This is a genomic window from Rhizobium sp. AB2/73 (assembly GCF_020871915.1).
Classification (GTDB): domain Bacteria; phylum Pseudomonadota; class Alphaproteobacteria; order Rhizobiales; family Rhizobiaceae; genus Rhizobium; species Rhizobium dioscoreae.
The window spans coordinates 3,637,501-4,005,874 of the sequence record NZ_CP067071.1 but is presented as its reverse complement, the minus strand read 5'-3'; the positions used below and the strand labels follow the sequence as shown (position 1 = coordinate 4,005,874).

General features: G+C 61.1%; 363 protein-coding genes, 3 tRNA genes, 2 rRNA genes, 7 pseudogenes and 1 riboswitch (1 of these 376 cut by a window edge). Of the genes and pseudogenes, 190 read left to right on the top strand and 185 right to left on the bottom strand.

The window, feature by feature from the left end:
* Positions 1-871: 871 nt before the first annotated feature.
* The 3 genes from rpsT to mutM all read right to left on the bottom strand — a co-directional run bounded on the left by rpsT (position 872) and on the right by mutM (position 3,039).
* Positions 872-1,147, bottom strand: a complete 276-nt coding sequence (gene rpsT / locus I8E17_RS19695) for a 30S ribosomal protein S20 (protein WP_004108374.1) — start codon at positions 1,145-1,147, stop codon at positions 872-874.
* Positions 1,148-1,340: 193 nt separating this feature from the next.
* Positions 1,341-2,114, bottom strand: a complete 774-nt coding sequence (locus I8E17_RS19690; protein ID WP_112722715.1) for an enoyl-CoA hydratase — start codon at positions 2,112-2,114, stop codon at positions 1,341-1,343.
* A gap of 34 nt (positions 2,115-2,148) precedes the next feature.
* Positions 2,149-3,039: a bifunctional DNA-formamidopyrimidine glycosylase/DNA-(apurinic or apyrimidinic site) lyase gene (mutM, locus tag I8E17_RS19685; RefSeq protein WP_113366586.1), complete on the bottom strand. Its 891-nt coding sequence runs from the start codon at positions 3,037-3,039 to the stop codon at positions 2,149-2,151.
* Between the two features lie 244 nt (positions 3,040-3,283).
* Between mutM and ubiE the strand changes: the two genes are divergently transcribed.
* From ubiE to I8E17_RS19630, 11 genes and pseudogenes are all read left to right on the top strand, one after another.
* Positions 3,284-4,060 carry a bifunctional demethylmenaquinone methyltransferase/2-methoxy-6-polyprenyl-1,4-benzoquinol methylase UbiE gene (gene ubiE / locus I8E17_RS19680; RefSeq protein ID WP_069611122.1) on the top strand — a complete coding sequence of 259 codons (777 nt, stop codon included), beginning with the start codon at positions 3,284-3,286 and terminating at the stop codon, positions 4,058-4,060.
* Positions 4,061-4,122: 62 nt separating this feature from the next.
* Positions 4,123-5,697 (top strand): 2-polyprenylphenol 6-hydroxylase, encoded by a 1,575-nt coding sequence (ubiB, locus tag I8E17_RS19675; protein WP_112722717.1) that lies wholly within the window; start codon positions 4,123-4,125, stop codon positions 5,695-5,697.
* A 209-nt stretch (positions 5,698-5,906) separates the two neighbouring features.
* The gene (locus I8E17_RS19670; RefSeq protein ID WP_069611120.1) at positions 5,907-7,490 is read left to right on the top strand and encodes an aromatic amino acid lyase; all 1,584 of its coding nucleotides are present in this window, start codon (positions 5,907-5,909) and stop codon (positions 7,488-7,490) included.
* Between the two features lie 27 nt (positions 7,491-7,517).
* Positions 7,518-8,900, top strand: a complete 1,383-nt coding sequence (locus I8E17_RS19665) for an amidohydrolase family protein (RefSeq protein WP_112722718.1) — start codon at positions 7,518-7,520, stop codon at positions 8,898-8,900.
* Positions 8,900-10,194, top strand: a pseudogene (locus I8E17_RS19660) (Zn-dependent hydrolase); the annotation flags it as partial. The gene I8E17_RS19665 and the pseudogene I8E17_RS19660, both read left to right, overlap by 1 nt.
* Positions 10,178-11,278, top strand: a complete 1,101-nt coding sequence (locus I8E17_RS19655; protein ID WP_069611117.1) for a DUF917 domain-containing protein — start codon at positions 10,178-10,180, stop codon at positions 11,276-11,278. The pseudogene I8E17_RS19660 and the gene I8E17_RS19655, both read left to right, overlap by 17 nt.
* 18 nt (positions 11,279-11,296) lie before the next feature.
* Positions 11,297-11,626 (top strand): TfoX/Sxy family protein, encoded by a 330-nt coding sequence (locus tag I8E17_RS19650; RefSeq protein ID WP_069611116.1) that lies wholly within the window; start codon positions 11,297-11,299, stop codon positions 11,624-11,626.
* Between the two features lie 42 nt (positions 11,627-11,668).
* Complete coding sequence (locus I8E17_RS19645; protein WP_113366585.1) at positions 11,669-13,330, top strand: urocanate hydratase; 1,662 nt, start codon at positions 11,669-11,671, stop codon at positions 13,328-13,330.
* 69 nt (positions 13,331-13,399) lie between these two features.
* Entirely contained in the window at positions 13,400-14,074 is a 675-nt protein-coding gene (locus tag I8E17_RS19640; protein WP_113366584.1) for a hypothetical protein, read from the top strand.
* A gap of 65 nt (positions 14,075-14,139) precedes the next feature.
* The gene (vapB, locus tag I8E17_RS19635; RefSeq protein WP_113366583.1) at positions 14,140-14,382 is read left to right on the top strand and encodes a type II toxin-antitoxin system VapB family antitoxin; all 243 of its coding nucleotides are present in this window, start codon (positions 14,140-14,142) and stop codon (positions 14,380-14,382) included.
* Positions 14,379-14,783 carry a type II toxin-antitoxin system VapC family toxin gene (locus I8E17_RS19630; protein ID WP_113366582.1) on the top strand — a complete coding sequence of 135 codons (405 nt, stop codon included), beginning with the start codon at positions 14,379-14,381 and terminating at the stop codon, positions 14,781-14,783. The genes vapB and I8E17_RS19630 overlap by 4 nt, the downstream gene beginning before the upstream one ends.
* On the opposite strand, the gene I8E17_RS19625 is transcribed toward I8E17_RS19630, so the two are convergent.
* From I8E17_RS19625 to I8E17_RS19605, 5 genes are all read right to left on the bottom strand, one after another.
* Positions 14,780-15,184, bottom strand: coding sequence for a GFA family protein (locus tag I8E17_RS19625; RefSeq protein ID WP_113366581.1), 405 nt, complete (start codon positions 15,182-15,184; stop codon positions 14,780-14,782). The genes I8E17_RS19630 and I8E17_RS19625 overlap by 4 nt on opposite strands.
* 5 nt (positions 15,185-15,189) lie before the next feature.
* The gene (locus I8E17_RS19620; RefSeq protein ID WP_113366580.1) at positions 15,190-15,672 is read right to left on the bottom strand and encodes an SRPBCC domain-containing protein; all 483 of its coding nucleotides are present in this window, start codon (positions 15,670-15,672) and stop codon (positions 15,190-15,192) included.
* Positions 15,656-15,997 carry a metalloregulator ArsR/SmtB family transcription factor gene (locus tag I8E17_RS19615; RefSeq protein WP_113366579.1) on the bottom strand — a complete coding sequence of 114 codons (342 nt, stop codon included), beginning with the start codon at positions 15,995-15,997 and terminating at the stop codon, positions 15,656-15,658. The genes I8E17_RS19620 and I8E17_RS19615 overlap by 17 nt, the downstream gene beginning before the upstream one ends.
* A gap of 91 nt (positions 15,998-16,088) precedes the next feature.
* Positions 16,089-16,475, bottom strand: a complete 387-nt coding sequence (locus I8E17_RS19610; protein WP_069611110.1) for a VOC family protein — start codon at positions 16,473-16,475, stop codon at positions 16,089-16,091.
* A 14-nt stretch (positions 16,476-16,489) separates the two neighbouring features.
* Positions 16,490-17,773, bottom strand: a complete 1,284-nt coding sequence (locus I8E17_RS19605; RefSeq protein WP_113366578.1) for an MFS transporter — start codon at positions 17,771-17,773, stop codon at positions 16,490-16,492.
* Positions 17,774-17,871: 98 nt separating this feature from the next.
* Here I8E17_RS19605 and I8E17_RS19600 point away from each other — a divergent pair, with 98 nt between their 5' ends.
* Positions 17,872-18,747, top strand: a complete 876-nt coding sequence (locus I8E17_RS19600; protein ID WP_069611108.1) for a LysR family transcriptional regulator — start codon at positions 17,872-17,874, stop codon at positions 18,745-18,747.
* 45 nt (positions 18,748-18,792) lie between these two features.
* Here I8E17_RS19600 and I8E17_RS19595 read toward each other — a convergent pair whose 3' ends face one another.
* Entirely contained in the window at positions 18,793-19,704 is a 912-nt protein-coding gene (locus I8E17_RS19595) for a LysR family transcriptional regulator (protein ID WP_113366577.1), read from the bottom strand.
* A 119-nt stretch (positions 19,705-19,823) separates the two neighbouring features.
* Between I8E17_RS19595 and I8E17_RS19590 the strand changes: the two genes are divergently transcribed.
* Positions 19,824-20,588 carry an SDR family oxidoreductase gene (locus I8E17_RS19590; RefSeq protein ID WP_113366576.1) on the top strand — a complete coding sequence of 255 codons (765 nt, stop codon included), beginning with the start codon at positions 19,824-19,826 and terminating at the stop codon, positions 20,586-20,588.
* Between the two features lie 124 nt (positions 20,589-20,712).
* Here I8E17_RS19590 and I8E17_RS19585 read toward each other — a convergent pair whose 3' ends face one another.
* A complete protein-coding gene (locus I8E17_RS19585) occupies positions 20,713-21,159 on the bottom strand; it encodes an ester cyclase (RefSeq protein ID WP_219511459.1) in 447 nt (148 codons plus the stop codon).
* Positions 21,160-21,395: 236 nt separating this feature from the next.
* On the opposite strand from I8E17_RS19585, the gene coaBC reads away from it, so the two are divergent.
* Positions 21,396-22,607, top strand: a complete 1,212-nt coding sequence (coaBC, locus tag I8E17_RS19580) for a bifunctional phosphopantothenoylcysteine decarboxylase/phosphopantothenate--cysteine ligase CoaBC (protein ID WP_113366574.1) — start codon at positions 21,396-21,398, stop codon at positions 22,605-22,607.
* Here coaBC and I8E17_RS19575 read toward each other — a convergent pair.
* Entirely contained in the window at positions 22,594-23,409 is an 816-nt protein-coding gene (locus tag I8E17_RS19575; protein ID WP_069611103.1) for a class II glutamine amidotransferase, read from the bottom strand. The two genes, coaBC and I8E17_RS19575, sit on opposite strands and share 14 nt — an antisense overlap.
* Before the next feature lie 660 nt (positions 23,410-24,069).
* On the opposite strand from I8E17_RS19575, the gene otsB reads away from it, so the two are divergent.
* Both otsB and otsA read left to right on the top strand, forming a co-directional pair.
* Positions 24,070-24,864 carry a trehalose-phosphatase gene (gene otsB / locus I8E17_RS19570; RefSeq protein ID WP_069611102.1) on the top strand — a complete coding sequence of 265 codons (795 nt, stop codon included), beginning with the start codon at positions 24,070-24,072 and terminating at the stop codon, positions 24,862-24,864.
* Positions 24,865-24,915: 51 nt separating this feature from the next.
* The gene (gene otsA / locus I8E17_RS19565; protein ID WP_069611101.1) at positions 24,916-26,292 is read left to right on the top strand and encodes an alpha,alpha-trehalose-phosphate synthase (UDP-forming); all 1,377 of its coding nucleotides are present in this window, start codon (positions 24,916-24,918) and stop codon (positions 26,290-26,292) included.
* A gap of 10 nt (positions 26,293-26,302) precedes the next feature.
* Here otsA and I8E17_RS19560 read toward each other — a convergent pair whose 3' ends face one another.
* On the bottom strand, positions 26,303-27,205 hold the full coding sequence (locus I8E17_RS19560) for a LysR family transcriptional regulator (protein ID WP_113366573.1): 903 nt from the start codon (positions 27,203-27,205) through the stop codon (positions 26,303-26,305).
* Between the two features lie 99 nt (positions 27,206-27,304).
* Here I8E17_RS19560 and I8E17_RS19555 point away from each other — a divergent pair, with 99 nt between their 5' ends.
* The 3 genes from I8E17_RS19555 to I8E17_RS19545 all read left to right on the top strand — a co-directional run bounded on the left by I8E17_RS19555 (position 27,305) and on the right by I8E17_RS19545 (position 30,061).
* Positions 27,305-28,252, top strand: a complete 948-nt coding sequence (locus I8E17_RS19555; protein ID WP_229002057.1) for a choline ABC transporter substrate-binding protein — start codon at positions 27,305-27,307, stop codon at positions 28,250-28,252.
* Positions 28,253-28,272: 20 nt separating this feature from the next.
* The gene (betC, locus tag I8E17_RS19550) at positions 28,273-29,787 is read left to right on the top strand and encodes a choline-sulfatase (RefSeq protein ID WP_069611098.1); all 1,515 of its coding nucleotides are present in this window, start codon (positions 28,273-28,275) and stop codon (positions 29,785-29,787) included.
* Positions 29,788-29,851: 64 nt separating this feature from the next.
* On the top strand, positions 29,852-30,061 hold the full coding sequence (locus I8E17_RS19545; RefSeq protein WP_069611097.1) for a molybdopterin-binding protein: 210 nt from the start codon (positions 29,852-29,854) through the stop codon (positions 30,059-30,061).
* 54 nt (positions 30,062-30,115) lie between these two features.
* On the opposite strand, the gene tsaA is transcribed toward I8E17_RS19545, so the two are convergent.
* The 3 genes from tsaA to I8E17_RS19530 form a co-directional block, all read right to left on the bottom strand.
* Positions 30,116-30,646, bottom strand: a complete 531-nt coding sequence (gene tsaA, locus I8E17_RS19540; protein ID WP_113366571.1) for a tRNA (N6-threonylcarbamoyladenosine(37)-N6)-methyltransferase TrmO — start codon at positions 30,644-30,646, stop codon at positions 30,116-30,118.
* Positions 30,647-30,669: 23 nt separating this feature from the next.
* Entirely contained in the window at positions 30,670-31,695 is a 1,026-nt protein-coding gene (locus I8E17_RS19535) for an iron ABC transporter substrate-binding protein (protein WP_113366570.1), read from the bottom strand.
* A 212-nt stretch (positions 31,696-31,907) separates the two neighbouring features.
* Complete coding sequence (locus tag I8E17_RS19530) at positions 31,908-33,491, bottom strand: peptide chain release factor 3 (protein ID WP_069611094.1); 1,584 nt, start codon at positions 33,489-33,491, stop codon at positions 31,908-31,910.
* Between the two features lie 91 nt (positions 33,492-33,582).
* Between I8E17_RS19530 and dut the strand changes: the two genes are divergently transcribed.
* Both dut and I8E17_RS19520 read left to right on the top strand, forming a co-directional pair.
* On the top strand, positions 33,583-34,053 hold the full coding sequence (gene dut, locus I8E17_RS19525) for a dUTP diphosphatase (RefSeq protein ID WP_069611093.1): 471 nt from the start codon (positions 33,583-33,585) through the stop codon (positions 34,051-34,053).
* Positions 34,053-34,946 (top strand): GNAT family N-acetyltransferase, encoded by an 894-nt coding sequence (locus I8E17_RS19520; RefSeq protein ID WP_069611092.1) that lies wholly within the window; start codon positions 34,053-34,055, stop codon positions 34,944-34,946. Before dut ends, I8E17_RS19520 begins: the two co-directional genes overlap by 1 nt.
* Before the next feature lie 72 nt (positions 34,947-35,018).
* Here I8E17_RS19520 and I8E17_RS19515 read toward each other — a convergent pair whose 3' ends face one another.
* Positions 35,019-35,483: an Lrp/AsnC family transcriptional regulator gene (locus tag I8E17_RS19515; protein ID WP_069611091.1), complete on the bottom strand. Its 465-nt coding sequence runs from the start codon at positions 35,481-35,483 to the stop codon at positions 35,019-35,021.
* Between the two features lie 107 nt (positions 35,484-35,590).
* Between I8E17_RS19515 and I8E17_RS19510 the strand changes: the two genes are divergently transcribed.
* Positions 35,591-36,505 carry a DMT family transporter gene (locus I8E17_RS19510; protein WP_113366569.1) on the top strand — a complete coding sequence of 305 codons (915 nt, stop codon included), beginning with the start codon at positions 35,591-35,593 and terminating at the stop codon, positions 36,503-36,505.
* The gene (locus I8E17_RS19505) at positions 36,502-36,804 is read left to right on the top strand and encodes an NIPSNAP family protein (protein ID WP_112722736.1); all 303 of its coding nucleotides are present in this window, start codon (positions 36,502-36,504) and stop codon (positions 36,802-36,804) included. The genes I8E17_RS19510 and I8E17_RS19505 overlap by 4 nt, the downstream gene beginning before the upstream one ends.
* Before the next feature lie 2 nt (positions 36,805-36,806).
* Here I8E17_RS19505 and I8E17_RS19500 read toward each other — a convergent pair whose 3' ends face one another.
* The 3 genes from I8E17_RS19500 to I8E17_RS19490 are packed head-to-tail and all read right to left on the bottom strand — an operon-like array spanning position 36,807 to position 38,645.
* Positions 36,807-37,394, bottom strand: coding sequence for a hypothetical protein (locus tag I8E17_RS19500; protein WP_229002056.1), 588 nt, complete (start codon positions 37,392-37,394; stop codon positions 36,807-36,809).
* A 38-nt stretch (positions 37,395-37,432) separates the two neighbouring features.
* Positions 37,433-38,065, bottom strand: coding sequence for a LysE family translocator (locus I8E17_RS19495; protein ID WP_113366568.1), 633 nt, complete (start codon positions 38,063-38,065; stop codon positions 37,433-37,435).
* A gap of 22 nt (positions 38,066-38,087) precedes the next feature.
* Positions 38,088-38,645: a cysteine hydrolase family protein gene (locus I8E17_RS19490; protein WP_113366567.1), complete on the bottom strand. Its 558-nt coding sequence runs from the start codon at positions 38,643-38,645 to the stop codon at positions 38,088-38,090.
* Between the two features lie 129 nt (positions 38,646-38,774).
* On the opposite strand from I8E17_RS19490, the gene I8E17_RS19485 reads away from it, so the two are divergent.
* Together I8E17_RS19485 and cysK are read left to right on the top strand one after the other, a co-directional pair.
* Complete coding sequence (locus tag I8E17_RS19485) at positions 38,775-39,392, top strand: LysE family translocator (RefSeq protein ID WP_113366566.1); 618 nt, start codon at positions 38,775-38,777, stop codon at positions 39,390-39,392.
* 136 nt (positions 39,393-39,528) lie between these two features.
* Positions 39,529-40,497: a cysteine synthase A gene (cysK, locus tag I8E17_RS19480; RefSeq protein WP_069611084.1), complete on the top strand. Its 969-nt coding sequence runs from the start codon at positions 39,529-39,531 to the stop codon at positions 40,495-40,497.
* Positions 40,498-40,598: 101 nt separating this feature from the next.
* Here the strand turns inward: cysK and I8E17_RS19475 are convergent, their stop codons facing one another.
* The 6 genes from I8E17_RS19475 to rsmI all read right to left on the bottom strand — a co-directional run bounded on the left by I8E17_RS19475 (position 40,599) and on the right by rsmI (position 46,337).
* Entirely contained in the window at positions 40,599-42,131 is a 1,533-nt protein-coding gene (locus tag I8E17_RS19475; protein ID WP_113366565.1) for a YifB family Mg chelatase-like AAA ATPase, read from the bottom strand.
* Positions 42,132-42,320: 189 nt separating this feature from the next.
* The gene (gene gshB, locus I8E17_RS19470) at positions 42,321-43,268 is read right to left on the bottom strand and encodes a glutathione synthase (RefSeq protein WP_015338547.1); all 948 of its coding nucleotides are present in this window, start codon (positions 43,266-43,268) and stop codon (positions 42,321-42,323) included.
* Between the two features lie 89 nt (positions 43,269-43,357).
* On the bottom strand, positions 43,358-43,861 hold the full coding sequence (locus I8E17_RS19465; protein ID WP_112722741.1) for a cupin domain-containing protein: 504 nt from the start codon (positions 43,859-43,861) through the stop codon (positions 43,358-43,360).
* 98 nt (positions 43,862-43,959) lie between these two features.
* Entirely contained in the window at positions 43,960-44,955 is a 996-nt protein-coding gene (locus I8E17_RS19460) for an endonuclease/exonuclease/phosphatase family protein (RefSeq protein ID WP_113366563.1), read from the bottom strand.
* 100 nt (positions 44,956-45,055) lie between these two features.
* Entirely contained in the window at positions 45,056-45,436 is a 381-nt protein-coding gene (locus I8E17_RS19455) for a YraN family protein (protein WP_069611080.1), read from the bottom strand.
* Positions 45,429-46,337 carry a 16S rRNA (cytidine(1402)-2'-O)-methyltransferase gene (rsmI, locus tag I8E17_RS19450; protein WP_113366562.1) on the bottom strand — a complete coding sequence of 303 codons (909 nt, stop codon included), beginning with the start codon at positions 46,335-46,337 and terminating at the stop codon, positions 45,429-45,431. The genes I8E17_RS19455 and rsmI overlap by 8 nt, the downstream gene beginning before the upstream one ends.
* A gap of 252 nt (positions 46,338-46,589) precedes the next feature.
* Between rsmI and dnaN the strand changes: the two genes are divergently transcribed.
* From dnaN to I8E17_RS19415, 7 genes are all read left to right on the top strand, one after another.
* On the top strand, positions 46,590-47,708 hold the full coding sequence (dnaN, locus tag I8E17_RS19445; protein WP_095433735.1) for a DNA polymerase III subunit beta: 1,119 nt from the start codon (positions 46,590-46,592) through the stop codon (positions 47,706-47,708).
* Between the two features lie 159 nt (positions 47,709-47,867).
* On the top strand, positions 47,868-48,461 hold the full coding sequence (gene pmtA, locus I8E17_RS19440) for a phospholipid N-methyltransferase PmtA (protein ID WP_069611077.1): 594 nt from the start codon (positions 47,868-47,870) through the stop codon (positions 48,459-48,461).
* A 19-nt stretch (positions 48,462-48,480) separates the two neighbouring features.
* Entirely contained in the window at positions 48,481-49,068 is a 588-nt protein-coding gene (locus tag I8E17_RS19435; RefSeq protein ID WP_113366561.1) for a histidine phosphatase family protein, read from the top strand.
* A 1-nt stretch (position 49,069) separates the two neighbouring features.
* Positions 49,070-49,762, top strand: a complete 693-nt coding sequence (pyrF, locus tag I8E17_RS19430) for an orotidine-5'-phosphate decarboxylase (protein WP_069611075.1) — start codon at positions 49,070-49,072, stop codon at positions 49,760-49,762.
* Positions 49,763-49,789: 27 nt separating this feature from the next.
* Positions 49,790-50,077 (top strand): DUF1330 domain-containing protein, encoded by a 288-nt coding sequence (locus I8E17_RS19425; RefSeq protein ID WP_015338538.1) that lies wholly within the window; start codon positions 49,790-49,792, stop codon positions 50,075-50,077.
* A gap of 112 nt (positions 50,078-50,189) precedes the next feature.
* A complete protein-coding gene (locus I8E17_RS19420; RefSeq protein WP_069611074.1) occupies positions 50,190-51,170 on the top strand; it encodes a complex I NDUFA9 subunit family protein in 981 nt (326 codons plus the stop codon).
* A gap of 287 nt (positions 51,171-51,457) precedes the next feature.
* A complete protein-coding gene (locus I8E17_RS19415; protein WP_047628464.1) occupies positions 51,458-51,622 on the top strand; it encodes a hypothetical protein in 165 nt (54 codons plus the stop codon).
* 68 nt (positions 51,623-51,690) lie between these two features.
* Here the strand turns inward: I8E17_RS19415 and I8E17_RS19410 are convergent, their stop codons facing one another.
* Complete coding sequence (locus I8E17_RS19410) at positions 51,691-52,488, bottom strand: undecaprenyl-diphosphate phosphatase (RefSeq protein ID WP_113366560.1); 798 nt, start codon at positions 52,486-52,488, stop codon at positions 51,691-51,693.
* 151 nt (positions 52,489-52,639) lie between these two features.
* Between I8E17_RS19410 and I8E17_RS19405 the strand changes: the two genes are divergently transcribed.
* The 10 genes from I8E17_RS19405 to I8E17_RS19360 all read left to right on the top strand — a co-directional run bounded on the left by I8E17_RS19405 (position 52,640) and on the right by I8E17_RS19360 (position 64,459).
* Complete coding sequence (locus tag I8E17_RS19405) at positions 52,640-53,332, top strand: glutathione S-transferase family protein (RefSeq protein ID WP_015338534.1); 693 nt, start codon at positions 52,640-52,642, stop codon at positions 53,330-53,332.
* 76 nt (positions 53,333-53,408) lie between these two features.
* On the top strand, positions 53,409-54,566 hold the full coding sequence (gene queG, locus I8E17_RS19400; RefSeq protein ID WP_113366559.1) for a tRNA epoxyqueuosine(34) reductase QueG: 1,158 nt from the start codon (positions 53,409-53,411) through the stop codon (positions 54,564-54,566).
* On the top strand, positions 54,566-55,438 hold the full coding sequence (locus I8E17_RS19395) for an SDR family oxidoreductase (RefSeq protein WP_113366558.1): 873 nt from the start codon (positions 54,566-54,568) through the stop codon (positions 55,436-55,438). Before queG ends, I8E17_RS19395 begins: the two co-directional genes overlap by 1 nt.
* Before the next feature lie 398 nt (positions 55,439-55,836).
* Complete coding sequence (locus I8E17_RS19390) at positions 55,837-56,205, top strand: septal ring lytic transglycosylase RlpA family protein (RefSeq protein WP_069611070.1); 369 nt, start codon at positions 55,837-55,839, stop codon at positions 56,203-56,205.
* Positions 56,206-56,412: 207 nt separating this feature from the next.
* A complete protein-coding gene (locus I8E17_RS19385) occupies positions 56,413-57,702 on the top strand; it encodes an RsmB/NOP family class I SAM-dependent RNA methyltransferase (RefSeq protein WP_069611069.1) in 1,290 nt (429 codons plus the stop codon).
* A 220-nt stretch (positions 57,703-57,922) separates the two neighbouring features.
* Complete coding sequence (locus I8E17_RS19380; protein ID WP_113366557.1) at positions 57,923-59,212, top strand: imelysin family protein; 1,290 nt, start codon at positions 57,923-57,925, stop codon at positions 59,210-59,212.
* A gap of 45 nt (positions 59,213-59,257) precedes the next feature.
* A complete protein-coding gene (locus I8E17_RS19375; protein ID WP_113366597.1) occupies positions 59,258-60,817 on the top strand; it encodes a di-heme oxidoredictase family protein in 1,560 nt (519 codons plus the stop codon).
* Positions 60,817-61,926, top strand: a complete 1,110-nt coding sequence (locus I8E17_RS19370; protein WP_113366556.1) for an imelysin family protein — start codon at positions 60,817-60,819, stop codon at positions 61,924-61,926. The genes I8E17_RS19375 and I8E17_RS19370 overlap by 1 nt, the downstream gene beginning before the upstream one ends.
* Positions 61,927-62,040: 114 nt before the next feature.
* Entirely contained in the window at positions 62,041-63,126 is a 1,086-nt protein-coding gene (locus I8E17_RS19365) for a DUF1513 domain-containing protein (RefSeq protein WP_069611066.1), read from the top strand.
* Positions 63,127-63,658: 532 nt separating this feature from the next.
* Entirely contained in the window at positions 63,659-64,459 is an 801-nt protein-coding gene (locus I8E17_RS19360) for an alpha/beta hydrolase (protein WP_113366596.1), read from the top strand.
* Between the two features lie 14 nt (positions 64,460-64,473).
* Here I8E17_RS19360 and I8E17_RS19355 read toward each other — a convergent pair whose 3' ends face one another.
* Entirely contained in the window at positions 64,474-65,550 is a 1,077-nt protein-coding gene (locus tag I8E17_RS19355) for a DUF2252 family protein (protein WP_113366595.1), read from the bottom strand.
* 162 nt (positions 65,551-65,712) lie between these two features.
* Here I8E17_RS19355 and I8E17_RS19350 point away from each other — a divergent pair, with 162 nt between their 5' ends.
* The 4 genes from I8E17_RS19350 to I8E17_RS19335 all read left to right on the top strand — a co-directional run bounded on the left by I8E17_RS19350 (position 65,713) and on the right by I8E17_RS19335 (position 70,088).
* Positions 65,713-66,174, top strand: a complete 462-nt coding sequence (locus I8E17_RS19350; protein WP_113329908.1) for a PaaI family thioesterase — start codon at positions 65,713-65,715, stop codon at positions 66,172-66,174.
* Positions 66,171-66,812 carry a 5'-methylthioadenosine/S-adenosylhomocysteine nucleosidase gene (locus tag I8E17_RS19345; RefSeq protein WP_112722752.1) on the top strand — a complete coding sequence of 214 codons (642 nt, stop codon included), beginning with the start codon at positions 66,171-66,173 and terminating at the stop codon, positions 66,810-66,812. Before I8E17_RS19350 ends, I8E17_RS19345 begins: the two co-directional genes overlap by 4 nt.
* 162 nt (positions 66,813-66,974) lie before the next feature.
* A complete protein-coding gene (guaA, locus tag I8E17_RS19340) occupies positions 66,975-68,537 on the top strand; it encodes a glutamine-hydrolyzing GMP synthase (RefSeq protein ID WP_069611063.1) in 1,563 nt (520 codons plus the stop codon).
* A 294-nt stretch (positions 68,538-68,831) separates the two neighbouring features.
* Positions 68,832-70,088 carry a site-specific integrase gene (locus tag I8E17_RS19335; RefSeq protein WP_219511069.1) on the top strand — a complete coding sequence of 419 codons (1,257 nt, stop codon included), beginning with the start codon at positions 68,832-68,834 and terminating at the stop codon, positions 70,086-70,088.
* On the opposite strand, the gene I8E17_RS19330 is transcribed toward I8E17_RS19335, so the two are convergent.
* Together I8E17_RS19330 and I8E17_RS19325 are read right to left on the bottom strand one after the other, a co-directional pair.
* Positions 70,054-70,338, bottom strand: a complete 285-nt coding sequence (locus I8E17_RS19330) for an AlpA family phage regulatory protein (RefSeq protein WP_219511071.1) — start codon at positions 70,336-70,338, stop codon at positions 70,054-70,056. The two genes, I8E17_RS19335 and I8E17_RS19330, sit on opposite strands and share 35 nt — an antisense overlap.
* A 405-nt stretch (positions 70,339-70,743) precedes the next feature.
* Positions 70,744-71,307: a TetR/AcrR family transcriptional regulator gene (locus tag I8E17_RS19325; protein WP_219511073.1), complete on the bottom strand. Its 564-nt coding sequence runs from the start codon at positions 71,305-71,307 to the stop codon at positions 70,744-70,746.
* Positions 71,308-71,451: 144 nt separating this feature from the next.
* Between I8E17_RS19325 and I8E17_RS19320 the strand changes: the two genes are divergently transcribed.
* The 14 genes and pseudogenes from I8E17_RS19320 (at position 71,452) to I8E17_RS19255 (ending at position 85,102) form a co-directional block, all read left to right on the top strand.
* Positions 71,452-72,858, top strand: coding sequence for an amidase (locus tag I8E17_RS19320; protein WP_219511080.1), 1,407 nt, complete (start codon positions 71,452-71,454; stop codon positions 72,856-72,858).
* A gap of 89 nt (positions 72,859-72,947) precedes the next feature.
* Positions 72,948-73,907, top strand: coding sequence for an iron-containing alcohol dehydrogenase (locus tag I8E17_RS19315; protein ID WP_219511081.1), 960 nt, complete (start codon positions 72,948-72,950; stop codon positions 73,905-73,907).
* Positions 73,840-74,886: a quinone oxidoreductase gene (locus I8E17_RS19310; protein WP_219511083.1), complete on the top strand. Its 1,047-nt coding sequence runs from the start codon at positions 73,840-73,842 to the stop codon at positions 74,884-74,886. Before I8E17_RS19315 ends, I8E17_RS19310 begins: the two co-directional genes overlap by 68 nt.
* Positions 74,887-75,010: 124 nt before the next feature.
* Complete coding sequence (locus tag I8E17_RS19305; RefSeq protein ID WP_219511086.1) at positions 75,011-75,952, top strand: LysR family transcriptional regulator; 942 nt, start codon at positions 75,011-75,013, stop codon at positions 75,950-75,952.
* Positions 75,953-76,139: 187 nt separating this feature from the next.
* Positions 76,140-77,123, top strand: coding sequence for an MDR family oxidoreductase (locus I8E17_RS19300; RefSeq protein ID WP_219511088.1), 984 nt, complete (start codon positions 76,140-76,142; stop codon positions 77,121-77,123).
* A 398-nt stretch (positions 77,124-77,521) separates the two neighbouring features.
* The gene (locus I8E17_RS19295; RefSeq protein ID WP_219511090.1) at positions 77,522-78,133 is read left to right on the top strand and encodes an NAD(P)H-dependent oxidoreductase; all 612 of its coding nucleotides are present in this window, start codon (positions 77,522-77,524) and stop codon (positions 78,131-78,133) included.
* 79 nt (positions 78,134-78,212) lie between these two features.
* Entirely contained in the window at positions 78,213-79,304 is a 1,092-nt protein-coding gene (locus I8E17_RS19290) for a Gfo/Idh/MocA family oxidoreductase (protein WP_219511092.1), read from the top strand.
* Between the two features lies 1 nt (position 79,305).
* Complete coding sequence (locus I8E17_RS19285) at positions 79,306-79,938, top strand: LysE family translocator (RefSeq protein ID WP_219511094.1); 633 nt, start codon at positions 79,306-79,308, stop codon at positions 79,936-79,938.
* 88 nt (positions 79,939-80,026) lie between these two features.
* The gene (locus I8E17_RS19280; protein WP_219511096.1) at positions 80,027-80,500 is read left to right on the top strand and encodes a DUF2867 domain-containing protein; all 474 of its coding nucleotides are present in this window, start codon (positions 80,027-80,029) and stop codon (positions 80,498-80,500) included.
* 449 nt (positions 80,501-80,949) lie between these two features.
* Positions 80,950-81,639, top strand: a complete 690-nt coding sequence (locus I8E17_RS19275; RefSeq protein WP_219511098.1) for a type II CAAX endopeptidase family protein — start codon at positions 80,950-80,952, stop codon at positions 81,637-81,639.
* A gap of 94 nt (positions 81,640-81,733) precedes the next feature.
* The gene (locus I8E17_RS19270) at positions 81,734-82,486 is read left to right on the top strand and encodes an SDR family oxidoreductase (RefSeq protein WP_219511100.1); all 753 of its coding nucleotides are present in this window, start codon (positions 81,734-81,736) and stop codon (positions 82,484-82,486) included.
* 323 nt (positions 82,487-82,809) lie between these two features.
* Positions 82,810-83,145: pseudogene (locus I8E17_RS19265) on the top strand (transposase); the annotation flags it as partial.
* Positions 83,142-83,498 (top strand): IS66 family insertion sequence element accessory protein TnpB, encoded by a 357-nt coding sequence (gene tnpB / locus I8E17_RS19260; protein WP_095433219.1) that lies wholly within the window; start codon positions 83,142-83,144, stop codon positions 83,496-83,498. The pseudogene I8E17_RS19265 and the gene tnpB, both read left to right, overlap by 4 nt.
* Before the next feature lie 71 nt (positions 83,499-83,569).
* Positions 83,570-85,102 (top strand): IS66 family transposase, encoded by a 1,533-nt coding sequence (locus I8E17_RS19255; RefSeq protein ID WP_095433220.1) that lies wholly within the window; start codon positions 83,570-83,572, stop codon positions 85,100-85,102.
* A gap of 57 nt (positions 85,103-85,159) precedes the next feature.
* Here the strand turns inward: I8E17_RS19255 and I8E17_RS19250 are convergent.
* Positions 85,160-85,775 (bottom strand): annotated as a pseudogene (locus tag I8E17_RS19250) (sigma factor-like helix-turn-helix DNA-binding protein); the annotation flags it as partial.
* A 134-nt stretch (positions 85,776-85,909) separates the two neighbouring features.
* Here I8E17_RS19250 and I8E17_RS19245 point away from each other — a divergent pair.
* Together I8E17_RS19245 and I8E17_RS19240 are read left to right on the top strand one after the other, a co-directional pair.
* On the top strand, positions 85,910-86,050 hold the full coding sequence (locus I8E17_RS19245) for an SDR family oxidoreductase (protein WP_219511461.1): 141 nt from the start codon (positions 85,910-85,912) through the stop codon (positions 86,048-86,050).
* 7 nt (positions 86,051-86,057) lie between these two features.
* Positions 86,058-86,618, top strand: a complete 561-nt coding sequence (locus I8E17_RS19240; RefSeq protein WP_219511102.1) for a DUF2867 domain-containing protein — start codon at positions 86,058-86,060, stop codon at positions 86,616-86,618.
* Positions 86,619-86,658: 40 nt separating this feature from the next.
* Here I8E17_RS19240 and I8E17_RS19235 read toward each other — a convergent pair whose 3' ends face one another.
* Positions 86,659-87,219: an AAA family ATPase gene (locus I8E17_RS19235; protein ID WP_229002055.1), complete on the bottom strand. Its 561-nt coding sequence runs from the start codon at positions 87,217-87,219 to the stop codon at positions 86,659-86,661.
* Entirely contained in the window at positions 87,216-87,611 is a 396-nt protein-coding gene (locus I8E17_RS19230) for a helix-turn-helix domain-containing protein (protein WP_219511104.1), read from the bottom strand. Before I8E17_RS19230 ends, I8E17_RS19235 begins: the two co-directional genes overlap by 4 nt.
* Before the next feature lie 136 nt (positions 87,612-87,747).
* Here I8E17_RS19230 and I8E17_RS19225 point away from each other — a divergent pair, with 136 nt between their 5' ends.
* A complete protein-coding gene (locus tag I8E17_RS19225) occupies positions 87,748-88,428 on the top strand; it encodes a flavodoxin family protein (RefSeq protein ID WP_219511107.1) in 681 nt (226 codons plus the stop codon).
* 87 nt (positions 88,429-88,515) lie between these two features.
* Here I8E17_RS19225 and I8E17_RS19220 read toward each other — a convergent pair whose 3' ends face one another.
* Positions 88,516-89,115 carry a TetR/AcrR family transcriptional regulator gene (locus I8E17_RS19220; protein WP_219511109.1) on the bottom strand — a complete coding sequence of 200 codons (600 nt, stop codon included), beginning with the start codon at positions 89,113-89,115 and terminating at the stop codon, positions 88,516-88,518.
* Between the two features lie 266 nt (positions 89,116-89,381).
* On the opposite strand from I8E17_RS19220, the gene I8E17_RS19215 reads away from it, so the two are divergent.
* Entirely contained in the window at positions 89,382-90,278 is an 897-nt protein-coding gene (locus tag I8E17_RS19215) for an NmrA/HSCARG family protein (RefSeq protein ID WP_219511111.1), read from the top strand.
* Between the two features lie 70 nt (positions 90,279-90,348).
* Here the strand turns inward: I8E17_RS19215 and I8E17_RS19210 are convergent.
* The 5 genes and pseudogenes from I8E17_RS19210 to I8E17_RS19190 all read right to left on the bottom strand — a co-directional run.
* Positions 90,349-90,483 (bottom strand): annotated as a pseudogene (locus I8E17_RS19210) (IS5/IS1182 family transposase); the annotation flags it as partial.
* A gap of 36 nt (positions 90,484-90,519) precedes the next feature.
* Positions 90,520-90,981 (bottom strand): NUDIX domain-containing protein, encoded by a 462-nt coding sequence (locus tag I8E17_RS19205; protein ID WP_219511113.1) that lies wholly within the window; start codon positions 90,979-90,981, stop codon positions 90,520-90,522.
* Between the two features lie 157 nt (positions 90,982-91,138).
* The gene (locus tag I8E17_RS19200; protein WP_219511116.1) at positions 91,139-92,131 is read right to left on the bottom strand and encodes a LysR family transcriptional regulator; all 993 of its coding nucleotides are present in this window, start codon (positions 92,129-92,131) and stop codon (positions 91,139-91,141) included.
* Positions 92,132-92,285: 154 nt separating this feature from the next.
* A complete protein-coding gene (locus tag I8E17_RS19195; protein WP_219511118.1) occupies positions 92,286-92,771 on the bottom strand; it encodes an SRPBCC domain-containing protein in 486 nt (161 codons plus the stop codon).
* A gap of 300 nt (positions 92,772-93,071) precedes the next feature.
* On the bottom strand, positions 93,072-94,043 hold the full coding sequence (locus I8E17_RS19190) for an aldo/keto reductase (protein ID WP_219511121.1): 972 nt from the start codon (positions 94,041-94,043) through the stop codon (positions 93,072-93,074).
* Positions 94,044-94,132: 89 nt separating this feature from the next.
* On the opposite strand from I8E17_RS19190, the gene I8E17_RS19185 reads away from it, so the two are divergent.
* Complete coding sequence (locus I8E17_RS19185; protein WP_219511124.1) at positions 94,133-95,071, top strand: LysR family transcriptional regulator; 939 nt, start codon at positions 94,133-94,135, stop codon at positions 95,069-95,071.
* Positions 95,072-95,226: 155 nt separating this feature from the next.
* Here I8E17_RS19185 and I8E17_RS19180 read toward each other — a convergent pair whose 3' ends face one another.
* The 27 genes and pseudogenes from I8E17_RS19180 to I8E17_RS19050 all read right to left on the bottom strand — a co-directional run bounded on the left by I8E17_RS19180 (position 95,227) and on the right by I8E17_RS19050 (position 116,244).
* Entirely contained in the window at positions 95,227-95,460 is a 234-nt protein-coding gene (locus I8E17_RS19180; protein WP_219511126.1) for a DUF2274 domain-containing protein, read from the bottom strand.
* A 1-nt stretch (position 95,461) separates the two neighbouring features.
* Positions 95,462-96,679 (bottom strand): TrbI/VirB10 family protein, encoded by a 1,218-nt coding sequence (locus I8E17_RS19175; RefSeq protein WP_219511129.1) that lies wholly within the window; start codon positions 96,677-96,679, stop codon positions 95,462-95,464.
* Positions 96,676-97,725: a P-type conjugative transfer protein TrbG gene (trbG, locus tag I8E17_RS19170; protein ID WP_219511131.1), complete on the bottom strand. Its 1,050-nt coding sequence runs from the start codon at positions 97,723-97,725 to the stop codon at positions 96,676-96,678. Before trbG ends, I8E17_RS19175 begins: the two co-directional genes overlap by 4 nt.
* Positions 97,722-98,405: a conjugal transfer protein TrbF gene (gene trbF, locus I8E17_RS19165; RefSeq protein ID WP_219511132.1), complete on the bottom strand. Its 684-nt coding sequence runs from the start codon at positions 98,403-98,405 to the stop codon at positions 97,722-97,724. The genes trbG and trbF overlap by 4 nt, the downstream gene beginning before the upstream one ends.
* Entirely contained in the window at positions 98,405-99,760 is a 1,356-nt protein-coding gene (gene trbL, locus I8E17_RS19160) for a P-type conjugative transfer protein TrbL (protein WP_219511135.1), read from the bottom strand. The genes trbF and trbL overlap by 1 nt, the downstream gene beginning before the upstream one ends.
* 148 nt (positions 99,761-99,908) lie before the next feature.
* A pseudogene (gene trbK-alt, locus I8E17_RS19155) lies at positions 99,909-100,151 on the bottom strand (putative entry exclusion protein TrbK-alt); the annotation flags it as partial.
* 10 nt (positions 100,152-100,161) lie between these two features.
* On the bottom strand, positions 100,162-100,932 hold the full coding sequence (trbJ, locus tag I8E17_RS19150; protein ID WP_219511137.1) for a P-type conjugative transfer protein TrbJ: 771 nt from the start codon (positions 100,930-100,932) through the stop codon (positions 100,162-100,164).
* Complete coding sequence (gene trbE, locus I8E17_RS19145) at positions 100,929-103,385, bottom strand: conjugal transfer protein TrbE (RefSeq protein ID WP_219511139.1); 2,457 nt, start codon at positions 103,383-103,385, stop codon at positions 100,929-100,931. The genes trbJ and trbE overlap by 4 nt, the downstream gene beginning before the upstream one ends.
* A gap of 12 nt (positions 103,386-103,397) precedes the next feature.
* Positions 103,398-103,679 carry a VirB3 family type IV secretion system protein gene (locus tag I8E17_RS19140; protein ID WP_098107610.1) on the bottom strand — a complete coding sequence of 94 codons (282 nt, stop codon included), beginning with the start codon at positions 103,677-103,679 and terminating at the stop codon, positions 103,398-103,400.
* Positions 103,679-104,011 carry a TrbC/VirB2 family protein gene (locus I8E17_RS19135; protein WP_219511141.1) on the bottom strand — a complete coding sequence of 111 codons (333 nt, stop codon included), beginning with the start codon at positions 104,009-104,011 and terminating at the stop codon, positions 103,679-103,681. The genes I8E17_RS19140 and I8E17_RS19135 overlap by 1 nt, the downstream gene beginning before the upstream one ends.
* Positions 104,008-104,991 (bottom strand): P-type conjugative transfer ATPase TrbB, encoded by a 984-nt coding sequence (gene trbB, locus I8E17_RS19130; RefSeq protein ID WP_219511144.1) that lies wholly within the window; start codon positions 104,989-104,991, stop codon positions 104,008-104,010. Before trbB ends, I8E17_RS19135 begins: the two co-directional genes overlap by 4 nt.
* Positions 104,992-105,159: 168 nt before the next feature.
* Positions 105,160-105,591 carry a CopG family transcriptional regulator gene (locus tag I8E17_RS19125; protein WP_219511146.1) on the bottom strand — a complete coding sequence of 144 codons (432 nt, stop codon included), beginning with the start codon at positions 105,589-105,591 and terminating at the stop codon, positions 105,160-105,162.
* A gap of 9 nt (positions 105,592-105,600) precedes the next feature.
* Positions 105,601-107,586 (bottom strand): conjugal transfer protein TraG, encoded by a 1,986-nt coding sequence (locus I8E17_RS19120; protein WP_219511149.1) that lies wholly within the window; start codon positions 107,584-107,586, stop codon positions 105,601-105,603.
* A 26-nt stretch (positions 107,587-107,612) separates the two neighbouring features.
* Entirely contained in the window at positions 107,613-109,352 is a 1,740-nt protein-coding gene (locus tag I8E17_RS19115; protein ID WP_219511151.1) for a VirD2 family relaxase/mobilization nuclease, read from the bottom strand.
* A gap of 244 nt (positions 109,353-109,596) precedes the next feature.
* On the bottom strand, positions 109,597-110,358 hold the full coding sequence (locus I8E17_RS19110; RefSeq protein WP_219511154.1) for a lytic transglycosylase domain-containing protein: 762 nt from the start codon (positions 110,356-110,358) through the stop codon (positions 109,597-109,599).
* A gap of 3 nt (positions 110,359-110,361) precedes the next feature.
* Positions 110,362-110,709, bottom strand: a complete 348-nt coding sequence (locus tag I8E17_RS19105; protein WP_219511156.1) for a DUF736 domain-containing protein — start codon at positions 110,707-110,709, stop codon at positions 110,362-110,364.
* A 47-nt stretch (positions 110,710-110,756) separates the two neighbouring features.
* Entirely contained in the window at positions 110,757-111,302 is a 546-nt protein-coding gene (locus I8E17_RS19100; protein ID WP_219511158.1) for a S26 family signal peptidase, read from the bottom strand.
* Positions 111,299-111,820, bottom strand: coding sequence for a DUF2840 domain-containing protein (locus I8E17_RS19095; protein ID WP_219511160.1), 522 nt, complete (start codon positions 111,818-111,820; stop codon positions 111,299-111,301). The genes I8E17_RS19100 and I8E17_RS19095 overlap by 4 nt, the downstream gene beginning before the upstream one ends.
* Positions 111,817-112,071 carry a hypothetical protein gene (locus tag I8E17_RS19090; RefSeq protein ID WP_219511163.1) on the bottom strand — a complete coding sequence of 85 codons (255 nt, stop codon included), beginning with the start codon at positions 112,069-112,071 and terminating at the stop codon, positions 111,817-111,819. The genes I8E17_RS19095 and I8E17_RS19090 overlap by 4 nt, the downstream gene beginning before the upstream one ends.
* Positions 112,068-112,706, bottom strand: coding sequence for a ParA family partition ATPase (gene parA / locus I8E17_RS19085; RefSeq protein ID WP_219511165.1), 639 nt, complete (start codon positions 112,704-112,706; stop codon positions 112,068-112,070). The genes I8E17_RS19090 and parA overlap by 4 nt, the downstream gene beginning before the upstream one ends.
* 208 nt (positions 112,707-112,914) lie before the next feature.
* A complete protein-coding gene (locus I8E17_RS19080) occupies positions 112,915-113,802 on the bottom strand; it encodes a replication initiator protein A (RefSeq protein WP_219511168.1) in 888 nt (295 codons plus the stop codon).
* Positions 113,803-113,813: 11 nt separating this feature from the next.
* A complete protein-coding gene (locus I8E17_RS19075; protein ID WP_219511172.1) occupies positions 113,814-114,095 on the bottom strand; it encodes a helix-turn-helix domain-containing protein in 282 nt (93 codons plus the stop codon).
* Positions 114,096-114,221: 126 nt separating this feature from the next.
* Positions 114,222-114,668, bottom strand: coding sequence for a DUF2285 domain-containing protein (locus I8E17_RS19070; RefSeq protein WP_229002132.1), 447 nt, complete (start codon positions 114,666-114,668; stop codon positions 114,222-114,224).
* A 4-nt stretch (positions 114,669-114,672) separates the two neighbouring features.
* On the bottom strand, positions 114,673-114,987 hold the full coding sequence (locus I8E17_RS19065; RefSeq protein ID WP_229002054.1) for a DUF6499 domain-containing protein: 315 nt from the start codon (positions 114,985-114,987) through the stop codon (positions 114,673-114,675).
* Between the two features lie 118 nt (positions 114,988-115,105).
* Complete coding sequence (locus I8E17_RS19060; protein ID WP_307777806.1) at positions 115,106-115,444, bottom strand: DUF2285 domain-containing protein; 339 nt, start codon at positions 115,442-115,444, stop codon at positions 115,106-115,108.
* Between the two features lie 45 nt (positions 115,445-115,489).
* Positions 115,490-115,732, bottom strand: coding sequence for a helix-turn-helix transcriptional regulator (locus tag I8E17_RS19055; RefSeq protein WP_024021493.1), 243 nt, complete (start codon positions 115,730-115,732; stop codon positions 115,490-115,492).
* Between the two features lie 185 nt (positions 115,733-115,917).
* A complete protein-coding gene (locus I8E17_RS19050; protein WP_219511178.1) occupies positions 115,918-116,244 on the bottom strand; it encodes a DUF736 domain-containing protein in 327 nt (108 codons plus the stop codon).
* A 775-nt stretch (positions 116,245-117,019) separates the two neighbouring features.
* On the opposite strand from I8E17_RS19050, the gene I8E17_RS19045 reads away from it, so the two are divergent.
* Positions 117,020-117,646 (top strand): LysE family translocator, encoded by a 627-nt coding sequence (locus I8E17_RS19045; protein ID WP_219511180.1) that lies wholly within the window; start codon positions 117,020-117,022, stop codon positions 117,644-117,646.
* Positions 117,647-117,928: 282 nt separating this feature from the next.
* Here I8E17_RS19045 and I8E17_RS19040 read toward each other — a convergent pair whose 3' ends face one another.
* The 6 genes from I8E17_RS19040 to I8E17_RS19015 all read right to left on the bottom strand — a co-directional run bounded on the left by I8E17_RS19040 (position 117,929) and on the right by I8E17_RS19015 (position 128,710).
* Positions 117,929-118,852, bottom strand: a complete 924-nt coding sequence (locus I8E17_RS19040; protein WP_219511183.1) for a DUF2493 domain-containing protein — start codon at positions 118,850-118,852, stop codon at positions 117,929-117,931.
* A gap of 314 nt (positions 118,853-119,166) precedes the next feature.
* Complete coding sequence (locus I8E17_RS19035) at positions 119,167-120,213, bottom strand: toprim domain-containing protein (protein ID WP_219511185.1); 1,047 nt, start codon at positions 120,211-120,213, stop codon at positions 119,167-119,169.
* Complete coding sequence (locus I8E17_RS19030; protein ID WP_219511187.1) at positions 120,213-124,553, bottom strand: strawberry notch family protein; 4,341 nt, start codon at positions 124,551-124,553, stop codon at positions 120,213-120,215. The genes I8E17_RS19035 and I8E17_RS19030 overlap by 1 nt, the downstream gene beginning before the upstream one ends.
* Positions 124,554-124,708: 155 nt before the next feature.
* Positions 124,709-125,107: a hypothetical protein gene (locus I8E17_RS19025; protein WP_219511191.1), complete on the bottom strand. Its 399-nt coding sequence runs from the start codon at positions 125,105-125,107 to the stop codon at positions 124,709-124,711.
* 98 nt (positions 125,108-125,205) lie between these two features.
* The gene (locus I8E17_RS19020; protein ID WP_219511195.1) at positions 125,206-127,341 is read right to left on the bottom strand and encodes a ParB/RepB/Spo0J family partition protein; all 2,136 of its coding nucleotides are present in this window, start codon (positions 127,339-127,341) and stop codon (positions 125,206-125,208) included.
* Between the two features lie 175 nt (positions 127,342-127,516).
* Positions 127,517-128,710, bottom strand: a complete 1,194-nt coding sequence (locus I8E17_RS19015) for a DUF932 domain-containing protein (RefSeq protein WP_219511198.1) — start codon at positions 128,708-128,710, stop codon at positions 127,517-127,519.
* Positions 128,711-129,052: 342 nt separating this feature from the next.
* On the opposite strand from I8E17_RS19015, the pseudogene I8E17_RS19010 reads away from it, so the two are divergent.
* The 3 genes and pseudogenes from I8E17_RS19010 to I8E17_RS19000 all read left to right on the top strand — a co-directional run bounded on the left by I8E17_RS19010 (position 129,053) and on the right by I8E17_RS19000 (position 131,446).
* Positions 129,053-129,670: pseudogene (locus tag I8E17_RS19010) on the top strand (type IV toxin-antitoxin system AbiEi family antitoxin domain-containing protein).
* A 166-nt stretch (positions 129,671-129,836) separates the two neighbouring features.
* Positions 129,837-130,214: a helix-turn-helix transcriptional regulator gene (locus tag I8E17_RS19005; protein WP_048648545.1), complete on the top strand. Its 378-nt coding sequence runs from the start codon at positions 129,837-129,839 to the stop codon at positions 130,212-130,214.
* A complete protein-coding gene (locus I8E17_RS19000; protein ID WP_219511200.1) occupies positions 130,214-131,446 on the top strand; it encodes a type II toxin-antitoxin system HipA family toxin in 1,233 nt (410 codons plus the stop codon). The genes I8E17_RS19005 and I8E17_RS19000 overlap by 1 nt, the downstream gene beginning before the upstream one ends.
* Positions 131,447-131,688: 242 nt before the next feature.
* On the opposite strand, the gene I8E17_RS18995 is transcribed toward I8E17_RS19000, so the two are convergent.
* A complete protein-coding gene (locus tag I8E17_RS18995; protein WP_219511202.1) occupies positions 131,689-131,859 on the bottom strand; it encodes a YegP family protein in 171 nt (56 codons plus the stop codon).
* A 138-nt stretch (positions 131,860-131,997) separates the two neighbouring features.
* Positions 131,998-132,252, bottom strand: a complete 255-nt coding sequence (locus I8E17_RS18990) for a hypothetical protein (RefSeq protein ID WP_219511536.1) — start codon at positions 132,250-132,252, stop codon at positions 131,998-132,000.
* Between the two features lie 160 nt (positions 132,253-132,412).
* Between I8E17_RS18990 and I8E17_RS18985 the strand changes: the two genes are divergently transcribed.
* Genes I8E17_RS18985 through I8E17_RS18960 form a run of 6 tightly spaced genes read left to right on the top strand, consistent with a single transcriptional unit; the run spans position 132,413 to position 140,465 of the window.
* On the top strand, positions 132,413-133,045 hold the full coding sequence (locus I8E17_RS18985; protein ID WP_219511205.1) for a restriction endonuclease subunit S: 633 nt from the start codon (positions 132,413-132,415) through the stop codon (positions 133,043-133,045).
* A 7-nt stretch (positions 133,046-133,052) separates the two neighbouring features.
* Positions 133,053-134,579 (top strand): class I SAM-dependent DNA methyltransferase, encoded by a 1,527-nt coding sequence (locus tag I8E17_RS18980; RefSeq protein WP_219511470.1) that lies wholly within the window; start codon positions 133,053-133,055, stop codon positions 134,577-134,579.
* Entirely contained in the window at positions 134,569-135,825 is a 1,257-nt protein-coding gene (locus I8E17_RS18975) for a restriction endonuclease subunit S (protein WP_219511209.1), read from the top strand. The genes I8E17_RS18980 and I8E17_RS18975 overlap by 11 nt, the downstream gene beginning before the upstream one ends.
* A complete protein-coding gene (locus I8E17_RS18970) occupies positions 135,822-138,791 on the top strand; it encodes a type I restriction endonuclease subunit R (RefSeq protein ID WP_219511213.1) in 2,970 nt (989 codons plus the stop codon). The genes I8E17_RS18975 and I8E17_RS18970 overlap by 4 nt, the downstream gene beginning before the upstream one ends.
* Complete coding sequence (locus I8E17_RS18965) at positions 138,788-139,528, top strand: SprT family zinc-dependent metalloprotease (RefSeq protein WP_219511214.1); 741 nt, start codon at positions 138,788-138,790, stop codon at positions 139,526-139,528. Before I8E17_RS18970 ends, I8E17_RS18965 begins: the two co-directional genes overlap by 4 nt.
* Before the next feature lie 7 nt (positions 139,529-139,535).
* Positions 139,536-140,465 carry a DUF5655 domain-containing protein gene (locus tag I8E17_RS18960; RefSeq protein WP_219511217.1) on the top strand — a complete coding sequence of 310 codons (930 nt, stop codon included), beginning with the start codon at positions 139,536-139,538 and terminating at the stop codon, positions 140,463-140,465.
* A 215-nt stretch (positions 140,466-140,680) separates the two neighbouring features.
* Here I8E17_RS18960 and I8E17_RS18955 read toward each other — a convergent pair whose 3' ends face one another.
* Entirely contained in the window at positions 140,681-143,233 is a 2,553-nt protein-coding gene (locus tag I8E17_RS18955) for a S8 family peptidase (RefSeq protein WP_219511222.1), read from the bottom strand.
* Between the two features lie 51 nt (positions 143,234-143,284).
* Positions 143,285-144,070 carry an ATP-binding protein gene (locus I8E17_RS18950; protein WP_229002053.1) on the bottom strand — a complete coding sequence of 262 codons (786 nt, stop codon included), beginning with the start codon at positions 144,068-144,070 and terminating at the stop codon, positions 143,285-143,287.
* A gap of 57 nt (positions 144,071-144,127) precedes the next feature.
* Between I8E17_RS18950 and I8E17_RS35295 the strand changes: the two genes are divergently transcribed.
* Entirely contained in the window at positions 144,128-144,262 is a 135-nt protein-coding gene (locus I8E17_RS35295) for a hypothetical protein (protein WP_257714002.1), read from the top strand.
* A 369-nt stretch (positions 144,263-144,631) separates the two neighbouring features.
* Here the strand turns inward: I8E17_RS35295 and I8E17_RS18945 are convergent, their stop codons facing one another.
* From I8E17_RS18945 to I8E17_RS18930, 4 genes are all read right to left on the bottom strand, one after another.
* Positions 144,632-144,820 carry an AbiEi antitoxin N-terminal domain-containing protein gene (locus tag I8E17_RS18945; RefSeq protein WP_229002052.1) on the bottom strand — a complete coding sequence of 63 codons (189 nt, stop codon included), beginning with the start codon at positions 144,818-144,820 and terminating at the stop codon, positions 144,632-144,634.
* A 560-nt stretch (positions 144,821-145,380) separates the two neighbouring features.
* Positions 145,381-145,593 (bottom strand): hypothetical protein, encoded by a 213-nt coding sequence (locus I8E17_RS18940; RefSeq protein ID WP_113366555.1) that lies wholly within the window; start codon positions 145,591-145,593, stop codon positions 145,381-145,383.
* Positions 145,594-145,604: 11 nt separating this feature from the next.
* Positions 145,605-145,967, bottom strand: coding sequence for a VOC family protein (locus I8E17_RS18935; protein ID WP_112722754.1), 363 nt, complete (start codon positions 145,965-145,967; stop codon positions 145,605-145,607).
* A gap of 73 nt (positions 145,968-146,040) precedes the next feature.
* Positions 146,041-147,069 carry an NAD-dependent epimerase/dehydratase family protein gene (locus I8E17_RS18930; protein ID WP_112722755.1) on the bottom strand — a complete coding sequence of 343 codons (1,029 nt, stop codon included), beginning with the start codon at positions 147,067-147,069 and terminating at the stop codon, positions 146,041-146,043.
* 59 nt (positions 147,070-147,128) lie between these two features.
* Here I8E17_RS18930 and I8E17_RS18925 point away from each other — a divergent pair, with 59 nt between their 5' ends.
* On the top strand, positions 147,129-148,094 hold the full coding sequence (locus I8E17_RS18925; protein ID WP_229002051.1) for an AraC family transcriptional regulator: 966 nt from the start codon (positions 147,129-147,131) through the stop codon (positions 148,092-148,094).
* 465 nt (positions 148,095-148,559) lie between these two features.
* On the opposite strand, the gene I8E17_RS18920 is transcribed toward I8E17_RS18925, so the two are convergent.
* Positions 148,560-149,126 (bottom strand): TetR/AcrR family transcriptional regulator, encoded by a 567-nt coding sequence (locus I8E17_RS18920; RefSeq protein ID WP_113366553.1) that lies wholly within the window; start codon positions 149,124-149,126, stop codon positions 148,560-148,562.
* 81 nt (positions 149,127-149,207) lie between these two features.
* On the opposite strand from I8E17_RS18920, the gene I8E17_RS18915 reads away from it, so the two are divergent.
* Positions 149,208-150,257, top strand: coding sequence for an aldo/keto reductase (locus I8E17_RS18915; protein ID WP_113366552.1), 1,050 nt, complete (start codon positions 149,208-149,210; stop codon positions 150,255-150,257).
* A gap of 200 nt (positions 150,258-150,457) precedes the next feature.
* Here I8E17_RS18915 and I8E17_RS18910 read toward each other — a convergent pair whose 3' ends face one another.
* Positions 150,458-151,459: an AraC family transcriptional regulator gene (locus I8E17_RS18910; RefSeq protein ID WP_229002050.1), complete on the bottom strand. Its 1,002-nt coding sequence runs from the start codon at positions 151,457-151,459 to the stop codon at positions 150,458-150,460.
* Positions 151,460-151,512: 53 nt separating this feature from the next.
* On the opposite strand from I8E17_RS18910, the gene I8E17_RS18905 reads away from it, so the two are divergent.
* Entirely contained in the window at positions 151,513-152,235 is a 723-nt protein-coding gene (locus I8E17_RS18905) for an SDR family oxidoreductase (protein ID WP_113366551.1), read from the top strand.
* Between the two features lie 289 nt (positions 152,236-152,524).
* On the opposite strand, the gene I8E17_RS18900 is transcribed toward I8E17_RS18905, so the two are convergent.
* Positions 152,525-152,965 (bottom strand): hypothetical protein, encoded by a 441-nt coding sequence (locus I8E17_RS18900; protein WP_069611058.1) that lies wholly within the window; start codon positions 152,963-152,965, stop codon positions 152,525-152,527.
* A 303-nt stretch (positions 152,966-153,268) separates the two neighbouring features.
* Here I8E17_RS18900 and mug point away from each other — a divergent pair, with 303 nt between their 5' ends.
* Positions 153,269-153,838, top strand: a complete 570-nt coding sequence (gene mug / locus I8E17_RS18895) for a G/U mismatch-specific DNA glycosylase (protein ID WP_113366550.1) — start codon at positions 153,269-153,271, stop codon at positions 153,836-153,838.
* Between the two features lie 362 nt (positions 153,839-154,200).
* On the opposite strand, the gene I8E17_RS18890 is transcribed toward mug, so the two are convergent.
* Positions 154,201-154,788 (bottom strand): NAD(P)H-dependent oxidoreductase, encoded by a 588-nt coding sequence (locus I8E17_RS18890; RefSeq protein ID WP_113366549.1) that lies wholly within the window; start codon positions 154,786-154,788, stop codon positions 154,201-154,203.
* Positions 154,789-155,060: 272 nt separating this feature from the next.
* On the opposite strand from I8E17_RS18890, the gene I8E17_RS18885 reads away from it, so the two are divergent.
* Positions 155,061-155,435: a DUF4180 domain-containing protein gene (locus I8E17_RS18885; protein ID WP_069611056.1), complete on the top strand. Its 375-nt coding sequence runs from the start codon at positions 155,061-155,063 to the stop codon at positions 155,433-155,435.
* Between the two features lie 17 nt (positions 155,436-155,452).
* Positions 155,453-156,004, top strand: coding sequence for a GNAT family N-acetyltransferase (locus I8E17_RS18880; protein ID WP_113366548.1), 552 nt, complete (start codon positions 155,453-155,455; stop codon positions 156,002-156,004).
* Between the two features lie 39 nt (positions 156,005-156,043).
* Here I8E17_RS18880 and I8E17_RS18875 read toward each other — a convergent pair whose 3' ends face one another.
* Together I8E17_RS18875 and I8E17_RS18870 are read right to left on the bottom strand one after the other, a co-directional pair.
* On the bottom strand, positions 156,044-156,607 hold the full coding sequence (locus I8E17_RS18875) for a methylated-DNA--[protein]-cysteine S-methyltransferase (protein ID WP_113366547.1): 564 nt from the start codon (positions 156,605-156,607) through the stop codon (positions 156,044-156,046).
* 138 nt (positions 156,608-156,745) lie between these two features.
* Positions 156,746-156,883 (bottom strand): hypothetical protein, encoded by a 138-nt coding sequence (locus I8E17_RS18870; RefSeq protein ID WP_162750900.1) that lies wholly within the window; start codon positions 156,881-156,883, stop codon positions 156,746-156,748.
* 223 nt (positions 156,884-157,106) lie between these two features.
* On the opposite strand from I8E17_RS18870, the gene I8E17_RS18865 reads away from it, so the two are divergent.
* A complete protein-coding gene (locus tag I8E17_RS18865) occupies positions 157,107-157,718 on the top strand; it encodes a 2'-5' RNA ligase family protein (protein WP_113366545.1) in 612 nt (203 codons plus the stop codon).
* Positions 157,719-157,740: 22 nt separating this feature from the next.
* Here I8E17_RS18865 and I8E17_RS18860 read toward each other — a convergent pair whose 3' ends face one another.
* A complete protein-coding gene (locus tag I8E17_RS18860) occupies positions 157,741-159,384 on the bottom strand; it encodes a SulP family inorganic anion transporter (protein ID WP_113366544.1) in 1,644 nt (547 codons plus the stop codon).
* A gap of 89 nt (positions 159,385-159,473) precedes the next feature.
* Positions 159,474-160,355: a LysR family transcriptional regulator gene (locus I8E17_RS18855; protein ID WP_069611052.1), complete on the bottom strand. Its 882-nt coding sequence runs from the start codon at positions 160,353-160,355 to the stop codon at positions 159,474-159,476.
* A 90-nt stretch (positions 160,356-160,445) separates the two neighbouring features.
* Here I8E17_RS18855 and I8E17_RS18850 point away from each other — a divergent pair, with 90 nt between their 5' ends.
* The 6 genes from I8E17_RS18850 (at position 160,446) to I8E17_RS18825 (ending at position 166,248) form a co-directional block, all read left to right on the top strand.
* Complete coding sequence (locus I8E17_RS18850; protein ID WP_113366543.1) at positions 160,446-161,420, top strand: quinone oxidoreductase; 975 nt, start codon at positions 160,446-160,448, stop codon at positions 161,418-161,420.
* A 257-nt stretch (positions 161,421-161,677) separates the two neighbouring features.
* Complete coding sequence (locus tag I8E17_RS18845) at positions 161,678-162,859, top strand: MFS transporter (RefSeq protein ID WP_113366594.1); 1,182 nt, start codon at positions 161,678-161,680, stop codon at positions 162,857-162,859.
* Between the two features lie 118 nt (positions 162,860-162,977).
* On the top strand, positions 162,978-164,039 hold the full coding sequence (locus I8E17_RS18840; RefSeq protein WP_069611050.1) for a succinylglutamate desuccinylase/aspartoacylase family protein: 1,062 nt from the start codon (positions 162,978-162,980) through the stop codon (positions 164,037-164,039).
* A gap of 21 nt (positions 164,040-164,060) precedes the next feature.
* The gene (locus I8E17_RS18835) at positions 164,061-164,417 is read left to right on the top strand and encodes an ArsC family reductase (RefSeq protein WP_113366542.1); all 357 of its coding nucleotides are present in this window, start codon (positions 164,061-164,063) and stop codon (positions 164,415-164,417) included.
* Positions 164,418-164,426: 9 nt separating this feature from the next.
* Positions 164,427-164,900 carry a Cys-tRNA(Pro) deacylase gene (gene ybaK, locus I8E17_RS18830; protein WP_069611048.1) on the top strand — a complete coding sequence of 158 codons (474 nt, stop codon included), beginning with the start codon at positions 164,427-164,429 and terminating at the stop codon, positions 164,898-164,900.
* Between the two features lie 94 nt (positions 164,901-164,994).
* Positions 164,995-166,248 (top strand): aminopeptidase, encoded by a 1,254-nt coding sequence (locus I8E17_RS18825; protein ID WP_069611047.1) that lies wholly within the window; start codon positions 164,995-164,997, stop codon positions 166,246-166,248.
* A 72-nt stretch (positions 166,249-166,320) separates the two neighbouring features.
* Here I8E17_RS18825 and I8E17_RS18820 read toward each other — a convergent pair whose 3' ends face one another.
* Positions 166,321-166,911 carry an NAD(P)H-dependent oxidoreductase gene (locus I8E17_RS18820; protein ID WP_113366541.1) on the bottom strand — a complete coding sequence of 197 codons (591 nt, stop codon included), beginning with the start codon at positions 166,909-166,911 and terminating at the stop codon, positions 166,321-166,323.
* Positions 166,911-168,527, bottom strand: a complete 1,617-nt coding sequence (xseA, locus tag I8E17_RS18815; protein WP_113366540.1) for an exodeoxyribonuclease VII large subunit — start codon at positions 168,525-168,527, stop codon at positions 166,911-166,913. The genes I8E17_RS18820 and xseA overlap by 1 nt, the downstream gene beginning before the upstream one ends.
* Before the next feature lie 237 nt (positions 168,528-168,764).
* Here xseA and I8E17_RS18810 point away from each other — a divergent pair, with 237 nt between their 5' ends.
* Positions 168,765-168,992, top strand: a complete 228-nt coding sequence (locus I8E17_RS18810; protein WP_069611044.1) for a homogentisate export protein — start codon at positions 168,765-168,767, stop codon at positions 168,990-168,992.
* 91 nt (positions 168,993-169,083) lie between these two features.
* On the opposite strand, the gene I8E17_RS18805 is transcribed toward I8E17_RS18810, so the two are convergent.
* On the bottom strand, positions 169,084-170,922 hold the full coding sequence (locus I8E17_RS18805; protein ID WP_113366539.1) for a hypothetical protein: 1,839 nt from the start codon (positions 170,920-170,922) through the stop codon (positions 169,084-169,086).
* A 239-nt stretch (positions 170,923-171,161) separates the two neighbouring features.
* Between I8E17_RS18805 and I8E17_RS18800 the strand changes: the two genes are divergently transcribed.
* Together I8E17_RS18800 and I8E17_RS18795 are read left to right on the top strand one after the other, a co-directional pair.
* Positions 171,162-172,175: a glycosyltransferase gene (locus I8E17_RS18800; RefSeq protein ID WP_113366538.1), complete on the top strand. Its 1,014-nt coding sequence runs from the start codon at positions 171,162-171,164 to the stop codon at positions 172,173-172,175.
* Positions 172,172-172,558, top strand: coding sequence for a GtrA family protein (locus I8E17_RS18795; protein ID WP_069611041.1), 387 nt, complete (start codon positions 172,172-172,174; stop codon positions 172,556-172,558). The genes I8E17_RS18800 and I8E17_RS18795 overlap by 4 nt, the downstream gene beginning before the upstream one ends.
* A 66-nt stretch (positions 172,559-172,624) precedes the next feature.
* Here I8E17_RS18795 and I8E17_RS18790 read toward each other — a convergent pair whose 3' ends face one another.
* Positions 172,625-173,611, bottom strand: coding sequence for a Gfo/Idh/MocA family oxidoreductase (locus I8E17_RS18790; protein WP_069611040.1), 987 nt, complete (start codon positions 173,609-173,611; stop codon positions 172,625-172,627).
* A 316-nt stretch (positions 173,612-173,927) separates the two neighbouring features.
* On the opposite strand from I8E17_RS18790, the gene I8E17_RS18785 reads away from it, so the two are divergent.
* The 4 genes from I8E17_RS18785 to I8E17_RS18770 all read left to right on the top strand — a co-directional run bounded on the left by I8E17_RS18785 (position 173,928) and on the right by I8E17_RS18770 (position 177,004).
* Positions 173,928-174,497, top strand: a complete 570-nt coding sequence (locus tag I8E17_RS18785) for an isochorismatase family protein (protein ID WP_112722775.1) — start codon at positions 173,928-173,930, stop codon at positions 174,495-174,497.
* Positions 174,494-175,492 carry a helix-turn-helix domain-containing protein gene (locus tag I8E17_RS18780; protein WP_113366537.1) on the top strand — a complete coding sequence of 333 codons (999 nt, stop codon included), beginning with the start codon at positions 174,494-174,496 and terminating at the stop codon, positions 175,490-175,492. The genes I8E17_RS18785 and I8E17_RS18780 overlap by 4 nt, the downstream gene beginning before the upstream one ends.
* A 104-nt stretch (positions 175,493-175,596) precedes the next feature.
* Positions 175,597-176,547, top strand: a complete 951-nt coding sequence (locus I8E17_RS18775; protein ID WP_069611037.1) for an aldo/keto reductase — start codon at positions 175,597-175,599, stop codon at positions 176,545-176,547.
* 13 nt (positions 176,548-176,560) lie between these two features.
* Positions 176,561-177,004 carry a GNAT family N-acetyltransferase gene (locus I8E17_RS18770; RefSeq protein ID WP_069611367.1) on the top strand — a complete coding sequence of 148 codons (444 nt, stop codon included), beginning with the start codon at positions 176,561-176,563 and terminating at the stop codon, positions 177,002-177,004.
* Here I8E17_RS18770 and I8E17_RS18765 read toward each other — a convergent pair.
* Both I8E17_RS18765 and I8E17_RS18760 read right to left on the bottom strand, forming a co-directional pair.
* Positions 176,994-177,611: a hypothetical protein gene (locus I8E17_RS18765; protein WP_113366536.1), complete on the bottom strand. Its 618-nt coding sequence runs from the start codon at positions 177,609-177,611 to the stop codon at positions 176,994-176,996. The two genes, I8E17_RS18770 and I8E17_RS18765, sit on opposite strands and share 11 nt — an antisense overlap.
* Before the next feature lie 83 nt (positions 177,612-177,694).
* The gene (locus I8E17_RS18760) at positions 177,695-178,588 is read right to left on the bottom strand and encodes a LysR family transcriptional regulator (protein WP_069611035.1); all 894 of its coding nucleotides are present in this window, start codon (positions 178,586-178,588) and stop codon (positions 177,695-177,697) included.
* Between the two features lie 128 nt (positions 178,589-178,716).
* On the opposite strand from I8E17_RS18760, the gene I8E17_RS18755 reads away from it, so the two are divergent.
* From I8E17_RS18755 to I8E17_RS18740, 4 genes are all read left to right on the top strand, one after another.
* Positions 178,717-179,712, top strand: coding sequence for an aldo/keto reductase (locus I8E17_RS18755; RefSeq protein ID WP_113366535.1), 996 nt, complete (start codon positions 178,717-178,719; stop codon positions 179,710-179,712).
* A gap of 255 nt (positions 179,713-179,967) precedes the next feature.
* Positions 179,968-185,490: an alpha-2-macroglobulin family protein gene (locus I8E17_RS18750; protein ID WP_219511227.1), complete on the top strand. Its 5,523-nt coding sequence runs from the start codon at positions 179,968-179,970 to the stop codon at positions 185,488-185,490.
* A 9-nt stretch (positions 185,491-185,499) separates the two neighbouring features.
* Positions 185,500-187,587 carry a penicillin-binding protein 1C gene (gene pbpC / locus I8E17_RS18745; RefSeq protein ID WP_113366533.1) on the top strand — a complete coding sequence of 696 codons (2,088 nt, stop codon included), beginning with the start codon at positions 185,500-185,502 and terminating at the stop codon, positions 187,585-187,587.
* Between the two features lie 94 nt (positions 187,588-187,681).
* Positions 187,682-188,041, top strand: a complete 360-nt coding sequence (locus I8E17_RS18740; RefSeq protein WP_069611031.1) for a nuclear transport factor 2 family protein — start codon at positions 187,682-187,684, stop codon at positions 188,039-188,041.
* A 265-nt stretch (positions 188,042-188,306) separates the two neighbouring features.
* Here the strand turns inward: I8E17_RS18740 and pheT are convergent, their stop codons facing one another.
* From pheT to infC, 6 genes are all read right to left on the bottom strand, one after another.
* Positions 188,307-190,730 (bottom strand): phenylalanine--tRNA ligase subunit beta, encoded by a 2,424-nt coding sequence (gene pheT / locus I8E17_RS18735; RefSeq protein ID WP_113366532.1) that lies wholly within the window; start codon positions 190,728-190,730, stop codon positions 188,307-188,309.
* A 16-nt stretch (positions 190,731-190,746) separates the two neighbouring features.
* Entirely contained in the window at positions 190,747-191,829 is a 1,083-nt protein-coding gene (gene pheS, locus I8E17_RS18730) for a phenylalanine--tRNA ligase subunit alpha (RefSeq protein WP_112722780.1), read from the bottom strand.
* A 36-nt stretch (positions 191,830-191,865) separates the two neighbouring features.
* Positions 191,866-192,702: a serine/threonine protein phosphatase gene (locus I8E17_RS18725; RefSeq protein ID WP_229002049.1), complete on the bottom strand. Its 837-nt coding sequence runs from the start codon at positions 192,700-192,702 to the stop codon at positions 191,866-191,868.
* 137 nt (positions 192,703-192,839) lie between these two features.
* Positions 192,840-193,244 carry a 50S ribosomal protein L20 gene (rplT, locus tag I8E17_RS18720; protein WP_069611027.1) on the bottom strand — a complete coding sequence of 135 codons (405 nt, stop codon included), beginning with the start codon at positions 193,242-193,244 and terminating at the stop codon, positions 192,840-192,842.
* Between the two features lie 37 nt (positions 193,245-193,281).
* Positions 193,282-193,485 (bottom strand): 50S ribosomal protein L35, encoded by a 204-nt coding sequence (gene rpmI / locus I8E17_RS18715; RefSeq protein ID WP_069611026.1) that lies wholly within the window; start codon positions 193,483-193,485, stop codon positions 193,282-193,284.
* A gap of 321 nt (positions 193,486-193,806) precedes the next feature.
* Positions 193,807-194,343, bottom strand: a complete 537-nt coding sequence (infC, locus tag I8E17_RS18710; RefSeq protein ID WP_173002511.1) for a translation initiation factor IF-3 — start codon at positions 194,341-194,343, stop codon at positions 193,807-193,809.
* A gap of 278 nt (positions 194,344-194,621) precedes the next feature.
* Between infC and I8E17_RS18705 the strand changes: the two genes are divergently transcribed.
* Both I8E17_RS18705 and I8E17_RS18700 read left to right on the top strand, forming a co-directional pair.
* On the top strand, positions 194,622-195,434 hold the full coding sequence (locus tag I8E17_RS18705) for an alpha/beta hydrolase (RefSeq protein WP_113366530.1): 813 nt from the start codon (positions 194,622-194,624) through the stop codon (positions 195,432-195,434).
* Positions 195,435-195,672: 238 nt separating this feature from the next.
* Positions 195,673-196,272 carry a transglutaminase-like cysteine peptidase gene (locus tag I8E17_RS18700; protein ID WP_069611023.1) on the top strand — a complete coding sequence of 200 codons (600 nt, stop codon included), beginning with the start codon at positions 195,673-195,675 and terminating at the stop codon, positions 196,270-196,272.
* A gap of 123 nt (positions 196,273-196,395) precedes the next feature.
* On the opposite strand, the gene I8E17_RS18695 is transcribed toward I8E17_RS18700, so the two are convergent.
* Both I8E17_RS18695 and mbfA read right to left on the bottom strand, forming a co-directional pair.
* The gene (locus I8E17_RS18695) at positions 196,396-196,584 is read right to left on the bottom strand and encodes a hypothetical protein (protein WP_069611022.1); all 189 of its coding nucleotides are present in this window, start codon (positions 196,582-196,584) and stop codon (positions 196,396-196,398) included.
* 231 nt (positions 196,585-196,815) lie between these two features.
* Entirely contained in the window at positions 196,816-197,799 is a 984-nt protein-coding gene (gene mbfA, locus I8E17_RS18690; RefSeq protein WP_069611021.1) for an iron exporter MbfA, read from the bottom strand.
* 263 nt (positions 197,800-198,062) lie between these two features.
* Between mbfA and I8E17_RS18685 the strand changes: the two genes are divergently transcribed.
* A complete protein-coding gene (locus I8E17_RS18685) occupies positions 198,063-198,530 on the top strand; it encodes a truncated hemoglobin (RefSeq protein WP_113366529.1) in 468 nt (155 codons plus the stop codon).
* A 65-nt stretch (positions 198,531-198,595) separates the two neighbouring features.
* On the opposite strand, the gene I8E17_RS18680 is transcribed toward I8E17_RS18685, so the two are convergent.
* Entirely contained in the window at positions 198,596-199,153 is a 558-nt protein-coding gene (locus tag I8E17_RS18680) for a DUF308 domain-containing protein (protein WP_113366528.1), read from the bottom strand.
* Positions 199,154-199,292: 139 nt separating this feature from the next.
* On the opposite strand from I8E17_RS18680, the gene I8E17_RS18675 reads away from it, so the two are divergent.
* Positions 199,293-199,877, top strand: a complete 585-nt coding sequence (locus I8E17_RS18675) for a TetR/AcrR family transcriptional regulator (protein WP_113366527.1) — start codon at positions 199,293-199,295, stop codon at positions 199,875-199,877.
* A gap of 52 nt (positions 199,878-199,929) precedes the next feature.
* Here the strand turns inward: I8E17_RS18675 and I8E17_RS18670 are convergent, their stop codons facing one another.
* Positions 199,930-200,844, bottom strand: a complete 915-nt coding sequence (locus I8E17_RS18670) for an EamA family transporter (protein ID WP_219511231.1) — start codon at positions 200,842-200,844, stop codon at positions 199,930-199,932.
* A gap of 96 nt (positions 200,845-200,940) precedes the next feature.
* Complete coding sequence (locus tag I8E17_RS18665; protein ID WP_113366526.1) at positions 200,941-201,966, bottom strand: histone deacetylase family protein; 1,026 nt, start codon at positions 201,964-201,966, stop codon at positions 200,941-200,943.
* 148 nt (positions 201,967-202,114) lie between these two features.
* Here I8E17_RS18665 and I8E17_RS18660 point away from each other — a divergent pair, with 148 nt between their 5' ends.
* Positions 202,115-202,720, top strand: a complete 606-nt coding sequence (locus tag I8E17_RS18660; protein ID WP_113366525.1) for an HAD-IA family hydrolase — start codon at positions 202,115-202,117, stop codon at positions 202,718-202,720.
* Positions 202,721-202,729: 9 nt separating this feature from the next.
* Here the strand turns inward: I8E17_RS18660 and I8E17_RS18655 are convergent, their stop codons facing one another.
* Both I8E17_RS18655 and I8E17_RS18650 read right to left on the bottom strand, forming a co-directional pair.
* A complete protein-coding gene (locus I8E17_RS18655; RefSeq protein WP_113366592.1) occupies positions 202,730-203,251 on the bottom strand; it encodes a GNAT family N-acetyltransferase in 522 nt (173 codons plus the stop codon).
* A 17-nt stretch (positions 203,252-203,268) separates the two neighbouring features.
* On the bottom strand, positions 203,269-203,841 hold the full coding sequence (locus I8E17_RS18650) for an XRE family transcriptional regulator (protein WP_069611014.1): 573 nt from the start codon (positions 203,839-203,841) through the stop codon (positions 203,269-203,271).
* Positions 203,842-204,012: 171 nt separating this feature from the next.
* Between I8E17_RS18650 and lepA the strand changes: the two genes are divergently transcribed.
* Positions 204,013-205,845 (top strand): translation elongation factor 4, encoded by a 1,833-nt coding sequence (gene lepA / locus I8E17_RS18645; RefSeq protein ID WP_069611013.1) that lies wholly within the window; start codon positions 204,013-204,015, stop codon positions 205,843-205,845.
* Between the two features lie 32 nt (positions 205,846-205,877).
* Positions 205,878-206,012 (top strand): annotated as a pseudogene (locus I8E17_RS18640) (type II toxin-antitoxin system CcdA family antitoxin); the annotation flags it as partial.
* Positions 206,013-206,035: 23 nt separating this feature from the next.
* On the opposite strand, the gene I8E17_RS18635 reads toward I8E17_RS18640, so the two are convergent.
* Positions 206,036-206,491 carry a GFA family protein gene (locus I8E17_RS18635; RefSeq protein ID WP_113366523.1) on the bottom strand — a complete coding sequence of 152 codons (456 nt, stop codon included), beginning with the start codon at positions 206,489-206,491 and terminating at the stop codon, positions 206,036-206,038.
* Between the two features lie 94 nt (positions 206,492-206,585).
* Positions 206,586-207,320 (bottom strand): type 1 glutamine amidotransferase, encoded by a 735-nt coding sequence (locus I8E17_RS18630; protein WP_113366522.1) that lies wholly within the window; start codon positions 207,318-207,320, stop codon positions 206,586-206,588.
* A 227-nt stretch (positions 207,321-207,547) separates the two neighbouring features.
* Between I8E17_RS18630 and I8E17_RS18625 the strand changes: the two genes are divergently transcribed.
* Positions 207,548-207,841, top strand: a complete 294-nt coding sequence (locus I8E17_RS18625) for a SelT/SelW/SelH family protein (RefSeq protein ID WP_034514177.1) — start codon at positions 207,548-207,550, stop codon at positions 207,839-207,841.
* Between the two features lie 18 nt (positions 207,842-207,859).
* Here I8E17_RS18625 and I8E17_RS18620 read toward each other — a convergent pair whose 3' ends face one another.
* Positions 207,860-208,288, bottom strand: coding sequence for a BA14K family protein (locus I8E17_RS18620; protein ID WP_113366521.1), 429 nt, complete (start codon positions 208,286-208,288; stop codon positions 207,860-207,862).
* 189 nt (positions 208,289-208,477) lie between these two features.
* Here I8E17_RS18620 and I8E17_RS18615 point away from each other — a divergent pair, with 189 nt between their 5' ends.
* The 3 genes from I8E17_RS18615 (at position 208,478) to I8E17_RS35290 (ending at position 210,495) form a co-directional block, all read left to right on the top strand.
* Positions 208,478-209,899, top strand: a complete 1,422-nt coding sequence (locus I8E17_RS18615) for a phosphomannomutase (protein WP_219511472.1) — start codon at positions 208,478-208,480, stop codon at positions 209,897-209,899.
* 92 nt (positions 209,900-209,991) lie between these two features.
* Positions 209,992-210,076: transfer RNA gene (locus tag I8E17_RS18610), tRNA-Leu, on the top strand.
* Between the two features lie 290 nt (positions 210,077-210,366).
* Positions 210,367-210,495, top strand: coding sequence for a hypothetical protein (locus I8E17_RS35290; RefSeq protein WP_257714003.1), 129 nt, complete (start codon positions 210,367-210,369; stop codon positions 210,493-210,495).
* 43 nt (positions 210,496-210,538) lie between these two features.
* On the opposite strand, the gene I8E17_RS18605 is transcribed toward I8E17_RS35290, so the two are convergent.
* Positions 210,539-210,805 carry a DUF982 domain-containing protein gene (locus tag I8E17_RS18605; protein ID WP_069611008.1) on the bottom strand — a complete coding sequence of 89 codons (267 nt, stop codon included), beginning with the start codon at positions 210,803-210,805 and terminating at the stop codon, positions 210,539-210,541.
* Positions 210,806-211,125: 320 nt separating this feature from the next.
* Here I8E17_RS18605 and I8E17_RS18600 point away from each other — a divergent pair, with 320 nt between their 5' ends.
* On the top strand, positions 211,126-211,308 hold the full coding sequence (locus tag I8E17_RS18600) for a hypothetical protein (protein WP_069611006.1): 183 nt from the start codon (positions 211,126-211,128) through the stop codon (positions 211,306-211,308).
* Between the two features lie 225 nt (positions 211,309-211,533).
* Here the strand turns inward: I8E17_RS18600 and I8E17_RS18595 are convergent, their stop codons facing one another.
* Positions 211,534-212,310, bottom strand: a complete 777-nt coding sequence (locus I8E17_RS18595; RefSeq protein WP_069611005.1) for an SDR family oxidoreductase — start codon at positions 212,308-212,310, stop codon at positions 211,534-211,536.
* A 107-nt stretch (positions 212,311-212,417) separates the two neighbouring features.
* Positions 212,418-213,281, bottom strand: coding sequence for a MurR/RpiR family transcriptional regulator (locus I8E17_RS18590; protein WP_069611004.1), 864 nt, complete (start codon positions 213,279-213,281; stop codon positions 212,418-212,420).
* Between the two features lie 275 nt (positions 213,282-213,556).
* Between I8E17_RS18590 and I8E17_RS18585 the strand changes: the two genes are divergently transcribed.
* Genes I8E17_RS18585 through I8E17_RS18575 form a run of 3 tightly spaced genes read left to right on the top strand, consistent with a single transcriptional unit; the run spans position 213,557 to position 216,646 of the window.
* Positions 213,557-214,042, top strand: coding sequence for a hypothetical protein (locus tag I8E17_RS18585; protein ID WP_113366591.1), 486 nt, complete (start codon positions 213,557-213,559; stop codon positions 214,040-214,042).
* A gap of 11 nt (positions 214,043-214,053) precedes the next feature.
* Positions 214,054-215,529: a M81 family metallopeptidase gene (locus I8E17_RS18580; protein WP_113366519.1), complete on the top strand. Its 1,476-nt coding sequence runs from the start codon at positions 214,054-214,056 to the stop codon at positions 215,527-215,529.
* 1 nt (position 215,530) lies between these two features.
* On the top strand, positions 215,531-216,646 hold the full coding sequence (locus I8E17_RS18575) for a D-TA family PLP-dependent enzyme (RefSeq protein ID WP_219511235.1): 1,116 nt from the start codon (positions 215,531-215,533) through the stop codon (positions 216,644-216,646).
* A gap of 173 nt (positions 216,647-216,819) precedes the next feature.
* Here the strand turns inward: I8E17_RS18575 and ugpC are convergent, their stop codons facing one another.
* The 6 genes from ugpC to I8E17_RS18545 form a co-directional block, all read right to left on the bottom strand.
* Entirely contained in the window at positions 216,820-217,953 is a 1,134-nt protein-coding gene (gene ugpC / locus I8E17_RS18570; RefSeq protein WP_069611001.1) for a sn-glycerol-3-phosphate ABC transporter ATP-binding protein UgpC, read from the bottom strand.
* Positions 217,954-218,037: 84 nt separating this feature from the next.
* Positions 218,038-219,267: an extracellular solute-binding protein gene (locus I8E17_RS18565; protein WP_113366518.1), complete on the bottom strand. Its 1,230-nt coding sequence runs from the start codon at positions 219,265-219,267 to the stop codon at positions 218,038-218,040.
* A gap of 36 nt (positions 219,268-219,303) precedes the next feature.
* A complete protein-coding gene (locus tag I8E17_RS18560; RefSeq protein WP_069610999.1) occupies positions 219,304-220,161 on the bottom strand; it encodes a carbohydrate ABC transporter permease in 858 nt (285 codons plus the stop codon).
* Positions 220,158-221,045 (bottom strand): sugar ABC transporter permease, encoded by an 888-nt coding sequence (locus I8E17_RS18555; protein ID WP_113366517.1) that lies wholly within the window; start codon positions 221,043-221,045, stop codon positions 220,158-220,160. The genes I8E17_RS18560 and I8E17_RS18555 overlap by 4 nt, the downstream gene beginning before the upstream one ends.
* Before the next feature lie 13 nt (positions 221,046-221,058).
* Entirely contained in the window at positions 221,059-222,216 is a 1,158-nt protein-coding gene (locus I8E17_RS18550; protein ID WP_113366516.1) for a Gfo/Idh/MocA family oxidoreductase, read from the bottom strand.
* 192 nt (positions 222,217-222,408) lie between these two features.
* Positions 222,409-222,741: a hypothetical protein gene (locus I8E17_RS18545; RefSeq protein ID WP_113366515.1), complete on the bottom strand. Its 333-nt coding sequence runs from the start codon at positions 222,739-222,741 to the stop codon at positions 222,409-222,411.
* Between the two features lie 263 nt (positions 222,742-223,004).
* On the opposite strand from I8E17_RS18545, the gene I8E17_RS18540 reads away from it, so the two are divergent.
* Positions 223,005-223,847, top strand: coding sequence for a glycosyltransferase family 25 protein (locus I8E17_RS18540; protein ID WP_229002048.1), 843 nt, complete (start codon positions 223,005-223,007; stop codon positions 223,845-223,847).
* Positions 223,848-223,903: 56 nt separating this feature from the next.
* On the opposite strand, the gene I8E17_RS18535 is transcribed toward I8E17_RS18540, so the two are convergent.
* Positions 223,904-225,889 (bottom strand): nucleoside-diphosphate sugar epimerase/dehydratase, encoded by a 1,986-nt coding sequence (locus I8E17_RS18535; protein ID WP_113366514.1) that lies wholly within the window; start codon positions 225,887-225,889, stop codon positions 223,904-223,906.
* Between the two features lie 214 nt (positions 225,890-226,103).
* The gene (locus I8E17_RS18530; protein ID WP_113366513.1) at positions 226,104-227,780 is read right to left on the bottom strand and encodes a GumC family protein; all 1,677 of its coding nucleotides are present in this window, start codon (positions 227,778-227,780) and stop codon (positions 226,104-226,106) included.
* Positions 227,781-228,025: 245 nt separating this feature from the next.
* Between I8E17_RS18530 and I8E17_RS18525 the strand changes: the two genes are divergently transcribed.
* The 12 genes from I8E17_RS18525 (at position 228,026) to I8E17_RS18470 (ending at position 243,090) form a co-directional block, all read left to right on the top strand.
* Entirely contained in the window at positions 228,026-229,054 is a 1,029-nt protein-coding gene (locus I8E17_RS18525; RefSeq protein WP_219511474.1) for a glycoside hydrolase family 5 protein, read from the top strand.
* A gap of 88 nt (positions 229,055-229,142) precedes the next feature.
* Positions 229,143-230,378, top strand: a complete 1,236-nt coding sequence (locus tag I8E17_RS18520) for a hypothetical protein (protein ID WP_112722803.1) — start codon at positions 229,143-229,145, stop codon at positions 230,376-230,378.
* A gap of 154 nt (positions 230,379-230,532) precedes the next feature.
* Entirely contained in the window at positions 230,533-231,417 is an 885-nt protein-coding gene (gene purU, locus I8E17_RS18515; protein WP_219511243.1) for a formyltetrahydrofolate deformylase, read from the top strand.
* A gap of 98 nt (positions 231,418-231,515) precedes the next feature.
* Complete coding sequence (locus I8E17_RS18510) at positions 231,516-232,067, top strand: hypothetical protein (RefSeq protein ID WP_113366764.1); 552 nt, start codon at positions 231,516-231,518, stop codon at positions 232,065-232,067.
* Positions 232,068-232,201: 134 nt separating this feature from the next.
* Entirely contained in the window at positions 232,202-235,129 is a 2,928-nt protein-coding gene (locus tag I8E17_RS18505; RefSeq protein ID WP_113366840.1) for an aminotransferase, read from the top strand.
* 509 nt (positions 235,130-235,638) lie between these two features.
* Complete coding sequence (locus I8E17_RS18500) at positions 235,639-235,833, top strand: hypothetical protein (protein ID WP_015338438.1); 195 nt, start codon at positions 235,639-235,641, stop codon at positions 235,831-235,833.
* A gap of 262 nt (positions 235,834-236,095) precedes the next feature.
* Complete coding sequence (locus tag I8E17_RS18495; protein ID WP_069610990.1) at positions 236,096-237,094, top strand: P1 family peptidase; 999 nt, start codon at positions 236,096-236,098, stop codon at positions 237,092-237,094.
* Positions 237,095-237,109: 15 nt separating this feature from the next.
* A complete protein-coding gene (locus I8E17_RS18490) occupies positions 237,110-238,027 on the top strand; it encodes a LysR substrate-binding domain-containing protein (RefSeq protein ID WP_069610989.1) in 918 nt (305 codons plus the stop codon).
* A gap of 156 nt (positions 238,028-238,183) precedes the next feature.
* Positions 238,184-239,713: an ABC transporter substrate-binding protein gene (locus I8E17_RS18485; RefSeq protein WP_113366765.1), complete on the top strand. Its 1,530-nt coding sequence runs from the start codon at positions 238,184-238,186 to the stop codon at positions 239,711-239,713.
* 145 nt (positions 239,714-239,858) lie between these two features.
* Positions 239,859-240,812: an ABC transporter permease gene (locus tag I8E17_RS18480; RefSeq protein ID WP_069610987.1), complete on the top strand. Its 954-nt coding sequence runs from the start codon at positions 239,859-239,861 to the stop codon at positions 240,810-240,812.
* Positions 240,809-241,675 (top strand): ABC transporter permease, encoded by an 867-nt coding sequence (locus I8E17_RS18475; RefSeq protein WP_113366766.1) that lies wholly within the window; start codon positions 240,809-240,811, stop codon positions 241,673-241,675. The genes I8E17_RS18480 and I8E17_RS18475 overlap by 4 nt, the downstream gene beginning before the upstream one ends.
* A gap of 23 nt (positions 241,676-241,698) precedes the next feature.
* Positions 241,699-243,090 carry an amidase gene (locus tag I8E17_RS18470; RefSeq protein ID WP_113366767.1) on the top strand — a complete coding sequence of 464 codons (1,392 nt, stop codon included), beginning with the start codon at positions 241,699-241,701 and terminating at the stop codon, positions 243,088-243,090.
* A gap of 21 nt (positions 243,091-243,111) precedes the next feature.
* On the opposite strand, the gene I8E17_RS18465 is transcribed toward I8E17_RS18470, so the two are convergent.
* Positions 243,112-243,591 (bottom strand): Lrp/AsnC family transcriptional regulator, encoded by a 480-nt coding sequence (locus I8E17_RS18465; protein ID WP_113366768.1) that lies wholly within the window; start codon positions 243,589-243,591, stop codon positions 243,112-243,114.
* A gap of 124 nt (positions 243,592-243,715) precedes the next feature.
* Here I8E17_RS18465 and I8E17_RS18460 point away from each other — a divergent pair, with 124 nt between their 5' ends.
* Positions 243,716-244,642 carry a DMT family transporter gene (locus I8E17_RS18460; protein ID WP_113366769.1) on the top strand — a complete coding sequence of 309 codons (927 nt, stop codon included), beginning with the start codon at positions 243,716-243,718 and terminating at the stop codon, positions 244,640-244,642.
* Positions 244,643-244,697: 55 nt separating this feature from the next.
* Here I8E17_RS18460 and I8E17_RS18455 read toward each other — a convergent pair whose 3' ends face one another.
* The 3 genes from I8E17_RS18455 to I8E17_RS18445 all read right to left on the bottom strand — a co-directional run bounded on the left by I8E17_RS18455 (position 244,698) and on the right by I8E17_RS18445 (position 247,515).
* Positions 244,698-245,552 carry an NlpC/P60 family protein gene (locus I8E17_RS18455; protein ID WP_112722899.1) on the bottom strand — a complete coding sequence of 285 codons (855 nt, stop codon included), beginning with the start codon at positions 245,550-245,552 and terminating at the stop codon, positions 244,698-244,700.
* Positions 245,553-245,568: 16 nt separating this feature from the next.
* Positions 245,569-245,913, bottom strand: a complete 345-nt coding sequence (locus I8E17_RS18450; protein ID WP_069610982.1) for a MarR family winged helix-turn-helix transcriptional regulator — start codon at positions 245,911-245,913, stop codon at positions 245,569-245,571.
* 210 nt (positions 245,914-246,123) lie between these two features.
* Positions 246,124-247,515, bottom strand: a complete 1,392-nt coding sequence (locus I8E17_RS18445; protein ID WP_069610981.1) for a M17 family metallopeptidase — start codon at positions 247,513-247,515, stop codon at positions 246,124-246,126.
* A gap of 148 nt (positions 247,516-247,663) precedes the next feature.
* Here I8E17_RS18445 and I8E17_RS18440 point away from each other — a divergent pair, with 148 nt between their 5' ends.
* Positions 247,664-248,494, top strand: coding sequence for a tetratricopeptide repeat protein (locus I8E17_RS18440; protein WP_113366770.1), 831 nt, complete (start codon positions 247,664-247,666; stop codon positions 248,492-248,494).
* Between the two features lie 86 nt (positions 248,495-248,580).
* Here I8E17_RS18440 and I8E17_RS18435 read toward each other — a convergent pair whose 3' ends face one another.
* From I8E17_RS18435 to I8E17_RS18390, 10 genes are all read right to left on the bottom strand, one after another.
* Positions 248,581-249,225: a LysE family translocator gene (locus tag I8E17_RS18435; RefSeq protein ID WP_112722896.1), complete on the bottom strand. Its 645-nt coding sequence runs from the start codon at positions 249,223-249,225 to the stop codon at positions 248,581-248,583.
* 123 nt (positions 249,226-249,348) lie between these two features.
* The gene (locus I8E17_RS18430; RefSeq protein ID WP_069610978.1) at positions 249,349-250,326 is read right to left on the bottom strand and encodes a type II secretion system F family protein; all 978 of its coding nucleotides are present in this window, start codon (positions 250,324-250,326) and stop codon (positions 249,349-249,351) included.
* Positions 250,327-250,347: 21 nt separating this feature from the next.
* Positions 250,348-251,355, bottom strand: coding sequence for a type II secretion system F family protein (locus tag I8E17_RS18425; protein ID WP_113366771.1), 1,008 nt, complete (start codon positions 251,353-251,355; stop codon positions 250,348-250,350).
* 8 nt (positions 251,356-251,363) lie between these two features.
* On the bottom strand, positions 251,364-252,848 hold the full coding sequence (locus I8E17_RS18420) for a CpaF family protein (protein ID WP_112722895.1): 1,485 nt from the start codon (positions 252,846-252,848) through the stop codon (positions 251,364-251,366).
* 77 nt (positions 252,849-252,925) lie between these two features.
* A complete protein-coding gene (locus I8E17_RS18415) occupies positions 252,926-254,197 on the bottom strand; it encodes a CpaE family protein (RefSeq protein ID WP_112722894.1) in 1,272 nt (423 codons plus the stop codon).
* 31 nt (positions 254,198-254,228) lie between these two features.
* Positions 254,229-254,960, bottom strand: a complete 732-nt coding sequence (locus tag I8E17_RS18410) for a CpaD family pilus assembly protein (protein ID WP_112722893.1) — start codon at positions 254,958-254,960, stop codon at positions 254,229-254,231.
* 53 nt (positions 254,961-255,013) lie between these two features.
* Complete coding sequence (locus I8E17_RS18405) at positions 255,014-256,546, bottom strand: type II and III secretion system protein family protein (RefSeq protein WP_112722892.1); 1,533 nt, start codon at positions 256,544-256,546, stop codon at positions 255,014-255,016.
* 14 nt (positions 256,547-256,560) lie between these two features.
* Positions 256,561-257,376 (bottom strand): Flp pilus assembly protein CpaB, encoded by an 816-nt coding sequence (gene cpaB, locus I8E17_RS18400; protein WP_113366772.1) that lies wholly within the window; start codon positions 257,374-257,376, stop codon positions 256,561-256,563.
* 171 nt (positions 257,377-257,547) lie between these two features.
* Complete coding sequence (locus tag I8E17_RS18395; RefSeq protein ID WP_112722890.1) at positions 257,548-258,051, bottom strand: prepilin peptidase; 504 nt, start codon at positions 258,049-258,051, stop codon at positions 257,548-257,550.
* Between the two features lie 88 nt (positions 258,052-258,139).
* A complete protein-coding gene (locus I8E17_RS18390; protein WP_112722889.1) occupies positions 258,140-258,331 on the bottom strand; it encodes a Flp family type IVb pilin in 192 nt (63 codons plus the stop codon).
* Positions 258,332-258,735: 404 nt separating this feature from the next.
* Here I8E17_RS18390 and I8E17_RS18385 point away from each other — a divergent pair, with 404 nt between their 5' ends.
* The 7 genes from I8E17_RS18385 to I8E17_RS18355 all read left to right on the top strand — a co-directional run bounded on the left by I8E17_RS18385 (position 258,736) and on the right by I8E17_RS18355 (position 264,230).
* A complete protein-coding gene (locus tag I8E17_RS18385) occupies positions 258,736-259,164 on the top strand; it encodes a pilus assembly protein N-terminal domain-containing protein (RefSeq protein ID WP_112722888.1) in 429 nt (142 codons plus the stop codon).
* Positions 259,165-259,318: 154 nt separating this feature from the next.
* On the top strand, positions 259,319-259,927 hold the full coding sequence (locus tag I8E17_RS18380; RefSeq protein WP_219511247.1) for a TadE/TadG family type IV pilus assembly protein: 609 nt from the start codon (positions 259,319-259,321) through the stop codon (positions 259,925-259,927).
* A 14-nt stretch (positions 259,928-259,941) separates the two neighbouring features.
* A complete protein-coding gene (locus I8E17_RS18375; RefSeq protein WP_069611357.1) occupies positions 259,942-260,514 on the top strand; it encodes a TadE/TadG family type IV pilus assembly protein in 573 nt (190 codons plus the stop codon).
* Positions 260,515-260,642: 128 nt separating this feature from the next.
* Positions 260,643-261,863, top strand: coding sequence for a phosphopentomutase (locus tag I8E17_RS18370; RefSeq protein WP_113366774.1), 1,221 nt, complete (start codon positions 260,643-260,645; stop codon positions 261,861-261,863).
* Positions 261,860-262,828, top strand: coding sequence for an adenosine deaminase (locus I8E17_RS18365; protein ID WP_113366775.1), 969 nt, complete (start codon positions 261,860-261,862; stop codon positions 262,826-262,828). The genes I8E17_RS18370 and I8E17_RS18365 overlap by 4 nt, the downstream gene beginning before the upstream one ends.
* A gap of 121 nt (positions 262,829-262,949) precedes the next feature.
* A complete protein-coding gene (upp, locus tag I8E17_RS18360) occupies positions 262,950-263,579 on the top strand; it encodes a uracil phosphoribosyltransferase (RefSeq protein WP_015338410.1) in 630 nt (209 codons plus the stop codon).
* A gap of 126 nt (positions 263,580-263,705) precedes the next feature.
* Positions 263,706-264,230 (top strand): TIGR02281 family clan AA aspartic protease, encoded by a 525-nt coding sequence (locus I8E17_RS18355; RefSeq protein ID WP_113366776.1) that lies wholly within the window; start codon positions 263,706-263,708, stop codon positions 264,228-264,230.
* Positions 264,231-264,277: 47 nt separating this feature from the next.
* Here I8E17_RS18355 and deoA read toward each other — a convergent pair whose 3' ends face one another.
* From deoA to I8E17_RS18310, 9 genes are all read right to left on the bottom strand, one after another.
* Positions 264,278-265,585, bottom strand: coding sequence for a thymidine phosphorylase (gene deoA, locus I8E17_RS18350; protein WP_113366777.1), 1,308 nt, complete (start codon positions 265,583-265,585; stop codon positions 264,278-264,280).
* A gap of 3 nt (positions 265,586-265,588) precedes the next feature.
* Positions 265,589-266,362, bottom strand: a complete 774-nt coding sequence (gene deoC, locus I8E17_RS18345) for a deoxyribose-phosphate aldolase (protein WP_069610965.1) — start codon at positions 266,360-266,362, stop codon at positions 265,589-265,591.
* Positions 266,359-267,165 (bottom strand): purine-nucleoside phosphorylase, encoded by an 807-nt coding sequence (locus tag I8E17_RS18340; protein WP_069610964.1) that lies wholly within the window; start codon positions 267,163-267,165, stop codon positions 266,359-266,361. Before I8E17_RS18340 ends, deoC begins: the two co-directional genes overlap by 4 nt.
* Positions 267,162-267,554, bottom strand: coding sequence for a cytidine deaminase (locus I8E17_RS18335; protein WP_069610963.1), 393 nt, complete (start codon positions 267,552-267,554; stop codon positions 267,162-267,164). Before I8E17_RS18335 ends, I8E17_RS18340 begins: the two co-directional genes overlap by 4 nt.
* A 3-nt stretch (positions 267,555-267,557) precedes the next feature.
* Positions 267,558-268,529 (bottom strand): ABC transporter permease, encoded by a 972-nt coding sequence (locus I8E17_RS18330; RefSeq protein ID WP_069611356.1) that lies wholly within the window; start codon positions 268,527-268,529, stop codon positions 267,558-267,560.
* A gap of 10 nt (positions 268,530-268,539) precedes the next feature.
* A complete protein-coding gene (locus I8E17_RS18325) occupies positions 268,540-269,643 on the bottom strand; it encodes an ABC transporter permease (RefSeq protein WP_112722881.1) in 1,104 nt (367 codons plus the stop codon).
* 7 nt (positions 269,644-269,650) lie between these two features.
* Positions 269,651-271,162 (bottom strand): ABC transporter ATP-binding protein, encoded by a 1,512-nt coding sequence (locus I8E17_RS18320; RefSeq protein WP_069610961.1) that lies wholly within the window; start codon positions 271,160-271,162, stop codon positions 269,651-269,653.
* A 79-nt stretch (positions 271,163-271,241) separates the two neighbouring features.
* On the bottom strand, positions 271,242-272,237 hold the full coding sequence (locus tag I8E17_RS18315) for a BMP family ABC transporter substrate-binding protein (RefSeq protein ID WP_069610960.1): 996 nt from the start codon (positions 272,235-272,237) through the stop codon (positions 271,242-271,244).
* Positions 272,238-272,606: 369 nt separating this feature from the next.
* Positions 272,607-272,924 (bottom strand): hypothetical protein, encoded by a 318-nt coding sequence (locus tag I8E17_RS18310; protein ID WP_069610959.1) that lies wholly within the window; start codon positions 272,922-272,924, stop codon positions 272,607-272,609.
* Positions 272,925-273,157: 233 nt separating this feature from the next.
* Here I8E17_RS18310 and I8E17_RS18305 point away from each other — a divergent pair.
* Positions 273,158-273,247: transfer RNA gene (locus tag I8E17_RS18305), tRNA-Ser, on the top strand.
* A gap of 16 nt (positions 273,248-273,263) precedes the next feature.
* On the opposite strand, the gene I8E17_RS18300 is transcribed toward I8E17_RS18305, so the two are convergent.
* From I8E17_RS18300 to I8E17_RS18290, 3 genes are read right to left on the bottom strand one after another with little or no spacing between them, the layout of a single operon-like run.
* Positions 273,264-273,797 carry a helix-turn-helix domain-containing protein gene (locus tag I8E17_RS18300; RefSeq protein WP_229002047.1) on the bottom strand — a complete coding sequence of 178 codons (534 nt, stop codon included), beginning with the start codon at positions 273,795-273,797 and terminating at the stop codon, positions 273,264-273,266.
* A 41-nt stretch (positions 273,798-273,838) separates the two neighbouring features.
* A complete protein-coding gene (locus I8E17_RS18295) occupies positions 273,839-274,375 on the bottom strand; it encodes a dihydrofolate reductase family protein (RefSeq protein ID WP_113366779.1) in 537 nt (178 codons plus the stop codon).
* 30 nt (positions 274,376-274,405) lie between these two features.
* The gene (locus tag I8E17_RS18290) at positions 274,406-275,986 is read right to left on the bottom strand and encodes an FAD-dependent monooxygenase (protein ID WP_229002046.1); all 1,581 of its coding nucleotides are present in this window, start codon (positions 275,984-275,986) and stop codon (positions 274,406-274,408) included.
* Between the two features lie 218 nt (positions 275,987-276,204).
* Between I8E17_RS18290 and I8E17_RS18285 the strand changes: the two genes are divergently transcribed.
* The gene (locus tag I8E17_RS18285) at positions 276,205-276,831 is read left to right on the top strand and encodes a TetR/AcrR family transcriptional regulator (RefSeq protein ID WP_113366780.1); all 627 of its coding nucleotides are present in this window, start codon (positions 276,205-276,207) and stop codon (positions 276,829-276,831) included.
* Positions 276,832-276,954: 123 nt separating this feature from the next.
* Here I8E17_RS18285 and I8E17_RS18280 read toward each other — a convergent pair whose 3' ends face one another.
* Positions 276,955-277,851: an SDR family oxidoreductase gene (locus I8E17_RS18280; protein WP_113366781.1), complete on the bottom strand. Its 897-nt coding sequence runs from the start codon at positions 277,849-277,851 to the stop codon at positions 276,955-276,957.
* 93 nt (positions 277,852-277,944) lie between these two features.
* Here I8E17_RS18280 and I8E17_RS18275 point away from each other — a divergent pair, with 93 nt between their 5' ends.
* Positions 277,945-278,778 carry a helix-turn-helix transcriptional regulator gene (locus I8E17_RS18275; protein WP_113366782.1) on the top strand — a complete coding sequence of 278 codons (834 nt, stop codon included), beginning with the start codon at positions 277,945-277,947 and terminating at the stop codon, positions 278,776-278,778.
* Between the two features lie 99 nt (positions 278,779-278,877).
* On the opposite strand, the gene attM is transcribed toward I8E17_RS18275, so the two are convergent.
* Positions 278,878-279,669, bottom strand: coding sequence for an N-acyl homoserine lactonase AttM (gene attM / locus I8E17_RS18270; protein WP_069610953.1), 792 nt, complete (start codon positions 279,667-279,669; stop codon positions 278,878-278,880).
* A gap of 110 nt (positions 279,670-279,779) precedes the next feature.
* On the opposite strand from attM, the gene I8E17_RS18265 reads away from it, so the two are divergent.
* Positions 279,780-280,682, top strand: coding sequence for a LysR family transcriptional regulator (locus tag I8E17_RS18265; protein ID WP_229002131.1), 903 nt, complete (start codon positions 279,780-279,782; stop codon positions 280,680-280,682).
* An 11-nt stretch (positions 280,683-280,693) separates the two neighbouring features.
* Here the strand turns inward: I8E17_RS18265 and I8E17_RS18260 are convergent, their stop codons facing one another.
* Positions 280,694-281,992, bottom strand: coding sequence for an MFS transporter (locus I8E17_RS18260; RefSeq protein ID WP_113366784.1), 1,299 nt, complete (start codon positions 281,990-281,992; stop codon positions 280,694-280,696).
* A 109-nt stretch (positions 281,993-282,101) separates the two neighbouring features.
* Between I8E17_RS18260 and I8E17_RS18255 the strand changes: the two genes are divergently transcribed.
* Positions 282,102-282,554 (top strand): helix-turn-helix domain-containing protein, encoded by a 453-nt coding sequence (locus I8E17_RS18255; RefSeq protein WP_113366785.1) that lies wholly within the window; start codon positions 282,102-282,104, stop codon positions 282,552-282,554.
* Between the two features lie 48 nt (positions 282,555-282,602).
* Here I8E17_RS18255 and I8E17_RS18250 read toward each other — a convergent pair whose 3' ends face one another.
* From I8E17_RS18250 to I8E17_RS18235, 4 genes are all read right to left on the bottom strand, one after another.
* Positions 282,603-283,484 carry an NAD(P)/FAD-dependent oxidoreductase gene (locus I8E17_RS18250; RefSeq protein ID WP_113366786.1) on the bottom strand — a complete coding sequence of 294 codons (882 nt, stop codon included), beginning with the start codon at positions 283,482-283,484 and terminating at the stop codon, positions 282,603-282,605.
* Positions 283,481-283,930: an Rrf2 family transcriptional regulator gene (locus I8E17_RS18245; RefSeq protein ID WP_112722868.1), complete on the bottom strand. Its 450-nt coding sequence runs from the start codon at positions 283,928-283,930 to the stop codon at positions 283,481-283,483. The genes I8E17_RS18250 and I8E17_RS18245 overlap by 4 nt, the downstream gene beginning before the upstream one ends.
* A gap of 68 nt (positions 283,931-283,998) precedes the next feature.
* Positions 283,999-284,604: an isochorismatase family protein gene (locus I8E17_RS18240; protein ID WP_219511252.1), complete on the bottom strand. Its 606-nt coding sequence runs from the start codon at positions 284,602-284,604 to the stop codon at positions 283,999-284,001.
* A gap of 48 nt (positions 284,605-284,652) precedes the next feature.
* A complete protein-coding gene (locus I8E17_RS18235; protein ID WP_113366788.1) occupies positions 284,653-285,402 on the bottom strand; it encodes a sulfite exporter TauE/SafE family protein in 750 nt (249 codons plus the stop codon).
* A 98-nt stretch (positions 285,403-285,500) separates the two neighbouring features.
* On the opposite strand from I8E17_RS18235, the gene I8E17_RS18230 reads away from it, so the two are divergent.
* The 4 genes from I8E17_RS18230 (at position 285,501) to I8E17_RS18215 (ending at position 289,255) form a co-directional block, all read left to right on the top strand.
* Positions 285,501-286,382, top strand: coding sequence for a LysR family transcriptional regulator (locus I8E17_RS18230; RefSeq protein WP_113366789.1), 882 nt, complete (start codon positions 285,501-285,503; stop codon positions 286,380-286,382).
* 84 nt (positions 286,383-286,466) lie between these two features.
* Positions 286,467-287,273 carry an alpha/beta hydrolase gene (locus tag I8E17_RS18225; RefSeq protein WP_113366790.1) on the top strand — a complete coding sequence of 269 codons (807 nt, stop codon included), beginning with the start codon at positions 286,467-286,469 and terminating at the stop codon, positions 287,271-287,273.
* A gap of 135 nt (positions 287,274-287,408) precedes the next feature.
* Positions 287,409-288,530 (top strand): alkene reductase, encoded by a 1,122-nt coding sequence (locus I8E17_RS18220; RefSeq protein ID WP_113366791.1) that lies wholly within the window; start codon positions 287,409-287,411, stop codon positions 288,528-288,530.
* Positions 288,527-289,255, top strand: a complete 729-nt coding sequence (locus I8E17_RS18215; protein ID WP_113366792.1) for an SDR family NAD(P)-dependent oxidoreductase — start codon at positions 288,527-288,529, stop codon at positions 289,253-289,255. The genes I8E17_RS18220 and I8E17_RS18215 overlap by 4 nt, the downstream gene beginning before the upstream one ends.
* A 31-nt stretch (positions 289,256-289,286) precedes the next feature.
* Here the strand turns inward: I8E17_RS18215 and I8E17_RS18210 are convergent, their stop codons facing one another.
* Positions 289,287-289,574, bottom strand: a complete 288-nt coding sequence (locus I8E17_RS18210; protein WP_113366793.1) for a hypothetical protein — start codon at positions 289,572-289,574, stop codon at positions 289,287-289,289.
* 151 nt (positions 289,575-289,725) lie between these two features.
* Here I8E17_RS18210 and I8E17_RS18205 point away from each other — a divergent pair, with 151 nt between their 5' ends.
* On the top strand, positions 289,726-290,793 hold the full coding sequence (locus I8E17_RS18205; protein WP_113366794.1) for a LacI family DNA-binding transcriptional regulator: 1,068 nt from the start codon (positions 289,726-289,728) through the stop codon (positions 290,791-290,793).
* Between the two features lie 98 nt (positions 290,794-290,891).
* On the opposite strand, the gene I8E17_RS18200 is transcribed toward I8E17_RS18205, so the two are convergent.
* Entirely contained in the window at positions 290,892-293,078 is a 2,187-nt protein-coding gene (locus I8E17_RS18200) for a mechanosensitive ion channel family protein (RefSeq protein ID WP_113366795.1), read from the bottom strand.
* Between the two features lie 166 nt (positions 293,079-293,244).
* Between I8E17_RS18200 and I8E17_RS18195 the strand changes: the two genes are divergently transcribed.
* Positions 293,245-294,216 carry a hypothetical protein gene (locus tag I8E17_RS18195; RefSeq protein ID WP_229002044.1) on the top strand — a complete coding sequence of 324 codons (972 nt, stop codon included), beginning with the start codon at positions 293,245-293,247 and terminating at the stop codon, positions 294,214-294,216.
* A gap of 30 nt (positions 294,217-294,246) precedes the next feature.
* Here the strand turns inward: I8E17_RS18195 and pncB are convergent, their stop codons facing one another.
* From pncB to I8E17_RS18150, 9 genes are all read right to left on the bottom strand, one after another.
* On the bottom strand, positions 294,247-295,551 hold the full coding sequence (gene pncB / locus I8E17_RS18190) for a nicotinate phosphoribosyltransferase (RefSeq protein WP_069610940.1): 1,305 nt from the start codon (positions 295,549-295,551) through the stop codon (positions 294,247-294,249).
* Between the two features lie 204 nt (positions 295,552-295,755).
* Positions 295,756-296,715 carry a glyoxylate/hydroxypyruvate reductase A gene (locus I8E17_RS18185; protein WP_112722859.1) on the bottom strand — a complete coding sequence of 320 codons (960 nt, stop codon included), beginning with the start codon at positions 296,713-296,715 and terminating at the stop codon, positions 295,756-295,758.
* Positions 296,716-296,726: 11 nt separating this feature from the next.
* Positions 296,727-298,355: an ABC transporter ATP-binding protein gene (locus tag I8E17_RS18180; protein ID WP_113366796.1), complete on the bottom strand. Its 1,629-nt coding sequence runs from the start codon at positions 298,353-298,355 to the stop codon at positions 296,727-296,729.
* Positions 298,352-298,849, bottom strand: coding sequence for a PIN domain-containing protein (locus I8E17_RS18175; RefSeq protein ID WP_112722857.1), 498 nt, complete (start codon positions 298,847-298,849; stop codon positions 298,352-298,354). The genes I8E17_RS18180 and I8E17_RS18175 overlap by 4 nt, the downstream gene beginning before the upstream one ends.
* Positions 298,846-299,136, bottom strand: coding sequence for a hypothetical protein (locus tag I8E17_RS18170; protein ID WP_113366797.1), 291 nt, complete (start codon positions 299,134-299,136; stop codon positions 298,846-298,848). Before I8E17_RS18170 ends, I8E17_RS18175 begins: the two co-directional genes overlap by 4 nt.
* Before the next feature lie 69 nt (positions 299,137-299,205).
* Positions 299,206-300,360, bottom strand: a complete 1,155-nt coding sequence (locus tag I8E17_RS18165; RefSeq protein ID WP_113366798.1) for an ABC transporter permease — start codon at positions 300,358-300,360, stop codon at positions 299,206-299,208.
* On the bottom strand, positions 300,360-301,454 hold the full coding sequence (locus tag I8E17_RS18160; protein ID WP_113366799.1) for a microcin C ABC transporter permease YejB: 1,095 nt from the start codon (positions 301,452-301,454) through the stop codon (positions 300,360-300,362). Before I8E17_RS18160 ends, I8E17_RS18165 begins: the two co-directional genes overlap by 1 nt.
* A gap of 171 nt (positions 301,455-301,625) precedes the next feature.
* Complete coding sequence (locus tag I8E17_RS18155; RefSeq protein WP_113380021.1) at positions 301,626-303,479, bottom strand: extracellular solute-binding protein; 1,854 nt, start codon at positions 303,477-303,479, stop codon at positions 301,626-301,628.
* Between the two features lie 109 nt (positions 303,480-303,588).
* Entirely contained in the window at positions 303,589-304,209 is a 621-nt protein-coding gene (locus I8E17_RS18150) for a TetR/AcrR family transcriptional regulator (protein WP_113366801.1), read from the bottom strand.
* Positions 304,210-304,261: 52 nt separating this feature from the next.
* On the opposite strand from I8E17_RS18150, the gene I8E17_RS18145 reads away from it, so the two are divergent.
* The 9 genes from I8E17_RS18145 (at position 304,262) to I8E17_RS18105 (ending at position 311,830) form a co-directional block, all read left to right on the top strand.
* On the top strand, positions 304,262-304,831 hold the full coding sequence (locus I8E17_RS18145) for an isochorismatase family protein (RefSeq protein ID WP_113366802.1): 570 nt from the start codon (positions 304,262-304,264) through the stop codon (positions 304,829-304,831).
* 143 nt (positions 304,832-304,974) lie between these two features.
* On the top strand, positions 304,975-306,009 hold the full coding sequence (mepA, locus tag I8E17_RS18140) for a penicillin-insensitive murein endopeptidase (protein WP_113366803.1): 1,035 nt from the start codon (positions 304,975-304,977) through the stop codon (positions 306,007-306,009).
* A 99-nt stretch (positions 306,010-306,108) separates the two neighbouring features.
* A complete protein-coding gene (locus tag I8E17_RS18135) occupies positions 306,109-306,489 on the top strand; it encodes a methylglyoxal synthase (RefSeq protein WP_113366804.1) in 381 nt (126 codons plus the stop codon).
* A 34-nt stretch (positions 306,490-306,523) separates the two neighbouring features.
* Positions 306,524-307,546 carry a glucokinase gene (locus I8E17_RS18130; RefSeq protein ID WP_112722851.1) on the top strand — a complete coding sequence of 341 codons (1,023 nt, stop codon included), beginning with the start codon at positions 306,524-306,526 and terminating at the stop codon, positions 307,544-307,546.
* Positions 307,547-307,757: 211 nt separating this feature from the next.
* Positions 307,758-309,551, top strand: a complete 1,794-nt coding sequence (locus tag I8E17_RS18125) for an ABC transporter ATP-binding protein (RefSeq protein WP_112722850.1) — start codon at positions 307,758-307,760, stop codon at positions 309,549-309,551.
* A gap of 14 nt (positions 309,552-309,565) precedes the next feature.
* Positions 309,566-310,390 (top strand): 4-hydroxy-tetrahydrodipicolinate reductase, encoded by an 825-nt coding sequence (gene dapB, locus I8E17_RS18120; protein ID WP_113366805.1) that lies wholly within the window; start codon positions 309,566-309,568, stop codon positions 310,388-310,390.
* 121 nt (positions 310,391-310,511) lie between these two features.
* A complete protein-coding gene (locus I8E17_RS18115) occupies positions 310,512-311,147 on the top strand; it encodes a 2,3-bisphosphoglycerate-dependent phosphoglycerate mutase (RefSeq protein WP_112722848.1) in 636 nt (211 codons plus the stop codon).
* 99 nt (positions 311,148-311,246) lie between these two features.
* Positions 311,247-311,537 (top strand): hypothetical protein, encoded by a 291-nt coding sequence (locus tag I8E17_RS18110; protein ID WP_113366806.1) that lies wholly within the window; start codon positions 311,247-311,249, stop codon positions 311,535-311,537.
* Positions 311,534-311,830, top strand: coding sequence for a type II toxin-antitoxin system RelE/ParE family toxin (locus tag I8E17_RS18105; RefSeq protein WP_113366807.1), 297 nt, complete (start codon positions 311,534-311,536; stop codon positions 311,828-311,830). The genes I8E17_RS18110 and I8E17_RS18105 overlap by 4 nt, the downstream gene beginning before the upstream one ends.
* A gap of 7 nt (positions 311,831-311,837) precedes the next feature.
* Here I8E17_RS18105 and phnF read toward each other — a convergent pair whose 3' ends face one another.
* Positions 311,838-312,572 carry a phosphonate metabolism transcriptional regulator PhnF gene (phnF, locus tag I8E17_RS18100; protein WP_113366808.1) on the bottom strand — a complete coding sequence of 245 codons (735 nt, stop codon included), beginning with the start codon at positions 312,570-312,572 and terminating at the stop codon, positions 311,838-311,840.
* A 101-nt stretch (positions 312,573-312,673) separates the two neighbouring features.
* Between phnF and phnG the strand changes: the two genes are divergently transcribed.
* The 15 genes from phnG (at position 312,674) to phnN (ending at position 325,684) form a co-directional block, all read left to right on the top strand.
* Entirely contained in the window at positions 312,674-313,150 is a 477-nt protein-coding gene (phnG, locus tag I8E17_RS18095) for a phosphonate C-P lyase system protein PhnG (protein ID WP_112722845.1), read from the top strand.
* Complete coding sequence (phnH, locus tag I8E17_RS18090; protein ID WP_113366809.1) at positions 313,150-313,776, top strand: phosphonate C-P lyase system protein PhnH; 627 nt, start codon at positions 313,150-313,152, stop codon at positions 313,774-313,776. Before phnG ends, phnH begins: the two co-directional genes overlap by 1 nt.
* 3 nt (positions 313,777-313,779) lie before the next feature.
* A complete protein-coding gene (locus I8E17_RS18085) occupies positions 313,780-314,889 on the top strand; it encodes a carbon-phosphorus lyase complex subunit PhnI (protein ID WP_113366810.1) in 1,110 nt (369 codons plus the stop codon).
* Entirely contained in the window at positions 314,886-315,797 is a 912-nt protein-coding gene (locus tag I8E17_RS18080) for an alpha-D-ribose 1-methylphosphonate 5-phosphate C-P-lyase PhnJ (protein ID WP_069610920.1), read from the top strand. Before I8E17_RS18085 ends, I8E17_RS18080 begins: the two co-directional genes overlap by 4 nt.
* Positions 315,794-316,570 (top strand): phosphonate C-P lyase system protein PhnK, encoded by a 777-nt coding sequence (gene phnK / locus I8E17_RS18075; RefSeq protein WP_113366811.1) that lies wholly within the window; start codon positions 315,794-315,796, stop codon positions 316,568-316,570. The genes I8E17_RS18080 and phnK overlap by 4 nt, the downstream gene beginning before the upstream one ends.
* Positions 316,571-316,579: 9 nt before the next feature.
* Positions 316,580-317,287 (top strand): phosphonate C-P lyase system protein PhnL, encoded by a 708-nt coding sequence (gene phnL / locus I8E17_RS18070; protein ID WP_113366812.1) that lies wholly within the window; start codon positions 316,580-316,582, stop codon positions 317,285-317,287.
* A complete protein-coding gene (locus tag I8E17_RS18065) occupies positions 317,284-317,901 on the top strand; it encodes a DapH/DapD/GlmU-related protein (protein ID WP_113366813.1) in 618 nt (205 codons plus the stop codon). The genes phnL and I8E17_RS18065 overlap by 4 nt, the downstream gene beginning before the upstream one ends.
* Before the next feature lie 90 nt (positions 317,902-317,991).
* Positions 317,992-318,546 carry a pyridoxamine 5'-phosphate oxidase family protein gene (locus tag I8E17_RS18060; RefSeq protein WP_069610916.1) on the top strand — a complete coding sequence of 185 codons (555 nt, stop codon included), beginning with the start codon at positions 317,992-317,994 and terminating at the stop codon, positions 318,544-318,546.
* 224 nt (positions 318,547-318,770) lie between these two features.
* Positions 318,771-319,625 carry a phosphonate ABC transporter ATP-binding protein gene (gene phnC / locus I8E17_RS18055; protein WP_069610915.1) on the top strand — a complete coding sequence of 285 codons (855 nt, stop codon included), beginning with the start codon at positions 318,771-318,773 and terminating at the stop codon, positions 319,623-319,625.
* Positions 319,626-319,720: 95 nt separating this feature from the next.
* Complete coding sequence (gene phnD / locus I8E17_RS18050) at positions 319,721-320,632, top strand: phosphonate ABC transporter substrate-binding protein (protein WP_069610914.1); 912 nt, start codon at positions 319,721-319,723, stop codon at positions 320,630-320,632.
* Positions 320,633-320,715: 83 nt separating this feature from the next.
* Positions 320,716-321,696, top strand: a complete 981-nt coding sequence (gene phnE, locus I8E17_RS18045; RefSeq protein ID WP_069610913.1) for a phosphonate ABC transporter, permease protein PhnE — start codon at positions 320,716-320,718, stop codon at positions 321,694-321,696.
* A gap of 8 nt (positions 321,697-321,704) precedes the next feature.
* Positions 321,705-323,051, top strand: a complete 1,347-nt coding sequence (phnE, locus tag I8E17_RS18040; RefSeq protein ID WP_113366814.1) for a phosphonate ABC transporter, permease protein PhnE — start codon at positions 321,705-321,707, stop codon at positions 323,049-323,051.
* Positions 323,052-323,240: 189 nt separating this feature from the next.
* Positions 323,241-323,927: a DUF1045 domain-containing protein gene (locus tag I8E17_RS18035; RefSeq protein ID WP_113366815.1), complete on the top strand. Its 687-nt coding sequence runs from the start codon at positions 323,241-323,243 to the stop codon at positions 323,925-323,927.
* A 15-nt stretch (positions 323,928-323,942) separates the two neighbouring features.
* Positions 323,943-325,082, top strand: a complete 1,140-nt coding sequence (locus I8E17_RS18030) for an alpha-D-ribose 1-methylphosphonate 5-triphosphate diphosphatase (protein ID WP_069610910.1) — start codon at positions 323,943-323,945, stop codon at positions 325,080-325,082.
* Entirely contained in the window at positions 325,079-325,684 is a 606-nt protein-coding gene (gene phnN / locus I8E17_RS18025) for a phosphonate metabolism protein/1,5-bisphosphokinase (PRPP-forming) PhnN (RefSeq protein ID WP_113366816.1), read from the top strand. Before I8E17_RS18030 ends, phnN begins: the two co-directional genes overlap by 4 nt.
* Before the next feature lie 238 nt (positions 325,685-325,922).
* Here phnN and polA read toward each other — a convergent pair whose 3' ends face one another.
* The gene (gene polA, locus I8E17_RS18020) at positions 325,923-328,925 is read right to left on the bottom strand and encodes a DNA polymerase I (protein ID WP_113366817.1); all 3,003 of its coding nucleotides are present in this window, start codon (positions 328,923-328,925) and stop codon (positions 325,923-325,925) included.
* Positions 328,926-329,362: 437 nt separating this feature from the next.
* Between polA and I8E17_RS18015 the strand changes: the two genes are divergently transcribed.
* Positions 329,363-329,779 carry a MarR family transcriptional regulator gene (locus I8E17_RS18015; RefSeq protein ID WP_069611351.1) on the top strand — a complete coding sequence of 139 codons (417 nt, stop codon included), beginning with the start codon at positions 329,363-329,365 and terminating at the stop codon, positions 329,777-329,779.
* 134 nt (positions 329,780-329,913) lie between these two features.
* On the opposite strand, the gene I8E17_RS18010 is transcribed toward I8E17_RS18015, so the two are convergent.
* Positions 329,914-332,256, bottom strand: coding sequence for an EAL domain-containing protein (locus tag I8E17_RS18010; RefSeq protein ID WP_113366818.1), 2,343 nt, complete (start codon positions 332,254-332,256; stop codon positions 329,914-329,916).
* A gap of 199 nt (positions 332,257-332,455) precedes the next feature.
* Here I8E17_RS18010 and I8E17_RS18005 point away from each other — a divergent pair, with 199 nt between their 5' ends.
* Positions 332,456-333,844 carry a M20/M25/M40 family metallo-hydrolase gene (locus tag I8E17_RS18005; RefSeq protein WP_113366819.1) on the top strand — a complete coding sequence of 463 codons (1,389 nt, stop codon included), beginning with the start codon at positions 332,456-332,458 and terminating at the stop codon, positions 333,842-333,844.
* A 127-nt stretch (positions 333,845-333,971) separates the two neighbouring features.
* A complete protein-coding gene (locus I8E17_RS18000; protein ID WP_113366820.1) occupies positions 333,972-334,895 on the top strand; it encodes a nucleoside hydrolase in 924 nt (307 codons plus the stop codon).
* A gap of 83 nt (positions 334,896-334,978) precedes the next feature.
* Here the strand turns inward: I8E17_RS18000 and I8E17_RS17995 are convergent, their stop codons facing one another.
* From I8E17_RS17995 to I8E17_RS17975, 5 genes are all read right to left on the bottom strand, one after another.
* The gene (locus I8E17_RS17995) at positions 334,979-336,151 is read right to left on the bottom strand and encodes a M20 aminoacylase family protein (protein WP_113366821.1); all 1,173 of its coding nucleotides are present in this window, start codon (positions 336,149-336,151) and stop codon (positions 334,979-334,981) included.
* Positions 336,152-336,336: 185 nt separating this feature from the next.
* Positions 336,337-337,392, bottom strand: coding sequence for an ABC transporter ATP-binding protein (locus I8E17_RS17990; RefSeq protein WP_113366822.1), 1,056 nt, complete (start codon positions 337,390-337,392; stop codon positions 336,337-336,339).
* The gene (locus I8E17_RS17985; RefSeq protein WP_229002130.1) at positions 337,389-338,942 is read right to left on the bottom strand and encodes an iron ABC transporter permease; all 1,554 of its coding nucleotides are present in this window, start codon (positions 338,940-338,942) and stop codon (positions 337,389-337,391) included. Before I8E17_RS17985 ends, I8E17_RS17990 begins: the two co-directional genes overlap by 4 nt.
* Before the next feature lie 219 nt (positions 338,943-339,161).
* The gene (locus I8E17_RS17980) at positions 339,162-340,178 is read right to left on the bottom strand and encodes an iron ABC transporter substrate-binding protein (RefSeq protein ID WP_113366824.1); all 1,017 of its coding nucleotides are present in this window, start codon (positions 340,176-340,178) and stop codon (positions 339,162-339,164) included.
* Between the two features lie 120 nt (positions 340,179-340,298).
* On the bottom strand, positions 340,299-341,183 hold the full coding sequence (locus tag I8E17_RS17975; RefSeq protein ID WP_069610901.1) for a LysR family transcriptional regulator: 885 nt from the start codon (positions 341,181-341,183) through the stop codon (positions 340,299-340,301).
* A gap of 96 nt (positions 341,184-341,279) precedes the next feature.
* Between I8E17_RS17975 and I8E17_RS17970 the strand changes: the two genes are divergently transcribed.
* Entirely contained in the window at positions 341,280-341,687 is a 408-nt protein-coding gene (locus I8E17_RS17970) for a CidA/LrgA family protein (protein WP_112722825.1), read from the top strand.
* Positions 341,674-342,378: an LrgB family protein gene (locus I8E17_RS17965; protein WP_113366825.1), complete on the top strand. Its 705-nt coding sequence runs from the start codon at positions 341,674-341,676 to the stop codon at positions 342,376-342,378. The genes I8E17_RS17970 and I8E17_RS17965 overlap by 14 nt, the downstream gene beginning before the upstream one ends.
* A gap of 57 nt (positions 342,379-342,435) precedes the next feature.
* On the opposite strand, the gene I8E17_RS17960 is transcribed toward I8E17_RS17965, so the two are convergent.
* A complete protein-coding gene (locus I8E17_RS17960) occupies positions 342,436-343,773 on the bottom strand; it encodes an MFS transporter (RefSeq protein WP_113366826.1) in 1,338 nt (445 codons plus the stop codon).
* A 392-nt stretch (positions 343,774-344,165) separates the two neighbouring features.
* On the opposite strand from I8E17_RS17960, the gene cyoA reads away from it, so the two are divergent.
* The 5 genes from cyoA to I8E17_RS17935 all read left to right on the top strand — a co-directional run bounded on the left by cyoA (position 344,166) and on the right by I8E17_RS17935 (position 349,321).
* A complete protein-coding gene (cyoA, locus tag I8E17_RS17955) occupies positions 344,166-345,284 on the top strand; it encodes a ubiquinol oxidase subunit II (protein ID WP_069610897.1) in 1,119 nt (372 codons plus the stop codon).
* A 47-nt stretch (positions 345,285-345,331) separates the two neighbouring features.
* Complete coding sequence (gene cyoB, locus I8E17_RS17950) at positions 345,332-347,335, top strand: cytochrome o ubiquinol oxidase subunit I (protein WP_069610896.1); 2,004 nt, start codon at positions 345,332-345,334, stop codon at positions 347,333-347,335.
* Positions 347,336-347,340: 5 nt separating this feature from the next.
* Positions 347,341-347,970, top strand: a complete 630-nt coding sequence (gene cyoC / locus I8E17_RS17945; RefSeq protein ID WP_112722823.1) for a cytochrome o ubiquinol oxidase subunit III — start codon at positions 347,341-347,343, stop codon at positions 347,968-347,970.
* Entirely contained in the window at positions 347,967-348,371 is a 405-nt protein-coding gene (cyoD, locus tag I8E17_RS17940; RefSeq protein ID WP_092714481.1) for a cytochrome o ubiquinol oxidase subunit IV, read from the top strand. The genes cyoC and cyoD overlap by 4 nt, the downstream gene beginning before the upstream one ends.
* 185 nt (positions 348,372-348,556) lie before the next feature.
* Entirely contained in the window at positions 348,557-349,321 is a 765-nt protein-coding gene (locus I8E17_RS17935; protein WP_113366827.1) for an SURF1 family protein, read from the top strand.
* A gap of 542 nt (positions 349,322-349,863) precedes the next feature.
* Here I8E17_RS17935 and I8E17_RS17930 read toward each other — a convergent pair.
* The gene (locus tag I8E17_RS17930; protein ID WP_113366828.1) at positions 349,864-350,430 is read right to left on the bottom strand and encodes a histidine phosphatase family protein; all 567 of its coding nucleotides are present in this window, start codon (positions 350,428-350,430) and stop codon (positions 349,864-349,866) included.
* Between the two features lie 111 nt (positions 350,431-350,541).
* Positions 350,542-350,617: riboswitch (cobalamin riboswitch) on the top strand.
* Positions 350,618-350,675: 58 nt separating this feature from the next.
* On the opposite strand from I8E17_RS17930, the gene I8E17_RS17925 reads away from it, so the two are divergent.
* From I8E17_RS17925 to I8E17_RS17915, 3 genes are read left to right on the top strand one after another with little or no spacing between them, the layout of a single operon-like run.
* Positions 350,676-350,885 (top strand): CbtB-domain containing protein, encoded by a 210-nt coding sequence (locus I8E17_RS17925; protein ID WP_069610891.1) that lies wholly within the window; start codon positions 350,676-350,678, stop codon positions 350,883-350,885.
* Positions 350,886-350,897: 12 nt separating this feature from the next.
* Positions 350,898-351,638 carry a CbtA family protein gene (locus I8E17_RS17920; protein ID WP_113366829.1) on the top strand — a complete coding sequence of 247 codons (741 nt, stop codon included), beginning with the start codon at positions 350,898-350,900 and terminating at the stop codon, positions 351,636-351,638.
* Positions 351,639-351,672: 34 nt separating this feature from the next.
* Positions 351,673-352,299: a hypothetical protein gene (locus tag I8E17_RS17915; RefSeq protein WP_113366830.1), complete on the top strand. Its 627-nt coding sequence runs from the start codon at positions 351,673-351,675 to the stop codon at positions 352,297-352,299.
* Between the two features lie 73 nt (positions 352,300-352,372).
* On the opposite strand, the gene I8E17_RS35385 is transcribed toward I8E17_RS17915, so the two are convergent.
* Complete coding sequence (locus I8E17_RS35385; protein WP_307777807.1) at positions 352,373-352,561, bottom strand: hypothetical protein; 189 nt, start codon at positions 352,559-352,561, stop codon at positions 352,373-352,375.
* 348 nt (positions 352,562-352,909) lie between these two features.
* Between I8E17_RS35385 and I8E17_RS17905 the strand changes: the two genes are divergently transcribed.
* The gene (locus tag I8E17_RS17905; protein WP_069610888.1) at positions 352,910-354,517 is read left to right on the top strand and encodes an inorganic phosphate transporter; all 1,608 of its coding nucleotides are present in this window, start codon (positions 352,910-352,912) and stop codon (positions 354,515-354,517) included.
* A gap of 209 nt (positions 354,518-354,726) precedes the next feature.
* Here the strand turns inward: I8E17_RS17905 and I8E17_RS17900 are convergent, their stop codons facing one another.
* The 5 genes from I8E17_RS17900 to I8E17_RS17880 all read right to left on the bottom strand — a co-directional run bounded on the left by I8E17_RS17900 (position 354,727) and on the right by I8E17_RS17880 (position 360,093).
* Positions 354,727-355,176, bottom strand: a complete 450-nt coding sequence (locus tag I8E17_RS17900) for a MucR family transcriptional regulator (protein WP_113366831.1) — start codon at positions 355,174-355,176, stop codon at positions 354,727-354,729.
* A 170-nt stretch (positions 355,177-355,346) separates the two neighbouring features.
* Positions 355,347-355,934 (bottom strand): helix-turn-helix domain-containing protein, encoded by a 588-nt coding sequence (locus I8E17_RS17895; protein ID WP_219511264.1) that lies wholly within the window; start codon positions 355,932-355,934, stop codon positions 355,347-355,349.
* Between the two features lie 100 nt (positions 355,935-356,034).
* Positions 356,035-356,823, bottom strand: coding sequence for an EAL domain-containing protein (locus I8E17_RS17890; RefSeq protein WP_113366833.1), 789 nt, complete (start codon positions 356,821-356,823; stop codon positions 356,035-356,037).
* Positions 356,824-357,156: 333 nt separating this feature from the next.
* Positions 357,157-358,002: a TIM barrel protein gene (locus tag I8E17_RS17885; RefSeq protein ID WP_113366834.1), complete on the bottom strand. Its 846-nt coding sequence runs from the start codon at positions 358,000-358,002 to the stop codon at positions 357,157-357,159.
* Between the two features lie 213 nt (positions 358,003-358,215).
* Positions 358,216-360,093 carry an adenine deaminase C-terminal domain-containing protein gene (locus tag I8E17_RS17880; protein WP_113366843.1) on the bottom strand — a complete coding sequence of 626 codons (1,878 nt, stop codon included), beginning with the start codon at positions 360,091-360,093 and terminating at the stop codon, positions 358,216-358,218.
* Between the two features lie 380 nt (positions 360,094-360,473).
* Between I8E17_RS17880 and I8E17_RS17875 the strand changes: the two genes are divergently transcribed.
* Genes I8E17_RS17875 through I8E17_RS17860 form a run of 4 tightly spaced genes read left to right on the top strand, consistent with a single transcriptional unit; the run spans position 360,474 to position 364,178 of the window.
* Entirely contained in the window at positions 360,474-361,451 is a 978-nt protein-coding gene (locus I8E17_RS17875; RefSeq protein WP_229002129.1) for an ABC transporter substrate-binding protein, read from the top strand.
* Positions 361,452-361,497: 46 nt separating this feature from the next.
* Positions 361,498-362,322 (top strand): ABC transporter permease, encoded by an 825-nt coding sequence (locus tag I8E17_RS17870; protein ID WP_113366836.1) that lies wholly within the window; start codon positions 361,498-361,500, stop codon positions 362,320-362,322.
* A complete protein-coding gene (locus I8E17_RS17865) occupies positions 362,322-363,113 on the top strand; it encodes an ABC transporter permease (protein WP_113366844.1) in 792 nt (263 codons plus the stop codon). Before I8E17_RS17870 ends, I8E17_RS17865 begins: the two co-directional genes overlap by 1 nt.
* Before the next feature lie 6 nt (positions 363,114-363,119).
* Positions 363,120-364,178, top strand: coding sequence for an ABC transporter ATP-binding protein (locus I8E17_RS17860; RefSeq protein WP_113366837.1), 1,059 nt, complete (start codon positions 363,120-363,122; stop codon positions 364,176-364,178).
* A 527-nt stretch (positions 364,179-364,705) separates the two neighbouring features.
* On the opposite strand, the gene I8E17_RS17855 is transcribed toward I8E17_RS17860, so the two are convergent.
* The 5 genes from I8E17_RS17855 to I8E17_RS17835 all read right to left on the bottom strand — a co-directional run.
* Positions 364,706-365,026, bottom strand: a complete 321-nt coding sequence (locus I8E17_RS17855; protein ID WP_113366838.1) for a type II toxin-antitoxin system RelE/ParE family toxin — start codon at positions 365,024-365,026, stop codon at positions 364,706-364,708.
* Between the two features lie 3 nt (positions 365,027-365,029).
* On the bottom strand, positions 365,030-365,296 hold the full coding sequence (locus I8E17_RS17850) for a type II toxin-antitoxin system ParD family antitoxin (protein ID WP_113366839.1): 267 nt from the start codon (positions 365,294-365,296) through the stop codon (positions 365,030-365,032).
* 204 nt (positions 365,297-365,500) lie between these two features.
* Positions 365,501-365,577: transfer RNA gene (locus tag I8E17_RS17845), tRNA-Met, on the bottom strand.
* A 339-nt stretch (positions 365,578-365,916) separates the two neighbouring features.
* Positions 365,917-366,031, bottom strand: a 5S ribosomal RNA gene (gene rrf, locus I8E17_RS17840).
* Between the two features lie 277 nt (positions 366,032-366,308).
* Positions 366,309-368,374 (bottom strand): 23S ribosomal RNA (locus I8E17_RS17835); it runs 733 nt beyond the window's last position.

The window sequence follows — 368,374 nt, the reverse complement described above, 5'->3', positions numbered from 1 at the left end:
ATAGTGCCGCCTTCCACAGTCTCTTTATAGGGCGGGAGCACATCACTGCCGCCCTTGGTTCTTCGCCATGGCATGACGGTCACGCTCGTTGTCCAAGCTGCGCCGCATACCGGTTCATCAGCCACGCCCGGCCTGCGGGCTTTACAGGAACACTGTGGCAAAAACCGCTCTTTAAAGCAGTCTTCGTCTCGGCGTCTGTAACCGGAGCATCAATCGGCCCTCGTATTCCGACTGACCGCTCCAATGGCTGTCAATTTTTCTCCCCTCCCCGCAGCCGCGCCAATGATTTGGGCCGCAAAGGACAGACAAGCTTCCTCGTTCCGCAAGCGTCGCCGCTTCCGGTTCTTACTCGTCAACTGTTTGAAAAAACGGAACTGAACTGCTCCGTCACAAGAGACAAAACCACCTCCACCGCCATACGTGACGGTGTTTGCCGAAGCCGTTTAAGGTGAGATCCGCGCCCCTTGTTGAAATCCATTTAGGCAGGATCGAGGGCAGATATCAACGATGAATTTTACACAAAATTAAGAGGCGGCCATTGACTCCGGAGGCCATTTTTGACTGTCACAAGCCCTTCAAAAAAGAATCGCTGTTGAATCAAAGAGATTCCTGTCGAACGCGATTCCCACAGCTTTCAAAAGAAAAAAAATAAAAAATCCCTTGACTCAGTCGTGAGCCGGCAATGCGTCATGCAGATCACCCAGCGCTGGGATATCCTGTCGCAACCCTTTGTTTCCAAAGGTATATTTCTGTCACGTCAATGACATGATCGGCCGGCCATTTTCGGCAATGCGGCATTTTTTTGGCCGAATCCAAAAAGCCCGGCGCGAGGGCCGGGCTTAACTCTAACGATTAAATCGTTAATGAAAGATTATGCGGTCGGGGCCGAAAGGGCCTTCACACGCTTGGCAAGACGCGAAACCTTGCGGGAAGCGGTGTTGGCGTGAAGCACGCCCTTGGTGGCTGCGCGAGCCAGTTCCGGCTGAGCAGCAACGAAAGCTGCCTTTGCGCGATCTGCATCACCCGATGCGATGGCTTCTTCGACCTGGCGAACGAACGTGCGAACGCGCGAGCGACGAGCCTTGTTGACATCGGTGCGGCGGGCGATCTTGCGGGTCGCTTTTTTCGCCGAGGTAGTATTGGCCATGTATGCCTCTCTTAGAATTCGAACAAAACTCCATCCTTGCGGCGCGGGCCCCATGGCCACTTCATCCAGCAATGCGGGAGCAATTGCGGAAAACCAGAGCGGCTTTCCAAACTGTGGCGGGCATATAACCGGAATGAGCCGCGGCGTCAACGCGGATTCTCGCCAAACCCGCGTAATTCCTGAATCCCGACCCTTAGCGGTTCTTGAAGGACGGCTTGCGCTTCTCGACGAAGGCCGCCATGCCCTCCTTTTGATCCTCTGTGGCAAACAGGCTATGGAACAGGCGGCGCTCGAAACGCAACCCCTCCTCAAGCGTGGTTTCGAACGCGCGGTTGACCGCTTCCTTGGCCATCAGCACCGAGGGAAGCGATAGCGATGCGATCTTGGCGGCGGCGGCCAGCGCTTCGTCCAAGAGCTTGTCCGCCGGCACGACACGCGCCACCAAGCCCGAACGCTCCGCCTCTGCCGCGTCCATCATCCGACCCGTCAATACCAGGTCCATCGCCTTCGCCTTGCCGACCGCGCGCGTGAGACGCTGCGAGCCGCCCATGCCAGGGATGACGCCGAGCGTGATTTCCGGCTGGCCGAATTTGGCGGTCTCCGAGGCGATGATGAAATCGCACATCATCGCCACCTCGCAGCCGCCGCCGAGCGCGAAGCCGCTGACCGCCGCGATAACGGGTTTGCGGGCATTGGCGATCTCGGCCCAGCCGCCGAAGAAGTCATTCTTGTAAGCGTCGACGAAATCGAGCGACTGCATTTCCTTGATGTCGGCGCCGGCGGCAAAGGCCTTTTCCGAGCCGGTGAGCACGATCGCGCCGATGGCATCATCGAGATGAAAGGCGGCATAGGCCTGCTTTAATTCGGAGAGGACCGTTGAATTCAGCGCGTTCAGCGCCTGCGGCCGATTGATCCTGATGAGACCGACGGCCCCATGTGTTTCGACGATGAGGGTTTCGTAAGCCACGTCTCTCTCCCTTTTACCAGCTTTGGACCTTCAATCAGCCTTGGCAGGAAGCGCAGTAGAAAGAAGAGCGCCCCGCCTGGACGATGCGACTGACCGTACCGCCGCAACCGGGCGTACTGCAAGGCTGGCTTTCACGATCATAGACGGAAAAGGAATGCTGGAAATAGCCGAGCGAACCGTCCGTCTGGATATGATCGCGCAGCGACGAACCGCCTGCGGCTATCGCATCGGCAATGACCTCGCGGATCGCCTCGACCAGCGCCAGCAGCGCTTCGGTCGGTTTGCCGGTATCCATAACCAGCGTACCGGCGGCGCGCAACGGCGACAGGTGAGAGCGCCACAGCGCCTCGCACACATATATATTGCCGAGACCGGCGATGTTCTTCTGGTCCAGCAGCGCGCTCTTCAGCGGCTGCGCCTTGCCGGCGAAACGCTTAGCCAGATAATCGGCATCGAGTTCATTACCCGTGGGTTCCGGCCCGAGATCGCGGAAGAAGGGATGGCTGGCCATCTCGGTCCGCCGGACCACGTCCATGAAGCCGAAGCGACGCGGGTCGTTATAGATGACGCGCGCATCACCGCCAGCGCTCGCCAGATGGAAGACCACATGATCGTGCTTCTCGTCCTTGGAACGGGGATGATGGAATTCGCCCGGCGTTCGCGCCTCCCGACCGGCTTCGACCCGAAACGAGCCGGACATGCCGAGATGCGCGACGATCGTCCTGCCATCGTCGAGATCGATCAGCAGGTATTTGGAACGGCGCGACAGCGACGCGATGCCGCGGCCCGAAACGGCCTCAGCGAAATCGACAGGGAAAGGAAAGCGCAGATCGTTGCGGCGCAGCTCCAATTCCTTGAGAACCGCACCTTCCATGGAAGGTGCCAGCCCGCGTCTGACGGTTTCGACCTCTGGTAATTCCGGCATGGCTATCCATCTTTATGTTTCAACCGCTTATGATCTGAGCTATAGCCGAAGGCATTGCGGCTGGTGATCTGGCTGATGAGATAGCGTGGCAAACGCGATTTCGCTATGGTCCGCCGCCGAATACTGCACAATTCCTTAGACCGGAATCGATTTAAGGAGAGAATTATGCAGCAAGTTAAAAGTGTTGCAGCGACCTTTGCGCGCCATAAATGACGCGGCGCTGTAATGTAACGGAGTTGAGCCGATGGCAGACAGCCGCACCTCCGCCGATGGCGGCATGGAAACATCCTATGGCTTCCGCGAAGTAGCCGATGGTGAAAAGCAGGGCCTCGTCAACGAGGTGTTCCATAAGGTCGCCAAGCGCTACGATGTCATGAACGACGTTATGTCCATGGGCATGCACCGCGCCTGGAAGGATGCGATGGTCGCGGCACTCAACCCGCGCAAGGACCCCGCCTACAAGGTGCTCGACGTCGCAGGCGGCACGGGCGACATCGCCTTCCGCATCGTGGAGGCCTCCAACCGCCTGGCGCATGCAACGGTGCTCGACATCAACGGCTCGATGCTGGCTGTCGGTGCCGAACGCGCCGAAAAGAAGAAGCTCTCCGACAATCTCACCTTCGTCGAGGCGAATGCCGAGGAACTGCCCTTCGAGCCGAATTCCTTCGACGCCTATACGATCGCCTTCGGCATCCGCAACGTTCCGCATATCGATGTCGCGCTGAAGGAGGCCTATCGCGTGCTGAAACGCGGCGGCCGGCTGCTCGTGCTCGAATTCTCCGAAGTCGATCTGCCGCTGCTCGACCGCGTCTACGACGCCTGGTCCTTCAACGCCATTCCCAAATTCGGCAAGGCCATCACCGGCGATGCCGAGCCCTATCAATATCTGGTGGAATCGATCCGCAAGTTCCCGAACCAGCAGGACTTCGCGACGATGATCCGCGAGGCCGGCTTCTCCCGCGTGAGCTTCACCAATTACACCGGCGGCATTGCCGCGCTGCACTCCGGCTGGAAGCTCTGAAGCATGATATCCAGTCACCCGATCCGGCTTTTGGCCTCCATGTTCCGAGACCTTGAGACGATATGAGTGCTTTCAGCGCATATTTCGGCCTTGTCCGGGTCGGCTGGGTGCTCGTGCGCGAAGGCGTGGTCATGGCGCTGCCATCGGAAGGGCTGCCGCCCTCCGTCAGCCTCGCCAAATCTTTCGTCAGCATCTTTGCCCGCCGCAAGGCCAAGAGCCAGGCCCGCAGCGACCGGCTTGCCCAGGCAGTCGAGCGGCTCGGGCCTTCCTATGTGAAGATCGGCCAGTTCCTGGCGACTCGGCCCGATGTCGTCGGCGTCGACATGGCGAACGACCTGTCGAAGCTTCAGGACCGGATGGCTTTTTTTCCGCATACTATGGCGACGGCAGCGATCGAGGCGTCGCTCGGGCGGCGAATCGACGATCTCTATGCCAGCTTCGGCGAGCCGATTGCCGCCGCGTCGATAGCGCAGGTGCATCCGGCAGAGGTCGACACGGCCGAAGGGCGCAAGCGCGTTGCCGTCAAAGTGGTCCGGCCTGGTGTGCGCCAGCGTTTTTCTAATGATATCAAGGCAATGTATCTCGTGGCGGGGATGCAGGAGCGGTTCATGCCCTCCAGCCGGCGTCTTCGGCCCGTGGAAGTGACCAAGACGCTCGAGCAGACAACGAAGGTCGAGATGGATCTGCGGCTGGAAGCCGCCGCGCTCTCCGAGATCGCCGAAAACACCGAGAAGGATCCCGGCTTCCGCGTTCCGAAGGTTGACTGGGAACGCACCGGCCGCGACGTCATCACCATGGAGTGGATCGACGGCGTGAAGATGTCCGACGTCGAGGGGCTGAAGGCGGCCGGCCACGATCTCAACACGCTTGCCGACACGCTGATCCAGTCCTTCCTGCGCCACACGCTGCGCGACGGCTTCTTCCATGCCGACATGCATCCCGGCAATCTCTTCGTTGATCCCACGGGCATGATCGTCGCCGTCGACATGGGGATCGTCGGCCGTCTCGGAAAGAAGGAGCGCCGCTTCCTCGCCGAAATCCTGTACGGCTTCATCACCCGCGATTACATCCGGGTGGCCGAAGTACATTTCGAAGCCGGCTACGTACCCGCCCATCATAACGTCGAGAGTTTTGCACAGGCCATTCGTGCCATCGGCGAGCCGATCCATGGCCAACCGGCCGAAACCATCTCCATGGGCAAGCTTCTGACGCTGCTCTTCGAAGTGACCGAACTCTTCGACATGGAAACGCGGCCCGAACTGGTGATGCTGCAGAAAACCATGGTCGTGGTCGAGGGCGTATCGCGCATGCTCAATCCGCGCTTCAACATGTGGAAGGCATCCGAACCGGTGGTCGGCGACTGGATCCGCACCAATCTCGGCCCGAAACGGATCATGACCGATTTGAAGGATGGTTTGAAGGCGGCCGTGAAGCTTGCCGAAGCCGCGCCTGAAATTGCGGCCAAGACGGAAAAATTCCACCACGAACTGCTGCATATGAGCGAAAACGGCCTGCGTTTCGATCCGCAGACCGCCGAAGCGATCGGCAAGGCCGAGGCCAAGCACAGCCGCTCCGGCCGCTTCGCGCTTTGGGTGATTGCGCTGACGCTGCTTTACATCGCCTGGCATCTTGGCTGATCGCCAAGCTTTCTGATGCTTCTTTCTCGCCTCGGCCGAAATAGCTTGGCCGGTGCGGGAAGCCGCATGCGCGCGCAAACATAGAGTTGCGCGATGTGCGCACTCGTCTCAAAATCAGTCTGTCCGGCACGGATCAAGGTGTTCGCCATTTGGGATATCCCAATGATGATAAGGCTCGCATAGCCTTGTAAAAAAGGAGAACAGCAGAGATGGAGCGTCAGAGAGCCGGCATCGAACTCACCGGGCAACCCCTTGGGTTCAGCGATCTGGTGCGGATCGGCGCGGGGGCGGTCCTGCCGTCGGCATCGGAAAGCGGCATGGCGCGGGTGCGATTGGCACGCAACGTTCTCGAAAGCACCATTCAATCGGGCATGCCGGTCTACGGCTCCACGACCGGTGTCGGAGCCATGAAAGATGTTGAATGGTCCCCCGAGGATCTTGATGCCTTCAATCTCGGTCTGGTGCGCGCCCATCATTTCGGCACAGGCGCCCCCTTTTCCATGTCGGTCGTGCGCAACGCCATGGCGATCCGCGTCAATACGGCCCTCACCGGTCAGGTCGGTTGTTCGCAAGAACTGATTGAAGCCTATCTGCAGCTCTTGAGCTCGGATGTCATTCCTGTCGTCAGGCGCACGGGCTCGATCGGCTGCGCGGATATTGGCCTGATGGGCCAGATCGGCGCGGTTCTGACCGGCGTTGGCGAAGCAGTCTATCGCGGCCGGCGCATGCAGGCTGCCGATGCCTTCGATGCCGCCGGTATCGCTCCTGTCAGGATGATGCCGCGCGACAGCCTGGCCTCGCTCAGCGTCAATGCGGTCAGCTTCGCAGCCGCTGCAGAGACGACCCGCAACGCCGCCGCCTCGATCCGCGTGCTGCTGGCGACCGGCATGATGGCTGCGGGCGCGCTCGGTGCTTCGCGCGATCCGTGGATTGCCGTGCGCCATGTCGGCACCGCGCGCGAAGCCCTGATCGGTGCGTGGCTCTGCAATGCTTCGGATGAATGGCCCTGGCCGGTCGCGACCCATGTGCAGGACCCGCTCAGCCTGCGCATGATCGCCCAGGTCTTCGGCGCCGTCATCGAAAATCTCTTGACCGCCGGCCACAAGATTCTGGCCGCGACCGGCCGTTCGGATGACAACCCGGTCATCGTCGACGGTCGTGTAATGACCTCAGGCGGCTCTCTTCCGCTCGATGTCACCGTGCTGCTGGAAGCAGCGGTCATCTGCATGGCGCATGCCGCCCGCAACGCCTTCAATCGCTGCGTCCTGCTCGGCAACGGCCAGCGGCGCGGCCTGCCCGTCAATCTGGTGCCGGAAGGCAGGATCGCGACCGGCTTCGGTCCGATCATCAAGCTCGCCGGCGAGATCTTCTCGCGCGTGCTCTCCATGTCCAATCCGGTCTCGGCACAGTCGCTGGTGGTTGCGGCAGGTATGGAGGATGAAGCCGCCTTCCTGCCGCTTGTGATCGAACGTTTCGAGCGGCAGATGCGGGCGCTGAAGCGTCTTGCCGCCCTTGAGGCCCTGCTTTCGGCCCAAGCAATGGACATTCTCGGCGACAAGCCGGAAGGCGTGGCGCGCATGCTCTACGACGTGGTGCGCAAGCATGCCGACTTCTATGTCGTCGATCGGCCCCTTTCGGCCGAAGTCGAGGCGATCGAGGAGGAGCTCGGCTCGGAGGCTTTCGTCTCTGAATTGATCGCCCACAAGCCGATCATTGCCTATGATGACTTCTTCGCGCTCGGCTCGCTGGAACGGGTCGAAGAGCGGCTTTATCGCGACACCGTTGCCATCTGAACCAACCGACGAGCGGAGAGAACGCACATGGCCGATTTCGATCTTGTTCTGCAAGGCACTGTGGTTCTGCCTGAACGCATTGTGGAAGCCGGCTATGTCGCAGTGCGCGACGGCAAGATCGCTGAGGTCGGCATCGGCGTGCCTCCGGCCGCGCGCGAGCGGCATCTGCTCGGCAAGGCACTGATCCTGCCCGGCGCGATCGATGCGCAGGTCCACTCGCTCTCCCAGAAGGATCAGGAGGATTTCATCTGGTCGACGCGCTCGGCAGCCGCCGGCGGCGTCACCACCATCGTCGACATGCCCTATGACGAAGGCAATCTCGTCTGCTCGGCAGCGGCGGTGAAGAAGAAGATCGACCATGCCGCGCCGCAATCGCGCGTCGACTTTGCTCTTTATGGCACGGTCGATCCGGAAGAAGGCCCGGCGCGCATCGCCGAGATGGTCGAGGCCGGTGTCGCCGCCTTCAAATTCTCCACCTTCGGCACCGACCCCAAGCGCTTCCCGCGCATTCCGCCCGCCCTGCTCGATGCGTGCTTTGCCGCCATCGCGCCCACGGGCCTGACAGCCGGCGTGCACAACGAGGATGACGAAGCTGTCCGCACCTACATTGAGCAGGTGAAGGCGAGCGGTATCACCGACTATCGCGCCCACGGCCTCTCCCGCCCGCCGATCACCGAATTGCTTGCCATGCACACGATCTTCGAGACGGGCGCAGATACCGGCTGCCCGGCGCATGTCGTGCATTGCTCGCTCGGCCGCGGCTACGACATCGCCCGCGCCTATCGCCGCGACGGCTTCGAAGCGACGGTCGAATGCTGCATTCACTATCTGACGCTCGACGAAGAAAACGATGTGCGGCGTCTTGGCGGCAAGGCGAAAATTAATCCGCCGATCCGCCCGCGCGCCGAAGTGGAAACCTTGTGGCGCAAGGTGGCGGAGGGCAATGTCTGGCTCGTCTCGACCGATCATGTCAGCTGGTCGGAAAACCGCAAAACCAATCCGGATATGCTGGCGAATGCTTCCGGCGTGCCGGGGCTGGAGGTCATGGTGCCGCTCTTCGTCAAGGGTGCTCTCGAACGCGGCGTGCCGCTGACCTGGGCGGCGAAGCTGATGGCGGAAAATCCGGCTAAGCATTTCCGCCTCGATCATATCAAGGGTGCGCTGACCCCGGGCAAGGATGCCGATATCGTCGTTCTGGAACCGCGCGAAATGGTTTATGACGCGGCCGCGAGCGGCAACAACGTCGTCGGTTGGAGCCCTTATAACGGCATCCGCCTGCCCTGGACTGTGTCCGCCGCCTATCTTAGAGGCAAGCAGATCACCGAGGGACAGAAGGTGCTGGCCGAACCCGGCTCCGGCAGCTTTGTCCGTCCCTTGCCTCGCCAAATTCTTGCCGGAGACACAGCCTGATGACCGACCCCAAGCGCCACAACCTGCCCGTAAACGCCGATCGCATCGCCGAGGATATCGATGCGCTGGCAAGGATTACCGAGCCGGGCCACCCGTGGACGCGCCGCGCCTTCTCACCGCTCTTCCTCGAAGGGCGTGCCTATATCGAAGCACGCATGAAGGCGGCAGGGCTTGAGACTCGCATCGACGCCGCCGGCAATCTGATCGGCCGGCGTACCGGCGCCAAGCCTGGCCTCGGAACGATCCTTGTCGGCTCGCATTCCGACACCGTTCCCGATGGCGGCCGCTTCGACGGCATTGCCGGCACGATCGCCGCGCTCGAAGTCGCGCGCTCCTTGAAGGATCGCGGCATCGAGCTCGACCATGATCTGGAAATCGTCGATTTCCTCGCCGAGGAAGTCAGCATTTTCGGGGTGTCCTGCATCGGCAGCCGCGGCATGACCGGGCAGATCCCCGAGGCGTGGCTTTCCCGCGTAAGCGGCGACCGCACGCTTTCTGAAGGGATTGCCGAGGTCGGCGGCGATCCATCCGTCCTGCTCTCTCAGAAGCGGCCCGATCTCGCCGGCTTCCTGGAGCTGCATATCGAGCAGGGTCCGGTGCTGGAAGCCGAGAACAAGGATATCGGCATCGTCACCGCGATCGCCGGCATCACCCGCATCGAAATCACTGTGGAAGGCCGCGCCGATCATGCCGGCACGACGCCGATGGATCGCCGTGCTGATGCGCTGGTGGCGGCATCGCAATTGGTCCTCGATATTCGCCAACGCGCGGCAGAGCAGGCAAAGACGCCGGGTCATTTTGCTGCAACCGTCGGCGAATTCCGCATCGAGCCGAATGCCGCCAATGTCGTGCCGTCCAAGGTCGTGCTGTTGATCGACGGCCGCGCCGAAATCCGCAGCGACATGGAGGATTTCCTGGCCTGGATCGACGGTGAGGTGAAGACCATCGCCGCCGATTATGGCGTGACGATCAACCCGCCGGTGCGCGTCTCCGACAACATGCCGACGCCGGGCGCTCCAGTGCTGCTCGAAACGCTCGAGCGCGCCTGCGAGACTGTCGGCGCCAAGCATCGCCGCATGGCCTCCGGCGCCGGCCACGACACGGCCTGGATCGCCAAGGTCGCTCCATCAGCCATGATCTTCGTACCATGCAAGGAAGGCCGCAGCCATTGCGCCGAGGAATGGGCGGAGAATGATGACATCGCCATGGGCGCCGCCGTGCTTTTCGAAGCGGTGCGCGACATGGACAAGAACCTCAAACAGAACCGGGAGTAGCCGATGGGACGCATACTCGTTGCCAAGGATGTGGAAGCGGCCGTCAAGGGCGGCTCCGTTTACGCCGCAGGCGGTGGCGGCTGGGCCGATCACGGCCGCATGCTCGGCTATGCAGCCGTCAATGTCGGCAAGCCGGAGCTGGTGTCAATCGACGAATTGAACGACAATGACTGGATCGCGACGGCCGCAGCCATCGGCGCGCCGGCCTCCACCACCCCCTGGGAAATGCAGGGCATCGATTACGTGAAGGCCGTGCAGCTGCTGCAGGACGAGCTTGGCGAAAAGCTTTCCGGCCTGATCATCGGCCAGAACGGCCGGTCTTCGACACTGAACGGCTGGCTGCCATCGGCCATTCTCGGAACGAAGGTGGTGGATGCCGTGGGTGACATCCGCGCTCATCCGACTGGTGATATGGGATCGATCGGCATGGCAGGTTCGCCCGAACAGATGATCCAGACCGCAGTCGGCGGCAATCGCGCCGAGAACCGCTATATCGAACTGGTCGTGAAGGGCGCGACGGCAAAGATTTCGCCGATCCTGCGTGTGGCCTCCGATCAGTCCGGCGGCTTCATCGCCTCCTGCCGCAACCCCTTGCGCGCTTCCTACGTCCGCACGCATGCGGCGCTCGGCGGCATCTCCATGGCGCTTTCGCTCGGCGAAGCGATCATCGAGGCGGAAAAGAAAGGCGGCAGCGCCGTCATCGACGCCATCTGCAAGACCACCGGCGGCCATATCCTGGCCGAAGGCACGATCACAAAGAAGGACGTCGTTTACACCAAGGAAGCCTTCGATATCGGCACCATCACGGTCGGCGACGGCGACAAGGCCGTCACCATGCATGTGATGAACGAGTACATGGCGGTCGAGGATGCCGGCGGCAGGCGCCTGGCAACCTTCCCCTCCGTCATCACCACGCTGTCGCCGGAAGGCGAACCCTTGAGCGTCGGCCAGTTGTATGAAGGCATGAAGGTTTTCATTCTGCATGTGCCGATGGACATCATTCCGCTGTCTGCCAGCGTGCTCGACCCCACGGTCTATCCCTCCGTCGAAAAGGCCATGGGGATCGAGATCGCGAAATACGCTCTGCCTGGCAAGAAAGGCTGAAAAGCGCGGGAGGCGCAGATGGCGCGTGACGCCGGTCTCGAAGAATTGCTGAGAGAGGAGCTCGGACCACGGCCCGGGCTTAGCGAAAAAGGGATGTTCGGCGGCTGGGCCTTTCTTCTCAACGGTCATCTGCTGTGCGGCGCGCGCGAAGACGGGATGCTGATCCGCCTCGGCAAGGGCAACGATAGCTGGGCGGTTCAGCAGCACGACGTCAACCGCATGCAGATGGGCGGCCGGACAATGCAGGGCTGGGTGCGCGCCGGGCCGGACGCCTATGGCAACGACATGCTGCGCAAGCGGCTGCTTCTGGCCGCGCTGGACTTCGTCGAAGGCCTGCCGCCGAAGTAGCCAGGCCGCCGAAACAACAACGAAATAAGGGAAGGGAAATTCATGCCGAAAGCCAATCCACGTCACCCGAAATTCCCCATCCCGGGCGGGCCGGAGCTGCGTGCCAAGGGCTGGCGGCAGGAGGCTCTGCTGCGCCTGCTCGAAAACGTGCTCTCGGTCGGCGAAGATCCCGACAATCTCGTCGTCTACGCCGCCCTCGGCAAAGCGGCCCGCAACTGGGCGGCGCATAAGGGCATCGTGAAGGCGCTGACCGAAATGGATGAGAACCAGACCCTGCTCATCCAGTCCGGCAAGCCGATCGGCCTTATCCGCACGCATGACAAGGCGCCGCTCGTCATCATGGCGAACTGCAATATTGTCGGGCAGTGGGCGAAGGCGGAAGTCTTCTACGAATTGCAGCGCAAGGGCCTGATCTGCTGGGGTGGCCTGACGGCCGGCGCCTGGCAATATATCGGCAGCCAGGGCGTCATCCAGGGCACCTATGAAATCTTCATGCGCATCGCCGAGCGCCGCTTCGGCGGCGATCTCTTCGGCCGCTTCATACTCACAGCCGGTCTCGGCGGCATGGGCGGCGCGCAGCCGCTCGCCGGCCGCATGGCGGGGGCGGCGATCCTCTGCATCGATATCGATGCCGAGCGCGCCAGGAAGCGCCAGGATATCGGCTACCTGCAGGAAATCGCACCCGATCTCGATTCGGCGCTGGCGCTGATCGATGCCGCCGTCAAGGAGAAGCGGGCGCTTTCCGTCGGCCTCGTCGGCAATGCGGCCGAGATATATCCCGAGATCGCCCGGCGCGGCATCGTGCCCGATATCGTCACCGACCAGACCTCGGCTCACGATCTCGTCTATGGCTACGTGCCGAAGGGCATGAGCCTTGCCCAAGTCAAGGATTTGCGCGACGACGGTCAGGGCCAGCTCATGGCGGCGAGCCGCGCCTCGATCGTCGAGCATGTGAAGGCCATGCTGGATTTCCAGAAAAAGGGTTCCGAAGTCTTCGACAACGGCAACCTGATCCGCACCCAGGCGAAGGAAGGCGGCGTCGCCAATGCCTTCGATATCCCGATCTTCACGGAAGCCTATCTGCGGCCGCTCTTCTGCCGTGCCATTGGGCCCTTCCGCTGGATGGCGCTTTCAGGCGAGGAAAGCGATATCGCCCGCATCGACGATCTGCTGCTGGAAATGTTCCCGGACAACAAGATCATCACCAACTGGATCAAGCTTGCCCGTCAGCACGTGCCTTTCGAAGGGCTGCCGGCGCGTATTGCCTGGCTCGGTCACGGAGAGCGCACCGCCCTTGCCCGCCGCGTCAACGAGCTTGTGGCAAGCGGCGAGCTGAAGGGTCCGATCGCCTTTTCGCGCGACCATCTCGACGCCGGCGCCATGGCGCATCCGAACATCATGACCGAGCGCATGAAGGACGGCTCCGACGCCATCGCCGACTGGCCACTGATCGACGCCATGATGCTCTGCTCGTCCATGGCCGACCTCGTCGTCGTCCATTCCGGCGGCGGCGGCTATGCCGGCTACATGACGAGCTGCGGCGTCACCGTGGTCGCCGATGGCACGCAAGCCGCCGACGAACGGCTCGATCATGCGCTGACCAACGACACGGCGCTTGGCGTGATGCGCTATGCCGATGCCGGCTATGAGGAAGCGCTTGATGAAGTTGCGAAAAAGGATGTGCCCTACATTCGTTTGGGATAAGCGCGTCTGTTCTTAGCGGCACCAAAAGACTATGGTCCGGGCAATTCAAAATTGAGTTGAGAGTTGCCCGTGATCCCCTGGACCTTGCTCGACACAGCGAAAATCCCCGGTGGCGGTGAGTTGCGCCTGAAGCAGCGCGGCCAGGAATTTTCCATCATGCTGGGCACCAACGAGCTGATGAACAGCCGCTTGAGCGGCTCCGAGCGCGCGCTTGCCACGCTTTCCTGCGAGAAGATCAAGGGCCGGAAGGCGCCGCACATCCTGATCGGCGGCCTCGGCATGGGCTTTACCTTGCGCGCAGCCCTCGGTGAAGTCGGCGCGGACGCCAAGGTTACGGTTGCTGAGCTTGTTCCGGCTGTCGTGACCTGGGCACGCGGGCCGATGGCGGCGGTCTTCGACGGTTGTCTCGACGATCCGCGCGTCGCCATTCATGAAGGCGATGTGCGTCCGCACATCCGCGCTCGCAAGGCGGCATACGACGCAATCCTGCTCGATGTCGACAACGGCCCGGATGGCATCACATCCGAAGCCAATGACGGGCTTTACGATTATCAGGGCCTGAAGGCGGCGCGCGATGCGCTGCGTCCCGGCGGGGTTCTCGCCGTCTGGTCTTCGGGACCCGACGACCGCTTCACAAGACGTCTGCGCGACAGCGGTTTTACCGCCGAGGTGGTCAATGCTCGCGCCAATGGCAAGACAGGCGCGCGCCACGTCATTTGGCTCGCAACAAGATCGGGATCATAACGCCTCGAATTGAAATCAGGCCTAAGATGCTATATATCAATGTCATATCTCAAGGGAGTTATGGCATGGACACCGCAAAGATCTTCTGGTCCGGCCGCTCGCAGGCCGTACGCTTGCCGAAGGAATTCCGCCTCGATGGCGAGGAAGTCCGCATACGCCGGCAGGGAAAGGCAATCATTCTGGAGCCGATCACCGAAGATTGGGACTGGCTGGAAGCGGTAACAGGCCCGGTCGACGATGACTTTGTAGAAGCAGCGACCGAGCAACCGGCTGAGCAGCAACGCCCCGAGTTGGATATCTTCAAGTGAAGTATCTGCTCGACAGCAATGCGATCATCGCACTGATGAAAGGGCACCCCGGCTTCGTCGGCAAGCTTCGCAGGCACAAACCGCAGGATTTTGCCATTCCGGCCATCGTCGCACACGAGCTGATTTATGGTGCCTATAAGGGGCAGCGCGTTTCCGACAATCTGGCACGTGTCGATGCCCTGCAATTCGAGACGCTGGATTTCGATAAGCAAGATGCCCGTGTAGCCGGCGAAATTCGCGCAAGCCTTGCTTCCCTCGGCACACCGATCGGTGCCTATGACGTTTTGATCGCGGGGCAAGCGGTCGCCCGCGATCTGATCCTGATAACGCACAATGTCAAAGAATTTGGACGCGTCCCCAAGCTGCGTTTCGAAGACTGGGAGTCCTTGCCGAGCGGCTAAAGATAACGCGTTTCCTCCGGCGCGCGATCGAAGCGATCATCGCGGCCATCGAAGTAGCCGACGGGAAGCGAGGCGAGTTCCTCATCGGTGGCATCATCCAGGCAGCTGATGCTGATCGCATAGAACTTGCCGCCGAGTGCCGGGTTTTCACCCCAGTTGAAGGAGCTGATACCACATTTTTTGCAGAAGAGATGATGCAGGATGCGCGGGCCGAACTGATATTCGCCAATGCTGTCCTCGCCCGAGGTCAGGCGGAAATCGCCCGGCGTCGCAATCGCCAACCAATTGCGCTTCTTCTTGCAGATCGAGCAATTGCATTTGAAGGTGCCGCCCTGCAGATCGAGATCGGCTTCGTAAGCGACGGCACCGCAATGGCAGCTTCCGTGATAGGTCTTTTTCATCACTCTCATCCTTCCCTTGAGGTGGCTTCTGCGTAAGCGACGTATTTGTCGAGCGCCTGTTCCCAGCCACCGGTCTGCAATTTCAGCTCTGTATCGTTGGGCAGCTCGACCTTTCGGAAGATGAGACGGGTCTTTTCGCCAATCTCCTGAAATTCCACGGTTACCTGCATCGGATGTTCAGGCCTGCCCTCTTGGTTCTCCCAGGCGAAGGTGAAGACGAGGCGCTCGGGTGGGACGATCTCCAGATAGCGGCCATGGCTCCAATATTCCTTGCCCTCAGGCGTTAGAATGCAGTGCCGCCAGGCACCCCCTTCCCGCAGGTCGACAGAGACGGATGGCGCCGTCATGTTTTGCGGCCCCCACCAGCGCATCAAATGCTCCGGCTCCGTCCAGAGACGAAACAGCAAGTCGCGCGGTGCGGCGATATCGCGGGTCAGCACGATCTCGCGTAGCGGGCGCATGCTGCCGCCCTCAGTTGCTGGAGTCATTCTTTCCTCCCTCTTGCAATAGCGCCGCATAGGCTTCCAGGCGATCCAGATTGTCGTTCCAGAACTGCCTGTAGCTTTCCAGCCAGTCATCGACCTGCCGCAGCGGCTTGGGCTCCAGCCGGCAGGGTCGCCATTGCGCTTCCCTTCCCTTCGAAATCAGGCCGGCTCTCTCCAGCACCTTCAGATGCTTGGAAACGGCGACCAGCGACATGTCGAAGGGTTCGGCCAGTTCCGAGACGGATGCCTCGCCGGTCGCCAGCCGCGCCAGGATCGCCCGGCGGGTCGGATCGGCAAGGGCCGAGAGAGTGGTGCTCAATGTGTCCATACTGTTCAATAAACCAGACAGTTAATTAACTTATTGGTTTAATATATGACGCAAGCCAACGATGTCAAGAAGGCCTTTCTGACACCCTATCTCAGGGAATGACGTTGGACACTTCGATCAGGTTTTGATCGGGGTCGCGGAAATAGACCGAGAGAATAGGGCCGGTCGCACCGGTTCGGCGCACCGGGCCTTCCTCAATCGCAACGCCCTCTGCCTGCAAGTGAGCAATGACCTCATCCAGAGGCGTTGTGCTGATGAAGCAAAGATCGGCCGAGCCCGGTGTCGGCCGTTCAGCCTTGGGCTCGAATTCATGTCCGGCGCGATGCAGATTGATCTTCTGATTACTGAAGGTCAGGGCCTTGCGGCCTTCACCAAAGGTTTCGACGCCCATTCCGAGGACACGGGCATAGAAATCGCAGCTCTCCTCGATGCTCGCGACCGTGAGCACCAGATGATCGAGATGGTCGATGCGGATCATGGCGGCCTCCTGAGTCAACGACGCGCCAGCCTGGCGATGGCAAGAGCGCTGGCGAGACAGAGTGCCAGCATGACGAGGATGAAGGCAACCACGGCATTCCAGCCATCGGCAAGCCAGAAATAGCCGCCGACCGAGCCGGCAATGCTGGAGCCAAGATAATAGGCCAGCAGGTAGAGCGAAGAGGCATGGCCCTTGAAGCCATGGGCCAGCCGCCCCACAAGCGCGCTGGCGACGGAATGGGTCATGAAGAAACCGATCGTCACGAGAACGATGCCGAGAATGATCAGCGGCAAGGAGCTGGAAAGCGTCACCGCCGCCCCGAGCGCGGCGATCAGCACGCCCACCGGCAGCACGACGAAATGGCCGATGCGATCACCGAGCAGGCCAGCCGCCCAGGATGCGACGATCCCGAAGAGATAGGCGGTGAAGATCAGACCCAATTCGGTCTGGCTGAGATCATAGGGATCGGCGACCAAACGGAAGCCGGCATAGTTATAGACGGTGACGAAGGAGCCCATGACGAGAAAGCCGATGGCGAAGAGCAGCGGCAGCGCTGCATTGCCAAAGTGACCGCTCCAGGCCTTCAGATGGAAGGCCACATCGAAGCCCTTGCGCGGGGTGAAATTGCGCGACTGCGGCAGGAGATAGAGGAAGCCAATAGCGGCAAGAAGGCCGAGAATGCCGACCGTAGCTAGCGCCGGCCGCCAACTCAAATATTCGGCGATCGTACCGGTCACCACGCGCCCGGCCATGCCGCCAAAGGCGTTGCCCGCGATATAGAGGCCCATGGCGCCGCCGAGGCCGCGCGGTTCGATTTCCTCAGCCAGATAGGTCATGGCGACAGCTGGGACGCCGCCCAAAAGGAAGCCCTCAAGAGCGCGGACGGCGAGAAGTATATGCCAGCTCGGCGACACCGCGCAGACGATCGTACAGATGGCCGCGCCGAGCAGCGAAATGAACATCAGGCTGCGGCGGCCGAGGCTTTCGGAAACGGCGGCTGCGCCGAAGATCGCGAAGGCCAGGAAGCCGGTCGAAAGCGACAGCGACAGCGAGCTTGCAGCCGGCGTGACCCCGAAATCTTCGGAGAAGATCGGCATCAGCGGCTGGACGCAATAGAGCAGCGAGAAAGTGGCGAAACCGGAGAGAAACAGCCCAATGGTCGCGCGGCGGAAGGCAGGTGTGCCGCGCGTCAGAAACCGGCGGGTGTCGGTCGGCGGCTCGTTCCTGACGAGTGTCAATTCGGGGCGGGAGGGAACTTCAGACGCAGTGGTTTGCTGCTGACTTACGGCGCGAAACATAGGTGGCACCTGACCTTTCTTACCCTGGAATCTAGCCAGAGCAGCTCCATTAGTCCAATATATGGAACAGGCGATCTTAATAGCTTTTGGAGATAGCGATGGAGCTGCGTCATATCCGCTATTTTCTGGCGCTGGCGGAAGCGGGAAACTTCACCCGCGCAGCGGCCAGCCTCGGCATCGGCCAGCCGCCGCTCAGCCAGCAGATCCGGGACCTGGAAAACGAGGTTGGCGCCCAACTGTTCCACCGCGTGCCCCATGGCGCCGAACTGACGGCAGCCGGCGAGGCTTTTCTGGCCGAGGCGAGAACGGCCATCAATGCGGCGGAAAAGGCGAAGCTTGCCGCCCAGCGCGCCAATCGCGGCGAGATCGGCCGCCTGTCGCTTGGCTTCACCGCCTCTTCTGCCTTCAACACAATCGTCACATCAACCATCCGCGAGTTTCGGCGGCACTGGCCGGAGGTGCGGCTGTCGCTCACAGAGATGAACACCAATGCGCTGATGGAGCGGCTGATGCGCGGCGAGATCGACGCGGCCTTCATTCGCCCGGGCCTGGAAGATCCGCGCGACGTGCGCCTGAAGCGTTTTGCCGACGAGCCGATGCTGATCGCGCTGCCGGCGCATCATCCGCTTGCGAAAAAGGACGGCGTGTCGATTGCGGCGCTCGCGGGCGAGCCCTTCATTCTCTTCCCGCGCATGGTGGGGCTCAGCCTCTATGACGACATCGTCGCCGCTTGCCGCGAAGCCGGCTTCGACCTCGCTGTGACGCAGGAAGCCCCGCAGATTCCATCCGTCGTCAATCTCGTCGCCGCAAACTTAGGCGTTTCCATCGTTCCGGCTTCGATCGCACAGATCAAGCTCGACGGCGTCGCTTATCGGCAAATCGATGGGCCGCCAGTCGTGGCGCGGCTCGGCCTCGCCAGCCTCAAGGCGCAGCGATCACCTGTTATCGCCAACCTCATGACCCTGATTGCGTAATTATTTGTTTTCACGCAATTCCCGACGCAAAACAGCTTCACACTTTTACCGGAATTGCTCCCGCTCCCAATAAGGCGGATCGCCGAACGCTTTTTTCAGATGATCGGCGATGGCGCGCAGCTTGGCCGAGGGATTGCGCCCCTCCGGATGAGCCATGAAGATGAATTCCGGTTCCGGCCGGTAGCCGACGTCGATCTCGACAAGCCGCCCCTCCCTCACCGAAGGCGCGGCAATGAAGGCCGGCAGCAAGGCGATACCGAGGCCGGCAATCGCGGCATCGTGGAGGACATCGCCATTGTTGACGCCCAGCGCCAGCTTCGCACGAATGACGACGGCGCCCTCTGGTCGCTCGAAACGCCAGTCCGCGACGCCGCGATGGGTGTAGAAAATTCCGCGGTGATCCTCGAGATCGGAGAGCGAAGCGGGTTTGCCGTGACGACTGAGATAATCCGGCGAGGCCACGAGAAGGCGGCGGCTGCGGGCGAGTTTCCAGGCGACGAGGCGCGAGTCGGCGATCAGGCCATGACGTATGATCGCATCATAACCGTCCGAAGCGGCATCGACCCGACGGTCGTCGAGATCAAGCGTCAGCTCGATCTCCGGATGATCGGCGAGGAACGGATAGAGAGCCGGCCCCAGATGCAGGCGGCCGAAGGTGACGGGTGCGGCAATGCGCAAAGGCCCCATCAGCGTGCCGCGCCGCTCGGCAAGATCGGCCGCCGCCTCGCGCACCTCCTGCGCGATGCGGGTCGCGCGCTGCAGGAAGGCGGCGCCATCCTCCGTCAGCGTCAGCTTGCGGGTCGTGCGATGAAGCAGGGTTGCCCCCAACGCCTTCTCCATTTCCGACAGGCGCTCGCTGACCACGGATTTCGACAGGCGCAGGCGTCGCGCCGCCTCGCTGATCGAGCCGGCCTCGGCTACAGTCACGAACGTCACGATCCCGTCGATCTTCAGCATCGTTCGGAAACTCCGAATTCGAATTTCTCTTTTTGAAGGCTAATCCGAACGATCGGAAAAGGCCATCTTCCTCGTATCGGACAAACCGAAAGATACGTCCTCACACAGGAGATGGAACAATGAACCGTTTGAATGGAAAAGTCGCAATCATCACCGGCGCCAGCTCCGGCATCGGCCGCGCCACGGCAAAGCTCTTTGCCGCCGAAGGCGCAAAGGTTGTCGTCGGCGCTCGCCGTGTTGCAGAGCTGGAAAGCCTTGCCGCCGAGATCAAGGCCGCCGGCGGAGAAGCAGCGGTGTTGGCCGGCGATGTGCGCTCGGAAGACTACCACAAGGCGCTGGTCGCCCTTGCAGTCGAGCGTTACGGCAAGCTTGATATTGCCTTCAACAATGCCGGCACGCTCGGCGAGGCCGGTCCCAGCACCGAAGTTTCGGAGGCAGGCTTTTCCGAAACGCTGGCGATCAATCTCACCGCGTCATTCCTGGCCGCCAAGCACCAGATCGGCGAAATGATCAAGCACGGCGGTGGCTCTGTGATTTTCACGTCGACCTTCGTCGGCCATACCGTCAGCTTCCCGGGTGTTGCCGCCTATGCCGCCAGCAAATCAGGCCTGATCGGCCTGACGCAAACGCTCGCCGCCGAATTCGGCCCGCAAAATGTCCGCGTCAATGCCGTCCTACCGGGTGCCGTCGATACCGATATGTATCGCGACATGAACGATACGGCAGAAAAGCAGGCATTCATAACCAACCTGCATGCGCTGAAGCGCGTCGCCGGCCCGGAAGAAATTGCTCGCTCGGTCCTTTATCTCGCCTCCGATGATGCAAGCTTCGTCAGCGGCACGGCTTCGCTCGTCGACGGCGGCCTGTCGATCACGCGTACCTGACCGATTGTTTTGCCGACGCAATCATCGCGCCGGCAGCTTCGGAACACGGACATGATCTCGCAACATGTGAATGGTTGCGGGATCATGTCGCTCGAATGCTTTGAACGAGCCGCGGCGTTTCCGCTCAGAACATCGTATTGCTATTCTTCGAGGTCTCGGGGATCGGCTGTACCGCATCCCAATGTTCCTGGATCTTGTTGTCCTCGACGCGAAAGATATCGACGATGGCGCTGCCGCGGTCGCCCGGCTGGCGAATGGCGTGGACGCGCAGGATCACATAATCGCCATCGACCATCACGCGCTTGATCTCGCTCTTCGACTGCGGATAGTTTTTCTTCAGGTACTCCAGGAAACCGCGCAGGCCTTCGGGGCCATCGGCGGCAAGAGGATTATGCTGGATGTACTTCCCGAGATATTTGGAAGCCGCGTCGAAATCCTTGTCGTTCAGCGCCTTCTGGTAGAAATCCAGAACGATCTCCTTGTTCTTCTGCTCTTGCGGCGAATAGGCGCGCTCGGCAAAGGCCGGCATGGCAGCGGCCATGATTGGCAGGGCGATGACAGCGACTTTCATCAGTTTCAAGGCATTGCTCCTTTGGTCGTTAACACGTTCACTTTCGTCAAGGGCGAAGATGCCCGCAAATGACAAGTCGGTGATGCCGACGTGATCATTGGCTGCAAAGAGCGAAAAATCCGATCACTTGCATCGCAATCACCGACACGCCGAGCTCGATGGAAGCACGCGACGATTGCCTATGACACGCCAAAGGCTTAGGCTTGTGAACAAAAGAACAGGCGACGGGTTCAGGCATGGTTTTCGCAGGAAAGCGCATACTCCTCATCATCTCCGGCGGTATCGCGGCCTATAAGAGCCTCGATCTCATTCGCCGGCTGCGCGAGCGCGGAGCAAGCGTGCGGCCCGTTATGACATCGGGCGCACAGGAGTTCATCACGCCGCTTGCCGTCGGCGCGCTGGCCGCCGACCATGTCTTCACCGATCTGTTTTCGCGGCAGGATGAGCAGGATGTCGGCCATATAAGGCTGGCGCGTGACTGCGACCTCGTGCTGATCGCGCCCGCGACTGCCGATCTGCTCGCCAAGATGGCAAACGGGCTGGCCGACGATCTCGCCTCGACCATATTGCTCGCCACGGATAGACCAGTCCTCGTCGCCCCCGCGATGAACCCGAAGATGTGGGCCCATCCAGCGACCAAGCGCAACGTCGAAACTCTACGCAGCGACGGCATCGCCTTCGTCGGCCCCATGACCGGCGAAATGGCCGAGAGCGGCGAAAGCGGAGCCGGCCGGATGGCGGAGCCGCTCGATATCGTCGCGGCTGTCGAGCGACGGCTGGATGACGGCGCCAAGCCGCTTGCCGGCAAGAAGGCGGTCGTCACCTCCGGGCCGACGCACGAACCGATCGACCCCGTCCGCTACATCGCCAACCGCTCGTCGGGACGGCAGGGCCATACGATTGCGGCAGCGCTTGCTGCGCTCGGCGCCGATGTCACGCTCGTCTCCGGCCCGGTTACCATACCCGATCCGGTCGGCCTCAATGTTATCCACGTCGAGCGGGCGGATGAGATGCGCGATGCGGTGCTTGCGGCCCTTCCGGCTGATATCGCCGTGATGGTGGCGGCGGTCGCAGACTGGCGCGTCGCTTCCGCATCGGACCAGAAGATCAAGAAACATCCAGGCGAGTCGATCCCGACGCTGGCGCTCACCGAAAATCCGGACATTCTAAAAACCGTCGGCCATCATACGCAGCGGCCGAAACTCGTGATCGGCTTTGCCGCCGAAACGCAAGACGTCGAGAGCAATGCTCGCGCCAAGCTGGAGCGCAAAGGCGCCGACTTCATCGTCGCCAATGACGTGTCACCCGCAACCGGCATCATGGGCGGTACACGAAACCGCGTGAAGATTATCAGCCATCACGGCGTGGAGCAGTGGCCCGATCTCGACAAGGATGAGGTGGCGGTGCGGCTGGCGGCGCTGATATCCGAACAGTTCAAGCAGGGATAGCAGCCGGAGTCCGGCTCTCCCCGGCGGCATGCTCTTCCGGCTGGAAGGGCGTGACCTGGACACCCGTGTCGTCGATCATGACGGAACTGCCATCGGGGATCTCGCGCCAGGCATCGGTGTCGTCGTTCAGCGGCTCCGATACGAGGCAGTAGCCTGACCCGACGGGCGAGGCATAGAGCGTCGGCGCTTTGCGATCGGTCGCATAGCGGACCGCGTAGAGCAACTTGCCGTCGGAAAAGGCTGCCGTAAAGCGCACCAGCACCGAACCGGTCAGATGCAGCGACAAGCCTTCCACGAAGCCGATGGTCTGGGCGACCGCCGAAATCGGATTGGTTGCCAGACCGAACTGCATCGCCAACAGGAACAGGAGCTCGGAATCGGTCGTGCCGCTGCGGGCATGGAAGAGCCGGTCGTCGAGCATGGCTTCCATCGGCCGGCGCAGGCGGTCGAAATTGGAAATCTGACCGTTGTGCTGGAAGGACCAGTTCTCGAAAACAAAGGGATGGCAATTGTCGCGGCGCGTGCCGCCGCCGGTGGCCGCACGGACATGGGCGAGGAAGAGCGGCGAGCGGATCTGCCGCGCCAGGCTCTTCAAATTGCAATCGGACCAGGCCGGCAGGATATCGCGGTAACGGCCCGGTTCCGGCCGATCACCGTACCAGGCGATGCCGAAGCCGTCACCATTGGTTGCCGTCTTGGCGCGCGTGGCGCAATGGGATTGTTCGATCAGGGAGTGGGCGGGCGAAGACACCAGCTCCTCCAGATAGAGGGGGTCTCCACGATAGGCTGCCCAGCGACACATGCGTCTTCTACTCCGATTCCCGCCTGTGTTCCTGTCCCGCGGGAGAATGGCAAATCCAGAGCGTGATGCCGAAAAGTGTAGGCGGTTTTCGGACGACATCACGCTCTACTTCTTCGATTCCAGAGCGGCTCAGATTTTAGGTCGAGCCGACCTAAAATCATCCGGCGCCAGGACGATTGTTTATGCGGAATGGGTAATAAAGTCTTAATTTTCCGTCCCGTGCAGCGCAAGATGACAGATATTTGACGCTTCGTCCGTTCACGTTTCGCATCGCAACATTTTCTTCGTGAAGGCCGCTACGGCAGGGCTCTTGCCCGACATGCGGCAGGCAACACATTTCACTGCGACAATAAGTGTGAAGCTCCCCGAGGCCGTGCCTCTTGCATCAAGTCAAATTTGAGCTACGTTAAGCTTGTCTGAAACGTAACGAAAGGAAGGTGATCCAATGTCTAGTGAGATTTCGGTCTTTGTATACGGCATGGAAATGGTTGTGAGCGTTGCGAGGCAGCCCTCGCTCTGATCAGCACCTTCCCGAAGCGTTCGCCGCTTCAGGCCAGTTACGGGCCAAAGCTCATGGGGGGTCGCTTAAGGCGGCCCCTTTTGATTTTCAGCCGTTATTTTTTCCTTGCCAAATGCGAAGAGCGCCATAGCTAACCCGACATGTCTTCTCAGGAACAGCCCGAACAGGGTGAAGCCAAACCGAGGCCACTGAACGAGCCGGCCCTTACCGCACTCTCCTTGTATCCGCAGGACTGGGCCTTGTTCCTCGATATCGACGGAACCCTGCTCGATCTCGCCGAAAGGCCGGAAGCCATCGTCGTGCCCGACTATCTGCCCGGCACGCTACATGCGCTCTCCCGTCAGCTTGGAGGCGCGCTGGCCTTGGTGACGGGCCGCGCCATCGAATTCGTCGATCCTCTTTTCGCGCCCTTCCGCTTTCCCGTCGCCGGCTTGCATGGCGCGGAGCGGCGCGATGCGGCTGGCCGGCTGCGGCGGGCGCATATCCCGCCCGCCTTTCAGGCGATGAAGCAGGTCATTCGGCACGAAGCACTCTCCTGGCCCGGCGCCATCGTTGAGGACAAGGGGGCTGCGGTCGCGGTTCACTTTCGGCACGCACCCGCATACGAGGCCGAAATCGGCGAAGTCATGCAACGCCATCTGGAGGAAGCCGGTCCCGACTGGAATCTGCAGCGCGGCAAGATGGTCCTCGAAATCTGCCCTTCCCACGCCAGCAAGGGACATGCCGTCGAGGCGTTTCTTGCCGAAACGCCCTTTGAGGGGCGCCGCCCGGTCGCGATCGGCGACGACGTGACCGACGAGACGATGTTTGCCGCCGCCAACCGTCTCGGCGGCCAATCCGTGCGCATCGGCGATGCCAACGGAAAAACGCTTGCGCGTGCATCCATTGGCTCGCCTGCGCGTTTAAGAGACGTGCTGGGAACACTCGTCAAGTAATCCGTCGATCACATCGACACCGATCCCAGCCTTCTCGAAAGGAAGTTACCGTTGAGTCGTCTCATCATCGTTTCCAACCGCGTTTCCGTGCCCGATCACAAGGGCGCAGCAGCTGCGGGCGGCCTTGCCGTGGCATTGCAGGCAGCCCTTGCCGAGCGCGGCGGCATCTGGATGGGCTGGTCCGGCAAATCGAGCGGCGACGTCGAGCCTGAGCCGCTGCAGATGACGCAGGATGGCAACATCACCTATGCGCTGACCGATCTTACTCAGACCGATGTCGAGGAATATTATCAGGGCTTTGCCAACCGCGTGCTCTGGCCGATCTGTCATTACCGGCTCGATCTCGCCGAATATGCCCGCAAGGAAATGACCGGCTATTTCCGCGTCAACCGCTTCTTTGCCCACCGGCTCGCACCGCTGATCGAACCCGACGACATTATTTGGGTGCACGACTATCATCTCATTCCGCTGGCGGCAGAGTTGCGGCAGATGGGCTTGAAGAACCGCATCGGCTTCTTCCTGCACATTCCCTGGCCGCCGGCGGACGTCGTGCTTGCCATGCCGGTGCATGAGGAGATCATGCGTGGCCTTTCCTCCTACGACCTGCTCGGTTTTCAGACGGACCATGATCTTGAGAACTTTGCGGGCTGCCTGAAGCGCGAGGGCATGGGCATCGAGAAAAGCCCCGGCCATTTCAGCGCGCACGGTCATGACTTTCGCGGCGGCGCCTATTCGATCGGCATCGAGACGGCGGGCTTTGCCGAATTCGCCCGCAGGGCCGCGTCGCACAGCATGGTGCAGAAGGTGCGGCAAAGCATTGAAGGCCGCGACCTGATCCTTGGCGTCGACCGGCTCGATTATTCCAAGGGCATCACCCAGCGCATCGATGCCTTCGAACGCTTCATCACCAACAATCCCGCTCACCAACGCAGCATCACCTATCTGCAGATCACGCCGAAATCTCGCTCGGAAGTCCCCGAATATGAGGCGATGCAGAACGCGGTTGCCGAACAGGCGGGCCGGGTCAATGGCGCGATCGGAACGGTCGACTGGGTGCCGATCCGCTATATCAACCGCTCGATCAGCCGCCCGATCCTAGCCGGCCTTTACCGGATTGCGAAGGTCGGGCTCGTGACGCCGCTACGCGACGGCATGAACCTGGTCGCCAAGGAATATGTCGCGGCGCAGGACCCTGAAAACCCGGGCGTGCTGGTGCTATCGCGCTTTGCCGGGGCCGCGCGCAAGCTAAAAGGCGCTCTGCTGGTCAACCCTTATGATGTCGACGGTACCGCCAATGCGCTCGCGCGCGCCATCAACATGCCGCTGCAGGAGCGGCAGGAACGCTGGCGAGGCATGATGGATTATCTGCTTGAAAATGACGTATCGCGCTGGTGCGAGACGTTTCTTGCCGATCTTACGGCGGAATAGAGCATGATGATCATCCGGTGGCGGCTTCGGTGAGCAGCCATTGCGCCAGCCGCTCCGCCTCCGGGTTTGCGGCCGCCGGCGGCAGCAGCCAATAACCCCGCTCCGGCGCCTCCAGCATCGGGCCGGCCGCCACCAGCGTCCGGGCGGCAAGCAGGGAATCGACAAGGCCCATCCAGCCGATGGCAACGCCCTGCTCGCTGAGCGCTGCCTGCACAACCAGCGAATAGGTGTTGAAGCGCAGATCGCCGCGGCCGGCATAGGCGTCGCGGGCAATGCCGAAGGCAGAAAGATAGCTTTCCCAGTCGAACCAGGGCGACGGCATCTCCGAATCGAGATTGACGAGCGTGGTGCCTGCGAGCTGCGAGGGATCGGTGAATGGACCGTGGCGCTCCGCGAAGCCCCTGCTGCAGATCGGCACGACCTTTTCCGGCAGAAGCAAGGTGGCGGCAGGACCGAATTCGCTGCGCGTGCCGAAGAAGACGGCGATATCGCCACTTTCCGGCGCGCCACGATCCAGCCGCTGTGTGGCGACGATCTGGATATCCACTTCTGGGTGAAGCAACCGGAACGCATGCATGCGCGGAATGAGCCACAGCGCGGAAAAAGCATAATCCGTGCGCAGGCGAACGGATGGCCGTTCCGCCTCGGCGCGGAAACTGCGCACCAGATGGTCGACGCTGCCGACGGATTTTTCGACGATCTCGAACAGGCGCTGCCCTTCCGGCGAGAGCGCAACGCCGCGATGCTGGCGGCGAAACAGGGGCACACCCATCTGCTCCTCGATGCGGCGGATCTGATAGCTCACGGCCGGTTGCGTCAGGCCAAGCGCTGCAGCGGCGCCGGAGAGGCTGCCGGAGCGGCCCACTTCCAGGAATATCCGCAGCCAACCAAGATCGACGAGACGTTCAACCATAAAATTTCCTTTTGGCATCCATCGAAAAATGCCTGCTTCACAGCGGGAACTCTAGTGATGTTCAATAAAATAATCCAATAACAAGAGGGAACCATCGTCATGTGCATCTCTGCAATGGGACGGCTCGCCGCCGGCGCTCTTCTTTCAGTCCTTTCCCTTGCCGGCATCGCCCGGGCTGATGGCCACAGCTGCAAGACGATCCACCTTTCGGATCCCGGCTGGACCGATATCACCTCGACTAACGGCGTGACCGGCGTGCTCTTAACCGCGCTCGGCTACGAGCCCGACATCAAGACGCTCTCCGTGCCCATCGGCTACCAGGCGATGAAGACAGGCGAGATAGACGTTTTCCTCGGCAATTGGATGCCGGCGCAGAAGGCCTTCGTCGACGATCTCAACAAGGCGAAGGCAGCCGAAGTGCTAAACCGTAACCTTCAGGGCGCGAAGTTCACGCTCGCCGTCCCCGCCTACCTCGCCGACAAGGGCATCAAGGATTTTTCCGACCTGCAGAAGTATGGCGACGATTTCGGCCGCAAGATCTACGGTATCGAGCCGGGCGCGCCCGCCAATGCCAATATCCAGAAGATGATCGACGCTAACGACTTCGGCCTGAAGGGCTGGGAACTGGTGGAATCGAGCGAGCAGGCCATGCTGTCGCAAGTGGAGCGCGCCTCGAAGGACAAGCAGGCGATCGTCTTCCTCGCCTGGGCGCCGCACCCCATGAACGAGCGCTTCAAGATCGCATATCTTTCCGGTGGCGATGCCTATTTCGGCGCGAATTACGGCGGCGCCGAGGTCTACACGCTGGCGCGCACCGGCTGGTCGGCGCAATGCCCGAACGCCGCCAAGCTCTTCCATAACCTAACCTTCAACATCGGCATGGAGAATTCGTTGATGGGATCGATCCTCGGCGGCGAGAGCGCCAAGGACGCGGCCACTGCCTGGCTGAAGGCGCATCCGGACGCCTTGACGCCCTGGCTTTCCGGCGTCACCACTATCGACGGCAAGCCTGGCCTCCAGGCGGTCAAAGCCGCCATCGGCCTCTGACCCGCAAGAAAGACATCCGCATGTCCCGCCCGAATATCCTCATCCTCATGGTCGATCAGTTCAACGGGACGCTCTTCCCCGACGGCCCGGCCGAGTTCCTGCATGCGCCGGTCCTGAAGGCTCTGGCGAAGCGCTCCGTTCGCTTTGCCAATAGCTATACGGCAAGCCCGCTCTGCGCGCCGGCACGCGCCTCCTTCATGTCCGGGCAGTTGCCGAGCCGCACGCGCGTCTATGACAATGCCGCCGAATTCTGCTCCGATATCCCGACTTTCGCCCACCATCTGCGCGCCGCCGGCTATCAGACGGCGCTCTCTGGCAAGATGCATTTCGTCGGTCCGGATCAGATGCACGGTTTCGAGGAGCGGCTGACGACAGACATCTACCCCGCCGATTTCGGCTGGACGCCGGACTACACGAAGCCCGGCGAGCGCATCGACTGGTGGTATCACAATCTCGGTTCCGTGACCGGGGCAGGTGTCGCCGAGATCACCAACCAGATGGAATATGACGACGAGGTTGCCTATCACGCGACCCGCAAGCTTTACGATCTCTCCCGCCGCCAAGACGAAAGGCCATGGTGCCTGACGGTCAGCTTCACGCATCCGCACGACCCCTATGTCGCGCGCCGCCGCTTCTGGGATCTCTATGAGGATTGCCCGGCGCTGGACCCGGAAGTCGGCGAAATCCCCTTCGAGCAGCAGGACCCGCATTCGCAGCGGCTGATGAAGGCCTGCGACCACACCGCCTTCGACATCACGCCGGAGCAGATCCGTAGGGCACGGCGCGGCTATTTCGCCAATATCTCCTATGTCGACGAGAAGATCGGCGAGATCCTGGACACGCTCGAGCGCGGCCGCATGGCCGACAACACGATCATTCTCTTCGTCTCCGACCATGGCGACATGCTCGGCGAGCGCGGCCTCTGGTTCAAGATGAACTTCTTCGAAGGCTCCGCCCGCGTGCCGCTGATGATCGCAGCCCCCGGCTGGCAGCCGAAGCGGATCGACCAGCCGGTTTCGACGCTGGACGTGACGCCGACGCTCGCCGCCCTTGCCGGGATCGACATCGCATCGTTGCAACGCTGGACCGATGGCGAGGATCTGACCTCGCTGGCTCTTGGAACCGGAGGCCGCAGTCCTGTGCCGATGGAATATGCCGCGGAAGGCTCCGAGGCGCCGCTCGTGGCCTTACGCGACGGCAATTACAAGCTGACCCTTTGCGAGAAGGATCCGCCGATGCTCTTCGACATCGACGCGGACCCGAAGGAGCTGACCAATCTGGCAGGCAACCCGGCCTACGCGGAAACGCTGGAGAGACTGACGGCGCAGGCCATGGCGCGCTGGGATCTTTCAAGCTTCGACGCTGCCGTGCGCGAGAGCCAAGCACGGCGATGGGTCGTCTACACGGCGCTTCGCAACGGCGCCTATTATCCGTGGGACTACCAGCCTCTGCAAAAGGCTTCGGAGCGCTACATGCGCAACCATATGGACCTCAACGTGCTGGAGGAAAACCAGCGCTATCCGCGCGGCGAATAGGATTTCGATGGTTCGTCGCCGGAGACGACGATATTGTCGCGCCGGTCACAAGAGAGAAACATCCATGAAAATCAGTGCTAGAAACCGCCTCAAGGGCAAGGTCGTCGAAATCACCAAGGGCGCGACGACGGCGCATGTCCGCATCGATATCGGCAACGGCTCGATCGTCACCTCCTCGATCACCAACGAAGCCGTGGATGAGCTGGGCCTCGCGGTGGGCTCCTCTGCCTATGCGGTCATCAAAGCGTCCGACGTCATGGTCGCCGTCGACTAAAGCAATTGCAAGGTAACTGCGCAGCGGTTTTCCGCCAGGGATTGCGTGAAACAATTAAGCATCGCGCTTCTGGCAGTAATGCACCGTCTCGCCGTCGCCCGTCTGGAAATCTCCGGGCTGCGGCGGCGCCATCGGTTTGAACAGGGTGCGATCCGGCTTCAGATCGAGTAGCGGCGTACCATCAAGACAATCGAGGCCACGCACCAGCAGCACGGCACCTTCGACGGCTTCCAATTTGACGATGGAGGTGCCTATGGGGTTCGGCCGCACTGGCGAGCGCAGTGAAAAAGTGCCATGCACCTTGCCGCTGTTGGCCGGGCTCTGCAGCACGAGATCCCGGCGAGACCGATCGAGCCAATAGAGAACCTCCAGCCGCTCGAAAACATCCACGCCCTTCAACGCTGCCACCCAAGGCTCGAAGATCTCGATCCGGCAGATCGGGCCGTCGTGCCGACCCTGACGCGGCGTTTCCATGCGCGATGTCCAGGGTGTCGAAATGCGGCCGATGAAGGTAAGGCAGGCATCCGAGGCCGCGGGCGGCTCGACAGCCACCTCGTTTTCGCGAATTTCGTTCTCCCGGACCATGAACGCTTTCCTTATCAGAGTGGTTACTTCATGCCCTTCAGCAATGCCGTCAGCTGATCGTCGGTCAGATCGACCTGGTAGAACAGCTTGTAGAATTCCTTCACATCGTCGGAAAAATCGCTGCGGAAGAGCTTCGGATAGAGCAACTTCTCCATCCAGCGCACGCCGAGCAGCCGATTGACGCCGGGCGGGGAATCGAACCAGCCGAAAGGCAGAGACGGCGGCACGAAGATCTTGCCGTCCTTGACGGCCTTGATGCCGGCCCATTGCGGATCGTTTTTCACAGAGGCGGCAAAGGCAGGGCTCTCGGCGATGATGATATCCGGGTTCCAGCCGGCGACCTGCTGCGGCGTCACCTTGGCGAGGCCGCCCTTACCGGCAGCGGCGGCGACATTCATCGTGCCGACGGCATCGAGGATCTCGAGATTGATCGAGCCGGAAAGCCCGGTTTCGAGGCCATCGGCACCACGGCCATAATAGACGCGTGGTCGTGGATCGTTCGGCAGCGTCGCGAGCTTATCGTTCAGATCCTTGATCGCTGAATCGGCATAGTCGGCAAGCTTGTTCGCACGGTCCTCGACACCGACCAGTGCGCCGACGTCGCGAAGCGTATCGGCCGTGCGGGCGAAGCTGCCATCCACAAGGATATACGGAATGTGTGTTTCCGATTGCACCTTGTCGGCGAGCGCCTTGTAGGTCGGGTCGACCGTGCCGGCATCGAGAATGATGTCCGGCTTGGCATCGATGATTGCCTGCGCGCCGATCGTGCCGTCCTTGCCCGTCAGGCGCCCGATTGTCGGCAGCGACCGCACCGACGGCATCAGATAGGCCTTGGTGGCATCATCAGGGGCATGAACCCAACCCACCAGTTTTTCGGGCGCCAGCACATAGACCAGCACTGTTGCCGGCGGCCCGGCCACCAGAATGCGGTTGATCTTATCCGGCACAGACACCGTGCGTCCGGCCGCATCGGTAATGATTCGCGCCTCGGCTGCGACCGGCATCAGGCCGACAACGGCCAGAGCAAGAACCGCAAGAAATTTCATCATGAAAGCTGCTCGTTCTGATCGAGGGGACCTCGGGGCGGCACTATGGCATAGCGCTATATCGGATGGAACATCGCGATGGCACTATTCCAAAATGAAACGCATCCGAACCAATCATGCCGGCTTGAGGCGCGCGACGCGAAACTGAGCGAAGCATCGGGGCATCAGCGCTATGAGCCACAGGCTCGTCGCCTGCGGCTGCAACATCTTCGATATCAAGCCGCCTTGACGGCGTGATATTCCTTGATCGCGGCCATCTTGATAGCCGGGTAACGTTCTGCCTCATAGCGCAGCGAGAAGCCGTCCTGGGCGAGGAAGACCGGATCGCCGTCGAGATCGCGAGCGATATCGCCGCGGCGGGCGGTGACGAATTTTTCGAGATCGGCGGACTGGTCGGCCGAGATCCAGCGGCACACCGAGAAGCGCGACATTTCGAAGGATACCGGCAAGCCGTATTCGGCCATCAGCCGCTCCTTCAAAACATCGAGCTGCAGAGCGCCGACGACGCCGACGATGGCGGGCGAGCCATCTTCGGGCGAGAACAGCTGCACGACGCCTTCTTCGGCCATCTGCTGCAAGGCTTCCTTAAGCTTCTTCGCCTTCATCGCGTCTTCGAGACGAACACGGCGCAGGATTTCCGGCGAGAAGTTCGGCACGCCCTGGAAGACGAGCGATTCACCTTCCGTCAGCGTATCGCCGATGCGCAGGGTCCCGTGGTTCGGAATGCCGACGACATCGCCGGCATAGGCGGTATCGGCGAGCTGGCGCTGCGAGGCGAAGAAGAATTGCGGCGCGGTGAGACCGAGCTGCTTGCCGGTGCGCGACAGCCGCGCCTTCATGCCGCGCTCCAGCTTGCCGGAGCAGATGCGGGCAAAGGCGATGCGGTCGCGGTGGTTCGGGTCCATGTTGGCCTGGATCTTGAAGACGAAGGCCGTCATCTTCTCGTCGGTGGCGTGCACCGTCCTGATGTCGGCGACCTGATCGCGCGGCGGCGGCGCGAATGCACCGAGCGCATTGATGAGATCGCGAACACCGAAGTTGCGCAGCGCCGAGCCGAAGAAAACAGGCGTCATGTGGCCTTCGAGGAAGGAGACCCGGTCGAAGGGACGGCAGGCTTCGATCGCGAGTTCCGTCTCGTCGATAAAGGCCTGGCGCTCGTTTTCCGGCAGCCGGTCGGCCACCGCCTGTGGGCCGTTCACCTTCGTCGCCTCGACCTCGGTATCGGAACCGCGCACCGTATTGTCGGCCAGATGGTAGGAGCCGCAGAAGGTCTTGGAGCGACCGATCGGCCAAGTGACCGGAGCCGTATCCAGCGCCAGCTTCTCTTCGACTTCATCGAGAATTTCGAAGGGATCGCGGCTTTCGCGGTCCATCTTGTTGATGAAGGTGATGATCGGGATGTCCCGCATGCGGCAGACTTCGAACAGCTTCAGCGTTCGCGGCTCGATACCCTTGGCGGCGTCGATGACCATGACCGCGGCGTCGACGGCCGTCAGCGTGCGATAGGTGTCATCGGCGAAGTCTTCGTGACCGGGCGTATCGAGGATGTTGAAGACATTGCCTTCATACTCGAAGGTCATGACTGATGTCACGACCGAGATGCCGCGCTCGCGCTCGATCTTCATCCAGTCGGAGCGCGTCTGCATGCGATCCTTCTTCGCCTTGACTTCGCCGGCAAGCTGGATGGCGCCGCCGAACAGCAGCAGCTTTTCGGTGAGCGTTGTCTTGCCCGCGTCCGGGTGAGCGATAATAGCGAATGTGCGGCGGCGGGAAACCGCCTCGGCGAGACTTTCAGCCATGCATGTGAATCCTGTGAATTGCGGCCGTATCTAGCGACTCAAAGCCCCAAATGCAATTGACCTCCGGCTTTCAAACGCAAACTATTGCCGCATGACCATTCACACCGACATCACTCCGACCCTGAACCTCGTCCGCCTGCCGCATGGGGAGGGCCTGGAACTGCCGGCCTACGAAACCAAGGGCGCGGCCGGTATGGACCTGCGCGCTGCCATCGACGATGGTGCGACGCTGACGATCGCACCGTGGAACCGGGTTCTCGTTCCAACGGGTTTTGTCTTCGAAGTTCCTGAAGGCTTCGAGGCGCAGATCCGCCCGCGTTCGGGACTTGCCTTCAAGCATGGGGTTACCTGCCTGAACTCGCCCGGCACGGTTGACAGCGACTATCGCGGCGAAGTGAAGGTGCTGCTGGCCAACCTCAGCGAGGAGCCGTTCGAGATCACCCGTGGCATGCGCATCGCGCAGATGGTCATAGCGCCAGTCATGCAGGTGCGTATCGCCGAGATTGCGGAGATCAGCGAAACCACGCGCGGCGCAGGCGGTTTCGGCTCGACCGGCGTGTGATGTCGGAGATTGCCCAGACGCATGGCCTGATCTTACGACAGGACTATTTCGGCGATCCTGCTGCGTGGAAGGGTCTTGTCGACCTGCTTGAAGATACGTTCTCCATCGACGTCGGCATTCAGGATCGATTGGGCGGCCCCGATCCCACAAGCATGCCGTTTGGCTATTTCGATGCCGATGGCCGTTGCATCGCCAATTTCACCGCCTTCTCCATGCCGCTGATCGTCAACGGCCGCGCCGTCAGGGCAGCGGGATATCAGTCCGGCGCGGTGCGGCCGGAATGGCGTGGGCGCGGGCTCTATCGCGATCTCATGCAGCGTGCCTTTGCTCGCACCCGGGCGGAGGGCCACGAGCTCGATCTCCTGCTCACTGACAAGCCTGCGCTTTATGAGCGTTACGGCTTTCGCTCTCTACCGCAACATGTCTTCGTCGCGGAGATGCCGAAGCTTGGAAAAGCCGACCCAGCTGCCCGGCAACTGTCGCTGGAAGCGCCTGATGATCTGCGCCTGATCAAGACGCTGCTGCAAAACCGGCAGCCGGTCTCTGCCCAATTTGCCGTTGTCAGGCAGACGGAGATGTTTCTGCTGAATGCCTCCTTCAACGCCGCGATCCGCCTGACGGCACTCGGGGATGAGGTGCTCATCGCATGGACATTCGACGGCGCGACCCTCTGGCTTCTTGATGTCGTGGCAACGGCCATACCACCGCTGGCGACCATCCTGTCCGCGCTTGCTATCGAACCCGATCGCATCGAGATCTGCTTTTCGCCGGATCGGCTGGATTGCCAGGTATCGCTGCAGCCCTACGAGGGTTACACGACGCTAATGGCGCGCGGTAAAGCGGCCCATGATATTGCCGGGCCGCTCATGCTTTCGCCCATGGCGGAATTCTAGAGCCGCGGCTCCAGCTTGTTGGATTTCGCAATTCCGAACGGAAAACCGCTGCCCACTTTTCCTAGGATTGCTCTAGCGCGAAAGCGGCGGTAGCCGGCGCTTGACCGGTGTCGCCTTTATCATCGATGTGTTCGTCTCGGCCCGCTCGGTGATCTTGTCCAAGATCCCATCGAGCTCGCTCATTGACCGCACCACCAGGCGTCCGATGAAGCAATCGTCGCCGGTGACCTTGTCGCATTCGATGAACTCCGGCGTCTCCTGAATGATGCGCTCGACGACATGCAGCTGGCCAGGCAGAGGCCGGATGCGGACGATCGCCTGCAGGGGATAGCCGATCGCCTCCGGCGCGATATCGACGGTGAAGGCCGAGATGATGCCGCGCTCCTCCAGCCGCCGCAGCCGCTCCGCCGCACTCGGCGACGACAGGCCGGCCGCTTCCGCCAGTTCCTTCAACGATATGCGGGCATTGCGCGCCAGCGACTCCAGCATCCGCTGATCGATCTCATCCAGACCCAGGCTCGCGTTAGGAACACCCATTATTCTACCTCATTTATTTAGGAATTTCGGCGCTATTACCTTACTAAAACTATATCTCCGGCTCCGGTACAGCAATATGATTGGCGTAGATAGACGGGAGCAAGGCAATGAACGAGATTAAGCGCGGCACGGTGGAAATGACGGCGGCGATGCTGATTTCAGGCACCATCGGCTGGTTCGTGCTGATGTCCGGGCAAGCCGTGACTGGCGTCGTCTTCTGGCGCTGCTTCTTCGGGGCGCTGACACTGCTCGTCATCTGCGGAGCCATGGGCCTGCTGCGTCCCGGCACCCTCAATCTCAAGACATTTTCCATTGCCGTCGGTGGCGGGATCGCCATCGTGCTCAACTGGCTGCTGCTTTTCGCGGCCTATTCCCACGCCTCCATTTCCATCGCCACGACCGTCTACAACACGCAGCCCTTCATGCTGCTGGGTCTCGGTGCGTTGTTCCTCGGCGAACGGATCACCTTCACCAAGCTCTTCTGGTTAGGCCTCGCCTTTGCCGGCATGGCCGTGATCGTCGAAGGTAAGCCGGCGGAGAGCGTAGGTGGCGGAAGCTATGCGATCGGCATCCTGCTTTCGCTGGGTGCGGCCTTCTTCTATGCGCTGGCGGCGATCGCCGCCAAATGGCTGAAAGGCACGCCGCCGCACCTGATCGCGCTCATTCAGGTTTCGACCGGTATCCTGATGCTGGCACCCTTTACCAATTTCTCGGCCGCACCCCAGGATGTCGGGGGATGGTCGATCCTCGTCACCATGGGCATCGTGCATACAGGCCTGATGTATGTGCTGCTCTATGGCGCCATTCAGAAGCTGCCGACGCATCTGACCGGCGCGCTCTCCTTCGTCTATCCAATCGCCGCCATCATCGTCGATCGCTTCGCCTTTGGCCATGTGCTTGGCATGGCGCAGATCCTCGGCGCGGTCATCATTCTCGCGGCTGCTGCCGGCATGAATCTGGGATGGACGGTCCCCCTGCCCTGGAATAGAAACCACCATTTTTCCAAGCGAGCCGCCGAATGATCACCTGCTATCTTCGTTACGTCATCGACCCTTACAAGCTTGCCCAGTTCGAGCATTACGCCAAGCTCTGGATTCCGCTGGTCAACCGCATGGGCGGCACGCATCACGGCTATTTCATGCCGCATGAAGGCGCCAGCAACATCGCCTTGGCGCTCTTCAGCTTCCCGAGCCTTGCCGCCTATGAGGAATATCGGCTGAAAATACCCGAAGATGCTGAATGCCAAGCCGCCCTTGCCTATGGCGAGGAAACGCGCTGCATCATCAGCTACGAACGCAGCTTCATGCGGCCAGTGTTCTAGGTTTACTTAGCCGGATTCGGACAGACTTCAGAGAGACCGTCGAGACCTTCCGCCATCTTTTCGAATGTTGCCGCCGATCCCGCCTTGCCTCCGCCGATCCGCAGCACATAGAGGCTGTCGAAATCCTTGCCATGCCATTTCGGCACCGCTTTTTCATCGCCACCATTCTCGCTCATCAGCTGGCGGGCGAGATCGACGATCTGCTTATGCTCCCAGGCGACGAAGATCAACTTGCCGGCATAGGCAGGCTTCTTCAACTCGGCTTTCAGATCCTCGATATCCTCATAGCCGAAGCTGGTATCGACAGGCATTCCAAAGGCGATTGCCGTTGGCTCGATGGTCGCGAGCGGACGGATATAATCGTAGGAAGTGCCGGAATCGTCCTTTCGCTTCGACGGATCCGGCGCAAAGATCGCAGCAGGCTTGCCGAAGAGCCTGCTTAGCACCGAGGGCAGAGCCAAAGACCGGTTGAGACCTTGGCAGCTCAGTTGGCCGAGACCTGCTTCCGGCTTTTCGCCATGGCGCATGAAGACGATCGTCTGCACGTCCTTCTCCGCTGCCGAGGTAGGCGGCGCGAAGGTTGCTAACATCAGCAGACCCGCGGTGACTGCTGTTGACACAACTCGCATCAGCGCTGAGCCTCAAAAGCCATGCGCACGGCGAGCCCGGCAAGCACAGTGCCCATCAGCCAGCGCTGCACCAGCGCGAAGGACGGACGGCGGGTGAGGAACATCGCGATCCAGCCGGCACTCAGCGCGAAGATGGCATTGAATGTCACGCTGATGATGATCTGTGCAAAGCCGAGAATGATCGATTGGGTGAAGACGCTGCCGGCGGCGGGATCGACGAATTGCGGCAGCAGCGACAAATAGAGGATCGCCACTTTCGGATTGAGCAGGCTGGTCACCAGCCCCATCGTGAAGAGCCGGCGCGCGCTATCCTTCGGCAGCTCGCGCACCTGAAAGGCCGAGCGGCCACCGGGCTTCAGCGCATTCCAAGCGAGCCATCCAAGATAGGCGGCACCCGCCAGCCTCAGCGCATCATAGGCAAAAGGCACGGCAAAGACGAAAGCGGTAATGCCGAGTGCGGCCGAGAGCATGTAAAAGACGAAGCCGCAGGCGACACCGCCAAGGGAGATCAGGCCTGCCGCAGGCCCCTGCGAGATCGAGCGCGACACCAGATAGATCATGTTCGGCCCGGGTGTCAGCACCATGCCGAGAGCGATCAGGGCAAAGGTGATCATGCTGGTCAGATGCGGCATGGAGGCTCCGGCAGGAAGGGCTTCAGAAGGAGATTTCGGTGGATGCGACCAGCTTGATTTCATGCGGCCCGGCATCGAAACCGTCAAGCAGCATATTGTGATGGGTGACAATCTCTTCGAAGCTCAGTTTGCCCATATCCGCCGTGGTGTGTCCGTCGGAGATCAGCGAGACGTCGAAACCGAGTGAGACGGCGCGCCGCACGGTCGTATCGACGCAGAACTGCGTCATGCAACCGCCGACGATGAGATGAGTGACGCCGCGCGCTCGCAGCTTTGCCTCCAGATCCGTCTCGAAAAAGGAATCACAGCTCGTCTTGTGCACGACGGCATCGCCGGCTTCCGGCGCGATCTCCCGGCGCAGCTGCCAGCCTTCGCTGCGCTTGGCCAAACGATGGGTGGGACCGCCGTCATGCTGGACGATGAAGGTGGGAATGCCGGCGGCGCGGGCGCTGTGTTTCAACGCTGCGAGCTTCGCGATAACAGTCTCCAGCGCAGCATCGATATCAGGCTGGCGATCCGGCGTGCCGAGGCCTGTCAGGATGGAGTTCTGAAGATCGATCAGGAGCAAAGCGGAAGACATGATATCCTTGTGCAAAGCAGTTGCGACGCGCCGTTAATGCCTTGGTAATATGTTCGCTGTACCGGCGCAATCGCTTGAAAACGCAAAGGTGGTGAGATAGAGCGAATACCATCTCAGGAGGAGAATTCCATGACGCTCGCGGCCTTGTTTGCCTATTGCGGCGCCCTTTTCATCGCCGCTGCGATCCCGGGTCCCGGTATCACGGCAATCGTGGCGCGCGCCCTCGGCTCCGGCTTTCGCGAAACCTTCTTCATGGGCCTCGGCCTCGTGCTCGGCGACACGATCTACCTCACGGCCGTCATCCTCGGGCTTGCCTTCGTGGCGCAGACCTTCACCGAGGTCTTCATCGTCATCAAGATCGCCGGTGCGCTTTATCTCGGCTATATCGCCTGGAAGCTCTGGACGGCGGGCCTGCTTGCGGCCGATATCGCCGCGAAGAAATCGAACAGCGCCGGCATGTCCTTCCTCTCCGGCCTGCTTGTCACGCTCGGCAACCCCAAGACCATGCTTTTCTACGTCGCACTGGTGCCGACCCTGATCGATATCGGCAGCATCGGGCTGCGCGAATATGCGACGCTGGTGACGGCGACTTTCATCGTCCTGCTGATCGTTCTGGTGCCCTATATTCTGCTGGCGTCGCGAGCGCGCATCTTTCTCAAGAAGCCGAGGGCGCTGCAGATCCTGAACCGGGTCGCCGCCAGTATCCTAGCCGCGACTGCCGCCTTTATCGCCATGCGCGCCGCCTGAAAAAAACATCCTTAAAGAAGGCCCTTGGGAGATTCTTTTCTCACGCGCTTCACGCGAGGAACGGGTGTGCACTCTGGTTTCCGCGCGCGTTTGATCCTATTGTCATTGCATAATTCCAATGTAGGGAGAGCTATCCATGTCCGACACCCGCAAACCCGGCCGCGGCCGCGTCTATGCCTCGATCACCGAGACCATCGGCGACACGCCGCTGGTCCGCCTCGACAAGCTGGCGAAGGAGAAGGGCGTCAAGGCCAACATCTTGGCAAAGCTCGAGTTCTTCAATCCGATCGCTTCCGTGAAGGACCGTATCGGCGTCGCCATGATCGAGAGCCTGGAAGCCCAGGGCAAGATCGCTCCCGGCCGGTCCGTGCTGATCGAGCCGACCTCGGGCAACACGGGCATTGCGCTCGCCTTTGCCGCCGCGGCCAAGGGCTACAGGCTGATCCTCACCATGCCGGAAACCATGTCGATCGAGCGTCGCAAGATGCTGGCGCTGCTCGGCGCCGAGCTGGTGCTGACCGAGGGACCGAAGGGCATGAAGGGCGCGATCGCCAAGGCCGAAGAGCTGGCCGCGTCGCTGCCGGATGCGATCATTCCGCAGCAGTTCGAAAATCCCGCCAATCCGGAAATCCATCGCAAGACGACGGCCGAGGAAATCTGGAACGACACTGAAGGCAAGGTCGATATCTTCGTTTCCGGTATCGGCACCGGCGGCACGATCACCGGCGTCGGCCAGGTGCTGAAGGCACGCAAGCCCGACATCAAGGTCATCGCCGTCGAGCCGGCGGATTCGCCGGTTCTGTCCGGCGGCAATCCCGGACCCCACAAGATCCAGGGCATCGGCGCCGGCTTCGCGCCGAAAGTTCTCGATACGCATGTCTATGACGAGGTGGTGACCGTCAGCAATGACGAGGCATTTCAGCAAGCCCGGCTCGTTGCCAAGCTCGAAGGCGTGCCAGTCGGCATCTCATCCGGCGCGGCGCTCACGGCCGCCATCAAGATCGGCCAGCGTCCTGAAAACGAAGGCAAGACTATCGTTGTCGTCATCCCATCCTTCGCCGAGCGCTATCTCTCGACGGCGCTTTTCGAAGGTCTCGGCGGCTGACAAAGCCATTCGCCAACTTGATTTGGAAAAAGGGGGTTTCGGCACCCCTTTTTTCATTTAGGCCGGCTGGAGACGATCAGATGCTGCGGAGTCCCGCATTGTCAGGCATGCGCGGTCAGCCGCTCTCCGGCGATGCGATAGGAGATGGCTTCGGCAAGGTGGATGCGTCCGACGGTCGGCTTGTCATCAAGATCGGCAAGCGTTCGTGCGACCTTGAGGATGCGATGATAGCCGCGGGCGGAGAATTTCATCTTCTCGGCGGCATCGCGCAGCAATTGCAGGCCGGCGGCATCCGGCTCGGCGATGGTCTCGATCATCGCCGTCGAGCAGCGGGCATTGGTGCTGACATCCTTCATGCCGGCTCTTTCGAAGCGTTCCCGCTGCCGCTCGCGGGCGCGTGCAACGCGGAGTGCGACATCGGCGCTGCTTTCCGAGGCTATCGGCCGGATGAGGTCGGCGGCGGAGACCGCCGGCACGTCGATGCGGATGTCGATGCGATCGAGCAAGGGGCCGGAAATGCGGCCCTGATAATCGGAAGCGCAACGCGGCCCACGGGCGCAGGTGTGCCCCGGCTCGCCGGCCATGCCGCAGCGGCAGGGGTTCATCGCCGTGACAAGCTGGATGCCGGCCGGATAGGAGACACGGTGGTTTGCTCTGGCGATGACGCATTCGCCGGTTTCGAGCGGCTGGCGGAGCGCATCGAGCGCCTGCGGCGAAAATTCCGGCAGCTCGTCCAGAAACAGAATGCCGTGATGGGCGAGCGAGACTTCACCCGGCCGGGCGCGCAGGCCGCCGCCGACAAGCGCCGCCATGGTGGCGGAATGATGCGGTGCGCGATAGGGCCGCCGGTCCGAGAGCTTGCCGCCGGAAAGCTGGCCGGCGATCGAATGGATCATCGACACTTCCAGCAGCTCGTTCGTCGACAAGGGCGGCAGGATCGACGGCAGGCGCGAGGCGAGCATGGATTTGCCGGAGCCGGGAGGCCCGACGAAAAGCAGATTATGGCCACCGGCGGCCGCCACTTCCAGGGCGCGCTTGGCGCTTTCCTGCCCCTTGATATCGGCGAGGTCAGGTAGATTGGCGGCATTGGCGCGGACTGACGGCTCCGGCCGCGAGAGAACCTGCGTGCCGCGGAAATGATTGGCGAGCGCAATCAGGCTGCGCGGCGCCAGAATATCGATCTCCTTGCCCGCCCAGGCGGCTTCCGGTCCGCTTTCGGCCGGGCAGATCAGCCCCTTGCCCATGGCATTGGCGGCGATCGCGGCGGGAAGAGCGCCGGCAACGGGCGCGATCGTGCCGTCGAGATTGAGTTCGCCGATGACGGTGTAGGAAGACAGGGCATCGGCTGGAATCGCACCGAGCGCCGCCATCAGACCAAGCGCGATGGCAAGATCGAAGTGACTGCCCTCTTTGGGCAGATCCGCCGGTGCGAGATTGACCGTGACTTTCTTCGGCGGCAAAGCGAGACCGGAGGCGTGTAGTGCTGCCTGAACCCTTTCACGGCTCTCCGCGACAGCCTTGTCCGGCAGACCGACGATATGCATCAGCACCTTGCCCGGCGCGATCATCACCTGCACTTCGACGGGTACGCCCTCAATGCCCTGAAACGCCACCGTACTGACGCGCGCTACCATTCCCTATCCCCTGTCGCCGAACCCGTTTGCCGTTACGTGCCCCGATCAGCAAACTTCGGGTTGCAATCTGGCACAAGACAAGGAATGAAACAAGAACAATAAACGAACAAAAACTTCCCTCAGGCATGCCGAAATTATCGACATGCCTGAGTGAATTCGTTCAGCTGAGAGCGTGGTGGGAACTGCCGATCAGGCTCGCTTGGCTTCGATCGCGTCCCAGAGCAGGCTGGCGATATCGGCGCCACCGAAGCGCTTGACTTCGCGGATGCCGGTCGGCGACGTCACGTTGATCTCGGTCATATAGTCGCCGATGACGTCGATGCCGACGAGCAGGAAGCCGCGCTCCTTCAGAGCCGGTCCAATGCGCTTGCAGATTTCCTGTTCGCGCGCCGTCAGCTCGGTAGCTTCGGCGCGGCCGCCGACATGCATGTTGGAGCGGGCGTCATGCTCGGCCGGCACGCGGTTGATCGCGCCAACAGCCTCGCCATCGACGAGGATGATGCGCTTATCGCCCTTGCGCACGTCTGGCAGGTATTGCTGGGCAATGAAGGGCTCGCGGAAGAGCTGGCCGAACATTTCCAGCAGCGACGAGAGATTGCGGTCGTCACGCGTCGAGTGGAACACACCGGCGCCGCCGTTGCCATAGAGCGGCTTCAGGATGATGTCGCCCATTTCATCGCGGAAGCGGCGGATTTCAGCCGGATCGCGCGTAATCAGCGTCTTCGGCATGAGATCGGCGAATTCGGTGACGAAGATCTTTTCCGGCGAGTTGCGCACCCAGGCCGGATCGTTGACCACGAGCGTCTTCGGATGGATGCGCTCGAGGAGATGCGTCGAGGTGATATAGGCCATGTCGAATGGCGGATCCTGGCGCAGCAGCACCACGTCCATGGTGGAAAGATCGACGCGCTCCGGCTCGCCGAGCTCGAAATGATCGCCCTTGACGTCGCGCAGGATCATCGGCTCGACGGAGGCATAGACCTTGCCGTCGCGCATGCTCAGCCGCTCCGGCGTATAGTGGAAGAGCTTGTAGCCCCGGTTCTGCGCCTCGAGGCTCATGGCGAAGGTGGAGTCACCCGCAATGTTGATGCTTTTCACATGGTCCATCTGGACCGCAACATTCTTGATACCAGCCATAGTCAGCCCTCGCTCGGATTTGCGCACAGATGTAGGTCGGCCCGCATGCAAACGCAACGGCTATTCAATGGCTTCCCTCAAGTGGCCGCTTAGGCAGCAAGGCCTTGTGCGCCGCCCTGCCGGACTAAGTTGCGCAGGCGATAAGCCATGGTCAGAGGCTTCGGGAACGGCTTGCGCAGAAAGGCAACCTTGCGCAGGTAGCGATCGATGCGCCATGTCGCCCAGGTGCCGCCGGCAAAATAAGCGACATCGCCGGCGCTGAGCGTCCGCTCGACGCCGTCTTCCGTGGTGATATGCACCTCGCCCTCAAGGATCATCACCGTTTCGTCCCAGCCGAAATACCAGCGGAACTCGCCCGCGGTGCAATCCCACAGCGCCGTCATTGCGGCATCGTCCTGCCCGCGCGAGTGCTCGGCGATACGGGCGACCGGATTGCCTGACAAAACCCAGGAGGGTTCGATCGGCGATGGCTTCATTTCCATTTCGTTGCTGGCGCCCGCCACGAAGCTCTTCGACTGCGGCATCGCGAGCACGACCGGCGCGGCACGGGTGGCAAAGGCCGCCATGCTCGCCAACATCAGTTTCAAGACCATGCAATCCCCCAAAATTCCATGTGCGTCTGCGATCTCATCGCATAGAACGCGTAAGGGGAAAGTTCATGAAACCGAGCGCATTTTAACGATTGCAGCGGTCAGGCGGAAAAACCCTCGATTGTGCAGACGACCATATCGTGGTCGGAGAGCGGCTTGCCTTCTCCGTTCAGGGAGGAAACAAGGTGGCTTTCGCCGATTTTCAAGCCGCGGGTGATGAACCAGTCGAGTTTCATGGCGCGATCGGGAAAGCGCGTGATCAGGCTCGGGCGCGTGCTCGTCTGATCGAGCGGCCCGCCATGGCACTCGAAGCCTCGGCCTTCGGCCATGGCGAACAGCGTATCGGTGGAGAAATCGCCGCCGGTGTGATTGCCGGTGTTGAGATCGCCGCCGATCAGGATCGGCAGGCCAGGCGCGAAAACCTCGACCTCATCGATCAGGGCAGCCAACTGCCGCTCGCGATAGGCAGCGGTTGCGACGCTCTCAAGGTGAACGGAAACGGCGATCATGGGACCAGCTTCCGTCTCAACAATGGCGCCGACAGCGCAACGATCGCCAATGCGCGGCTGCTCGTTGCTGTCATTGAACCAGACGGCCTCGCCGGGCAGACGGATCATGAAGGCATCCTTCAGGGCGACTGAGGCCATCAGGGCGTTGCCATGAAAGCCCTTCTCGTTGAAATCGTCCTTGCAGTAGGAGCGTTCGATTTCCGAACCGAGACTGAGTTCGAGGAATTCGACACCATAGGCGTAGTTCATGCCGAGTTCGCCGGCAATGATCGCCGTCGGGTCGCGCTGTTCGGTGCGGGCCATGCCCAGATCCATTTCCGACAGCAGGATCTGCGGCGCGCTGGTCTCCCGCAGCTTGGCGGCGCTTTCCTCGGGAAAGAGGCAGCGCTCGAGATTCCAGGCCGCGACGGTAAAGGGGAAGGAGAGAGCCTCGACCTTGGCACCCACCCCGCCGATGCGCACCGCATTCAGGCAGGCGAGTGATGCAAGCTTCTCGGCGTGAACGACCGCGGTCTTTTCGAGTGAAATAAAGCTCTTGCGCTCTTCCTGCAAGGGAACGGTGAATGCGGAAACGGTGTTGCGGATCATATTGAAGCCTGTCGAAATAGCATTGTGAGCGCGGCGGAAGTCGCGAACGCTTATCGGTCCGGCAATAGGCTGATTTTATGACGGTCCTGTAACGCCGTATTCAAAACGCATCCGGAAAATGCTGCGGCCAGCGGCCGGGCAGCATGGCGACGATGTCATAGCGTTGCGACAGGCGGGCAAAATCCGGCTGTCGGGCGAGCCATAGATCGCTGGCGGCACGGATGCGCGTCTGCGACGAGAGGGAAACGGCATCGATCGCCTCCTGTGCGCCGCGCCGCGACTTGACCTCGACAAAGATGGCGAGATCACCCTTGCGGGCGACGATATCGATTTCACCGAGCTTGGTGCGGTGGCGGATTGCCAGGATGCGATAGCCCTTGAGCATCAGGAAGGCGGCCGCGAGATATTCGGCCACATGGCCGCGACGCCAGGCTTTTTGCCGCCTCAGCTTCTCGCCCGACCCCGGCTTCGTATCAGCCATGGCGCTTCTTCATGTCGAGCAGGCGCTGATACAGCTCCTTTCGCGGCAGGCCAGTGAGGCGCGCAGCCTCGGTCGCGGCCTTGGCTGTCGGCATCGTCCCTGAGAGATCGGCGAGGATGGCATCGACATCGGCCTCCGCCGCAACGCTTTCCGCCGGCGGTCCCACAAGCCAGACGATCTCGCCCTTTACATTATCGACAGTGTCATAGAATGCGGCGAGTTCGGAGAGCGTACCACGGCGGAATTCCTCGAAGGTTTTCGTCAGCTCGCGGCAGACGGCGCCCGCGCGCTCACCACCAAGCACATCGGCGGCGGCTGCAAGGGTGGCGGCAATGCGATGCGGCGATTCAAAGAAGATGAGGGTCGCCGGTACGGCTGCCAGCTCGGCCAGGCGGTCGCGGCGACCCTTGTCCTTGGCGGGCAGGAAACCGGCGAAGAAGAAGGCATCGTTCGGCAGGCCGGAGCCGACGAGAGCCGCCAGCGGTGCGGAAGCGCCGGGAATGGGCACGACCTTGTATCCCGCCTCGATCGCCTGCACCGCAAGCCGGTAGCCGGGATCGGAGACGAGCGGCGTGCCGGCATCGGAGACCAGCGCAACAGATCGGCCGGCCTCCAAAGCCTGCAGAAGCCGCGGCCCGACCTCGTCGGCATTGTGCTCGTGGTAGGCGTAAGGCTTGTTCTGGATGCCATAGCGATCGAGCAGGACGCGCGTCACGCGCGTATCCTCGCAGGCGAGCACATCGGCGCCGGCCAGCGTTTCCAGCGCCCGCAGCGTGATGTCGCCGAGATTGCCAATCGGGGTGGCGACCAGATAGAGCGCCGGTTCGAGAGGGCGGGCCGGGATCTGATTGTTGTGCAGGCGGAAACTGCGCGCTCCGCTGCCTGATTGGTCTTCGCTCATGCCGGTCCTGAATTCATCTCGGATAAGCAGCCTTTATGGGCGAGGCGCGCACGGACGGCAAGAGCGGTGCAATTCCTGTGGAGCATTGCCGTCGAAATGGCGAATTGGCGCTAAGCAAAACGTCTATGCCTCTTGCATTCGGATGGAGAAGTCTGCCAAGTTGCCTGTCCAATCTTTCGGGCCTTGTCCGAAAACATGTCGCTCGGGCGCCTCGGGCCGCCCGGCTAGTCACGGTCGAAAGCGGTAGCATCCATGCGTATTACAATTGAGCGGTCGAACCTCCTGAAGTCGCTGAACCACGTGCATCGCGTGGTCGAGCGTCGCAACACGATCCCGATCCTGTCCAACGTGCTGCTCAAGGCCGACGGCACGAACCTCGACATGAAGGCGACCGACCTTGACCTCGAAATCACCGAGGCAACGCCCGCCAATGTCGAACAGGCAGGCGCCACTACGGTTCCCGCGCATCTGCTCTACGATATCGTGCGCAAGCTTCCCGACGGCTCGGAAGTGCTTCTTGCCACCAACACCGATGGCAGCTCGATGACGGTCGCCTCCGGGCGTTCGAAATTCTCGCTGCAATGCCTGCCGGAATCCGATTTTCCGGATCTCACTGCCGGCAGCTTCAGCCATTCCTTCAAGCTGAAGGCCTCCGATCTGAAGATGCTGATCGACCGGACGCAGTTCGCGATCTCCACCGAGGAGACGCGTTATTACCTCAACGGCATCTTCTTCCACACGATCGAAAGCGGCGGTGACCTGAAGCTTAGAGCCGTCGCCACGGACGGCCATCGCCTGGCACGCGCCGATGTCAGCGCTCCCTCTGGCTCCGAAGGCATGCCCGGGATCATCATCCCGCGCAAGACGGTGGGTGAACTGCAGAAGCTCGTGGACACGCCGGATGCGATCGTGACCGTCGAAGTCTCCGACGCCAAAATCCGTCTGACCATCGGCTCCATCGTCATGACGTCAAAGTTGATAGACGGTACTTTCCCGGACTATCAGCGCGTCATTCCGGCCAACAACGACAAGGAAATGCGGGTCGATTGCGAGACCTTCGCCCAGGCTGTCGATCGCGTGTCGACCATCTCTTCGGAGCGTGGCCGCGCTGTAAAGCTTGCTCTGTCCGACGGCCAGCTGCTGCTGACCGTCAACAATCCCGATTCGGGAAGTGCGACGGAAGAAGTCGCCGTCGGCTACGAGATGGATCCGATGGAAATCGGCTTCAACGCCAAGTACCTGCTCGACATTACCGCGCAGCTTTCCGGCGATGCGGCCATATTCCTGCTGGCCGACGCCGGCTCGCCGACGCTCATCCGCGACACGGCCGGCGACGACGCGCTTTATGTATTGATGCCGATGCGCGTGTAGCGAAACTAAAGCGCCCTTCATGCGTTTAACCCACGCAAGGGCGCTTTTATTTGGTCTTTTGTCGATTGCGACATTTTCTCTTGTTATTGCGTCACTCCGTTGCAAGATCCTAGAGAAGCAATATGTAAGTCGCGACGATAACATCTATGGGGGGAGAGCATGGCGCTGCGTCTCAAGGAACGGCTTGGCAAGAAATTCGACGAGGAGATCCGTTTCTTCAAGGGCATGATGCAAGGCCCCAAGACCGTCGGCTCGATCGTTCCGACGTCGTCGATCACGGCCCGCAAGATGGCTGGTGTCATCAACCCGCAATCCGGCCTGCCCGTGCTGGAGCTTGGGCCGGGAACCGGGGCGATCACCAAGGCGATCCTCGGACGAGGTATAGAGCCGCAAAAACTCGTCGCCATTGAGTATTCCACCGATTTCTATAATCATCTCGTCCGCCGTTACCCAGGCGTCAACTTCATCAATGGGGACGCTTTCGATCTCGATAAGACGCTGGGCGTGCTGCGCGGCCAGACCTTCGATTCCGTCGTCTCGGGCATTCCCCTCCTCAATTTTCCGATGAAAGCGCGCGTCGCGCTTCTCGAAAACCTGCTGGATCGCATTCCGCCCGGCCGGCCGGTGGTGCAGATCTCTTACGGCCCGGTGTCGCCGATCATTGCCAAGCCGGACCGATACCATATTCGGCATTACGACTTCATCGTCCGCAATATTCCGCCAGCCCAGCTCTGGATCTATAGCCGCGGCTGAGACAATCGCTGAGAAATCCATGTACGCCCTTTATATTACGCACCCGCAGGTGCGGATCGACGCGAATGTGCCGGTGCCGCAATGGGGCTTGTCCGGCATTGGCGCCGAGCGGGCGCGGCTGGCGGCGACCCGGCCTTGGGCCAGCAAGCTGGGCCTGATCGTCTCCAGCGGAGAGCGCAAGGCAATCGAGACGGCCGAGGCTCTGGCGACGGCAAGCGGTGCGCCGATCGACATTATCGAGGCCATGCATGAAAACGACCGCAGTGCCACGGGCTTTCTGGCGCCGCCGGAGTTCGAAAAAGCAGCGGACTGGTTCTTCGCCAATCCGTATGAAAGCTTCAAGGGCTGGGAACGCGCCGTCGACGCGCAAGCGAGAATCGTCTTCAATCTCGAGGCCGTTCTTGCACGGCATGATCCGAACGTGCCGATCGCCTTCGTCGGCCATGGCGGCGTCGGCACGCTGCTGAAATGTCATCTGCAAGGAAAGCCGATCGCGCGGCAGGGCGATCAGCCGCCAGGGGGCGGCAATCTTTTCTGTTTCGATCTTGCGAAGCGCGCCGTCTCATGCGACTGGACACCCATGGAAGATTGGATGGGATGGGCTTGATATGACCGCACGCGACCGCTTGATCGTTGGACTGGATGTTCCAAACCTTCAGGAGGCCGAAAAAGTGGTCGGCGCCCTCGGCGACGATATCCTCTATTACAAGATCGGCTATCAGCTCGCTTTTGCCGGCGGCCTGGAATTCGCGCGCGACCTTGCCGCCAGCGGCAAGAAGATCTTCCTCGATATGAAATTGCTCGACATTGATAATACGGTCGCCTCCGGCGTGGAGAATATCGTCAAGATGGGCATGTCGATGCTGACGCTGCACGCCTACCCGAAAGCCATGAAGGCGGCTGTCGAAGCCGCCAAGGGCTCCGATCTCTGCCTGCTCGGTGTCACTGTGCTGACCTCGATGGACGAAGGCGATCTCATCGCCGCCGGTTATGAATATGACCCGCATACGCTGGTGCTGCGCCGGGCCGAACAGGCCCATCTCGCCGGCATGGGCGGCATCGTCTGTTCGGCCGAAGAGTCCGCCGCCGTCCGCAAGATCATCGGGCCTGATATGGCGCTGGTGACCCCCGGCATCCGTCCGGCCGGCAGCGACAAGGGCGACCAGAAGCGTGTGATGACGCCTGCCGCTGCCATCAAGGCAGGCTCGAGCCATCTCGTCGTCGCAAGGCCGATCGTCAAAGCGGCCGATCCGAGGCAAGCCGCCCGCGCCATTCTCGCCGAAATGGACGCTGCACTTTAAACCACCACAACAATCAGGAAGGTCGATATGGCAAAGGGATATTGGATCGCGCGCGTGGATGTCCGCGACCCCGAGCGCTACAAGGATTATGTCGCCGCCGCGAAGCCCGCCTTCGAGAAATACGGCGCGAATTTCCTTGCACGCGGCGGAGCGTTTACCCCGCTTGAGGGACAGGCACGCGGCCGTAACGTCGTCATCGAATTTCCGTCGCTGCAGCACGCCGTCGATTGCTACAATTCGCCGGAATACCAGATCGCGGCCAAAATCCGGCAGCAGGTGGCAGACGCCGAAATGGTTGTTGTCGAAGGGGTTTAAACCCCTTGAAAAGCCGACGCTGCAATGCAGCGCGATAGCACTTCACCTCGGCGCGCGGATCGGCTAAGACGAAACCAGATAAGCCCAATCAAAGCCTTTCGAGGAGCCTGCCATGACCCTGTCCAACCTCCCGCCGCTCGTCACCGTGTTCGGAGGATCAGGTTTCATCGGGCGACACACCGTGCGTGCGCTTGCCAAGCGCGGCTATCGCATCCGTGTCGCTGTTCGCCGCCCCGATCTTGCCGGTTTCCTGCAGCCACTCGGCAATCTCGGCCAGATTTCGATCGTCCAGGCCAATGTGCGCTACCGCAATTCCATCGACCGTGCCGTTGAAGGCGCTCAGCATGTCGTCAACTGCGTCGGCATTCTCGCCGAAAGCGGCCGCAACACGTTCGACGCTGTACAGGAATTCGGTGCCAAGGCGATTGCGGAAGCCGCCCGCAATGCCGGCGCTTCGCTGACGCATATTTCCTCCCTCAGCGCCGATGCCAATTCACCCTCGGCCTATGCCCGAACCAAGGCGCGCGCCGAAGCCGCCATCCTGTCGATCAAGCCGGATGCGATCATCCTGCGTCCTTCGATCGTCTTCGGCCCTGAAGATGATTTCTTCAATAAATTTGCCGACATGTCGCGCACCGCGCCCTTCCTGCCGCTGATCGGCGGCGGCAAGACCAAATTCCAGCCAGTCTACGTTCAGGATATCGCCGAGACCGTTGCCCGCAGCGTCGACGGCAAACTGAAGGCCGGCACGACCTATGAGCTCGGCGGTCCGGAAGTGCTGTCCTTCCGCGAATGTCTCGAGACCACGCTTGCCGTCATCAACCGGAAGAAGTCGCTCGTCTCCATTCCGTTCGGCCTGGCTTCGCTGATCGGCTCGGTCGCGTCGCTGGTGCCGCTTATCAAGCCGCCGATCACCGCCGATCAGGTAACGCTGCTGAAGAGCGACAATGTCGTTTCCAAGCAGGCGGAAGCGGAAGGACGCACCCTGAAGGGCATCGGCCTGCTGCCGACATTACTCGTCTCGGTGCTGCCGTCCTATCTGGTGCGTTACCGTCCGCAGGGCCAGTTTACCGGCTCGGGCAAAGCCGCCTGACGATTCGGCCATTTCGTGAAGTTCAAGCGCCGCACGGTTCCGCCGGGCGGCGTTTTTTGCTGCCCAGCGAAGGCAGACCGTACTTCATGACGCTGGCGGAGCCGCGCCATTCACAGCTCAGCGTTGCTTAAAAGACGCAGTGCGGAAATAGTAGCATTAACGTCAAATTTAATATGAACATTTATTGCTATTCGTCATTCCACTGACTAACACAGCCGCGCGTCTCAGGCTTGGACAATGAACCGGTTCGCGGCGCGCTTCACACTTCTGCGGAAAGGCATTCTTCGATGGGCAAGTCTATCGCGCTTCTGTTTGCGTGCGCGGCACTGGTGATTCTCGCAGGCTCCTTCGTGGCTCGCGGCAGCATCGCCTCAATCAAGGGCGAATGTGCGCCGACCTACGGCGTCGATCCCTGCACGACGGGTTCCATCGACGCGTCCTCCCCGAACTGATCGGGTATGAAAAAGGCCGGTTTTCACCGGCCTTCACTTTTTCAGGATATCAGCCCCGACGATCGGTCTCAGCCGAAATAGAGACCGATGAGACCGATTGCGCCGACGGCAATGCGCCACCATGCGAAAGGGGCGTAACCACGGCGGGATACGAAGTCGAGCAGCGCGCGCACCACAAACAGCGCCGAAACAAAGGCCATGAAGAAGCCGATGACGATCAGTTGACCATCGGCGAAGCTGAGATCATGGCGGCTTTTCCACAAATCCAGCGTGAAGGCGCCGACCATTGTCGGCATGGCGAGGAAGAAGGAAAACTCGGCGGCTGAACGCTTATCGGCACCGAGCAGCAGGGCACCGACGATGGTGGAACCGGAGCGCGACGTTCCAGGGATCATGGCCAGGCACTGGAAGAAGCCGATCTTGACCGCCATGGGCCAGGAAAATTCGTAAGCGCTGGTGTATTTCGGCTTGAACTCGATCCTGTCGATGACGAGCAGAACGATGCCGCCGAGGATCAGCGAGATACAGATGACCTTCGGCGAATCGAACAGTACGGTCTTGATGAAATCATGCGCCAGTGCGCCGATGACGGCGGCGGGCAGAAAGCCGAAAAGGACTGCGAGCACGAAGTGACGAGCCTTGGCGCTGACGGGGAGCGCCTTGGCGATCTGGACGAGGCGATTGAAATAGACAAGCAGAATGGCGAGAATCGCGCCGAGCTGGATCAAAACTTCAAAAGTACCGGCCGATTTGAAGCCGAGAAAATGTCCAAGCAGTATCAGATGGCCTGTCGAGGAGACCGGAATGAACTCCGTAAGCCCCTCTACAAGGCCTAAAACCAACGCGATAACAATTTGTTCAGCCATATCGTGTCCTTTGTCTAACGGCAGGGCGGCCCGATTCGCTTGTGCAAACTAGGCCAAGATCCTATAGCTTCAACCGATGACAAATGACTAGGGCCGCAGAATCGCGACCGAAAAGACTTCCGTAGCATCAATCAGAAACACCCGAGTACCAATGCCGACGCTGTATCATCACCCAATGTCATCTTCTTCCCGGTTCGTTCGTCTGATCCTGACGGAATATGGCTATCAGACGGAGCTGATCGAGGAACAGACCTGGGAAAAGCGCCGCGATTTCCTGGCTCTGAACCCGGCTGGCACCCTGCCGGTCTACGTCGATGACAGCATGCGGGCGCTCTGCGGCGCTTCGGTCATCTCCGAATATCTCGACGAGACACATGGCGTTCTGAAGCGCGATCGCCGGCTCCTGGCCGAAGATCCGTTCCAGCGCGCCGAAATCCGCCGGCTGACGGAATGGTTCATGCAGAAGATGGAGCAGGATGTGACGCGGCCGCTGACGCGCGAGCGCGTCTTCAAGCTTCAGATGACCGCCGAACAGGGCGGCGGCGCGCCCGATTCCAAAGTCATGCGCATGGCGCGCGGCAATATCCGCCAGCACATGAAGTATCTCTCCTGGCTCGCAGGCTCGCGGCAGTGGCTGGCCGGCGAGCGGCTGAGCTATGCCGATCTCGCCGCCGCGGCCTCGGTTTCCGTGCTAGATTATCTGGGCGAGATCGACTGGACGGAATCGCCTGTCGCCAAGGAATGGTATCAGCGGCTGAAGTCGCGCCCTTCCTTCCGGCCCATTCTGGCGGAGCGCGTGCGAGGCGTCACTCCGGTCTCGCACTACGCCGATCTGGATTTCTAGAGCGTTTTTTCACGCAGTTCCGGACCGAAAACCGCTAACGCACCTTATCCTGGAATTGCTATGACGAGGGCTCGATATGCCCGATAATCGCGAAACGGAAAAAGCGGACAAGCGCAGAAGCACGCTGACGGCTTTCGTGCGAGAGGAAGCGCGTGCCCAAGGTTTCGATCTCTGTCGCATCACTAGGCCGGATGCTATTCCGCAAGCGGCGATGCGGCTCGGCCAGTTTCTCGACAAGGGCCATCACGGCACCATGAGCTGGATGGAGGAGACCCGCGACCGCCGAGGCGATCCGCGCGTACTCTGGAGCGAGACGCGGTCCATCGTCGTCTTCGGCCTCAATTACGGCCCTAACGAAGATCCGCGGGACATTCTGGAGAAAAAGGACAGGGCGGCAATCTCCGTCTATGCCCGAAACCGCGACTATCACGATGTCATAAAAGGACGGCTGAAGGAGATCGCTACTCGCTTCGCGGCGCGCTCGAAAGAGGACGTCAAGGTCTTCGTCGATACCGCACCGGTCATGGAGAAGCCGCTCGCAGCGGCTGCCGGCCTCGGCTGGCAGGGCAGGCACACGAATCTGGTCAGCCGTGGCTTTGGCTCCTGGCTCTTTCTCGGCTCGATGTTCACCACGGCCGATCTCGAGCCCAATGAGCCGGAGAAAGACCATTGCGGCTCCTGCCGGGCCTGCCTCGACGTCTGCCCGACCGCTGCCTTCCCGGCTCCTTATCAGCTCGATGCGCGTCGCTGCATTTCCTATCTGACCATTGAGCACAAGGGTCCGATCGATCCTGAGCTTCGGCCGTTGATCGGCAACCGCATCTACGGCTGCGACGATTGTCTTGCTGCCTGTCCCTGGAACAAGTTCGCCAGTGCCGCCTCGGAGATGAAGCTGGTGGCTCGGGACGATCTCAAGGAACCGTCCCTCGCCTTCCTGCTCGATCTGGATGATGCAAGCTTCCGCACATTCTTCAGCGGCTCACCCGTCAAGCGCATCGGCAGGGACCGGTTCATCCGCAATGTGCTGATCGCTGCCGGCAATTCGGGCGATCGCTCCCTTATAGAGAGATGTCGCGAACTGGCGAGAGACCCCTCCCCCACCGTGCGCGGCATGGCGGTCTGGGCGCTGTCCCGGCTGATGACGGCTGGCGAATTCCGCGCGTTTGCGGCAGAAAGAAATGACGAGGCGGACGAAGAGGTTCGCGCCGAATGGAAACTGGCAGGGGTATCGTGATGCATGTGATGATTTTCGGCTGCGGCTATTCCGGAACGGCCATCGCCAAGGCCTTCGCCGGCTCCGGCATTCGCATCACCGGCACCACCCGCTCCGCCGACAAGGCCGAGCAGCTGACGAAAGATGGCATCGAGGCCTTCGTCTTCGACGGCGAGACCCTCGCCCCGGCTCTTGCCGAGGCGATGCAAAGCGCCACGCATCTGGTGCAATCGATCGCACCGGGCAAATCAGGCGATCCACTGTTGCGGCTGGCGCAGCTCAATCTCAAGGCGTTGATGCCGAAGCTGGAATGGATCTGCTATCTTTCGACGGTCGGCGTCTATGGCGACCATAAGGGAGCCTGGGTCAGCGAACAGACATCGCTGCATCCGATCGCCGATCGCTCCGTCGAGCGGGTAGAGGCAGAAGACGGCTGGCTGCGCGCCGGCATCCGGCTCGGCCTCCCCGTTGCCGTGCTGCGGCTTTCCGGCATCTACGGCCCGGGCCGCAATGCCTTCTGCAATCTGGAAAAGGGAACCGCGCGGCGGCTCATCAAGGCGAACCAGGTGTTCAATCGCATCCGCGTCGAGGATATCGGCGCATGTGCCCGCTTCCTGTCCGATCGCAAACTCGGCGGCATATATAATGTCACCGATGACGAACCTGCGCCGCCGCAGGATGTCGTTGCCGAGGCCGCCCGCCTGATGGGCGTCGAACCGCCACCGGAACAGCCTTTCGAAACGGCTGAGCTGACGCCGATGGCACGCTCCTTCTATGGCGAGAACAAGCGCGTTTCGAACGCGAAACTGCGCGCGCTCGGCTTCCAGCTCCGCTACCCAGAGTATCGCATGTCGCTTGCCGAACTCTGGTCCTCTCGAGCATGGCGCGGCTGAGAAATCGCCTCCGATATCCCCGCCGGATCGCACGAAAATTCCTACTTAGCCGGCTCCCCTAGTTCAATTTACTCCATATTTATGGTTAACGACCTCTAAAATTGCACAAATGCGGCAGCGATTATGGCAAAGCCGGAAAAATATTTTTCCGATTTTTGTGATGAACGGCACCGGTCGATGCCTATGAGAAAATTCGTTCCATTTTTAACTGATTTTATTGGGTTTTTTCCACAATCAAGCAAATCCGCTGAATAGCCCTAGTATTCCCTTAGCATCACAAATGTTACATATCGTAATATTCCGTGATCGATGGTGGCACTTTTTCGCCATTTTTGGCCTGATTTAAGCCCCGCCGCCTACCCAGGGCGCAAGTTCAATAGCTTGAGGGAAAAATCGGTTTGAAGAAAATCGCACGTTCTTTGGCAATCGCCGCAACTATATCCGCCTCCATTGCTGTCGTTTCGACTCCGGCATTTGCATCCGCTGGCTGCGGAGGCGCTTCATGGTACGGGGGAAGCTCCCGAACTGCTTCCGGGGAACGCATGAGTTCCAGAAATCTTACTGCCGCCCACCGCTCGCTCGCCTTCGGCACGCGTCTCAGGGTCACCAACAAGCACAATGGCCGCAGCGTCGTCGTTCGCATCAACGACCGTGGGCCTTTCATTCGCGGACGTGTTCTCGATCTCTCCCGCGCTGCCGCACAGAACATCGGCATGGTCGCTTCGGGTACCGCCAAAGTCTGTTACGAGGTCGTCGCCTCGAAGTAATCGCCGCAAGCCGGAACCATCCGGCAATCGGCATGACGCTTGCTCTCTCGGCCAATCGCGGCTACCACGCGATTGAGACGTCTCAAAATCCGCCGCCTTGGGCACTATTTATGCGGATTGGCGAGCCGTCAGCGATTTTTGGTAGGGCGCACAGTCCCAAGATGAGCTCCAACGGGTTCCGGGTCACGCGCGAGCAGGAGAGTGTGAATGCGTCTGGGCGGCCGATTGCAGGGGGCCATCGAAGTTCTTGCGGATATCGAAGCGCGCAAGCGACCGGTGGCCGATGCCCTGAAAGATTGGGGCCTGGCCCATCGCTTCGCCGGCTCCGGCGACAGGGCCGCGATCGGCAACATCGTCTATGACGCCCTGCGCATGCGGCTTTCGCATGCCTGGCTGATGGAAGACGACAGCGCGTCCGCGCTTGCCCATGCCGTGCTCTTCCGCCAATGGGGCCTGACGCCGGAGGCGCTGGCTGCCGAGCTGGACGGCGATAAATTTGCACCCGAGGCGCCGAGCGCCGAAACATTGGCCGCCTTTGCGGCCCGCAAGCTCGGAGACGCGCCGCGTCACGTCCAGGGTGATATTCCCGAATGGGTCGAGCCCTCCTTCAGCCAAGCCTTCGGCGATGGCTGGCTTGCCGAAGCCAAGGCCCTTGCCGAGCGCCCGACGCTCGACCTTCGCGCCAATGCGCTGAAGGCCGACCGCGCCAAAGTCGTGAAGGCCCTGGAGCGCGCCGGCGGGCAGCCATCGAACATCGCCCGTTTCGGCATCCGTATTCCCGCCGGAGAAGGCGCATCCCGCCTGCCGAACGTCACGGCCGAACTTTCGTTCCAGAAGGGCTGGTTCGAGGTGCAGGATGAAGGCTCGCAGATCGTCGCCGATCTGGTCCTGCCCGAAGAGGGCGATCAGGTGCTCGATTATTGCGCCGGTGGTGGCGGCAAGACGCTCGCCATGTCGGCCGCGATGCACAACAAGGGCCAGGTCCATGCCTATGACAGCGACCGGCGGCGGCTGGCGCCGATCATCGAGCGGCTGAAGCGGGCCGGCACCCGCAACGTTCAGGTCCACGACGACCGCAATGGCCTGCTCCAACTGCGCGGCAAGTTCGACAAAGTGCTGGTCGATGCTCCCTGCACCGGTACCGGCACCTGGCGGCGGCGTCCCGATACCAAATGGCGGCTGACACAGAAAAACCTCGACGAACGCACCAGCCAGCAGCAGGAAGCGCTGGCGCAAGCCGGAGAGTTCGTCCGTCCCGGCGGCGCTCTGCTCTATGTCACCTGCTCGGTGCTGCCGGAGGAGAATGAGGCGCAGGTGAACCGTTTCGCCGCCCAGAATCCGGATTTCGAAGTGGTGGAAACCCTGAGCTCCTGGGAGACGCTGTTCGGCAAGGATGCCGCAAAGCCCCGCTCCTCCGACGGCAAGACCATTACCCTGACGCCGGCCTCTACCGATACCGACGGCTTCTTCTTCAGCCGCCTGCAGCGGAAGATGTGAGCTGGCGACGATCGAGCCTGCTTCCACCGCTCTGCCGACGCAATATCAAACACCCGATATCTGCGCATTCGCGAGCGAATCCATTTCGCTTGCGACGTTAAACCCTTGGTCTCTCGCCTTAAAATCGTTCTAAACTAGAGCGTTTGACACAAGTTTGTTTTTCATACATGACACAAATTGCCAAGTTTTGACGGTGCTCCCGCTGTCACAGGAGAGGAACATGAAACTGAAAAACAGAATTGGCGCCGCGCTCGCGGTGGCCGTGGTCACGACCGCCGCATTCAGCCTGCCGGCTCTCGCAGCCGCTCCCGAGCCGGCCGCCGTTCTCAAGCATTATGCGGACCTGGCACATGCCAAATATCAGGATGCGCTGACGACAGCGAAAGCACTCGACAAGGCGATCGACGCTCTGCTCGCCAACCCCAGCGACCAGACGCTGAAGGCGGCACGTGCGGCCTGGATCAAGGCCCGTGTTCCCTATGCGCAGACGGAAGTCTACCGCTTCGGCAACCCGATCGTCGACGATTGGGAAGGCAAGGTCAATTCCTGGCCGCTGGACGAAGGACTGATCGATTATGTCGACGCCTCCTACGGCACGGAAAGCGATGAGAACGCGCTCTATGTCGCGAACGTCATCGCCAACAAGACGATCAAGATCAACGGCAAGGATGTCGACGCCTCGCATCTGACGCCGGAATTCCTCTCGGGCACGCTGCATCAGGCCGGTGGCGTCGAAGCCAACGTCGCGACCGGCTACCACGCCATCGAGTTCCTGCTCTGGGGCCAGGATCTGCACGGCACCAACGCCGGTGCCGGCGAACGTCCCGCAAGCGATTACGATCTGAAGAATTGCACGCACGGCAATTGCGACCGCCGCGCCGAATATCTGAAATCCGCCTCGACGCTGCTGGTTTCGGATTTGCAGGAGATGACCGACAAGTGGGCGGCGGACGGCGAAGCCACCAAGCATGTCGAAGCCGATCCGAAGGCAGGTCTGACCACCATCCTGACCGGCATGGGCTCGCTTTCTTACGGCGAACTTGCCGGCGAGCGCATGAAGCTCGGCCTGCTGCTGCACGATCCGGAAGAAGAGCAGGATTGCTTCTCGGACAATACCTATAACGAGCACAATGGCGACGCCATCGGCATCGCGTCTGCCTATACCGGCAATTACACCCGCGTCGACGGCACCAAGCTGAAGGGTCCGTCGCTGCACGATCTGGTCAAGGCCAAGGATCCGGCGCTCGACAAGGAAATGGAAGGCAAGCTCGACACGACGCTTGCCGCCATGAAGGCGATGGTGCATCGCGGCGAGACAGTCGAGAAATACGACCAGATGATCGGCGAGGGCAACAAGGAAGGCAACGCCACCGTGCAGAAGGCTATCGACGGCCTGCTCGACCAGACGAAGAGCATCCAGCGGGTCATCGCCGCTCTCGATCTCGGCGCGATCAAGCTCGAAGGTTCGGACAGCCTGGACAACCCGAACGCCGTCTTCACCAAGAAGTAATAAGGGATGGCGGCAGCGCGACAAGGCGTTGCCGCCCCGACACCCATGACACGCATCCCGGCCAATCGCGCCCTTTTGCCCGCCCTCGCTGCGGGTTTTTTGGTTTTTTCCATCACCCTGGCAGCCGCCGGTATTCTCGATTTTCCAACCACGCGCAGCGATCTCTCTACTGAAGAGCTGAAGCGTGTGCGCGACGTAACCCGCGCGACCAGCAATTTTCTCAAGGCCGAACCCTATGAGACGATGCAGGGCGGCGGCCTGACCTCGATCGAGAAGGTCACGCGCGATATTTTCTCCCAGCCCTCGGCCAAGCTAAACCAGGAACAGGGCCAGGACTTTCATCTCGGCAATGCACTCTTCCGCAAGCTCTGGGTTTCCGCTCCCTCCTCCACGCAAGCATCCGACGGCCTGGGGCCGCTGTTCAATGCCCGCTCCTGCCAAAGCTGCCATATCCGCGACGGGCGCGGCCATCCGCCTGAGGAAGCGGGCGCTGCCGCGACCTCAATGGTCTTGCGTCTTGCGCGGCCCGCCGTGACGCCGGAGGAAGAGCAGGCCATCAAGAATTTTCACGCGCTCAATTTTCCGGATTCGACGTACGGGGCACAGCTACAGGATCTAGCCGTCCCCGGCCTTGCGGCCGAAGGCAAGGTGACCGTCAGCTATAGCGGGGAGACGGTGACGCTTGCCGGCGGGGAAGGCGTGACCTTGCGCAAGCCGCATTACGGCGTCAGCGATCTCGCCTACGGACCGATGGATGCAAGCACCACCCTTTCGCCACGCATCGCGCCACCGATGATCGGGCTCGGGCTGATCGAAGCCATTCCGGATGCCGATATTCTCGCCAATGCCGACCCGGACGACAAGAAAGGCACCGGCATACGCGGCCGCCCCGCCATCGTCCGCGATCATCGCACCGGCCAGCTCGCGCTCGGCCGATTCGGCTGGAAGGCGCAGAACGCCACCGTACGCGATCAGGTGGCCGACGCCTTTTCCGCCGATATCGGCATTTCGACGCCGGACCGGCCAACCCCCTATGGCGACTGCACGCCCAAAGAAGCCCACTGCCTGACAATGCCGACTGGCGTGCAGAAGCGGCTGGGCGACACGGAAGCGCCGGATCCCGTGCTGCCTCTCGTCACCTTCTATTCCGAAAATCTCGCCGTGCCGGCCCGGCGCGCGACGAGCCAGCCCGCCGTATTGCATGGCAAGGAGATGTTCTACCGCTCCGGCTGCGCTGCCTGCCACACACCGAAATTCGTGACGCGCGACGGCTTGAAGGGCAGCGACGGCAAGGATTTGCCGCAGGCTTTCCAATTGATCTGGCCCTATTCCGATTTCCTGCTGCACGACATGGGCGAAGGTCTTTCGGATGGGCAGCAGGTGGGCGTGGCATCCGGTCGCGATTGGCGCACGCCGCCGCTCTGGGGTATAGGCCTGACACAGACGGTGAGCGGCCGGCAGGCCTATCTGCATGACGGCCGCGCCCGTACGCTGACCGAAGCCATCCTCTGGCATGGAGGAGAGGCGGAAAAAGCCCGCAATGCATTCGCCGGTCTTTCGAAGGACGATCGGCAAGCCCTCATCAACTTTCTGGAGTCCCTCTGATGCGCCAATGGAAATGCCTTGCATTCGGCCTGCTGCTTACCGTTGCGGCCCTGCCTGCTCATGCCGAGGATGCGACGACCACTGGTACGGGCTTGAACGAGGCAGCGGTGCCAGCCACTCTGCAGAAGGCGGTGGACGACGTCATCCGCCCGGGCTACCGCGCCATGCACGACTCCGCCTCGAAACTGACTGTCGCGATGAGGACGCTTTGCGCCGATCCCACGGACGCCACCCTTTCCGGCGCCAAATCGGCTTTCGGCGACACCGTGAAAAGCTGGTCGCGCATCGAGATCGTCGATACCGGCCCGATCATCGAACAGAACCGCTTCGAGCACATCCTCTTCTATCCCGATCGTAAGGGCGTCGGCCTCAAACAGGTACAGGCGCTGATCGCCAAGGCCGACGAGCAGGATACCACCGTCGAAGCCGTCGCTGGCAAGAGCGTGGCACTGATGAGCATGACGGCGCTGGAATATGTGCTTTTCGGCAACGGCTCCGACGTTCTCGGCAAGGACAAGCAGAGCTTCCGCTGCCGCTATGGCGCCGCGGTTGCCGGCAATATCGAAAACACCGCCAAGGAAATCGCCGACGAATGGGACGCGCCCGACGGCGTGCAGAAATCCTGGAAATTCCCGGGCAAGACCAGCAACGATTTCATGGATAACAAGGAAGCCGTCACCGCACTGCTCGGCATCCTCGTTCACAGCGCCGCCAATATGCGCGACCAGCGGCTGGAAACCTTCTACAAGGGCGATCCGGCGGCGGCGCGGCCGAAGATGGCGATCTACTGGCGCTCGGCCAATACATGGACCTCGTTTATGGGCAATATCGAGGGCCTGAAGACGCTCTGGGAAAAGGCCGACATGGCAAGCCTGCTGCCGGCAGACAAGCGCGCCGTCGCCACCAAGATCGATAGCTTGCTGAATGAGCTTGCAACGACAGCGTCGTCGATCAATCCGGATATTGAGGCGGCCATCGGCAACGATGCGGAGCGCGCCAAGATCGACAAGCTGCTCTCCGTGAGCCGCGATCTCGCCACCAGCTTCAGCGACGAGTACGGCGGCGCCATCGGGCTTTCGGCCGGCTTCTCCTTCGCGGACGGAGACTAGAACATGATGCCGAAAAGTGTCTGCGGTTTTCGGGCGACATCATGTTCTACTTCTTCGATTTTAGAGCGGATGATTTTAGGTCGAACAGACCTAAAATCATCCGGCTCGGGGCGCATGCGCAGCGGACTGATCGATCGGAGAGCCTTCGTCAAGGCGGCAGGACTGACCTTCCTCGCAGCGTTGAAGCCCGGTGCCTTGATGGCGCTGGAGCGGGCGGATGCGGTCTATGCCTCCGGCATCCGCGCTGCCGACGGCTCCTTCGCCGTTGCGACGGTGACCGAACAGGGCCGTATCATCGATCAGGTGGCGCTGCCCGCCCGCGCCCACGGCATGGCTTTTTCCAAGGCGACCGGCAAGACCGTCGCCTTCGCGCGCCGGCCCGGCACCTATGCGATGATCTTCGATCCCTGGAACAAGGCCGATCCGATCGTCATTTCCGCTAGAGAAGGCCGGCATTTCTACGGCCACGGCACGTTTTCGCCCGATGGCAGGCTGCTCTATGCCAGCGAGAACGATTTCGACAACAATCGCGGCATCATCGGGCTGTATGATGCCGGCAACCACTTTACCCGCATCGGCGAATACGAGACTTACGGCATCGGCCCGCATGACATGACGGTTTCAGATGACGGCCGGTTCCTAATCGTCGCCAACGGCGGCATCGAGACCCATCCGGATTTCGGCCGCACCAAGCTCAACCTCGACCATATGGAACCATCGCTGACGCTGATCGACGCTGCGAGCGGCAGGCTGCTCGAGAAGCATACGCTGCCGGCGCAATATGCCCAGGTCTCGACCCGGCATGTCGATATCGACGCCAGCGGCCGCGTCTGGTTCGCTTGCCAATACGAAGGTCACCGCAACGATCTGCCGCCGCTCGTCGGCCATTTCGCGCGGGGCGAGGACCTGAGCTTCGTCACCCTGCCCGACGATACGACGCGGGCACTTGGCAATTACGTCGGCGCCATCGCCGTCAATCGCGCCGAAAATCTGGTCGGTGTCACATCACCGGTCGAAGGGACTTCGGTGACGCTCGATGCGACGACGGGCAAGGTGCTGAAGGTAGAGAGCATCGCCGATGCGGCCGGCATCGCGCCGGCACGGCATGGTTTTGCCGTCTCATCCTATGACGGCAATTTCCTCGGTGCGCACAGCGATGTCGCCTGGGATCAGCATATCGTGCGGATCGCCCGCGGCTGAGCCGGACTTTGGCTGCAATGCCCAGGTAAGCTTGCTGCCTCGATAAAGCGCCGCAAGGCCGTCGCGGCATTCAGCATATGTATCCGCATGGGCCGCGACGCCATTTCCCCACCCTCTTCCGCCATAGCCCGCAGCAGGCTTCGCGCTGCGAATACGCCCGGACAGCAACTCGCGATCCTCGACCGCGTCGCCCACCACCGCTCCCAATCGGCAAGGTCAACCAAGGCTGTATGCAAAAGCATATCACCTCATTGTGTTCGCATACATATAACCCATCACGCAACCGTTACGTATCCAATTATTGACCAAATCCGCCGCTTCGAATATATAAACAATCAACAGCCTCCGCTTTGCATACACAAGGCAAGCCCGACGCTGAACAGTGATACAGGATCGGCCATATTTGATCCGCGCGTTTGATCATATGCCGCTCCGAGACATACGGAATTTCAGAAGCTTCGCCGCTCCGACATTCGGCGCGGACGGCTTTCTGGCGCCTATTAATCCTCCAACCATAAGGATCACGATCACGATGATGACCAGACGGAGTTTCTCGACCGCCGTTATCGCCGGCGCCGCTGCCTCCCTCATTTCCGCGCGCGGCATGGCCGCCAGCAATCCGACACCCGCATCCGGAGCGGTTAAGTCTGCGCCATTGAAGGCACGCAATGTCGTCCTGGCCCACGGACTTTTCGCAGACGGCTCCTGCTGGAGCGAGGTTATCGCCCGGCTGCAGTCCAGGGGGCTGAACTGCACGGCGGTACAAAATCCGCTGACGACACTTCCGGAAGCGGTGGGGGCCGCGCAACGGGTTCTCGATCGTCAGGACGGCCCGACTGTCCTCGTCGGCCATTCCTTCTCCGGCATGATCGTCACCGAAGCCGGTGTGCATCCGAAGGTTTCCGCGCTCGTCTATGTCGCCGCCCGCGCACCGGATGCCGGCGAAGACTATACGGCGCTCGCCAAGACATATCCGACACCGCCGGCATCAGCCGGCATCGTCTTTGATGGCGACGAAGGACGGCTGACCGAGGAGGCGTTCCTGCGCGACTTCGCCGGCGACTTGCCCAAAGCGAAGGCGGAGGTGCTCTATGCCCTGCAGCAGCCCTTCCAGAAGGCGCTTCTGTCCGGCAAGACCACGCAGGCCGCCTGGCGCAGCAAGCCCAGCTGGTATGCGGTCTCCGCCGAAGACAGGACGATCAATCCGGATCTGGAGCGCTTCATGGCCAAGCGCATGGGTGCCAAGACCATCGAAGTGAATGCCAGCCATCTCTCGCTGATCTCGCATCCCGATACAATCGCCCATCTGATCCTGGAAGCTGCTGGGCATTGACCGGTTCGCCGGCCTTAGCCTCTTCCCGCAAATTCCACCTGCTCCGCCGTGACCGCTGCGGCCGCCGCCTTGGCGGCCACACGCAGCCAATCGGCATTGCGCGCATTGAGATCGGCCAGAATACCGGGAACGAGCGAAGCATCGTTGGCGTGGCAATTGGCGATTTCAAACCCCATCAGATCGAGCATGTCAGGCGACAGCAGCACCTCGGCATCACCGCCGACTTCGATCTTGCGGCTGTTGGGCGAGAGCCGGCGCACCAGCAAGCCTCCGTCCACCTGATAGCGCGGATCGGGTGAGCGCGCCCGCCCGCCAGCGATAATACCCGTCCGGATCGTCCTGTCCGACGGATCATGCTTCAGCGACCAGCCGGACTGCAGAAGCGCCTTGACCTCGCGCAAGACCGGGCCGCCGCGCCATTCGACATAGGCGATGAAGCGCGGACGGCCCAGGCTGCCCGTGCCGGCCAGACGCGGTTTCGGCTCGAATGTCGTCGCTGGTTCGGGCAATGCCTTGCGCAGTGCCTTGAGGTAGCGGTCCGCGACGGGATCCGTCGCTGGCGGCAGGTTGCGGTATTTCTCCCAAAAGGCCTTGCGCTCGGCATTCGGCAGCAAGACGGCGTTGCGCAGCCATTTGTAATCGCGCTCGAGAATGACGGGAGACGGCTGGCGCAGTCCGCGGCGATAGCCGGCAAGGATACTGTCGGCAACAACACGCAGCGTCGGGCCGTCCTCGCCGCGCGCCAGCATGGCACTCGTGGCAAGGCGCACGAGATCGAGCGCGTAGGGCATGACGGCCGCCTCGTCGAAATCATTTGCGCCCCAGACGAGGCGGCCTTCCTCGTCGCGCCAGGTGCCGAAATTTTCGAGATGCGTATCGCCGATCGCCAGCAATTGCGGCGCGCTCTTGAGCTTAGGGCAAACGTCGAGGATGGTTTCCGCCCAGCGCCAATAAGTGCCGCGCAGGAAGGAGAAGCTGTCGGCCTTCATCAGCTTGTGCTTCTTTGCCAGACCCGCCTCGACCAGATCGGCGCCGAGCTGCGCCCGCATCCAGGTTTCGTAGGCAGCCACCGATTGCCGGATCGTCGTCATCTGCGCCCTCGCCACAAGCATCATCGCTTCGGATAGCATGACGATCCGATCCTGGAAATTCGATGTCGGGAGTGGAGGCTGGAATGCCTCCGCTTTTCCACCGGATAACCCTTGTCCAAACCGCCTCCCCGTGCCAATTTCGCACCCGCGAAAGGGGACGGCATGACAGGGGCAGACGATACGGGGACCAGCGGCGATTTTCGGAGCCGTATCAGGACCAGCTTCGAGCGGCAGGCCGCCATGGCGACAATCGGCGCAGAGCTGACGCGCGTCGAACACGGAACGGTCGAGATCGAGCTGCCCTTCGATATCAAGCTGACGCAGCAGCATGGCATATTGCACGCCGGCATCATTGCCGCGGCGCTGGATTCGGCCTGCGGCTTTGCCGCCTATAGCGTCATCGACCCTTCCGCATCGATCCTCACGATCGAATTCAAGATCAATCTGATGTCGCCGGGGCGCGGCGAGCGCTTCCTGTTTCGCGGCGATGTCACCAAGCCCGGCACGACGATCATCGTCGCCGACGGACGCGGCTATGCCATCGGCGACGGGCCGGCCAAGCTGATCGCCTCGATGACGGGAACGATGATGGTCATCCGGGGCAGGGAGGGAATTAGCGGATGAAATTCGAACTGAAGCGGGTATCGGGCAAATCGATCCTGTTCGTCATGGCCGCCGAGGCCGAATATGGGCCCTTCCTGCGCTCGCGCATCGATCCGCTGATGACGGGCGTCGGCCCGGTGGAGGCAGCGATCGCGCTCACCCGCGCCTTCGCGCGGCTCGAAGCCCAGGACGATCTTCCCGATCTCGTCGTGTCGCTCGGCTCGGCGGGCTCCGCCAGGCTGGAACAGACGGAAGTCTATCAGGTCACCTCGGTTTCCTACCGCGACATGGATGCCTCGCCGCTCGGCTTCGAAAAGGGCCGCACGCCTTTCCTTGACCTGCCGGCGACGATCGAGCTGCCGCTGCGCATCCCGACCATCGCCGAGGGCAGCCTTTCGACCGGCGCCAATATCGTCTCAGGCGCGGAGGCCTATGAGCGCATCGGCACCGACATGGTCGACATGGAAACCTTCGCGGTGCTGCGCGCATGCCAGACCTATGGCCTGCCGCTGATCGGCCTGCGGGGCATTTCCGACGGGAAGGTCGATCTGCAGCACATTTCCGACTGGACGGAATATCTGCATGTGATCGACCGCAAACTCTCCTACGCCGTCGACGGCCTGTTTACGGCGCTGGAGGACGGCGTATTCTGGTTCTGAGAGACTGGAAGCCGCCGAAGCAATTCCAGGAAAGGTGTGCAGCGGTTTTCCGTCCGGAATTGCGAAAAAAGACAGAGAATATAGGACAATCGGGACAATAAAATCGGCTTGCGCGTGATTTGCCCGATTGCCAGGGAAAGCGCTTTTCATTAAAGGCTCGCCATGACCCAGACAGCACATCCAGACACCGTTCTCATCGTCGATTTTGGCAGCCAGGTGACGCAGCTCATCGCGCGGCGTGTGCGCGAAGCGGGCGTCTACTGCGAAATCGTTCCCTTCCAATCCGCCGAAGCCGGCTTCAAGCGGCTGCAGCCGAAAGCCGTGATCCTCTCCGGCAGCCCGGCCTCGACCGTGGACGAAGGCTCGCCGCGGGCGCCGCAGATCATCTTCGACAGCGGCATCCCGGTCTTCGGCATCTGCTACGGCCAGCAGACCATGTGCATGCAGCTCGGCGGCAAGGTAGAGAGCGGCCATCACCGCGAATTCGGCCGCGCCTTCCTCGAAGTCGACAAGGATTGTGCTCTCTTCGAAGGGCTGTGGTCGAACGGTTCGCGCCATCAGGTCTGGATGAGCCACGGCGACCGCGTCACCGCGCTGCCGGAAGGCTTCGAAGTGGTCGCGACGTCCTCGAACGCGCCTTACGCCTTCATCGCCGACGAGAAGCGCAAATATTACGGCGTGCAGTTCCATCCGGAAGTCGTGCATACGCCCGATGGCGCTAAGCTGATCGGCAACTTCATCCACAACATCGCCGGCATCAAGGGCGACTGGTCGATGTCGGCCTATCGCGCCAAGGCGGTGCAGGCGATCCGCGATCAGGTCGGCGACAAGCGTGTCATCTGCGCTCTTTCCGGCGGTGTCGATTCCTCCGTTGCCGCGCTGCTGATCCACGAGGCGGTCGGCGATCAGCTGACCTGCATCCTCGTCGACCATGGCCTCATGCGCAAGGACGAGGCGGCAAACGTCGTCGCCATGTTCCGCGAGCATTACAATCTGCATCTGATCCATGTCGACGCTTCCGACCGCTTCATCGGCGAGCTCGAGGGCGTTTCCGACCCCGAAACCAAGCGCAAGATCATCGGCCGCCTCTTCATCGAGACCTTCGAGGATGAGGCCAAGAAGCTCGGCGGTGCCGATTTCCTCGGCCAGGGCACGCTCTATCCCGATGTCATCGAGAGCGTTTCCTTCACCGGCGGTCCTTCGGTCACCATCAAGTCGCACCACAATGTCGGCGGCCTGCCGGAACGCATGAAGATGCAGCTCGTCGAGCCGCTGCGCGAGCTCTTCAAGGACGAAGTGCGCGTGCTCGGCAAGGAGCTCGGCCTGCCCGACAGCTTCATCGGCCGCCATCCCTTCCCCGGTCCCGGCCTGGCGATCCGTTGCCCGGGCGGCATCACCCGCGAGAAGCTGGAAATCCTCCGCGAAGCCGACGCCATCTATCTCGACGAAATCCGCAAGGCCGGCCTCTACGACGCCATCTGGCAGGCCTTCGCCGTGCTGCTCCCAGTCCAGACCGTCGGCGTCATGGGCGACGGACGCACCTACGAATTCGTCTGCGCCTTGCGCGCCGTCACCTCCGTCGACGGCATGACCGCGGATTTCTATCACTACGACATGGAATTCCTCGGCCGCGCCGCGACCCGTATCATCAACGAAGTCCGCGGCATCAACCGCGTGGTCTACGACGTCACCTCGAAGCCGCCCGGCACGATCGAGTGGGAATGATTCAGGCCCCTCCGAACGCCGCCGAATCTACGCTGCGGTACGATCTAACATACTGAAAACAAAAATAAATATCTCCTATTCCTATCGACATCTATCGGTGGGCATAGTTCGCGTTCGGCGGCCTCGCTGACGGGCCTTGCCCCCATTGATCAATCGGAAAAACGAAAGTACCGTCAGGTCAAACGAGGCCAATGACGGTACTTTTTTCGAACTAATGCGCTGAAATACAAGCATTTTCGACGCCATCGGCCTGCAAAAACCGCGTGACGGTACTTTTACGCAAGGAGGCCCGAAATGTTGACCGATGCAGCACTCAAGTGTCTGAAACCAAAAGCCAAAATGTACAAGGTTTCCGATCGTGACGGTATGTATGTGCGCGTCGCGCCGTCGGGGGCCATCTCGTTCAGGCTCGACTATCGGCTGAACGGCAGGCGGGAGACCATCTATCTCGGCAGATATGCCCGTGACGGAATATCGCTCGCCAGGGCTCGCGAGCTATGCATCGACGCGCGGCGCGCGATCACCGAGGGGCGGTCTCCCGCCATCGAGAAGCAGCGCGAGAAGCGCCGGATCAAGGAAGCAAAGAGTTTCGGCCAGTTCGGCGAGAAGTGGCTGACCAACGCAACCATGGCCGACAGCACGCGCGCGATGCGTCGCTCCATCTTCGAACGCGAACTTATGCCCGTCTGGCGAAATCGTCTCCTGACAGAGATCACACCGGATGATCTCCGCGCTCACTGCGGCAAGATCGTCGAACGGGGTGCTCCTGCAACTGCTATCCATGTGCGTGATATCCTGAAGCAGATCTACGGCTTTGCCATTCTGCACGGCGAGAAGGTCGCCAATCCGGCCGATGACGTCGGTCCAGCCTCGATCGCTACCTTTACGCCAAAGGACCGCGCGCTTTCGCCGGCAGAGATCCGCATTATGTTCAAGCAACTCGAGCATGTTGCGACGTTGCCAACGATCCGCCTCGGTATGAAGCTCTACCTCCTCACCATGGTCCGGAAGAGCGAGTTGCAGGATGCAGTTTGGGACGAGATCGATTTCGACAACGCCGTCTGGACCATCCCGAAGGAGCGCATGAAGCGATCGAAGCCGCACAACGTCTACCTTTGCCGACAAACGTTAGACATCATGATCGCGCTCAAGACTTGTTCCGGCAACTCCCGATATCTTTTGCCGTCCCGGTACGACGCGGACGCGCCAATGTCTCGCGCGACCTTCAATCGGATCACCTACGCCGTCGTCGAGCGAGCCAAGAAGGAGGGGCTGCCATTGGAGCCATTCACGGTCCATGATCTGCGGCGCACGGGGTCGACGCTGTTAAATGAGCTGGGCTTTAACAGCGACTGGATCGAAAAGTGCCTGGCGCACGAGGATGGGCGCTCGTCGCGCGGTGTCTACAACAAGGCCGAGTATGAGGTGCAGCGCCGGCATATGATGCAGCAGTGGGCGGATACCGTGGACGCCTGGATCGACGGCCGGAAGTATGCTCCCACGCTTTTGCCGCAAGCTATGCCCTTGATGGAATTGGATCCCGCCCTTTGACCGGGCGGGATTTGCGCTTGGTGACGTCAGGGTGCTGTGCTCGACGGATCGGGGCGGCCCGCCGTGCCATTAGCCACGCCTCGACCTCGGCCAGGTCCCAGACGATACAACGCGGCGAGAGCGCGAACCGACGGGGAAACTCGCCACGCTGCTCCATTTCATAAATAGTGCTGTCAGCCATCGGCACCATCTCGCGCAACTGCTGCCGCCGGATTGTTCTCCGAATTTGCGTAGTTTCGATCTTTGCCATGCTCAATCTCCTGATTGCTGAGGCGATTGAGAATGATAGATGCTGATACTGGAAGCCCATTCGGAACGCCGTGCGGTGTTTTCGGGCTATAGCGTACACATCGGCGGGGTTCTTCCTAACTGCTAGGTGCAGCATAGGGGCGAACACGCGCTGATAGACAAGCTCGAAAGGTGTGGGGGATCGCTACGAGGGGACGCATTCAGTAAACGCGACTCCCTTCAAAATTCGGTTCCGAAAGGAGTGTCGGTTCGATTCCGACCACCCGCACCATCCTTCGTTAGACCTTCACGGTCCTGGCGTAACCGAGCGAAGAGCGATGCCGCTGAGCCGCCTTGCGCAATAAGCCAGGCGAACGCCGGCGGCGCGTCTAGCTGAGCGCCGACAGGGGCCGGGGACGGCTACGTTTTAAGCCGGCAGGAGCCCTTTGGCCCGATAGCTTTCGATCAATGCGTCGAACATCGAAATGTCCGAACGGCTTCTCGCCATGAGCTGAGCACCGGCGACCGCTGCGAAGATCGCGCGTGCCTCGGCTTCGCTGTTTTCCGGGCGCGCAGCGCCGGCCGCGACAAGCGCCTTGCTGATCCAAGCCACGTTGATCTCGGCGAAGGTCTGAACCTCTGCCGTTACCTCCTGCGGAAGATCATCATATTCGGCTGACATGAAGCTGCAGAGGCAAAGCCGGTTGTCGCTCTCAAGCGATCGTCGGAAGATTTTTGGATACTCCCGGAGTGCGCTGATCGGGTCCCCCGAGTCGTCGAGCAAGGTGTCGAGCTCGCTTTTAGTATCTTCCCAATAACGGCGCGCAACCGCTGCACCCAGGCCAGCCTTGCTGGGAAAGTGATGATAGATGCTCGCCGCCTTGATCCCGACCTGGGCTGCGAGATCGCGGAAGTTTAGCCCGCTGTAGCCATGTGATTGAGCGATCTCCCTGGCAGACGCCAGGATCGCTTCCTTTGAATTCGTCGTCATCTCCGCGCCTCAGATTTAGCGGCTCTTACCTACCAAGTGTTAGATAGGGGTTGACGAGCAAAAAATAAAGGATTTATATCAGCCTAACGAATGACAGGTAGGCTGCGCATGGATCGTGACGGAGCCCGAGACAGAGAGAAAGCCATGCATCAGAACATCATCTATTCGGACGCCACGAAGCTCGCTGACATGATCCGCAGCCGTGAAGTCTCCGCGGTCGAGGTCGTCAAGGCGCATCTGGATCGCATCCAGGCCGTGGATCCGAAGATCAACGCGATCGTCACGCTTGCCGATGACGCTCTTGCGAAGGCCGAAGCGGCGGACGCCGCGGTCCGCGCGGGTGACGAGCTTGGTGTCCTTCACGGCGTCCCGTTCACGGTCAAGGACTCGATCGATACCGCCGGCGTGCTGACGCAGCGTGGCTCGCCGGTCTTCAAGGACCGCATGCCCGACGCTGACGCAACCAGCGTCGCACGGATGAAGAGGGCCGGAGGCATCCTCCTCGCGAAGACCAATCTTCCCGAATTCTCCTACTGGATCGAAAGCGACAATCTCCTTACCGGCCGGTCCAACAATCCCTGGGACCTGACGCGGACGCCGGGTGGTTCGAGCGGCGGCGAGTCGGCGGCCATCGCGGCGGGCATGTCGCCGATCGGCCTCGGCACGGACCTCGCCATCTCGGTGCGCGGCCCGGCAGCCCAGACTGGTATCTCGTCCATCAAGGCGACGCATGGCCGCGTCCCGATGACAGGCATTTATCCGCGTGCGCCCCGCCGCTTCTGGCACGTGGGACCAATGGCCCGCAGCATCCGCGATCTGGCGCTCGCCTTTTCGCAGCTTGCCGGTCCGGACGGCCACGACGCCTTTTCAACGAGCACAGTTCAATTCGACGCCGGCATCGGCCGTCAGCCCTATAGGCAGCTTCGGGTGGGCTGGCTGGTCGAACCGGGCTTCGGGCCGATCGACCCCGAAGTCGCCAAAGTGGTCGAGGCAGCCGCCGAAGCGCTCAAAAGCCTCGGGCTGCATGTCGAGCCAGTCCGCATTCCCGCGCTCGAAAAGAACTTCGCGCTCGACGTCTTCAACCGCATCCACGTGATGGAAATGAAGTCAGCCTTCGCGGAGGCAACCGCCGGCCACGAAGACCAGATGTACAAGATGTCCAAGACGATGCTGTCGCTGCCCGACACCTCCATGGCGGACTACGTCGAAGCCGAACAGGCGGCCGAGCGTCTTCGCGATGGCTTCGCCGAATATTTCCAGAAGTTCGACGCGCTGATCACGCCGGTGCTGCCCCTCCCAGCCCACAAGCATGGTCAGGAGGAGTTCGTCATCAATGGTCAGACGGTCGACGCCACCTACCTGCAGGGCGCGACCGTGCCGCTCAACGTCACCGGCTTGCCGGGAGTCTCCATGCGGTTCGGCACGAGCAGGGAAGGTCTGCCGATTAACGTCCAGATCGTCGGCAGTTGGCAGGCGGAGTCAACGATCCTGGCAGTCGCGTCTCAGCTGGAAAGTGTAAGCACCGTCAGAGAGCTGCGCCCGGATCTTTGACCTGCATGCGGCGCCGAGATCCTGCGGAAGCTCAGGATCTCGGCGCTCTGAGAGCACTGTGCGTCCCAGCGCGAGAGGAGCCGCTGTCCATGCGACCATTTACGTTTCATTCCACGAGAGCAGTTTGGTTCGGTCCGGCCATATCGAGCGCGCTCCCCAACGACATCGCCGACCTGCTTGGCCCTCGGGTCATTCTCGTCACCGACGCGGGTATCAGCCGCCTCGGCTTGGCAGACCCTTTCATCGCAGGCCTTCGAACAGCTGGCGCAACTGCTTCTGTCTTCGACAGTGTCTTGCCTGAGCCGCCGGACGAGAATGTCCATGCCGCCGCCGCCATGGCCAAGGACATGTCGGCAACCGGTGTCGTCGGCTTTGGCGGCGGCTCGGCCATGGACGTTGCCAAGGTGGTCGCCCTGGCGGTCGGCAGCAACCAAACCCTGGATCAGGTCTATGGTGTGAATGTCGCCACCGGGCCACGTTTGCCGCTGGTGCTTGTCCCAACAACCGCCGGCACCGGCTCCGAGGCGACGCCGGTCGCGATCCTCGTGGTCGGTCAGACAAAGAAGGGCGTCATCTCACCTCATCTGCTGCCTGATGCGGCGGTGCTTGATCCCGAGCTGACGCTAGGCCTGCCGCCAGCTGTGTCGGCTGCCACCGGGATCGATGCAATGGTCCACGCCATCGAGGCCTACACATCCGCATCGTCAAACCGCAACCCGATCTCGCAAGGGCTTGCTCAGCAAGCGCTACGCTTGTTGGGTGGCAATCTTCGCCGGGTCGTTGATCATGGCGCCGATCTGGATGCGCGCAGCTCGATGCTGTTGGGCTCGTTCCTGGCGGGTCAAGCGTTTGCCAACTCACCAGTAGCTGCGGTGCACGCGCTCGCCTATCCCATCGGTGGCCGCTTCCATGTGGCGCATGACCGTTGCGATACGTCTGACACAGACGGGAGGCCCCGACGTGCTTACAGTCGAGCCAACCGTGAAAGCGAAGCCTGGCGCAGGCGAGGTTTGGCTCGAGCAGGAGGCGATCGGCGTCAATTATCTTGATGTCACACAGCGCAACGGGGCGGTTTCGATACCGCTGCCCAGTGGTCTCGGTCTTGAGGGGGCCGGTCGCGTGGTCGCAATCGGAGCGGGGGTTGCGAACGTGGCCGTAGATGATCGCGTCGCCTACATGCTGGGTCCGATCGGCAGCTACGCCAGTGGCCGCCTCTATCCTGCGAACCGCCTCGTTCGGCTTCCCGATGAGATCAGTACCGAAACTGGCGCCACGGTGTTGTTCAAGGGTATTACCGCGCATTACTTGCTGCACAGCACTTACGCCGTTCGCCCCGGTAGTGTCGTGCTGCTTTACGGTGCAGCAGGGGCACTCGGCCAGCTTATGGCATCTTGGGCGAAGGCGATGGGCGCCTTCGTCATTGGGGTGGTCTCCAAAAAATCGAGCGTGGAGCGCGCGGAGGCGGCTGGTTGCGATGCAGTGCTTATCTGGGGCGCGGGCGATCTTCCGTCTGCGGTTGCCGGCCTCACCAACGGCCAAAAGGCCGATGTTGTCTACGATGGCATTGGCAGGCCCACGTTCACAGCCTCTCTCGATAGCCTTCGAACGCGCGGAATGATGGTGTCGATCGGAGCTTCCGGCGGAGCACCTGACCCCGTCGCGGTCGCGACCCTCAACACCAAGGGTTCCCTGTTCCTTACCCGTCCCGGCCTGGCGGCTCATGCGACTGATCTGACGGAATATCACCGCCGCGCGAATGCGGTGTTCGACGCAGTGATTGCCGGCGTGATCAAGCCCGCCGCCGCAAATCTTTCCGCTCCGAGATGCGGCGGCGGCGCACGCCGCATTGGAAGATGGTACGGCGGGAGGGGCGGTTCTGCTCAAGCCATGATGCACGCTTTACCAGTCAATTCTTTGCAGGAGCTCGCTCTTCTTGAAGCAGCTTCGCTTTTCGCCGGCTCTCGCCGGGAAGACGCCCGATGGAAACGAGGCCGTTTCCTCAACGAACCGACGACGCAGCCGCGTTAGCTCTAGCCGGGAGCGCCTCTGGTCTTCCCTCAGCTGCAACTGCTCTTGAATAGCGACTCGTTCGTTCGCATTTTTTAGTCGAAGGCATGCCGCAGAAGGACAGCGTGTTGCGTGTGGAGGAACGATGACAGACCTCGATGATGTGAAGGCATTCCTAGCCGTAGCCGAGGCTGGCAGTTTCAGCGGCGCCGCTGTTGAGATGGCAACTTCCAAGTCGGTGGTCAGCCGACGTGTCGCCCGGCTTGAAGAGGGCCTTGGCACTCGATTGTTCACCCGTAGTAGCAAAGGCATTACCCCCACGGAGGCAGGCGACGCGCTTCGGTTTCGTGCCGGCAGTGCCTTTGGCGAGCTCGCCGAAGCTTTGCGCGACGTCGCGCGGAGCACGGGTGAGCTGACGGGCGTTCTGCGCATCACGGCGCCAATTGCCTTCGGGACCGCGCACCTGGCGGATTTTCTCGTGGACTTTATGCGGGATCATCCGAAGCTGAAGATGGACGCCTCCTTCACCAATCGGCGGATCGACATCCTCGCTGATGGGTTCGACGTGGCAGTTCGCATGGGCGCTCTACCAGATTCAACGCTGATCGCTCGGCGCATCGCGCCCATGCGTATCAGCGTGGCTGCAAGCCCGAATTACCTCGCCAAGTTCACAGCGCCGAAGCGGCCTCGGGATCTCACCGCGCATGATTGCATCATTTATGGCGTGCCCGGGGGTGACCTGTGGCGGTTTCGAGGAAAGGATCGCGTCACCTCGATTCGCGTCGCTGGCCGAATGCGCTCCGACAATGCCGAGACAATTGTGGCGGCGGCGATCGCCGGGATGGGCATAGTGGCTCTGCCGACTTTCGTACTGGCGGGGGCGATCGAGCGTGGGGCGCTGATCCCGCTCCTTACCTCGTTCCCAATGATCGAGCAGGCATTGTTCGCTGTCCGCCCTCCCGGCCCCCCACCAGCAAAAACCCGAGCCTTCATTGATGCTCTTGCCGCGCGCTTCGGACCGGAGCCTGACTGGGACTACCTCTCCCAGGCATCCGCGCGGGCTCGAACCAACGGCAGTGAAGGCTAGTTTGGAAATAGGCACGCTCCTGACATGCCATTCACCTCTAACCCGGTGCCGTCGTTCGCGCAGGCGCAACAAGCGGTTGCCCTAACCTTGCCTCCAATGTCGGTCCGCTTTGTCCTAACGTGACGGCTTGATCGCGGCTCCACGCGCGCATCTCCGCGGGGCCTTCAACCTGTATGGGAGAGCACCGATGTTCAGAGCACTTCTGGCTTCTAAAACTCACGATGAAATTTCGACCGATATCGTCGAAATGGACGACGAGACTCTGATGGAGGGCGATGTGTCGATCTCCGTTGAGTATTCGAACGTCAACTACAAGGACGCGCTGGCGATCAGTGGACGAGCAGAGGTCATCCAGGCGTTTCCACTTGTCCCCGGGATTGATCTGGCCGGTACGGTTGAGACATCCTCGAATGATGGTTTCTCGGTCGGAGATCGCGTCGTCCTCAACGGATGGGGGCTAAGCCAAACTCATCATGGCGGCTATGCCCAGAAAGCCCGCGTCAAGGGCGATTGGCTTGTGAAGCTCCCGGAGAATTTGTCAACGAAGGACGCTATGGCAATCGGGACGGCGGGCTATACCGCGATGCTCAGTGTGCTGGCTTTGGAACATGCCGGACTGAATCCCGCGCGAGGCGATATCGTTGTGACCGGAGCAAACGGTGGCGTCGGCTCGGTTGCAATCGCGATCTTGTCGAAGCTGGGATACCGCGTGATCGCATCGACAGGGCGACTTGAGGAGGAGGAATATCTGCGTGCGTTGGGTGCAGCGGAGATTATCGACCGCCGTACCCTATCCGAATCGGGCAGCCCCATCGCGCAAGAGAAATGGGCTGGCGCGGTCGACTCCGTTGGAAGCCACACGCTGGTGAACCTGCTTGCGCAGACACAGTATCGCGGCGTGGTGACGACTTGCGGACTTGCTCAAGGTGTCGACCTTCCTGGATCGGTCCTCCCGTTCATCTTGCGGAACATCACGCTGGCTGGGATCGATTCCGTAAACGCGCCCAAGGAGGTCCGACTGGCGGCGTGGTCACGCCTCGCGCAGGATCTCGACCTAAGTAAGCTTGCTGCGATGACACAGGTAGTCGGCCTTGCCGATGTTCCGAATATTGTCGACGAGATATTCCAAGGAAAGGTGCGTGGACGCACCGTTGTCGACGTTAACGCATAGTAGGCGGCGAAGCATTCAATTACGCGGCGGCGGTCGCGCGCGCGTCCAACGAACGCCCCGAGACATTGTGTCGGTTACCGTGGTCTTGGCCTTAGTCGCCTGGACGGCCTTCCAGCATCGCAGACCCGCAGAGCATTCGCGATCTTCCTCGTCGCGTCTCAACGTCCCAAAAAGTTGCGTAAGCTTGGCGGTTGAGCACGGCATATGCCGCCGGCCGGACGGTCTCGGATATGCCTGAAAAACCACCGCCGAGCGCGCTCTGCGTTCGCGTGAGCGCAACGGACGGTTTCGGTTCTGCCACCTTCATTATCTAGCGGCTGAGTTCGATCTTTAGGCCTCGATCATGGTTCCGCACACCTGACAAAACGGAACCGCTCCAACCAGCCGAAAGGTGAAATATGTCCAATCTTCTTGTCATCGAAGTAAGTCCCCGAGGTCCATATTCAGTATCTCGTAATCTGGCCAAGCGGTTTACGGAAAAGTGGCAATCGTCTCACGGCGGCGATGTCGCCGTGCGTGACCTCTCCACGACCGACGTTCCATACATCAGCCTGCCGTGGATCGGCGGCGCCTTCACACCGCCAGAACAGCACTCGCCGGAAATGGTCGAGGCAATTCGTGTATCTGACGAATTGATCGCCGAGCTGAAGGCCGCGGATGAGATCCTCATCGCCACACCGATGTACAACTTCTCGATTCCGGCCGTTCTCAAGTCCTGGGTAGACCATGTTCTTCGCGTCGGCGTCACGTTCAGCCCGAGCTACGAAGGCTTGGTTACCGGCAAGAAGGTCACCGTCATCATCGCAACAGGTGGCGACTTCTCGCCGGGCGCGCCTTTCGAGAGCGCCAACGTCGCCAGTGCATATCTGCGCCAGGTGCTCGGTTTGATCGGGATCACCGACCTGAACATCGTCCTCGCCGGTCCCACCCTTACCGTCGACCAGGGGCAAACGACCATCGATGACTTCTCCGCGCGCTTTGAGCCGGCACTCGAGGCCGCAGCATCCTGACCCGCGCCTGCCGTCGCGGTCGGCCTGTTACCGACCGCAACGGCTTCGCTATTAAGATCGCCAACAACGGTTGTCGCCCATGGAACACCCCCCAATACGCGTCGGTATTATCGGCGTCCACCCAGACAGAGGTTGGGCTACCACCGCCCACATTCCTGCGCTGAAACAGTTACCTCAGTTTCAGCTCACAGCGATAAGTCATCATGATCATGACATCGCCGTTGCTGCTGCGCGAAAGAACAATGTGGCTTATGCGCTGAATACGACTGACGAGTTGGTTAACCATCCCGAGGTCGATCTGGTTGTGGTGTCAGTCAAGGTCATGCGACACGAGGAACTGGTCACACGCGCCATCGAAGCGGGTAAATCCGTGTTTTGCGAATGGCCCCTTGGCATCAATCTCAGCGAATCCATCAAGATGCGGGATCTGGCTCGCTCGAAGGGCGTGAGGTCTGCGATCGGGCTTCAAGCACGGGCCGCCCCACCATTTGCCTACATGCGGGATTTGATCAGCAATGGCTTTGTCGGTGAGGTACTGTCCAGCACCATGATAGGGTCCGGCCTCATTCTCGGTGAGTCCATGAGCGAGGTGTATGCCTACACTCTCAAGCCAGAGAACGGGATTGGCCTGCAAAACGTCATGTTCGCCCACTCCGTCGATGGCCTGCTCCATGTTCTCGACAGTCGGTTCGCTGATGTGAGGGCGGCGTTTGCCACACGGCGCAAGACTGTCCAGATCGAAGAGACGGGCAAGTTTCTTCCCATGTCCGTGCCGGATCAACTGGTAGTGAACGGCACACTGGAAAACGGGGCGGTCGTCGCCGTTCATTTCCGGGGCGGGCTTTCGCGAGGAACCAACTTCCATTTCGAGATCAACGGCACAGACGGGGATATCGTCCTTACCAGCCCGGTCGGCTACGTTGGCTTTGGAGGTTTCACGCTGAGGGGGGCGACCGGCACGGAAACGCTGAGAGAACTGGATATCCCCGCGTCCTATGGCGCGGACGGGTTCGTAGACGAGGCCTCGCAGAGCGTAGCCTTAGCATATGCCCGGCTCGCCTCAGACATAAACGCTGGCACCCACCTCAGTCCGACCTTCGATGACGCAGTCGAGCTCCATCGGCTTATCGACGCGATCGAACGCAGTGGTGGTCTGGAATGGCGGCGTTAGGATGACGGCTCTACAGTACCTTTTGCCGGTATGGTCCGCCTATATTCTAGTGACCGCCAGCCCCGGGCCCAGCACCATGGCCATTATGGGAACGGCGATGGCGCACGGCCGCCGGTCGGCGTTCGCATTAGTGGCGGGCATCCTCACGGGTTCTATGACATGGGCGATACTTGCAGCTGCAGGGCTTGCTGCGATTCTCGCGACCTACGCCAACGCGATGTGGGGTATCCGAATTATTGGAGGAATGTATCTCCTGTTCCTTGCCTATAAGTCGGCAAAGTCGGCACTGACTGCCGGCGGTCTTGCAATGGACTTCTCTCGCGGTATCGAGCCGAAACGGTATGGCGCCTTGTATCGTAAGGGCGTCTTCCTGCATCTCAGCAACCCAAAGGCCGTTCTCACCTGGGTTTCCATCATGTCGCTCGGTGTCCAGCCGGGCGTGCCGCCGCATGTGTTTCCGCTCATGCTCGTCGGCAGCTTACTGTTAAGTATAATGATCTTCCTTGGCTACGCCGTTCTGTTCTCATCAGCACCCATGATCAGCGCCTATAGACGGGTACGGCGCTGCTTCGAAGGCGCGGCCGCGGTCTTCTTCGCTTACGCGGGACTTCGCCTTCTGCTGGCGAAAGGCTGAACCGGTAGAAAGTGCTCCCGTGATGAAGCATCATTCGCGGAAACAGGACAGTGTTAGGCTAGCAGCGCCGCCTGTCGGATGCAGCATCTTGAGCATCTCCAAGGATGCTGACTTGTTTGACACCGTTGCAGCGACGTTACCTGCGCGCATGCGTCGCGACCCGGAACACGTTGCGCGGACCGTCCTCGGCCAACCCGCGTGGTGGGTTCGTGGGCTGTTCTGGTTACGGGACAAACTTGCAGCACGCGTCGGATTGAAGACAACCGCAGCGCTTCGGCACGATGCAGAGGCTGTGGGCAGTAAGTATGTCAGTTTCTTTCGCATCCTCAGCTTGACGGCCCATGAAGTCGTGCTTGGTTTGGAAGACCCGCATGTTGATTACAAGACATCGATAGTGCTTCAGAATACCGGCGACGCGACTGAATCCGAGGTATTCGTGACCACGATCGTACACAGTCGCAGCGCGCTGGGGCGAATTTATCTTAAGCTGGTAAGGCCGTTTCATCTCATCATTGTCAAATCGAACTTGAAGCGCGCGTTGCAAAGAGCCATCGCCCGATAGAACGGGAAATGCCCGCACGGCCGGCATTCTCATGGTCCTACGCGCTAGCAATCCGGTCCGTTGCAAGGTCTACCCCGTGTGACCTCGAGGTCGCCATTGCCCGATGATGCTGCGTTACCATGCCCGTTCATCGAGGGCGTTTGCAACGGTCAGTGTCGCCGATCCTCGAGCTCGGGCGTTCGCCTTGCTGAAACTGGCGTTTGCCATTCGCTGATCTTCTCTCCCCATCGGCCGATCCAATATCATGAAGTCAAAAGTGTGCGGCTCGCAGCCGCGCGGATGTGCCTTATCCTTACAGGAGAGACGCCAATGCCTACGTTACCCGTTGCCGCAACTTCACAGCGTCACTCATCTGCGCCGTTGTGCCAACTCGCGGAGCGGTTCGTGCGGGATCGTCGATCGGTCCATGACGGGCGGTGGTGTGGAGAGCCTCAAGTGGGTGTTGGCGCTTGACCAATAATATCGCTCGTAACCCCTCCGCGCGTCCAGGGTGGCCGGAGATCTCCATCGGCTTAGTCGGAATTTCGATTGTCGGCCTTGGCGGAGGTGCAGCCCTTGCGCAGCTGGGAATGGACCCTGTCAGGCTCGGGTTGATCTTTACCGCGCTATCCGGAATCGGCGGTTTGGCCGGCTTTTTCGCGGCTTTTCTTCTCCGCAGCCGTTCATGGCGATATTTCGGGATACGCCGCACCACGTGGGGATGGCTCGGGATCGGTGCCGCATTGGGCGTCGTAGCATTCGTCGCCAAAGGCGTGGCGATCTTCGCCTATATCTCGTTCACGGGTGATAGGGGAACACCGCAAGATATCTACTTGGCTGGCGCGAGCGGAGGAATTTGGACCGTCGTCGTCGCCACTTTCCTCTTTAGCGTTGTCACGCCGATTGGAGAGGAGTTTCTGTTCCGGGGCGTCGTTACGAACGCTCTGCTTAAATATGGAGCAGTTGTCGGAGTGGTCGGCGGCGCTACGATTTTCGCCGTCTTCCACGGCATCAACGTGGTTTTTCCCGCCGCGTTCGTCGCTGGATTGGCGGCTGGCGAAGTGTTTCGCCGCAGCGGATCCATATGGCCGGCGGTCGTTGTTCATTCCGTCGTCAACCTGCCCACCATCCCAGTCATGGTCCTGGCGAGCGCCAGCTGAGTGGCGCCGAAACCCGACCTTCCGGCTGATCAACCATCAATACAAGGTGCGTCCTGCTGGTCGCAGGTCACCCCCCAACCATTGGAGTGAAGGCATGAATCTCGGACTTGAGGACAAGAAGGTTATCGTCAGCGGCGGGTCGCGCGGGATCGGTCGCGCGATTGTCGAGCTGTTTCTGGCTGAGGGCGCACAGGTGAGCTTCTGCGCGCGAGGCGACAGCGGAGTGCGCGAAACCGAGCGGGCGCTCGGCGCATCGGCTTTCGGTAGTGTGGTGGACGTCACTGATCCCACGCAGGTCGAGGCCTGGGTCAGAGATGCGGGCGCGCGTATGGGCGGTGTGGATATCGTTGTGCCCAACGTGAGCGCGCTTGCCGGTGGCGGCGACCTTGCCACTTGGCGCCAAGCCTTCGATACCGACATCCTCGGCACTGTGACAATGGTAGGTGCCGCCCTGCCGTTCCTCAAGGCATCCGGGGCGGCCTCCGTGGTCCTGATTTCGAGCGTCTCAGGCCGCGAGGTCGACATGTTTGCTGAGCCTTACGGTGTCCTCAAGGCAGCGCTGATCCACTACGGTAAGGCTCTTTCGGCGCGTCATGCGCCTGACGCTATTCGGGTCAACACGGTTTCCCCTGGAAATGTGTATTTCGCCGGCGGGTCATGGGACCACATCGAGCGAGAGATGCCAGATGTGTTCGCGAAATGGCTCTCAAAGAATCCGATGGGCAGAATGGCGACACCGCAAGAAGTCGCTAACGCCACCATTTTTCTCGCCAGCCCGGCAGCGAGCTTCATTACTGGAACAAACTTGCTGGTTGATGGAGGCTTAACTCAAGGCGTTCAATTCTAAGGGACGCTTCTATCCAGCCAAATAGTTAAATCGGTCCGAGATGGCTCGGCAAGTTTGAGCCGAGCATCGAAGGGCGGAGGTGACCCAGCTGAAGCGGAGCACTTTGGAAGGTATCGACGGTGCCGGATGTCAGTAAGCGGTGTTTTGACCGCACCTTCCGGATCAGTGCGTGATTGACGATGTTGAGCCCCGAACAAGGGCTTGGACATATGTCGATTTCACAGCTTACGCTTACATCCAGCGATGAAGAGCCGGTGCGGCGGTTCGAGGTTTTCACAGGCAGCGGCCGGCGGCGCGAGTGGGGCGACGAGCGTAAGGCGCAGATCGTCGCGGAGAGTTATGAGCCGGGAGTGACGGTCTGCTCCGTGGCGCGGCGTCATGGATTGACCCCGCAGCAATTGTTCACCTGGCGTCGGCTCGCCCGGAAGCCGCTGGACACTGTACCTGATGTCGAGGATGTTCCAATGTTTGCGCCGGCGATCCTGGATGTGCCGACGAAGCCTGTGGCGAAAGAGCCTGAACCGGCCCGTGCATCGAGAAAGAAGTCGAGCAGCGGCGCAATCGAATTGGAGATCGGCGGGACGCTCGTCAGGATCGCATCCGGAGCGGACGCGGCCACGATTGCCGCCGTCATTCAAGCCGTGAAGGCACAGTCGTGATCGGGCCGTCGGGAGCGGTAAAGGTCATGGTCGCCACCCGGCCTGTCGATTTCCGCAAAGGCGCGGAGGGCCTAGCTGCGCTGGTAAAGGCCGAGATGGGTGCTGACCCGTTCTCCGGCACGATCTACGTGTTCCGGGCCAAGCGCGCGGACCGGATCAAGCTGGTTTTCTGGGATGGCAGCGGGGTGTGCCTTGTGTCCAAACGCCTTGAGGATGGAGAGTTCCATTGGCCCAAGATGCAGGATGGTGCGATGCGCCTGACGGCCGCTCAGTTCTCGGCATTGTTCGAGGGGCTGGATTGGAAGCGCGTTCATGCGCCCATCGAGACGCGCGCCCCGGAGAAGGCTGGATAGCCAATGCGACCAATTGAATCAGGCTCACCCACGCCCTCGTTTTGGTCGCCGGTTTATGCTGTTGTCGCTCCATGACGATGACGGCCGACGAGCTTCCGGACGACCTGAACGCGCTCAGAGCCATGGTGCTTTCGCGCGAGGCGGAGAATGCCCGGCTGCGCCAGATCATCAAGGAATTGCAGCGCCACCGCTTCGGCCGCAGAGCCGAGACGCTTCCGGAGGATCAGCTTCTCCTTGGGCTCGAAGAAGCCGAACAGGTCGAGACGGACGGTCTGGAGGAGAAGGAGCATGCATCCAGTGATCTGCACCGGGAGCGGGTCGCAAAACGGCGGATAAACCGCGGCTCACTTCCTGCCCATCTGCCGCGCATCGATGTGGTCATCGACATCGAGAGCCATGACTGCCCCTGCTGCGGCAACGGCCTGCACCGGATCGGCGAGGACGTCAGCGAGAAGCTCGACATCGTGCCGGCCCAGTTCCGCGTTCTGGTGACGCGCCGCCCCAAATACGCTTGCCGCGCCTGTGAGGAAGTCGTCGTCCAGGCTCCAGCTCCCACGCGGCTGATCGAGGGTGGCATTCCGACCGAGGCGACCGTTGCCCAGGTGCTTGTCTCTAAATATGCCGACCACTTACCGCTCTACAGGCAAGCGCAAATTTACAAGCGACAGGGGATCGATCTCGACCGTTCAACACTCGCTGACTGGGTCGGTCGAGCCGCCTGGCACCTGCGCCCGGTTCATCAAAGGCTGCTCGAGCATCTGAAGGCCTCGTCCAAGCTCTTCGCCGACGAGACGACCGCTCCAGTGCTCGACCCGGGTCGGGGAAAGACGAAGACTGGGCAGCTTTGGGCCTATGCTCGCGACGACAGGCCATGGCAGGGAGCCGATCCGCCCGGCGTCATTTATGTCTATGCGCCCGATCGCAAGAGCGAACGCCCGATGGCGCATCTTGATGGATTCGTCGGTGTCCTGCAGGTGGACGGGTACGTGGGCTATCGCGCGCTCGCCGCCGGCAACAGCGTGTCTCTGGCGTTCTGCTGGAGCCATGTGCGCCGGCGCTTCTATGAGCTGTCGGCCGCCGGTCCTGCACCCATTGCCAGCGAAGCGCTCAGGCGTATCGCCGAACTCTACAAAATCGAGGACGATATCCGCGGCATCACCCATGAGGAACGCCGCGCCGTCCGACAGGAAACGAGCCGTCCGATCATCGACAGTCTTGCGCCTTGGCTGACCAAACAACTCTCCCTCATCAGCCAGAAGACCAAGCTCGCCGAAGCCATCCGCTATACGCTCTCACGCTGGGACGGGTTGACCCGTTTCATCGATGACGGTCGCATCGAGATCGACTCCAACACTGTCGAGCGTTCCATCAGGCCGATCGCCCTCAATCGGAAGAATGCCTTGTTCGCAGGCTCCGACGCCGGGGCCGAACACTGGGCAACGATCGCCTCGCTCATCGAAACGGCCAAGCTCAATGACGTTGAGCCACTTGCCTATCTGGCCGACGTCATCACCAAAATCGTCAATGGCCACCCGAATAGTCAGCTCGACGACCTGTTGCCTTGGGCCTTCGCCGACCAGCCAGAAACCAAGACCGTGGCCTGAGAATACCGCTTAGATGAATGCTGTGCGGACGGACGCTCGAAGGCCGCAGCGGCGATCTTAAACGTCAATATGCGTCAGCTTATTCGGGTTTTTGACGATATAGATCGCGAAAATCTTACCGTCGCGAATGCCGAGAGCTGTTGTTTGCAGCCCACCATTTGAATCAAGGCTTACATACCCGGGCAGGCCGTCAATAGTTGCGGTTCGCAGCAAGGTGGGCGGAGTCGCGGCCTTTCGCTGAGCGGAAACGAAGAGTCGCAGTGCACGTTCCAAGCCGCGGATGACTTCTCGGAACGCCAGCACCTTGCCGCCGCCGTCGCTATGTATCTCGACATCGCGCGCAAGCAACGCCGAAAGCGCGGTGACATCGCCGTCACGCGAAGCCGCAAAAAAAAGCGCGCGCAATTCCATCAGCCTCTGCCGCCCCGACGCTGTATCGTGGTCGTGCATTCTGAACATTCTTGCGTGCGCGAGAAGCAAGTTGCCGAACGGTGGCAGGTTCACGATGAAGCACGACCGCGACCTCGGTCAGCGCCACGTCGAACACTTCGTGGAGCAGGAAGGCCGCTCGTTCTAGCGGCGAAAGTCGCTCCAACGCTAACATCAGCGTCACAGTGACATCGTCAGCAATGGCTTCTTGCGCATCAAGAGGCTCGACCAAAGGCTCTGGTACGCGAGCCGCGGCGTGCTCGCGAACGTGGTGTCGCCAGCCTATGTCGATACTCCCATTCTGCGTGATTTGCTGGCGCAGCAGGAAGGGGCAGAGAAACTCTCGCCTGACGAACTGGCCGCTCATTTCAGCCGGCCCTGCGGCCCAATATCGCGGTCGGCCGCCCCGGTAATCCGGAGGACGTCGCTGCTGCGGTCGTATTCCTGGCGTCAGAACGGGCGAGCTTCATCACCGGGACAAATCTTCGGGTTGATGGCGGCTCGGTGATGGCGATCTAGCGGCGCCATGGCGGGAAGTCTATGCACCGCGGTCGGCGGCGTGAAGTCGGTGGCGCCGCCCGCTCAAAGCAGCATAGCGGGGTGGTACCGCGGCGCCGACCTGGTTGATTCTTTTGCCCCGACCTTCGGTGCTGGAATCTCGCGTGACCCGGAAGCTGTAGCGCACGCGATCCTCGGCCGTCCGGCGTGGTGGGTCCACGGGTTCCTCGCGACACGCGATATGACCGTAGCTCGCTTTGGCTTGAAAACGACGGATGAACTTCAACGCAACGCGCGCGAGAACGAGTCCATCGCCTTTTTCCCCGTCCTATCTCGATCAGAAAACGAACTGGTGCTCGGTGTGGATGATCGACACCTTGGTTTCAGAGCGTCGATACTGCTGGGCGCGTTGAATGACGAGGGCGCTTTCGAAGTCGTCGTAACGACGGTCGTTCATCGTCACAATACATTCGGGCGCGCTTTTCTGAATCTGATCAGGCCATTTCACGTACTTGTTATTCGATCAAGTCTGAGGCGCGCTGTCCCAGAGAAAATTGGACAAGTGCAGCGCAGTTCGATGCGCCCATAGCGCAATTTAGCCGTGAGCGATGGCGCGGGAAACTATGCTCTTAAACGCAGTCTACTGCCAAAGGCAGCGATCTGAAACTCGAAGACCGCATACCATTTCGCCAAACTGTCAGTAATTGGTCAACATTAGCGTCCACACCATCGGAGCCATCAATCTCGAGATCATAGCGTTTGCCGATATGGATAGTTTCGAAATCGCGTTGCGCACTGCCGAGAGGCCGATCACCGCGCTGCTTTTCTCGTTCAATCAATATGTCAAGCGGGCAATGGATGGCCACAAAAAACACATCGTGGGCCGAAAGGAGATCGGACAACATTTCCAGCCAACCATCGCTGTCCAAAATATGTTCAAGAATAATGTTGTTGCCCGCATCCGCGAAGGCGGCCAGCGACGCGTGAAAGCCATTGAAAATAGTTTGCCTCGCATCCTTCCAAGCGAATTCCCCGCTTAGAAAGCGGTTCATTGGTAGAATCCCCGCATCGCGATAGTGATCTATTGATAAATGCAAAAATGGCTTTTCAATGCGATTTTGTAACGTCTTTGCGACCGTCGTCTTTCCGCTGCTCGATGCGCCGTGCAGGACGATGATTTGTGCCATCATGTCATCTCCCGCTCGTCATTCCTGCAGCCGCTAGGAGTGTCCATCTCGTTGAGAAATTTTCGATTCCCCTCCTCGATAACCAGATTGCATTTACCCCATTCGCACAGCGGCGATAGCGCCTCATTGAGAGAAGCGCCTAGCGGCGTCACAGAGTATTCGACGCGGGGCGGGACCTGATGGAACATTTTTCGATGTACAAGACCATCGGCTTCCATCTCGCGGAGTTGCTGGATCAAAATTTTCTCGCTGATACCTTTTACGCGTCGTTTGAGTGCGCCGAAGCGGACTGGGCCGGCGTTCAATTCCCACAGGAGCACGCCTTTCCATTTTCCGCCGATGATTTCGAACACCGGCCCGAGTCCATCGTTGTAGGGTTGTCTGCGGATAGACATCGCTCCAATTCTTACCTCAAGGTTGGTATAGAACAAAATAGTAGGTAGTTGCCAGTGTGATAGTAAAGCGGCAACTTTGAGCGGTCAACGGACGCGGCTGGATCGTCCGTACTTCGATTAGAAAGGACCGCTCGGAATGGCCAGAAAGCTTCTCATCTTAGTCGGCAGTCCGCGCCGCGATGGCAACACGGTCACACTTGCCCAAGCCGTACAACGCGGAGCCGAAGCGACAGGTGCCCAAGTCGCGCTTCGCATTCTCGACGACTATGTCTCGAGTTTCCTCCGTGACTGCCGAACATGCCGCCAGCAGAGTGGCGAATGTACAATACCAGACCGCTATCGCGCTCTTTTTTTCGAGGATTTCCTATCTTCGGATAGCGTCGTTCTCTGTTCGCCGATCTACTGGTATGGTTTGTCGGGGCAGGCCAAGTCGTTCCTCGATAGGAGCTTTTGCTATTACGCCGCGTCCTATCCGGGCTCGAAAGAAGTGCTTACTAGCATGTCGGGCAAGCGGATCGGATTGGTGCTAGCCTCCGAGGAGACCTATCCGGGCGCGGCATTGGGCATAATTCATCAGATTCAGGAGTTCGCCCGCTATACGCATTCCAAATTCATTGGCGTCGTACGCGGTGTCGGCAACTCTCGTGGGGACGTACGTAATGATCCGGGGAGGCCGATTGCGAGCGCCGAAAGTCTCGGCGCCGAAATTTTCTCGCATGCTTACTCAGACTATCGACTCGACTCCGCACGCAAAGCACAGGTCTGGCCGTTTACGTGCCATTCTCAATCCACGGCTCCAGGGACCACCTGCGAATAGTATCGACCCTCGAAAAGTACGTCGCCCCCCCGGGGCCGAGGCTGCGCCACTGTTGGCTGAATTGTGACGAGCAGGTCTCCATAACACTCAGCTTGGGCAGGCCCTGAGACCCTCCATCGTCAGGGAGAGGAGGCGGCGTCGTTGCCTCGCGGACAGGTGCCCTTGATCGGCGAGCCATGCGATTGACGCGCATAATGACAGGAGTTCAGTGCTTTCCAAATCAGCTCTGATCAAGCCTTCTGCTTGCGCTCGCTCCAGCAAAATTTTGGCCGACTGCCGCATCTTCGCGCATGAGGCGTGAAGCGAGGAGGACGGGTCCCTGATCTTCGCGACGAATGACGCTGTTAGGTCCTGTCGCGCGGAAGTCTTCGCCACGAAGGCGTCGATCCACTCCTGCAAGGCTTCCAGCGGAGCTTCGGACGCCGAGAGAAGACCTGCCATTTGGGCGAGATCGTCGAAACCGCTGCGTAGAACCTCCTGCAGCAGATCGTCGCGTTTTGGAAAGTGTCGATAGAGCGTTCCCAGCCCTACGCCAGCTTCTCGCGCGATCTCTCTTAGCGATGCGTGGGTTCCGTCGCGCGCGATGATGCGTTCTGCCACCTCGATAACCTTAGCCCGGTTGCGCTGAGCATCGGATCGCCGTTGCGACATCTGAGCTATCGCCCGTTTAGATTCCTGCATCGCCATCACCATTCCTGAAGCGCCAGCCGCATTATCTTGCAAGCGGAGCGCCGCTCCGTTAATGAAAGCGGATCGCCGCTCCGTTTGATATATCGGGCGTAGAGCGATCGGACCAGTGGGAAGGGACGGGTGCGCTGAGTTTGTGAAAGTTATCTAGGAGAGGGCCGTGTCCTCGGCGAGGCTCGCGATCTCATGCCGATCGCCGGGGCTGCATTGCCCGCGGCTTCTGACGTCGGTTCGGTCAAGGTCAATCAGGGTAAAGGGATGAAGTGATGGGTAAATCTGACAGGGCGATCCTCGTGACCGGTGCGACCGGGAAACAGGGCCATGCCGCCGCGCGCCATTTATTGAAGGACGGTTGGCATGTTCGTGCTCTGGTGCGCGATCCGACGAATGAAGCCGCGATAGCCTTGCAAACAGCCGGCGCCCAACTTGTCCCTGGCAATCTTGATGACCAAGGAAGCGTCGACCGCGCCGTTCAAGGGGTCTACGGCGTTTTCTCAGTCCAGCGCACTCAGAGTTCGGATGCTGCCGACGGCTTCACCACTTCAGACGAGGTGCGGCAGGGTATAGCCGTTGCGGACGCGGCCAAAGCGGCCGGGGTTAATCACCTCATCTACTCCTCGGTCGGTGGGGCAGACCGCAAGTCGGGCATAGCGCTTTGGGAGAGCAAATGGGAAATAGAAAAGTACCTCAACGGCATCGGGCTGCCGGTTAGTGTCATACGTCCCGTTTCCTTCATGGAGAATCTGCTGAACACCGCCCGCGGTCTCGCCGGCAACGCCCTAGTGTCCTTTCCCGATCCGGACCGCCCAGTTCAGTTTGTCGCAGTGGACGACATCGGTGCCTTTGCCGCGCTGATGTTCCGAGAGCGATCGGAATATCTAGGCCAGGCCTACGAGTTTGCCGGAGATGAGCTGACCTATACGGAGGTCGCCACTGCAATTAGCCGGGTCGTAGGCCGAAGCATCTCCTATGCGCAGCTTCCGGTTGATGTCATCGAACGCTCGCCTATCGCTGCCGCGGGCGTCGCATTTAGCAGAAGAGATGGTTGGCACGCGAACATACCGGACCTGCGCCGCCGGCTTCCAACTCTGAAGCCCCTCACCGAATGGCTCGCTGGCGAGGGCGGCCGCGTGTTGAAAGCGCTCATTGGAGCCGGGGCATGAGCGGCTTGAGCATTTCACGTTTTGGCCGCAACATACCCAGCGTTAGCGACCTAGGGACAGGGCTCGTTGATTAGAGCCAGAGGATGACGGTGGCGGCGAGCGCGATGGTGGAGAAGAAGGCCATCGGGCATCGGTAGTCGCGGGTGGCAACCCGACGCCAGTCTTTGAGGCGGCCAAACATGATCTTGATGCGGTTGCGCCGCTCGGAATACGGGACGTTGAAATTGTGAAGTCTTCCGGTTCAGTGCTGAATTAAGCCGCCGACAGCAATGGGCGGTACGTGGCCATTTGAAGGAACAACCGTTGCCAGAGCAATGCCTATATCAACCAAGGATGAGCGACTTAGTAGGATGACGTCGGAAAGTGGAATCCACCTCGAACCACGGGTATCACCGTTCGGTTCAGGTCGTGGTTGACCGCCGATAATGCGCAGCTGATAGAATATGCCGACGTTGTGATGATCTGTTCCGCCTGAAACGACCCGTTGCCCTGCGGGAACTACTCTTGAATCGACGCCCAGGAGTCGTTCAACAATCGCTTTGTAACCGGTTTCCTCGAATACTTCGCGGGCCACCGTATCGATCGGATCTTCTCCGTGCTCGACCCTGCCTCCTGGAAGTGACCACGTGTTCGAGGATTGGTGCACGAGCATTACCGCTCCGTCCTTCATAAATACAGCGTATGCACCCAACCTGAAACTCATAACCAATTCCCTTCAGACGAGGCGGCTTGGGCCGCTGCGGGTATTCGGAGTCAAATCCGAGCCACTTTTGACATCCCATTTACCCCGCACCATCACACCGTGAAATCTCAAGTTACCGATGGCGGTGATCCCATCGATGGGGGTGGACGGCCACATATCAGCAGACATTCCGGGGCTCGCCGCATGCACAGGTCGAAAGATCAAAGAACTTTCGGGACGCCATCCGATACTGTGCCAACAGCACAAGATCATGAAGCGCCGAGTTATCATTCGCCCTTCGCCATAGAATACTTAGCGGAAGCGATCCTGCCGCGCCACCCACGGGCCGTGATATGACATCTGGATAGACGTCACGACGGATTGGTGAGGTTAAAATGGTGAGTCCAAAGCCTCGTGACACCAGAAATATAAGGTTCTCTCTTCCCACCCTTTGGCGCGATAATTTGAGCTTACACGTCAGTTCTTCTTGGGATCGTTGCAGTACCGACTCTATATATGGTCCAGCCTCTTCCTCTGATATTATAAGTATTTCGTCATGGAGGTCCGAGACATTTATTTCGGTAAGATCCGCCAATGGATGATTCTGCGGGAGAATTGCATATAGTTGGCTCATGGAAATGGTCATCGCCTCGCACTCGGGCAATATCGGTTTGCCCGTCACGAACGCAAGGTCGAGACGCCCACGACGAACTGACTCAGCGATGTTCGCTGATTTTGCCTCTTCAAATCGAATTTCGACGCTAGGATGTTGATCTCGAAAAGCGTTGAGCAAACAAGAAAGGCGAAAGTCGGTCAATGATAGTGTTGTTCCGATACGAAGGACGTTCTGATTATTAGTCAGTCCGTTTGATATGTTATCTAATTCCTGACGAAAATGTCGCGCGGTCGTTGTGGCCTCACGGATGAATGCAGCGCCTGCATCTGTGGTGACCACGCCCATTGGAGTCCGCTCGAAGAGCAATAGCCCAAGCCGATGTTCGAGCATCTGGACTCTTCGACTAAGCGTCGATTGCGATATATTAAGAAGATCAGCGGCACGTCTGAAGCTACCTATCTCCGCTGCACATATGATACCATCAAGATAACGAAGATCGAGCGCTACGTCCGGAGCCAACATCCTTCCTTTACTGGATGATCTTTTCAGATTCATTACGATTCTTTCTCCAGTCGAAAAGCCGCTACGTCGGCTTTTGACGTGATGACCATCCTTCTGCGCCTGTTAGTCGTCGCTTCTCAGGTCGTACCTCGCTATTCTGTGAGTAGGGTCAATTTTTTCATCGCGTTGATGATGTCGGGCGGCGTGTTTACTTTAGCTGCACGCAGTCCGAATCCGGCTTCTCGACCACCCGTTTCAGGACCGGGAGTGTCGTTCTCCAGTAGAAGTCAACGTGTTTCCGCCCGGATTCTTCGCCTATCTCCCATCCCTTGCCACGACGCACCGGCGATGGAGGTACCAATTGCTCGACCGTCAGAATCGTATCTGTTCCTTCATCCGTTAGACTGAAGGTGATTGTCGAATAAGATTCCGGGACGTCGGGCAGACCGGAAACTCTGGACCAATAGGTGTATTGAAGTAACGAATGCGGCTGATTCCGAACAACTCGCCCCTTGTCGCGATAGCGTTTCGTTCCAATCACAGCCTCTATCTGTATCGCATCACCAACTTGCCAGCCGGTTGTGAAATGAGCGTTTCGCCAAAGCTCGCCAGCATCGGGGCTCGTGAGGACCTCCCAAATATATTTGCGTGCGGCCTTGATGCGTATGGAGTGAGTAACTGAATAAAGCGACATAAATTCTCCTATTGAAAGTGTTAACGTGCGCGATGCGCTCCTTGCGCGCGCTGTTCGAAATCCGAAATGCTTAGTGTCATGCAATAAGGTGATTTTTGTGCGCGGTGGACTTGCAGCGTATGAGAATTATACAGAGAATATTGCCCGGTCTCCTCGCGATTTGGTGATATTGCCTCATTCCATGGCGAAGATGCCCTCCCGCGTTCGGGTTCGTCTTGGATAGACGAATGCGGCCGTGCAGTTACGATAGTATTACTTGGTTGCGCTAGGTTTTTAGCTTCCGACATCGCCTCGCTCACCCTACCACGCGTATTCTTCTGGGGCGGGTTTATAGCCGGGGAAGATTGCATCGAGGCGTGCCAGAACTTCTCCGCTCAAGCTTGCGTCAAGTGCCGACAGTGAGGATTCGAGTTGTTCGCGCGTCCTTGGACCAACGATGGGAGCCGTCACGTCAGGCTGGTGCAACAGCCAGGAAAGCGCCAGCGTCGCTGGCGCTAGTTCCAAATCCGCTGCGAGCGCCTCGTAGGCCTCGATCTGCCGACGGTAGCGCTCGAGTGTAACGGCTGCTCGTCCATCCAGCCGCCGCAAGCCCGATTGCTCGTCGGCCAGCACGCCACCGAGCAAGCCGCCCTGAAGAGGCGACCAAGGAATGATACCGAGACCATGGTGACGGGCTGAGGGCAGCACCTCCAGTTCCGGCGTGCGGGTAATAAGGTTATAGATGGACTGCTCACTCACAAGTCCCGGCATACCCGCCGCCTTGGCCCCGGCCTGCGCGGCAGCGATGTGCCAGCCGGCGAAATTACTGCTGCCGACATAAAGGATTTTCCCCTGTCGAACTGCGACATCGATCGCTTGCCAAATCTCTTCCCATGGAGTCGCTCGGTCGATGTGATGGAACTGGTAGAGATCAATGTAGTCTGTCTGAAGACGTTTCAGGCTCGCGTCGAGAGCTCTACGAATGTGAAGCGCTGACAGTCCACGCTCGTTCGGTAGGTCACCCATAGGCTCGTAGACTTTAGTGGCTAGAATGGTGCGTTCGCGTCGGCCACTACCCTGCGCGAACCACCGACCGATTATCTCTTCCGTTTTTCCGCGATGCTCGCCCCAGTAGTAGATATCGGCTGTGTCGAAGAAGTTGATGCCTCGCTCAAGCGCATAGTCCATTATCAAATGCGCTTCTTTTTCTTCACACTTCCAGCCGAAATTCATCGTCCCGAGGCAGAGACGGCTGACGGACAGGCCGCTTCGCCCAAGATTTCTATAGTGCATGACCTCAATCCTCATCACATTTTGCGGGCAACGTGCACCGAAATATGATATCTATCAAATCGATTGGACATATTTTCGGAATTCGTTGAATGGATATTCACGGCATTGATCTCAATCTGCTGAAGGTCCTTGATGCCCTTCTCGCTGAAACCAGCGTGTCGGGCGCCGCGCGACGGCTGCGGTTGAGTCAGCCTGCAACCAGTGCTGCACTGTCGAGATTGCGACGGTTGCTGGATGATCCCCTTCTCATACGGCGCGGCAACGCAATGATTGCGACTGCGCGGGCTGAAGAGTTGCGCCCCAGGATCGCGGGGCTGCTGGACGAGATTGCACGGTCGTTCGACCGTCCTGGAACGTTCGTGCCGGGCGACAGTTCACGTCGTTTCCGCATTCTGGCGAGCGAATACGCGGTGATGGTTCTACTTGGGCCGCTGGCAATGCGGCTTTCACACGAATCGCCGGGGATCACACTGGAACTCTTGCCGTTTGATCCTCGTTTCGAGGAGCGGCTTGCAAACCACGACGCTGATCTCGCAATCTCGCGCGTCGATCTGCTCCATCCCGGCCGGAATCTGGAGCGGCTGATTTCTGACAGCTACGTGTCGGTTGTGCGTAAGGCGCATCCACGACTGTCTGGTGATGTGTCCGTTGAAGCGTTCGTAGCAGAGCAGCACGCCATGATAACGAGTGTGGGACGCGCGGAGGGCGACGTGGATCGCGCCTTGGGCAAGGAAGGCCTTCGACGCCATGTCGCCCTAACCTTGCCGCATTATCTTGTCGCCCCAGAAATTTTGGCTGGCTCCGATCTGATCATGACTGTGCCCCGCAGAATCGCCGCACAATTCTGCACGGTATGGCCGCTGAGGATGTTTTCACCGCCAATCAACGTTAAAGGCTTTGAAGTGGCGGCTGCTTGGCACCCCAGAAGCGCGGCCGATCCTGCTATAGTGTGGTTATTGGAAGCTTTGAAAGGGTCGTACGAGATCCGTACTACGCCCTATCGAGATGTCATTACTAGAAATATTTAATGCTTTGGCTAGTTAACAGAGCACTTAGTGATGCGCTGCAACGTATCGTATGCGGCGCTTATCAGCCGGTGTTTTATGCGTCGAAGAGGAATCGTGATTGGAATGAACGTCTCCGAACGCAATGTCCAATACTACGATCTGAATCATAGTCATGCTTAGAGAGATTGTGAATTTAAGTTGCGGCGGGCCTTCGCAAAGCCGCGATCTGTGGCGATGAAGCGTTGGACCATCGGGGCGATGAGCTTCGCCGGATCACTGACCGGCTGCCCCGTTTCGCGGGCCAAGACCTGGGCATAAGCGACGAGATCCCGGTGCAGCGGCGCCGGTAGCTCGATCGTCGCCTTGATCGGCTTGTCATCGACGATCGCGCCGAGCTTCAGCTTGGTCATATCAACCTCCGTAGGGTTCGAGAAGGAGATCGCGCGTGACGATGACCCGAACCGGGAAGCCCGGTCGTATCGTCAACGTGGGCGCAACGTTAAGCTGACGCCTGACGATCTGTTGGCCGGCATCATTGATGGTGTCCTGGCCGCCGTTGCGGATCGCCTGGATGAGGCGGTCATCGTTGCCCACAGCGAGTTCTGCGCCGATGCTGAGCAGCGTCGAGAGCCCGGCCGCCTTGGCAAGATCCCACCAGTGATAATCGACACCGTCCTGCAGGCCCGCATAGCCCTCGGCGTCAGCGCCAGGCTGTCGCTCGAGCACGATCGAGCGGCCATTCGGAAAGATCAGCCGGTTCCACACAAGCAGTACGCGGCTCTGCCCGAACTGCACATTGTTGTCGTACTGGCCGATGACGCGTGTGCCCTGCGGCACGAGGAGGATGTGGCCGGTCGGGCTGTCATAGATGTTCTCGGTGACCTGTGCGGTGATCTGGCCCGGAAGATCGGACCGGATGCCGGTGATCAGGGCCGCCGATATGACGGCGCCCGCTTGCAGGATATTCGGCGACGCCGGTGCGGCGACTCTATCGGCGGCGACGGTGCGTCGATCGGCGGCCGCATTGAGGAAGGCGTTCTGACGGTCCTGCGCGGAAGGTGTCGCAGGAGGAGGCGTTAGACTAAGGCTGGCCAGGGCGGGCGCCGGCGGAGGTGCGATAGCGGGTGATGGGGTTCCCGCTCCGGTGCGGGTCTCGGTCCCGGAGAAGAGTCTGCTCGTCCGCGCCGTTTCGATCTCCTGCAGCCTGCGTTGTTCCTCCGGGCTGATACCGGGATTCGGGGTGGCCATATTTGGCGTCGGCACAGGCTGTCCACGATCCTGGGCGCTGACGATCGGGCGGCCGAGATCGCCCGGCAGCGGTGGACCCAAGCGCGGCACGCCGCTGTAATCGCGCGGAAGACCAGCGAGCCCATCGGCGGTCGAGCGGTTCTCAGTCGAATAGAGTTCCTCGTTCGGACGGCCACCGTCTCGGGTCTGAAGCGCGTAGATCAGGGCGCCGCCGAGGCCGACGCTCGCGACCAGGCCGACGCCGGCGAGAACCTTCCGCGACAATCGGGTGACGCGGGGCGGCTCTGCGCGCAGCCGCATCGGCGCGGCGCTGGCCGGCTCGCCGGTCAGCGGCTGCGCATCGTCCGGCACTTCCTCATTCCGGGGCGGGTTTTCGCTCACGACGACGGCCTCCCGTCGGTACGGGTGATGCGGACGCGCCGCTGGCGATCACCGGAACCGAAGCGCAGCTCGGCGGCGGCGAAAAGCCGATCGACGATCATGTGGTGCCCGCGAACCCGGTAGTTCACCAGTTCGGAGGTGTTGCCCTCGGGGCCGACGACGAAGAGCGGAGGCATCTCACCCTGGCCGATGCCCCGCGGGAATTCGATGAAGACCTGACGGCCGTCATCAAAGGCGCGCAGCGGCCGCCATGGTGCGCGGTCCCCTTCGATCGCGTAGCGGAAGTTGACGTTGGCGAGGTCGACGCCCGACGCGACCGGCTGCGCGGTCTGCGCCTCGGTGTTCTGCCGACGCAGCGCGATGAGCTGGTCCTGCGGATACTGCCAGGACACCGAGGCCATGTAGGTCCGCTCGGTCGAGCGAAGCTCCATGTGGTAGGTGCGCAGGTTGGTGTTGATGACAAGGTTCGTCATCAGGTCGGGCCGCGTCGGCTTCACCAGGATATGGATCTGCCGCGTCGCGCCCGATCCGCTCTCGGTATCGCCGATGATCCAGCGGACCGTGTCGCCGGCGGCGACAGGGCCGGAGCCGACGAGCTGCTCGCCGGGCTGCAGCGCAATGTCGGTGATCTGCCCAACGGCGGTGTAGACCTGATAGAGCGCTCCTTGCGTGAACGGGTAGACCTGCATCGAATTGATGAAGCCGTCGCGCACCGGCTGGATGCGGGCTGCGGCATTAGCCTGGTTCACCCGTGCAGTCGGATCTGTCGGCTCGGGCGTGCGCCGCGAAGGCTCCACGCGCTGCAACTGGCCAGGCAGTGGGAGTGGTCGAGGCAGCTCGACCACGGTGACCGGCGCAGGTGGGTCGACCGTCTGCACGGCGGGGGCCGCATTGTCGTAGGAGATTTCCGGCGGCGGATTGGTGGTCGCGCAGCCGGCGAGCACAGTCGTCGTCAGCAGGAGAACGGGGAGTGCGGCTCGACGTAGAGCCGGGAATACGAGTGTGTGTGAAGCCGGGTTTCCGGCTTTACGGAAAGACGGCTTCATTGCCCAAGCTCCCGTGACCAGTTGATGGCGTTGACGTAGATGCCGAGCGGGTTCGCCCTCAGCCGATCGGCGTTGCGGGGGACCTGCACGACGATCGTCAGGATCGCGGTCCAGCGCGTGGTCTCGGCGAGCTGGCCGTTCTCGTAGCGGCGCTCGACCCAGGCGACGCGGAAACTGTCCGGAGAGGCGCGGATGACGCTGGAGACGTCGACGGCGACCTGCTGGTGGCCGACCTTCGTGAACGGGTCGTTCGAGCGGGCATAGTCGTTCAATGCCATCGCGCCGCGGTCGGTCGTGAAGTCGTAGGCGCGCAGCCAGTTCTGGCGCACGATGATGGCATCGGCTGGAATGCTGCGGACCTGCTCGATGAAGCGCGCCAGATGGAAAGCGATCTGCGGATCGGTCGGACGGTAGTCCGCTTCGGCAGGTGCGACCGCCTGCGCCTGACCGAGCCGATCGACCTGCACCACCCACGGCACGATGGTTCCGCGCGCCGACTGCACCACGAGCGCGGTGGCGAACCCGGCCGAGAGGATCAGCGAGCCGAACGCCATGAGACGCCAGTTCCGGGCCTGCACGCGCGAGGCGCCGATGCGCTCGTCCCAGACCTGGGCAGCGCGCTGGTAAGGCGTCTCCGGCTCGGGGGCTTTGCCGTAGTGGGTGGAGGGTCGTTTGAACATCAGCGATCGCCTTCGGAGAGATTGACGGAAGAGCCACCGCCATGGGCGTCGCCGGAGCGGACGGCGTGGGCCGTGGCCTGGACGGCGTGGGTCATGCGTTGGGAGCGCCGCATCCGCTGCGCCCAGGCCGGCGGGCCGCCGGAGCTTGCGGACGCGGCGCCGTCGCCAGCGGCGTCGCTACCGGTCGAGCCCATGGTGGATGAGCCGCCCGTGGCTTCGAAAGCGGCCTTGCCGCCAGCATTGAAGCTGGAGCGCATGCTTTCGGCGGCACGCGACGCGGCTCGGCGCAGCGGCGAGACAGCGGCGCTGCCGCCTGCGCGGGCGACGCCACCGAGACCGGATGCGACACCGGCCGCGCCGGATTGGCCGGCTGCGCCGAGGCTGTAAGCGGTGGATGCTCCTCCCGCGACGGCTGCGCCGCCCCGAGCGGCTGCGGCCGCACCCCCGGCTAGGGCTGCGCCACCGGATGCGGCAGCGCCGACGAGGCCAGCCCCCGCCGCGACCATGCCGCCTGCGGCGAGTCCGGTTCCGACCGCGGCACCGGCGCTGAGCTGCGGGCCGCCGGAGACAATGCCACTGGCGATGCCAGGACCGAATATGCCGAGGCCGAGCAGCGAGAGCGCGGCGAGCACGATCGCCATGGCCTCGTCGATCGTGGGGGTCGCGCCGCCGAAGCCAGAAGTGAATTCGGAGAAGAGCGTCGAGCCGATGCCGATGATGACGGCGAGCACCAGCACTTTGATGCCGGACGATATGACGTTGCCGAGCACGCGCTCCGCCATAAAGGCGGACTTGCCGAAGAGGCCGAAGGGAATCAGCACGAAGCCGGCGAGCGTCGTCAGCTTGAATTCGATGAGCGTGACGAAGAGCTGGATGGCGAGGATGAAGAAGGCGAGCAGGACCAGCGCCCAGGCGAGGAACATGCAGGCGATCTGGATGAAGTTCTCAAAGAATGACCAGTAGCCCATCAGGCTGGAGATGGAATCGAGCAGCGGTCGTCCGGCATCAAGGCCGGTCTGCGCGACCTTCCCGGGGCGCATGAGATCGGCGGTCGAGAAGCCAGTGCCGCTTGCCTTGAGGCCGAGGCCGGCGAAGCTCTCGAAGACGATCCGCGCGAGGTTGTTCCAGTTGCCGATGATGTAGGCGAAGACCCCGACGAACAGGGTCTTCTTGACCAGCCGCGCCATGATGTCGTCGTCGGCGCCCCAGCTCCAGAACAGCGCCGCGAGCGTCACATCGATGACGATCAGCGTTGTGGCGATGAAGGAGACCTCGCCGCTGAGCAGACCGAACCCGCTGTCGATGTAGCGAATGAAAACCTCAAGGAAGTGATCGATGACGCCGGTGCCGCCCATGATTTTATCGCGCCTCGTCGAGTTGCGGAGTGTTCGGTGCGGAGGGTGTCGCTGTCGGCGCGTAGGTCCGCTGCGATGGAGGGGTGCGGCCGTCGCGCGGTGCGGGCGGCATGTCCGGCAACCGCTCGGCGGGACGGGCACCGGGTGCGAGGAAGCGCTGGCGGTTCTCTGCCCAGGCACGGCGGCATTCCGGATCGCGCGGTCCCTCTTCGCCGAGCGCCTGGCAGCGGATCAATGCGTCTCGCAGGGGATCGGCCGGCGCCTCTGCGGTGCGGCCAGACGGCCAGGTCTCCGGCGCCTCCTCTTTCCGGGTCATCTCGATCGCGGTGGCCGTGATCGCGACCGCGACGAACACGACAGCGCCGAGCCGGGCGAGCATCTTTCCGTCCACCGCCGTGCCCTCAGTTGCCGTTCGGGAACATGCGCGCATTGCCGGGTTGGTAGCCGCTGCCCGGTGTGAGGAAGCGACGGCGCTGCTCGCGCCCTTGCTCGGCCGCTGCCGCCCGCTCGGCCTCGGATAGACTCTGGGCGCGGCCATTGGCAGCGACGACGGCTGTAAGATCGGCAAGCTGCTGCGCCTGGAGCGCGAGGAGCTGATTGCCCGCCTGTGTCGCCTGCAACGCGCCTGTCGCGCCTTGGCTCTGTCCGACCAGCGCCGACATCTCGCTGCGATTGGTGTCGATGTTGCCGACGACGCCGGCCTGGACGCGCATGGCGTCCTGCAAGCCGCCGACGGTGTTCTGCCAGCGCTCGCGCGCCTGTGTGACGAGCGCCTGATCGGAGGCGGACATCGAGGCGTTGCCGTATGTGGTCTGGAACGCGCGGTCGATCTGCTGGACGTTGAGGGCGATGCCCTGCGCCTGTTGCAGGAGCTGCTGCGTGCGCTGGACAGACTGCTGGAGCTGTTGGAGCGACGAGTAAGGCAGGCTCGCGAGGTTGCGCGCCTGGTTGATCAGCATCTGTGCTTCGTTCTGAAGCTGAGTGATCTGCTGATTGACCTGCTGGAGCGTGCGCGCCGCCGTCAGCACGTTCTGAGCGTAGTTTGTCGGATCATAGACGATCCATTGCGCGGCGGCGGGCGGCGCGAAGATGGGTGACAGTGCGAGCGGGGCCGCTAGGAGTGCGGCCGTCATGCGCAGGGTGCGTGTACGGGTGTGAACGGAACGGGTCATGGGCGTGCCTCCAGATCGCTTTGTTGAGTGACATTGGTGAGGTCGGCGATAAGGTCCGCGGCCCAGTCGAGCCGGTTCGCCACGAGCCATTCCGCGAGAAACCTGTCCGTGCCGCTGCGGGCGTGAACATCGGCGATCATCGCCTGGTGCTGTTTGGATGAGGCGGCGCACAGCGCCAGGGCCACGTCCGACAGGCCCAGCTCGAACAGCCGGTTTCCCCTGCGGCTCTGGCAGTAATAGTCGCGCTTGGGCATCGCCCGCGCGAGGATCTCGATCTGGCGATCGTTGAGACCGAAGCGGCGATAGATGGCGGTGATCTGCGGCTCGATCGCCCGTTCATTCGGCAGGAGAATGCGGGTCTGGCAGCTCTCGATGATGGCGGGCGCAATCGCCGAGCCGTCAATATCGGAGAGTGACTGCGTGGCGAAGATGACGCTGGCGTTCTTCTTGCGCAGCGTCTTCAGCCACTCGCGGAGTTGTCCGGCGAAACCCTCGTCGTCGAGCGCGAGCCAACCCTCATCGACGATCAGCAGCGTCGGTCGGCCGTCGAGGCGGTCTTCGATGCGGTGGAAGAGATAGGCGAGCACGGTGGCAGCCGCGCCGGTTCCGATCAATCCCTCGGTCTCGAAGGCCTGGACATCCGCCTCGCCGAGATGTTCGGACTCGGCGTCCAGTAACCGGCCATATGGTCCGCCGACGCAATAGGGTCTCAGCGCCTGCTTCAGATCATTGGACTGGAGCAGGACGGACAAGCCGGTCAACGTGCGCTCCGCGACCGGTGCTGACGCCAACGATGACAGGGCCGACCAGAGGTGCTCCTTGACCTCGGGGGTGACCGGCACGCTCTCGCGGGAGAGAATCGCGATCAGCCAGTCGGAAGCCCAAGCGCGCTCGGCGACATCGTCGATGCGGGCCAGCGGTTGGAGCGACACGCTGTCGTCGGCTCCGTCCGTCAATCCGCCGCCGAGATCATGCCAGTCGCCCCGCATGGCGAGGGCCGCCGCACGGATCGATCCGCCGAAGTCGAAGGCGAAGACCTGGGATCGCGGATAGCGCCGGAACTGAAGCGCCATGAGCGCGAGCAACACCGATTTGCCGGCGCCGGTCGGCCCGACGATCAGCGTATGGCCGACGTCGCCGACATGGATGGAAAGCCGGAACGGGGTCGAGCCCTGGGTTCTGCCGTAAAGCAGTGGGGGTGCATCGAAGTGCTCGTCCCGTTCCGGTCCCGCCCACACCGCCGACAGCGGGATCATGTGGGCGAGATTCAATGTGCTGATGGGCGGCTGGCGGACATTGGCGTAGACGTGGCCGGGCAGCGAGCCCAGCCAGGCGTCCACGGCATTGATGGTCTCGGCCATCGCAGTGAAGTCGCGGCCTTGGATGACCTTCTCCACCAGCCGCAGCTTCTCGGCGGCAATGCGAGGGTCATCATCCCAGACCGTGATCGTGGCGGTCACATAGGCTTGGCCGGCGTAATCGGCGCCAAGCTCCTGAAGCGCCATGTCGGCGTCGGCCGCCTTGTTCGCCGCATCGGTATCGACGAGGGCCGAGGCCTCGTTCGTCATGATTTCCTTGAGGATGGCGGCGATGGACTTGCGCTTCGCGAACCATTGCCGCCGGATCTTCGTCACCAGCTTGGTCGCGTCGGTCTTGTCGAGCAGGATCGCCCGCGTCGACCAGCGATAGGGAAAGGCGAGCCGGTTCAGCTCGTCAAGGATGCCGGGTGTCGTCGCGGACGGGAAACCGACGATGGTGAGGATGCGAAGGTTCGTCTCGCCCAGGCGCGGTTCGAGCCCGCCGGTGAGCGGCTGATCGGCGAGCAGCGCGTCGAGATACATCGGCGTCTCGGGAACGCGGACCCGATGCCGCTTCGTTGAGATGGTCGAATGCAGGTATGTGAGCGTCTCGGCGTCATCGAGCCAGGCGCATTCCGGCATGAATGCGTCGATGAGGTTCAAGATGCGGTCGGTGCGATCGATGAAGCCGCGCAGGATCTCGTGCGCATCGACGCCAGCGTGATCGCGGCCCTCGTAGAGCCAGGTTTCGGCGCGGGCGGCGTCCTCGGCCGGCGGCAGGTACAGGAAGGTGAGGAAGTAGCCGGACTCGAAATGGGCGCCAGCTTCCTCGAAGTCCGCCTTGCGCTCGGCGTCGACCAGCGCGGAAGCGCTGTCGGCGAACGTGCTGGTGGGATAGGTCGCGGCGCCGTGGCGCTGCGCCTCGACAAAGATGGCCCAGCCAGAGCCGAGGCGACGAAAGGCGTTGTTGAGTCGGCCGGCGACGGCGACCAGCTCGGCCGGGACGGCGCTGTCGAGATCGGGGCCGTGAAACCGGGCGGTGCGCTGAAGGCTGCCGTCCTTGTTCAGCACGACGCCTTCGCCGACCAGCGCGACCCAAGGGAGGTAGTCGGCAAGTCGGGTGTTGCGGTTGCGGTATTCGGCAAGGTTCATCATTAGCGTCGCTCCTCAGACCGACAGGTGGCCGGGGATGCGCAGATGCTTGCGCACGACATCAACGAACTGGGGGTCGCGCTTCGCCGCCCAGACGGCCGCGAAGTGGCCTACGGCCCAAAGTCCCAGGCCGACCAGCCAGAGGCGAAGGCCGAGACCGAGGGCGGCCGCCAAGGTGCCGTTGAGAATGGCGAGAGAGCGCGGCGCGCCGCCGAGCAGGATGTGCTCGGTCAGCGCCCGGTGGACCGGGACCGAGAAGCCCGGCACCTCGCCGCCATGATCCGCGCCTTCGGCCATCAGACGAGCGCCCCGCCACCGAAGGAGAAAAACGACAGGAAGAAGCTCGATGCCGCGAACGCGATGCTGAGGCCGAACACGATCTGGATCAGGCGCCGTGCGCCGCCCGACGTGTCGCCGAAGGCGAGCGTCAGGCCGGTGATGATGATGATCATCACGGCGATGATTTTGGCGACTGGCCCCTCAATGGATTCGAGGATGGATTGCAGCGGGGCTTCCCACGGCATCGACGAACCGGACGCGTGAGCGGCTGACGCGAAGGCGAGCGTGAGTAAGGTGACGGACACCGCCGTTGCGATATGGCGGCGGATGCGCAAGGCATGCTTGATCATGACGGGTCTCCTGTGGGGGGCTGGCTTGCGGGGGTGACGCGGTAGTCGCCATCGGTGCCGAGGCCTTCGACACGGGCGAGTTCGGCGAGGCGGCGCGAAGAGCCGCGGCCGGAGAGCACGGCGACCAGATCGATCGTCTCGGCGATCAGCGCGCGCGGGACGGTCACAACGGCTTCCTGAATGAGCTGCTCGAGACGGCGAAGAGCGCCGAGCGCAGTCCCCGCATGGATGGTCCCGATGCCGCCGGGATGCCCGGTGCCCCATGCCTTCAACAGGTCGAGCGCCTCGGCGCCGCGAACCTCGCCGATCGGGATGCGGTCCGGTCGAAAACGCAGGGAAGATCGGACCAGCTCTGAGAGCGTGATGACGCCGTCCTTGGTCCGCATGGCGACAAGGTTCGGTGCCGTGCATTGCAGCTCGCGCGTGTCCTCGATGACGATGACCCGGTCCGAGGTCTTCGCGATCTCGGCCAGAAGGGCGTTGGTGAGCGTGGTCTTGCCGGTAGAGGTGCCGCCGGCGACGAGGATGTTGCGACGTTCGCTGACCGCGATGCGCAGCGCCTCGGCTTGGCCCGCGTGCATGATGCCGGCGGCGACGTAGTCATCGAGCGTGAACACCGCGACGGCGGGTTTGCGGATCGCGAAGGCTGGGGCGGCGACGACGGGCGGCAGGAGGCCCTCGAACCGCTCCCCCGTCTCGGGCAATTCGGCCGAGACACGCGGGGCGCCCGGATGAACTTCTGCGCCGACGTGATGGGCGACCAGCCGGATGATGCGCTCGCCATCGGCGGGCGACAGTCGTTCACCGGTGTCGGAAAGGCCCTCCGAGAGCCGGTCGACCCAGAGCCGCCCATCGGGGTTGAGCATCACCTCGACGATCGCGGGATCTTCCAGAAAGGTGGCGATCGCAGGCCCGAGAGCCGTGCGCAGCATGCGCGCACCGCGAAGGATCGCTTCCGATTTCTGGTGAGTTGCCGCCACGTCGTCCCCGTTCTCTTGCGGGTCCGCCGAGAGCGGCCCTGGATCGGGGATGAGTAGAAGAGGCAGAAATCATGGCCTGACAACAACCAGCATGTGGCCGTCGTACTGTGGCGTACAAAGACAGGGAAACGGCGGAAGGACCGAATACCTGCATGCGGAGATCAGTGATTATTCCGCGTCGCGCGCGGGAATGTCTTCGGCAATTTCTTGTCTGAGCTTTGGTCCCTGCGCGAGTCGTCGGCCCAAGGCGGTGACGAAAGCTTCGTAGCGCTCGGCGGCCTTCGCACGTGCCGCGATCTGTGCCGGCTCCGGCAGCGGCGGATTGGATGTCAGCCAGAAGCGAATGAAGACGGCGAGCGTCTCGACCGATATGCCGAGATCGCGCTCCATGCGCGCCATGCGACGATCGAGCTGGTCGAGACGCTTGGTGGTGGCCGCTTCCTGTCGCTCCGCCGCGTCTGGCGAGAGGAACGATGCTATGCCGGCCTCGGCAACCAGCGACAGGGAGAGGTCTCGCCGAGCCGCATGGGCCGCGAGCGCCTTCATGACGTCTGGGTCGAGATAGACCGAAAGGCGTTGCTTCTTTGGAGGCTTGGTCACCGACGCCTCCTACAGTTCGATGCCGTCGCCCGGATCGAGCGAGGCCTGGCGGGCGACGTGACGCATCGTCTGCGTCATGCGGCTAAGGCGGGCGGCATCCTCCTCGGCGTCATCGCGGGGATCGATCTCGAATTCGTTTTCGATGACCGGCTTTCGCTCCACAGTCTTGGTGCGGCTCAGTTCTGGCTGATGCCGGCGTTCGGAATCCGTCGGATCATCGTCAGCCACGTCCTCCACGGCGACGGCCGTGTTCAGCACGGGGGGCTCCGGTATGGCAAGCGCGCTCCAGTCGTCGGCCCTCGCGCTCGTCGGCTTGGTGAGTGTGGGCGGCATGAGGATGCGTTCCTGAAATCTCCGATCCTCGTAGTAGCGGGCCTTCTTCGCGCGGATCGGGGGGATGCCGGCGACCATGACGATCTCGTCGGACGGCGGAAGCTGCATGACCTCGCCCGGCGTTAGCAATTGCCGGGCGGTCTCCGAGCGCGACACCATCATGTGGCCGAGCCAGGGCGATAGCCGATGACCGGCATAGTTCTTCATCGCCTTCATCTCGGTGGCGGTGCCGAGCGCGTCCGAAACGCGTTTGGCTGTGCGCTCGTCATTGGTCGCGAAGCTCACGCGCACATGGCAGTTGTCGAGGATGGAATTGTTCGGGCCATAGGCTTTCTCAATCTGGTTCAGCGACTGGGCGATGAGGAAGGCCTTCAGCCCGTATCCCGCCATGAAGGCGAGCGCGCTCTCGAAGAAGTCCAGGCGCCCGAGCGCCGGAAACTCGTCGAGCATGAGCAGCAGGCGGTGTCGGTTGCCCTTCGCCTGCAAGTCCTCGGTCAACCGGCGCCCGACTTGGTTGAGGATCAGTCGGATCAAGGGTTTGGTCCGGTTGATGTCGGAGGGCGGCACCACGAGGTAGAGCGTGGTCGGATGCTCGCCCCCGACCATGTCGGCGATGCGCCAGTCGCACCGGCGGGTGACCTCGGCCACGACGGGATCACGATAGAGGCCGAGGAATGACATGGCTGTCGACAGCACGCCGGAGCGCTCGTTGTCGGATTTGTTGAGCAGTTCGCGCGCGGCCGACGCGATCACGGGATGCGGGCCGCTCTCGCCGAGATGGGCGGTCTTCATCATCGCCGCCAGGGTGGATTCGATCGGGCGCTTCGGATCGGAGAGGAAGGCGGCGACGCCGGCTAGTGTCTTGTCGGCCTCGGCGTAGAGGACGTGCAGGATCGCGCCGACCAGAAGCGCGTGCGACGTCTTCTCCCAGTGGTTCCGTTTTTCGAGCGAGCCTTCCGGATCGACCAGGATGTCGGCGATGTTCTGCACGTCGCGGACTTCCCATTCGCCGCGGCGCACCTCGAGCAGCGGATTGTAGGCCGCCGACTTGGCATTGGTCGGATCGAACAGCAGCACGCGGCCGTGCCGGGCCCGGTAGCCGGCGGTCAGCGTCCAGTTCTCGCCCTTGATGTCGTGAACGATCGCCGAGCCCGGCCAGGTCAAGAGCGAGGGCACGACCAGGCCCACGCCCTTGCCGGAACGTGTCGGCGCGAAGCACAGGACATGCTCCGGACCGTCATGGCGAAGATACTCGCGCTCATGCTTGCCGAGCACGACGCCGTCCAGACCGAGGAGGCCGGCGGCCTTCACCTCTTCCGGCCGCGCCCAGCGAGCCGAGCCGTAGGTCTCCACGTTCTTCGCTTCGCGTGCCCGCCACACGGACATACCGATCGCGACGGCGATGGAGATGAAGCCGCCCGACGCGGCGATATAGGCGCCCTCGACGAAGATCGGCGGGGCATAGGCGTCGTAGAAGTACCACCACCAGAAGAAAGCCGGCGGATAGTAGATCGGCCATCCGGCAAGCTCGAACCAGGGCTGCCCGAGCTGTGGTTGGAAGCCGAGCCGGTAGGCCGTCCATTGGGTCGCGCCCCAGGTCGTCATCAGGACGATCAGGAAGACGGTGAGGATCTGGCCCCAGAGGATTTTTGTCGCCGACATGGCGAGGCACTCCTTTCTCAGTTGGGCTACATGCCGAGGCCGCGATTGCGGCCGAAGCTCCAGTCGACGCCGCCGCCGCCGCGCGAGACGCCGGAGACGTGCTGACCAAGGTGACGTTCGAGGGAGGGCGACCAGGGCACGAGCTGGAAGCCGAGGCCGTCGTCGATCATGGCGAAGCGGCCGGAGGCGAGCGCGAAGCGCTGGCGATAAGTGCCCGCCACATACTCGCCCGTTCCGGCCTTCGAGAATGGCCGGCCGGTCTCGACCGCGAGCCTTGCCCCCAGCGCTTCGACCTCGCGCTGGCGCAAGGTTTCGATCAGCCCCGGCGAGAAGCTGACGCCGCGCGTCTGCCGCTCGGCGAGCCCCTGGGCGATGAGATGGTCGACGCGCCGGTCCATCGCCTGACGCACCTCCGCGCCGAAGCCGCCGCCGCCGAGCGCTGCCGGCTCGCGGGCGATGGCCTGCCGGTCGAGCCAGGTGGCACCCGTCGCATGGACCTGTCGCTCGATATCGAGATCCGAGCGAACGGCGAGCGCGACACGCCGGCGGCCCTGCGCGTCGTCGAACTTGCGCAGCTCGACGATCGAACCCGGTGCGCTATCCCCGGCGCCGTCGAGATCGGCGAGCTTGATGTGGTGGGTGCGCCCGTCGGTGCCGTCGACCACGGCATAGGCCGTGCCCTTCAGCTCGTCATCGAGGCCGCGGTCGACCAGCCGGCCGATGACCGGATCGTCAATGCTCTCGCCGGCGAGCACATAGCTCGCTGCGCCGCGTTCGATGCCGCGTTCGGTCAGGCCGCGGTGGATGCGTTTGATGATGTCGCCGCGCTCCCCGAGCGCGCGCAGCGTCTTCTCGGCATTCTCCGATACGACCCACTGGCCGGGACCGACCTGATCGGCGAGGCCGAGCGTCTCCAGCTTGCGCAGCCGACCAACCTTCAGCGCGTGGAATTCGTCTGGCTGCCGATCGGGATGTGGTGTGAGGTCGGCGACGCCGGTGCGATAGCTGTCGCGGGCGATCTGGCGATCAAGATCGGTCCAGCGTTCCGCCTCGACCTGACGCCCCAGGTTGCGCCGGATCTCCTGCTCAGTGCGCGGCCCCAACTCCTGGGTGACGAGATCCTGCGCGCGAGCGCGCATGCCCTCCTTGATGTAGTCGCGGGAAATGACGAGGTCCTGGCCGTCGTCGGTCCGGCCCCGCAGGATGATGTGGACGTGGGGATTGTCGGTGTTCCAGTGATCGACGCCGACCCAGTCGAGTTTGGTGCCGAGGTCTTTCTCCATCTGCCCCATCAGCTCGCGGGCGAAGCCTTTGAGGTCGGACATCTCGGTCGCGTCCTCTGGCGAGACGATGAACCGGAAGTGATGCCGATCGTCCTGGGTGCGCTCGGCGAAGGCCTTCGGATCGGCGTCCTCGGATGCGGGGCCGAACAGGTGCGCCTTCTCCCCATCCCGGGTGACGCCCTCGCGGCGGAGATAGCTGAGGTGTGCAGAGAGCGGTGCGGCCCGCGCGCTATGACGGACGACGCGTGTTTTGATGACTGTGTTGCGCGATCGGCTCGTGAGCAGCCGATTGGCCTGCACGGTCGCGCGCTGTCCGCGTCCAAACCGCGAGCGATTGCCCTTGCTGATCTGGCCGGCGCGCGAGACGCGTCCACCGGCCCGCTGTGCGGCGGCGAGCGCCTGGGCAATGAAGGGCCGCGCTTGCTGCGCACGGGTCGAACGGATGCGGCCGGGCCGGATGCGGAAATCGTCCTCGCCGCTCATGGTCGAGGCCCCGCACATCGCGCAAACGCGCGGAAAGCCTTGGCGAAATGGCGAATGCGCAGGCTGCGCCGATCAGGCGCACCTCGCGCAAATGCGCCATAAGCATCTGAAAACACACGACCGCACCAAGCCGCACCTCGCCGGCTTTTATCTCGCCATCGTGCGGTTGTGCTGTCGGCTCCTCCTCTCCAGACCGCCCTTTGTCCGCCAGAACACTCCACAATGCGAACGGGTGCGAACGCGATCATCGCGGGCCACCGGAGACGCTACGGGCGACGAAAAGGCCATCGGTGCGCGAAGCCAGCGGGCCTTGATCGCGCTCCGGGGCGAACGCCGCGGTGGCATCCGGAGCGCCTTCAGACTGCACCGGCGCGGCAGGTTCGCTGCCGGCCGACTGCACGACAAAGAGCGGCGCCCAGGTCCAAGCCAGCGGATCGGCGGCGGCTACCCTCACGGGGCCGCCGAGTTCACCGCCGCCTACAATGGGGGCGAGCGTCGCGACATAGGCGCGCGTTTCAGCCGGCAACGGGCGTCCGGCGAGATACTCTTCGTAGCGGCCCGGACCCGCATTGTAGGCCGCCAGGAAGCCCGGCGATCCGTAACGATCGTGCATCTCGCGCAGATACGCAGCGCCTGCCAGAATGTTGTCGCGCGGATCGTAGGGATTGCCGCCGAGCCGATGCCGGACGCGCAGTTCGGCCCAGGTGGCGGGCATGATCTGCATCAGGCCCATGGCGCCAGCCGCGGAGATGGCGCGCACATCACCTGCGCTTTCGACGCGCATGACGGCGCGTATCCACGCTTCTGGAACGCCGAACCGCTGCGCCGCCTCGGCGATGAAAGCGCCATAGGGATCGCTGCGTGATGGCCGCTCAACCTGCGCCTGCTGGGCGTGGGCAGTGCTCGCGGCCGGTGCGGCGAGGATCAGGCCGGAAAGGAGAAGGAGGGCCGCACGTCGGAGGGTGATCCTCCCTCCGACGGCAGGCTGATGGCGCGCGGTGGGCATCGCTCAGTCCCGCTCGCCGCGCTTGGGCGGGCGATTCCAGTGCAGGCCCCAGGCGGATTTGTCGTCGGCCGACTGGAACAGGTTGGCGCGGATCGGATATTCGAAGGTCGGATCGTCGAGCTGCAGCGAGACGTATTCGCCGGCCTTCTCGCCGGTGCGCTTCCAGCCGGCACCGATCTCCGCGCCGGTTTCGTTGCTCATCGTATCGAGCACATGGACGCGGAAGTCGGGCGCGTTCTCGGCATCGGACGGCTCGGCCGCGACGATGATGATGTCCTGATGCAGCGACAGCGTCGTCAGGTGACCGATGAAGCCATCATTCTCGCGCATGAATTGACCGATCACGGGCATGGGTTGTCTCCTTCAGATTGCGGTGGAGAGAAGTAATGGGCGCGCCGTCACCGCGTCGGCGAGCGCCAGACGAAGCGGCTATCGCCTTCCTCGTCGGTGTAGAGAGGGGTGGCCCGGCCAATCACGGCGGAGGCCGGGAGCGGGCCGAAATAGCGACCGTCGAGGCTGTCGCGGACTTGCCAGTTCATCAGGAACAGCTCGTCGTTCGCGACCAACCGGCAGCCCTGCCAGACGGGCAGCGGGCGACCGCGACGATCGCGATCGAGAGCGTCGCCCATCGGCAGGCCGTCGACGGTGATGGCGAGCCCGGTCCGGCAGACGCGCTGTCCCGGGAGGGCGGCGACGCGCTTCAAGAGCGGTACGCCGCGCGGCAGGTAGCCGCCATCGGACAGGAAGGTTGCGAGCGGCTCGGGCGCGTCTACGGCCACCAGATCGGCCACGTCGAGGCTGCCCACGTCGCCGATCGTGTAGAAGCCGACCGGCGTGCTGGCGGACGCGTTCCAGATCAGGCGCGGCGCAAACGAAGCGATCGCGGCGACGCCCAGAAGCGATACGGCCGCCGTGGTCAGGACAGCGTAGTCGAGGCGCGTCATGCGCCGATCTCCCGGCGCAGGAGGAAGGCGCGGTGCTGGCGCGGACCATAGGCGCGTGGCGCTTCGCCGATGGTCATCCGGTTATGAACGTGACGCCAATGATCGGGCGAAACCCCGATCGGATCGATGCCGCGCGCCTCGATGGCGTCGATGAGCTGGAGCACGCGCTCGACCTTCGGCCAGCCATCGACATGCAGCAGAACCTCTGCGCCGGGCGTGACCGTTGGAACGGTCTGGCACGCTGCGCCGCGCTCCACCGTGCGCAGGATGTCGAGCCGCGAGAGAACGGTGCCGTGCTCGTTCGCCGCCCAGCGCACGAGCGCGAAGACGCTGCCGGGAGGGAAGAAGAGGATGCGCCGGCGGCGGTCGAGCATCTGCTCGCGCCGCTCGCGACCGAAGCGGACCCAGTGCTCCGTCTGCTTCTCAATCCAGACGAGTTCGACCTGTGTGAACGCTTCGGGCGGCGGCTCGGCGGCAGCACGGCCGACGCGCAACGGCGTGGCGACAAGGCCGGTCATTGTCCTTCTCCTGACGGGGGCGGGAATTCGCGGTCGAACAGCGCGCGCAGCATGTCGGCGACGGTCTGGCCGCGCTGGAAGGCGACGATCTTGATCCGGCCGCGCATGTCGGCGGTGACGTCGATCGTCAGCCGGGCCGAGAAATCTTCGGCGGGTTGCGGGCGCTGCGTCTGGCGATCAGTCGCTTTGATCCAGCTCTCCGGATCGCCAGGCCGGGATGCGAAGCCGCGCTTGGGGGATCGTTCGCTCATGCGCCGATCCTCGCGACTTCGGCCGCGAGTGCGGCGATCTCGCGCGCGCCCGGACAATCCTCGTCATGCTCGGCGGCGAGCCGGCCGGTCTGCACGACATCGGCGAAGACGATGCGCTGGCCGATCGTAGTCGAGAGCAAGGGCGGGTCGTGATCCGCTAGCGTCTCGGCGGTCTCGCGCGCCAGGACCGTGCGGGCCGCGCAGCGGTTCAGCACGAAGCGCGCGGCGAGCTGCGGGCGATAGATGCGCGCCTCGCCGAGCAGGGTCAGCATTTCGGCGGATGCCCAGCCATCGAGGGGCGACGGCTGCACCGGGATCAGCACGAGATCAGCGGCTAGCAGCGCCGATCGCATGAGACTGGCGACGCGTGGCGGCCCATCGATGACAACATGGTCGGCGTCCCGCGCCAGCTCCGGCGCCTCGCGATGCAGGGTGTCGCGCGCCAGGCCGACGACACCGAACAGCCGCTCCAACCCCTCCCGGCTGCGCTGCTGCGACCAGTCCAGTGCCGAGCCTTGCGGATCGGCGTCGATCAGCGTGACGCGCTTGCCGCCTCGGGCCCATTCACCGGCGAGGTGCAGGGCGAGCGTCGTCTTGCCGACGCCGCCTTTCTGGTTGAGGAGCGCGACGATCATGCGGGTCTCCCGGGAAACGGGGACTCGTCCACACGGCGCGAAAAAGCGGGTTCCGTTAGAAAGATTCCGAAGGAATCTAGGTTAGATAAGTTACAGGGCTCGCAAGCGCCTGATTCAGCGCGATGAATCGGCGATTCCGGTCCCCGATAGCACGAGAGTCCGGTCCCCGATGGCACGATAGTGCCGGTCCCTGATAGCACGAGACGATTCACAGCTTATCCCCAGGGCGAGTTGACGAGCGGCGACGGCGGCGCGGGATGCCGAGCGCGTCGGGATCGGTTGGTACGAAGGACAGGATTTCGTTGCCGCCGAGGCATTGCTCGATGGTGAGCCGGTAGCCGGGCAGCGGCTGGCGGCGGACGATGTCGCGCAGGTCGTAGGCGAAGTGCTTGAGCGGCGAGAGGCTGCCGGACTTGGCGTGGAGATGCGGGAAATCGAAGCTCCAGCCAAACTCCTGCTTGCCGCCGTGCTTTCGCACCAGGCGGTAAAGCCAGCGCTCCAGGCCGCCAGTGAGATCGAAGTATTTGCGGTCGATCGTCAGCACGAGCGCGTCGTCGAGGACCGCGCCGTAGAACCAGTCGGGGAGGATCAGTTCGAGACCGAGCGGACGGCCGCGATGGTCGGCGCGTTCCTTCCATTCGTTGATCCAGGAGAAGCGGTGCATCCGCCGCTCGGTCGGCTGGCGGATCGAGGTCGCGACCGTGGTCGACTGCAATCGGTCGAGTGCCGCCTTCAGGCGGTCGTAGTCGCGCAGCGATACGCCGCGGCCGATGAAGTTCAGAATTTCATAGGGGGTGGTCGCCATCAGGCGCGATGGGCGCAGGCCGACATCGCGCGCCTCGACGATCTGCGAGGCAGCCCAGATGAGGACGTCCGCGTCCCAGATCGTCGCCATGCCGTGCTCAGGCACGGCCTCGACGCGGATCTTCACCGCGCCCGCCTTGAAGTCGATTGGCGCAAGGCGCTTAGACTTGGCGAGAGAGAAGAACGGATACGCCATGAGATCCTGCGCATCGCGGGGTGCGAGATCGCCGGGCAGCGCCCGGAACAGATCGAGTTGGGCGCGCTCATCGTATCGGGTGTGGCGAGACGACATGGCCGGTCGTCTCAGCGCGGGAAGCGTCCGCCGGCGGCGGTCGAGTCTGTTTGGCGCTTAGCCGGTAAAACAGTGCCGCCCCGCGGATCGGACGTGGAGGTGACGAGACCGCGATCCGCCCAGGCCTGAAGGTCGTCGACGGAATAGACCACGCGGCCGCCGAGCTTGCGGTAGATCGGACCGGTCCCGTAGGTCCGATGCTTCTCAAGGGTGCGTTCGGAAAGGCCGAGGAAGCGCGCCGCCTCCTGCGTTCTCAGGTAGCGTGGCGGTAAATTGGCGGCTCTTTCGGCCATGATCGCACCTCCGTGGTCTCGCGGGCGGCCGCTTCGAAAAAGCGGCGGGTTGCGAGCACGGTGGCGCGAAGACGGCGCCCCGGACGATGTCGAAGTAAGATGCTAAAATCGACACACGAGTGGATATCAGCGATCCCGGCGTGGGCGGCGCAGCAGCGTCCGGTAGCCGCCGCGAACGAGCTTCATGCCGTCGCGGGCGAGACGGATGGTGATCTCCCGGATCGGGTCGCCGACCCACGATGCTGCGTCAATCTTGTGCTGGGGGAAGAGATGCTCGGCGACGGTGCGGTAGATGGCGCCGCTCGCGCGCGCGTCGATCGCGCGCAGCATCTGGCGGGCGCGCTGACGTCTTTGTGGCGTCAGGCGTGGATCGGGCGGCACGCGCTTGCCGAACATCGCGTGCCAGAGGCGTTCAACCGCGGTCAGTCGGTCGGGCGTCAGCTCATCGAATATGATGAACGCGCCAAGGGGGCGGGCATCATCGACGCCGATCAGGGCGACGTCGTGGGGTTCGCCGCGCAGTACGAGCCGGATCAGACCAGGATCATGCTCGATGATGGCGTGGGCGTGCAGATCCTCAACGCGGAGGCGGAGATGTCCCGCCGGGTTCGGTCCGATGGTGAACGGGAGTGTCGCCGGATCGGTTTGCGGGATCCAGAAGATTGGCTGGATGAGCGCCGAGTTGCGAGGGTCGGCGACGAAATCGCAAGCCCCATTGCTCGGCGAACTCGCCCGCGACATCCTCGGTCAACCGCCCGACGGCTACCAGCTCCTGATAGGATTTTCTGTATTCAGGGTTGCGACGCAGGAACTCCCAGGCGAGATCGCCGGGGGTCAACTTGTCGATATAGTCATAGGCGGCTTCAGACCGCCAACTTTCATCCTCGGACATTCTCCACTGCCTCCGCGTAAGGTTGTGCAACGCGAGTTTTGCAGTAGATACGATTCCGGGTTGAACGGAGCGCGGGAAGAACGAAGTGGCCGCAACGTGATGCGGTTTACGCATCACCTCAGTGCAGGCGGCCTTGGAGCAACTCGCAAAAGCCGCTCTTCGTCATCCATTTCGCGCGGTCTAGATGACTGGTGTAGATGCGCTGAGCGCGCTCGGGTTCGGCTTTGGCGTCGAGGCCGAAGAGGACTTCGACGACTTCGCGCCAGTCGGCTTTTTCAGCTTCGGCATCCAGCAGCCGGACGTACAGCTTCAGGTGCGCCTCGTCATAGGCGGTCAGAACCGCCCCGGCCGGCGGCTGATCGAGAAAATCGTCTTTGGTCACAACATCCCCCGATCGCGAGATGTATCCAAACTGGAGGATATTGTTAACCGTGATTTGATCGGAACGATGACGCATGACCTTGACGCGGGACGAAGCAGCAACGCCGCGACGTGTCGAACGTCAGGTTTCCTTCTTCGCATCAACGAGCAGCACTCCCTTGCCCTGATCGGAGTTCAGGAAGACAATGCCGGCGCGTTCGAAGGCCCGTCTCACCTCATCGCGCGTGCTCTCAAAAACCTCGAGGCCACTGGTGGATTCGAGGCGTTTGAGCGCGGTCAATGAGACCCGGGCCTTGTCAGCGAGCGTCTCCTGTGTCCAACCCAGCAACGCACGTGCGGCCCGAAACTGTCGGGCGGTGATCATGCATGATCACCTCCCACACAGACCTACGCGTACGCCAAAACTACGACTATAATAGTCGTTCTTGGCAGCGTGTTCCAGTCGGAAGTGCTTATTTTCTCTATGTCAGACCGCCGAGATCGCAACTGATTCGGTCGCAGCAAAGCCGAGGCCCCGGCCTTCCGGTCGGGGCCTCGCGGGGGGGGGGCTCAGTCGCCCCGGCGCCCGTTGGGACGGGACCAGATGAGCGAGAGGGTCTCGCCTTCCTCGTCATCGAAGAGGTTAGCGTAGATCGGGGCGTTGAAGCTGGGATCGTCGAGCTTTAGGCCCAGATAGGCGCGCCCCTCGTTGGAGGTCTTGGACCAGGCGGCGCCGATTTCGGCGCGGCCGACGAACACGCGGTGGCTGGGGGCGTTCTCGCCGGTGGCGCGGGCCTCGGGGACGATGCGGACGTTCTTGGTCTGCAGGCTGAGGGTGACGATTTCGCCGGTGAACTCGTTGTTGCCGGTCTTCTTGAAGGTGCCGATGGTCGCCATGGTAATTCTCCTTGAACTCTGTCCCGAGCCCGCACCATTGCGGCCTCGATGGCGATCGACGGGCCGGAGGCGATTGACGGCGCACCCCGCAGGGGCCTGACAGCAAAGGAGGGGCTTTCTTGGCGCGCGAGGAATGACGGCGCAGCCGGTAGGGGAAGAAAGTTTCGACGCCGCTGTTGCGGCATAGGCGATCGAGGCGCAGCCGACCTTCGGCCAGATCAGCCCATTGAAGAGGCCGTTTGGAGCGGTTGAGGCACTGTCAGAGAACGGAGAAAATGGCAGCCGTCCCGCAGCAGCTAACCGGCGCCGGAACAATACTCACCAGCTTCGTTTCCTCCCCGCAAGGCACGGTGTTGCATCCTGACCCGCAACCGCCGACTAGGAGATCGCCACGCCGGATGTTCGGTGATGCAGCCAGGAGGTGCTCTGCCACGGCAACGACTCCAACGAGGGCCGCTTTTCCGAGCCCGCGCTGATCCGCGCTCCATGCATCAATCGCAACGGCCTGAGACGGGCGGTCGCCGCCCATCGCTGATCACCTGGCAATGGCGATGACGACGATCGGGCTCGCGCGAGGTCCCGGCCGGACGGAGCCGGGGGCCGCCGCCATTCCTGAACGGACGGTGTGAGTCTGTCGCTCACTGCGGAAGTTCTGGCCCCGCCGTTTGTGTTGTCGCTATTTTTCACAGGTAAGAATTAGGGGCCGTTTGAGGAGTTGCATCGGCAGAAGGCGTGTGGCTGGCTATCCAAGGACACGCGCAGACCGGAGATATCCATGATTCATATCGATACCTTACTAGCTTTCGCCGCGGTAGTTCTCGGCCTGTTCCTTATTCCGGGTCCCGCCGTCCTTTTGGTGCTCGCGCGCTCGTCTGCAGGCGGGCACCGCGTCGGAATAGCCACTGGCCTTGGCATTGCCGCTGGTGACGTGGTCCACACGGCGATGGCCACGATCGGCCTGTCAGCTGTGCTGATGACATCTGCGCTAGCCTTCAACTTGGTGAAATACGCCGGCGCCGCCTACCTTATTTACCTTGGAGTTCGCGCATTGATGGAGGGTGGTGAGGACCTCCAGTTGGCGAAAGCACGGCGAGTTGACGCGCCGCTCGCGTTTCGCCAAGCGGTGATTGCCGAAGTCCTTAACCCAAAGACTGCCCTGTTCTTTCTCGCCTTCCTGCCGCAATTTGTGCATCCAGAGCGTGGGGCGGTAGGTGCGCAGCTGGCGGTCTTAGGTCTAGTGTTCGTGATTATGAGCGCCATCTACACGGCGTTGGTCGCGCTCGCGGCCGGTCGATTAGTAGGCTGGCTCTCCAAACGTCGCGGCATAGGTCGTTGGCAGAACCGCGTAGTCGGAACGATTTACTTGGGGCTTGGTGTTCGCATGGCGTTACAGCAGAGGTAAATGGCCGCAGCGGACGGTTGATCTGGTGAAGGCGCTCTCTGCATTTCCAGCGATCGATAAATCGGCTTCATCGCGGTTTGCGAGCGCGCTGCTCAAACTGGCGGACTCCGGACCGCTTGAGACACGCCTCCAAAAGCAAGAACGAGTAGCAGCGCGGTTTCGAAGAGGTGGCGCTGGCGGTGTGTTGGGTGTACTTCTGCCAGCCGATTTGCTGTTGTTGAGCCAAGGCGACCTTGGCCTCAACGTCGTCGCGTTGTGAGCGAATAGGCCTGCCTTGGGCGCTTACGCGCCCCCGAACTTCCAGACCGGGATGCCGAGCTTCTTGGCCTTGTCGGCGAGGTTGTCGTGGATGCCGGTGCCCGGGAAGTGCATCACGCCCTTGGGCACGATCTGCAGCATCTCGTCGTTGCGCTTGAACGGCGCTGCCCGGCCGTGCTTGATCCAATCGGGTGCAAAGCCGATTTGTGGCACGTTGCGGTTTGTCGCCCAGAGTGAGGCGATCTTCTCCGCGCCCTTTGGCGACTTGCCATGGATCAGCACCATGTCGGGGTGCTTGGCGTGGACTTGATCGAGCTTGGCCCAGATCAGCCGGTGATCGTTGAAGTCGAGGCCTCCGGTGATGGCGATCTTCGGGCCGGCCGGCAGCAGAACCTCGTTGTCGGCTCGCTTCTTCGCGGCGAGGAAGTCGCGGCTGTCGATCATCGCCGAGGTCAGGTTGCGGTGATTGACCATCGATCCGCTGCGGGGGCGCCAGGGTGAGCCAGTGTGGCGTTCGTAATGCTCGGCGGCCTGGTCGCGCATCAGCTCGAAAGCATTGCGACGTTCGATCATCGTCTGCCCTTCGGCCGTCAGGCGCTCCAGCTCGACGGCCTTTACCTCGGAGCCATCCTGTTCGCGCTGGCCGCGCCGCTGCGCCTGCTCGTTGTCGTCCAGCTCGCGCTCGATCCGGTCGGTGGCTCGGTGGAAGAGGTTGACGGTCGACCAGAGGAGATCGTCGAGGTCGGGCTCGAGGCGGGTGTCCTCCAGGGTGACGATCAGGGCGTCGAAGATGTCGGCGATGGCGCCGGCGACATGGTCGCCCTCCGGAAGCGGTCGGGGATCGGGTTCATCCGTGAAGGGACGGTAGCCGTAAAGCTGGAGTTCGCTGAGAACATGGTCGGAGGGAGAAGAGGCGTGGTGCGGTTCGTAGTCGTCGTGCTCGCTCATGGGGTGCTCCGTCGGTTCGGCCGCGACCCTCGCGGCCTTCATGGCGACGAAAGCCGGCGGGCGGGCCGGACCTGCATCCGCAGCGAAGCGGAGGGCCGGAGCACAGCGGAGGATGACGAAGGCGGGCTATTTTGCCTCGCGATGGAAAGCGGCACTCGGCCGCGCCGGAAAATAGTCCGTCGCAGACATTGCGGGTCCGGGCCGTTTGCTGGCCGATCGCCCTCTCGAAGGCCTGGGCGCGGTTCTCTCCGACCTGGGGATCATCCGAGCGATGCCGACGACGGCGCTCCCGCCGTCTGCATTCTCCTGCCGGCCTATGCCGTCAGCGCCATGAAGCGTGCGACGTCCTGCGGCGCGATCTGCACCCGGGCCGCTGCCCGGAGGCTGTCCAGCCCCGCCAGGCGAAGATCCTCGTTGAAGTCGCCCAGGCTCGGTGACACCACGACCGCTTCGATCCCGGCCGCGTTCGCCCGTTCGATCAACGTCGCCATCGCACCGTCGCCGGCCGGATCATTGTCGCGGGCGATGTAGAGCCGTCGCAGCGTGTCGGGGAACAGGATGGTCGAGAGATGCGCCGCCGAGAGCGCCGCCGCCATCGGCATGGTGGGTAGCGCCATCCTGAGCGACAGCATCGTCTCGATGCCTTCGCCCGCCGCCATCACGTCGCCAGCCACACCGAAGCGAACGGCATGCCCGAGGAGGTCGCCCATCGCCCGTCTCGGCGTGTCGATCGGGGCTTTGTTCGAGCCGTCCGGCGCGAGCCAGGTGCGGTGCGCGCCGGTCTGACGCCCGGCGAGATCGGTGACCGATGCGATCATCGCCGGCCAGGTCTCTGTCGGGGAATGTTCGTCAGGCCGGTAGTAGCAGCGGGGATGGAAGCGCAGGCTTCCGGTTCCGTGCAAATCCGTAATGCCGCGTGTATGGAGATATGTCTTTACGAGTGTGCCCGCAATCGGCTGCGCCATGGCGAACAGCCGCCGGGCCGCTTCCGGCGATCCGGCCGGCGCAGGTGACTGGCGCCCGCCACCGTGCGGACGGTCCGGTTCGGGATGCGGCATCGACAGGAACGTGCGCGCCTCATCGGCAACGTCCTTGAAGTCGACCAGGCCGCAGCTTTGGCGGATTACGTCGAGGAGATCGCCATGCTCGCCGGTGGCGGCGTCGGTCCATTTGCCGGCGGCGCCCTTGCCGGTTTCGCTGCCCTTCAGCCGCACGAACATCGAGCGGCCCGGCGTATTGCGCACGTCGCCGACCAGCCAGTAGCGGCCCTCGCGATGACCGGCCTTGAGATAATGACGGCACACCGCCTCGGCTTGTCGGCCGAGACGGATCGCCAGTTCGGAAGCGTCCTGCCGCGCCATTACGCCACCTCCCGCTCGCCGATGCGCTCGATGCGATAGCGCTCCAGCACCTTGGCCAGAATGGCAGCGCCGGTCCCATCGGTCGGCACGAACATCCGCAGCTTCCACGAGATGATCTCGTGGAACAGGCCATAGGCCCGCAGGCGATCGCGCATAGCGTCGGTGAAGCCGGACAGCTCGATGCGGTTGGCGCCCATGACCCGGACGCGGCGAAGTTGAAGACCCTCGGTCAGATCGAGGATGGTCTTGCCATCCATCAGCGCCATGAAGGCGTCGTCCGCTGTCAGGGTCGATGTGCCGGTGGCGAGCGCGCCGGCTACCCAGGCGGCGGAGACACGGCGGCCAACGATGCGCTCGCCGTCGTCGGTCTGGAGTCGATACACCCGCGTCGACTCGCTCGGGAGGCGTTTCCAGATCGGCAGCAATAGGCCGCTGACGACATGGATGGTGCTTTCGGCATACTCCGGCACCTCGGCTACCTCAGCGTTCCATGCCGCGGTGAAGCCCGCCCGGTCCGCGTCGACCCAATGGGTCTCATCCATCATCTTGATGGGGATGTTGTGCGCCTCCATCGGTCGGATCAACCGCACGCGCCGTTCGATCTCGCCATCGTCCAGCATGATGCTGGTGGTCGGGATCTGCACGGCGGCGCGGCCCGAACGCTCGTTGACCAGCAGCCTCGCGCCCGGGTCGTCGAGATGGTCGAACGCCTCGGGCAGCGTCACCGGCCGGTTGCGCTGGCGCTGGGTGATGGTCAGCAGCCGGGCTTCGGCGCCGGTGCCGGGATGGACATGGATCGTCCGGCGATCGGTGACGACGAAGCTCTCGGCCTGCAGCGTCTCCAGCCCGACGTCGTAGCTGCCCGAAGCGATTGCGCCTTCGACCTTGGCGTTCAGCAGCCGCTCGAACGCCGTGAACAGGACGCCCTGAAGGTCGATGGTCAGCGCCAGCAACCTGTTCAGGAAGGTGGTGATCGGCGGCAGTTCGTCCTTGATGCCGGTGGAATCCATCAGCGAGAGGCCGGTGGCGTCCTCGAACATCTGGAGCGAGCATCCGTCGACCTTGCCCCGCACCAGTAGCAGGTAGAGTTGCCGCAGCGCGTCGCGAGCGTAATGGCTTTCGAGATTGTCCTCGGGCCGGAATAGTCCTTGGCCGCCCGTCTGGCGTTGGCCGCGTGTGATCGCACCCAGGGTGTCGAGCCGGCGAGCGATGGACGATAGAAACCGCTTTTCTGCCTTCACGTTCGTCGAGATCGGCCGGAACAGCGGCGGTTGCGCCTGGTTGGTCCGGTTGGTGCGACCCAGCCCCTGAATGGCGGCGTCGGCCTTCCAGCCCGGCTCCAGAAGATAGTGGACGCGCAGCCGCTGGTTCCGTGCCGACAGATCGGCGTGATAGCTGCGCCCGGTGCCGCCGGCGTCCGAGAAGATCAGGATACGCTTCTGATCGTCCATGAAGGCCTGCGTCTCGGTAAGATTGGCCGTTCCGGCGCGGTTCTCGACGGCGAGGCGATCGATACCGCCGGAGCCGGTCTTGCGGACGATGCGGCGCGAGCGTCCCGTCACCTCCGCCACGACATCGGTGCCGAAGCGCTGGACGATCTGATCGAGCGCGCCGGGCACCGGCGGCAGCGAAGCGAGCCTCTCGATCAGGCGGTCACGACGGGCAACGGCGTCGCCGCTCTCGACCGGCTGACCGTCGCGAAACACCGGTCGCGATGACAGGTTGCCCTCGCTGTCGGTGAACGGCTCGTAGAGCTGCACCGGGAAGGAATGGGCGAGATAATCCAGAACGTACTCGCGCGGGGTGATGTCCACCCGGACGTCATTCCATTCCTCGGTGGGGATCTCCGCCAGGCGGCGCTCCATCAAGGCCTCCCCGGTCGACACGATCTGGATCACGGCGGCATGGCCGTCGGCCAGGTCCTGCTCGATCGACCGGATCAGGGTCGGCGTCTTCATGCTGGTGAGGAGATGACCAAAGAAGCGCTGTTTGGCGGATTCGAAGGCCGAGCGGGCGGCGGACTTGGCCTGCCGGTTCAGCGTGCCCCCGCTGCCATCAGGGCCGCCGGTGATGTTGGCGGCCTGCATTGCGGCGTCGAGATTGTTATGGATGACGGCGAAGGCCCCGGCATAGACATCGTAAATGCCGGTCTGCTCAGGGGTTAGCTGGTGTTCGACTAGGTCGTATTCGACGCCGTCATAGGAGAGCGACCGCGCCGTGTAGAGGCCGAGTGAGCGCAGGTCGCGGGCCAGCACTTCCATCGCCGCCACGCCGCCGTCCTCGATCGCTTCGACGAATTCGGCGCGGGTCGAGAACGGGAAGTCCTCGCCGCCCCAGAGACCGAGGCGCTGGGCGTAGGCGAGGTTGTGGACGGTGGTCGCGCCGGTTGCCGAGACATAGACGACGCGCGCATTCGGCAGGGCGTGCTGGAGCCGAAGGCCCGCACGGCCCTGCTGGGAGGCGGCGACATCGCCGCGTTCGCCCTTGCCGCCAGCGGCGTTCTGCATGGCGTGGCTCTCGTCGAAAATGATCACTCCGTCGAAGTCGGAGCCCAACCATTCGACGATCTGCTTGACGCGGGAAAGCTTCTCGCCGCGGTCGTCGGACCGTAGCGTGGCATAGGTGGTGAATAGGACGGCTTCCGAGAGCGTGATGTCCTTGCCCTGCGGAAAGCGCGACAGCGGCGTGACCAGCAGGCGCTCCATGCCGAGCGCCGACCAGTCGCGCTGGGCATCCTCCAGCAGCTTGTCGGATTTGGATATCCATACCGCCTTGCGGCGGCCCTGCATCCAGTTGTCGAGGATGATGCCGGCCGACTGGCGTCCCTTGCCGGCGCCGGTCCCGTCGCCGAGCATGAAGCCGCGGCGGAAGCGCACAGAGTTCGGCGCATCGTCGGGCGCTGCCGAGACGACGTCGAAAGTCTCGTCGAGCGTCCACGAACCGGCGAGGAAGTCGGCATGCGCCTCGCCAGCGTAGATAACGGTTTCGAGCTGGGCGTCAGAGAGCAGGCCATCCGGGACGATGTTTGCAGGCAGCCGGGGCCGGTAGCTCGGCCTGGGCGGCGGGACCGAGGCCATCGCGACGGATTGCACAAGCTTGGTCGGATGGGCCTGCGCCCCGGGAATACGGATCGCCTGCAATCCATATTCTTCATAGATCGCGTCGGTGATCCGGCCGATTTCGGCAGGCGTCCACTCCACGGTCTCATAGGCGAGTTCGACGCCTTCGGGCTCGATGGACGCGGGCGTGGCGGGACGTGCCGCAGTAGTACGCGCCGGGTATCCGCGAACGGTCCGGGGCGTCGCGGTAGACGCCGAAGTTGCCACTGGCGGGAGGGTGGCAATCGGACGCGGCGGAACCTGCGTCTCGATCCAGCCGAGCAGCGTGTCGACGTCGGGCGCGATGCCTGGCGAAGGAGGAAATGCCGAACGATTGTCGGCCGGCAGCTTGTCGATGACCGTCAGCCGCGTGTCGATGGTCGTGCCGTGCTTGGCATAGACCGAGCCGTCGATCGCGGCAGTGAACACCACGCGGCCGTGATCCTGAAGGCGGACGAAGGCCGCTGCCCAAGCCGGATGGTCGGGGCTGAAGTTGGCGCCAGTGATCGCCACCAGCCGTCCGCCATCGGCAAGCCGGGCCAGCGCTGAAGCGATGTGGCGGTAGGTGGCGTCGGCCACGCGGCCGGAGACGTTCGCCATGACGGAGAATGGCGGGTTCATCAGCACGACTGAGGGGGTGGCGTCCGGCGCGAGATGATCGTCGATCTGGGCGGCGTCGAAGCGGGTGACGGCAACGCCCGGAAACAGCGCTGCGAGAAGATCGGCACGGGTCTCGGCCAGTTCGTTGAGGAGGAGCGTTCCGCCTGATATCTCGGCCAAGATCGCGAGCAGGCCGGTGCCAGCCGACGGCTCCAGGACAATGTCGCCAGCGGTTATGGAGGCGGCCGCTACGGCGGCGAGGCCGAGTGGCGCTGGCGTCGAGAACTGCTGAAGCGCCTGCGATTCTTCCGAGCGACGCGTATGCGTCGGCAGGAGCCCGGCGATCTTCGCCAGAGCGGAGAAACGTGCAGCCGGAGATGCGGCCTTACGGAAAAGCGCCTTTCCGTATTTACGCAGGAAGAGGACTGTCGCGACCTCGCAGGCCTCATAGGCCGCCTTCCAGTCCCAGGCGCCGCTGGTGTCGGATGCGCCGAAGGCTGTTTCCATCGCTGCACGAAGGATCGCGGCATCGACGCGCTGACCACGTTCGAGATGATCGATAAGCTGCTGTGCCACGTCGAGGATCGAGGACGCTCGGGTGACGGGCGCGGCCGGAACGGCCACGGGAGGCAGAATGTTCATGGGAGGAACCTCGGGAGAGCGGAAGGGACAAGCCCGGTCGGCGCTCTCTCTCGACCGCCCGGACTCGACCCGTCCCGGCCGTCCTCTTCCTCTTGTCCGCTGACATAAAAAAAGCGCCCGACCGTGAGGCCGGGCGCGCGCATGGTCGGGAATCATCACACACCTCCCTCCGCTAGCCACCGGCCGGTGCTGATCCACTCGATCGTGCGGCCGGTGGAGAGATCGAGCAGATGGGCGCCGCCGGAGAAACCGTCGACGACAGGGTCCGAGGCGACGCCGGCCCACTGAAAGCCCCAGGTGCCGGTGAGCGCGAATGTCTCCGCGCAGCGGGTGACGAAGGTGACAAGCAATTGCGGATCGGCGGTTCCGGGGTCGCGAAGCCAAAGGCGTGTCGCGCCGTGTTCGGGCGTGAGCGAGAGCAGGAACGGCTCGGCGGGCGGGTCCTCGCGACCGTTTTCGGCCATCAGCGCGGTGTAGATGTCGAAGGCGCGCGCGACATTGGCGACCGAGCCGACGTCGAGCAGGCAGGAGAAGCGGGTGAGATATTCGGCCATATCAGGCTCCTGAAACGAAAAGAGCCCGGCGCTGGGCCGGGCTCTGAGTGGATGGGATTGGAAGGTGCGGAGCGGCCGAAGCCGTCCCGCGAGCCCGCTCATTCGGCGGCGATGAGGTGACGTTCGTCGTCCTCGCCATCGGCCGGCGGTTCGGACTCGTCGTCGGCGCTGAGGAAGTCGGGCAGCTCGGCTTCCACGCCGCCGCCGTCCGCATCCGCTGCGGGATCGCCGTCGACGCCGGCAATCCGAAGCGGCTCAGGCAGCCAGCCGCTGTCGGCCAGGAGACGCTCGGCCTCCTTGGCCATGTCGCCCTTTTTCAGATGACCGATAAGCTCGGCCGCCCGTTCGCCGGCGCCTTCGCGGACGGCTTCGAGGATGCGCGGCTTGGTGACACGGTTGAGGTAGTTGCCGAAGGTCGGACGCCAGCCGGCTTCGACCAAGTCGAGCCCGGTCGCCCGCGTCAGCCGGTCGGCCTGCGCGAGCCTCATATCGAGCGTATGCTGCGACACGCCGCCCGCGCTGTGTGGGTTCGGCCGCTCATAGAGCGCGTTGACCCCATAGCTGACGCAATGCGCCAGTAGCGCCATGCGGCTGGCATCGTCGAGACCAGCGAGCCAGTCCCAGAGGGCGTCGTCGTCCTTCGGGATGTCGGCGGCCCAGGCCTCGTGACGCTCCTGCACAGCCCGCGCGGAGGGACTGTCCTTCAGCGTCTCGTCCTGAACCGGGAAGAAGATATGCTTCACCCCCGCCTCCATGGCGCCCGTGTACATGCGGGTCATGAAGTTGTCCGAGACCAGCTTGTGGAGAAGCGCCGTCATGGCGATGTGCGGGTTTTCCGCCACGGCGTTGCGCAACGCGAGGGTGCGGTAGGCGGTCAGCTCGATCACGAGGCGTTCGGGCAACGGCTTGATGCTGTCGTCCTCATCGTCCTCCGGTTCGACAGGCTGGCCGCCGATGGTGATGACGGCGCGCTGCACCGACGGGCTCGCGGTGCCATCGGATTCGGTGTCCGTCTCCGATCCCTCGTCGCCATCGGCACGGACCGGCGGCACATCCTCGGGCCGGACGAAGCCGCGATCGACCGAAAGCGATCCGTTGGCGTCGATGCTGACGAAGACGCCGGCGATGGCGATGTCGGCCGGGTCGAAGTGCTCGGGCCGGTCGTCGAAGGCTGCCAGAGCCGTCTCGATCTCGCCCATACGCTCGTCGATCTCATCGGGCAGTTCGTCGGCGTCCTGATATTCCGCTTCAAGACTGGCCTGCTCGGCGTTGAGCGCCTCGATGGTCGCTTGTTCGTCGGCCGACAGATCAATCGGCACGCCGGGGACCTCGTGCAGGCCGCGTACCGCGTCGTAGGGGAAGCTGACCGCGACCTCGATCCACTTCCAGCCCTCGGCGGCGATCACCTCAGCCTCGGCCTTCAGCTTGTCGGCGACGAGGCGATCGAGAAGCCCCACGTCCTGCAGCCAGCCGCCATCATCGGCCTGGAAGAGGTCACGCATGACGATGCCGCCAGCCGCCTCATAGGCTTCGATGCCGAGGAAGACGGCACGCTTGTCGGACGCGCGCACCGTGGTCTCGGTCAGCATGCGCCGGATCTGATAGGGTTCCTTCGACCAGGCGTCCTTGATCGCGTTCCAGACCTGGGTCTGACGCTCGTGGTCTTGGGAGACCGTGAATGCCATGAGCTGCTCCAGCGTCATGCCGTCGTCAGCATAGACCTCGTGCAGCGCGGGCGACACGGTCGCGAGGCGCAGCCGCTGCTTGACCACGTTGACGGGCACGAAGAGCGCCGCGGCGATCTCCTCCTCGGTCATGCCCTTGGTCAGCATGTCGTGGAAGGCGCGGAACTGATCGAGCGGATGGAGCGACGCGCGCTCGATATTTTCGGCCAGCGACACCTCCTCCGGGAGGATGGCGCCGTCACGATCGCGGACCACGCAGGGTACGGGCGCGATCTTGGCGAGACGCTTCTGCTTCACCAGCAGTTCGAGCGCGCGGAAGCGGCGGCCGCCGGCGGGCACCTCGAACATGCCGGTCTCGTTGCCTTCGGCGTCAACGACGGGGAAGACGCTGAGGCTCTGGATCAGGCCGCGCCGGGCGATTGAGGCCGCGAGGTCCTCGATCGAGACGCCGGCCTTCACCCGCCGGACGTTGGACTGGCTGAGCACCAGCTTGTTGAAGGGGATGTCGCGCGAGGACGACAGGGTGATCTTCTGAACGGCAGTAGCCATCGGGATTTACTCCGTGACGGGCGGCCGAGAGACTCTCTCTCAACCTCCAACCCGTCACGAAGCGAAGCGCCGCCCTCTTCCTCTAAAGGGGGCAGCGCCACGAACCGGCAAACCTGAAAGGCACGGAAGCGCAAAGCCGGAGACGCGGAAAACCGCATCCCCGGCTTTGCGGAAATCAGGCGGCTCGATCGAGCAGCTTCTTGGCCTTGCCCTCCATGTCGAGGCGGGCGTCCTGATGCGGCTTGTCGCGCGCGACGGCGGTGATGCCTTGCACGAAGTCGAAGATGGACTCGGGCGGACGGCCTTCCTCGGCCAGCACCCTGTCGATGATCTTGCCGGTCTCGGCCTTGGAGAAGCCCCGCCGACGCAGGAAGTCGGTGCGGTCCTCGTCTGTTCTGGCGACGATACGCTCGCGCGCCGCCTTGATGCCGTTGACGAACGGCAGGGGCGAGGAGTTCGCGAAGTTCAGCAGCGCCGGGGCCGCCTCGTGCGCGAAGCGATTGGCCGCATATTTGGAGTGGCGGATGATGATTTCCTCGAAATCCTCCACACCCCACAGATTTCGGTTCTGGCAGACCGCGCGCAGATAGAAGCTCGCCATGCCGAGCGTCTTGGCGCCGACCTCGGAATTCCAGCAATAGAAGCCCCGGAAATAGAGGTCGGGCGATCCGTCCGGCAGTCGGCCGGCCTCGATCGGATTCAGGTCGTCGACCAGGAACAGGAAGACGTCCCGGTCGGAGGCATAGAGCGTGGTCGTATCCTTGGTGATGTCGACGCGCGGATTGTAGATCCCGGTCGACCAGTCGAGCACGCCCGGCACCTTCCAGCGGGTGTCGCCCGTGCCGTTGCCGGCAATGCGCTGCACCGCCTCGACCAGTTCGTGATCGTAGATGCGGCCATAGTCCGGGCCAGTGACGGCGCGCAGTTCGACACGCCCAGTATCGGTTTCGAGCGTCTTGATCTGCTCGGCCCGATTGGAGGTCAGGCCATATTGCAGGTTGATGCCAGCGAGGGCGGCCGGGAGTTGGCGCAGATAGGCTGCGGGCGCTCCGACCAGGCTGGCGAGTTGTCCGAAGGACCAGTGCGTCGGCGCGACTGGCGTGTCCGTGCCCGGCAGGATGAGGGCCAGCCGCTCCGGGTCGTTGCGGTTCGCCTCGACATGGATGAGCGCACTCTCCACCACCCGCGTCCGGCTGCGTTCGGTGCGGTCGCGGGCAGTGCGGGCCAACTCGGACAGAGACAGGTAGCGATCGTCGGCCGGACGCGAGAACCACTCTGACGAGACGCGGCCGACCCGCTCGCCACGGCCGACATCGACCTTGTAACCGCCGCTGGTGTCACGGCGCGCATCGAGGACCTGCATATTCATGGGACCAATCTCCATGACGGGCGCCGGAGACCTCTTCTCCAACCTTCAACCCGTCACGGGAAACAAGTCCACTCTCTCACTCTCAGCGGGGCGTTGCGGGGCAGCCGCCCTGCAGAAGGGGTGGGTCGAGACCAGCGGGCTCGGGCGCAGGGGAAGGCTTTCCCCTCCCGGTGCGGATGTACAAGGTGACCCGGTGAGCAGTCGTCGCTGTTGGCTCAGGGGTCCGTTTGAGGCGAACGCGTTTCGTAGAGCGGCAGCCTCTTCTACCTGGCACCTTTCTTCATCTACGCAGATTGATACAATTCCTCGGATAAGAGGTCCTTTTCTCCGAGGTTCCGTATCGTGCCGTCATCCATGTCCCAACGCCAGATTGCCCATACCGTGCTGACCGCGCGCGGCATTTCGCGCCTGGCAGAGCTGCGCGAGGCGGGCGTAACAGCCGCCACCATGAGCCGCATGGAACGCGACGGCGAGGTGCTTCGGCTCGCGCGAGGACTTTATCAACTTTCCGATGCGCCGCTCGACGTCCACCACAGTCTGGCAGAGGCCGCCAAACGGGTTTCCAAGGGCGTCGTTTGCCTCGTTTCGGCCCTGTCTTTTCATGGCCTGACGGATCAGCTCCCGAGGAAAGTTTGGCTCGCCGTGGGCCAGAAGGACTGGTCCCCGAAACCCGAAGGCACGCCCATTCAGCTGGTGCGTTTCACAGATCGTGTCCTGACGGAGGGGGTTGAGACGCACCCTGTCGAGAGGGTGCCCGTAAAGGTTTTCGGCGTCGCAAAGACGATTGCCGATTGTTTCCGATATCGGAACAAGATTGGCCTGTCCGTGGCGATCGAAGGCCTTCAGTAAGCGCTGCGCCAGCGCAAGACGACGCCAAGCGAGATTGCCAGCTAGGCTGAACAAGGAACGGTCGCCACGGTCATTCGACCCTATCTCGAGGCACTGACCGCCAATCGCTAAGGAGATCAAGAATATCGGCTCCTCAGTTCGCGCCCCGCCTGCCGCAGATTCCCAAAACTAGGTGATGGTGGACCGGGCGGGCGCGAACTAGAATTCTTGACATCCTGGCTAATTAGTCATATATGATCGATTTATCGATGTTTTTCATCATATATGGATGATTGAGATGGGTTCCCCCAAGGCGAAACCTGCACTGGAACGGCTGGGCCAGGATATCCGCAACGCGCGGCTGCGGCGTGGTATTGCCGTGGCGGATCTCGCCGTGCGTGCGGGAACCTCGCCAAGTTCCATCGCCCGCCTTGAACGGGGTGATCCGGGCGTTGCCATCGGAACGCTTGCCGACGTTCTCGTTGTGCTGGGCCTTCTGGAGCGGCTCGCTGACCTGGTCGATATCCGCAAGGACGATCTGGGGCTGGCGCTGGCAGCGGAGCACGGACCGCGCAGGGGCCGCTCCTTCGCGGCAAGGCTGAAAAAGCAGAAGGCTCAGACGGAGGAGACGCAGGATCGGCAGGACGTTGTGGACCCTGACGGGGCTTCCTTCTGATGGCCGATTTCGTCGCCCATGTCGCGCTTGGCGAAGGCCGGACATCGGTGGGCCAGTTGCGTTTCACCCATGCCGGGCCGCGTCAATTCTCGACCTTCGCCTATGGCGCCGAATGGATCGAGAATCCGCGCGCCTTCGCCATACAGCCCGATTTCCCTCTTGAGGCCGGCCCATTTCACACCTCGGGGCAGCCCGGCAACATGCGCGACGCCTTGGCGGGCGTTTTCGCCGATGCGGCTCCGGACAGCTGGGGACGCCGGCTGCTGGAACGTGCCTATGGCAATGGTCTTAACGAATTCGAGTATCTGACGCTTTCCGACGATACCTGCCGCCAAGGCGCGTTGCGCTTTCTGGATGACAAGGGCGGGGTCATTCGCGGCAAGGCAGCGGACGCCGTTCCGCGTCTTGTCGATCTCGAAACCATCACGGCGATCGCGCGGGCCTATGAGCAAGGCAAGGAAATCTCACCCGAGGAAATGCAGGCGCTGGCCGGCGCCGGCGGCTCCGGCGGCGCGCGCCCCAAAGCCAATGTCAGGGACGGCGACGCGCTGTGGCTGGCGAAGTTCACCTCCGTCCACGATCAGCAGCCGATCGAGCGCGTCGAGGTCGCAACGCTGCGCCTGGCGGCAGCCTGCGGTATCCGCACGCCCGAGACACGGTTGGAACTATCAGACACGCCGTTTCCAGTTGCGCTGATCCAGCGGTTCGACCGCCGTGGGGCCGCACGGATTCCGTACATCTCCGCGCGCACCGCACTCGGCAAAACGGGAGTGGAGCTGGGCTCCTATACGGAGATCGTCGATTTCATGCGGGCTTATTCGTCCGATCCTTCTGACGATTTCCGCGAACTCTATCGGCGTCTGATCTTCACGATCCTCGTGTCCAACAAGGACGATCATCTCAAGAACCACGGCTTCCTCTATGTGGGGGCGGGTCAGTGGCGCTTGTCGCCGGTATTCGACGTGAACCCGGCCCCGGATCGCAACCCGCATCTCGAGACGGCGATCCTCGAAGGCGGCGCCCATGATCGGTCGATCAATCTTGCCCTGGAAGCCTGCGAGTTTTTCGAGATTCCTAAGGCTGAAGCTCGAGAGATCATCCGGGCAGTAGCGCAGCGCGTTTCGGACGGATGGCGAGAGGCCTTCAGACAGGTTGGCGTCTCAGGCGCGCTGGCGCGCGACTATGAGGCTGCTTTCGTCGGTGATGAGATGGAAACAGCGCGCAGTACTTAGCTCATATATGACGATCATTCTGCGTTAATCACTCAAATATGAGTACTTGAGCGGTGCTGACGTCATGAGCCACGACGGATCGCTGAGATGCCTTTGAAAGCGGGGCGTGGGAAATCCAGGGGTGAGCAGCTGCAAAGAGCCAAGCCGCGTGCCGGGCAATCAGATTTAGCTTGAAGGGCTGTGCAGAAAAAGGAGCCCCGCAGCGTTCACTACGGGGCTCATTCAAACTTAAGTTGAGTACGTTAGGTCCGGTCGTGGATCTGGGCGAGCGGGGCAACCCTCTTCGCCGCATCGACGCCCGCCTGTGCGGACTGCTTGGAGGTGTAGACCTCGGAGTGGCACAGGGTTTCGCCGTTGGCGCCCTTAAGGCGCCAGAAGTACCCGCCTGCGTTCGCGCGAAGGATTTCAAACATGTAGCTGGCCCTCCTTGGGCCGAAAATGAGACCCGTCCGAAGCGCCGGGTCATTGATTTTTGAGTATGGGCCAGCTAGGGTAATGGTGTTCAAGCATGCCTAGCGGGCTTCGGCCCAGGTATTCGGAAATCGGCTGGTTTACGAGACCAGTCGGTTTTCCATCCATTTTGCCTTCGGGGTGAGATACGGCCCCCTCGGCGGAAGTTCGTCTGGACTCACCGGCGGAACTTCAGGAAACCGCGTCCCATCCTTTACTTCAGCGATCCGGCCCTGATTGAGGCCGAAGAACGCCGCGATATCGTGATGGCGGTCGCCCCGCTTGATCATTCCGCGAATGAGCGCCGCGTCGCGCTCCGTAATTGTGAGGCCACTGGGCTTCGCCCGTGATGCCATGCATTTCTCCTATGTTTCCAAGGCCAGACTCTAGCCAGGCGTCTCCTATATGAGCGCGATTCGCTGGGCCGTCAAGCTTAAATCACGTAATTTTACTCCGTAGCTGATTACGGTTTAATTGTTTCTTGACGACGTAGCTTGCTACGGCTATCAATCGCGCATGAAGAAACAAGTGAAAGCAGTCGGCCTCGGCCGCTCCACCGCACGCCTTCTGGATGTTGCGGAGGTCTTCGCGGGCGTTGGGGTGTCGCGCGAGGAAACGGTGGTTAGCCCGGGCGAACGGCTGCCGGTTATCGGCGTACGTGACCTCCAAGATGGCGCTGTAGCCGCGCGAGAAGCGCTGGACACAGTAGGTTTTTCGTCTCCCTCCAAAGCCGCGACCTACGCGGTGCAGGTCGACGACGTGCTCGTCACGGGGCGCGGCACGCTGCTGAAATTCGGCCTTGTGGGGGCTGAGACAGTAGGGGCTATCGCCAGCGCAAACATCATTGTCGTGCGGCCCGGCCCTGATGTGGCGGGCGGTGCGCTGTTTGCAATCCTGTCCAGCGATGTGTTTCGCCCAAAGATCGAAGTCCTACGGAGAGGGGCGACGACGCTGCTGTCCCTGTCGCCGAAAGACCTTGCCAAGCTCGAAATCAATCTGCCGTCGCGGAACGAACAGGAGAGCATCGTTGCCCTCGTTAAGGACGCGCAAATCGCCTACCGCACCGCCCTGGAGGCTGCCGAAATCCGCCGCTCACTCGCGCGACGTCTGATTGACGCGCGCCTGTTTGGCGACAACCAGAACCATTGAGGGAAACATGGCCAAACTCACACGTACCGAACTGGAAAATCATCTCTGGAAATCCGCCGATATTCTTCGCGGCTCCATCGATAGTTCCGATTACAAGATCTACATCTTCGGCTTTCTGTTTCTAAAGCGCCTTTCTGATCGTTTCGAGGAAGAGGCCAAAGAGGCTATCCGTCAGGGCCTGCCGGAGGACGTTGCCTATAGCGACCCGGACGAGCATGAGTTCTTTCTGGTTGAACGCGCGCGCTGGTCGTCGATCAAAAAGCTGACGACGGGCATTGGCGATCACCTCAACAAGGCATGCGCCGCGATTGAGGACGCCAATCCCTCGATTGAAGGCGTGCTGGCCAATATCGACTTCAATTCCGAATCGCGCCTTGGCGACGCCAAGAACCGGGAAGGCGTTTTGTCGCGTCTGATCGACCACTTCTCACGCATCGACCTGTCGAACGCCTCGCTTTCAGAGCCGGACATGCTTGGTCGCGCCTATGAATACCTGATCGATAAGTTCGCGGACGATGCAGGCAAGAAGGGCGGCGAGTTCTACACCCCCCATCATGTCGTGCGGCTGATCGTGGAGCTGCTGGACCCCAAGCCCGGCATGCGCATCAGCGACCCCACCTGTGGCTCAGGCGGCATGCTGGTTCAGGTCGCGGAGCATGTGGCGGAGCTTGAAGGCAAGCGGCTCGGCGAAGCGCTCAACATCACGCTGCATGGGCAGGAAAAGAACCTTGGCACATGGGCCATCGCCAAGATGAACCTGCTGCTGCATGGGCTTCGCGATGCGCGGATTGAAAAGGGCGATACAATCCGCAATCCGCGCCTGCTCGATCAGGACGGCAACCTCTTCCTTTATGATCGCGTGATCGCCAACCCGCCTTTCTCGCTGGATAGCTGGGGCGCGGAGGACGTTTCTGGCGACACTGAGAAGAAGGGACATAACCGATTCATCTACGGCATCCCCCCCAAAAATATGGGCGATCTGGCCTTCGTTCAGCACATGGTGGCGACGCTCAACGCTAAAGGTGTTTGCGGCGTGGTGATGCCGCACGGGGTGCTGTTCCGCGGCTCAGGCGACGGGCGCATTCGCGAAGCGATGCTGAAAGCCGATCTGTTCGAGGCGATCATCGGCCTGCCGGAAAATCTGTTCGCCGGCACTGGCATTCCAGCGACCGTTTTGATCCTCAACAAGGCGAAGGCACCTGAGCGTAAAGGCAAGGTACTGTTCATCCACGGTGCGAAGAAGTTTGAGGAGCGTCCCAAAAAGAACATCTTGGGTGAAGGCGATATCAGGGACATTCGTGACGCCTTCCGCGCCTGGGGAAATGAAGACCGCTTTTGCCGTGTAGTGGATATGAAAGAAATCGAAGAGAACGATTTCAACCTCAACATCTCCCGCTACATCGACACGCTTGAGCCCGAAAAGCCGATTGATGTGCAGGCTGAGCTTGCCAAGCTTTGGGATGCTGAGAAGGCCCGCGATGAAGCCGCCGCCCGTATGAATACCCTTCTTAAGGAGATGGGTTATGTCGGGTAAGAAGTTTACCCGTTTTGGCCCGGTGGCTGCGGAATGGCCAATCATTCGCTTGCGGGAAGTCATTCGCGAGCGTGCGAAGTGGATCGAAATCGATGACAACACGCTCTATCAGCGCGTCACGGCTCGTGTGCGGAACCAAGGCATCGAACCACGTGATCGAGTGCTGGGTAGTTACGTCAAAACCAAGCGCCAAAAGCTTTGTAAGGCTGACGACCTTCTAGTTGCGGAAATCGATGCCAAAGTGGGCGGGTTCGGATTGGTGCCGACTGAAGGTGATGGCGCAATCGTCAGCGGGCACTACTTCTTGTTCGAAATCGATCGAGCACATGTTGCATTGAATTGGCTTGATCATGTCATTCGCGATGGTCGACTTCAACGGCAAGTCGATGCTGTCGGCTCAACAAATTATGCCGCCATTCGCCCGCGCGATGTTGGGGCTTTTCAGATGCCGCTTCCCCCGCTCGCCGAACAGCGCGCGATTGCCGAGGTCTTGGGTGCGGTGGAGGAAGCTATCGCCAAGACGGGGGCCTTGATTGAGGCGCTAGCAAAGAGCCGCATTGAACTGACCCGCGACTTTCAGGGCGGCGAGGAGCAACTGAGATGGCCTTTGCGGTCGATCGGTTCACTTGTTCGACAGTGCCAATATGGACTTTCCATCCCACTGGATGGCGAAGGCAAGGTGCCAGTCCTGAGAATGCCGGATATTGGGGATGGTCGAGTAAATGTTAACGTCGGCACCCTGAAGTCAACGGATGTGACACCAGCTGAAATTGCTTCATGCGCAATTAGGGAAGGTGACATTCTATTCAACAGGACGAACAGCCAAGCCCTCGTCGGCAAAACGGGTATTGTTAGGAATACGCCCAGCACGCAGATCGTCTTCGCGAGTTACCTTATCCGACTTGTCGCTAAGACGGGCGTCAACCCGTTCTGGCTGAATGGCGTCTTAAACCTACCGCGCACTCAAGAGCGACTAAAGACATTGGCGACGCCGGGTGTTTCGCAATGGAATATCAATTCGAAGACGCTCAAACGCTTTGAGATTGTTGTTCCACCGAAGGCCGATCAGGACCAATTTGCAGACCTTTATGAAGCCATCGAGACACGGCTAGATGCCGAGCGCGCCAAGTTGAATGCTACGCTTGAGGTGCGCGCTGCTCTCGCGCAAGAACTGTTGTCAGGGCGCATTCGCCTCCCGGAGAGCATCATTGCGCGGCACCGTGATAAAGCCGGGCGAGCCGCATGAACGAAACCAGTGAACAGCTTGAGCGCGAATGGGTAGAGGAGCCGGCAGCGGATCTGCTGCGGGTGCTGTTCGACTATAAGCCCTTATCACCAGACGACGTGCGACGGTTGCGCGACGGACTGGCAGCCGAACCGGTTTTGACCGTCCGCCTTGCGGAATGCCTGAAGCGCCTCAATCCGTGGCTCGGCGAGGACGGCGTCCGCCGCGCTGTCGCGGCTGTCACGCGCGTTACAGCCGTCGATGTCATGGAAGCCAACGAGAGCGCCTATACGGCTCTCACCTACGGCGTGACGGCCCCCCACACGGAAGGCGGCAGACGACAGGACCGCAATGTGCGGTTTTTTGACTTCGACGATCCATCCGCCAACACGTTCGAGTTCGCCCGCCAAGTCGCGATCAAGGGGGCTCGTCAGGACATCATCCCCGATATCGTCGTTTACGTGAACGGCCTCCCGCTCGGGGTAATTGAATGTAAATCGCCATCACTGGCCGACCCGATGGGCGAGGCGATCCGCCAGTTCCGGCGCTACGAAAGCCGGGATGAATTCGCCGGGCTTGGCGCACCCCGCTTGTTCGAGACGGCGCAGATTTCCATAGCACTGGCGCGCGACGTGGCGAAATATGGCACGACTCTGACGCCTGTCAGGCAATGGGCTGAGTGGAAAGACCCCTATCCACTCACGCTCGACGCGCTTGCGGCGCAATTGGGTCGAACGCCAACCGGACAAGACATCTTGCTCGCCGGGCTTCTCGCCCCGGCCAATCTCCTCGATCTCATCCGCAACTTCGTGATGTTCGAGACTATCGACGGACGGCGCATCAAGAAGCTGGCGCGCTATCAGCAGTTCGTTGCCGTCGGCAAGGCGATTGAGCGCATCCGGACCGCACCCAATCCGCAACGCCGTGGCGGGGTCATCCACCACACCCAAGGCTCCGGTAAATCGCTGACGATGGTGTTTCTTGCGACCAAGCTGCGCCGCCTTCCCGAAGCCGAAAATCCGACGATTGTCATCGTTACGGATAGAACCGACCTTGATGACCAGATCACCGGACAATTCCAGCGTTCAGGATTTGCCAACCCCATCCAGGCCGAAAGCGGAGACGCGCTGCGCAACGCTCTATCGGGCGGCGCTGGAACCACAGTTCTGACCACCGTCCACAAGTTTCACAGCGCCGTGCCGAAACGCTCTTCGGTCATTTCCAAAGCGCGGAACGTCTTCGTCATGGTCGATGAAGCGCACCGGACGCAATATGGTGCGCTTGCCGCTCGGATGCGGGCAGGACTGCCCAATGCCTGCATGATCGCCTTTACCGGCACGCCCATCGACAAAAAGGACCGCAGCACCCGCGAGGTCTTCGGCGACTATCTGCACCGCTACCTGATCGACCAGGCTGTGAAGGATGGAGCGACCGTCCCAATCTATTACGAGATGCGCGACGCACAACTACGGATCGACGGCCGCGATCTCGAACGGGATATTCGGGCCACGTTCCCTGAACTGTCGAACGAAGAGATTGAGAAACTGAAGCGCGGCATGCGGCTTCAGGAGAAGCTTGCTGGAGCTCAAGTTCGTGTTGAGGCCATCGCCAAAGATATCCTTGCGCACTATCGAAGCACGATCGAACCGAATGGTTTCAAAGCCCAAATAGTGACCGTCAGCCGAGACGTCGCCGTGGCCTACGTCGAAGCTTTGCGGCAGCTCGGTGCGCCAGAATGCGCGCTGATCATGTCTGCATCCAACAACGACAGCGCCCGGTTGCAAGCTCATCACCTGTCCAAACGCGACCGCGACACCATGATTGGCCGGTTCAAGAAGCGTGACGATCCGCTGAAAATCTTGGTCGTATGCGATATGCTGCTCACCGGTTTTGACGCGCCGGTAGAGCAGGTTCTGTATCTCGATGCCCCTCTGCGAGAGCATACGCTTTTGCAGGCCATCGCCCGCGTGAACCGGACCGCTGACGGTAAGACCTATGGGTTGGTCGTTGACTATTGGGGCGACAATCGACGCATTTCCGATGCCCTGGATATGTTCTCGGACGAAGACGGCATAGCCAGTGCGCTTCGTCCACTGTCCGAGAAAGTCCAGCTTCTTGAAAGTCGGCACCGAGCGGCCATTCGACTCTTCGAAGGTATTGGCCGCGAGGACGATACGACGTGCGTCGAGCTGCTGCGCCCCGACGACATCCGCGCCAAATTCGAACTCGACTTCCTACGCTTTGCCGAGGCCATGGACATGGTCTTGCCTGACCCAAAGGCATTGGAAGAACCCTATCCATCCGACTTGAAGTGGCTATCGCGCATCCGCGTTCTCGCCCGCCGCGCCTATCACGAGGAGCCATTTGACCCGAAGGATTACGGCGCGAAGGTGGGCGAGATTATCACCAGCCACCTCTCGGTGACGGGTGTCGAACAGTTGTTGGTGAAGTTCGATATTCTCGACCCCGCCTTCCGTCCGCATCTGGAAAGCCTCAGGTCGAGCGACGCCAAGGCAGCGGAGATCGAGCACGCCATCCGCCAGGAGATCCACGTCCACCGCGACGAGAACCCCACGGCTTACGCCTCGCTTTGGGAACAGTTGGAGCGGATCGTCAATGATAGGCGGGAAGCTCGCGTGTCCGCTGCCAGCGCCTTGACCCAGCTTGAAGCAATGGTCGGGCAAGCCGCAGATATTCGCTCGGGCTCGGCGGGCAGAGGCGACGGCCTTACCGGAACGGCTGCCGCCATCCTGCCCTTCATTGACGCAGACCTACCAGACCCCGAACGCTCCCGGAGCGCTGCCGGTATCACCAAGGCGCTTGAGGAATATGCCGAAGTTGTCGACTGGCATCAAAAGGAGGACGTCCAGCGACAGATGCGCCGATCCATCAAGGAGCAATTGCGCAGCTTGGGACTGGATGCGCACAAGGTTGAAGCCACGACGGCAAAGATCATGGATGTCGCCCGCGCGAGGTATGCGGGATGACGGACGCGGCTCAGTATTCCATCGTTTTTGGCGGCGAAACGTTTGCGTTCCTGATCGAGCGGACGGCGCGCCGGAAGACCGTGGCAATATCCGTCGGCTTCGATGGGGTGCGCGTCCTCGCACCGTCGGACCTGGACGATGACCGCGTCCTCGGCATCGTTCGCAAGAAAGGCGCTTGGCTGCTTCGCAAACAGGCGGCGTACCGCGAACTTGGGGGGCAGCCGGTCGCCAAGGAATTTGTGAGTGGCGAGACCTTTCACTACCTCGGCCGGCAATATCGCCTGAAGCTCATTCCCGACGAAACCGCCGTCACGACCCGGATTGCTGCGAGGGGTTCAACCCTTGTCGCTCCGGTACTGCCGAATGGCCATGAATCCATTCAGCGCGCCGCTGTCCGCAGCGGGCTCAGGCACTGGTACCGAGCACATGCGATCCAGCATTTTCCTGCCCGTGCGCGAATGATCGCAGAGACGCTTGGCATTCCAACACCGACCGTCAATGTCGTTGACCAGTCCAAACGCTGGGGAAGTTGCGATTCACGGGGACGCATCCGCCTCAACTGGCGCTTGGTGATGGCTCCCATGCCGCTGGTCGACTACGTTATTGCACACGAGGCTTGTCACGTTCTTGAGCACAATCATTCACGGCGATTTTGGCGGTCGTTGGAAACGATCATGCCGGACTATGAGGATCGCCTAAGAAGACTTGATAGAATGGGGCACCAGTTCATTTGGTGATTTTTGTATGAGCGATATAAAACTCTTTCGCACGGACAGTGCTTCGGTCACAGAGCTTCGCGGCAGCGCGGTCGCGCTGGAGAAGTCGTTGCAGACCCTCATTGAACGCAACATGGAAGCGTTCCTCGGTGTGCGGTTTCTTGCATCGGAGTTTTCGACGACGAACGGCGGACGCATGGATTCGCTGGGCATCGACGAGAATGGTTCGCCTGTGATCGTCGAGTACAAACGGGCCAGCAATGAGAACGTCATCAACCAAGGCTTATTCTACCTCGACTGGCTGATGGACCACCGCCGTGATTTCGAATGGCTTGTTTTGGAGCGCTTCGGCGCCGAAGAGGCGAAGGCCGTCGATTGGACGACGCCCCGGCTGATCTGCATCGCGGGTGATTTCACAAAATACGATGCTCATGCGGTCAACCAGATGAACCGAAATATTGCGCTGGTTCGCTATCGCCGCTTTGGTGACGAACTCTTGCTGTTCGAACTGCTGACCTCGGCATCGGAGCGGCCCGCGCGCGAAATCTCCGCCAGCGTTGACGCCCAAGGCGAGCCTGCGGCGATGCGACCTCGGTCGCGCCAGAAAACTGTTACGCAGTACCTCGCGGATGCCGACCAAGATCTTGTCGATCTCTACGAAGCAACGAAGGCGTACCTGCTGGCGCTAGGCGATGATGTCGAGTTGAAGACCCTAGACAACTATGTCGCCTTCCGCCGCCTGAAGAACTTTGCGTGCGTCGAGGTCAAGCCGCAGATCAGGCACCTTAAAGTTTTCGTCAAGGTCGATCCGGCGACCATACAACTTGAGCCGGGTTTTACCCGCGACGTGCGCAATATCGGTCACTTCGGTACTGGCGACCTCGAAATCATCATCACTGATGTCTCCACGCTGGACAAAGCCAAGCCACTGATGGACCGCAGCTATGATGGGGCCTAATGCCGGAGATTGGGCTTAGATATTTGTCATTTTTTCTTCGATGAAATACTGCGCCTTGATGGTGGTGTGGTTTCAAGCAGCAAGAAATAGCCGATACTTTGCAGGCCGGAAATTATCTTGCATGAACCCATAATCGTTGGGCGCGGACCGACAGCCCCGCCGACTGCCCGCTATAGCCCGACACTTCGCCGTCAAATCGCACCGAAACCATCCGATCAACCGAGCAACACTTCGATTTCCTTCGCATCAACCAATGTCGTGATTTCCGAATAGAGATCTACCTGCTGGCCGGGCGCGGAAATCGAGATGACCAGCGCGTAACGCGCCTTGTCGGCTACGCGCTTCTGCCCAACATGCGACTTCCACCAACCTCCGACGGGGTAAACGGCAATAGCATCGTGCCCGGCGAGGTCGATCGCTCGTCCGCGCCAGAGATCGCAATGGAGGGAGCCCGCCTGGATCGCCTTTGGTCCGAGCAGCCAGCAGCTCGTCTCGCCGTCGGCCTCCGTGCCATCCTTCGCCTGGCTCGCGGAAATTCGGCTGCGGAATCGGGCGCTCGTCTCGGTGCGCTTCTTCATATCGAAGCGCAGACCAAAGGAACGATAGGTGTCCGGGCGGGTGGCGGCTTTTCCGGTTAGGTTGGGCTCGATGAAATAGGACAATGTCACCTTCATCGTGACGATCTCGTTCTCGAGTTGCTCCAGCGCCGTCTTGGGCCAAGGGAGATCATAGAAATGCATCTCATTGAATACGCCGGTTCGGCCGTCCGCGCCTATCGCAAAAGGCTGAAGCTCTGCCTGCGCAACAAGCGTAGCATCGTTGCGCGCTGAGAGGACCGCGCGGCCGATGTCCGGCACGCCATATCCAAACTCGCGAAGCATTGCCTGCTTCTTCGCTTTGGTGGCGGCCTTGCCCGTTTTCCAGTGCGCGCCAGTGCCGATGAACTTCTTTCGGATGGGCTCGGGCCAGCGCGCTGAGTCGATGATGAGCGCGCGATGCGTTTCCGGCCAGAGGTCGGGCCGAGCCGCCTGCAGCCGACCGACGAAATTACCCGCCATGCCCGCGGCGGCGCTGGTCGCCCAGAACGGGACCAAAGGCTCGCCCGCCACATCTGACCCCGCCGATAGAAGGGACACGGACGGGTCCCAGCCGCAGAAGCCCGTGGTGTCAGACATCATGTTACCCGCCTCGAACAGCACCTCCGGCTTGATCGGGGTCAGGTCGTCGGGAAGCGACTGAGAGCCACGGCTGAACGGGCTGCGATGATTGGCGGGGACCGCCGCCTGCAACACGGGAGGCGGCGCCGGTGGCTGCTCCTTGCGCGTGAAGCCGCCGACGGTGAGCGCGTTCCAGCTTTGCGACGGATCTTCCAACGGTTGAGAGGGCAGAACGTCCACAGCCATTCCGCCGGAGACGTTTCCGGTGGCTACGACCATCAGGCGCTTCGGTCGTTCGGATGCCGCAACTTTGTCATCAGCCTCGCCAGGCATCGCCCCGGCGATGATCTGATCCAGCGCACCGCTCCAAGTCGATGGTCGGCTGGGCGGGAAGTCTGTCGCGGAGGTCGCTATACAGAAACTGCGCAGTGCGTCCGGCCGCTCGATCTCGACCGCACTGACCGCACCTTGCGTGACGACCCCATAGCTGGGCGGCTTGGTCGGCGGGAATCCGTGCGGTGGCAACAGTTTCATGGATTCCGCGCCGTGCGTCAGCGTGACCGGACGCGTGTCGTTCATCAAGGGTTCGAGATCGCCATATAGGACGAGGCCTGTCAGCGGCGTGCCGTGACCGCCGTTCGGCTGATGATCGTCGGGGCCCCAAGCAGCATCATAGGCCCACGCGCCACGCAGGCCGGGAGCGATCAGGGGATGAGCGGCGGCGACTCCCGTATCGAGCGTGCAAACCACCGGGGCATCGTTCGCGGGCGCCGAGACCCTCTGCGACAATTCGGCAACCCAATCGTGCTGACCCAGCCCCGTCTCTCCACGATCGAGAAATGGTTCGATCGTTCCTGTCGCGCGCCTGATTTCAGTGATGGCGCCCGGCACGCGCGTCGCGAAGAGCGCAACCGTTGCAGGAGTGCCGTGCAGAAACAGAACGGTCGTGTCGGGGAAGATCAGACGGTCGTCATGAACATCAATGTTCACATTGCGTGCCGCGTTGACGAGGCGATCTGCCAAGGCGACAGGCTGGCGAACCCACAGCTCCCACCAAACGATGTCCAGCGCGGCCAAGTCCACCGCGCCCGTGAACAATGATCCGGTGTCGATTGCCCGGACCTCCTCAACGACTTCGAAGCGCTCGACATCAGGCCGTCGTTGATTACCCGGATCGCGGCCATATTCACCGATACGGCCTTGCAGAAAGGCGCGCGCATCATCCGGCACAAACAGCAATGCGCTCTCCGTTCGGTCGTCGTTCCGTTCGGAACGGAGCACCACCACGTCCTGCGTAGGAAACTCAAGTGCTGTTGGAACCTTGACCGCCTTGGTCCGGGAGTCCTCGGCTGGCGGCAGTGTCGTGATCTCGACGATCGTGCCGGCTTTCAGGCCCTGAACGGCAAGACGCGGATCGTCGGACGGCAGGGGAACATCGCCAAGCGCAGCGGCGAGTTGATCCAGCAGATGTGCGGCGTGCGCAGCATAGTCGCCGCGAAGCGGTTTGCGTTCCTGATTGCGCGATGGGAAGGTATATGCTGCGGTCTCACGGAAAACGTCGATCGGTATGTGCTGACGGTCTCTCGTGTCGAAATTATCTGGCTCCGCCATAAGTCCTTGCTCGTTTGTTCGAGTTCCAGTCTATCCGTTGGCGGAGCCTGCCTAACGGCTGGATTGACGACGGAACTTACCCTTTAATGTTTGTCGGTTTTCCAAAGCGCCTTGTAGCGCTTCAGGTGAGGCCTTCGACGCCCCTTCAAGGATAGCGTCCTTCACGACGGCATCTGCGGCACGAACCAATTCGCCCTGGCTGAGCCCCTCCAGCGCCGTTTCGAGTGCAGGCCACGCCTTTGCGGCGAATTTGAATTTGCCAAGGCGGCGCTCAACGATCGCGCGGGCGGCCGCGACGTCTGGCAGGGTGTATTCGATCACCTCATCGAAGCGCCGTGCCAGCGCTTCATCCAAGATCTCGACGTGATTCGTCGCCGCCAGCACGAGGCTGTCGGTCGAGTTTGGCTCTTCCATAAAGGCCAGGACCGAGTTCAACACCCGGCGGATCTCGCCGACATCGTTCGGGTCGCCCCGGCGAGCGCCGATCGCGTCGAACTCGTCGAGTAGATAGACACCGCGTGTTTGCGCGATTTGATCAAACAGCAGTCGCATCTTGCCTGCGGTCTCGCCGAAAAAGCGGCTGAACAACGCTTCGAGACGCACAGTGAAGAGCGGCAGGCGCAATTCCCCGGCAAGCGCCGAGGCGGTCATGGTCTTACCTGTGCCAGGCAGACCGACGAGCAGCATGTGTGTCGCTGGCGTCTGGCCGTGTTCGCGCAAGGTTGCGCGTTCCTGTTGCTGGCGAACGATCCGCCCAAGCCTTGCGGCGATGTCGTCCGACAGCACCATGCTTGACAGCGTGACCTTGGGATAGGCACTCTCGACAAGACCTTGCAATTCGCCCCGTGGCCGAGCCAGCGGGATCGGTGTCTGCCCGCCTGCGGGCTTTCCGACATGACGCTGATCTCTAGCCTTTTGGACGAGGCGCTTCAGCTTTTCGGCATCCTCGACCCGACCTTGACGGGCTTCCTGTGCCGCAATCTGCAAGGCGATCGACAGAAGCTGATCTTCATCTCCGTCGATATGTGAGTTGAGGAGCGCGAGAATTTGCTTGGTAGACATGCTCGCCTCCTTTCTTCGATTCGGCCTCGCTATACTATTATGTGCTTTAGATGCCACGGGCGATCATCAGCTCGGCATGACGGTATCCCAGAAGTCTCCCAAAAGCCACCGTTTCCTGTGGTTCTCCGGCGCTCAGGATCGTCAGAGACACTGCTGGGCTTGTCCGATGCATGCCTGCATCAGACGTATGGCGACCGGCGCCAGCCACACCGATTGCTCGATATAGCCGCCGATACCTACCCGATTGCCGCCAACGCCCTCCAGTTCGAGAGCTGTCCGGCCACCAACGAAAAGGCGATGGCTTAAAAGCGTCTGGAGCGAGATGATAGCCTGCTGCTAACTCAACTGCCCGCGGGGGCGGCGATAGACCCGGCGTGCCGGCTGTTCGAGCCGGCCCAAGCCGACATATTGAGTGCGTAGCGAGGTACAGTAGTCGCGCGCAGAGAACCACGCGGAATCAACGAGCACGCCTTCCGGGAGGAGGCGCTCAAGCTGCTTTAGCTTTCCCACGCCTTGCTCGCTCATGGTGGCGCCAGTTTGAAAAATTTAGCGGTTAGCGTCACATCGGTTAGCAAATGTGGCATTTGGCAAACCTGCGGTCTTCGCCTTGATACAAATCCTCGGAGTCTGATGGCTGAAGACTGCGGTTTAGTATCAGCAGCCAGAGAGTTCTAGTCCGTCTCGGCCCCCTTAGTCGGCAAGGCCAACCCGCCATCGCAGCGATATAGGATCGAGGTGGGTGTATTGATTTCGCCGATTTTGACGGTACTTTATCGGGAGCAAAAGATTCGAGGTCTGAGGTCTATGCCTCACCGCGAAACGGTCGATAGATACCGATAGTTCACAGAATTTTTTCTGCGCTAAAATTGCCAAAAAATCCCGCAAAATCAAAAGGATAGATTTTTGACGGCCTATGCCTCGGCGCTGGCGGCCAAAGAAAAGATTTTCCACAATAAAATCAATCCCTTATTGTAGAAAAAATATTAGAGTGGGAGTGAGGGGTCGTAGTTTTGGATATCTGGGGATAGCGTAGCGAATATTGCCGACGCGGAACATTCGACAGGCACCGATCGATGTCAATTGATCTAGGCTCTTGGACGCGCAAGCCGTCGCGCGTCGAGGAGAATGTCGGCGGCGCGACCATGCAGCTCGACGCGGACGACCTGTCCGCGCTTGGCGAACTCGCCGACCGCGTGAAGGGAAGCCGCGCTATGATAGCGCCCGCCTCGGACGCATGCCACGTCTCCGGTTCGGCTGGCCCCATTGCGCGCCTGCGGGGCGATTTTCCATGCTTTCATCACCGACCGTCTCAGCTCGCCGCCTGGAAATATTCGACGACGAGGCCATCCGGATGGCGGGCGGTGAGGTTGCGACCGCCCGTCACGGTGCGCGGCGGGTGGATGATCTGCGCCCCATTGGCGTCGAGCCAGACTGCGAACTCGTCGAGCTCATCGAGATAGAAGATCGCATCGACGTGACGCACCGGGTCCAGCGCCTCGCGGCTGCCGCCGAAGAGCAGCACGCCGCCGATCTTGGCCGCCTCAACGCCGGTCTCGGCGATCTTCACCCGCCGCGCGCAGGGCACTCCCTGCAGGCCTTCGTAGAAGAGGGTCATGTCCTCGAAGCGGTCAGCTTCGGTGTAGACCCGGAAACATTGCTCCAGAATGCGCATGTGATTACTCCGTCTTCGTTGATGACCCGGCTGACGGTAGGACGGATGCGAGGCCGTCCCTCCGTATCACCATTCAAACGTCGATGAGCCCGACTTGGATCATGCTGCGCGCAGCGGCCTCGATGGCGTCGGCGGGTGGGCGGGGATTCCAGCCGAGCATGCGTTTCGCCTTGTCGCCGCTGGCCGACAAATCGACGCCAAGCAGTGGAAGCAGCCCCTTCACCTTGGGGTCGACCAAAGCCTTGGCCTTCAGAGCGATGTTCGGAACCTGCATCGTTGATACTTTTCGGGCCTGTTCGCCGAGGCGTTCTTTGAGGATTTTCGCCACATCGGCGAGCCACAGAGCCTCACCGGAGGTCGCGAGAAAGCGCTCGCCTGCCGCGGCCGGATTGGTCATTGCCCGGATGTGCAGGTCAGCGACGTCGCGCACGTCTACGAAACACGACTTGATGCGTGGCTGCCCCGGTTGCCCCTCGAGCATGCCCTTCAACATCATCAGCGAATGCGACGTGTCCGGCCCCAAAGCCGGACCCATCACGGCGGTCGGATTGATCGTGGCCAGTTCCATTCCGCCGCCCTGTTCGGCGATGAAGTCCCACGCCGCGCGCTCCGCTAGCGTCTTGGATTTCTGATAGGGCGCGATGTCGCCGTTCAGGTCGCTCCAGTCCTCTTCGGTAAAGGGGCGGCCCGGACTGGCCTGGCCTGCGCCGATGGCACCGAAGGCGGAGGTGAGCACCACCCGCTTCACCCCGGCGGCACGGGCGGCGCGGAGCAAACGTAGATTGCCGTCCACTGCCGGCCGGACCCATTCCTCCTCGCTGGCGTAATCGCCCGAGGGCGTCGAGGACGCGCTATGAATCGCATAGATGCAGCCTTGCGCGGCTTCCGCCCATCCCTCGTCCTTGAGCAGGTCGGTTTCGACGAAGCTCAGTCGATCTCCCGGCTCGGCGCCGCCTTTTGCGAGATAAGCGCGAACCTGATCCGAGCGATCGAGCGAGCGGATGGCGGTGCGCACGCGGAAGCCGGCGGCGAGTGCGGCGATGATGTTATGCTGGGCGATGAAGCCGGTCGCACCGGTGATGAGGATGGTGTCGTCTGCCATGGTTGCTCCGAAAGCGAGTTGGTGTCGGCTTTCAGATAAGGCTCGAATCTGGATCGAGAATGCTTGAACGTCCGACATCTATACGCGATAATCCGAAAATGCCCTCTGACGCGCTTTCCGAGATTCTCAGCCTGACAACCGTGGAGTCGATGGTGACCGGCGGCTTCGAGGCGGGAGGTCCCTGGGCGCTTCGGTTTCCGGCGCCCAAGGCGATCAAGTTCTTCGCGCTGACCAAGGGGCAATGCTGGGCCCAGATCGACGGCGAAGCGCCGACGCGCTTCGAACAAGGCGATGTGGGCCTTCTGACCGCGCAGCGTCCCTACACCTTGTCGAGCGATCCATCGGTGATGCCCGTCGATGCAATGGCGCTGTTTTCCGGACGTGGACGCTCGTTCGTTAGCTTGGGTGACGGAACGGGCTGCAACTATGTGGGTGGGCATGTCCTGCTCGATCCGACGAGCGGGCCGCTGCTGTCGGAGGCGCTGCCACCATGGCTGCGCGTCGACGGAGCGACCGAGCAAGCGGCACGGTTTCGCTGGTTGCTCGGCGAGCTGGTGAACGAGCGCAAGCAGCGCCTGCCGGGCAGCGCCCTGGTCGCATCGCAGCTGGCGCAGCTGTTGTTCGTACAGATTCTGCGAGCGCAGTTGCACGGCGACAACCGCATCCCGCCTGGGTGGTTGCGCGCGCTGGGCGATCCGCGTCTCGTGCCGGCGGTGCAGTTGATGCATGACGAACCAGCACGTGCGTGGCATCTCGACGAGCTGGCACGAGCCTGCGCGATGTCCCGCTCGACCTTCGCGGCGCGCTTCACTGCGACCGCCGGCATCGCGCCGCTCGGCTATCTTGCGCGTTGGCGCATCCACCTCGCCTGCAAAGCGCTGCGGGACGAGGAACTTCCGGTGGCGTCGGTTGCAGCTTTGACCGGCTATTCCTCGCAGGGCGCCTTCAGCAATGCCTTCAAGCGGATGACCGGCCTTTCACCTTCCCTATGGCGCAAACGACAGCCGAGCGCCGACCCGGCCTGACACTGACGGTACTTTTCGCCCTGCTCTGAATTCGGGCGTCGAATCCAGGAAGGATCAGGAAGAGCCGATAGTGACCGATAGATGGCTTGCGAAGGTCGGTGGAAATTCCTCCACGATATCAGCAGCGTAGGTTTCTGACGGGTCCTGGGCCGGTAGTATTTGAGCGCAAAAATATTTTCTGCAATTAATTCAGATGGTTGATATGGCTCCGGACAATCGAGTGGGAGTGACAGGGGATACAGCCAGACAGTTTTGGCTATTGTAGCGTAAGTTGCTCCGTCGGTAGCACGGAATAGCAATTGAGCGACAGCCAGGCCCTCCGCTAGCCTTTTGACGCAGGCGCGCACGGCTGGATTTCTCCCCAATGCTACAATTTGCGCCGGCTAGGTTTGAGACCCTGGACGTCGATCAGCTTCTGGCTGTGAGCGACGAGTAACCTGCCAATCGTCCGAGTTACCGGTAGCCTCAGTGATCCTCACTTCGCCGCTCCAGCCCGTGGAAGGCTAGCTTTAGCAGGCGCTCGCTGCGTGCTGTGCCTTCCGCTGTAGGCGGTAGTTGGGTGAGCAAAGCGAGCAACTGCAGAAAGTCCTCGGCGTCGATCGGCTTCGAGACCTCGCCCGCATCGACGCAAGCGTCCATCAGAAGCCTGACGGCGTCGACCATGGGCCAATAGGTTTCCCGGAAGTCCTGGTCGGTCATGGCGGCCCGCAGCATATCCGCAACACCGTGCTTCTTACGACCGTAATCGACGAACCGCTCCGCCCATCTTCGGAAGGCTTCGAGTGGCTTGAACGCCTCGAGGAGCGACGGTGCGAGGCTCACCAGCTCGTCGATACTGTCGCGATAGATGCCGAGGACGAGCGATTCCCGGGTCGGGAAGTGGCGATACAGCGTGCCCTGCCCCACGCCCGCGGCCTTGGCGATGGAATGCAGCGAGGCCGCTGGATCCATTGCAAGAGCGTCTCGTGCGACAGCCAGGATACGGTCGCGATTGGTGCGGGCGTCGGCGCGACGCTTATGGGTTTGGGTCATGAGCCTTGACTAAACGGACAATTGTCCATATCCATATCGAGAAATCGGACATATGTCCGTTTCTATACGGTGGAGGCGTTTATGCAATATGTAAAGCTCGGCAATTCTGGACTCGACGTGTCGCCCGTCTGCATCGGTTGCATGGGGTTCGGCGATCCGGCCAAGGGCCATCCGGCCTGGTCAGTGGAAGAAAGCTCGAGCCGGGAGTTGATCCATCACGCCCTCAGGGCCGGGATCAATTTCTTCGACACAGCCAACATGTACTCCACCGGCACAAGCGAGGAATTCCTCGGGCGCGCGATCAAGGGTTTCGTGAATCGGGATGCCGTCGTCATCGCCACCAAGGTTGCGGGCGCGACACGCAACGGCCCCAATGCGATCGGGCTATCTCGCAAGGCCATCATGGCCGAAATTGATCACAGCCTGCGGCGGCTCGGCACAGACTATATCGATCTCTACCAGATACACCGCCGCGACCAGCTGACCCCGTGGGAGGAAACGCTCGAAGCGCTTCACGACGCCGTGAAAGCGGGCAAGGTACGCTATCTCGGCGCCTCATCGATGAAGGCGTGGGAGTTTGCCAAAGCGTTGCACATCCAGAAGTCCAACGGCTGGACGCGCTTCATCTCTATGCAGCACAATTACAATCTGGTCGCGCGCGAAGAAGAACGCGAGATGATCCCGCTCTGTGCCGATGAGGGTGTGTCGACCCTGATCTACAGTCCGCTCGCGCGCGGGAAATTGGCGCGTCCATGGGGGACGACGACGACGCGGACGGAGACCGAACCGTCCGGCGCCCAGCAAAATCCGGATACGGCGGCCAGCGATCGGGCAATCGTCGAAGCGGTGAATGCCATCGCCGCGGAACGTGATGTCGGCGCCGCCGAGATTTCCCTGGCGTGGTTACGTCGAAATCGCGTGGTTGCCGCGCCGATCGTGGGCGCACTGAAGACCAGGCACATCGACGATGCGGTGGCTTCGCTGTCGGTCGTGTTGAGCGACGAGGAGGCGGAGCGGCTCGAGAAGGCTTACACGCCCCGCCTGGATCAGCAGGGAGTATCTATCCCGGCTTTGTTGCATCGCTCCATCGAAGCATCGACTGGCTTCAGAAGGGATGCTCCTCTCATTTAGGTCCGTCCGCTTCCGGTCCCCTGTATTAGGGCGAGATGCCGAAAAGTGTGAGGAGATTTCGGATGACTTCACGCTCTACTTCTTTGATTCCAGAACGGATTCAGATTTTAGGTCGGCTCGACCTAAAATCATCCGGCTCTGGGCGCGTGTGCGCCTGGGATTGTGGCCGGCTCGGGACAATTGCTATCGGGGGCACATGTTCACGACGGGGCTTGGCGCTCGCGAGCGGCGAACGTCTTGGGCGAGACGCCGACAAACCGGGTGAAGGCGGTGCTAAAGGCGCTTGGTGACAGGAAGCCTATGGCGAGCCCGATCTCGCCAATAGTTTTGTCACCGCGACGCAACGCATCCTTCGCAACGGCCATGCGCCAGTGCTGAAGATAGCCGATCGGCGCCATGCCGACGACGCTGCGGAACCGGCTCGAAAGGCTGGATCGGGAAACGCCGCAGAGCCGCGCCAAGTCTGCCAGCGTCCAGTCTTTCGCGGCGTCTTCGTGCAGTGCCGTCAGCGCCCGGGCTGTCACGGGATCGTTCAATCCGGCGAGCAAGCCCCTGTGCTCCCGGGTCGCGTCAGGGACGGCGCCGCGAAGAATCTCGACAAATGTCAATTCCATCAAGCGCGTAATGACGAAGTCGCTGCCGGCTCTCGGTTGCGATGACTCCGACAGGTTCAAACTCAGCAAACTGCGAACACGCCAAGAGGAGACGTCATCACGCATGACATGGACAAAGGATGGCATTAGCCAGGTGAGGAGGCCCTCGTTCGCGGTGTCGAAGACAAACCGCCCACCACGTAATAGCACAGGCGCTTCCGAGCCTGCACCCATCCTCAGAAGCGTTTTACCTGTGGTTGCGACCATCGCTTCGCTGTCCTGAGCAACAGCTTGCGCGTCCGAGGCAAGGACAAAGCTCTTGTCGGTTCTGATGAGGACGAAGTCGCCTTCCTGCAGCAGGAGCGGTTCCTTGTCGGCTCGGATCAGCTGGCACGCGCCACGCTCCAGCCAGCAGAACAACAGGTCGTCCCGTTTGCGGAACGACACCGCCCATCGGCCATAGCCCTCGATTCCGCCCCAGAGCGTGGCGCGCGGGCGAAGCAGGTGGATGAGGTCGAGAAAGGGGTCCAAATTTTTGGCCGATTGATAAATTAATATGGGAGATACATTATCGATCGAATGATTAGATCGAAGTAGTGTTTCCTTCAAGAGGCGGGCCGCACCTGGCGGGCAATCCATCCGCATCTGCGAAAGGAAAAGTCATGTTGCATAACAAGCGGATCGCGATCCTTGGCGGATCTCGTGGTATCGGCTTTGCGGTGGCTCAAGGAGCCGTCCATGAAGGGGCTCAGGTTATCATCGCCTCCAGCCGACAAGAGAATGTCGCGGGCGCCATCGCGCGTTTACCGGAAGGAACCGCCACAGGTGAGGTCGTCGATGTAAGGTCGATGGAGTCCCTCTCGGCATTCTTCACGACACTCGGCGCGTTCGACCACCTGGTCTTCACTGCCGGCGAGCCTTTGCCGTTCGGCAAGCCCATTGCCGAAATCGATCTGGCGACTGCACGCAGCTTTTTTGAATTGCGCTATTGGGGTGCGGTCGCTGCCGTGAAGGCGGCGCGGCCACACATGCGCGATGGCGGGTCCATCGTGTTGACGAGCGGAACCTCGGCCCGGCGGCCGCCGGCAGGTTTTGCCTTCGCGGCAAGCATTTGCGGCGCGATCGAATCATTGACCCGCGCGCTTGCGCTTGAGTTCGCGCCCTTGCGTGTCAATGTCGTGATACCTGGAATGGTCGCCACCGATCTGTGGTCCGGAGTCCCGTCCGATGCGCGAGAGCAAATCTTCCGCTCGACGGCGGGCAAGTTGCCCGTGAGACGTATCGGCGAGCCGTCGGATATCGCTGAAGCGTACCTGTCGTTCCTGCGCAATGCCTATGTCACCGGCCAATCCGTAATCGTGGATGGCGGTGCCGTGCTCGTCTAAAGCCTTTTGTTTTTACGCAATACCGGGAGCAGCAATCGTTCTTCCCGTGCTGGGCCGACAACGTCATCGAGGCCCGTTTCAATGACCAGCGCAATACTGGTGCCAGCGGGCTGGCTTGACACCTCGTCAAGGATAGCGGCTATACGACATCTCGCGCCGGTGGAGAAAGCTGTTCATCGCGCGCTTCCAAGGGCATGGAAAGAAGGAGGAAACCATACCTTCTCCTGAAAAGCCCGAACGCTATTCAGCCGGTCGGGCTCTTCTGCACCATAGGCTTGGACCAGTGACCTTACTTCACCGTGATGCTCAGGCCGCTGAGATCGGCGTTGACCTGCAGGCCGACCTGCCTGCCTGTCAGTTCGAGCTGGGCGCCCTTGTCATTGGTCATGACGATCATCTGAGCACCCTTGCCGATCGCGCCGCCGCCGCCGGCAGCACCGTAGACACCGCCTACATCCCGGGCGCGGCGAATGTTGCGCACTGTGCCCTGGAAATAGGTCTTGGAGGCGCCAAAGGCGAGGCCGCCCGAGATGCCGCCGATCGAAATGGGATATTTGCGCCCATGGAAGGTCAGTGTGCCCTCGCCTCCGGAGCCGCCGACGAAGAAAGCCGCCTTATAGACAGAAAAGCGGATCGTGCCGCTATCGGCATGCGCGACGCCGGCAAAACCGATCCCCGCGGCAGCGATAGCGGCAACCGCGACCGAACGAAATCCAGATGAAATCCTCATATTAAGACACTCCTCAAAAGCGCCGTTTACCAGCCGGCCGGGCACGACGTCAGCGTCGTGTCAAAGTCAGAGATAAACGGTCTCGCACGACCTTTAGTTCCAAAACACATTAAAACAAAGCGTTAGGACCTATCCCCATCGCCGTGACTGGCAGCTCTGTTTCCAACGCAATTGCTTGGTTATAAGGCTTCATGGGCTGCTTCATCAACGAAGTCCGCGATACGCCGCATGATCTATCGACTGGGATGACGGGGCGCGGCTTTCCGCGCCGCCTTCGTCTCCTCTCGCGCACGGAGATTTAACATGCAGGACGAAGAGCTGAGTAATGGGATAGAGAACACGGCACCGGCCGCTGGCCTCTCCGAAATCATGGCACCGCAGCTTTCCGTGGTCTTCTGCGGATTGAATCCTGCGCTCACCGCACATCGTGACGGGCATAACTTCTCCAACCGCAGCAACCGCTTCTGGCGGGTATTGCACCTTGCCGGCTTTACGCCCCGCCTGCTGCGGGCGGAGGAAGAGCGCGAGATGCTGCAATATGGCGTGGGCCTGACATCGGCGGTCTCCCGCCCAACGAAAAGCACCAGCGAGTTGAAGAAGAGCGATTACATTGCCGCCGCTCCCGTGCTCGAAGAGAAAATCAGGAGGCATGCGCCGGCAAATCTGGCATTTCTCGGCAAGGCGGCCTACGCGGCCATCAGCCTGCGGGCCGATATCGAATGGGGCAGGCAGCCGGAGGCATTTGCCGGCGCCTCGATCTGGGTCTTGCCCAATCCGAGCGGTCTCAACCGGGCTTTCGATCTGGCGAAACTGACGGAGCATTATCGCGCGGTAAAGCTGGCGGTTGAACGCGAACGGAATCTCCTTCAATAGCTGACGCTTCCCGGTCGGCGATCAAGCCGGACTGTCGCCGCGATCGGTCATCCTTTTGCGGATCGAGCACGCCGATCGTGTGCAACCACCGTTCCGCCAGCGCCGGCCAGCGACTGATGGGAAGCTTTGTGGGATGAAGACCGAAGGCGTGGCTGCCTTCTGCAAAAGATGCATTTCCGTGGGGACGCCGGCTTTCCGCAATGCGATATAACAGGCGAGCGATTTTCCACGCCATCGACATAGTCGTCTTCGGCCTGCAACGGGAAGGTTGGCGGAGTGGAGCATCAATTCATATCGATAAACGAAATCAGCTCGCCTTCGATGATGACCGATTGTAGCTTTGTCGTGGCTCTAATCATGCATCATCGATCGGGAAGATCGATGATGCAAGGATCGCATGCCCAGAGGCCGCCCAACTCGCCAAAAGCCTGTTCAAGCATCGGTCGCCCCCCGGCAAATTCCGTCGCCGGGTCCACCTCGCCCACATTCGCTTCGATGCGGCTGCGCGACAGGCTAAAGCCGGGCATGGTTTCGGTGGGCTTCATCTTCAATCCGGTCAGCACCTGATGGAGCTGGGCGGCACATTTATTGCCGCCATGGCCGCCATAGGTGACAATCATCGCCGGCTTGCCTGTCCATTCCCGATAGAGATGATCGAGTGCGTTCTTCAATACGGCCGGATAGCCCCAATTATATTGAGGGCTAACGAAAACGAAGGCATCGCCGCTTCTGATCTTTTCGCTCCAGGCCTTGGTGAGATCGGTGCGATAATCCCCCATGGCCGGGATGCCGGGTTCGGCGTCCATCGGCAGGGGCCAATCACGCAGATCGACGATCTCGAATTCGGCCGACAGGAGCTCGCGTCCGACCGAAGTCACCCATTCGGCGACGGCAGGGCATATTCGGTTCGGCCTGACACTGCCGATGATGACAAGGATTCTGGATGGCATGGCGTTTACTCCATATATGTGCATAATACACTTAATTGAAGTCAATCCAGCTTGTAAAGGTGCAAAATACACATTTTGACGATCAAAGATCGAAGGCGGCGTCCCGGTCGCGGTGCTCGCGCCTCCGGCAACGCGCTTCCACCCCCGACGAACCCCACGGGTTGCATATGGTGGGCCTAGGAACACCATGCGCCACATGATAGCTATCCTCACCAGTCACAGGGAATGATGGCGAAAATTCCTATTTCAATAGCAGGCAAAGTCGAACCAGCATGTACACAGTCAAAGAATTCTCCGGCCGAAAAGTCGTTATCGGCGATGACAACGGTCCGCTCCTCGCCAGCGAAAGGGACGTGAATGACTGGGTCAGCGCTGCATGGGACGCTGAAGCACAGCTGGTGGTCGTTCCGACATCACGGCTGAGCCACGAGTTTTTCCGGCTCTCAACCCGCATTGCCGGCGCAATCATCCAGAAATTCGTCAACTATCGTTCGCAGCTCGTCATTCTCGGCGACATCTCCGGATGGATCTCGGACAGTAATGCCCTGCGCGATTTCGTCCATGAATCCAACAGGGGTCGCGAGGTCTGGTTTCTGCCCGATCTGGATGCGCTTGCGGAGCGCCTGCAGCAGAATGCCCAAAGCTAAATCAAAGGTCTGCCTTTATGGAAGTAACGCTTTCTCCGCCGCGACTGGAAACCGAACGGCTTATCCTGACGGGACATACGGTCGATGACTTCGAGCCGCTTGCGGGCATGTGGAGCGATCCTCTGGTCGTGAGGCATATTTTCGGCAATGTGGTCTCCACTTCCAGGGAGTCATGGATGCGGATGCTGTCCTATCATGGTCTATGGCCGCTGCTCGGGCATGGCTATTGGGCAATCCGCGAGAAATCCTCCGGCCGCTATGTCGGCGATCTCGGCTTTGCCGACTTTCACAGGGTGATGGAACCGCCAATCAGGGGTGTTCCGGAGGCCGGCTGGGCACTGGCCGCGTGGGCGCATGGCAAAGGCTTTGCGACGGAAGCCCTGGCGGCCGCCGTCGCCTGGCTCGACCAGCAGCCGCGATTTGATCGCACCGTCTGCCTGATCTCGCCCGACAATGCGGCCTCGATCCGTGTTGCCGAAAAAGCCGGCTATGGCGATCCGAAGCCGGTCCACCTGAACGACAAGGAGACGCTGCTGTTTTCCCGCGCCCGTCAGGAGCCGAAGGAATAGGGGGCGGGCAGCTTTAGCCGCGCACCCGGCTCGACTGGCTCAAAACGCCAGCGACTGCTGCACCGGCTTCGGCGGCGCCAGCTGAACGCCTTCCAGTTCCAGCATGCGAGCCTTCGAATTGGAGCCCCCCGGCGCGGAAAAGCCGCCGAGCTTGCCGCCAGCCGCCAGAACGCGATGGCAGGGAATGATAAGCGCTACCGGATTCTTCGCCATGGCCTGCCCGACATCACGCGCAGCTTCCGGCCCTGCGCCAAGCTGCTTGGCCAATGTGCCGTAGGTCGTCGTATGGCCCCAGGCGACCTGGCGGGCGGCATCGTAGATCTGTCTGAAGAAGGCATCCTGCTCGCCGAGATCGAGCGTGACATCGGAAAAATCGATCTCCTCACCGGCAAAATAGCGCTTCACCTTGGCGACCACTCTCGCAATCTCCGTGCTCGGCGTGCCGGGCTGCGCGTTCGGCAAACGCCGCAGAAGGAGGCGTTCGGTCGCGCCCGCATCCTTCGTCGGCAATTGAAAACGCAGCACGCCGGCCTCGTTCCAGGCGATGCCGCAGAAGCCGCCGGCGGTTTCGAAGATCAGATAATTTTGCCTTGTCTCGTTCATGACGAAAGCTCCCGTGTTTCCACTTGTCATGAAAATCGCCCTCGGGAGCGCCGAATTCAACCCGATTCTTGCGGGGAACGAGAATTGCCACCGTTTTGACGGCCGCGGAACGGATTCAGGGCGATTGACAGAACAGGATCAATATCCGCCGCCGGTCGGAGGCGTGTTCAGCGTCATGCCGCCACCGGAATTGCGTTCGCCCGATGTCGAACAGGAAACGATACCAAAGCCGATGAGAGCTAAAACAACGGCCGCAAAGACTGATCTGATGAACATGATCGTGATCCCTTGGGTGAGATAGGGCACGCAGGCCCGAACATGGAATGAACAGATCAGGCCATCTCTTTATTCGATCGCATTTTGAAATGACGGATGTCAGTATTCTGACTTATTATCTGCCATGTTCTTGTTTTGTTCTTGAAATTATAACCGTCGAGACATATGCTCTAGAGATCGGAAGACAAAAGGAGGCAGAGCCAATCCAGCTTTGAATGAAGCCATGCACCACGCCGATCAGTTGTCATTTGATCTCGGCAAACTGCCAATTAATCGCAAGGGTAAAGGCTCGCCAAAGCGCCGGCAAGCACTCTACTTTGCCGCGTTGCCAGACCCGGAAATCGCTAAATTGGCTGCAGAAATGACCGTCGACCAAAGTCGGCGAAACGGGTTGATGCGCACAGCGAGAAAGCATGATCTTTACCATGCCACCATCTATCCCATCGACATTGTCTCCCGCTCACAGGAAGAAGCCACCTTCGCTGCGTTGGAGGCCGGGTCAACCATCTGCTTAAAATCGTTTCCCCTGACATTCGATCGGGCAGGCACATTCGGCAACGGCAACAACCGTCAATATGTACTCTGGTGCAGGGACGGAAACGAGGGGCTAGCGACACTCCGTCGGGAATTGGATGCCGCAATGCAAAGCATGGGCTTCGAAAGCGGCACATCTGGATCGTTCCAACCCCACATGACACTGTTTTACTGCAACCACATTCTTCCCGACGTGATTTTGGAAGTGCCGATCGCCTGGACGGTCAAAACGTTCACGCTGGTCAACAGCTTTCAAGGCGACGGCGAACATGGCCATGTCTGGCATTGGCCGTTGTTCTAAATCGGAGTTCTAAACCTAGCACTTACGGTTTCGGAACAGGTTCAACTGTCGCCATCACAGCCGCCACGGCATCATCGACGCTGAAGCTGCAGCGCTTGTCGACGTCGGCAACGCCCGCGACCGTCATGAGATCGCGAACGCGGTCATGCACGCGGGCGAACTGGACCCGGAGGCCGGCTCGCTGCATCGCGCTGTCGAACTCCATCAAGGCGTCCATCGCCGTACTGTCGATATCGGAGCTTTCTTCCAGGCTGAGAATAGCTGCCTGCAACCGGGCTTCGTTGCGGCTGCCGGACAATATCTCGCCGAAGATCGTATCGGCATTGCCGAAAAACAGGGTTTCGCCGGGGCGCCAGATGGCAATGCCCGGTATCTCGGACGCATCGTCATGCCTGCTGACATCGACGAAGTCATGGCCGTTGTTGAGCCGCCCCAAACGGGCGACATGCGGCGAGGCCAGACGATGCATCATGGCGGCAAGCGAGAGCGCGATCGCCAGCAGCATGCCATTGAGAACGCCGAAGGCGAGCACACCGACAGCGGCGCCCACTGCCACGTAGAAATCGCGATGCAGGCGGCGCAGGCGCAGAATGGGGCTGGGGTCGAGCGCATGCGTCAGAGCCGCGATCACGACGGCGGCGAGCACCGGTTCCGGTAGAAGCGCCACCAGCTGTCCCGCACAGGCAATCAGGATCGCCAGGCCGATTGCAGCGAAAACGGTCGTCGCCCGCGTCTTCGCGCCAGCCGCCTCACTGGCAAAGCCGGCGGAAAAACCGGCGCCGACCGGCATGCCCTGAACGACGGCGCTGGCGAGATTGGCAGCACCCAACGCACCAAGCTCGCGATTGACCTCCAGCGTCTCGCCGTAACGCAGGGCGAGTGCACGCATCGTGCCCCAGGATTCAGCAAAGAGGATGAGGACAAGGGGCACGGTGAACTGCGCCAGCCGCGAATAGGCGGCCCAGCCAGCGTCCGGCGGCGACGGCCATTGCGGCAGGATCGCGATGGGGCCGACCAGCTTGACCCCATGGCTTTCCAAGCCGAACAGATAGGAGGCGAAGATGCCTGCGGCGAGCACGAGGAAAGCGCCGGGAATGCCCTGCAATCGCTTCAAGAGCAGCAATGCCGCCAACGCGACGATGCCGACTATGACGCTGATCGGATTCCACTGCAGAATAGCGCCGAAGAGTGCCACCGCGTAGGTCAGGATATTCGAGCCCTGCACGGGCACGCCCACCAGAATCGGCAGCTGATGCAGTATGATGGTGATCGCCAGCCCGAGCGCGAAGCCCCGCAGGACCGGCCGCGAGATGAAACCAGTGATGCCGCCCAGGCGCAAGACACCGGCGATGACGAAGAGAATGCCGGCGAGCGCCACGGCAACCGTGGCAAGCCCCGCCTTGATCGTGGCATCGCCCGGCACCACCGCCAAGGTGGCGGCGAGAATGGCTGCGGACGAAGATGTGGGAGAGACGATGGCAAAGCGGCTGCGGCCGAATATGGCATAGACGAGACATCCGGCGATGCCGGCGAGGATTGCACGATGCGGCGGCAGACCGGCAATGCCTGCGTAAGCGACCGCTTCCGGCAGCATCAGTCCGGCAACCGATATGCCCGCGACCAGATCCGCACTATCCACCACGAACCAACTGCCCAGCTTCGTCATCGATCACCGACCGTAAGTATGGTCCATCCATCTATGGATAGAGATTCGCCGCCTGGCTGCAACAGGAAAATGCGGGGTGGAATCTGGACTTATAGGGCGCTTTCCGAGGCGTCTCGCAACGGGCAGCTTTGACCGACCACATCCGCAACGAAATCCATAACCGCCCGGATGGCAGGCGAGCGGCGGAGATCCGGATAGGTGACTAGCCAGAGGTCGCGCGTCGGCGACGGGATCTCCGTCGGCAGGCGCACCAATCCCGCCTCCCGATCGCCCAGAAATCTCGGAAGCGCCACGACTCCAAGTCCGGCACGAGCGGCCTCGAGCTGGCCGAAAACATCCGTGGCGCGGAAGACAATCGGACGGCCATTCAGCAGACTGCGAAGCCAGGTCTGCTGGGTCAGATGCTCCATTACCGCATCATAGCCGATGAACACCCAGTCCTCCTCGGGCGTTTGCGCCACGGACGGGATTGCATATAGACCGAAGCTCATGGCGCCGATACGCCGGACCAGGAGGTCACTTTCCTCCGGCCTGGTCATGCGCACGGCGATATCGGCCTCGCCGTAATTGAGCGCGACACTGCGTGCAATGCCGGCAATGGTCAGCGTGATATTGGGATGATGGGTATGAAACAGCGCGGCTTTCGGCGCCAGGAGATTGGCGGCGATCGACGGCGGCGCGCTGACCTTGACTGCAGCGGAAAGCCCGGACACCGCGCTTTTCGAATAGCGTCTGATCGCCTCGGCATTTTCCTCCATACCCGCCACCAGTTCGGCGATGGCGCGGCCATCAGCCGTCAAGGGCGAGGTGCGCGGCCGCCGGTCGATGAGGCGCAGGTCGAGCGACCGCTCCAACGAAGCAATGCGCCGGCCGACCGTCGCGTGATCGACGCCCAGCTCCCGCGCGGCTGCCGAAAGCGAGCCGGTTCTAGCCAGGGCGGCGAAGTGAAGAAGGTCCTGCCAATCAATCATTGGTGCATTATTGCACAGATATCGTGAGTGAATACCGAATTTATTCCCATGGCTATTTGTGGTCAGAAATCGTCCGAAAGGAGAATTCCCATGCCCCTAGCAATCGCCATTACCAGCCCTGGCGGCCCCGAAGTCCTGAAAGCCACCGATCTCCCCGCTATCGAACCTAACCCCGGCGAAGCGCGAATCCGCCAAAGCATCTCCGGCGTCAATTTCGTCGACATATATGTCCGTTCCGGGCTTTACCCGCTGCAACCAGGGCAAAATGTGCTCGGGTTCGAGGGCGCAGGCATTATCGAAGCGCTCGGCGCCGATGTCGGCGAGTTGAAGGTCGGCGACCGTGTCGCCTATATCGGCTATCCGATCGGCAGCTATGCCGAGGTGCGCACGCTGCCTGTCAGCCGCCTCGTGAAATTACCCGACGGTGTCAGCGAACGGGCTGCCGGCAGCACGATGCTGCGCGGGCTGACGGCGCAAATGGTGCTGCAGAAGGCCTATTCCGTGAAGGCGGGCGAATGGGTGCTGGTGCATGCGGGAGCCGGCGGTCTCGGTCAGCTCGTCACGCGCCTTGCCAAGCGGATCGGCGCGAACGTCATCGCTACCGTGGGTTCCGAAGCCAAGGCCAGCATTGCCTATGAAGCAGGCGCAGACGCGGTTCTCCTGCACACATCCCGGGACTGGGTCGAGGAAACGCGCCGCATCGCCGATAGCCGTGGCGTGCATCTTGCCGTCGACGGGATCGGCGGGACCATGTTGTCCCAGACGTTTGCCGCCGTTCGTCCTTTCGGAATGGTCGCAAGCCTCGGCCAGGCGGCCGGCCCCATTCCGCCGATCCGGATAGAGGAGCTCGCCGCGCCCCGCGCCATCGGCCTGTCGCGCCCGAGCGTACTCACCTATGCCAACGATCCCGAGCTTTATCGCCAGGGCACAACGGCTTTGATGGCCGCGCTGCAGGACGGATTGATCAACCCGATCGGTGCGGAATACGAGTTGAAGGATGCGGCACAGGCCCATGCCGACCTCGAGGCCGGCCGAACCACGGCCAGTGTCGTCCTGACGATGTGACGCCTGATGAGCGGAGCCTCGTGGCGGGCTCCGCTGACGACAATGTCGAGCAGCTTCAGCTCTCACGCACAATCAATTCATCCCGTCAATGACTTTTGCTGCAAGGCAGCAATTCGTTGACCACGCCTGCTTTTGCCTGATACCGGTTACCCGTGGCGACGCTCGGCCTCCGGCCGCCGCCATGGCTATCCGAACGAATCCCGTCCTTCGTGGCAAACACCATGGGCGCCGCTGCCGGTGCCCGCAGGCGATATCCCGTGAACACTGCCTCCCAGACCATCCGGCCCACTTCGACCTTGTCTCTCATCTCGATCGTCGCGCTGACATTCTTCGGCTACCTTGCCATCGGATTGCCGCTTGCGGTGTTGCCGACCTATGTCGACAGCAGCCTCGGCTTCGGCGTCGTCTGGGCCGGCATCGCCGTCAGCACGCAATATGTAGCGACCATCGTCAGCCGCGCCCATGTCGGGCGGCTCTGCGATCAATATGGGCCTCGCCGCTCGGTCTTTCTAGGCTTCCTTGCCTACGGTCTGTCGGGTGCACTCACCATCGCTTCCACCTTTACGATCCAAGTCCCGGCAGCAAGCCTTGCCCTTCTGCTTGCGGGCCGGCTGGCGCTCGGCATCGGCGAGAGCTGGGTGAGCACGGCGGCGATCACTTGGGCGATCGGCCTGATGGGATCGCGGGAAACCGTGCGCATCATCTCCTGGAACGGCATCGCCACTTACGGCGGCATTGCGCTCGCCGCCCCGATCGGCGCCTGGCTGCAAGGGCAATACGGCTTCTTCGCCATCGGCGTCGTCACCATCATTCTTGCGGTTGCCGGCTTCATGCTGGCGCAAACGCGGCCGCCGGTTCCGGGCGTAAAGGAAAAGGGCATCGGCACCGGCCAGGTGCTGAGCCGCGTTGCACCGTACGGCGTCGCGCTTGCGCTCGCCTCGAGCGGCTTCGGTGTCGTCATGGCCTTCGTCGCGCTGTTCTTCCATAGCCGCGGCTGGGAAGGCGCCTCCTTTGCACTCAGCGCCTTTGGCCTTGCCTTCATGGGCGTGCGCCTGGGTCTTGCGCAAGCTGTCGCCCGCTTCGGCGGCCTGCCGCTGGTGCGCATCTCCCTTGTCATGGAGATCATCGGCCTCGCCGCCCTTGCCTTTGCGCCATCTCCGACCGTTGCCATCATCGGCGCGGCTCTCGCCGGCGCCGGCTTTGCGCCCGTCTTCCCGGCGCTCGGCAATGAGGCCATGGAACGTATCCCGCCGCAGAACCGCGGCGTCGCGCTCGGGCTCTATTCGATCTTCCTCGACGTGTCGCTTGGAAGCACCGGCCCGATCGCCGGCCTGTTCGCGGATCATCTCGGCTATGCTGCACCCTTCTCCTTCGGTGTCGGCGCGGTATTGCTCAGCCTGATTCTGAGCTTCTGCCTACGCAGGAATGGCAGCCGCTGAAAGCTGTTTTGGCGCTGTTTATCCCCGGTCCTGATTTTGGCATGTGGCGACAAACGGTTGCAGGCTGCCGACAAGGCTTGATATGGGTCTTTGATTATCATCAGCAGGAGGCCCGCCCATGAACGTCACCGAAATCGTCATCGAAGGCGATACTCCGGGGATCGCCTGGCGGCTGCCGGTCCTGCATTTTGCCGGCGGCAAGGCAGACGCGCCGAAGATCTATATTCAGGCCGCATTGCATGCAGGCGAGCTGCCGGGCACGGCCTTGGTGCATTTCCTCTGCGAGCGGCTTCGGAAAGCGGAAGCCGAAGGCGCCATTCTAAGCGATATCATCGTCGTGCCGCATGCCAATCCGATCGGCGCGGCGCAATCGCATTTCGGGGAGATGCAAGGGCGCTTCGACCTGGGTTCGCGCACCAACTTCAACCGCGACTTTCCGCTGATCTCGCTTCGCGACCGCGATCTCCTGATCGAAAATCTGGAACGCTACCCCGCCGTCGATCGGCTGAAACGTCAGCTGATCCATATGGCGCTCGGTGCCGATCTGGTGATCGACCTGCATTGCGATGACGAATCCCTGCAATATGCCTATATCGATGAGGCATTCTGGCCTGAAGCCGCCGATCTTGCCGCGGCGCTCAAGATGGATGCCGTGCTGTTGTCGGACGGTGAAAGCTCGGCCTTCGAGGAGGCCGTCAGCTTCGCCTGGAAATACGAAGTGCCGGGGGAAAAGAAAGCAACGCTGCCGGGCAAGCTTTCAGTCACGGTGGAATTGCGCGGCACCCGCGATGTCTATCCCGAAATGGCAAAGAACGATGCCGAAGGGCTCTGGGGCTTTCTGGCTGCGCGCGGCGCGGTCCGCGACGAAAGCATAGTGGTCGGCGCATTCGATGGCCCGGCCGTGCCGCTCGACAATGTCGAGATGATCCGTGCGCCGCAGGCGGGCACAGTGCTTTTCCATCGCAATATCGGCGAGCGGGTCGAAGAAGGCGAACTACTGGCGACCATCATTACAGCGCCGGGTATGGCGGACGGCACCATCGACGTCCGCGCGCCGCAAGCGGGTCTGATCGTCACCCGTGTTTCGGACCGGCTGGTGCGCCGGCGCGGCGATCTGATGAAGATCGGCTCGGAGAAGCCTAGCGCCGTCGCCCGGAAGCCGGGAACACTTGAGGACTAAGAAGTAAAAGACGGATTCGCCATGACGATCACCATTTACGGCATCAAGAACTGCGACACGATGAAGAAGGCCCGCACCTGGCTCGAAGGCCATGGCATTGCCTATGACTTCCATGACTACAAGGCCGTCGGCATCGATAGGGATCATCTGGAGCGCTGGACGAAGGAAGCGGGATGGGAAGTCGTGCTCAACCGCGCCGGCACCACCTTCAAGGCCTTGCCGGAAACGGACCGCACCGATCTTTCGAAGGACAAGGCCATTCAGCTGATGTTGGCCCAGCCTTCGATGATCAAGCGCCCGGTCCTGGAAGCGGACGGCAAATTGCTCATCGGTTTCAAGCCGGATATTTATGCGGCTGTATTCGGTAAGGCGGCCTAGAGGCGAGCAATGTCAAAAACCACCCGCGCCACCCAAGTGCTGACCCAGGCGAAAGTCGCCTTCACCGTGCACGCCTATGACTACGACCCGAATGCGGAGCGTGTCGGCCTGCAGGCGGCGGAGGCGCTGGGCGAGGAGCCGCATCGGGTGCTGAAGACGCTGATGGCCGAAGTGGACGGGAAGCCGGTGTGCGTCGTCGTACCGTCGGATCACGAAGTCAGCATGAAGAAGCTCGCCGCAGCCTTCGGCGGCAAATCGGCTGCCATGATGAAGCCCGCGGATGCCGAGCGTCTGACGGGCTATCACGTCGGCGGCATCAGCCCCTTCGGCCAGAAGAAGCTTGTGCCGACGGCCATAGAGGCGCAAGCTATGACCGAGGCTTACGTCTATATCAACGGCGGCCAGCGCGGGCTTCAGGTGCGCCTCAGCCCGCAGGATGCCCTGAGCGCTCTTAAAGCCAAGGCTGCACCTCTGATTGCCTGACGATCTTCAAGATCGGACATAGCGCCTTCAATTTCGCCGCAAACCGGTCTAAGTCTTTGGACCATCTTTCGATAGCAAGCACGCAGGTTTCGCCATGACATCAGCCATCCCCAACCATCATCCCGTGGATCATGCCAAGCTGGAAAAGCTTGCGGAAGTAGCCGTAAGGGTCGGGTTGCAGCTGCAGGCAGGCCAGGATCTGCTGATAACGGCGCCAGTCGCGGCGATGCCGCTGGTTCGGCTGATCACGCGCGAAGCCTACAAGGCCGGCGCCGGTCTCGTCTCCACCTTCTATTCCGACGAAGAGACGACGCTTGCCCGCTACGAATACGGCCAGGATGCGAGCTTCGACCGGGCCGCCACATGGCTCTATGAAGGCATGGCCAAGGCCTTCTCCAACAATACGGCACGTCTCGCCATTGCCGGCGACAACCCGATGCTGTTGTCCAACCAGGACCCGAACAAGGTGGCGCGTGCCAACCGCGCCAATTCGGCCGCCTATAAGCCGGCGCTGGAAAAAATCTCGAATTTCGACACCAACTGGAACATCGTCTCCTATCCGAACCCCTCCTGGGCGAAACTGGTCTTCCCGAACGATCCGGAAGCGATTGCGGTTGCCAAGCTTGCCAAGGCGATCTTCTCCGCCTCGCGCGTCGATGTCGAGGATCCGATTGCTGCCTGGACGGAACACAACGCCAATCTGCACAAGCGCTCGGCCTGGATGAACGGCCAGCGTTTTTCCGCCCTGCATTTCCAGGGACCCGGCACCGACCTGACCGTCGGGCTCGCCGACGGCCATGAATGGCATGGCGGCGCTTCTACAGCCAAGAACGGCATCACCTGCAATCCGAATATCCCGACCGAAGAGGTCTTCACCACGCCGCATGCGCTGCGTGTCGAAGGTCATGTCTCGTCGACGAAGCCGCTGTCGCATCAGGGCACGCTCATCGACAATATCCAGGTGCGCTTCGAAGGCGGCCGGATCATCGAAGCCAAGGCGACGCGTGGCGAGGAAGTGCTGAACAAGGTGCTCGACACCGACGAAGGCGCCCGCCGGCTCGGCGAAGTGGCGCTGGTGCCGCATTCCTCGCCGATTTCGGCGAGCGGCATCCTGTTCTACAACACGCTCTTCGACGAAAACGCCTCCTGCCACATCGCGCTCGGTCAGTGCTATTCCAAGTGCTTCATCGATGGCGCCAAGCTCAGCCAGGAGCAGATCAAGGCGCAGGGCGGCAATTCCAGCCTGATCCACATCGACTGGATGATCGGCTCCGACAAGGTCGATATCGACGGTATCAATGCCGATGGCTCGCGCGTGCCCGTCATGCGCAAGGGCGAATGGGCGTAACCCAACTCAGATATTCGAATGCGATCATGCCGCGGTATCCCTGCCGCGGCATTTTTTGGCTGAAGCGTAGGATCAGATCGTCGCCAGCGCTTTCTTGACTCGGACGAGATGGGCCTTGCGTCCGGCTTCGGTAACGCGGTCCATGTCATGCAGCGCCAGCATGCGGAAATTCAGCCGCTTGGCACAGAAGGCGGCGATGCCGCGCTTCAGCAGGCGCCGCACCGGATTGCCCATGTAGAGATGCACGATCCACCATGGCGACCCGGTCGTCGTCAGCGCCCAGAACAGACGGATATTGGTGAGCTTCGGCACGATGCGCCCGCCGGCCGGATCATGAGTGAAGGCAACGCCGGGCGCAAAGGCGCGATCGAAGAAGCCTTTGAGAATCGCCGGGAAATTGAACCACCATTGCGGAAACACCAGGATCAGGCCATCGGCAGCCTGCAGGCGCGCGACGATATCGCTGACGCCCGAGGTATCGTAAGGCTGGTCGAAATAACCGCGCCGCTCGGCCTCGGACAGACGCGGATCGAAGCCCTCGCGATAGAGATCAAGCAGATCGACCTCGTGCCCGCCGGCGACGAGCGTTTCCTGCGCGACGTTCGCCAGGGCGGCGGCAAAACTATCCTCCAACGGATGGGCCAGCACCAGCAGGATGCGCATCAGAAGAGGCTTCCCTGCTTCGGTGGAGCGGCAGGCTCGGCCGGTTTGGTGGCGCGTTTCTTTACAGGTGATGTACCCGATGGCGGCGTGGAAGAAGATGGCGGAGAGGCATCATCGCCAGTGACTGCCCCGATACGACCATCCGCGAACTCGATCGAGATCGCGGCACCCGTCGCAAGCGCTGCCGCCAGCGAAACCGGGCGGTCGTCCTCATCGCGCACGACAGCGTATCCGCGCTTCAAGACATTCTTGTAGGAAAGCGACTGGAGAATACGCTCCTGCGCCGTGAGTTCGCTGCGCGCTCGGGTCAGCTGATGGCGGATGGCCGTATCGGCATGACGGACGAGATTGCCGAGGCGATCGCGTGCCCTGCCCGTCTGGGCTTCGAGGCGCGACGGCAACGTGGCGAAAACGGCATCGGCGCGTTCGATGCGAGCGCGGGACCGGTCGAGCATGCGCTCGATGGTTCGCTCGGCCCGGGTTATCCGCTCGTTTAGTTGCTGCCGGCGCTCGGCGATCCGGTTCGACAGGATATCGGGTCGAAGGTGCGAGGCCGTACGCTCGAAGGAGCGGCGCTTGTTCAGCGTGTTCAGCTCCAATCCGCGGCCGAGACCCGCAGCAGCCTCGTCGAAGCGGCGGCGCGGCAGAGCCAGGATCTGGTCGAGCGAAGGCAGGGCGCGCAATAGTGCGCGAACCGCCTGCCGCCGTTGATCCATCTGCCTCGTCATTCCCCCCTGCAACCGGGCTGCGAGACTTGCAAGGTGCGCCTCAAGTTCCGCTTTGACCGGAACGGCCATTTCAGCGGCACCCGTCGGCGTCGGGGCGCGCACGTCGGCGGCGTAGTCGATCAAGGTCCAGTCTGTCTCGTGGCCGACGGCCGAGATCAGCGGGATATCGCTGCCAGCGGCGGCACGAACGACCGCCTCATCGTTAAAACTCCAGAGATCTTCGAGGCTGCCGCCGCCGCGCGCGACAATCAGCACGTCCGGGCGCGGAATCGGACCGCCTTGGGCAAATTCGTTGAAGCCGCGTATGGCGTTCGCCACTTCGTCGCCGGAGCCCTCTCCCTGTACCTTCACCGGCCACACCAGCACATGCACCGGAAAACGATCCGAGATACGGTGCAGGATATCGCGAATGACGGCACCGGTCGGCGAAGTGACGACGCCGATCACCTTGGGCATGAAGGGTAGCCGGCGTTTGCGCTCGGGATCGAAGAGACCCTCGGCGCCGAGCTTGCGCTTGCGTTCCTCCAGCAGCGCCATCAGGGCGCCGACGCCTGCCGGCTCCAGGGTCTCGATGACGATCTGATATTTCGATGAGCCCGGAAAGGTCGTCACCTTGCCGGTTGCGATGACTTCCATCCCCTCCTCCGGGCGGAATTTCAGCTTGGAAAATGTGCCTTTCCAGATCACCGCATCGATACGCGCGCGATCATCCTTCAGCGAGAAGTAGGCATGGCCCGAGGAATGCGGTCCACGATAGCCGGAGATTTCCCCGCGCACACGCACCTGGTCGAACGCATTCTCGACCGTGCGCTTGATCGATCCGGATAGTTCCGAGACGGAGTATTCCGTCAGGTTCGAAGGCGAATCATTCTCAAAAAAGCTGCTCATGTCCCCCTTCTACCCGATGTCGCGGTAAATGCGGAGCCTGCTTCATACCGCTTAAGTCTGAATCGATCGAAAGACGGGATTGTGCGCATACTTGAGATGCTTCCGCCTCCTTGCTTGTCTCACAAAGGGCGTGGAGCCTATTGCTTCATCAAGCGTTAACCCTGCTGACAAAGGCTTTCTTAGCCATCTGCGCGTAAACCTGTGCGAACTGATTCTTGGTAAAGAGGATATGGAGCGATGATATTCGCGACCGCCACGATCATTGGAATTGCCGCCGGCCTGCAGCGCTCGACGATCGGCGCGCTGCTCGGCGTGGCACTCGTGAGCATCGCTTTCATGGCCGCCGTCGCCACATCGATCGTTCCGCCGCCGCTGACGACGCTGTTCATCGCGCTCGGCGGCTACAATCTCGGCTTCATCGGCTACCTCGTCACCATCGACATGGTGGAGCATCGCCGCGCTTAAAAGCAACATCAGGAAGTGTTTGGCGATTTCGCCAGAATTTAAGTGACGCCGAGCGATTCAAAGAATCCAGGAGGAGCTGAAACGCTCCAAATCAATCCTGCGGCTTGACGCGGAAGAACCGCACATCCGATTCCGCCGGCGCCGCAACCGGCTCCAGATAGACCGGGATATGCCCGGCAGTCAGCTGCGCATAAAGCCCCTTCGGCGCCCGCTCACTCACTAACTCCACCTGCGGATCCCCCTTACAGAAGGCAACAATCGTCACCTTCGCTTCATGCAGAAGCGCTTCCGCCCGTTGCGGCTCTGCAAGACCGATATGCAGCTCGGCCAGCATCCCGTCGGGATCGCGATGATAGGGGCCAGAGAGCGTGCGATGGGATGTGAAGCGCAGAAGTGGCGCTCCCATATTGGAAGCCGCCGCGATGACGCCCGGCTCGAGACCCGCAATCGGTGCCAGGGCCTGCCTGGAGGCACAATTGGCAGTCTCCTCCGCCTTGAACGGCGCTGCGACCATAAAACCATTAACGACCCCCTTGCTTGCAAGCGCGCCGCCGACGGCCCAAACGGCTGGGACAGAGGCCAATAGCGTCCCTGCATAGAGCAGGATCGAACGCAGATTTCTGGGATCGGCCGTGTAGTCTTTTCGCAATTCGGCAATCAACAACGCCAATGGCGGAATGGCCAGGAGATTGGCAAATTCGGCGCCGCGCACCTGCACCAACGTGATCACCCAATTGATCGCGATCAGAGCCATCAGCATTGCATGGAGGCTCGCGCGGTCGCCCCGCAGGATACGAAAGCCGCAAACGAGCATCGCCAGTAGACCCGTCGCATAAAAAACGCCGATCGTATCCGGCTGACGCTGTGCCACGGAGATAATCGATTGCGCCTCGATCACTCTGCTGAGCCAGAGATCCACCAGCATGGGATCCAGATCGGAAAGCGGATTGCGCAGGCATTGCGGCGCGAGGGCCACAGTCGTGGCAAACACGAACGCGCCGTTGGCCGCGAGAATTGCAATGCGCCAGGGGCGGGAGAAATGGCTGGCAAAAAGGGACGACAGAAGAAGCCCGACGCAGCCGGCGCTGGTAATGCCATAAAAGCCGAGCGAGAGATTGTCGCATGTGACCATCGAATAAAGGCGCGGCGGCACCAGCGAAAAGAAGGCGGCGCTGACGGCAACCGTCAACGTCAGCGCAAAAGCTTTTGCAGCGGGTGCGAATATCTCGCCTTTCCAGGCCCACAAACAGGCAACAGACATGCAGGCGATAGCGACAAAGGGCGTCGTCTCTGCGCCGATACCGAGCTGGACGGCAAGGGCGATGGCAGCGATTGCAAAGTTGCGAGGCCTGTAACTTTCGTCGACCAGCATTGCGACAGTAAGCGCGACGAGGCCGAGCTGGACATTATCGTGATCGATGGAGCCCGGCACGAAGCGCGGCGAGAGCAGGACGAAGAGTGCCGTCAGGATCAGCGAGAAGTGCATGCCCTGCAGACCGGCGATGCGCCTGCCCGCAAGACCCATGAAGAACACCAGCGGCAGGACGAGCATCAGCGGCCAGACGGTCAGTGCCGCCGCTTCGGCGCCTTCGGGTGAAAGGAACATCCGGAAGAAGAGGATCAGGCTTGCGATCGGCAGATCGATGAAGCGCGACCAGTGCATCAGCGTCCCGCCCGCAAGGCCGAGACGGTACTGCATCATGTCGAACCAGCCCTGGCCGGCGAGAAAATCGCGCACTTCGACAAGACGCATGGCGTCGTCATTATCCGGGCCGACATAGTCCGTGAGGTTGCGATGAATGATGAGCTGCGCGACGATGACAATGGCGGCATAGATGACTGCGGCGAAAGCAGGATGAGACCAGCGCAGGGGTGCCTTCTTCTCTGCCGTTCCGGCTGCCTCGGGCGGCATTGCCAGCGTTTGCGCCATCTCGATGAACCCTATATTGAAAGGATAGTCGGGGCGATACGCTAACGGTTGCCGATCAAAAAAAAGTAAAGCTGCTGCCTTCAGCCGCTTTCATCACGAGAATGTTTTTCGCAACGCCGGTACCCCGCCTTTTTTATTTCGCAGCCATAGGGTCTTATTAACAGCCAGCGGGGTAAGCTCTCGTCCGGATCGTCAATCGGGCCTCGATTTGACTTCACGCGCAGCAACCGGCCAAGACCATGTCGAATGAGAAGCTGAACATCGCTGTCCTCCTGCCCTGCTACAACGAAGCCGCAACGATCGGCGAGGTCGTGCGCGGCTTCCGCAAGGCACTGCCGCAGGCCGCGATCTATGTCTACGACAATAATTCGACCGACGGCACCGCGCTGCATGCCATGCTCGCCGGCGCAACCGTCGTGCGCGAGCGTCGGCAGGGCAAGGGACATGTAGTGCGCCGCATGTTCGCCGATATCGAAGCCGACATCTATCTGATGGCCGACGGCGACGGAACCTATGCCCCCGAGGACGGAGAAGAGCTGATCCGCACGCTGCTGACCGAGGGATCGGATATGGTGGTCGGTACGCGGCGCAACGTGCATAATGATGCAGGCAGGCAGGGACACGCCTTCGGCAACCGCATTTTCAACTGGCTCTATCGCACCATCTTCGGTGCCGATTTCACGGATATCTTTTCCGGCTACCGCGCCTTCTCGCGCCGCTTCGTCAAAAGTTTTCCGGCCGTTTCGGGTGGCTTTGAAATCGAGACCGAGATGTCGGTGCATGCTTCCAGGCTGAAGCTGCCCGTCAGCGAACTGGAGCTCGATTACGGCCGGCGGCCGGAAGGCTCGCATTCAAAGCTTTCCACCCTCCGCGACGGTGGCAAGATCCTCTGGATGTTCGCGATGCTGATGAAGGAAACCCGGCCTTTTGCCTTCTTCGGCATTCTAAGCGCCATTTCGATGGAAATGAGCATCGGCTTCTCCATCCCCGTCTTCATCGAGTATTTCGAAACCGGACAGGTATTGCGCGTGCCGACCTGGATACTCTCCATGGTACTGACGATGATCGCCTTCATGCTGTTCACGGCCGGTCTGATCCTCGATTCGGTCGCCCGCGCCCGCGCCGAACAGTTGCGCATCCACTATATGAGCCTGCCGAAGCCGTCCTCGCGTGAAAGCGGCGATGACCGCACCGTTTACGTGGCACAGCTCGAAAGGCCGGCAAGCCGGAAGAAAAGGGCCAAAGCTGCATGAAGAAGCTCTTTCGCTTCCTGATCGCCGGCGGTGTCGGCTTCGTCGTCGATGCGGGCGTGCTGCATCTGCTGCTGTGGTTCACGCCTTTCGGCCCCTTCGTCGGCCGTGCCATTTCGATCCCGAGCGCACTGCTTGCCACCTGGGTGCTCAACCGCAACTTCACCTTCGGCCGCTCCGACCGCTCGCTTGCGGCGGAGGGCTTCCGCTACGGTTCGGTCGGCTTGACCTCGGCCCTGCTGAACTACGCCCTCTTCAGCTCGCTGCTGATGACCGAGCCGTCATTGCGGCCGATCATTGCGCTGACGCTGGCATCGGCGGCGGCAACGGCGTTCAGCTTCTTCGGCTATTCACGCTTCGTCTTCCGTCACCGGCAAAATTCCTGAAGCAATTCCCGGAAAAGTGCTCAGCGGTTTTCCGCCCGGAATTGCGCCAGAAAATAAGGAACGCCCTCAGACCGGCTCCCAGCCATCCTTCTCGCTGGCGCGGTAGATCGCGTCGATGACCTTCTGGTTGAGTTTCGAACTTTCCAGCGACACGACCTCTGCGCCTTGACCAAGCGCGGCAGAGGCGAAGGCCTCCGCCTCGCGCCTGTACTGGCGACTGTCTGGGAAACGGAAAATCTGCGATTCCGAATGGCCGCGATTGGTCAGCTCCAGCTCTTCCGCGCCGTAACGGTCGGCATTGAAAGGCGACTTCACCTCGATAAAGCCTTCCGTGCCGTGGAAGACCATGACCTGGCGGTTGGCCATCTGTGTGGAGATGTAGAAGGTGAGTTCGAAATCGCCGAAGTCCGCCTTGACGCTGGAATAGATGTCGGTGCCGAATTCCGGGTCGCGCTCCGTGACCGCCTGAATACGCAGGGGTTCGCGGCCGGTGACGAAACGGGTGCTGATCGTCGGGTAGACACCGATATCCGGCAGGCCGCCGCCGCCAAGTGCGGGAATGTTGCGCATGTTACCGGCGTCACGGTTGAAATAGGTGAAAGCGCCCTGGATGTGGCGCAGGCGGCCGATGGCGCCATCGGCAAGCAGCGAGCGGACCTTCCGCCAGACCGGCGCATAGGTGACCATATAGGCTTCCGTCACCAGCACCTTGTTGCGATCGCGCGCGGCGATCAGGCTGTCGACCTCATCCGCCTTGAGGGCGATCGGCTTTTCGCAGAGCACGTGTTTGCCGGCATCGGCAGCCTTGATCGTCCATTCGACATGCTGAGAGGTCGGCAGCGGGATATAGACGGCATCGATCGTATCGGAGGCAAGCATCTCTTCATAGGAACCGAAAGCATGCGGCACGGAGAAGCGGTCTGCCATCTGCCGGGCGCGGGCGAGATCACGGCTGGCTATCGCCGTCACAACGCAGTTTTCCGCGTCCTGAATGGCGGGCACGACCAGATCGCGACCGATTTTGGCAGTGGACAGAATTCCGAAACGCAGCATGATCTCTCTCCTGAAGCATTGTCCCGAAGCAGACGGCCGCATGGCGATGATCGCAACACGGGCTTTCCGGCGGGATCCTTTATGAACACGTGGGGTAAAGCGAAACGGGGCATTCCGCTCTGAACGAAATCGACGCCAATCTTATTCGGCCCCTGCCGAAGGCGCAACGCCCGAGACGGCCCGCAGGCGCGAACCCGAGGACATAAGGACCATCTCATCATGTCCGTATTTGTCCCTTTTCTGTCTGCCAGATGGCTTTCGAAGCTTTCATGTGGCGCCTAATCTCGGCTAACCTTCAAGCACAGGAGATACGAAAATGTCCCATGCGGATACCGCACTGCTCGTCATCGACGTCCAGGAATCCTTTCGCCAGCGTCCCTATTGGAGAACGGACGACCTGCCGGTCTTTACCGACCGCCTGCAGGCGCTGATCAATGGCGCCAAGGCGAAAGGCATTCCCATCGTCCAGATTTTCCATGTCGAGGATAGCGACGCGCATTTCAGCCTGAAGAGCGGCTATGTGCGCAAGCTCGATGAGATCTCGCTGGAGGCCGATGCCGTCTTCCACAAACGCCGCCACTCGGCGCTCGTCGGCTCCGGTCTCGATGTCTGGCTGGTGGCAAACGGCATCCGCAAGGTGATCGTCTCGGGTATCCGCACCGAGCAATGCTGCGAGACGACGACCCGGCACGCCTCCGATCTCGGCTATGAGGTCGACTATGTCACCGAGGCGACGCTGACCTTCCCGATGACGCATGCCTCGGGCGCGGTCTTCAGCGCCGATGATATCAAGAAGCGCAGCGAACTGGTGCTGTCGGGCCGTTTCGCCCGTATCGCAACGGTCGAAGAGGCGCTCGCCGATGCAACGATCCGGAATGCCGCATGACCCAAAGCGACCGGCGCCTCCATCGGCGGATCATTCCTGTCTACGTGCTTCTGCCGCCCTATACGCTGCTTATGGACGTGGCCGGGCCGGTGGAGGTTTTGCGCCGCGCCAATATCGAACAGGACGACGTCCTGTTCGACTATCAGTTCATCGCTGCCCAGCCGTCACAGACGACTTCGGTCGGGCTGACGCTCGCCGATCTCAGGCCGTTGCCGGATCACATTCCCGATGGCGCCTATGTCATCCTGTCCGGCAGCGTCACGCCGCCCGACGATGCCGAGGATATAGAGCCGGAGCTAGCCACGCTCGCGGCGTGGCTGAAAGGCGCGATCCGTCCGGGCATCACCCTCGTCACCATCTGCTCCGGAGCCGTGCTCGCCGCCCGCGCCGGGCTGATGGACGGCTATGCCTGCACCACACATGCCGCCTGTCTCGACGAGGTCAGGGAATTCGCTCCGACGGCCAGGGTTCTCGACAACCGGCTCTACGTCGAAGACCGCGATCGCTATTCTAGCGCCGGCATCACCACAGGGACCGATCTGATGCTGCATCTCGCCTCCAAGCTGACTTCACCGATGACGGCTCTGACCATTGCCCGGCACATGGTCGTCTATATGCGCAGGACCGGCGCCGAGCCGCAGCTCTCGCCCTGGCTCAGCGGCCGTAATCACGTCCACCCCGCCATCCATCGCGTTCAGGATGCGATCATGGCCGATCCGGCCCACGGCTGGTCGCTTGCCGAGCTTGCGGGCATCGGCGCAATGAGCGCACGGCATATTTCTCGGCTGTTTCAGGAGCATGCCGGCTTGCCGGTGACGGCCTATGTCAATCTGATGCGCGTGACGCTGGCGCGCGACGTGCTTGCCAATTCGCGGCTGGATATGGAGCGCGTGGCGGAAAAATCCGGCTTCGCCTCGCCGAGGCATATGCGGCGCGTCTGGTCGAAATACAACGCGCTGCCGCCCAGCCACTATCGGCGCTCGACAACGGAATAAAGAAATTGTGTGTGGTCTTCGCCGCGAAAGGCCGATAGCCTGCCTTGTCCCTTCCTCCGGCGTCCGCTCGCCGGTTTACCTTTCAAATGACCTGGAGAAATAGCATGGACACGCGCAAGCTTGGACGAACCGATCTGTTTGTCGCCCCCATCGTTTTCGGCGGCAACGTCTTCGGCTGGACGGCCGATGAGAAAACCTCCTACGCACTGCTCGACGCCTTCTTCGACGCCGGCTTCAACACGATCGACACGGCCGACGTCTATTCCCGCTGGGTTCCCGGCAACAAGGGCGGCGATTCCGAGGAGATCATCGGCAAGTGGCTGAAGCAGGGCCGCGTTGCGCGCGACAAGGCCATCATCATCACCAAGGTCGGATCGGAGATGGGGCCGGGCAAGAAGGGGCTGAAAGCCGACTATATCATCGAGGCGGCCGAGGCCTCGCTGAAGCGGCTGCAGACCGATCACATCGACCTTTATCTCTCGCACTGGCCGGACCCCGAGACGCCGCACGAGGAATCGCTCGCCGCCTATGCCAAGCTGAAGGAACAGGGCAAGATCCGCCATATCGGCTGCTCGAACCTCGATGCGACGCAGCTCCAGGCTTCGCTCGATGCTGCCGCAAAGGCCGGCTTGCCTCGCTACGACGTGCTGCAGCCGGAATATAACCTCTATGCCCGCGACAGCTTCGAAGGTCCGCTTGCGGATCTCTGCGTCAAGGAAGACATCGGCGTCATTACCTATTTCAGCCTCGCGGCCGGCTTCCTGACCGGCAAGTACCGCACAAAAGCGGATACGGAGGGACGGGCACGCGAGAACCGGGTTGCCGCCTATCTCGACGATAAGGGCCTGCGGATTCTCGCAGCCCTCGACAAGGTTTCAGCCGAAACCGGCGCCAAGCCCGCCGAGATCGCGCTCGCCTGGCTCTTGCGCAAGCGCGGGGTCACCGCACCGATCGCCAGCGCCACTAGCCTCAGCCAGCTTGACGCGCTCATCAATTCGGCAAAGCTTTCACTTTCCGATGACGCCATGCGTCTGCTCGACGCAGCCGGCGAATAAGAAAGGCAGGCCGATGACCGTGACGATCCGCGACGCCAGGCCCGAAGACGAAGCCCGTTGGCGCGCGCTTTGGGACGGCTATCTCTCTTTCTACGGCGTCACCGTCGCGCCCGACATCACCGATGCGACGTGGCGCCGGGTCTTCGATCCGGCGTCGGCGATCTTCATGCGCGTGGCCGAGGTCGATGGCGAAGTGAAGGGCTTTACCCTCAGCCTCACGCATGAAGGCACATGGGTGCGCGCGCCCGACTGCTATCTGGAAGACCTGTTCGTCGATGAAAGCGCCAGAGGCCGCGGCGTCGGCCGGGCGCTCTTGGACGATCTCGTCGCGCTCTGCAAGACGAATGGCTGGGCCAGGCTTTACTGGCACACCGAAGAAGGCAATGCGACCGCCCGCAAGCTCTACGACACCTATGTCAAAAGCGACGGGCATATTCGCTATCGCATCAGTTTCTGAGCTTAGGAAAGCCCTCGTAATGGGCGGAATGGTCGCCCTCCCAATTGGCCATGCCCGGTTTGGTCAGCATGCCGCGCGGGCTGACAAAGCTCTGGATGGTCCGCCTGGGCCGCTCATGCCATTGGATGTTGAAGGCCCATAGCTTCGGAAAAAAGCAGAGCGACGCATAGGGCAGATGATCGTGGATCCACCAGGCAAGCTTCTGCCAATCGCCCTCATGGCTGTGATGATCGATCAGCCAAGGCACGACGATACAGACGGCAGCGCCCATGCAGCCGTCGAGATCGCGCATATCCCATATGTGGTGCGCGGCGGTATGGGGATTGGTCGAGCAGTTCAGCCCGTGCTTGTTGCCGAATTGATTGACTTCGGGCGAACGGTAGCCGGAGCGAATATGTAGCCGGCCAAAGGTCGCCTCCAGCGGCTCCAGCAATTCCTCACAGAGCCTTCGGCCGGTTTCGATCGCCAGATCGGGATCTTCCGGGATGTTGGGAACGCGATAGAAATCCGCGATTTCCGAATGCAGGAAATCGCGAAAGAAGAAATTCTTCGACAGCCTGACGCGGCCGAGATCCTCAAGCCCCTTCATCGATCCCGGTTTTCTCATCGCTATAATCCCTTCCTGAAACCATTCGATCAGTCGAGACGAGTTATGGCATTGCCGCCACCCGATTTCTGTCAGCAGCCATGTCAGGGTCCGGTATATTTGAAGAAATCGATGAAGGCCCTGAGCGCTGGGCGCATCTGGCGGCGGCTCGGATAATAGATGCAAAAGCCGGGATAGGGCGGGCACCAGTCCTCAAGCACACGGATGAGCTTGCCCTCCGCCAGTTCCTGCTGCACGCGAATGTCGAAGAGATAGGCGAGGCCGGCGCCATTGAGGGCGGCCAAAACGCCGAGCCGATCCTCGATCACGATCAAGGGGCCATCGACGGGAACGACCAGTTCGTGGCCATCCTTCTCGAACTCCCAGCGATAGATCGAGCCATCGGTAAATCGCCGCTTGATGCAGCGGTGGTGAACGAGATCTCGCGGATGTAGCGGTTTCGGATGCTTCTCGAAATAGGCGGGCGACCCGGCAATGACTGTGCGTATATCCGGTGAGATCTTCACCGCGATCATGTCGCCTTCTATGCTCTCCGCCAGCCGGATGCCGGCATCGTAGCCTTCCTTGACGATATTGCTGAAGCCATCCTCATTGGCGATTTCAAGGGTGATATCGGGATAGGTATTGAGGAAATCGCCGATGCGCGGCGCCATCAGCAGATCGGAGGCAAAACGCGGCGCGGTGATGCGCAGTGTCCCCGCCGGGCGGCCGCGGGTCGCAAGCGCATCCTCCAGCGCGATATCGATTTCCTCCAGGGCCGGCCCCAACCGTTGCAATAGCGCCTGCCCCTCCTCGGTCGGAAGCACGCTGCGTGTGGTGCGGGCAAGCAGCCGCACCCCGAGGCTTTCCTCAAGCCTGGAGACGGCGTGACTAACCGCCGATGGCGCAATCGACAATTCCTTGCCGGCGGCACGGAAGCTGCGATGGGCGGCGACAGCGGCAAAAACCGCAAGCTGAGAGAGCTGTGTTCTGTTCATTGATCTAAATTATAGAACAACCTGTAAGGATTTGCATGGATTTTCATTCACCGTCCGGAATCCTAATTTGAGCATGTCGGTAGCGGAAATGACCGCCGCCGCTTCCATAAGCTCAAAAGGAATAGATCATGAAAACCCGCAGGCTTGGTAAGGATCTCACCGTTTCCGCCGTCGGACTCGGCTGCATGGGCATGAGCTTCGCCTATGGCCCGACGGATGACGACGAATCCGTCAAAACGCTGCATCGCGCCGTCGATCTCGGCGTCACCTTCTTCGATACCGCCGAAACCTACGGCCCTTTCCACAATGAGGAACTGCTCGGCCGGGCACTGAAACCCGTGCGCGACCGTGTGGTTATCGCCACCAAATTCGGCTTCAAGCTCGATCGCACGAAATCCGGCCTCGCCGCCATGATCGGCGTCGACAGCAGGCCGGAGCATGTCAAGGAAGTTGCCGAAGCCTCGCTGAAGCGACTTGGCACGGATGTCATCGACCTCTTCTACCAGCATCGCGTCGATCCGAATGTGCCGATCGAAGACACGGTCGGCGCCATGGCGGAACTCGTGAGAGAGGGCAAGGTCCGGACGCTCGGCCTTTCGGAAGCCGGCTCCGCTACCATCCGCCGCGCTCACGCCGTACATCCGATCGCTGCCGTGCAGAGCGAATATTCGCTCTGGAGCCGCGACCCGGAAGAAGATGTGCTTGCCACCTGCCGCGAACTCGGCATCGGCTTCGTGCCCTACAGCCCGCTCGGCCGGGGCTTCCTGACTGGGGCGATCCACAAGACGGAGGATCTCGCCGACGACGATTTCCGCCGTTCGCTGCCACGCTTCCAGAGCGGGAATTTCGATGCCAACGCGGCTCTGGTCGCAAGGCTTCAAGCTCTTGCTGAAGAAAAGAGCGGCACGGCGGCACAACTGGCGCTCGCATGGGTGCTGCATCAGGGCGACGACATCGTGCCGATCCCCGGCGCTCGCAAGCTGCACCATCTCGAGCAGAATGCCGCGGCTGCCGATATCGTCCTTTCTGCGCAAGAGGTGAAGGAACTCGGCGATATCATCAAGCCCGAGATCGTCGTCGGAAAGCGGTATACAGATGCCGCGTTGGCCTTGACGAATATATGACAAACGGACTGCTCCTTCTGCCCACGCGAAGACATCGGCCGAAAAGGCCGGTGTCATTTTGAGACCGAAAAGAAAAGTGAAGCATCGCAGAGAGGGTGACCAAACATGCGATTCGCCTGAATTGCAGGCTTTTTCAAAATCCTAGGTTGACCGTTATGGACGCGAAGCTCATTCAGAAGCTCCACGCTCGGTTGACAAACGGGTGCGAAATTTGAAGATTGCCGCCATCAAAAACGGGCAGCGTGGGGAGGACTTATGTCTAGGCGCGCGTTTATCGGCTTCTCTGCTTTTCTTCTCGCCACTTTCGCATCTCTGAGCCCTTCGGTCGCGGCTGACGTCAAGCGCCAGGTGGTCACCACGAAGGATGGTGACTACTTCGGCTTCGATCTACGCACAGAGCAGAATGTGACGCTGGATCAGTGCTCCGCCTCCTGCATCGGCGACAAGTCCTGCAAGGCCTTCACCTACAATCCCAAGGTGAAGTGGTGCTTCATGAAGTCGGACTTCAATCAGCTCAACAGTTTCCCCGGCGCGATCGCCGGCAAGATCGTCGAGACGGCCGCCACCAGCGAGCCGGATATCGGCGCGGCACCTGCCCTTTCCTTCCTTTCCGACAATTTCGTCCAGAGCGCGCGCGATGCAAAGAACACGCTGACGCTCGGCAACGAGCTGAAAGGCCAGGGCGTCGAAAGCCTGATTGCGCTCGGCCGCATCGAGCTGACCTCCGGCAATGTCAACGATGCCCTGAACGCCTTCCAGGGTGCGCTCTCGCTCAATCCCGACAACGGCGATCTGTGGATCGAGATGGCGCGCGCCGCCAATACGATCACGAACGATACGTCTGTCGCCACGCGGGCCGCCTATGCCGCCCTCAACGGCTACCAGCTGACGCGCACGACGAGCAGCCGTGCCGATGCGCTGGCTGTACTCGCCGAAGCGCTGAAGAATGCACAGAACTATCGTCCGGCGCTCAGCGCCTACAAGGCAAGCCTCAACCTCGTCAGCTCCGCTGCCGTCCAGGCCGCCTATAACGATCTTCTGGCCCGCCAGGGCTTCCGCGTGACGGGCAATACGCTCGACAACGACAATGCATCGCCCCGCGCCTGCGTGCAGTTCTCCGAAAAGCTGGTGAAGAGCGGTGTCGACTACACCCCCTTCGTCACCCTCAACGGTGCCACGCCGAAGGGTGTCGACGCCAAGGACAATCAGATTTGCGTCGAAGGCCTGGAATTCGGCCAGCACTACCGCATTTCACTGCGCGCCGGCCTGCCCTCCTCGGTGGATGAAAACCTCGCCTCGCAGGTCAATGTCGATATCTACGTCAAGGATCGCACGGCTTCGCTGCGCTTCACCGGCGACAATTTCGTGCTGCCGTCGACCGCGCGTCGCGGCATCCCGATCGTTTCGGTCAACGCCACTACGGCCAATCTCAAGCTCTACCGTATCGGCGACCGCAATATCGCGCAGCTTCTGAACAACTCGCAGTTCCTGACACAGGTGGACAGCTACAGCGCCCAGACCATACAGGACACCAATGGCGAGCTGGTCTGGCAGGGCTCCATCGAGATCAAGCAGGAACTCAACAAGGAAGTCGCGACCAGCTTCCCTGTGGACGAGGCACTGCCGAAGCGCAAGCCCGGCGTCTACGTGCTGACGGCGGTTGCCCCCGAGAGCGGCGGCCATGAATGGGACCCGCAGGCGACACAATGGTTCGTCGTTTCCGACATCGGCGTCACCACCTATGCCGGCTCCGATGGGCTGAATGTCTTTGCCCGCTCGCTCGGCAGCGCCAAGCCGCTAGCCGGCATCCAGCTGCAGCTGCTCGCCAAGAACAATGAAATCCTCGGCACGGCGAAGACCGACGACAACGGACGCGCCGTGTTCAGCGCCGGTCTGATGCGCGGCACGGCGGGCATGACGCCTGCCGTTATTACTGCTGAGAATGGCGATCAGGATTATGTTTTCCTCGACATGACGCGCGCCGGCTTCGATCTTTCCGATCGTGGCGTTGCCGGTCGAACCGCGCCTGGTGCGATCGACCTTTTGACCTGGACGGAACGCGGTATCTACCGTGCCGGCGAGACGGTACACGCCTCCGCCCTTGCCCGCGACGTCAGCTCGACGGCGGTCGAAAACCTGCCGCTCACCTTCGTCTTCCTGCGTCCGGATGGCGTCGAGGATCGCCGCATCGTTACCGATGGCGGCAAGCTCGGCGGCTATAATGTCGACCTGCCGCTGCAGCAGACCTCGATGCGCGGCACCTGGACGATGAATATCTATACGGATCCGAAAGGTTCCTCCATCGGCTCGCAGACCTTCCTCGTCGACGACTTCGTGCCGGATCGCATCGAATTCGACATGAAGAGCGACGCCAAGGAGATCGAAGTCGGGCAACCGACGCCGATCAATGTCGATGGCCGCTATCTCTATGGCGCACCGGCCGCCGGCCTCAATCTGGAAGGCGAGGTGACGCTGAAGCCGACGCGACAGAGCGATGCCTACAAAGGCTATCAGTTCGGCCTCGCCGACGAGGGTGCGGGCAAGGCAAACGCAAACAATGACGATGACGACAGCAGCAGCGGCGACAGCAAGGCCGAGAGCACGCAGGTTCCCCTTGAAGACCTGCAAGCGCTGGATGAAAACGGCAAGACCACCTTCAACGTCACGATCAATGATACGCCCTCGACCACGCAGCTTCTGAACGCCAATATCACCGTGCGCATGCAGGAAGCCGGCGGCCGCGCCGTCGAGCGCTCGCTGACACTGCCCGTCAAGGCGGATGGCCCGCGCATCGGCATCAAACCGGAATTCGACGGCGATCTCGGGGAAAACTCCGTCGGCAACTTCCACGTCATCGTTGTCGACGCCAATGGCCAGAAACAGGCCATGCAGGGCCTGACCTGGAAGCTGCTGAGCGTCGAGCGCAATTATCAATGGTATCGCGACGGCAGCAGCTGGAAGTTCGAGCCGATCATGTCCACCAAGCAGGTAGCGGTCGGCACGGTCAATGCCACGACGGATGGCGCGGCGATTTCCATGCCGGTCACGTGGGGCCGCTATCGGCTCGAAGTCTCCACCGCCGATGCGAACGGCCCGGAATCGAGCGTCGAGTTCAATGCCGGCTGGTATGTCGCCTCCACCTCGACGGAAACGCCTGACGCGCTTGAGATCGCGCTCGACAAGGAAAGCTACCATGTCGGCGACACGGCTAAGCTGAAGGTTACCTCACGCTATGCTGGCCAGCTGATGGTGACGGCCGGTTCGGAAACGCTGATCTCGGTCACCAATGCCGATATCGGCGCCACAGGCGGCGAAGTCGACGTTCCCGTGACCGCCGATTGGGGCGCTGGTACATACTTGACGGCCACGCTGTTCCGGCCCGGCGATGCCCAGGAAAGCCGCATGCCGATGCGCGCCATCGGCATCAAATGGGCTCCCGTCGACCCCGGCGAGCGCAAGCTGCAGATCAAGATCGACGCGCCGCAGAAGACACTTCCGCGTCAGCCGCTTAATATCGGCCTGCAGGTTGCCGGCGCTGGCACCAATGAAGACGCCTATGTCACGATCGCCGCCGTCGATGTGGGCATCCTCAATCTCACGCGCTACCAGCCGCCGGCACCGGATGACTGGTATTACGGCCAGCGCCAACTCGGCCTCGAAATCCGTGACATCTACGGTCGCCTCATCGATGGCTCGCTCGGCGCGACCGGCAAGCTACGCACCGGCGGCGACGGCGGACAGGCAGCCTTGCAGGCGAGCCCACCGAAGGAAAAGCTGGTTGCCTTCTTCTCCGGCCCGGTCAAGCTTGATGCGAATGGGAAGGCCAATGTCAGCTTCGACATTCCGCAATTCAACGGCACGGCGCGGCTGATGGCGGTCGCCTGGTCGAAGGCCGGCGTCGGCCACGCGACACAGGATGTCATCATCCGCGATCCCGTCGTCGTCACCGCAAGTCTGCCGAAGTTCCTGGCGCCCGGAGACAAGGCCAACCTGCGTCTCGATGTCGCCAACACCGATGCGCCGGCCGGCGAATACACGCTCGCGGTAACAGGCAACAGCGCCGTGACGGTGGATGCAAACGCTACCCAACAGAAGATCAACCTCGAAACCGGCGGCAAATACGCGATCACCTTGCCGCTGACCGGCGGACAGCCGGGCGACGGCACGGTTTCGATCAAGCTGTCGAACGCTTCGGGCATGTCGCTCGATCAATCGGTCGAAATCCCGGTTCGTCCGTCGCAGCTGCCGGTTACCGAACGGCGCGTCATCGCGCTGGCACCCGGCAAGAGCCTCACCGTCAATGCCGATCTTCTTGCCGATAGCGTGCTGCCCGGCGCCTCTGTCAGCGTCAATGTCAGCCGCTCCAGCGCCTTCGATGTGCCGGCGCTGTTGATGAGCCTCAGCCGCTATCCCTATGGCTGCGCGGAACAGACGGCGAGCAGCGCCATGCCGCTGCTCTACTTCAGCGACATGGCCATCAAGAATGGCCTTGCCGATGATGCCGAGATCCAGAAGCGCGTGCAGGATTCGATCTATCGCGAACTGTCCTACCAGTCTTCGACCGGCAGCTTCGGCCTCTGGGGACCGGGTTCCGGCGATCTCTGGCTCGACGCCTATGTCATGGACTTCCTGACCCGCGCCCGTGAGCAGAAGTACAACGTGCCAGATCAGGCCATGGTGCAGGGGCTCGAAAACCTCCAGAATGCGCTGAGCGCCAATACCAACGTCAAGGACAACGGCAACGAGATCGCCTATGCGCTCTACGTGCTGGCGCGTAACAAGAAGGCCTCGATCAGCGATCTGCGCTACTATGCGGACACGATGCTGAACGACTTCCCGACGCCGCTCGCCAAGGCGCATCTGGCCGCGGCTCTCGCGCTCTATGGGGATGCTCAGCGCTCTCGCAACATCTTCGTGGACTCGCTGCAGATGTCGCAGAAGGCGGCAGTCACAAAGGTCAGCTTCGTCCGCTCGGATTACGGCTCGTCGCTGCGCGACGGCGCCGCCGTGCTGGCGCTCGCCGCCGAAAGCCGGCCGGTGCCGCCGATCATTCCGGATCTCGCCAGTGTCGTCGCCAAGGATTGGCAGAGCCGGAAATATACCAGCACCCAGGAACAGACCTGGATGCTGCTCGCCGCCCGCGCCCTGCAGAACGGTGATGACGGCCTGACGCTCGATGTCAACGGCGCCGCCCATAGCGGCACCTATATGGCGCAGATGTCGGGCGATGCGCTGATGGGCCATCCGCTGACCGTGACCAACACGACGCGCCAGCCGCTGTCGGCTGCCGTCACCACGGTTGCCGCGCCGGTCGCCCAGCTGCCGGCCGGTGGCAACGGCTTCAAGATCGAGCGCAAGTACTACACGCTCGATGGCGAGGAGGCGAATGTCAGCCAGGCACAGCAGAACGAACGCTACGTCGTCGTCCTGCACGTGACCGAGGACAATGACTGGCCGCAGCGCATCCTCGTGACCGATCTTCTGCCGGCTGGCTTCGAGATCGACAATCCGAGCATCGTCAACAGCGCCCAGCTTTCGAACTTCGACTGGCTCAGCGAAGTTCAACCGGCCCATGTCGAATTCCGCAACGACCGCTTCGTCGCCGCCTTCGACCAGGGTTCGGGCGCGGACCGTGACATGACCTTCGCCTATGTCGTGCGCGCCGTAACCCCCGGCGTCTACGACCATCCGGCCGCAAGCGTCGAGGACATGTACCGCCCGCAGTTCTCGGCCCGCACGGCGATGGGCCGCATGGAGGTGCTGGGCGCCCAGCAGTAAGAAGCAGACATGAAGGCGCGTTGGAAGATTGCGATAGGCTTTGGAGCCACTGCCGCAACAGTGGTGGCTCTGGTCTTTGGCCTGGAAGCCGCGGACCGAGCCTATCCGCCACCGCTGGACAATGCCCGCGTGGTTTCCGCTGAGGTGCTCGACGCCAATGGCGATCTCCTGCGCGCCTTTGCCACTCCCGAGGGCCGCTGGCGGCTGAAGACCGATGTTGCCGATGTCGATCCGCAATTTCTGCGCATGCTGGTCGCCTATGAGGACCGGCGCTTCTATGACCACCACGGCGTCGATCCGATGGCGATCGGCCGCGCCTTCCTGCAGCTCGTCACCCATGGCCGCATCGTCTCCGGCGGCTCGACGCTTTCGATGCAGGTGGCGCGCCTGATCGAGCCGCGCAGCGAGCGCTCGATGACGGCAAAGCTCCTGCAGGTCGCTCGTGCCATCCAGATCGAGCGGCGGCTGACCAAGGAACAGATCCTCGATCTCTATCTGACGCACGCTCCCTATGGCGGCAATCTGGAAGGCGTGCGCGCGGCGAGCCTTGCCTATTTCGGTAAGGAACCGCGACACCTGACAGTCGCACAGGCAGGCTTGCTCGTGGCGCTGCCGCAGCTGCCGGAAAAGCGCCGGCCGGACCGCAATCTCGCCGCTGCCCAGGCCGCCCGCCATCGCGTGCTCGAGCGTGCGGCCGTGGCAGCTGTTATCGGCGAAGGCGAAGCGGAGCGCGCCTCGCTCTCTCCGATCCCGGCTCAGCGTCGGCAGCTCCCAGCCTATGCCGCGCATCTGGCCGAACTTGCGCTGCGCAAACAGCCCGGCATGATCAAGCGCAAAACGACGCTGCGGCGCGATGTGCAGCAGGGCCTCGAAGCGGTTGCCGATGCGGCGGCAAAGCGGCTTGGGCCAAAAGTGTCGGTCGCGATGATCATGGCCGATGCCAAGACCGGCGAAATCATCGGCGAAGTCGGCTCGGCCAATTACTTCGATTCCTCGCGCGCCGGTTGGGTCGACATGACCCGCGTGCTGCGCTCGCCCGGCTCGACGCTGAAGCCCTTCATCTACGGCCTCGCCTTCGAGCAGGGCTATGTGGCGCAGGAAACGATCATCGAGGATCGCCCAGCCGATTTCTATGGCTATCGTCCCCGCAATTTCGACATGAGCTATCAGGGGGACGTCAGCGTGCGCCAGGCGCTGCAATTGTCGCTCAACGTGCCGGCCGTTCGGCTGCTCGATGCCGTAGGTCCCACGCGGCTGCTGGTGCGCTTCCGCCGGGCGGAGGTGAAGCCGAAGCTGCCACCGAACGAAGCGCCCGGGCTTGCTATCGGCCTTGGCGGCGTCGGCGTGACGCTGAAGGATCTCGTGCAGCTCTATGCCGGGCTTGCCAATCGCGGCAAGGCAATGCGGATCGGCGATGGCGTTCAGGACGAGCCTGGGCCGATCGAGGGCGAGCCGCTGATGGAGCCGATCGCGGTGTGGAACATCACCGACATCCTCTCCGACATCATCGCGCCGCGCGGCAGCAAGCAGCTCGGCATCGCCTACAAGACCGGCACCAGCTACGGCAACCGCGATGCTTGGTCGATCGGCTATGACGGAGCGCATGTGCTCGGTGTCTGGGTTGGCCGCCCGGACAATGGCGCCGTGCCGGGTCTGGCGGGTTATGTTTCGGCCGCGCCCATCCTGTTCGAAGCCTTTGCGAAATCCGGCGTTGCCATTACTCCCTTCCCGCCGGCTCCCATGGGTGCCGTGCGCATCGCGCCGACCGAGCTGCCGATCAGCCAGCGGCGCTTTTCCGTGACCGCCGCCGGGCTGCTGGCGGCCTCCAGCCGCGAACCCGCCCCACAGATCGTCTATCCGCCGGAAGGCGCGCGCGTCGATCTCGGCGCCAGCAGCGGCAACGACCAGATCATGCCGCTGGCGCTGAAGCTGCAAGGTGGCAGGGCGCCGTTCCGATGGCTCGCCAACGGTAAGCCGCTGCCCGACATGTCGCGCCGCCGCACAAATCAATGGACGCCCGATGGCGCCGGCTATTCGACGCTGACCGTTATCGATGCCGCGGGTCGCGCGGCAAGCGTGCGGGTTTTTGTTGAATAATACCCCTCAAATCATTGCGATCACGCCGCCGGCATTTTTGTCAGCCGCCGGCGTCTATGATATCTTAGGCATAACTCAAACGAGGAATGACGAGATGTCGGAAGAGCAGGCAATCCGTGCGGTTGTTCATCTCTATGTCGATGGCATGGCATTCGCGAACGAGCCGGCGCTGCGCAAGGCCTTTCATCCGCAAGCAGCGATCATCGGCAATTACCAAGGCGCGGTGGAATGGATGACGCGGGACGAATTCATCGCCGCGATCGTCGAGGAAGGCAGCGCCCCGCCGGGCACCATACCGCTGATGGAGATCGAGTTGATCGACATCGAAGGCGATGCGGCAACCGTCAAGGTCGTCGACGAATTCGCCGGGATGCGGTTTTCGGACTATCTATCGCTGGTGAAGATCGATGGGCGGTGGAGTGTGGTGAACAAGGTTTATCATCTGCATCGGTAGATGATGCGGCCGAGGCGTGTGCCTTCTATGCCGAGCGTCTGATACCCCCCTCTGTCGCTGTCGCGACATCTCCCCCACAAGGGGGGAGATCGATAACTCGTTGCACACACCTGCCACGAGTTAACATTGTGCCTGCTGAAATCGCAGTTCATTGTTTTAAGGTCGACGAGCAGCAAGCTCCCCATGATCTCCCCCCTTGTGGGGGAGATGTCCCGACAGGGACAGAGGGGGGTGCTGCACGCTCCGCAAACTCAACAGCTGCAGATTAACCCCGCAGCACCCCACCCGTCGACTTCGTGACGTTCGCCACGATCTTCTGGGTCAGCGCCTCGAAATCCTCATCGGTCAGCGTACGCTCTGCCGGCTGGATCTGCACCTCGATGGCGATGGACTTCTTGCCTTCGCCGAGCGACGCACCCTCGAAGATGTCGAAGACATTGACGCCGGTGACCAGCTTGCGGTCGGCGCCGGTCGCAGCGCGGATGATCGCGCCGGCTTCCACCGACTTGTCGACCACGAAGGCGAAGTCACGCTTGACGGCCTGGAAAGGGGAAAGCTCCAGCGCCGGCTTCGTGCGGGTCGCCTTCTTCTTCGGTTCGGGCATGGCATCGATATAGACTTCGAAGCCGGCGAGAGCACCCGACACGTCGAGCGCTTCCAGCGTCTTCGGATGGAACTCACCGAAATAGCCGAGCACGACCTTCGGACCCATCTTGATGGTGCCGGAGCGGCCGGGATGATACCAGGCGGGGCCGCCCTGCTCGATCTGGATATTGCCCATCGGCAGGCCGCAAGCCTCGATCACGGCGAGAGCATCGGCCTTGGCATCGAAGACATCGACCGGCTTGCCGCCGCCCTTGGTGGCATTCGACCACATGCGGCCGGCGCCGGCAAGCGTCGCCGTGCCGCGGCGGATGCCGCCGGCAACGCGACGCTGGCCCTCGGGCGTATCGTTCTCATACGTACCCGAAACTTCGAAGATCGCGACGTCGCCATAGCCTTTGTCGGCATTGCGCTGCGCGGCCGAAAGCAGGCCTGGCAGCAGCGAGGGTCGCATGTCGGACATATCAGCGGCGATCGGGTTCGCAAGCTTCAGCGCGTCGGAGCCGCCGCCGAAGAGCTTGGCCTGATCTTCCGAGATGAAAGACCAGGTGACCGCCTCAAGCATGCCGCGCGCGGCGAGCGCCCGCTTGGCGGCGCGCGTGCGGATCTGCAGCGTCGTCAGGATCTTGCCGTTGACGGCGCTGTGGCTTGCCAACGGCTGCGGCTTGATATTGTCGACGCCATGGATGCGCATGATTTCTTCGACGAGGTCGGCCTTGCCATCGACATCCGGCCGCCAGGAGGGAACGGCGACGGAAATGCGCTCGCCGGAACCGGAGACCGAGAAGCCGAGCTTTGTCAGGATTGACTTGCTCTCATCGGCCGAGACTTCGAGGCCGGTCAGGCGCTTGACTTCCGACAACGGGAAATCGACGACCTTGGCCTCGTAACCCTTGTAGCCTTCGACGCGGGCCTTGGCGGCCGTGCCACCACAGCAGGCAAGCACCAGTTCCGTCGTGCGCTCAAGGCCAGGCACCATATATTCCGGATCGACACCGCGCTCGAAACGATAGCGCGCATCGGTGATGATGCCGAGGCTGCGGCCGGTCTTGGCGATGTTCATCGGATCCCAAAGCGCCGATTCGATCAGCACGTCCGTGGTGTTCTCGTCACAGCCGGAATGCTCGCCGCCCATGATGCCGCCGATCGATTCGACGCCGTTGTCATCGGCGATGACGACATTGCTGGGGTTGAGCTTGTATTCGCGCTCATCGAGCGCCAGCACGGTTTCGCCGTCCCTGGCGCGGCGCACGACCAGATTGCCCTTGACCTTGGCGGCGTCGAAGACGTGCATCGGCCGGCCTTGATCGAAGGTCATGTAGTTGGTGATATCGACCAGCGCGCTGATCGGACGGAGACCGATGGCGAGCAGGCGTTGTTGCATCCACTTCGGGCTCGGGCCATTCTTGACGCCGCGCACGAGGCGCAGCGAAAAGCCGGGGCACAGGCGCGCATCATCCAGCTCGATCTTGAGCTCGGTCGGCGTTTCGCCTTGGACAGGAAAGGTTGGCGTGAGGCGAGGCTTCAGGGTGCCAAGGCCGGAGGCGGCGAGATCGCGGGCGATGCCATAGACACCCGTACAATCCGGGCGGTTCGGCGTCAGATTGATCTCGATGACCGGATCGTCAAGGCCGGCATAGGCGGCAAAGCTCGTACCGACCGGCGCATCTTCCGGAAGATCGATGATGCCGTCATGGCTGTCCGAAATTTCCAGTTCCTTTTCCGAGCACATCATGCCGCGGCTTTCGACACCGCGGATGTTGCCTATGGCGAGCGTCACATCGATGCCGGGAACATAGGTGCCGGGGGCGGCGAATGCGCCGATGAGGCCGGCGCGCGCATTCGGTGCGCCGCAGACGACCTGAACGGGCGCACCGTTGCCGGTATCGACCATCAGCACCTTCAGACGATCGGCCTGCGGGTGCTTCTCGGCCGAGAGAACCTTGGCGATGACGAAGGGCTTGAACGCGGCCTTGTCGTCGACCTCCTCCACTTCCAGCCCGATCATCGTCAGGCGGGCGCAGATCTCGTCGAGCGTGGCGTCGGTTTCCAGGTGCTCTTTCAGCCAGGAGAGTGTGAATTTCATGTGCTTTATCCCTTCCTTACGCGCTCAGGCCGCCGAACAGGGTCGGCATGTCGAGCGGGCGGAAGCCATAGTGGTTCATCCAGCGGACATCGGCGTTGAAGAAGTCGCGCAGGTCGGGCATGCCGTATTTCAGCATGGCAATGCGATCGAGGCCCATGCCCCAGGCAAAGCCCTGATATTCGTCCGGATCGAGGCCGCCGTAACGCAGCACGTTCGGATGCACCATGCCGCAGCCGAGGATTTCCATCCAGTCGGTGCCTTCGCCGAACTTGACGATCGGGCCGGAACGGTCGCACTGGATATCGACCTCGAAGGACGGCTCCGTGAATGGGAAGAAGGACGGGCGGAAGCGCATCGTCACATTGTCGACCTCGAAGAAGGTCTTGCAGAACTCTTCGAGCACCCAGCGGATATTGGCGACATTCGCCGTCTTGTCGATGACGAGGCCTTCGACCTGATGGAACATCGGCGAATGCGTGGCGTCGCTATCCTGGCGGTAGGTCTTGCCGGGGATGATGATGCGGATCGGCGGCTTCTGCGCTTCCATGGTGCGCACCTGCACCGGCGAGGTGTGCGTGCGCAGCACCTTGCGCTCACCCTTTTCATCCGGCTGGAAGAAGAAGGTGTCGTGCATTTCGCGGGCCGGGTGTCCTTCCGGGAAGTTCAACGCCGTGAAGTTATAATAATCGGTCTCGACATCGGGACCTTCGGCGATCGAGAAGCCCATGTCGCCGAAGATGGCGGTGATTTCGTCGACGATCTGGCTGATCGGGTGAATGCGGCCGCGTTCGGCCGGCGAGGAGCGGACCGGCAGGCTGACATCGACGGTCTCCGCCTTCAGCTTCGCCTCGATCGCCGCATCGCGCAACTCGCCCTTGCGGGCGTTAATGGCATCGGTGACGGAATTCTTGAGAGCATTGATGGCCGCGCCGCGTGTCTGCCGTTCTTCCGGCGACATCGAGCCCAGCGTCTTCAGCAGTTCAGAAACCGAGCCCTTCTTGCCGAGCGCAGCAACCCTGACCGCCTCGATCGCCTGCTCGTCGTTCGCCGCGGCCACCTCGGCCATGAGTTGGGTTTCAAGTGTTACGAGTTCCGTCATCTGGTCCTGCCTTGCGGACCAGGGGCCATCGGGCTCTCAGTCCACGGAATAAGTGGTGAACGCATGCATCAGAAAGCTTGTCGCAACGATGAAGCGCTGGAGATCACTACCCATGTGCACGCGGCCAATCAACCGGGCAAGGAACAAAAAACCGCCTAGAAAGCGAATCATGCGCTGAAGCTCGGCGCGCGCAGCCGCTGGTGCCTGCTCCGACCAGGCTTCATAGGCTCTGTTCTGCGTTGCAAGCCCGAGGCGGGCGCCGGTTGCGATCTGCAGGAAGAGCAGCCAAATATCACGGGCTTGCGCCACCGCAAGCGGCATGACTGTCTGCGGGTCCTCCTCGAAATCCATGAAACCAAGCCGATCGCCGGCAAAGAACATGTCGCGCGGATAGGGCCTGCCATGGCAAAGCCCCTTGGCATGCAACCGGCCGAGCTCGGCAGCGCAAGCGACCATGAGTTCGTCGTGAGCAGCGGGATCGCTCTCCTTCAGCTGCGCAAGGCGGCGCTGAACCGTGATTCCAGCGTCCCTAAGAACAAGCGCGCCATTCGAAGCGTAGAGAACCTCCGGAACGGCTACACCCCGCTGCCTGAACAAGCCGATGCGCTGCATTTCCCGCTGGGCCATCTGCCGTGCAGACAGATAGGCACAGGGGCGCAGGAAGGCGACCGGGACGATGCGTGAAAAGACCCTCTGCAGATGACGCCAGGCAGAGGGTTTCTTCGTGCCGTATCGCTTGATCCAGACCTGACATGCAGAAAGGGCAACTCGCTCGACACGGCTGGAACCGTTCACCAGCACCGTCAGCAAGGCCTCTATGTCCTTACCGTTCAGATTGGGTATGAAGTTCAGTTCCGCAGTCTTGCCATTCAACAATTTCACCCATTCCCGATACCGGGAATCCTCAAGGTGACTATCGCAAATTAATTGTATTGCAAAAATACAAAACCCGCGCTGGTTACACAAGCGCGGGTTTCATAAATATGACAAAAACTGTCTAGTAGACGCTCTTAGCCAACAGCGGCTTCGAACTCGTTCTTCGTGCCAGCGTCCTTGAGGTACTCAAGTGCTTTCTTGGAGGCGGCGACGAGGGCGCCGAAAGCTTCCGGCTCATGGATTGCCATGTCGGAGAGAACCTTGCGGTCGACTTCGATGCCAGCCTTGTTCAGACCGTCGATAAAGCGGCCGTAGGTCAGGCCGAATTCGCGGACAGCAGCGTTGATGCGCTGGATCCAGAGGGCGCGGAAGTTGCGCTTGTTGACCTTGCGGTCGCGGTAAGCGTACTGCTTGGAACGGTCGACGGCGGCCTTGGCGGTACGGATGGTGTTCTTGCGGCGGCCGTAGAAGCCCTTGGCTGCCTTCAGAACCTTCTTGTGCTTGGCGTGGGCGGTAACGCCTCTTTTTACGCGTGCCATTTCATGATCTCCTTAGTCTATAGCGTTACGAATAGTCTTAGAGACCGTTCGGCAAGTAGTTCTTGACAACCTTACGGCCATCCGGTTCTGCGAGAACCATAGTGCCGCGGGCATCGCGAATGAACTTGTTGCTGCGCTTGATCATGCCGTGGCGCTTACCAGCAGCGGCTGCCTTGACCTTGCCGGATGCGGTGATCTTGAACCGCTTCTTGGCAGAGGACTTCGTCTTCATCTTGGGCATTTTGCTACTCCTTCGATGCTTCCTGGCGCGCTTTGCTTAAAAGCCCTTCCCGCAGATCCGGACTGGCCGGGCTGCAACGAGGTGCCGGAGCGTTTGTTGTTGAACGGCGGATACGGTGACGAACCGCTCCACCAGCATTCTGAACTGCCACGGCATGCCCTGCCGGTCAGTTCGGACGCGCGCTTATAACCGCACTTGCCCCGAAGTGCAACGGTGCGAATGCGGGAATCTTTGCAGATCGATGACAGGCATCGACCCTGCCGCAGAAAAGGAAAAAGCCGTCCAAGGGACGGCTCCGGCCTCTCTACTCCGACTTGCGCCTCACTTCGGCGCAAGCACCATCATCATCTGGCGGCCTTCGAGCTTGGGCTCGGCCTCCACCTTGGCAATCTCGATGGTATCTTCCTTGACCTGCTGAAGCAGCTTCATGCCCAGTTCCTGGTGGGCCATTTCGCGGCCGCGGAACTTCAAGGTCACCTTCACCTTGTCGCCTTCTTCAAAGAAACGACCGATCGCCTTCATCTTCACCTCATAGTCATGGGTGTCGATGTTGGGACGCATCTTGATTTCTTTGACTTCGACGATCTTCTGCTTCTTGCGCGCCTCGGCGGCCTTCTTCTGGTTGGCGTATTTCAGCTTGCCCAGATCGAGGATCTTGCACACAGGCGGTTCAGCATTGGGGGAAATCTCTACCAGATCGAGACCGGCCTCCTCTGCCATTCTCAATGCCTGGTCGGTCGGGACGATGCCCATATTCTGGCCGTCAGCCGTAATGAGCTGAACTTTGGGAATGCGAATTTCCCTGTTGGAACGCGGCCCGTCCTTTACGGGCGCGTCGGCTTTAAAAGGTCTGCGAATGGTCGTATTCTCCACGAATTGTTTCGGATAGCTGCAGCCTCTCGCTCCCCGTCGGCGCAACTGACGGAAATGTCGTAAAAGCTGTGTTGAAGTCAATAGCATGACAGCAGGAAAAAAGCACCTCCCGCGTGTCAATGGCGTGTCCTAGAAGCGCGAGATGCGCGAAGGACACAGTATCCTTCTCCCTTTATATAGAAACCACAGCGAAAAGATCGAGGATTTTTCAGGTCACGCGGACGCGAATCTGTTTTATAGGGCAGAAAATCCGGGAGTTTTCCATGTCCGAGACCGCCACATCCATCCAACCGACCTTCCTTCCCGTTGGCACGGGGGAGAGCGAGCGCCAGATCGCCATCATCGAGCGCACCGCCGGCAAGGGTGCCAGGAATGTCAGCTTCGTCTGGTTGTCCGGCTATCGATCCGACATGAGCGGCACCAAGGCCGTGGAGCTGGATGCGCTGGCGGAGCGGCTTGGTATCGGCTGCATCCGCTTCGACTATTCCGGCCACGGGCAGTCCGGCGGCAAGTTCACCAACGGCACGATTTCGCGCTGGCTGGAAGAGGCACTTGCCGTCATCGATCATACCAAGCCGAAGAAGATCGTTCTCGTCGGCTCGTCGATGGGTGGCTGGATCGCGCTCAGGGTCATGCAGGAACTGCGCAAACGCAAAAAGACAGCCCCCATCGCCGGCCTCGTGCTCATCGCGCCCGCTCCCGATTTCACCATCGATCTCATCGAGCCCAACCTCTCCGATGTCGAGCGGCGCTCGCTGGCGGAACGCGGCTATTTCGAGGAGCCTTCGGAATATAGCCCCGAGCCGAACATCTTCACGCGCGCCCTCATCGAGGACGGCCGCACCAACCGTGTGCTGACCGGCATCATCGAGACCGGCTGCCCGGTACATATATTGCAGGGTATGCAGGATGCGGACGTGCCTTTCTCGCATTCGTTAAAGCTGGTCGAGCACCTGCCCGCGGACGATGTCGTGTTAACGCTTGTGCGCGACGGCGATCATCGCCTGTCGCGGCCGCAGGACATCGAGCGCATGCTCGCCGTGGCCGAGACGTTGGTACTACATAAAGCGCCATAAAAACAAATAGATATCTGCGAAATGCTCAGCGCGCTGGCCCCTTGTCGGCCGCCTCGGGGGGGGGGGCGCTTGCGTAATCGCAGGCAGCAGGAAATTATGGCGACTATCTCTTTGATTGTGCCGAAATTAACCATATGAGCCGGTTCCGGTGTTAACACTTAAGTAACGATTGACTTCGCGCACCCCCCTACATTAACAATTTGTTAACAAATGCAGGGACGATACAAGGATAGTGGGCGTGCGTATTAAGGGCTTGTTGATTGCCTTCGCTGCTATAGTTGCGATGTCGTCGGCGGCGATGCCGGCACCTCAGCAGGGTGTTTCGATGACCGTCGGCAACGTGACCTCCCAGCCGATCGGACACTACGACTTCTGCCAGAGACATACCGACGAATGCGGTCCGACCCGTAATATCGGTCCCGTCGACATGAACGCGGCCGCCTGGGCTCTCGTCAACCAGATCAACCTTCGCGTCAACAAGACGATCCGCCCGGCGACCGACATGGAAGTCTACGGCCAGGAGGAATATTGGGAATATCCGAAGACCGCTGGCGACTGCGAGGATTTTGCCCTGCTGAAGCGCAAGCTCCTCATCCAGAGCGGCATTTCCGCCTCCAACCTGTTGATGACGGTCGTTCGCAAGCCTGATGGCGAAGGACATGCGGTGCTGACGCTGCGCACCAAGCAGGGCGATTTTATCCTCGACAACCTTGAGGACGAGATCAAGGTCTGGACCAAAACTCCCTATTCCTATCTGAAGCGTCAGGCGAGCTTCAATGCCGGCCGCTGGGTCACCATCGAGAACGGCAACGACGTCCTGGTTGGCGCCGTCAAGTAAGCGCGGGCTAATTTCTCGTTACACAAGAAGGCCGGCCCATCGGACCGGCCTTTCGCTTTTTCGTCTTGTAATAAGACCCGTCCTCACTCCTGGGTGCGGACGAATTTGCTACCACCACGAGCGTCAAGAGTTCTTATGGCTCTGCTGGCCGGCCTTGACGTGCTGCTCGTGGGTGCCGCCGCGTGAGCTGGCAGAGTGCTGCTCACGGGAGCCGGTGGACGAAGCATTCCTGGTGTTATCGTTGTCCATGCGCTTGTGGCTTTGCTGGCCAGCCTTCACATGCTGCTCGTGGGTTCCACCTTGGTTTGCCATTGGATCATCTCCTTTGGTTTGCAGACGAGGCCAAGAGCGGCCTCGTGTTGCTAACCGGTGGCGGCGGAAGGCGTTCCGAAATTTAACATTTCGTGATCTCGGAGTGTCTTTGCCCTTCCGGATGCGACAAAACATTGCCCATCCCTCACCGCCGGCCCTTCGCTTGGGCTCGGGGCGTTTGGCGTGCGAAACGATCCACCCGATAGTTTCGCCGGCTATGCCGAACGCGTCTCACCCATTTCCGATCAGAATGCCGGCACCCAGCACCAGCGAGCCGCCGAGGACGACCTGGAAGGCAGCCCGCAGGAACGGCGTCTCCATATATTTGTTCTGGATGAAGGCGATGGCCCAAAGCTCGAAGAAGACGACGATTGCGGCGGTGATCGTCGCGGTCCAGAAATGCGGGATGAGGTAGGGCAGCGCATGGCCAAGGCCGCCGAGCGCGGTCATGATGCCGCAGGCAAGGCCGCGCTTGATCGGCGAACCGCGACCGGAGATCTTGCCGTCGTCATGGGCTGCCTCGGTGAAACCCATGGAGATACCGGCACCGACCGAAGCCGAAAGGCCGACGAGAAAGGTCTGCCATGTCTGCTGCGTGGCGAAGGCGGCGGCAAAGATTGGCGCAAGCGTGGAGACGGAGCCATCCATCAGCCCGGCGAGACCCGGCTGCACATAGGTCAGCACGAACTGGCGGCGCGCCTGCGCATCTTCCTCGTGCTTGACCTCTTCCGGTGTATGCTTCTCGCCAAGCATACGGGCAACGTCTTCATGACCCTGCTCGGCAAGTGCGAGATCGCCGAGAAGCTGGCGCGTCGAGGCATCGGATACCTGCTTGGCCGCTTCGACATAGAAATTATAGGCCTGCTGCTCCATCGCCTCGGCCTCGTCGCGCATGGCATCGAGGGAGAGGTTCTTGCGCAGCCAATCGGGTTTGCGCTCGTAAAAGCCGCGCACATGCTCGCGCCTGATCAGCGGGATACGCTCGCCGAAGCGGCGGCGGTGCATGTCGATCAATGTCTTGCGATGCGTATCCTCGACCTCGGCCATATCCTCGAAAACCTTGGCGGACTCGGGATAATGCGGGCGGAGCGTATCGGCATAGGCGAGATAAATGCGTGAATCGTCTTCCTCTGCCGCAATGGCAATCGCCAGAATCTCCTGTTCGGAAAGGGAGGTGAAGGGACGTTTCGACGGGCGGAATAGGCCTAGCAGCATCGGGGCAACCTCATAACTTTAGAATTATTCTAATTCTAAAGTTGGCAATTGCGCTGGTCAAGCACGGAGAGGTCATTGCGGAGGAAAAATCGTGCCGGAAAATTTGTGGTCCGCCGAACGAGGCCGCGGAAAATAGCAGTGCGACTTTGACAGATTGCCGCAACATCTCCATGACGTCTTGGTCGCGCTGAGAAATTGCATACATAGGGACCTGAAAGACGTCGGAGCAGCGGTTTTCCACGCGCCGGCACTCGGAGAATATTATGGAAAACGAGATACAGGCTCGCGCCGCCCATCTTGCCGGCATCCGCGAAAGGGCCGAGGCGGAGATGGCACGGATGGGCATCGATCCGGCCTTCATCGACAGGCTGGTCGACACGTTCTATGGGCGCGTTCAGGCGCATCCCCGGCTCGGACCGGTCTTCGACGGACGCCTTGCCGGGCGCTGGCCCGACCACATGGAAAAGATGAAGCGCTTCTGGTCCTCCGTTGCCTTCAAGAACGGCGCCTATGGCGGCAAACCGGTCCAGGCGCATCTCGGCGTCGAGGGCATGGCCGCCGACCTCTTTCCGGAATGGCTGGCGCTTTTCTCCGAAACCCTTGCCGATATCGCGCCTTCCAAAGAGGCAAGAGACTGGTTCATGGCGACGGCCGAGCGTATCGCCAAGAGCCTGACGCTCTCACTCTTCTATAATCCAGCGCTGGACGATCCCGCGAGAACGACGGCTTAAGGCAGGCCACACGAAAATACGGCGGCAAGTCACTTCAAACTCGCCGCCGCAAGATCAGGCAGCGCCTATGCATGTGCTTTGCGGTAGGCCGTGACCGCAAGCCAGATTGCGGAAAGCAGGAAATAGAAGGCTCCGAACGCCGCGTAGGGGACGATATCCAGAATGGTCGGCTCGACCGTGCCAAGGGATCGGCTGAGCATGAAACCGCCGGCAAGCGCCGACTGCGCACCGCTCAGGATCATTACCCATTGAGCGCCATAGATACGCCAGCGCCTTACGCCGGTGTAGAGTTGCAGCAAGCCCGAGAGGATCGCCCAAGCCCCAAACACGGCCAGGACGGCATAGGTGCTATTGTAGGCGGCCACGACAACGGCGAGCGCCGTGAGGACGCTGACGACAACATTCAACGCCTGGGACGGATTGACCTTCAGGCCGCCGTTAACCCGGGCGTCGACCAGATTGGCGAGGGCGTCCCACACAGGATAGATCACCAGCAGAAACGCGGCGGATGGCGGTTTTGCGCTGAGGAAGATCGCGGCTGCAATCCAGGCGATCGAGAACAGGGCACGTGTAAAATAGTAGGACTGCAGCCAGTTGGGCTGGGATGAAACGCGACTTTGCATCAGGAGGCTCCTTGTATTTGCCTACCTACTAGTAGGAAGATATACTCACTGAGTCAACACAGGCCCGAACACCGTTTCGTGAGAGCCAGAAGTGGTGCGGCAATCTTGACAACAAGCCTACCAAAAGGTAGGCAGCGATATGAAATCAATAACTTCCACTTCAGAAAAAATTCTCGACATCGCACAGGCTCTTATCGGGGCCGGAGGCTACAACGGCTTCAGCTATGCCGACATCTCCGCTGCGATCGGCATCCGGAAGGCAAGCATCCACCATCACTTTCCGACTAAGGCCGAACTGGTTTCGGTGCTGGTGGACCGTTACAGGCAGCAGACGGAAGCGGGTTTGAAGTCTTTGCGCGAAGGCATCTCGAGCCCCGCGGAACAGCTGCAGGCCTATGCGAGCTACTGGCACTCATGCATTCGGGACGCCTCGCTGCCCTTCTGCATCTGTGCGATGCTCGCCAGCGAGATGCAGATGCTGCCGGAGGATGTCGCATCCCAGGTGCGAGGCCATTTTCATAGCCTCGCCGGCTGGCTTACGTCAGTGCTGCAGGCGGGAACCGAGAATGGCCTTTTCCGGCTGAACAAACGGCCCGAGGAAGAGGCGCAAATGCTGATGGCCTCGGTTCATGGAGCAATGCTCTCGGCGAGAGCTTTCGGCGATCCAGAACTGTTCATCGCAATCGTTGCACCCCAGATCGTCAGGCTTCAAGCCCCCGACTGACGGAGAGTTGCCGGGCCAAACTCAAAGCAACAACGGCTTACGCCCACCAGTCTTAGCCTTTCGCAGCGAAGATCGTCGCCCCGATACTGGCTGCAACAACAAGCGCGGTGCCGAACATCTGAGACGGCGTCATCGGCTGCGACAGGATGACGAAGCCGGCAAAGGCGCCGATGGCAGGCTCGAGGCTCATGAGGATGCCGAAGGACGAGGTGGGCATGCGCCGCAGCGCCACCATTTCCAGCACATAGGGCATCAGCGGAACGAGCAGTGCAAGCCCGGCTATTTCGAGCAGGCCGAAGGCCGTCAGATGCGGGACGGCCGAGGTAAAGCCGAAGGGGGTGGAAACGACTGCTGCGACCAGCAGCGACACGGAAAGACCTTCAAGGCCCTGAAAGGCATTACCGACCTTCTTCGTCAAAAGAATGTAGCAGGCCCAGCCCGCGCCTGCGCCGATGGCAAAGAGAATGCCGGGAAGATTGCCGACCCACTCTTCGCCATCATAAGCCAGGAGCAGAACGCCGATTGCCGCAAGAATTGGCCAGAGAAGCTGTCGGCTCAGCCCGAAGCCGAGGGTCGCGACCAGCAGCGGCCCGAGAAATTCGATGGCGACGGCAAGCCCCAGGGGAATGCGTGCGATTGCCGAAAAGAAAGAGGTCGTCATCAGCGCCGAGACAGTGCCGAGCGCCAGCACGCCGAGCCATTGCGAGCGGCTATAGCTCGTGATCTTAGGCCGGACGATGATCGCCAGCGCTATGGAGGCGAAGACGAGCCGCAGCCACGTGGCGCCCGCTGGCCCATAGGCGTTGATGATCGGGGCCGACAGGGCCGAGCCGAACTGGATTGACGACATCGACATCACGCACATCAGCACGCCGGCGGCAATGCCGCCGGTCGATGGCGCGATATCCGGATGCGGCATCAGCCCCGCGCCGCCATCCGATCCACTGTCGACAAGCTTCTGTTCCATAAACACCCCCAACCAGGCGGCGTTTTAGAGGCATGGCCATGCAGTGGCAAATTCAAACTTTTCATCCTGTGATCAGGCACTTTGATGCAAGGTGCATCAGGCTTCGAGACCTTTCAGTACATTGGCGACGTTCAGCCCGATCTCGGGCACGCCATAGCCACCCTCCATGCAGACCAGGACAGGCAGGTCTGCGGCAGCAACCCGCTCGCCCATGCGGGTGAAGTCCTGCGATGTCAGCCTGAAGAAGGAGATCGGATCGCGCTCGAACGTATCGACACCGAGTGAAAGCACGATCGCCTCCGCGCCGAAGGCCTTGATGCGGGCAAGCGCATCGTCGAGCGCCGCCGACCAGACCTCCCAAAGCGTGCCGCGCGGCATGGGGTAATTGCGGTTGGCGCCCAAGCCATCACCCTCGCCTTCCTCATCAGCATGGCCAAGGAAATAGGGAAAGGCGTGGACGGGATCACCATGCAACGACGCTGTGAAAACATCGCCGCGTCGGTAGAAAAGGTCCTGCGTACCGTTGCCGTGATGGAAATCGACATCGAGCACCGCCACCTTGGCCGCGCCGTGATCACGCAGCCGCTGCGCCGCGACGCCCGCATTGTTGATGAAGCAATAACCGCCGAAGAGATCGATGCCGGCATGATGGCCGGGCGGGCGGCAGAGCGCGAATGCGAAGCGGTTGCCGGCGTTGAGCCAATCGGCGCCGGTCACAGCGCAGCGCATCGATGCGAGCGCCGCCTCATAGGAGCCCTTGGTGATCGAGGTATCCGCGGCATTGGCATAATGGCCGATCATGCCGACGATATTGTCAGGCACGCGCTGGCTGGTGCGCCTGACGGGAAAGGAATTGGCGATCGCCTCGCCCTTGTAGCCGGCGGCGACCCAGCGCTCCCAGACCACGCCAAGAAAATCGAGATAGGCCGGATCATGCACCTTTCGCGCCGTTTCCAATCCATGGGCATGAGGTGCAATCACATCGGTAAAGCCGGCTTCCTTCATCGCGGCGAGGATCCATTCGGCGCGGAAGGGCGCCTCGAAGGGTGTGACGAGCTGGCCATCATGCAACTCGGTCTTCGCGTCTCTGAGCTTGTGATCCTCCGAATAGATGACCCGCATGTTCGCCTCCCCATCGCCCACTTTGTTCTGCTGATGACACGAAGGCTTACATGCATCGCGTCCGAGAAAAAAGGGTGACATGCAATCTTGAATGCTGCTGCAGACAACCGCACCTTCCATCTGCGTTTGAGGAATTGGAGGCGGCTGCATGAAACTTCTGATGGTCGATGTCGACGGCGTGTTGGTGCACGGCCGCCCGAGCGACGGATTGCCGCTGTTCACCTATCTGGAGCGCGATCTGGGCTTGCGGTTGGATGTGCTTCAACAAGCATTCTTCAAAACCTACTGGGTCGATATCGTCACCGGCCGCGATGCGCTGGAGCCGAAGCTTGCAGAAGTTCTCGGCAGGATCGCTTCCCATCTCAGTGCCCGAACCCTGATCGACTACTGGTTCGAGAATGACTCTCGCTTGGACCACGGCCTGCTTGACGACCTCGCCGCCCTGCGGGCCGGGGGAACGAAGATGTTCCTTGCGACCAACCAGGAGCATATGCGCGCCGCCTATCTGATGGACGAACTCGGGCTCTCCTCCCGCTTCGACGGCATCTTCTATTCCGCCGCCCTCGGCCATCAGAAGCCAGCAGCCGAATTCTTCCGGCTGGCAACCGAACGTGTCGGGATATCCGCAAGCGAGATCGGCTTTATCGATGACGTGGAGGCCAATATCGAGGCCGCGCGGCACTTCGGCTGGAAGGCGATGCAATGGACAGCGGGATCGACATTGCAGGACGCCATTGCCGCCTTCTCAGCGTGAATAGCCTTTTCAGGCCGCAATACGCTTATAGAAAATGGTCGTGTCGCAAAGACCGCCCTCCGGCCACATCGCATAGTCCGGCACGACGCCGACGCGCTGCCAGCCCAGGCGCGGATAGATCGCCTCGGCATCGCTGCCGGTTGCCGTATCGAGCACAAGCAGGGTCTTGCCGATACGGGCGGCCTCGCGCTCAGCCGCCTCCATCAAGAGGCGGGCAAGTCCCTTGCCTCGCGCGGAGCTATGCACCAGCAGCTTCTTGAGATCGCCGCGATGCGGCTGGTTCGGCATCTGGGCTGCGCCCACCTGCACCGTTCCGACAACCCTGCCCTCGATCACGGCGACAAAAAGCAATGTCCCGCCGCTTTCGACGCTGTCTGCGACGCTCTGCCAATAAGGCAATGCGTCGGCAGGCATATAAGGCTGCATGAAGCCGACGGAAGCGCCGCCATTGACGCAATCGGCAAGCACATCGCAGAGATCCCCCAGGACAGTGCGAGCCTCAACGGCGGAGAGAAGACGAATATCGGGCATGAGAAGGTCCTTGGGTGTCACGAACGACCGCGATCGAGGATGACGCTGTAGCGCGCCGGCACCTCGCCGGGATTGTGGAAGGCGTGGCCATCGCCGACGCCCATGAAGAGGCAATCGCCGGGCATGAGGCGATGGGCGACATCGCGATGCGTCACCTCCATCTCGCCCTCGAACAGCCAGACATGCTGGGTCATGCCGGCGCTTGCCGAATTCGGCGGGAAGATGACGCGCGCGCCGGCGGGGAAGATGACTTCGACGACATCGACCTTCGAGTCGGTTCCCGGCGGCGAGACGGCGCGTCTGACATAGCCGGTTCCCGGGTCGCGCCAGATCGCCTGCTGATCGCGGCGGGCAAGCGGCGACACCTCCTCGTCCTCCTCGGCAAAGAAGGCCGAGAGCGAAAGACCGAGCGCTGCGCAGAGCCGCGACAGCAGCGAGGCCGTCGGGCTCGCCTCCGCCCGCTCGATGCGCGAGATCATGGCGCGGCTGACGGCCGAGGCATTGGCAAGCTCATCCAGCGTCAGGCCGCGGGCGATGCGCAGCTCCTTGATGCGCGCACCGATCGCCAGTTCCAGATCATCATCCGCCATGACTCATGTCTCACGCTCCGTGATTCTACTATATGAGAAATACATGATCTCATGATGGAATCAAGAGCATTGTGACACTCGGCAGCGGCGGACCGGAAAAGGCTAACATAACGTGAAGATACCAGCCAAAGCCCCGCTTTTCCGCTTTGCGGCGCGGGGCGGCGCTGCTATATGGCGCGCATGAGCACCAATTCCACCACTCCGCTTTCGCATATCCGCAACTTCTCGATCGTGGCCCATATCGACCACGGCAAATCGACGCTGGCCGATCGCCTGATCCAGACGACGGGCGGCCTTGCCGAACGCGAGATGTCGGAGCAGGTGCTTGATAATATGGAGATCGAGCGCGAGCGCGGCATCACCATCAAGGCCCAGACCGTGCGCCTGCACTACAAGGCCAAGAATGGCGAGACCTATATCCTCAACCTGATCGACACGCCCGGACACGTGGACTTCGCCTATGAAGTCTCGCGCTCGCTGTCGGCCTGCGAGGGTTCGCTGTTGGTGGTTGATGCCTCTCAGGGTGTGGAAGCGCAGACGCTTGCCAACGTCTATCAGGCGATCGACAACAATCACGAGCTCGTCACCGTCCTCAACAAGATCGACCTGCCGGCGGCCGAACCCGACCGCATCAAGGAACAGATTGAGGAAGTGATCGGCATCGATGCCTCCGACGCCGTGCTGATTTCGGCGAAGACCGGCCTCGGCATTCCCGACGTGCTGGAAGCTATCGTGCACAAGCTGCCGGCGCCGAAAAGCGCGGGCGGCGAGAAGGCTCCCTTGAAGGCGCTGCTGGTCGACAGCTGGTACGACACCTATCTCGGCGTCATGGTTCTCGTGCGCATCATCGACGGCACGCTGACCAAGGGCCAGACCATCCGCATGATGGGCACGGACGCGAAGTACCAGATCGAGCGTGTCGGCGTTCTCACGCCGAAGATGGTCGCCGTCGACAGCCTCGGCCCCGGCGAGATCGGCTTCATCACCGCCTCGATCAAGGAAGTGGCCGATACCCGCGTCGGCGATACCATCACCGAAGACAAGCGCCCGACCGCCGAACCGCTGCCGGGCTTCAAGCCGGCGCAGCCTGTCGTCTTCTGCGGCCTCTTCCCGGTCGATGCCGCCGATTTCGAAGATCTGCGCTCGGCCATGGGCAAGCTGCGCCTCAACGACGCCAGCTTCTCCTTTGAAATGGAATCGTCTGCCGCTCTCGGCTTCGGCTTCCGCTGCGGCTTCCTCGGCCTGCTGCACCTGGAAATCATCCAGGAGCGCCTGGAGCGCGAATTCAATCTCGACCTGATCGCGACGGCTCCCTCCGTCGTCTATCAGCTCACCATGACCGACGGCACCGAAATCGAGCTGCACAACCCGGCCGACATGCCGGATGTCGTCAAGATTTCCGAATTCCGCGAGCCGTGGATCAAGGCGACGATCCTGACGCCGGACGATTATCTCGGCTCGATCCTGAAGCTCTGCCAGGACCGCCGCGGCATCCAGACCGAGCTGACCTATGTCGGCAACCGCGCCATGATCACCTACGATCTGCCGCTCAATGAAGTCGTCTTCGATTTCTACGACCGCCTGAAGTCGATCTCCAAGGGCTATGCCTCCTTCGACTACAGCCTGACCGACTATCGCGAGAGCGATCTCGTCAAGATGTCGATCCTCGTCAATGCCGAGCCGGTGGATGCGCTCTCCATGCTCGTGCATCGCTCGGCGGCTGAAAAGCGCGGCCGCGTCATGTGCGAGAAGCTGAAGGACCTGATCCCGCAGCACATGTTCCAGATCCCGATCCAGGCCGCCATCGGCGGGCGCATCATCGCCCGCGAGACGGTGAAGGCGCTGCGCAAGGACGTGACCGCCAAGTGCTACGGCGGCGACGCCACCCGCAAGCGCAAGCTGCTCGACAAGCAGAAGGAAGGCAAGAAGCGCATGCGGCAGTTCGGCAAGGTCGAAATCCCGCAGGAAGCGTTCATTGCCGCGCTGAAGATGGGGGATGAGTGAGCGACTCGAAGAACAGTACCTCACCTCCCATTGAAGATAAGGCCGCTCGCGTCAGCAAGATTGAGCGCGGGCGCCTCTGGTTAATCGAAAATGCCGAGCCGATTGCAAAAGCAAATGCCTGTGTCGAAAGATATGGTCTGCCTTTTGCACAATATCGTCAGTTCTGACAGCGGATTTCGCCACGGCAGCCTTACCCCTGCGCCATATATTCCTTCGTCAGGCCCTCATACTCCTCCATCGCCGGCAGTGCGGCATAGCTGTGCCTGGCCGGCGTCGTCACCCATGGCAGCTTTTCGCTCGTCCAGGTCTCGATGAAGGGCGTGAACCAGCTGGTGTCGTCGAGCGTGGTGGCGCGGACATTGACGAACCAATCGACGCCTTCGAGCTTCGTGAACATCCAGCTCATGCAATGCGGGCAAAAATAGTGATGGATGACGTCGCCGTGCAGGCCGCCGATGACAGGCTCGCCCTGCGTTACCTCGAAACCCTGCGTGGGGATGGCGGCGCTCAGCGAATAGGGGCCTGCCGTCATGCGCTGGCAGCCGGTGCAGTGGCAGGCCATGGTGAGCATCGGCTTGGCGCTGATCTTCAGCCGCACCTGTCCGCAACGGCAACCGCCCTCGCTCGGTAGTTCCAGCGTGCTCATGATGTGATTTCCTCCTATTTCACAGCTTATCGACGCGCGGCACATCGCGATCGGATCCGGCGGCGCGCAATTACTTAGAGGCCCGTTGCGATCCTCAAGCCTCTGCGACCTGAGGAAGTTCTGCCTGAGCGCCAATCGTCCGCACCCAGGCTCTGGCGATCGCAAGGCCGGCCGTCTCAGCCGCTGCCGCATGCTTGGCCACAAGTTCCGGATAGCGATCGAGCCATCCCGGCTCCTTGCGTTCGATCGTTTCCTTGAATTCGCCGCGCCAGCGCTCGACCACGGCGGCATTGGCTTCGAAGTGAAACTGCGTGCCATAGGTGGCGCGGCCGATGCGGAAGGCCTGGTTCGGCGTAATGCCGTTGGCGGCAAGACGGGTGGCACCGGCAGGCAAGGTAAAGGTGTCGCCATGCCATTCGAAGATGGTGAATTCATCGCCGAGATCGGCGAGCAGCGGGTCCTTCTTTCCCTCGTCGGTCAGGCCGACCGTCTTCCAGCCGAATTCATGGGCGGTGCCGAGCAGATTTTCGGCCTCATAGGCGCGCGCCAGGATCTGGCTGCCGAGGCAGATGCCGAGCACGGCCTTGTCCTCACCCTCGAAACGGCGCATCAGCCCCGCCAGCTCCAGCAGATAGGGATGGGTGTCATCGTCGCGGGCGCTCTGCTCGCCACCGAGCACGGCCAGGGCATCATAGGCCGATGTGTCTTTCGGCAAGGCCTCGCCGCTCCACGGGCGAAACCAGTCGATCTCGGCTCCGGCCTCCGCGAGCGCGATACCGAGAGCGCCAAGCGGGGTGTTCTTCATATTCTCGATAATGGCGACGCGCATACCGTTGATTCCCGAGCAATGTTACCCCCCGGAGATGAGCATGAGGCGGCGGGAGAGGCAAGTGGCCAGGGCGTTTCAACACTCATCGGAAATGTCGAACCACTCCGGCCGTCTTTCCTCGCGCAATTCCGGACGAAAAACCGACTGGCACGTTTCCTGGAATTGCTTTGGCTTGCAGCGGGTTAAAGTTGAGCCTAAATCTCAGCAAACAACGAAGGATCAGGACAATGAGCGACAAGCCGCGGATCACCATTCTCTACTGCACGCAATGCAACTGGCTGCTTCGCTCCGGCTGGATGGCGCAGGAGCTGCTGCAGACCTTTACCGATAGTCTTGGCGAAGTGGCGCTGATCCCCGGCACCGGCGGGGTCTTCGAAATCCGCATCGACGGCGAGCTGCTGTGGGAGCGCAAGCGGGATGGCGGCTTTCCCGGACCGAAGGAGCTGAAGCAGCGGGTGCGGGATGTCATCGACCCCGAACGCGATCTCGGCCACACCGACCGCGCATCGCTGGAGAGCTAGGCCCCATTGCGCGGGGCATCAGTCGAAGGGCGAACGGCAGGGCCTGGTGCCGTTGTTGATCGTCGTATAGCTGTCGGTGCCGGGATTGTAGGTCCGGTAGCGCTCGGCGCACCAGGTCTGATGCCGCTTGAGCTGCTGGGCCGGCGAGGGATAGACTGTTCTCGGCGGTGGCGTAAAGGTTTCGCGCGGAGGAACCTGAACTCGCGGGCTGCCAAAGCGATTGAGTCCTCCGTTATAGTGCGGTGTAATCGGAAGCGGCTGACCTGGGCGGGTGTAGAACTGCCGCTCGCCGAAACCGAAGCAGCCACGGGAATCGCAGATGACCGTATTGGTGCGCGGCGGAGTAATGAGCTTCCGGGCGTCCGAGGCGGCGTCAGCGACATCCGCCTGCGACAGTAAGGCGAGTGCGAGAGCGCAGCCAAGCGCAATCCTATGAAAAACAGCCATGACATACTCCTGTTCCGGACGCTTCGAACCTATGGCGGGCCGCCGCACCTCTTATCTTAGTTGGGGTCGCGACGATGGCAAAACCAGTGCTGCCGCAACCGGAACCTATCGATCCACGATGAGTTGATCGCCGCCACCGCTTGCGCCATAACAGCCCGATCATTGCAAGGGAGATTGCCTGTGAGCAGCTTGAAATTCGGCACCAGCGGCCTTCGCGGCCTATCCGCAGACCTCACCGGACGGGCATCGGCGCTCTATGCGACGGCCTTTGCCCGTCATCTGCTGAAAAACGGCCATGCCAAACCGGGCGACCTCATCCTCGTCGGCCGCGATTTCCGCGAATCGAGTCCGGCGATCTCGGCCACCTGCATCGGCGCGCTGAAGCGGACCGGCCTGACGCCGATCGACTGCGGCACATTGCCGACGCCGGCGCTGGCGCTTTACGGCCTGCAGCTGAAGGCCGCCTCGCTGATGATCACCGGCTCGCATATCCCCGCCGACCGCAACGGCATCAAATTCTATCGCCCTGATGGCGAAATCGACAAGCGCGACGAAGTGGCGATCAGCGAGGAAGCGCTTGCGATTGGCGATTCAGTGCTCGACGAAACCCCTGCCGAGGCGGAAAACCGCACGGCGGAGACGGAGGCGCTGTTCCTGGAGCGCAACAAGGGCCTGCTGCCACCAGGCAGCCTCGCCGGCCTCACCATCGGCATCTATCAGCACAGCACGGTGGCTCGCGATCTTTTCGGTGAGGTCCTGACGCATTACGGCGCCCGCGTCGTGCCGCTCGGCCGCTCCGAGAGCTTCATTCCGGTCGATACCGAAGCGGTCTCGGCCGAAACCATCCGCCTCATGAAGGCCTGGGCGCCCGAGCACGGCCTGGATGCCATTGTCTCGGCCGATGGCGACGGTGACCGGCCGCTGGTCGCGGACGAAACCGGCGAGCCCCTGCGCGGCGATCTGCTTGGCCTCATCGCGGCAAATTTCCTCGGCGCCGATGTTGTGGTGACGCCGGTTACCTCCAATTCCGGCATCGAGGCCGCCGGTTCCTATGCCGTCACCCGCACCCGCGTCGGCTCGCCCTATGTGATCGCCGGCATGGACGAGGCCAACGCGGCCGGCAAGGCCAATGTCATGGGCTTCGAGGCCAATGGCGGCACGCTGACGGCCAGCCGCTTCACCGTCGAGGGAAAACCTTTCGAGCCGCTGCCGACGCGCGACAGCTTTCTGCCGATTCTCGCGACGCTCTATGCCGCCGCCAAGGCACGCAAACCGCTTTCGGCCGTTGCCGGCAGCTACCGCCTGCCCTTTGCCGCCGCCGACCGTCTGGAGAATTTCCCCGTGGAAACCAGTGCCGCGCTGATGGCCTATCTGCGCGCCTCCGACGCCAATCTTTCGGATTTCCTGAAGCCGATCGCGACGGTCGCTTCCAAGAGCGATATCGACGGCCTGCGGGTGACACTTGTGGATAACCGAATCATCCATTTCCGCCCTTCCGGCAACGCGCCGGAAATGCGCTGCTACGTGGAAGCATCGAGCGAAAGCGAGGCAAAGGCCCTGTTGGAACAGGGACTTGGCCTCATCAGCGCATGGGCCGCAGCCCGGGTTTGACCCGGGCTCCACCCGCTTTTTTCACGATTGCCACGAAAACTTCAAAAACCCTGTTGACACCGGACGGCCACCCCCTTACATGCGTGTCCGTCGCCCAGATGGCGGAATTGGTAGACGCGCAGGTTTCAGGTACCTGTGCCGCGAGGCGTGGAGGTTCGAGTCCTCTTCTGGGCACCATTTCCTTTCTTGAGAAACACAGATTTCTCAAAGATTTCAAGATTTAACGAGCTCTTGCAATGCTATTTCCGGTTCGCCGGGAGTTCATAAGAACTTGTCTTGAAATCGGCTGTCCGGATGAAAACCGGCCTTTCGGCATCCCTGAATAATCGTCCTTTGAACGGATCCCTGATGCCCGCCGCTGGCAGGCGATGAAAGCCTGGTCAACGACGGCCGCCGCCGAGTGCCTTTAAATCATTGACTACCGAAGAAGAGAGCGACCTAATGGGGCAAACCCTGAGGGACGTTTGATGGACCACAAGAGCGACTGGTACGACCTGATAGTCGGCAACGGCAATGTCAACGAAGGACTCGGGAGGATGATAGGGTTCATCCTCGCCGTCATCATAATCCTGAGCCTGATCTTCTGGGCAATCTGAGCGCCTCTCGCCGAGGGAGGCTGTCGCCCCTGTCTTACATCAACTAGTGAAGGCTTCCCGAATCCGGCCTGACGCTAAGTCCGGCTTCACGCGCCGCCTCCAGAAAAGCCTTTCGCGACCGCTCGGCGGAAACCTTGCCAAGAACGGCATCGAGGCAGACCAGCACGGCCTCATCCATTGCCGGGCCGCCATTGACCGGCCAGTCCTCGCTCATGCAGTTTGCCGCGTCCAGCGCGTTGGTGATGATCGCGAAATGGCCGATGCCATCGAGATCGACTATGACGGGATTGTTCCAATCACCATATTCCATGGCAGCCCTCCTCGCCTTTACGCTACAAGCCCATAACTACGCTACAAGCCCATAACGGAGAGCAGCGGCGAGATGTTCCTGGACTCTGCGCAGGGCGTTAAGATTTTCCTGCGGCGCCTCATCGGATGTGACCGGATGAGAGACGCTCTCTCTGGAAACCGCCATGGGCAACCAGTCAAATACCGCAATCAGGGCAGAGGCCGAGATCCGTGCTTCCCGCTGTGTGCAAACCTCCATCCCGTTATGGCGCTACCTCGCGCAACGTTATCTCGTTAACTTTTGCCGAAGGGAGGAAAAAGACGAATAAGGGGAACAATAAAATGGACCACGTCTGCAACCTGCTCTGGCTCGCCTTCAGTGTCGCTCTTCTCTTTGCCGCGTTGAATCGGCGGCTCGTCGGTGATTACGTCGCTATGTGGTATCTGCTCGTTATCACCGTGGTGACCGTGATGGCCTGGGCGGGTTTCTTCCCGACGGACATGGCGACGCTGCGCGCAGGCTAGCGCGCTCCGGCGCCACAACCATGCAATCCTGCCTACCTTTCCTCGATAACAGTCAGGCACGAAAAAGCCGCCGAAAACCTATCTCGGCAGCCTGAAGCATGAATAAAGGTCTAGCCGGCGCTCCAAAGCACCCAGGTCAGCCGACCATACTCCCGTGCGCGCGAGACCAGGTGTTTCGGGGATGATAGGGGACGGCTGTGTTCCATTCCCCTTCGGCGTAGCCCGTCAGTAGTGCTCGGACTGGGAGAAAGTATGGGCAAGCTCCGCCTGCCCCGCCGTCAGGCCGCAATCGACAGGCAGGCAAACGCCAGTGATCGCCGAGGCAAGCGGGCTTGCGAGGAAGGAGACGGCATTGGCGACGTCGACGGGATCGACGACGCGTTGTAGCGCATACCAGCGCTTCGCCTCCTCAAAGACGTTGGGATTGGCTGCTGCGCGGACTTCCCAGGCTTGCGTGCGCACCGTGCCGGGCGCGACCGCATTCGAACGGATGCCGAACTTGCCGTATTCGACCGCGACCAGCCGGGTGAAATGCAGAAGCCCAGCCTTGGCCGCGCTGTAGGCCGGATGACCGAAGACTGCCATACCGTTGACGGAGGCGATGTTGATCACCGACCCCTTCGACGCCTTCAGCATGTCCTCGACGGCGCGGAAGCACAGGAAAGCTGCTTCGAGATTGAGGGCATTATCGGCACGCCAGATAGCCGGCGTGGTATCATGAAGGCTGACGGCGCGTGCGGCACCGGCATTGTTGACGAGCGTCTTCACCCCGCCGAGATCGGATGCGGCCTTCGCCATGGCGGCAACATCGGCATCGCTGGTGATATCCGCCTTGAACGTGACGAAACGCTCCGCCGGGCCGAGTTCGCCAACAGCCTTCTGCGTGGCGGCCTCGTCGATATCGACGAGCAGGATGATGTCGTGGTCATCCGCCAGGCGTTTTGCGATGGCACGGCCGATATCGCCGGCAGCCCCCGTGACGATGGCGACGGATTTGCTCATATCATATTCCTTCGATCGATTTCCCGAGCGGCTTGATCCGCCACCCTATGTTGTTGTTTTCGGCGGAGCCCAATGTGATGAGCGTCGCCGACTTCCGCGAAACTGCTCTAATCTCCAAGAAGCTGGCGGTCGTCGCCATCGCGATGGGTGACGAGCTGCTGCTTGATACGGCGCAGCGTCACCGTTGCCTGCGGCTGAATGCGATAGGCGACCAGACTGGCGAGAATGTCCACCACAGCCAGGTAGGCGATGCGCGTCGATGTCGGCCGATAGATATTGTCTCCTTCCGGCAGGTCGACGGGCACCGTGATCTCGGCGGCGCGGGCTACCGGGCTTTCACTCTGCGTCAGGGCGATGGTCGGCACCTTGGCTTCGCGTGCCAGCGCAAAAGCGCGCACCAGTTCGGCGTTGCGGCCGGAGAAGGAGGAGCCGATCAGCACGTCCGTCGGCTTGGCGGCGGCAGCCATCATCAGCTGCATGCTGTGGTCGGAGCTCGCGGTAATGCGAAGGCCGAGACGGAACAGGCGGTTCTGCAGCTCGGTCGCGATCATAGAGGAATTGCCGCCGGAGCCGAAGGCATAGATCATCTCCGCACTGGCGAGCCGGTTCGCCGCCCGCTCGATGGCGGTAACATCCAGCCCGCGATGCAGCAGGAAGAGTGCGTTCTGCGCCTTGGTAATAATATCCTGGGCAACGTCGGCCGGTGCGATGCTCTTCGGCTCGGGCTTCAGATAGCGCATGCCGACATAGGCTGTCCGCGCAAGCTGCACCTTGAAATCGGAAAAGCTTTCGCAGCCCAGACGTCGGCAGAAACGTGTCACCGTCGGCGGCGAGACATCCGCCTTGCCCGCAAGCTCGATAATGGAAGCATTGACGGCGAATTCGAAATCATTGAGGACGATGTCGGCGATACGGATTTCCGATTGCGAAAGCCGGCCTCTCTCTTCCTGCATGGTCGTGAAGATATCCATCAGCCCCCCTTCGTCGCTGGTTCACCCACGTTTGACACGCAGTCAGCGACGCGATCCATCTCAATCTCGTCGATCCCGCCGGCGCCCTGTGGACAGGCGTATGCGCAGAAGCGGCTTGTCATTCGTTCCCATTTCGCCGGAACCGTGACATGCGATGGCCACCCTGCGGTTCCTGCAAATTATTTTCTTGATACGTTGACAAGTGACCATAGAAAGCGGAATTTGACCAGTGAAAATCGCAAATTATGAAAAGAATTTAAATGACGGCGGATGCCATGCGTGATCCTTTCAAGAATCCCTTCCCTGCCAGCGATACCGTCAGGCATTCGATCTGGGAGATGCTCGTCCCGCGCGATATCGATGCTTTTCTTGCCGCCGACTGGTCGATGGTCGCGGGCGATTTCGTCGAAGAGGGCTTTATCGGCATCGATGGCAAGCGCGCGGTCAGCCCGGATAAATGGCGTCTCGCCTTCCCGACGCTGTCAGCCTATCGCGACGAGTGGCTCCGCCAGGCACGCGACTTCGCCACCCAATCCTTCGCCGAAGACCCGCGCACGGCCATCTTCACCACGACGACGCTCGAAGACATCGAGATCGAGGGCGAAATGGCGCTGGTGCGCAAGAAGTTCGACGGCAGCCTGAAGAAATCGGATGGCGGCACCGACGTTCTAAAGTGGCAGACACTTTATTATTGCCGCCTGCACGAAGGACGCTGGAAAATCTGCGGCTTCACCGGTTATCTGCCGAATCCCATGGAATAGAGGCGACAGCGTTGCGCATTTTCACCGCGGCCCTTGCGACCGAGACGAATACCTTCTCCCCTATCTGCGTCGACCGACGCGCTTTCGAAGCCTCTCTCTATGCGCCTCCCGGGATGCATCCGGAAACGCCGACGCTGTGCTCGGCACCGATCACCGTCGGTCGGCGCATTGCAGCGGAAAAAGGCTGGGAGGTGATCGAGGGCACGGCCACGTGGGCTGACCCGGCCGGCCTAGTGAATCGCCGCACCTATGAGGAACTGCGCGACGAAATTCTTGAGCAATTGCGAGCGGCCATGCCCATTGATGCTGTCGTTCTCGGATTGCATGGCGCCATGGTTGCGGATGGTTACGAGGATACGGAAGGCGATTTCCTGTCGCGCGTGCGCGAAATCGTCGGGCCGGATATCCTGGTCTGTGCCGAACTCGATCCACATAGCCATCTGACGGCAAAGCGCCGCGCGGCCGCCGATTTCTTCGTCTATTTCAAGGAATTCCCGCATACGGATTTCGTCGATCGCGCCGAAGACCTCTGGCGTATCGCCATCGATACGCTGGAAGGCAGGGTCAAGCCAGTCATGTCCGTCTTCGACTGCCGCATGATCGATGTCTTTCCGACGTCGCGCGAGCCGATGCGTTCCTTCGTCGACAAGATTATGGCGATGGAAAAAAGTGACGCCGATATTCTTTCGATTTCGGTCATTCATGGTTTCATGGCCGGCGACGTGCCGGAGATGGGCACGAAGCTGCTCGTCGTCACAGATAATAAGCCGGATAAAGGTTCCGCAATCGCCCGCGATCTCGGCCTGGAACTCTTCTCAAGGCGCGGCACCTTCATCATGCCGCAGATTGACGAGAAGCAGGCGGTAAGCGAGGCCATGGCTGCCGCTTCGGGTCCGGTCGTCATAGCCGATCTCTGGGATAATCCCGGCGGCGGCACGGCAGGCGACGCAACGGTCATCCTGCAGGAATTGCTCGATCGCGGCGCTACCGACACGGCGATCGGCACGATCTGGGACCCGATGGCGGTGCAGATCTGCATGGCGGCCGGCGAAGGTGCCGAAATTCCTTTGCGCTTCGGCGCGAAATCGGCGCCGGGCACAGGCAATCCGATCGACGGCCTCGTCAAGATCATCCGCCTTGTCCCCAATGCCGAGATGCGCTTCGGCGAGAGCTTCGCGCCCTTCGGCGATGCTGTGCATATTCAGCTCGATGGCATCGACATCATCCTGAACTCGACGCGCGCGCAGAGCTTCGATCCAAGCCTGTTTTCCGTCATGGGCATCGATCCGACAACGAAGAAAATCCTGGTCATCAAATCGACCAATCATTTCTATGCGTCTTTCTCGAAGATCGCATCGCAGATCCTTTACTGCTCCGCAGGAACGCCTTATCCCAACAATCCGGCGCGCACGCCCTACCGCCGCGCGCGAAAGGATATCTGGCCGATGGTGGCGGACCCCTTTGCAGAAGAACGGAAAGACGCCTGACATGGCTCCGAGTATCGCTCACGACATCGCCTTGGAAATCAGCCCCAAGCCGGGCGACACGATCGACAACCTCTCCACGCCACGCCCGATCATCGACGAAGACCGGCTGGCAGCGAACATTGCCCGCGTGCAGTCCTACATGGACGAGCATGGTCTGAATTTCCGCCCCCACATCAAGACTCACAAGATTCCGGCCCTCGCACGCGCGCAGGTCGCCGCCGGCGCCAAGGGCATCAACTGCCAGAAGATCACAGAGGCGGAAGTCTTCGCAGATGCGGGCTTCGAGGATATCCTGATCACCTTCAACATTCTCGCGACTGAGAAGCTCGTACGGCTTTCGGCTTTGAACGACCGTATATCCGGCCTCAAGGTCGTGGCGGACAGCACCGTGACGGTTGACGGACTTTCCGGCTGGTTCGCCACCCGCAAGCCGCTGACCGTGCTGGTGGAATGCGATACGGGAGGCGCCCGTTGCGGCGTGCAATCCCCTGCGGAGGCAGCAAAGCTCGGCAAGGATATCGCCGGCAAGCCAGGCGTCGTTTTCGGTGGGCTGATGACCTATCCGAAGCCGGATAGCGCTGCGGCGACACAGGAATTCCTGTCGGACGCCGTGAGGCTCCTGAAAGCGGATGGTATCGAATGCCCGATCGTCAGCAATGGCGGCACACCAAGCCTCTTCGATGCGCATCTCGTGACCGCGGCCACGGAACATCGTGCCGGCACCTACATCTATAATGACCGCTCGATGGTCCGGGCGGGGCATTGCCGCGAAGAGGATTGCGCCATGCACATCCTCGCCACCGTCGTTTCCCGACCGACCGAGGATCGGGCCGTCATCGATGCCGGCTCGAAGGCACTGACCTCAGACCTTCTCGGCTTTGCCGACTACGGCCAGGTGGTCGGCTACCCGGATGCCGTCATCAAGGGTCTTTCGGAGGAACACGGCGTCATCGACTTGTCGAACTGCACCGGCCCTCGTCCTGAGATCGGCGACAAGATCCGCATCATCCCGAATCACACCTGCGTCGTTTCCAATCTCTTCAACCAGATGGTGTTCCATCGCGATGGCGTCGTCACCCGCATCGAAGAGATAGCAGCTCGCGGTTTGGTCTGGTAGGGCGATCCCTCACCCGCCCTCGTGGTTCGAGACGGCCCTTTGGGCCTCCTCACGAAAAGGGCTGACTCTCTGCGCTGTAGCCCAAGAACGGTAAGCCGTATCGAAGACCAGGTTTGCTCCATCCTCACCCTGAGCTTGTCGAAGGGCGAGGATGGCCAGCAACCACCTCTCCGTCAGGAAGCGGCCTGGTTCAGCAAGTCCATGTCGATTTCGGTCAGTTCCACCCGCCGCTCGAAAGCCTGGCCGTTTTCATCGAAGAGATGGCAATCGCCGAGGCGGATACCGGTCTTGAGCGGTGCGTCCATGCGGATGGCGGCGCTGCCGGGCAGCGTCGCACAGAAATTCTCGTCGATGCCATCAGCCGTGGCATAGGCAACGGTTTGCGCGCCAAGACGCTCCACGACCGTCGGTACGATCGTGAGGGTCAGATCACCATCGCCAAGCTGGACATGCTCCGGGCGGATGCCGAGCGTCAATGCCCTGCCGGCAAAGCCTGGACGCGGCGTGACGGGCAGCACGGCCTTCTGGCCCTTGTAATCCACCTCCACACCGGCATCGCTGACATTGGTACAGGTGACGGGCAGGAAGTTCATCTTGGGATTGCCGATGAAGCGGGCAACGAAGGTATTTGCCGGCTTGTGATAAAGCTCCAGCGGTGCACCGACCTGTGATATCTCGCCGGCATTCAGCACAACGATGCGGTCGGCCATGGTCATAGCCTCGACCTGATCGTGCGTCACATAGATCATGGTCGCCTGCAGCTGGCGATGCAGCTTGGCGAGCTCAATACGCATATCGGCGCGCAGCGCGGCGTCCAGGTTCGACAGCGGCTCGTCGAACAGGAAGATCTTCGGCTCGCGCACGATGGCGCGGCCGATGGCGACGCGCTGGCGCTGGCCGCCGGACAGCTGACCCGGCTTTTCCTGAAGGCGTTTATCGAGGTGCAGGATACGCGCAGCATTCTCGACCTTGGCCTTGAGTTTGTCCTCCGCCATCTTCTCCACCCGCAGCGGGAAGGCGATGTTTTCGAACACCGACATATGCGGATAGAGAGCATAGGACTGGAAGACCATGGCAATGCCGCGCTTGACGGGCGGCAGATCGTTGACGCGGGCGCCATCGATCATGATGTCGCCGCCGGTCACATCGTCGAGACCTGCGATCATGCGCAGCAAGGTCGACTTGCCGCAGCCGGACGGACCGACGAAGACGATGAATTCACCGTCATTGACGTCGAGCTCCACACCCTTGATGACCTCGAAATGACCGTAAGATTTTTTGACCTGATTAAGGTGCAGCTTTCCCAAACTCTGTCTCCGCGCGGCGCCGCCATGGGGCGGGCAGGGCTCCAAAGGCCGCGCGCATTGCGCGCGGCCCGGTGACTTGCAGGCTTACTTGTACTGCTCGAGATCGGCAGCGGCCTTCTTCAGCGCATCCGCCGGCTGAGCCTGACCGGTAACGACCGACTGGACCATGGAGATCATTACGTTCTGGAAGCCCTTGTAGTCCTTGAAGAGCGGCTCGGGACCACCATAGGCGATGCCGTCGATGAATGGCTTCCAGGAAGCATCCTTCTTGACGAACTCGTCAACCATCGGAGACGGGCGCAGCGGCGTGAGGCCGGCGCCGCCCTGGAGTTCGTATTCGCCCTGCGGGCCGGGAGACGTGATGAACTTGGCGAATTCGATCGCCTTGTCTTCGACGCCGCTGCCCTTGAAGACGGCAAGGCTGTCGGTGATGAGCAGCGTGCCCTGACCCTTGGCCGAAGGACCGAGCGGCAGCGGTGCCACGCCCCAATTGATCTTCGTTTCCTTCAAGCGAGCGGCGGCACCGGAGCCGGCCTGGATCATGCCGACCTTGCCATCGAGGAAGATGGCGCGCATTTCGTTCTGCTCGTAAGCCGTCGGTCCTTCGACCGAGTAAGGCGTGATGTCCTTGTAGGCCTGGAGAGCTGCCAAAACCTCGGGGCTATCGAGAACGATCTTATCGCCGTCGATGACCTTGCCGTTGTTGGTGTAAACCCAATGCAGGAACTGGTGCATGGTGTTATCGAAGGTCTTGGCCGAGAGGCCATAGCCCGGAATGCCGGTCTTTTCCTTGATCGCCTTGGCGTCGGCAATTTCTTCAGCCCAGGTGGTCGGCGGCTTCTCGGGATCGAGGCCGGCCTGCTTGAAGAGATCCTTGTTCCAATAGAGCGCCTTGGTCGAGAAAGCGATCGGCGTACCCCACTGCTGTCCATCAATAGTGACCGTATTCACGATCCCCGGATAATAGGCCTTCTTCTCGTCGTCCGTCATCGGGATCGGAACGATCAGATCGTTGTCAGCGAACTGCTTCAGCGTGCGCGAACCGACATAGGCCATGCCGACCGGCGTACCTGCTGCAGCCAAGGTTGTCGCCTTGTCCTGGCACAATTCCCAGCCGACGAGCTCTGGCTTGACGACCCAGCCCGGATTCTTGTCTTCCCACTGTTTGATATATTTCACATGGATCGGATCGATGCTGTCACCGCAATAGATCCAGCTGATCTCCTTGTCGGCGGCCTGGGCGTTGACGGCGCCAAGCGCGGTGGAGCCGAGCAAAGCAAGGGCGAGAAGCCCTGTCTTGAAATGAAATGTCACGTTTAAGCTCCCGTTCTCTCTGGTGGTTGATTGATTTTATTGCTTCACCGCGCCAGCGGTCAGACCGCTGACGAGATACCGTTGCAGGAAGAAGATCACGACCAGAGCCGGCGCGATGCCGACGAAACTTGCGGCCATGAGTTCGTTCCAGACGACCTCCTGCCGGCCGAAATAGGCAAAGAGCCCAACCGGCAGCGGCATGTATTCCGTCTTCGAATTGAAAGTAAGAGCATAGATGAACTGCTGCGCGTAGGCCTCGATGAACGAGGAAATCGCAACGACGACGATGCCGGGCATGGCGATCGGCAGAATGACGCGACGCAGCGTATAGAACTGGCTCGCACCATCCACATAGGCTGCCTCATCCAGCTCGCGCGGGATGCGGCGGATATAGGTGTGCAGCAGCCAGATCCCCGTTGGAATGATGAAGGCCACTCCCGGCACGATCATGGCGAAATAGGTGTTCAGCACGCCGAAGGAACGCATGAGCCGGAACAGCGGGATGAGCAGCACGGCACCGGAAAACATCTTGACCGCGAGGAACGCGCCCAGCAACAAGCCGGAACCCTTGAACTCGAAACGCGCGAAGGCATAGGCGGCCGGCACGACCAGGATCAGCACGATGATGGTGATCGTGCCGGAAACGAGAAACGAGTTGAAAATATACCAGCCGAAACCCGGCACGCTCGTCCACATCGTGCGGTAGGCCGTAAAAGAGCCGTTCTCGGGGATGAAGCGGTAAGGCGACGAAAAGAGCTGGCTGAGCGGCTTCAGCGAAACCAGGAACCCTTCGATGAAGGGCGCCAGCACGAAAGCCAGAAAGAGCAGGATTCCGGCATAGATACCAATCAGCTCATACCATTTGTAGCGATGGATCATCGATGGGTGGCTCATCGCTGCTTGGCTCCCGTTGAAAAGCGGCTGGTCAGGCGAAAATAAGCGAGGCAGAAGAGCGACAGGAAGATGCAGATCAGCACCGCACGTGCAGCGCCCTCGCCATATTTGTAAGACCCGATCGCAGTCCGGTAGGTGTCGATGATCATCGTCGTCGTTTCGCCGTTCGGACCGCCGCGGGTCAAAATCCAGATGATGTCGAAGGAATTGAAGGTCGAGATCAGTGAGAGCATCGACATGGTGACCAAGGATGGCACCAGCAGCGGCAGGGTGATGCGGCGGAAGCGATAGAAGCGACCGGCGCCATCCGTCCACGCCGCCTCATAAAGATCATGCGGGATCGCCTGCATGGCCGCCAGCATGTAAAGAGTGACCATCGGCACGCCGATCCAGACGTCGGTGACGATCGTCGCCCAGAAGGCCGAACTTCCATAGGCGAGGAACGCGACGGGACCATCGACGATGCCGAAGCGCTGCAGCAGGCCCGATATCATGCCGAACTGGCCATTATACATCCAGCCCCACATGAAGATGCCGATCGCCATCGGCACGATCCAGGGCGGCATGGTCAGCACCCGGAAGAGCGCGCGGCCCGGAACGGCCGAGTTCAAGAGTGCGGCGCCGAGAGTGCCGATGATCATCTTGATCGACACGGAGAAGAAGGTCCAGATGAAGGTGCGGACGATGACGCTTGCGAACGTGTCGTTGAAGATCTTCGCATAGTTCTCGAAGCCAACCCAATTCGTCACCTTCTTCAACGACGCATCGGTGAAGGACAGAATTATCGTGTCGACCAGCGGATAGGCGACGATGACGGTGACGTAAAGGAGAGCCGGAAAAAGAAGGAGCCAGGCGAAGATGACCGTGCCGCGTTGAACACCCATCCTGCGCCCCTCCCTAGGCGGCTCTTGAATGAAGCGCTTCGTCGAACTCGTCCCAGATCGGCCGGAGATCGACGACGGTCTTCTTCATGCGGGCCTCGTCCATCGAGAGCGCGAGAATGCCGGCTTCGAGCGCATTCTGGGTCGACACCGGCAGATGCAGGCCCGTCTTGACGTGCGCGATAATATCGGCGGCCATCTGTTCGTCGGCGCCATAGTGCTGCGAAAGCGTGGTGGCCGCGTAGGTCTTCTCGATCACCTTCTTGCCGGTCAGCATCTCATGGACATTGAAATAACCGCGGATGAAATCGCCCTCGGCCATGCCACGCGAGCCCATAATGGCGAAACGGCGGAACTGGTCCGGCACATTCAGATTGGTATGGAAGTTCATGCCGACACCATTGGCATACTCAATGATCGCGACCTGATAGTCGATGATGTCGCCGTCGCTGTCGAAGACCTTGTCCGACCCCATCCAACCGCTCGGCTTGCGATGGAAGAGCTCGAGATCGTTGATGCCTTCCCGCGCGGGATCGTTTTCCGGAATGAAGCTCTTGCGGCCGCCAAAGCTTGCGACCCGCTCCGGCCGCGCGCCAACCACGCCATTATAGAGATCGAGGTCGTGGCAGCATTTTTCCAGCATGAAACTGCCGGAATAATGTTCGTATCGGCGCCAGTCACGCATGAAGAAGGCGCCGTGATAGGGTTCGATATGCTCCGCCGCCTCGATGGAAACGACATGGCCGAGCTTCCCCGCGGCCTGGGCAGCCAGTAGATCGCGGTACATCGGCGAATAGCGCAGCACCAGGCCGACATTCAGGCGCTCATGGCCGAATTTCGCCATCAGGCGGGCAAGCTCGATGCTATCCTTGATGGTCGTGACGATCGGCTTTTCGCAGAAAATCTTGAGGCCGGCCTCGAGGCCGATGCGGATGTGATCGAGATGCATGTGGTTCGGCGAACCGATCATCAAGAGGTCGATCTTTTCGTTGGCGATCAGATCCTGGGGTGTCGCGTAGGCCTTTCCGGCTGAGATGCCCCGTTCGAGCAAACCGGGCAGGCCCGCGGGTTCCGGATCGACATATCCTGCAATCTCGAAGCTCTCGTCGATCGCCTTGAAGACATAGCCCAGATAGCCTAGGCGGAATCCCAGCCCAATGATTCCAACGCGCATGCTTTTATGTTCCCATTACGTAATTTATTTTCGTAACCTTGGGGCAAATTTTCGCATTCGTCAACGACGTTCGCGCATTTAACCAAAAACATGAAATTTATTTTCAGACCACCAACAAAACCTACCGACGCGAACATCAAGCCACGCTCGCTTTGATTGCGCTGCTGCTTAATTCGGCAGAATGCCTACGACCTATCTATCCGGCCCGTTATATTGCCAATATTGGTAGTTCGGCTTTCTGGTGCTGCTGGAAATGACGCCATTCTGATCGCAAACGTAACCGAGGCGCGGCAGGCCCCGGTAGAACGGACCTTCGTGAAAATAATCGGCGTACACGGTGGCGGTGCGACATTGAAACTTCTCGTCATCAGCCACTTTCGGCGCGGTTACTCCCGGAAGGTCCTTGTAAGGATAGACGGGAGCAACATATGGCTTGGGGAGGAGCGGATTGTCGGCAAGTGCGGCCGCCGGCATCAAGACCGCAAGGGACAGGGCAGCAACGGCGATTTTCGACTTGATCCACATATACTGCTACGCTCCTTTACAAATGCGAGCGCAACGACCACACGCCGCATATCACGGATATAATGGGGTTGGGGTCACGCGCCAACGGGTTCCCCGATCAAAATCATGCGCAAGGATGGTTTCCGCATCGCCGACGCGGGCCATTCACGCTACGTTACACCAAAAAAAATGCTTTTATCTGCAAATACAATGCAGGCGCGTGCAAGCGATTTGCGACAAGTCATAAGCATGTTATAGTATGAAAATTATCATCCTGGTTGTTGTTGACGCGATTTCTGTTTGAAGGAGTAACAGTCATTCTCGAACAGATTAATCGTATCCCGCCTCTTGCTGACCCGGAGATTGCTGACGATGCAGCTCAGCAGGTTTCCATTTATGTCATCAATCTTGATCGCTCGCGTGATCGCTGGGAACGACTGTGCAACCAGGCCGTCGAATATGATCTGCATATCACGCGCGTTCCTGCCGTCGACGGACGTGTCGTCGCGGAGGCAGACCGCGTCGATTTTCATCCGCATTCGTTCATCTATCACAACGGCCGCAAGCTCCTGCCGGGAGAGTACGGATGCTACCGCAGCCATCTGATCGCGCTGGAGCAATTCGTCGCAAGCGGCGACAAGATGGCGATCATCATGGAAGACGACGTCGAGCTCAACGAGAAGCTTATCCCGCGTGCAATCGCGGCGATGGAAAGCGTCCAGGGGGCGCGTCTCGTCAAGCTCGTCAACCATCGCCTTGTCGGCTTCAAGCCGATCTGCGAAACCAGCGAAAATGATGTCGTCGGCCGCTGCATGCATGGTCCGCAGGGATCGGCTGCTTGTTATATCGTCAACCGCAAGGCGGCCAAGAAGCTGCTGACGACGCTGAAGCCCATGCTTCTTCCCTACGACGTCGCCTTGGAACGCGGCTGGTCAACCGGCGTCGAAACATTCACGACCTTTGAAAACCTGGTCGATTTCAGCCCGCACCGCGCCCACACCACGATCGGCAAGCGCGTGCATTACCGCGCGGTAAAGCGGCATCCCCTGTTGCGGCTCACGGCACATTGGTTCCGCACCTGCGATCAAGTGCGCCGCTGGTACTACGCAATCGCGATGAAGCAGTAGCTCGAGGCCAAGCCCGAAAGCATTAAGAGGCGCCAGTGTCGTGACGGGACACGCGCCTATAGCTGTGCAACGTTATCGAGGTTCGGCTGATCGACCGTCAGATCCGTCTCGCGCTCGCGATAGACCAGATCAACCACTTCGCTGCTCGGCGTATAGCCGGAAACGAGCTTTTGCAGCAGGGCTTTCGCCAAGGGAATGTCGTTTTCATCCAGTGCCGCCTCGAGTGCGGCAAGCCGCTTCGACAGCTCCGGCCAAGGCAGGAAATCCTCCTTGGCCTGCATGATGCGAGGATGGCTGGTCGGCTGCGGGTTGTCGCCGATCAACAATTCCTCAAAAAGCTTCTCGCCCGGTCGAAGGCCGGTGATTTCAAGCTCGATATCGCCATCCGGCTCGTCCTGGTCCCGCACGGTCAGACCGGACAATTCCACCATTCGCCGCGCGAGATCGGCAATGCGTACCGGTTCGCCCATGTCGAGCAGGAAGACATCGCCGCCGCCCGACATCGCGCCCGCCTGGATCACAAGCTGCGACGCCTCGGGAATGGTCATGAAATAGCGGGTGATATCGGGATGCGTCAGTGTGATCGGGCCGCCGTCGCGGATCTGCTGGCGAAAAAGCGGCACGACCGAACCGGATGAGCCGAGCACGTTGCCGAAACGCACCATGGCGAAATTGGTACTATCGGTGCCAGGCTTGCGATCGGCATCCATCGCCTGCAGCACCATTTCCGCCAACCGCTTGCTGGCGCCCATGATGTTGGTTGGACGCACGGCCTTATCGGTGCTGATGAGGACGAAATTTTCGACACCATGATCGCGCGCGGCTTCAGCCGCTATCCGCGTTCCCTGCACATTGTTGCGAATGCCTTCGACGGGATTGTATTCGACGAGCGGCACATGCTTGTACGCAGCGGCATGATAGACGGTCTTTGGCCGCCAGGCCTGCATGATCTGCCTGATCCGCTGGCCATCGCGGACGGAAGCCAGGAAGGGTATGATGCGCACATCGGCGGCGTGGCCGGCGGAGGCGGCCGCCTTCTCCAGCTCGCCATGAATGGCATAGAGGGCGAACTCGCTCTGTTCGATCAGCAACAGGGAGGACGGACCGTTCTTCAGGATCTGGCGGCAGAGTTCGCTGCCGATCGAGCCGCCGGCACCGGTGACCATGACGACCTTGCCGCGAATGTTTTTCTCGATCAGACCGCGATCGGGAGCGATCACGTTGCGGCCGAGCAGATCCTCGATATCAAGCTCGCGCAGATCCGAAACCGCGACGCGGCCCTGCGCGAGCGCCGTCAGATCTGGCATGGTCCGTACGGTGACGCGAGCCTTGCGCATGTCTTCGAGGATTTCGTTGCGCCGCTGTCGCGTGGCATTCGGCAGGGCGAGCAAGACGCCCTTGATCTCGCCCGAAACCACGAGCGCCGGCAGATCGGCGGGATCGTAGATCGGCAGCCCGCCCATAATGCTGCCATGCAGGTTGCGATCGTCGTCGAGATAGCCGACGACGTTCAGCTCCGCGCTGTTGGCAAGCGCGCCCGCAAGCTGACGCCCTGAAGCACCGGCGCCGTAGACCAGCACCTTGGCAAGCTGATTGCGATTGAGAAGGCGCTGATAGGCGTTGCCAAGCCAGTAGCGTGTCCACATGCGCGACAGGCCGATCGCGATCAGCAGCAGCAAGGGCTGCAATATGCCGACTGTGCGCGGCACGCCCGGCACGCTGATGGCGGTAAAGATCGTCATGAAGGCGAGCCCATAGATCGCCACCGCCTTGACGACCGTCACGAACGCCGAAAGGCCGGCATAGCGGAAGATGGCGCGGTAAAGGCCGAGGACGATGAAGATCGGAATGGCGAGCAGAAGGGAGACGATAGCCGGCAGCCACTCGACGCCTTCGAGGATGACCCAATCGTCAAGGCGAAGACAATAGGCAAACCAGACCGTCAGCACGCACAGACTGGCATCGACCAGCAGCGCAAGCGCGCGCTTGGTGGAGCGCGGCAACGCCAGAAACGGCAGGACGAGTTTATCCGCGGGCACCATCGATCAGCTTTCTCTGGCGCCAGTCATCGGAGCAACGCACCGCTTTTCTCGCATAGATTGTCTCACAAAGTATCGCACAACGCTTAATGACCGTATCGCGCTTCCATTAGCAAGACCCAATCATCCCCAGCGCCGATTTACATTTAGAACAGTCGGCGCGCAATTGCATCCTCAATGCTGAAAAAGGCGGCTGATGCGAAAGGGTAAGAGATAGTCACTTGCCAAAATAGCCGCGGATGACGGGATGCCGAAACAGGCCGAGGAAAACGGCAAACGCCATGCCAAGACCGGCGCCAAAGATTGCGCCGGCGATCAGCCCGGCCACCATCATCACCTTGCGGCTCGGCCCATCCGCCTTCAGTGGCGGTTCCGCCTCCGAGATTACACGGATATTGCTCTGCGACAGGTCCTGGGCATCGCTCGCCTGGCCGGACCGTTTCAGCAGCGATTCATAGAGATTGCGGGCCGCGGTCGCCTTGCGCTGCAGCTCGTTCAGGCCGACAAGCTTGCCTGAGGTATTGACCTGCGAGGCCTTCTGTACGGCGAGTTCCTTGGCGATATCCTGCTCGGCCTTCTGTGCCTGCTCATAATCGGCGCGGGCCGAGGTCATCTGCCGCTGCAGCTCAGCGCGGATTTCGGCGGCGAGGCTATCCAGCGACGATTTCGCGGCGAGCAGGCGCGGATGGCGGGCGCCGAGCTGGCTTTGAAGGCTGCCGACATTGGCCGCCATCGTCGCATATTGCTGCCGCAGGCTGCTCAAAGCCGTCGATGTCACGCCTGCGGACGGATTGTTGGAGACCACATCTTCAAAGCTGAGCTTGCCGGCGGCGTCCGCGCGAGCTCTTGCCTCGATCGTTTTCTGCTGGGCCGTTACCAATAGGTCGTTCAGAGCGGTCAGACGTTTGTCGGAGATCAGATTGCCCTCGACGGCCACCATGTCGTTGTCGGCGCGATAGGTTTCGACGGCCTTTTCGGCTGACAGTACCTGCTGGCGCAGATCCTCCAGGCGGGAATCGAGCGCCGTATTGCTGTTCTTGTAGGTGCTCGCAGCCGCCTTGCTCTCTTCCTCCATGAAGGAGGTCACAAGCTGGTTGGCGATCTCGGCCGATTTTTGAGGATCGCCCGTCGTCACCTTGGCATTGACGACGTAGGTGCTGGATTCGCGGGCGATCTGCACGGCTTTCGCCAAGGCGGCGGTGGCCACATATTTTGCCGCCTCGCCAGTGACGCCGCCATTGAATTTCGGATCCTGATCGAGTTTCAGCGCATCGACGACGCGCCCCAGCACCTTGCCGGAAGACAGGATCTGCGTCTGGCTGTCGATCATCGTCGTGATCAATTCCGGCGGCGTCGGCGCCTGCTGTGCGGAATCGGAGCCTCCGACCGGCCGAGGGTCGAAATAGAGGCTGGTCTCGGCGGTGAATTTCTGCGGAATAAGGGGAATGACCGCTCCGCCCAGAACGGCGCCGGCGCCTGCCAGGGCAAGAACCACAAACTTCTTCGCCCAGATCGAAGCGATGGCCGATCGAAGATCAAGCAACGGCAACTTTGCCGCCGGTATCGATGCCGTCGGAGCAGCGACTGATGCCGGTACAACCGCAACCTGCTCGACGATAGGCACCGCAGCAGTGACAACCGGCTCGGGAACGGGGCGCGGGGCCACCGGCTCCTCGACATCGGATCGCTTCGGCGGGCTTTGCGGAACGGCGGCATCTAGAATGGGCGCCTCAAGCTCTTCGGAATGTGCCATGGGCTCGGCAGCGGCGACGAAATCCCGAGGGCGCAAGACAGGACTGCGCAAGCGCATACCGTCGCGCCGTATGTCAGACGGCTCGGTATCGCGCCGACCCGCAAGTCGGTCCGATCTCTTGCTTCGTTCCATTGAGCTCATGGCAGACTTTCAATGCTCCGCAGACGCATTCCACGCAGCAGGTGCCGGAAGTTTAGAAACGTTTGGCTAACGGAACATTAAGGACGCTCTCAGGAAATCGCATGGCACGCACGCGCATGATCCATCCCTTCATCATTGCTCAACACCATTATCCCTATGAAAAGCCACACGCGCACGGAAGGCAGGGCCATGCAATGACCGCATCGATGACGAAAACTCTGCGACGCCTGCTGGCCGCCACGGTCATGCTCGCTTTCACGGCACAGGCGGAGAGCCCCCTTGCGGCGCAGCAACTATGCTATCGCGGCGTCAATCTGTCCGGCGCGGAATATGGCGAGCGTGGCGGGGTCGTGAATGTGAATTACACATATCCGTCGGAACAGACCGTGCGCTATTTCGCGGAAAAAGGCATGAATACGATCCGCCTTCCCTTCCGGTGGGAACGGCTGCAGCCCGTGCTCGGAGCACCTCTCGATGGCGACGAACTGCAGCGGCTGAAGGACGCCGTCGATCTCATCCAGAAGCATGGAATGACAGTCGTTCTCGATCCCCACAATTACGCCTATTACGACAAGACGCAGCTCAAGCAGGCTCCCGCGACCGATCTTGCTTTCGGCGATTTCTGGGCGCGGCTTGCGGTGGAGTTCTCCAATCGAAAGGGCGTCGCCTTCGGCCTGATGAACGAGCCGCACGATATCAAGGCTCCCGACTGGCTCGAACTAGCCAATACCGCGATCCGCAGCATCCGCACCGTCGGCGCGCGCAATCTTATTCTCGTGCCGGGCACGAACTGGACGGGCGCGCATAGCTGGTCGGCCGACGTTCTGGGCGGCGGCGCAAACGGCACGGTGATGCTCGGCGTCAGGGACCCGATCGATTTCTACGCCTTCGAATTCCACCAATATCTGGATTCGGACAGCTCGGGCACGCACCCGGTCTGCGACGGCACCAGCAGTGCCACGAAAGGCATGAATGACGTTACCGACTGGCTGCGCAAGAACGGGAAGCGCGGATTCCTCGGTGAATTCGGCGTCGCCGCCAATGATGGTTGCCTCGACGGTCTCAAGCAGGTTCTCGACATCATGAACGCCAACAGCGACGTGTGGCTCGGCTGGACCTATTGGGCGGCCGGCGACTGGTGGCCGCCGGAGGAGCCGCTCAACGTCCAGCCGCACAACGGCCGCGACAAGCCGCAGATGAAGGTTCTTACCGAGGGGCTTAATCGAAAAGTGTCGCTGGCGGCCTCATGCGCGTTGGTCAAGCCGGCGAAATGACCAGTGACGGGCAGCCGGCTCTTTGTCGCGAATCATCGGCCTGATATGCTGCCGCCGCCAGTCAAGACGTCACCACTCCGGATATCTGATGCAACGTTCAGGCGAAAAGCAGCCGATCAATTTCGTCATTCTCACGATTTCGCTGCTGGCGGTCTGCTATAACTGCATCCTTGCCTTCATCAATCACAATATTACGCCGCTGACGCCGAGCTCCGTCGTGCTGTCCGAGGTGCTGCTGCAGGTCGCCGCCTTCACCTATCTGCTGACGAAGGGCATATATGAAGAGGACATAGCACCGCTCCTTTATCTGCTGCTGACCATCGTACTGACGGTTTTCGTCATCGCCATCAACAAGCAGGCCTATATCGATCATCTCCGCAACGTGATGATCATCTTCGCTTTTTCGATCATGGGGCGGCTTGCCAACGAGCGCACCGTCAAGCTTGCCTTCAAGATTTCATGCTTCATCGTGCTTGCCGTGCTTGTCCTGGAAATCGTGTCAGTGAAGGAATATGTCGCGCTGTTTCATCCGGCCGAATATTTTCAGAATACGCGCGGCGTGCCGCCGGCGACCTACAGCGATATCGGCCTGTTTCGCGGCGCGCTCGGCTTCGAGGGCCGGTTCTCCTTCGGCCTGATCGATCACCGGTCGTCCTCCATCTTCCTGGAGCAGGTCTCGCTTGCCAATTTCTGCGGTGTGATGGTGCTGTATCTGATCAGCTTCTCCAATCGTCTCGGGTTGCTGGACCGGCTGCTGTTTTTCTCGACGGTCGTGCTGATCCTGCTGACGAACGACACGCGCACGATGCTGATCTTCAGCCTCATCTGCGTTGCGGGCTATTTCATCTATCCCTGGCTCCCGAAGACGCTCGACCTGCTGACGATGCCCGGGATCATCGTAGTCGGCTTCGTCATTCACGCGCTCGAGCCGAGCGTGACGGGCGATAATTTCGTCGGGCGCATCAATGGCACGGTCAAAGCCTTCCTCGGCATGGACCTGCAGAGCACGATCGGGCTGCAGCTCGATCAGGTCGGCATCTTTTTCGACAGCGGATACGTGTACATCATCTACGGCGCCACCATCTTCGGCCTGATTCTGTTCTGGCTCTACGCCTCGCTCTATCCGGGCGGCGAAACGGTCAATCAGCGACGCCTTGGCCATGCGCTTTCCCTCTTCCTGTTCCTCAATCTGATGATTGGCTCGACAGCCATCTTCTCCATGAAGACCGCCGGACTGGTCTGGCTTCTTGTGGGATTCCTGAAATTCAACGAGGGAAGTCTGGCGAAACCACCGCAAAAGCTTTCGCTGGCAACCGGCGGCTGAGGCGGGGATACGCCGTTCGAAGACGCAACGGGAACGGCTTTTTGCCCGCCATCCTGCCTAAATATCCGTCGAAACATGGCTGGGGGGAGGTATTTCCCAGACCTCCGATTTCATCTAAGCAGGCGGACATCCTCGGGATAGAAGAGATAAAGACATGACGAGCTATGTATTGACAGTGACGTGCCAATCGACGCGTGGGATCGTTGCGGCGATCTCGAACTATCTGGCCGAGCAGGGCTGCAACATCGTCGATTCCAGCCAGTTCGACGATCTCGATACCGGCAAGTTCTTCATGCGCGTCTCCTTCATCTCCGAGGAAGGGGTGGGCCAGGCAGCGCTTGTCGAAGGCTTCAAGCCGATCGCCGAGAAGTTCGCCATGGATGCGGAGATCCATGACGAGAAGAAGCGCATGAAGGTGCTGTTGATGGTGTCGCGCTTCGGCCATTGCCTGAACGACCTGCTTTATCGCTGGAAGATCGGCGCATTGCCGATCGACATCGTCGGCGTCGTCTCCAACCATTTCGATTACCAGAAGGTCGTCGTCAATCACGACATCCCCTTCCACCACATCAAGGTGACGAAGGACAACAAGCCGCAGGCCGAAGCCCAGCTGCTCGAGATCGTCGAGCAGACCGGCACCGAGCTCGTCGTGCTCGCCCGCTACATGCAGGTTCTGTCGGATGCGTTGTGCCGGAAGATGTCGGGCCGCATCATCAACATCCACCATTCCTTCCTGCCGTCCTTCAAGGGGGCCAACCCCTACAAGCAGGCCTATGAGCGCGGCGTGAAGCTGATCGGGGCGACGGCGCATTACGTGACGGCCGATCTCGACGAGGGTCCGATCATCGAGCAGGATACGGCGCGCATCACGCATGCGCAGTCGGCCGAGGATTATGTCTCGATCGGCCGCGATGTGGAGAGCCAGGTGCTGGCCCGCGCCATCCATGCGCATATCCACTATCGCACCTTCTTGAACGGCAACCGCACCGTCGTCTTCCCGGCAAGCCCGGGCTCCTATGCCTCCGAGCGCATGGGGTGAGGCGCAAGCACGCGATTTCGGCTGGCTTCTTTCCCTTTTCGCTCCGACACGCGATTTGATATCACGGTATCGAATCGCCCGGAGATCGAGGAGAGGACATGTCATTCTACCGCAACGGCGCGCTGCTGCTGCCGGCGCTCCTGCTATCTGCGCCGGCATCCCATGCCCAAACGGCAGAACAGGACCCTTCCAAGATCGATCTTGCCAAGCTGATCGAATGCACGACCTATGACGTGCCGAGCTACAACAATTTTGCTCTATGGCTGACCGGGCCGGAACGCGCCACGGCCATCAAACAGTTCGGCATCAGCGAGCTGCCGTCGGATAATCCGTTGTTGCGCGAATTCCAGCTTTCGATGCCTATGACCGTTTTCGGGCGGCAGACGAACAGGATCGCCTTTGCCTCCACCGGGCCGCTTGCCGTGCTTGACGAGGCGGATCCGCATCCGCTCGCCAAGCAGCTTGGCGTCACAGCTTCCGTCGACCAGCCGAACAAGTTTCTCGGCGAGAAGGTCGTCCTGTCGCGCAAGGACCAGCAGGAAAATTCGGACACCGTACTGGAAACGCGCATCTCGCTGAATGTCTCCACTGTCGATACTCATCCGAGCAAGACGCTAGCCGGTTGCAGCTATTCCATCGAGGTCGAATAGGCTGTTATGCCTGGCTGGCTGCATTCTGCGGCCTATCTTCCTACTCGCTGCTCGACTACCCTATCTGTTTTGGGTAATTTTCTTTAGGATGGAATGGTTTAGTGTCGACGCGAATGAACCATCCGGGGGATGCCATGGCCGACGCCACGCTCGTGAACCGTATGCAACTGCCGAGACCGGACGTGACACCGGAGGAGGCGGCCGAGATCCTGCAGACGCATTACGGTCTGAGCGGAACACTGACCGAGCTCGGCAGCCAGCAGGACCGCAACTATCGCATCGATGCCGGCGAGAACGCCTATGTGCTGAAGATCTGCCGGGCCGAATACGAGCTGGTCGAGCTCGAGGCGCAGAATGCCGCGATCCGCCATCTGCACGCCAAGCCGGATGCGCCGCGCGTGCCCGAGGTCATACCCTCACTGAATGGCCGCGACATCCTCGCCATCACTCTCCGCGAGCAGGATTACCTCGTCCGGCTGCTCCGCTTTCTCCCCGGCCAGACGCTGACGCGGCGCAACTACCTGCCGCAAGCTTCCGTGGCCGGGCTCGGCGCGCTTTCGGCCAAGCTTGCACGCGATCTTGCCGATTTCGATCATCCCGGCCTGCACCGCAGCCTGCAATGGGACCTGCGACGGGCAGGACCCGTTGCCGTGCAGCTGCTGTCGGCCATAACCGATCACGAGGCGCGCGACCGCATCGCCAAGGCAATGGTCGCCGCCGTCAAGCGCATCCAGCCGCTGGCGAGCCAATTGCGTGTTCAGCCGGTGCATCATGATGTCACCGACGACAATGTTGTCAGCCATCCCGATGCGCGCGGACAGCTCGTGCCCGATGGCGTCATCGACTTCGGCGATATCATCCAGGGCTGGCTGGTGGGCGATCTTGCTGTCACCTGTGCGTCGCTGCTACATCATGCAGGCGGCAACCCCTTCCACATCCTTCCGGCAATCAGTGCCTATCATGCGATCTATCCACTGGAGGAAGTCGAAGCCAAAGCCCTGTGGCCGCTGATCGTCGCGCGGGCCGTCATCCTCACCGCCAGCACCGAACAGCAGCTCGCTATCGACCCCGACAACGACTATGTGCGCGGCAATCTCGATTTCGAGCGCGAAATCTTCGATGTCGCAACCGAGGCGCAGCCGGATGTGATGGAAGCGGCGATCCTGCGGACGATCGGTTTTGATGTCGCCCCGGTCGTGACCGACGGCTGGTCGCCGCTGCTGCCCGACATCGACTCCTCGCAGATTGCCGCCATCGATCTTTCCGCCACGGGGCCTGACTTCACGGACGGCAACTGGCAGAAGCCTGATATGGACTGGCGACTGCTTGCCCAGGCGGCAATCGCCTCCGGGGCCGCGGCAACGCGCTACGGCGAATTCCGCCTCTCGCTTGCCGCGCCGCTTGACATGGCGCCGCCGCAGAATTTCGCCCTCCATTGCGATATCTGCCTGCCGGCTGGGGCCACGGTTGCGGCTCCCTTCCCTGGCCTTCTGCAACGGCAGGGCCAGCATTTCGTGCTGGTCGGTGAAGAAATTAGCCTGCATCTCGACGGTATCGAAAGTGCTCTCGAGGACGGAGCGGCTATCGAGCAAGGCGCGACAATAGGAACGATCGGCAGCGAGGGCTCGGCAATCGGAGGATTGCGCATTCAGCTTTGCCGCGTGCCCGGCCTTGTGCCGCCGCTTTTTGCGACGGCGGATCAGGCAGATGGATGGTCGGCCGTCTCCCCCTCGCCCGCCGCTCTTTTGAACCCGGCCTGCGAGGCGCCGCGGCCGGACGCTTCCGCGCTGCTTTCTCTGCGCAACGCCCGTTTCGCCAAGCCGCAGAAGCACTATTACGAGTTCCCGCCACAGATCGAGCGCGGCTGGCGCGAATTCCTGTTCGACACGCAGGGGCGCTGCTACCTCGATATGGTCAACAACGTCACGACGCTCGGCCACGCCCATCCGCGCCTGACGGCAGCGATCGCCCAGCAATGGTCTCGTCTCAATACCAACTCCCGCTTCCATTATGCCGCCGTTGCCGAATTCTCCGAGCGGCTGGCAACGCTGGCACCTGAGGGACTGGACAGCGTCTTCCTCGTCAACAGCGGTTCAGAAGCCAACGATCTGGCGATCCGCCTTGCCTGGGCGCACACGGCCAAGAGAAACATGCTCTGCCTGCTGGAGGCCTATCACGGCTGGACGGTTGCGAGTGACGCCGTCTCCACCTCGATTGCCGACAATCCGCAGGCGCTGACGACACGGCCGGATTGGGTGCACCCCGTCCTCTCGCCGAATACCTATCGCGGGCCGTTCCGCGGCCCTGATTCTGCCCCGCATTATCTCGGCGACGTCATGGCGAAACTGCGGGCGATCGACGAAAAGGGCGACGGCCTTGCCGGCTTCATCGCCGAACCGGTCTACGGCAATGCCGGCGGCATCGCGCTGCCGCATGGCTATCTCGCAGGCGTTTATGATGCAGTGCGCCAACGCGGCGGCCTTTGCATCGCCGATGAAGTGCAGGTGGGCTACGGCCGTCTCGGCGAGCATTTCTGGGGCTTCGAAACGCAGGGCGTCACGCCCGACATCATCACCATCGCCAAGGGCATGGGCAACGGCCATCCGCTCGGCGCCGTCATCACCCGCCGCGAGATCGCCGAATCGCTGGAAAAGGAAGGCTATTTCTTCTCTTCCGCCGGCGGCAGCCCGGTGAGCTGCGTCGTCGGTCTCACCGTTCTCGATATCCTCAAGGATGAGAATCTGCAGGAAAATGCCCGCGTCATCGGTGACAGGCTGAAGGCGGGGCTGGTCGCTCTCATGGATCGATTCCCGTTGATCGGCGCCGTGCATGGCACGGGGCTTTATCTCGGCGTGGAATTCGTGCGCGACCGCGAAAGCCTGATGCCGGCGACCGAAGAAACGGCTGCGATCTGCGAGCATCTGCTCGATCTCGGGGTCATCATGCAGCCGACCGGCGATCACTTGAATGTGCTGAAGATCAAGCCCCCGCTATGCCTCGCAGCCGAGAGCGCCGATTTCTTCGTGAAGGCCCTGGAAAAGGTGCTTGAGGATAGATTTTGACGTTCTCGTCACGCCATTAACCATTGAGGTGTTTTAGCGGCGCGTGAATTTTAATGCTGCCGGGGCATTGTCGAATCTCGCGCCAGTTCCTATTTGTTGCTCGGTGATCGGCGAGCCGTACCGGCACGGGTGGCAATCCGAAGGTTTTAAGACAACCTTCCCCGCAACCCGCCGCGCTCGGAATTTTATTTTCCCGATCGTCGACATTTTGACATCTTTCGGAATATGTTTCTGAGGATGCAACCGCTATTATCTACTAATGTAGTAGATAATAGTACACCGATCGCGGTGCCCCCTCATGGGGCCCTAGCAAGTACAACGCCAATTGAGGAAGTGACATGCTGAATAGAAAAGTCATTGCTTCGATCCCCAGGCGGTCCGTGCTTGGCAATGACCGCTCGGGCGCACTCTCCCGCCCGTGCTGTCGAATGTGACGTTCGTCCTCCTTCCCGGAATAAGACAGTCAATTCGCCATGTCTGCGCCGTGCGTGCGCAGAGGGAGTCTATTTATGAAGAAGCAAGTCATCGAATACGCCGGCGTCCCCGTCGGCATCGTCGTTCCCGATCAGGATCGGCTCAAGTTCATCGCTGTAAAATATCATGTCCACGATCTGGACGAGCAGCATTTCAGAAATGCGGACGAAGTGAAGCTTGCGATCCGCGACCTTCTTTCCCGCCAGCAGGCAAAACCGATCCATGTTTGATGGGCCGGATCACCTGCGCTTTTACTCATTCCCATCCCCAGCCCTCACCCTTTGATAGATCAGGGTGGGGGCTTTTTTTATTTGAGGCCATCGTGTCGCTTCCTGCGAAGGAAGCTTCCGCCGGCTCCCTTTTGAAACGCCGAAGCTCCAAAACCTCCGGTCCCGGACCGCTCGGGTTGAACAAACCCATCTTGTCTTTTCCCCCTCTTTACGATCCTATCGCCATGGCGACCTCGCGTTGTAAACGGCGAAGGATTTTTCATTGGCTGACCTCCTCAATCTCCTGACCGATGTCGAAGGCGTCGCTGTCGGTCACTCCACCGATCTTGCGCTCGGCTCCGGCGTCACCGCCGTCGTCTTCGATGAGCCGGCTATCACCTCATGCACCGTTCTCGGCGGTGCGCCGGGCGGACGGGATACCGCATTGCTGGACCCTGCAATGACGGTCGGTGCTGTGGATGCTCTCGTGCTCTCAGGCGGCTCGGCCTTCGGCCTCGATGCGGCAGGTGGGGTGCAAGCAGGCTTGCGGGAGATCGGCCGGGGCTTGAAGGTTGGCGATGCGCTGGTGCCAATCGTGCCGCAGGCGATCCTGTTCGATCTCATCAACGGCGGCAACAAGGATTGGGGGCTGCACTCGCCCTATCGCGATATGGGATATGCCGCCTTCAAGGCTGCAAATAAAGGGCAATTCGCGCTCGGCACAATCGGCGTCGGTACCGGCGCCACGACGGCAACGGTGAAGGGCGGGCTCGGCTCGGCAAGCGCCGTCAGCAGCCAGGGATACAGGATCGCCGCCATCGTCGCCGTCAATGCGCTCGGTTCCGCCACCATCGGCGACGGCCCGCATTTCTGGGCGGCTCCCTTCGAGCAGAAGGACGAATTTGGCGGTCTCGGCATGCCGCAGGTGGTCGATTCACGCCTGCGGCTGAAGGGCACCAACATCACCGCCACGACCATCGGCGTCGTCGTCACCGACGCTCAGCTGACTAAGGCCGAGGCGCATCGCCTCTCCATCTGCGCTCACGACGGCTTTGCGCGTGCGCTTTTACCGACGCATCTGCCGCTCGACGGCGATACCGTATTTGCCGCCTCTACCGGCAAGCACCCTCGCGACGATATGCCTGGTTTCATGGAGCTCTGCCACCTCGCCGCCATCGTCATGGCGCGCGCCATCGCCCGCGGCGTTTATGAGGCGGCGGCGCTGCCGGTCGAAGGTGGGCAGGCGGCGTGGCAGGATCGCTTCGCCAAGCCTGCCATCTAACGGGAGATCCCGCGCATGCAGATCCGCGCGCTGATCTATTTCGACGAGCTGGTGCGCACCAATTCGATGCGCCAGGCGGCTGAAAACCTGAACGTGGCGCCGACGGCCATCAGCCGCCAGATCGAGAATCTCGAATATCATTTCGGGACGCAGCTGGTCGAGCGCAGTGCCCGCGGCATCAAATTGACGGCGGCTGGCGAATTGCTGGCGGAACGCGCCGGCCGGACGCTGCGCGAGCTCGATCATGTTCACCAGCTGATCGAAGACCTGAAAGGCCTGCAGCGCGGGACCGTCAGCATCTATGCCAATGGCGCATCGGTCGCCAATATCCTTGCTCCGGCGCTGGCCGAATTCAGCCTGCACTATCCCGGCCTGCGCTTCGAAGTGACCATTACCAGCGCCCGCGGCGCCATCGAAGCCGTCAACAATGCCGAGGCCGATATTGCGGTGACGCTGTTTGCTCCGCCGCTTTCCGGCACAAAGGTGCGCCTGCGTTCCGAGCTCGTCTATGACGTGATCGCTGCCGCCTCTCATCCGCTTGCTGCCGCCAGCGAGATCACACTTGCGGAAATCTCGGCCCACGCGCTTGCCGTCCCCGATCGCTCCTTCGGCGCAAGGCAAGCCTTCGACGCACTCTTCGAACGTGAGGGGCTGAGGCTCGATCCAGTCTTTGAGACCGGCTCGCTTGAAATGCAGAAGGAGCTGGTACTGCGCGGCGCGGCAATTACCATGCTGCCGGCACTCACCGTTCAAAGGGAGATCGAGGCGGGGCAGCTCGTCGCACGGCCCGTTGCTGGCGGCATGGGGGTGCGGACGCCGGTCGATCTCTGCGTCGCGCCCGATCGCCAGCTCTCGTTTGCAGCCGGCAAATTGCTCGACTTCATCGAGCGCTTCATGCGCCAGCAACTTTCCGCCAGAGGGAGGCAGGATTGAACGACACACTGTAAAGCACGAAAGCGGTGTAGCGGTTTCGGCTACACCGAGCACACATTTTCGGAATTGTGTGTGCGCCTGTGAGATGACACTATCCTGAAAAAGACCGCAAGCCGGAGGGAAGCCGGACGTGCGGGCAAAAGCAAGGGAACCGACATGACCAAGTTTTCACGCCCAAGCCTGGGCGACGTCGCGCGCCGGCTTGCCTATGGCGCCGCAGTTTCTGCCGGCCTGCTAATGATGGCCCTGACACAGGCTGAAGCCGCGAAGACGACACTCAATCTCGGCATGAGCGTCGAGCCGACGGGTCTCGATCCGACGATCGCCGCGCCCGTCGCCATCGGCCAGGTCACCTGGCAGAACATTTTCGAAGGCCTGGTTGCCATCGACGAAAACGGCAAGATCGTGCCGCAGCTCGCCAAGAGCTGGGAGATTTCGCCTGACGGCCTGACCTATACGTTCAAGCTGCAGACCGGCGTGAAATTCCATGACGGCGAAGCCTTCGATTCGGCTGCCGCCAAGTTCACGCTCGATCGCGCCCGCGGCGCCGACTCGGTCAACCCGCAGAAGCGCTTCTTTTCGACCATCGCCTCTATCGATACGCCGGATGCGGAAACGCTTGTGCTGCATCTGTCCTCGCCGACCGGCAGCCTTCTCTATTGGCTAGGCTGGCCGAGCTCCGTGATGGTCGGGCCGAAATCCTCGGCCAACGACAAGACGACGCCCATCGGCACCGGCCCGTTCAAATTCTCCTCCTGGGCGAAGGGCGACCATGTCGACCTCGTCAAGAACCCGGATTACTGGAACAAGTCGGTCGACGTGAAGCTCGAGAAGGTAACCTTCCGCTTCATTTCCGATCCGCAGGCGGAGGCAGCGGCGTTGAAGGCCGGCGATCTCGATGCCTTTCCGGAATTTGCCGCGCCGGAGCTCATGAGTTCCTTCGAGGGCGACGCCAGGCTGACGACCAAGGTCGGCAATACCGAACTCAAGGTCGTGGCCGGCATGAACAACACCCGCAAGCCCTTCGACGACAAGCGCGTGCGCCAGGCGCTGATGATGGCGCTCGACCGGAAGACGATCATCGAAGGTGCGTGGTCCGGTTTAGGCACCGCGATCGGCAGTCACTACACGCCGAACGATCCCGGTTACAAGGACTTGACCGGCACGCTGCCCTACGACACCGCCAAGGCCAAGGCGCTGCTTGCCGAAGCCGGCTATCCGAACGGTTTCACCTTTACCATCAAGACGCCGCAGATGGCTTATGCGCCGCGTAGCGCCCAGGTGATGCAGGCGATGTTTGCCGATATCGGCGTGACGATGAACATCGAACCGACGGAATTCCCCGCGAAATGGGTGCAAGATGTCTTCACCGGCCGCAACTACGACATGACCATCGTCGCCCATGCCGAGCCGCTGGATATCGATATCTATTCGCGCGATCCCTATTACTTCAACTACAAGAATCCCGCCTTCAACGAGCTGATGAAGAAGATCCAGCTCACGTCCGATGTATCCGAGCAGAATAAGCTTTATGGCGAGGCGCAGAGCATTCTTGCCGAGGACGTGCCGGCGCTCTTCCTCTTCGTCATGCCGAAGCTCGGCGTATGGGACAAGAAGCTCAGGGGTCTTTGGGAGAACGAACCGATCCCTTCCAACGTGCTGACCAACGTTTCCTGGGAAGACTGACCGCTCAAACAGTTTGATTGGGCATGATCTTGGTGTTTCTTTCGCGCACGACGACCAACTCCTTCTCCCCAGCGGGGAGAAGGTGGTGTTAAAGGCCGCACCAACTCCGCATTCTTAGCCGAATTAGCCTGGCCATGGACCTGCTATGATCGTACTGCTCACCCGCCGGATTTTCGGACTTGTGCTGACGCTGATTGCCGTCTCGCTGCTGGTCTTTGCCGTCATGGCGCTGCTGCCGGGCGACCCGGCCGCTATCACGCTCGGCACATCGGCGACGCCGGAAACACTTGCCGCGCTCCGGCATGATATGGGTCTCGATCAGCCGCTGATTGTCCGCTACGGCCAATGGCTCGCCGGCGCACTGGCGGGGGATCTCGGCACGTCCTATACCTATGGTGTTCCGGTCGCAGGCCTGATTGCCGAGCGGCTTGCCGTTACCCTGCCGCTTGCGCTGCTTGCCATCCTGTTGTCGGTTATTGTCGCCGTACCGCTCGGCGTTGCAGCAGCGGCGAGACGCGGCGGCGTCTTCGATATCATCGCCACGCTGTTTTCGCAGATGGGCATCGCCGTGCCGGGCTTCTGGGTCGGCCTGTTGCTGGTTCTTCTGTTCGCCACCTCGCTCGGCTGGATGCCGGCCGGCGGTTTTCCCGGTTGGGAAAGCGGATTCTGGCCCTCCCTGAAATCTTTGGTGTTGCCCGCGATCGCGCTTGCGCTGCCGCAGGCGGCAGTGCTGACCCGCGTGACGCGCTCGGCCGTGCTCGACACGCTGCATGAGGATTTTGCCCGCACGGCGATCGCCAAGGGCCTGTCACGCAGCCGCGTGCTCTGGGGACATGTGGTGCCGAACGCGCTGGTGCCGGTGCTGACCATTCTCGGGCTGCAATTCACCTTTCTCGTCGCCGGCGCCGTGCTGATTGAAAATGTCTTTACCCTGCCCGGCCTCGGCCGCCTCGCCTATCAGGCACTCAGCCAGCGCGACGTTATCGTTCTGCAGGATGTCGTGCTGTTCTTTGCCGGCCTCGTCATCGTCGTGAATTTTCTGGTCGATCTCTCCTATCTCGCCATCGATCCACGATTGCGAGCAGGAGGTGCGCGATGACTGCAGTCGAGACCAAAATCGCTGCGACGTCTTCCCGCCGTCGTTTTCGGGCGCTGCGGCGGATGAATCTGATCGTCGGCGCCCTCATTATCCTCGCTCTTGTCGGCGTCGCCATCGTCTCCTTGTTCTGGACACCGGTACCGCCGGCGAAGATGCAGATCCTCCACAAGCTGCAGCCACCCTTCGGCTTCGGACTTCTCGGCACCGATCAGATCGGCCGCGACGTCCTGTCGATGCTGATGGCGGGCTGCTGGAATTCGCTGTCAATCTCCGTTTCGGCGGTTGCGATCGGCGGGACGCTCGGAACGATCATCGGCGTTTCCGCCGCCGCCCAACGCGGCCTGTTCGAGGCGCTGGTCATGCGCGCCTGCGACGTGATCTTCGCCCTGCCGCCGATCCTTTCGGCCATGATCCTCGGTGCATTTCTTGGAACCGGGCGCTCCACGGCAATCATCGCCATTGCGGTTTTCATGGTGCCGGTCTTCGCCCGCGTCGCGCTCGGCTCTGCCTTGCAGGCGTGGAGCCGCGACTATGTGCTGGCGGCACGCGCCATCGGCAATACGCAGCTTTCCATCTCGCTGCGCCATGTCCTGCCCAACATCATGGGCAGCATCATCGTCCAGGCGACCATCCAGCTCGGCCTTGCGATCCTGACCGAAGCCGGACTCGCCTTCCTGGGCTTGAGCGTACCGCCCCCCGCGCCGACCTGGGGTCGGATGCTGGCCGATGCGCAGACCTATTTCCACGTTGCGCCGTGGCTCGCCCTGCTGCCGGGGCTTGCCATTGCGCTCTCCGTGCTCGGCTTCAACCTGCTCGGCGACGGGCTGCGCGATCTCCTCGACCCCCGCGAGGCGACGCGCTGATTGAGACATGAAGAGTATAGACCATGACCGAACCTACCGATCTTTCCATCCGAGACCTCCGGCACAAATTTGCCAACAAGAGCCTGTCTCCCAGCGAATACTGGCTGGCGCTCGAGACGCATATCGACGCATGGGAGCCGACAATCGCTGCTCTTTACGCCTATGATCCGGAGGATGCTCGCCGACAAGCCGCGGCCTCCACGGAGCGCTGGGCAAAGGGCGCGCCGCTTGGAACCCTGGACGGCATTCCGGTAACGCTGAAGGAGCTGATCGCCACCAAGGGTCAGCCGGTGCCGCTCGGCACGGCGGCGGTCGAGCTCATTCCCGCTGCCGAGGACGCGCCCATCGCCGCCCGGATGCGCGAGGATGGCGCGGTGATTTTCGCGAAAACCACCTGCCCCGATTACGGTATGCTCTCGTCAGGCCTTTCGAGCTTTCACAAGCTCAGCCGCAATCCCTGGGACACCAGCCAAAATCCGGGCGGCTCCAGCGCCGGCGCGTCTGCCGCTGCCGCTGCCGGTTATGGACCGCTGCATATCGGCACCGATATCGGCGGCTCGATACGCCTGCCGGCAGGGTGGACGGGCGTTTTCGGCTTCAAGCCGAGCAATGGCCGTATTCCGATCGATCCCTATTATCTCGGCCGATGCGCCGGACCGATGACCCGCACGGTCGAAGATGCCGCCTTTTCCATGGCAACGCTCTCGCGACCCGACTGGCGCGACAGCACCAGCCTGCCGCCGAACGGGATCGACTGGATGGATCTCGATATAGACATCCGTGGCATGAAGATCGGCCTTATGCTGGATGCAGGCTGCGGCCTGCCCGTCGAGGACGAGATACGCGATGCTGTCACTGCTGCCGCCAAACGCTTCGAGGAAGCGGGCGCCATCATCGTCGATGTCGCGCCGGTGCTGACCAGGCAGATGCTGGACGGCCTCGATACCTTCTGGCGCGCGCGCTTCTGGGGCGATATGACGGCTTTGAGCGAGGAACGCCGCAACAGCATCCTGCCCTATATTTACAGCTGGGCGAAGGGCGGCGCCGGTATCAGCGGCGTCGATGCCGTTCGCGGCTTTAATCAGACCTACGAGATGCGCAGGAGCTGCGCCAAGCTCTTCGCAGAGGTGGATGCCGTGCTTTCGCCAACCAATCCGATCGTCTCCTATCCCGCCGAATGGGCTTCGCCCACCAACGATCCGGCGCGACCTTTCGAGCATATCGCCTTCACCGTTCCGTGGAACATGTCGGAGCAGCCGGCGGCATCGATCAATTGCGGTTTCTCCCGCTCCGGCATGCCGATCGGCATGCAGATCATCGGCCCGCGCTTCGACGATATGCTGGTACTGCGGCTTTCCAAAGCCTATGAGGACTGGACCGGCGGCGTGACGAACTGGCCGAAGCGACCGGCGTGAACAGAACTTTCAGACAGCCAGCTAGTCCAGCGACAATGGCAGCGAAAGACCGACCTTGACCCGGTCCATGGTCACGAGCGACTTGAACTTCGTGACATTCGGATTGTCGTAAAACAGACGCCGGGCCACCTCCTCATAGGCGGACATGCTGGGGACGACGATGATGAGCACGAAATCGGCCTCGCCGGTGACCCCGTAGCATTGCTGCACTTCCGGCGCTTCGAGGAAGCTGCGCTTGATCGCGTTGATGAGGTCGTACGGCTCGTTGGCGATATGGACCTCGACGACGATAGTGATCGGCAGGCCTATCGCCGCCGGATCGACGACCGCAATATTGGCCTGGATGACGCCGCTTTCCTGCATGCGCTTGATGCGCCTCTGCACAGCCGGCGCCGACAGGTTGATCCGTTCACCGATCTCCCGTTGCGGAACCGTACTGTCCTTTTGGAGAATCTCGAGAATTGCCAGGTCGAACTCATCGAGATCGGCGGGTTTGCGCATTTCAATACATCCTTACCGCAAAGAGGAAACAAAATTGCATGAAAGCCGTCAAAATGGAGCCAAATCCTCTTCCCCTATGTACTAGCTTTGCGCCACACATCATCTGACTTGCAAAGGCACGAGAATGTCACAGCCGGACACCGAATACGATATGCGCAGCGCGGGCCTCGGGGAAAGCGAAGATACGAAGGGCTTTCTCCTTGGCGTTGTCGCGATGATCCTCGCGGCGCTGGCCATGAGCATCTCGCCCAGCCTCGTGCGTCTTGCCGATGTCGGGCCTTTCGCCAGCGCCTTCTGGCGTGTCTTTCTGGCGCTGCCGATCCTTTGGATATGGATGCGATATGGCGAGGCTGCCGAACCCGATGCACCCCGCGCCAGCTTTACGATACCGACGATCCTCGCCGGCATTGCCTTCACGGGCGACCTGTTCTTCTGGCATCTCTCGATCATGCGGACGACGATCGCCAACGCCACTTTCTTCGCGACGATGGCGCCGCTATGGGTCGTGATCTTCGGCTGGCTTCTGTTGAGACAGCGTGTCAGCCGCGCCACGCTTCTCGGTCTCCTCGTCTGCCTTGCGGGCGGCACGGCACTCGTTGTCCAAAGCCTGGCATTCAATCCGGACCGGGCCGTCGGCGATGCGCTCGCCATCATCACCGGCGCCTTCTTCGGCCTTTATTTCCTGGCAGTCGGCGCGGCGCGCCCGGGGACCAATGCCGCGCGCGTCACCTTCGAATTGAGCATCATAACCTCGGCGATCCTGTTCCTGATCGCCTTCTTCTTCGAGCCGCGTATCCTGCCGCAGTCGATCTCGGGGTGGGGCGTGCTTCTCGCGCTCGGCCTCGTCAGCCACGCCGGCGGACAGGGGCTGCTTTCGGTGGCGCTCGGACGATTGCCAACCGTTTTCTCCTCGCTCGTCATTTTCCTGGAATCGATCGCGGCCGCCGTTTTCGCCTGGTTCCTGTTTGGCGAAAACGTCACCCTGCTGCAGGCGCTTGGCGGCATCGTCATCGTCGCCGGCATCTGGATAGCGCGCCCGCGCACGCCGTAGACCGACCTGTTGCGAAGGCCGGCGGGCGCTGCGGCAACAGGGTTGCGCAGCGCAGTCAGTCGATGAAACGGCGGTAGCCGGTCGGCCGCTCATAGAGCCAACCGATACGCTCAATGGCTGCGGCAAAATTCTCGCGGGCGACGGTCATGGTATGGCCGTTGGCATGAACGATGGTGTCCGGATCTTCCATGATCGCGACATGACCTTTCCAGAAGACGAAATCGCCGCGCTTCAACTCCTCGCGTTCGATAGGCTGGCCAAGGCCGGCGGCCTGCATGTCGGTATCGCGCGGCGCGGCGCGGCCCGTCATCGACAGTGCCAATTGCACGAGGCCGGAGCAATCGATGCCGAGGCCCGAGCGTCCCCCCCAGAGATAGGGCGTCTCAAGGAAGCATAAGGCGACATCGACGAAGTCGCCGCCCTCGTTGTAGCCGATCGGCTGGACATGCTTTGCGAAAATGGCAGTGCCATCCTCCAGGACGACATAATGATTGCCGCGCGCCTCCGCCGTGCCGGCCACATGCACGAGGCTGCCCATGGAGAGAATTGCAACGTGCGGCTTGCGCAGCTCCGGTTCTGGATAGAGGAAGGTGCGCTGCGGGACGACGATGTGGCTCGGGGGTGCCGCACCCTCCTTGATCGCCGTTTCCGGGAGATAGCCGACGTAACCATCGGACAGAGCCTTGACCCAGCACCAGCCGTCGCGGCGCTCGAATATCCTCACCTCTTCGCCCATCAGTAGCTCGGTATCGATGCCCGAGGCGAGATCCGGCTTCGGCCGAAGCGCAACGACCGGGACGGCAACGCGTGCAGCAATACCCTCGACGAAGCGCTCGGCCTCGACCTTGCCCTTGAGAGAAGCCTCGGCGAGATCGGGCCTGAAAGCATTGAGACGGCGGTCGAGCATCATGGTGGAATTCCTGAGGTTATAATTTTCGGCCTTGCTCGATGATGAGATCGCCGAGCTTTTCAAGATAGAGCGCACCGGTGACCGTCCGCTTAATGATGACATTGCGACGATCGCGCTCATCGCGGACACGATCGACCAACCCCATCACGCCCATGGTATCAAGCGCCCGGGTGATGACCGGCTTGGTGACGCCCAGCGTCGCGGCGAGACCGCGCACGGTATGGGGAGGCGGCACAAGATAGATCTGCAGCAGAATCGCCGTCTGCCGCAGCGTCAAATCATGATCCTCGCGGCGCACCTGAGCGAGCGTCACGCCATGCCAGAGGCCGAGAGCCTGCGAGGCGGTGAGTTCAAGCGGCAAGGGCAACCCCGGAATTCGTTACGCTGCCGTTCCAGTCTCGGCCAAGATCATGGCGGTTTCAAGGGGATGTTTTGGTTCTAGCTCCTTCGAAGATGGATTTTCGAGCCATAGAATTCGCGGAGGATGCGCCCCCCTCTGTCGCTGTCGCGACAGAGGGGGTATCAGAGGTGCGGCATAGTCGACCCCCATCTGCTCGCGATAATGTAGCGCCTACCGCACACTCTGCCTGATATGGTGATACAGCGCCCGGATCGCCTGTGCCTCGCCGCCGCCGGGGGAATGCGGCCGCTCGCTCGGCGCCCATCCATAGATATCGAAATGCACCCAGCTCGGTGTTTTCGTCACGAAGCGCTTGAGGAACAGGGCAGCCGTAATGGAGCCGGCCATGCCGCCTGATGGAGCATTGGTGATATCGGCGAATTTGGTCCGGATATCCTTGTCGTAGCCAATGTAGAGCGGCATCCGCCACAGCGGGTCATCCGTCTCCAGGCTCGCCTCGGTCAGATCGCTGGCAAGTTCGCTATCGTCGGTGAAGAAGGGCGGCAGGTCGGGGCCGAGCGCAACGCGGGCTGCACCCGTCAGCGTCGCCATGTCGATCATCAGGTCCGGCGCGTCTTCATCGGCATAAGCCAGCGCATCGGCGAGGATCAGCCGGCCCTCGGCATCGGTATTGTCGATCTGCACGGTCAGGCCCTTGCGGCTCCTGTAGATATCGCCGGGACGGAAGGCGTTGGAGGAAATCGAGTTCTCGACGACCGGAATGATGACGCGAAGATCGACCTTGAGCTTGGCATCCATGATCATCAGCGCCAGCCCCATGACATTGGCGGCGCCACCCATATCCTTCTTCATCAGCAGCATCGAGGATGCCGGCTTGATATCGAGGCCGCCGGTGTCGAAGCACACCCCCTTGCCGACCAGGGTGATGCGACGATGACCCTTCTTGCCCCAGCGCAGTTCCAGGAGACGCGGCGCATCGGCGCTCGCGCGTCCAACCGTATGGACCAGCGGAAAATTCTCCTTCAGGAGATCATCGCCAATGATGACGGACATGTCTGCCTTGTAGTGCTCGGCAAGCGCCCGGAAGGCCGCTTCGAGCTGCTCCGGACCCATGTCGTTGGTCGGCGTGTTGATGAGATCGCGGGCAAGGAAGACACCGGCGAGCTGGCGCTTGATATCGGCAGCATCGGCATCGCGCGGGATCATCAGCGTCGGTGCCGCGGCCTTTTCCGACTTGTAGCGGTCGAAGCGATAGCTGCCGAGGCCGAAACCGAGCGAGAGCCGGTTTGCCGTCAAGGGTGCCGTCTCGATATGCCAGTCGCCGGCCGGCAGACTGCGTGCAAGCTTGCCCGTCAGGAAAGGCTGCTCCGAGGGATTGGAGCCAAGGCCGAACAGAGCGCCGCCCAGATGCCCTTCTGCAGTCGGGATCAGCAACAACGAGCCGCTCTCTGCCTTGTAACCCGCCTTGCGTGCCCAATCGAGCGCGATGGGATCGATGGTGCCCGTCTCGATATGCGCGGGAGTGACGGCAAAGATCGGCAAAGTCGCGCCACCCTTCGAATTGAAAGGCGTCGCGCGCTCGATGAATTGAAAGGGGGCCATGACTATCCTTTGGCGGTGACTGAGAAGAATCAAGAGTTAACTGTCTGTTAGGGTTAACAGATTATTGCTGGAGCGAACATTGCGTCGAACCTTTCCCTGTTCCGATTCTAGGCCGGGCGCAAGTATAAGGAATTCAGGGATACGCGACATGCCCGCCGTCTCAGCTACGTCTTCATTCAGAACCTTTCTTTTCCGCGGAGCTTCGGCAGCGCTTCTGGCGCTCGCGCTCGCAAGCTGCTCGACGACCGGAAAAGACCGGATGACGACGGGCTCGATTCCCAAGACGTCGCAGCCTCTCGATACGATGAACAGCACCGAACTCGCTCAGGCGACCGCAACGTTCGGCAAAGCCTATGACGCCAATCCCAAGGATCGCGATGCCGGCGTCAACTACGCCAATGCGCTGCGCATGAGCGGCCGCAATGACCAGGCGCTTGCGGTCATGCAGCAGGTGGCGATCGCCAATCCGACCGACCGCGGCGTCCTGGCCGCCTATGGCAAGGCACAGGCGGCGGCAGGGCAGCTCGACGAAGCGCTCTCGACCATTGACCGCGCACAGCTGCCGGACCGGCCGGACTGGCGGCTGGTTTCAGCGCAGGGCGCCATCCTCGATCAGCTCGGACGTTCCAGCGATGCACGGGCCAAATATCGCGATGCGCTGGTGCTCGCCCCCAACGAGCCGACGGTCCTTTCCAATCTTGGTATGTCCTACGTGCTGACCGGCGACCTCAAGAATGCGGAAAACTATCTCCGCACGGCCGTCGCGCAGCCGGGCGCCGATAGTCGCGTGCGGCAGAACCTGGCGCTCGTCGTCGGCCTGCAGGGCCGCTTTGCGGAAGCCGAACAAATCGCTCGCCAGGAACTGACGCCGCAACAGGCAAACGCCAACGTTGCCTATCTGCGCGGCATGCTGGCGCAGCAGAACTCCTGGCAGAAGCTTGCCGCCAGTGGCGATAACAGGAAAGTAGCCCGGCAATAGAGCGGGAGAGCCACAACGGCTACCCAATTTTCAAAACGGCACTCGTTAACGGAGCGGTTGGGGCGCATGCCCGGTAGCCGCAGGCCTTAACGCCAGATGTGGCGCGGCAACCCCTCGGCGACAAGCCGCGCGCCGAGGGCACCCATCACGACGCCGGCCACCCGATCTATCCATAACTTCGCACCGAGATAGATGGCGCGCGGCCGGTTCGAAGAAAAGGCCAGCGTTACCACCGTGTACCAGCCCACTTCGACCAGGAAGACTGCGGGCGGAACCGTAAACAGCAGCCAGGGATCCGGAGCCGCCGGCAGGAGCGCAGCGAAGATGCTGCCGTAGAAAATGGCCGTCTTCGGATTGCTGAGCTGCGTGCCGAGCGCAAAGAGGAAATTGCGCATCACACCGCCTGCCGCCGGCGTCGTTGGTGCATCGATGGGAAGATCGTCCGCGGCGCTGCGCCAGATGCGGATACCGACATAGATCAGATAGAGGCCACCGGCGACTTTTAGCGCCAGATACAGCCATTCGACTTTCATCAGCAATGCGCTCAAGCCGAAGAGGGCCAAGGTCGCGAAAATGACACTGCCCGTTCCCATGCCGAAGGCCGCGGCAAGACCTGCCTTGCGCGAGCGGGAAACAGCGATGCGCGAAACGAGCACGAAGCTTGGGCCAGGGCTTACCGCCCCGATGAAGACTGCTGCGATGACACTGAAAAATATTGCCAAGGATGACATGCGAGACCTCCCAATATGGGCGACGCGAACGCCCGGCGCCTTTCCGGAACGATGCGCCTGACGCCCGTCGGCGATATTGTATGGGAGATAACCATGCCCGCATGCCGCGAGCAAGTCGGCGGCTCAGAATTTGTCCATTGCCTGAATGATCGCCGGGCCGAGAATGACCGCCATCAAGACCGGCAGGAAGAAGACGATCATCGGTACGGTGAGCTTCGGCGGCAGTGCGGCCGCTTTCTTTTCCGCCTCGTTCATGCGCTCGTCGCGGCCTTCCTGCGCCATGACACGCAGGGCCTGCGAGAGCGGCGTACCATAGCGTTCCGCCTGGATGAGCGCCTGCGTGACCGATTTGACGAGTTCGATCTGGGTGCGGGCGGCGAGATTGTCGAAGGCGGTGCGGCGATCCTGGAGGAAGGAAAGCTCGGCCGTGGTCAGCACCATTTCCTCGGCGAGCGCCGGGGACTGCTCGGCCATTTCCTCGGACACGCGATGCATGCCGGCTTCGATTGAAATGCCCGACTCCACGCAGATCAGCATCAGGTCGAGAGCATCCGGCCATGCGCGCTTGATCGATTTCTGGCGCTTGGTCACCAGATTGGAGATATAGATATTCGGCGCGTAAAAGCCCAGATAGGCAAAGCCGATGACGCCAAGCAGCCGGATCGGCAGGGGCTTTGCGGCAAACCAGCCAAGAACGAAGACGATGACGATCGCAACAGCCAGAAACAGGAAGGGCAGCAGGAATCGCGCCACCAGGAACATGTTGAGCGCATTTTCCGAGCGCAGACCGGCAGACCGCAAGCGATTGACGGTATTGGCATCGACTAGCGCATTGCGCAGGTTAAACCGCTCGACGATCTGTCTGACGTTTCGATTGTTGTGGCTGCGCAGCGACGCCTTGCCGCCCTCTGCGCTCAGCCGTGCGCGTTCACGAGCGCGAATCTGCTCGCGCTCTGTCGACACGGCCTTCATGCGCTTGCTGAGATCGCCACGCTCCAGCAGCGGTATGGCGATCGTGTAGAAGGTCGCGAAGACGGCGATGGCAACCACAACGGCAAGAAGAGTGCCAGGATCGGTCAAATTGGCTGCCAGATCGGACATGGGCGACGCGGCTCCTTCCGCTCAGATCTCGAAATTGACCATGTTGCGCATGATGAAGATGCCGAGCGACATCCAGATGCCGGCGGCAATCAAGATCAGATGGCCGCGCGGGTCGGTGAACAGGATCATCATGTATTGCGGCGACGTCAGATAGACGAGCAGCATCACGATGAAGGGCAGAGCGCCGATGATGACGGCGGATGCCTTGGCCTCCATCGACAATGCCTTGACCTTCGCCTTCATTTTCTTGCGTTCGCGCAGCACCTTCGAGAGGTTGCCCAGGGCTTCCGACAGGTTGCCGCCCGCCTGCGCCTGAATGGCGATGACGATCGAGAAGAAATTTACTTCCTGCAGCGGCATGTGGTTTGTGATGCGGGCGCAGGCGTCCGACATGCTAAGACCGACCTGCTGCGCCTCGACCACCCGCCGAAACTCCGTCTTGACAGGCTCTCGCGCCTCGCCAGCCACCAGCCGAACCGCATCGTTGAGCGGCAGGCCCGAGCGAAGCGAGCGTGTAATGACATCAAGTGCGTTCGGAAACTCTTCGAGAAACTTGCTTTGCCGGCGCTTGATGAGGAAGCCGATGACCCAGCGCGGCAGGCCGAAGGCGGACGCAAAGAACATTCCCAAAATGACGAGGGGCGGCGCGCCGACGATGAAAAAGACCAGCATGACGAAAAGACCGAAGAGCACGCTGAAGATGTAGAAGCGCGACGGCGTCAACGACAGGCCGGCCTGCGCCAGACGTGCCTTCAGCGACTGCTTCTTCTTCGTGTTTTCGCTCTGTCGCCGCTCCAGGTCCTTGAGGGTGTCCTGCACCGACTTGCGCCGCTTGGACATTTCCTGGACGCGATCGCGTGCAGCCTTGACCTTGGCGCGATCGGTCTCGGCCTGCTTGACCCGGTTGACCCGGCTATCGGCCTTTTTCTGTGTCTCGATCCGTGAATAGAGAATGCCGTAGCAGACCGCGGCGGCGGAGACCGCCGTCAGCAGGACAATCAGCAGCACTATCGGATCGATACCAAACATCGCGAGCCCTACTGCGCCTTCTGTTCCATCTCATCGAGGGCGGCTGCCAGGCGCCGCTCCTCGTTATAGTAGCGAGCACGATCCCAGAAATGCGGCTTGCCGATGCCGGTGGAGACGTGCCTACCGATGATCCGGCCGTTCGCATCTTCGCCCTCGATCTCGTAGCGCATCAAATCCTGGGTAATGATCACATCCCCTTCCATGCCGATCACCTCGGTGATCTGGGTGATGCGGCGCGAACCGTCACGCAGGCGGGCAGCCTGGATGACGACGTCGACGGAGCTGGATATGATCTCGCGCACGGTCTTGGCCGGCAGGCTGAAGCCACCCATGGCAATCATCGATTCCATGCGGCTCAGGCATTCGCGCGGCGTATTGGCGTGAATCGTGCCCATGGAGCCGTCGTGACCCGTGTTCATCGCCTGCAGCAGGTCGAAGACCTCGGGTCCGCGCACTTCGCCGACAATGATGCGTTCGGGGCGCATACGCAGGCAGTTCTTGACGAGATCGCGCATGGTGATCTCACCCTCGCCCTCGATGTTGGGCGGACGGGTTTCGAGGCGCACCACGTGCGGCTGCTGCAATTGCAGTTCGGCGGTATCTTCGCAAGTGATGACGCGTTCGTCTCGGTCGATATAGTTGGTCAGGCAGTTCAGAAGCGTGGTCTTGCCCGAGCCCGTACCGCCTGAAATGACGACGTTGCAGCGCACGCGGCCGATGATCTGCAAAAGCGTCGCGCCCTCCGGCGTGATGGCGCCGAAGCGGACGAGCTGCTCGAGCGTCAGCTTGTCCTTCTTGAACTTACGAATGGTGAGTGCAGGACCGTCGATCGCCAGCGGTGGGGCGATGACGTTGACGCGCGAACCATCGGGCAGGCGCGCATCGCAGATGGGGCTCGATTCATCGACGCGGCGGCCAACCTGGCTGACGATGCGCTGGCAAATGGATAGAAGCTGGGAATTGTCGCGGAAGCGGATTTCGGATTCGACGGTCTTGCCGCCAACTTCGATGAAGGTCTGGCCGGCGCCGTTGACCATGATGTCGGCGATGTCGTCGCGGGCGAGCAGCGGCTCCAGCGGACCGTAGCCAAGCACGTCATTGCAGATGTCCTCGAGCAATTCCTCCTGCTCGGAGATCGACATCGCGAAATTCTTGATCGTGATGATATCGTTGACGATATCACGGATTTCCTCACGCGCCGCCTCGTTGCCGAGCTTGGAGAGCTGCGAGAGATCGATCGTATCGATCAGCGCGGAGAAGACCTGCGATTTCGTATCGTAATATTCTTCGGTACGCGCCACGCGACGCCGGCTTGGCGTCTGCATTGGCGGCGGAGCGACCTGCTGACGTGGCTGCGCGGCATCACGGGACGGCTCTATCAGCACAGCCGGCGCCGTTGGCCCGCCAGCGGGAGCGGGTGCACGCGCCGGTGCCGGCGGAGGCATTGCGCCGCCGCTCTTTGCAGGACCTTCACTTCCGCGCTTGCCAAACATGTCTTCGATCCAATTCTACTACTGCTGCATGGCTTTCACGAAAGATCGGTTTTCCGAATCCATGCGAAATCATGGGGTTACTTCCGCTTTAAAAGGCCAAGCAAACCGCCCTTTCTTGCCTTCTTCAAAGCAACACGCCCGGTGACGATGTGCGATATCTGCGAGAAAGTTTCCGCAATCGGCGACTTGGGATCAGTCTCGGAGATCATCTGCCCGCTGTTGGCGGCATTACCGAACAGGTTGATGTCAAAGGGTATGATGGCGATCGGGTCGGTCTCCAGCGGCGCGCAGAATTCCGAAGGATTGATCTCCGGGCGCTTCGGCATGCCGACCTGATTGAGAATGAGGTGCGGTGCCTTATCGTTCGGCCGCAGCTTGCGCAGAGCGTCGATCAGGTTCTTGGCATTGCGCAGATTGGCAAGATCGGGCGCGGCACAGATGACGACCTCGTCTACCGCACCAAGCACCGAACGCGTCCATTCCGTCCAGACATGCGGCACGTCGAGAACCGCCACCGGCGCGCTGCGCTGGAGAACGTCGAGCACCGGCAGGAATGCCTGCCCTTCGAAATCATAGGTGCGGTCCAGCATCGAGGGCGCCGCGAGCAGCGACAGATGCTGCGAGCATTTGGTCAGCAGCCGGTCGAGAAAGACCTCGTCAAGGCGTTCCGGCGCATAGACGGCCTCGGCTATCCCCTGAGCCGGGTCCTGGTCAAAATCGATATTGGCGGTGCCGTAGGGCAGATCGAGATCGGCGAGAATGGTTTCGGTCGAGAAGAGGCTGGAGATGCCGAAGGCGCAATTATGGGCGATGGTGGATGCGCCCACCCCACCCTTGGCACCGATGAAGGCAATGCTGCGGCCGAGCGGTTCGGCATCGGGATCGATGAAGATCGATGCCACCGCCGTCATCAGATCGACCATATCGGTCGGCTGTACGATATATTCTGAGATGCCGTTGCGGATGAGTTCGCGGTAAAGACCGATATCGTTGTGATAGCCGATGATGATGACCTTGGTGCTCGGATCGCAGACGGCGGCGAGCGGCTCGAGTTCCGCCAGGAGGCCGCGTGGGTTGGCGCGCGTCTCCAGAATGATCAGGTTCGGGGTCGGCGCCGAGGCGAACATGTTCGCCGCAGCCGCCACACCGCCGCTGGTAATCCGCAGGCTGACCTTGGACATGCGCCGATCGTTGGCGCACTGATCCATCACCTGCTGCAGCTGCTCGCTTTCGCAAAAAGCATGTATGGAAATACGCGGCAGCAGCCGCAGATTGTCTAGATTGCCCGAGCGCGAAGCTTCCTCCGCTTCGGGGGCAATCGAGCCTATATCATATTCGATGGCGTTCATGATTTCATCCCGTTGCGCCAGTCTCTTGCATTCAATTACCGCTACCGAAGCCGCCGACCGTCGCCGTGCTGGTCGGGGTTGAGCCGCTGCGATAATCGCTGATGACCTTGCTGCGCTGATCGGCATCGATCGGAGTCATCGCGCGCGGCGAAACCAGATCGGTCGGATTGGCGACCTGCGCTGCCAGATTGTGCTGGGTCGCACAGCCGAAATTATAGTAGTTCTGATTGTCGAATGCGTTGTCCGAAAGGTCGTCCGGCCACTGGCCGCAGGCGTTGGTGGCCGCCGTCGTTGCGGTAAAGCGCAGGCGGATCGGCGCGGCATCGCCCGGGCCGCCGGCCGGGTAATAGCTGTTGACGATTCGCGCCGACGGAATACCGTTCGTGACCAGCTCCCGACGGATTTGCGAGTTGAGCGCCGATGCGGCGAAGGCATTTGGCGATTGCCGCGGCGACAGGATTTCCACCGTGCCGCTTGCATGGGCGCGATAATCCTGAACGAAACCGCGAACCGTATCGCGCATGCCTGTTGTCAGGTGCCGGTCACTGGCCGCGACCGGTATATCGACGCTATGCTCCTTTTCGGTGAGCACGATGGGATGCCGTTGGCGATAGTCATCCCTGATGGCGCTCGTCGTCATGCCATCTGGGGAGCCCGCGCAACTGCTGACCGCCGATATCAGCGCCAATGTCGGGAGGATCAGCATCGATCTTGAAAAACGAGGCCCGGCACCGCCGGGTGTATTGCGTTCGAGGCTGGCCATCTCTTGCTCTCTCGTTGACCTCGTTGAAAAGGTTGGCGTCATGGTCCCGCTCCTCACTTGTAGATGAAGCCGACTGTGCCGTGGAAATCGGCATCGGCGACCGGCGGACCATCCTTGCGGCCGTAGATCTTGTTGACACGGTTCATGAAGAAGACACCGGCATCGTTCGTCGGAGAAAAATTGTCGTCGGGGCGGGCAAGCTTGTCGCGCGCTACGGGGCGCACGAGATAGGGTGTCGCGATAATCACAAGCTCGCTCTCATCCCGCTGGAAGCTCTTCTGACGGAACAGGGCACCCAGGATCGGAATCTTCGATGCACCCGGCGTTCCCGAGGTCGTCTGCTGCACGTTATCGCTCAGCAAGCCGGCAAGCGCGATCGATCCCCCGGATGGCAGCTCGACCGAAGTATTGGCGGCACGCTGGTTGTAGGTCGGGGTGGATGACGATGCGACCGGTTCCGAGACCTGGGTCTGCACATGCAGGCTGATGCGGCCACCGGCCAGGACCACAGGCGTGAAGGCCAGCGTGATACCATAGGTATAGGGCGTAATCGTCGTGTTGCCGTCCTTGTCGGTCGTGGAATAGAGCGTCTGACCACCGGAATTGAAGGTAGCAGCCTGTCCGGAAATGGCGGTCAATGTCGGCTCCGCCAAGGTGCGCACGGCACCTGCCTGCTCGAGAGCATTCAGATAGGTGCTGATATTGTATTTGCCGAGCGCATATTTGAAGAGTGTCGAAATACCACCTGCGCCGGTAGCGTTTGTGGGATCGCCGTTTACCCCCAGGAAATTCGTGGTTCCGCTGTTTCCGATATTGCCGAGTTGAGCAACGCCCAGGCCGGAGGAATTGCTGACCAGGTTGTCGAAACCAATCTGCTTCAGGACGCTGCGCTTGATTTCGGCGACGGTCACCTTGAGCGTCACCTGATCCTCGCCTTCAATCTGCAGCATGTTGACGATCTGGGAGGTCTGCCGCCCTTCGGCGAAAATGGCGACTGCGTTGTTGTCGCCGCTGCCGGAGGCGGTCTGGTTTCGTGTCGTCGCTTCGCCTCCCTTGAGGAAGGCCTGGGCGAGCTGCTGTGCGCGGATCGAATCCTGCGGCGTGCGCACGATGCCGGTGAGGACGATGTTGTCGGAGATGATCTCGACGTTGATATCGGAGTCCGGGATGAAGCGCTTGATGTTATCCTGCAGGCCAGCAATATCGCGCTCGATCTGGAGATCGAGGCTGACGATCTCCTTGCCGTCGGCGCCGAAGATGAAGATGTTGGTCTGGCCGACCGTCTTGCCGAAAAGATAGATGCGGCGCGAGGTCCGCGTCACCGCATCCGCCATCTTGGGATCGGAGACAAGGATGTCATGGGCGTCGGCGGGCAGATCGACGACAAGCGCCTTGTTGAGACCAAGCTTCAAAGTGCGCTTCGTGCCGAGGCCGGCTATTGTGACGATACTGTCCGAGCCGCCCGCAAAAGCCGTGGGCGTGCGCAGAAAGGCCGGAACATTCGCCAAGGGCAGGCCGGCAAAGGCGACCGAGAAGGAGAGGCTTACGGCAAGGGGGAGGCTGGCTTTTTTGCTTGTCTTTAACATGGTCTGGCCCCTTCTCATTGCGGTTTCGGCCCGCTTGGGCCGTCGGTTACGATCGCTCCCGATTTGATGACCTGGATCATGCTGCCGCCATTGTCCCCGGCCAGCAGATAATCGGCGGCCGTCGTATCGGGCTGCTGCGCATCGGCAACGGAGCGCAGTGCCAGCGTCAGGCGATCGGCCATCTGATGCGCGACCGCCAGGACCTTCGTCTGATCCGGCGTCAGCTCCAGCGTCGCGGTTGCCCCAACGACAGCTTTGCTTCCGTCCTGCTTTTCCTCGATCTGCTGATCGACCGCCAGAACGCGAACGTTGCTGAGCACGGTTTCGGTGACGAGCTGCTGCTGCGAACCCTTGCGCACCATGATGACATCGACGCGGTCATTCGGAAGGATGAAACCGCCTGCGCCGGTGGCAACGGAAATCTCGGTGGCGACGGCGCGCTTGCCCGCCGGCAGCAACGAAGAAAGAATACGGCTGTTGGAATCGGCGACCTTTTCCTCGCGGATCGGCTCGCCCTCGAATATCGGCAGGCGAACAACGGCACCGGTCAGATCTTTGAGTGCATTTGGGCGCTCGCGTTCAGTGATGAGACCTTTGACGATGCCGCTTTCCGGCCAGGGCATCCAGTGGATCGATTGCTCGTTCAGACGCGAACCGACGGGCAGATTGGCACCGGCAACGAGGACATTGATCGTCGCCTCCTTCTCCACCACCGCCGCAATCTGCTGGGGAACGATATCGCGCGAACCAGCCAGGCGCATCGCGAGCAGACCGGCCATACCGGCTGCGGCGGCTGCCACTGCGAGGATCATTATGCGAGCGGGTTTCATGGTCATTCCTTGAGGAACAGGATTCTTCGCCCTGCAGAATGACCGGCAATTGGTGTAATTATGGTTAATGCGTGGTTACATTTATTGTTATTTAACCATGATTACTTGGCGTATATTAGCGTTCTCTTTCAAAAATACACCTATACTCCTTCGTTAAGGTTCGGAGTACTTTTACGTCGCTGCCGCCAGAAGAACCGCCGAGGAGGGAAAGGCGAGCATCCCGCCAATCGCGATGGCGATGGCGTAAGGGATTTTTTTGGCACCCGTCAATGAGTGCGGCAATGGCAAGCCCATAGCCATGATGGTGACGGCCTGCGATCTCAGCAGGATGACCAAAACAGTGACTGCGCCGCCGATGAATGCGACGTAAACCAGGAACTCTATGAGAGAGGAATCGAACCCGAACCAAAGCGCAGCCGCCGCAAGCAGCTTCGCGTCGCCGCCGCCCATGATGTTCAGTGCGAACAGCGTAAAGCAGGCAAAGAACACAGCACCCGCACCGGCAAGATGCATGGCGATTTCCGCAAACGACAATCCCAAAACGGGCGCCAATACCAAGAACGAGATTGCGAGCGCTAAAGATACGCGATTTGGGATCGTCATGGTCAGCAGATCAGAGATCGCTGCGATCGACATGCAGAGCGGAAAGATCAATAATACCGCAGCCTCCAGCATGCCAAATCCTCTCTACATGCGCAATATCGGAAACCGCTCATTTCATTGAGCGATTTCCGAAAAATACTAAGCCTCTAAGGCGAATATTTTACTTGGTACCAATGCCGGCGCCAGAGTGGTTCATCTGGTCAGAAATGTTCTTGAAAGTCGTGCTGAGCGTGCCGCCCAGCGTCGTTGCACCGGTGATGATGGCGACCGAGATCAGGGCGGCGATCAGGCCGTATTCAATTGCGGTCGCGCCGGATTCATCTTTCAGGAAACGCGAAAAAAGCTTGGACATAAGTTTAACTCCACTTTGTTGACAGCACGTCCGCCAACTGTTGCCGTTGATCGGATGAGTTGCACGGTAGCTTCCCGCCGTTTCCATCGCTTTAAAGAATTAGGTTAATGTGCAGTAAATACAAAAGCGAAAATAGAATAGTTAATGTGACTTGCATGTTCTTCTTTACGTTTTTAAAGAAAATCTTCAGCCAAATAGAAATTATTAGATGCATGAATATTAGTACGATATACGATTCGTCTCGAATTAATACACGATCTGCGGAAGAAGGCGACGAGGAGGGTCAGCGTGGGACACGCTGCGCCATAATTACATGTTAGAAGGCGAGTTTAATCGTTCATTCACCATTCTTTCCCATTCTATCCAGAAATTCTTTTCACTATCGCTTTCCACGAGGCCAAGCCATGCCAATCGGCGGCAGAACAGCATTCCTTGCCGGCATTGTCGCCATGGCCGGCATGACGCCACAGTTTTCACACGCTGCCGGAGAAAGCATGCTGCGCGTCTATATGGATCACGCGCGGGTGTTGAAGCTGGATCGCCCTGTTAGCAAGGTCATTGTCGGCAATTCGCAAGTCGCCGATGCAACGGTGGCCGATCCGAAAACCATCGTGCTGACCGGCCGCAGCTTCGGGACGACGAATATCATCCTGCTCGATACCGACGGCAATGCCATCGTGGACGAGCAGATCCTGGTATCGATCGACGAAGGCAATACGGTCCGTGTCTTCCGCCAGACGGATCGCGCCGTGCTGTCGTGCACGCCCAATTGCGAACAGCATGCCCAGCAGAACAATACGACGACGACCCCAACGGCTGCAGCCGGACAATAGAAACATTCGATAACTCAAATATTCTAAAGTACTTTCAAAGAATAGAGCAGCAAACGATAATCCTTGTTTCCTCTAAATATGAGGAGAGAAGAGAAACGGATTATCAAGAAAGCAATTCTAGTGTCGTCCGCGTGTAAATCGCCGCGGACTTCCCATGACGCCAGATAATACCCCTCACGCCAATACAGGCCGCGCACGTCGTAGTGCCCGAAGCGGCTTGCGTGAATTCGTGCGTTCTCGGGACGGGACAGCAGCGATCGAATTTGCCCTGCTTGCGATCCCCTATTTTCTGATCGTCTTTGCCATTATCGAGACCTTCGTCGCCTTTACCGCGGAGCAAGTTGTCTCAAACGCCGTCGACACCCTGTCACGCGAGATCCGGACCGGACAGATTACGGCAGCCAATACGACTTCGCAGCAGTTCCGGCAGGCATTCTGCAACGAGATTGCCGTGCTCATTACCTGCTCGTCCTCCGAATTACAGACGCCGGCGAACCTCTATCTCGATGTGGAGAGCTATTCGAGCTTCGCATCCATGCCGACGACGATCCCTCTCAACTCCTATTCCGATCTCAGCACTACCGGATTCACTTTTACCCCCGGCGGCGCCAAGTCGCTGAACATGGTGCGCGCCTATTATCGCTGGCAGATCATAACGGATCTGCTGCGCCCCTATCTTACCAACGTACATCCAACCAACGGCTCGGCATCAGTCTATCTCATTGTCGCAACCGCAGCCTTTCAGAACGAGAATTATCCGTGAGCGGCCTCAAGAGCATGATCGGGAAAGAAAGTGCGCGCCTTGGCATACTGAGACGCTTCGCTCGCGACAAAGATGGCGTCGGCGCGATCGAATTCGCCATTCTTTTTCCCGTATTGCTGATGCTCTATCTCGGTGCCTTCGAGCTTACCGTCGGCCTCAATGCCTCCAAGCGCGCCAGCCGCTCGGCGGGATCGATCGCCGATATCGTCTCGCAGCAGCCGTCGGTCACCAAGTCCGTGCTTGCGGGCATGCCTTCCGTTGCCGGCGCGATCTTCGCGCCCTATAGCACGACGGGCCTGACACTGAAGATCACCGGCATTGCGATCGACACGGCCGGCAAGGCGACGGTCGCCTGGTCCTGGGCGCAGGACGGAACCAGGCCGTATACACCAGGCTCCACGGTCACGGTGCCGGCCAACATGAACCAGGCGAGCACATTCCTTGTCCGTAGCGAGCTTGCCCTGCCCTATCAGCTCCTCAGCTTCGGCGCCAATTTCCTGCCAAGCGGCACAAACCAGATCACCATCAGCCGGCAATATTACTACCGGCAGCGCGTCGGCACTTCGATCAGCTGCAGCGACTGCTGAAAACGCCGAGGAAAGGCGCCTGACGGGTGCTTTCAAACGGAAAATTGCCAAGTCGATGCCTCCGTTATATGGGTGACGTCCAATAACCCGGAAGACCTGCCGGGTGACGGCATTCTATCGGGTGATCTATGGCGCGCGCCTTTCTCTTCGTTCTGGATTCTTTCGGTGTAGGCGGCGGCCCCGATGCGGCGAGCTATGGTGACGAGGGCGCCGATACGCTTGGCCATATCGCCGAATTCTGCGCCGCTGGCGCGGCCGATCGCGAGGGCCTGCGTCGGGGCCCATTGACATTGCCGATCATGTCCGGCCTCGGCCTGCTGGAGATCGCCAAGGCGGCGACGGGCAATTATCCCGCCGGCATGCCTCTGCCGGAAAAACTCTACGGCCTTTATGGCTGCGCCAGCGAAACCTCCCGCGGCAAGGATACACCATCGGGTCATTGGGAGATCGCCGGTACGCCCGTCATGTTCGACTGGGGTTACTTTCCGGCAGAGGGCGATGCCTTTCCGCCGGAGCTGGTGAAGGCCATCTGCGAAGCCGCCGATCTGCCGGGGATTCTCGGCAATTGCCATGCATCCGGCACGGATATCATCGCCAAGCTTGGCGAAGAGCACATCCGTAGCGGCAAGCCGATCTGCTATACGTCGTCCGACTCCGTCTTCCAGATTGCAGCACACGAACAGCATTTCGGGCTCGATCGGCTGATCGGCCTCTGCAAGATCGTGCGCTCCCTGCTCGATTCTCACAATATCGGCCGCGTCATTGCCCGCCCGTTCGTCGGCGAGACCGCAGCGACCTTCGAGCGGACCGGAAACCGCCGCGATTTCTCCGTGCTGCCGCCGGAGCCGACGCTGCTCGATCGTCTCGTCAAGGCAGAGCGCGCGGTGCATGCCGTCGGCAAGATCGGCGATATCTTCGCCCATCAGGGCATTTCCAGGGTCATCAAGGCCAACGGCAACATGGCGCTGATGGATGCGACGCTGAAGGCCATGGACGAAGCCGAGGATGGCGATCTGGTTTTCACCAATTTCGTCGATTTCGACATGGTCTATGGTCACCGCCGCGACGTGCCGGGATATGCCGCAGCACTCGAGGCGTTCGACGCGCGGCTGCCTGAAGTGCACAAGAAACTGAAGGCGGGCGATCTCGTCATCCTGACCGCCGATCACGGCTGCGATCCGACGTGGCGTGGCACGGATCACACACGCGAGCGCGTGCCCGTCATGGCTTACGGGCCAGGCATTCGATCCCGTTCCATCGGCGTCCGTCAGACCTATGCCGATATCGGCGAGACGGTTGCGAAACATCTGGGAATTGCGGCGGGGCCGCACGGGAGGAGCTTCCTTTGACATCGCATTTGAAGAAAGTGGAACTGCATTGCCATCTGGAAGGCGCAGCTCCACCGGCATTGACGCTCGCACAAGCAGAGAAATACGGGGTCGACACCAGCGCCTTCCTCAAGGACGGTGTTTACCTCTGGAAGGATTTTGCCGAATTCCTCCTCTGCTACGACAAGGTTTCCGAGGTCTACCGCACCGAGGAAGACTATGCGCTGCTGACGGAAACCTATCTGGAAGAGCTGGCCGGCATCGGCACGATCTATAGCGAGCTCATCGTTTCGCCCGATCATGGCGATCGCATCGGCCTCGGCGCCGACGCCTATATGGCAGGCATTTCCGCCGGCATCCGTGCCGCCAAGGCAAAGACCGGCATCGAGGCTCGGCTGATCGTAACCGGCGAACGCCACTTGGGGCCCGAGCGCGTCGTGAAGGCGGCGGAATATGCCGCCAAGAGCGACAATCCGCTGATAACAGGCTTCAACATGGCCGGCGAGGAGCGCATGGGCCGCGTCGCCGACTACGCCCGCGCCTTCGATATCGCCCGAGAGGCGGGACTTGGCATAACCATCCATGCCGGCGAAGTCTGCGGCGCATTCAGCGTCGCCGACGCGGTGGATCTGGTGCGCCCGCAGCGTATCGGCCATGGCGTGCGCGCCATCGAGGACACGGATCTCGTCAAGCGCCTTGCCGATCTCGGCACCGTGCTGGAAGTCTGCCCCGGCTCCAATGTCGCGCTCAACGTCTTCCCGGACTTCCAATCGCACCCGCTGCGCAGGCTGCGTGACGCCGGCGTGAAGGTGACGATAAGCTCCGATGATCCGCCCTTCTTCCACACCTCGCTGAAGCGCGAATATGAGCTGGCATCGTCGGCTTTTGGCTTCAGCGACGACGAGATCGATGCCATGACCCGCACGGCGATCGAAGCGGCGTTCGTGGACGAGGCGACACGGGCGACGTTGCTGGCGAAGCTCTAAATGCTCAGTTAAGGCCCCATATTGGGGATGAAATCTCCAAAAGTGGCCTATTTTCTTGCACCTGAAGCGATTTCCGTGGAAGAACCATCTCATATCACGGGATTACTGGAAGGCTGAAACCATGGACGGCGTCACTGTCATCGATCACCCGCTTGTGCAACACAAGCTCACAATCATGCGCAAGAAGGACACGTCGACGGGAAGTTTCCGCCGGCTGCTGCGCGAGATTTCGACGTTGCTCTGTTACGAAGTGACGCGCGACCTCGAACTGACCATCGAGACCATCGAGACGCCGCTGCAGCCGATGGATGCGCCGATCCTCGAGGGCAAGAAGCTGGTCTTCGCCTCGATCCTGCGCGCCGGCAACGGCCTGCTCGAGGGCATGCTCGATCTCGTACCCTCGGCGCGCGTCTCGCATATCGGCGTCTATCGCGATCACGAAACGCTGCAGCCGGTCGAATATTACTTCAAGGCGCCCGAGGATATCTCAGAGCGCTTGATCATCGTCGTCGATCCGATGCTGGCAACCGGCAATTCTTCGATTGCCGCGATCGAAAAGCTGAAGGAGCGCGGTGCCCACAATATCCGTTTCCTGTGCCTGCTCGCAGCTCCGGAAGGCATTGCCAATTTCCGCAAGGCACATCCGGACGTGCCGGTCTTCACGGCCGCCATCGACAGCCATCTCAACGAGAAGGGCTATATCGTGCCCGGTCTCGGCGATGCCGGAGACCGCATGTACGGCACGAAGTAAATCCGCTATTATACTTTTTATTGAGCCCAGCAGTTACACAACTGCTGGGCTTTTTATTGATTGCATTAGCGTCCTTTCAGCACACTTGGCCTATAGATGGCATGGCCCGCAGGAGGGGCCCTGCCGATGCTCGTTCGTGTTCTTGCCTTTGCCGGTGTCATCGCCGTTGCGGCGGCCCAAGTGCCGATGCTGGTAAGCAGCTATAGCGAACATGCCGCGAAACCCGCACCGGTCGAAGCGGTTTCGCTTGCTCCGCCGAAGGCGGAAGCTCCCGTTTCCTATGGCAGTGTTCAGCTGCGCGCCAATGCGGGCGGCCACTACGAAGGCGATTTCACCATCAATGGCCGCTCCGTACACGGGATGATCGATACCGGCGCGACCTATGTGGCAATGAACGAGAGCACCGCGCGCAGCCTCGGCTTCAGCGGCGTCGACCTCGACTATCGCTACACGGTCCAGACTGCGAATGGCACTTCCAAAGTCGCCTACATCAAACTCGACCGCCTGGAGATCGGCACGATCCGCGTCCGCAATGTCGATGCCGTGGTGGCCAAGGACAGTGCGCTCGGTACGACGCTGATCGGCATGAGCTTCATGAAGAAGCTGAACTCTTTCGGGGTTCAGAACGGCAATTTGCTGCTGAAGCAGTAAGACAATCGACCTCATGCGCGCCGCTTACGCCTATCTGGCTGCGTCCGTCAGATCCTGCCGAGGATGACGGGCGACAAAGCCGGCGCCGCCTCCACGAGGCGATAGTTGGCCGAAAGATCGGCCACTGCCTTCTCCGCGCTTGCCTCGTCCGCCGCGTGTACGGTGGCGATGCGGTCACCTTTGCTCACCTCCGTACCGAGCGGCAGGATGTCGCTGAAGCCGACGCGATGGTCGATCCTGTCCTGCGGACGACGGCGGCCGCCGCCGAGATCGATGACGCTCATGCCGATCCCCCGCGCATCGCAGGCGCCGAGCCAGCCATCGGCAACAGCCAAAACCGGCCTCTGCACCGGCGCGCTCACCAGATAGCGATCCGGACGCTCAAGCAGATCGGCCGGACCGCCAAGGCCATGCACCATACGGCCAAAGGTTTCCGCCGCCTTGCCGGATACCAAAACCTCGCGCGCCTTGCCCTCCGCCTCGGCAGAGTTTGCCGCAGCACCGGCTTGAACCAGCATTTCAGAGGCAAAGGCGAGGACGACCGTCTCTAGCCGCGTACCTGCCTCGTTACCCTTCAGGAAGTCGAGGCAGTTCTGAAGCTCGACCACGTTGCCGGCTGCATCGGCCAAAGGCTGGTTCATGTCGGTGATCAGGGCAGAAGTCTTGACCCCACCGCCATTCGCCACCTGCACGAGCGAGCGCGCCAATGTCTCGGCCTCTTCTAGCGAAGTCATGAAGGCGCCGCTGCCGATCTTGACGTCGAGCACCAGCGTTTCCAGCCCGGCCGCCAGTTTCTTTGACAGGATGGACGCGGTAATCAACGGTACGGAATCGACGGTCGCGGTGACATCGCGCACCGCATAGAGTTTGCCGTCCGCGGGGGCCAGCGCGCCGGTCTGGCCGATGATGGCGCAGCCGACTTCCTCGACCACCTTGCGGAAACGTGCCGCATCCGGGGTGATCGCGTAACCGGGAATGGATTCCAGCTTGTCGAGCGTGCCGCCGGTGTGGCCGAGACCGCGGCCGGAAATCATCGGCACGGCGAGACCGCAGGCGGCCGCAATGGGCGCGAGCATCAGCGAGACATTGTCGCCGACGCCACCTGTCGAATGCTTGTCGGCGATCGGCCTGCCGATGCCGTCCCAGGAGAGCGTATCGCCGGAGCGGGCCATGGCGAGCGTCAGCGCCACCGTCTCCTCGCGCGTCATGCCGCGAAACCAGACGGCCATGGCGAAGGCGCCGATCTGGCTTTCCGCCAGTTCGCCGCGCCCCAATGCGCCGATAAACGCATCGATATCGGCGGCCGAGAGGGTGGCGCCGTTACGCTTCTGGCGGATGATCTCCTGCGGGATCATGGATCAGTAGCCTGACGAGGCCGTCTTGGACTCGCCGCCGGCCAGCACGTTCAGAATATCGTCGAGCAAGCTCGATGCACCGAAGCGGAAGGTCGACGGCATGGCCCAATCGGGCGCCATGATGGTCTCGGCGAGGCTCAGATAAAGCGCCGCATCGGAAACGGAACCGATGCCGCCGGCAGGCTTGAAGCCGACCTTGCGACCGCTGGCGCGGATGGCCCGCAGCATGATGTCGGCAGCCTCGAGCGTCGCGTTCACAGCAACCTTCCCGGTGGACGTCTTGATGAAATCGGAGCCGGCATCGATCGCAAGTTCCGACGCACGTCGAATGAGGGCGGTATCCTTGATTTCGCCGGTTTCGAGAATGGTCTTCAAAAGCACCGGGCCTTTGCATTCGGCCCGCACGGCGGCGACCATGTCGGTGACGGCCTGCTCATTGCCGGCCAGAAAGGCACGATAGGGAATGACCAGATCGATCTCGTCGGCGCCGTCGGCAATCGCTTCGCGCGCCTCGGCAGCAACATCGGCCACCTCCATATCGCCGGCCGGGAAATTCACCACGGTCGCGATCTTCACGACATGATCGGTTCCGAGAATGGCGCGCGCCTGGGCGACAAAACGCGGCCATATGCAGATGGCGGCCGTATTGCCATAGGGGGATTGCGCGCGGGCGCACAGCGCCTCGATCTGAGCCGGCGTGCAGTCATCCTTGAGATTGGTGAGATCGAGAAGGGAAAGCGCAACGGCTGCCGTTTCTCTCAGGGAATGGCCCGTCATTCTGGGTCTCCTTCATCCGCGATCATTTCTTTCAGGATGGCGGCAAGGCGTGCGCCGCCGACCGGAGCCATGTCTTTCGTCTCCTCATGCGAGAGTTCTCCGCCGGTCATGCCAGCACCATAGTTAGTAATGACGGAGGCAGCGGCAACCCTTAGACCGAAAAGACGCGCCAGGATGACTTCCGGCACCGTCGACATGCCGACGGCATCGGCGCCAAGGATGCGCGCCATGCGGATTTCTGCCGGCGTTTCAAAGCTCGGGCCGGAAAACCACATATACACGCCGTGCGACAGCTTGATCTCGGCCTTTTCCGCCGCCTTGCGCATGCGCATGATGAGGTCGGTATCATAGGCGCTCGTCATCCCGACGAAGCGCCTGTCGCTCTCCTCGCCAATCAGCGGGTTCATGCCGGAATAATTGATGTGATCGGTGATCTGCATCACCGATCCCGGCGGCATCTCTTCCCGCAGCGATCCGGCAGAGTTCGTCAGGATCAGCGTGCCGACGCCAAGCGCCTTCAGGGTTTCGATCGGCGCGCGCATGGCATTGGCGTCGCCCTTTTCATAATAATGCACACGACCGGAGAGCATGATGACCGGGACATCGCCGAGCTTGCCCGCGACCAGCGTGCCGGCATGGCCCGATACGGCGCTGACCGGGAAGCCGGGCAGGTCGGCATAGGGGATGCGCAGCGCGTCCTTGACCTCATCCACGAGGGAGCCGAGGCCGGAGCCCAGGATGATGCCATAGCGCGGCTTCAATTCGCCGAGCTTCTCGGTGAGGATATCGACGGCCGCGCTCATCCGAGCACCTCCGTTTCGAAGCTGAAGGGCAGCATCTCATCCATGGTCATGGTCTTCCTCACGCCGGTTTCGTCGCAAAGATAGATGCGCGTCTCCTTGCTGGCAAATTCGGCGATCTTTTGCCGGCAGCCGCCGCAAGGCGGGCAGAGCGGCAGTTTCTCGGCGATGACCGCGATCTCGACGATCTTCTTGGCGCCGCCCATGATCATCTGGCCGATCGCCGTCGGTTCGGCGCACCAACCCTGCGGGAAGGAGAGGTTTTCGATATTGGCGCCGGTATAGATCTTGCCGTCCTCGGCGCGGATCGCCGCGCCAACCGGGAATTTCGAATAGGGAGCATGTGCAAAGGCCATCGCGCCACGCGCGGCCTCGAACAGATCATGCGACATGGTTTAGCGCTCCTTGGTATAGGGCACGCCACCGGCCTTCGGGGGCTTGGCGACGCCGATAAAGCCTGCAAGCAGGATGCAGGTGAGGATATAGGGCAGCGCCTGGAAAATCTGTACCGGCACCTCGCCAATGCCCGGAACCGCCTTGCCCTGCATGAAATTGGCGAAGGCATCGAGGAAGCCAAACAAAAGACAGGTGAACATGACCGGCACCGGCTTCCATTTTGCGAAGATCAGTGCAGCAAGAGCGATATAGCCCTTGCCCGCCGACATGTTGTTGATGAAGGCGGCCGACTGGGCGATCGCGAGATAGGTGCCGGAGAAGCCGCAGAGAATGCCGGCTGCTATCAGCGAGCGATAGCGCAGCCATTCGACCGAGATGCCGGCGGTATCGACCGCGCCCGGATTTTCACCGACGGCACGCAGCCGCAGACCAAAGCGGGTGCGATAGAGAATCCACCAGGAAATCGGCACCGTCAGGAAGGCCAGATAAGTCAGGATATTGTTGCCCGAGATGACGTTGGCGTAGAGCGGCCCGATGAACGGAACGTCACGAAGGGCATCAGCGCCCGGCAGGGTGATGCCGGAAAAGCGAGCGGTAGCAGGCAGAGTCGGCGTGCGGCCGCCCTGCCCGAACCAGGCCTGGCCGAGAACGATGGTCAGGCCGGCCATGAGGAAGTTGATCGCGACGCCCGAGACAATCTGGTTGCCGCGATTGGTGATCGAGGCGAAGCCGTGCAACAGACCAACAACAACCGAGACTGTAACGCCAGCAGCGAGGCCTGCCCAGGGCGAGCCGCTGATCGAGGCGACGCAAGCCGCAGCGAAGGCCGAGGCCAGCATCTTGCCTTCAAGGCCGATATCGAAGATGCCGGCCCGCTCGGAAAACAGGCCCGCCAGCGCTGTGAAGATCAAGGGAATCGACAGACGGATGGTCGAGCCCAATATGCTGATGAGAAGATCATAATAGTCCATCATCCGATCCTCACGTCCTGGCGAATGTCTGGTAAATGCGCACGAGCGCAGGTCGGAACATATATTCGAGAGCCCCTGCAAACAGGATGACCAGACCCTGGATCACCACGATCATGTCACGCGTGATATTCGGCATGTCGAAGGATAGTGCATCGCCACCCTGATAGAGAATGCCGAACAGGATCGCCGCCGCGATGATGCCCAGGGGATGATTACGCCCCATTAGCGACACCGCTATGCCGACAAAGCCCGCGCCAAGCACGAACTCCACCTGCAGGCGCGCAGACGCGCCCATGACCGGATTGAGCGCCATCATGCCGGCAAGGCCGCCGGAAAGCAGCATGGCGATGATGACCGTGCGGGCATAGGGAATGCCGGCATAGACCGCAGCGGTGGGGCTGAGGCCGAGCGTGCGCATTTCATAGCCGAGCTTGGTGCGCCAGACGAGCACCCACACCAGGAAGCACATGACCAGCGCAATCAGGAATGACACGTTGAGCGGTGCAGCACCGATGGTCGAGCCGAACATATCCATCAACCAGCCGAGCTTCGGCAGCTGGCCGCCCTCCAGAAAGGTGCGGGTCTCGGGAGCCATCTTGCCGGGCACAATCAGCACATGCACCAGCAGGAAGTTCATCATCGCCGAAGCGATGAAGTTGAACATGATCGTCGTGATGACGACGTGGCTGCCGCGCTTGGCCTGAAGCCAGGCCGGGATGAGGGCCCAGAGAGCGCCGAAGATCGCCGCGCCGATGACCGCAAAGGGCATCGTCACATACCAGGGCACGTAGCGGTCAAGTGTCAGCGCCACGAGGGCACAGCCGAGGCCACCGAGATAGGCCTGACCTTCCGAGCCGATGTTGAACAGGCCGGCATGGATGGCGACAGCGACCGAGAGGCCGGTGAAGATGAAGCTCGTCGCATAATACAGCGTGAAACCGATGCCTTCTCCGCTCCCGAGTGCGCCCTGCAGCAGCAGGACAAGCGCATCGAGTGGGCTCTCGCCGATGAACCAGACGACAAGACCGGAGATCAAGAAGGCAACAATCAGGTTGAGAAGGGGGATCAGGCCGTAGGTGATCCAGTTCGGGAGCGAAACGGAAGCCGTGCTCATATACGCCTCACGCGGCAATGCCGGCCATCATCAGGCCGAGTGTTTGTTCACCGGCCTCAGCCGACTTTTCACCGACGATGTGGCCGGCGAACATGACGAGGATTCGGTCCGAAAGTGCACGGATTTCATCCAGTTCCACCGAAACCAGCAGGATCGCCTTGCCGGCGTCGCGCATCTCGATGATGCGGCGATGAATGAATTCGATGGCACCGATATCGACGCCGCGCGTCGGCTGGCCGATCAGCAGAGCCTTCGGGTCGCGCTCGATCTCGCGGGCGACGACGATCTTCTGCTGGTTGCCGCCGGAGAAATTGGCGGTCTTCAGCCGCGCATTCGGCGGGCGGATATCGTATTTCTCGATCTTCTCGATGGCATCCTTGCGCATGGCGTCGAGATCGAGCATGCCGCCGCGCCCGTATTTGCGGTCGCGATGATAGCCGAGCATGGAATTCTCATATTCCTCGAACTTGAGGACGAGGCCCATGTGATGGCGATCTTCCGGAATATGAGCAAGGCCAAGGTCACGGAGGGCTGCGGGATCGGCGTTGCCGATCGGCTTGCCGTGCAGAAGGATTTCGCCCGAAGCCGGCTTGCGGATACCGGCGATCGCCTCCAGCAGTTCGGACTGGCCGTTGCCCGCAACACCGGCAATGCCGACGATCTCGCCGGCGCGGACATCGAAGGAGACATTGTCGACCATGGTGACACCACGGCCGTCCTTGACGGTGAGATTGCGCACCGAGAGCAGGATTTCGCCCGGATTGGGGGCGCCCTTTTCGACACGCAGCAGCACGCGGCGTCCGACCATGAGCTCGGCCAGCTCCTCGACGGTGGTTTCCGCCGTCTTGCGGGTAGCGACCATCTCGCCGCGTCGCATGACCGATACCGTATCGGTGATCGCCATGATTTCGCGCAGCTTATGGGTGATGAGGATGATCGTCTTGCCCTGATCGCGAAGCACGCGAAGGATGCGGAAGAGATTGTCGGCTTCGGCCGGCGTCAGAACGCCGGTGGGTTCGTCGAGGATGAGGATCTCGGCGCCGCGATACATCGCCTTCAGGATTTCGACGCGCTGCTGCTGGCCGACGGGAAGCTCTTCGATCAAGGCGTCCGGATCGACTTCCAGGCCGTAATCCTTCTCCAGCCGGTTGAGCTCGGCGCGCGCGGCCGCAACGCCCTTGGCGAGAAGTGGGCCGCCTTCGGCGCCCAGCATGATGTTTTCGAGGACGGTAAAATTGTCGACCAGCATGAAATGCTGGTGCACCATGCCGATACCAGCTGCTATTGCCGTCTGGCTATCGCGGATGGCGATCGGATTGCCGTTGATGCGGATCTCGCCGCTGTCGGCATGATAAAAGCCGTAGATAATCGACATGAGAGTCGATTTCCCGGCACCGTTTTCGCCGATGATCCCGTGGATCGAGCCCTTGGCGACGGTCAGGTTGATATCTTTATTGGCGTGGACAGCACCGAACTTCTTGTCGATGCCCACGAGCTCGATGGCGGAGATTTGGTTCACTATAGGGGCTCCAGAAACCGGTTTCCGGATAAGAAAAGGGCGTATGACGTTTTGCTCCGTCATACGCCCTTAATTCATATCAGTTCTTCGGGCAGGCGTTGTCGGTCAGATAGTCATGGACCTTGATGGTGCCAGCGACGATATCGGTCCGCGCCTTGTCGACGGCAGCCTGCATTTCCGGAGTGACGAGCGGCTTGTTGTTGTCGTCCATGGCAACGGTGACGCCATCTTCCTTCAGGCCCAGTTCCTGGGTGCCGGCCGTGAACTTGCCGTTCTTGGCATCGCTAAAGGCATTGTAGACTGCGAGGTCGACGCGCTTGACGACAGAGGTCAGAACGGAACCCGGATGCAGGTAGTTCTGGTTCGAATCGACGCCGATCGAGAGCTTCTTGTTGTCGGCGGCCGTCTGCAGCACGCCGAGGCCGGTCGCGCCGGCAGCCGCATAGACCACGTCCGCGCCCTGGTCGATCTGGTTCTTGGTGAGCTCGCCGCCGCGAACCGGGTCATTCCAGGCAGCACCGGTTGTGCCGGTCATGTTCTGGAAGACTTCGATCTTCGGATTGGTGGCGCGTGCGCCAAGCTCGTAACCGCATTCGAACTTGCGGATCAGCGGAATGTCCATGCCGCCGACGAAGCCGACCTTGCCGGTCTTCGAAGCCATGGCGGCCATGACGCCGGCGAGATAGGAGCCTTCGTTTTCCTTGAACTTGACGGAGCGGACGTTCGGCAGATCGAGGCTGTCGTCGATCAGAACGAATTCGGTCTTCGGATATTCAGCAGCAACCTTCTGCAGCGCGGAGGTCCAGGCAAAGGAAACAGCGATAACCGGATTGAAACCCTTGCTGGCGAAGTTGCGCAGCGCCTGTTCGCCCTGGGTGTCGCCCGTCGGCTCGAAGTCGCGGTAAGCGATGCCGGTTTCCTTCTTGAACTTTTCAGCGCCATTATAGGCAGCTTCGTTGAAGGACTTATCGAACTTGCCGCCGGTTCCGTAGACGATTGCCGGCTTGATATCGGCCGCAAGCGCCGTTGCCGACATGGCAGCCAGGGCGAAAAGGGTCAAAAGGGATTTTTTCATGTGGTGCAGCCCTATTGTTTCTATCTTGTTGGGTCCTCCCGCAAGCCCATTAATCGGGCAAGTCTGCGGAACTGCCGGCCTCCCCCGAGGCCAAGCTGGCGCGCATCCTTGCATGGCTGCAGGAAAAATTCACGAGAAATTTTTCAGTTGGTAAAGATTTGTGGGAATTGGTGAAAACCCATCCAAACGACCCGTTTTTTAAACAATTTCGGGCCAAAACTGCAATTTTATTGGTCAGAACAGCTGCCGCTCAGCTCTCCGCAATCGTCAGTTCTGCAGCTCGCCTCATTGCGATGGAGCCGCCGCCAATTGCTTCCGACGCCACTCAATTCCCTGAATGGCACAGGCCGAAAGTCACGCGCCGAACCCTCACGCGCTGAAGCGGCCGGCTGCAGGCTGGCGCTTGTAGGCGACCATCCACAGCAACAGGGAAATCACCAGGAAGACGGCGAAGGCCGGCTGAAACAGCAGCCATTGCATCGCCATGTCATAGAAACGGGGATGGACGTAATAGGCGATCATCGAGCGGAGGCTTGCCAGCGACGAAGGGCTGACATCATTCCACGCATCGCCCATGGGGGTCATGACCACGGCGGAAGCCGCAACGGATTGTATGGAATCGATGGTGCCGGCGATCACAGCCACCACCAGCGCGACAAGGCTGGCAAAACGCAACAGGAAACGCATAAACTCCTCCCGATACTCACTATGTTCAGCCTTCGCGGGCCGACCGGTCTTATGCCGCCTCATCTATTTCATTAGATAAGTTGCGTGCAAAATAAGCGCAATGGGGAGGAGATGCAGAGTTTTGCGCCAACAAGTCAAAAATCTGTCAGATTCGGGTTGATTGCCAGGAATTCATCGGTATATATCGCGGCCGTTCCGACGATTTGCTTCCTGACCGGGTGCGAAACGCCAAAGGACAGGTGGCCGAGTGGTTTAAGGCGCACGCCTGGAACGCGTGTGTACGTGAAAGCGTACCGAGGGTTCGAATCCCTCCCTGTCCGCCATTTTCCGCCGTTTACTCTACGCTTCCAGGCGGTCCAGCAGTTCAGAGATCGCGCGTTCATAATTCGCATGCTCCGGGTCCGTGGCTGCCGGCTGTAGGCCATTGCCATTTTCGTCCGTCGCCACGGCAAGCGCTGCGCCATGCGTATAATCGACAAGGATATGCACCCATAGCAGGGCACGCGACGGCGAAAGGCCCAGTTCTTTCAGCAGGTCTGTCAGGCTGTCCGTGATCCTTCTTGCGTGGTCAGGAAACACGGCCGGCCGGTTGAAGATGGCAAGGGTCAGGCCTGGATAGCGCATCACCTTTGCCCGATACGCCCCCAGCAAGCCCTCTATCCGAGACCGAGTTGTTCCCTCCGAAGGCGCGGCAACATCGGCATAGACGCTCTCCGCCAATGCCTTGATCAATCCGTCCCGATCCTGGAAGTGATGATAGATCGTCATCGGGTTGACATTCGCACGCATGGCAACTGCGCGCATCGTCAGATTTTCAAAACCCTGGCTGCCGAGGAGAGCCAAAGCCTCCGAAAGAATTTTTGCTGGCGACACGCTGTTCTCATTGGTGCGTGGCCGGCCTCGGCGTCGCTTGGTCATGGCGCAATTCTGTAGGCTGATTGCACCAACCCGGACGGAAAAGGGCGGGTGCTCACATGCGTGAGATTGATGTCGCGCGAGACCGGGCCGAACAGCGGGCGGCCGCTGCCGAGCAGTATGGGAACACGCGTGATCACCAGATCGCTGATCAAGCCTTCCAAGAGGAAGGATTGGATGACGCGCCCACCATCGACATAAACGCGACGGCAGCCTTCCGCCTCGAGCATGGCCATAGCCTGCGGCGGCGAGTTCCGCGTGAAGCGGACTTTGCCGGCCAAATCGGCCGGAACCGGCTGCTCCGCCAAATCGGCCGAAAGGACGAGCACCGGGCGCGTATAGAACCATGGCTTCATGTCGCGGACCGTCTCGAAGGTGCCTCGGCCCATGATGATAGCGTCAATGTCCTCGATGAAATCATTGTAGCCATGATCTTCGCCGGACGCATCGTATTTGAGCAACCACTCGATGCCGCCGTCATCGCGCGCGATGAACCCATCCAGGCTGGTTGCAATAAAAACATGACCGGTGATCATCTCGTATCTCCATAATTATACGATGTATAATTATTGGTTACCGGCGTTGTCAAGGACGGCTGATGAAAAGCGAGAGCCGCCGGTCCGCTCCGCTTCGCCGAACCATCGCGACGCAGCTTCGGCAGCAGCATCCACGTCAGGCTCTGCCTCGCAGACCCAGGCGACGACACCGTCCGGCCGGACGAGCAAGGCACTCAAGCCGAGCCGATCCTTGGCGTTACTGGCGATATAGGTTATCCGGTCAGTCCAGCGACCGGCCAGCGCTTCAAGCGATGTGCGGGCATCGAAATCCAGAAGCAGGCCCTTGCCCGTCCTGAGGAGATCGCCGAGCTTTGTCCCATCGGAAAGCTCGAAATCGGGAGCGCTGCGGCCGATGAGCGGATGGCTCCCGCCAAGATCATAGCGGAGAGAAACGCCCCAGACGCGCTCGGCGAAATAGGTGGCGCCGTCGCGCGTCTCGATCAGATCGCGGATGATGGCTTCGAGCGCGCGAGAACTCCGGCTTGGCCGCATGAGTGCGACTTGCGCCCGTGACCAATCAAGCACCTGCGCACCGATCGGATGCCGTTCGCTGGAATAGGTATCGAGCAGGCCGTCCGGCGCGTCACCACGGATCGTGGCGGCAAGCTTCCATGCCAGGTTCATCGCATCGCCAAGTCCAAGGTTGAGCCCTTGGCCGCCCAAGGGGGAATGAATGTGCGCGGCGTCGCCGGCAAGCAGAATGCGCCCTCTGCGATAGCTGGTCGCCTGATAGGCGCGGTCCGTCCATGTGGTGGCAAGCTTGAGCGCCGTCAGAGTGACGTCGGTGACGGAGATGCGCCGCAGCACCGCCTGCACATGGTCGAGCGTGATCGGCTGGGTCCGGTGGAAAGCGCCTCCGTCGAAGTCGGCCATCGTGATCGTCCCGGAGGGTGAAAAAGTATACATGCCTGTCGGGGTGTAATGGCGGCCGGGACGAAGCTTGTCCGGGTCCACCATCTCGATTTCGGCGGAATAGCCGGTGAATTCCGGATCGGTGCCGACGAACTCGAAGCCGCCGGCCTTGCGGACAGTGCTGCGGCCGCCGTCGCAGCCGATGAGCCAGCGCCCGCGAAAGGTCTCGCCTCCGGCGCGAACGACAACAGCTTCATCCGACTGTTCGAAGCTCTCGACACCGAAGCCGCGCCTGATCTCGACGCCCATGGCCTCCGCACGCGCCGCAAGGACAGCCTCGAGGCTTTCCATCTCGACCATCATGCTGGTGCCGAGTGTGGTCGGCAGACGATAGGGCCACTTGGACGTGTCGATATTGTCGTAAAAGAACTGGATGCCGGCGAAATGGCCGCCTGGGCGGCGCGACTGGTGCATCCAGTGTGCGGCCGATGAAGCGCGATCGCCCGAGCCGTCTTTGGCAGGTTTGGGCGCGGCAACATCATCCAGCAGACCGCGACGATAGAAGGCTTCAATGGTTGGCGAGGAAAGGCCGCGCATGCCGAAGGGAAGGCGCTTCAAGGGCGAGCGCGGATCCTCGGCCTGCTCCAGCACCGATACGGAGAGACCGGCGAGACGCAGCTCGCAGGCGAGAAACAAGCCGACGGGTCCGCCGCCGGCAATCAGAACATCATAAATCAAGGCAGAACTCCTCAAACGAACAGCGCCGCAAGGGCGCCAGACATTCCGGCTTCGGGCCATCTCAGCCGGCGCGAGTCGCTGAAAAACGTCCACCCCATTCGGGTGGCGATGTTCCAGTCACGGGACCAGTCATAAAACCTGTGCCAATTTCACCGATTTCGCGATCACAACGCGATTTTTACACTCGGTATAAATTTACTTATGGTATAAATATCGCCATGTCAAACCAAATCAAACTCCGGGACCGCAAGAAGGAGATGACGCGTCAGGCGATCTCCAACGTCGCGACACGCCTGTTTGTCGAACATGGCTTCGACAAGGTTTCCGTCGCCGATATCGCCGACGAAGCGGAGGTCGCCAGGAAGACGGTGTTCAACTACTTCCGCCGCAAGGAGGATCTGGTCTTCGATCGCGAGGATGAGGTGCGGGAATTGGTGCGTAAGGCGATCGCCGATCGCGGCCGAGTGCCGCCGGTCCGCGCCTTTCAGGCGTTGATGCGTGAACTGCTGGAGATGCAGCATCCCCTGTTCAGGATCACGGACCGGCCTATCGCGTTCTGGCGCATGGTGGCGGAGAGCCCGACGCTGACGGCATATGCACGCGGGCTGCAGGTGACGCTTGCTGACGATCTCTCGGGAATGCTCTCCGACGCGGCGGGCCGGCCGCGCTCCGATGCCGATGCACATCTCGCGGGCGCAATGCTGATGGCGACGCTGGTGGCCGCCTATGGCGAGGCACTGCGCGTCTTTCGGGAAAAAAGAGATCCTCAAGCCGCTCTGCTTGGTGTCATGGAGCGCGGCTTTGCCGGTGTCGACGCCGCTCTTGCCGGGACGCCGTATGTCTGACTTTGGGGCTTTCTGGATCGCAGCCTGAAAGACGAAGCCCGGCCGAAGGATCGGCCGGGTCTTTGAATACATGGTCCGTCGGACCATCGACCATCCCGCGGATCGTGGCCGATGGCGCCGGCATCACGCGGCGGAGACCTGCAGCTCTGCAAGATCCTGAAGCAGCGTCGGGCCGCTGGGGTTCCAACCCAGCTTCTGCCGGGTCTTGACGCTGGAAGCCGGCATGTCGCGGCCGGCGAACAGGGCGAGCCAGCCGAAATAAACCTGCGCCTCTTCCCTGGCGATGGATTTGACCGGGAGGTTCAGGCGCCGCCCGATCGTCTCAACGATATCACGCATGGGCACGCCTTCCTCGGCGGCCGCGTGATATTTGGCATTCGGTTCGGCGCGCTCGACGACGAGGCGGTAAAGACGGCCGACATCGGTAAAATGCGCCGCCGGCCAGCGGCTAAGCCCGTCTCCCACATAGGCGCAGACACCCTTTTCCCGGAATATCTGGATCAAGGGCGTAATAAGCCCCTGGCTGACCGGATCGTGCACCTGGGGCAGGCGGACGACCGAAACATTGACCCCGATCTCGCTTGCCAGGATTCCTGCCTCCTCGGACGCTGCCCGCGGATGCACGTCGGAACCGGCAATCGGGTTATCCTCTCTGGCCGGCTCGCCCGGCACCGTGTTGGCGATCGGCGTGCCCGACGTAATGACCAGCGGGCGGGCAGAACCGGCAAGTGCCGAAGCCAGCGTTGCGATGACCCGGCGATCATCCTCGCAATTCTGCACGAATCTCGTGAAGTCGTGGTTGAAGGCAAGATGGATGACGCCGTCGGATTGCGAGGCGCCGCTTTTCAGGATTTCCGCATCCTCGATCGTGCCGTGCAGGACTTCGGCGCCGGCAGCGGCGAGCGCGACCGCCTTCTCCTTCGAGCGCGAAAGGCCGAGCACCTGATGGCCCGCACCGATCAATTCCCTGACGACATGCGAGCCGACATTTCCGGTCGCACCGGTAACGAATATACGCATATGCACTGTCTCCTTATTTCGTCGAAGACAAATCTGTGCCTATCGTTTATTCTGGTAAAGTAGTGACCTTATCATAGTAAAGACACTAACAGGATGACCGATCTCATCGAAACCGAAAACGTGCTCGGGACCTATCTGAGGGACCGCCGCGCGAAACTCGACCCATCCGCCCTGGGATTTGGCGGCGAACGGCGGCGCACGCCCGGACTTCGGCGCGAGGAAGTGGCGCAGCGCGCCAATATCAGCCCGACCTGGTACACATGGCTGGAACAGGGCCGTGGCGGCGCGCCTTCCGCCGACGTGCTCGACCGGATCGCCCGCGCGCTGATGCTGACGGAAGTGGAACGCGAGCACCTGTTCCTGCTTGGCCTTGGGCGTCCGCCAGAAGCGCGTTACCGCAAAAACGATGGCGTTACGCCGCGGCTGCAGCGCGTGCTCGATGCGCTGGAGCCGAGCCCCGCCATTATCCGGACCGCCACCTGGGACGTTATCGCCTGGAACCGGGCAGCCCCCGTGATGCTGATCGATTACGGATCGCTGCCGCCGGAAGAACGCAATATTCTGCGCTATATCTTTCTCGATCCGCGTGCGCGCGCCGTGCAATATGACTGGGAAAGCGTCGCCCGTTTCGCCCTGGGCGCATTCCGTGTCGATGCCGCGCGCGCAGGCGCATCGAGTGAGATAGAGCCTTTCGTGGCGGAACTTTGCCGCATCAGCCCGGAATTCAGGGCCATGTGGCGCGAAAACGATGTTCCTGGCACCCATACCGAAGCCGTCAAACATATACGCCATCCCACCCTCGGCCCGCTGGCATTCGAGTATTCGGCCTTCTCGGTCGACGGCCGAACGGATCTCAGCATGATCGTCTACAATCCGGCAACGCCCGACGATGCCGAGCGGATCAAATCGCTGCTGCCCAAAATCTAGCGCGAAGATGTTTGGTGCAGGCATGCGCACGCTCGTCGTTCCACGAATGCCTGAAGCTATCAAACATGGCTGCCCTTCACGGCGAAGCCGACCACGTCTTCAATCGTAATAGGCCGGAGCATGTTTGAACCGAGGCCATGCCTCGGGATCATGCCCCGTCACCACCATCGCATCGGTCTGTTCGGCAAGCGTGCGCAGCTTGCCGACGGATCGCACCGTGTCGACGGCGGAAGCCATGAAGCCTGGAAGAGCCTTTTCGTTCCAGTGATCGAGCGTATAGGCGGCATCGATGGCCAATAATATCGCGCGCGACCTTGGCAACTGCACCAGGAAGGATTGGTGGCCGACGCTGTGGCCGGGGGTAAAGATCATCCGCAGTACGCCGTCGCCGTAGAGATCGTAGCCGTTGGTAGCATCACCCTCAAGGAAGCGCCACTTTAAGCCGGGACGATCGAAATCACGGCGGACATAGGCGCCGGCGGCGAACCAGTCCGTCGCAAAGGCATATTCATATTCGCGGCGCTGGACGATGTGGGTCGCGTTGGGGAAGCGGCCGATCGCGCCGCTATGGTCGGAATGCAAATGAGAAAGCACGACGAAGCGGATATCTTCACCGGATATGCCGAGCTTCGCCAGCTGCGCGACGCATCCTTGCTCTTCGGTCATGATGGGCTGATAGCTGTCGACCGCACCGCCCCAATAGCCGCGCGGATCGGCCAAACCTTCCGCCGCCAGCCCACCATCGATGATGACATTGCCCTTCGGATGCGTCAGCAGAAACCAGGGAACCGGAATTTCGTAATCGGCGCCGCCGCCCTGGTTCATCCTGATGTCGTGAGCCTTGCAGCGCTGCGTGCCCGATTGAAACATATAAAGCCTGATATCGCTCATGAACCTGACCTGTGGTTGACGTTTGAGCGCCTTTTTCGGCGGTCGAATGCTCCCCCGGTAGATGGCATCATCCACTTACATTTATCGGCTGAGCCGATATATTGGCACACATGGATCTGTTGGTGGCGATGCGCGTCTATGTCAGGGTGGTGGAAAGAGGCAGCATGTCGGCCGCCGCCCGCGATCTCGGCATGGGGCAGCCTGCCGTCAGCGAGCGGATTGATCGGCTGGAGCAATATCTCGGCTCGCGGCTATTGCTCAGAAATACCCGCAAGCTTTCCGTCACCGATGTCGGTGCCGCCTTTTATGAGCGCAGCAAACAGGTGCTCGATAGTGCCGACGATGCGCTGACAGTCGTGGATGGCGATCAGTCACTGCGCGGCACGCTCAAGATCGCAGCACCGCATGGCGTCGGCGAGGTCATCCTTCCGCCGATCCTGCTTGAGATGCGCAAGCGTCATCCGCTGCTCAAAATCGATCTGATCCTCAACGACAGGATCGTCGATCCCGTGACAGAGGGCGTCGACATCACGCTGCGCCTCGGCGATCTCGGCGAGGGCAGCTTCATTGCCCGCAAGCTCGGCCATGTCGGCCGCGTGCTGGTGGCATCGCCTGCCTATCTCGATGAGCATGGGACGCCGACGACACGCGATGAGCTTGCCGACCACCCCTTCCTGCGGGTCTCCGGCCTATTCAACAACGGCCGGATTCCGTTGATCGATCCAAACGGACAGACCGAACTTGCCGCCGTCGATATCACCTTGAGCACCAGCCATTGGCCGCCGCTGCACCGCCTGCTGCTCGATGGAGCCGGCATCGGTGTTCTACAGGAGCCGGTCTGCGCCGAGGATCTTGCCGATGGCAGACTGATCCGTCTGCTGCCCGGCTTTACCGTGCCGGGCTTCGATCTCAATGCGCTCTATCCGGCGACAAGACCGATTCCGCCGCGGATTCGGGCGGTTCTCTCCTTGCTGGAAGAACAGTTGCCGAGGATTCTGATCAAGCAAGCCTGAGCGCTGGAAAGCTAGCCGACGCTCTGGGTCGCCACCTTGGGCGTTGCCCGCAATGTCAGCGCCCAGAAGAGCAGCGTTGCGAGACTAATCGCAATGCCGGAGATGCAGACGCCCGGCCAGCCGGCATGGGCATAGATGATCGTCGCTGTCGATGATCCCACTGCGCTGCCGATGGAGTAGAAGACCATATAGGCGGCGGTCAGCCTGTTCTGCGCATCGGGCCTGACGCGATAGATCATGCCCTGATTGGTGACGTGCACCGCCTGCAGGCCGAAATCGATGACGAGGACACCGAGAATGAGCCAGAGGATCGAACGATCCAGCATTGAAATCGGTAGCCAGGCAACGAGCATCAGCGCGAGTGCAATGCCTGTCGTGCGTTGGCCATGGCCGCGGTCGGCCCAGCGCCCTGCCCTGACGGCGCCGAGCGCGCCCGCCGCTCCCGCAAGGCCGAACAGGCCGACCTCGGTGTGAGACAGCGAGTAAGGCGGAGCCGTCAGCGGCAGCACCAGAGGGGCGAGCAGCGTGGTGATATTTGCGAAGATCAGCATGGCGATCACGGCGCGGATGCGCAGGACAGGTTCTTCAATCAGCAGAGTGCCGAGCGATCCTATGAGAGCGAAATAGGAAAGACCACCCTTCGGCCTCTCCTGGCGCGGCAGCGCTCGCCAGAGGAGAAGCGCGATCACCAGCGTCAGCATGGCCGAGACGATGTAGACGGTCCGCCAGCCGGAGAAATCGGTCAGCGTGCCGGCAACGCTGCGCGCCAACAGGATGCCGAGGACGATGCCGCTCGTGACCATGCCGACGATATGGCCGCGCTCGGTGGGGTGCGCGAGGCTCGCCGCATAGGCGACCAGCGCCTGTGTCACGACGGCCAGAAAGCCGACGGCGGCCATGGAGGCGAGCAGCATCGCCGCATTCGACGAGAAGCCGACGCTGATGAGGGCCGCCACGCTCAGCAGCGATTGCACGATGATGAGCTTGCGCCTGTCGACAAGGTCGCCGAGCGGCACCAGCAGAATCAGGCCGAGTCCATAGCCGAGCTGTGTTGCGCCGACGATGAGGCCGGCCACCGTGCGCGAGAGCTTCAGATCGTCGGCCATGACATCGAGAAGCGGATGGGCGAAATAGGCATTGGCGACAGCGAGGCCGCTCGCGACAGCAAAGAGGAAGATCGTCGCTCGCGTCAAAGGCGAATTAGCCTCTCCGGAGTATTCGGCGCCCTTAAACGAACTCTCTCGTGACGAATGAGGGCGCAAAATGTCCTTCGCGCTGCCGGCCGGCGGCGCGTCCTGATCGATCGTCATTGCAAAACTCCCGATTCTTCGGTTTAATAATGAAACCAACGATCGAGTAACATTATTGGTTTAATCATGCAACCATTCTTGCGAACAAAAGACCGGAAAGGCTGAACCGATGGTCGCGCGGAAAAGCCTGAAAGGCGATTATTGCCCGAGCGCGCGTTCGCTCGACGTGATCGGTGACTGGTGGTCGCTCCTGATCGTGCGCGATGCCTTCGATGGACTGACGCGCTTCGGCGAATTTCAAAAGAGCCTGGGGATTGCCAAGAATATTCTCACAGAGCGCCTGCGCACGCTTGTCGCGAGCGGCATCCTGGAGCTTGTGCCGACAAGCGAAGGCGGCACGCGCATGGAATATCGGCTGACGGCGATGGGAAAGGATCTCTTCCCCGTCATGGTGGCATTGCGCCAATTCGGTGAGCGTCATCTCTTCGCGCCGGCGGAAGAACATTCACTGCTGGTGGACCGGGCGACGGGTCAGCCGGTGCAGCTCGACATCCGGGCGCAGGACGGCAGATCCATCGGCCCGGACGAAACAATTATCTTGAAGGTGCCGGAAGCGGAATAGGACAAGAACGCCGGTGTCCGGCAGACGAATAGTCCTTCGAACCGAAGCTTAGAACACCAGCGACCGGTGTAATTGCGCACCTGCCCAGGCGCCGTCGCCGACGGCAAGCGACACCGAATGCGGGATGCGAGCGGCATCGCCGCAGGCAAAGGCGCCCGGCACGGTCGTTTCCTTCATGGCGTCTGTCTGGATCTGGATCCCGAAAGGCGTTTTCTCCAACGCGCAGCCAAGCCGCTCCGCAATCGTGCTTGAGGGCGATACGCGCGACGCAGTGAAGAGCCCGGCAAACGGCAGCAGGCGTCCATCGGTGAGCCGCACGTCGGCCTCTCCTTCCAGCCTTGCGACCGGTGTTTCCTCGATCGTCACGCCACGAGCGGCAAGATCGGCGCGCTGCACTTCATCGGGGACAAAGCTGCCGTTGAGGAAGAACGTCACGTCTCCCCATTCCGGTAGCAACTGCGCCTGATGCACCGACATCGGGCCGGTGGCCATGCAGCCGATGCGGCCCCGATCGAGTTCGTAGCCATGGCAATACGGGCAATGGAAGACGCTTTTGCCCCAACGCTCGCCAAGTCCCTCGATCTCGGGCAAGGCATCGGAGACGCCGGTTGCGAAAAGCAGGCGGCGGCCATCATGGCGCGCACCGTCTAGCGCGGTGACGACGAAGCCATCTTTGTCTCCCTCGGCCTTCTCGGCAGTGCCTTCGATCCATGTCAGCGTCGGATAGGCGGAAAGCTGCTCGCGCGCATTGCGGGCGATCTCGGCGGGGTCGACGCCATCCTGGCCGAGAAAGCCGTGGGATTCCTGGGCAAAACGATTGCGGCGCTTGCCTGCATCGATGATCAGCACCTTGCGGCGGGCACGCAGAAGCTGGAGGGTGGCCGCCATTCCCGCGTAGCTGCCCCCAATGACGATGACGTCATAGGTCATGATAAAGCCCTTTCTGAGCGCCGTTGCGTGTGACGCCGCGCAAATTCGGCGGCTAGATCGGCAAGTGTGACGTTTTCAAAGCGCTGGAGCAGCAAGGCCTCGGCTTCGGCAAAAGCATCATCGAGGACGGAATTGACCGATTGCTCGACCAGGCACTCCGGCGTTTCGTTGCGATTGCCGATGGCAAAGACGGCCGGTTCGCCGAGTGCCTCATGCAACTGGCGCAGCGTGACGCTTTTGAGATCGGCCGCAATCGTCCAGCCGCCAGTGTGCCCCTTGGCGGAATGGACAATGCCCACCTCGCGCAATAGCCCCATGGTACGACGCACGACGACAGGATTGGTGTGCATGCATTGCGCCAGGGCTTCGGAGGTCACCGGTCCATCCTGCTCGGCCATATGGAGCAAAGCGTGGAGGACGGAGGAAAGTCGGCTATCGCGTTTCATGTAACTTCAATTATTACGATTCGATCCGACATTCAAGGATGGCCTGTTGTTATGAAGCGGGGCTGCGGCTAAGCCCGCTGTTTGAAACGAACCTCGCGTGCCGAAGCGCAAATCCTGATGTCGTCGCCGAGCGACCATTCGGCGGCCCTTGCCGCCATGGCCGCAGGCACGCCCTGCGAGCCAGGCCCGGCGGGAACATCATAGGTGGCGTGCGCATCATGCGGCAGCAGCACGCCGTAGCCGCGCTCAAGCGCCGCGCGCGCCGTTGCGGCGACGCACATGTCCGAAAGCACGCCGCAGATCACCAGATTCCTCACGCCGAAAGCGGTCAGAATGGCGCCGAGATCGGTGCCGTCGAAGCCATCATCCTCCGTTTTCCTGATGACCACCTCGCCAGATAGCGGCGGAAAGTGGAGTTTCCACCCCCGTTGAAGCGGCTCATCCAGCGCACCGGGCGGGCCATCGTTCTGCAGGAAAATCACCGGCGCCCATGCCGACCGCGCCTTATCCAGCAGGAGTTCGACCATTGCTCTCAAGGTGACATGGCCCGGAACCGCGCTCGACCCTTCCACGAAGGCATTCTGCGCATCGACAACAAGCAGGGCATCGGCCATTGGATTGTTATCGGAAATCTCTCGGTGCTCTTCTTCCATCGATCCGTCAGATCCTGCCATGAAACAAAGTCCATATGGGTACACACCGGGCAGCCGGGCAATACCGCCTCAGAAAGCGGCTTTGACGATCATCTCGGCGCCAAGCGCCAGAAGGCAGACCAGAAACCCGCGGCGGAAAGTGGCCGGGCTGACGCGATTGCGGATGACCTGGCCGGCCCACATGCCCGCAAGCGCCGGGGCGATCGCCAGGGCAGAGAGTGCGAGATTGTCGACATGGAATGCGCCGTGCCAGGTAAGCGCGCCGGCAAGTGCCACGGTGGAGACAGTGAAGGAGAGGCCGAGCGCCTGGACCAGATCTTCCTTCTCCAGCCCGAGCGCCTGCAGGTAGGGCACGGCCGGCACGACGAAAACGCCGGTCGCGCCCGTCAAGAGGCCTGTGACCATGCCGATGACCGGCGAGAGCAGCGGCTCCAGCGTCTGCGGCACGCGAAGCTGGCGGGCAAGCAAGGCGTAACCAGCATAAAGAACGAGGGCCGCTCCCAGTGCTGCCGTGGTCATATGCATATTGCCAGCGGCGAGCAGATATGAGCCGGCGAAGGTTCCGACGATGATGGCGCTGACCAGCAGAGAGAAACGACGCGCAAGCGCACCGAAGCTCGGGCCTGCCAGCAGCTGCCAGACATTGGTGACGAAAGAGGGCACGATCAGCAAGCTCGCTGCCGTCAGCGGCGAGATCAACGTACCCAAGACGCCCATTGCCACGGTCGGCAGCCCCATGCCGGTGACGCCCTTGACCATGCCGGCGATGAAGAAGGTCGCGAAGATCGCCGCGAGAAGCCATATCGAATGATCCATCATGCCCTTTCACTACCAGACACGAGGGCCAGCACAATGCGGATGATGCGAAGCCAGCCTTCGGCTATTCCGAAGGCTGGATATGCGGTAATCTGCGCTTCATGCGCTTTGACCTGACCGACCTTCGCCTGTTCCTCGCCGTCGTCGACGCCGGCAGCATCACGCATGGAGCCGCCGATGTCGGGCTTTCGCTGCCGGCCGCCAGCGAGCGGCTGCGTGACATGGAGGCAAATGGCGGCGTACAGCTTCTAGAGCGCGGGCGACGCGGCGTGAGTCCGACGCCCGCCGGTGAGGCGCTAGCTCATCATGCCCGGTTGATCCAGCGGCAGCTTACGCAAATGCGCGGGGAGCTTGGCGAGCACGCAAGCGGCCTGCGCGCAACCGTCCGGCTTATCGCCAACACCGCGGCGATTGTCGAATACCTGCCGCCGCGCCTTGCCGAATGGATGGCGAGAAACCCGCGAACGGACATCGATCTCAAGGAGCGCCAGAGCATCGAGATCGCCCGGGCTGTTTCGGCCGGGCTGGCCGAGATCGGTATCCTGTCGGACGCGGCCGATACCTCCGGCCTGACATTGCGCCCCTTCGCGATCGACCGGCTGGTGGTGGTGATATCCAGCGATCATGCGCTGGCGGCGGCAAAGCAGATCGCTTTCGCGGAGATCCTGCACGAGCATTTCGTCGGGCTCGCAGGCGGAGCGCTGCAGGATCACATCGACGCGCAGGCGGCCCGGCTCGGCAGCCGGTTGAAAATGCGGGTGCGGATGCGGACATTTGAAGCCATCTGCCACATGGCGGGCCAGGGCATTGGCCTCGGCATCGTGCCCGAAACCGCGGCACGACGCTGCGGCCGATCCGCAAAAGTTGCAGCCCTCCGCCTCACCGACCCATGGGCAGCGCGCCGGCTTTCGCTCTGCGCACGCTCCCTCGAAGACCTTCCGTCGCCGGCCCGCGATCTTTTCGAGCATCTGGCAGCGATATGACCGTAGCCTGTTGAAAAGACGCGTTGGGATCGACTAATCTCGCCACGTGGCTGTCGGGGAGAGACGGAGCAATGGGGGATGGGTATGGAATTTCACGACGACGAGCTTCACCGCTTCGAAGCCGAAGGGGCCGCTCCCTTGCCGCATACCGAGGTGGAAAGCCATGTCGATCATGATGGCGCGCGTATCTGGTATGCGTCCTATGGCAACGGCTCACCGGTGATCCTCCTGCATGGCGGGCTCGGAAACAGCGGCAATTGGGGCTACCAAGTGCCCGCGCTCATCGACGCTGGCCACCAGGTTATCGTCATCGACAGCCGCGGCCATGGCCGCAGCACCCGCGATGAGCGGCCTTATACCTATGAGCTCATGGCATCCGACGTTCTCGCCGTCATGGACAGGCTGAAGATCGACAAGGCGGCGATCGCCGGATGGAGCGACGGCGCCTGTATCGGCATGGTGCTTGGAAAAACCCATCCCGAGCGCGTTTCCGGTGTCTTCTTCTTTGCCTGCAACATGGACCCAAGCGGTACCAAGGAATTCGTGGCGACGCCGATCATCGACCGCTGCTTCTCCCGCCATACGAAGGATTATGCCGCCCTCTCCGCCACACCCGGCGAGTTCGATGCTTTCGTCGAAGCGGTTGGCCTGATGCAGCGGACCGAGCCGAACTACACGGTCAAAGATCTCACGGAGATCGATGTGCCTGTCGCCATCGTGCAAAGCGAGCATGACGAGTTCATTAAGCGGGAGCATGCCGATTATCTCGTGCGGCACATTCCAGGCGCGAAGCTGATCCTTCTGCCCGGCGTCAGCCATTTTGCCCCCTTGCAGCGTCCGGCGCAGTTCAACGCCGCCCTGCTCGACTTTCTTGCAACGATTTCAGCCTGACGGCAGATTCAGTTGCGCGCGTCCGATCGTTCGGATAAATGATGACCATCATCTTATTTAAACTCCCGAGACCGAATCGCCGCTGACAGGCCCTTCCGCCCCGGGGAGCAATTTGGCTCCAGGCAGGAGAATTTTATGACAGCCACTTTGTTTTCGCCTCTTTCCATTGGCCCTTATGAATTTGCACATCGGGTCGTCATGGCGCCGCTGACCCGCATGCGGGCGAGCCAGCCGGGCAATGTGCCCTCGGCCTTAAATGCAGAATATTATGCCCAGCGCGCCAGCGAGGGCGGGCTCATCATTTCCGAAGGGTCGCAGATTTCCCGTGCAGGTCAGGGCATGCCGGCAACGCCAGGCATCCACACGGCCGAACAGGTCGCCGGCTGGAAGGCGGTGACGGATGCGGTTCATTGCAAGGGCGGCAAGATCTTTCTGCAGCTCTGGCATGTCGGCCGCATCTCCCATTCCTCGCACCAGCCGGGCGGAGCGGCGCCGATCGCTCCTTCAGCCATTGCCGCCAAGGGTGATGCGTTTACCGCTTCCTTCGAGCGCGTTCCCTTCGAGACGCCGCAGGCGATCGATATCGACCTGATGCCGCTTTTGATCGACGTCTACGCCCAGGCTGCCGCCAATGCCAAGCAGGCGGGCTTTGATGGCGTCGAGATTCATGGCGCCAATGGCTATCTGATCGAACAGTTCCTGCAGGCCCGCACCAATCAGCGCACCGACCAATATGGCGGCTCGATCGAGAATCGTACGCGGCTGCTGCTTGAGGTGGTCGAGGCGGTGTCCGAAGTTTGGGGTTCAGATCGCGTCGGTGTGCGTCTTTCGCCCTTCGGCATCGCCAATGATAGCGGCGAGGACGATCCATTGCGCCTCTACGGCCATGTCATTCGCGAACTGGACCGCCTCAACCTCGCCTATCTGCATCTGATCGAGCCGCGCGCCAGTGGTGCCGGCCAAGCCGAAGTCGACCACAAGAATGTGCCCTCGGCTGCGGAACTCTTTCGACCCGCCTGGTCCGGCACGCTGATCGCCGCGGGCAATTTCCGGCCGGATACCGCCGAGGCAGCACTTGCCGCCGGCCATGCCGATGCCATCGCCTTCGGTCGCCTCTTTATCGCCAATCCCGATCTGCCGGAGCGTATTCGTCGTGGTGCCCCGCTCAACCCCTATCATCGCCCGACCTTCTATGGCGGCGGTGCGGAAGGCTATACCGATTATCCGACGCTCGATGCAAGGGAGGCCGCCGAATGAGCACGCCAAGCGCAATTATTGTCGGAGTGGGAGCCGAACAGGGGCTGGGGGCGGCGCTCTGCCGGCTTCTCGCAGACAAGGGCTATCACGTCGTCATTGCCGGCCGGACGGCAGCAAAGATCGATCAGGTGGCGGCTGCCATCCAGGCATCCGGCGGCAGTGCCGAGGCGATCGAAACCGATGCCACGGATGAAGCTGCGGTCATCCGGCTGTTCGATCATGCCTTTACCACTCGAGACGATATTGCCGCGCCTGACTTCGTCGTCTTCAACGCCGGCATCAATCGCCAGATTGCGTTTCGCGCCGTCACCGCCGCGCAGTTCGAGGAATTCTGGCGTGTCTGCTGCTTCGGCGGCTTCCTGGTCGGACGCGAGGCGGCGCGGCATCTGGCGCCGCTTGGCCGCGGCACGGTGATCTTCACCGGCGCCTCCGCAAGCCTGCGCGGCAAGGCGGGTTTCGCGCAATTCGCCGCTGCCAAGGCAGGTCTTCGAATGATCAGCCAAAGCATGGCGCGGGAATTCGGACCACTCGGCCTGCATGTCGCCCACACCATCATCGATGGCGGCATAGATGGCGAACGGCTGCGTTCGCGCCGGCCTGATGTGGATGCCGATGGGTTGCTGAACATCGATGCCATTGCCGAGAGCTACTGGCATATTCACCGGCAGCATCCTTCTGCCTGGACACAGGAACTCGATCTGCGTCCTTACAAGGAAAACTTCTGAGGCCGGCGTCGGAGCAACTCACGGCGTTGCTCTAGCAATTCCGCGACAGGGCTTTGGCGATGGCCAGGAATTTCGGGTCTTCTAACCCGGTGCGATGCCGGATCTCTGCTTCGCCCTCCGCGGCCGATGTTTCGCTCGGAATCGTGAAGGACCACGCCGATGGTCGCTTCCGGCCGCGGAAGAGCCGTGCCAGCCGGCTCAGCACGCCCTGTTTGTCAGCCCCGCCCCCATCTTCTGAAGGCGGATCGACAGCATTCGGATTGCAGGGATCACCCCATCGTTCATCATAGAGATCCTTGAATAGATAATTGGTCAGCATTGGCTTGTCCTTTGTTTTGAATCGATTCAATCTCAGTTTGTGTGCTTTCTTGAATCGGTTCAATCGTACGCCTCGAAAATCCGCTGTCAAGCAGAATTGAACCGATACAACTTCATTGCTAGTATCCGCCGGAAACAATTGGAGGATTTCATTGGCCAAAGGCACCATCAGGCTCGCGGACGTCGCCAAGGCGGCAGGCGTATCACAGGGAACCGCCTCCAATGTTTTCAGCCGGCCCGAAGTGGTGCGCGAAGAGGTACGCGAGCATGTGCTCGAGACGGCCAAGCGGCTTGGCTATGCCGGGCCGAGCCTGACGGGGCGGCTGCTGCGGGCCGGAAAGGTCAATGCCATCGGCGTTGCTGCGGTCGAGCCACTGGCTTATTTCTTCAACGATCCTTGGGCCAGGGCGCTTCTGGCTGCCGTGTCCCAGGTCTGCGATGCCAGCGGTACGGGCCTCGCTCTGGTTTCGGCCAAGGACCGACAGACGGTGGACTGGAGTATCAAGAGTGCGTTGGTGGACGGCTTCATCCTGCTCTGCGTGGAAGGCGGCGAAAAGTTGGTGCAGTTGACGCGCGAACGGCAATTGCCCTTCATCGCTCTCGCCTTGAATGACGAGGACCCTTCTATCCCCTCGATCAGCGTCGATAATGTCGGAGGCGCGGCCGTTGCGGCGCGGCATCTGGCGGAACTAGGCCACAGGCGTTTCGGCGTGCTCGCGACAGAGCTTTCGGACGACCATGTCGGGCCGGTCAGCATCGGCGGGATCGGGCGGGCGATATATTCCACCTCGCGCGATCGCGCACTCGGCTATTGGCAGGCACTCGAAGCCTTTGGAATTGGGCGCGAAAACGTGCCGATCTTTGAGACGCTCAACGACAAGCCAAGCGTCGAAGCCGGGCTTGACTACCTGTTTTCCGCGCCGGAACCGCCGACGGCGATCCTCGCCATGTCCGACAATATCGCGCTTCTGGCGATCAACTGGCTGCGTGCACGGGGCTTTTCAGTGCCGCAGGACGTCTCCGTCATCGGATTCGACGGCGTGCCGGAAGGCGGCATGGTGGAGCCGGGCCTGACGACGATGGCCCAGCCCTTTGCCGAGATCGCGGAACGCGCGGTGCAGGCCGTTCTTCACGATGCCGTACCGGCTGAGCACGAGATGATCGGCGTCACGCTGATCATACGCGGCAGCACGGCAGCGCCGAGACCCGACCGAATCTAGAGCGGTTCAGCTTTTCACGGAATCTCTGAACCGCTCTATCTCTTTGTTTTCACGCAATTCCGGACGCAAAACCGCTTCGCACTTTTGCTGGAATTGCTCTAGCTCGCCTGCTGCGCGCCATCCACGTTTGCAGCCCGCATCTCGATGAGCTGCCGGGCAGCGGCGGCAGCGGCATCCTTTTCGCTCGCCACCTGCACGGTGGGGAAAGCGAACTGGATGCCGTTTTCGTCGAAGGACTGCTTGATCAAGGCTAGCGCACTGCGGCGGATGACGGAGAGATCGTCGGGCTTGGCGGTGATCGCCAGCCTGATCTCGATCGCGAAATCGCCGAACTGCTCGACGCCCTTCATCTTCAGCGTCTGGATGATGCTCGGTTTCAGCTCCTCGTCTTCGAGCAGGCGCTGGCCGATATCCTTGATAATGCGCTTCAGCTTCACGAGATCCGTATCATAGGTGACCTTGACGATGATCTTATCGATCGCCCAGTCGCGGTTCATGTTGTTGACCGCACCGAGCGAACCGAAGGGGATCGTCGCCAGCGGGCCGCGCTGGTGACGCAGCTTGACCGAACGCAGGCTGAAGGATTCCACCACGCCCTTGTAATGGCCGCTTTCGATATATTCGCCGATGCGGAAGGCATCGTCCCAGAGGTAGAAGATGCCGCTGATGACATCCTTGACGATGGTCTGTGCGCCGAAGCCTACCGCGACGCCGACAACGCCGGCGCCGGCGATCAGCGGCCCGATCTGAACGCCAAGGCCCGACAGCACCATCATGACCGCAATGATGCCGATGACGACGGCGAGAATGTTGCGGAAGATCGGCAGCAGCGTCTGCAGCCGGGCGCGGCTCGCCCTCATCTCGTCGGATTCGCCTGCGGCCGGCAGGGATTGCATGACCTTGCCGTCGATATAGGTTTTCGCCAGCTGCCAGACGAGATCGGCAACCAGCAGGATGATGATGCCGCCGAGAATGCCGCGAGCGATGCGGCCGACATTCGATTCGCTGCCGCTCATCATCGCATGCGCCTCCACCCCCAGCATGTGGCCGAGCCATAAAGCCGCAAAGGTAATGATCAGCGCCCGCAAACCGCGGTCGAGCAGTACAGCCGCAATCTTGCCGGTGCCGAAGATGCCGTCGGCTGCATCATGCAAGGCTTCGATCGCCTTCGTCGATACCGAAAGGACGCGCGGCAGCAATATCGCATAGATGCCGAGCCACAAAAGGCCATCGAAACCGGCCACCCAGAGACACCATAGCGCCGCGAAGAAAATCGTCAGCAGCCAGGAAATCGCCTTCGCCCCCCGCTTTTCCGGCGGAAGCGGCCTGGACCACACGGCAGCCGTCGCGATCAGAAACAGACCGATGCCGAGGGTGTAGCCGATGAGGTCGCGCGCGCCGACAGAAAAGTCCAGCGACGTGACGGCCTGTATGATCGCCCAGCCGCAGGCAAAATAGATGGCAAACAGCGTGCAGCGTCGATACCAATAGGATGCGACGCGCCGCCGTTCGGCTATGCGGGCGGCACCGCCGTCCTCATCCAGAACGTCGTTGGCGCGACGCATCGCTATCAATTCCATGACAAGCTTGCCGATGGAGATCGCCAACCTGATCGACACCATCGCAATGACGCAAGCGATGGCGAAATTTTCAATGGCTGGCGGCCAATCGAAGGCAAGAAGCGGAACGAGCGTCACCAGGCCATGGATGATGGCGGGCACGACGCCGCCCAGAAACTGGAAGCGCGCTGCCTGCAGTTCCGTCTCGGTACCGGCAGCCCTCTCGGTGCGCTGCATATGCCTGGTGTTGATGAAGCGAGCAACGGCGAGTTCGGCCGCCAACCCGAGGAAGAACAGGAGGACAATCTGAATGATGATGCGGACGAGGCCGACCGACTTGCCTTCGCCTTCCAGCTTTTCCGATGCGGTCATGACCTCGTAGGGCAATGTCATCGCAGCGCCGGAGACCAGCTCAAGGTGATGCCGCGTATGGCCGAGCATGCCTGATAGAACCGACATCTGATTGCCGTCGGCCGGCGTCGGATCGCTGATGGTTGCAGGTTTATCGCTGGCAGGTGTCGGTTGACTATTGAGCTGCGCGGTAAGCCATTGCCTGACATCCGGCTCGTTCATCAGCTGGATCAGCTCGCGAACCTTGTCGGGCGGCGGGGCGGCCGGCTGTGGGGCAGCGGCATTCTGCGCGAACGCAGCCACAGGTGCAGCCAATGCAAAAAGACAAAAAAGCAGGCCTCCGATCGTCCACCTGCCGCCCCCGACATTCCTCATCTGCGCTGCCCTTCCCGCAATCTGACCATTCGGCCCGCTCCTGCAGACTATACGCGTTTTTTGTACGGGCAAGCAGGCACTTACGGCCCTCATCCCCATCATGCCGCCATTGCCCCGCAACGGCCGCCGCGCTAGGTTCTACAGCAATACCGTTCGGTACTCGGGGATGCGCGTGTTCAATTTCCTGAAAAGGCTCTTCGGCAGAGGCAAGCGCGCGGAAATGCGCCCCGGCCAACCCGACCCGATGCAGGAACCCGAGAGCGCGGCCATTGCCAAAACCCTCGATCTCAACATTCCCGACGAAGCCTTGCAGGATGAAGCAGCCTTTGCGGCCTATCTGCAGGAACGCCTGCCGTTCTTCGGCGATCTGATCCGCGTCGATTACGATGCTGCCGCCGGCAGTCTGACGCTGCACAGCCGCAACGGCGATACGATGACGAAATTCCTGAGCAATGCGCTGCTGGCGCTGCGCGAAAAGCGGGGGCCGGCACGCGCACAGGCGCTCCTCAATTATCTCAACATGACGGAAGCCATGGTCGACAGCGGCGAGCTCGCCAAGGTCCTGCCGGTCCTGAAAGCGCGCGATTTCGTCGAGGTTGCGCGGCAGCAGATGATGCAGGCCGCCAAGGACGAGCCCAATCCGCCGCAATTCGTCTATCTCGACGAGGCCGAAAACCTGATCAAGCTCTTCGTCGTCAACGGCGAAACGACGGTCAACTACGTGATGGCCGAAGCACTCGACGACTGGGGCATCGATGTCCGGGAACTCGCCGAAACGGCACAGGCCAACCTGCAGAAATTCCTTGCCAAGACCGGCGTTCAAATCGCCAAACGCAGCCGGTTCCAATATGTCGAGGTGGACGGCCAGTTCGAATCCAGCATTGCGTTCCTGCCGAATTTCTGGGCGCAGGTGCAGGAGCAATCCGGTGGCGCCGCGCCGATTGCCGCCTTCCTGTCGCGCGACAAGGTGTTCTTCACGCACGAGAACGATATCGAGGGCCTGCAGCTTCTGGAGCTGATCAGCGCCGATCTCAGCGACGTTCCCTACGTTATTTCGCCAGATCAATATCGCTGGGAAAATGGCCGCTGGACGCTATTTCGCCGCGTCGTCCGGATGGAAGCGGCGATCCGCCACTAGACCTTTTACGCATTGCGGACGGAAAACGCCTTAAACCAGCACTTCCTGATCGACGCGATCCTCTGCACCGAAGAACTTCAGATAACGCTCGACTTCCGCAGGCTCGCCCGTCGCCTTCTGGGGATTGTCCGAGAGCTTTACGGCCGGCCGGCCATTTGCCTCGATGACCTTGCAGACGATCGAAATAGGATTGAGGCCCTTGAGCTCCGTCGGGGCACAGCCGGCGAAATCGTTGGTCAGATTCGTGCCCCAGCCGAAGCTCATGCGCACACGGCCATCGAAATGCTTGTAGGTGTCGATGATGGCATCGACATCGAGGCCGTCGGAGAAGATCAGCAGCTTCTGGCGTGGGTCGCGACCCATCTTCTTCCACCATTCGATGATCTTCTCGCCGCCTTCGATTGGTGGGGCGCTGTCGGGGCGGAAGCCGGTCCAGTCGGCCACCCATTCCGGCGCGTTGCGCAGGAAGGAAGCCGTGCCGAATGCATCGGGCAGCACGACGAGCAGATTGCCGCCATAAAGGCGGTTCCAGTCACGCAGCACCTTGTAGGGTGCCTTTCCGAGCTCTTCATCATTTTTCGCAAGTGCTGCGGCGACCATCGGCAACTCATGGGCATTGGTGCCGACCGCTTCAAGATCGGAATCCATGGCCAATAGCACGTTGCTCGTGCCGGTGAATGCGTGCGGCACGCCTTCCTTCAATGCCTCGACGCACCAGCGCTGCCAGAGGAAGCTGTGACGGCGGCGCGTCCCGAAATCGGAGATGCGTAAACCCGGCAGCTCGCGCAACCGCTCCACCTTTTCCCACATCTTGGCCTTGGCGCGGGCATAGAGCACATCGAGCGTGAAGGGGCCGAGCGCCTTTAGAGCCGCGCGCGAACGAAGCTCATTGATGATGGCGAGCGCGGGGATTTCCCACATCGTCGTTTCCTTCCACGAGCCGTGGAAGTCGAGAATATATTGGCCGTCACGCTTCGATAGCTCATATTCCGGCAGCTGGAAATTCGACAGCCAGGCGAGGAATTCCGGTTCGAAGATCTGGGCGCGGCCGTAGAAACTGTTACCCGCCAGCCAGATCATCTCCTTCTTGGAGAGGCGGAGCGTGCGGGCATGATCGAGCTGCTCACGCAATTCCTTTTCGTCGATCACTTCTGCGAGGCGAACGCTCTTGGTGCGGTTGATGAGCGAGAAGGTGGCATCGACATCCGGATAGAGCTTCCAGATCATTTGCAGCATGAGAAGCTTGTAGAAATCCGTGTCGATCAGGCTGCGGATGATCGGATCGAGCTTCCAGGTATGGTTATAGACGCGGGTGGCGATATCCGTCTTGGTCATGTCGTTCCTGCCCCGTCTCCTGCCCTGCGGACGTCATGCTTTTCGCCGGCGGCGTGCCGGCATGCGGTTGTTGCGCCCTGTTATCAAAAAATGTTGAGCGAAAGTCCAGTCGCTGAAAGAAAATTGATACCAGAGCAAATCGGTCGCATTTTGCCGGCGCCAGCCGCGGCATAAGGCCCCCATCACCGCGATCCGAAGACAGACTTAGTAACCCCGGAGGCGATCTACCAGATGCTGCAGCGGCTCGCCGCGTTCGAAGCGGGCGATTTGCTCCTCGACATGACGCATCAGCGCCTTTTCGTCAGATACGGCGGAATCATGCGGCGTAATGATGACATTTTCCAGGTCCCAGAGCGGATCGTCCGCTGCCAGAGGCTCGACGGCGAAGACATCGAGGGAGGCGCCGCCGAGGACGCCGGTGCGAACAGCCGAAGCTATATCGGCGGCAACCTGGCTCTTGCCGCGGCCAGCATTGATGAAGACCGGTTTGCCGAGCGGGCCGTTGCGATGCAGCCTGGAAAAGAGCGAAGCGTTGTAAATTCCCGTCGTCTCTGCCGTCAGCGGCAGCAGGCCGACGAGAATGTCGGTACGTGCCAGAAACGCATCGAGCCCGCTGGCATCGAAGGTTTCCATGTCGTCGATCTCTTTCCTGCTGCGGGACCAGCCGATGACGTTGAAGCCCATGACTTTCAATTTCGCGGCTGCATCGCAGCCGAGAACGCCAAGGCCCATGACGCCGACGGTGACGTCAACGGCTTCCGGACCATGCTGCGGCGCCCAGACGTGCTGTCGCTGATTCCTGAAATGCCCCTGCACATCGCGCAGATGCATCAGGCATTGCATCACCACCCATTCGCTCATGCGCGTGGTGAGACTGCGATCCACGAAACGGACCATCGGGATGTCAGGCAGACCAGCAATCGACATCATGGAATCGACGCCCGCGCCGCCCGAGAAGATGACCTTCAGATTGGGCGCGCGCTCGAAAAGATCGGCATCCGGCTTCCACAGCAGCGCGTAGTCGACATCTCTCAAATCCAGCCCCTTGCTGGCGGGGTCAGCGAGATTGATGCTGCCGCGATCGGCAAAAGCGGTTTCGAGTGCCCTGGCGACGGTCTCGGGGTTGAATTTGAGGTCGACGAGAACGGGGCTTTTGGCCGGCATGATGATGGTCTCTATTGCTGGATGGCGGCGGTCGGCACCGCCTCGATATTGAAGGCGGCCGCAAGAAGCGCCCTGGTGTAATCCTCTTTCGGCGCCCGGAAAATATCGGCGGATGCGCCCTGCTCGACGACCTTGCCGAAGCGCATGACGATCAGCTCGTTGGCAAGCGCCTTCACCACCTTCAGGTCGTGGCTGATGAAGAGATAGGCGAGATCGTGCTTCTGCTGCAGGTCACGCAGCAAATCGACCACCTGCGCCTGCACGCTCATGTCGAGCGCCGAGGTGGGCTCGTCGAGCATGACGAAGCGCGGCTTCAACACCATGGCCCGGGCGATGGCAATACGCTGACGCTGGCCGCCGGAGAACTCGTGCGGAAAACGCCAGCGGGTGGACGGATCGAGGCCGACCTCCTCCAGCGCCCAGCAGACGCGCTTGTCACGCTCATCGGCAGAAAGCGACCGCTCATGCACCTTGAGCCCCTCGGCAATGATCTCGCCGACGGACATGCGCGGGCTGAGCGATCCATAAGGATCCTGGAAGACCACCTGCAGCTGGTTGCGCAGCGGCCGCATTTCGCGAAACGAATAGCCGGCTATATCCTTGCCGACGAAGGCGATACGGCCCTTGGAGGAAATAAGCCGGGCGAGCGCGAGACCGAGCGTGGTCTTGCCTGAGCCGGATTCGCCGACGACGCCGAGCGTCTGGCCGGCCCGGAGCTTCAGATCGATGCCGTCGACCGCCTTCACATGATCGACGACCTTGCGCATGAAGCCCGCCTTGATCGGGAACCAGACGCGAATGTCGCTGCCTTCCATGACCACTGGCTTGTTCGCATCGCTTACCGGCGGCTCGCCGCGCGGCTCGGCTGCCAGCAGATGGCGGGTATAATCATGCTGCGGCCGGGTGAAGACGTCTTCCACCGTGCCGGTCTCGACGATCTTGCCCTTGGTCATCACGCAGACGCGGTCGGCGAATTTGCGGACGATGCCGAGATCGTGGGTAATGAACAACATCGACATGCCATGCGCACCCTTAAGCTCGCGCAGCAGTTCCAGGATCTGCGCCTGCACGGTCACGTCGAGCGCCGTCGTCGGCTCGTCGGCGATCAGCAATTCCGGGCGGTTGGCGAGCGCCATGGCGATCATCACGCGCTGGCGCTGGCCGCCGGACAGTTCATGCGGATAGGCCTTCAGGCGCTTCTCCGGTTCGCGGATACCGACCTGGTTCAAGAGCTCCAGCGTGCGGCTGCGGGCTGCCTCGCCCACTATGCCCTGATGCAGCGCCAGGATCTCGCTGATCTGCCGCTCGATGGTGTGGAGCGGATTGAGCGAGGTCATCGGCTCCTGAAAGATCATGGTGATGTCGTTGCCGCGCACGGCGCGCAGCTCGTTGTCCGATGCCTTCAAGAGGTCCTTGCCCTTGAACAGGATCTCGCCGGAAGGGTGGCTTGCGGCCGGATAGGGCAAGAGCTTCAGGATCGAATTGGCCGAAACCGACTTGCCGGAGCCGGATTCGCCAACCAGTGCGACGACCTCGCCCTTGCGGATATCGAAGGAGACGCCATCGACGGCGATCGAGGTCTGCCCGCCCTGATGAAAGGCGACGGAGAGATTGCGGACTGACAGCAGCGATTCGGTCATTCGGCCATGCTTTTTAGGAGGGATGTCAGAGCGGGCTCATCGGGGCGGAGGATCGTCAAAGGGGTGATATCCAAAGGCCCCGAGACGGGATGAACAAGGTCCGTGATATCGCCGATCCCCTTGTCCGCAGTCAGGAAGTGAGTGCAACGGCTATGAAGCGCGGTAGCGAGGTGGATCGCATCCGGCATTTTCAAACCGCCACGCGTTGCCCGCAGCAAGGCCGCACCATCAAGGATCGGCGGCGTGATGGACCAGATGTCCAGCCAGGAACGCGACGACGACCATTCTTCATAGGTTCTCAAAAGCTCGAAATTCTGCTGCTGTAGCGGTTTGACCTTCAACTCGGCAAAGGTCTGCGCGCTGGTGGAGATGTAGATGGGTTTCTTCTCGATCACCTCTAAGATGGCCCAGAGAAGATCGTGAACGATGCCACTTTGCTCCATCAACGCGACAACGACATTCGTGTCCCAATAGATGCCCCGTGGTGCGGTCATCTATCATCCCACTCATTGCGCAGTTCACGAATACGGGCAACGATCTCTTCAGTCGTGGCATTTCCGGCGTATCTATCGGAGTGCTCCCTACGATCCCGCAAGAGAGCCTTGAGATTCACTGACGGTGCACTTTTCGGAGAGAGCGAAGCAAATGGTGAACGGCTGTCGGTGGAAGACTTCTCTTCCGCCTCCACCACAACGCGCACCAATGCTTCCTTGGGCAGATCGCCGCGAATATCGTCCGGCAACCTAGACGCCGGATAATGTTCCAGTACCACCTTATTCATCGTATCCATCCATTGCCTGTCGTCGCCGACCGCAGTTTATCTTGTGCGCTGACCAATTGCGAGCATTCCTCATCGGAACGTCTTCCTCGGATCGAAGGCGTCGCGCACGGCCTCGCCGATGAAAATCAGCAGCGACAGCATGATCGACATGGTGAAGAAGGCCGAGAGCCCCAGCCAGGGAGCCTGCAGATTGGATTTGCCCTGGGCGATCATTTCACCCAGCGACGGCGAGCCGGGCGGCATGCCGAAGCCCAGGAAATCCAGCGAGGTCAGGGTGGTGATCGAACCCGACAGGATGAAGGGAACGAAGGTCAGCGTCGCGACCATCGCGTTCGGCAGCAGGTGTCGATACATGATAGTGCGATTGTTGACGCCGAGCGCGCGGGCGGCGCGCACATATTCGAAATTGCGCGCCCGCAGGAATTCGGCGCGCACGACGCCGACGAGACCGACCCAGGAAAACAGCAGCAATATGCCGAGCAGGATGAAGAAACCAGGCGGCAGCACCGAGGCGATGATCAGCAGGATATAAAGCACCGGCATGGACGACCAGATTTCGATGAAACGCTGCATCAGAAGATCGGTCCAGCCGCCGAAATAGCCCTGGATCGCGCCGGCGCAGACGCCGACGACGGCCGAGCAGATGGTGAGCGCCAGGCCGAACAGCACCGAGATGCGGAAACCGTAGATCAGGCGGGCGAGCACATCGCGGGCCTGATCGTCGGTGCCGAGCCAATTGAAATTGCTCCAGTTGCAATTCGGATCGGCAACGCCGCCAGGATAGCCCGAGCAGCGCGTCTCCTTGCTCATCGCCCAGAAAGGCGGCGTGGGCGCCGACATTCCTGTGGGAAGGTTGGAATTGGCGGTCTGATAGGAATAATGGATCGGCGGCCAGATCATCCAGCCATGGGCATTGATCTCATCCTGAATATCCGGGGCGCGATAATCCGTCTGCGCCAGGAAACCGCCGAACTTCTCCTCCGGATAATCGACGAAGACCGGTGTCAGGATCTCTCCCTTGTAGGAGACGAGGATCGGCCGATCGTTGACGATGAATTCGGCCCCGAGGCTGGCGATGAACAGGACCAGGAAGATCCAGAGCGACCAGTAGCCCCGGCGGTTCGCCTTGAAGTTCTCCCAGCGGCGCACATTGGTCGGCGAGAACAATCCCTTGCGCGGCGGCTTCACCGTTGTCGGTAGCGTCTGCTGATTGGCTGCGTCCATCACACGTCCCTCCGCTCGAAATCGATGCGCGGATCGATCCAGGTGTAGATGAGGTCGGAGACGAGGCTGACGACGAGGCCGAGCAGCGAGAAGATGAAAAGCGTCGCAAAGACCACCGGATAGTCGCGCTGGACGACGGAGAGATAGCTCAAACGCCCCAGGCCATCGAGCGAGAAAATATTCTCGATCAAAAGCGAGCCGGTGAAGAAAGCGGAGATGAAGGCGCCGGGAAAGCCGGCAATGACAATGAGCATGGCGTTACGAAAGACATGGCCATAGAGCACGCGCCGTTCGCTCAAGCCCTTGGCGCGGGCGGTGATGACATATTGCTTCTTTATCTCTTCGATGAAGGAATTCTTCGTGAGCAGCGTCGTGGTGGCGAAGGCGGCGAGCGACAGCGAGATCAGCGGCAGCACCAGATGCCAGAGATAATCGAGGATCTTCTGCCACCAGCTGAGATCGGCGAAATTATCCGAGACGAGGCCCCGCAGCGGGAACCAGTCGAAGAAGGAGCCGCCGGCAAAGAGCACGATCAGCATGATGCCGAACAGGAAGCTCGGGACCGCATAGCCGACGATGATGATGCCCGAGGTCCAGACATCGAAGGTCGATCCATCCTGCACCGCCTTGCGGATGCCGAGCGGAATGGAAATGGCATAGGAGAAGATCAGGATCCAGATGCCGAGCGAGATCGACACCGGCAGCTTCTGGGCGATGAGGTCGATAACGGTGGTATTGCGGAAAAAGCTCTCGCCGAAATCGAAGCGGATATAATTCCACATCATCTGGCCGAAGCGCTCGAGCGGCGGCTTGTCGAAGCCGAACTGCTTGTCGAGCTTGGCGATCAGCTCGGGATCGAGCCCCTGCGCGCCACGATATTTCGAGCTGCTGTCATCTAGGGATTGCTGTGCAGCCAGGTCCGTACCGCCACCCGACAGGCGGCCATTGGCATTGTCGCCCTGGCCGGTCAGCTGTGCGATGACCTGCTCGACCGGGCCGCCCGGCGCAAACTGCACGATGGTGAAGGAAATCGCCATGATCCCGACAATGGTCGGGATCATCAGCAGAAGACGTCGCAGGATATAGGCGCCCATTAACCCGCCGCTCCCTCGAAGAGGGGTATGTTCCGCCTCGCCTCAATCCGTCCGTCGATCAAATCATAATCCCTTCCGCCGGATCGAGACCGGCGCAATCATTTCAGCTTGAAACCATCCGAATCAGCCCTCTGCATTTGGAGCCAGCAGGCCCCTCATTGCAAGAGAAGCTCACTTTCCGGCGCTTTTCGACCACCAGACATCGGGAAAGCCGATCGAGTATTCGGGCAGTTGGGCCGGATGCGTGAACTTGTCCCAATAAGCGATATGGAAGCTGGTCGTGTAAAAGAGTGGAACCACGTAGTGATGAGCGAGCAATACACGGTCGAGCGCCTTGGCGACGGCATCCTTCTCCTCGACGTCTTCGGCGAAAATGACCTTGTTGACGAGGGCATCGATGCCTGGATCAGAAATGCCGGCAAAATTGCGCGAACCCTTACGATTGGCGGAGGCAGACCCCCAGAAATCAATCTGCTCGTTGCCGGGATTCAACGTTTGCGCCCAAACTGTCCAAATCATGTCATAGTCGAAGTTCTGCACACGATTGATGTATTGCGACGAATCGACCGTACGGACGCTAGCGTTGATGCCGATTCTCTTCAAATTCTGGGTATAGGGCAGAACCCACTTCTCCACGAAGGGACTGCCGAGCAGAATCTCGATCGATAAAGGTTTGCCCGTCTGGGCATTCACCATCTGGTTGCTCTTCAGAACATATCCTGCCTGTTTGAACAGATCGAGCGCTTTACGCAGATTATCGCGGGCCTTCTGCTGATCGCCGCCGACCGGGTTGGTATAAGGCGTCGTGAAAACTTCAGCCGGGACCTTGTCCTTCACTTCATTGAGAACGCTGAGCTCTTTACCTTCTGGCAGGCCCGACGAAGCGAGCTTCGTGCCGAAAAAGAAGCTATTGATGCGGCTATACTGATTAAAAGCGATGGTGCGGTTCAGCTCTTCGAAATCGAAAGCATAGTTCAGCGCCTCACGAACACGCTCGTCCTTGAACTGATCGCGGCGCATGTTCGGCACGAGCGCCTGCATAACGCCGGTGGCGCGAAGCGGATTGGGCACTTCCTCGCGCTTGATGCGGCCGTCCTTCGCCGCAGGAAAATCGTAGCCGGTGACCCAGCGGCTTGCGACGTTATCCTGCCAATAGTCGATAGTACCGCCGCGGAAGGCCTCGAATTCCACATCATTATCAGTGAAGTAGGTGTAGGAGATCGACTTTAAATTGTTCAAGCCAACATTGACGGGCAGGTCCTTGCCCCAATAATCGTCGCGCAATTCGTAACGGATGGTGGAACCGGGCGAGACCGAAACGATCTTGTAGGGTCCGGATCCCATAACGGGCTCGAGCGTGGTGCGGGAAATATCGCGCGGTTTACCGTCCGGCCCCGTACCTTCCCACCAATGCTTCGGCACGATTGGGAACTGGCCAAGAATCGACGGCAGTTCACGATTGTTCTTCTCGTCGAAGTAGAAGGTTACGTCGCGATCGCCGGTCTTCTCGGCGCGCGCCACATGGCTGTAATAGCTGGTAAAGAGTGGATTGAGTTCCTTCGCCTTATCGAAACTGAAGACGACATCCTCTGGCGTCACCGGCTGTCCGTCTGCCCATTTGGCTTCGGGCCGCAAGCGGAAAGTAGCACTGGAAATATCCTCCGGATAGGAAACGCCCTCGGCGAGCAATCCATAGGAGGAGGAAACCTCGTCATCCGCCGACTTCAGAAGGCTGTCAAAGACAAGCCCTGCACCCAAAGAACTTATCCCCGCAACGGTATTGCCCTTATAAAGTACCGGATTGAGGGTATCGAAGGTGCCATTGCTCGACAGCTTCAGCTCTCCGCCCTTCGGCGCATTCGGATTGACGTAATCGAAATGCTTGAAGCCGGGCTGATATTTCAGGTCGCCGAGAATGGCCGTGCCGATGCGGAACTGCGGCTCTTCGGCTTTCGTGGATAGAGGCATTGCCAGCAGGCAAAAAAGAGAAACGACCAAGCCTGCTTTCAACCGCGACAACGCCATTCATGATCTCCCGATGATTTCTGGAGAATCAGCATAAGGCAAATGAGGGCAAAAAACAGGACGCAATAACACACCTCTTCGTAAAGGGGCCGAAGACCGTCTCGAGAAATCAGCCCTTTGCCGCAGCTTCTTCAAGACGTTTGCGCAACATCAGCCGCAATTCGCCGGCGACGCGGCGATCCTCGGCAGCATCGGGCTCGGCGGCAACGGCAACGACGATGCGAAGCAGTTCGAGCACGATGCCCGACATCAGCGCGATATCGTCCGATATCGGCGGCTGCGCCTGCCGCAGGACGCCGGCGATCAGCTCCTTCAGCTCTGCCCGTGAGCGCGCCTTGCGCTCCTTGGGAATATCGCGGCGACCGGCCAGTACCGAAAACTCCGGATATTCCTCCATGAAAGCACCGAGCGCATGGAAGATCGCCTCGCCGCTATCGGCTGCGGAAAGACCGGTGCTCCGCTCTGCGATACCTCGAAGCCTGGCCTTCAATCGCTCCAGGCGTTCGATATGCAGTGCTTCGGCAAGGAGCGGCTTGGTCGGGAAGAACTGATAGAGCGAGCCGATAGAAGAATTTGCCTCGGCCGCAATCTCCGTCATCGTTGCCGCCTCATAGCCCTTGCGCGCGAAAACCTTTGCGGCCGCCTCCAGCAGTATGACGACCCGATCATGGCCGCGCTGCCGCTTCGGCGTGCGCGTCTTCAATTCTTCACTTGATTTTTGTGAGGCCATCCTCATATTTCCATTGTGAGGATATCCTCATATTTTATGGAGCTACCGCCCGATGTCACTTTACGACCCCAAAACTACCGCTCTCGTTTCTATCGACCTGCAAGGCCTCGTCCTCGGCCGGCCGCTCGCGCCCTACTCCGCCCAGCAGATCGTCACCAATACGGTCGCCATCGCAAACAAACTGAAGGCCGATGGCGGAACGACCGTTTTCGTGACGGTTGGATTTTCCGCAGACTATGCTGATGCTGTCAATCAGCCGACAGACGAAAGCTTTACGCTTCCCCCAGGAGGTTTACCGCCGGCCACACTCGAGGCTCCGGCCGAGATGGCAGCGCTGACGCCCGATGTCGCCATCGTCAAGCGCCAGTGGAGCGCCTTTTACGGCACGGAACTGGACCTGCAGCTTCGCCGTCGCGGCGTGAGGACGCTGATCCTGACCGGAGTCGCCACCAATTTCGGTGTAGAAGCAACCGTGCGCGATGCCTTCGCGGCAAACTACGCCGTCATTGTCGCCGAAGATGCGGTGACGACCTTCTCGCAGGAGATGCAGGATTTCGCCTGCACGAAGATCTTGCCGCGGCTGTCCCGTATCCGCAAGACGGCGGAAATCCTGACGAACTGATCCATCCGAAGCAAAGGTCTATGCAAGCAAAGGCGGCCGACCGGTAGCCATCCGTGAGTGGCGCGGATTCACTTCCATCCTTTTTCAGGATAGTCTCGCGGCAAATCACTTCGGCTAATGCCGACCGCCTTTCAAGGATATGCATGGCTTCACCTCTGGCTCGCGCCTTTCGAACGATCGGCAAATTCTCTCTCGCCACCTCGATCGGGATGGGCCTTGTCGCCGGCGATGCGCTGGCGCAGCAGGCCACCCCTTCGCCCGGCAGCGCCAAGGCTGTTTTCGGCGCCGTGACGCTGCCAACGCAGGGACCGCCGCAATCGATCGGTTTCTATGCCAAAGGCTGCCTTGCCGGCGCCGTCGCCCTGCCGGCGGACGGCCCGACGTGGCAGGCGATGCGCCTGTCGCGCAATCGTCGCTGGGGGAGACCGGAGACGATCGGCCTGCTCGAGCGCCTATCGCGCGATGCAGCCAGGAATGACGGCTGGCCGGGCCTGCTCGTCGGCGATATCTCGCAGCCGCGCGGCGGCCCGATGATCAACGGTCATGCCTCGCATCAGATCGGCCTCGACGCCGACGTCTGGCTGACGCCGATGCCGCGGCGCAAGATGACGGCGGAAGAGCGCGAAGCCCTGCCTTTCACCACGATGCTCGCCAAGGACAAGTTCCTGACAATCAACGACAAGGTCTGGACCCCGGCGCATGCCCGCCTCTTGATGCGCGCGGCGAGCTATCCGGAGGTCGAGCGCATCTTCGTCAATCCGGCGATCAAGAAGAAGATGTGCGAGACATGGACAGGTGATCGCAGCAACCTCGGCAAGCTGCGGCCGGAATACGGGCACGACTCGCATTTCCATATCCGCCTCCGCTGCCCCGCCGGCTCGGTCGGCTGCACGGAGCAGGCGCCGGTCGCCGCCGGCGATGGCTGCGACAAGTCGCTCGCCTGGTGGTTCGGACCCGAGCCCTGGGCCAAGCCGAAGCCCAGCGACAAGCCGCCCCAGAAGCCGCGCGAGGTCATGGTTGCCGATCTGCCCAAGACCTGCCAGGCCGTATTGGCGGCGCCTGCGATTGCTTCCGCACGCCCCGCCGCCTCCGGCGCCAAAGCTGCCGACGTTTCGGCGGAGACGGACGCAATGCCGGTTTCGGGCGATACGCCGCCCGGCCAAATTCCTCAGCAGTAAGTCCGGAACTGTCCTTGCCGGAGCAGTCTTTCAAAACCCGCCCCCTTGGTATAGAAGGCGGATAAATCGATTGAAAGCAGTGGGTGGAGCAAGGATTTCATGGCCGGCAGCAAATGCATCGCACTGATCGCGCATGATCAGAAAAAAGACGCGATGGCGGAATTCGGACGGCGCAATCAGGCGGCCCTTGCCAATTGGAAGATCGTTGCGACCGGCACGACGGGCGGCCGCGTGCTGGATGCCTGCCCCGACCTCAAGGTCACCCCTTTGAAAAGCGGCCCGCTCGGCGGCGACCAGCAGATCGGCGCTCTCATCGCCACCGGCGAGATCGACATGCTCGTCTTCTTCATCGATCCCCTCACCCCCATGCCGCACGACGTCGACGTGAAGGCATTGACGCGGCTTGCCGTTCTCTACGACATTCCGATGGCGCTCAACGAATCCACTGCCGAGCGGCTGATCAAAACACTGAACCATTAATCCGCCTTGCCGGCGGCAGACCACGGACCTGGCCATGCCCGAGCTCAATCACAGCGATGCCCCCTTGCCTTTCCCGATCCTGATCGGCGATATCGGCGGCACCAATGCGCGTTTTTCCATCCTCGTCGACGCGGACTCCGAACAGGAGCATTTTCCGGTCGTGCAGACGGCGAATTTCGCCACGATCGACGATGCGATCAAACTCGCCCTTGAAAACAGCAAGGTCCGGCCCCGCTCGGCAATTCTTGCCATGGCAGGCCCGGTGCAGGGCGACGAGATTCCATTGACCAATTGCGACTGGGTGATCCGTCCGAAGACGATGATCGCCAATCTCGGCATTGAGGACGTGCTCGTCATCAACGATTTCGAGGCGCAGGCGCTCGCGATCGCCGAGATTTCCGACGAGCATCGCCAAACCATCGGCAAAGCATCCGGTAACATGGTTGCATCGCGCGCCGTGCTCGGGCCAGGCACCGGGCTTGGCGTCGGCGCCCTGGTCCATACCCAGCATCAGTGGGTGCCGGTACCGGGCGAAGGCGGCCATATCGATCTCGGGCCGCGCACGGAACGCGACCTGCAGATCTGGCCGCATCTGGAACCCATCGAAGGCCGCATCTCGGCCGAGCAGGTGATCTGCGGCCGCGGTCTGCAGAACCTCTATCATGCGATCTGCGCGGCTGACGGCATCGAACCAAGCCTGAAGGAGCCGGCTGACATCACCAACCACGCGCTTGCCTGCACCAACAAGCAGGCCGAGGAGACGCTGACGCTGTTCGTCACCTATCTCGGCCGGGTCGCCGGCGATATCGCCATGATCTTCATGGCGCGCGGCGGCGTCTATCTTTCCGGCGGCATTCCGCAGAAGATCCTGCCGGCGCTGCAGAAGCCGGAATTCCGCGCCGCTTTCGAGGACAAGGCACCGCACACGGAACTGATGAAGACGATTCCGACCCATGTTGTCGTCAATCCGCTGGCAGCGCTTTCCGGCCTTGCGATCTATGCCCGTAAGCCGACAAACTTTGGCCTTGCCACGGAGGGCCGTCGCTGGCGGCGTTAACCGCTCGCCACGCAGCTCATGGCGCGCCGGAACATCCGATGCGCCATGCCTTTTTGCAGGAGCCGCCTTCCTCTATAATGGGCTCGGCTCCGTGATCGGCCTTAACCAGCGCGGCAAGGCATGTCTAGCCAAAGTCGTGCTAACTCTTTAATAGAGCCGCGAAAGCACGTGCCAGATGCGGCTCGCTTGGTTCAAGACAGGAAGCCGATTATTGAAATTGCCTGACCCGAAAAGCAAAAACGTCGACAGCGAAGCCATCACCGGCATGCTGAAGCGCATTATCGCCGAGAACGGCCGCGATCATATTCGCGGCTACGCCATCGCGATCACCTGCCTGATCCTCGTTGCGCTTTCGACTGCTTACATCGGCTATATTGTCAAATCTGTCATCGACAGCGCCTTCATCGCCCGCGATATCGTCGATGCCTGGAAAATCTGCTTCAGCATCTTCCTCGTTTTCGTGGTGCGCGGTTTTGCCGGATATTTCCAATCGGTCATCCTGTCGAAGATCGGCAACAACATCATCGCCCGTTACCAGCGCCGGCTCTATTCGCACCTGATGACGCTGTCGGTCGGCTTCTTCAACGAAGCGCGCTCCGCGCAGCTCGCCGCCCGCATCAGCCAGAATGTCTCGGGCATCCGCGATGTTATGAACCTGACGATCACGTCGACGGCGCGCGACCTTCTGACCTTCATCTCCTTGCTCTGCGTCATGGTCTTCCAGGACCCGGTGCTCAGCATTGCATTCGTCGTCATCGCGCCGCCGCTCTTCTTCGCGCTGCGCTATATTTCCAAGCGCCTGCGCGCTGCCACGCGCGACGCGGTGGTCCTGAACAGCCATGTGCTCGGCGCGATGCAGGAGACCATTCAAGGCGTTTCCATCGTCAAGGCCTTCACGATGGAAGAGGAGCTCGAACGCAAGATCAACAAGCTTATCACCGCTGCAGAGCACCGGCAGAACCGCATCGCCCGCCTTTCGGAGCGCAACGGTCCGCTGATCGAGACCGTCGCCGGTTTCGCGATTGCCAGCCTTTTCGCCTACGCCGCCTACCGGTCGATCTACGATAATGTCTCGCCGGGTGTGTTCTTCTCCTTCGCCACTTCGCTGCTGCTCGCCTATGATCCCGCCCGCCGCCTCGCCAAGCTGCAGGTGCAGCTGGAGCGCGCCGTCGTCAACGCGCGGATGATCTATGAGCTGCTCGACATGGAGCCGCGCCAGCGCGACCTGCCGGATGCCAAGCCGCTCAAAGTGACCGATGCCCGCATTGAGTTCCGCGACGTGCATTTCGCCTATGGTGATGAAGCCGTCCTCTCTGGCGTCAATTTCACGGCAGAAGGCGGGCAGACGACCGCGCTCGTCGGCCCTTCGGGCGCCGGCAAGTCCACTGTCGTCAATCTCATCCCACGCTTCTATGATCCCAAGGCTGGCAGCATCTTCATCGACGGGCAGGACATCGCGCATGTGACGAAACAGTCGCTGCGGCAGCAGCTCGCCTATGTTTCGCAGCAGCCCTATCTCTTCGAAGGCACGATCCGCGACAATATCCGCTATGGCCGCCCGAATGCGACGGATGCCGAGATCGAGGAAGCGGCACGCCTTGCCTATGCCCATGATTTCATCGAGGCGCAGCCGATGGGCTACGAGACGCCCGTCGGCGAAAACGGCGTGACGCTGTCCGGCGGCCAGCGCCAGCGCCTGTCGATCGCCCGCGCGCTGGTGCGCAATGCGCCGATCCTGCTTCTGGACGAGGCGACCTCGGCGCTCGACACGGAATCCGAAGCGGCCGTGCAAAAGGCGCTGGAAGAGGCGATGAGCGGCCGCACGGTCGTCGTCATCGCGCATCGCCTGTCGACGGTTGTCCGCGCCGAAAAGATCGTCGTCATGCAGAACGGCCGCGTTGTCGAAGAAGGCAACCACGAGACGCTTGCGACATCGGACAATGGCCTCTACGCTCGGCTCAACAACCTGCAGCTACCGGCGATTTCAAGCAATTCCCGCAAATAGACGATAGAGACGACATGAGCGACGATGCGATGAAGCTGGTGGTGGTGGGCGCGGCGGGCCGCATGGGACAGGCCCTCATCCGCATCATTCACGCGACCCAGGGCGTAACCCTGCATGCCGCCGTCGCGCGTCCCGGCTCCGCCTTCATCGGCAAGGACGCCGGCGAGATCGCCGGGCTCGGGCCGATCGGCGTTCCCGTCACCGACGATCCGCTTGCCGCTTTCCTGCATGCCGAAGGCGTCATCGATTTTACGACGCCGGCAACCAGCGTCAGCTTCGCCGGTCTCGCCGCCCAGGCGCGCATCGTCCATATCGTCGGCACGACCGGATGTTCGGACGAGGACGAAGCGAAGTTCAAGGCTGCCGCACGCCATGCCCGTGTCGTCAAATCGGGCAATATGGGCCTCGGCATCAACCTTCTGAGCGTGCTTGTCGAGCAGGCGGCGCGGGCACTGCCTTCGAACGATTGGGACATCGAGGTGCTGGAGATGCATCATCGGCACAAGGTCGATGCGCCCTCGGGCACGGCGCTCCTGCTCGGCCAGGCGGCGGCGAAGGGCCGCGGCATCGATCTCAATGACAATTCCGTGCGCGTGCGCGACGGCCATACCGGCCCGCGCCCGGCAGGCACGATCGGCTTTGCGACCCTGCGCGGCGGCGGCGTGGTCGGCGATCATTCGGTGATCTTCGCCAGCGAAAGCGAGCGGCTGACGCTGTCGCACAATGCCGGCGACCGGTCGTTGTTTGCGCGCGGCGCGCTGCAGGCGGCGCTCTGGGCACGCGACAAGAAACCCGGCTTCTATTCCATGCTCGATGTTCTCGGGCTCTCTACACGTTGATCCGATCCTGGAGCGGATCAGCCTGGAACTGCCGATCCGCTCCAGCCTTTTGTTGTCTCGCAATTCCGGACGGAAAACCGCTACACACTTTTCCTGGAATTGCTTCATTAAGGAGAAATTTATGAGCGGCACTCTCGTTCTCGTTCGCCACGGGCAGAGCGACTGGAATTTGAAGAATCTCTTTACCGGCTGGAAGGATCCCGATCTGACGGCGCTCGGCATCGAAGAGGCCAAGACCGGCGGCAAGGCTCTGGCCGATTACGGTATCAAGTACGACATCGCCTTCACCTCGGCCCTGACGCGCGCCCAGCATACGCTGAAGATCATCCTCGATGAAATCGGCCAGCCCGGCCTTGAAACGATTAGGGATCAGGCGCTGAACGAGCGCGACTACGGCGATCTCTCCGGCCTCAACAAGGATGACGCCCGCGCCAAGTGGGGCGAAGAGCAGGTCCACATCTGGCGCCGCTCCTACGACGTTCCGCCGCCCGGCGGCGAAAGCCTGCGCGACACCGGCGCCCGCGTCTGGCCCTATTATCTCACGGAAATCCTGCCGCGCGTGCTTGCCGGCCAGAACGTGCTGGTGGCCGCCCACGGCAACTCGCTGCGCTCGCTCGTCATGGTTCTCGACCGCCTGAGCAAGACACAGATCCTGGAGCTGAACCTCGCGACCGGCGTGCCGATGGTCTACAAGCTCAAGGCCGATTCCACCGTCGCCTCGAAGGAAGTCCTCGGCGACATGTCAGGCGCGCATTGAGCTGTTGAACGGAAACCACCCCTCATATGCCTGAGATGAGGGGTGGGAAATGCCGCAATATGTGTTACACTGCACTGCGTATGTAACACATGGACTGACATGACCGACGCGACATTTACCTTCCGAGTTGAAGAAGAGTTGAAGGCGGCTTTCAGCGAGGCTGCGAAAGCGCATGATCAAACCGGTGCGCAATTGCTCCGGGCTTTCATGCGCGATTATGTGCGGCGCCAGCAAGATGCCGCCGAATATGACATTTGGTTTCGCCAGCAGGTTCAGGCCGGTCTTACTTCCGCCAATGCCGGCAACCTCATTCCCGACGACGACGTGGACGCTGAATTTGCCGCCTTGCGAGAAGAAACACGCCGCAAACTCAGCGGGCGTTCTTCGTGAAACTTGCTTGGACTCCCGAAGCAAGGGCTGACCGACGCGCAATCTATACCTACATCGAGGCCGAGAATGCCACCGCCGCACTCGCGCTGGACGAACTCTTGGCCAAACGGTCGAAACAGCTCATTACTCATCCAATGACGGGCCGACCCGGCCGCGTGTCCGGGACACGCGAGCTCGTCGTGCACAGAAACTATCTGCTGGTTTATGATCTTGCTGATGAAATGGTGCGCATAATCCGCATTCTGCATGCCGCACAGCAATGGCCGCCGAGCGATTTTCAGCCGATTCCCTAGTGCGGCATCAGTTCTCGACGGTGAAGCGCACCCTGTCGGCGGCGAAGCGGGAAATCGAATATTGCACCGGGACATTATCGAGATCCGCATTGAGCGCCTGGGCGACGAGAACGATGGCGCCCGGGGATAATTGCAGATCGGTGAGATCACCCTCGTCGGCATGTGTTGCGGTGATCTCGGTGACGACACGGACGTAATCGGGCACGCCGAGCTCCTTGAATGCCTTGGTGATCGATCCGGTCGTCCGATAGATCTCGGCGATATCGCCGAAACGATCCGCCGGGAACCAGCTTGTTGCGCGCGATACCGGACGATGATCCGCCTGGCCGAGCGTTTCCAGCCGGATCAACGGCGTACCTGTCTTGAGCTTGAGCTGTTTGGCCAATTCGGCGCTGGCAGCTTCTTCGCCCGATGCAAGCAGGACGCTGCGGGTCTCGCGCACCTGATCGCCGATCCCTTGCGAAAATCGCGTGCGCCTTGAAATCGGGAAGCTCAGCCGCTCCTTGCGCTCGATCAGCGTGCCGCGTCCCTGCACGGCCCGAACGATGCCTTCCTGCGCCAGTGCTGCCAGCGCGCTTCTGATCGTATGCCTGTTGACGCCGAACTGCAGCGCCAGCGCCGTTTCCGGCGGCACCATGCCCGTCTCATCGAAGTCGCCGTGATTGATTGACGTGCGAATCCGGTCGGCAATCTGCCGCCAGAGCGCCACGCCCGTCTGCCTCTGTATTTTCTGCCCTGCCATCTCGCCCACTCGCCCTGTCATACGCTTGTCACGACTCACTAATAAATATAAAACTATCTTGTATGGTTGTCTATATCAATAGACATTTAGAGGAAGGCGCGATGAATTCAGCACAGAGGCAGGAAGCGGCGGCACAAGAGCGTCGGGAACGCAAGCGCGTCGCCGATCTCTTGGCGCAGGCAGAACGCGACGAGCTAGAGGCGGCGTGGGAAGCATTGCCGAGCAAGCCGGCGGTACAGCCGGTGCGCGGACCAGAGACAGGGCTCGTCATGGTGCGCGGCCGCATCGGCGGCGGCGGCTCCCCCTTCAACCTCGGTGAAGTCACGGTGACGCGCGCCACCGTCCGGCTGGCATCCAACACGATCGGCCATGCGCACGCGCTCGGCACGGATCGGGAAAAGGCCCGGCTTTCGGCCATCTTCGATGCTCTCTGGCAGCAATCGGCCACGAAGGATTTCGTCGAAAAGGCTCTTCTACAGCCGGTTACCGAGCGTATCGCCGAATATGACCGCAAGCGCGCCGAAGAGACGGCGGCAACCCGCGTCGATTTCTTCACCATGGTTCGCGGAGAAGATTGATGAGCCTTTCGAGCACTCCGGCCTTCGGCAACGAGGCCCTGACCGGCGGTTTCACCGATCCGGTCTTCGACGCGCAAAGCGTCTTCAAGATGACGATGGATGCCATGGCACGTCCAGGCACCCTGCAGACCGTTGAGGCTGACGTCGCGCCGCCCACTCCGCTCGGTGTAGCCGCAGGCGCCATCGGCCTCACCCTTTGTGATCACGACACGCCTGTCTGGCTCTCCAACAGCCTGGCAAGATCAAGCCTGCCGGAATGGCTGGCCTTCCACACCGGAGCACCCGTCATTTCGGAACGGCTGGAGGCGCAGTTCGCCTTCATCGAAGCCGGCATGGCGCTTTCCTCCTTCAGCCAGTTCGGCATCGGCACCCAGGAATATCCCGATCGGTCGACCACGATCGTTCTGGAAATCGAAAGCCTGGTGGGCGGCAAACAACTGGCGCTTTCAGGCCCCGGCATCAAGGATGTGACCATGATCGCCCCTGTCGGGCTGCCGGATGCGCTGCTGCGTATCTGGAACGACAATCGCGCGCTCTTTCCGCGCGGCGTCGATCTCATCCTGACGGCGGGCCGGCAATTCATCTGCCTGCCGCGCACCACCAAGATCACCGCGACGGAGTTGTGACATATGTATGTTGCCGTTAAGGGCGGCGAAGCCGCCATCGCCAATGCTCACCGGCTGCTGGCCGACCGTCGCCGCGGCGACCGTTCGCTGCCGGCCGTCGGCATCGACCAGATCATGGCGCAACTTGCACTCGCCGTCGATCGCGTCATGGCCGAGGCCTCGCTTTATGACCGTACGCTGGCCGCACTTGCCGTTCGCCAGGCGCGCGGCGACATGATCGAAGCGATCTTCCTGCTCAGAGCCTACCGCACCACGCTGCCGCGCTTCGGTTATTCTCAGCCGCTCGACACTGCTGTCATGAAGATCGAGCGCCGCATTTCCGCGACCTACAAGGATTTGCCAGGCGGCCAGCTGCTCGGCCCGACCTTCGACTACACGCACCGCCTGCTCGACCCAAGCCTTTTGACAGATGAGCCAGTTGATGAGCCGATGCAGCGGCCGGCCGAGGACAGCCGCGTGATGCGCGTTTCGGAAATCCTCAACCAGGAAGGCCTGATCGAGGACGACGGCACTATGCCTGTCGACCACGAGATCGGCGACCTGACGCGCGAGCCGCTGGAATTCCCGATGACCCGGGATCTCCGCCTGCAGGCGCTCGCCCGCGGCGACGAAGGCTTCCTGCTGGCACTCGGCTATTCGACCCAGCGCGGCTACGGCCGCACCCACCCCTTCACCGGCGAAATCCGCATCGGCGAAGTAGAGGTCGAATTTGAGGTGCCGGAACTCGGCTTTGCCGTTTCGCTCGGCCGCATCCAGGTAACGGAATGCCAGATGGTCAACCAGTTCAAAGGTTCGGCCAAGGCACCGCCGCAGTTCACCCGCGGCTACGGCCTCGTCTTTGGCCAAAGCGAGCGCAAGGCGATGGCGATGTCGCTAGTCGACCGCGCTCTGCGCGCCGAAGAGCTCGGCGAAGACATCGTTGCGCCGGCTCAGGATGAAGAATTCGTCATTTCCCACTCCGACAATGTGCAGGCGACCGGCTTCGTCGAACATCTGAAGCTGCCGCATTATGTCGACTTCCAGGCCGAGCTCGACCTGGTGCGGCGCATGCGCCGCGACTTCGAGGCCGCTCGTGATCGCGGCATGGAACCCATGACGGAGGCAGCCGAATGACCGAACTCGCCACCTACAACTTCGCCTATCTCGACGAACAGACCAAGCGGATGATCCGCCGTGCCATCCTGAAGGCGATCGCCATTCCCGGCTATCAGGTGCCCTTCGCCTCGCGCGAAATGCCGATGCCTTACGGCTGGGGCACCGGCGGCGTGCAGCTGACGGCGGCGATCATCGGCCCCCAGGACGTGCTGAAGGTCATCGACCAGGGTGCCGACGACACGACCAATGCCGTCTCCATCCGCGCATTCTTCCAGAAGGTCGCCAATGTCGCCGTCACCACCCGCACGGACGAGGCGACCATCATCCAGACGCGCCACCGCATTCCGGAAGCCAAGCTCGGGCCGAACCAGGTGCTCGTCTATCAGGTGCCGATCCCGGAGCCGTTGCGCTTCCTGGAGCCGCGCGAGACCGAGACGCGCAAGATGCACGCGCTCGAGGAATACGGCCTCATGCATGTGAAGCTCTATGAGGATATCGCCCGCAACGGCCGCATCGCCACCACCTACGCCTATCCAGTCAAGGTCGCCGGCCGCTACGTAATGGACCCATCGCCGACACCGAAGTTCGACAATCCGAAAATGCACCTCTCCAATGCGCTGCAGCTCTTCGGCGCCGGCCGCGAGAAGCGCATCTATGCCGTGCCGCCCTACACCGAAGTGGTCAGCTTGGATTTCGAGGATCATCCCTTCGAAGTGCAGCGCTTCGACAAGCCCTGCGCTCTCTGCGGAGCCGAGCAGGTCTATCTTGACGAGGTGATCCTCGACGACAAGGGCGGCCGCATGTTCGTCTGCTCCGATACCGATTTCTGCGAGGATCGTCGCGCCCATGGCCATGCCGGCCCAATGCTGGCGTCAAATGGGCTGGCATCCGATGGACTGCCTGGTAGCAAGGAGGCTGCCGAATGAGTGACTTACCCCTTCTGAAAGTCAAGGACATCTCGAAGTTCTACGGCAGCCGCATCGGCTGCCGCGACGTGTCCTTCGAACTCTGGCCCGGCGAAGTGTTGGCTATCGTCGGCGAATCCGGCTCCGGCAAGACGACGCTGCTCAACTGCATATCGACCCGGCTGCTGCCGACGACGGGCAGCGTCGAATACCACATGCGCGACGAGACCTATCGCGATCTTTTCCGCATGAATGAGGCCGAGCGCCGCTTCCTGATGCGCACCGACTGGGGCTTCGTGCATCAGAACCCCGCCGACGGCCTGCGCATGACGGTGTCTGCCGGTGCCAATGTCGGCGAGCGGCTGATGGCGATCGGCAACCGCCACTATGGCAACATCCGCAACACCGCCATCGATTGGCTGGAGCGGGTCGAGATCGACGCCGACCGCATCGACGACCAGCCGCGCGCCTTCTCCGGCGGCATGCGCCAGCGCCTGCAGATCGCCCGCAACCTTGTGACCGGCCCACGCCTCGTCTTCATGGACGAGCCGACCGGCGGCCTCGACGTGTCCGTGCAGGCCCGCCTGCTCGATCTGGTCCGTGGCCTCGTCAACGATCTCGGGCTTTCGGCAATCATCGTAACCCACGATCTCGCCGTCGCCCGCCTCCTGTCGCATCGCATAATGGTGATGAAGGACGGCCAGGTGATCGAGCATGGTCTCACCGACCGCGTGCTCGACGATCCGCGCGAACCTTATACACAACTGCTGGTCTCTTCGATCCTGCAGGTCTGAGGAACAAACATGGCAACCCCACTCGTCGTTTCCGAAGTCTTCAAAAGCTTCATCATGCATCTGCGCGACGGCATTCGCCTGCCGGTCGTTGCCGATGTCTCCTTCTCCGTCGCCTCTGGCGAATGCGTCGTGCTCGGCGGCCCCTCGGGCATCGGCAAGAGTTCGCTGCTGAAGATGATCTATGGCAACTATGCCGTCGACAGCGGCCAGATCCTGGTCACGCACAGGGACAGGATCGTCGATCTCGCCACTGCCGATCCGCGCACCGTGCTCGACGTCCGCCGCCAGACCATGGGCTATGTCAGCCAGTTCCTGCGCACCGTGCCGCGTGTTGCTGCCATAGATGTCGTCGCCGAGCCGCTGCTCGCCCGCGGCTTGAGCGTGACCGATGCCCGCGACCGGGCAGCCGAGCTCCTGGCGCAACTGAACCTGCCCAGGGAGCTCTGGCAGCTGCCGCCCGCCACCTTCTCGGGCGGCGAGCAGCAGCGCGTCAACATCGCGCGCGGCTTCATCACCGATCACGCCATCCTGCTGCTCGACGAGCCCACCGCGTCGCTCGATGCCCGCAATCGGGCCGTTGTCGTCGACATGATCGAGCAGAAGAAGGAAGCCGGCGTCGCACTGCTGGGTATCTTCCATGATGAGGAAGTGCGCGAAGCCGTCGGCAGCCGCATTCTCGACGTCTCGCAATTCTCTCCGAGGAAAGCAGCCGCATGAGCCGCAAACTGGGAGAAGCGCCCTTCATCAGCCCTTCGGCAAGCGTCAACAATTCGACGCTCGGCCGCTATACAGAAGTGTCCGACCACTGCCGCATCGATGAAGTCGAGATGGGCGACTATTCCTACATCATGCAGGATGGCGCGGTCTGGTGCGCGACGATCGGCAAGTTCGTGAACATTGCCGCCGCCGTGCGCATCAATGCAACCAACCATCCGACATGGCGCGCGACGCTGCACCATTTCACCTACCGCGCCGCCGATTATTGGCCTGACGCCGATATGGAGACGGATTTCTTCACCTGGCGGCGCGACAACCGGGTTGTGATCGGTCATGACGTCTGGATCGGGCATGGTGCCACCGTGCTGCCCGGCGTGACGGTCGGCAATGGTGCCGTCATCGGAGCCGGCGCCGTCGTTTCCAAGGACGTTGCGCCCTACACCATCGTCGGCGGTGTGCCGGCCAAGCTGATCCGCGAGCGTTTCACGTCCGAGGTCGGCGCGCGCATGGACAAGCTTTCATGGTGGGATTGGGATCACGATCGCCTGCGCACAGCGCTTGCGGATTTCCGCGCCCTTTCGGCGGAGGAATTTCTGGATCGCTACAAAGCCTGAGAACGGTTTCCACCCTCATCGGACTTGCAAGGCGCTGACAAGCGATCCAGCTTAGACGGTCCTTTCAATGCGGGATCGAGAGAAGTTTTCATGGCAAAGCAGTTTTCCAGCATCGACGATCGGCTGCGCGATTTCATCGCGCGGCAACACATCTTCTTCACGGCATCCGCAACATCGGATTCCCGTGTCAATGTTTCGCCCCGCGAGATACTGTGCCTGCGCATCATCTCTCCGAACACCGCTATTTATCTCGACCGCACCGGCAGCGGCAACGAGACTGCGGCGCATATGAAGGCGGACGGACGGCTGACCATCATGTTCTGTGCCGTCGAGGGACCGCCGATGATCCTGCGCCTCTATGGCCACGGACGGATCATCCATCGCTCGTCCACCGAATATCGGGAACTGCTGCACGATCATTATGCGGATCAGGAGCCGCTCGGGGCACGTCAGATCGTGCGGCTGGACTTCGATCTCGTCCAAACGTCCTGCGGTTTCGGCGTGCCGCTTTTCACCTATGAAGGCGAGAGGCCGAGCCTCGACCAATGGGCGAAAGCTAAGGGTCCCGACGGCATCGAGGAATACCGGCGCGAGAAGAACAGCCTCAGCATGGATGGTCTGCCGACCGGCATGTTTGACGGCTAAACTTAAAGGAAAGCTCTCAGCCGGCTAATCTTGCAAAATCGCCGGGAATTGTAACAGCAGTTACATAAAACTGACATTGGAGCTTCATGAAGCGGGACTAATCGGTTGCCTTGTGGTTGGCGCCAGCCCCCTCGGAACTCCTTTCGAGACAGGGGCACGCGCCCGTTCTTAGCACCGGTACCGCTGAAATTTTTGCAGCCCGGCAGCCGCGAAAGGGAAGCACTATGTTCGAACTCAGGAATGTCTCACGCCGGTTTGGTAACAAGCTCGCCGTCGATTCCGTGACTTTGGACATACCGCAAGGACAGATGGTCGGCGTCATCGGTCGTTCCGGCGCCGGCAAGTCGACGCTGCTGCGCATGATCAACCGTCTGGCGGATCCGAGTTCCGGCTCCATTCATTTCTCCGGTACCGAAGTCTCCAAGCTGACCGGTCGTGCACTGCGCAGCTGGCAGCGCGATTGCGCCATGATCTTCCAGCAGTTCAATCTGGTGCCGCGCCTCGACGTGCTCACCAACGTCATGCTCGGCCGCCTCAACCATCGTTCGACGATGCTGAGTCTCCTTTCGGTCTTCACCCGCGAAGAACGCATCGAGGCGATTGCGGCGCTGGAGCGCCTCGGCATCGAGCAGACGGCACTGCAGATGGCCGGCACCCTTTCCGGCGGCCAGCAGCAACGCGTTGCCATCGCCCGTGCCCTGATGCAGCAGCCGAAGATGATGCTGGCCGACGAGCCGATCGCCTCCCTCGACCCCCTGAACGCCAAGATCGTCATGGATGCGCTGCGCGATATCAACGAGCGCGAAGGCATCACCGTCATCACCAATCTGCATACGCTGGATACGGCGCGCAACTACTGCGAACGCATCGTCGGCATGGCGGCCGGCAAGGTGGTGTTCGACGGCAAGCCGACCGATCTGACGGCAGCGGCCGTCAAGGAAATCTACGGCACCGACAAGGACGGCGCCGGCATCGACGAGACCATGACGTCGACATCAATCAACATTGCCGATCCGGCCGTGCAAGCCGCGGTGACTGAATCTGCCGGCCCCCAACCGCTGGCACTGGCCGGTCTCTGAGAGGGACGGCCGGGATCGAAGGCCCGCGTCAAGGGCGCATTTCTTCTATCAGACCGAAGACATCCGGGGACACCGGTTAATCAGGAGACGAACCCATGTTGAAGAAAGCACTCTTTGCGGCTACGGCGCTTGTTGCGCTCGCAGCCGGCGCTGCCGCCAACGCAGCAGACCTCAAGGAATTCCGCATCGGCATTCTCGGCGGCGAAAACGAAGCCGACCGCCTGCGCAATTACGCCTGCCTTTCCGACCACCTGAAGAAGGAATTCGGTTTCGAGAAGGTTTCGCTGTTCCCGGCCGCCGACTATAACGGCGTTATCCAGGGCCTGCTCGGCGGCACGCTCGACTTCGCCGAACTCGGTGCTTCCGGCTACGCAGCCGTCGCCATAAAGGACCCGAAGGCCGTTACCCCGATCCTGACGACGCAGCAGACCGACGGTTCGACCGGCTACTACTCGATCGGCCTCGCCCTCAAGTCCTCCGGCATCAAGACGATCATGGACGCCAAGGGCAAGAAGCTCGGCTACGCCGATCCGGACTCCACCTCGGGCTACCTCGTTCCGCTGACACAAATTCCGAAGACCACCGGCGTGCCGAACGACAAATTCTTCGGCTCGACCCAGTTCAACGGCGGCCATGAGAACAACCTGCTCGCCGCTTACGACGGCAAGGTCGACGTTGCTGTCGACGACTCTTCGGGCGTTGGCGATTTCAAGGACGGCTATACCTCCGGTACCTTCCGCAAGGAAGTCGACAAGGGCGCCGTAGACCCGAACAAGCTCGTCGAAGTCTGGCGTTCGCCGCTGATCCCGAATGGCCCGCTCGTCGTTCGCAACGCTCTCGGCACTGAATGGCAGACGAAGCTGGCGGACTTCTTCATGAAGCTCCCGACGGCTGACGCCAAGTGCTTCAACGCCATCGAGGGCGGCGACTTCAAGGGCTACGTCAAGGTTACCCCGGACTTCTACAACGCCGTCATCGACGTTCGTAAGGCTGCCATCGGCGGCTGATCCGCATTCCTATAATTGGGCGGCCGGCAACGGCCGCCCTTTTGCTATTCACACCCCTTTGCGATTCACAAGGGCAGGATTTCATGACGATCGCCGATACGCACCCGAACATGCAGAGCGCGCCGCAGAGCGCCAAGGAGATCGGCGACGCCTGGAGCAAGATGGTGGCCAAGCGCCGCTTCTACACCGGCATCGGCCTCGTGATCCTGCTCGTCGCCTTCGTCAGCTCGGTGCGCTTCGCCGACGAAAACAACGCCGGGCATTTCTTTGACCGCCTGCCGCATCTCTTCGATTTCCTGAGCTGGCTCATTCCGAAGGATTGGGCCGACGTCTACCGCGCGCTCTTCGATCTGCCGAGCCCGAACGGGGCCAATGGCGCCGGCGGCGAGGAGTTCAATTTCCCGCTCGGCCGCGTCTATGTCTGGGGCGATTTCTACATCCCCGAATATTTCGAGCTGATGATCATCACGATCAATGTGGCACTGGTATCGACCATCATTGGCTTCGTCTTCGCCGTGCCTTTGAGCTTCTTTGCCGCCCGCAACATGTCGCCATCCAATCCGATCCGGCTGGTAACCAAGCGCATCATGGAATTCCTGCGCGCCTTTCCCGAGATCGTCATCGCCGGGCTATTTTCGGCGATCCTGTCGATCGGCCCGATTGCCGCCATCATCGCCGTCGGCCTGCATACGATCGGTGCGCTTGGCAAACTCTTCTACGAAGTGGTCGAGAATATCGACATGAAGCCTGACGAGGGCATGCGTGCCGTCGGCGCGAGCTGGAGCGAGCGCGTGCGCTTTGCCGCCCTGCCGCAAGTGCTGCCGAACTTCATGTCCTACGCGCTGCTGCGTCTGGAGATCAACGTTCGCGCCTCGACCATCATCGGCGCCGTCGGCGGCGGCGGCATCGGCGAGGAGCTCAAACTTGCGATTTCACGCGGTTTCGGCGCCAAGACATTGGCGCTGGTGCTGCTTCTCTTCCTGACGATCATCGCCGTCGACCAGTTTTCCGCATGGCTCCGCCGCCGTCTCGTCGGCGAGCATGCCTTCCTTTTGCAGCATTGAGGTTATCCATGTCCGTCATCGACGCCGGCCGCATGCAGGAAATCGAAGCGCGTTACCCGGAAGTTCTTCACCGGTCGTTCCGCCAGCGCTTTGGCGCGCTGATGATCTTCATCGGCGTCATCCTCTACGGCATCTATGCCGTATGGTTCTTCGACCTGCCGAAGGTCATTTCGGAAGCGCATTGGGAGCGGGTCGGCATCTATCTCAGCGAATGGGTGAGCTATGACGTGCAGCCGGAATTCCGCATCTCCGGCGACAAGATCAGCATCAAATATCCGCGCTTTTCACCCCTGGGCGATAATCCGAACCCGGACTGGGTGAAGACCAACCCCGATGGCAGCATGACCGTTTCCGTCAGCGGCACAAGCCGCACGGTAACCGTCACCAAGACGCAGGCCATCGTGACCGCGCATGGCATCACGATTCCGATCGATATTGCCGGCGATGTGCCGAAAATCGTCGGTTCCGAGCCCGTTCCAAGCTGGATGACCGTTTATGACGACAATATTCTGGTCAATCTCGGCTTTGCCGGCGATGCCAGCATTTCCACCGACCGCGTGAAGATCCGCAAGCGGTTCATCGGCTGGGCCAACTTCGTCTTCGATACGCATTCGCCCTTCTTCGACAAGCCGGCGAGCGAAGTCATCAGCCTGATCGTTTCAGGGCCGCGGCTCGATCCTGCTCAGTCCAATCTCTCGCTGGCCTTCGACAATATCTGGAACAATGGCGCATGGCAGCATGGCGACGTCTGGACCAAGCTGTTCCAGACCATCGTCATGGCCTTCCTCGGGACGCTGCTGGGCTCGCTCGCGGCCTTCCCACTCGCCTTCCTGGCGGCTCGCAACATCACGCCGAGCCGACTCGTCAACCAGATCCTCAAGCGCTTCTTCGATTTCCTGCGCTCGGTGGACATGCTGATCTGGGCGCTGTTCCTGACACGCGCCTTCGGCCCCGGCCCGCTCGCGGGCAGCGGCGCGATCTTCCTCACCGAGACGGGCACGCTTGGCAAGCTCTATTCCGAGGGCCTCGAGAACATCGACAACAAGCCGCGCGAGGGCGTGAAATCCACCGGTTCGCCAACCATTCTCGTGCATCGCTACGGGATCATGCCGCAGATCGTGCCCGTCATCGTCAGCCAGACGCTTTACCAGTGGGAATCGAACGTGCGCGGCGCGACCATCATCGGCGCCGTCGGCGCGGGCGGCATCGGTCTCAAACTTTGGGAAGCAATGCGCACCAATGCCAACTGGGAAAACGTCGCCTATATGGTGCTGTTGATCCTCATCGTTGTCTTCCTGTTCGACGCCGCATCCAATGCCTTGCGCTCGCAGCTGATGGGCACGCGAACGAAATAAAAAAGAACGGGAAAAAATCGTTCCGCATCATCATTCTGTCACGGGAATCCGGTAGCGCAGGCCGGCAAGTCCGCGGCGGTCAAGCTGGCTTTAGCCGGATTCGAACCGTTGCTGCCTTGCTGCTATTGCGGTTTGTCGCAAATCACCCAACAGTGTCTCGCGCAGCCGATTTTTCCAAGGAATGCAGCCTTGCGCTATGCTCTCTATTTCACGCCGCCCAAAGACGATCCGTTGACATCTCTCGCCGCCCGCTGGCTGGGCCGTGATGCATTTTCGAATGAGATTTTTTCCGACAAGGCCATGGCGCCGCTGCCGGAAGATCATGCCGAGCTGACGGCCGACCCGCGCCGCTACGGCTTCCATGCCACGCTGAAGGCGCCGTTCGAGCTAGCCGCTTCTGTGACCGAGCGCGATCTCCTCGAAGTCGCCGCCGAATTCGCCTCGCAGACCAAGGCTTTCACCATTCCGGAGCTGGTGCTTGGCCAGCTCGGCCATTTCTTTGCGCTCGTTCCCGGTTCCGTTTATCAGCCGCTGCAGGATTTCGCCTCGCGCGTCGTCAAGACCTTCGAGCCATTCCGCGCGCCGCTGTCGGATCATGATATCGCGCGACGCAAGCCGGAAGGCCTGACCGAGCCGCAGCGCGCCAATCTGCTGCGCTGGGGCTATCCTTACGTCAACGACGAATTCCGCTTCCACATGACGCTGACGGGACGCGTACCCTCCGAGCGTCAGCCCGAATTGCAAGCCATCCTCGCCGGGCGCTTCGCCGAACATACCGGCAAGCCGCTCGATATTTCCGGCCTCGCCGTCTTCGTCGAAGAAGAGCGTGGTGCTCCCTTTACCGTCCGTTCCTGGCTGCCGCTTGCCGGCGCCTAATATGAAAGAGCCGATATGACCAAAGAAACCGTCCTTTCCAACGCCCGCATCGTCCTCGAAGACAAGATTGTCGAAGGTTCCGTGCTGATTCGCGACGGTCGCATTGCCGCCATTTCCGAGGGCAAGTCCGATATCGGCGAAGATTTCGAGGGTGATTTTCTGATCCCTGGTCTGGTCGAGCTGCATACCGACCATCTCGAGGCGCACTACTCCCCGCGCCCGGGCGTGCGGTGGAACAAGACGGCGGCGATCCAGGCGCATGATGCCCAGATCGTCACCTCCGGCATCACGACCGTGTTCGACTGCCTACGCATGGGCTCGGACGAGGACGGCGGTTTCGAAAAGGGCGAGATGCGTGATATGGCCGATGCCATCCAGGCCGCCCAAAGCGAAGATCGCCTGCGCGCCGATCACCTGATCCATCTGCGCTGCGAAGTCTCCTCCGACAACGTGCTCGACCACTTCCAGGATTTTGAGCAGGACCCTTACGTGCGTCTGGTCTCGCTGATGGACCATGCACCGGGTCAGCGCCAGTTCCAAACCATGGATCAGTACATCTTCTACTATCAGAAGAAGCGTGGGCTCAGCGACGAGGCCTTTGCCAAATTCGTCGCCAAGCGCCAGGAGGAATCGGCCAAGTATGCCACGCCGCATCGCGACGCGATCTCCAAGGTCTGCGCCGATCGCGGCATCACCGTTGCCAGCCATGACGACGCGACGCTTGCCCATGTCGACGAAGCCATCAACTACGGCGTTCGCCTCGCCGAATTCCCGACCAGCATCGATGCCGCCAAGGCTTCGCACGGCGCCGGCATGAGCGTGTTGATGGGCGCGCCGAACATCGTGCGCGGCAAGTCGCATTCGGGCAATATCGCCGCTCGCGATCTGGCCGAACTCGGCGTCCTTGACGTGCTGTCCTCCGACTATGTGCCGCTCAGCCTGCTACATGCACCCTTCATCTTGGCTGACGAGGTTGAGGGCATTTCGCTGCCGCAGGCGATTGCCATGGTGACGGCGACGCCGGCAAAGACGGTCAGTCTCAACGACCGCGGCCGCATTGCCGAAGGGCTGCGGGCGGATCTCGTGCGCGTTCGCCGCGACCACGGCGTGCCTGTCACGCGCTCCGTCTGGCGAGAAGGGCGGCGGGTCGCATGAGCCCGGACACCAAGATCAAGCCGGCTAACCTCGGCCTGACGGATGCGACAGCAGGCACGCTCGCCGTCGTTGTCGGGCCGAGCGGCGCCGGCAAGGACACGCTGATGAATCTGGCCGCCCGGCATTTTGCCGGCCGGCCTGACGTGCATTTCGTCCGCCGCGTCATCACGCGGGACGGCGATGCCGGCAATGAAGACCACAGAAGCGTTTCCGAAGCTGACTTCGATGGAATGGAGCAGGCTGCCGCCTTTGCCGTTTCCTGGGAGGCGCATGGGCTGAAATACGGCATTCCGGCCGAAGTCACCGATGAACTCGTTCGCGGCAATCTGGTCATCGCCAATGGCTCGCGCTCGGCGCTTCACCGCTTCCAGGCCGCATTTCCGCGGCTGAAGATCATCAACATCACGGCGTCCCGCGAAGTGCTGGCCGAACGACTGATGGCGCGCGGACGCGAGAGCCGCGAAGATGTGCTGAAGCGCCTGGAGAGAAGCGCACTGACCGTTCAGGGCAGCTACGACGTCGTTGATATCGACAATAGCGGGACGCTGGAAGAGGCCGAACGCGCTATCATTTCCGTGCTGGAAACGCTGGTTGGGAAGTAGGCATCCGCTGTTCAGCCCGGATCATCTTCACGAACTCGTAGTTAAGTCGGATCGCGGATTTCTCTCCATCTCATGCTGAGGTGCCTTGGCGCGCAAGCGTCAAGGCCTCGAAGTAGGAGGTGGCCCGGTCGATTATCTCCATCCGCTCTCATGGTTCGAGACTTTGGCCCTTCGACAAGCTCAGGAGCCTCCGCACCTCACCATGAGGGCTGATCTCCTCACTATGCCCGATATAACCTCAGTGCGCCTCATCCCAATTGTGCGCGGCGCGCGCATCGACCTTCAGCGGCACGGCCATGTCTACCGCTGGCATGGCAGCGTTTTCCATGACCGAGACGATGATCGGCGTGGTGCGCTCGACATCGGCATCCTCGACTTCGAAGATCAGCTCGTCGTGCACCTGCAAGAGCATGCGGACGCGATCGCCGAGCCCCGCTGCCGCCAGCGCCGGCTCCATCTTGATCATAGCGCGGCGGATGACATCAGCGGCCGAACCCTGGATGGGCGCATTGATCGAGGCGCGTTCGTTAAAGGCACGGACGGAGGGGTTGGAGGAGCGAATTTCCGGGAAATGGATGCGGCGGCCGAAGATCGTCTCGACATAGCCCTTGTCGCGCGCGGCTTGCTTGGTGCCCTCCATGTAATCGCGGATGCCCGGGAAGCGCTCGAAATACTTCTTGATGTAGTCGCCGGCTTCCGAGCGCTCGATCGAGAGCTGGTTGGCGAGACCGAAGGCGGAGATGCCGTAGATGATGCCGAAGTTGATCGCCTTGGCGCGACGGCGCACTTCGCTCGGCATGCCATCCACCGGCACGCCGAACATTTCGGATGCTGTCATGGCGTGAATGTCGACGCCGTCTTCGAAGGCCAGTTTCAACTGCGGAATATCGGCGACATGCGCCAGCACGCGCAGTTCGATCTGGCTGTAGTCGGCGGAGACGAGCTTGTGGCCCGGTGTCGAAATGAAGGCCGTGCGGATCTTGCGGCCTTCCGCCGTGCGTACCGGAATATTCTGCAGGTTCGGTTCGGAGGACGACAGGCGCCCGGTCGTAGTCGATGCCAGCGAATAGGAGGTGTGAACGCGCTTGGTCTCGGGATGGACGTAGCTCGGGAGCGCATCCGTATAGGTGGATTTCAACTTGGTGAGCTGGCGCCAGTCGACGATCTTGCGCGGCAGTTCGAAGCCGGCCGCGGCCAGATCTTCCAGCACCTGCGCCGAGGTCGACCATTGCCCGGTCTTGGTCTTGCTGCCGCCGGCCAATCCCATCTTGCCGAAGAGGATATCGCCAAGCTGCTTGGGAGAGCCGATATTGAAGCGCTCGCCAGCCAGATTATAGATCTCGTCCTCGAGCGCGGCGGCGCCCTGGGCCAGCTCGCCGGAAAGGCGAGAAAGGATTTGCCGGTCGATGGTGATGCCGCGCTCTTCCATATGGGCGAGCACCGGCACGAGCGGCCTCTCCAACCGTTCGTAGACAGCGGAGAGTTTTTCTGCCGCAAGTCGTGGTTTCAGCACCAGCCAGAGACGCAGCGTCACGTCGGCATCTTCGGCGGCATAGTGGGTCGCGCGGTCGATATCGACGAGATCGAATGTGACGTTGGACTTGCCGCTGCCGGCCACATCCTTGTAGGCGATCGGCTTGTGGCCGAGCCAGCGCTCGGAAAGGCTGTCCATGCCATGCGTGGCATTGGCGCCGCCATCGAGCACGTAGGAGAGCAGCATCGTGTCGTCGAACGACTTCATCTCGATGCCGTAGCGCTTCATCAGCAGGTAATCGTATTTCAGGTTCTGCGCGATCTTCAGGATGGAGGCATCCTCCAGCAGATCCTTCAATCTCGGCAGCGCATCACGCAGCGGGATCTGATTGTCGGCCAGACCGCCGCCCAGCAGATCGCCGATACCGGTCTTGTGGCTGAGCGGCACATAGGCGGCGCGGATGGAAGCGCCGGTCGGATCATCACGATTATCGGCAATCGCCAGCGAGAAGCCGACGATTTCGGCCTGCATGGCATCGAGCGAGGTCGTTTCCGTATCGAAGGCAACGATACCGGTTTCGCGCGCATCCGCGATCCATCGGTCGAGCGTTGCGATATCGCGGATGGTCACATATTTCGAATGATCGATCGGCGCGCTCGCGAAACTTGCGGCGCGCGCCTTGGCGAGATCCTCGGGCGCAGTGGTGCCATCCAAAGCCAGGCGCGCCTTGGCCGACGGCGCCGGAACCGATGCCCCTTCGGCCTCGACAACGCTGCCGGCGACAAGATCGACATTCTCGCCGACATCGAGATCCGGGCCGTGGGCGCTCTCGCCCCATTCGATCTTGACGACGGCGGGCTCGATTGCCGCCGCGTCGCAGTCGCAGGCCTCCGCCACGCGCCGCGTCAGGGTCGTGAATTCCATCGCCTTCAGGAAACCGATCAGCTTCGGGCCGTCCTGCGGGTCGAGCACCAGCGCATCGAGCGCAAGTTCCAGCGGCACATCGGTCCTCAACGTCACCAGTTGCCGCGAAATGCGGGCGAGTTCGGCATTGGCGATGATGTTCTCGCGGCGCTTCTGCTGCTTGATCTCGCCGGCGCGGGCGAGCAGGGAATCGAGATCGCCGAATTCTTCCAGAAGCTGTGCGGCCGTCTTCGGGCCGATGCCGGGGATGCCGGGGACGTTGTCGATCGAGTCGCCGGTCATGGCCTGCAGGTCGATCATCTTGTCGGGTGGCACACCCCATTTCTCGATGACATCGGGAATGCCGATCTGCTTGTCCTTCATGCTGTCATACATGTGGACCATGGGCGTGACGAGCTGCATCAGATCCTTGTCGGACGAGATGATCGTCACGTCGGCGCCGGCCGCCTCGGCCTGACGGGCATAGGTCGCGATGATGTCATCGGCCTCGAAGCCGTCGGTCTCGATGCAAGGCAGGTTGAAGGCGCGCGTCGCCTCGCGGATGAGACCGAATTGCGGGATCAGCTCTTCCGGCGGCGCCGAGCGATTGGCCTTGTATTCAGGGAAGATGTCCTTGCGGAAAGTCTTCGACGAATAGTCGAAGATGACGGCGAAATGCGTCGGCGTCACACCGACCGAGGTGTCGCGCGCCGAGGTCAGGAGCTTCCACAGCATGTTGCAGAAACCCGAGACGGCGCCGACGGGCAATCCGTCCGACTTGCGCGTCAGCGGCGGCAGGGCGTGAAAGGCCCGGAAAATGAAACCGGAGCCGTCGACGAGGAAGAGATGATCACCTTTTTTCATGGAAGCATGGATAGCGTGACGCACTTCCAACGTCCATATAAACTTCAGTTTTGCAGTATTGTCCGAATGCCAGATCTCTCACCGAAACGTTACTAACTTTTAATCAATCTAATCTGCGCATTCCCTTGAAAAACCACATTCGAAACCTCAAATCCTAATCACCGGCGATTGATACGCCGCGGGTCTGACAACCGGCCTGTCCCCCGCCATGTCAGACTAGGACAAAGGCCTATCCCCTCTCCGGGCCTTTGTCCCTCTTTCATGAGCCGCCATGGCGTCCCCTCCAGGCCATGGCGGCTTTTTCATGCCAAAAAATGCAACCTATGACGGTGAAAAGATTCGCTGGAGTTGCTTATTTCAGAGGAGATCGACCCGAGAATTGCTGATTGTCTTGATCTTGAATTATGGGCATATTTGCAATCATGGGATTTAATCGGATGGACTCCGCCGCCTACCTTGCCAGCCAGATGGCGAAGGGATTCGCTCGCTCGCTACAACAACGCGCGGCGAAGCTCGGCTTTTCCCCCGGTCAGTTTCCGATCCTTTTGGAATTGTGGTCCGAGGACGGGCTGACGCAGAAGCAGCTGCTCGAGAGGATCGACATCGAACAGGCGACGATGGCCAATACGCTATCACGCATGGAACGGGACGGCCTGGTGGAACGCCGCCCGCATCCTTCGGACAAGCGGGCACAACTGATCTTCCTGACGAACAAGGCCGCGGCCATGCAGGCGGAAGCGATCGAGGCCGCCATGGCCGCCGATACGGATCTTCTCAAGGATTTCCGGCAATTCGAACGCGAGCTGCTGCTGGAATATATCCGGCGCGTGCTGGAGAATGCCAGGCAGCTTTAGAGCATGTCACGCAAAAGTGTGTAGCGGTTTTGCGACAACGACATGCGTAAAATCAAAGACCTAAAGCGTGGGAAGCGAATCTTAGAGATCGCGACACGCTTTAGAACAATTCCAGGAAAAGCACGCAACGCGCCTCAGCCCTGGCCGACCGCCTTATTCAAAGCCGACTGGAATTGGCTCGGCCCGACATCGGGCCTGCCGAAGAATATTCCCTGAAGCTGAGCACAGCCTTCCTCGATGACGATGCGACGCTGGGTTTCCGTTTCGACGCCTTCCGTGACGACAGGCATGTTCAGGCTGTGGCCGAGGCCGATGATGGCTCGAACGATCGAGCGGGCTGCGGGATCATGCTCAAGCGCGCCGGTAAAGCTGCGATCGACCTTGATCTTGTCGAAGGGGAAGGCGCGCAGATTGCTGAGCGAGGAAAAGCCGGTGCCGAAATCATCCATGACCACGCGCACGCCGAGGCGATGCAGCCGCTGCAATGTCGCTATCACCGTCGTGCGTTCGCGCATCAGCGCCGCCTCCGTGATTTCCAGCTCGAGGCGCTCCGGATCGAGACCGGTTTTGCGCAGGATCCGTTCGATCTGATCGTAGAGGGTCGGGATCATGAATTGCAGCGGCGAGAGGTTGACCGCGATGTTTGCAGGTTCGCTCCAGCGCGTCGCCTCCTGGCAGGCCTGCTGCAGCACCCACTCGCCGATCGCGACAATCGATCCACTCTCCTCGGCAATGGGAATAAACGTCTCCGGCTCGATCACGCCGCGATCCGGATGCGCCCAGCGCAACAGCGCCTCATAGCCGCTGACGCTGTCGCTGCCGACATCATAGATCGGCTGATATTCCAGAAAGAGCTGCCGGCGGAGAATGGCCTGGCGCAGATCGTTCTCTAGTTGACGGCGCGTGCGCACGGCCTTGTCCATTTCGGCATCGAAGAAGCAGGCGTGGCCCCGGCCTGCATGCTTGGCGCGATAAAGCGCCATATCCGCATTGGCGTAAAGCTGCTCTGCGCTCGTGCCGTCACGCGGGTAGATGGCAATGCCGATGCTGACGCCGACAGCCGTCGGATCGCGCGCCGTATCCATCTCCATGCCGAATTCGGCGAGAATGCGCTCGGCAAGGCGCGTGGCCCCTTCGGGCTGCCGACGCCTCGGCTGGATAATGGCGAATTCGTCGCCGCCGAGCCGTGCCACCGTATCGCCCTCCTCGATCGCGCGCTGCAGGATGCCAGCGACCTTGCAGAGGATGCGATCGCCTTCCGCATGGCCGAAGACGTCGTTGATGGCCTTGAAGCGATCGAGATCCAGGCAGAAGATGGCAACCTCCCCGCCCCTGCGGTTGGCCACCTGCAGCGCCTGACGCATGCGCTGATCGAACAGCGAGCGATTGGGCAGATCCGTCAATATATCATGGTGCGCCAGATGCTCGATCATCTGCTGTGCCTGGCGCCGTTCCGTCAGGTCGCGCACGACCAATACGCTACATTCATGGCCACGATAGGTGATGGAGCGGCGCACGGTTTCGACGGGAATCGCCTTGCCGTCATGGCCGGACAAGGTTGTTTCCAACGGAATGGCGGCATCACTTTGGGCATCGACGTCGATCGCGAGGAAGGTTTCCGGTGTAGCACCGATCACCTGCTGCTGCGGCCATCCGGAAATGGCGAAAAATCGCTCATTCGCGTCGATTACCAGGCCATCACGGATGATGAGCAAACCTTCGAGCGACGCATTGGCGAAGCCGCGAAGGTCGGTCAGATGACGGTCGATGAAGATGGCTCCGAGAGCGATGAGAATCAAACCCATCGCCGCAGCCATGACAATGCCTGCCAGGATGCTTCGATCCATGGCAAGGGTGGCACCCGGCGTCCCCACTTCGGGCGTCAGCGTGACGCCGCTCATCGCGGTGAAATGCAGGGAACAAATCGCCAGCAACAGCAGAAGAGCGCCAGTGATGATGCGACGGAAACCATGAAGACTGCGAAATGCCAGGAAAGACAGCGACGAGAAAACGGCGCCGGCAATGATGGAAATGGCGACTCGCGGTATGTCGAAGGAGAGCTGCGCCGACGCCTCGATGGCTTGCATGCCGCTAAAATGCATGGCGGCTATTCCAAACGCCATCAGCATGCCGCCGACCGCAAAGGAGATGCGGTTGTCCCACTCGAAGGCGACGGCGATTGCAAGCCATGAACCGGTAATGCCGAGAATAACCGAGAGCGCGGTCAGCGAAACGCCGTAGGAGATGGGGAGGCTGCTTTCATAAGCGAGCATGGCGATGAAATGCGTCGCCCAGATGCCGACACCGCTGGCAAAGGCCGCAGCCGCAATCCAATAGCGACGCTGATGCGACTGGCATTCCTGCGCACGCGAAAAAAGAAGCATGGTGGCAAGGCTGCCGATAAGGCAGATGGCCGCTGCCACGAGAATAAGCCTGAAGTCATGAGCGTCGCGAATACATGCAATTACTGAAAACATTACGCGTCTCCAGAATACTCTTCTGGATTGACGTTATTTCTAATAATCTAAAAAACTTGTAAACTACATGCGCAACTAATCACGTAAGGGCGGGCTTCCGTCGAAAGAGGCAAGCTACGGTAAATTTTCAGTTTTAACGCCTCGAAACCGGCTGGCCTTTGGTCTATCGTCGCTCCAAATTTCATGTAAGGAGTCGGATATGACCGATCTATCGCCCGTTCTCGACCGCGCCGATCAGAACCTTCCCTCCAGCCTCGACAACCTTTTCGAGCTGCTGCGCATCAAGTCCATCTCGACCGATCCGGACTACAAGGCGGAATGCCGCAAGGCAGCGGAATGGCTGGTCACCTACCTGAACTCGACCGGCTTCAAGGCCTCCCTGCGCGATACGCCCGGCCATCCCATGGTGGTCGCCCATCACGATGCCGGCACTACCAATGCACCCCATGTGCTGTTCTACGGCCACTACGACGTACAGCCCGTGGATCCGCTCGAGCTCTGGGAAAGCGATCCCTTCGCTCCGGCCATCAAGGACCTAGGCAATGGCCGCAAGGTCCTGACCGGCCGCGGCACGTCCGACGACAAGGGGCAGCTGATGACCTTCGTCGAAGCGGTGCGCGCCTATAAGGAAACCAGGGGCGCACTGCCGGTGCGCATCACCATCCTCTTCGAAGGCGAAGAGGAATCCGGCTCGCCCTCGCTCAAGCCCTTCATCGAGGCCAATGCCGCCGAACTGAAGGCGGATTTCGCCCTCGTCTGCGATACCGGCATGTGGGACGGTGAAACGCCGTCGATCTCGGCCAGCCTGCGCGGCCTCGTCGGCGAAGAGATCATCATCAACGCCGCCGACCGCGACCTGCATTCGGGCATGTTCGGCGGCGCCGCCGCCAATCCGATCCACATCCTCTCCGATATTCTCGCCGGGCTGCATGACGAGACCGGGCGCGTAACGCTCGACGGCTTCTATGAAGGCGTCGAGGAAACGCCGGCTAATATCAAGGCCTCCTGGGAAACGCTCGGGATGACGACGGAAAAATTCCTCGGCGAGGTCGGCCTGTCCATTCCCTCGGGGGAAAAGGGCCGTTCGGTGATGGAGCTGATCTGGGCGCGGCCGACCGCTGAAGTCAACGGCATCACCGGCGGCTATACCGGCGCCGGTTTCAAGACCGTGATCGCCGCCAAAGCATCGGCGAAGGTCTCCTTCCGCCTGGTTGGCCAGCAGAACCCGACGGCGATCCGCGAAAGCTTCCGCGCCTATGTGCGCTCGAAGGTTCCTGGGGATTGCTCGGTAGAGTTTCACGAGCATGGCGGCTCGCCGGCCATCCAGCTTTCCTACGATTCTCCGATACTGAGCAAGGCGAAGACCGCGCTTTCCAACGAGTGGCCGAACCCCGCCATCGTTGTCGGCGAAGGCGGCTCGATCCCGATCGTCGGCGATTTCCAAAAGATGCTCGGCATGGAATCGCTGCTCGTCGGCTTCGGCCTCTCCGACGACCGCATCCATTCGCCGAACGAGAAATACGAGCTGCGCTCCTATCACAAGGGCATCCGCTCCTGGATCCGCATCCTCGACGCCCTCGCCAGCTAAGTCATCTGCGGGTGCGCGTCCTTGCGCGCCCCGCGACCATTCCCGCCGGATGGCAAGGGATGCCGTCATCCGAAGCGACGGGCCGAGACGGCCGTCGCGTCAATTCATACCGCCGATGGGATAAGACATGGGAATCTGGATCGATACCGATATGGGATTCGATGACATCGCCGCCATCCTGGTGGTGGCGCATTCGGATCTTGTCATCGACGGCGTTTCGCTTGTCACCGGCAATGCGCCACTGCCTCATGTCCAGGCCAATGCCGCGAGCGCGGCTGCGGTCTTCAACTGGACGTTTCCGATCCATACCGGACGTGAGCTGCCCGTGCTTTGCAAACTGGAAACGGCACAGGGCATTCTCGGCCAGACCGGCATTCCCACTGCGGGCAGAAGCCTGCCGCCGGCCAACCCGCTTCCGGCGAGCGATGCCTTTGGCGCCCTCAGCAATTGGCTTTCCGACGGAAACGGCCCGAAGCGCATGCTAGCGCTCGGACCGCTTACGAACATCGCGGCGCTGGCGCTGGCACGGCCGGATCTCGCCGCCCGCATCGACGAGCTCACCTGGATGGGTGGCGGCGTCACCTCGGGCAACCACACGGCGTCGGCGGAATTCAATGCCTTTGCCGATCCGGAGGCGCTTGCGATCGTCCTTGCGCATGGCCTGCCGTTGCGTATGGTCGATCTCGATATCTGCCGCAAGGTGCTGGCCTGGCCGGAAGATGTCGCCCATATCCGAAAGATAGCTGGAGAAAAGGCACAATTACTGGCGGATCTCCTGGAGGGCTACATCAACATCGCCGTCAGCCGCGGCAGACCGGCCATGGCGATCTACGATCCGACAGCGGCCGCCATTTTCGTCGAACCTGACATCGCCACCCTTCGGCACGCCCGGATCGACGCGGAATTGCAGGGGCAGCATACGCGCGGGCGCACCGTCGTCGAAACCCGGGCCTCACATGGGCAATTCAATGCGCATTTCGCCGCGGAGATAGACGCGGAAAGGGCACGCCGGATCATCTTCGATGCGCTGATGCGGGAAGGCGGACGCTGAGAAGCGACGGAGAAATATCGTATCTCAACTCTCAAGCTGCGGTGATACAGGATGTACAGCGGCGAGGCACGTTGAGACCTGTCTCACTCCTCTCTCAATTCCTGCTCGACCAGTGTCGTCCAGAAGGCCACGCCGGAGGCGATCGCCGCGTCGTTGAAATCATAGGCAGTATTGTGATGCAGGGCGCCGTCAACGGCGGGGCCATTGCCGAGCCAGACATAGCAGCCGGGAGCATTCTGGCCGAAGAAGGCGAAATCGTCGCCTGCCGTCGATGGTGGAAAGCGGGTCAGCACATTCTCGCCAAAGACCGTCGTCGCAGCTTTCAGCGCCCGCGCCGTGGCATCGGCATCGTTGACAACGGGCGGGATGCGGCGCTCGAATTGATAGTCGACGGCAATGTTGAACATGGCTGCAGTCCCATGCGCCAGACGACCGATCTCCTCTTCCAGTTGATCGCGGACCTCAGGCGTATAGGCGCGCGCGGTGCCGCCGATCTCGACCGTATCTGGTATCACATTTAGCGCTTTGGGGTCGCCCGCCTGTAGCGAGCAAGCACTGACGACGGCTGGCTGCAGCGGATCGACGACGCGGCCGACAATGGTTTGCAGCGCGGAAATGAAGGTTGCTGCCGCCGTGATCGGGTCCTTGCCGAGATGCGGCTTGGCGCCGTGGGTGCCAGTGCCGCGGAAGGTGACGCGCCAGCTGTCCGAGGAGGCAAGCTGCGGCCCTTCGACGACCGCCATCTCGTCGGCCGCAAGACCGGGCATATTGTGCAACCCGTAAACGGCATCGCAGGGGAAGAGATCGAAAAGGCCTTCGCCCACCATGCGCTTGGCACCGCCTCGGCCTTCTTCGGCCGGCTGGAAGATGAAATGCACCGTGCCGGAAAAGCTGCGCGTGGCCGCCAGATGACGAGCGGCACCGAGCAGCATGGTTGTATGGCCATCATGCCCACAGGCATGCATCTTGCCCGGAATGGTGGATTTATACGGGCGATTGCCCTTTTCAGGCATGGCGAGTGCATCCATATCGGCACGAAGCCCAATGCGGCGCGTGCCATTGCCGACCTGTAGCGTACCGACGACACCCGTCTTGCCGAGGCCGCGATGCACCGTCAGCCCTGCCTCCTCCAGCAAGGTGGCAACGATGCCGCTGGTGCGTTCCTCCTCGAAACCGAGTTCCGGATGGGCATGAAGATTGCGGCGAAGCGAGGTGAGGAAAGGAAGATCCGGCTCGATCTCATCGGGAAAAGACATGGAGAGATTCCTTCGGCGTGAGGCACGATGATGGGTGCCTAAAGCGCACCGCGATCTTTCAGATTCGCTTCTTGCGCTTTAGGACCTTGAATTGACACATGTCGTCGTCGCAAAACGGCTGCACACTTTTGCGCGACATGCTTTATCTTCCGCAAAGCATCGCCTGCTTCAACCCGAATTAGCGCTCAGGTGTCGAGCCTGTTGAAGACATGTGCCTTGCCGATGACGCTCACCGAAACCATGCTGCCCACTTCGGGAAGGCCAACGCCGGAGCTCTTGATATTCAGCGTCTCGGAGCCGTTGGAGAGTACGACCGTAACGGCGCAGACAGCTCCACCAAACTCGATTTCGGTCACCTTGCCGATACAGGCAGCATCCGTTCCGGCCTCATCGATCGCCCGGAGGCGCAATTGCTCGGGCCGCAACATAATGTCGGTGCGACCCTGCCGGTTACCGGCATCGACCGCAATCTGCCCAAGCACACACTTCGCTGACCCATTAACGAGATCGGCCGGCAACACGATGGCATCGCCAAGGAAGAAGGCCGTCTCGCGATCCCTGGGGCTGAGATAGAGCGCCTGCGGCGTGCCGGCCTGTATAAGCTTACCTTCGCGCAGGACAGCAACCTGATCGGCAAAGGACAGCGCCTCCGCCTGATCATGCGTCACCAGGACCGCCGTGATGCCGGCGATCTGTAGCACGCGGGCAACGGCCTTGCGCATGTTTTCGCGCAAGCCGGTATCGAGAGCGGAAAAAGGCTCATCGAGCAGCATCAATCGCGGCTTCCGGCCGAGCGCGCGAGCAAGCGCGACGCGCTGCTGCTGGCCGCCGGAGAGCTGATGCGGACGGCGATCGAGCATGCCGCGATCGAGCTCGACCATATCGATGAGGGCATTGATGCGCTGATCGCGATCGCGCGCACCGCGTTCCATGCCGAAACCGATATTTTCCGATACGCTCAGATGCGGAAACAGGGCGCCATCCTGCGAGACGATGCCGATGCCGCGCCGATGCGCCGGCACGATAGCTTCGCCATCCGCCAGGGTTTCGCCCTGAAGCACCACCTGGCCCGCATCGGGCGTTTCGAAGCCGGCGATGATGCGCAGCAGCGTCGTCTTGCCCGAGCCGGAGGGGCCGACGATGGCCGTGCGGGTGCCGGCGGCTACCGTGAGGTCGATATTGTCGAGCGCCTGCACGGGACCATAACGCTTGCTGATATTCTTGATCGCCAGAAAGGTCATTGTCCGGCCGTTCGCTTGGATTGCACGTAGAGAAGAAGGGTGAGCGGCAGCGACAGGACGACCATCATGAAGGCGTAGGGTGCCGCGGAAACATAATCGATCTCGCTGGTCAACGACCAGAATTTCGTCGCCAGCGTTTCCGTGCCGTTGGGAGAGAGCATCAGCGTCGCCGTCAGCTCGTTGGTGATGCCGAGCGCGACGAGCGCGACACTGGCCGCAAAGCCGGGAGCAGCAAGGCGCATGGTAATCTGTCGTACCGCCTGCGCCGGCGTGCGGCCGAGCGCCATGGCTGCACGCTCAAGCTCGACGGGCGCCTGGGCGATGCTGGCGCGCAAGCCGACCATGGCGCGCGGCAGGAACAGCAGCACATAGGCGAGCAGCAGCGTCGCAAAGGTCTGATAGAGCGGCAGGATCAGCCGGACGGTGATCGACACCAGGGCCAGGGCGACGACGACGCCCGGCAGCGAGCCGACATAATAGTGGCATGCTTCGAGAATGCGCTGCAGCCGGCCGGGCGCGCGCACCGACAGCCATGCCATGGGGGCTGCTGCAATGGTGGCAAGAAGGCCGCCGGCGATCGCGAGAAGAATGGTCTGCAGCAAGGCCGAGCCGACCGTATCGATCCGCCAGACGTCGGCACCGCCAAGGTAAAGCCAGCGGGCCAGGGTGACGAAGGGAACACCGAGCGTCAATGCGGCGGTAACGATGGGCAGCGCGACCGCGGGAACGACGAACCAGCCGAGACGACGGCGATCGGCGGGGCGGGCGGCACCCGAGCCGATGCGGGCATAACGCTCGTTGCCGCGCACCAGCACCTCGATACCGAGCAGCAGCAGGCAGCAGAAGACGAGCACGCCGCCGAGCATGTTTGCCGCCGGGCTGTTATAGGCAGACTGGAACTGATCGACGATGGCCGTCGAAAACGTGTCGAAGCGGATCATAACGTAGAGGCCGTATTCCGCCAGGAGATGCAAGCCGATCAGTAGCGAGCCGCCGCAGATGGCGAGACGAAGCTGCGGCAGGATTGCCCGGAAGAAAACGCGCCAGGGGCCGAGGCCGAGCGAGGCGGCAGCATCCTCGATCGCCGGATCGAGCCGGCGCAAGGCGGCCGCGACCGGCAGGTAGAGGAAGGGAAAATAGGCGAGCACCGAGACCAGCACGCCGCTCCAGAGCCCGCGCATACTCGGCACGAGACTGACCCAGGCATAGCTGTGCACGAAAGCGGGCACGGCAAGCGGTGCGGCCGCCAGCCAAGACCAGAGGCGCGCGCCGGGAATATCGGTACGTTCCGTCAACCAGGCGAGCGTGACCGCCAGCAGGATGGAAAACGGGATGGTGCAGACTTCGAGCAGGACGGTATTGACGAGCAGATCGCCGACGCGGCTACGGAAAACCAGGGCGACGACTTCTGCCCAGCCGGTGTCGATCGTGATCCAGACGATGAAGCCGAGCGGGACCAGGCTAAGAAGCGCCACGATCGAAGCAAGGGCGACAACGGATGCATGCCGGACGCGGCTACGGGGAGCAGCCGTCAACGGGGGCATTCGCATGGCGGCGGCCTCGCCGGCATATGTGTTCTTCTGCAGCAAATCCGAGCTGCCTTTCACGCCCTGAAATAGGAAGGCAACCGCCGCTGACGGCGGTTGCCCGATCGATCGGCCCTAGAGACCATTCGTATGTCCTATGCCCCTAGCAGGGCATAGGACAGTGTTGCAAGAGCAAAGCCCGGCCGAACGCGCGCGAAAAGCGCTGCGGCGCGGGCTTTCGCCTTAGATGAGACCAGCTTCCGTCATCAGGTCGGTAACCTTCTTGCTGTTCAGCTTCGAAGGCTCGACTTTCGGAGCCTGGAGATCGGAGAGCGGAACGAGCTTCGGATTGGAAGCCTCGCCGTTGCCGACGGCATATTCATAGGAATTGCCATCGCGCAGAACGGCCTGGCCACCCTTGCCGGTGATCCATTTCAGGAACGCCTGTGCTTCCTTCTGATGCTGGCTGGATGCCAGCACGCCGCCACCGGAAATGCTGACGAAGGCGCCCGGATCCTGGTTCTTGAAATAGTGCAGCGAGACATTCTTGCTGTTTTCGCCGGTCTTGGCCTGATCGCCGAACCAGTAATAGTGATAGATCACAGCGCCTTCGATCTCGCCGGCATTGACGGCCTTCATCGCGACACTGTTGCCCTTGTAGAAGCTCGCATTTTCCTTCATCGCCTTCAGCCATGCGCGGGTTGCGTCCTCGCCCTTCAGCTCAAGCAGCGCGCTGACGATCGCCTGGAAATCGGCGCCGGCCGGCGAAGCGCCCCAACGGCCCTTCCACTTGGGATCTGCGAGATCGAGGAGCGATTTCGGCAGATCGGCTTCCTTCAGCTTGGTCTTGTCATAGGCGAAAACGGTGGAACGGGCGGCGACGCCGACCCAATTGCCATCGGCTGCCTTGAAGGTTTCCGGCACCTGCGCCAGTGTCGCGGCATCGACCGGAGCGAAGAGCTTGTTGGCGTCCACCAGTGCCATGCCCGGCGAATTTTCCGTCAGATAAACGTCTGCCGGAGAGGCAGCGCCTTCCTGGACAATCTGGTTGGCAAACTGCATGTCGCTGCCGTTGCGGATCGTAACCTTGATGCCGGTTTCCTTGGTGAAGCCATCCGCCCATGCCTGCGTCAGCGTCTCATGCTGGGCATTGTAGACGACGATGCCTTCGGATTCGGCGGCATGCGCTATCATCGGAGCGACGGCGAGGCCTGCGGCAAGCGCCAGCGCGCTGGTGAGATGAGAAAAGGAAAAAGTCATTAAGTCCTCTCGCTTGGAAGCCACCGCCATCGGGCGGCGATGGGGTAGCCTATATTTTTCCTGACCATTTTTTTCAAGTTTACGGTGATGCCTGCTTATCACAAAAGTTTGATAACGGAGTCAAGATTTAGCCGCGATTTCCGCAGCGAGCTCGAGCCAGGCGCGACCGGCATGCGACAGATATCCGCCCCGCCGCCAGATCCAGGCCATGTTCCACTCCATGCCGGGTTCGACGACGAGCGCATGGGCGATGCCGGAACGCTGGCGCTGTTCGGCGATCAGCCGCGGCAGGAAGCCTACACCGAGGCCCGCAGCAACCAGTTCGACAATGAAATTGATCTGGCTTGAACGCGCGGCAATGTCAGGCGCGAAGCCAGCCGCGCGGCAGGCGTCGAGAATAATGCCGTTCAGCGCGAAGCCCGTTTCGAAGAGGAGAAAGGGATTGTCCTTGAGTGCCGCCAGCGGCACCGTTTGCTGCCCGGCAAGCGGATGCGTCGACGGTAGGAGGACATGCATCGGCTCGCAGCGCACGGGCTGCCACTCGAAGACATCGGGCATCGGCAACAGTGAGGCGCCGAGATCGACCTCATCGGCCAGCACCATTTCCTCGAGCCGCTTGGCGCCCTGCTCCACCAGTCTGATCTCTATGCCCGGATAACGATTGCGGAAGACGGCGAACACCGGAGCGAAGAGGGCATCGTTGCCGATCGGCGGCAGGCCAAGCCGCAGGGCGCCGCGCGCGAGCCCACGAAGCTCCGACAATTCCGCCAGCAGATCGTCGCGCCCGGCAAGGATCGCAATTGCCCGACGATAGACCACCTCGCCAGCATCGGTCAGGGTCGCGCGATGGCCGATGCGGTTGAGCAGCGGCAGGCCAAGCTCGTCCTCCAGCTGGCGCACCGCCTTGCTGACGGCCGATTGCGTGGTGAACACCACCTTGGCGGCTTCCGAAAAGCCGCCCTGGCGCACCACTTCGACGAAGGCTTTCAGTGTCCGAAGCTCCATAAGTATTCCTTATAGGACTTGACTTTATGAAATCAATTCATTTTCTTCATGGAATGGAAGCGCCTATTGTCAGATCGAGAGTTTCCCGAGCCTTCCATGCGTATCGACCCAAAGAATCATCCGAAATTGAGCTGCCTCGCTCAGATCCTGCTGCTGCTTGCCTTCTGGCAAGCGGGCGAAGCCATTGTCTGCCTGGCACATCTGCCGATACCCGGCGCCATCGCCGGCATGCTGCTGGTGCTGGTGCTGTTTGCGAGCGGCAAAGTGAAGCTGGCGAGCATGAAGCGTGGCGCGGAGTGGTTTCTCGCCGAAATGCTGTTGTTCTTCGTACCGGCGGTGCTGGCTTTGCTCGATCATGGCGAATTCATCGGTATCATCGGGCTGAAAGTGCTTGCCGTGATCTTCGCAGGCACCATCATCGTCATGGGTGTCACCGCGATAGCGATCGATTTCGGCTACCGGCTGATGATGCGCCAGGGAGCACCCCGCCATGTCCAGCATTGAAAGTGCCGCAGCCGGCCTATTCTGGCCGCTGGCGACAATCGGCCTCTATTACATATCAAAGGTGCTCTATCGGCGCCGGCCTTCGCTCTGGCTGTCGCCGCTGGTGGCGGCACCGGCGGCTTTGATTGCGATCGCGCTCATGCTGCACGTCAATTACCAGGACTATATGCATGACAGCCGCTGGCTGCTTGCCTTGCTCGGGCCTGCGACCGTCGCCTTCGCCGTGCCGATCTACGAACAGCGCGGGCTCATCCAGCGCTATTGGCCGGTCCTGCTGTTTGGCGTGAGCGTCGGCAGTGCCACGGCCATGGTTTCGGCCTGGGGGCTCGCAAGCCTTCTCGGCCTTGATGAGAACCTGCGGCTCAGCCTGATGCCGCGCTCGATCAGCACGCCGTTCGCCATGGTGGTTTCCGGCGATATCGGCGGCGTCCCCAATCTGACGGCCGTCTTCGTCGTCATCACCGGCTTGCTCGGCGCTGTTGTCGGGCAAACCCTGTTACGGCTGCTGCCGCTCAGATCAAGCATGGCGCGCGGCGCGCTCTATGGCATGGGCGCGCATGGCATCGGTGTCGCCAAGGCGCATGAGATCGGTCGCGAGGAAGGGTCGATCGCCGGTCTCGTCATGGTGCTTGTAGGAGTGACGAACGTCCTGGCAGCGCCGCTGATCGCGTGGCTCCTGCATACAGCCTGAACGAAAAAGGCCGCGGCACTTTCATGCCGCAGCCTTATTTCATTTCGCGAATCTGACTCAGTTGTCCCGCGTCTCCAGCGTCTTGCTGAAGAAGATGGCGATCAGCGTGCAGACGACGCCCGACAGCAGATAGAGGCTGGTATAGACGAGGCCGAACTGACTGGAGAGGGCAAGCGCTACGAAGGGCGCGAAGCCGGCACCGATCAGCCAGGAGAGATCCGACACAAGGGCCGAGCCGCTATAGCGATAGTTCTGGCTGAAGCGGGAAGCGCTGGCACCGGCCGCCTGGCCGAAGGAGAGGCCGAGCAGCGTGAAGCCGAGAACCACATAGATGTGGCGCCCGGTCGCACCGCCATCAAGCAGCCAGGGTGCCACGAAGGCGAAGCAGGCGATCAGCACGGCGCCGATGGCGAGCTGATTGCGGCGGCCGATCCGGTCGGCGAGCATACCGGAACAGATGATGGCGAGAATGCCGCAGATCGCGCCGAGGAACTCCACCAGCAGGAACGAACCGGGAGTCTGCTCGCTGTAAAGTGTCACCCAGCCAAGCGGGAAGACGGTCACGAGGTGGAAGGTCGCAAAGCTTGCCAGCGGCACGAAGGCGCCGATCAGGACATCGCGGCCATGCACGCGCAGCAGCTCCGTCATCTTCACGGGCTCGAGCTCATGACGCTCCAAGAGCGTGCCGAATTCCTCGGTCGCCACCAGGCGCAGGCGGGCGAAGAGCGCGACGACGTTGACCGCGAAGGCGCAAAAGAAGGGATAGCGCCAGCCCCAATCCAGGAAGTCCGCCGTCGTGAGGCTCGTGACGAAATAGGCAAACAGAGCGCTTGCCAGCATGAAGCCGATCGGGGCGCCGAGCTGCGGGATCATCGCATACCAGCCACGATGGTTCGTCGGTGCGTTAAGCGCCAGGAGCGAGGCCAAGCCGTCCCATGCACCACCAAGTGCAAGGCCCTGACCGATGCGGAAAATGGCAAGCAGGATGACTGCATAGACACCGACTTCCGAATAGCCGGGCAGGAAGCTCATCGCGGCCGTCGAGCCGCCAAGCAGGAACAGCGCGATCGTGAGTTTTACCCCGCGCCCGTAGCGCCGGTCGATCGCCATGAAGATGAACGAACCGATCGGACGGGCGATGAAGGCCAGCGCGAAGACCAGGAAGGAAAGCATCGTGCCATGCAGCGGGTCGGCGAAGGGGAAGATGAGCTTCGGGAAGACCAGTACGGATGCAATGGCATAGACGAAGAAATCGAAGAATTCCGACGTGCGACCAATGATCACGCCGATGGCAATGTTGCCGGGTGCGACCGAGCCCCCCGCATGCATGCTGCGGGCATCGCTCTCCAGAGTTGAAGATGTGGGGTTCAGTGATTCATGCGTTACGCTGACCATGCGCGGGAGCCTCCCTCTCCGAGCACGAATTCCTCCACGAATTCGCGCGTAATGAAAATGTCGATCAAACGTGCGAACATATCAAGTATCCAGCATGAAATAATTCGCAAATTAGCAATCGGTCGAGCCATTATCTGCCTTTGGCGCCGCGCTCCGGACGAAGAAAAACCGCCGGTGATGGCCATTTGTTCCGATCCAGGTATATTAGCGCCGGCAAAAGCGAATTGCTTGATAGAAAACCTTCTGGATTTCTGAGGGTTTTCCCGATACGTGGGACAGCATTCCATACCGCAATGCACTCAAGCTTGCTGCGGTGCGACGAAACACCTCATATCGTTCATGACCGCCGTCCTTTAGTCGCGGTAGGGTCGAAACAAAAAGAGCTTTAAGACGTGCCAAGACTATCGAAGATTTTCAGCCGTTTATCCGTCATCCCTTTGTTTTTGCTGCTCTCAGGTTGCAATCTGGTGGTGATGGCTCCCTCCGGCGATATCGCCATGCAGCAGCGAGACCTCATCATCGTCTCGGTCGTGCTGATGCTGATCATCATCATCCCGGTGATCTTCCTGACGCTGTTCTTCGCCTGGAGATACCGCCAGTCGAACAACGAAGCGACCTACGAGCCGGAGTGGCATCATTCGACACGTCTAGAGCTGGTCATCTGGTCTGCTCCGCTTGCCATCATCATCGCGCTCGGCGCGGTAACCTGGATCAGCACCCATCAGCTCGACCCCTATCGCCCGCTCGATCGCATTGCCGCCGACAAGCCGCTCAGCGCCGACGTGAAGCCGCTGACGGTGGAGGTGGTCGCGCTCGACTGGAAATGGCTCTTCTTCTATCCGGAATACGGCATCGCCACCGTGAACGAGATGGCAGCTCCCGTCGACCGCCCGATCAACTTCAAGATCACGGCCTCCTCGGTAATGAACTCCTTCTTCATCCCGGCGCTGGCAGGCCAGATCTACGCCATGCCGGGCATGGAGACGAAGCTCCACGCCGTCATCAATCATCCCGGCGAATTCCAGGGCCTGTCGGCCAACTATAGCGGCGCCGGCTTCTCGAACATGCGCTTCAAGTTTCACGGTTTGGATCAGGCCGGTTTCGACCAGTGGGTCCAGAAGGCAAAGAGCCAGGGCACGGCGCTCGGCCGCCAGGAGTATCTGGCGCTTGCCAAGCCCAGCGAACGCGAGCCGGTGCGCTACTTCAACGCCGTCGACGATGGTCTCTACAACGCCATCCTCAACATGTGCGCCGATCCGAGCAAGATGTGCATGAGCGAGATGATGCATATCGACGCCAAGGGCGGCGGCGGCAAGGAAAGCCACGAAAATCGCGAGCGCCTGATCTACGACAACCGCGATGGCGCCTCTGCCGAAGTGACGCCGGTCAAGGCCGACGGCGGCGCCGGCCACACCATGCAGCATGGCGACAACTCCATGCCGGGCATGGATATGGGCAACGGCTCTTCTTCCGATTCGTCGACCGGTTCGGCGCAGCATCAGGGTCATTGATCCGGTGCGCTCAATAACAAGACATTCATAAGGGACAGAGGCAATCCATGTTTTCCAACCCGGACCTCTATAAATTCATCTTCGGTCGGCTGACGCTCGACTCGATCCCGTATCACGAGCCGATCCTCGTCGTGACCTTCATCGGCGTCGCCATCGGCGGCATCGCCGTCCTCGGCCTGCTGACCTATTTCCGCCTCTGGGGCTACCTCTGGAAGGAATGGTTCACCAGCATCGACCACAAGAAGATCGGCATCATGTATGTCGTGCTGGCGCTGATCATGCTGTTGCGCGGCTTTTCCGACGCGCTGCTGATGCGCCTGCAGCAGGCGATCGCCTTCAACGGATCCGAAGGTTATCTGCCGCCGCATCACTACGACCAGATCTTCACGGCGCATGGCGTCATCATGATCTTCTTCGTGGCGATGCCCTTCGTCACGGGCCTGATGAACCTCGTGGTGCCGCTGCAGATCGGCGCCCGCGACGTTTCCTTCCCGTTCCTCAACAACTTCTCGTTCTGGATGACGACGGCGGGCGCGATCGTCATCATGATTTCGCTCTTCATCGGCGAATTCGCGAAAACCGGCTGGCTGGCCTATCCGCCGCTTTCCGGCATCGCCTATAGTCCCGATGTTGGTGTCGATTATTACATCTGGGGCCTGCAGGTCGCAGGTATCGGAACGACGCTGTCGGGCATCAACCTGATCGCCACCATCGTCAAGATGCGCGCGCCGGGCATGACCTTCATGAAGATGCCCGTTTTCACCTGGACCTCGCTCTGCACCAACATCCTGATCGTTGCGTCCTTCCCGATCCTGACCGCCACGCTCGCTCTGCTGACCCTCGACCGCTACGCCGGCACGAACTTCTTCACGAACGACCTCGGCGGCAATCCGATGATGTATGTCAACCTCATCTGGATCTGGGGCCACCCGGAAGTCTACATCCTGATCCTGCCGGCCTTCGGCGTCTTCTCGGAAGTCGTCGCCACCTTCTGCGGCAAGCGCCTCTTCGGCTACGCCTCGATGGTTTACGCCACCTGCGTGATCATGATCCTCTCCTACCTCGTCTGGCTGCACCACTTCTTCACGATGGGCTCAGGCGCCAGCGTCAACTCCTTCTTCGGCATCACGACGATGATCATCTCGATCCCGACGGGTGCGAAGCTCTTCAACTGGCTGTTCACGATGTATCACGGCCGCATCCGCTACGAACCGCCGATGCTGTGGACCGTCGGGTTCATGGTGACCTTCACCATCGGCGGCATGACCGGCGTCATGCTCGCCGTTCCGCCGGCCGACTTCGTGCTGCACAACTCGCTGTTCCTGATCGCCCACTTCCATAACGTGATCATCGGCGGCGTGCTCTTCGGCATGTTCGCGGGCGTCAACTACTGGTTCCCGAAGGCCTTCGGCTTCAAGCTCGATCCGTTCTGGGGCAAGATGAGCTTCTGGTTCTGGCAGATCGGCTTCTGGTTCGCCTTCATGCCGCTCTATATCCTCGGCCTGATGGGCGTCACCCGCCGCGTCAGCCAGTTCGACGATCCGTCGCTGCAGATCTGGTTCATCATCGCCGCTTTCGGCGCCGGTCTCATCGCCATCGGTATCGCCTGCTTCCTTATCCAGCTGGCCGTCAGCTTCATGAAGCGCGAAGAGCTTCGCGATCATACGGGCGATCCGTGGGGCGGCCGCACGCTGGAATGGTCCACCTCGTCGCCGCCGCCCGCCTACAACTTCGCCTTCACGCCGATCGTCTACGATCATGACGCGTGGTGGGACATGAAGAACCGCGGCTACGTCAGGCCAACCGAAGGCTTCATCCCGATCCACATGCCGAAGAATACCGGCACCGGCATCATCCTCGGCGTTCTCTCCATCGGCTTCGCATTCGGGATGATCTGGTACATGTGGTGGCTTGCCGCCATCACCTTCGTCGCGATGATCGTCATCACGATCGGCCATACCTTCAACTACAAGCGCGACTACCACATCCCCGCCGACGAGGTCGTTAAGACCGAGAACGAGCGTACGAAACAGCTCGCAGGACAGGTGTAAGACTTATGACGACCCCAACCGCACACGCTCCCAAGGATGGCGAAACACCCGCCTTCTACATGACGGAAGAGCATCATCCGGAAGGCAGCACCATGCTGGGCTTCTGGATCTACATCATGAGCGACTGCCTGATCTTCGCAGTCCTCTTCGCCACCTTCGCCGTGCTCGGCCACAGCTATGCGGCCGGTCCGTCGCCGGCCGACCTCTTCGAGCTGCCGCTCGTCGCCCTCAACACGGCGATGCTGCTCTTCTCCTCGATTACCTATGGCTTCGCCATGCTGGCGATGGAGAAGGACAACAAGTCGGGCACGCTGATGTGGCTGACGATCACCGGCATCTTCGGCGCCCTCTTCATCTTCTTCGAACTCTATGAGTTCTATCACCTGATCCTCGACGGTGCCGGCCCGCAGCGCAGCGCCTTCCTGTCGGCCTTCTTCACGCTGGTCGGCACGCACGGTCTGCACGTCACCACCGGTATCATCTGGCTGATCACGCTGATGGTGCAGGTTGGCCGCTATGGACTGATTCCGGAAAACAAGCGCCGCCTGATGTGCCTTTCGATGTTTTGGCACTTCCTGGACGTCGTCTGGATCGGCGTGTTTTCTCTCGTCTACCTCATGGGAGTTCTCGGATGAGCTCGAACGCAAACCATTCGCATCATTCCGGCGACGCCCACGGCCACGATCACCATGGCGGCCACGAGGCGGCGCACGGCACCTTCAAGAGCTACATGACGGGGTTTATCCTCTCCGTCATCCTGACCGCCATTCCCTTCTGGCTGGTCATGGCCAAGGTCATCCCCGATCCGGCCGTCACCGGAGCGATCGTCATGATCCTCGGTGCGATCCAGATCGTCGTGCACATGATCTACTTCCTGCACATGAACACCCGCTCGGAAGGCGGCTGGAACATGATGGCGCTGATCTTTACGATCGTGATCGTCATCATCGCGCTGTCCGGCTCGCTCTGGGTCATGCATCACCTCAACGCGAACATGATGCCCATGTCGCCCGAGATGATGCGCAACATGCCGTAAATTCGAACGGCGGGCCTTCAGACGAAGGCCCGCCCTCTTCCGGCGAGGAATCCGCCGGGTGCTGCGCGTCGCATGCTTGAAATGCCGAAAGCCGCAGCCAAATCTTCCCGACCGCGCATGATCTTCAGCGAAGAGAATTGAACCTTCCGAAATCATGCGGCAGCGCCTCCCCGGAGATCAGCGCCATGACCGATATTTCCTCGAGCACATCTCAGGGCAAGCCGCGCTCGACGCTGACCCTGGTCATCTGGGTGTCGCTGCTTCTGCTTCTGACTGCCCTCCTCATCGGTCTCGGCACCTGGCAAGTGAAGCGGCTGCATTGGAAGCTGGATCTGATCGCCCGGGTCGACGCACGCGTCCATGCTCCGGCGGTTCCGGCTCCCGGCCCGACGCAATGGGCCGATATCACGGCCGAAAACTCCGAATACAAGCATGTGCAGGCAAGCGGCACTTTCCTCAACGACAAGCAAGTGCAGGTCTATGCCTCGACCGCTCTCGGCGCAGGCTATTGGGTGCTGACGCCGCTAAAGCTTGCAGATGGCACAATCATCATCGTCAACCGCGGCTTCGTTCCCACAGAGAAGCGCAATCCGGCGGCGCGCGCCGAAGGCGAGATTTCCGGTGAGACCACCGTTACCGGCCTATTGCGTATCAGCGAGCCCAAAGGCACGCTGCTGCGTTCGAACGTGCCGGCGGACGAGCGCTGGTATTCACGCGACGTGGCAGCCATCGCCGAGGCCCGGGGGCTGCAGAACGTGGCGCCCTATTTCATCGATGCCGACGATGCGAAAAATCCCGGCGGATTGCCCGTGGGCGGGCTGACGCAGATCACCTTCCACAACAGCCATCTCGTCTATGCCATCACCTGGTATGGACTGGCCGCCATGACATTAGGGCTGGCCGTCTATCTCGTCTATTTCGAGCGCCAGCGGGCAAAAGTGGCCCGTTGATCGCCACCCTTTGCTTTCACGTAATTTCCGACGCGAAACCGCGCTTTTGCTGAAACTACTCCAAGGTCTGTGGGGATTCATCTTGAATTGAGGGCGGCTGCGGCGAGATGGGTGATAGCACCATTTATGCCGTGTGGATGGGAATGTTATGTCAAAATTGGATTCGATGATGGTTTGAACAACAGATGAAGCTGCTGAAACAGCAGTTTTGCGGCAGTGCTCCTCACGATAGATAGTGTCAAGTAATAGCCTGGAATATTCAAAATAATGGATTGGTTCCCTATAGTCTTCATTACGTTCAAAGTTCTGGTGTTGGGCACGGGCATGTTCTTCGCCATCAAATGGCATCATGATCAAGGAAAGAAGAAATAACGAACCAGCGGACCGTAAGCGCCTGCCGAACACAGTTTGTCACAGCCGCTACGTCCGGGATCGGTTGGTTGCCAGACAATAGACGCCGTCTTCGCCCATTGGGCGTCAGTCAGAATAAACGGTCTATCAAAGGCTTGAATCACATCAAGCCAATGTGAATCCCACAGACCTTAGATCGTCATCTTCGGGAAGCGAAGCTGCCAGCGCCGGCCGTCGCTCGTCATTTCGACAATCCCGAACGGCTCGACATCAACAGCCCAGAATGCCGCAGGCGGCGCCTGCAAGGCCTGCAGAACGGCAGAGCGAATGACGCTCGCATGGGTGATGACGACGATATGGCCGGCATCATCGATGTGATTTCCCATCCATTCACCGACGCGTTTCATGACCGACAAGAGGGCTTCGCCGCCATGCGGCGCGACCGACGTGTCCGTCATCCAGAGCGCGAGGGACTCCGCATCCCTTTCATGCAGTTCGGCTAGCGATTGCCCCCGCCAGTCGCCATAATCGCATTCGCGCAAGGCGACATCCGGGATAGCGTCGAGACCGAGGACCGCGGCGGTCTGGCGCGCGCGCAGGGCCGGGCTCGCCCAGACCCGATCGATCGCGCCCAGTCCGAAGGATAAGGATTGAGCCTGCTGAGCCGCCCTCGCCTCCAAGGGTTCGTCATCCGGAAAGCAGCCGTTCCGATTGGCTTGCGTAGCCCCATGGCAAATCCAGCTCAAACGCGTTTTCATGAAACTCCTCTATTCCATCCCCTGGTGCGCTCTTGTCGCGATTTCGCATCGCAGTGGCGCTTGATTGACAATTATATTTGCAGATAGCTATAAACTTGCACTTGCGGGTGTGGAAGCCGGTGGAATCCCGGCGCGGTCGCGCCACTGTAATCGAAGACGGACAAGTTCCGCCCATCGAGAGCCAGACCCTTCCCGCAAGAACCCTTCCGCAAATGGAACGCGCTTTTCTTAACGAGGGAAATACAATGTCCGACACCACTTTCGCCCCAACCGCAGTTCCGCAGCCGATTCCGCTCGGCCAAATCCTGCCTTGGGCTATTTTTGCCGGCCTGCTGATGCTGCTCGCGATCTATTTCATCGGTGCAGAGGAAGGCGCGACCTCGCTCTTCTCGGGCACATATGTGCATGAATTCGTGCATGATGCCCGCCACCTTCTCGGCTTCCCCTGCCACTAAGGGGTCAAGCACATGGTTGGACGTCTTTTGCTCCGCGGCATGATCGTCGGGGCCTTGGCCGGTATTTTCGTTTTTGCTTTTGCCCACATCTTCGGCGAACCGCTGGTCGACTGGGCCATCGGGTTTGAAGAAAAGGCCGCGCAGGCGGCCGGCGAAGCTCCTGAACCAGAGATTGTCAGCCGCGCCACACAGGCGGGCATCGGCCTCTTCACCGGCAGCGTGATCTTTTCCACCGCAATCGGCGGATTGTTCGCGCTCGTCTTTTCCTTCGTCTACGGCCGCGTCAGCCCTCTCGGCGCGCGCGGCACGGCAGCGCTGCTTGCGCTCGCCGCTTTCGTGACGATTTCGCTCGTGCCCGATCTCAAGTATCCGGCGAACCCGCCGGCCGTCGGCAATCCCGATACGATCGGCGCGAGAACGGAACTGTTCTTCATCATGATCGTTGCCTCCGTCGTCGGCATGATCGTCGCCGTCGGTTTCGGTCGCAGGCTGGCGGCGCGATATGGCCCCTGGAACGGGGCGATCATCGCCGGAATCGGCTACCTCGTCTTCATCGCGCTGATCCAATATCTGCTTCCCTCGATCAACGAAGTGCCTGAGCAATTCTCCGCCGTCGTGCTCTGGCGCTTCCGCATCACATCGCTCGGCATGCACGCGATTCTCTGGACGACGCTCGGTCTTGCCTTCGGGGCCTGGGCGGAACGCGAGCTGCCGCGGACACGCTATCGCAATGCCAGTCTACGCCGGGCTTAATGTGGTAAATAGATCGCATCCCGCGCATGGCAACATGCGCGGGAACCGCCTGTATCCAGGTGGCGTCCTGTTTGCAATCCTCTGTCTCATCGTTGCAGGTTGGCCAGCTTCGGTTGCCGCACATGGCGGCGGCTCCTCCGGCAGCCAGGCCGGCATCCCGATCCCAAGCCTCACCCATGGCGAGATGGCTGTGATCGCTCCCTATTACGGGCGGATCATCTCGCTTGCCGAGAGCATATCGGATACCGACGAAACCTTTCGCCGTCTCCTGAACTTCGCGCAGATCCAGCGCGCCTATTGCCTCTGGGGCCGTATGCCGGGCAGCGTCAGTGATGAGGAAAGCCCTTTCAACGAATGTTCGCACGGCTATCTTGCGGCTGCAAAAGCAGTGCTGCTGCAGATGCGCGTGATGAAAGTGGAAAAGGAACCGGTTGACGACCTCGTCTCCGATATCGACGCGGCACTCGTGCGCAACAACCTCTCGCTCATCCTGTGTAAATTCAGCGGCGAGAGCTTCAATACGGCCGATCTGATCCGGCCGAAGCTTGCCGATATCGCGTATCACGCGAAAAGCCTTGCTGCGATCTTATCGGCCAGCCTGCTCGTTCTTGCAGGGCTATGGCTAGGCGCGCGCGCATTACGGCCGCAACTTCAGTCCTAGGAACCGCCGCGCACTTTTCCTGGACTGGCCTTAACAAAAACACCGCCGCAAAGATGCGGCGGTGTTTATGATCTTACCAGTAACGCGGGCGATCGCGCCAACGGTCATCGCGCCAATGGCGATGGCCGTGCCAGCCCCACGGCGGCGGCGGTGGCGGCCTGTAGTAACCCCAGCGCCGCGGCGGCGGACCCCAGCGATTGGGGCGGCATTCGCCCCAGCGCGTCAGGTGCCAGCCACGACCGCAGGCATAGTCAACTTTCACGATCGGCGCTGAGGCCGCTGTCCCAACGGCTGGGATAGGCATTGCCTCTGCCGAAGATACAACCAGGCTGCCAAACAAGGCAGCGATGGCAATCACGGACGATCTCATTTTGATGGCCCTCTATCCAAGTCCCTTACATGCGGGATTTAACCCCCTAAGGTATGAACGCCGGCTGAACCGAAAAAGGCCATTTGACGGCGAAATCAAGATCAGACCAAACGCCTGACCGTAGCCAAGAAAGCGTCCTGTTGCCCGTATTTGCAGCCAGCCGCAACCTACTCGCGCGTCACGAGAGTTTCATGAAGGAGGCTTACACCAACGATATCAATTGCCATAAAGGAGTTTGGGATGGTCGACCTCGCTTCAAACACTTCGGAGGGTGGCAATGCCAACCATCCAATTCACGGCGCCGGTAGTTCGGCAAAATGGTTTCTGCCGATCTTCGGTGTCGTCGTGCTGGCCGGCCTTGCCTATGTCGGCTATGCCCTTGGCAGCGACCTCGCCGAAGCCGCCGCCGTTCCGTGGATCCTGCTCGGCCTAGCGCTACTGATCGCGCTCGGCTTCGAATTCGTCAACGGCTTCCACGATACTGCCAACGCCGTCGCCACTGTCATCTATACGCGCTCGCTGCCGGCGGAATTCGCCGTCATCTGGTCGGGCTTCTTCAACTTCCTCGGCGTTCTCACGTCTTCGGGTGCCGTTGCCTTCGGCATTCTGGCGCTGCTGCCGGTCGAACTCATTCTGCAGGTCGGCTCCGGCTCCGGTCTCGCGATGGTCTTCGCCCTGCTGACCGCCGCCATCATCTGGAATCTCGGCACCTGGTATCTCGGCCTGCCGGCCTCGAGCTCGCATACGCTCGTCGGCTCGATCATCGGGGTCGGCCTCGCCAACCAGTTCCTGGCACCCGCCGGCTCCGCCACCAGCGGTGTCGACTGGTCTCAGGCAAGCAGCGTCGGCATGTCGCTGCTCCTGTCGCCGATCATCGGCTTTGCTGCGGCTGCAATATTGCTGCTGGTCGCCAAGGTATTGATCCGCAATAAGGAGCTTTATGAAGCGCCGAAGGGCAATACGCCGCCGCCGATCTGGATCCGCGGCCTGCTGATCTTCACCTGCACCGGCGTCAGCTTCGCTCACGGCTCGAACGACGGCCAGAAGGGCATGGGCCTCATCATGCTTATCCTCATAGGCCTCGTGCCGACGGCTTTCGCGCTGAACCGCACACCCGATGTCAACTATCTCGAAGCTTACAAGGCTGCCTCAACGCAGGTCGAGACCGTGCTTGGCAAGTACGTGAAACCGGGCGTTGCCGCTCCGGCCGATCCCAAGGCTGCTGTCAGCAGTGCCGTCAAGACCAAGACCTGGACGGACGCGACGACGCCGGCTCTTCAAGCATACATTCATGCCACGAGCGCCGAGATCGCCGCCTATCCAAGCGTCGAGAAGCTGCCCAACGGGCTCGTCGGCAACGTTCGTAACGATATCTACCTGATCGGTGAATCGCTGAAGCTCATCGACAAGCAGAAGCTGCTGCCGATGAGCGCCGACGACCTGAAAGCCGTCACGAACTATCATGCCGCCGTCGATCACGCGACCAAGTTCATCCCGCTTTGGGTGAAGGTTGCCGTGGCACTGGCACTCGGCCTCGGCACCATGGTCGGCTGGAAGCGCATCGTCGTCACCGTCGGCGAAAAGATCGGCAAGACCCACCTGACTTACGGCCAGGGTGCTGCCGCCGAAGTCGTTGCCATGCTCACCATCGGTGCCGCCGACCATCTCGGCCTGCCGGTGTCGACCACGCACGTCCTGTCCTCCGGCGTCGCCGGCACGATGGCGGCCAACGGTTCCGGCCTGCAATGGTCGACCGTGCGCAACATGCTGATGGCCTGGATCCTGACGCTGCCAGCCTCGATTGCGCTTGCCTTCATGCTGTTCATCGTGCTGCGCCAGGTCTTCTAATCGTCGCGATAAAGACGTCGAACATTCTCGATACGACTATGGCGCCCCTGACGGGGCGTCATTTCATTTGCAGCATTCCGCCGGCAGACTCGGCACCGCGGCCGGCATCGCAAAACGCATGGAAAGCGTTGGCGAGATCCGCCCGCATTCCCACGGAGCATCGAAGCCGAGCCGTCAGAAGCGCATGAGGCGGCTGTTTGCGGATTGCTTCAGCCGACGCCTTCCCTCTTGTTGCCGTTCGCACCGAGGCCGGAAATCTTGGCAAGTTCCGAGCGACGATTGGCGTAATTCTGCGCAACCATCGGATAGTTGGGAGCAAGTCCCCATTTCTGTCTGTATTCCTCGGGCGTCATGCCATAATGCACGCGCAAATGGCGCTTCAGGGTCTTGAAGCGTTTGCCGTCTTCGAGGCAGACGATGTAGTCGCTTGTCACCGATTTCTTCAAATCCACCGCCGGCACCAGGTTGCTTCGATCGACGATCGAAGCCGACCCATCCAACGTTTGCAGCGCCTCGTGAATATCCTTGATAAGCCTCGGGAGGCTGTGAACAGGGATGGCATTATGGCTGACATAGGCCGAAACGATCTTCACGCAGCCATCGAACAAAGCAGGCGTCTTCTGGGGTACGGGGCCTTTTCTCTCGCTGAAAGAATCCATGATCTTTTCCCGGTCCTCATTTGGTTCCTCGTGCGCCGCCCCGCTCGAATTGCATTATGCGCGATACCCGCAGCCGGGCAGCGCGCCGTTTCGATTTGCGCCCTGTTCCAGGAGCGCGATCCCGGTTTGGTAACCAGGGTACAATGCGACCGCATGAAATGCGTGCGCAATCACAGCCGGTAGCTTTTCGCTCCGTATCCCATATCCGCAGCGGTCTGCGGCAGTTCGCCGGCGGAGTCCGAGAAGTAGACCGCCAGCTTGTTGCAAAGAGTGACGAGCGGCATGCCGAGCATGAACGCCGTATGAGTGGGATCTCCGCCGCAATGCTGCAGCGTCTGGAGAATAAGCTTGCGCTCGACATCCTCCATCGTCTGGCCGACGAGGCTGCTGACGGCGGTATCGACCGCTCCCTGCAGCAAACGGCCATCGCCAAGATGGAGAGTGATCTCCTCGATCAATCGATTTTCGCTCGCGGTTACGATAACGACATCATCAGCATGACCGCCGAGCTCGCACAGGACATAGAGCCCGGTCTCGGCATCTATGCTGACGCGGCCAATCGCTTCTGCCGCCTGATCGCAGATAAGGACATGCGGCTCGGTTCCGCCGACGAATGTGGCGACCAGCTCGCCGCTCCCGGAAAAGATTATGCGAAGCCGGCTCACAAAAGCGCGCAGCAATGTCTTCGTCTTGAGCTCGGTCGCAGCCCGGGCCGCCGAAATCTGATAGGCCGATATGAAAGCCGGCTGCTTCATCATGACCTCACCTGCAGGGCCCTGATGGCGGGATTCGGCGAAAGACCGGCAGACATACGCCATGCATAAGGTTTGGAGATCGCGGTCATATTCGGCGGGAAAATCATTCCACCCCCCGCAAGACGGCTTTCCGCTTGTAGCGCCGGAGCTGGGCCAAGGAAACCGGCTTCGACAGCAGGAAACCCTGTACATGCGTTGCGCCCGCTTCCCGCGCCACATCGAGTTGGGAGCTGGTTTCGATACCCTCGACGACGACAAAGGGAGCAAAGCAGGCGGCAAAACCGACGAGATGGGAGAGGCTGTCGCTTCCGTCGCGCCCTCGCCTGTTATCCCACACGAAGGCTGCATCGATCTTGACGATATCGGCGGGCACCTGCAACAGCGATGCCGGCGTGGCGAAACCCGACCCGAAATCGTCAATGGCGATGCGACAGCCGAGATCACGGATCATCTTCATGCGCTCGATGGATGCGCCAACCACGGGATAGCTTTCGGTGACCTCGATGATGAGGCGCGAAGCAAGCTCCGGGCGGCGGCTGATTCGGCCGAATACATCGGCGAACCGATCGCGGCGCGACAGGCTGGTGGCGGAAAGATTGAAACCGAGAACCAGCGCCTCATCCGCAGTCAGATCGGACAGCACCATATCCAGAATGCGCAGATCGAGATCGAACCAGCGATCCTGCCGCTCGAGCAGCGAAACGAAGGTGCCGGCCGTGTGCACGGTGCCGTCCGAGTCCCTTACGCGCGCCAGGCTTTCGGCGTAGAACACCTTGCCGACATTTCCGGCGTCATGAATCCATTGCGCCGCAAAACCCAGGCCACCTTCGGCGATCGCCTTCAAGATCAGGGCTCCATGCCCCTCCTCCTCGCGGCTTGCACTACCGTTCATCGGATTTCCCTTTCGGGGCGACGCGGCGATCGAGGAACATCCCGGAGCAGGAAACAGCGGATGATGAACGGCGCGTCTCGCTCCGAAACATCGGATTCCGGTGTCTATAATCCGCCTCTTCCATCTTCCAGACACCCTCAAACCTCAATCATTGAGGCCCCTTCATCGAGCTGGAAATATTGCGCCGAAGACCATAGTCAACCCGGCACGGACATGCCTACGAGATAGTTATTTAATAATTGCTAATACACTAATTAACGAGCGCTGCAAAAGTCAATCTCCGCGCAGCCTTCTCCCGCACAACTAAACTAAAATATTAATGCTCTTCAACAATTATTCAGCACTTGCCGTCTGGGACCACCAGCCACTTTGCCGCGCCGCCTGCAGGGCCAAATCCAGAGGCGGCAGATCCTGGTGCCACAATCTTTCCCACTCCAGACTCATGATGCCGGCATAACCATCGGCATCGAGCGCTGACCGCAGCGCCGCCATCGGGAACTCGCCGGTACCGGGCAGCACGTAACTATAGGGCAGTCTCGGCCCCGGCACGGAAACGCTGTCCTTGATGTGGAGATGGTGCGTGTTGCGCCGAACCTGCTTCCAGGTTTCGACGGGATCTTGCCCACCCTTGCGCCAAGTATGATGCGTATCCCAGATAAGAGCACAATCGGGCGCTATTTCAAGGAAGCGTGGAATAGCGTCCGGCAACGCAAGGAAATCATGTGTCTCGACGACCATAGCGGCATGAAAGCCTTCACGCTCCGCAGTCTCACGCCACCATTGCAGCGTCGCCAGCGCCTCGGCCAGCTCGCCCTTATCGGCGGTTTCGCCACCGTCGAAAACCCGGAGCGAACGAACGCCGGCGGCCTCCGCCCAAGGAAGATAGCGCAGGAACTCTTCCTTTGCCTGCGCTGTCGCACCGACAAGACGCAGCGAAGTATTGAAGGCACAGACGCTAACGGGAGAGGCCTGCAGCACTTTAGCTAGGCCGGCCGGAGAACCGAACCTTTCGGTGAAATAGACAGCCAGATCGACAGTGCCGCCAAGGGCGCGGATTTCGATGGCGTCGATGCCATGCTTCGCGGCCAATCCGAGGGTTTCGCTCAATTCGAATTCCGCACATCCCAGTGTGGAAAATGCCGACACCGTCCGCGGCCTGTCACTGTCAACTGCGATCACCAGAGCCTCCTCCACCCGGTTGACACCCGCTCAACGCGCGGATGGATACGCTCCACCCTTCCGCGACCTACAGCTCGATATAAGTAACCAAACAGATAATTAAAGAGCTGGCTCCGGTCGTCAAGCATCGATCGCAATCCCACCTCGCTGGGCAGCTCATCAGCGATCAACGGCGCGGGTAGGGATATTCACAATAAGCACGCCGGATATCCATCACCAGACGATCGGATGCGTTTCCCCGGTCGCGACATTGACGAAACCTTCCGGGGCTCGTTCGGAAGGAGCAACCAGAACCCAGCGCCAGGGCGCGCAGGTGAGCGTCGCAAAGGAAAGCCGTTCGGGAAAGCCCGGCCACCACCGCGGCGAGAAGGTCGGCTCATACATCCAATCGATCTCGGCGCCGGCCTTATACAGCGCCTGCATCTCCGCATCCAGCTCTTCGGCCGAGCGCGCCGTCATCAGTCCGCCGACTTCATAGCGGACGCGGGCGACAACCTTACCGCCCGAGACCAGCACCCAGCCGCCCTGCTGCTCCTTAAGCGCATTGGCAACCATGGCCATGGCCTCATCGGAGGAGCCGACCACCCAGATATTGTGCTTATCGTGGCCGAGCGTGGCGCCGAGCGCGGTATCCGGCGTGCGCGGACCAGTGCCCAGCCAGAACATGCGGGCGACCTTGGCCTCGCCGGAAAAGCGGTCGACGATCGCGAATTTCGTGACGTTGCGGCCATGATCACGCTGAACGACGCCATCACGGACAGGCAGATCCATGGTAATGAAATCATCGGCCCAATGGAACGGCCGCACCAGCGCCGCCTTGGCCGTTTCGGACGTCGACGAGGCAGCAATGCGAAAATCCTCGGCCGTGACGGTCCGATCGATGCGAACCGTCTGCGTTGCCCATGCCGGCCAGTCGATCTCCGGGCGAACGCCGACGAAGGCCTTGCCTTCGGCTGCCGGCTCGCCATCGGCCCAGACCTTGGCGATCGACAGCGTCTTTACATCGTCCAGCAACACGATATCGGCAAACCGGCCCGGTGCGATCGAGCCGACCCAAGGTGTCAATCGCATGTGCCGGGCGGGATTGATCGTCACGCATTGAATGGCGATTTCAGGCGCCAGCCCATTCTCGATCGCCAGCCGGACATTATGATCCGTAGCACCGATCTTCAGTGTATCGCTGGCGCTGCGATCATCGGTGACGAAGGCGATCTGCGACCAGTCGGACAGGCCTTTCTCGATCAACCCCTTGATCACCTCGGGCAGCGAATGCGGCCTGAGTTCGATGAAGAGGCCGTGCGTCAGCTTTTCCCATATCTCGTCGAGAAACCAACCTTCGTGATCGGAGGCTAGGCCCGCGCCGGCGAAGGCATTGATCGACGGCAGATCGCGCAGGCCCGCGCCATGACCCTCGACCACGCCGCGCTGTTCGAAGGTGGCCCGGATCATGCCCCAGAGGCGATCGTAAGCCGGATTCTCGGGATTGCTGACCGAGGGCCAATCCATGACCTCATCGAGGCCGGCCACCATCAGACTTTCGTTCAAAAAGGATTTCTGCTCGTCATAACCGAAATGACCGCCACCCCATTCGTAAGCCGTCGGCGGCACCGCGGATCCCGGCAGAGGAAATATCTTCATCGGCGAGCCGCGGCGGCGCGCTTCCAGCCAGAATTCCAGATTGCGGGCGCCGTTTACATTGGAAAACTCATGGCTTGCCTCGCAGGTCCAGGTGACACCATGCGGCATGACCAAAGCCGCTTCCCATTCCGGCGTCAGATGCGAGCTTTCGATATGCTTATGCGCTTCACCGAAACCGGGAACCGCTGTGAGATGCGGCTCGTGCACACGCTCCCTCACCTCACCTTGATAACTGCCGGCTGGGCCGACATAGGCGATGCGCCGGCCTTTGATGACGATTTCCTGGTCGTCCAGCCAGCTTCGGCTATGCACATCCAAAAGCCTGCCGACACGCAGCAGGCGATCTGCCGGACGGCGGCCGAGCGCGGTCAGCGTCAGATCCTGACGGATCAGCACTTCGTCCGCCGCATTGATGAGCAGATCGTCGGGAAGGGTCGTTTTCAGGGATGTCATGGGACGCATGCCTAAGGGATATTCGGTCAATTAAGGGTAGAGATGACCGATCCGCGTGTAAAGTTGCCTGACCTACCGACGGAATAATCATATGTGAAATGAAGGCATTGCTGCGCTGCTCCATCTCCCCGAAAGTGACTTGCGGATATTGAAGATTTGCAATGGCTGGACGTCGCGGCGTGACGCAACATATTCATCCCATCAAAGGCAAAAACCACCACCCTGCCCATTTGTTGGGCTTGTAAAGCCGGTGCTCGAAAAATAGTATCCTGCAAGCTTGAAACATATGCCAGATTTCATTGACCAGAAGGATTTCGAGAATGAACGGTCTCACCCTTGCCCGTGTCGCGGGATTTGCTTTCCTTGCCGCGGCAACCGCCATGCCGGCCTTCGCTCAGGCAAAGACGCTGACCGTTTCCTGGTGGGGCTATAATGGCGAGAAGATGAAGGCCAATATCATCGAGCCCTTCAAGAAGATCTGCGGCTGCGATGTCGTCTTCGAAACCGGCAATAATGCCGACCGTCTCAACAAGCTGAAGCTGCGCGGGGGTAAGGGCGTCGACGTCATCTATCTCACGGACAGCTATTCGCAGCTCGGCATCCAGCAGGGTCTCTTCCAGGAAGTCGACCGCAGCAAGCTCCCCAACCTAGCCGATCTGTACGATATCGCCAAGGCGCCGCAGGGCAATTACGGCCCGGCTTACACGATCGGCCGCATCGGTATCGTCTACGATACCGCGAAAGTGAACCCGCCGCTCACCTCCTGGAACGATCTCTGGCGCGACGACCTGAAGGGCGCCGTTTCGCTTCCCGGCATCACCACGACGGGCGGGCCGTTGACGGTGCTCCAAGCCGGCAAGCATGCCGGTGCCGATCCCTACGCCGATGCCGACAAGGCGTTTGAGGCCATCGAGGCGCTGAAGCCGAATGTCGTCAAGAACTACAATACCGGCTCCGAGCTGGTGAACCTGATTTCGACGGGTGAGGCCAAGGTGGCGATAACGCAGGATTTTGTTCTCTCATCCCTGCGATCGGCCGTTCCGACGATGGCCTGGGCCGATCTCAAGGATGGCGATATCGCTGTCCTCAACACGGTCAATATTCCGAAGGGCTCGGAAAATGTCGAGCTTGCGCATCAGTTCATCAACTTCATCCTGTCGAAGGACGTGCAGCAGGCGGAAGCCGAACAGGGCGTCGATGCGCCGGTCTCGACCAAGGTCGTGCTGCCGCCTGAGAAAGCCAAGCTCTGGACCTACGGCGCCGAGATGATCGCCAAGCTCAGCCGCATCGACTATCAGAAGCTGATCGAGGCGCAACCGGACTGGGTCGATCGCTGGAACGAGATCTTCGGCATGTAACAGGGCATGCCGCACACGCCTGCGGCGTTCTCACGGAATTTGGTTGATGAAGCATTTTATGAAATGGGGGCTGGCGACGCCGGCGATCTTGGCCGTGGCGCTCTTCCTGCTCGTTCCCGTCGTCATTACGATTGCGGCGACTTTTGGCGAACCCAAAGGGATTTTCTCCCCCTATGTCGCCTTCTTTTCCAGCGGCTTTCGCCGCACGGTGCTGTTCAGGACGATCGAGATTGCTCTCATTACGACGGTGATCTCGCTGTTTATTGGCTTCATTGCCGCTTATGTGATCGCGCAGATGCCAGGCCGCGCCAAGAGCGTGATGATTATCGCTGCCGTCTTTCCGCTGCTGACCGGCGTCGTCGTGCGCTCCTTCGCCTGGCTGATCATTCTCGGCAAGAACGGCATTCTCAACACCATCCTCATGTCGATCGGCCTCATCAACGAGCCGCTCTCGATGCTGTACACGGAGGGCTCTGTCATTGTCGCGATGGTCTATCTCTTCGTACCCTTAATGATCCTGACGCTTGTCGGCGTGCTTGAAGGCATACCGCAAGATCTCATCCAGGCGGCGACATCGTTGGGTGCCACGCCGGCCGCAACCTTCCGGCAGGTCATCCTGCCGCTTGCCACGCCAGGCCTGATCGTCGGCGCGGTGCTGGTTTTCACCGGCAGCTTCACCTCCTACGCCACGCCGCAGCTGCTCGGCGGCGAAAAGCAGATGATGATGGGCACCTTCCTTTATCAGCGCGCCATGGTCACCTTCGATTGGGTCGGCGCCTCGACGATCGCCGCCATCATGGTGGTCGTCACGATCGGAATTGTCGCGATCATGAGCCGTCTCGCACGACGTCTGAACCCGATGGCTGTGTGATCGTGACAAGAACGGTCCATCCCGCGCTCATCGCTTTCACCGCCCTCGTCTTCCTGTTCCTGCTGGCGCCGCTGGTCATCATCATCGGCGCCGCCTTCAGCGACACGACCTATCTCACCTTCCCGCCGCAGGGCCTGACGCTGCACTGGTTTTCGAACATCTTTCAGATTGAGGCCTTCCGCACGACAGCGATCATCAGCCTGGAGCTCGCCTTCCTCGGAACTGCACTGTCGCTGCTGATCGGCATTCCCGCCGCCTACGCCATCAGCCGCTATAGGATCGAGCTGCCGCGCTGGCTCTCGACGCTTTTCGTGCTGCCGATCCTCGTTCCGGAAATCGTCTTCGGCTTCTCGCTGATGAAATCGATCACGATCGGACTCGGGCTGCCGATCTTCCCGAGCCTCCTGATCGGCCATGCTCTGCTGGTGCTGCCCTATTCGGTGCGCGTCGTCAGTGCCAGCCTTGCGAGCTTCGATTTCTCGATCGAGGAAGCGGCGATCAGCCTCGGTTGCCCCCCTTTGAAGACCTTCCTGACCGTGGTGCTGCCGAATATCCGCGCCGGCGTCATTGCCGCCTTCATCCTCGCCTTCATTACCTCGATCAACGATGTCTCGGTCTCGGTCTTCCTGACCGGCCCAGGTATCTCAACCCTTCCGATCCAGATTCTCGCCCATATGGAGCAGTTCTTCGACCCGACCATCGCCTCGGTTTCCGTGCTGCTGATGCTCGTCACCGTCGCCGTCATGGCGATCGTCGAAGCCACCCTGGGCCTCACCTTACTGACAAAGTAGCCGCCCGTGACCGTATCGCTCTCCATCAATTCCATCAGCGCCCATTACAGCAAGACGGCCGTCCTGCAGGATCTTTCGCTGTCCGTCGCCGCCGGCGAACTCGTCTCGCTGCTCGGCTCCAGCGGCTGCGGCAAGACGACGACCTTGCGGCTGGTCGCCGGCTTCCTGCAGCCGACCAGCGGCACGATCAAGCTGGGTGACCGCGACCTGACGACACTGCCGGCGCACGCCAGGGATATTGGCTTGGTGTTCCAGAACTACGCGCTGTTTCCGCATCTGACGGTACTCGAAAACGTCGCCTTCGGCTTGAAGCAGCGCCGCACGCCGCCTCAGGAACGCGGGCAAAAGGCAGCTGCCATGCTGGAGCGTGTCGGCCTCTCCGGCCTCGGCGATCGCCTGCCCGGCGCCCTCTCCGGCGGCCAGAAGCAGCGCGTCGCGCTCGCCCGCGCTCTCGTCATCAAGCCGCCGCTTCTGATGTTCGATGAGCCGCTATCCAATCTCGATGCCAAGCTCAGGGTGGATATGCGCGTCGAAATCCGCCAGCTGCAGCGCGCCAATGGCACGACCTCGCTTTACGTGACCCACGATCAGGAGGAAGCCTTCTCAATCTCGGATCGCGTCGCCATCATGAATGCCGGGCGTATCATGCAGCTCGGCACACCCGAGACCCTGTACCGCAAGCCCGCCAACAGCTTTGTCGCCCGCTTCGTCGGCTTCGAAAACCTGCTGCCGCTGCAAGTCGTCGGTCGAGCGGGCGCACTGGTGACAGCTGAGGCTGCGGGCGGCGCAAGGATCACTCTGTCGCAGGACGATTTCGGGCCGATCCCGGACAGTTTTGTCCTCGGCTGCCGCGCGGACGGGCTTTCGGTTAGACGCGAAGGCAACGGCCTGCCGGCGATTCTGGGAACACGCACCTATCTCGGCCGCGCCTATCAATACCAATGCGAAACAGTGGCGGGTGCTATCGTCGCGAATGGCGCCTTGTCGGAGCCGATGGCTGCCGGAGATACCGTCGTGCTTGTACCCGTGCCTGAGCAATGCTGCATTCTGGAGCCTGAAGGGTAAGGGGCACGCCGCGCTGGGATCGCGATTCGGGCTTCTGCCGTCGCTAGCAGCTCTTTTTAGTTTTTTATCTGGCTGGGTTTGGTTTGGCTGGTTGCGGGGCTGCTCATGGGCTAGAGGCTTGAGGTGTGCCATGACGCAAAAAGCCCGCGTGAAGCGGGCCTTGGGGGGGTGATTTGGTTGCGGGGGCGTGCTGCTACTGCAGGCATAGCTTCGCCAGGACTTCGACTTTCTTCACCGGCATACCCCGACCGTTCCGGCCGTGTGGCTCAGCCGGTAACGGGGAAAGACAGGAAGTGCCCATAGATGACACCAGATGTGGTTACGGCTGCGAGGGATACTGACGACAACAGCTTGTCTGGCCAAGGATGACCGTCGGGCGCGCACGGGGTATGAAGCTAATTTTGAGGGAAGTAGCCGCCCTTATCCGGTGACGACCCTCTTCAGCCTTGGAAGCCGGATGGATAGGGTACCTTTATTTCAACGCGGCACGGTATTGCTGCGAATACCATCACAGTAATCCATGTCGCTCACAGCCGCTGCTCCAGAGCCTCAAGCGTAATGTCCTGCCCGCCGTAGAAGACGCCCAATACCAGAACATGCGCTTCTTCGACCACGAAGGCGATGCTCACACTCCGCCGGTAACCGATGATCCGAAGACCCGGCACAAGATCGTCCCTGACCGTGCCCCTCTTGGGGAATGTCGAAAGCTCCATGAGGAACTGGCGGATGCCGCTAACATAATTCCAGGCCACAACAGGCCCGGCTTTGTCGTGACCGGCAAGGTCACGGTAGAGCCGCCGCAATTCCGCTTCAGCCCGCTCATGCAGGACAATCTTGTATGTTTTCATTCCCTACTTGGCTTTCGCCAGCTGGGCTTGATGTTCGGCCCCAAGACGGGCAAAGGCATCATCGAGGGGCACCCCCTTGGAAGGATCTGCCTTCAATTCCGCATAACGGCCGGGAATTTCCTGATTGAGCCAGCGCTCACGCGCCTCTTCCTGATCTTCCAGCAAGCGCAAACCGGCGCGCACGACCTCGCTGGCATTGTTGTAGCGGCCTGATTGGAGCTGCTTCCTAATGAATTTCTCGTAGTGTTCGTTGAGTGCAAAACTCGCCATGGCAATGACCTCCTGCTTAGATTATAGGTCATAGTGCCGGGATTAACAACTATTGTCAATTATTGATACTCTTCATAACTATTGGTGAACCAATGTGGTTCGTCAAGGTTCTGGTGATATGGGGTTTGGGGCGATTGTTGCGAATACGGGATGCCACTCTCCAGATCGAGCGGCGGTAATACATCGTTGTCGTTGGGGAAAGCTTGGTTGCGGGGGCAGGATTTGAACCTGCGGCCTTCAGGTTATGAGCCTGACGAGCTACCGGGCTGCTCCACCCCGCGTTACCAGCGTAAACCCGGAGGGTTTATCGCGTTACCAGCGTAAACCGCTTGAGCGGTTTATCGCGTCCACGTAAACCGCGGAGCGGTTCATCGTGTGTTTCCAGCGTAAACCCGGAGGGTTTATCGCGTGTGGGCACCCTTGCTGTGGGTTCCCACCAAATTCGAGAAGCGTTTCTTGCTTCCCTTGAGAAGCGGCAAAGGCCGCGTTAGCGGCCTATTGTAACACGGCGTGGCCGTATTTCGGAGTGTGACGAGAAGATTTTGTGAGGCATAAACCGCCGAAGCGGTTTAGCGAGGCATAAATTGCCGAGCAATTTAGCCTGGAGTTGCGATTAGCAGACCTGGCAGCGACCTACTCTCCCGCGTCTTAAGACGAAGTACCATGGGCGCAGGGGCGTTTCACGGCCGTGTTCGGAAAGGGAACGGGTGCAGCCACCCCGCCATAACCACCAGGTCGGCAAAGCGCAACTTGAGCTGTCCATGCGGAACGCATGGACAGCTCAAGTTGCTTCTTTGTGGCTGATATGCCTTGTCCTTCTCGCTTGCCGCTCGAAGGGGACATCAGCCGGCCATAGGGTCACCTCGAGTTCGAGGCGACAGGTGGCCGAAGCTTGCTGTTCATGCTTTTGCATGGACGTTTTGAGAAGCTGGCGTGTTTGAACACGTTTTTTAGAGGCTCATGCCGCATGAATGCTTTCGCATTCAGCGGGAGATGAGCACGAGCAATGAGAACGATCAAGCCAATCGAGCTATTAGTACCGGTAAGCTTCATGCGTTGCCGCACTTCCACACCCGGCCTATCAACGTGGTCGTCTTCCACGGCTCTGATAGGGAACACTCGTTTCCAGGTTGGTTTCCCGCTTAGATGCCTTCAGCGGTTATCCATTCCATATATAGCTACCCTGCTATGCCCTTGGCAGGACAACAGGTCCACCAGAGATATGTCCATCCCGGTCCTCTCGTACTAGGGACAGATCCTGTCAATATTCCTACACCCACGGCAGATAGGGACCGAACTGTCTCACGACGTTCTGAACCCAGCTCACGTACCGCTTTAATTGGCGAACAGCCAAACCCTTGGGACCTGCTCCAGCCCCAGGATGCGATGAGCCGACATCGAGGTGCCAAACAACCCCGTCGATATGGACTCTTGGGGGTCATCAGCCTGTTATCCCCGGCGTACCTTTTATCCGTTGAGCGATGGCCCTTCCACACGGGACCACCGGATCACTATGACCGACTTTCGTCTCTGCTCGACTTGTCAGTCTCGCAGTCAGGCGGGCTTATGCCATTGCACTCGACGACCGATTTCCGACCGGTCTGAGCCCACCATCGCGCGCCTCCGTTACTCTTTCGGAGGCGACCGCCCCAGTCAAACTACCCACCATACACTGTCCCGGATCCGGATAACGGACCGCGGTTAGACATCCATGACGATAAGGGTGGTATTTCAAGGATGGCTCCACAAGAACTGGCGTCCCTGCTTCAAAGCCTACCACCTATCCTACACATGCCGACACGAATGCCAGTGTAAAGCTATAGTAAAGGTGCACGGGGTCTTTCCGTCTGACCGCAGGAACCCCGCATCTTCACGGGGAATTCAATTTCACTGAGTCTATGTTGGAGACAGCGGGGAAGTCGTTACGCCATTCGTGCAGGTCGGAACTTACCCGACAAGGAATTTCGCTACCTTAGGACCGTTATAGTTACGGCCGCCGTTTACTGGGGCTTCGATTCAGAGCTTGCACCCCTCCTCTTAACCTTCCAGCACCGGGCAGGCGTCAGACCCTATACGTCGTCTTGCGACTTCGCAGAGCCCTGTGTTTTTGGTAAACAGTCGCTACCCCCTGGTCTGTGCCACCCTCACATGCTTGCGCATATAAGGGTCACGCTTCTTCCGAAGTTACGCGTGCAATTTGCCGAGTTCCTTCAACATAGTTCTCTCAAGCGCCTTGGTATACTCTACCTGACCACCTGTGTCGGTTTCGGGTACGGTCTATACGGTGGAGCTATTTCCTGGAACCGCGTCCCCGCCCACACAATCCAATAAGTGTGAACAAGTTAAGCAATCCGTCACTACCACCAGGCCCACGAATATTAACGTGGTTCCCATCGACTACGCGTGTCCGCCTCGTCTTAGGGGCCGGCTAACCCTGCTCAGATTAACTTTAAGCAGGAACCCTTGGTCTTTCGGCGAGAGGGTCTCTCACCCTCTTTATCGTTACTCATGTCAACATTCGCACTTCCGATACCTCCAGGACCCCTCACGGGTATCCCTTCATCAGCTTACGGAACGCTCCGCTACCACTCCTCAAAGAGGAATCCTCAGCTTCGGTGCATGGCTTCAGCCCCGTTACATTTTCGGCGCAAAGACCCTTGACTAGACCAGTGAGCTGTTACGCTTTCTTTAAATGATGGCTGCTTCTAAGCCAACATCCTGGTTGTTTTGGGATCCTCACATCCTTTCCCACTTAGCCATGACTTGGGGACCTTAGCTGGAGGTTAGGGTTGTTGCCCTTTTCACGACGGACGTTAGCACCCGCCGTGTGTCTGCCTGGTAGTACTTCCCGGTATTCGGAGTTTGGTTAGGATCAGTAAGACGGTGAGTCCCCATAGCCCATCCAGTGCTCTACCCCCGGGAGTATTCGCCAGACGCTCTACCTAAATAGATTTCGCGGAGAACCAGCTATTTCCGAGTTTGATTGGCCTTTCACCCCTAGCCACAAGTCATCCCAATCTATTGCAACAGATGCGGGTTCGGTCCTCCAGTTGGTGTTACCCAACCTTCAACCTGCTC

Coding starts and splice junctions, on each gene's coding strand:
- I8E17_RS17915 (WP_113366830.1), top strand. CDS start 351,673: ATGCGCGGGAACCGCCTGTATCCAGGTGGCGTCCTGTTTGCAATCCTC.
- I8E17_RS18930 (WP_112722755.1), bottom strand. CDS start 147,069: ATGGCAGACGACACCATCCTCATCACCGGTGCGACCGGCTTCATCGCC.
- I8E17_RS19110 (WP_219511154.1), bottom strand. CDS start 110,358: ATGCCCACCGCGCGCCATCAGCCTGCCGTCGGAGGGAGGATCACCCTC.
- mutM (WP_113366586.1), bottom strand. CDS start 3,039: ATGCCGGAATTACCAGAGGTCGAAACCGTCAGACGCGGGCTGGCACCT.
- I8E17_RS18150 (WP_113366801.1), bottom strand. CDS start 304,209: ATGGCCTCACAAAAATCAAGTGAAGAATTGAAGACGCGCACGCCGAAG.
- I8E17_RS19515 (WP_069611091.1), bottom strand. CDS start 35,483: ATGGGTGTTCCTAACGCGAGCCTGGGTCTGGATGAGATCGATCAGCGG.
- I8E17_RS18520 (WP_112722803.1), top strand. CDS start 229,143: ATGCAACGTTCAGGCGAAAAGCAGCCGATCAATTTCGTCATTCTCACG.
- I8E17_RS18660 (WP_113366525.1), top strand. CDS start 202,115: ATGAAACTTCTGATGGTCGATGTCGACGGCGTGTTGGTGCACGGCCGC.
- I8E17_RS18850 (WP_113366543.1), top strand. CDS start 160,446: ATGCCCCTAGCAATCGCCATTACCAGCCCTGGCGGCCCCGAAGTCCTG.
- I8E17_RS18605 (WP_069611008.1), bottom strand. CDS start 210,805: ATGGAATATGGTGATTGGAACAATCCCGTCATAGTCGATCTCGATGGC.
- I8E17_RS19365 (WP_069611066.1), top strand. CDS start 62,041: ATGCGCAGCGGACTGATCGATCGGAGAGCCTTCGTCAAGGCGGCAGGA.
- I8E17_RS19345 (WP_112722752.1), top strand. CDS start 66,171: ATGAAATTCGAACTGAAGCGGGTATCGGGCAAATCGATCCTGTTCGTC.
- I8E17_RS18705 (WP_113366530.1), top strand. CDS start 194,622: ATGTCCGAGACCGCCACATCCATCCAACCGACCTTCCTTCCCGTTGGC.
- I8E17_RS19295 (WP_219511090.1), top strand. CDS start 77,522: ATGTCCAATCTTCTTGTCATCGAAGTAAGTCCCCGAGGTCCATATTCA.
- trbL (WP_219511135.1), bottom strand. CDS start 99,760: ATGGGCGGCACCGGCGTCATCGATCACTTCCTTGAGGTTTTCATTCGC.
- vapB (WP_113366583.1), top strand. CDS start 14,140: ATGGACACCGCAAAGATCTTCTGGTCCGGCCGCTCGCAGGCCGTACGC.
- I8E17_RS19610 (WP_069611110.1), bottom strand. CDS start 16,475: ATGATCCGCATCGACCATCTCGATCATCTGGTGCTCACGGTCGCGAGC.
- I8E17_RS19285 (WP_219511094.1), top strand. CDS start 79,306: ATGACGGCTCTACAGTACCTTTTGCCGGTATGGTCCGCCTATATTCTA.
- I8E17_RS17920 (WP_113366829.1), top strand. CDS start 350,898: ATGGTTGGACGTCTTTTGCTCCGCGGCATGATCGTCGGGGCCTTGGCC.
- I8E17_RS19415 (WP_047628464.1), top strand. CDS start 51,458: ATGGGCAAGTCTATCGCGCTTCTGTTTGCGTGCGCGGCACTGGTGATT.
- I8E17_RS18010 (WP_113366818.1), bottom strand. CDS start 332,256: ATGTTTTCAGTAATTGCATGTATTCGCGACGCTCATGACTTCAGGCTT.
- I8E17_RS19375 (WP_113366597.1), top strand. CDS start 59,258: ATGACACGCATCCCGGCCAATCGCGCCCTTTTGCCCGCCCTCGCTGCG.
- I8E17_RS19000 (WP_219511200.1), top strand. CDS start 130,214: ATGGCCGATTTCGTCGCCCATGTCGCGCTTGGCGAAGGCCGGACATCG.
- I8E17_RS19195 (WP_219511118.1), bottom strand. CDS start 92,771: ATGTCGCTTTATTCAGTTACTCACTCCATACGCATCAAGGCCGCACGC.
- I8E17_RS18740 (WP_069611031.1), top strand. CDS start 187,682: ATGTCGGAAGAGCAGGCAATCCGTGCGGTTGTTCATCTCTATGTCGAT.
- I8E17_RS19490 (WP_113366567.1), bottom strand. CDS start 38,645: ATGTCTTCCGCTTTGCTCCTGATCGATCTTCAGAACTCCATCCTGACA.
- I8E17_RS18675 (WP_113366527.1), top strand. CDS start 199,293: ATGAAATCAATAACTTCCACTTCAGAAAAAATTCTCGACATCGCACAG.
- I8E17_RS18165 (WP_113366798.1), bottom strand. CDS start 300,360: ATGGACGCAGCCAATCAGCAGACGCTACCGACAACGGTGAAGCCGCCG.
- I8E17_RS18500 (WP_015338438.1), top strand. CDS start 235,639: ATGAAGAAGCAAGTCATCGAATACGCCGGCGTCCCCGTCGGCATCGTC.
- I8E17_RS18295 (WP_113366779.1), bottom strand. CDS start 274,375: ATGATCACCGGTCATGTTTTTATTGCAACCAGCCTGGATGGGTTCATC.
- I8E17_RS18525 (WP_219511474.1), top strand. CDS start 228,026: ATGCTCGCTTTCACGGCACAGGCGGAGAGCCCCCTTGCGGCGCAGCAA.
- I8E17_RS19590 (WP_113366576.1), top strand. CDS start 19,824: ATGAACCGTTTGAATGGAAAAGTCGCAATCATCACCGGCGCCAGCTCC.
- I8E17_RS19555 (WP_229002057.1), top strand. CDS start 27,305: ATGTGCATCTCTGCAATGGGACGGCTCGCCGCCGGCGCTCTTCTTTCA.
- I8E17_RS17980 (WP_113366824.1), bottom strand. CDS start 340,178: ATGACTTTTTCCTTTTCTCATCTCACCAGCGCGCTGGCGCTTGCCGCA.
- I8E17_RS18460 (WP_113366769.1), top strand. CDS start 243,716: ATGTCACAGCCGGACACCGAATACGATATGCGCAGCGCGGGCCTCGGG.
- I8E17_RS18790 (WP_069611040.1), bottom strand. CDS start 173,611: ATGCTGCGTTTCGGAATTCTGTCCACTGCCAAAATCGGTCGCGATCTG.
- I8E17_RS17900 (WP_113366831.1), bottom strand. CDS start 355,176: ATGGATTCTTTCAGCGAGAGAAAAGGCCCCGTACCCCAGAAGACGCCT.
- I8E17_RS19510 (WP_113366569.1), top strand. CDS start 35,591: ATGAACGAGATTAAGCGCGGCACGGTGGAAATGACGGCGGCGATGCTG.
- I8E17_RS18180 (WP_113366796.1), bottom strand. CDS start 298,355: ATGACCGAATCGCTGCTGTCAGTCCGCAATCTCTCCGTCGCCTTTCAT.
- I8E17_RS19225 (WP_219511107.1), top strand. CDS start 87,748: ATGGCCAGAAAGCTTCTCATCTTAGTCGGCAGTCCGCGCCGCGATGGC.
- I8E17_RS18585 (WP_113366591.1), top strand. CDS start 213,557: ATGCGTGATCCTTTCAAGAATCCCTTCCCTGCCAGCGATACCGTCAGG.
- I8E17_RS18880 (WP_113366548.1), top strand. CDS start 155,453: ATGGAAGTAACGCTTTCTCCGCCGCGACTGGAAACCGAACGGCTTATC.
- I8E17_RS18465 (WP_113366768.1), bottom strand. CDS start 243,591: ATGCGCAAACCCGCCGATCTCGATGAGTTCGACCTGGCAATTCTCGAG.
- I8E17_RS19120 (WP_219511149.1), bottom strand. CDS start 107,586: ATGTCGGCGACAAAAATCCTCTGGGGCCAGATCCTCACCGTCTTCCTG.
- I8E17_RS17850 (WP_113366839.1), bottom strand. CDS start 365,296: ATGGCGAGTTTTGCACTCAACGAACACTACGAGAAATTCATTAGGAAG.
- I8E17_RS19020 (WP_219511195.1), bottom strand. CDS start 127,341: ATGGCTACTGCCGTTCAGAAGATCACCCTGTCGTCCTCGCGCGACATC.
- I8E17_RS19305 (WP_219511086.1), top strand. CDS start 75,011: ATGACAGACCTCGATGATGTGAAGGCATTCCTAGCCGTAGCCGAGGCT.
- I8E17_RS19665 (WP_112722718.1), top strand. CDS start 7,518: ATGGCCGATTTCGATCTTGTTCTGCAAGGCACTGTGGTTCTGCCTGAA.
- I8E17_RS19100 (WP_219511158.1), bottom strand. CDS start 111,302: ATGACGCGCCTCGACTACGCTGTCCTGACCACGGCGGCCGTATCGCTT.
- I8E17_RS17905 (WP_069610888.1), top strand. CDS start 352,910: ATGGTCGACCTCGCTTCAAACACTTCGGAGGGTGGCAATGCCAACCAT.
- attM (WP_069610953.1), bottom strand. CDS start 279,669: ATGAGCGATATCAGGCTTTATATGTTTCAATCGGGCACGCAGCGCTGC.
- I8E17_RS19530 (WP_069611094.1), bottom strand. CDS start 33,491: ATGGCTGAAAGTCTCGCCGAGGCGGTTTCCCGCCGCCGCACATTCGCT.
- I8E17_RS19650 (WP_069611116.1), top strand. CDS start 11,297: ATGGCGCGTGACGCCGGTCTCGAAGAATTGCTGAGAGAGGAGCTCGGA.
- I8E17_RS35290 (WP_257714003.1), top strand. CDS start 210,367: ATGGACCACAAGAGCGACTGGTACGACCTGATAGTCGGCAACGGCAAT.
- I8E17_RS18015 (WP_069611351.1), top strand. CDS start 329,363: ATGGACTCCGCCGCCTACCTTGCCAGCCAGATGGCGAAGGGATTCGCT.
- xseA (WP_113366540.1), bottom strand. CDS start 168,527: ATGAGCAGCTTTTTTGAGAATGATTCGCCTTCGAACCTGACGGAATAC.
- I8E17_RS19040 (WP_219511183.1), bottom strand. CDS start 118,852: ATGAGCGAGCACGACGACTACGAACCGCACCACGCCTCTTCTCCCTCC.
- I8E17_RS18625 (WP_034514177.1), top strand. CDS start 207,548: ATGAGCGACAAGCCGCGGATCACCATTCTCTACTGCACGCAATGCAAC.
- pheT (WP_113366532.1), bottom strand. CDS start 190,730: ATGAAATTCACACTCTCCTGGCTGAAAGAGCACCTGGAAACCGACGCC.
- phnH (WP_113366809.1), top strand. CDS start 313,150: ATGAGCCTTTCGAGCACTCCGGCCTTCGGCAACGAGGCCCTGACCGGC.
- I8E17_RS18510 (WP_113366764.1), top strand. CDS start 231,516: ATGTCATTCTACCGCAACGGCGCGCTGCTGCTGCCGGCGCTCCTGCTA.
- I8E17_RS18315 (WP_069610960.1), bottom strand. CDS start 272,237: ATGAAAAAATCCCTTTTGACCCTTTTCGCCCTGGCTGCCATGTCGGCA.
- I8E17_RS19670 (WP_069611120.1), top strand. CDS start 5,907: ATGGAGCGTCAGAGAGCCGGCATCGAACTCACCGGGCAACCCCTTGGG.
- mepA (WP_113366803.1), top strand. CDS start 304,975: ATGGCTTCACCTCTGGCTCGCGCCTTTCGAACGATCGGCAAATTCTCT.
- I8E17_RS18680 (WP_113366528.1), bottom strand. CDS start 199,153: ATGCAAAGTCGCGTTTCATCCCAGCCCAACTGGCTGCAGTCCTACTAT.
- I8E17_RS18825 (WP_069611047.1), top strand. CDS start 164,995: ATGACATCAGCCATCCCCAACCATCATCCCGTGGATCATGCCAAGCTG.
- I8E17_RS19135 (WP_219511141.1), bottom strand. CDS start 104,011: ATGATCAAGCATGCCTTGCGCATCCGCCGCCATATCGCAACGGCGGTG.
- I8E17_RS19645 (WP_113366585.1), top strand. CDS start 11,669: ATGCCGAAAGCCAATCCACGTCACCCGAAATTCCCCATCCCGGGCGGG.
- I8E17_RS19435 (WP_113366561.1), top strand. CDS start 48,481: ATGTACGCCCTTTATATTACGCACCCGCAGGTGCGGATCGACGCGAAT.
- rsmI (WP_113366562.1), bottom strand. CDS start 46,337: ATGAGCGAAGACCAATCAGGCAGCGGAGCGCGCAGTTTCCGCCTGCAC.
- I8E17_RS18255 (WP_113366785.1), top strand. CDS start 282,102: ATGGTCGCGCGGAAAAGCCTGAAAGGCGATTATTGCCCGAGCGCGCGT.
- I8E17_RS18195 (WP_229002044.1), top strand. CDS start 293,245: ATGCGCGTGTTCAATTTCCTGAAAAGGCTCTTCGGCAGAGGCAAGCGC.
- I8E17_RS19620 (WP_113366580.1), bottom strand. CDS start 15,672: ATGACTCCAGCAACTGAGGGCGGCAGCATGCGCCCGCTACGCGAGATC.
- I8E17_RS18430 (WP_069610978.1), bottom strand. CDS start 250,326: ATGTCCGATCTGGCAGCCAATTTGACCGATCCTGGCACTCTTCTTGCC.
- I8E17_RS18915 (WP_113366552.1), top strand. CDS start 149,208: ATGCAATATGTAAAGCTCGGCAATTCTGGACTCGACGTGTCGCCCGTC.
- I8E17_RS18265 (WP_229002131.1), top strand. CDS start 279,780: ATGGATCTGTTGGTGGCGATGCGCGTCTATGTCAGGGTGGTGGAAAGA.
- I8E17_RS19385 (WP_069611069.1), top strand. CDS start 56,413: ATGCGTCTGGGCGGCCGATTGCAGGGGGCCATCGAAGTTCTTGCGGAT.
- I8E17_RS19575 (WP_069611103.1), bottom strand. CDS start 23,409: ATGTGTCGCTGGGCAGCCTATCGTGGAGACCCCCTCTATCTGGAGGAG.
- I8E17_RS19605 (WP_113366578.1), bottom strand. CDS start 17,773: ATGTTTCGCGCCGTAAGTCAGCAGCAAACCACTGCGTCTGAAGTTCCC.
- I8E17_RS18635 (WP_113366523.1), bottom strand. CDS start 206,491: ATGAGCACGCTGGAACTACCGAGCGAGGGCGGTTGCCGTTGCGGACAG.
- I8E17_RS19585 (WP_219511459.1), bottom strand. CDS start 21,159: ATGAAAGTCGCTGTCATCGCCCTGCCAATCATGGCCGCTGCCATGCCG.
- I8E17_RS18440 (WP_113366770.1), top strand. CDS start 247,664: ATGCCCGCCGTCTCAGCTACGTCTTCATTCAGAACCTTTCTTTTCCGC.
- I8E17_RS17880 (WP_113366843.1), bottom strand. CDS start 360,093: ATGACATCCCTGAAAACGACCCTTCCCGACGATCTGCTCATCAATGCG.
- I8E17_RS18955 (WP_219511222.1), bottom strand. CDS start 143,233: ATGGCGGAGCCAGATAATTTCGACACGAGAGACCGTCAGCACATACCG.
- I8E17_RS18860 (WP_113366544.1), bottom strand. CDS start 159,384: ATGACGAAGCTGGGCAGTTGGTTCGTGGTGGATAGTGCGGATCTGGTC.
- dut (WP_069611093.1), top strand. CDS start 33,583: ATGACCATTCACACCGACATCACTCCGACCCTGAACCTCGTCCGCCTG.
- I8E17_RS18470 (WP_113366767.1), top strand. CDS start 241,699: ATGACCGAACCTACCGATCTTTCCATCCGAGACCTCCGGCACAAATTT.
- I8E17_RS18245 (WP_112722868.1), bottom strand. CDS start 283,930: ATGAAACGCGATAGCCGACTTTCCTCCGTCCTCCACGCTTTGCTCCAT.
- I8E17_RS17975 (WP_069610901.1), bottom strand. CDS start 341,183: ATGGAGCTTCGGACACTGAAAGCCTTCGTCGAAGTGGTGCGCCAGGGC.
- I8E17_RS18875 (WP_113366547.1), bottom strand. CDS start 156,607: ATGAACGAGACAAGGCAAAATTATCTGATCTTCGAAACCGCCGGCGGC.
- I8E17_RS19475 (WP_113366565.1), bottom strand. CDS start 42,131: ATGGTAGCGCGCGTCAGTACGGTGGCGTTTCAGGGCATTGAGGGCGTA.
- ubiE (WP_069611122.1), top strand. CDS start 3,284: ATGGCAGACAGCCGCACCTCCGCCGATGGCGGCATGGAAACATCCTAT.
- I8E17_RS18395 (WP_112722890.1), bottom strand. CDS start 258,051: ATGCTGGAGGCTGCGGTATTATTGATCTTTCCGCTCTGCATGTCGATC.
- I8E17_RS19535 (WP_113366570.1), bottom strand. CDS start 31,695: ATGATGAAATTTCTTGCGGTTCTTGCTCTGGCCGTTGTCGGCCTGATG.
- I8E17_RS19410 (WP_113366560.1), bottom strand. CDS start 52,488: ATGGCTGAACAAATTGTTATCGCGTTGGTTTTAGGCCTTGTAGAGGGG.
- pbpC (WP_113366533.1), top strand. CDS start 185,500: ATGAAGGCGCGTTGGAAGATTGCGATAGGCTTTGGAGCCACTGCCGCA.
- I8E17_RS17855 (WP_113366838.1), bottom strand. CDS start 365,026: ATGAAAACATACAAGATTGTCCTGCATGAGCGGGCTGAAGCGGAATTG.
- I8E17_RS18985 (WP_219511205.1), top strand. CDS start 132,413: ATGAAGAAACAAGTGAAAGCAGTCGGCCTCGGCCGCTCCACCGCACGC.
- I8E17_RS18590 (WP_069611004.1), bottom strand. CDS start 213,281: ATGGATATCTTCACGACCATGCAGGAAGAGAGAGGCCGGCTTTCGCAA.
- I8E17_RS18550 (WP_113366516.1), bottom strand. CDS start 222,216: ATGCGCGTTGGAATCATTGGGCTGGGATTCCGCCTAGGCTATCTGGGC.
- I8E17_RS18810 (WP_069611044.1), top strand. CDS start 168,765: ATGATATTCGCGACCGCCACGATCATTGGAATTGCCGCCGGCCTGCAG.
- I8E17_RS19395 (WP_113366558.1), top strand. CDS start 54,566: ATGCATGTGATGATTTTCGGCTGCGGCTATTCCGGAACGGCCATCGCC.
- I8E17_RS18130 (WP_112722851.1), top strand. CDS start 306,524: ATGCCCGAGCTCAATCACAGCGATGCCCCCTTGCCTTTCCCGATCCTG.
- I8E17_RS19235 (WP_229002055.1), bottom strand. CDS start 87,219: ATGATGGCACAAATCATCGTCCTGCACGGCGCATCGAGCAGCGGAAAG.
- I8E17_RS18030 (WP_069610910.1), top strand. CDS start 323,943: ATGACCAAAGAAACCGTCCTTTCCAACGCCCGCATCGTCCTCGAAGAC.
- I8E17_RS18920 (WP_113366553.1), bottom strand. CDS start 149,126: ATGACCCAAACCCATAAGCGTCGCGCCGACGCCCGCACCAATCGCGAC.
- cysK (WP_069611084.1), top strand. CDS start 39,529: ATGTCCGACACCCGCAAACCCGGCCGCGGCCGCGTCTATGCCTCGATC.
- I8E17_RS17960 (WP_113366826.1), bottom strand. CDS start 343,773: ATGGTCAGCGTAACGCATGAATCACTGAACCCCACATCTTCAACTCTG.
- I8E17_RS18940 (WP_113366555.1), bottom strand. CDS start 145,593: ATGAAAGCATGGAAAATCGCCCCGCAGGCGCGCAATGGGGCCAGCCGA.
- I8E17_RS18480 (WP_069610987.1), top strand. CDS start 239,859: ATGATCGTACTGCTCACCCGCCGGATTTTCGGACTTGTGCTGACGCTG.
- I8E17_RS18505 (WP_113366840.1), top strand. CDS start 232,202: ATGGCCGACGCCACGCTCGTGAACCGTATGCAACTGCCGAGACCGGAC.
- I8E17_RS19465 (WP_112722741.1), bottom strand. CDS start 43,861: ATGGTCTTGAAACTGATGTTGGCGAGCATGGCGGCCTTTGCCACCCGT.
- I8E17_RS19190 (WP_219511121.1), bottom strand. CDS start 94,043: ATGCACTATAGAAATCTTGGGCGAAGCGGCCTGTCCGTCAGCCGTCTC.
- I8E17_RS18220 (WP_113366791.1), top strand. CDS start 287,409: ATGACAGCCACTTTGTTTTCGCCTCTTTCCATTGGCCCTTATGAATTT.
- tsaA (WP_113366571.1), bottom strand. CDS start 30,646: ATGGTCCGGGAGAACGAAATTCGCGAAAACGAGGTGGCTGTCGAGCCG.
- I8E17_RS18945 (WP_229002052.1), bottom strand. CDS start 144,820: ATGAGCGAGCAAGGCGTGGGAAAGCTAAAGCAGCTTGAGCGCCTCCTC.
- I8E17_RS17990 (WP_113366822.1), bottom strand. CDS start 337,392: ATGACCTTTCTGGCGATCAAGAATATCAGCAAGCGTTATGGTCCCGTG.
- I8E17_RS18390 (WP_112722889.1), bottom strand. CDS start 258,331: ATGTCCAAGCTTTTTTCGCGTTTCCTGAAAGATGAATCCGGCGCGACC.
- I8E17_RS19255 (WP_095433220.1), top strand. CDS start 83,570: ATGACGATGACGGCCGACGAGCTTCCGGACGACCTGAACGCGCTCAGA.
- upp (WP_015338410.1), top strand. CDS start 262,950: ATGGACGGCGTCACTGTCATCGATCACCCGCTTGTGCAACACAAGCTC.
- I8E17_RS18630 (WP_113366522.1), bottom strand. CDS start 207,320: ATGCGCGTCGCCATTATCGAGAATATGAAGAACACCCCGCTTGGCGCT.
- deoC (WP_069610965.1), bottom strand. CDS start 266,362: ATGACGGGCCATTCCCTGAGAGAAACGGCAGCCGTTGCGCTTTCCCTT.
- I8E17_RS18650 (WP_069611014.1), bottom strand. CDS start 203,841: ATGGCGGATGATGATCTGGAACTGGCGATCGGTGCGCGCATCAAGGAG.
- I8E17_RS19325 (WP_219511073.1), bottom strand. CDS start 71,307: ATGACGACGAATTCAAAGGAAGCGATCCTGGCGTCTGCCAGGGAGATC.
- I8E17_RS18410 (WP_112722893.1), bottom strand. CDS start 254,960: ATGGCCAGCCTCGAACGCAATACACCCGGCGGTGCCGGGCCTCGTTTT.
- I8E17_RS18865 (WP_113366545.1), top strand. CDS start 157,107: ATGCACCACGCCGATCAGTTGTCATTTGATCTCGGCAAACTGCCAATT.
- I8E17_RS19485 (WP_113366566.1), top strand. CDS start 38,775: ATGACGCTCGCGGCCTTGTTTGCCTATTGCGGCGCCCTTTTCATCGCC.
- phnD (WP_069610914.1), top strand. CDS start 319,721: ATGTTGAAGAAAGCACTCTTTGCGGCTACGGCGCTTGTTGCGCTCGCA.
- I8E17_RS19050 (WP_219511178.1), bottom strand. CDS start 116,244: ATGGCGACCATCGGCACCTTCAAGAAGACCGGCAACAACGAGTTCACC.
- lepA (WP_069611013.1), top strand. CDS start 204,013: ATGGCGCGCATGAGCACCAATTCCACCACTCCGCTTTCGCATATCCGC.
- I8E17_RS19240 (WP_219511102.1), top strand. CDS start 86,058: ATGGCGGGAAGTCTATGCACCGCGGTCGGCGGCGTGAAGTCGGTGGCG.
- mug (WP_113366550.1), top strand. CDS start 153,269: ATGCAGGACGAAGAGCTGAGTAATGGGATAGAGAACACGGCACCGGCC.
- I8E17_RS19270 (WP_219511100.1), top strand. CDS start 81,734: ATGAATCTCGGACTTGAGGACAAGAAGGTTATCGTCAGCGGCGGGTCG.
- I8E17_RS19370 (WP_113366556.1), top strand. CDS start 60,817: ATGCGCCAATGGAAATGCCTTGCATTCGGCCTGCTGCTTACCGTTGCG.
- I8E17_RS18455 (WP_112722899.1), bottom strand. CDS start 245,552: ATGATGCTCGACCGCCGTCTCAATGCTTTCAGGCCCGATCTCGCCGAG.
- I8E17_RS18330 (WP_069611356.1), bottom strand. CDS start 268,529: ATGGACTATTATGATCTTCTCATCAGCATATTGGGCTCGACCATCCGT.
- guaA (WP_069611063.1), top strand. CDS start 66,975: ATGACCCAGACAGCACATCCAGACACCGTTCTCATCGTCGATTTTGGC.
- I8E17_RS19545 (WP_069611097.1), top strand. CDS start 29,852: ATGAAAATCAGTGCTAGAAACCGCCTCAAGGGCAAGGTCGTCGAAATC.
- I8E17_RS19335 (WP_219511069.1), top strand. CDS start 68,832: ATGTTGACCGATGCAGCACTCAAGTGTCTGAAACCAAAAGCCAAAATG.
- I8E17_RS18975 (WP_219511209.1), top strand. CDS start 134,569: ATGTCGGGTAAGAAGTTTACCCGTTTTGGCCCGGTGGCTGCGGAATGG.
- trbE (WP_219511139.1), bottom strand. CDS start 103,385: ATGATGAACCTTGCCGAATACCGCAACCGCAACACCCGACTTGCCGAC.
- ybaK (WP_069611048.1), top strand. CDS start 164,427: ATGTCAAAAACCACCCGCGCCACCCAAGTGCTGACCCAGGCGAAAGTC.
- betC (WP_069611098.1), top strand. CDS start 28,273: ATGTCCCGCCCGAATATCCTCATCCTCATGGTCGATCAGTTCAACGGG.
- I8E17_RS18885 (WP_069611056.1), top strand. CDS start 155,061: ATGTACACAGTCAAAGAATTCTCCGGCCGAAAAGTCGTTATCGGCGAT.
- I8E17_RS18310 (WP_069610959.1), bottom strand. CDS start 272,924: ATGCGTTTCCTGTTGCGTTTTGCCAGCCTTGTCGCGCTGGTGGTGGCT.
- I8E17_RS19420 (WP_069611074.1), top strand. CDS start 50,190: ATGACCCTGTCCAACCTCCCGCCGCTCGTCACCGTGTTCGGAGGATCA.
- I8E17_RS19185 (WP_219511124.1), top strand. CDS start 94,133: ATGGATATTCACGGCATTGATCTCAATCTGCTGAAGGTCCTTGATGCC.
- I8E17_RS19460 (WP_113366563.1), bottom strand. CDS start 44,955: ATGATCCGCAACACCGTTTCCGCATTCACCGTTCCCTTGCAGGAAGAG.
- I8E17_RS18835 (WP_113366542.1), top strand. CDS start 164,061: ATGACGATCACCATTTACGGCATCAAGAACTGCGACACGATGAAGAAG.
- I8E17_RS18110 (WP_113366806.1), top strand. CDS start 311,247: ATGACCGACGCGACATTTACCTTCCGAGTTGAAGAAGAGTTGAAGGCG.
- I8E17_RS19080 (WP_219511168.1), bottom strand. CDS start 113,802: ATGTCGTCTCGCCACACCCGATACGATGAGCGCGCCCAACTCGATCTG.
- I8E17_RS17995 (WP_113366821.1), bottom strand. CDS start 336,151: ATGTCTTTTCCCGATGAGATCGAGCCGGATCTTCCTTTCCTCACCTCG.
- I8E17_RS17890 (WP_113366833.1), bottom strand. CDS start 356,823: ATGAACGGTAGTGCAAGCCGCGAGGAGGAGGGGCATGGAGCCCTGATC.
- I8E17_RS18960 (WP_219511217.1), top strand. CDS start 139,536: ATGAGCGATATAAAACTCTTTCGCACGGACAGTGCTTCGGTCACAGAG.
- I8E17_RS19115 (WP_219511151.1), bottom strand. CDS start 109,352: ATGAGCGGCGAGGACGATTTCCGCATCCGGCCCGGCCGCATCCGTTCG.
- I8E17_RS18285 (WP_113366780.1), top strand. CDS start 276,205: ATGTCAAACCAAATCAAACTCCGGGACCGCAAGAAGGAGATGACGCGT.
- I8E17_RS18280 (WP_113366781.1), bottom strand. CDS start 277,851: ATGCGTATATTCGTTACCGGTGCGACCGGAAATGTCGGCTCGCATGTC.
- I8E17_RS19315 (WP_219511081.1), top strand. CDS start 72,948: ATGCGACCATTTACGTTTCATTCCACGAGAGCAGTTTGGTTCGGTCCG.
- polA (WP_113366817.1), bottom strand. CDS start 328,925: ATGAAAAAAGGTGATCATCTCTTCCTCGTCGACGGCTCCGGTTTCATT.
- I8E17_RS18115 (WP_112722848.1), top strand. CDS start 310,512: ATGAGCGGCACTCTCGTTCTCGTTCGCCACGGGCAGAGCGACTGGAAT.
- I8E17_RS18375 (WP_069611357.1), top strand. CDS start 259,942: ATGATCGGGAAAGAAAGTGCGCGCCTTGGCATACTGAGACGCTTCGCT.
- trbG (WP_219511131.1), bottom strand. CDS start 97,725: ATGAAGCCGTCTTTCCGTAAAGCCGGAAACCCGGCTTCACACACACTC.
- I8E17_RS19060 (WP_307777806.1), bottom strand. CDS start 115,444: ATGCGTCATCGTTCCGATCAAATCACGGTTAACAATATCCTCCAGTTT.
- dapB (WP_113366805.1), top strand. CDS start 309,566: ATGAGCGACGATGCGATGAAGCTGGTGGTGGTGGGCGCGGCGGGCCGC.
- I8E17_RS18995 (WP_219511202.1), bottom strand. CDS start 131,859: ATGTTTGAAATCCTTCGCGCGAACGCAGGCGGGTACTTCTGGCGCCTT.
- I8E17_RS18155 (WP_113380021.1), bottom strand. CDS start 303,479: ATGGCGTTGTCGCGGTTGAAAGCAGGCTTGGTCGTTTCTCTTTTTTGC.
- I8E17_RS19505 (WP_112722736.1), top strand. CDS start 36,502: ATGATCACCTGCTATCTTCGTTACGTCATCGACCCTTACAAGCTTGCC.
- parA (WP_219511165.1), bottom strand. CDS start 112,706: ATGATCGTCGCGCTCCTCAACCAGAAAGGCGGCGTCGGCAAGACGACG.
- I8E17_RS19495 (WP_113366568.1), bottom strand. CDS start 38,065: ATGCCGCATCTGACCAGCATGATCACCTTTGCCCTGATCGCTCTCGGC.
- I8E17_RS18890 (WP_113366549.1), bottom strand. CDS start 154,788: ATGCCATCCAGAATCCTTGTCATCATCGGCAGTGTCAGGCCGAACCGA.
- cpaB (WP_113366772.1), bottom strand. CDS start 257,376: ATGAAACCCGCTCGCATAATGATCCTCGCAGTGGCAGCCGCCGCAGCC.
- I8E17_RS18485 (WP_113366765.1), top strand. CDS start 238,184: ATGACCAAGTTTTCACGCCCAAGCCTGGGCGACGTCGCGCGCCGGCTT.
- I8E17_RS18080 (WP_069610920.1), top strand. CDS start 314,886: ATGACCGAACTCGCCACCTACAACTTCGCCTATCTCGACGAACAGACC.
- I8E17_RS18060 (WP_069610916.1), top strand. CDS start 317,992: ATGGCAAAGCAGTTTTCCAGCATCGACGATCGGCTGCGCGATTTCATC.
- mbfA (WP_069611021.1), bottom strand. CDS start 197,799: ATGCTGCTAGGCCTATTCCGCCCGTCGAAACGTCCCTTCACCTCCCTT.
- I8E17_RS19595 (WP_113366577.1), bottom strand. CDS start 19,704: ATGCTGAAGATCGACGGGATCGTGACGTTCGTGACTGTAGCCGAGGCC.
- I8E17_RS19045 (WP_219511180.1), top strand. CDS start 117,020: ATGATTCATATCGATACCTTACTAGCTTTCGCCGCGGTAGTTCTCGGC.
- rpsT (WP_004108374.1), bottom strand. CDS start 1,147: ATGGCCAATACTACCTCGGCGAAAAAAGCGACCCGCAAGATCGCCCGC.
- I8E17_RS18670 (WP_219511231.1), bottom strand. CDS start 200,844: ATGGAACAGAAGCTTGTCGACAGTGGATCGGATGGCGGCGCGGGGCTG.
- I8E17_RS18545 (WP_113366515.1), bottom strand. CDS start 222,741: ATGTGGATCAAGTCGAAAATCGCCGTTGCTGCCCTGTCCCTTGCGGTC.
- I8E17_RS18855 (WP_069611052.1), bottom strand. CDS start 160,355: ATGATTGATTGGCAGGACCTTCTTCACTTCGCCGCCCTGGCTAGAACC.
- phnE (WP_069610913.1), top strand. CDS start 320,716: ATGACGATCGCCGATACGCACCCGAACATGCAGAGCGCGCCGCAGAGC.
- I8E17_RS18905 (WP_113366551.1), top strand. CDS start 151,513: ATGTTGCATAACAAGCGGATCGCGATCCTTGGCGGATCTCGTGGTATC.
- I8E17_RS18005 (WP_113366819.1), top strand. CDS start 332,456: ATGACCGATCTATCGCCCGTTCTCGACCGCGCCGATCAGAACCTTCCC.
- I8E17_RS18695 (WP_069611022.1), bottom strand. CDS start 196,584: ATGGCAAACCAAGGTGGAACCCACGAGCAGCATGTGAAGGCTGGCCAG.
- I8E17_RS19095 (WP_219511160.1), bottom strand. CDS start 111,820: ATGACCGGCCTTGTCGCCACGCCGTTGCGCGTCGGCCGTGCTGCCGCC.
- I8E17_RS18415 (WP_112722894.1), bottom strand. CDS start 254,197: ATGAACGCCATCGAATATGATATAGGCTCGATTGCCCCCGAAGCGGAG.
- I8E17_RS18210 (WP_113366793.1), bottom strand. CDS start 289,574: ATGCTGACCAATTATCTATTCAAGGATCTCTATGATGAACGATGGGGT.
- dnaN (WP_095433735.1), top strand. CDS start 46,590: ATGCGTATTACAATTGAGCGGTCGAACCTCCTGAAGTCGCTGAACCAC.
- I8E17_RS19520 (WP_069611092.1), top strand. CDS start 34,053: ATGTCGGAGATTGCCCAGACGCATGGCCTGATCTTACGACAGGACTAT.
- I8E17_RS17985 (WP_229002130.1), bottom strand. CDS start 338,942: ATGCGAATGCCCCCGTTGACGGCTGCTCCCCGTAGCCGCGTCCGGCAT.
- I8E17_RS18385 (WP_112722888.1), top strand. CDS start 258,736: ATGCCAATCGGCGGCAGAACAGCATTCCTTGCCGGCATTGTCGCCATG.
- I8E17_RS17935 (WP_113366827.1), top strand. CDS start 348,557: ATGACCGATATTTCCTCGAGCACATCTCAGGGCAAGCCGCGCTCGACG.
- I8E17_RS18145 (WP_113366802.1), top strand. CDS start 304,262: ATGTCACTTTACGACCCCAAAACTACCGCTCTCGTTTCTATCGACCTG.
- I8E17_RS18555 (WP_113366517.1), bottom strand. CDS start 221,045: ATGGGTGTTCAACGCGGCACGGTCATCTTCGCCTGGCTCCTTCTTTTT.
- pheS (WP_112722780.1), bottom strand. CDS start 191,829: ATGACGGAACTCGTAACACTTGAAACCCAACTCATGGCCGAGGTGGCC.
- I8E17_RS18000 (WP_113366820.1), top strand. CDS start 333,972: ATGGGAATCTGGATCGATACCGATATGGGATTCGATGACATCGCCGCC.
- I8E17_RS19205 (WP_219511113.1), bottom strand. CDS start 90,981: ATGAGTTTCAGGTTGGGTGCATACGCTGTATTTATGAAGGACGGAGCG.
- I8E17_RS18225 (WP_113366790.1), top strand. CDS start 286,467: ATGGAATTTCACGACGACGAGCTTCACCGCTTCGAAGCCGAAGGGGCC.
- I8E17_RS19220 (WP_219511109.1), bottom strand. CDS start 89,115: ATGGCGATGCAGGAATCTAAACGGGCGATAGCTCAGATGTCGCAACGG.
- I8E17_RS19075 (WP_219511172.1), bottom strand. CDS start 114,095: ATGGCCGAAAGAGCCGCCAATTTACCGCCACGCTACCTGAGAACGCAG.
- I8E17_RS18380 (WP_219511247.1), top strand. CDS start 259,319: ATGACGCCAGATAATACCCCTCACGCCAATACAGGCCGCGCACGTCGT.
- I8E17_RS18240 (WP_219511252.1), bottom strand. CDS start 284,604: ATGGCAGGATCTGACGGATCGATGGAAGAAGAGCACCGAGAGATTTCC.
- I8E17_RS18340 (WP_069610964.1), bottom strand. CDS start 267,165: ATGAGCGCGGCCGTCGATATCCTCACCGAGAAGCTCGGCGAATTGAAG.
- I8E17_RS18805 (WP_113366539.1), bottom strand. CDS start 170,922: ATGGCGCAAACGCTGGCAATGCCGCCCGAGGCAGCCGGAACGGCAGAG.
- I8E17_RS19230 (WP_219511104.1), bottom strand. CDS start 87,611: ATGTCTATCCGCAGACAACCCTACAACGATGGACTCGGGCCGGTGTTC.
- pyrF (WP_069611075.1), top strand. CDS start 49,070: ATGACCGCACGCGACCGCTTGATCGTTGGACTGGATGTTCCAAACCTT.
- I8E17_RS18235 (WP_113366788.1), bottom strand. CDS start 285,402: ATGATGGATCATTCGATATGGCTTCTCGCGGCGATCTTCGCGACCTTC.
- I8E17_RS19600 (WP_069611108.1), top strand. CDS start 17,872: ATGGAGCTGCGTCATATCCGCTATTTTCTGGCGCTGGCGGAAGCGGGA.
- I8E17_RS19030 (WP_219511187.1), bottom strand. CDS start 124,553: ATGAACATTCTGCCTCCCGTGGCCGTTCCGGCCGCGCCCGTCACCCGA.
- pncB (WP_069610940.1), bottom strand. CDS start 295,551: ATGACCAAGACGGATATCGCCACCCGCGTCTATAACCATACCTGGAAG.
- I8E17_RS19300 (WP_219511088.1), top strand. CDS start 76,140: ATGTTCAGAGCACTTCTGGCTTCTAAAACTCACGATGAAATTTCGACC.
- I8E17_RS18750 (WP_219511227.1), top strand. CDS start 179,968: ATGTCTAGGCGCGCGTTTATCGGCTTCTCTGCTTTTCTTCTCGCCACT.
- pmtA (WP_069611077.1), top strand. CDS start 47,868: ATGGCGCTGCGTCTCAAGGAACGGCTTGGCAAGAAATTCGACGAGGAG.
- I8E17_RS18935 (WP_112722754.1), bottom strand. CDS start 145,967: ATGCGCATTCTGGAGCAATGTTTCCGGGTCTACACCGAAGCTGACCGC.
- I8E17_RS18445 (WP_069610981.1), bottom strand. CDS start 247,515: ATGGCCCCCTTTCAATTCATCGAGCGCGCGACGCCTTTCAATTCGAAG.
- phnG (WP_112722845.1), top strand. CDS start 312,674: ATGAATTCAGCACAGAGGCAGGAAGCGGCGGCACAAGAGCGTCGGGAA.
- I8E17_RS18685 (WP_113366529.1), top strand. CDS start 198,063: ATGGAAAACGAGATACAGGCTCGCGCCGCCCATCTTGCCGGCATCCGC.
- I8E17_RS19290 (WP_219511092.1), top strand. CDS start 78,213: ATGGAACACCCCCCAATACGCGTCGGTATTATCGGCGTCCACCCAGAC.
- I8E17_RS19055 (WP_024021493.1), bottom strand. CDS start 115,732: ATGATCACCGCCCGACAGTTTCGGGCCGCACGTGCGTTGCTGGGTTGG.
- I8E17_RS18990 (WP_219511536.1), bottom strand. CDS start 132,252: ATGGCATCACGGGCGAAGCCCAGTGGCCTCACAATTACGGAGCGCGAC.
- I8E17_RS18795 (WP_069611041.1), top strand. CDS start 172,172: ATGAAGAAGCTCTTTCGCTTCCTGATCGCCGGCGGTGTCGGCTTCGTC.
- phnN (WP_113366816.1), top strand. CDS start 325,079: ATGAGCCCGGACACCAAGATCAAGCCGGCTAACCTCGGCCTGACGGAT.
- phnE (WP_113366814.1), top strand. CDS start 321,705: ATGTCCGTCATCGACGCCGGCCGCATGCAGGAAATCGAAGCGCGTTAC.
- I8E17_RS17970 (WP_112722825.1), top strand. CDS start 341,280: ATGCGTATCGACCCAAAGAATCATCCGAAATTGAGCTGCCTCGCTCAG.
- I8E17_RS19015 (WP_219511198.1), bottom strand. CDS start 128,710: ATGAATATGCAGGTCCTCGATGCGCGCCGTGACACCAGCGGCGGTTAC.
- I8E17_RS19350 (WP_113329908.1), top strand. CDS start 65,713: ATGACAGGGGCAGACGATACGGGGACCAGCGGCGATTTTCGGAGCCGT.
- I8E17_RS18655 (WP_113366592.1), bottom strand. CDS start 203,251: ATGCCCGATATTCGTCTTCTCTCCGCCGTTGAGGCTCGCACTGTCCTG.
- I8E17_RS17895 (WP_219511264.1), bottom strand. CDS start 355,934: ATGATGAAGCAGCCGGCTTTCATATCGGCCTATCAGATTTCGGCGGCC.
- I8E17_RS18785 (WP_112722775.1), top strand. CDS start 173,928: ATGTCCCATGCGGATACCGCACTGCTCGTCATCGACGTCCAGGAATCC.
- I8E17_RS18085 (WP_113366810.1), top strand. CDS start 313,780: ATGTATGTTGCCGTTAAGGGCGGCGAAGCCGCCATCGCCAATGCTCAC.
- I8E17_RS18420 (WP_112722895.1), bottom strand. CDS start 252,848: ATGTTTGGCAAGCGCGGAAGTGAAGGTCCTGCAAAGAGCGGCGGCGCA.
- I8E17_RS18870 (WP_162750900.1), bottom strand. CDS start 156,883: ATGTTCATCAGATCAGTCTTTGCGGCCGTTGTTTTAGCTCTCATCGGC.
- I8E17_RS18275 (WP_113366782.1), top strand. CDS start 277,945: ATGACCGATCTCATCGAAACCGAAAACGTGCTCGGGACCTATCTGAGG.
- I8E17_RS17925 (WP_069610891.1), top strand. CDS start 350,676: ATGTCCGACACCACTTTCGCCCCAACCGCAGTTCCGCAGCCGATTCCG.
- I8E17_RS18425 (WP_113366771.1), bottom strand. CDS start 251,355: ATGTTTGGTATCGATCCGATAGTGCTGCTGATTGTCCTGCTGACGGCG.
- I8E17_RS18775 (WP_069611037.1), top strand. CDS start 175,597: ATGGACACGCGCAAGCTTGGACGAACCGATCTGTTTGTCGCCCCCATC.
- I8E17_RS18560 (WP_069610999.1), bottom strand. CDS start 220,161: ATGAGCCACCCATCGATGATCCATCGCTACAAATGGTATGAGCTGATT.
- I8E17_RS18200 (WP_113366795.1), bottom strand. CDS start 293,078: ATGAGGAATGTCGGGGGCGGCAGGTGGACGATCGGAGGCCTGCTTTTT.
- I8E17_RS35295 (WP_257714002.1), top strand. CDS start 144,128: ATGACGCTGATCTCTAGCCTTTTGGACGAGGCGCTTCAGCTTTTCGGC.
- I8E17_RS18620 (WP_113366521.1), bottom strand. CDS start 208,288: ATGGCTGTTTTTCATAGGATTGCGCTTGGCTGCGCTCTCGCACTCGCC.
- I8E17_RS19180 (WP_219511126.1), bottom strand. CDS start 95,460: ATGACCAAGCTGAAGCTCGGCGCGATCGTCGATGACAAGCCGATCAAG.
- I8E17_RS17870 (WP_113366836.1), top strand. CDS start 361,498: ATGAAGCATTTTATGAAATGGGGGCTGGCGACGCCGGCGATCTTGGCC.
- gshB (WP_015338547.1), bottom strand. CDS start 43,268: ATGGCTGGTATCAAGAATGTTGCGGTCCAGATGGACCATGTGAAAAGC.
- ubiB (WP_112722717.1), top strand. CDS start 4,123: ATGAGTGCTTTCAGCGCATATTTCGGCCTTGTCCGGGTCGGCTGGGTG.
- phnC (WP_069610915.1), top strand. CDS start 318,771: ATGTTCGAACTCAGGAATGTCTCACGCCGGTTTGGTAACAAGCTCGCC.
- I8E17_RS19200 (WP_219511116.1), bottom strand. CDS start 92,131: ATGAATCTGAAAAGATCATCCAGTAAAGGAAGGATGTTGGCTCCGGAC.
- I8E17_RS18405 (WP_112722892.1), bottom strand. CDS start 256,546: ATGTTAAAGACAAGCAAAAAAGCCAGCCTCCCCCTTGCCGTAAGCCTC.
- I8E17_RS17930 (WP_113366828.1), bottom strand. CDS start 350,430: ATGAAAACGCGTTTGAGCTGGATTTGCCATGGGGCTACGCAAGCCAAT.
- I8E17_RS19140 (WP_098107610.1), bottom strand. CDS start 103,679: ATGGCCGAAGGCGCGGATCATGGCGGCGAGGTGCCGGGCTTCTCGGTC.
- deoA (WP_113366777.1), bottom strand. CDS start 265,585: ATGATCCCGCAGGAGATCATCCGCCAGAAGCGTAACGGCGCCACCCTC.
- I8E17_RS18355 (WP_113366776.1), top strand. CDS start 263,706: ATGCTCGTTCGTGTTCTTGCCTTTGCCGGTGTCATCGCCGTTGCGGCG.
- queG (WP_113366559.1), top strand. CDS start 53,409: ATGCCCGATAATCGCGAAACGGAAAAAGCGGACAAGCGCAGAAGCACG.
- I8E17_RS19105 (WP_219511156.1), bottom strand. CDS start 110,709: ATGCCCGTGATCGGTCAATTCATGCGCGAGAATGATGGCTTCATCGGT.
- I8E17_RS18175 (WP_112722857.1), bottom strand. CDS start 298,849: ATGACCGCACCACGGGGCATCTATTGGGACACGAATGTCGTTGTCGCG.
- I8E17_RS18665 (WP_113366526.1), bottom strand. CDS start 201,966: ATGCGGGTCATCTATTCGGAGGATCACAAGCTCAGAGACGCGAAGACC.
- I8E17_RS18250 (WP_113366786.1), bottom strand. CDS start 283,484: ATGACCTATGACGTCATCGTCATTGGGGGCAGCTACGCGGGAATGGCG.
- cyoD (WP_092714481.1), top strand. CDS start 347,967: ATGAGCTCGAACGCAAACCATTCGCATCATTCCGGCGACGCCCACGGC.
- I8E17_RS19065 (WP_229002054.1), bottom strand. CDS start 114,987: ATGTCCGAGGATGAAAGTTGGCGGTCTGAAGCCGCCTATGACTATATC.
- rpmI (WP_069611026.1), bottom strand. CDS start 193,485: ATGCCCAAGATGAAGACGAAGTCCTCTGCCAAGAAGCGGTTCAAGATC.
- I8E17_RS19090 (WP_219511163.1), bottom strand. CDS start 112,071: ATGAGCGAACGATCCCCCAAGCGCGGCTTCGCATCCCGGCCTGGCGAT.
- phnF (WP_113366808.1), bottom strand. CDS start 312,572: ATGGCAGGGCAGAAAATACAGAGGCAGACGGGCGTGGCGCTCTGGCGG.
- I8E17_RS19360 (WP_113366596.1), top strand. CDS start 63,659: ATGATGACCAGACGGAGTTTCTCGACCGCCGTTATCGCCGGCGCCGCT.
- I8E17_RS18840 (WP_069611050.1), top strand. CDS start 162,978: ATGAACGTCACCGAAATCGTCATCGAAGGCGATACTCCGGGGATCGCC.
- I8E17_RS19615 (WP_113366579.1), bottom strand. CDS start 15,997: ATGGACACATTGAGCACCACTCTCTCGGCCCTTGCCGATCCGACCCGC.
- I8E17_RS18135 (WP_113366804.1), top strand. CDS start 306,109: ATGGCCGGCAGCAAATGCATCGCACTGATCGCGCATGATCAGAAAAAA.
- I8E17_RS18370 (WP_113366774.1), top strand. CDS start 260,643: ATGGCGCGCGCCTTTCTCTTCGTTCTGGATTCTTTCGGTGTAGGCGGC.
- I8E17_RS19215 (WP_219511111.1), top strand. CDS start 89,382: ATGGGTAAATCTGACAGGGCGATCCTCGTGACCGGTGCGACCGGGAAA.
- I8E17_RS19025 (WP_219511191.1), bottom strand. CDS start 125,107: ATGGCCGAATATCTCACCCGCTTCTCCTGCCTGCTCGACGTCGGCTCG.
- I8E17_RS18475 (WP_113366766.1), top strand. CDS start 240,809: ATGACTGCAGTCGAGACCAAAATCGCTGCGACGTCTTCCCGCCGTCGT.
- I8E17_RS19355 (WP_113366595.1), bottom strand. CDS start 65,550: ATGACGACGATCCGGCAATCGGTGGCTGCCTACGAAACCTGGATGCGG.
- rplT (WP_069611027.1), bottom strand. CDS start 193,244: ATGGCACGCGTAAAAAGAGGCGTTACCGCCCACGCCAAGCACAAGAAG.
- cyoB (WP_069610896.1), top strand. CDS start 345,332: ATGTTTTCCAACCCGGACCTCTATAAATTCATCTTCGGTCGGCTGACG.
- I8E17_RS19330 (WP_219511071.1), bottom strand. CDS start 70,338: ATGGCAAAGATCGAAACTACGCAAATTCGGAGAACAATCCGGCGGCAG.
- trbJ (WP_219511137.1), bottom strand. CDS start 100,932: ATGACCCGTTCCGTTCACACCCGTACACGCACCCTGCGCATGACGGCC.
- I8E17_RS18900 (WP_069611058.1), bottom strand. CDS start 152,965: ATGAGGATTTCATCTGGATTTCGTTCGGTCGCGGTTGCCGCTATCGCT.
- phnL (WP_113366812.1), top strand. CDS start 316,580: ATGGCAACCCCACTCGTCGTTTCCGAAGTCTTCAAAAGCTTCATCATG.
- I8E17_RS18325 (WP_112722881.1), bottom strand. CDS start 269,643: ATGAGCACGGCTTCCGTTTCGCTCCCGAACTGGATCACCTACGGCCTG.
- I8E17_RS17875 (WP_229002129.1), top strand. CDS start 360,474: ATGCCGGCCTTCGCTCAGGCAAAGACGCTGACCGTTTCCTGGTGGGGC.
- I8E17_RS19500 (WP_229002056.1), bottom strand. CDS start 37,394: ATGTTAGCAACCTTCGCGCCGCCTACCTCGGCAGCGGAGAAGGACGTG.
- I8E17_RS19380 (WP_113366557.1), top strand. CDS start 57,923: ATGAAACTGAAAAACAGAATTGGCGCCGCGCTCGCGGTGGCCGTGGTC.
- I8E17_RS18535 (WP_113366514.1), bottom strand. CDS start 225,889: ATGGTGCCCGCGGATAAACTCGTCCTGCCGTTTCTGGCGTTGCCGCGC.
- I8E17_RS18260 (WP_113366784.1), bottom strand. CDS start 281,992: ATGACGATCGATCAGGACGCGCCGCCGGCCGGCAGCGCGAAGGACATT.
- cyoC (WP_112722823.1), top strand. CDS start 347,341: ATGACGACCCCAACCGCACACGCTCCCAAGGATGGCGAAACACCCGCC.
- I8E17_RS18435 (WP_112722896.1), bottom strand. CDS start 249,225: ATGTCATCCTTGGCAATATTTTTCAGTGTCATCGCAGCAGTCTTCATC.
- I8E17_RS18215 (WP_113366792.1), top strand. CDS start 288,527: ATGAGCACGCCAAGCGCAATTATTGTCGGAGTGGGAGCCGAACAGGGG.
- coaBC (WP_113366574.1), top strand. CDS start 21,396: ATGGTTTTCGCAGGAAAGCGCATACTCCTCATCATCTCCGGCGGTATC.
- I8E17_RS19655 (WP_069611117.1), top strand. CDS start 10,178: ATGGGACGCATACTCGTTGCCAAGGATGTGGAAGCGGCCGTCAAGGGC.
- I8E17_RS19035 (WP_219511185.1), bottom strand. CDS start 120,213: ATGGCGCGGCAGGACGCTTCCGAACTGGCGATCCGTCTCGGCCGACAA.
- purU (WP_219511243.1), top strand. CDS start 230,533: ATGACGAGCTATGTATTGACAGTGACGTGCCAATCGACGCGTGGGATC.
- I8E17_RS19560 (WP_113366573.1), bottom strand. CDS start 27,205: ATGGTTGAACGTCTCGTCGATCTTGGTTGGCTGCGGATATTCCTGGAA.
- I8E17_RS18760 (WP_069611035.1), bottom strand. CDS start 178,588: ATGAACAGAACACAGCTCTCTCAGCTTGCGGTTTTTGCCGCTGTCGCC.
- I8E17_RS18335 (WP_069610963.1), bottom strand. CDS start 267,554: ATGTCGCATGATCTGTTCGAGGCCGCGCGTGGCGCGATGGCCTTTGCA.
- I8E17_RS18755 (WP_113366535.1), top strand. CDS start 178,717: ATGAAAACCCGCAGGCTTGGTAAGGATCTCACCGTTTCCGCCGTCGGA.
- I8E17_RS18230 (WP_113366789.1), top strand. CDS start 285,501: ATGCGCTTTGACCTGACCGACCTTCGCCTGTTCCTCGCCGTCGTCGAC.
- I8E17_RS18575 (WP_219511235.1), top strand. CDS start 215,531: ATGGCTCCGAGTATCGCTCACGACATCGCCTTGGAAATCAGCCCCAAG.
- I8E17_RS18800 (WP_113366538.1), top strand. CDS start 171,162: ATGTCGAATGAGAAGCTGAACATCGCTGTCCTCCTGCCCTGCTACAAC.
- I8E17_RS18595 (WP_069611005.1), bottom strand. CDS start 212,310: ATGAGCAAATCCGTCGCCATCGTCACGGGGGCTGCCGGCGATATCGGC.
- I8E17_RS18980 (WP_219511470.1), top strand. CDS start 133,053: ATGGCCAAACTCACACGTACCGAACTGGAAAATCATCTCTGGAAATCC.
- I8E17_RS18820 (WP_113366541.1), bottom strand. CDS start 166,911: ATGCGCATCCTGCTGGTGCTGGCCCATCCGTTGGAGGATAGTTTTGCC.
- otsB (WP_069611102.1), top strand. CDS start 24,070: ATGTCTTCTCAGGAACAGCCCGAACAGGGTGAAGCCAAACCGAGGCCA.
- I8E17_RS18530 (WP_113366513.1), bottom strand. CDS start 227,780: ATGAGCTCAATGGAACGAAGCAAGAGATCGGACCGACTTGCGGGTCGG.
- I8E17_RS18965 (WP_219511214.1), top strand. CDS start 138,788: ATGACGGACGCGGCTCAGTATTCCATCGTTTTTGGCGGCGAAACGTTT.
- I8E17_RS18770 (WP_069611367.1), top strand. CDS start 176,561: ATGACCGTGACGATCCGCGACGCCAGGCCCGAAGACGAAGCCCGTTGG.
- I8E17_RS18490 (WP_069610989.1), top strand. CDS start 237,110: ATGCAGATCCGCGCGCTGATCTATTTCGACGAGCTGGTGCGCACCAAT.
- I8E17_RS19405 (WP_015338534.1), top strand. CDS start 52,640: ATGCCGACGCTGTATCATCACCCAATGTCATCTTCTTCCCGGTTCGTT.
- I8E17_RS18780 (WP_113366537.1), top strand. CDS start 174,494: ATGACCCAAAGCGACCGGCGCCTCCATCGGCGGATCATTCCTGTCTAC.
- I8E17_RS18970 (WP_219511213.1), top strand. CDS start 135,822: ATGAACGAAACCAGTGAACAGCTTGAGCGCGAATGGGTAGAGGAGCCG.
- trbF (WP_219511132.1), bottom strand. CDS start 98,405: ATGTTCAAACGACCCTCCACCCACTACGGCAAAGCCCCCGAGCCGGAG.
- I8E17_RS18170 (WP_113366797.1), bottom strand. CDS start 299,136: ATGAATAAGGTGGTACTGGAACATTATCCGGCGTCTAGGTTGCCGGAC.
- I8E17_RS19425 (WP_015338538.1), top strand. CDS start 49,790: ATGGCAAAGGGATATTGGATCGCGCGCGTGGATGTCCGCGACCCCGAG.
- phnK (WP_113366811.1), top strand. CDS start 315,794: ATGAGTGACTTACCCCTTCTGAAAGTCAAGGACATCTCGAAGTTCTAC.
- I8E17_RS18925 (WP_229002051.1), top strand. CDS start 147,129: ATGCTTGAACGTCCGACATCTATACGCGATAATCCGAAAATGCCCTCT.
- I8E17_RS17965 (WP_113366825.1), top strand. CDS start 341,674: ATGTCCAGCATTGAAAGTGCCGCAGCCGGCCTATTCTGGCCGCTGGCG.
- I8E17_RS18765 (WP_113366536.1), bottom strand. CDS start 177,611: ATGAGAAAACCGGGATCGATGAAGGGGCTTGAGGATCTCGGCCGCGTC.
- I8E17_RS18185 (WP_112722859.1), bottom strand. CDS start 296,715: ATGCCGGCCAAAAGCCCCGTTCTCGTCGACCTCAAATTCAACCCCGAG.
- I8E17_RS18600 (WP_069611006.1), top strand. CDS start 211,126: ATGGACCACGTCTGCAACCTGCTCTGGCTCGCCTTCAGTGTCGCTCTT.
- I8E17_RS19320 (WP_219511080.1), top strand. CDS start 71,452: ATGCATCAGAACATCATCTATTCGGACGCCACGAAGCTCGCTGACATG.
- I8E17_RS19625 (WP_113366581.1), bottom strand. CDS start 15,184: ATGAAAAAGACCTATCACGGAAGCTGCCATTGCGGTGCCGTCGCTTAC.
- I8E17_RS18065 (WP_113366813.1), top strand. CDS start 317,284: ATGAGCCGCAAACTGGGAGAAGCGCCCTTCATCAGCCCTTCGGCAAGC.
- I8E17_RS19005 (WP_048648545.1), top strand. CDS start 129,837: ATGGGTTCCCCCAAGGCGAAACCTGCACTGGAACGGCTGGGCCAGGAT.
- I8E17_RS18160 (WP_113366799.1), bottom strand. CDS start 301,454: ATGGGCGCCTATATCCTGCGACGTCTTCTGCTGATGATCCCGACCATT.
- I8E17_RS19455 (WP_069611080.1), bottom strand. CDS start 45,436: ATGGCTGATACGAAGCCGGGGTCGGGCGAGAAGCTGAGGCGGCAAAAA.